Annotated in this window: 443 protein-coding genes, 2 tRNA genes, 1 other RNA gene, 1 pseudogene and 1 riboswitch (2 of these 448 running past the window's edge); of the genes and pseudogenes, 234 read left to right on the forward strand and 213 right to left on the reverse strand. The window is 62.7% G+C overall.

Features of this window, described 5'->3' with window-relative positions:
* The 4 genes from dxs to P0Y65_00865 form a co-directional block, all read right to left on the reverse strand.
* On the reverse strand, window positions 1-1298 hold the 5' portion of the coding sequence (gene dxs, locus P0Y65_00850) for a 1-deoxy-D-xylulose-5-phosphate synthase (protein ID WEK04838.1). It extends 634 nt beyond the left edge of the window; the window shows 1298 of its 1932 coding nt (coding positions 1-1298); it begins with the start codon at window positions 1296-1298; the stop codon falls past the left edge of the window.
* A gap of 218 nt (window positions 1299-1516) precedes the next feature.
* On the reverse strand, window positions 1517-3130 hold the full coding sequence (locus P0Y65_00855; protein WEK04839.1) for a DUF882 domain-containing protein: 1614 nt from the start codon (window positions 3128-3130) through the stop codon (window positions 1517-1519).
* Window positions 3131-3414: 284 nt separating this feature from the next.
* Window positions 3415-5115 (reverse strand): L,D-transpeptidase family protein, encoded by a 1701-nt coding sequence (locus tag P0Y65_00860; GenBank protein WEK04840.1) that lies wholly within the window; start codon window positions 5113-5115, stop codon window positions 3415-3417.
* 198 nt (window positions 5116-5313) lie between these two features.
* Window positions 5314-6072 (reverse strand): SDR family NAD(P)-dependent oxidoreductase, encoded by a 759-nt coding sequence (locus P0Y65_00865; protein ID WEK04841.1) that lies wholly within the window; start codon window positions 6070-6072, stop codon window positions 5314-5316.
* Window positions 6073-6172: 100 nt separating this feature from the next.
* Between P0Y65_00865 and P0Y65_00870 the strand changes: the two genes are divergently transcribed.
* Window positions 6173-7120, forward strand: coding sequence for an AraC family transcriptional regulator (locus P0Y65_00870; protein ID WEK04842.1), 948 nt, complete (start codon window positions 6173-6175; stop codon window positions 7118-7120).
* 271 nt (window positions 7121-7391) lie between these two features.
* Window positions 7392-7466: transfer RNA gene (locus tag P0Y65_00875), tRNA-Cys, on the forward strand.
* Window positions 7467-7480: 14 nt separating this feature from the next.
* On the opposite strand, the gene mnhG is transcribed toward P0Y65_00875, so the two are convergent.
* The 7 genes from mnhG to P0Y65_00910 form a co-directional block, all read right to left on the reverse strand.
* Window positions 7481-7855, reverse strand: coding sequence for a monovalent cation/H(+) antiporter subunit G (mnhG, locus tag P0Y65_00880; GenBank protein ID WEK04843.1), 375 nt, complete (start codon window positions 7853-7855; stop codon window positions 7481-7483).
* Complete coding sequence (locus tag P0Y65_00885; protein ID WEK04844.1) at window positions 7852-8133, reverse strand: K+/H+ antiporter subunit F; 282 nt, start codon at window positions 8131-8133, stop codon at window positions 7852-7854. Before P0Y65_00885 ends, mnhG begins: the two co-directional genes overlap by 4 nt.
* On the reverse strand, window positions 8130-8621 hold the full coding sequence (locus P0Y65_00890) for a Na+/H+ antiporter subunit E (GenBank protein ID WEK06693.1): 492 nt from the start codon (window positions 8619-8621) through the stop codon (window positions 8130-8132). Before P0Y65_00890 ends, P0Y65_00885 begins: the two co-directional genes overlap by 4 nt.
* Window positions 8622-8626: 5 nt before the next feature.
* Window positions 8627-10240 (reverse strand): monovalent cation/H+ antiporter subunit D, encoded by a 1614-nt coding sequence (locus tag P0Y65_00895; protein WEK06694.1) that lies wholly within the window; start codon window positions 10238-10240, stop codon window positions 8627-8629.
* Between the two features lie 7 nt (window positions 10241-10247).
* Window positions 10248-10586, reverse strand: a complete 339-nt coding sequence (locus tag P0Y65_00900) for a Na+/H+ antiporter subunit C (protein ID WEK04845.1) — start codon at window positions 10584-10586, stop codon at window positions 10248-10250.
* Window positions 10586-13528, reverse strand: a complete 2943-nt coding sequence (locus P0Y65_00905; GenBank protein WEK04846.1) for a monovalent cation/H+ antiporter subunit A — start codon at window positions 13526-13528, stop codon at window positions 10586-10588. Before P0Y65_00905 ends, P0Y65_00900 begins: the two co-directional genes overlap by 1 nt.
* A gap of 170 nt (window positions 13529-13698) precedes the next feature.
* Window positions 13699-15186, reverse strand: coding sequence for a sigma-54 dependent transcriptional regulator (locus P0Y65_00910; protein WEK04847.1), 1488 nt, complete (start codon window positions 15184-15186; stop codon window positions 13699-13701).
* A 210-nt stretch (window positions 15187-15396) separates the two neighbouring features.
* Between P0Y65_00910 and P0Y65_00915 the strand changes: the two genes are divergently transcribed.
* From P0Y65_00915 to P0Y65_00935, 5 genes and pseudogenes are all read left to right on the forward strand, one after another.
* A complete protein-coding gene (locus P0Y65_00915) occupies window positions 15397-17199 on the forward strand; it encodes a M3 family oligoendopeptidase (protein ID WEK04848.1) in 1803 nt (600 codons plus the stop codon).
* Between the two features lie 60 nt (window positions 17200-17259).
* Window positions 17260-17427 carry an aa3-type cytochrome c oxidase subunit IV gene (locus P0Y65_00920; protein ID WEK04849.1) on the forward strand — a complete coding sequence of 56 codons (168 nt, stop codon included), beginning with the start codon at window positions 17260-17262 and terminating at the stop codon, window positions 17425-17427.
* 63 nt (window positions 17428-17490) lie between these two features.
* Window positions 17491-18714 (forward strand): annotated as a pseudogene (locus P0Y65_00925) (Re/Si-specific NAD(P)(+) transhydrogenase subunit alpha).
* Window positions 18715-19139: 425 nt separating this feature from the next.
* A complete protein-coding gene (locus tag P0Y65_00930; protein WEK04850.1) occupies window positions 19140-19442 on the forward strand; it encodes a proton-translocating transhydrogenase family protein in 303 nt (100 codons plus the stop codon).
* Between the two features lie 7 nt (window positions 19443-19449).
* Window positions 19450-20868 (forward strand): NAD(P)(+) transhydrogenase (Re/Si-specific) subunit beta, encoded by a 1419-nt coding sequence (locus P0Y65_00935; protein ID WEK06695.1) that lies wholly within the window; start codon window positions 19450-19452, stop codon window positions 20866-20868.
* Window positions 20869-20905: 37 nt separating this feature from the next.
* Here P0Y65_00935 and P0Y65_00940 read toward each other — a convergent pair whose 3' ends face one another.
* Genes P0Y65_00940 through P0Y65_00950 form a run of 3 tightly spaced genes read right to left on the reverse strand, consistent with a single transcriptional unit; the run spans window position 20906 to window position 23705 of the window.
* A complete protein-coding gene (locus P0Y65_00940; protein WEK04851.1) occupies window positions 20906-21112 on the reverse strand; it encodes a SlyX family protein in 207 nt (68 codons plus the stop codon).
* Window positions 21109-22686 (reverse strand): hypothetical protein, encoded by a 1578-nt coding sequence (locus P0Y65_00945; protein WEK04852.1) that lies wholly within the window; start codon window positions 22684-22686, stop codon window positions 21109-21111. The genes P0Y65_00940 and P0Y65_00945 overlap by 4 nt, the downstream gene beginning before the upstream one ends.
* Complete coding sequence (locus P0Y65_00950) at window positions 22683-23705, reverse strand: glycosyltransferase family 2 protein (GenBank protein WEK04853.1); 1023 nt, start codon at window positions 23703-23705, stop codon at window positions 22683-22685. Before P0Y65_00950 ends, P0Y65_00945 begins: the two co-directional genes overlap by 4 nt.
* Window positions 23706-23888: 183 nt before the next feature.
* Between P0Y65_00950 and P0Y65_00955 the strand changes: the two genes are divergently transcribed.
* From P0Y65_00955 to P0Y65_00970, 4 genes are all read left to right on the forward strand, one after another.
* Entirely contained in the window at window positions 23889-24431 is a 543-nt protein-coding gene (locus tag P0Y65_00955) for a tryptophan-rich sensory protein (GenBank protein WEK04854.1), read from the forward strand.
* Between the two features lie 68 nt (window positions 24432-24499).
* Complete coding sequence (locus tag P0Y65_00960) at window positions 24500-25138, forward strand: DsbA family oxidoreductase (GenBank protein WEK04855.1); 639 nt, start codon at window positions 24500-24502, stop codon at window positions 25136-25138.
* 51 nt (window positions 25139-25189) lie between these two features.
* The gene (locus tag P0Y65_00965) at window positions 25190-25999 is read left to right on the forward strand and encodes an alpha/beta hydrolase (protein ID WEK04856.1); all 810 of its coding nucleotides are present in this window, start codon (window positions 25190-25192) and stop codon (window positions 25997-25999) included.
* Between the two features lie 60 nt (window positions 26000-26059).
* Complete coding sequence (locus P0Y65_00970) at window positions 26060-27271, forward strand: multidrug effflux MFS transporter (GenBank protein WEK04857.1); 1212 nt, start codon at window positions 26060-26062, stop codon at window positions 27269-27271.
* A 59-nt stretch (window positions 27272-27330) separates the two neighbouring features.
* Here P0Y65_00970 and rpsU read toward each other — a convergent pair whose 3' ends face one another.
* Entirely contained in the window at window positions 27331-27600 is a 270-nt protein-coding gene (rpsU, locus tag P0Y65_00975) for a 30S ribosomal protein S21 (GenBank protein WEK04858.1), read from the reverse strand.
* Window positions 27601-27835: 235 nt separating this feature from the next.
* On the opposite strand from rpsU, the gene P0Y65_00980 reads away from it, so the two are divergent.
* Complete coding sequence (locus tag P0Y65_00980; protein WEK04859.1) at window positions 27836-28522, forward strand: alpha/beta fold hydrolase; 687 nt, start codon at window positions 27836-27838, stop codon at window positions 28520-28522.
* 135 nt (window positions 28523-28657) lie between these two features.
* Here the strand turns inward: P0Y65_00980 and P0Y65_00985 are convergent, their stop codons facing one another.
* From P0Y65_00985 to P0Y65_00995, 3 genes are all read right to left on the reverse strand, one after another.
* On the reverse strand, window positions 28658-29746 hold the full coding sequence (locus tag P0Y65_00985; GenBank protein ID WEK04860.1) for a 5-(carboxyamino)imidazole ribonucleotide synthase: 1089 nt from the start codon (window positions 29744-29746) through the stop codon (window positions 28658-28660).
* A 5-nt stretch (window positions 29747-29751) separates the two neighbouring features.
* The gene (gene purE / locus P0Y65_00990; GenBank protein WEK04861.1) at window positions 29752-30246 is read right to left on the reverse strand and encodes a 5-(carboxyamino)imidazole ribonucleotide mutase; all 495 of its coding nucleotides are present in this window, start codon (window positions 30244-30246) and stop codon (window positions 29752-29754) included.
* A gap of 74 nt (window positions 30247-30320) precedes the next feature.
* On the reverse strand, window positions 30321-30536 hold the full coding sequence (locus tag P0Y65_00995) for a DUF465 domain-containing protein (protein ID WEK04862.1): 216 nt from the start codon (window positions 30534-30536) through the stop codon (window positions 30321-30323).
* A 157-nt stretch (window positions 30537-30693) separates the two neighbouring features.
* Between P0Y65_00995 and P0Y65_01000 the strand changes: the two genes are divergently transcribed.
* The gene (locus tag P0Y65_01000; GenBank protein ID WEK04863.1) at window positions 30694-30864 is read left to right on the forward strand and encodes a DUF465 domain-containing protein; all 171 of its coding nucleotides are present in this window, start codon (window positions 30694-30696) and stop codon (window positions 30862-30864) included.
* A 54-nt stretch (window positions 30865-30918) separates the two neighbouring features.
* Here the strand turns inward: P0Y65_01000 and P0Y65_01005 are convergent, their stop codons facing one another.
* From P0Y65_01005 to P0Y65_01015, 3 genes are all read right to left on the reverse strand, one after another.
* Window positions 30919-31686, reverse strand: coding sequence for a sulfite exporter TauE/SafE family protein (locus tag P0Y65_01005; GenBank protein WEK04864.1), 768 nt, complete (start codon window positions 31684-31686; stop codon window positions 30919-30921).
* Between the two features lie 119 nt (window positions 31687-31805).
* Window positions 31806-32528 carry a DUF1013 domain-containing protein gene (locus P0Y65_01010; protein WEK04865.1) on the reverse strand — a complete coding sequence of 241 codons (723 nt, stop codon included), beginning with the start codon at window positions 32526-32528 and terminating at the stop codon, window positions 31806-31808.
* Window positions 32529-32666: 138 nt separating this feature from the next.
* A complete protein-coding gene (locus P0Y65_01015) occupies window positions 32667-33686 on the reverse strand; it encodes an NAD(P)H-quinone oxidoreductase (protein WEK04866.1) in 1020 nt (339 codons plus the stop codon).
* A gap of 6 nt (window positions 33687-33692) precedes the next feature.
* On the opposite strand from P0Y65_01015, the gene P0Y65_01020 reads away from it, so the two are divergent.
* Window positions 33693-33953 (forward strand): DUF1192 domain-containing protein, encoded by a 261-nt coding sequence (locus tag P0Y65_01020; GenBank protein ID WEK04867.1) that lies wholly within the window; start codon window positions 33693-33695, stop codon window positions 33951-33953.
* Here the strand turns inward: P0Y65_01020 and P0Y65_01025 are convergent.
* On the reverse strand, window positions 33950-34135 hold the full coding sequence (locus P0Y65_01025) for a hypothetical protein (GenBank protein WEK04868.1): 186 nt from the start codon (window positions 34133-34135) through the stop codon (window positions 33950-33952). The two genes, P0Y65_01020 and P0Y65_01025, sit on opposite strands and share 4 nt — an antisense overlap.
* Before the next feature lie 448 nt (window positions 34136-34583).
* Here P0Y65_01025 and P0Y65_01030 point away from each other — a divergent pair, with 448 nt between their 5' ends.
* From P0Y65_01030 to P0Y65_01040, 3 genes are all read left to right on the forward strand, one after another.
* Complete coding sequence (locus P0Y65_01030) at window positions 34584-35096, forward strand: DUF1465 family protein (GenBank protein WEK04869.1); 513 nt, start codon at window positions 34584-34586, stop codon at window positions 35094-35096.
* Between the two features lie 96 nt (window positions 35097-35192).
* Complete coding sequence (locus tag P0Y65_01035) at window positions 35193-36170, forward strand: LLM class flavin-dependent oxidoreductase (GenBank protein ID WEK04870.1); 978 nt, start codon at window positions 35193-35195, stop codon at window positions 36168-36170.
* A gap of 206 nt (window positions 36171-36376) precedes the next feature.
* Window positions 36377-36736 (forward strand): hypothetical protein, encoded by a 360-nt coding sequence (locus P0Y65_01040; protein WEK04871.1) that lies wholly within the window; start codon window positions 36377-36379, stop codon window positions 36734-36736.
* 510 nt (window positions 36737-37246) lie between these two features.
* Here P0Y65_01040 and rpmE read toward each other — a convergent pair.
* Complete coding sequence (gene rpmE, locus P0Y65_01045) at window positions 37247-37468, reverse strand: 50S ribosomal protein L31 (protein WEK04872.1); 222 nt, start codon at window positions 37466-37468, stop codon at window positions 37247-37249.
* Window positions 37469-37688: 220 nt separating this feature from the next.
* Here rpmE and P0Y65_01050 point away from each other — a divergent pair, with 220 nt between their 5' ends.
* Window positions 37689-39500 (forward strand): ABC transporter transmembrane domain-containing protein, encoded by a 1812-nt coding sequence (locus tag P0Y65_01050; GenBank protein ID WEK04873.1) that lies wholly within the window; start codon window positions 37689-37691, stop codon window positions 39498-39500.
* On the opposite strand, the gene P0Y65_01055 is transcribed toward P0Y65_01050, so the two are convergent.
* The 14 genes from P0Y65_01055 to tkt form a co-directional block, all read right to left on the reverse strand.
* Complete coding sequence (locus P0Y65_01055; protein ID WEK04874.1) at window positions 39497-40522, reverse strand: peptidoglycan -binding protein; 1026 nt, start codon at window positions 40520-40522, stop codon at window positions 39497-39499. The genes P0Y65_01050 and P0Y65_01055 overlap by 4 nt on opposite strands.
* 3 nt (window positions 40523-40525) lie before the next feature.
* The gene (locus tag P0Y65_01060) at window positions 40526-41512 is read right to left on the reverse strand and encodes a flagellar motor protein MotA (protein WEK04875.1); all 987 of its coding nucleotides are present in this window, start codon (window positions 41510-41512) and stop codon (window positions 40526-40528) included.
* Window positions 41513-41698: 186 nt separating this feature from the next.
* Window positions 41699-42493, reverse strand: a complete 795-nt coding sequence (locus P0Y65_01065) for an inositol monophosphatase family protein (protein ID WEK04876.1) — start codon at window positions 42491-42493, stop codon at window positions 41699-41701.
* Between the two features lie 3 nt (window positions 42494-42496).
* A complete protein-coding gene (gene efp, locus P0Y65_01070) occupies window positions 42497-43063 on the reverse strand; it encodes an elongation factor P (protein ID WEK04877.1) in 567 nt (188 codons plus the stop codon).
* A gap of 119 nt (window positions 43064-43182) precedes the next feature.
* Window positions 43183-44295: a tetratricopeptide repeat protein gene (locus P0Y65_01075; protein WEK04878.1), complete on the reverse strand. Its 1113-nt coding sequence runs from the start codon at window positions 44293-44295 to the stop codon at window positions 43183-43185.
* Window positions 44292-44867: a thiamine phosphate synthase gene (locus P0Y65_01080; protein WEK04879.1), complete on the reverse strand. Its 576-nt coding sequence runs from the start codon at window positions 44865-44867 to the stop codon at window positions 44292-44294. The genes P0Y65_01075 and P0Y65_01080 overlap by 4 nt, the downstream gene beginning before the upstream one ends.
* Before the next feature lie 156 nt (window positions 44868-45023).
* Entirely contained in the window at window positions 45024-46052 is a 1029-nt protein-coding gene (locus tag P0Y65_01085; protein WEK04880.1) for a fructose-bisphosphate aldolase class I, read from the reverse strand.
* A 100-nt stretch (window positions 46053-46152) separates the two neighbouring features.
* Window positions 46153-46617: a VOC family protein gene (locus P0Y65_01090; GenBank protein WEK04881.1), complete on the reverse strand. Its 465-nt coding sequence runs from the start codon at window positions 46615-46617 to the stop codon at window positions 46153-46155.
* 58 nt (window positions 46618-46675) lie between these two features.
* The gene (locus P0Y65_01095; GenBank protein ID WEK04882.1) at window positions 46676-47878 is read right to left on the reverse strand and encodes a phosphoglycerate kinase; all 1203 of its coding nucleotides are present in this window, start codon (window positions 47876-47878) and stop codon (window positions 46676-46678) included.
* A gap of 86 nt (window positions 47879-47964) precedes the next feature.
* Window positions 47965-48243, reverse strand: a complete 279-nt coding sequence (locus P0Y65_01100; GenBank protein WEK04883.1) for a hypothetical protein — start codon at window positions 48241-48243, stop codon at window positions 47965-47967.
* 83 nt (window positions 48244-48326) lie between these two features.
* The gene (locus P0Y65_01105) at window positions 48327-48857 is read right to left on the reverse strand and encodes a putative glycolipid-binding domain-containing protein (protein WEK04884.1); all 531 of its coding nucleotides are present in this window, start codon (window positions 48855-48857) and stop codon (window positions 48327-48329) included.
* Between the two features lie 62 nt (window positions 48858-48919).
* On the reverse strand, window positions 48920-49477 hold the full coding sequence (locus P0Y65_01110) for a hypothetical protein (GenBank protein WEK04885.1): 558 nt from the start codon (window positions 49475-49477) through the stop codon (window positions 48920-48922).
* 110 nt (window positions 49478-49587) lie between these two features.
* Window positions 49588-50595, reverse strand: a complete 1008-nt coding sequence (gene gap, locus P0Y65_01115) for a type I glyceraldehyde-3-phosphate dehydrogenase (protein ID WEK04886.1) — start codon at window positions 50593-50595, stop codon at window positions 49588-49590.
* Between the two features lie 47 nt (window positions 50596-50642).
* Complete coding sequence (tkt, locus tag P0Y65_01120) at window positions 50643-52616, reverse strand: transketolase (protein ID WEK04887.1); 1974 nt, start codon at window positions 52614-52616, stop codon at window positions 50643-50645.
* Window positions 52617-52855: 239 nt separating this feature from the next.
* Between tkt and P0Y65_01125 the strand changes: the two genes are divergently transcribed.
* The gene (locus P0Y65_01125; GenBank protein WEK04888.1) at window positions 52856-53143 is read left to right on the forward strand and encodes a DUF4164 family protein; all 288 of its coding nucleotides are present in this window, start codon (window positions 52856-52858) and stop codon (window positions 53141-53143) included.
* The gene (locus P0Y65_01130) at window positions 53076-53525 is read left to right on the forward strand and encodes a cell division protein ZapA (protein ID WEK04889.1); all 450 of its coding nucleotides are present in this window, start codon (window positions 53076-53078) and stop codon (window positions 53523-53525) included. Before P0Y65_01125 ends, P0Y65_01130 begins: the two co-directional genes overlap by 68 nt.
* On the opposite strand, the gene P0Y65_01135 is transcribed toward P0Y65_01130, so the two are convergent.
* Window positions 53522-55162: a sodium:proton antiporter gene (locus P0Y65_01135; GenBank protein WEK04890.1), complete on the reverse strand. Its 1641-nt coding sequence runs from the start codon at window positions 55160-55162 to the stop codon at window positions 53522-53524. The two genes, P0Y65_01130 and P0Y65_01135, sit on opposite strands and share 4 nt — an antisense overlap.
* Window positions 55163-55274: 112 nt before the next feature.
* Here P0Y65_01135 and P0Y65_01140 point away from each other — a divergent pair, with 112 nt between their 5' ends.
* The 7 genes from P0Y65_01140 (at window position 55275) to P0Y65_01170 (ending at window position 58681) form a co-directional block, all read left to right on the forward strand.
* A complete protein-coding gene (locus P0Y65_01140) occupies window positions 55275-55538 on the forward strand; it encodes a type II toxin-antitoxin system ParD family antitoxin (GenBank protein WEK04891.1) in 264 nt (87 codons plus the stop codon).
* 3 nt (window positions 55539-55541) lie between these two features.
* A complete protein-coding gene (locus tag P0Y65_01145; protein ID WEK04892.1) occupies window positions 55542-55829 on the forward strand; it encodes a type II toxin-antitoxin system RelE/ParE family toxin in 288 nt (95 codons plus the stop codon).
* A 37-nt stretch (window positions 55830-55866) separates the two neighbouring features.
* Window positions 55867-56024: non-coding RNA, 6S RNA (ssrS, locus tag P0Y65_01150), on the forward strand.
* Window positions 56025-56044: 20 nt separating this feature from the next.
* Window positions 56045-56632, forward strand: a complete 588-nt coding sequence (locus P0Y65_01155; protein WEK04893.1) for a 5-formyltetrahydrofolate cyclo-ligase — start codon at window positions 56045-56047, stop codon at window positions 56630-56632.
* A complete protein-coding gene (locus tag P0Y65_01160) occupies window positions 56629-57447 on the forward strand; it encodes a TIGR00282 family metallophosphoesterase (GenBank protein ID WEK04894.1) in 819 nt (272 codons plus the stop codon). Before P0Y65_01155 ends, P0Y65_01160 begins: the two co-directional genes overlap by 4 nt.
* Before the next feature lie 20 nt (window positions 57448-57467).
* Window positions 57468-57848, forward strand: coding sequence for a hypothetical protein (locus tag P0Y65_01165; protein WEK04895.1), 381 nt, complete (start codon window positions 57468-57470; stop codon window positions 57846-57848).
* Window positions 57849-57934: 86 nt separating this feature from the next.
* A complete protein-coding gene (locus P0Y65_01170; GenBank protein WEK04896.1) occupies window positions 57935-58681 on the forward strand; it encodes a YebC/PmpR family DNA-binding transcriptional regulator in 747 nt (248 codons plus the stop codon).
* A 52-nt stretch (window positions 58682-58733) separates the two neighbouring features.
* Here P0Y65_01170 and P0Y65_01175 read toward each other — a convergent pair whose 3' ends face one another.
* Window positions 58734-59507: a GGDEF domain-containing protein gene (locus P0Y65_01175; GenBank protein ID WEK04897.1), complete on the reverse strand. Its 774-nt coding sequence runs from the start codon at window positions 59505-59507 to the stop codon at window positions 58734-58736.
* 91 nt (window positions 59508-59598) lie between these two features.
* The gene (locus tag P0Y65_01180; GenBank protein WEK04898.1) at window positions 59599-60396 is read right to left on the reverse strand and encodes a GGDEF domain-containing protein; all 798 of its coding nucleotides are present in this window, start codon (window positions 60394-60396) and stop codon (window positions 59599-59601) included.
* 120 nt (window positions 60397-60516) lie between these two features.
* Here P0Y65_01180 and ruvC point away from each other — a divergent pair, with 120 nt between their 5' ends.
* From ruvC to P0Y65_01275, 19 genes are all read left to right on the forward strand, one after another.
* A complete protein-coding gene (ruvC, locus tag P0Y65_01185) occupies window positions 60517-61023 on the forward strand; it encodes a crossover junction endodeoxyribonuclease RuvC (GenBank protein WEK04899.1) in 507 nt (168 codons plus the stop codon).
* Window positions 61020-61637, forward strand: a complete 618-nt coding sequence (gene ruvA, locus P0Y65_01190) for a Holliday junction branch migration protein RuvA (protein ID WEK04900.1) — start codon at window positions 61020-61022, stop codon at window positions 61635-61637. The genes ruvC and ruvA overlap by 4 nt, the downstream gene beginning before the upstream one ends.
* A gap of 62 nt (window positions 61638-61699) precedes the next feature.
* A complete protein-coding gene (locus P0Y65_01195; GenBank protein WEK04901.1) occupies window positions 61700-61963 on the forward strand; it encodes an AbrB/MazE/SpoVT family DNA-binding domain-containing protein in 264 nt (87 codons plus the stop codon).
* Complete coding sequence (locus P0Y65_01200) at window positions 61950-62351, forward strand: type II toxin-antitoxin system VapC family toxin (protein WEK04902.1); 402 nt, start codon at window positions 61950-61952, stop codon at window positions 62349-62351. Before P0Y65_01195 ends, P0Y65_01200 begins: the two co-directional genes overlap by 14 nt.
* Window positions 62348-63388 (forward strand): Holliday junction branch migration DNA helicase RuvB, encoded by a 1041-nt coding sequence (ruvB, locus tag P0Y65_01205; GenBank protein WEK04903.1) that lies wholly within the window; start codon window positions 62348-62350, stop codon window positions 63386-63388. The genes P0Y65_01200 and ruvB overlap by 4 nt, the downstream gene beginning before the upstream one ends.
* Window positions 63381-63881, forward strand: a complete 501-nt coding sequence (locus P0Y65_01210; protein WEK04904.1) for an NUDIX domain-containing protein — start codon at window positions 63381-63383, stop codon at window positions 63879-63881. Before ruvB ends, P0Y65_01210 begins: the two co-directional genes overlap by 8 nt.
* Complete coding sequence (locus P0Y65_01215) at window positions 63878-64687, forward strand: metallophosphoesterase (protein WEK04905.1); 810 nt, start codon at window positions 63878-63880, stop codon at window positions 64685-64687. The genes P0Y65_01210 and P0Y65_01215 overlap by 4 nt, the downstream gene beginning before the upstream one ends.
* Complete coding sequence (locus tag P0Y65_01220; protein WEK04906.1) at window positions 64684-65082, forward strand: YbgC/FadM family acyl-CoA thioesterase; 399 nt, start codon at window positions 64684-64686, stop codon at window positions 65080-65082. The genes P0Y65_01215 and P0Y65_01220 overlap by 4 nt, the downstream gene beginning before the upstream one ends.
* Window positions 65083-65301: 219 nt before the next feature.
* A complete protein-coding gene (gene tolQ, locus P0Y65_01225; protein WEK06696.1) occupies window positions 65302-66003 on the forward strand; it encodes a protein TolQ in 702 nt (233 codons plus the stop codon).
* 1 nt (window position 66004) lies between these two features.
* Entirely contained in the window at window positions 66005-66451 is a 447-nt protein-coding gene (locus P0Y65_01230; GenBank protein WEK04907.1) for a biopolymer transporter ExbD, read from the forward strand.
* A gap of 9 nt (window positions 66452-66460) precedes the next feature.
* The gene (locus tag P0Y65_01235; GenBank protein ID WEK04908.1) at window positions 66461-67642 is read left to right on the forward strand and encodes a hypothetical protein; all 1182 of its coding nucleotides are present in this window, start codon (window positions 66461-66463) and stop codon (window positions 67640-67642) included.
* Between the two features lie 144 nt (window positions 67643-67786).
* Complete coding sequence (gene tolB, locus P0Y65_01240) at window positions 67787-69097, forward strand: Tol-Pal system beta propeller repeat protein TolB (protein ID WEK04909.1); 1311 nt, start codon at window positions 67787-67789, stop codon at window positions 69095-69097.
* 292 nt (window positions 69098-69389) lie between these two features.
* Window positions 69390-69845 (forward strand): peptidoglycan-associated lipoprotein Pal, encoded by a 456-nt coding sequence (pal, locus tag P0Y65_01245; GenBank protein ID WEK06697.1) that lies wholly within the window; start codon window positions 69390-69392, stop codon window positions 69843-69845.
* Window positions 69846-70096: 251 nt separating this feature from the next.
* Window positions 70097-71047, forward strand: coding sequence for a tetratricopeptide repeat protein (locus P0Y65_01250; GenBank protein ID WEK04910.1), 951 nt, complete (start codon window positions 70097-70099; stop codon window positions 71045-71047).
* Entirely contained in the window at window positions 71044-72306 is a 1263-nt protein-coding gene (gene tilS, locus P0Y65_01255) for a tRNA lysidine(34) synthetase TilS (GenBank protein ID WEK04911.1), read from the forward strand. Before P0Y65_01250 ends, tilS begins: the two co-directional genes overlap by 4 nt.
* Window positions 72307-72989: 683 nt before the next feature.
* Window positions 72990-74921 (forward strand): ATP-dependent zinc metalloprotease FtsH, encoded by a 1932-nt coding sequence (ftsH, locus tag P0Y65_01260; GenBank protein WEK04912.1) that lies wholly within the window; start codon window positions 72990-72992, stop codon window positions 74919-74921.
* A gap of 129 nt (window positions 74922-75050) precedes the next feature.
* Complete coding sequence (gene glmM, locus P0Y65_01265; GenBank protein ID WEK04913.1) at window positions 75051-76394, forward strand: phosphoglucosamine mutase; 1344 nt, start codon at window positions 75051-75053, stop codon at window positions 76392-76394.
* Window positions 76395-76545: 151 nt separating this feature from the next.
* Window positions 76546-77319 (forward strand): hypothetical protein, encoded by a 774-nt coding sequence (locus tag P0Y65_01270; GenBank protein ID WEK04914.1) that lies wholly within the window; start codon window positions 76546-76548, stop codon window positions 77317-77319.
* 109 nt (window positions 77320-77428) lie between these two features.
* A complete protein-coding gene (locus tag P0Y65_01275; protein ID WEK04915.1) occupies window positions 77429-78406 on the forward strand; it encodes an SDR family oxidoreductase in 978 nt (325 codons plus the stop codon).
* Here P0Y65_01275 and P0Y65_01280 read toward each other — a convergent pair.
* Both P0Y65_01280 and P0Y65_01285 read right to left on the reverse strand, forming a co-directional pair.
* Window positions 78403-79755, reverse strand: a complete 1353-nt coding sequence (locus tag P0Y65_01280; GenBank protein WEK04916.1) for an EAL domain-containing protein — start codon at window positions 79753-79755, stop codon at window positions 78403-78405. The two genes, P0Y65_01275 and P0Y65_01280, sit on opposite strands and share 4 nt — an antisense overlap.
* Window positions 79756-80029: 274 nt before the next feature.
* Window positions 80030-80503: a hypothetical protein gene (locus P0Y65_01285; GenBank protein WEK04917.1), complete on the reverse strand. Its 474-nt coding sequence runs from the start codon at window positions 80501-80503 to the stop codon at window positions 80030-80032.
* A gap of 70 nt (window positions 80504-80573) precedes the next feature.
* Here P0Y65_01285 and P0Y65_01290 point away from each other — a divergent pair, with 70 nt between their 5' ends.
* Window positions 80574-85535, forward strand: a complete 4962-nt coding sequence (locus P0Y65_01290) for a hypothetical protein (GenBank protein ID WEK04918.1) — start codon at window positions 80574-80576, stop codon at window positions 85533-85535.
* Here P0Y65_01290 and P0Y65_01295 read toward each other — a convergent pair.
* Genes P0Y65_01295 through hutI form a run of 5 tightly spaced genes read right to left on the reverse strand, consistent with a single transcriptional unit; the run spans window position 85532 to window position 91332 of the window.
* On the reverse strand, window positions 85532-86101 hold the full coding sequence (locus P0Y65_01295) for a HutD family protein (protein WEK04919.1): 570 nt from the start codon (window positions 86099-86101) through the stop codon (window positions 85532-85534). The genes P0Y65_01290 and P0Y65_01295 overlap by 4 nt on opposite strands.
* 2 nt (window positions 86102-86103) lie before the next feature.
* Window positions 86104-87771 (reverse strand): urocanate hydratase, encoded by a 1668-nt coding sequence (locus tag P0Y65_01300; protein ID WEK04920.1) that lies wholly within the window; start codon window positions 87769-87771, stop codon window positions 86104-86106.
* Complete coding sequence (gene hutG / locus P0Y65_01305) at window positions 87768-88583, reverse strand: N-formylglutamate deformylase (protein ID WEK06698.1); 816 nt, start codon at window positions 88581-88583, stop codon at window positions 87768-87770. The genes P0Y65_01300 and hutG overlap by 4 nt, the downstream gene beginning before the upstream one ends.
* Entirely contained in the window at window positions 88577-90112 is a 1536-nt protein-coding gene (gene hutH / locus P0Y65_01310; GenBank protein WEK04921.1) for a histidine ammonia-lyase, read from the reverse strand. Before hutH ends, hutG begins: the two co-directional genes overlap by 7 nt.
* The gene (gene hutI / locus P0Y65_01315; protein ID WEK04922.1) at window positions 90109-91332 is read right to left on the reverse strand and encodes an imidazolonepropionase; all 1224 of its coding nucleotides are present in this window, start codon (window positions 91330-91332) and stop codon (window positions 90109-90111) included. The genes hutH and hutI overlap by 4 nt, the downstream gene beginning before the upstream one ends.
* Window positions 91333-91432: 100 nt before the next feature.
* Here hutI and P0Y65_01320 point away from each other — a divergent pair, with 100 nt between their 5' ends.
* Together P0Y65_01320 and hutC are read left to right on the forward strand one after the other, a co-directional pair.
* On the forward strand, window positions 91433-92779 hold the full coding sequence (locus P0Y65_01320) for a formimidoylglutamate deiminase (GenBank protein ID WEK04923.1): 1347 nt from the start codon (window positions 91433-91435) through the stop codon (window positions 92777-92779).
* Window positions 92780-92840: 61 nt separating this feature from the next.
* Complete coding sequence (gene hutC / locus P0Y65_01325) at window positions 92841-93584, forward strand: histidine utilization repressor (GenBank protein ID WEK06699.1); 744 nt, start codon at window positions 92841-92843, stop codon at window positions 93582-93584.
* Here the strand turns inward: hutC and P0Y65_01330 are convergent.
* Window positions 93579-94685 (reverse strand): histidinol-phosphate transaminase, encoded by a 1107-nt coding sequence (locus P0Y65_01330; protein WEK04924.1) that lies wholly within the window; start codon window positions 94683-94685, stop codon window positions 93579-93581. The genes hutC and P0Y65_01330 overlap by 6 nt on opposite strands.
* Window positions 94686-94797: 112 nt before the next feature.
* Here P0Y65_01330 and P0Y65_01335 point away from each other — a divergent pair, with 112 nt between their 5' ends.
* The 8 genes from P0Y65_01335 to P0Y65_01370 all read left to right on the forward strand — a co-directional run bounded on the left by P0Y65_01335 (window position 94798) and on the right by P0Y65_01370 (window position 103430).
* Window positions 94798-95565 (forward strand): glucose 1-dehydrogenase, encoded by a 768-nt coding sequence (locus P0Y65_01335; protein ID WEK04925.1) that lies wholly within the window; start codon window positions 94798-94800, stop codon window positions 95563-95565.
* Between the two features lie 125 nt (window positions 95566-95690).
* Window positions 95691-96821, forward strand: coding sequence for an ABC transporter ATP-binding protein (locus P0Y65_01340; GenBank protein WEK04926.1), 1131 nt, complete (start codon window positions 95691-95693; stop codon window positions 96819-96821).
* A 36-nt stretch (window positions 96822-96857) separates the two neighbouring features.
* Complete coding sequence (locus tag P0Y65_01345) at window positions 96858-97964, forward strand: PotD/PotF family extracellular solute-binding protein (GenBank protein ID WEK04927.1); 1107 nt, start codon at window positions 96858-96860, stop codon at window positions 97962-97964.
* A 55-nt stretch (window positions 97965-98019) separates the two neighbouring features.
* On the forward strand, window positions 98020-98964 hold the full coding sequence (locus P0Y65_01350) for an ABC transporter permease (GenBank protein ID WEK04928.1): 945 nt from the start codon (window positions 98020-98022) through the stop codon (window positions 98962-98964).
* Window positions 98961-99761, forward strand: a complete 801-nt coding sequence (locus P0Y65_01355) for an ABC transporter permease (GenBank protein WEK04929.1) — start codon at window positions 98961-98963, stop codon at window positions 99759-99761. The genes P0Y65_01350 and P0Y65_01355 overlap by 4 nt, the downstream gene beginning before the upstream one ends.
* 40 nt (window positions 99762-99801) lie before the next feature.
* Window positions 99802-101124 (forward strand): histidinol dehydrogenase, encoded by a 1323-nt coding sequence (hisD, locus tag P0Y65_01360; protein WEK04930.1) that lies wholly within the window; start codon window positions 99802-99804, stop codon window positions 101122-101124.
* 5 nt (window positions 101125-101129) lie between these two features.
* On the forward strand, window positions 101130-102140 hold the full coding sequence (locus P0Y65_01365; GenBank protein WEK04931.1) for an alcohol dehydrogenase catalytic domain-containing protein: 1011 nt from the start codon (window positions 101130-101132) through the stop codon (window positions 102138-102140).
* Between the two features lie 75 nt (window positions 102141-102215).
* Entirely contained in the window at window positions 102216-103430 is a 1215-nt protein-coding gene (locus P0Y65_01370) for a hypothetical protein (protein ID WEK06700.1), read from the forward strand.
* Here P0Y65_01370 and P0Y65_01375 read toward each other — a convergent pair.
* Both P0Y65_01375 and P0Y65_01380 read right to left on the reverse strand, forming a co-directional pair.
* Window positions 103427-104485, reverse strand: a complete 1059-nt coding sequence (locus P0Y65_01375; GenBank protein WEK04932.1) for a Gfo/Idh/MocA family oxidoreductase — start codon at window positions 104483-104485, stop codon at window positions 103427-103429. The genes P0Y65_01370 and P0Y65_01375 overlap by 4 nt on opposite strands.
* Before the next feature lie 20 nt (window positions 104486-104505).
* Window positions 104506-105990, reverse strand: coding sequence for a GMC oxidoreductase (locus tag P0Y65_01380; protein WEK04933.1), 1485 nt, complete (start codon window positions 105988-105990; stop codon window positions 104506-104508).
* Window positions 105991-106149: 159 nt separating this feature from the next.
* Between P0Y65_01380 and P0Y65_01385 the strand changes: the two genes are divergently transcribed.
* Entirely contained in the window at window positions 106150-107034 is an 885-nt protein-coding gene (locus P0Y65_01385) for a sugar phosphate isomerase/epimerase (protein ID WEK04934.1), read from the forward strand.
* Here P0Y65_01385 and P0Y65_01390 read toward each other — a convergent pair.
* The 5 genes from P0Y65_01390 to P0Y65_01410 all read right to left on the reverse strand — a co-directional run bounded on the left by P0Y65_01390 (window position 107024) and on the right by P0Y65_01410 (window position 113862).
* Window positions 107024-107839: a sugar phosphate isomerase/epimerase gene (locus P0Y65_01390; GenBank protein WEK04935.1), complete on the reverse strand. Its 816-nt coding sequence runs from the start codon at window positions 107837-107839 to the stop codon at window positions 107024-107026. The two genes, P0Y65_01385 and P0Y65_01390, sit on opposite strands and share 11 nt — an antisense overlap.
* Before the next feature lie 117 nt (window positions 107840-107956).
* Window positions 107957-111040, reverse strand: a complete 3084-nt coding sequence (locus P0Y65_01395; GenBank protein WEK04936.1) for an efflux RND transporter permease subunit — start codon at window positions 111038-111040, stop codon at window positions 107957-107959.
* A complete protein-coding gene (locus P0Y65_01400) occupies window positions 111037-112092 on the reverse strand; it encodes an efflux RND transporter periplasmic adaptor subunit (GenBank protein WEK04937.1) in 1056 nt (351 codons plus the stop codon). The genes P0Y65_01395 and P0Y65_01400 overlap by 4 nt, the downstream gene beginning before the upstream one ends.
* Window positions 112089-113147, reverse strand: coding sequence for an efflux RND transporter periplasmic adaptor subunit (locus P0Y65_01405; protein WEK04938.1), 1059 nt, complete (start codon window positions 113145-113147; stop codon window positions 112089-112091). The genes P0Y65_01400 and P0Y65_01405 overlap by 4 nt, the downstream gene beginning before the upstream one ends.
* 4 nt (window positions 113148-113151) lie before the next feature.
* Window positions 113152-113862 (reverse strand): TetR/AcrR family transcriptional regulator, encoded by a 711-nt coding sequence (locus tag P0Y65_01410; protein ID WEK04939.1) that lies wholly within the window; start codon window positions 113860-113862, stop codon window positions 113152-113154.
* Between the two features lie 210 nt (window positions 113863-114072).
* Here P0Y65_01410 and P0Y65_01415 point away from each other — a divergent pair, with 210 nt between their 5' ends.
* The 3 genes from P0Y65_01415 (at window position 114073) to P0Y65_01425 (ending at window position 117912) form a co-directional block, all read left to right on the forward strand.
* The gene (locus P0Y65_01415) at window positions 114073-115248 is read left to right on the forward strand and encodes a phosphoserine transaminase (protein ID WEK06701.1); all 1176 of its coding nucleotides are present in this window, start codon (window positions 114073-114075) and stop codon (window positions 115246-115248) included.
* A gap of 79 nt (window positions 115249-115327) precedes the next feature.
* The gene (gene serA / locus P0Y65_01420; GenBank protein ID WEK04940.1) at window positions 115328-116911 is read left to right on the forward strand and encodes a phosphoglycerate dehydrogenase; all 1584 of its coding nucleotides are present in this window, start codon (window positions 115328-115330) and stop codon (window positions 116909-116911) included.
* 98 nt (window positions 116912-117009) lie between these two features.
* Window positions 117010-117912: a hypothetical protein gene (locus P0Y65_01425; GenBank protein WEK04941.1), complete on the forward strand. Its 903-nt coding sequence runs from the start codon at window positions 117010-117012 to the stop codon at window positions 117910-117912.
* Between the two features lie 63 nt (window positions 117913-117975).
* Here P0Y65_01425 and P0Y65_01430 read toward each other — a convergent pair whose 3' ends face one another.
* Complete coding sequence (locus tag P0Y65_01430; protein WEK04942.1) at window positions 117976-118542, reverse strand: NUDIX domain-containing protein; 567 nt, start codon at window positions 118540-118542, stop codon at window positions 117976-117978.
* A 1-nt stretch (window position 118543) separates the two neighbouring features.
* The gene (locus P0Y65_01435) at window positions 118544-119497 is read right to left on the reverse strand and encodes a DMT family transporter (protein WEK04943.1); all 954 of its coding nucleotides are present in this window, start codon (window positions 119495-119497) and stop codon (window positions 118544-118546) included.
* 159 nt (window positions 119498-119656) lie between these two features.
* Here P0Y65_01435 and P0Y65_01440 point away from each other — a divergent pair, with 159 nt between their 5' ends.
* Both P0Y65_01440 and P0Y65_01445 read left to right on the forward strand, forming a co-directional pair.
* A complete protein-coding gene (locus tag P0Y65_01440; GenBank protein WEK04944.1) occupies window positions 119657-120946 on the forward strand; it encodes an adenylosuccinate synthase in 1290 nt (429 codons plus the stop codon).
* A gap of 48 nt (window positions 120947-120994) precedes the next feature.
* On the forward strand, window positions 120995-122983 hold the full coding sequence (locus P0Y65_01445) for a hypothetical protein (protein ID WEK04945.1): 1989 nt from the start codon (window positions 120995-120997) through the stop codon (window positions 122981-122983).
* 15 nt (window positions 122984-122998) lie between these two features.
* On the opposite strand, the gene P0Y65_01450 is transcribed toward P0Y65_01445, so the two are convergent.
* The 3 genes from P0Y65_01450 to thiB are packed head-to-tail and all read right to left on the reverse strand — an operon-like array spanning window position 122999 to window position 126238.
* On the reverse strand, window positions 122999-123637 hold the full coding sequence (locus P0Y65_01450; protein WEK04946.1) for an ATP-binding cassette domain-containing protein: 639 nt from the start codon (window positions 123635-123637) through the stop codon (window positions 122999-123001).
* Entirely contained in the window at window positions 123624-125213 is a 1590-nt protein-coding gene (locus P0Y65_01455; protein ID WEK04947.1) for a hypothetical protein, read from the reverse strand. The genes P0Y65_01450 and P0Y65_01455 overlap by 14 nt, the downstream gene beginning before the upstream one ends.
* Before the next feature lie 20 nt (window positions 125214-125233).
* Window positions 125234-126238, reverse strand: coding sequence for a thiamine ABC transporter substrate binding subunit (gene thiB, locus P0Y65_01460; GenBank protein WEK04948.1), 1005 nt, complete (start codon window positions 126236-126238; stop codon window positions 125234-125236).
* A gap of 70 nt (window positions 126239-126308) precedes the next feature.
* Window positions 126309-126407: riboswitch (TPP riboswitch) on the reverse strand.
* 56 nt (window positions 126408-126463) lie between these two features.
* On the opposite strand from thiB, the gene P0Y65_01465 reads away from it, so the two are divergent.
* Window positions 126464-127126, forward strand: coding sequence for a thiamine diphosphokinase (locus P0Y65_01465; protein WEK04949.1), 663 nt, complete (start codon window positions 126464-126466; stop codon window positions 127124-127126).
* 501 nt (window positions 127127-127627) lie between these two features.
* On the opposite strand, the gene rpoH is transcribed toward P0Y65_01465, so the two are convergent.
* A complete protein-coding gene (rpoH, locus tag P0Y65_01470) occupies window positions 127628-128497 on the reverse strand; it encodes an RNA polymerase sigma factor RpoH (protein WEK04950.1) in 870 nt (289 codons plus the stop codon).
* Between the two features lie 443 nt (window positions 128498-128940).
* Complete coding sequence (locus tag P0Y65_01475) at window positions 128941-129909, reverse strand: RluA family pseudouridine synthase (protein ID WEK06702.1); 969 nt, start codon at window positions 129907-129909, stop codon at window positions 128941-128943.
* Between the two features lie 64 nt (window positions 129910-129973).
* Between P0Y65_01475 and P0Y65_01480 the strand changes: the two genes are divergently transcribed.
* Window positions 129974-130315 carry a DUF6476 family protein gene (locus tag P0Y65_01480; protein WEK04951.1) on the forward strand — a complete coding sequence of 114 codons (342 nt, stop codon included), beginning with the start codon at window positions 129974-129976 and terminating at the stop codon, window positions 130313-130315.
* 144 nt (window positions 130316-130459) lie between these two features.
* On the opposite strand, the gene P0Y65_01485 is transcribed toward P0Y65_01480, so the two are convergent.
* Complete coding sequence (locus tag P0Y65_01485; protein WEK04952.1) at window positions 130460-131425, reverse strand: hypothetical protein; 966 nt, start codon at window positions 131423-131425, stop codon at window positions 130460-130462.
* Window positions 131426-131633: 208 nt separating this feature from the next.
* Here P0Y65_01485 and P0Y65_01490 point away from each other — a divergent pair, with 208 nt between their 5' ends.
* Window positions 131634-133703 carry an ATP-dependent helicase gene (locus tag P0Y65_01490; GenBank protein ID WEK04953.1) on the forward strand — a complete coding sequence of 690 codons (2070 nt, stop codon included), beginning with the start codon at window positions 131634-131636 and terminating at the stop codon, window positions 133701-133703.
* Window positions 133704-133714: 11 nt separating this feature from the next.
* On the opposite strand, the gene P0Y65_01495 is transcribed toward P0Y65_01490, so the two are convergent.
* Window positions 133715-133927, reverse strand: coding sequence for a hypothetical protein (locus tag P0Y65_01495; GenBank protein WEK04954.1), 213 nt, complete (start codon window positions 133925-133927; stop codon window positions 133715-133717).
* A gap of 231 nt (window positions 133928-134158) precedes the next feature.
* Entirely contained in the window at window positions 134159-134728 is a 570-nt protein-coding gene (locus P0Y65_01500; protein WEK04955.1) for a DUF1134 domain-containing protein, read from the reverse strand.
* A gap of 139 nt (window positions 134729-134867) precedes the next feature.
* Between P0Y65_01500 and P0Y65_01505 the strand changes: the two genes are divergently transcribed.
* From P0Y65_01505 to P0Y65_01515, 3 genes are all read left to right on the forward strand, one after another.
* Window positions 134868-135335: a YHS domain-containing (seleno)protein gene (locus tag P0Y65_01505; GenBank protein ID WEK04956.1), complete on the forward strand. Its 468-nt coding sequence runs from the start codon at window positions 134868-134870 to the stop codon at window positions 135333-135335.
* A 91-nt stretch (window positions 135336-135426) separates the two neighbouring features.
* Window positions 135427-136119, forward strand: coding sequence for a histidine phosphotransferase family protein (locus P0Y65_01510; GenBank protein WEK04957.1), 693 nt, complete (start codon window positions 135427-135429; stop codon window positions 136117-136119).
* Window positions 136120-136215: 96 nt separating this feature from the next.
* Window positions 136216-136587, forward strand: coding sequence for a response regulator (locus P0Y65_01515; protein ID WEK04958.1), 372 nt, complete (start codon window positions 136216-136218; stop codon window positions 136585-136587).
* Here the strand turns inward: P0Y65_01515 and P0Y65_01520 are convergent.
* The 3 genes from P0Y65_01520 to P0Y65_01530 form a co-directional block, all read right to left on the reverse strand.
* Window positions 136584-137867, reverse strand: a complete 1284-nt coding sequence (locus P0Y65_01520) for an RNA polymerase sigma factor (GenBank protein WEK04959.1) — start codon at window positions 137865-137867, stop codon at window positions 136584-136586. The genes P0Y65_01515 and P0Y65_01520 overlap by 4 nt on opposite strands.
* A 47-nt stretch (window positions 137868-137914) precedes the next feature.
* A complete protein-coding gene (locus P0Y65_01525) occupies window positions 137915-138778 on the reverse strand; it encodes an alpha/beta hydrolase (GenBank protein WEK04960.1) in 864 nt (287 codons plus the stop codon).
* A gap of 325 nt (window positions 138779-139103) precedes the next feature.
* The gene (locus P0Y65_01530) at window positions 139104-139811 is read right to left on the reverse strand and encodes a response regulator transcription factor (GenBank protein ID WEK04961.1); all 708 of its coding nucleotides are present in this window, start codon (window positions 139809-139811) and stop codon (window positions 139104-139106) included.
* A 423-nt stretch (window positions 139812-140234) separates the two neighbouring features.
* Here P0Y65_01530 and fliI point away from each other — a divergent pair, with 423 nt between their 5' ends.
* The gene (gene fliI / locus P0Y65_01535) at window positions 140235-141563 is read left to right on the forward strand and encodes a flagellar protein export ATPase FliI (protein ID WEK04962.1); all 1329 of its coding nucleotides are present in this window, start codon (window positions 140235-140237) and stop codon (window positions 141561-141563) included.
* Between the two features lie 52 nt (window positions 141564-141615).
* Window positions 141616-142029 carry a flagellar export protein FliJ gene (fliJ, locus tag P0Y65_01540; GenBank protein WEK04963.1) on the forward strand — a complete coding sequence of 138 codons (414 nt, stop codon included), beginning with the start codon at window positions 141616-141618 and terminating at the stop codon, window positions 142027-142029.
* Window positions 142030-142121: 92 nt separating this feature from the next.
* Here fliJ and P0Y65_01545 read toward each other — a convergent pair whose 3' ends face one another.
* The 3 genes from P0Y65_01545 to P0Y65_01555 are packed head-to-tail and all read right to left on the reverse strand — an operon-like array spanning window position 142122 to window position 143593.
* Window positions 142122-142403, reverse strand: a complete 282-nt coding sequence (locus tag P0Y65_01545) for a hypothetical protein (protein WEK04964.1) — start codon at window positions 142401-142403, stop codon at window positions 142122-142124.
* Window positions 142404-142422: 19 nt separating this feature from the next.
* On the reverse strand, window positions 142423-143292 hold the full coding sequence (locus tag P0Y65_01550) for a C1 family peptidase (protein ID WEK04965.1): 870 nt from the start codon (window positions 143290-143292) through the stop codon (window positions 142423-142425).
* Window positions 143293-143335: 43 nt separating this feature from the next.
* Complete coding sequence (locus tag P0Y65_01555) at window positions 143336-143593, reverse strand: hypothetical protein (protein WEK04966.1); 258 nt, start codon at window positions 143591-143593, stop codon at window positions 143336-143338.
* A gap of 148 nt (window positions 143594-143741) precedes the next feature.
* Here P0Y65_01555 and P0Y65_01560 point away from each other — a divergent pair, with 148 nt between their 5' ends.
* Window positions 143742-144155: a response regulator gene (locus tag P0Y65_01560; protein ID WEK04967.1), complete on the forward strand. Its 414-nt coding sequence runs from the start codon at window positions 143742-143744 to the stop codon at window positions 144153-144155.
* On the opposite strand, the gene P0Y65_01565 is transcribed toward P0Y65_01560, so the two are convergent.
* Complete coding sequence (locus tag P0Y65_01565; protein WEK04968.1) at window positions 144152-144838, reverse strand: YafY family protein; 687 nt, start codon at window positions 144836-144838, stop codon at window positions 144152-144154. The two genes, P0Y65_01560 and P0Y65_01565, sit on opposite strands and share 4 nt — an antisense overlap.
* 73 nt (window positions 144839-144911) lie before the next feature.
* On the opposite strand from P0Y65_01565, the gene P0Y65_01570 reads away from it, so the two are divergent.
* A complete protein-coding gene (locus P0Y65_01570) occupies window positions 144912-145334 on the forward strand; it encodes a VOC family protein (protein WEK04969.1) in 423 nt (140 codons plus the stop codon).
* A gap of 48 nt (window positions 145335-145382) precedes the next feature.
* Here P0Y65_01570 and P0Y65_01575 read toward each other — a convergent pair whose 3' ends face one another.
* The 4 genes from P0Y65_01575 to P0Y65_01590 all read right to left on the reverse strand — a co-directional run bounded on the left by P0Y65_01575 (window position 145383) and on the right by P0Y65_01590 (window position 148924).
* Window positions 145383-146312, reverse strand: a complete 930-nt coding sequence (locus P0Y65_01575; GenBank protein ID WEK04970.1) for a PRC-barrel domain-containing protein — start codon at window positions 146310-146312, stop codon at window positions 145383-145385.
* 82 nt (window positions 146313-146394) lie between these two features.
* Window positions 146395-147012, reverse strand: a complete 618-nt coding sequence (locus P0Y65_01580) for a PRC-barrel domain-containing protein (GenBank protein ID WEK04971.1) — start codon at window positions 147010-147012, stop codon at window positions 146395-146397.
* 322 nt (window positions 147013-147334) lie between these two features.
* Entirely contained in the window at window positions 147335-147790 is a 456-nt protein-coding gene (locus P0Y65_01585) for a GNAT family N-acetyltransferase (GenBank protein ID WEK04972.1), read from the reverse strand.
* Between the two features lie 33 nt (window positions 147791-147823).
* Window positions 147824-148924 carry a putative zinc-binding peptidase gene (locus tag P0Y65_01590; protein WEK04973.1) on the reverse strand — a complete coding sequence of 367 codons (1101 nt, stop codon included), beginning with the start codon at window positions 148922-148924 and terminating at the stop codon, window positions 147824-147826.
* Window positions 148925-149024: 100 nt separating this feature from the next.
* Here P0Y65_01590 and P0Y65_01595 point away from each other — a divergent pair, with 100 nt between their 5' ends.
* The 3 genes from P0Y65_01595 to P0Y65_01605 are packed head-to-tail and all read left to right on the forward strand — an operon-like array spanning window position 149025 to window position 150372.
* Window positions 149025-149384, forward strand: a complete 360-nt coding sequence (locus P0Y65_01595) for a DUF1801 domain-containing protein (protein ID WEK04974.1) — start codon at window positions 149025-149027, stop codon at window positions 149382-149384.
* Between the two features lie 29 nt (window positions 149385-149413).
* Window positions 149414-150115 (forward strand): glutathione S-transferase N-terminal domain-containing protein, encoded by a 702-nt coding sequence (locus P0Y65_01600; protein WEK04975.1) that lies wholly within the window; start codon window positions 149414-149416, stop codon window positions 150113-150115.
* 59 nt (window positions 150116-150174) lie between these two features.
* Window positions 150175-150372 carry a DUF2934 domain-containing protein gene (locus P0Y65_01605; GenBank protein ID WEK04976.1) on the forward strand — a complete coding sequence of 66 codons (198 nt, stop codon included), beginning with the start codon at window positions 150175-150177 and terminating at the stop codon, window positions 150370-150372.
* Between the two features lies 1 nt (window position 150373).
* Here P0Y65_01605 and P0Y65_01610 read toward each other — a convergent pair whose 3' ends face one another.
* The 7 genes from P0Y65_01610 to fliF are packed head-to-tail and all read right to left on the reverse strand — an operon-like array spanning window position 150374 to window position 158537.
* The gene (locus tag P0Y65_01610) at window positions 150374-151312 is read right to left on the reverse strand and encodes an aminoglycoside phosphotransferase family protein (GenBank protein WEK04977.1); all 939 of its coding nucleotides are present in this window, start codon (window positions 151310-151312) and stop codon (window positions 150374-150376) included.
* Window positions 151313-151314: 2 nt separating this feature from the next.
* Window positions 151315-153459 (reverse strand): flagellar biosynthesis protein FlhA, encoded by a 2145-nt coding sequence (gene flhA / locus P0Y65_01615; protein WEK04978.1) that lies wholly within the window; start codon window positions 153457-153459, stop codon window positions 151315-151317.
* Between the two features lie 18 nt (window positions 153460-153477).
* Window positions 153478-154848, reverse strand: a complete 1371-nt coding sequence (locus P0Y65_01620) for a sigma-54 dependent transcriptional regulator (GenBank protein WEK04979.1) — start codon at window positions 154846-154848, stop codon at window positions 153478-153480.
* Window positions 154849-154859: 11 nt separating this feature from the next.
* Entirely contained in the window at window positions 154860-155150 is a 291-nt protein-coding gene (gene fliN, locus P0Y65_01625) for a flagellar motor switch protein FliN (protein WEK06703.1), read from the reverse strand.
* 50 nt (window positions 155151-155200) lie between these two features.
* Complete coding sequence (locus P0Y65_01630; GenBank protein ID WEK04980.1) at window positions 155201-155869, reverse strand: FliH/SctL family protein; 669 nt, start codon at window positions 155867-155869, stop codon at window positions 155201-155203.
* Complete coding sequence (gene fliG, locus P0Y65_01635; GenBank protein ID WEK04981.1) at window positions 155869-156945, reverse strand: flagellar motor switch protein FliG; 1077 nt, start codon at window positions 156943-156945, stop codon at window positions 155869-155871. Before fliG ends, P0Y65_01630 begins: the two co-directional genes overlap by 1 nt.
* 2 nt (window positions 156946-156947) lie before the next feature.
* Window positions 156948-158537, reverse strand: a complete 1590-nt coding sequence (gene fliF / locus P0Y65_01640; GenBank protein WEK06704.1) for a flagellar basal-body MS-ring/collar protein FliF — start codon at window positions 158535-158537, stop codon at window positions 156948-156950.
* A gap of 213 nt (window positions 158538-158750) precedes the next feature.
* On the opposite strand from fliF, the gene P0Y65_01645 reads away from it, so the two are divergent.
* Window positions 158751-159371 carry a glutathione S-transferase family protein gene (locus P0Y65_01645; protein ID WEK04982.1) on the forward strand — a complete coding sequence of 207 codons (621 nt, stop codon included), beginning with the start codon at window positions 158751-158753 and terminating at the stop codon, window positions 159369-159371.
* A 78-nt stretch (window positions 159372-159449) separates the two neighbouring features.
* Here the strand turns inward: P0Y65_01645 and P0Y65_01650 are convergent, their stop codons facing one another.
* The 3 genes from P0Y65_01650 to P0Y65_01660 all read right to left on the reverse strand — a co-directional run bounded on the left by P0Y65_01650 (window position 159450) and on the right by P0Y65_01660 (window position 162286).
* Window positions 159450-159728, reverse strand: coding sequence for a DUF1153 domain-containing protein (locus P0Y65_01650; protein WEK04983.1), 279 nt, complete (start codon window positions 159726-159728; stop codon window positions 159450-159452).
* Between the two features lie 260 nt (window positions 159729-159988).
* Window positions 159989-160711, reverse strand: a complete 723-nt coding sequence (locus P0Y65_01655) for a flagellar hook assembly protein FlgD (protein WEK04984.1) — start codon at window positions 160709-160711, stop codon at window positions 159989-159991.
* Between the two features lie 12 nt (window positions 160712-160723).
* A complete protein-coding gene (locus P0Y65_01660; protein ID WEK04985.1) occupies window positions 160724-162286 on the reverse strand; it encodes a flagellar hook-length control protein FliK in 1563 nt (520 codons plus the stop codon).
* Between the two features lie 246 nt (window positions 162287-162532).
* On the opposite strand from P0Y65_01660, the gene mnmA reads away from it, so the two are divergent.
* Window positions 162533-163687, forward strand: a complete 1155-nt coding sequence (gene mnmA / locus P0Y65_01665; protein ID WEK04986.1) for a tRNA 2-thiouridine(34) synthase MnmA — start codon at window positions 162533-162535, stop codon at window positions 163685-163687.
* Window positions 163688-163689: 2 nt separating this feature from the next.
* Here mnmA and dgt read toward each other — a convergent pair whose 3' ends face one another.
* A complete protein-coding gene (gene dgt / locus P0Y65_01670; protein ID WEK04987.1) occupies window positions 163690-165018 on the reverse strand; it encodes a dNTP triphosphohydrolase in 1329 nt (442 codons plus the stop codon).
* A gap of 2 nt (window positions 165019-165020) precedes the next feature.
* Window positions 165021-165203 carry a hypothetical protein gene (locus tag P0Y65_01675; protein ID WEK04988.1) on the reverse strand — a complete coding sequence of 61 codons (183 nt, stop codon included), beginning with the start codon at window positions 165201-165203 and terminating at the stop codon, window positions 165021-165023.
* Window positions 165204-165416: 213 nt separating this feature from the next.
* Here P0Y65_01675 and P0Y65_01680 point away from each other — a divergent pair, with 213 nt between their 5' ends.
* The 4 genes from P0Y65_01680 to P0Y65_01695 all read left to right on the forward strand — a co-directional run bounded on the left by P0Y65_01680 (window position 165417) and on the right by P0Y65_01695 (window position 168751).
* Window positions 165417-165929, forward strand: a complete 513-nt coding sequence (locus P0Y65_01680; protein WEK06705.1) for an RNA polymerase sigma factor — start codon at window positions 165417-165419, stop codon at window positions 165927-165929.
* The gene (locus tag P0Y65_01685) at window positions 165926-168043 is read left to right on the forward strand and encodes a von Willebrand factor type A domain-containing protein (GenBank protein ID WEK04989.1); all 2118 of its coding nucleotides are present in this window, start codon (window positions 165926-165928) and stop codon (window positions 168041-168043) included. Before P0Y65_01680 ends, P0Y65_01685 begins: the two co-directional genes overlap by 4 nt.
* 77 nt (window positions 168044-168120) lie before the next feature.
* The gene (locus tag P0Y65_01690; GenBank protein ID WEK04990.1) at window positions 168121-168312 is read left to right on the forward strand and encodes a hypothetical protein; all 192 of its coding nucleotides are present in this window, start codon (window positions 168121-168123) and stop codon (window positions 168310-168312) included.
* Between the two features lie 19 nt (window positions 168313-168331).
* Window positions 168332-168751 carry a type II toxin-antitoxin system HicB family antitoxin gene (locus tag P0Y65_01695; protein WEK04991.1) on the forward strand — a complete coding sequence of 140 codons (420 nt, stop codon included), beginning with the start codon at window positions 168332-168334 and terminating at the stop codon, window positions 168749-168751.
* Window positions 168752-168815: 64 nt separating this feature from the next.
* Here P0Y65_01695 and P0Y65_01700 read toward each other — a convergent pair whose 3' ends face one another.
* Complete coding sequence (locus P0Y65_01700) at window positions 168816-169766, reverse strand: ring-cleaving dioxygenase (GenBank protein WEK04992.1); 951 nt, start codon at window positions 169764-169766, stop codon at window positions 168816-168818.
* Window positions 169767-169973: 207 nt separating this feature from the next.
* Between P0Y65_01700 and P0Y65_01705 the strand changes: the two genes are divergently transcribed.
* The 3 genes from P0Y65_01705 (at window position 169974) to P0Y65_01715 (ending at window position 172820) form a co-directional block, all read left to right on the forward strand.
* Window positions 169974-171209: a putative DNA modification/repair radical SAM protein gene (locus tag P0Y65_01705; protein ID WEK04993.1), complete on the forward strand. Its 1236-nt coding sequence runs from the start codon at window positions 169974-169976 to the stop codon at window positions 171207-171209.
* Window positions 171209-172663, forward strand: coding sequence for a UdgX family uracil-DNA binding protein (locus tag P0Y65_01710; protein ID WEK04994.1), 1455 nt, complete (start codon window positions 171209-171211; stop codon window positions 172661-172663). The genes P0Y65_01705 and P0Y65_01710 overlap by 1 nt, the downstream gene beginning before the upstream one ends.
* An 80-nt stretch (window positions 172664-172743) precedes the next feature.
* Window positions 172744-172820, forward strand: a tRNA-Met gene (locus P0Y65_01715).
* A 77-nt stretch (window positions 172821-172897) separates the two neighbouring features.
* On the opposite strand, the gene P0Y65_01720 is transcribed toward P0Y65_01715, so the two are convergent.
* Both P0Y65_01720 and P0Y65_01725 read right to left on the reverse strand, forming a co-directional pair.
* Complete coding sequence (locus P0Y65_01720; protein WEK06706.1) at window positions 172898-173353, reverse strand: MarR family transcriptional regulator; 456 nt, start codon at window positions 173351-173353, stop codon at window positions 172898-172900.
* Between the two features lie 111 nt (window positions 173354-173464).
* Window positions 173465-174118, reverse strand: coding sequence for an NAD(P)H-dependent oxidoreductase (locus tag P0Y65_01725; GenBank protein WEK04995.1), 654 nt, complete (start codon window positions 174116-174118; stop codon window positions 173465-173467).
* A 309-nt stretch (window positions 174119-174427) separates the two neighbouring features.
* Here P0Y65_01725 and P0Y65_01730 point away from each other — a divergent pair, with 309 nt between their 5' ends.
* Genes P0Y65_01730 through P0Y65_01740 form a run of 3 tightly spaced genes read left to right on the forward strand, consistent with a single transcriptional unit; the run spans window position 174428 to window position 177356 of the window.
* Entirely contained in the window at window positions 174428-175129 is a 702-nt protein-coding gene (locus P0Y65_01730; protein WEK04996.1) for a GntR family transcriptional regulator, read from the forward strand.
* A complete protein-coding gene (locus P0Y65_01735) occupies window positions 175126-176352 on the forward strand; it encodes an FAD-dependent oxidoreductase (GenBank protein WEK04997.1) in 1227 nt (408 codons plus the stop codon). The genes P0Y65_01730 and P0Y65_01735 overlap by 4 nt, the downstream gene beginning before the upstream one ends.
* Window positions 176352-177356: a 4-hydroxyproline epimerase gene (locus tag P0Y65_01740; protein ID WEK04998.1), complete on the forward strand. Its 1005-nt coding sequence runs from the start codon at window positions 176352-176354 to the stop codon at window positions 177354-177356. The genes P0Y65_01735 and P0Y65_01740 overlap by 1 nt, the downstream gene beginning before the upstream one ends.
* On the opposite strand, the gene P0Y65_01745 is transcribed toward P0Y65_01740, so the two are convergent.
* Window positions 177349-178326, reverse strand: coding sequence for a helix-turn-helix domain-containing protein (locus P0Y65_01745; GenBank protein WEK04999.1), 978 nt, complete (start codon window positions 178324-178326; stop codon window positions 177349-177351). The genes P0Y65_01740 and P0Y65_01745 overlap by 8 nt on opposite strands.
* Window positions 178327-178463: 137 nt before the next feature.
* On the opposite strand from P0Y65_01745, the gene P0Y65_01750 reads away from it, so the two are divergent.
* The 5 genes from P0Y65_01750 to P0Y65_01770 all read left to right on the forward strand — a co-directional run bounded on the left by P0Y65_01750 (window position 178464) and on the right by P0Y65_01770 (window position 185904).
* Window positions 178464-180578 carry an ABC transporter substrate-binding protein gene (locus tag P0Y65_01750; GenBank protein WEK05000.1) on the forward strand — a complete coding sequence of 705 codons (2115 nt, stop codon included), beginning with the start codon at window positions 178464-178466 and terminating at the stop codon, window positions 180576-180578.
* Between the two features lie 72 nt (window positions 180579-180650).
* Window positions 180651-181655 (forward strand): ABC transporter permease, encoded by a 1005-nt coding sequence (locus P0Y65_01755; GenBank protein ID WEK05001.1) that lies wholly within the window; start codon window positions 180651-180653, stop codon window positions 181653-181655.
* On the forward strand, window positions 181655-182842 hold the full coding sequence (locus tag P0Y65_01760; protein ID WEK05002.1) for an ABC transporter permease: 1188 nt from the start codon (window positions 181655-181657) through the stop codon (window positions 182840-182842). Before P0Y65_01755 ends, P0Y65_01760 begins: the two co-directional genes overlap by 1 nt.
* Before the next feature lie 10 nt (window positions 182843-182852).
* A complete protein-coding gene (locus P0Y65_01765; GenBank protein WEK05003.1) occupies window positions 182853-184523 on the forward strand; it encodes an ABC transporter ATP-binding protein in 1671 nt (556 codons plus the stop codon).
* 13 nt (window positions 184524-184536) lie between these two features.
* Window positions 184537-185904, forward strand: a complete 1368-nt coding sequence (locus tag P0Y65_01770) for an alpha-glucosidase/alpha-galactosidase (protein ID WEK05004.1) — start codon at window positions 184537-184539, stop codon at window positions 185902-185904.
* Between the two features lie 71 nt (window positions 185905-185975).
* On the opposite strand, the gene P0Y65_01775 is transcribed toward P0Y65_01770, so the two are convergent.
* Window positions 185976-186848 carry an AraC family transcriptional regulator gene (locus tag P0Y65_01775; GenBank protein WEK05005.1) on the reverse strand — a complete coding sequence of 291 codons (873 nt, stop codon included), beginning with the start codon at window positions 186846-186848 and terminating at the stop codon, window positions 185976-185978.
* 104 nt (window positions 186849-186952) lie between these two features.
* Here P0Y65_01775 and P0Y65_01780 point away from each other — a divergent pair, with 104 nt between their 5' ends.
* The 11 genes from P0Y65_01780 (at window position 186953) to P0Y65_01830 (ending at window position 201219) form a co-directional block, all read left to right on the forward strand.
* Complete coding sequence (locus P0Y65_01780) at window positions 186953-188407, forward strand: alpha-glucosidase/alpha-galactosidase (GenBank protein WEK05006.1); 1455 nt, start codon at window positions 186953-186955, stop codon at window positions 188405-188407.
* A 129-nt stretch (window positions 188408-188536) separates the two neighbouring features.
* Complete coding sequence (locus P0Y65_01785) at window positions 188537-189538, forward strand: LacI family DNA-binding transcriptional regulator (GenBank protein WEK05007.1); 1002 nt, start codon at window positions 188537-188539, stop codon at window positions 189536-189538.
* A gap of 252 nt (window positions 189539-189790) precedes the next feature.
* Window positions 189791-191701, forward strand: coding sequence for an ABC transporter substrate-binding protein (locus P0Y65_01790; protein WEK05008.1), 1911 nt, complete (start codon window positions 189791-189793; stop codon window positions 191699-191701).
* A 220-nt stretch (window positions 191702-191921) separates the two neighbouring features.
* On the forward strand, window positions 191922-192914 hold the full coding sequence (locus P0Y65_01795; protein WEK05009.1) for an ABC transporter permease: 993 nt from the start codon (window positions 191922-191924) through the stop codon (window positions 192912-192914).
* Window positions 192914-194056 (forward strand): ABC transporter permease, encoded by a 1143-nt coding sequence (locus P0Y65_01800; GenBank protein ID WEK05010.1) that lies wholly within the window; start codon window positions 192914-192916, stop codon window positions 194054-194056. Before P0Y65_01795 ends, P0Y65_01800 begins: the two co-directional genes overlap by 1 nt.
* Window positions 194031-195068: an ABC transporter ATP-binding protein gene (locus tag P0Y65_01805; GenBank protein WEK06707.1), complete on the forward strand. Its 1038-nt coding sequence runs from the start codon at window positions 194031-194033 to the stop codon at window positions 195066-195068. The genes P0Y65_01800 and P0Y65_01805 overlap by 26 nt, the downstream gene beginning before the upstream one ends.
* Window positions 195065-196096 (forward strand): ATP-binding cassette domain-containing protein, encoded by a 1032-nt coding sequence (locus tag P0Y65_01810; GenBank protein ID WEK05011.1) that lies wholly within the window; start codon window positions 195065-195067, stop codon window positions 196094-196096. Before P0Y65_01805 ends, P0Y65_01810 begins: the two co-directional genes overlap by 4 nt.
* Window positions 196096-197949 (forward strand): DUF2264 domain-containing protein, encoded by a 1854-nt coding sequence (locus P0Y65_01815; protein ID WEK05012.1) that lies wholly within the window; start codon window positions 196096-196098, stop codon window positions 197947-197949. Before P0Y65_01810 ends, P0Y65_01815 begins: the two co-directional genes overlap by 1 nt.
* Window positions 197949-198956 (forward strand): hydroxyacid dehydrogenase, encoded by a 1008-nt coding sequence (locus P0Y65_01820; protein ID WEK05013.1) that lies wholly within the window; start codon window positions 197949-197951, stop codon window positions 198954-198956. The genes P0Y65_01815 and P0Y65_01820 overlap by 1 nt, the downstream gene beginning before the upstream one ends.
* On the forward strand, window positions 198956-200587 hold the full coding sequence (locus P0Y65_01825; protein ID WEK05014.1) for an acyltransferase: 1632 nt from the start codon (window positions 198956-198958) through the stop codon (window positions 200585-200587). Before P0Y65_01820 ends, P0Y65_01825 begins: the two co-directional genes overlap by 1 nt.
* A complete protein-coding gene (locus P0Y65_01830) occupies window positions 200584-201219 on the forward strand; it encodes a ThuA domain-containing protein (GenBank protein WEK05015.1) in 636 nt (211 codons plus the stop codon). The genes P0Y65_01825 and P0Y65_01830 overlap by 4 nt, the downstream gene beginning before the upstream one ends.
* A 139-nt stretch (window positions 201220-201358) precedes the next feature.
* Here P0Y65_01830 and P0Y65_01835 read toward each other — a convergent pair whose 3' ends face one another.
* Window positions 201359-202081 (reverse strand): class I SAM-dependent methyltransferase, encoded by a 723-nt coding sequence (locus tag P0Y65_01835; GenBank protein ID WEK05016.1) that lies wholly within the window; start codon window positions 202079-202081, stop codon window positions 201359-201361.
* 263 nt (window positions 202082-202344) lie between these two features.
* On the opposite strand from P0Y65_01835, the gene motA reads away from it, so the two are divergent.
* From motA to P0Y65_01860, 5 genes are all read left to right on the forward strand, one after another.
* Window positions 202345-203211 (forward strand): flagellar motor stator protein MotA, encoded by an 867-nt coding sequence (motA, locus tag P0Y65_01840; protein ID WEK05017.1) that lies wholly within the window; start codon window positions 202345-202347, stop codon window positions 203209-203211.
* Between the two features lie 12 nt (window positions 203212-203223).
* Window positions 203224-204144 carry a flagellar motor protein MotB gene (locus tag P0Y65_01845; GenBank protein ID WEK05018.1) on the forward strand — a complete coding sequence of 307 codons (921 nt, stop codon included), beginning with the start codon at window positions 203224-203226 and terminating at the stop codon, window positions 204142-204144.
* Window positions 204145-204252: 108 nt separating this feature from the next.
* Complete coding sequence (locus P0Y65_01850; protein WEK05019.1) at window positions 204253-205218, forward strand: acetylxylan esterase; 966 nt, start codon at window positions 204253-204255, stop codon at window positions 205216-205218.
* A gap of 86 nt (window positions 205219-205304) precedes the next feature.
* Window positions 205305-205796: a ferritin-like domain-containing protein gene (locus P0Y65_01855; GenBank protein ID WEK05020.1), complete on the forward strand. Its 492-nt coding sequence runs from the start codon at window positions 205305-205307 to the stop codon at window positions 205794-205796.
* Window positions 205797-205825: 29 nt separating this feature from the next.
* Window positions 205826-206047 (forward strand): DUF2934 domain-containing protein, encoded by a 222-nt coding sequence (locus P0Y65_01860; GenBank protein ID WEK05021.1) that lies wholly within the window; start codon window positions 205826-205828, stop codon window positions 206045-206047.
* Between the two features lie 49 nt (window positions 206048-206096).
* Here P0Y65_01860 and efp (P0Y65_01865) read toward each other — a convergent pair whose 3' ends face one another.
* On the reverse strand, window positions 206097-206666 hold the full coding sequence (efp, locus tag P0Y65_01865) for an elongation factor P (GenBank protein WEK05022.1): 570 nt from the start codon (window positions 206664-206666) through the stop codon (window positions 206097-206099).
* A 127-nt stretch (window positions 206667-206793) separates the two neighbouring features.
* On the opposite strand from efp (P0Y65_01865), the gene epmA reads away from it, so the two are divergent.
* From epmA to P0Y65_01885, 4 genes are all read left to right on the forward strand, one after another.
* Window positions 206794-207849, forward strand: a complete 1056-nt coding sequence (epmA, locus tag P0Y65_01870; GenBank protein ID WEK05023.1) for an EF-P lysine aminoacylase EpmA — start codon at window positions 206794-206796, stop codon at window positions 207847-207849.
* Window positions 207846-208910, forward strand: coding sequence for a lysine-2,3-aminomutase-like protein (locus P0Y65_01875; GenBank protein WEK05024.1), 1065 nt, complete (start codon window positions 207846-207848; stop codon window positions 208908-208910). The genes epmA and P0Y65_01875 overlap by 4 nt, the downstream gene beginning before the upstream one ends.
* 62 nt (window positions 208911-208972) lie before the next feature.
* Entirely contained in the window at window positions 208973-210286 is a 1314-nt protein-coding gene (locus tag P0Y65_01880) for a hemolysin family protein (protein ID WEK05025.1), read from the forward strand.
* Window positions 210287-210439: 153 nt separating this feature from the next.
* Complete coding sequence (locus P0Y65_01885; GenBank protein WEK05026.1) at window positions 210440-211573, forward strand: hypothetical protein; 1134 nt, start codon at window positions 210440-210442, stop codon at window positions 211571-211573.
* A gap of 19 nt (window positions 211574-211592) precedes the next feature.
* Here the strand turns inward: P0Y65_01885 and P0Y65_01890 are convergent, their stop codons facing one another.
* The 5 genes from P0Y65_01890 to P0Y65_01910 form a co-directional block, all read right to left on the reverse strand.
* Complete coding sequence (locus P0Y65_01890; protein WEK05027.1) at window positions 211593-212243, reverse strand: glutathione S-transferase family protein; 651 nt, start codon at window positions 212241-212243, stop codon at window positions 211593-211595.
* Between the two features lie 3 nt (window positions 212244-212246).
* On the reverse strand, window positions 212247-213953 hold the full coding sequence (locus P0Y65_01895; GenBank protein ID WEK05028.1) for a Rieske 2Fe-2S domain-containing protein: 1707 nt from the start codon (window positions 213951-213953) through the stop codon (window positions 212247-212249).
* Between the two features lie 87 nt (window positions 213954-214040).
* The gene (locus tag P0Y65_01900; protein WEK05029.1) at window positions 214041-214934 is read right to left on the reverse strand and encodes an aromatic ring-hydroxylating dioxygenase subunit alpha; all 894 of its coding nucleotides are present in this window, start codon (window positions 214932-214934) and stop codon (window positions 214041-214043) included.
* Window positions 214935-215025: 91 nt separating this feature from the next.
* Entirely contained in the window at window positions 215026-215826 is an 801-nt protein-coding gene (locus P0Y65_01905) for an endonuclease/exonuclease/phosphatase family protein (protein ID WEK05030.1), read from the reverse strand.
* Window positions 215827-215829: 3 nt separating this feature from the next.
* Window positions 215830-216606, reverse strand: coding sequence for an SDR family NAD(P)-dependent oxidoreductase (locus tag P0Y65_01910; protein ID WEK05031.1), 777 nt, complete (start codon window positions 216604-216606; stop codon window positions 215830-215832).
* Window positions 216607-216785: 179 nt separating this feature from the next.
* On the opposite strand from P0Y65_01910, the gene P0Y65_01915 reads away from it, so the two are divergent.
* The 5 genes from P0Y65_01915 to P0Y65_01935 all read left to right on the forward strand — a co-directional run bounded on the left by P0Y65_01915 (window position 216786) and on the right by P0Y65_01935 (window position 227043).
* Complete coding sequence (locus P0Y65_01915) at window positions 216786-217967, forward strand: efflux RND transporter periplasmic adaptor subunit (protein WEK05032.1); 1182 nt, start codon at window positions 216786-216788, stop codon at window positions 217965-217967.
* A complete protein-coding gene (locus tag P0Y65_01920) occupies window positions 217964-219913 on the forward strand; it encodes a MacB family efflux pump subunit (GenBank protein ID WEK05033.1) in 1950 nt (649 codons plus the stop codon). The genes P0Y65_01915 and P0Y65_01920 overlap by 4 nt, the downstream gene beginning before the upstream one ends.
* Before the next feature lie 293 nt (window positions 219914-220206).
* Window positions 220207-222054 (forward strand): autotransporter assembly complex protein TamA, encoded by a 1848-nt coding sequence (locus P0Y65_01925; GenBank protein ID WEK05034.1) that lies wholly within the window; start codon window positions 220207-220209, stop codon window positions 222052-222054.
* Window positions 222054-226385: a translocation/assembly module TamB domain-containing protein gene (locus P0Y65_01930; GenBank protein ID WEK05035.1), complete on the forward strand. Its 4332-nt coding sequence runs from the start codon at window positions 222054-222056 to the stop codon at window positions 226383-226385. Before P0Y65_01925 ends, P0Y65_01930 begins: the two co-directional genes overlap by 1 nt.
* A gap of 55 nt (window positions 226386-226440) precedes the next feature.
* Complete coding sequence (locus P0Y65_01935) at window positions 226441-227043, forward strand: class I SAM-dependent methyltransferase (GenBank protein WEK05036.1); 603 nt, start codon at window positions 226441-226443, stop codon at window positions 227041-227043.
* A gap of 21 nt (window positions 227044-227064) precedes the next feature.
* On the opposite strand, the gene P0Y65_01940 is transcribed toward P0Y65_01935, so the two are convergent.
* Genes P0Y65_01940 through P0Y65_01965 form a run of 6 tightly spaced genes read right to left on the reverse strand, consistent with a single transcriptional unit; the run spans window position 227065 to window position 233573 of the window.
* The gene (locus tag P0Y65_01940; protein WEK05037.1) at window positions 227065-228915 is read right to left on the reverse strand and encodes an extracellular solute-binding protein; all 1851 of its coding nucleotides are present in this window, start codon (window positions 228913-228915) and stop codon (window positions 227065-227067) included.
* 36 nt (window positions 228916-228951) lie between these two features.
* Window positions 228952-230559: an ABC transporter ATP-binding protein gene (locus P0Y65_01945; GenBank protein ID WEK05038.1), complete on the reverse strand. Its 1608-nt coding sequence runs from the start codon at window positions 230557-230559 to the stop codon at window positions 228952-228954.
* Entirely contained in the window at window positions 230556-231044 is a 489-nt protein-coding gene (locus tag P0Y65_01950; GenBank protein ID WEK05039.1) for a PIN domain-containing protein, read from the reverse strand. Before P0Y65_01950 ends, P0Y65_01945 begins: the two co-directional genes overlap by 4 nt.
* A complete protein-coding gene (locus tag P0Y65_01955; GenBank protein ID WEK05040.1) occupies window positions 231045-231302 on the reverse strand; it encodes a hypothetical protein in 258 nt (85 codons plus the stop codon).
* 34 nt (window positions 231303-231336) lie between these two features.
* Entirely contained in the window at window positions 231337-232479 is a 1143-nt protein-coding gene (locus tag P0Y65_01960) for an ABC transporter permease (protein WEK05041.1), read from the reverse strand.
* Window positions 232476-233573, reverse strand: a complete 1098-nt coding sequence (locus P0Y65_01965) for a microcin C ABC transporter permease YejB (GenBank protein ID WEK05042.1) — start codon at window positions 233571-233573, stop codon at window positions 232476-232478. Before P0Y65_01965 ends, P0Y65_01960 begins: the two co-directional genes overlap by 4 nt.
* Window positions 233574-233763: 190 nt before the next feature.
* Between P0Y65_01965 and P0Y65_01970 the strand changes: the two genes are divergently transcribed.
* The 11 genes from P0Y65_01970 to P0Y65_02020 all read left to right on the forward strand — a co-directional run bounded on the left by P0Y65_01970 (window position 233764) and on the right by P0Y65_02020 (window position 245344).
* Window positions 233764-233997 carry a hypothetical protein gene (locus P0Y65_01970; GenBank protein WEK05043.1) on the forward strand — a complete coding sequence of 78 codons (234 nt, stop codon included), beginning with the start codon at window positions 233764-233766 and terminating at the stop codon, window positions 233995-233997.
* A gap of 120 nt (window positions 233998-234117) precedes the next feature.
* The gene (locus P0Y65_01975) at window positions 234118-234744 is read left to right on the forward strand and encodes an AprI/Inh family metalloprotease inhibitor (protein WEK05044.1); all 627 of its coding nucleotides are present in this window, start codon (window positions 234118-234120) and stop codon (window positions 234742-234744) included.
* 239 nt (window positions 234745-234983) lie between these two features.
* Window positions 234984-236132, forward strand: coding sequence for a cell division protein ZapE (gene zapE, locus P0Y65_01980; GenBank protein WEK05045.1), 1149 nt, complete (start codon window positions 234984-234986; stop codon window positions 236130-236132).
* Window positions 236133-236274: 142 nt separating this feature from the next.
* Complete coding sequence (gene mdh, locus P0Y65_01985) at window positions 236275-237237, forward strand: malate dehydrogenase (protein WEK05046.1); 963 nt, start codon at window positions 236275-236277, stop codon at window positions 237235-237237.
* Window positions 237238-237387: 150 nt separating this feature from the next.
* On the forward strand, window positions 237388-238581 hold the full coding sequence (gene sucC, locus P0Y65_01990) for an ADP-forming succinate--CoA ligase subunit beta (GenBank protein WEK05047.1): 1194 nt from the start codon (window positions 237388-237390) through the stop codon (window positions 238579-238581).
* 4 nt (window positions 238582-238585) lie between these two features.
* Window positions 238586-239116 (forward strand): hypothetical protein, encoded by a 531-nt coding sequence (locus P0Y65_01995; GenBank protein ID WEK05048.1) that lies wholly within the window; start codon window positions 238586-238588, stop codon window positions 239114-239116.
* A complete protein-coding gene (locus P0Y65_02000; GenBank protein ID WEK05049.1) occupies window positions 239116-239313 on the forward strand; it encodes a hypothetical protein in 198 nt (65 codons plus the stop codon). The genes P0Y65_01995 and P0Y65_02000 overlap by 1 nt, the downstream gene beginning before the upstream one ends.
* The gene (sucD, locus tag P0Y65_02005; protein WEK05050.1) at window positions 239314-240222 is read left to right on the forward strand and encodes a succinate--CoA ligase subunit alpha; all 909 of its coding nucleotides are present in this window, start codon (window positions 239314-239316) and stop codon (window positions 240220-240222) included. It begins immediately after the preceding gene.
* A gap of 232 nt (window positions 240223-240454) precedes the next feature.
* Window positions 240455-243460 (forward strand): 2-oxoglutarate dehydrogenase E1 component, encoded by a 3006-nt coding sequence (locus P0Y65_02010; protein WEK05051.1) that lies wholly within the window; start codon window positions 240455-240457, stop codon window positions 243458-243460.
* An 11-nt stretch (window positions 243461-243471) separates the two neighbouring features.
* Window positions 243472-244737, forward strand: a complete 1266-nt coding sequence (gene odhB, locus P0Y65_02015; GenBank protein WEK05052.1) for a 2-oxoglutarate dehydrogenase complex dihydrolipoyllysine-residue succinyltransferase — start codon at window positions 243472-243474, stop codon at window positions 244735-244737.
* Between the two features lie 154 nt (window positions 244738-244891).
* The gene (locus P0Y65_02020) at window positions 244892-245344 is read left to right on the forward strand and encodes a hypothetical protein (protein ID WEK05053.1); all 453 of its coding nucleotides are present in this window, start codon (window positions 244892-244894) and stop codon (window positions 245342-245344) included.
* Here the strand turns inward: P0Y65_02020 and P0Y65_02025 are convergent, their stop codons facing one another.
* Both P0Y65_02025 and P0Y65_02030 read right to left on the reverse strand, forming a co-directional pair.
* Complete coding sequence (locus P0Y65_02025; GenBank protein ID WEK05054.1) at window positions 245345-246178, reverse strand: MipA/OmpV family protein; 834 nt, start codon at window positions 246176-246178, stop codon at window positions 245345-245347. It lies immediately after the preceding gene.
* A 103-nt stretch (window positions 246179-246281) separates the two neighbouring features.
* Window positions 246282-247274, reverse strand: a complete 993-nt coding sequence (locus P0Y65_02030; protein WEK05055.1) for a PAN domain-containing protein — start codon at window positions 247272-247274, stop codon at window positions 246282-246284.
* A 209-nt stretch (window positions 247275-247483) separates the two neighbouring features.
* On the opposite strand from P0Y65_02030, the gene P0Y65_02035 reads away from it, so the two are divergent.
* The 9 genes from P0Y65_02035 to P0Y65_02075 all read left to right on the forward strand — a co-directional run bounded on the left by P0Y65_02035 (window position 247484) and on the right by P0Y65_02075 (window position 255492).
* Window positions 247484-248116: a LysE family transporter gene (locus P0Y65_02035; GenBank protein WEK05056.1), complete on the forward strand. Its 633-nt coding sequence runs from the start codon at window positions 247484-247486 to the stop codon at window positions 248114-248116.
* Between the two features lie 19 nt (window positions 248117-248135).
* Window positions 248136-249545 carry a dihydrolipoyl dehydrogenase gene (gene lpdA, locus P0Y65_02040; protein WEK05057.1) on the forward strand — a complete coding sequence of 470 codons (1410 nt, stop codon included), beginning with the start codon at window positions 248136-248138 and terminating at the stop codon, window positions 249543-249545.
* Between the two features lie 267 nt (window positions 249546-249812).
* Window positions 249813-250793, forward strand: coding sequence for a TRAP transporter substrate-binding protein (locus P0Y65_02045; GenBank protein ID WEK05058.1), 981 nt, complete (start codon window positions 249813-249815; stop codon window positions 250791-250793).
* Window positions 250794-250979: 186 nt separating this feature from the next.
* A complete protein-coding gene (locus P0Y65_02050) occupies window positions 250980-251513 on the forward strand; it encodes a TRAP transporter small permease (GenBank protein WEK06708.1) in 534 nt (177 codons plus the stop codon).
* Between the two features lie 7 nt (window positions 251514-251520).
* Window positions 251521-252807: a TRAP transporter large permease gene (locus tag P0Y65_02055; protein WEK05059.1), complete on the forward strand. Its 1287-nt coding sequence runs from the start codon at window positions 251521-251523 to the stop codon at window positions 252805-252807.
* Window positions 252807-253553 (forward strand): FadR/GntR family transcriptional regulator, encoded by a 747-nt coding sequence (locus P0Y65_02060; GenBank protein WEK05060.1) that lies wholly within the window; start codon window positions 252807-252809, stop codon window positions 253551-253553. The genes P0Y65_02055 and P0Y65_02060 overlap by 1 nt, the downstream gene beginning before the upstream one ends.
* Window positions 253554-253565: 12 nt before the next feature.
* A complete protein-coding gene (gene kduI, locus P0Y65_02065; GenBank protein ID WEK05061.1) occupies window positions 253566-254390 on the forward strand; it encodes a 5-dehydro-4-deoxy-D-glucuronate isomerase in 825 nt (274 codons plus the stop codon).
* Window positions 254387-255151, forward strand: coding sequence for a 2-dehydro-3-deoxy-D-gluconate 5-dehydrogenase KduD (kduD, locus tag P0Y65_02070; GenBank protein WEK05062.1), 765 nt, complete (start codon window positions 254387-254389; stop codon window positions 255149-255151). Before kduI ends, kduD begins: the two co-directional genes overlap by 4 nt.
* A gap of 5 nt (window positions 255152-255156) precedes the next feature.
* A complete protein-coding gene (locus P0Y65_02075; protein WEK05063.1) occupies window positions 255157-255492 on the forward strand; it encodes a cupin domain-containing protein in 336 nt (111 codons plus the stop codon).
* Window positions 255493-255730: 238 nt separating this feature from the next.
* Here P0Y65_02075 and P0Y65_02080 read toward each other — a convergent pair whose 3' ends face one another.
* Window positions 255731-256351 carry a hypothetical protein gene (locus tag P0Y65_02080; GenBank protein WEK05064.1) on the reverse strand — a complete coding sequence of 207 codons (621 nt, stop codon included), beginning with the start codon at window positions 256349-256351 and terminating at the stop codon, window positions 255731-255733.
* An 81-nt stretch (window positions 256352-256432) separates the two neighbouring features.
* Here P0Y65_02080 and P0Y65_02085 point away from each other — a divergent pair, with 81 nt between their 5' ends.
* Together P0Y65_02085 and uxuA are read left to right on the forward strand one after the other, a co-directional pair.
* Window positions 256433-257050: a trimeric intracellular cation channel family protein gene (locus tag P0Y65_02085; protein ID WEK05065.1), complete on the forward strand. Its 618-nt coding sequence runs from the start codon at window positions 256433-256435 to the stop codon at window positions 257048-257050.
* A gap of 59 nt (window positions 257051-257109) precedes the next feature.
* On the forward strand, window positions 257110-258309 hold the full coding sequence (uxuA, locus tag P0Y65_02090) for a mannonate dehydratase (GenBank protein ID WEK05066.1): 1200 nt from the start codon (window positions 257110-257112) through the stop codon (window positions 258307-258309).
* Between the two features lie 12 nt (window positions 258310-258321).
* Here uxuA and P0Y65_02095 read toward each other — a convergent pair whose 3' ends face one another.
* From P0Y65_02095 to P0Y65_02110, 4 genes are all read right to left on the reverse strand, one after another.
* Window positions 258322-259056, reverse strand: a complete 735-nt coding sequence (locus tag P0Y65_02095; GenBank protein WEK05067.1) for an ABC transporter permease subunit — start codon at window positions 259054-259056, stop codon at window positions 258322-258324.
* The gene (locus P0Y65_02100; protein ID WEK05068.1) at window positions 259056-259865 is read right to left on the reverse strand and encodes an ABC transporter permease subunit; all 810 of its coding nucleotides are present in this window, start codon (window positions 259863-259865) and stop codon (window positions 259056-259058) included. The genes P0Y65_02095 and P0Y65_02100 overlap by 1 nt, the downstream gene beginning before the upstream one ends.
* 444 nt (window positions 259866-260309) lie before the next feature.
* The gene (locus tag P0Y65_02105; protein ID WEK05069.1) at window positions 260310-261062 is read right to left on the reverse strand and encodes a transporter substrate-binding domain-containing protein; all 753 of its coding nucleotides are present in this window, start codon (window positions 261060-261062) and stop codon (window positions 260310-260312) included.
* 52 nt (window positions 261063-261114) lie between these two features.
* Entirely contained in the window at window positions 261115-261918 is an 804-nt protein-coding gene (locus P0Y65_02110) for an amino acid ABC transporter ATP-binding protein (protein ID WEK05070.1), read from the reverse strand.
* Between the two features lie 179 nt (window positions 261919-262097).
* On the opposite strand from P0Y65_02110, the gene P0Y65_02115 reads away from it, so the two are divergent.
* On the forward strand, window positions 262098-262889 hold the full coding sequence (locus P0Y65_02115; protein WEK05071.1) for a YdcF family protein: 792 nt from the start codon (window positions 262098-262100) through the stop codon (window positions 262887-262889).
* Between the two features lie 239 nt (window positions 262890-263128).
* On the opposite strand, the gene P0Y65_02120 is transcribed toward P0Y65_02115, so the two are convergent.
* The 3 genes from P0Y65_02120 to P0Y65_02130 form a co-directional block, all read right to left on the reverse strand.
* Window positions 263129-264109, reverse strand: coding sequence for an HWE histidine kinase domain-containing protein (locus P0Y65_02120; GenBank protein ID WEK05072.1), 981 nt, complete (start codon window positions 264107-264109; stop codon window positions 263129-263131).
* Between the two features lie 86 nt (window positions 264110-264195).
* On the reverse strand, window positions 264196-264366 hold the full coding sequence (locus P0Y65_02125) for a DUF1328 domain-containing protein (GenBank protein WEK05073.1): 171 nt from the start codon (window positions 264364-264366) through the stop codon (window positions 264196-264198).
* Between the two features lie 117 nt (window positions 264367-264483).
* Window positions 264484-265278 carry a response regulator gene (locus tag P0Y65_02130; GenBank protein WEK05074.1) on the reverse strand — a complete coding sequence of 265 codons (795 nt, stop codon included), beginning with the start codon at window positions 265276-265278 and terminating at the stop codon, window positions 264484-264486.
* 153 nt (window positions 265279-265431) lie between these two features.
* Here P0Y65_02130 and P0Y65_02135 point away from each other — a divergent pair, with 153 nt between their 5' ends.
* Both P0Y65_02135 and P0Y65_02140 read left to right on the forward strand, forming a co-directional pair.
* The gene (locus tag P0Y65_02135) at window positions 265432-265650 is read left to right on the forward strand and encodes a NepR family anti-sigma factor (GenBank protein WEK06709.1); all 219 of its coding nucleotides are present in this window, start codon (window positions 265432-265434) and stop codon (window positions 265648-265650) included.
* A gap of 4 nt (window positions 265651-265654) precedes the next feature.
* Complete coding sequence (locus tag P0Y65_02140) at window positions 265655-266212, forward strand: RNA polymerase sigma factor (GenBank protein WEK05075.1); 558 nt, start codon at window positions 265655-265657, stop codon at window positions 266210-266212.
* Here P0Y65_02140 and P0Y65_02145 read toward each other — a convergent pair.
* Window positions 266209-266574, reverse strand: a complete 366-nt coding sequence (locus P0Y65_02145; protein ID WEK05076.1) for a hypothetical protein — start codon at window positions 266572-266574, stop codon at window positions 266209-266211. The two genes, P0Y65_02140 and P0Y65_02145, sit on opposite strands and share 4 nt — an antisense overlap.
* A 196-nt stretch (window positions 266575-266770) precedes the next feature.
* Between P0Y65_02145 and P0Y65_02150 the strand changes: the two genes are divergently transcribed.
* The 4 genes from P0Y65_02150 (at window position 266771) to P0Y65_02165 (ending at window position 271521) form a co-directional block, all read left to right on the forward strand.
* A complete protein-coding gene (locus P0Y65_02150; GenBank protein WEK05077.1) occupies window positions 266771-267463 on the forward strand; it encodes a Crp/Fnr family transcriptional regulator in 693 nt (230 codons plus the stop codon).
* 88 nt (window positions 267464-267551) lie between these two features.
* The gene (locus P0Y65_02155) at window positions 267552-268964 is read left to right on the forward strand and encodes a CHASE3 domain-containing protein (GenBank protein WEK05078.1); all 1413 of its coding nucleotides are present in this window, start codon (window positions 267552-267554) and stop codon (window positions 268962-268964) included.
* 64 nt (window positions 268965-269028) lie between these two features.
* Window positions 269029-269973: a diacylglycerol kinase family protein gene (locus tag P0Y65_02160; protein ID WEK05079.1), complete on the forward strand. Its 945-nt coding sequence runs from the start codon at window positions 269029-269031 to the stop codon at window positions 269971-269973.
* 27 nt (window positions 269974-270000) lie between these two features.
* A complete protein-coding gene (locus P0Y65_02165; GenBank protein ID WEK05080.1) occupies window positions 270001-271521 on the forward strand; it encodes an HWE histidine kinase domain-containing protein in 1521 nt (506 codons plus the stop codon).
* 48 nt (window positions 271522-271569) lie between these two features.
* On the opposite strand, the gene P0Y65_02170 is transcribed toward P0Y65_02165, so the two are convergent.
* The 8 genes from P0Y65_02170 to P0Y65_02205 all read right to left on the reverse strand — a co-directional run bounded on the left by P0Y65_02170 (window position 271570) and on the right by P0Y65_02205 (window position 281544).
* On the reverse strand, window positions 271570-272001 hold the full coding sequence (locus P0Y65_02170; GenBank protein ID WEK05081.1) for a hypothetical protein: 432 nt from the start codon (window positions 271999-272001) through the stop codon (window positions 271570-271572).
* A 5-nt stretch (window positions 272002-272006) separates the two neighbouring features.
* A complete protein-coding gene (locus tag P0Y65_02175) occupies window positions 272007-272369 on the reverse strand; it encodes a DNA gyrase subunit B (protein ID WEK05082.1) in 363 nt (120 codons plus the stop codon).
* A gap of 284 nt (window positions 272370-272653) precedes the next feature.
* Window positions 272654-272812, reverse strand: a complete 159-nt coding sequence (locus tag P0Y65_02180) for a DUF3309 family protein (protein ID WEK05083.1) — start codon at window positions 272810-272812, stop codon at window positions 272654-272656.
* A 45-nt stretch (window positions 272813-272857) separates the two neighbouring features.
* Window positions 272858-273022 (reverse strand): hypothetical protein, encoded by a 165-nt coding sequence (locus P0Y65_02185; GenBank protein WEK05084.1) that lies wholly within the window; start codon window positions 273020-273022, stop codon window positions 272858-272860.
* Between the two features lie 88 nt (window positions 273023-273110).
* Window positions 273111-273989, reverse strand: a complete 879-nt coding sequence (locus P0Y65_02190; GenBank protein WEK05085.1) for a transglutaminase family protein — start codon at window positions 273987-273989, stop codon at window positions 273111-273113.
* Window positions 273990-273994: 5 nt separating this feature from the next.
* Window positions 273995-276400, reverse strand: coding sequence for a circularly permuted type 2 ATP-grasp protein (locus P0Y65_02195; GenBank protein ID WEK05086.1), 2406 nt, complete (start codon window positions 276398-276400; stop codon window positions 273995-273997).
* Window positions 276401-276409: 9 nt separating this feature from the next.
* Complete coding sequence (locus tag P0Y65_02200; GenBank protein ID WEK05087.1) at window positions 276410-279760, reverse strand: transglutaminase family protein; 3351 nt, start codon at window positions 279758-279760, stop codon at window positions 276410-276412.
* A 215-nt stretch (window positions 279761-279975) separates the two neighbouring features.
* On the reverse strand, window positions 279976-281544 hold the full coding sequence (locus P0Y65_02205) for an FGGY-family carbohydrate kinase (GenBank protein WEK05088.1): 1569 nt from the start codon (window positions 281542-281544) through the stop codon (window positions 279976-279978).
* A 194-nt stretch (window positions 281545-281738) separates the two neighbouring features.
* Between P0Y65_02205 and P0Y65_02210 the strand changes: the two genes are divergently transcribed.
* Window positions 281739-282500 (forward strand): glycosyltransferase family 25 protein, encoded by a 762-nt coding sequence (locus tag P0Y65_02210; GenBank protein ID WEK05089.1) that lies wholly within the window; start codon window positions 281739-281741, stop codon window positions 282498-282500.
* Here P0Y65_02210 and P0Y65_02215 read toward each other — a convergent pair.
* From P0Y65_02215 to P0Y65_02245, 7 genes are all read right to left on the reverse strand, one after another.
* Entirely contained in the window at window positions 282497-283972 is a 1476-nt protein-coding gene (locus tag P0Y65_02215; GenBank protein WEK05090.1) for a mannitol dehydrogenase family protein, read from the reverse strand. The genes P0Y65_02210 and P0Y65_02215 overlap by 4 nt on opposite strands.
* A gap of 94 nt (window positions 283973-284066) precedes the next feature.
* Window positions 284067-285071 (reverse strand): ABC transporter ATP-binding protein, encoded by a 1005-nt coding sequence (locus tag P0Y65_02220; protein WEK05091.1) that lies wholly within the window; start codon window positions 285069-285071, stop codon window positions 284067-284069.
* A 14-nt stretch (window positions 285072-285085) separates the two neighbouring features.
* The gene (locus P0Y65_02225; GenBank protein WEK05092.1) at window positions 285086-285916 is read right to left on the reverse strand and encodes a carbohydrate ABC transporter permease; all 831 of its coding nucleotides are present in this window, start codon (window positions 285914-285916) and stop codon (window positions 285086-285088) included.
* A 244-nt stretch (window positions 285917-286160) separates the two neighbouring features.
* Window positions 286161-287033, reverse strand: a complete 873-nt coding sequence (locus tag P0Y65_02230) for a sugar ABC transporter permease (protein ID WEK05093.1) — start codon at window positions 287031-287033, stop codon at window positions 286161-286163.
* Window positions 287034-287164: 131 nt separating this feature from the next.
* Window positions 287165-288475 (reverse strand): sugar ABC transporter substrate-binding protein, encoded by a 1311-nt coding sequence (locus P0Y65_02235; protein ID WEK05094.1) that lies wholly within the window; start codon window positions 288473-288475, stop codon window positions 287165-287167.
* 160 nt (window positions 288476-288635) lie between these two features.
* A complete protein-coding gene (locus P0Y65_02240) occupies window positions 288636-289589 on the reverse strand; it encodes a sugar-binding transcriptional regulator (GenBank protein WEK05095.1) in 954 nt (317 codons plus the stop codon).
* 64 nt (window positions 289590-289653) lie between these two features.
* Window positions 289654-290427 (reverse strand): FadR/GntR family transcriptional regulator, encoded by a 774-nt coding sequence (locus P0Y65_02245; protein ID WEK05096.1) that lies wholly within the window; start codon window positions 290425-290427, stop codon window positions 289654-289656.
* A gap of 411 nt (window positions 290428-290838) precedes the next feature.
* Here P0Y65_02245 and chvE point away from each other — a divergent pair, with 411 nt between their 5' ends.
* From chvE to P0Y65_02265, 4 genes are all read left to right on the forward strand, one after another.
* Window positions 290839-291915 (forward strand): sugar ABC transporter substrate-binding protein, encoded by a 1077-nt coding sequence (gene chvE, locus P0Y65_02250; GenBank protein ID WEK05097.1) that lies wholly within the window; start codon window positions 290839-290841, stop codon window positions 291913-291915.
* 122 nt (window positions 291916-292037) lie between these two features.
* The gene (gguA, locus tag P0Y65_02255) at window positions 292038-293570 is read left to right on the forward strand and encodes a sugar ABC transporter ATP-binding protein (protein WEK05098.1); all 1533 of its coding nucleotides are present in this window, start codon (window positions 292038-292040) and stop codon (window positions 293568-293570) included.
* Window positions 293567-294871, forward strand: coding sequence for a sugar ABC transporter permease (gguB, locus tag P0Y65_02260; protein ID WEK05099.1), 1305 nt, complete (start codon window positions 293567-293569; stop codon window positions 294869-294871). Before gguA ends, gguB begins: the two co-directional genes overlap by 4 nt.
* Before the next feature lie 36 nt (window positions 294872-294907).
* Window positions 294908-295417, forward strand: a complete 510-nt coding sequence (locus P0Y65_02265) for a hypothetical protein (GenBank protein WEK05100.1) — start codon at window positions 294908-294910, stop codon at window positions 295415-295417.
* Window positions 295418-295485: 68 nt separating this feature from the next.
* On the opposite strand, the gene P0Y65_02270 is transcribed toward P0Y65_02265, so the two are convergent.
* A complete protein-coding gene (locus P0Y65_02270; GenBank protein WEK05101.1) occupies window positions 295486-297270 on the reverse strand; it encodes a flagellin in 1785 nt (594 codons plus the stop codon).
* A gap of 217 nt (window positions 297271-297487) precedes the next feature.
* Window positions 297488-297886: a RidA family protein gene (locus P0Y65_02275; GenBank protein WEK05102.1), complete on the reverse strand. Its 399-nt coding sequence runs from the start codon at window positions 297884-297886 to the stop codon at window positions 297488-297490.
* Window positions 297887-297997: 111 nt separating this feature from the next.
* On the opposite strand from P0Y65_02275, the gene P0Y65_02280 reads away from it, so the two are divergent.
* Entirely contained in the window at window positions 297998-298588 is a 591-nt protein-coding gene (locus P0Y65_02280) for a helix-turn-helix domain containing protein (protein ID WEK05103.1), read from the forward strand.
* Here P0Y65_02280 and P0Y65_02285 read toward each other — a convergent pair whose 3' ends face one another.
* The 7 genes from P0Y65_02285 to P0Y65_02315 all read right to left on the reverse strand — a co-directional run bounded on the left by P0Y65_02285 (window position 298589) and on the right by P0Y65_02315 (window position 307977).
* Window positions 298589-301738 carry an efflux RND transporter permease subunit gene (locus tag P0Y65_02285; GenBank protein ID WEK05104.1) on the reverse strand — a complete coding sequence of 1050 codons (3150 nt, stop codon included), beginning with the start codon at window positions 301736-301738 and terminating at the stop codon, window positions 298589-298591.
* A gap of 20 nt (window positions 301739-301758) precedes the next feature.
* Window positions 301759-302946: an efflux RND transporter periplasmic adaptor subunit gene (locus P0Y65_02290; GenBank protein ID WEK05105.1), complete on the reverse strand. Its 1188-nt coding sequence runs from the start codon at window positions 302944-302946 to the stop codon at window positions 301759-301761.
* Between the two features lie 147 nt (window positions 302947-303093).
* Complete coding sequence (gene sseA, locus P0Y65_02295; protein ID WEK05106.1) at window positions 303094-303927, reverse strand: 3-mercaptopyruvate sulfurtransferase; 834 nt, start codon at window positions 303925-303927, stop codon at window positions 303094-303096.
* 62 nt (window positions 303928-303989) lie between these two features.
* Window positions 303990-305045, reverse strand: coding sequence for an ABC transporter ATP-binding protein (locus tag P0Y65_02300; protein ID WEK05107.1), 1056 nt, complete (start codon window positions 305043-305045; stop codon window positions 303990-303992).
* A gap of 2 nt (window positions 305046-305047) precedes the next feature.
* Window positions 305048-305839 carry an ABC transporter permease subunit gene (locus tag P0Y65_02305; protein WEK05108.1) on the reverse strand — a complete coding sequence of 264 codons (792 nt, stop codon included), beginning with the start codon at window positions 305837-305839 and terminating at the stop codon, window positions 305048-305050.
* Window positions 305836-306717 (reverse strand): ABC transporter permease subunit, encoded by an 882-nt coding sequence (locus P0Y65_02310; GenBank protein ID WEK05109.1) that lies wholly within the window; start codon window positions 306715-306717, stop codon window positions 305836-305838. Before P0Y65_02310 ends, P0Y65_02305 begins: the two co-directional genes overlap by 4 nt.
* 186 nt (window positions 306718-306903) lie before the next feature.
* Window positions 306904-307977: an ABC transporter substrate-binding protein gene (locus P0Y65_02315; protein ID WEK06710.1), complete on the reverse strand. Its 1074-nt coding sequence runs from the start codon at window positions 307975-307977 to the stop codon at window positions 306904-306906.
* A 465-nt stretch (window positions 307978-308442) separates the two neighbouring features.
* Here P0Y65_02315 and P0Y65_02320 point away from each other — a divergent pair, with 465 nt between their 5' ends.
* From P0Y65_02320 to P0Y65_02340, 5 genes are all read left to right on the forward strand, one after another.
* On the forward strand, window positions 308443-309708 hold the full coding sequence (locus tag P0Y65_02320; protein ID WEK05110.1) for an imelysin family protein: 1266 nt from the start codon (window positions 308443-308445) through the stop codon (window positions 309706-309708).
* 150 nt (window positions 309709-309858) lie between these two features.
* Entirely contained in the window at window positions 309859-311319 is a 1461-nt protein-coding gene (locus P0Y65_02325; GenBank protein WEK06711.1) for a di-heme oxidoredictase family protein, read from the forward strand.
* Window positions 311319-312386 carry an imelysin family protein gene (locus P0Y65_02330; GenBank protein WEK05111.1) on the forward strand — a complete coding sequence of 356 codons (1068 nt, stop codon included), beginning with the start codon at window positions 311319-311321 and terminating at the stop codon, window positions 312384-312386. The genes P0Y65_02325 and P0Y65_02330 overlap by 1 nt, the downstream gene beginning before the upstream one ends.
* 24 nt (window positions 312387-312410) lie before the next feature.
* On the forward strand, window positions 312411-313481 hold the full coding sequence (locus tag P0Y65_02335; GenBank protein WEK05112.1) for a DUF1513 domain-containing protein: 1071 nt from the start codon (window positions 312411-312413) through the stop codon (window positions 313479-313481).
* A 77-nt stretch (window positions 313482-313558) separates the two neighbouring features.
* On the forward strand, window positions 313559-314398 hold the full coding sequence (locus P0Y65_02340) for a division plane positioning ATPase MipZ (protein ID WEK05113.1): 840 nt from the start codon (window positions 313559-313561) through the stop codon (window positions 314396-314398).
* Here P0Y65_02340 and P0Y65_02345 read toward each other — a convergent pair.
* The 3 genes from P0Y65_02345 to P0Y65_02355 all read right to left on the reverse strand — a co-directional run bounded on the left by P0Y65_02345 (window position 314395) and on the right by P0Y65_02355 (window position 316304).
* A complete protein-coding gene (locus P0Y65_02345) occupies window positions 314395-314580 on the reverse strand; it encodes a hypothetical protein (protein ID WEK05114.1) in 186 nt (61 codons plus the stop codon). The two genes, P0Y65_02340 and P0Y65_02345, sit on opposite strands and share 4 nt — an antisense overlap.
* A 101-nt stretch (window positions 314581-314681) precedes the next feature.
* Entirely contained in the window at window positions 314682-315209 is a 528-nt protein-coding gene (locus tag P0Y65_02350) for a hypothetical protein (GenBank protein ID WEK05115.1), read from the reverse strand.
* Window positions 315210-315284: 75 nt separating this feature from the next.
* Window positions 315285-316304 carry a substrate-binding domain-containing protein gene (locus P0Y65_02355; protein WEK05116.1) on the reverse strand — a complete coding sequence of 340 codons (1020 nt, stop codon included), beginning with the start codon at window positions 316302-316304 and terminating at the stop codon, window positions 315285-315287.
* 497 nt (window positions 316305-316801) lie between these two features.
* On the opposite strand from P0Y65_02355, the gene P0Y65_02360 reads away from it, so the two are divergent.
* The 9 genes from P0Y65_02360 to P0Y65_02400 all read left to right on the forward strand — a co-directional run bounded on the left by P0Y65_02360 (window position 316802) and on the right by P0Y65_02400 (window position 325583).
* Complete coding sequence (locus P0Y65_02360; protein ID WEK05117.1) at window positions 316802-318061, forward strand: ABC transporter substrate-binding protein; 1260 nt, start codon at window positions 316802-316804, stop codon at window positions 318059-318061.
* A gap of 74 nt (window positions 318062-318135) precedes the next feature.
* Window positions 318136-319113, forward strand: a complete 978-nt coding sequence (locus P0Y65_02365; protein WEK05118.1) for a sugar ABC transporter permease — start codon at window positions 318136-318138, stop codon at window positions 319111-319113.
* A complete protein-coding gene (locus P0Y65_02370; GenBank protein WEK05119.1) occupies window positions 319113-319958 on the forward strand; it encodes a carbohydrate ABC transporter permease in 846 nt (281 codons plus the stop codon). Before P0Y65_02365 ends, P0Y65_02370 begins: the two co-directional genes overlap by 1 nt.
* Window positions 319959-319969: 11 nt before the next feature.
* Window positions 319970-320983, forward strand: coding sequence for an ABC transporter ATP-binding protein (locus tag P0Y65_02375; GenBank protein ID WEK05120.1), 1014 nt, complete (start codon window positions 319970-319972; stop codon window positions 320981-320983).
* Window positions 320984-321089: 106 nt separating this feature from the next.
* Window positions 321090-321878, forward strand: a complete 789-nt coding sequence (locus tag P0Y65_02380) for a ThuA domain-containing protein (GenBank protein WEK05121.1) — start codon at window positions 321090-321092, stop codon at window positions 321876-321878.
* Between the two features lie 80 nt (window positions 321879-321958).
* Entirely contained in the window at window positions 321959-323002 is a 1044-nt protein-coding gene (locus P0Y65_02385) for a Gfo/Idh/MocA family oxidoreductase (GenBank protein ID WEK05122.1), read from the forward strand.
* A 158-nt stretch (window positions 323003-323160) separates the two neighbouring features.
* Window positions 323161-323469, forward strand: coding sequence for a hypothetical protein (locus P0Y65_02390; GenBank protein WEK05123.1), 309 nt, complete (start codon window positions 323161-323163; stop codon window positions 323467-323469).
* 39 nt (window positions 323470-323508) lie between these two features.
* Window positions 323509-324864, forward strand: coding sequence for a tetratricopeptide repeat protein (locus P0Y65_02395; protein ID WEK05124.1), 1356 nt, complete (start codon window positions 323509-323511; stop codon window positions 324862-324864).
* A 68-nt stretch (window positions 324865-324932) separates the two neighbouring features.
* On the forward strand, window positions 324933-325583 hold the full coding sequence (locus P0Y65_02400; GenBank protein WEK05125.1) for a glutathione S-transferase family protein: 651 nt from the start codon (window positions 324933-324935) through the stop codon (window positions 325581-325583).
* Here the strand turns inward: P0Y65_02400 and P0Y65_02405 are convergent, their stop codons facing one another.
* Both P0Y65_02405 and P0Y65_02410 read right to left on the reverse strand, forming a co-directional pair.
* Window positions 325584-326897 (reverse strand): MFS transporter, encoded by a 1314-nt coding sequence (locus tag P0Y65_02405; GenBank protein WEK05126.1) that lies wholly within the window; start codon window positions 326895-326897, stop codon window positions 325584-325586.
* A 142-nt stretch (window positions 326898-327039) separates the two neighbouring features.
* Entirely contained in the window at window positions 327040-327828 is a 789-nt protein-coding gene (locus P0Y65_02410; GenBank protein ID WEK05127.1) for an SDR family oxidoreductase, read from the reverse strand.
* 96 nt (window positions 327829-327924) lie between these two features.
* Here P0Y65_02410 and P0Y65_02415 point away from each other — a divergent pair, with 96 nt between their 5' ends.
* Together P0Y65_02415 and P0Y65_02420 are read left to right on the forward strand one after the other, a co-directional pair.
* Complete coding sequence (locus tag P0Y65_02415; GenBank protein WEK05128.1) at window positions 327925-328434, forward strand: MarR family winged helix-turn-helix transcriptional regulator; 510 nt, start codon at window positions 327925-327927, stop codon at window positions 328432-328434.
* Between the two features lie 66 nt (window positions 328435-328500).
* Window positions 328501-328755 (forward strand): GlsB/YeaQ/YmgE family stress response membrane protein, encoded by a 255-nt coding sequence (locus P0Y65_02420; GenBank protein ID WEK05129.1) that lies wholly within the window; start codon window positions 328501-328503, stop codon window positions 328753-328755.
* Window positions 328756-328819: 64 nt separating this feature from the next.
* On the opposite strand, the gene P0Y65_02425 is transcribed toward P0Y65_02420, so the two are convergent.
* Complete coding sequence (locus tag P0Y65_02425; GenBank protein ID WEK05130.1) at window positions 328820-330424, reverse strand: bifunctional metallophosphatase/5'-nucleotidase; 1605 nt, start codon at window positions 330422-330424, stop codon at window positions 328820-328822.
* Window positions 330425-330700: 276 nt separating this feature from the next.
* On the opposite strand from P0Y65_02425, the gene P0Y65_02430 reads away from it, so the two are divergent.
* The 6 genes from P0Y65_02430 (at window position 330701) to P0Y65_02455 (ending at window position 336431) form a co-directional block, all read left to right on the forward strand.
* On the forward strand, window positions 330701-331159 hold the full coding sequence (locus tag P0Y65_02430) for a GtrA family protein (protein WEK05131.1): 459 nt from the start codon (window positions 330701-330703) through the stop codon (window positions 331157-331159).
* 65 nt (window positions 331160-331224) lie between these two features.
* Window positions 331225-331872: a ThuA domain-containing protein gene (locus P0Y65_02435; protein ID WEK05132.1), complete on the forward strand. Its 648-nt coding sequence runs from the start codon at window positions 331225-331227 to the stop codon at window positions 331870-331872.
* A 78-nt stretch (window positions 331873-331950) separates the two neighbouring features.
* Window positions 331951-332799, forward strand: a complete 849-nt coding sequence (locus P0Y65_02440; protein WEK05133.1) for a cytochrome b/b6 domain-containing protein — start codon at window positions 331951-331953, stop codon at window positions 332797-332799.
* Window positions 332796-333584 (forward strand): molybdopterin-dependent oxidoreductase, encoded by a 789-nt coding sequence (locus P0Y65_02445; protein WEK05134.1) that lies wholly within the window; start codon window positions 332796-332798, stop codon window positions 333582-333584. Before P0Y65_02440 ends, P0Y65_02445 begins: the two co-directional genes overlap by 4 nt.
* 355 nt (window positions 333585-333939) lie before the next feature.
* The gene (locus P0Y65_02450) at window positions 333940-335469 is read left to right on the forward strand and encodes a DEAD/DEAH box helicase (GenBank protein ID WEK05135.1); all 1530 of its coding nucleotides are present in this window, start codon (window positions 333940-333942) and stop codon (window positions 335467-335469) included.
* A 68-nt stretch (window positions 335470-335537) separates the two neighbouring features.
* Window positions 335538-336431, forward strand: coding sequence for a 2-dehydropantoate 2-reductase (locus P0Y65_02455; GenBank protein ID WEK05136.1), 894 nt, complete (start codon window positions 335538-335540; stop codon window positions 336429-336431).
* Here the strand turns inward: P0Y65_02455 and P0Y65_02460 are convergent.
* The 7 genes from P0Y65_02460 to P0Y65_02490 form a co-directional block, all read right to left on the reverse strand.
* Window positions 336428-337294, reverse strand: coding sequence for an intradiol ring-cleavage dioxygenase (locus tag P0Y65_02460; protein ID WEK05137.1), 867 nt, complete (start codon window positions 337292-337294; stop codon window positions 336428-336430). The genes P0Y65_02455 and P0Y65_02460 overlap by 4 nt on opposite strands.
* Before the next feature lie 100 nt (window positions 337295-337394).
* The gene (locus tag P0Y65_02465; GenBank protein ID WEK05138.1) at window positions 337395-338810 is read right to left on the reverse strand and encodes a trehalose-6-phosphate synthase; all 1416 of its coding nucleotides are present in this window, start codon (window positions 338808-338810) and stop codon (window positions 337395-337397) included.
* A gap of 22 nt (window positions 338811-338832) precedes the next feature.
* Window positions 338833-339606 (reverse strand): trehalose-phosphatase, encoded by a 774-nt coding sequence (gene otsB / locus P0Y65_02470; GenBank protein ID WEK05139.1) that lies wholly within the window; start codon window positions 339604-339606, stop codon window positions 338833-338835.
* 297 nt (window positions 339607-339903) lie between these two features.
* Window positions 339904-340527, reverse strand: coding sequence for a nucleoside deaminase (locus P0Y65_02475; protein WEK05140.1), 624 nt, complete (start codon window positions 340525-340527; stop codon window positions 339904-339906).
* A 3-nt stretch (window positions 340528-340530) separates the two neighbouring features.
* Window positions 340531-341019, reverse strand: coding sequence for an ureidoglycolate lyase (locus P0Y65_02480; protein WEK05141.1), 489 nt, complete (start codon window positions 341017-341019; stop codon window positions 340531-340533).
* A 2-nt stretch (window positions 341020-341021) separates the two neighbouring features.
* Complete coding sequence (locus P0Y65_02485) at window positions 341022-341840, reverse strand: bifunctional allantoicase/(S)-ureidoglycine aminohydrolase (protein WEK05142.1); 819 nt, start codon at window positions 341838-341840, stop codon at window positions 341022-341024.
* Window positions 341841-341900: 60 nt separating this feature from the next.
* Window positions 341901-342236, reverse strand: a complete 336-nt coding sequence (locus tag P0Y65_02490) for a metalloregulator ArsR/SmtB family transcription factor (protein WEK05143.1) — start codon at window positions 342234-342236, stop codon at window positions 341901-341903.
* 50 nt (window positions 342237-342286) lie between these two features.
* Between P0Y65_02490 and P0Y65_02495 the strand changes: the two genes are divergently transcribed.
* A complete protein-coding gene (locus tag P0Y65_02495) occupies window positions 342287-342745 on the forward strand; it encodes an SRPBCC family protein (protein ID WEK05144.1) in 459 nt (152 codons plus the stop codon).
* Between the two features lie 206 nt (window positions 342746-342951).
* Here P0Y65_02495 and puuE read toward each other — a convergent pair whose 3' ends face one another.
* Window positions 342952-344367 (reverse strand): allantoinase PuuE, encoded by a 1416-nt coding sequence (puuE, locus tag P0Y65_02500; GenBank protein ID WEK05145.1) that lies wholly within the window; start codon window positions 344365-344367, stop codon window positions 342952-342954.
* Window positions 344368-344518: 151 nt separating this feature from the next.
* On the opposite strand from puuE, the gene uraH reads away from it, so the two are divergent.
* The 11 genes from uraH to P0Y65_02555 all read left to right on the forward strand — a co-directional run bounded on the left by uraH (window position 344519) and on the right by P0Y65_02555 (window position 359163).
* On the forward strand, window positions 344519-344875 hold the full coding sequence (uraH, locus tag P0Y65_02505; GenBank protein ID WEK05146.1) for a hydroxyisourate hydrolase: 357 nt from the start codon (window positions 344519-344521) through the stop codon (window positions 344873-344875).
* Between the two features lie 3 nt (window positions 344876-344878).
* Complete coding sequence (gene xdhA, locus P0Y65_02510) at window positions 344879-346345, forward strand: xanthine dehydrogenase small subunit (GenBank protein ID WEK05147.1); 1467 nt, start codon at window positions 344879-344881, stop codon at window positions 346343-346345.
* Window positions 346345-348672: a xanthine dehydrogenase molybdopterin binding subunit gene (gene xdhB / locus P0Y65_02515; GenBank protein ID WEK05148.1), complete on the forward strand. Its 2328-nt coding sequence runs from the start codon at window positions 346345-346347 to the stop codon at window positions 348670-348672. Before xdhA ends, xdhB begins: the two co-directional genes overlap by 1 nt.
* Window positions 348669-349532 (forward strand): xanthine dehydrogenase accessory protein XdhC, encoded by an 864-nt coding sequence (xdhC, locus tag P0Y65_02520; protein WEK05149.1) that lies wholly within the window; start codon window positions 348669-348671, stop codon window positions 349530-349532. Before xdhB ends, xdhC begins: the two co-directional genes overlap by 4 nt.
* Before the next feature lies 1 nt (window position 349533).
* Window positions 349534-351066, forward strand: coding sequence for an ABC transporter ATP-binding protein (locus tag P0Y65_02525; GenBank protein WEK05150.1), 1533 nt, complete (start codon window positions 349534-349536; stop codon window positions 351064-351066).
* Entirely contained in the window at window positions 351050-352132 is a 1083-nt protein-coding gene (locus P0Y65_02530; protein WEK05151.1) for an ABC transporter permease, read from the forward strand. The genes P0Y65_02525 and P0Y65_02530 overlap by 17 nt, the downstream gene beginning before the upstream one ends.
* The gene (locus P0Y65_02535; protein ID WEK05152.1) at window positions 352133-353062 is read left to right on the forward strand and encodes an ABC transporter permease; all 930 of its coding nucleotides are present in this window, start codon (window positions 352133-352135) and stop codon (window positions 353060-353062) included.
* Between the two features lie 58 nt (window positions 353063-353120).
* Complete coding sequence (locus P0Y65_02540; GenBank protein WEK05153.1) at window positions 353121-354203, forward strand: BMP family ABC transporter substrate-binding protein; 1083 nt, start codon at window positions 353121-353123, stop codon at window positions 354201-354203.
* A gap of 223 nt (window positions 354204-354426) precedes the next feature.
* Window positions 354427-355653: a urate hydroxylase PuuD gene (locus tag P0Y65_02545; GenBank protein ID WEK05154.1), complete on the forward strand. Its 1227-nt coding sequence runs from the start codon at window positions 354427-354429 to the stop codon at window positions 355651-355653.
* On the forward strand, window positions 355650-356951 hold the full coding sequence (guaD, locus tag P0Y65_02550; protein WEK05155.1) for a guanine deaminase: 1302 nt from the start codon (window positions 355650-355652) through the stop codon (window positions 356949-356951). The genes P0Y65_02545 and guaD overlap by 4 nt, the downstream gene beginning before the upstream one ends.
* A 52-nt stretch (window positions 356952-357003) precedes the next feature.
* Window positions 357004-359163 carry a malate synthase G gene (locus P0Y65_02555; protein ID WEK05156.1) on the forward strand — a complete coding sequence of 720 codons (2160 nt, stop codon included), beginning with the start codon at window positions 357004-357006 and terminating at the stop codon, window positions 359161-359163.
* Window positions 359164-359308: 145 nt separating this feature from the next.
* Here the strand turns inward: P0Y65_02555 and P0Y65_02560 are convergent, their stop codons facing one another.
* Entirely contained in the window at window positions 359309-360064 is a 756-nt protein-coding gene (locus tag P0Y65_02560; GenBank protein ID WEK05157.1) for a DUF2470 domain-containing protein, read from the reverse strand.
* A gap of 107 nt (window positions 360065-360171) precedes the next feature.
* Window positions 360172-361881 carry an adenine deaminase gene (ade, locus tag P0Y65_02565; GenBank protein ID WEK06712.1) on the reverse strand — a complete coding sequence of 570 codons (1710 nt, stop codon included), beginning with the start codon at window positions 361879-361881 and terminating at the stop codon, window positions 360172-360174.
* 118 nt (window positions 361882-361999) lie between these two features.
* Here ade and P0Y65_02570 point away from each other — a divergent pair, with 118 nt between their 5' ends.
* Window positions 362000-362161: a hypothetical protein gene (locus P0Y65_02570; protein WEK05158.1), complete on the forward strand. Its 162-nt coding sequence runs from the start codon at window positions 362000-362002 to the stop codon at window positions 362159-362161.
* Between the two features lie 2 nt (window positions 362162-362163).
* On the forward strand, window positions 362164-363159 hold the full coding sequence (locus P0Y65_02575; GenBank protein WEK05159.1) for a DNA topoisomerase IB: 996 nt from the start codon (window positions 362164-362166) through the stop codon (window positions 363157-363159).
* On the opposite strand, the gene P0Y65_02580 is transcribed toward P0Y65_02575, so the two are convergent.
* The gene (locus tag P0Y65_02580; protein WEK05160.1) at window positions 363156-365378 is read right to left on the reverse strand and encodes an EAL domain-containing protein; all 2223 of its coding nucleotides are present in this window, start codon (window positions 365376-365378) and stop codon (window positions 363156-363158) included. The two genes, P0Y65_02575 and P0Y65_02580, sit on opposite strands and share 4 nt — an antisense overlap.
* 258 nt (window positions 365379-365636) lie before the next feature.
* Between P0Y65_02580 and P0Y65_02585 the strand changes: the two genes are divergently transcribed.
* The 4 genes from P0Y65_02585 to P0Y65_02600 all read left to right on the forward strand — a co-directional run bounded on the left by P0Y65_02585 (window position 365637) and on the right by P0Y65_02600 (window position 368976).
* Complete coding sequence (locus P0Y65_02585; GenBank protein WEK05161.1) at window positions 365637-366683, forward strand: NAD(P)-dependent alcohol dehydrogenase; 1047 nt, start codon at window positions 365637-365639, stop codon at window positions 366681-366683.
* A 145-nt stretch (window positions 366684-366828) separates the two neighbouring features.
* The gene (locus P0Y65_02590; GenBank protein WEK05162.1) at window positions 366829-367614 is read left to right on the forward strand and encodes an SDR family oxidoreductase; all 786 of its coding nucleotides are present in this window, start codon (window positions 366829-366831) and stop codon (window positions 367612-367614) included.
* Window positions 367615-367868: 254 nt separating this feature from the next.
* Entirely contained in the window at window positions 367869-368435 is a 567-nt protein-coding gene (locus tag P0Y65_02595) for a hypothetical protein (protein WEK05163.1), read from the forward strand.
* A 31-nt stretch (window positions 368436-368466) separates the two neighbouring features.
* A complete protein-coding gene (locus P0Y65_02600; GenBank protein ID WEK05164.1) occupies window positions 368467-368976 on the forward strand; it encodes an MgtC/SapB family protein in 510 nt (169 codons plus the stop codon).
* 278 nt (window positions 368977-369254) lie between these two features.
* Here P0Y65_02600 and P0Y65_02605 read toward each other — a convergent pair whose 3' ends face one another.
* Entirely contained in the window at window positions 369255-369794 is a 540-nt protein-coding gene (locus P0Y65_02605; GenBank protein WEK05165.1) for a response regulator, read from the reverse strand.
* A 235-nt stretch (window positions 369795-370029) separates the two neighbouring features.
* Between P0Y65_02605 and P0Y65_02610 the strand changes: the two genes are divergently transcribed.
* The gene (locus P0Y65_02610) at window positions 370030-371715 is read left to right on the forward strand and encodes a hypothetical protein (GenBank protein WEK05166.1); all 1686 of its coding nucleotides are present in this window, start codon (window positions 370030-370032) and stop codon (window positions 371713-371715) included.
* On the opposite strand, the gene P0Y65_02615 is transcribed toward P0Y65_02610, so the two are convergent.
* From P0Y65_02615 to P0Y65_02625, 3 genes are read right to left on the reverse strand one after another with little or no spacing between them, the layout of a single operon-like run.
* Window positions 371712-372044 (reverse strand): SMR family transporter, encoded by a 333-nt coding sequence (locus P0Y65_02615; GenBank protein WEK05167.1) that lies wholly within the window; start codon window positions 372042-372044, stop codon window positions 371712-371714. The two genes, P0Y65_02610 and P0Y65_02615, sit on opposite strands and share 4 nt — an antisense overlap.
* Window positions 372041-373342, reverse strand: a complete 1302-nt coding sequence (gene murD, locus P0Y65_02620; GenBank protein ID WEK05168.1) for a UDP-N-acetylmuramoyl-L-alanine--D-glutamate ligase — start codon at window positions 373340-373342, stop codon at window positions 372041-372043. Before murD ends, P0Y65_02615 begins: the two co-directional genes overlap by 4 nt.
* The gene (locus tag P0Y65_02625) at window positions 373332-374675 is read right to left on the reverse strand and encodes a hypothetical protein (protein ID WEK05169.1); all 1344 of its coding nucleotides are present in this window, start codon (window positions 374673-374675) and stop codon (window positions 373332-373334) included. Before P0Y65_02625 ends, murD begins: the two co-directional genes overlap by 11 nt.
* Window positions 374676-374790: 115 nt before the next feature.
* On the opposite strand from P0Y65_02625, the gene P0Y65_02630 reads away from it, so the two are divergent.
* A complete protein-coding gene (locus P0Y65_02630; protein WEK05170.1) occupies window positions 374791-375219 on the forward strand; it encodes a YciI family protein in 429 nt (142 codons plus the stop codon).
* A 97-nt stretch (window positions 375220-375316) separates the two neighbouring features.
* Here P0Y65_02630 and P0Y65_02635 read toward each other — a convergent pair whose 3' ends face one another.
* Window positions 375317-376210: a metallophosphoesterase gene (locus P0Y65_02635; protein ID WEK05171.1), complete on the reverse strand. Its 894-nt coding sequence runs from the start codon at window positions 376208-376210 to the stop codon at window positions 375317-375319.
* Window positions 376211-376320: 110 nt separating this feature from the next.
* Here P0Y65_02635 and P0Y65_02640 point away from each other — a divergent pair, with 110 nt between their 5' ends.
* Window positions 376321-376800: an NUDIX domain-containing protein gene (locus P0Y65_02640; protein ID WEK05172.1), complete on the forward strand. Its 480-nt coding sequence runs from the start codon at window positions 376321-376323 to the stop codon at window positions 376798-376800.
* Window positions 376801-376946: 146 nt separating this feature from the next.
* Here the strand turns inward: P0Y65_02640 and P0Y65_02645 are convergent, their stop codons facing one another.
* Window positions 376947-377906, reverse strand: a complete 960-nt coding sequence (locus P0Y65_02645; GenBank protein WEK05173.1) for a glutathione S-transferase family protein — start codon at window positions 377904-377906, stop codon at window positions 376947-376949.
* Window positions 377907-378268: 362 nt separating this feature from the next.
* Between P0Y65_02645 and P0Y65_02650 the strand changes: the two genes are divergently transcribed.
* From P0Y65_02650 to P0Y65_02660, 3 genes are all read left to right on the forward strand, one after another.
* Window positions 378269-378823 (forward strand): N-acetyltransferase, encoded by a 555-nt coding sequence (locus P0Y65_02650; GenBank protein ID WEK05174.1) that lies wholly within the window; start codon window positions 378269-378271, stop codon window positions 378821-378823.
* A gap of 92 nt (window positions 378824-378915) precedes the next feature.
* Window positions 378916-379542: a CoA pyrophosphatase gene (locus P0Y65_02655; protein ID WEK05175.1), complete on the forward strand. Its 627-nt coding sequence runs from the start codon at window positions 378916-378918 to the stop codon at window positions 379540-379542.
* Complete coding sequence (locus tag P0Y65_02660) at window positions 379539-380705, forward strand: CCA tRNA nucleotidyltransferase (GenBank protein ID WEK05176.1); 1167 nt, start codon at window positions 379539-379541, stop codon at window positions 380703-380705. The genes P0Y65_02655 and P0Y65_02660 overlap by 4 nt, the downstream gene beginning before the upstream one ends.
* Here the strand turns inward: P0Y65_02660 and P0Y65_02665 are convergent.
* The 4 genes from P0Y65_02665 to P0Y65_02680 all read right to left on the reverse strand — a co-directional run bounded on the left by P0Y65_02665 (window position 380702) and on the right by P0Y65_02680 (window position 383519).
* Window positions 380702-380899, reverse strand: coding sequence for a DUF1059 domain-containing protein (locus P0Y65_02665; protein WEK05177.1), 198 nt, complete (start codon window positions 380897-380899; stop codon window positions 380702-380704). The genes P0Y65_02660 and P0Y65_02665 overlap by 4 nt on opposite strands.
* 64 nt (window positions 380900-380963) lie before the next feature.
* Window positions 380964-382139, reverse strand: coding sequence for an AAA family ATPase (locus P0Y65_02670; GenBank protein ID WEK05178.1), 1176 nt, complete (start codon window positions 382137-382139; stop codon window positions 380964-380966).
* A 6-nt stretch (window positions 382140-382145) separates the two neighbouring features.
* Entirely contained in the window at window positions 382146-383024 is an 879-nt protein-coding gene (hemF, locus tag P0Y65_02675; GenBank protein ID WEK06713.1) for an oxygen-dependent coproporphyrinogen oxidase, read from the reverse strand.
* 24 nt (window positions 383025-383048) lie between these two features.
* Entirely contained in the window at window positions 383049-383519 is a 471-nt protein-coding gene (locus tag P0Y65_02680; protein WEK05179.1) for a TrmH family RNA methyltransferase, read from the reverse strand.
* A 242-nt stretch (window positions 383520-383761) separates the two neighbouring features.
* On the opposite strand from P0Y65_02680, the gene petA reads away from it, so the two are divergent.
* The 5 genes from petA (at window position 383762) to P0Y65_02705 (ending at window position 387306) form a co-directional block, all read left to right on the forward strand.
* Entirely contained in the window at window positions 383762-384286 is a 525-nt protein-coding gene (gene petA / locus P0Y65_02685) for a ubiquinol-cytochrome c reductase iron-sulfur subunit (protein ID WEK05180.1), read from the forward strand.
* Between the two features lie 11 nt (window positions 384287-384297).
* Window positions 384298-385548, forward strand: a complete 1251-nt coding sequence (locus P0Y65_02690) for a cytochrome b N-terminal domain-containing protein (GenBank protein WEK05181.1) — start codon at window positions 384298-384300, stop codon at window positions 385546-385548.
* A 15-nt stretch (window positions 385549-385563) separates the two neighbouring features.
* Entirely contained in the window at window positions 385564-386421 is an 858-nt protein-coding gene (locus P0Y65_02695) for a cytochrome c1 (GenBank protein ID WEK05182.1), read from the forward strand.
* A 133-nt stretch (window positions 386422-386554) separates the two neighbouring features.
* A complete protein-coding gene (locus P0Y65_02700; GenBank protein WEK05183.1) occupies window positions 386555-386752 on the forward strand; it encodes a hypothetical protein in 198 nt (65 codons plus the stop codon).
* Window positions 386753-386772: 20 nt separating this feature from the next.
* The gene (locus tag P0Y65_02705) at window positions 386773-387306 is read left to right on the forward strand and encodes an adenine phosphoribosyltransferase (GenBank protein WEK05184.1); all 534 of its coding nucleotides are present in this window, start codon (window positions 386773-386775) and stop codon (window positions 387304-387306) included.
* 10 nt (window positions 387307-387316) lie between these two features.
* On the opposite strand, the gene P0Y65_02710 is transcribed toward P0Y65_02705, so the two are convergent.
* From P0Y65_02710 to araC, 7 genes are all read right to left on the reverse strand, one after another.
* The gene (locus P0Y65_02710; GenBank protein WEK05185.1) at window positions 387317-387718 is read right to left on the reverse strand and encodes a hypothetical protein; all 402 of its coding nucleotides are present in this window, start codon (window positions 387716-387718) and stop codon (window positions 387317-387319) included.
* 77 nt (window positions 387719-387795) lie between these two features.
* Window positions 387796-388203 carry a VOC family protein gene (locus tag P0Y65_02715; GenBank protein WEK05186.1) on the reverse strand — a complete coding sequence of 136 codons (408 nt, stop codon included), beginning with the start codon at window positions 388201-388203 and terminating at the stop codon, window positions 387796-387798.
* A 135-nt stretch (window positions 388204-388338) separates the two neighbouring features.
* Entirely contained in the window at window positions 388339-389358 is a 1020-nt protein-coding gene (locus P0Y65_02720; protein ID WEK05187.1) for a TerC family protein, read from the reverse strand.
* A 151-nt stretch (window positions 389359-389509) separates the two neighbouring features.
* The gene (locus P0Y65_02725) at window positions 389510-389854 is read right to left on the reverse strand and encodes a hypothetical protein (GenBank protein ID WEK05188.1); all 345 of its coding nucleotides are present in this window, start codon (window positions 389852-389854) and stop codon (window positions 389510-389512) included.
* Between the two features lie 32 nt (window positions 389855-389886).
* Window positions 389887-390444, reverse strand: coding sequence for a MaoC family dehydratase (locus tag P0Y65_02730; GenBank protein ID WEK05189.1), 558 nt, complete (start codon window positions 390442-390444; stop codon window positions 389887-389889).
* On the reverse strand, window positions 390441-390911 hold the full coding sequence (locus P0Y65_02735; GenBank protein ID WEK05190.1) for a MaoC family dehydratase: 471 nt from the start codon (window positions 390909-390911) through the stop codon (window positions 390441-390443). The genes P0Y65_02730 and P0Y65_02735 overlap by 4 nt, the downstream gene beginning before the upstream one ends.
* A gap of 81 nt (window positions 390912-390992) precedes the next feature.
* The gene (araC, locus tag P0Y65_02740; GenBank protein WEK05191.1) at window positions 390993-391811 is read right to left on the reverse strand and encodes an arabinose operon transcriptional regulator AraC; all 819 of its coding nucleotides are present in this window, start codon (window positions 391809-391811) and stop codon (window positions 390993-390995) included.
* A gap of 83 nt (window positions 391812-391894) precedes the next feature.
* Here araC and P0Y65_02745 point away from each other — a divergent pair, with 83 nt between their 5' ends.
* A complete protein-coding gene (locus P0Y65_02745) occupies window positions 391895-392719 on the forward strand; it encodes a phytanoyl-CoA dioxygenase family protein (GenBank protein WEK05192.1) in 825 nt (274 codons plus the stop codon).
* 180 nt (window positions 392720-392899) lie between these two features.
* Here the strand turns inward: P0Y65_02745 and ychF are convergent, their stop codons facing one another.
* The 6 genes from ychF to P0Y65_02775 all read right to left on the reverse strand — a co-directional run bounded on the left by ychF (window position 392900) and on the right by P0Y65_02775 (window position 397640).
* Window positions 392900-393997: a redox-regulated ATPase YchF gene (gene ychF / locus P0Y65_02750; GenBank protein WEK05193.1), complete on the reverse strand. Its 1098-nt coding sequence runs from the start codon at window positions 393995-393997 to the stop codon at window positions 392900-392902.
* A gap of 69 nt (window positions 393998-394066) precedes the next feature.
* Entirely contained in the window at window positions 394067-394768 is a 702-nt protein-coding gene (pth, locus tag P0Y65_02755) for an aminoacyl-tRNA hydrolase (GenBank protein WEK05194.1), read from the reverse strand.
* 71 nt (window positions 394769-394839) lie between these two features.
* On the reverse strand, window positions 394840-395484 hold the full coding sequence (locus P0Y65_02760; protein WEK05195.1) for a 50S ribosomal protein L25/general stress protein Ctc: 645 nt from the start codon (window positions 395482-395484) through the stop codon (window positions 394840-394842).
* A gap of 127 nt (window positions 395485-395611) precedes the next feature.
* Window positions 395612-396844: a sigma factor gene (locus tag P0Y65_02765; GenBank protein WEK05196.1), complete on the reverse strand. Its 1233-nt coding sequence runs from the start codon at window positions 396842-396844 to the stop codon at window positions 395612-395614.
* Window positions 396844-397194, reverse strand: a complete 351-nt coding sequence (locus P0Y65_02770) for a YciI family protein (GenBank protein ID WEK05197.1) — start codon at window positions 397192-397194, stop codon at window positions 396844-396846. The genes P0Y65_02765 and P0Y65_02770 overlap by 1 nt, the downstream gene beginning before the upstream one ends.
* 95 nt (window positions 397195-397289) lie before the next feature.
* Window positions 397290-397640: a YciI family protein gene (locus P0Y65_02775; GenBank protein ID WEK05198.1), complete on the reverse strand. Its 351-nt coding sequence runs from the start codon at window positions 397638-397640 to the stop codon at window positions 397290-397292.
* A gap of 252 nt (window positions 397641-397892) precedes the next feature.
* On the opposite strand from P0Y65_02775, the gene P0Y65_02780 reads away from it, so the two are divergent.
* On the forward strand, window positions 397893-398324 hold the full coding sequence (locus tag P0Y65_02780; GenBank protein WEK05199.1) for a hypothetical protein: 432 nt from the start codon (window positions 397893-397895) through the stop codon (window positions 398322-398324).
* Between the two features lie 112 nt (window positions 398325-398436).
* On the opposite strand, the gene P0Y65_02785 is transcribed toward P0Y65_02780, so the two are convergent.
* From P0Y65_02785 to lgt, 4 genes are all read right to left on the reverse strand, one after another.
* A complete protein-coding gene (locus P0Y65_02785) occupies window positions 398437-399369 on the reverse strand; it encodes a ribose-phosphate pyrophosphokinase (GenBank protein ID WEK05200.1) in 933 nt (310 codons plus the stop codon).
* Window positions 399370-399495: 126 nt separating this feature from the next.
* On the reverse strand, window positions 399496-400260 hold the full coding sequence (pgeF, locus tag P0Y65_02790; GenBank protein ID WEK05201.1) for a peptidoglycan editing factor PgeF: 765 nt from the start codon (window positions 400258-400260) through the stop codon (window positions 399496-399498).
* Window positions 400260-401342: an SAM-dependent methyltransferase gene (locus P0Y65_02795; GenBank protein WEK05202.1), complete on the reverse strand. Its 1083-nt coding sequence runs from the start codon at window positions 401340-401342 to the stop codon at window positions 400260-400262. The genes pgeF and P0Y65_02795 overlap by 1 nt, the downstream gene beginning before the upstream one ends.
* Window positions 401339-402175, reverse strand: coding sequence for a prolipoprotein diacylglyceryl transferase (lgt, locus tag P0Y65_02800; GenBank protein WEK05203.1), 837 nt, complete (start codon window positions 402173-402175; stop codon window positions 401339-401341). Before lgt ends, P0Y65_02795 begins: the two co-directional genes overlap by 4 nt.
* Before the next feature lie 111 nt (window positions 402176-402286).
* On the opposite strand from lgt, the gene P0Y65_02805 reads away from it, so the two are divergent.
* The 4 genes from P0Y65_02805 (at window position 402287) to proC (ending at window position 404823) form a co-directional block, all read left to right on the forward strand.
* The gene (locus P0Y65_02805; protein WEK05204.1) at window positions 402287-402541 is read left to right on the forward strand and encodes an accessory factor UbiK family protein; all 255 of its coding nucleotides are present in this window, start codon (window positions 402287-402289) and stop codon (window positions 402539-402541) included.
* Entirely contained in the window at window positions 402542-403267 is a 726-nt protein-coding gene (locus P0Y65_02810) for a metallophosphoesterase family protein (protein WEK05205.1), read from the forward strand.
* Between the two features lie 234 nt (window positions 403268-403501).
* The gene (locus P0Y65_02815) at window positions 403502-404002 is read left to right on the forward strand and encodes a YbjN domain-containing protein (GenBank protein ID WEK05206.1); all 501 of its coding nucleotides are present in this window, start codon (window positions 403502-403504) and stop codon (window positions 404000-404002) included.
* A complete protein-coding gene (gene proC / locus P0Y65_02820) occupies window positions 403999-404823 on the forward strand; it encodes a pyrroline-5-carboxylate reductase (protein WEK05207.1) in 825 nt (274 codons plus the stop codon). Before P0Y65_02815 ends, proC begins: the two co-directional genes overlap by 4 nt.
* Here proC and P0Y65_02825 read toward each other — a convergent pair.
* Complete coding sequence (locus P0Y65_02825; protein ID WEK05208.1) at window positions 404820-405335, reverse strand: hypothetical protein; 516 nt, start codon at window positions 405333-405335, stop codon at window positions 404820-404822. The genes proC and P0Y65_02825 overlap by 4 nt on opposite strands.
* A gap of 168 nt (window positions 405336-405503) precedes the next feature.
* Window positions 405504-405713, reverse strand: a complete 210-nt coding sequence (locus P0Y65_02830; protein ID WEK05209.1) for a cold-shock protein — start codon at window positions 405711-405713, stop codon at window positions 405504-405506.
* 469 nt (window positions 405714-406182) lie between these two features.
* Here P0Y65_02830 and P0Y65_02835 point away from each other — a divergent pair, with 469 nt between their 5' ends.
* The 4 genes from P0Y65_02835 to P0Y65_02850 all read left to right on the forward strand — a co-directional run bounded on the left by P0Y65_02835 (window position 406183) and on the right by P0Y65_02850 (window position 408991).
* Window positions 406183-407163, forward strand: a complete 981-nt coding sequence (locus P0Y65_02835) for a methyltransferase (GenBank protein WEK05210.1) — start codon at window positions 406183-406185, stop codon at window positions 407161-407163.
* 53 nt (window positions 407164-407216) lie between these two features.
* Window positions 407217-408233 carry a low-specificity L-threonine aldolase gene (gene ltaE / locus P0Y65_02840; GenBank protein ID WEK05211.1) on the forward strand — a complete coding sequence of 339 codons (1017 nt, stop codon included), beginning with the start codon at window positions 407217-407219 and terminating at the stop codon, window positions 408231-408233.
* Between the two features lie 93 nt (window positions 408234-408326).
* On the forward strand, window positions 408327-408602 hold the full coding sequence (locus P0Y65_02845; protein ID WEK05212.1) for an AbrB/MazE/SpoVT family DNA-binding domain-containing protein: 276 nt from the start codon (window positions 408327-408329) through the stop codon (window positions 408600-408602).
* The gene (locus P0Y65_02850; GenBank protein ID WEK05213.1) at window positions 408599-408991 is read left to right on the forward strand and encodes a type II toxin-antitoxin system VapC family toxin; all 393 of its coding nucleotides are present in this window, start codon (window positions 408599-408601) and stop codon (window positions 408989-408991) included. Before P0Y65_02845 ends, P0Y65_02850 begins: the two co-directional genes overlap by 4 nt.
* 68 nt (window positions 408992-409059) lie before the next feature.
* Here the strand turns inward: P0Y65_02850 and carB are convergent, their stop codons facing one another.
* The 6 genes from carB to P0Y65_02880 form a co-directional block, all read right to left on the reverse strand.
* Window positions 409060-412374 (reverse strand): carbamoyl-phosphate synthase large subunit, encoded by a 3315-nt coding sequence (gene carB / locus P0Y65_02855; GenBank protein ID WEK05214.1) that lies wholly within the window; start codon window positions 412372-412374, stop codon window positions 409060-409062.
* A gap of 376 nt (window positions 412375-412750) precedes the next feature.
* The gene (locus P0Y65_02860; GenBank protein ID WEK05215.1) at window positions 412751-414778 is read right to left on the reverse strand and encodes a methyl-accepting chemotaxis protein; all 2028 of its coding nucleotides are present in this window, start codon (window positions 414776-414778) and stop codon (window positions 412751-412753) included.
* 156 nt (window positions 414779-414934) lie between these two features.
* Complete coding sequence (locus tag P0Y65_02865) at window positions 414935-416161, reverse strand: sensor domain-containing diguanylate cyclase (GenBank protein ID WEK05216.1); 1227 nt, start codon at window positions 416159-416161, stop codon at window positions 414935-414937.
* A gap of 49 nt (window positions 416162-416210) precedes the next feature.
* On the reverse strand, window positions 416211-416507 hold the full coding sequence (locus tag P0Y65_02870) for a DUF1905 domain-containing protein (GenBank protein ID WEK05217.1): 297 nt from the start codon (window positions 416505-416507) through the stop codon (window positions 416211-416213).
* Window positions 416500-417612: a class I SAM-dependent RNA methyltransferase gene (locus P0Y65_02875; GenBank protein ID WEK05218.1), complete on the reverse strand. Its 1113-nt coding sequence runs from the start codon at window positions 417610-417612 to the stop codon at window positions 416500-416502. The genes P0Y65_02870 and P0Y65_02875 overlap by 8 nt, the downstream gene beginning before the upstream one ends.
* Before the next feature lie 38 nt (window positions 417613-417650).
* Window positions 417651-418019 carry a response regulator gene (locus P0Y65_02880; protein WEK05219.1) on the reverse strand — a complete coding sequence of 123 codons (369 nt, stop codon included), beginning with the start codon at window positions 418017-418019 and terminating at the stop codon, window positions 417651-417653.
* Between the two features lie 170 nt (window positions 418020-418189).
* Between P0Y65_02880 and P0Y65_02885 the strand changes: the two genes are divergently transcribed.
* Window positions 418190-418456 (forward strand): DUF2277 domain-containing protein, encoded by a 267-nt coding sequence (locus P0Y65_02885; protein WEK05220.1) that lies wholly within the window; start codon window positions 418190-418192, stop codon window positions 418454-418456.
* 13 nt (window positions 418457-418469) lie between these two features.
* On the opposite strand, the gene clpS is transcribed toward P0Y65_02885, so the two are convergent.
* Window positions 418470-418775: an ATP-dependent Clp protease adapter ClpS gene (gene clpS / locus P0Y65_02890; GenBank protein WEK05221.1), complete on the reverse strand. Its 306-nt coding sequence runs from the start codon at window positions 418773-418775 to the stop codon at window positions 418470-418472.
* An 89-nt stretch (window positions 418776-418864) separates the two neighbouring features.
* On the opposite strand from clpS, the gene P0Y65_02895 reads away from it, so the two are divergent.
* Together P0Y65_02895 and P0Y65_02900 are read left to right on the forward strand one after the other, a co-directional pair.
* Window positions 418865-419038, forward strand: a complete 174-nt coding sequence (locus P0Y65_02895) for a DUF1328 domain-containing protein (GenBank protein WEK05222.1) — start codon at window positions 418865-418867, stop codon at window positions 419036-419038.
* A 25-nt stretch (window positions 419039-419063) separates the two neighbouring features.
* Window positions 419064-419903: an aldo/keto reductase gene (locus P0Y65_02900; GenBank protein ID WEK05223.1), complete on the forward strand. Its 840-nt coding sequence runs from the start codon at window positions 419064-419066 to the stop codon at window positions 419901-419903.
* 23 nt (window positions 419904-419926) lie between these two features.
* On the opposite strand, the gene P0Y65_02905 is transcribed toward P0Y65_02900, so the two are convergent.
* Window positions 419927-420292 (reverse strand): helix-turn-helix transcriptional regulator, encoded by a 366-nt coding sequence (locus P0Y65_02905; protein WEK05224.1) that lies wholly within the window; start codon window positions 420290-420292, stop codon window positions 419927-419929.
* A gap of 113 nt (window positions 420293-420405) precedes the next feature.
* On the opposite strand from P0Y65_02905, the gene P0Y65_02910 reads away from it, so the two are divergent.
* Entirely contained in the window at window positions 420406-421590 is a 1185-nt protein-coding gene (locus P0Y65_02910; protein WEK05225.1) for an MFS transporter, read from the forward strand.
* On the opposite strand, the gene P0Y65_02915 is transcribed toward P0Y65_02910, so the two are convergent.
* Both P0Y65_02915 and P0Y65_02920 read right to left on the reverse strand, forming a co-directional pair.
* The gene (locus P0Y65_02915) at window positions 421587-423119 is read right to left on the reverse strand and encodes a permease (GenBank protein WEK05226.1); all 1533 of its coding nucleotides are present in this window, start codon (window positions 423117-423119) and stop codon (window positions 421587-421589) included. The two genes, P0Y65_02910 and P0Y65_02915, sit on opposite strands and share 4 nt — an antisense overlap.
* On the reverse strand, window positions 423116-423862 hold the full coding sequence (locus P0Y65_02920; GenBank protein ID WEK05227.1) for an ABC transporter ATP-binding protein: 747 nt from the start codon (window positions 423860-423862) through the stop codon (window positions 423116-423118). The genes P0Y65_02915 and P0Y65_02920 overlap by 4 nt, the downstream gene beginning before the upstream one ends.
* 246 nt (window positions 423863-424108) lie before the next feature.
* On the opposite strand from P0Y65_02920, the gene P0Y65_02925 reads away from it, so the two are divergent.
* On the forward strand, window positions 424109-425338 hold the full coding sequence (locus tag P0Y65_02925; protein WEK05228.1) for an MFS transporter: 1230 nt from the start codon (window positions 424109-424111) through the stop codon (window positions 425336-425338).
* A 58-nt stretch (window positions 425339-425396) separates the two neighbouring features.
* Here P0Y65_02925 and P0Y65_02930 read toward each other — a convergent pair whose 3' ends face one another.
* On the reverse strand, window positions 425397-425834 hold the full coding sequence (locus P0Y65_02930) for an organic hydroperoxide resistance protein (GenBank protein WEK05229.1): 438 nt from the start codon (window positions 425832-425834) through the stop codon (window positions 425397-425399).
* Between the two features lie 108 nt (window positions 425835-425942).
* Here P0Y65_02930 and P0Y65_02935 point away from each other — a divergent pair, with 108 nt between their 5' ends.
* Entirely contained in the window at window positions 425943-426386 is a 444-nt protein-coding gene (locus tag P0Y65_02935; protein ID WEK05230.1) for a MarR family transcriptional regulator, read from the forward strand.
* A 72-nt stretch (window positions 426387-426458) separates the two neighbouring features.
* Here P0Y65_02935 and P0Y65_02940 read toward each other — a convergent pair whose 3' ends face one another.
* Together P0Y65_02940 and P0Y65_02945 are read right to left on the reverse strand one after the other, a co-directional pair.
* The gene (locus tag P0Y65_02940) at window positions 426459-427175 is read right to left on the reverse strand and encodes a ribonuclease (protein ID WEK05231.1); all 717 of its coding nucleotides are present in this window, start codon (window positions 427173-427175) and stop codon (window positions 426459-426461) included.
* Window positions 427176-427227: 52 nt separating this feature from the next.
* Window positions 427228-429204, reverse strand: a complete 1977-nt coding sequence (locus P0Y65_02945) for a bifunctional 2',3'-cyclic-nucleotide 2'-phosphodiesterase/3'-nucleotidase (protein WEK05232.1) — start codon at window positions 429202-429204, stop codon at window positions 427228-427230.
* Between the two features lie 261 nt (window positions 429205-429465).
* On the opposite strand from P0Y65_02945, the gene P0Y65_02950 reads away from it, so the two are divergent.
* Complete coding sequence (locus P0Y65_02950) at window positions 429466-430401, forward strand: zinc metallopeptidase (protein WEK05233.1); 936 nt, start codon at window positions 429466-429468, stop codon at window positions 430399-430401.
* Window positions 430402-430404: 3 nt separating this feature from the next.
* On the opposite strand, the gene P0Y65_02955 is transcribed toward P0Y65_02950, so the two are convergent.
* The 3 genes from P0Y65_02955 to carA form a co-directional block, all read right to left on the reverse strand.
* A complete protein-coding gene (locus P0Y65_02955) occupies window positions 430405-430758 on the reverse strand; it encodes a type II toxin-antitoxin system RelE/ParE family toxin (protein ID WEK05234.1) in 354 nt (117 codons plus the stop codon).
* On the reverse strand, window positions 430703-430993 hold the full coding sequence (locus tag P0Y65_02960) for a hypothetical protein (GenBank protein ID WEK05235.1): 291 nt from the start codon (window positions 430991-430993) through the stop codon (window positions 430703-430705). The genes P0Y65_02955 and P0Y65_02960 overlap by 56 nt, the downstream gene beginning before the upstream one ends.
* Before the next feature lie 88 nt (window positions 430994-431081).
* Complete coding sequence (gene carA, locus P0Y65_02965) at window positions 431082-432287, reverse strand: glutamine-hydrolyzing carbamoyl-phosphate synthase small subunit (protein ID WEK05236.1); 1206 nt, start codon at window positions 432285-432287, stop codon at window positions 431082-431084.
* 195 nt (window positions 432288-432482) lie between these two features.
* Between carA and P0Y65_02970 the strand changes: the two genes are divergently transcribed.
* Window positions 432483-432935 carry a GatB/YqeY domain-containing protein gene (locus tag P0Y65_02970; GenBank protein WEK05237.1) on the forward strand — a complete coding sequence of 151 codons (453 nt, stop codon included), beginning with the start codon at window positions 432483-432485 and terminating at the stop codon, window positions 432933-432935.
* A 4-nt stretch (window positions 432936-432939) separates the two neighbouring features.
* Here P0Y65_02970 and P0Y65_02975 read toward each other — a convergent pair whose 3' ends face one another.
* The gene (locus P0Y65_02975) at window positions 432940-434085 is read right to left on the reverse strand and encodes a GGDEF domain-containing protein (GenBank protein ID WEK05238.1); all 1146 of its coding nucleotides are present in this window, start codon (window positions 434083-434085) and stop codon (window positions 432940-432942) included.
* A 106-nt stretch (window positions 434086-434191) separates the two neighbouring features.
* A complete protein-coding gene (locus P0Y65_02980; protein WEK05239.1) occupies window positions 434192-435376 on the reverse strand; it encodes an MFS transporter in 1185 nt (394 codons plus the stop codon).
* A 180-nt stretch (window positions 435377-435556) separates the two neighbouring features.
* Here P0Y65_02980 and P0Y65_02985 point away from each other — a divergent pair, with 180 nt between their 5' ends.
* Window positions 435557-436117 (forward strand): DUF308 domain-containing protein, encoded by a 561-nt coding sequence (locus P0Y65_02985; protein WEK05240.1) that lies wholly within the window; start codon window positions 435557-435559, stop codon window positions 436115-436117.
* On the opposite strand, the gene P0Y65_02990 is transcribed toward P0Y65_02985, so the two are convergent.
* Together P0Y65_02990 and P0Y65_02995 are read right to left on the reverse strand one after the other, a co-directional pair.
* Window positions 436099-436992: a YihY/virulence factor BrkB family protein gene (locus P0Y65_02990; GenBank protein ID WEK05241.1), complete on the reverse strand. Its 894-nt coding sequence runs from the start codon at window positions 436990-436992 to the stop codon at window positions 436099-436101. The genes P0Y65_02985 and P0Y65_02990 overlap by 19 nt on opposite strands.
* A gap of 34 nt (window positions 436993-437026) precedes the next feature.
* Window positions 437027-437425, reverse strand: a complete 399-nt coding sequence (locus P0Y65_02995; protein ID WEK05242.1) for a hypothetical protein — start codon at window positions 437423-437425, stop codon at window positions 437027-437029.
* Window positions 437426-437526: 101 nt separating this feature from the next.
* Here P0Y65_02995 and dnaG point away from each other — a divergent pair, with 101 nt between their 5' ends.
* The 9 genes from dnaG (at window position 437527) to queF (ending at window position 443815) form a co-directional block, all read left to right on the forward strand.
* Window positions 437527-439461, forward strand: a complete 1935-nt coding sequence (gene dnaG, locus P0Y65_03000) for a DNA primase (protein ID WEK05243.1) — start codon at window positions 437527-437529, stop codon at window positions 439459-439461.
* 188 nt (window positions 439462-439649) lie between these two features.
* On the forward strand, window positions 439650-441719 hold the full coding sequence (gene rpoD, locus P0Y65_03005; GenBank protein ID WEK05244.1) for an RNA polymerase sigma factor RpoD: 2070 nt from the start codon (window positions 439650-439652) through the stop codon (window positions 441717-441719).
* A 14-nt stretch (window positions 441720-441733) separates the two neighbouring features.
* A complete protein-coding gene (locus P0Y65_03010; GenBank protein WEK05245.1) occupies window positions 441734-442003 on the forward strand; it encodes a DUF4160 domain-containing protein in 270 nt (89 codons plus the stop codon).
* Complete coding sequence (locus P0Y65_03015) at window positions 441996-442280, forward strand: DUF2442 domain-containing protein (protein WEK05246.1); 285 nt, start codon at window positions 441996-441998, stop codon at window positions 442278-442280. Before P0Y65_03010 ends, P0Y65_03015 begins: the two co-directional genes overlap by 8 nt.
* Before the next feature lie 4 nt (window positions 442281-442284).
* Window positions 442285-442443: a type II toxin-antitoxin system HicB family antitoxin gene (locus P0Y65_03020; protein WEK05247.1), complete on the forward strand. Its 159-nt coding sequence runs from the start codon at window positions 442285-442287 to the stop codon at window positions 442441-442443.
* The gene (locus P0Y65_03025) at window positions 442444-442749 is read left to right on the forward strand and encodes a DUF2442 domain-containing protein (protein ID WEK05248.1); all 306 of its coding nucleotides are present in this window, start codon (window positions 442444-442446) and stop codon (window positions 442747-442749) included.
* 13 nt (window positions 442750-442762) lie between these two features.
* On the forward strand, window positions 442763-443053 hold the full coding sequence (locus tag P0Y65_03030) for an HlyU family transcriptional regulator (GenBank protein WEK05249.1): 291 nt from the start codon (window positions 442763-442765) through the stop codon (window positions 443051-443053).
* A gap of 83 nt (window positions 443054-443136) precedes the next feature.
* On the forward strand, window positions 443137-443358 hold the full coding sequence (locus P0Y65_03035; GenBank protein ID WEK05250.1) for a hypothetical protein: 222 nt from the start codon (window positions 443137-443139) through the stop codon (window positions 443356-443358).
* A 4-nt stretch (window positions 443359-443362) separates the two neighbouring features.
* Window positions 443363-443815 (forward strand): preQ(1) synthase, encoded by a 453-nt coding sequence (gene queF, locus P0Y65_03040; protein WEK05251.1) that lies wholly within the window; start codon window positions 443363-443365, stop codon window positions 443813-443815.
* A gap of 39 nt (window positions 443816-443854) precedes the next feature.
* Here queF and P0Y65_03045 read toward each other — a convergent pair whose 3' ends face one another.
* The 5 genes from P0Y65_03045 to P0Y65_03065 form a co-directional block, all read right to left on the reverse strand.
* Window positions 443855-444895: an LLM class flavin-dependent oxidoreductase gene (locus tag P0Y65_03045; protein WEK05252.1), complete on the reverse strand. Its 1041-nt coding sequence runs from the start codon at window positions 444893-444895 to the stop codon at window positions 443855-443857.
* A 103-nt stretch (window positions 444896-444998) separates the two neighbouring features.
* A complete protein-coding gene (locus P0Y65_03050; protein WEK05253.1) occupies window positions 444999-445685 on the reverse strand; it encodes a tellurite resistance TerB family protein in 687 nt (228 codons plus the stop codon).
* Between the two features lie 163 nt (window positions 445686-445848).
* Window positions 445849-446241, reverse strand: a complete 393-nt coding sequence (locus tag P0Y65_03055) for a hypothetical protein (protein WEK05254.1) — start codon at window positions 446239-446241, stop codon at window positions 445849-445851.
* A 184-nt stretch (window positions 446242-446425) separates the two neighbouring features.
* Window positions 446426-446941, reverse strand: a complete 516-nt coding sequence (locus tag P0Y65_03060) for a TIGR00645 family protein (protein WEK05255.1) — start codon at window positions 446939-446941, stop codon at window positions 446426-446428.
* Between the two features lie 128 nt (window positions 446942-447069).
* The gene (locus P0Y65_03065) at window positions 447070-449292 is read right to left on the reverse strand and encodes an OmpA family protein (GenBank protein ID WEK05256.1); all 2223 of its coding nucleotides are present in this window, start codon (window positions 449290-449292) and stop codon (window positions 447070-447072) included.
* A 257-nt stretch (window positions 449293-449549) separates the two neighbouring features.
* Here P0Y65_03065 and P0Y65_03070 point away from each other — a divergent pair, with 257 nt between their 5' ends.
* Entirely contained in the window at window positions 449550-449972 is a 423-nt protein-coding gene (locus P0Y65_03070; GenBank protein WEK05257.1) for a secondary thiamine-phosphate synthase enzyme YjbQ, read from the forward strand.
* A complete protein-coding gene (locus P0Y65_03075; GenBank protein ID WEK05258.1) occupies window positions 449972-450802 on the forward strand; it encodes a sulfite exporter TauE/SafE family protein in 831 nt (276 codons plus the stop codon). Before P0Y65_03070 ends, P0Y65_03075 begins: the two co-directional genes overlap by 1 nt.
* A 124-nt stretch (window positions 450803-450926) precedes the next feature.
* Here the strand turns inward: P0Y65_03075 and P0Y65_03080 are convergent, their stop codons facing one another.
* On the reverse strand, window positions 450927-451285 hold the end of the coding sequence (locus P0Y65_03080; protein ID WEK05259.1) for an SIMPL domain-containing protein. It continues 364 nt past the right edge of the window; 359 of the gene's 723 nt are visible here — the last part of the coding sequence; its start codon lies off the right edge, out of view; it ends in the stop codon at window positions 450927-450929.

Consider the following 451285-nt stretch of genomic DNA (forward strand, 5'->3'; position numbering starts at 1 on the left):
GCATGGGTGGGGCCGTCAGCACCGACAAAGCCGGCGCGATCGATGGCGAAGCGTACCGGCAGGTGCTGGATCGCCACGTCGTGCACGACCTGGTCAAAGGCGCGCTGCAGGAAGGTGGAATAGATGGCGCAGAACGGCCGCATGCCTTCGCTGGCCATGCCGGCGGCAAAGGTCACGGCATGCTGCTCGGCGATGCCGACGTCGAAGATGCGTGTCGGGTGGATTTCCGCGAATTTGTCGAGGCCGGTGCCCGAGGGCATGGCGGCGGTGACGGCGACGATGCGTGGATCGTCATTGGCTTCCTGGATCAGCGTGTCGGCAAAGATCGAGGTGTAGGACGGCGCGTTGGAGGGGGGCTTGGCCTGGGCGCCGGTGATGACGTTGAATTTCGATACGCCGTGATACTTGTCGGCGGAATGCTCGGCCGGGGCGTAACCCTTGCCCTTCTGGGTCACCAGATGCACGAGGATCGGGCCTTCGGCGGCATCGCGGACATTCTCGAAAATCGGGATGAGATTGTCGAGGTCATGCCCATCGACCGGGCCGACATAATAGAAGCCGAGCTCTTCGAAGAGGGTGCCGCCGGTGAAGAAGGAGCGGGCAAATTCCTCGGTCTTGCGGGCCGGTTCATGCAGGAAAGCCGGCAGCTTGCTGACGACATTCTTGGCGGCTTCTCGCGTTCCGCGATAGACGGGCCCCGAAACCAGGCGCGCCAGATAGGTGCGTAGCGCTCCCGTGGGCGGCGCGATGGACATGTCGTTGTCGTTGAGCACGACGATGAGGCGCGCATCCATGGCGCCGGCATTGTTCATGGCCTCATAGGCCATGCCGGCCGACATGGCGCCATCGCCGATGACGGCGACGACATTGCGCGGCTTGTCCATGAGATCGCTGGCGACCGCCATGCCGAGGCCGGCCGAGATCGAGGTCGAGGAATGGCCGGCGCCAAAGGGATCGTATTCGCTTTCGGCGCGGCGGGTGAAGCCTGAGAGGCCATCTTTCTGGCGCAGGGTGCGCATGCGGTCGCGACGGCCGGTCAGAATCTTGTGCGGATAGGCCTGGTGGCCGACGTCCCAGATGATGCGATCATGCGGTGTGTCGAAGACGGCATGCAGCGCCACGGTCAGTTCCACCACGCCTAGGCCCGCGCCAAGATGACCACCGGTCACCGAGACGGCGTCAATCATTTCCGCGCGCAATTCGTCGGCCAGCTGGCGCAGGTCTTCCTGTGGCAGGGCGCGCAGGTCGGTGGGCGTATTGACGGTATCGAGCAGTGGGGTGACGGGCTTTTCGGCCAAGCTGGAAGTCCTTTACCACAGTGGCGGTGGCCACAGTCGGGAAGCGGTCCTGACTGGTTCTTGGTGCCACGCTCTCCGAGAGCAAACCAAAGGCCAGTCTGGCGAGAACGCTTTGATTGTCTTTAGGCTCCGTGCCGCTGGTTTGCAACAAGAGCAAACCCCGCCGCGCGAGCGCAGCGGGGTGAATTAGTGTGGCAAATTGCCTGAAATAGGGCGGGTCAGTTGAAAGCTGCAGCGGCCGGCTTGGCGGTGACGAAGCTCGTATGCGACAGGCCCACCGGAGCGTCGCCGGCGCTCATCACCGTGACATACTTGCCCATCTCGGCGGTCGGGTCGAAATCGGCCTGATCGTGATCCCAGATGATGGCGAAGCGCTCGGAGGTGACGGCTTCAGGGGCCGTCAGCATGTCGGCATGCTCGAGATCGGGGGCGATCATCTGCGGGTTGCGCATGGCGCCGGGTACCGGGCGCTTGGCGATGTGTTCGGCAAGGGCTGCTGCCGTCGTCTCGTTCTGCTGTGCCGAACCGAAGGTGGAGTCAAACAGATTACCAAAGGCGCCGGAAGTGGCTGGCGTACCGCCGAGCGAGGCGGTGCGCAGGCCGGTTTCGACGGTGAGCGGCAGGATGGGCTGGCGCGTCGCCGGCGCCGGGGGAACGGCGGCCGTCGTATTGTTGTCGATGATCATTTCCAGCGCGCGCTGGGCATTGCCGTCTTGGGCGATATAGGCGGTCATCGCTTCGGGTTGCTCGCGTTCGCTCATGATGAGGCGCGGCTGCGGCATGGGAGCGGTCAAGGCAGCCAGGGCCGTGACGGCGTCGCCTGAGGGCAGGGCCGCAGCGGTGGCGACGCGAATGGCTTCCGATTTCATCAGCGGCAGCGGCGCGACTTCGGCGCTGGCCAGTTCGGACGGATCCAGCGGCGCGCTGCCGGTGGTCGAAAAGGGGATGGCAGCTGAGGCCGTTTCGACTGGCGCCATAACTCCGCCGAAAGCGGCGGGACGGGCGGCCGGAACAGGGGCGACGTCGGTCGTTGCCGACTGCGGCGCGACCGAAGCGACCTGAACAGGTGCAGGTGCCGGAGCGGATGCACGCGCGGCGGGCGCCGCTGCCTGCTGCTGTTCGCCATTGCCGCCGAAGAACATGTCCATCAGCGTCTTGCCGCTCCCGCCATTGCTGGCGGTCTGGGTGCCCGAATCCGTGCCCGAGCAAGGGTAGCGATGGCACTGTTTCCAGCCAGCCATGGCGACCTGATAGCCTTCCTGCGACAGCGGCTTGCCGTCGGTGGGCAGGTGCATGGTCTTGCCGTCGGGGAAGACTTCCTGCAGCTGAGCGCGGGTCATGCGTGGCCAGGCGCGGACCGAGCCGACGTCGAGGTGGACGAAGGGGCTGCCCGAGGTGGGATAGAAACCGACGCCGCCGACCTGCTTGCGCATGGCGGTGGCGCGCAGCTTGGCCAGGGGAATGCCGGGAATGAAAAAATCCATCGCCGTGCCGCGCATGTGCTGGGAATTGTCGGCGACGCCCGACGAGGTCTTGGCCAGCATGGCGTTGGTCTGGGGTGAGCGATAGGCGGAAACGACGTTGATCGGCTGGGTGGCGCCGACTTCCTGATAGACTTCCCAGACCAGGTCGAAGAGGCGCGGATCCATCTTGGCCGGTTCGTTACGGCGCCAGTCGCGCAGGAAGACGTTGAGCTCGTTGAGGCCCGACTGCACATATTGCCCGTTGCGCTTGAAGACGATGCGGGCGGTTTCCTGGGTGTGGGTATAGTAGAGATAGATGGCGCGCTCGGAAGCGGCGGCCGCAGGCGTGACCGCCTGGGGCAGGATCACGGTGAAGCTCACAAGAGCGGCAAGCAGGAGCCGCCCAATTCGGTGCCGTTTCAAAAAGGAAGTCCCCGTCACGCCAAACTCTGCCCGGTTATTGCCAGTTGTCGTTAGAGGTTAGCGCCAAAATGGATCGAATTGATTAACGCTAACGAGATCTCAAGCCGGCACCCCGGCACTTCACGACCTCGTTATTACGAGCAAATGCTGGCGCAACCAAGGCGAAATTGTAAATGTGACATTAAGGAGTGTGGCGGCACGCCATACTCTGCGGGGTGAACCGGCCCTGATCAGGGGGCCAGTTCGTTCACGACGGGCGCTGCCTCGGCGATGATTTCCGGGGCAAAGGCGGGCTTGGCCAAGCCCATGGCGGCGATCAGTTTGGCATTGTGGCCATAAATGTCACCAAAGCCCTTGAGCTCGCCATTGTCATCCACACGAACGGTGAAATAGGCGAGGTGGACGGGGATCTGCGTTTCCGGGTTTACCCATTTTTCCGCGGGGCCGAACATGCCTTCGAGGGAAGCGCGGGAAATATTGGGCTCATTGGCCATCAGCGCGCCGGCAAAGGCCATCGGGTCCTCGACGCGGACGCAGCCGTGGCTGAGCGCGCGGGCGGCGCGGCCGAACAGGCCCTTGGACGGCGTGTCATGCAGATAGACGTCGTGCTTGTTGGGGAAGAGGAATTTGATCTGGCCCAGGGCATTGCCCGGCCCCGGGCGCTGGCGCACGCGGAAGGGGAAATTGGTGGATGAAACCGCACCCCAGTTGACCTGCCAGGGGCTGACGACATCGCCGTTGTAGAGCAGGTCCATGTTCTGGTTGTCGGTATAGGCCGGGTTGCGCATGACCGCCGGAGCGATCTCGCCCTTGATGATCGAGCTGGGCACATTCCAATAAGGGTTCACCACGACGTGGCGGATATTGTCCGAGAAGATCGGCGTCTGGTTTTTGACCGAGCCGACGACGACGCGGGTGGTATATTCTTCGGTCTGGCCGCGATTGATGGCGAGGCGGAATTCTGGAATGTTGACGAAGACGTTGAATTCGCCAAGGTCGCGCGGCAGCCAGCGCCAGCGTTCCATATTGGCGATGATATCGGCCTTGGTGATCGGCTGACCGCCATTGAGCGCGACCAGGGTCGCCGGGCCCATGACGCCATCGACATCGAGCTTTTCGGCGGTCTGGAACAGCTTCATCGCCTCGACCATGTGGTCGTCATAGAGCATGCCCTCGACGGGCGGCAGGTTGAGGCGCGCGCGCAGTGCCGGCACCCGGGCATCGGTCATGCCCGGCTTGAGGCTGGGGCCAGTGGCGATCTGGGCGGGGCGATCGGGCTGGGTGCCATCGAAGCTGGCAAGGGCGGCTTTGAGAGCCAGGAATTCGGGATGCGTCGGCTCCAGCGCGGCGAGAACCTTGACCGGGTCCTTGCTTGTGGCGAGTTCGACCAGCAGCGCTGCTTCATCGAGCTTTTTGGGCTGGACGTCGAGATTGGCATCGACCGACTGGGGGGCAATACGGCCGGTATAGATATGGGTGGCATAGCGCAGGGTGGCGCCGGAGAAGGCGGTTTCAAGCTGCGCAAGCTTGGCCGGGTCGCCCTTGGCGCCCGTCGGGTCAAGGTCGGGCGTCAGATAGTCGGACGGCCGCAGACCTTCGCTTTCGGCACTCTCGAAAAGCTTCAGAATCTTCTGGGCTGGCTCGGAGAAAGTCACGTCGCCATTGGCGTCGGTGCTCAGCCAGATCGGCTCGAAATGACGACCGCCGTAGAAGAAATAGAGCTTCTGCGCCTCCGCATAGGCGGCGGAGTTCTTGTTCGTGTCATTATAGGCCGTGGACAGACCCGTCTTGATGGTCTGGGCCAGTGGCGTCTGCGGCGGAGCGATGATGACGGGGGCAGTGGCCAGCGCGTTCACATCCTGCGCCGATACCGAAAACGAGACACCCATGCCGGCAATAACGGCAAAAAGGGACACCACGATCTTGTTCATCTGAGCTCCATGCACGGCAATATTGTGACGGCCGGAATGCCAGAATCAAAGGGTCTGGCTGGCCGTTCCCGAGCTATCGAGCAATAAACTGCAAACCTTAACGGGAGCAATCACTCGCAACACTGTGAGCGCGAGATGTGGTGTCGAGGACACAGTAGGGTCCGGCCCGCCGCGACAGTGGCGGCGGGCCTTTGTCGACTACCAGGGATAGGCTTGGTTGACCGAGCCGGTGAAGGTGCCAGTGGGGCTATCGCTGCCGAGGAGGGCAACGCGGACAGCTTCGGCGGCGCCCTGTTCGACGGTTTCGGTGCCTTCGTAATTGTTGAGGGCGGTGGCGGTGAAGCCGGGGGTCACGGCATTGACCCTGATCCCTTCGGCTTCAAGCTCGATGGCAAAGGCCAGGGTGATGGCATTGAGCGCGGTCTTGGAGGCGGCGTAGCCGGGGTTGAAGGTGGCTCGATAGGGATTGGGCGTCGAGTTGAAGGTCAACGAGCCGAGGCCGCTCGAGACATTGACGATGCTTGCGGCGGTGGATTTGCGCAGCAGGGGCACGAAGGCCTGGGTGACGGCGAGCACCCCGAAGACATTGGTCTCCCAGATGGTGCGCACTTCATCCACCGAGATCAACGTCGCCCGCGAGCGCTGGATATAGTCCGCCATGGTCTCGACCTCATGGGTGTTCGCACGGGAGATCGCGGCATTGTTGACGAGGATGTCGAGGCGGCCGAACTGCTGTTCGACCTGGGCGGCGGCGGCGCGGATCGAAGCCTCGTCCGTCACGTCGAGCTGGATGGGGTGGAGGTCGCCCTCGATGCCTTGAGCCGCTGCCTTGCCGCGATCGAGATTGCGCGAGGCGAGCAGCACGGTCAGGCCGCTGGCGGCGAGGTCGGTGGCGATCTGCAGGCCGATGCCCTGGTTGGCGCCGGTGACGAGTGCGATGCGTGAATGTTCAGTCATGGTGGCTTGATCCTGTTCTTGATTGGCCGAACAGGAGATGGGCATGCGCTATTGGACGTTCTATATTCAAACGTCCAAGCTTATGTCGAGATTGTCCAGAATGACAGATCCCCTCGCGCAGATCGTTGGCCTGCTTCAGCCGGGTGCGCCGTTTTCCAAATGCGTCACCGGTTCGGGGCCATGGCGGGTGCGGCGGACGCAGTCGCCCAATCCCTACTATGTAGCCGTGCTCAAGGGCAGCCTGCGCTACAGCGATCAGCGGAGCGGAGAGGTGATCATCAATGCGGGCGATTTCATCCTCATCCCTTCGGCACAGGACTTCATGATGTGGAGCGACATGCCCAGCGACGACAGCAATATGGTGGTGGATCCGGTCATCCTGCCGGGCGGCGGCTATCGGGTGGGGAGCGTCGATGGACCGGTGGATATGCGGGCGCTGGTGGGTTACTGCATTTTCCAGTCCGAGGATGCGACGTTGCTGTCGTCGCTGTTGCCCGAACTGGTGGTGGTACGGGGTGAGCATCGCCTTGCCATGCTGATGCAATTGCTGGGCGACGAGGCCATGGGCAGCAAGCCGGGGCGGGAAGTGGTCATGCAGCATCTGCTGGAAGTGCTGCTGATCGAAGCCCTGCGCTCCTCGGTCGAGGTCTGTGCTTCGCCTGGCCTCGTGCGTGGTCTTTCCGATGAACGGCTGGCGGTGGCGATCAGGGGCATGCATGCGCGGCCCGAACGCGGCTGGACAGTGGCCGAGCTGGCGCGCGAGGCGGCGCTGTCGCGCTCGGGTTTTTACGAGCGGTTCCAGGGTGCGGTGGGCATGGCGCCGATGGAATATCTGACGGCATGGCGTCTGGCGCTGGCCAAGGATCTGCTGCGCAAGCGGGAAGCAAGCGTCGCCGAAATTGCCCGGCAGGTTGGATATCGCTCCGCGAGTGCCTTCAGCGTCGCCTTCACGCGGGATGTGGGTGTGTCGCCGGCGCGCTATGCCCGCGACATGGCAGCGGCAGGGTCGAAACAGGCGGCGGAAGCCTTTGAAGGCGCCATCGCATGACGGCATTTTGCGCCAGTACTCGGCAAAACTGACGATGTCATATCCGCCAACTAGCAATCCGTTCGCGTGGTGACATGATAGAGGCAGTCGCGCGGCAGCCTACGTTCCCGACCGGCGCGATCCTCAAGCGCCCCCTTTCCTCCAGGGGGCGCTTTTGCTTTTGCCGGGTCGCGGCAACTTTCAGAACCTGTTTACCGCAATGCAAGCTTGGCTGGATTGACGCACAGACAAGTAACCTTGCCTGGTCTAAGCAAGCTGCGCGCCTGCGAATGGCCCTGTGGCGGAGAGTTACGCACGGGATTGCAACTCCTGGTACCCTTGGTTCAAGTCCAGGGCAGGGCCTCCAGCGCTTCCCCTGAACTATGCTTTGGTTTCGGCCGGATCGACGACGATGTCCTGACCGATGGAGTCGGGCACGGTGCCGTTGCGTTCGGCGCGGTCGCGATAAAGCGCGGCGCGGGCGAGCAACATCAGCGTCACCGGCGTGGTCAGAGAAACGAAGATTACGATCAGCACTTCATGCAAAACCGGGCGGCCGCCATTGACCGAGAAATAGACGATCGAGGCCAGCAGCACGAAAATGGTGCCAAAGCTCGAGCCCAGGGTCGGGGCGTGGATGCGGAGGTAGAAGCTGTCGAAGCGCGCAAGCCCCAAGCACCCGAGGAGGGTGAGGCCGGAGCCGACGAGGGCGAAGACGCCAACGAGAATGGCGAGCCAGAGCGGGAGATCGCTCATTCGATCACCTCGCCGCGCATGAGGAATTTGGCGAGGGCTACGGTTGAGACAAAGCCGAGGATACCGATGACCAGCGCGGCCTCGAAATAGACATTGGAGCCAACGCGGATGCCGAAGAGCACGAGCATCAGCATGGCGGCCAGATAGAAGGCGTCGAGCGCCAGGATGCGGTCCTGCGCGCGCGGGCCGCGGATCATGCGCGTGGTGGCGGCGATCATCGCGCCGGCCAGCATGATCTGGGAGAGCAGCAGGGTCCAGTGGAGCACGGCTTCGCTCATTGGAAGATCTCCAGCAGCAGGCTTTCGTAGCGGTTCTTGATGAGGTCGATCCAGGCCTGTTCGTCGACCAGATCAAGCACGTGGATCAGCACGGTACCGCGGGCGGCGTCATATTCGAGCCAGGCCGAGCCTGGCGTGGCGGTAATGATGCAGGCAAGGATTGCGAGGGCCGAACGGTCACGCAGTTCGAGCGGCAGGACGAGAAAGCCCGAGGTCTGTTCGCGGCGATGACCCTGCAGCGTAATCCAGGCGACGGCCATGTTGGAGCGCAGCACGTCGACGGCGACCAGCGCCATGAGCTGGATGATCCGGTGCGGCGCGCGGATGCGCGGGCGCTCGGGTTGCAGCGCGTCGAGCGCCTTGCCGGCAAAGAGGGCGATGACCGAGCCGAGCAGGATATGGCCCAGACCCATGGACGATTGCAGCAGCAGCCAGAAGATCAAAAGGCTCAGCGACAGCAGCGGATAGGGCAGCACGGTTCTGGCGATTGTCCTCATGGCGTCACCGCTCCGACCACGGTCGAGCCCAGGATATTGCCGATCTCGGTGGCGGGAGAGTGGAGGTTCTCTGCCAGGGCATACATATAGTCCATGGTTGGCCCGGCCATGATGGTGAGGATCACGGTCAGGGTCAGCAGCATGACGATGGGCGCGATTTCGATCAGCCGCACGGGGGCGGGGCTGTCGGACATGGTGGCCCAGAAGGTGCTGATGCCGGTACGGGTCAGCGAGACCAGGGCGGCAAAGCCGGCAAATATCATCAGGCCGGCGAGGGTCCAGGCGGCCGGAGTGATGACTGCGGGCGCTTCAAGGCCGCCAGGGTTGAACAGGGCCGAGATGATGGCAAATTTGGCGAGGAATCCGGCCAGGGGCGGGAAGCCGGCGAGCAGCAGCACGCAGGCGGCGAAGCTGATGCCCAGGATCGCCAGGGCGCCGGGGATGGCGAGCCCGATTTCGTCGACTTCGCTTTCTTCCTCGTCATCGCCATAGGCTTCGAGCGTGATGGCCAGCACGTCGGCACCGGCGATACGGATGCGTTCGAGCAGTTCGACGATGAGGAAGAAGGCGCTGACGGCCAGGGTCGAGACGACCAGGTAATAAAGCGCGCCGCCGGTGACGAAGGGATTGCCCATGCCAATGGAGGCCAGCAGCGTGCCCGAGGAAATCAGCACGCAATAGCCGGCAAGGCGGCCAATGGTCTGGGAGGCGAGGACGCCGATGGCGCCGAAGGCGATGGTCGCCATGCCGCCAACCAGAAGGACCGTATGGCCAAGGCCTGCCGAAGCGCCGGCTTCAAGGCCGAAGGCGAGGGTCGAGAGGCGCAGTACGGCATAGATGCCGACCTTGGTCATGATGGCGAATATGGCCGCGACGGGGGCGCTGGCGGCGGCATAGGTGGTGGGTAGCCAGAAGCCGAGCGGCCACATGCCGGCTTTGAGCAGGAAGGCGAGGCCAAGGAAGGCGGCGCCTGCTTCGAGCAGGCCGCGGTCGAGCTCGGGAATGGTCGCGACCTTGTTGGCAAGGTCCGCCATGTTGAGCGTGCCGGTGACGCCATAGATGAGCGCGGCGCCAATCAGGAAGAGGAAGGACGCGCCGAGGTTCACCGCGACATAATGCAGTCCCGCCTTGATGCGGGCGAGGCCAAGGCCATGTAGCGCCAGGCCATAGGAGGCGGCCAGCATCACTTCGAAGAAGACGAAGAGATTGAAGATGTCGCCGGTGAGGAAGGCGCCGTTGAGCCCCATCAGCAGGAACTGGAAGAGCGTGTGGAAGCTCGGGCCCATGGCGTGCCAGCGGGCGAGCGAATAGATCAGCGCGGAGGTGCCCAGGATGGACGTCAGCAGCACCATCAGGGCCGACAGGCGGTCGGCGACGAGCACGATGCCGAAGGGCACGGGCCAGTTTCCGAGCGGATAGGTGATGGCCTCGATGCCATTGTCAGCGGAGGCCGTCAGAACCATCTGCACGCCGATGACGACGAGCATCAGTGTGGCGACCACGTTGATATAGGCCTTGGCGGCGCGCTGGCGGTCATCCATCAGCAGCATGGCGGCGCCGGTGGCGAGCGGCAGCAGGATGGGCAGGACGGAGAGGTGATCGAGCAACATGGTCATCTCAGCGCTGCTCCCTGCCATCGACATGGTCGGTACCGGTCACGCCGCGGGCGGCGAGCAGCACGACCAGGAACAGCGCCGTCATGGCAAAGCCGATGACGATGGCGGTAAGCACCAGGGCCTGGGGCACGGGGTCGGTAAACTGGGTCGGATCGATCTCGCCATTGGTCACCACGGGAGCGGCGCCGGTCATCAGGCGGCCCATGGAGAAGATGAAGAGATTGACCGCATAGGACAGCAGCGACAGGCCGATGATGACCTGAAAGGTGCGCGGGCGCAGCATCAGATAGACGCCGCAGGAGGTCAGGACACCGATGCCGATTGCGAGGATGAGTTCCATCAGCTGTTCTCCACCGGTGCGTCGGCCGAGACTTCGGCCTGCTTGATCGGGGCGGGCGTGCGCGCCGCCTTGGGCGAGCGGACCGACTGGTGGGCAAGGGCGATGAGGATCAGCACGGTGGCGCCGACCACGAGGCTGAAGACGCCAAGGTCAAAGATCAGCGCCGAGGCCATGGGCACGCGGCCGATGTAGGGAATCTCGGCGTATTGGAAGGCCGTGGTCATGAAGGGATAGCCGAAGGCCAGCGAGGCGAGACCGACCAGCATGGCCACGAGCAGGCCCGAGCCGATCCAGCGCACGGGCAGGATGCGCAGGCGATCCTCGACCCAGCGGGTGCCGCCGGCCATATATTGCAGGATAAAGCCGATGGACATGACGATGCCAGCGGCAAAGCCGCCACCGGGCTGGTCGTGACCGCGCAGGAACAGATAGGCCGCGAGCACGATGATGACCGGGAACATCCAGTTCATGATGACGGCGGGAATCATCAGATATTCATTGACGGTGTCGCCGGGATTGCGCTCGGGGACACGGGCATCGAACTCGCTCTGGATGCGCTGCTGTTCGGTCTTGCCGACGGATTCCTTGGCCGGGCGGAAGCGGCGCAGCACGGCAAAGACAGTCAGCGCGACAATGCCGAGCACGGTGATTTCGCCCAGCGTGTCGAAGGCGCGGAAGTCAACCAGCATGACGTTGACCACATTGGTGCCGCCGCCGAGCTTGTAGGCGTTTTCGAGGAAATATTCCGAAATGCCCTCGGGAATCTTTCGTGTCATGACGGCATAGGCGACCACGGTCATGCCCATGCCGGCGAGAACGGCCAGCACGATATCGCGGTAGCGGCGGATGCGAGCCTTGCGGACCAGGTTCTCGTCGCTCATGTCCTCGACGCGCTTGGGCAGCCAGCGCAGTCCGAGCAGGATCAGAACCGTGGTGGCGATCTCGACCAGCAACTGGGTGATGGCCAGGTCGGGCGCCGAGAACCAGACGAAGGTGATGCAGGTCACAAGACCAGCGCCGCCGAGCAGGACGAGGGCGACAAGGCGGTGGAACTTGGCCTGGTGCGTCGCGGCCACCGCGCAGGTGATGCCGATGGCCCAGAGCAGGGCAAAGGCCGGATCGAAATCGCCGAGCTGCAGGTCAATGCCGCCCAGACGTCCGAGCAGCAGGCTGGCTGGCAGAACCAGCGCCAGGAAGAACATCAGGAACAGCTGCGGTTGCAGGCGGCGGGTGCCGAAAGTGGCTTCAAGCTTGCGCGCCCACTTGCTGGTGATGGTCAGCATGATGCGCTCGAAGATGCGCTGTCCCTTGAGCTGGCGGATCAACGGCGGGCCATCGACACCCTTGGCGAGATAGCCGTAGAGCGCCCAGTAAAGCAGGACGCCACCGACCAGCGCCACGCCACTCATCAGCAGGGCATTGTTCCAGCCGTGCCAGACCGAGAGGCTGTAATAGGGCGTGTCGGGGCCGGTGATGGAGAGCACGGCCGCGGCCAGGTAGGGGCCGATGGTGATCGAGGGAATGACGCCGACAAGCAGGCAGGCCAGCACCAGGATTTCGATCGGGCGGCGCATCAGGGCCGGGGGCTCATGGGGTTCGTGGGCAAGGTCGGTCGGCTTGGGGCCGAAGAAGACGCCATGCACGAAGCGGAGCGAATAGGTCACGGCAAACATGCCGGCGATGGTGGCGCCGATCGGCAGGGCATAGTTGACGAAGGGATTGGCGTCGCGCTCGGCCACTTCGGCAAAGAACATTTCCTTGGAGAGAAAGCCGTTGAGCAGGGGTACGCCAGCCATGGCCGCCGAAGCCACCATGGCGAGGGTGGCCGTGAAGGGCATGAAGCGGAAGAGGCCGGACAGCTTTCTGATGTCGCGCGTGCCGGTCTCGTGGTCGATGATGCCGGCGGCCATGAACAGCGAGGCCTTGAAGGTGGCATGGTTGGCGATGTGGAAGATCGCGGCAACCGTGGCCAGAGGCGTCGACATGCCGAGCAGGGTCGTGATCAGGCCGAGATGGCTGATGGTCGAATAGGCGAGCAGGCCCTTGAGGTCAGTCTGGAAAATGGCGGCATAGGCGCCAAAGATCAGCGTCGAGAGGCCGGCGAAGGTGACGATCCAGAACCAGGCATCGGTGCCGGCAAGCACCGGCCAGAAGCGAACCAGCAGGAAGACGCCGGCCTTCACCATGGTGGCCGAATGCAGATAGGCCGAGACCGGGGTCGGGGCGGCCATGGCGTGCGGCAGCCAGAAATGGAAGGGGAATTGCGCGCTCTTGGTCAGGGCGCCGAGCAGCACCAGCAGCAGGGCCGGCAGGTAGAGCGGATGCTCGCGGATCATGTCGCCGGAGGCGAGCACCACGTCGAGATCATAGCTGCCGACGATCTGGCCGATGATCAGCATGCCGACGAGCAGGCCGAGGCCACCCAGACCGGTGACGGTCAGCGCCATGCGGGCGCCGTCGCGGGCCTGGGCGAGGTGGAACCAGTAGCCGATCAGCAGGAAGGAGGTGATCGAGGTCAGTTCCCAGAAGATCACCAGCTGGATGATATTGCCCGAGAGCACCAGGCCCATCATCGAGCCCATGAAGGCGAGGAAGAAGGCGAAGAAGCGCGGGACCGGGTCCTTGGGGGACATGTAGTAGCGCGCATAGAGCACGACGAGCAGGCCGACGCCGGCGACCAGCATGCCGAAGAGCCAGGAGAAGCCATCGAGGCGCAGGATCAGGTTTAGGCCGAGGGCCGGGATCCAGGCGATTTCCTGCCGCACCACGCCGCCCTCGGCGACCTGGGGGAAGAGGTAGATCATGACCGCGATGCCGAATACGGCGACGCTTCCTGCCAGCCAGGCTTCTGCATTGCGCGCATTCTGCGGAAGAACCGCTGCCAGGAGGGCAGCTCCGAATGGCAGGAACAATGCAAGTGTCAGCAAGAATGATGGCGTCATTATCGCGCGGGGCACCTTCGGATGGCGAAATGTGGGTAAGCGGGCACTCCAGGAGTGTCGCTATACCCGTTGTGGTGTCTGACTCGCGATTTCGCAACCCCGAATAGTGTCGAGGTTCAGAAAATCTCGGTTATCGCCGTGAGTTGGATTGTCGCGGCTGCCAGGGATGTCTAGGCGGCGTCGCTGATCAGCTCTTCGGCCAGACCATATTCATGCAGTTTACGATAGAGCGTCGAGCGACCGATCTTGAGGGCCCGGGCGACGCGCGACATGCGGCCACCGTGATGGGCGATGGCAAAGACGATGGCGGCGCGTTCGATTTCGGCCAGGGCCGCGATCTCGCCCGTCGGGTCGAGAAAGCGGTCGGGCGCGGGGGTCGGCTCTTCGATCACGATGCGCTGACGGGCCGAGGCCGTGTCGATATGCACGGGTTCGGCCGGGACCGGCACAGAGCCGATGGCTTCGACGGTTTTGTCACGGCCGGCTGTCTGGGCATAGATCTGCGGGAAATCGACGCTTTCGAGGAAAGCACCGTCGGTCAGTACGATGGCGCGATAGACGGCGTTTTCGAGCTGGCGGATATTGCCCGGCCAGTCATAGGACATCAGCAGTTCCAGCGCCGGCGGGGAAATGCCGAGCACGCGCTTGCCGGCTTCGGCGGCGAAGCGGGCGATGAACATGGCGACGAGTTCGGCCACATCCTCCATGCGCTCGCGCAGCGGCGGCACATAGATGGGGAAGACGTTGAGGCGGTAGTAGAGATCCTCGCGGAATTCGCCGGTCTTGGCGAGATTGAGCAGGCGGCGGTTGGTGGCCGAGATGATCCGCACATTGACGCGTTCGGGCCTGGTTGCGCCAATCGGCTCGATCTCGCCTTCCTGCAGCACGCGCAGGAGTTTGACCTGGGTTTCGAGCGGAAGCTCGCCGACTTCATCAAGGAAAAGCGTGCCGTTGTGCGCTTCGGCGATCTTGCCGGTCTGGTCGGCATGGGCGCCGGTGAAAGCGCCCTTCTTGTGCCCGAAGAGTACGGATTCAACCAGGTTTGGCGGAATGGCGCCGCAGTTGATGGTGACGAAGGGCTTGCCGGCGCGGTCGCTGGCGCCCTGGATGATGCGGGCGACGAGCTCCTTGCCGACGCCCGTCTCGCCTTCGATCAGCACAGGAATATTGGACTTGCCGGCCTTGCCACAAAGCGTCAGCACGCGGGCCATGGCGGGCGCTTTGGCGATCATGTCGGCACTGGTGAAGGTGCCGCTGCGGCGGGCGTGCTCGGCGCGGATCGTGGCTTCGAGCGCATCGAGCTTCATCGCATTGCGCAGCGACATGACGAGGCGCTCGGGGGCGACGGGCTTGACGAAATAGTCGGCGGCGCCGTTGCGCATTGCCGAGATGACGGTTTCAAGCGAGGCATTGGCGGTCTGGATGATGACCGGCGTCGTCAGGCCCTCGCGGCGCATGGCATCCATCACGCCCATGCCATCGAGGTCGGGCATGACAAGATCGAGGATCATGGCGCCGATGTTGCGATCGTCGCGCAGGATAGCCAGTGCCTGTTCGCCACCGGTGGCGGTCAGCGGCTTGAAGCCGGCGCGATTGGCCACCTCGGCGGTCAAACGCAATTGTACCGGATCATCATCGACTACGAGAACGCGCGTCATCCAGGCTCCGTCTTCTTGCTGCGGCATCGAATCGTGTGCCGTTTTGGGAGAAGCATGGGTGGAGGGTGTTAAGGGGCGATTAATCATGACCAATTTCATCGCGTCCCGCGCTTATCGGCCGGGCAGGGCGTCTTGCCCGTGCCGAGACTTCCAATCAGCGCGGGCGCTGGTTAAGGTCCGCCCACTATTTGACCAGTCGGAGAGATCGCCATGACCGCAGAAGCTCAAAAGGGCCACAACCAGTTCGGCAATCTGCCTGTGTGGGATCTCAGCGATCTCTATCCCGGCAAGGACAGCGCCGAGTTCAAGGCTGATCTGGAAAAGGCCAAGTCGCTCGCAGCCCAGTTCGAGGCCGACTACAAGGGCAAGCTGATCGCGCTGACAAAAGAAGGCAAGCTGGTCGAGGCGATCAAGGACAGTGAAGTGCTGGGGGATCTGACCGGCCGCATCGGCTCGTTCTCGTTCCTGCAATATGCGCAGAAGTCGACCGATCCGGATCGCGCCAAGTTCATGGGTGATACCAGTGAGGCGATCACCAATCTGTCGACCCGCGTGCTGTTCTTCGAACTGGAGCTGAACCGGATCGAGGATGCCGATCTTGAAGCCGCCTTCGAAAAGGATGCCGAGCTGGCGCGCTATCGCACCTGGTTTGCCGAATTGCGCAAGGCCAAGCCGCATCAGCTCGATGACAAGCTCGAAGAGCTGTTCCACGACAAGTCGGTGACCGCTTTTTCGGCCTGGAACCGGCTCTATGACGAGACGCTGTCGAGCCTGCAATTCGAGGTCGATGGCGAGACGCTGACCCTTGAATCGACATTGCACCTGCTCAGCGAAAAGGACGAGAAGAAGCGCGAAAGCGCCTTCAAGGCGCTGGGCAAGGTGCTGAGCGACAATAGCCGCCTCTTCACCCACATCACAAATGTCCTCGCCAAGGACAAGGAAATCTCGGATCGCTGGCGCGGCTACGAGGATATCGCCGACAGCCGCCATATGGCCAATTCTGTCGAGCGCGAAGTGGTCGATGCGCTGCAGAAAGCCGTGCAGGAAGCCTATCCACGCCTGTCGCACCGCTATTACGCGATGAAGGCGAAATGGTTCGGCAAAGACAAGCTCAATGCCTGGGACCGCAATGCGCCGCTGCCGACTAGCGACGAGCGTATCTGGGACTGGGACAGTGCCAAGTCGACGGTGATGGAGGCCTATGGCAAGTTCTCGCCACAGCTGGCCGAGGTTGCCGCGCCCTTCTTTGACAGCGGCTGGATCGATGCCCCGACCTGCGACGGCAAGCTCTCGGGCGCCTTTGCGCATCCGACCGTGCCGAGCGCCCATCCCTATCTGATGCTCAACTATCTTGGCCGCTCGCGCGATATCATGACGCTCGCCCACGAACTGGGTCATGGTGTGCACCAGCGGCTGGCCGCCGCGCAGGGGCCGATCCTCGCCAATACGCCGCTGACCCTGGCCGAAACGGCGTCGGTCTTTGGCGAAATGCTGACCTTCCGGCATCTGCTCAACAACACCACCGACCCGAAGCAGCGCTTCGCGCTCCTGTCCTCCAAAGTGGAAGATATGCTCAATACCGTGGTGCGGCAGATTGCCTTCTACACCTTCGAGCGCAAAGTGCACACGGCGCGCCGCCAGGGCGAACTGCGGACCGAGGAGATCAATGCCATCTGGCTGGAGGTGCAGAAGGAATCGCTGGGCGAAGCGATCATTGCCAACGAGGGCTATGACATCTTCTGGGCCTATATCCCGCACTTCATCCATTCGCCCTTCTACGTCTATGCCTATGCCTTCGGTGACTGCCTTGTGAACTCGCTTTATGCGCAGTATGAGAAGGCCAGCGAGGGCTTTGCAGAGCGCTATTTCGAGCTGCTCAAGGCTGGGGGAAGCAAGCACCATTCCGAACTGCTCAAGCCGTTCGGGCTGGACGCCAAGGATCCCCAATTCTGGTCGCTGGGCCTTTCCATGATCGAGGGGCTGATCGACGAGCTGGAAGCAACTTCGCCCTGAGTGCTTCCCGGGCCGACTTCGGCCCAACGACTTTTGGATGACTGGACCAACGAGGACGACATGGCCACCAAGACCCGCCCCGAACACCATTCCGAACTGCAGGTGGAATCCCCGATGGACTATGCCCAGCACGAGGCGACCTACAACGGCTTCCTGACCGCAGTGAAGTGGGGGATCGGTTCGATGGCGGTCATAGCCGTCATCCTCTACTTCGTCATCAATCCATAAGTTCAGCGTTCAAGCAGGCATTCTAACCAAGCCTGCCCTCCGGCAGGCGGGCAGGAGACTTTCATGAAAATTGCGATCGTCCGCGAGCGTTTCGAGGGAGAGAACCGCGTCGCGGCGACCCCCGAAACGGTGGGCAAGCTGATTGCGCTGGGCGCCAGCGTTTCGGTTGAAAAGGGTGCGGGCTTGGGCTCGCGCATTCTCGACAGCGAATATGCGGCTGCAGGGGCGACGATCGCACCCAGCGCCGATGCGACGCTCAAGGGGGGCGAGGTCGTGCTGACCGTGCGCCGGCCCGCGGCAGCAACGCTGGGCGGCGTCGCCAAGGGTGCGCTGGTCATCGGTGCGCTCGACCCCTACGGCAATGACAAGGATGTGGCCGATCTCGCCAAAGCGGGTGTCGCTGCCTTCTCGATGGAATTCATGCCGCGCATCACCCGTGCACAGGTGATGGATATCCTCTCCTCACAGGCAAACCTTGCCGGTTACCAGGGTGTCATCGAGGCGGCGGCGGAATTTGACCGCGCGCTGCCGATGATGATGACTGCGGCCGGCACGGTGCGTCCCGCCAAGGCCTTCGTCATGGGTGCCGGCGTCGCCGGTCTCCAGGCCATCGCCACGGCCAAGCGTCTGGGTGCGGTGGTGTCGGCAACCGACGTGCGGCCGGCTGCCAAGGAACAGGTCGAGTCGCTCGGCGGCAAGTTCGTTGCCGTCGAGGACGAGGAATTCAAGCAGGCCGAAACCGCCGGTGGCTATGCCAAGCAGATGTCGGCCGAATACCAGGCCAAACAGGCCGAACTGACCGCCGCCCATATTGCCAAGCAGGATATCGTCATCACCACGGCGCTGATCCCGGGCCGTCCGGCACCGCGGCTGATCACCAAGGCCATGGTCGAGAGCATGGCGCCCGGTTCGGTGATCGTCGATCTGGCGGCCGAGCGCGGCGGCAATGTCGAGCTGACCGTGCCCGGCAAGGTCATCGAGCACAACGGCGTCAAGATCGTCGGCTATACCAATGTGCAGGGTCGCATCCCGACCACGGCCAGCCAGCTTTATGCGCGTAATCTCCTGGCCTTTCTCACCACTTTGATCGACGCCAAGGAGAAGAAGCTCGCCGTCAATTGGGACGATGAGCTGGTCAAGGCGACCGTCCTCACGCGCGATGGTCTGGTCGTGCATCCAAACTTCGTCGGTGCCGCCATGGTCGAAGAGGCCAAGCCGATCGCAAAGCCAAAGGCTGCGCCCAGGGCGCCGGCTGCCGGCGTGGTGGCCAAGGCGGCTCCAATCAAGACGGGCGCAGCCTCTGCGGTGCCGGCGAAGAAGCCTGTTGCCAAAAAGGCTGTGGTTGCCGCCATGGCCGATACGCCCAACAAGGCAGCCCCCGGCGTCGAACAGTCGATCCCGGTTGCAGCCGAGCCAGCCAAGACCCCGGCCAAGCGCGCTGCAGTCAAGAAGGCCGTGGCTTTAGTCGACGCCGCTGCGGCGCCCAAGCCGGTCAAGGCCAAGCCGATCACCAGGCCGGCCGAGCATGTGGAAGATCACGCGCCAGCGGTTGCGGCAAAGCCTGTAGTTCGCAAGGCCCCTGCCAAAAAGCCGGTGACCAAGCCGGCAGAGGCCGTTGAAGACCATGCTCCGGCCAAGCAGGTCGTGGCCAAGACGCCGGCTGGCAAAAAGCCTGCCGCCAAAAAGCCCGCGACCCCCAAGGGAGAAAACTAATGGAAGCGATCGATCCCTTCACCTTCCGCCTCGCCATTTTCGTGCTGGCGATCTTCGTGGGCTATTTCGTGGTCTGGTCGGTGACGCCGGCCCTGCATACGCCGCTGATGAGCGTCACCAATGCGATCTCCTCGGTGATCGTGGTGGGTGCGCTGCTGGCCGTTGGCGTGACATCGATCAGCGAGACCGACTGGCTGTCCAAGGCTTTTGGCTTCATCGCCCTGGTGTTTGCCAGCGTGAATATTTTCGGGGGCTTCCTCGTTACCCAGCGCATGCTGGCAATGTACAAGAAGAAGGGCTGACGCCATGATTTCTGCAGATATTGCAGCCCTTCTCTATCTCCTCTCCGGCGTGCTGTTCATCCTGGCGCTGCGCGGTCTTTCCAACCCGCGTTCGGCCCAGCAGGGCAATCGCTTCGGCATGGTGGGCATGGGAATTGCCATCGTCACCACGCTGGCACTGGCCGCACCGGGCGATTGGCTGAGCTGGCTGCTGATCATTGGCGGCGTCGCCATTGGTGGCGGCATCGGCGCCTATATGGCCCGCTCGGTCAAGATGACCGACATGCCCCAGCTCGTTGCGGCCTTCCACTCGCTGGTGGGCTTGGCTGCGGTCTTCGTGGCGGCGGCGGCGCTCTATGCGCCTGACGCCTTCCACATTGCCGAAGTGGTGGATGGGGTGATCGGCCCGATCCATGCGCAGGCGCTGGTCGAGATGAGCATTGGTGTCGCCATCGGCGCCTTCACCTTCACCGGCTCGATCATCGCTTTTGCCAAGCTCAACGGCAATATGAGCGGCAAGCCGATCATCCTGCCGGCGCGCCACGCCATCCATATCGTGCTCGGCATCATCATCGTCGCGCTGGTCTGGGCCTTCACCACGACGGGCGAGCCCTGGCTGTTCTGGGCGATCACGATCCTGGCCCTGGTGCTGGGCGGGTTGATGATCATCCCGATCGGTGGCGCCGACATGCCCGTCGTCGTCTCGATGCTCAATTCCTATTCGGGTTGGGCTGCCGCCGGCATCGGCTTCACGCTGGGCAATACGGCGCTGATCATTACCGGCGCACTGGTCGGCAGCTCGGGCGCAATCCTGAGCTACATCATGTGCAAGGCCATGAACCGCAGCTTCATCTCGGTGATCTTGGGCGGCTTCGGTGGCGACAGCGGTGCATCAGCCAGTGCGGCCGAGGACGATCGTCCGGTCAAGCAGGGTGCGGCAGAAGACGCCGCTTTCCTCATGAAGAATGCCGGCAAGGTCATCATCGTGCCGGGCTATGGCATGGCCGTGGCCCAGGCCCAGCATGCGCTGCGCGAAATGGCCGACCTGCTCAAGAAGGAAGGCGTTACCGTCAAATATGCCATCCATCCCGTGGCCGGACGCATGCCGGGGCATATGAACGTGCTGCTTGCCGAGGCCAATGTGCCCTATGACGAAGTGTTCGAGCTGGAAGATATCAATTCCGAATTCGCCCAGTCCGACGTCGCCTTCGTCATCGGCGCCAATGACGTGACCAATCCTTCGGCCAAGACCGACAAGACGTCGCCGATCTATGGCATGCCGGTGCTCAATGTCGAGGACGCGGGCACGGTGCTGTTCATCAAGCGCGGCATGGCGGCGGGCTATGCGGGCGTGCAGAACGAATTGTTCTACCGCGACAACACGATGATGCTGTTCGGCGATGCCAAGAAGATGACCGAGGATATCGTCAAGGCACTCGGCCACTAGAAATCCAAAGGCCCGCTTCGGCGGGCCTTTTTCTTGGTCAGTAGTGCGGCGGTGGCGGCTCTGTCGATGGATCGGCGATATGCACGCCGGCGCGGACCTGCTCTTCCATCTGATCGAGCTTGCGGGTCAGCAGGTCGATCTGGCGCCATTGCGCGGTGATCGTGCTGTTCAGCTCTTCAATGGTCTGGTCCTGGAAGGCGATGCGCGTTTCGAGGGCCTCGAGGCGGGAAGTGATATCGCTCATGCGGGCGCTCCGGGGCGGGGGTCAATCTGATGGGCCGGGGCGAGGGTCATACAGGGGCCGGTGGGTGCTGGCAAATCGGCGATGCGCTCGTAAACGGTGAAGGGGCCAAGGGTCGATTGCACCCGATAGGATTGCATCAGGGCGGCAAAGCCCGGTTCGTCCATGAAGAAATCCATGATGCGAAGACCTTCACGGCCCACGCCGGTGCCGTCCTCGATGATGACCCTGGGCGGATTGCAGGCGAAATCATCGACCGTTTCTCGCCGCATGCGATCGGCCAGCTCGAGTAGGGGGCCACGGAGAGGCTGGCCGGTGGCAAGCTGATCGGCAATGGTTGGCAGCATCCAGAGGTGGTAGTAGCGGGACGGCCAGATCAGCCCCCATTGATCGAGCATGGGCCAGATCGGGGCGCCCTGCACAGCCAGCATGGCGACACTGTCACCCGGCTTGGCTTGCGCGAGCATCCGGTCGGCATAGGGCGCGAAATCGGCGCGAAACGGCCCCTGCAGCAGGGACGGCAGCAAGCCAATGATGACGACCAAGGCGGCGGCGAGGCGCTCGCTCCAACGCAGCGGCGGCAGTGACGGCCGCTGGGCAAGATGCAGGACTACAGCCACGAGCAGGGCACCCAAGACAGGCAGGGCGTGATTATTCCATCCCTTGAACTGAAGGTAGTAGGCAATCACGCCGGCAGCCGCCACGATGAGCATGGCCTGCACCTGCGGGCTCAGCTCGCGGCGAAAGTGGAACAGGTAGAGCCCTGCAACGAGCAGCAGCATGTTCATCGAACTGACGAAGATGGCGAGCGTGCTCATGCGCAGATCGCCATATGCCAGGCGCAGGGCCGGCACCATGGTGGTCAGGTAATCTGGCGCAAAGACCAGAACCGCTGCGCCATAGCCAAGGGCACCGATCGCGAGGACAAGGGTTTCTACCCGAACCGGTCGCCAGTAGCGACGCAGGCGCCATAGAAGCCAGGCCTCCAGCGCGATCGGCATCAGTACGAAGTAGTGCTTGAGTGCAAAAACCGGTGTTGCCAGAAGCGCCACCGCCAAAGCCATGTGCAGCGATACGGGCCGGCGCTCGGCCCGCGCCGCAATCAGCAAGGCATAGGGAATGCTCGCGATTACCACCAGATGTTCGCGCTGACCAAAGTCTGCCAGCGGCACGATGACCATGGCGGCCAGTGACACGAGGTAGAGCGCTGCTCGATGTCTTGCCGGCCAGGATGCGGCGAGGCGGGCCATGCAGGCGAGGCTGATCGCGGCGAGCAGGGCGATGGCGAGGGACAAAAGGGTAACGGGCGGCAGCGCCAATCGGGCTGCGAGCCAGTCGAGCGGTTGGGCCATCCAATACCAGAGCGGCGGATTGACCTCCTGCAGCCAGCTATAGAGGCCCATTCCGGCATTAAGCTGGCGGGCGATCCAGAACTGCCAGACCACATCGTGCGGAACGGCTATGCCGAAGGTTGCGATGGTTGTGCCGAGCCAGACAGTGGCGGCCAGCCACTCGGGCCAATAGCTGCGCAGCCCTGCGTGGGCGGAGCGTCCTTCGGCCGATGCCTGCAATGTCATGCGCGCAGCACCTGCTTGAGGTTTTCCTGCAGGCCGCGGGCATCCTCGCCGCTGGCTTCGACAGCGGGCGAGGCGTGGATCTGGTTGATGATGTAGAGCGGCCGGCGCTTGGTCTCCATATACATCCGGCCCAGGTATTCACCGAAAATCCCCAGTACCAGGAACTGGCCGCTGCCGATGATCAGCACGAGCACCGCCAGGCTGGTCCAGCCGGGCACGGCATGGCCGGTGGCCCAGGAGGCGACGGTGTAGATCAGCGCGAAAATACCCATCAGGCCCATGAAGAAGCCGAGATGGGAGGCAAGGCGCAGCGGCACGACGGAAAAACTGGTGACGGCATCGAGCGCCAGCGCGATCATCTTGCGCAGGGGATAGTGCGTTTCGCCGGCAAAGCGCGGATCGCGATCGTAGAGAATGGCGGTCTGGCGCAGGCCGAGCCAGCTGACCATGCCGCGAATGAAGCGGTAGCGCTCCGGCATGGCGTTGAGATGGTCGAGAGCGCGGCGGCTCATCAGGCGGAAATCGCCGGTGTCCATGGCCAGCTTCACATCAACCAACTGCTGCAGCAGGCGATAGAAAGCGCGGGCGCTGTTGATCTTGAACCAGCTCTCGCCCTGGCGCGTGCGGCGCTGGCCGAGCACGACATCGGCGCCGCGGTCCATCTCCTCCATCATCTGCGCCAAAAGCTCGGGCGGATCCTGCAGGTCGGCGTCGAGAATAAGGATGCGTTCGCCAGTGCAGAGTTCGAGGCCGGCGCTGAGGGCAATCTGGTGACCGTAATTGCGCGCCAGGTCGAGCACGACGACATGCGGGTCGGCAGCGGCCAGCGCCATCAGGCCGTCGAGCGTGCCGTCGGTCGAGCCGTCGTTGATCAGAACAATCTCGTAGGAGGCGCCAGCAGCAGCCGAGCAGACCAAAGTCACGCGGCGGTGGAATTCCACAAGGCCGGCTTCTTCGTTGAAGCAGGGCGTGACGATCGACAGGCGTTTTTTGCCCCGCGGCGTCGATGTTGCTTGCATGTCCTGTCCCACCCCTCGTTGCAACATGCAGGCTAACCAATGTTTCGTTGCTTTCGCGTAAATCCGGGTTCCATCAATAGTGAATGCAATGAAAACAAGAAGATGTGAGATTGACGTATAGGGAACCCTTTTGCGGGCATGGCTGTTGCTTTGGCAGGTCTATTCCAGCAACGGGAGCCGAGCATGGCGACCAGCAGAGCCGCAGCAAAACCCTTTCTGTCCCTTCTCGATGCCGACCGGCATGATGCCCTGGGCCTCGTGCTGAGCGCGGCGCTGCCGCTGGCGGTTTTCGTCATTGCCAATGGGCTTGCCGAGATCAATGGCATGCTGCCGCTGTTTTTCTCGCCGCTGGGCCTGCCTGGCTGGGCGGGCGGAGCGCTCTATCTCGCGACATTACCGCTGTTTGGCATTGCACGATGGATGGTTGCGGCGCGCGGCGATGAGGGTCGCAAGGCTGGCTGGTGGCTGGTGGCGCTGATGGCCGGCACGATTGCCATGCCCTTCCTCGTGGCGCCGCTCGAATCCTTGGCACTGACCATTCTGGCCTTTGTGCTGCTGGTGACGGGTCTCAGCGCCTGGGCGAGGGTCGCCAAGGTCGATGGCAAGGCAGCGCTTCTGATGGCGCCGGGCATTGCCTGGCTGGGCTTCAGTGCCTTTGTCGGCCTCAGCTTTGCTGCAGCCTGGGCACCGCCCTTTGCCGTCACCAACAGCAATTCTGCAGCCTAGTTACACAAAGGTGCGTCCTTGCGATTGAGCAATTTCCGCGCCATGTGATGGGCGAACGAGGTTTGCCCATGTCCAGAATGCTCAAGATCGACGTGTTTACCGATGTTGTCTGCCCGTGGTGCCTGGTTGGTTCCGCGCGGCTCGACACGGCAATTGCCGCCCTGCCTGACGATGTCGAGGTCGTGGTCGAGAACCATCCCTTCTATCTCGATCCGAATACGCCGGCCGAAGGCGTCGTCGTGGCCGACATGCTGCGCGAAAAGTATGGCAAGGATCCCAAAGAGATGTGGGAGCGGGTCGAGAGCGAGGCCAAAAAGGCTGGCATTGATCTTGATCTCAGCCAGCAGCCGCGCATGTTCCCCACCAGGAAGGTGCATACGATCACCCGCCTCGCCAAGCCGCTCGGCATCCAGCACGAGATGGCCAATGCCATTGCCAATGCCTATTTTCTCGAGCACCGCCAGGTGAACGACGACAATGTGCTGGCCGATATTGCCGTGGAATTCGGCTTCGATCGCGGCGATGCGCTTGACGCGATGAATGACGAGAACGAGCTGGCGATCACCGAACAGCTGGCCAATGACGCAGCGGCGCAAGGCATTCGCGGCGTGCCTTTCTTTGTCTTTGGCGAGAAATATGCCCTGTCGGGTGCGCAGCCCGACGAGGTCTTTGAGCGGGCGCTGCAGCAGACCATCAGCGAGCTTTAGCGATTTTCGCCTTCGGTATAGATTGACGCGAATCTGTGCCGGAGGCCTGACGTGAAATTACTGCGCCGTATCGTGCCGGGCCTCGTGCTGCTGGTCGTCATCGCCTATGCCGGGGTCGTCGGCTACATGTATGTCAACCAGCGGGCATTGCAGTATTTCCCCGATGGCGTCGTGGTCAACCTGGCCGATGCGGCGCTGCCGCAGGCGGAGGACTTCTCCATTCCCTCGGGCGATGGCACGGTGCATGGCTGGTATCAGGCGCCGGCTGCCGGCAAGCCGGTCATCGTCTATTACAAGGGCAATTCGGGCAGTTTTTCCGAGGAGCATGAACGCTTCGAGCAGTTCGTGGCTGATGGCTATGGCTTTGTCAGCTTCGACTATCGCGGCTTTCCACTGTCGCCCGGCGTAATCACGCAGCAGAACATGCTTGATGATTCCGTCGCCGTGTTCGACTGGGCCGATGCCAAGGGCTTTCCGATCCTGATCTGGGGCCGGTCAATCGGCTCGGGTCCGTCGACCTATGTGGCCAGCGTGCGCGATGCCGAGGCGCTGCTGCTGGAAACGCCGTTCCTGTCGGCGGTGACCGTGGCCCACGAACGCTATCCCTTCCTGCCCGTCTATTGGGTCATGCAGGACCAGTTTCCGGTCAACGAGTGGATTGCCGATGTCGACGAGCCGGTGCTGGTGGCACATGGCACCGCCGATACGACGATCGACGTCAGCAATGGACGGCGGGTCTATGACCTGGCGCCCAATAAGGACGAACTCTGGATCGAGCCGGATGCCGGCCATGGTGACCTGTGGGATCGTGGCATCTGGAGCCATGCCATGCCGTTTTTCGACCGGGCCCTCTCCAATTGAGCGCTTGACCTTCCTGGGCGGTAGGGCGCCAAGTCGGCGTCCTGCCTTCGGACTGCTTCAATGACCAAAATCGATACTCGACCCGCGGCCATGTCGGCGCGCCGCACCGCCATTGTTGGCGGCCTGATGGTTGCCACCGGCCCTCTTAGTCTCACGCTCTATGCCCCCGCACTTCCGACCATGGTGCTTGACCTCGGCACGACAGATGCCGGCGGCAAGCTGACGCTCAGCGTCTATTTCGCGGCCTTTGCCGTGGCACAGCTGCTGTGCGGGCCCTTGTCGGATCGCTACGGCCGGCGCAGCGTCGGCATGGCCTTCTTCCTTATCTATATTCTGGGCAGCCTGATCTCGGTCGTCGCGCCGACGCTCGAAGTGCTGTTCATCGGCCGCTTCATCCAGGGCTTTGGCGTCTCGGCCGGCGTGGCGCTGTCGCGCGCCATGGTGCGCGACCAGTTCACCGGCAGCGAAGCCATCCGCATCCTGACTCTGATCAACCTGATCCTGACCGTGACGCCAGCCGTGGCGCCGACCCTTGGCAGCGTCATCCTGCTGCTGGGCAGCTGGCATCACATGTTTATCGTCATGGCGGGGTTCGGGCTGGCCATCCTGGCGCTGCTTTCCCTGGGTGCCCGGGAGACGCTGCCGGAGGATGCGCGCGTGCCCATCCGGCCATCGGTGATCCTTGGGAATTACCGCCGGCTTCTAAGTTCGCCGGACTTCCTCATGCCGTCGCTGCTGCTGGGCCTGGTGTTCAGCGGCTTTCACGGCTTTACGGCGCTGCTGCCCTTCGTGCTCATCGACGGCATGGGGCTGACGCCATTTCAATTCGCCATGGCCATGCTGGTGCAGACCGCGTCCTTCATCACCGGAAATCTGATCGTCGGCTATCTATCGACCCGCATCAGCGGCAGCCGGCTGGTGTTGATCGCCCTTGGCCTGATCGCCCTCAGTGGCCTCGGCTTTGCCCTCTTGCCCAATCTTTTTCCGGGGTCGGTCCTCGCCATCATGGCGCCGGTCGGGGTATGGATGCTGGGACTGGCCTTTGTCAGCCCTGCCACGACAACTGCCGCCATGGCGGCATTTGGGTCCATAGCCGGGGCTGCGGGGGCCTTGACCGGTTTCTTCCAGGTGGGAGGCGGGTTCGCCGGATCGCTGGCTGCGGGAACGCTGTTTGGCGACGCCCGCACGGCCCTGACGATCCAGCTGCCGGTCGTGGCCGTGCTCGCCATCGTCGTTGCCCTGCTTGACCGGCGCCGCACAAAGCCAGTCTGAGGACAAACAAAAACGCCGTCCCGAAGGACGGCGTTTTCAAATTCAATGCTTGCCAGCGCTTAGGTGCGCGGGGTCGCTGCGGCCGGACGACCGTTTGCCTGGGGCGTACGGGCCGGTGCTGCGGGCAGACCGCCTTCGCGCTGCAGACGCTTGCGAGCCAGCTTGCGGGCGCGACGAACGGCCTCGGCCTTCTGGCGAGCCTTCTTCTCAGAGGGCTTCTCGTAGTAGTTGCGCAGCTTCATCTCGCGGAAGACGCCTTCGCGCTGCAGCTTCTTCTTCAGCGCGCGCAGCGCCTGATCAACGTTATTATCGCGAACGACTACTTGCAAAGGTCAACCGCCCTTTCGAAGCTTGGACATGTGGGTTTGGAATAGAGCGCCGACACCAAAAAGCACCGTCGCCGACCAGCAGAGCCAGTCACCGTGGGCCGCTCTATAGCCCAGCTATCTGGGCTTGTCCACTCCCGCAGAGGATAAAACCGCGGAATTGGGGATATCCGGGCTTGTCCTTGTTGCGTTGCAGCGAAACAGTCGAGCCAGTTGATTTTGCCCATGGAGTGCCAGAATGGCAAGCGCGCTGCTGCTGTTGCCCGGATTGATCTGTGACGAGAGGCTGTGGCGCGACGTCATGGCCGGGCTCAATGCGCATTCCATGGTCGCCGACCTGACGCAGGACGAGACCATGGAGGCCATGGCGGCGCGCGCCCTGGCCGCCGCGCCGGCCCGATTCGCCCTCGCAGGGCTTTCCATGGGCGGTTATGTCGCCTTCGAAATCCTGCGGCAGGCGCCCGAGCGCGTCACACATCTGGCCCTGCTCGATACCTCCGCCCGGGCCGACGACGAGGCCCGCAAGGCAACGCGGCGCAAGGGTATCGAGATGGTGGGGCAGGGCAAGTTCATCGGCGTATCGCGCGGACTGCTCGGCAATCTGATTGCGCCCCAGCATATGGGCACTGAGATTGCCCGCGAGGTTCAGACCATGAGCGAGCGGGTGGGGCAGGAGGCCTATATCCGCCAGCAGAAGGCGATCCTTGGCCGGGTGGACTCACGGCCGCTGCTGGGCACCATAGCGATTCCCACACTGGTCGGCGTCGGCGAGGCCGACAGGATGACGCCGCCCGAACTGGCCGAGGAAATGGTAGCTGGTATCGATGGGGCGGACCTGGTCCGCTTCCCCGACAGCGCGCATCTACCAACAATGGAGAACCCGGCGGCGGTGATTGAAGCGATGAAGGGGTGGCTGGCACGCTGATCGAGCCACGCCCTCGTGGTTCGAGGGTCGCTTCGCTCCCACCTCACCATGAGGGCTGTTCTAATATTGAGCTAACAGTAGCCCTCATGGTGAGGTGCTTTGCGCAGCAAAGCCTCGAACCACGAGGGCGTGCCCCTATGCCCGCCGTGTAATCCGGTTCACATGCCCCATCTTGCGGCCCGGACGGATCTCCGTCTTGCCGTAGAGATGAGGCTGGGTATCCCCGTCCAGCTCGCCAGGGACGACATTGACCTCGTCGCCGACGAGATTTTCCATCACGACATCGGCCATGCGGGTGGGATCGCCCAGCGGCCAGCCGAGCACGGCGCGGATATGCTGCTCGAACTGGTCGGTGAGACAGACCGCCTCGGTCCAATGGCCTGAATTGTGCACGCGGGGCGCGATCTCGTTGACCATCAGCGTCGGGCGCTCGCCGGGCACGACGAAGAATTCGACACCCAGCACACCGACATAGTCGAGCGCCACGACGATCACTTTGGCTAGCATGGCGGCATGTTTTTCCACACCCGACGCGATCTCGGCCGGCACGGTGCTGGTAAAGAGGATGTGGTGGCGATGGACGTTTTCGGCAGCGTCGAAGGCGCGCACTTCGCCCGAGACATTGCGCGCGACGACAACCGAGATTTCTTTCTCGAAAGGCACGAAGGCTTCGAGCACCAGCGGCTTGGGCTCCAGCGCGGCAAATGCCGCGGCGGCGTCGGCGCGGTCGCGCAGCACGCGCTGGCCCTTGCCGTCATAGCCGAGCCTTGTGGTCTTGAGCACGGCGGGCAGGCCGAGGTCGTCGATCGCCTGTTCCAGCTCGGCCAAAGTCTCGACCTTGCGATGCGGGGCGACGGGAATGTTCTTGGATGCGAGAAAGCTTTTTTCCGCCAGCCGGTCCTGGGAAATGGCCAGGGCATTGGCGCCGGGGCGCAGCGGCTTGCGGGCAGCCAGGAATTCGGCGGTCCGGGCGGGCACATTCTCGAATTCATAGGTGATGACATCAACCGCATCGGCAAAGGCGGCGAGGGCCACTTCGTCGTCGTAGGCGGCCACTGTCTTGTGCGGCGTGACCTCGAAAGCGGGGCTGTTGGGGTCAGGGCAGAAGATATGCGTGCGCATGCCCAGCTTGCTGGCGGCGAGCGAGAGCATGCGGCCGAGCTGACCGCCGCCCAGAATGCCGATCATGCTGCCGGGCGGCAGCGCGGAAAACTCGGTGGTCACAGGCGTTACTCGGTGTCTGCAGGAAAGAGCGGGACGGCGGCCGACTGGCGGGCGCGGAAGGCGTCGAGCCGGTCCGCCAGATCGTCATCGGAGAGGGCGAGGACGGCCGCCGCGATCAGCGCGGCATTGATGGCGCCGGGCTCGCCGATGGCCAGGGTGCCGACGGGAATGCCACCGGGCATCTGGACGATCGAGAGCAGGCTGTCCTGGCCATTGAGGGCCTTGGATTTGACCGGTACGCCGAATACCGGCAGCGGCGTCATGGCGGCGATCATGCCCGGCAGGTGAGCGGCGCCACCGGCGCCGGCGATGATGACCTTGAAGCCTTCCGAGCGGGCATTGGTGGAAAAATCCACCAGGCGTTCGGGTGTGCGATGAGCGGAGACGATGCGCGCCTCGTATTCGACTTCGAGCGCTTCGAGCGTCTCGGCGGCGAGGCGCATGGTGGGCCAGTCGGACTGGCTGCCCATGACGATGGCGACAGGTGGTTTGGTCAGCATAGAGCTGGCTCCCTCAAGCTCCACAAAGCGCGCAAGTAGCCCAGATTTCGCCACAAAACAAGGCGGTTAGAGCCTCATGCGATGATATCTGGCAGCAGAATATTCTCGAGCTGGACGATGCGATCCTTGAGCGCCAGTTTGCGCTTCTTGAGCCGCTGGATCAGCATGCGATCGGCAACATGGGATGCGGTCAGCGTATCGATCGCCGCGTCGAGATCGCTGTGTTCCTGCCGCTTGGTGGCCAGTTCCAGACCAAAAGCGGCTTCCTGTTCCTTGGTGAGCGAAAGCATAGAATGCGACTTACCCCTGACGCCTCAGCCGTCAGTTCTGGTTAACCGATCACGCGGTGTTTTGCACCAGATTTCCAGAGGGGCCCGAAAGGCAGTCGACAGGACGTGAATTATTTGTGACGATCGAGTCGTCCACAGAGGCTTTCAAGGAGTTGTCATGACGACTGAAGGGCATATCGCGGCGCTGGAGCGCCGTCATCAGGAGCTGGACCGCCAGATCCAGGCCGAGATGCAAAGCACACGGTTCGACGATCTTGCAGTCGCCGCACTCAAGCGCAAAAAGCTCGAAGTGAAGGACGAAATCTTCAGGTTCAACGCAACCCAATAGCGGCAGAAAATTTTGAAGAGGGAGAAGGGTCACAGCATGCGCTGCGGCCCTTTTTTATGCGCTGAAGAACAGGCCCATGGCGCCCTTGTAGATCAGGTAGAGCGACAGCAGGAAGACCAGCCAGTAGGCAATGCGATAGAACCATTTCATGGAAATGCGGCGGACGAGGAAAATGCCGCCGAGCACGCCGACAATGCCGACCGGGATCAGCGACGCGGAGAGTTGCAGGTTGTGCACATTGAGCTGGCCGAGGAAGAAATAGGGCACCAGCTTGGCCGTGTTGACGATGGCAAAGAACACCGAGGTCGTGCCGGCATAGACGGCGGGCGGCAGGCGCTGCGGCAGGACGTAAATCTGGAACGGCGGGCCACCGGTGTGGCTGATGAAGCTGGTGAAGCCGGCAAAGCCGCCCCAGAAAGTGCCCCAGGGCCGTGACGGCGGCAGGCCCTCGAGCTTGTTGCGCAGCGGCAGGATGGCGTCGAGGATGAAGAGCAGCGTCACCACGCCGACAAACAGCAGCACGGCATCGTCGGAGACCACGCTCCACAGCAGCCAGCCGATGATCGTGCCCACGGCCGCGCCGGGCAGCATGATGGCGATGATGCGCCAGTCCACTTCCTTGCGATAGGTCCAGACTGCGAAGGCATCCATGGCCAGGAGTACCGGCAGCATCATGCCGGCGGCATCGCGGGCGGGCATGACGAGGCTGAGCAGGGGCACGCCGACCATGCCGAGACTGCCGAGCAGGCCAGCCTTGGAGAGGCCGACGATCAGCACCGCGATCACGGCGATCGTGACGAAATAGGGATCAAACACTGGCATGGGGACAGTCCGGGACAGGTCGAACCAGTGGGTACGCTTCGGTCAGGCTTGTCAATCGCTGCGCAAACAAAAAGGCCGCTCCCTTGCGAGGAGCGGCCCTATAATTCAGCTGACGTGACTTAGTTGTCGGTATCGCTCTTGAGCGACTTGAGCTTGGCAAAGACCGAGTCGGCGTCGAAATCGTCCTGAGCCGCTTCGGGGCGGTGATCGCCTTCGGCGAACTCGCCCGCTTCGCCATGACCACGGCCACCGGCGCGGGCCAGGGCTTCCTCGGCGGTCATCAGCATCGTGCCTTCTTCGGCCTCGTCCGGACCGGTCGAGCCCTTGGAAGCGCGCTTGACCTCGAGATCGAGGTCGATCTGGCTGCAGAGGCCCAGGGTTACCGGATCCATGGCGGTCAGGTTGGCGGCGTTCCAGTGGGTCGATTCACGCACCGAGTCGATGGTCGACTTGGTGGTGCCGACCAGACGCATGATCTGGGCGTCCTTGAGCTCGGGATGGTTGCGCACCAGCCACTTGATGGCATTGGGGCGCTCGTTGCGGCGCGAAATCGGAGTATAGCGCGGGCCCTTGCGCTTGGCAGCGGCAACGCGAACCTTGGGCTCGCTGAGCTTCATGCGGTAATTGGGGTCGGCCTCGGCCTTTTCGATCTCTTCCTTGGTCAGCTGACCATTCTGGATCGGGTTGACACCCATGATGCCGCCGGCGACGTCGCCATCGGCAATGCCCTGAACTTCGAGCGGGTGCAGGGTGCAGAAGGCGGCGATCTGTTCGAACGACAGCGCAGTGTTGTCGACGAGCCAGACGGCGGTCGCCTTGGGCATCAACAGGGGCTGGGTCATGATAAATCTCTCCTGCAGGCGCGGCCGGCTTTCCGCCGAACCGCTCCGCCTCTTTGCTTCATGCTGAGGGGGAACTTGCCTCAATATATGGGTTTAGGGCCTGATCCGCAATGGCAATGTCGCCGCGTTCACCGCTTGTTATCCCTGATCGCTGGCGCCCCATGCGGTCAGCAGCACGATCTTGCCCAGATGATTGCGCGCTTCCATGGCGCGGTGAGCTTCGGGCGCCTCTGCTATCGGATAACTGGTGACCCTGGGTTTGACCACGCCGGGTTGCGACAGCGCGGGCAAAAGATCGGTGCGGATGCGGCTGGCGATGGCGGCCTTGGTCGCGGCATCCTGCGGGCGCAGGGTCGAGCCGGAGAGCGTCAACTGCTTGGCCATCATGGTGCGCAGCGAGACCTTCGCGCTGGCGCCGTCGAGGGTCGAGATCTGGACGATGTGACCGCCGCGGGCGCAGGCAGCGATATTGTGCTCGGTCATGGCGCCGCCGATGACATCCACCACGCGATCGACACCCCGTCCTTCGCTCAGCTCCACGGCCCGCTTGCCGATGTCCTCGCTGGTATAATCCACGGTCGCCACGGCGCCGAGCTGGCGGGCATATTCGGCCTTTTCCGCCGAAGACACCACGGCAATGGCGCGGGCGCCCAGCATGGTCGCAATCTGGATGGCCGCACCGCCAATGCCGCCCGAGGCGCCATGCACCAGCACCCACATGCCCGGCTCCACGCCGGCGCGCATGACCAGGGTCTGGGTCACCGTGAACCAGGTTTCGGGCAGGGCAGCGGCTTGGGTCAGGCTCCAGCCATGCGGCACGGGCAGGATCTGCCCCTGCGGTACGGCGACATAGTCGGCATAGCCGCCACCATTGGTCAGCGCCATGACGCGGTCACCGATGGCCCAGCCCGTCACGCCATCGCCCAGCGCGGCGATTTCGCCTGCTACTTCGAGGCCGGGCAGCGGCGAGGCGCCGGGCGGTGGGTCGTAGTGTCCACGGCGTTGCGCCAGGTCCGGGCCGTTGACGCCCGCCGCGGCCACGCGGATCAAGACCTCGCCGGCTTGCGGGGCGGGCAGGGGGTAGGCCTGCAGCTCAAGAGCTTCGGGACCGCCGGGCTGGGCGATGACGACGGCATTCATCTGATCGGGAAAAGACATGGCCGCATGCTGGACGAAGTGGACTTGCTCTGCAAGCGCATGGGATTAGACTGGACCGCCGATACTGACGAAAAGCGGCTTCTCATGTTCGACGAGGAAATCAAAAAGCCCAAGGGCCATGAGGTCGGCATGATCATCGACACGATGTCGGTCGAGGAATTGGCCGAACGCATTGGCCTGCTGGAGGCGGAAATCCTTCGCCTCAAGGCCGCCATCGACGCGCGGGGCGCATCAAAAAAGGCGGCCGATGCCGCCTTCGAATTCTAGCTGGCCAGACGGGAAAGATCGGACAGGGTCGGGGCGGGGAGTTTTGCGGCCATGGGCTGGAACGGGATGACCCCGGGTTTTGCCTGAATGGCCAATTCGGCGCCGTGGCTCGGATTGGCTGTCGCCATCACCATCAGTGCAACCAGAAGGCCGGCAGCGGCACCGGCAGAGATCGTCGTCATTCCCAAACCTCCAGCAATGGCGTGCATTGCGCCACGAGCCAATCGAATGGCGCGTTAACCGGCCATTCACCATGCCAACAACGCCCAATGTGTTATTTGGTTCAAGCTGGCCCAATTTGTGGCGGCAGCGCCGAATTCGTGCGGGTCAGAGCAGTCAACGCTTCGACAAGCGGCAGGGTTAAGAAATCGAGTCCTGTTAACCTGCAATTAATCTCTGCGCGGTAACCTTAAAACATTCAGATGTTTCTGGATTTGCAGAGCGGTTTCTCCCTCTGTTTGACGCCTCCCTGTTGACTTCGAGAGCGGTATCACTACCGCTCTTTTTTCTTTTCAGGCGTCGTTCGGCCTTTGTATGGCCCTGATGTTAAAGCTCTTTTCAGTCTGATCAGGCCCAATGCATGACGGTATCGCCGTTTGCGCCTATATTCGAGCGAAAGAGGAGCACGCCTTGAGCGACGTCAACAATACAGCCATTGCCATTGGTCCGCGCATTGTCGCCTCGGGTGGTTTCGACGTGCTCTATCGTGAAGGCATGGGCCTGATCGAGGGCGTGGCGAGCTATCTCGACAGCGATGGACGCGCCGATAGCCGCATCCTGTCGCGCGAAGCCTCCTTCCTCTATGCCACCGAAAGCATGCGCCTCACCACGCGGCTGATGCAGCTCGCCTCATGGCTCCTGCTGCAGCGGGCGGTCAACGAGGGCGAGATCACCAAGGAAAGCGCGCGCTCGGAAAAGGAGAAGGTCAAATTCTCCGCCACGCCATCCGAACGGGGCGGGCCGGGCTATGATCAGCTGCCGCAGACCCTGCGCGACTATATCGACAAGGGCGACCGCCTGTTCGATCGGGTGATGCAGTTCGATACGCTGGAACGCGGCAAGATGCCCGAACTCGATCCCGGCACCGCCAATTCCATCGCCGATCAGCTGGCCCGGCTGAAAGCCGCCTTCGGCCGCAGCTAAAGCTGGCCAATCTGCCGCAGCTTTTTTGGCGTACCTGACCTCGTAAATCAACCCCGGCCATCTTATATCGTGACTTTACGATAAAGGATGTCTGTCATGGTAGCGCTGTCTGTTCTCGATCTCGTGCGGGTCAACCAGGGATCGGGACCGAAAGTGGCGCTGGACAATGCGCGCGACATGGCGGGCCATGCCGAGCGTTTCGGCTATACGCGTTACTGGGTGGCCGAGCATCACAACATGCCGGGCATTGCCAGTGCAGCCACCTCGGTGGCCATCGCCCATATCGCCGCCGGCACATCGACGATCCGCGTCGGCGCGGGCGGCATCATGCTGCCCAATCATGCCCCCTATATCATCGCCGAACAGTTCGGCACGCTGGCGCAGCTCTATCCCGGCCGCATCGACCTCGGTCTGGGCCGGGCGCCCGGCACCGACCAGATGACCGTGCGCGCCCTGCGCCGGGCTCCGGACAATTCGGATAATTTCCCGCAGGATGTTCTCGAATTGCAGGCCTATTTCGCACCCGCCGAAATCGGTCAGCGCCTGCAGGCCGTGCCCGCTGCCGGCACCAATGTGCCGCTGTGGATCCTGGGCTCCAGCACCTTTGGGGCCCAGCTGGCGGCCGAGCTTGGCTTGCCCTATGCCTTCGCGTCGCATTTCGCGCCCGATGCGCTGATGGCGGCCATCGAAATCTATCGCGCCCGCTTCAAGCCATCCGAGCAGCTTGCCTCGCCCCATGTCATGATCGGCGTCAATATCATCGCCGCCGAGACCGATGCCGAGGCGCAGCGCCTGGCAACGACCCAGCAGATGTCCTTTGCCAACATTTTCCGCGGCGCGCGCGGGCTCAGCCAGCCGCCGATCGACAATATCGACGACTATTGGTCACCCATGGAAAAGGCCCAGGCGGCGCGCATGCTGGGCTATTCCATTTATGGGTCGCCAGACACCGTACGCGAGGGCATTGCAAACATCATCGCGCAGACCGGGGCCGACGAACTCATGGTGGTGTCCGATGTCTTCGACCACGCCAAGCGCATCCGCTCCTTCGAGATCATCGCGGAAAGCCTTTAGGTCACGCGCCAAGCCCTCTTTTCCTCTCCCGCCTGCGGGAGAGGAATGCCCGTCCGAGGCACCGGTGCCGATCTTGTCCCGCCAGCAGGCGCTCAATCCCCGCTCCAGGTGCTGGATTTCTTCTTTCGTCCCAACTTGTTACGAACGCGTCGCAAAACTTCTCCCCGTGCCGCGCCCAGGCGCGATAATCCGTCATGGAGAAGCACATGGCCTATATCATTTCCTTTGAGCGGGTCCTCGAGCACGAACGCCTGATGACCCGCCTGACCGACCTGCGGACCGAGGCCAAAACGGCCTCCAAACATGCGCGTGCCGATACCGCCAGCCCGGTGCTGGTGCTGGTTGCTGCCCGCCTGCTCGATGACATCCATCGCCTGATTTCGCGCGAGCCCGGCGCAAGGGCGCTGCAGCGTATCCATCCAGGCCACCCGCCTCGCAACGAGGCGCTGGTCACCCTGCTGCATGACGCGCGGCTGGCGCTCGATCTGTTTGAATGGAACCATCGCGCCCACGACGACATGCATGACGATGACGACTGGATCACCCTGGAATCCATCCAGTCGTAGGATGCAGGCAGGCTGGTTCCGACAGTTCAGCCCGAGGACATCTCTCTGGCGTGAAACGATAAAATTCTCGTCTCGAGATAGTTTTCCCCGCCCCTTGGCCCTGCTGCATACTGATCACGTTCCCGTCGTCACACACGCGGTGCCGACGAAGCATCGGGCGGGGATGAACTGGCAGCCGGGGTCGCCCGGCACCTGTGTACTGCTGACCACCGGCGCCCTGGTAGCGCCGCTCGATGCAGGCGCAGGAAAAACCGGATCGTGGGAAGCGGCTCTAGCCTCTTCATTAAAAATATACTGGGGACCGTAAGGCCCCCGAGGTGAAAAGCCGCTTCCCGCACCGTGCACCGCGACGCCAATTGGCTGAACGGCGAATTGGCACGCCCAAAGAAGCACCGGACCTCGGATTGACGACCCAGGGTCGGGTGCTTCGAGGCGTCCAGGGGGTGATGCCCAGACCAAATAAAAAGCCCGGCGCGAGGGCCGGGCTTTTCGAAATTCTTTCGGGTGACCTTAGAGGCCGAGACCCTTGAAGCGCTCCTTGAAGCGCGAGACGCGGCCGCCGCGGTCGAGCAGCTGGCCCGTGCCACCGGTCCAGGCCGGGTGGGTCTTGGAGTCGATGTCGAGCTGCAGCGTGTCGCCTGCCTTGCCGTAGGTCGAACGGGTCTCGTACTTGGTGCCGTCGGTCATGACCACAGTGATCATGTGGTAGTCCGGATGGGTGTCAGCCTTCATCTCTATCGCCTCAAATCAAACGGGCGCCACGGCGCCCGGAGAGCATCTAAAACTTCTGTTGGCGGCTTCATACAGAAGGCTTGGGGAATCTGCAAGCCTATGGGCGCGGCAAATTCACACCGGACAAAGCGGTTGCCGCTCTCCGCCCCAACGCCTATATCGGGGCCTCATTGCGGTCCGGCCCCGGATCGGATCCCAAGCATGGTGGCATGACCAAGCTATGACAGACCAGACCGTTTCGGTTCAGGCTGACCCCGAAAAGCTCACTTCCTCGACGGCGGTCAATCCCAGGCAGCTCCAGCCGCTGCGCAAGTTGCTGCCATTCCTTTTGCGCTATCCGTGGCGGCTCGGCCTCACCGTGCTGTTCCTGCTCGTCTCCTCCATTACCTCGCTGGCCATTCCGGCGCTCCTGGGTGGGGCGATCGACGAGGGCTTTGTCACGCAAAACCTCGACAATGTCGGGCGCTATGGCTGGATCATCATTTCCGTCGCCTTCTTCATGGCCATTGCCAGCGGCGCGCGCTTCTATTTCATCTCCGGCGTTGGCGAGCGTGTGCTGGCCGACCTGCGCCAGGCGGTGTTCGCACATCTGCTCAAGCTCGACGTCCGCTATTTCGACACCCATCGCGTCGGCGAGCTGACCAGCCGTCTCAATGGCGACGTGGCGGTGATCCGTGGCGCGGTCGGTTCGAGCTTCTCGCTCGCCCTGCGCTCGGTCGTCACCATCACCGGCGCGCTGATCATGATGCTGCTGACCAGCCCGACGCTGACCCTGGCGGTGATCATCGCCGTGCCGGCGATTCTTTTGCCGGTTGTCAGTTTCGCCCGGCGCCTGCGCGGCATGTCGCGCAAGACCCAGGATGCCCTGGCCGACCTTTCCGCCATGGCGACCGAAATGCTGGGCGCGACGCGGACGCTCAAGAGCTTCACCCAGGAAAAGGGTCAGGCTGCCATTTACGACGGGCATAGCGAGGACAGCTATCGCGCCGAAGTGCGGCGCCTGATGGCCCGCTCCGTCCTCGTTGCCATGGTCATCTTCCTCGGCACTTGTGCGCTGGTTTTCCTCGTCTGGTGGGGTGCCCGATCGGTGTTCGAGGGCACGGTGACCACCGGCCAGCTGGCACAGTTCCTCGTCTATGCGCTGATGGCCTCGGGCGCCCTGACCAATGTCAGCGAAGTGCTGGGCACTCTGCAGTCGGTGGCCGGTGCCACCGAACGGCTGACGGAAATTCTCGATACCGAAGCGACCATCGTCGAGCCGGCGCAGCCCAAGGTGCTGCCGCAGCCGGCGCTGGGCACCGTGGCGTTTCAGAATGTCGATTTCTCCTATGACGGCAGCGAACCGGTGCTGCATGGGCTCAACTTCACCGTCGCCAAGGGCGAGACGGTGGCGCTGGTCGGGCCGTCCGGCTCGGGCAAGTCGACGACGCTGTCGCTGCTGCAGCGCTTCTACGATGTCACAGGCGGCGCCATTGTCGTCGATGGGCTCGACATCCGCGACGTCCGCCTCGAAGACCTGCGGCACCGCTTTGCCTATGTCGAGCAGGAGCCGGTGATCTTTGCCGGCTCGATCGCCGACAATATCCGCTTCGGCAAGCCCGGTGCGAGCGACGCCGATGTCGAAACCGCGGCCCGCGCTGCACTGGTGCATGATTTCGTCGTCGATCTGCCCAAGGGCTACGAGACGCTGGTGGGCGAGCGCGGCGTCATGCTGTCGGGCGGGCAGAAGCAGCGCCTCGCCATTGCCCGCGCCATCCTCAAGAATGCGCCAATCCTCTTGCTCGACGAAGCCACCTCGGCGCTCGACGCGCAGAGCGAACGCCTGGTGCAGACCGCGCTGGAGCATCTGATGGCGGGCCGCACCACGCTGGTCATCGCCCATCGCCTCGCCACCATCCGCGATGCCGACAAGATCCTCGTGCTCGACGGCGGCCAGATCATCGACCAGGGCACGCATGACGAGCTGGTCACCAAGGGCGGCCGCTATGCCGAACTGGCGAAGCTGCAGTTCCGGATGGACGAGCCGAACTAGCCTTCGGTCAGCTTGAACTCGATACGGCGGTTGCGGCGGTAGGCCTCGTCCGTGGTGCCCGGATCGATCGGGGTGAATTCGCCGAAGCCGGCAGCGACGAGCCGGCTCGGGGCTACACCCTTGCTGACCAGATATTGCGCCACCGAAATGGCGCGGGCTGCCGAGAGCTCCCAGTTTGACGGGAAGCGGGCGTTGGAAATCGGCCGCACGTCGGTATGACCGTCGATGCGCAGCACCCAGTTGATGTCGGGCGGGATTTCCTGCTCGAGCTGCAGGATGGCGTCGGCCAGGGCATCGAGGTCGGGCGTGCCTTCCGTGGAAATATCGGCCTGGCCCGGATCGAACAGCACTTCGGACTGGAAGACGAAACGGTCGCCGACCACGCGCACATCGGCGCGGCCTTCGAGGATTTCCCGCAGGCGACCGAAGAAGTCGGACCGATAGCGGCTGAGGTCCTGCACACGCTGGGCCAGCGCCAGGTTGAGGCGGCGGCCGAGGTCGGCGATCTGGGTGCGCGATTCCGTGTCGCGGGATTCCGAGGCTTCGAGCGCGGCTTCCAGCGCGCCGATCTGGGTGCGCAGCGCGGCGAGTTGCTGGTTGAGCAGCGCCACCTGGGCATTGGCCTCGTCGGAGAGTTCCTGGGCGCTCAGCAGGTCATCCTGCAACCCGGCGATGGTCGCGTCCTGCGCGCCAATGCCATCGCCGATCCCGGCCAGTTCGCTGCTGAGCGAAGCATTTTCCGCCTGCGCGCTACCCAGGGTGGCAGTGAGCGTGGCGATCTGGGACGTCAGATCATCGGAATTGGCCCGTTCGAGCTGCAGCAGGTCGGTCAGTTCGGCGATCTGGCTGTTGAGCCGCGATAGCGCAGTGTCACGGCCCTGCAGTTCCTGTCCCAAGAAGAACTGGGTCAGCATGAAGAGCGACAGCATGAAGATGATGACGAGCAGAAGGCTCGACAGGGCGTCGACAAAGCCGGGCCAGTAGTTGGCTTCCTGCCTGCGGCGGGAACGGGCTCCCGGCATGGCTTAGTTCCGCCGCTCGTTGTCGCCCTGCGACAGCACGGCCTCGATCAGTTCGCGCAGCTTCTTGTTGGTCTCGCCCTGCTCGTTGATATGCTTGCGCAGATCGTCCTGTTCGATGCGGATATGCTTGACCAGGCCATCGATACCGCGGGCCAGTTCGGCCATGGCCCGGATGGCATTCTGGCTGGAATCGCGGTTCTGCATGCTGTCGCCGAGCTTGTCGAACATGGCCTGCATTTCCGGCCCGCCGGCATTGGCCTGCATGGCGCTGACCGGGTGGTCGAGCTCGGTCATGGAGGTCATCCAGTCTTCGAGATCGGTATAGAAGGCGTTCTGCGCCTGGCTGGTCTGGAGATCGAGGAAGCCCAGGACGAGCGAACCGGCAAGGCCGAAGAGCGAGGACGAGAAGGCTGTGCCCATGCCGCCCAGGGGTGCCGCAAGGCCTTCCTGCAGGGTGCTGAACTGGGAAGCCGTATCGCCCGTCGTCGGGTCGAGGGCATTGATCACGCCGGCGACCGAGCTCACGGTTTCGAGCAGGCCGTAAAAGGTGCCCATGAGACCGAGGAAAACCAGCAGGCCCGTGAGATAGCGCGACGTATCCTTGGCTTCATCGAGGCGATTGCCCACGGAATCGAGGATCGAGCGCATGGAGGAGGGCGTGATGACCGCCTCGCCGATGCGTTCGCGCAGGATGCCAGCCACCGGCGCCAGAAGGATGGGCGGGCGGACGTTGGTGGACGTGCCATCCTGCAGGGAATTGACCCATTTGACTTCGGGGAAGAGGCGGATGACCTGGCGGAAGCTGAGGAATATGCCAACGGCCAGGGCCAGGAAAATCATCGAGTTGATGAAGGGATTGGCCCAGAAAAAGGTGATGATCTGCGTGCCCAGGATGGCGGCAACGAGGCCGACCAGAACCAGAAAGATCACGATCTTGATGAGATAAACGGTGGGGCTGGCCAGGTGATAGGGATCGTAGCCTTGCGTCATCTAAGTTCCACCTTGCCCATAGGCGCAAATCACTTGGCCGCAAGACTAGTCAGCGCATGGCAAGGGGGCAATCAGAAAGGTTAATCCAGCCGAAAGGATGCTGGCCGATCACTGGTCGATTGGCAGCAAAAGGCCCCCGCGTGCGACAGACACGCAGAGGCCAAGAGGAATGACGGATGACAGGGCCTATTGGATGCCCTTGAGTTCCTTGAACAGGGCCGCATGCATCTGTTCGTTGCCGGCGATGACCTGGCCGTTCCAGACCGAGCCGGTGGTGCCGGCAAAGTCGGAGACCACGCCGCCGGCTTCCTTGACCATCAGCAGGCCCGGTGCGACGTCCCATGGGGAAAGGCCAGCTTCCCAGATGGCGTCGTAGCGGCCTGAGGCGAGCCAGGCCATGTCCATCGAGATCGAGCCGGAGCGGCGGATGCCGGCGACGGCCGGATTGATATGGGCCAGCTGGCGCAGCTGCAGGCTGTCATTGGACGTGCCCTGGGTCTTGATGCCGGTGCAGACCACGGCATCGGCCAGCGAGCGACGACCTGCGATGCGCAGGCGCTTGCGATCGTTAAGCCAGGTGCCGCCGCCCTTTTCGGCGGTGTAGAGCTCGTCGAGGATCGGGTTGTAGATCACCGAGGCGACGATTTCATTGGCGCGCTCAAGAGCGATGGCCACGGCAAAGAGCGGGATCGAGTGCAGGAAATTGGTGGTGCCGTCGAGTGGGTCGATAATCCAGCGATGCTGGCCATCGGTGCCGGCGACCTCGCCGCCTTCTTCCATCAGGAAGGCATAGGTCGGGCGGGCCTTTTGCAGCTCGGCGAAGACGATCTGCTCGGCGCGGATATCGGCCTTGGAAACGAAGTCGGCCGGTCCCTTGCGCGATACCTGCAGGTTTTCGACTTCGGAAAAGTCCTTGGTCAGCGACTTGCCGGCCTTGATGGCGGCATTGACCATGACATTGAGGATTGCTGAACGTGCCATGGATCAGTCCGCCCGACGCATATAGGTGGCTTCGGCGGTATCGACGACGATGCGTTCGCCGACGGCGATGAAGGGCGGCACCATGACCTTGAGGCCATTGGAAAGGATCGCCGGCTTGAACTGGCTGGAGACGCTCTGGCCCTTCTGAACCGGATCGACTTCGGTCACTTCGAGAATGACATTGGGCGGGAATTTCACGCCAAGCGGGGTCTCTTCGTGCATTTCGAGGGTGATCTTCATGCCGTCCTGCAGGAAGGCAGCGCGATCGCCGAGGAAGTCCTTGGCCAGCTCGACCTGTTCGTAGCTGTCCTGGTCCATGAAGACGAGGTTTTCGCCCTGCTCGTAGAGGAAGGTGAAATCGCGGAATTCGAGATCGACGATCTCGACGGTTTCGGCCGAACGGAAGCGCTCGTTGAGCTTGGTGCCGCCGAGGATGGCCTTCAGCTCGACCTGGGCATAGGCGCCGCCCTTGCCGGGCTTGACGTGGTCGACCTTGACCGCGACCCAGAGACGGTCCTGGTGGTTGACGACATTGCCGGGGCGGATTTCATTGCCGTTTACTTTGGCCATGGATGTGCTGCTCTTTGATGCGCGAACTGCGCGCGAGGGCCATGCGCCGGATGCGTCTGGCCGAAGGTTGATGGGCTTTAAGGGCGTGGCGGGCTTATTGCCCCAGAACGCCCTCTGGTTCAAGGGTCTTGCGCTTCGGCGGCCGGTGCCGTCGGTTCCTCGCCGGCGTCGGTTGGCGCCGGCAGGGCCGTGCCATCGGCCGCTGGCGCCGGCGTCGATGGGATTTCGAACAGCGTCTCGACTTGGGGCGGCGGCGACGGCCAGAAGCGGGCGCGCTCCTCGGCACGCGACAGGCCCTCGGCTGGAATTGAAACCAGGAGGCGATCGAGCGAGGGATCGGACAGGCCCTGACGACGCGACAGGGCGCGCCACATGGCGGCCTCCTCGAGATCGACCGTCACGCCTTCACCGACGGCGAGGAGCTTGGCATAGCGGTTCTGCGCCACGGCATTGCCAGAGTCGGCGGCAATGCCATACCAGCGTGCCGCTTCCTCGACATTCTTGTCCACGCCCTGACCGAGATAGAGCAGGGTGGCATAGTCGACTTGGGCGGCGATAAGATTCTGCTCGGCGGCGAGCTGGATGTAGCGCGCGCCCTCCTTGGGATCGGGCGCCATGCCGGCGCCCTCGATCAGCATGCTGCCATAGTCATATTGGGCCTCGGGCAGTTCGGCGTCGGCGGCTTCCTTCATCAGGCCTGCGGCCGTGACCATGCTGGGCGAGGCATAGACGCCTTCGACATGAAGCAGGGCCATGTTGTATTTGGCCGGGATATAGCCGGCTTCGGCGGACTGGCGGAACAGGTCGGCGGCACGGGCGCGGTTGCGCGGCACCCCGATCCCGTCCTGATAGTAGAGCGCCAGCTCGAACAGGGCCAGGCGGTCGCCATTGTTGGCGGCGAGCTGGTACCAGCCGGCGGCGCGCTGGTCGTTCTGGGCGACGCCCAGACCCTTGGCATAGAGTTCGGCAATCAGCGTCTGGGCCGCGCTATCGCCCTGTTCAGCGCGTGGCAGGGCCAGGTCGAGGGCCGTGAGGAAATAGCCGCGCTGGAAGGCGCCAAAGGCGTAGTCGGCCGGCGCGCGGGGACCGAAAATCTCGTCGGAGATGGTGGTGGCCGCACCGCCATCCTGTTCGACGGTGGTTTCGGCGGGGGCTTCAACGGGCGTTTCCTGGGCGAAGGCCAGTGCTGGCGCGAAAGCGATGACGGTCGAGAGTAGCAGACGACGGATCATGCATCGGTCTCCAGATCGGCGACAATCGCGCGGATGGCTTCGGCAGGCGAAGGCGCGGTCCAGATGCTGTCCGAGAGCGCCAGGAATTCGGAGCCAAGCGCATCGGCTGCGCCGGGTTTGGCCTCCGGCCGGATCAGCACGCCGGGCACTTCAAAGGTTTCGGCCCACCATTGGGCGAGGTCAGGATCGGTAAAGGCCACATAGTCGATGTCCATTTCGCCCGCGGTCATGGCGTCGTGACGAGAGGCGACATTGCCGGCGCCGACAATCATCGACGGCTTCAGCGCAGCCACCGCGTCGGCAAGGTCCTCGGCGCCTGTGGTGATATGGACGCCATCGGCGCCGATCTTTTTGACCAAGGCGACATCATCCTCGACCAGCACAGCGCAGCCGGCGCCCTGGCCGATATTGACGAGCTTGGCGGCCAGTTTGGCATAGGCATCTGGCCCAAGCGTGCCGCGGGTCACCAGCAGCGCTGCAAATTCGGCTTCGCTCAGCACGGTCATCAATGCCTTGGGAAAGGTCTCCAGATCGGCATTGGCTGGGGTGATCAGATAGAGCTGGGGGACCATGGCTTCCGGATACTCGACGCGAAGTGGCTCTTTTGTCTTCCCATTTTGGCGACAAAGAGGAGGTTTAATCCAATAGGCGATGGGTCGGCATGGCGCAAAGAAAATGCGCGCTGCCCGAGGGAAGCGCGCATTGGGGTCATCGAAGGCTTAAAGCGATCAGGCGGCGCGATCGAGTTCGCCGGTCCAGGTGCCCAACGCCGCCAAAGAATTCATGTGAGCGCGGTGGCTGAAGGCGGCCTGGGCCTGGGGGAAGTTCTCGCGGCGGCCGGCCCAGGTGCGCAGAGCGACATTCTGCAGGGCGCGACCATAGGAGAAGGTCATTGGCCAGGGCTTGCCGGCGATCTGGTTCATGGCCGAGAGGTGAGCGGTCGCTTCTTCATCGGTCTGGCCGCCCGAAAGGAAGGCAATGCCGGGAACCGCAGCGGGAACATGTTCGCGCAGCACGGCGACGGTGCGCTTGGCGACTTCCTCAAAGCTCGGGCGTTCACGGGAATTGACGCCGGGTAGGACCATGTTGGGCTTGAGCAGCATGCCCGAGAGGTCGACGCCGGCCAGGCGCAGCTCCTTGAAGACGTTTTCCAGCACTTCGCCGGTGACGCTGGCGCTGCGCTCGAGCGAATGATTGCCCGGATCGCCATCGCCCACCACTTCGGGCTCGACGATCGGCACGATGCCGGCTTCCTGGCAGAGGATGGCATAGCGGGCCAGGGCGTGGGCATTGGCGCGGATATTGTTGCGGGTCGGGGCCACGTCATTGATGGTGATGACGGCGCGCCACTTGGCGAAGCCGGCGCCAAGCGTCGCGTAGCGCTCAAGGCGCTGGCGCAGCCCATCGAGACCTTCGGTGATTTTCTCGCCGCTGTCGCCCGGCATGGGGAAGGCGCCGCGATCGACCTTGATGCCGGGAATGACATCGGCGTCGGCCAGGATCGAACGGAAGGCGGTGCCATCGGCGGCGTGCTGTTCCAGCGTTTCCTCGGTCAGGATGACGCCGGAGATGTAATTGGTCATGGCCTCGGTCGAGCGAAACAGCATTTCGCGATAGTCGCGACGCAGGTCGAGCGAATTGGGCAGGTTGATCTTGGCAAAGCGCTTGGCAATCGTGCCTTCCGATTCATCGGCGGCGAGAATGCCCTTGCCGGGCTCCATCAGTTTCTGGGCAATGGCATTGAGCGACTTCGTCATGTCTAACCTCCTGGGGACCTTGGGCCGGAGATTAGACTTTCGTTATCCGCGCGGCGATTAGACCTGTGGTTATTAGACGAAAGGTGGAGGTGAGCCCTATTTAGGCAGCCTCCAGCCCGGCAATATCCAACTTCTTCATTCCCAACATGGCCTCATTCACGCGTCTGGCGCGAGCCTTGTCGGGATCGCTCAAGAGTTCCAGCAGGCGCCGGGGAACGATCTGCCAGGAGACGCCATACTTGTCCTTGCACCAGCCGCACTGTTCGGCCCTGGGGTCGGTGGTCAGGGCATTCCAGAGCCGGTCGATCTCGGCCTGGTCGTCGCAAAGGATCTGGATCGAGGTGGCTTCGGTGGGCGGAAAGCCCGGACCGCCGTTGATGATGCCGTAGCTGCGGCCGGCCAGTTCCATTTCGACGGTGACCACATCGCCCTGCTTGCCGCCGGGAAAATCCGACATGGCGGGAGCGGTCTCGATGATGCGGCTATCGGGGATCAGCGAGGTGTAGAACCTAGCCTGTTCTTCGGCCTGGAAATTGCTCCAGAGCCAGGTGGATACCTTGTCCATGGTTGTTCCTCCGGCGTGAGCCGGAGAAACGCGCTGGTGGCGAGGCAGTTGCCTCGACTTACTTCTTGAGCGCTTCGACGCCGGGAAGAGGCTTGCCTTCCATCCATTCGAGGAAGGCGCCGCCGGCAGTCGAGACATAGGTGAAGGCGTCCTTGACGCCGGCGTGGGCCAGGGCTGCAACGGTGTCGCCACCGCCGGCCACCGAGGTCAGCTTCCCGTCATGGGTGCGCTTGGCGACATGCTTGGCGATAGCCACCGTGCCGGCATCGAAGGGGTTCATCTCGAAGGCGCCCATCGGGCCATTCCAGACCACGGTATGGGCATCGTCGATGGCGGCATTGATGCGCTCGATGGAGGAGGGGCCAATATCGAGGATCATGCCGTCGGCGTCGATGGCATCGACGCCATAGAGGCGGGTGGGGGTATCGGCCTTGAAATGCCAGGCGACGACGGCGTCGATCGGCAGGATGATGGCGCAATTGGCCTTTTCGGCCTTTTCCATGATGCGGCGGGCGGTGTCGGCGAGGTCCTTTTCGGCCAGCGACTTGCCGACGCCATAGCCCTGCGCGAACAGGAAGGTGTTGGCCATGCCGCCGCCGATGACGAGGCCATCGACCTTGGTGACGAGGTTTTCGAGCAGATCGATCTTGGAAGAGACTTTCGCGCCGCCGACGATGGCAACCACCGGCTTCTTGGGCTTGCCGAGGCCGGCCTCGAGCGCTTCGAGTTCGGCCTGCATGGCAAGGCCTGCGGCGGCGGGCAGCAGCTTGGCAATCGCCTCGGTCGAGGCATGGGCGCGGTGAGCAGCCGAAAAGGCGTCGTTGACATAGACGTCGCCAAGGCTGGCCATGCGCTGGGCCAGTTCGACGTCATTGGCTTCTTCGCCCGGATGGAAGCGGGTGTTTTCAAGGATCAGCACGGAGCCGGCAGGGGCGGAATCGATGGCGGCCTGGGCTTCGCTGACATCGGTCCAGTCGGTGGCGACGAAACCGACCGGGTGGCCCGTTTCATTGGCGACGGCAGCGCAGACCTGTTCGAGCGAGAACTCGGGGTCGACCTTGCCCTTGGGGCGGCCGAAATGGCTCAGCAACACGACCTTGGCATCGTGCTTGACGATCTCGCGAATGGTGGGAACGAGGCGCTCGATGCGCGTGGCATCGGTGACCTTGCCATCCGCGACCGGCACGTTGAGATCGGCCCGAAGCAGCACGCGCTTGTTCTTGAGGTCGAGCTCATCGAGGGTCTTGAAGGTCGCGGACATGCTGGTCTCCGAGGTCACTAACTGGTGCGCGAGGCGTAGCAGACCACGGGGCGGGGCGGAAGCGGCTGTTGCAAAATACTGGACGCTCAGGGACCGAGCAGCGCTGTCCGCAGCGCGGTGCCGGCGATGAAAAAGGGCAGGCCGGCCAGCGTGAAGCAAAGCAGCCGCGCCATGTCGTCGACGAGGACATGCCGGGCAAAGCCGTCGCTGGGCCAGGCGAACAGACCGACCCGGCGACGTATCTGGCGGTCATGAACAAGAATGAGCAAGGCTGTCGTGGTCGGTGGCAAGGCCAGAAGGAGCGGCTGACCCATCAGGCCGATGGCGCCGGACAGGGCCGGGAGAGCCAGGAGAATACGCCGCATGACATGGAACATCGCTGTTGCCCCGCCTGAAACCACGATCTGGGTAAGCTGATTTGGTGACCGGGCGATGACAATCTGTCCAATCAGGCCAACGTGAAGAGGCCCGGATAGTCGACGACCAGCATGTCGGCATCGACGGTCAGCTCCACCTCGAAATCGGCCGACTGGAAGCGGAAACGGGTGTTGTCGAGCCGGGTGTAGATCTGTTCGCTGCGCTTGACCGTCATGTCATCGGCATTGATCCAGGCCATGGCGAAGCGCTGGGGCTCGCCAATGGTCCATTGGCAGCGCCAGAAGGGGAGGGAATTGGTCAGGGGCGTCGGCCAGATGTCGATGTCCATGCAGGCGCGCAGGGCGTCGAGCGGTGCAGCGCGGTCGTCGGACCAGTTGCCGGCGCCATCGGAGAAAAGCTCCAGCACTGCGCCATCGGTGCGTTCGAGCCGCACCGTGCGGACGCGTTCGCTGTCGTCGAGCTTGATGCGGTAGAAGAGGCCATAGTCCGGCGTGACGATGGTGCCGCGGATACGGGTGTCACGCTCTGTGGAGATGACGTGGCAATGCTCGATACTGGCTGGATCGAGGCCGCGCCAGCGGATGGACCGATCAAGACTCATGTGGCGCTCCCGGGCCCGAATAGCCGCAATATGGCCTATCGGTTTGATCTGACAAGCCGTTGTCAGCGCGGCGGGAGCAAGCCATCGCGAATGCGCTCGAAGACCGGCAGCGCCGGCCAGATACCGTCAGCTGTGGCCGTGCAGGTCAGCACGGTGCGACCCTTGGGTGTTTCCATCATCGTCATCACGAGACGCGCATTTTCAGCGCCTGGGCCGATCTTGGGTGTGGTGACGAACTGCACGCCGACGATGCCGGCATGTTTGAAATTCTCCACGGAGTCGATCTCCATCAACGGCTCGAAGGTGGCGGCAACCTGCCAAACCCAGTTGTCGTCACTTGCCAAGGCGTTGATTTGCTTTTGCCGCAGGCCCTGGTTGGCAGGGATGCGCTGAAATCCGGCTTGGCAGACATAGGGATTGGTGTCGGCCGGGGCCGGATCGCCCGAGGCCGGGTTGATGCCGACGAGGATATCGTACTGCGGCTGCTGTGGCACGTCGGGATCGACAATGAAGTCATCGGGAAGCTCGACCGCGAAGCCGGTTTCGGGATGTTCGAAAGCCTGCGTGGGGCCGGCTGCGAGAGCGAGGATCAAAAGGGCAAGACGAGGCAATGGCTTCATGGAAATCTCCTGAAGGCGACATCTATGCCGTGAGTCTGGACAAGACTGTGACGAAAACAAAAGGCCCGTCGCAAGCGACGGGCCTCGAAGGCTTGGTGAGGTCGAAAGCCTCAGAGAGTTTTGCCCAGCGCGACGGCCGTATCGGCCATGCGGTTGGAGAAGCCCCATTCATTGTCGTACCAGGAGAGGACCGAGACGAAATTGCCGTCCATGACCTTGGTCTGGTCGAGCGCCATGGTGGAGGAATGGCTGTCGTGGTTGAAGTCGATCGAGACGTTGGGCTGGGTGGTGTAACCCAGCACACCCTTGAGCTCGCCGTCGGCATACTTCTTGACTGCGGCATTGATCTCGTCGGCGGTCACATTGCGCTTGGCGATGAACTTGAAGTCGACGCAGGAGACATTCGGCGTGGGCACACGGATGGAAATGCCGTCCAACTTGCCCTTGAGCTCGGGCAGCACGAGGCCGATGGCCTTGGCAGCGCCGGTCGAGGTCGGGATCTGGCTGAGGGCAGCCGCGCGGCCGCGATAGAGATCCTTGTGCATGGTGTCGAGCGTCGGCTGGTCACCGGTATAGGAATGGATGGTGGTCATCATTCCCTTTTCGATGCCGAGTTCCTTGTGCAGGACATAGGCCAGCGGTGCCAGGCAATTGGTGGTGCAAGAGGCGTTGGAGACCACGACGTGGTCCTTGCTCAGTTGGGCATGGTTGATGCCATAGACCACGGTCAGGTCTGCGCCATCGCCGGGGGCCGAGATCAGCACCTTCTTGGCGCCAGCCTTGAGATGAGCCGAAGCCTTTTCCTTGCTGGTGAAGATGCCGGTGCATTCGAGCGCGATGTCGATGTTCATGGCGGCATGCGGCAGCTCGGCGGGATCGCGCACGGCGGTCACCTTGATCGGGCCACGACCCACGTCGATGGTGTCGCCATCCACCGTCACGGTGCCGTTGAAGCGGCCATGCACGCTGTCGAAACGGAAGAGATGGGCATTGGTCTCGACCGGACCAAGATCGTTGATCGCAACGACTTCGATATCGGTGCGGCCGGATTCGATGATGGCGCGCAGGACGTTGCGGCCGATACGGCCAAAGCCGTTGATGGCGACGCGAATTGCCATAGTAGACGCTCCTAAAAGGGAGTTAGGACAGGGAGGGCGATGCCCTCTTACAACTGTGCGGTGACGGCTTCAACAACGGCCTTAGCCGTAATGCCAAAGTGGGCATAGAGTGCGTCAATCGGCCCCGAGGCGCCGAAGGAATGCATGCCGACGAAGCGACCCTTGTCACCCAGCAGCTTGCTCCAGCTCATCTCGATACCGGCTTCGATGGCGACGCGCACCTTGGCATTGCCATAGAGCTCTGTCTTGTAGGCATCGGACTGCTTGGCCAGCAGTTCCATGGATGGCACTGAGACGACCTTGGCGGCAATACCCTGATCCTTGAGCGTATTCAGCGCCTCGACGGCGATGGCCACTTCCGAACCGGTGGCAAAGATCACGACATCTGCCGAGGCATCGCCGGCGATGACATAGGCGCCCTTGGCCGAGAGATTTTCCGGCGTGTATTCGGTGCGCAGGGCCGGCAGGTTCTGGCGGCTGAGCGCCAGGATCGACGGTGCGGTGGTGGATTCCAGCGCCAGCTGCCAGCATTCGAGCGCCTCGACGGCGTCGGCCGGGCGGAAGACCAGCAGATTGGGAATGGCACGCAGGGCGGTCAGGTGTTCCACCGGCTGGTGGGTCGGACCGTCTTCGCCCAGACCGATCGAGTCATGGGTCATGACATAGATGGCGCGCTGTTCCATCAGCGCCGCGAGGCGGATCGAGGGGCGGGCATAGTCGGTAAAGACCATGAAGGTGCCGCCATAGGGGATGAGACCGCCATGCAGCGCCACGCCATTCATGGCCGCGGCCATTTCATGCTCGCGGATGCCATACATCATGTAGCGGCCGGAATAGTTGTCGGCCTGGAAGGGCACCATTTCCTTGGTGTTGGTCAGGTTCGAATGCGTCAGGTCGGCCGAGCCGCCAAGGGTCTCGGGCAGAACAGCATTGATGACGTCGAGCGCCATCTGGCTGGACTTGCGGGTCGCGACCTTGGGCTTGTCCTCGACGAGCTTCTTCTTGAACACGTCGATCGCGGACTTGAAGTCGACCGGCAGGTCACCCTGCATGCGGCGCTCGAACTCGGCCTTGTCGGCATGGGCGGCCAGACGGGACTGCCACTCGCCACGGATGTTCTGGCTGCGGGTGCCGGCAGCGCGCCAGGTGGCGAGAGTTTCGGCCGGGATTTCGAAGGCCGGATAGGTGATGCCGAGCGCAGCCTTGGCGCCGGCGAGTTCCTCGGCGCCGAGCGGCGCGCCATGCACCTTTTCCGTGCCGGCCTTCTTGGGGGCGCCGAAGCCGATGGTGGTCTTGGCGGCGATCAGGGTCGGCTTGTCGGACTTCTTGGCGTCGAGCAGGGCCTTTTCGATGGCGTCCTGGTCATGGCCGTCGATCTCGATGGTGTTCCACTGCACAGCCTTGAAGCGGGCGATCTGGTCGGTGGAATCCGAGTTGGAAACGGCGCCGTCGATGGTGATGGAGTTGTTGTCCCAGATCACGGTCAGCTTGTTGAGCTTGAGGTGACCGGCCAAAGCGATGGCTTCCTGGGAAATGCCTTCCATGAGGCAGCCGTCGCCGGCCAGCACCCAGGTGTGATGATCGACGATGTCGGCGCCGAATTCGGCATTGAGCTTGGCTTCGGCAACGGCGAAACCAACCGAATTGGCGAGGCCCTGGCCGAGCGGGCCGGTGGTGGTCTCGATGCCCTGGGCGAAGTGGTATTCGGGGTGGCCGGCGGTCTTGGAACCGAGCTGGCGGAAGTTCTTGACGTCCTCGATGCCCATGTCGGGGTAACCGAGCAGGTAAAGGCTGGAATAGAGCAGCATGGAGCCGTGGCCGGCCGAGAGAATGAAACGGTCGCGGTCAGCCCATTTGCTGTCGGCGGGATCGAACTTCATCACCTTGGTGAACAGCACGGTCGCAATGTCCGCGCAACCCATGGGCAGGCCGGGGTGACCGGAATTGGCCTTTTCGACCGCGTCCATGGACAGGGAGCGGATCGCATTGGCCAAGTCGTTCTGCTGGGCGGTGTTCGTCATTGCTCTTGCGCTTTCATCAGGTCTGAAATCTGGGGGAAAGAGGCGCAGAGCCTCCCTCCAGAGGCGGGTTCGAGGCATAACAGGTTCGCCTATCCTGTCAATGACACTGGGCGGCCAAACGGTTCGGCTGCGAGATTGCCGTCTTTGCGCCACATGGCCCTGTTCGGTTGCATTGGCATGGTGGCTGGGGCACGCTGATGCGGGCTGAATCGCCCATGGGGCAAGGGACCGTAGTATCCATGAGTGAAGCGGAACTTGAAGACGGGCTGAATGCCGCCAATGCGCGCTTCGAGCGCGCGATGATGCGGCTCGACCAGAGCGTCAAGAACCTCAATACCCGGCTGCGGCAGCACAACCGCATCGAGGTGGATACGCAGCGCTTGGTGCATGAGCGCTCGCGCCTTGCCACCGAGCTCGACAAGACCGCAGCCCGCGCCAAGCGGCTCGATGACAGCGCGCATGACGTGTCGCGCCGGCTGGTCGAGGCGATGGAAACCGTGCGCGAAGTTTTGGCCAAGGCGGAGTAGCGCAGTGCCCGAAGTCAATGTCGAGATCAATGGCCGCAAGTATCGCATGGCCTGCGAAGAGGGCCAGCAGGGTCACCTGATCGGGTTGGCGGAGCGGTTCAACACCCATGTCGAGGCCCTCAAGGGCGCCGTCGGCGAGATTGGCGACAATCGCCTGACCGTGATGGCCGGCATCGCCGTGGTCGACGAACTGGCCGAGGCCGAACGCCGCATCAAGGCGCTGGAGCAGGACGTACTGGTGCTGACACGGGCCGGCCAGGAAGTGGCGGCGGAAATCGAAACGCTGGAAGCCCAGTTTGCCAGCAGGCTCAGTGATGCCGCGCGGGCGCTGGAAGGCGTCGCCGGAGCGCTGGACGAAGCAGCACCGCTGCCGTTGAGTTAGGCGTCCCGGCTCAGGCTGTCCATGAAGGCCTGCTCGATGTCCATCTGCTCGAGCATTTCGCGGACAATGGTGTCATCGAGCTCGCCATTGTCGCGGGCTGTGACCAGCCGCTGGCGGCGGGCTTCGAGCAGGATCTTGCCCAGCGCCATGGCCCTTTCTGCGTCGAACCCCTGGATTTGCTCGGACTTCTCCTCCTGGCCGATACGCTTGGCCATGACGGCGGCGAGGCGCTGCGACGCGGGATCCGGATTGGCGCTGGAATAAGCGGCGAGGGCCTCGTTGCTGGCGGCCTGGATCAGCTTTTCCGCATTGTCATGCTCACGCTTGACGAAAAGCGGATGGTCGGAATCCTCCAGTTTCAGCTTCGCTATCAGCCAGGGCAGGCTAAGCCCCTGGATCAGCAGGGTTGCGATGGTGACGAGGAAGGCGAGAGCCAGGATGGCTTCGCGGCCGGGGAAGGGCTCTCCGGAGGCCGTCACGAAGGGCGTACCGGCAGCGGCGGCCAAGGTCACCACGCCGCGCATGCCGGTCCAGGCCAGAACAGTGTTTTCGCGCCAGCTCAGGGGCGGCTGGGGCGGCTGCGCCTTGTGCCTGCTGTTGCGGAAACGGGGTGACTGTTCGAAAGCGGGCCATCGCTCGCTGATGCGGCGGTAGCGCCAGCGGCCGATCAGGGCTGTTGCGAAGATCCAGGCAAAGCGGATGGCGACGCTGGCGATGAAGATGGCGGCGGTGGCCATGGCAAGATCGGTCAGCTCGAAACCGGCCTCGCCGGCATCGGTGATGACGAAGCGGAGCTGCAGGCCGATATAGGCGAAGATGAAGGTCTCGAGCAGCGTGTCGACGGTGCGCCAGAAGCTTTGCTCCTGCATGCGCTCTTCGTAGCCTGCCTGAACGCCATGATGACCCATGGTGAAGCCCGCCATGACCACGGCCAGCACGCCCGAGGCATGCAGTTCCTCGGCGGCAAGGTAGGCGGCGAAAGGGATGATTACCGAGAGGGCGGTCGAGAGTGCCGGGCTGGCCAGGCGGTGGCGCGCCCATTGCGCCAGATTGCCGATGACGAGACCGACCAGCACCCCGACGGCTGCCGCATAGAGGAAGTAGAGCGGGATGCTGTCGATAAAGGCGTGAGTGCCGGAGGCGGTGGCGACGAGCACGGCGAACATGGTCAGCGCCGCCGCGTCATTGATCAGGCTTTCGCCCTTGAGCACGGTCATCAGCCGGCGCGGCAAGCCGGCCTTGCGACCGATGGTAATGGCGGTGACGGCATCGGGCGGCGCGATGACGACACCCAGGATGAGCGCGGTCAGCGGCAACAATACAGGCAGGACGGCGGTGGCGGTGCTGCCGATCACCAGAGCCGTGGCAAAGACCAGAAAGACGCCAAGATTGACGATGGTGCCCATGCGCCGGCTGAATTCGGCAAAGGAAAAGTCTCGCGCGGCCGAGAACAAAAGGGGCGGCAGGACGAGGGTCAGGATGACCTCGGGTTCAAGCTCCAGTCGCGGCAGACCGGGGATGAAGGAGGCTATCAGCCCGATGATGGCCACCAGCAGCGCCGGCAGCACATTGCGCCTTTCCGCAAAGGCGGTGATGGCGATGGCAACAACCATGACGATGAGGATGTGGGCAAACATCGGGAGCCTCCGGGGCGCCTAGATAGTGAGTAGCGAGCGCGCTGTCTGCAAGCTTAATTCTTGGCAATGTTTGCCATAAGGTCTTAGATTGGATGAGCCAAGGAGAACCATGATGGCCACGATGAATGTTTCCCTGCCCGACCAGATGAAGCAGTGGATCGAAGACCAGGTCGCCACCGGCCGTTACGGCAATAGCAGCGACTATGTGCGGGACCTGGTGCGACGGGACCAGGAGCGGGCGGGGGCGCAGCAGAAACTACAGGACATGGTGGATCAGGCGCTGGCGAGCGGAATTGTCGAGAGCAGCAGAGAAGAGCTGATCGAACGTGTCATGTCTCGCGCGGAAGCTGCCATTGAAGCGCGAAAATCGGCTTAGGCGATGGTGTGGCGGGTTGTCGATGATGCCGCGGTGGATTTGCAGCACATTGCCGAAGACGGCATCCTCAACTTTGGCGAAAGTCACGCTCGCAGATACACGGTCAAGCTTGTGGACATGTTTGATACGCTTGCGGCCCTGCCCTATATGGCTTCGCCCAAGCAGGCGGCCCAACGCGAGGTCCGCCTCATGCCGTGCGGTGCGCACAATATCGTCTACGTCATAGAGAACGAGGACGTCATCATCCTGCGGGTTCTGCACGGGCTGCAGGATTGGTTCGATCTGCTTTAACTCACCCTTTGCATCCCGATTCAAAGCGCCTATATCTCAATCGCTGCCCGGCGCGTGAGGATACCAATATCCCCGGGGCCTTAATCGATTCTGAGGGAGCTGTCCCTGACCGGACCCGTGGGTTCGGACATACGGCGCCCACCTACGTAAGTAGGTTCCCGGGATCGCTTATCCCACGGCCAGGGTGGCCCTAATTTTGAGAGCAAGCGGCGCGTATGACGGACGAGGTGATCGAGGAGGCCAAGGCGGCCCTGCGCATCAAGGCCCGCGCGGCCCGTGCCTCGCTCGATCACGAAACGCGCGCCGAAGCCGCCATTGCCGCCGCCGGACATTTTTTCGATGGCGTTGGACTTCAGCCAGGCGACGTGGTCGCTGCCTATTGGCGCATTCGCGACGAGCTCGATTGTCAGCCCATCCTGGTAAGGTTGATGGACAGCGACCAGCCCGTGGTGCTGCCGGTGGTCATGGGCCAGGACGAGCCGCTCGACCTGCGCATCTGGGAGCCGGGTGCCTCGCTTTACGAATCCGGTTTCGGCACGCTGGCGCCATCCGAACTTGCCCCACGTGCCGAGCCTGATGTCGTCATCATGCCGCTGCTCGGCTTCGACAACACTGGCACGCGCCTTGGCTATGGCGGCGGCTATTATGACAGGACACTTGCCCATATGACGAAACGACCCCTTCTCGTGGGCCTGGCCTTCGCGGTCCAGGAACTGGACAGCATTCCCCGCGAGAGCCATGACGTGCCGCTCGATGCCGTGGTCACCGAAGCCGGTGTCCGTCATTTCGGCGCTGCCGCATGAGGCTGTTGTTTCTGGGCGATGTGATGGGCCGGGCTGGCCGTGATGCCGTGGCCGAGCGCCTGCCGGGGATCATCGAGCGCTATAAGTTCGATTTCGTCGTGGTCAATGGCGAGAATGCCAGCCATGGCAAGGGCCTGACCGAGGCGCATTTCAATGCGCTGCGCAATGCCGGCGCCGATATCGTGACGCTGGGCGATCACGCTTTCGACCAGCGCGAGGCGCTGAGCTATATCGAGCGCGAAACCACGCTGATCCGGCCGATCAACATGCCGCCCGGTACACCAGGCCGTGGCGCCATGTTCGTGGAAAGCCGCAAGGGTCACCGGGTATTGGTGATCAACGCGCAGGGTCGCGTGTTCATGCCGCCGATCGATGACCCGTTCCGCGCGGTGGAAGCTGCTGTGGCCGCTTGCCCGCTGGGCGAACAGGCCGATGCGATCATCGTCGATTTCCACACCGAGGCGACCTCGGAGATCCAGGCCATGGGCGTGTTTCTCGATGGCAAGGTGACGCTGGTGGTGGGCACGCATACCCATATCCCCACCTCGGATCACCGCGTGCTGCGCGGGGGCACGGCGCTGATGGCCGATGCTGGCATGTGCGGGGATTTCGATTCCATCATCGGCACCGAGAGCGACGAGCCGCTCAACCGTTTTCTCACGGGCATTCCCAATGGCCGCTTCACGCCGGCCGAGGGGGAGGCGACGCTGTGTGGCGTGGCGGTCGAAACAGATCCGCGCACGGGCCTTGCCGTCAAGGTGCTGCCCCTGCGGATCGGCGGGAGCCTGTCGCAGGCAGAGCCGATTTTCGACTAGACTTGCCTTGGGAGACCGCCATGCGCCGCTTCGCCGTGATGATGCTGCTTTCGCTCAGTCTTTTGGTGTCCGCGACGGCACAGGAAAAACTGTCCCTTGCCGTGGCTGAAGCCGAGGCCAGTCGGGATGCCACGGGAATGCCCGTGGTGAATGTGGTGCTGGATGACGAGGGTCGGCAGGCGCTGGCTGAATTTACCTCAGAGCATGTCGGCAAGGTCATCGAGATCCTGGTCAATGACACTGTCGTGGTCGCGCCACGGATCATGGACCCGATCGTGGGCGGCACTTTCGTGATCTCGGGCAGCTTTTCGAACAGCGAGCTCGATGCGCTGGCCGAAGTGATCGGTACAGCGAGTGCGCCGCTCTTCGTTCGGGTGCAGGCCGATGGCAAGAGCAAATAGGCCGTTACGGCGCGGCTTCACATTTCCACCACGCCTGCCTATATAGCGCCACCAATTCCAGTATTCCGATATGAGGGGAGTGACCGATGGCCGGCCATTCACATGCCAAGAACATCATGCACCGCAAAGGCAAGTCCGATGCGGTGCGCTCCAAGATTTTTTCCAAGCTGGCGCGAGAAATCACCGTTGCTGCCAAGCTGGGCATGCCTGATCCGGCTTTCAACGCGCGACTACGCCTTGCCGTGGTCAATGCCCGCTCGCAGTCCATGCCCAAGGACAATATCGATCGCGCCATCAAGAAGGCGATCGGTTCGGACGGCGAGAACTATGATGAAATCCGCTACGAGGGCTATGGCCCCGGTGGCGTTGCCGTCATCGTCGAAACACTGACCGACAATCGCAATCGCACAGCGTCAAACGTCCGCTCGTACTTTTCGAAGAGCGGCGGCGCGATGGGCGAAACCAATTCAGTCGGCTTCATGTTCGACAAGGTCGGCGAGATCACCTATCCGGCCAAGGCCGGCAGCGAAGACAAGGTGATGGAAGCCGCCATCGAAGCGGGTGCCGACGACGTCGAGAGCGACGAGGAAGGCCACTACATCACCACGACTTTCGAGGCGATGGTGGAAGTTGCAGCCGCGCTTGAAAAGGTGCTGGGCGAGGCTGAATCGGTCAAGGCCGTGTGGAAGCCGCAGACCAATACGCCGATCGACGCCGACAAGGGCGCATCGCTGATGAAGCTGATCGCGACGCTGGAAGAAGACGATGACGTGCAGAACGTCTATTCGAACTTCGAGATGAGTGACGAAGACGCGGCCAAGCTCGAAGCCTGAGCCGTTTTCACGAGATAAGGTCTCTAGGGCGGTGCCACGGCGCCGCCCTTTTTCATGCGCTGCGCTTGAGGGCGATCATCGGGTGGTCGTTGAGATGGGCCATGGTGACGCGGTTGCGGCCGCTCTTTTTGGCGCCGTAGAGCCGCTGGTCGGCAATCCGGAACAGTTCGGAAAAGCTGGCCGGGCGGTCAAACACCACTGCGCCGACACTGACGGAAAGCGGACGCTGCTCGCCGGTTGGCATGAAGCGGGCCTGGTTGACGGCGCGGCGAATGCGCTCGGCAATCAGCTCGGCCGATCGCTGGTCGACTTCGGGCAGGTAGACGCCGAATTCCTCGCCGCCCATGCGGCCGACAAGGTCGCCCGAGCGCAGCGTGGCGCGGATGGCGCGGGCGATGATGGTCAGGGCTTCGTCGCCGGCGTCATGGCCATAGACGTCGTTGATCGACTTGAAGTTGTCGGCATCGATCATCAGCAATGCGCCGCGATTGCGCCGCGACAGCATGGTGCCCACCTTGGCGGTGAAGGCGCCGCGGTTAAGGCAGGCCGTCAGACTGTCAGTGCGGGCGACAAGGCCGAGGCGCAGGTTTGACCGTGTCAGGCCCCGCATGCGCAGGCCGGTGTAGATGAAGAAGGGCACGGCCAGGATGATCGGCAAAATGGTGGCGGCGACAAGGGCGCGCTGCAGCGCCTGGCCACCGAGGTCGATGAACAGGGCTGTGTTGAAGGCCAGGCACACGATGAGGCAAGTGACCGTGCCGAACAATGTCCATAGTCCGACGCCGGACCAGTTTTGCAGGGCTGTCGAGTTCTTGCTTGGCATCATGGGCTCATACTCTCTTGGGCGGCTAAAAGGGCTTTGGCGCGGGCGCTGAAAGCGGTGGTTGGGTGGAAGGAAGAGCGTCGATCGCTGCCGGTCAGGCAGCTTGCATCAGAGCAACGCGGCCGCGACCGGTGTCCTTCGCCTGGTAGAGGTGCAGATCCGCGATGCGGTAGAGGTCGGGGAGCAGGGCGCGACCGGCATAGGTCGCCCCGCCGATGCTGACCGACAGCGGGCAGGGCTTGCCGCCCGGCAGAAAGGAGATGGCGCCGACCGCGCCGCGTATTCTCTCGGCAAGCGCATCGACCGTCGCGCGGTCAGCATTGCCCAGGAATACGCCGAACTCCTCGCCGCCCAGCCGACAGACCAGATCGTTCGGGCGAACGGCTTGCCGGATGGCGTCGGCGATCAGGCGGATGGCTTCATCGCCGCTCTGGTGGCCGAAGCGATCGTTGACGCTCTTGAATTCGTCCGCATCCACGATCAGCAAAGCGCCAGCGGATTGCCTGTCCGGATTGGCTTCAAGCGCCTCTGTCACAGCTCCGATGAAGGCGCGGCGATTGAGACAGGTGGTCAGGTGATCGGTGCTCGCCATGATCGCGAGCTGGCCATTGGCCTGTTGCAACTGCTCGTGCTTGATCATGAAGGCCAAAATCATCGGGCCGCCGAGGACCGGTGGCATGACGATCGAGGCGACCAGGCCAGGCACATTGATGCCAGCCGAAAAGGTCTCCATGAGCAGATTTGTCAGGATGATCGACAAGACCACCGACACAGCCAATAGTGCTCCCGTGACGCGACTAATGCGACGCCAGGCTTGCCTGGGGAGGACCCCGCCAAGTTCTTTCATATTCGACACCTGCATTCCCGGTTTCGAAGCTAGGGTGGCGGCCATAAAGAACCCATTGCCAGCAAACAGAAAATTTTACCGATCGTCCGGTTATCCACTGGCGGTGTTTCGCATTTGTTCACATTGTGCTTGGTAGGCTGGCCGCCGTTGAATAAGGATTGGCGCATGAATGCATCCGTGCGAATCATCGGCATCGACCCCGGCCTGCGCCGTTGTGGCTGGGGCGTCATTGAGAGCCAGGGCAACCGGCTGAGTTATGTGGCGAGCGGTACGGTAACGCCGCCAGTCGATCTGTCGCTGGCCGAACGGCTGTCACTGTTGTTCACAGCCCTGGGCGATGTGCTCGATCGTTTCGTGCCCCATGAGGCGGCAGTGGAAGAGACGTTCGTCAATGCCGGAGTGCGCTCGGCGCTGATCCTGGGCCAGGCGCGTGGCGTGGCGCTGCTCACGCCGGCGGCGCGCGGCCTTCCGGTGGCGGAATATGCCGCCAATCTCGTGAAAAAATCCGTGGTCGGGACCGGCCATGCAGAAAAGGGGCAGGTGGCATTGATGGTCAAGACCCTGATGCCGGCCGCCGACTTCAAGGGGCCCGATGCGGCCGATGCCCTGGCGATTGCGATATGCCATGCACATCACCGTGTGGCCAGCCAGCGCTTGAGGGCCCTGGCATGATCGGCAAGCTCAAGGGTCTGGTAGACAGTTTCGGCGACGATTTCGTGCTGATCGACTGCGGGGGCGTCTGCTACGAGGCCTTCTGTTCCAGCCGCACGCTGCAGACCCTGCCGCGCGTCGGCGAGGCAGCGGTGGTCTTCATCGAAACAATCGTGCGCGAGGATATGATCCGCCTCTATGGCTTTGCCAGCGAGAGCGAAAAGGGTTGGTTCAACCTACTGCTAACCGTGCAGGGGGTTGGCGCGCGCGTCGCGCTGGCCATCCTCTCGGCGCTGGCGCCGGCGGAAATCTCCAGCGCCATCGCGCTGCAGGACAAGGCGATGATCGGTCGGGCCAACGGCGTCGGCCCCAAGCTTGCCGTGCGCCTGCTCACCGAACTCAAGGGCAAGGTACCGTCTGGTCCGGGGATCGATTCCGGCACGCTGGGCCTGCAGGCAGCTCTGAGCGAAGGCGTGGCACCGAGCGCGATTGCCGATGCGGTCTCGGCGCTCACCAATCTCGGCTATTCCAGCGCCCAGGCCTCTGCGGCGCTGGCCCGGATCGTGGCGCGTGAGGGCGAAGGCGTGCCAACGGAGAAGCTGATCCGGCTGGGGCTGCGGGAATTGAGCCAGTAGAATTCCTTGCGTACCTTTGTTTTCCTTACTATCTTTGCTTGGTAAGGAATTGGATGATTGTCATGGCCAGTGCAACGATGACCAGCAAGGGGCAGATGACCTTGCCCAAGGATGTCCGTGACGAGCTTGGACTCAAGCCGGGCGATAAGGTGGACATCGTCAAGCAAGGCGGGGTCTACACTCTGAGGCCTCGCAATGTGCGCGCCACGGAGCTTTACGGCATGCTGCATAGGCCGGACGACAAGGCGATGACGCCTAAGGAGGAAGACGAGGCATTCGCAGCTGCATTGGCGGAAGACGAAGAGCGGATCCGTGCTGGGCGTTGATACCAATCTTCTCGTGCGTTTCATCACCCGGGACGATGAAGCTCAGGCGACATTGGCCCATGAAATTATCACCAGGGATAGCAACCAGCCCATACGTGTCACTCTGATCGTCTTGATTGAGCTTGTCTGGGTGTTGCGCAAGGTCAAGCGGTGGCCCTCGCATGATGTCTTTGAAGTCTGCCGCCGTTTGCTGCAAAGCAATGACTTCTCCGTGGAACAGTCGCCACTGATCGAGCAGGCTATCGCCGAAGCGGTAGAAGCAGAGTGTGATCTAGCCGACGCACTGATCTCGCTGATGAACGCGAAGGCGGGCTGTGTAACGACGGTGACCTTTGACCAAGATGCACAAAAGCTGGCAGGTATGACGCCAGCGGAGACCTACCTTTGACCGATCTGACCTCTCCCGAAGCCGGCCGTGACGACAGTCTCGATGTCTCTCTGCGCCCGTCCGGCTTTTCCGAATTTGTCGGGCAGGCGGCGGCGCGGGCGAACCTCGAAGTCTTCATCAAGGCGGCCAAGCAGCGCGGGGCGGCGCTCGACCATGTGCTGTTCGTCGGGCCGCCGGGCCTGGGCAAGACCACATTGGCGCAGATCATCTCGCGCGAGCTGGGGGTCGGGTTCCGGGCCACGTCCGGCCCGGTGATCGCCAAGGCGGGGGACCTTGCGGCACTGCTGACCAATCTCGAAGAGCGCGACGTGCTGTTCATCGACGAGATCCACCGGCTCAATCCAGCGATCGAGGAAGTGCTCTATCCGGCGATGGAGGATTTCCAGCTCGATCTGATCATCGGCGAAGGCCCCGCGGCGCGTTCGGTGCGGATCGACCTGGCCAAATTCACCCTGGTCGGGGCGACGACGCGCGCTGGCCTGCTGACCACGCCGCTGCGCGATCGCTTCGGCATTCCGGTGCGGCTCAATTTCTATACGCCCGAGGAACTGGTTCTGATCGTGCAGCGCGGCGCGCGCCTGCTTGGCATGCCGATGGCGCCCGATGGCGCGATGGAGATCGCGCGGCGCTCGCGCGGCACGCCGCGTATTGCCGGCCGGCTGTTGCGCCGGGTAACCGATTTTGCGCTGGTGGACGGCGCGAAAGAGATCAACCGGACGATTGCCGACAAGGCGCTGTTGCGGCTCGATGTTGATGCGCGCGGGCTCGACCAGCTCGATCGGCGCTATCTGACGACCATTGCCGATTTCTACAATGGCGGGCCGGTCGGCATCGAGACCATTGCTGCGGCACTGAGCGAACCGCGCGATGCGCTGGAGGAAATCGTCGAGCCCTACCTGATCCAGCAGGGCTTCATCCAGCGCACGCCGCGCGGGCGCATGCTGACCGGTGCCGCCTTCCAGCATCTGGGGCGTGGCGTGCCGCAGGGCTTTGTCGGCACACAGCAAAGCCTGTTCGAGGAGTCGAGCGATGAGTGAACGGGTCGTGCTGAGTTTTCCGGTCGGCGGCACGCGGTTCAATTATCGCGTTGCTGGGGCTGCCATTCGCGACGGCCATGTTCTGGTCTGCCGCGAGGACGAGGACGATTACTGCATGCTGCCCGGTGGGCGCGTGGAAATGGGCGAACCGAGCGATGTGGCGCTGGTGCGCGAGATGGCCGAGGAACTGGTCATGCCCGTTGCGGTGGGCGATCTGCTGTTCACCTCCGAAAGCTTCTACGGCCGCGAGGGTGACCGCTATCACGAACTCGGTTTCATCTATGCGATCGAACTGCCTGAAGACGTCCGGCCCGGCGGGTTGCAGCCTTTCCTCGTGCGCGAGGATGAGGGGCATGTGCTGCAGTTTTCCTGGCTGCCGCTCGAAGGCGATGCGCTGAGCAAGGCGCGCCTGCTGCCGCCCTGGTTGCCCGAGCGGTTACGCGGCCTTGCCAACACACCGGCCCATGTCATTTTCCGCGAAGCAACGCCGTGACGGTCGTTACGCGATATGCCCCGGCGCTGCCGAATTGGCCGGGTGACCTCAAGCTACGGGTCGCCGTGCTCAGCGATTTCCACGGCTGCTGGCCCTTCATGAATGCAGGGATGATCCACCGCATCGGCGAGCAGGCGATGGCGCTCGAGCCGGACATCATCCTGCTGCTGGGCGATTTCGTCGGCGGTCCGCGCTTCAGCCGCGAGTTGACGCGGGCCGAACTGGTTGACGCTTTCGCCGGGTTTGCTGCGCCGCTGGGCGTCCATGCGGTGATGGGCAATCATGATTACGATCACTACACCCGTGAGCAGGTTCTGGCCGGCGAGGTGGTGGCTATTGACGCATTGCGCGAAGCGGGCGTCGAGGTCCATGTCAATCGCAGTCAGCGCATCGCGCATGGCGGCAAGGCGTTCTGGCTGGCAGGGCTGGGCGACCAGCGTGCCTTTCACCGGCGCGGCATGCCCTATGAAATGCCCGGCCTGGGGATCGAAGACCTCGATGGCACGCTGGCGCAGGTCACCGACGATGCGCCAATCCTGCTGATGGCGCATGAGCCCGACATCTTTCCAAAGGTCCCGAACCGGGTGGCGCTGACCCTTTCGGGTCATACCCATGGCGGGCAGATCAAGCTGTTCGGCCGCACACCCGTCGTCCCCTCGCTATACGGCAGCCGCTATGTCTATGGGCATGTGGTGGAAGAGGGCCGGCACCTGATCGTTTCGTCGGGCCTGGGCTATTCGGGCTGGCCGGTGCGCTTTGCCACCAGCCAGGAAATCGTGCTGCTCGAGCTGGGAGGTGCAGCGTGACCCGGCACAGCTTTCCCGTCCGGATCTATTACGAAGACACCGATTTTTCCGGCAATGTCTATCATGCGGCCTATCTCAAATTCTTCGAGCGTGGCCGCACGGAATTTTTGCGCGACGAGGGCATCCATCACTCAGAACTGGCGGCAGAGGGCATTGCCTTTGCCGTGCGCTCGATGGAGATTTCCTTCGATGGCGCCGCCCATATCGATGATCTGCTGACGGTGATCACCGAGGTTGACGCGATCACCGGCGCGCGGCTGACGCTCGACCAGACTATATTGCGCGGCGAAGTGGTGCTGACGCGGGCGAAAGTCATGGTGGTGGCCATCAAGACCTCGGGCGGCGCGGCGCGCATGCCCCGGCTCATCATCGAGCGCTTTGGCAAGTCGGCATAAATCGCCCGCACAAGTGTGATCGATGCAATAGCGCGCCGACTCCTTTTGTTAACCAGTCCTTGACCATAATTGAGGCAAAGCGAACACGTGTCCGTCAGGCAGCCCGCACAGGGCCGGTTTGCCGGGCATTTCTCTTAATTTTGACAGATTTCGATCCCATCGCCTGAGCATGGGTCGGGTGCAGGAACCGGGCCGAAAAGGATTCACTACATGGAAGCCATGGATGCTGCAGTGGCAGCCGCCCCTCATGCCGACTTGTCCATCTGGGGCCTGTTCTGGGCCGCAGACTGGATCGTCAAGTCCGTCATGCTGGGCCTGGTTGCAGCTTCGGTCTGGTGCTGGGCCATCATCATCGACAAGTCGATCACCTATCGCCGCATGACGAGCGAAATGAACAAGTTCGAGCGGACCTTTTGGTCCGGTCAGTCGCTGGAAGAACTCTATCAGCAGCAGGCCGAAAAGCCCTCCGGCGGGCTGGGTGCGGTGTTCGTCGCCGCCATGAAGGAATGGAAGCGCAGCCACGAGCAGAACGCAGCCAGCTTTGTCGGCATGCAGCAGCGTCTCGACAAGGTGCTCGATGTGGCGATTGCGCGCGAAAGCGACGTGCTGGAAAAGCGCCTCGGGTTCCTGGCGACCGTCGGTTCGGCTGGCCCGTTCATCGGTCTTTTCGGTACGGTCTGGGGCATCATGAATGCCTTTACCGCCATTGCCGCCTCTTCCAACACCAGCCTTGCCGTCGTGGCCGGCCCGATCGCCGAGGCGCTGTTCGCCACGGCTATTGGCCTCGTCGCCGCTATCCCGGCGGTTATCGCCTATAACAAGCTCAGTGCCGATGCCGGCAAGCTGACCGGGCGCCTCGAAGGCTTTGCCGACGAGTTCTCGACCATCCTCAGCCGCCAGCTCGAAGCGCGGAAGCACTAAGATGGGAATGGGTGTATCCAGCGGTGGTGGCGGGGGCGGCGGACGCCGTCGTCGTGGCCGCAAGAAAGCGGTGATGAGCGAGATCAACATCACGCCAATGGTCGACGTCATGCTGGTGCTGCTGATCATCTTCATGGTGGCCGCGCCGATGATGACCGCCGGCGTGCCGCTCGACCTGCCGAGCTCGGCCGCTGCCGCGCTGCCCAATCAGGCCGATCCGATCACCGTGGGCGTGACGCCCGAGGGTGCCGTCTTCATCGACAATGATCCCGTGGCGGAAAACCAGCTCATTGCCGAGCTCACTGCCCGTGGCGTCAACGGTGCCGAGGACCGCATCTTCCTGCGCGGCGATACCAGCGCCAACTATGGCGCGGTGATGCGCGTTATGGGTCTTCTCTCCGCCGGAGGCTTTTCCAAGATCGGCCTCATAACGCAGCCCGAGCAGTAGTCCAGTCCGATGCGTGTTGGCGTAACCGTCTCGATTGCGGCCCATATCGCGGTTCTGTGCATCGGCCTCATCAACCTGGGGTTTGCCGAGCCGCTGACGCCTGCCGTCGAGGCGATCTCGGTCGATCTGGTGCCGATCGAGGAATATTCCAACATTCGTGCCGGTCAGCTCGACAGCGAAATCGTCGAGACCAATACACCCTCCATCGTCGAGGACGACCAGCCCGCCGAGATCGCCCAGCCAACGGGCAATACCGAAGAAGACCAGCCGACCCCGTCGCCGGCCGATATCCCGACACCGGCGCCGGTGACCAATACCGCGCCGGCCCCCGAGTCCGTGCCCGAGCCGCAGCCGGAACCCGAGCCCGAACCGGCTCCCGAACCGACGCCTGCGCCCGAACCTGCCCCGGCTCCAGAACCCACGCCGCCCCCGCCCACCCCGACGCCGCAGCCGCCCGTGCCGCAGACCCGCCCGCAGCCGGCGCCGACGCCAACCCCCACGCCGACGCCAGAGCCGGCTCCCGAGCCTGTGCCCGAACCCACGCCCGAGCCGACCCCGGAGCCCACGCCGCCCGAGCCGACGCCAGAACCGGCTGAGCCGACCGTGGCTGCGCCCACACCGGCGTCACGCCCGAGCAACCTTGCGCAGCTGCGTCAGCAGTTCGCGGCGGCCGAGGCCGAGCGCCGTCGTCGCGAGGAAGAAGAGCGCCAGCGCCAGGCCGCCGCCCAACAGCAGCAGCAACAGCCGCCCACGCCGACGCAGACCAATCGTCCGCAGCCGACGCCGCAGATCGATGCTTCGCTGGCCGACGATATTTCGGCGATCATCAACACCGATCGCACCACCGGTGGCACGACGGGGCAGGGCGGTACGCCGACGCTGGGCGATACCACCGGCACGTCGGCGCGGCTCAGCCAGTCGGCGATCGATGGGCTCGTGGCGAGGATCAAGACCTGCTGGAACCTGCTGCCCAGCGACATCAACAGCGGTCTCAATGTCACGCTGCGCGTGACGATGAACCAGGATCGCTCGGTCGCCAACTCGCAGATCATCTCGGCCGACTCTTCGCCGGCGGGTGGCGCCATTGCCCGTGCCGCGCAGCGTGCGGTCGCCCAGTGCGGTCCCTATGAAATGCTGTCGGCGGACGCCTATGACGAGTGGCGGACCATCGAAGTGGAACTGCGTCCATGATGGTGTGGAACCGACTGGCCGCTATCTCTTTGTCGCAATGGCGGGGGGCAATCGCAAAATGCCCGCAATCGCTTTGCAAAGCTGACCTTGAATTGTCACGCCCGGTGCGCAGAATGCGGCTGGCGTTGCGTATGGAGACGTAAAATGACCCTGATCACAAGGCGCAATGCGCTCAAGCTCGGCCTTGCCGGCGGGGCAATGCTGGCCGGCTCGTCCCTCGCGATGGCGCAGCTGCGCATCGTCGTCGAAGGCGCCAATTTCCAGCCGCTGCCGATCGCCATTCCCGATTTTGCCTCGTCCGACCCGACTTTCGGGCGCGAGATTGCCGATATCGTGCGCAACAACCTGCGCCGTTCGGGCCTGTTCCTGCCGCTCGAGCCGGCCTCGCTGCCGGTGCAGGTGGGCGACGTCAACAATACGCCCGACTTCAACATCTGGCGCACCGCCAATGTCGATGGCGTGGTGATGGGTGCGGTGGAGCGCGGCGGCACGATCTCCGCATCGGTCCGCGTCTGGGATACGCAGCAGGCGGCCCAGGTGGTCGGCTCGAGCTACAATACCGATCCGAGCTCGTCCCGCCGCATCGCCCATATCATTTCCGACGCCATCTATGCGGCGCTGAGCGGTGGCACGGGCTATTTCGACACCCGCGTCATCTACACGGCCGAAAGCGGCCCCAAGGCCAACCGCGTCCGTCGTCTCGCCATCATGGACCAGGACGGCGCCAATGCGCAGTATCTGACTGATGGCTCGACGATGGCGCTGACGCCGCGCTTTTCGCCCAATGGCGACATGGTCACCTATATGAATTTCGCCGAAGGCAATCCGCAGGTCTACCTGCTGCAGCTCTCGACCGGCCGCCAGCAGCGGCTGGCCAATGTCGGCGCCATGACCTTTGCGCCGCGCTTTTCGCCCGATGGCGGCACGGTGGCCTTTTCGGTGGAACAGGCCGGCGCGACCAATATCTATTCGGTTGGCACCGGTGGCGGCCAGCCGACGCAGCTGACCTCGGGCGCAGCCATCGATACCGGCCCGTCCTATTCGCCCGACGGCAGCCGGATCATTTTCGAAAGCGATCGTGGCGGCTCGCCGCAGATTTACATGATGGGTGCTTCGGGTGGCAATGCGCAGCGCATCAGCTTCGGCCAGGGCAGCTATTCGACCCCGGTCTGGGCACCGACAGGCGATCTCATCGCCTTCACCCGCCAGTCGGGCGGCCAGTTCAACATCGGCGTCATGAGCCCCGACGGCAGCAATGAGCGCATGCTCTACACCAGCTTCCACGCCGAGGGCCCGACCTGGGCACCCAATGGCCGCGTCATCATGTTCTTCCAGGATCCGGGCGGCAATGACGGCCCCAAACTGATGAGCGTCGATATCTGGGGCCGGAACCTGCTCACCATCCCCACCGAGAGCTATGCTTCCGACCCGGCGTGGTCGGGCCTGCGTTCGTAAGCATCCTTGAACCCCATCGTCGGCAAGACGGTGGGGTTCGTGTTTGAGGGTCTTGAAGGTCCGCTGCCAGTAACCTTAACGCGATCACGATTGGCGCTGTGGCGCAATTGCATCAGGGCGAAAAAGCCCGGAATCCCGCCATATTGGCGCCCGAATAGGACAAGATTAACCATAGCGGAAAACCCGGCCTTAAGACTAAGCGCGGTAAATGCCCTGCTTAAGATTGTCGCCTTCTCAGGAGCTAACCGTGGTGAACACCGCACACATCAACACCGCATTGCGCTCTGCCGCCATGCTGCTTTTCGTACTGGTCATCGCAGCCTGTGCGCGTAACCCCAATGACAATGTCGGCCTCACCGGCGTGGGCAATGTCGGTCCGGGCGGTGGCGCTCCGGGCAGCCAGCAGGAATTCCTGGTTTCGGTCGGAGACCGCGTGTTCTTCGAAACCGATTCCAGCTCGCTGACCGCTGAAGCTTCGGCCACGCTGGACAAGCAGGCTGCCTGGCTCAACCAGTATCAGAACTACCGTATCATGATCGAAGGCCATGCCGACGAGCGCGGTACCCGCGAATACAATATCGCCTTGGGCGCCCGTCGCGCCTCGATCGTGGTCAACTACCTCGTTTCCAAGGGCGTCAACCAGCAGCGCATCACGTCGCAGTCCTTCGGCAAGGAACGCCCGGTTGCGATCTGTAATGATATTTCCTGCTGGTCACAGAACCGCCGTGCGGTTACTGTGGTGCAGTAATCCAAAACCGGTCCTTCGGGGCCGAAGCGATCCAGTGCAAACTGGAGGCAAGAGCGCCTGGAGCCATTATTTGGCCCGGGCGCTTTCTTTTTGACCAAATTGGCCTTTATCCGCAGCGTCATCGGCACCATGTTGGGACGATTGTCATGCGCGCATCGGAGGCGTTGGTTTTGAAGTTATCGTCATTTCTGCGAGGGGGAAAAGTTGCGCTCTGCGCAGTTGCCGTTGCTCTCGGGATCACCGTTCCGGGCATGGCTGCCCAAAACCCCATGCCGCCTGCCGAGCTGGGCGGCCTGACCTATACCAATGCAGAGCCCATTCGCGTGCATGTCGCCCAGGCTGGCGACAGCGCACAGCTGCTGGTGCGCATCCAGCAGCTCGAGGAGCAGCTGCGTTCGCAGAACGGGCAGATCGAAGGCCTGACCTTCCAGCTGACGCAGATGCAGGAAATCCTCAACCGCATGCAGGAAGACAATGAATTCCGCTTCCAGGCGCTGGAAGGTGGTGCTGGGGGAAAAACTGATGCGGCAACCCAACCGGGCGGCGTGACGCAGCCCGAGGCGTTGCCGCAGGACCAAACCGCACGGCCCGAAATTGCCCCGATGACCGAAATTCCGGAACAGGGCGTGCAGCCACTGCCCGGCGAGATCGAATTCGATCCGACCTATGATGACGGTTCGGCGCCCATGGATGACGTGGGCAATTCCAGCGATCCCTTGGTGGGAACGGGCGCGACCGGTGGCGTTGACCTCACGACGGGCCAGCCGCTCAACCTCAGCTATGATCCGGCGGCCTCGGCCGAGGGCCGTGGCGACGAGGATGCCCAGTTCACGGCCGGCTACGAGGCCATGGCGTCGGGCGATTATGAATTTGCCGAAGAGCAGTTCGGCCAGTTTCTCGATCTTTATCCCGACAGCCCGCGGGCCGCAGACGCCGCCAATTTCCTCGGTGACGCCTTGTTGCAGCGGCAGGCCTATAACGAGGCGGCAGATGTGCTGCTCGAAGCCTATCAGAAGGATCCGCAGGGCGCGCGTGCAGCCGAACTGCTGGTCAAGCTCGGGGCGTCCATGTCGGGCGCCGGCGAACGGGATGTGGCCTGCCGGACCTTTGCCCAGGTGGATGCCAGTTATCCGAGCCTGGCAGAAGATGTCGCCGGACGCCTCGCGGCCGAAAAGACCCGGGCGCAGTGCCCGCCGGCATGACGCCGGGCCTGGTAACGCCAGAGGAGCTCGAGGCTCTTTTTGCGGCGGTGGCGGATCAACCCGCCATCGCCCTGGCCGTTTCGGGCGGCGCTGACAGTCTGGCGCTGATGCTGCTGGCACAGCGCTGGGCGGCGAACCGGGCCAACCCACCAAAAATCACCGTCTATTCTGTCGATCACGGGTTGCGGCCTGAAGCCGCTGCCGAGGTCCTCATGGTGCTGGAGAGCGCCACAGCGCTTGGATTGGCTGCCCGTGACCTCGCCTGGACTGGCACAAAGCCGCGCAGCGGTCTGCAGGAGGCAGCGCGGCTGACGCGCTACCGGCTGATGGGGGCGGCGATGGCCGAAGATGGCGCCGCGGTGCTGCTCACCGCGCATCATCGGCAGGACCAGGCCGAGACGGTGCTGATGCGCATGGCGCATGGCAGCGGCATCGAGGGTCTCAAGGGCATGGCAGCCATGGCCGAGGTCGAGGGCGTGCGCGTGCATCGGCCGCTGCTCGGTGCCGATCCTGCCGTGTTGCGCGACATGGTGCTGGCAGCCGGGCTGGTGCCGGCGGAGGATCCCTCAAACATTGATCCGTACTACGAGCGCGTGCGCTGGCGCCAGGCCATGCCGCAACTGTCGGCGTTGGGGCTCGATGCTGCGGCGCTATCGGTCTTTGCCGAACGCATGGCCGAGGCCGACGCGGCGATTGCGCAGATGGCCGATGGCTGTTTTGCCGAGATCGTACGTCTCGATGGTTTTGGCGCGGCGCGGATCGAGCTGGCGCCCTTCATCGGTCTCAGCCCGGCCATTTCGACGCGGCTCCTGGGGCGCGTGCTCAACATCGTCGGCGGCCGGCAGAAGCCGCGCGCGCTTGGGCAGGTCGAGCGCCTGCGCCAGTCGATCGCTTCGGATGCGCTGGCCAAGTCGACCACGGTGCTGGGCTGTGTCGTCCGGCTCAAGGATGGCGCCATTGCCGTGGCGCGTGAGCCGGGCAGGGCGCTGCCACAGGACGAGATCCTCCTGCCCCATGGCACGCTGGTCTGGGACGAGCGCTTCCGCATCGTCAATGGCTCGGACGAGACGGGCCTCACCGCCTCGGTGGCCGACTATTTACCGCGCCATCGCCTGGAAGAGTTTTTGGGCTTCAAGGTCACTGCTCCGGCCGAAGCCATCCGCACCGCGCCCATTGTGCGCGATGCGCAGGGCGGCGTGCTGTCATTGGGCGGCTGGTCGTTCGACGACCGGATCACGGTGCAATTGTTGATCGACTGACTGCGAGCCCGCGCGAGCCATCCTGCGTGCCGCTCCCTCTCCCGAAAACGGGAGAGCAAGCACCGCTAGACATCCGTCTTGTGGCTCATGTCCTGCATGCCAACAGTTTTATTCCTTCCCCGTCAGTCCCTTACGACCAAATCCAAAAATAGTTTTCCTATACCCCTGCAGCCGGCCGCATAATTCACCCATTCCCGTCATTCACGCGGCCCCGACGCAGGGCCGGATGGGAAGGCTGGAGATGGGGGCGCCCATTTGGCCGGGCAGAAAGTCGGCGACCGGACTTGCAACAATAGTCTCGGTCGAGTTCCGGACCCGGTGAGGAAACTCCAGACCGTGATGGGCGGCCCTTGGGCCGTACTTTACTAGTAGTTCTTGGCTCGAAGGCCGCCCATTACCCGTGTAACCGCGACGCCAATTGGCCGAACGGCGAATTGGCACGCCCAGGGGGACCGCCTGTATTTCGGATTGACGACCCGGGGTCAGGTGGTCCTGAGGCGCGGCACAGGCCTGCGACAGTCTGGAACCAATCCCCGCGCACCGCGTATTAACCCAATCGCGACATTATGACTGGACGAGAGGTGCAAACGACAGCAGGTCGTGCCCTTGTAACGCCCCAATGCCGGACATACATTCGGCCATCGCGCCGCGCATGATTGCGCTGCATTCACTGGACAGGATTGATGAACGGCAACTTCCGCAACTTCGCCATCTGGCTCGTCATACTCTTCATGCTGATGGGCCTGTTCCAGGTCTTCCAGTCGTCGACGCGTTCTATTTCGGTCTCCGACAAGAGCTACAGCCAGTTCGTGTCCGATGTGGATGCCGGCAGCGTCACCAGCGTGACCTTCGTCAACAATGTCGTGTCCGGTGTGATGCGCGATGGTACGCGCTTCGAAACGACGCTTCCCGAAGGCGCCAATGACGTGTTGCCGCGCCTCGAGAGCAAGAATGTCTCGATCACGGCGCAGGCGCCCGAATCGAGCCCGTTCTGGTCGATCCTGCTCAGCTCCTGGCTGCCCTTCATCGTCATCATCGGCGTGTGGTTCTTCTTCATACGGCAGATGCAGGGCGGTGGCCGCGGCGGCGCCATGGGCTTTGGCAAGTCGCGCGCCAAGCTGCTGACCGAAACCCATGGCAAGGTGACATTCGAAGACGTCGCCGGCGTGGACGAAGCCAAGCAGGACCTCGAGGAAATCGTCGAATTTCTGCGCGATCCCGGCAAGTTCCAGCGCCTGGGCGGTCGTATCCCGCGTGGCGTGCTGCTCGTCGGCCCTCCGGGTACCGGTAAGACGCTGCTGGCCCGTTCGGTTGCCGGCGAAGCCAATGTGCCTTTCTTCACCATTTCGGGTTCGGACTTTGTCGAAATGTTCGTCGGTGTTGGTGCATCGCGCGTTCGCGATATGTTCGAACAGGCCAAGAAGAACGCACCCTGCATCATCTTCATCGACGAAATCGACGCCGTCGGTCGCCAGCGCGGCGCCGGTCTTGGTGGCGGTAACGACGAACGCGAACAGACCCTCAACCAGCTGCTGGTCGAGATGGATGGCTTCGAGGCCAATGAAGGCATCATTCTGATCGCCGCGACCAACCGTCCCGACGTTCTCGATCCTGCTCTGTTGCGTCCCGGCCGTTTCGACCGTCAGGTCGTCGTGCCGAACCCCGACGTCTCGGGCCGCGAGAAGGTTCTCAAGGTTCACGTCCGTAAGGTGCCGCTGGCGCCAGACGTGGATCTCAAGGTCCTGGCCCGCGGTACCCCCGGCTTCTCCGGTGCTGACCTGATGAACCTCGTCAACGAGGCGGCTCTGATGGCCGCGCGCAAGAACAAGCGCTTCGTCACGCATCAGGAATTCGAAGACGCCAAGGACAAGATCATGATGGGCGCCGAGCGCCGCACCATGGCCATGTCGCAGGACGAAAAGAAGCTGACCGCCTATCACGAAGCTGGCCACGCCATCATCGCGCTCAAGGTTGCCGGCATCGACCCGATCCACAAGGCAACGATCATTCCGCGCGGCCGTGCGCTGGGCATGGTGATGACACTGCCCGAGAGCGACACCTATTCCTTCTCCCGCGAAAAGGCGCTGGCCCGTCTCACCATGCTGTTCGGCGGCCGCGAGGCCGAGATCATCAAGTTCGGTCCGGAAAAGGTGACGAGCGGTGCCTCGGGCGACATCCAGATGGCGACCAGCCTGGCGCGCTCGATGGTGATGGAATGGGGCATGAGCGAAAAGCTCGGCCGCGTGCGCTACAAGTCGAACGACCAGGAAGTCTTCCTCGGCCATTCGGTGACGCAGTCCCAGCACATGTCCGACGATACGGCCAAGATCATCGATCAGGAAGTGCGCAAGCTGATCGAGGATGGCGAGACATCCGCCAAGGATATTCTCACTACCTATCACGACCAGTGGGAAGCCATTGCCCAGGCGCTGCTCGAGTTCGAGACGCTGACCGGCGACGAACTCCGCGCCCTGATGGATGGCCAGCAGCCGACTCGCCCCGACGACTCGGGCCCGTCGACCAAGGCCACTGGTGTTCCTTCGGCCGGCAAGTCGGGCAAGAAGCGCCCCGACGCGCCGCCGGAGCCCGGCCTGGAACCGCAGCCAAACAGCTGACACTGATCAAGAATTGGGGGCCGCCGCGAGGCGGCCCTTTTGCGTTGTGGCGAATTCCGCTATGGGGCGCAGAAGTGGTATTATCCAGCGCGACCAGCGCTGCTGGCTCAGTTGAGGGGACAGGACCAAATGGTACGCAAGTATTTCGGCACGGATGGCATTCGCGGCCTCGCCAACGGCCCCAAGCTGACGCCCGAACTGGCGCTCAAAGTGGGCATGGCCGCCGGGCACAAGTTCGTGCGGGGCGACCATCGCAATCGCGTCGTCATCGGCAAGGATACGCGCCGTTCCGGCTATATGATCGAAAGCGCCCTGGCGGCCGGTTTTACCGCCGTCGGTATGGATGTCTACTTCCTGGGCCCCATGCCCACGCCGGCTGTCGCCATGCTGACCCGTTCGCTGCGCGCCGACCTCGGCGTCATGATCTCGGCGTCGCACAATCCCTATGACGACAATGGCATCAAGCTGTTCCGTCCCGACGGCTACAAGCTCAGCGACGAGCTGGAGCTCGAGATCGAAGGCCTGATCGACAGCGACATGACCGCCCGGCTGGCGCATGGCCGCGGCATCGGCCGAGCCTATCGCGACGAAGGCGCCAGCACGCGCTATATCGAATATGCCAAGCGCACGCTGCCGCGGAATACCGATCTGGCCGGATTGCGGGTGGTGCTCGATTGCGCCAATGGCGCCGCCTACAAGGTAGCGCCGACGGCCCTCTGGGAGTTGGGTGCCGAGGTGTTCACCATCGGCGACAAGCCGGACGGTTTCAATATCAATGACAAGGTCGGCTCCACCGCGCCCGAGGCCGTTTCTGCCAAGGTCAAGGAAGTGCGCGCCGATATCGGCATTGCGCTCGATGGCGATGCGGACCGCGTCATCATTATCGATGAAAAGGGCGAAGTGGTTGACGGCGACCAGTTCATGGCCGTGATCGCACAAAGCTGGCTGGAGCGCGAAATGCTGCTTGGCGGCGGTATCGTCGCGACGGTCATGTCCAACCTGGGGTTGGAACGCTATCTCTCCTCGCTCGGCCTGACGCTCGAGCGCACGCAGGTGGGCGACCGCTATGTGCTCGAAGCCATGCGCAACAAGGGCTTCAATGTCGGCGGCGAGCAGTCCGGCCACATCATCCTCTCCGATTTCACCACGACAGGCGACGGCCTGGTCGCCGCGCTGCAGTTGCTCGCTGTGCTCAAGGAAGAAGATCGCAGCGTCTCGGAAATCTGCTCGCGCTTCACCAAGGTGCCGCAGCTGCTGCGCAGCGTGAAGTTCAAGGCTGGCAAGCCGCTCGAGGACAAGCACGTCAAGCAGGCGATTGCCGATGGCGAAGCCCTGCTGGGCACGGGCGGACGCCTGGTCGTTCGCGCCTCGGGCACCGAGCCGGTCATTCGCGTCATGGGCGAGGCGGATGATGCCGGGCTGGTGTCGACCGTAGTCGGTCAGATCGAGGCGGCGATCCGCGACGTTGCGTAAGCACGGGTGTCGGCAAGTAATAACTTGCTAACCATCTGTATTTACTTTCTGTTTACTCGATCGCGTTTGTTAGGGTTAAGTGGGTTTTAAGGAAAATCGTCGATATTGAGGCCAACCGACCAATGTCGTGGCAACCTCAAGGACGTTTTTCATGCGCAAGTTTATTGCAGCAATCATGGTGGCAGGAGCCACGCTGGTCGCCGGATCGGCCGTCGCCGCCGATTTCCCCTACTATCCGCCCGTCATCGAAATCCCGGACGTGGATTACGGTGTGCAGAGTTCCTTCTACCTGCGCGGCAGTGCCGCCGGTAACGCCCTCTGGGCGAAGGAAGCCAATGCGTACGAATGCGTGACTTGCACCACGCTTGGCGAACCCGGCACAGTCCTGACGCAGTTCCCCTTCGAAACCTGGGGCTATGGCTACAGCGTCGGCGCCGGCTTCGGCTACGAAACCGGAACCGGCCTGCGTTTCGACGCCACGATCGACTATGTCGACAACGATGGCCTCAGCGTCATCAAGGGCCCAGAATTCGGCACCCGTGCCGGTGAATACACAGCCCGCCTGCGGACAGGCCTGGCTCTGGCCAACGCCTATTACGACTTCTCCTTCGGCGACTATGGCTACGGCGCTGCTGGCGGTGCCTTCGGCTATGTCGGTGCGGGTGCGGGTATCGCTCACAACCGCTTCGACATCACCTCGCCTGCGACCAGCACGAGCCCTGCCGATTCCGGCAGCAACACCAGCCCGGCACTGGCCGCCATGGTTGGCGTCGGCTACGACTTCGGCTCCGTGGTTGCCGATATCGGCTACCGCGGCGTTTACATCGCCCAGATCGGCAATGGCCTGGATGCCCCGCTGGACATCTACACCAACAACAACTGGCTACACGAAATCCGCACCTCGCTGCGCTACCGCTTCAACTAAGCGCCAGCCAAATCGCATCTCCAATCGGCGTCCTTCGGGGCGCCGATTTTGTTTTCCCCGCAGGAAATACCCGGGCTAAGCTCCATCAAAGGGATGGAGAGCATTATTGATGAAAGTATTGGTGATCGGTGCGGCCGGGATGGTTGGTCGCAAGCTGGTGGCGGCGCTGCTGGCTGCAGGACAGGTGAATGGGCGCAGGATCGACAACATCCATCTGGCCGATGTGGTGGCGCCATCGGCACCCCAGACCGGCATTGCGATCACCACCAGCGCCGTGGATCTGTCCACGCCCGAGATTGGCCCGGAGCTCGTCGCCGATCGGCCGGACCTGATCTTTCACCTCGCGGCCATCGTCTCGGGCGAGGCTGAAGCGGATTTCGAGAAGGGCTATCGCATCAACCTTGATGGGACGCGCTATCTGCTCGAAGCCATCCGGCAGGTTGGCGACGGCTATCGTCCACGCCTGGTCTTCACCTCGTCCATCGCCGTGTTCGGCGAGCCACTGCCGGCTACAATTCCCGATACGCAGGAACATACGCCACTTACCAGCTATGGAACGCAGAAAGCCATCTGCGAGCTGTTGCTGGCGGACTATTCCCGGCGCGGCTTTGTCGACGGCGTGGGTATTCGCCTGCCAACCATAGCGGTGCGGCCAGGCAAGCCCAACAAGGCGGCATCGGGTTTCTTTTCCGGCATCATACGCGAGCCGCTGGCCGGTCAGGAGGCGATCCTACCTGTGGCCGACAATGTACGGCACTGGTTTGCCAGTCCGCGCGCAGCGGTGCGTTTCCTGATGCATGCGGCTGAAATCGATACGTCACTGCTGGGCAGTCAGCGCAATCTCACCATGCCTGGCCTTGCCGCCACCGTGGGCGAGCAGATTGCGGCGCTGGGGCGGGTGGCGGGTGCCGGGGCAGTGGCCCTCATCCGGCGACAACCGGACGAGACGATCGCCAAAATCGTCGCCGGCTGGCCGCAGGCCTTCGAGGCCAAAAGGGCGTCAGGCCTGGGTTTCATTGCCGAAACAAGTTTTGACGAGATCATCCGCGCCCATATCGAAGACGAGATGGGCGGTAGGCTTAGCTAGGCGATGCCGAACTGGTCGAGAGGCACTGGGCGGCCGAACAGGTAACCTTGGAACTGGGTGCAGCCGTTGTTGCGCAGGAAGTCGAACTGTTCCTGCGTCTCGACCCCTTCGGCCAGCACGGCCAGTCCAAGGTCATTGCCAATCTGGATCACGCTTCTGGCTAGCGCCGCACTGCGCTGGTTGTCCAGCACGTCGCGGACGAAGCTGCGATCGATCTTGAGCTGCTCCAGCGGCAGGCGCTGCAGGTAACCGAGCGAGGAATAGCCGGTGCCGAAATCGTCCAGTGCGGTTCCGATGCCCGCAAGACGAAGAGCGGTCATCTTGGCAATAGCCGGCTCGATCTTGGCGACCATGATGCTTTCGGTCAGTTCCAGCTTGAGCCGCGTCGGGTCGATGGCATGACGGGCGGCAGCCGCAACGACAAATTGCTCGAAGCCAGGGTCGAGAAAGTGGTCGGCGCTGACATTGATAGCGAGCCGCAGGTCCTGCCGGTCGGGATCGCTCCGCCATTGGCCGAGCGTGCGGCAAGCCTGTTCGATAACCCAACTGCCGATCAGCTTCATCAGACCATTCTGCTCGGCGACCGAGATGAATTCGTCGGGCGGGACCAGGCCGCGCTTGGGATGCATCCAGCGCAGCAGGGCCTCTGCGCCAATGGTGCGCCCGTCGCAATCGACCTGTGGCTGATAAAAGAGTTCGAACTGGTTGCCGAGGACCGCAGCCTGCAACTCCCGGACCAGGGCAGATTTTCGGGCCAGTTCGGCCTGCATGGCATAGACGCTGCCAACAAGGATGGTGACCGCAAAAATCGTGTTCAGCCACGAACCAGGAATCCGCACCTGGTCCGGAAGCGGGACCATGCCAGGCAGGGCGAGGGACGTGCTGGCAAAGACCACGAAGGTCACAAGGTTCACGCCGATCATCACCAGTTGCAGCCGCGATGGTTCGCGGATGTAGTTGATATAGCCGACCAGGGCTGCACTCAGCAGGAAAAGATGGGTGACGCGCGGCGCTGCAGCGTCGGGAATGTCATATTTGAGACAGATGATCAGGATGACCACGTAGAAGGTCAATTGCGAGACAATCATCGCCAGCGACAATCGCTGGGCGCGCACAAGCAGCCAGGTGAAGAGGCAGGCCAGGGCCAGCACACCCTCGATGAAGGCCAGCTCCCACCATTTCATGGCGAGAAGTACACCAAGCCAGAACAGGCTCAGCACGGCCAGGCCAGTAGTGGCTGTACTGTAAATGGTGCTCATCCGTCGGGAGAGCGTCAGATGGGATGGCTCGGCGCGGCTCAAAAGTTCTTCCCCGGTGTGCAGATTCATCTGCCGGGTGGGCAGTCTCAACTTGTAGGTCACTGCAGGTCTATAGCGCGCAGAACGCTAAGGTTTTGTTGCTTCGCAGGTGAGTTATCAATTTATTCTGCTGTTTTCAGCGCCTTTGAAGTAATTTGTGATCTCGCGTTATGATATGGTCAAGCACTCCACCGACTGTGTTGGAAACTGATTAGGGATATTGAGTTAGCCTTCCGGGAATACACCTGGAAGGTATTGTAATGCGTACGTATATTTCCGTAGTTACTCTTACAGCTGCTTTGCTTGCTGCTGCGCCGGTCTTGGCTCAATTGGACATCGACTTGGGCGGCGATAGTGGCGTTAGCGTTGGTTCGGATAACGGCTCCGAAGCGGATAGTGGCGGTGGCTCGGATAGCGGTTCTTCGGATAGCGGCAGTTCCGGCGGCAGTGACGGCTCATCCAGCGACAGCGGCAGTTCATCCAGTGACGGTGGAAGTTCGGACAGCGGGGCCACGGAAAACAACTCCAGCGATAACGGCTCCAGCCAGCCAGCCAGCAGTGACGGTTCGGGTGCGGAGTCCAACGCAGCACCTTCCGAGAGTAGCGCTCCAGCGGCCACTGCTGCCTCGAACCCCGCTCCGGCCGACAGCGGGACGGGGCCGAATGGTGGGGCACTGATCCCGCTGGCGACCAGCAGCGCACCTTCCAGCGCCCCGGCCAGTACGCCCACATTGCGCACGCTCAGCCGAAGCCTCTTGCCGGCCGTCACCCTGCCGCAGGTCACAATCCCACAGGTCACGCTGCCCCAGGTCAGTGTTCCGCAAGTGACGCTGCCGCAGGTCAACCTGCCTCAGGTTGTGGCTCCCCAAGTGACAATTCCGCAGGTCATCCTGCCCTCGACGCCTGCCATCTCCGTCACCACACCCGTCGCGGCAACGGTCGTATCGACCCCGTCGACACCCGCCATTCCGGCGGTGCCGGTGCTGTCGCTGGGCGCCGAAGTCCGCACCGACGCGCTGGTCGATCGCATCCTCAATCCGGTGGTCAATACCGTCCTCGATACGGTCAATAACCTGGCCGTGAGCATCGTACCGGTGACCAATCTGGTCAATAACGCCGGTGTCGAGCAGATTGCCGCGGCACTCCAGAGTAATCCTGACGCGAGAGCGGACCTGCTCAACTCAATCACCTCCAACCCGACGTTGACATCACTGCTGAGCGGGCAGGGGATCGATCCGGCTGATGTTCTGGCCGTACATGTCGATGGTGCCGGCAATACCGAGCTGGTCGTCGGCAATGGTGCCATCGATCTGGGCAGCCTCGGCGCCGTGACGCAGAGCGTCCTGGGGCCGGACGGACTGGGTAGCCTGACCGGTGGTCAATTGGCGCAACTCGATGTCGGTGTGCTGACCGAAAGCGAACTGGTCTCGGCTGATCTGACGCTTTTGCCCAATGAAGGCCAGCGCGTCGATGCCGTGGTGCGCCTGCTGACGACGGGCACGATCAGCACCACGCCGCCGGCGCCTTCGGGTCCGGCTCGCATATTTGACATTGCCACGCTTCTGGGCAGCGAAGCCCAGGGCATTCTGGGCGGGGCGCTCGGACCACGGCCGGTCATCACCGACGCTCTCCAGCTCAGACTCGATGCGCTGGGGATTGATGCCGACCTTGTCGTCGCTATCCGTACGGAAGCGGACGGGACGCTGCGCATTTTCACCGATTCCGCCATTGGAACGGATGACCACGATGCCGCGATCGGCCTCAGCGGTGATCCATTGCTCGGGCTGACGCAGGTGCAGCTGGCCAGTCTGGATGTCAGCGCGTTGACCGATCGCGATCTGGCGCGCATCGATGTGAGTCTGCTGCCCAACGAGCCGCAGCGCCTCGATGCCGTCCTGCGCCTGCTGGCGCAGAACGGGCCTGTCGAGGGTACAACCGCAGGTCCGCTGCAAGTGCTCGACCTCCCTGCTCTGATCGGCACGCAGGGGATCGAGGCCGTCCGACAGGCGCTCGGGCTGACCGAGGGCAGCGCGCCTATCGACCAACAGCTCGCGGCCCAGTTGCAGTCGCTAGGCATCGACCCAGCCAGCGTGCTCGCCGCGACAACCGATCTGGCCGGCAATGCGCTGATTTTCGTTGATCCGGCGCTGAGCGCGGTGGCCGCCCTGCCGCAGGAAGCGGCCGGCACGGTCTCCAATGTCGTCAACAACCTGCTGCCCAACCCGCTCGATCCGCTGGCCGGTTTCACCCAGACGCAGCTTGCCACGCTCAATGTCGGCATTCTGACCGACCAGCAGTTGGCGCAGATCGATCTGCAGGTATTGCCCAATAGCCAGCAGCGTATCGATGCCGTCGTCCGCCTGCTCGGCCAGACAGCGCCCAGCGGGGCGCCTGCCACCGGCACGCCCCAGTTGATCGATCTCTCGTCCCTGCTGGGCGCGCAGGGCGTCGACGCGGTGCAACAGGCTTTAGGCCTGCCGGACAGTGCGGCGACGTTGGATGCCGCGCTGACCGCACAGCTGCAATCGCTGGGCATCGACCCGGCAACCGTGCTCGCAGCGACGACAGATGCCGCGGGCAATCTGCGCGTGTTCCTCGATCCTCTGCTCACGGCCGTCACTACACCACCTGCGTCTGGTGGTAGCACCGGCACGCCAAGCCTGCCGGGCCTCGGAACGATCCTCGATCCGCTGGCCGGCCTGACCCAGGGTCAGCTAGCAACGCTCGACATCAGTCTGCTCACTGACCAGCAGCTGGCGCAGGTCGACCTGCAATTGCTGCCCAACAGCCAGCAGCGCATCGCGGCCGTTATCCGTCTGCTGGGCCAGACGGCGCCTGCGGGCCAGCCTGCCACGGGTACGCCGCAGTTGATCGATCTCTCGTCCCTGCTGGGCGCGCAGGGCGTCGACGCGGTGCAACAGGCTTTAGGCCTGCCGGACAGTGCGGCGACGTTGGATGCCGCGCTGACCGCACAACTGCAATCGCTGGGCATCGACCCGGCAACCGTGCTGGCAGCAACGACCGATGCGGCGGGCAATCTGCGGGTGTTCATCGATCCTCTCCTCACGGCCATCACCACGCCACCCGCGTCTGGTGGCAGCACCGGCACGCCGAGCCTGCCCGGCCTTGGCACAATCCTCGACCCGCTGGCTGGCCTGACACAGGGCCAGTTGGCAACGCTCGACATCGGTCTGCTCACCGACCAGCAGCTGGCGCAGATAGACCTGCAACTGCTGCCGAACAGCCAGCAACGCATCTCGGCCGTAATACGTCTGCTGGGACAGACGCCGCCCGCGGGCCAGCCTGCCACCGGCACGCCGCAGTTGGTCGATCTCTCGTCCCTGCTGGGCGCGCAGGGCCTCGATGCGGTGCGGCAGGCACTTGGCCTGCCCGATAGTCCAGCGGCGCTTGATGCCGCGCTAACCGCGCAGCTGCAGTCGCTGGGCATCGATCCCGCCACCGTGCTTGCGGCTACGACCGATGCCGCGGGCAATCTGCGGGTGTTCCTCGATCCCCTGCTGACGGCCGCCACTACACCGCCTGCCGCCGGTGGCGGCTCAGGCTCGCCGAGCCTGCCCGGTCTCGGCACGATCCTCGACCCGCTTGCCGGCCTCACTCAGGGCCAGTTGGCGACACTGGATATCGGTCTGCTCACCGACCAGCAGCTGGCACAGATCGACTTGCAGGTGCTGCCCAACAGCCAACAGCGTATCGCTGCCGTGCTGCGCATCCTCGGACAGACGGCCCCTGTTGGCCAGCCGGGCTCCGGCACTGTCGAACTTGTCGATGTGCCGGCCCTGCTGGGTGCGTCGGGCCTCGACGCCGTGCGGCAATATCTCGGCCTGCCGCAGGGCGCTGCTCCGATCGATGCCGGCATTGCAGCGCAATTGCAGGCACTGGGTGTCGATATTTCGACGGTGCTCTCGGCGACGACCGACAGCCTTGGAAACCTGCGAATCTTCCTTGATCCGTCGATCGACGTTGCCCAGGTGCTTCCCGGCACAGGTGGTGGCAGCGGCAGCGGCGGCTCCGTGCCGACAACGCCCAGCACGCCGAACCTTCCGTCGATCCCGAGCATCCCCGCATTGCCCGGCAATCTGCTCGATCCGCTGGCCGGTCTGACGCTTGGTCAGCTGGCAACGCTCGACATCGGCCTGCTGACCGATCAGCAATTGGTGCGGATCGACCTGCAGGTTCTGCCCAATGCGCAGCAGCGTATCGCGGCCGTGCTGCGCTTACTCGGACAGGTTGCACCGGTGGGCCAGCCGGCTTCGGGCAATGTCGAATTGCTCGACCTGCGCGCCCTGATTGGTGACATCGGCCTTGATGCCGTGCGGCAATATCTGGGCCTGCCGCAGGGCGGCATCGCGACGCTTGATCCGGCGCTGGTTGCGCAGCTGCAGGCAATGGGCATTGATGTGTCGCGGGTGCTGGTGGCAACCACGGACCTTGCCGGCAATATCAGGGTGTTCATCGATCCGCTGCTCAGCACCGCCGGGGTGACGCCTCCGGCAGGCGGCACCAACCCACTCGATCCCCTGGCCGCTCTGACCCAGACCCAGCTTGCCGATCTCGATATTGGCCTGCTGTCCGACCAGGAACTGGCCCATGTCAACTTGCAGCTCCTGCCCAATGAGCAGCAGCGTCTGGGTGTCATCCTGCGTCTGTTGCAGGGTGGTTCGCGGCCACAGCCTGGGGTGCCTTCGCAGATCACCGGGCCGTTGCAGGCGATCGACCTCAACTCACTGCTTGGCAGCTCGTCGCTAGGCCTGGTTACGACACTGCTGCGTGGCACGGGTGATGATCTGCTCGATCTGACGCTCAATCCGGAAATTGCCGCGCAGATCGGCAGTGCGGGCTTTGCGCTCGACACGGTGGCCGCTGTGCGGATCGCCAGCGATGGTCAGCTGCAAGTCTTCGTTGATCCTGGCTTAACGACCAGCGTCGCGAGCATCCCTGGAACCGGTGGTACCGGCGGGACTGGCGGGACGGGTGGCACCAGCGGCACCGGTGGTACGGGTGGCAGCGGGGGTACAAGTGGCACCGGTGGTACAGGTTCCAATGGTGGTACTGGAGGCACAGGTGGTACGGGTGGATCTGGCGGTGGCGGTGTAACCATACCGACCCCGGTTGGCACGGTGACCATTGGCGGCAATGGCACGGGTGGTACGGGTGGCACCGGTACTGTCGGTGGTGGCACGACTGGCACTGGCGGTTCGGGCGGCGGGGGCTCTGGCTCCGGCGGCACCTCGGGCGGCGTTACCGTCACGATCGGTGGCAATGGCGGGACTTCCGGTCCTGTCAACCAGGTCCCTCCTGGCGGCAATACCGGCACAGCCGGCAATGGTGGCGGGACCACGACAACACCCACCCGCCCGCCCGTCCGTCCAGTCATCCGCTTCCGGGTGCCCAATGGCAATGACGGTGGCGACTTCTCGGTCCTTTCAGCGGAGGAGGGATTCGATGATGGCTTGCCAGGCACGGCGGACGGGCAGAATCTCGCTGCTCTCGGTCTCAGCCAGGACGAGATCAGCCTTTTCGCCGAGCTCGATTGCCCGACCGGTGTCGCCGCCCTGATGCGTGGTCAGGCCGTGGTCCCGGCAACGCTGGTCAAGGCCAGCCATCTCGAACTGGTGCGTGTCAACGGATGCCAGCAGCAGATCTCCATCGCGGGCGTCGACCGCCTGCGTGGCGCCATCGAAGGCAACGCAGCCCTGGTGGAATCCTTGCTGCAGTCGGGCATCCCGGTCGACGAGATCATCGGCGCGACGATGGACGGTCCGGTGATCACGCTGTTCGTGGAGCAACCGACCGGCACAGTCGCCGGCTAGTAGACAGGATCGAATTCGATCAGATGGCAGGGTGTGGCTACGGCCACACCCCATGCCAGTGATGCACCCTGCGCAATGTCGGCCACAGTATCCAGCGGTCCGGCATTTATCACCTTACCGTCGAACGCGATCTCCGCCGGTCCGCCGAGGACGATGAAGCTCAGCTGGGCCGTGCCGATGAAGGTGAAGCCCGGATTTACGGTCAGTCGCAGCATGCGGTGACGAAAATGGCCGCGGCGGGACATGGCATTGAGGTCGGTGGTGTCGCCATCGGTCAAGCGCGCATGGATTGGCGTCTCACCATCAAAGTCATAGGGCGGCGTTTCGCTCGTCAAGGTGACCGCGTGGTCTGACGTCGACAGATCCATGCCCTTGCCTGCCAGCACCGCGATGGTGCGGTCGATGCCGGAAAAACTCGAAAATGGTCCCGGCGCACTCACGGTAGCGATGCTGACGCGCCAGAGCAAGCCTACGTCGCCATCGTTGCAAGACGCGACTTCGCGTGTGACGCCGCCGCCGTTTTTCCACGGGGTGACGGACAGGTCCTCGTAGCGCAACAGGCGCATGGTCAGAGGATCCCGGGAAGATCGAGGCCCTTTTCGCGGGCCACGTCGAGGGCGATGTCATAGCCCGCATCAGCATGGCGCATGACGCCGGAGGCGGGGTCGTTCCAGAGCACGCGCTCGAGGCGGCGGGCCGCGTCGTCACTGCCGTCAGCGACGATGACCATGCCGGCGTGCTGGGAAAAGCCCATGCCCACGCCGCCACCGTGATGCAGCGAGACCCAGGTTGCGCCTGACGCTGTGTTGAGCAGGGCGTTGAGCAGCGGCCAGTCGGAGACAGCGTCGGAGCCGTCTTGCATGGCTTCGGTTTCGCGATTGGGCGAGGCGACGGAGCCGGAGTCGAGGTGGTCGCGGCCGATGACGATCGGGGCCTTCAGCTCGCCATTGCGGACCATTTCGTTGAAGGCGAGACCGAGGCGGTGACGATCGCCGAGGCCAACCCAGCAGATGCGGGCGGGCAGGCCCTGGAAGGCGATGCGCTCGCGGGCCATGTCGAGCCAGTTGTGCAGATGGGTATTGCCGGGGGTGAGTTCGCGCACCTTGGCGTCCGTCTTGTAGATATCCTCCGGATCACCCGACAGGGCAACCCAGCGGAAGGGGCCGACGCCGCGGCAGAACAGCGGGCGGATATAGGCCGGCACGAAGCCGGGGAAGGCGAAGGCGTTTTCAAGCCCCTCGTCCTTGGCGACCTGGCGGATATTGTTGCCATAGTCGAGGGTCGGCACGCCGGCAACGTGGAAGGCGACCATGGCCTCGACATGCTCGCGCATCGAGGCGCGGGCGGCCTTTTCGACGGCCTTTGGATCGCTTTCGCGCTTGTCGCGCCATTCGGCCATGCTCCAGCCCTTGGGCAGGTAGCCGTTGATGGGGTCATGCGCAGAAGTCTGGTCGGTGACGATATCCGGACGGACGCCGCGGCGAACCAGTTCGGGCAGGATATCGGCGGCATTGCCAAGCAGGCCGACGGACTTGGCTTCTCCGGCTGCAGTCCACTTGTCGATCAGCGCCAGGGCCTCGTCGAGCGTTTCGGCCTTTTCGTCGAGATAGCGGGTGCGCAGGCGGAAATCGATGGAATCGGGACTGCACTCGACGGCGAGGCAGCAGGCGCCGGCCATGACAGCTGCAAGCGGCTGGGCGCCGCCCATGCCACCGAGGCCGCCGGTGAGGATCCATTTGCCCTTGAGGCTGCCGTTGTAGTGCTGGCGGCCGGCTTCCACGAAGGTTTCGTAGGTGCCCTGAACGATGCCCTGGGTGCCGATATAGATCCAGGAGCCGGCGGTCATCTGGCCATACATGGCCAGGCCCTTCCTATCGAGTTCGTTGAAATGGTCCCAGGTGGCCCAATGCGGCACTAGGTTGGAATTGGCGATCAGGACGCGCGGTGCATCGGCATGGGTGCGGAAAACGCCGACCGGCTTGCCGGACTGGACGAGCAGGGTCTGGTCATCATCGAGTTTTTCCAACGCGGCGACGATGCGGTCGAAATCCTGCCATGTCCGCGCGGCGCGGCCGATGCCGCCATAGACCACCAGCTCATTGGGGTTTTCCGCGACCTCGGGATCGAGATTGTTCATCAGCATGCGCAGGGGGGCTTCGGTGAGCCAGCTTTTTGCCCTCAATTCCGTGCCGCGAGGTGAACGGACGACGCGGGTGTTGTGACGGGGATCGGTCATGCTGTGTCCTTCACGAGGGAATAGGCGACGGCTTCGATGCGCGCGAGCATGTTGCCGAGATGGATGCGGAGGCGGGTGGCCTTTTCCGGGGAGAGGTCGAACGGCGGCGCTTCTGCTGCGAGATGGGTGTCCTGGGCCAGTTCGAGTTGGATGGCGTGGACGCCGTCCTGCGGACGGCCATAGTGGCGCGTGGTCCAGCCGCCCTTGAAGCGGCCGTTGAGCACGGACGTATAGCCGGGCGCGGCCTGCGCGACCTCGAGAGCCGCCTGTTCGATGGCTGGATGGCAGCTGGTTCTGCCTACGGTGCCGATATTGAGATCGGGGAGTTTGCCGTCGAAGAGGAAGGGGATCAGTGAACGGATCGAGTGGCAGTCGAAGACGACTGCAGTGCCGTGGATAGACTTGATGCGCTCCACTTCGGCAGCGAAGGCGGCGTGGTAGGGTGCGTGGAAGGCCAGGCGGCGGCGCTCGATTTCGGCGGCGTCGGGTGCCATGCCTTCGCGCCAGATCGGCAGACCGTCGAAGTCGGTTTCGGGCACGAGACTGGTGGTGTTCTGGCCGGGATAGAGGCTGACATCGGCGGGATCGCGGTTGGCGTCGATGACATAGCGATGGAGGAGGGCGCGGATGGTCGAGGCGCCGGGCAGCAGGCCGGCGTAAAGCGCGTGAATGTGCCAGTCGGTGTCGGCAAGGACTTTTCCGGTCGGATTGAGCTTGTTCCAAATGTCATCAGGAACATCGGTGCCGGTGTGGGGCAGGCCGAGGATGACGGGCGAGTTGCCCTGATGCAGCTCGAACACCTGGGTCACAATGCGAGCTCCGGCAGGATGCTCTGGCTGACGGAGCGGACCAGCGAGCCGTCGGCGATGAGGCGTGCCGAGGCTTCGATATCGGGGGCCATGTAGCGATCGACTTCCAGTTCGGTGACGACCTGGCGCAGCGTCGCGCGGGCTTTCAGCAGTTCGGTCCCGGTCTGTAGCGGGGCACGGCAATCGACGCCCTGGGTGGCGGTGAGGGCCTCGATGCCGATGATGCCGAAGAGATTGTCGGTCATCTGCAGCAGGCGCCGGGCGCCGTGGCAGGCCATGGAAACATGGTCTTCTTGATTGGCCGAGGTGGGCGTGGAATCGACCGATGCCGGATGCGACATCTGCTTGTTTTCGCTCATCAGGGTGGCAGAGGTCACTTCGGCAATCATCAGGCCGGAGTTGAGGCCGGGCTTTTTGGCAAGGAAGGCAGGGAGGCCATAGGACAGTGCCGGATCGACCAGCAGGGCGACGCGGCGCTGGGCGATGGCGCCGATTTCACAGATGGCCAGCGCGATCTGGTCGGCGGCAAAGGCGACGGGTTCGGCGTGGAAGTTGCCGCCGGAGACCACGCTGCCGTCGGAGAGGACCAGCGGATTGTCGGTCACCGCATTGGCCTCGATTTCAAGCGTGCGGCCGGCGCTGCGCAGGATGTCGAGGCAGGCGCCGTCGACCTGGGGCTGGCAGCGGATGCAATAGGGATCCTGAACGCGCTCGTCGCCCTCGATATGGCTTTCGCGGATTTCCGAACCGGCGAGAAGGGCGCGCAGGGCAGCGGCTGTATCGATCTGGCCCTGATGACCGCGAAGGGTGTGGATGTCGGGATGGAAGGGCGCCGAGGAGCCCATGGCGGCGTCGGTCGACATGGCGCCGGTGATGAGGGCTGAATTTGCGGCGCGGTGGGCGCGGAACAGACCAGCGAGCGCCAGGCCCGTGGAGGTCTGCGTGCCGTTGATGAGCGCGAGGCCTTCCTTTGCTGCCAGCACGACGGGCGTGAGGCCTGCTTTTGCCAAGGCGGCGCCGCCGCTGAGGCGGTGGCCGGCATAGAAGGCTTCGCCTTCGCCCATCATGACGGCGGCCATATGGGCCAGCGGGGCCAGATCGCCCGAAGCGCCGACCGAGCCTTTTTCTGGCACCACGGGAATGACGCCTTTGGCCAGCATGGCTTCGAGCAGCCGGATCAGCTCCAGGCGAACACCGGAGGCGCCGCGGCCGAGCGACACGAGCTTCAGCGACATGATGAGGCGAACGATGTTTTCGGGCAGCGGCGCGCCGATGCCGCAGCAGTGCGAGAGGATCAGGTTGCGCTGCAGGGTGGCGACATCATTGGCGTCGATCTTGATCGAGGCAAGTTTGCCGAAGCCGGTGTTGACGCCGTAAACGGCGGCATTGCCGGCAGCGATCCGTCCAATACGCTCGGCCGCCCTGACGACAGCGGCGTCGAATGTGGGGTCGAGCACCGCAGGCGCGCCGTTCCAATAAATGGTTTCCAGCGTGGTCAGCGTCACGGCGCCGGGCGTCAGAGTGATGGTCATGATGTCCTGCCCTTGAAAATGCGGCGCTGCAGCGGGTTGAAACCCATGCGGTAGACGAGTTCGGCTGGCTCGGCGCAGTCCCAGATCGCGAGGTCTGCCGACTTGCCGGCTTCGATCGTGCCGGTCACGTCCTGGAGGCCAAGGGCGCGTGCGGCGTTGCGTGTGACGCCGGCCAGGCACTCGTCGACAGTCAGGTGAAACAGCGTGGCGGCCATGTTCATGGCGAGCAGCAGCGAGGTCAGCGGCGAGGTGCCGGGGTTGCAATCGGTGGCTACAGCCATGGGGACGCCGTGCCGACGCAGGGCTGCGATATCGGGGCGCTGCGTTTCGCGAATGGCGTAATAGGCGCCGGGCAGGAGCACTGCGACCGTGCCGCTTTCGGCGAGGGCGGCGGCGTCAGTGTCACCGATATATTCGAGATGGTCGGCGGACAGCGCGCCACGGGATGCCGCGAGCAGTGTGCCGCCCGAATGGGTCAATTGCTCGGCGTGGAGTTTGACCGGCAGGCCGAGCGCCTGGGCGCGGTCGAAGACCTGCGCCATTTCACTGGAGGTGAAGGCAATGCCTTCGCAGAAGCCGTCCACTGCATCAACAAGGCCTTCGGCATGGGCGAGGTCGAGGGCTGGCAGAACAACTTCGTCGAGGAAGTCCTGCTTGCGGTCGCTATATTCGACCGGCACGGCATGGGCGCCGAGGAAGGATGTCGCGACACGAATATCCCGATGCCCGGCAAGGCGCCGTGCGGCGCGTAGCATGTCGAGTTCGGATTTTATGGTGAGGCCATAGCCAGACTTGATCTCGATGGTGGTCACGCCCTCAGCGAGCAACGCGTCTAGACGGGGAAGAGCCTGGGCGACGAGACCATCGACATCAAGTTGCCGCGTGGCGTTGACGGTCGACATGATGCCGCCGCCAGCTTTGGCGATTTCGACATAGCTGGCGCCCTCAAGCCGCATTTCGAACTCGCGGGCGCGATTGCCGCCGTGCACGATATGGGTATGGCAGTCGATCAGGGCGGGGGTGACGAGGCGGCCATCAAGATCGATGATTTCGGCGGTGTCAGAGATGGTCGGCGCATTGGACTCAGGGCCGGCAAAGTCGATTGTCTCGCCGCGTGTGACGATCACAGCGTCCGGGATCAGGGCGCCGCCTGCCACGCCGGTGAGCAGGCGGGCATTCTGCCAAACTCGGATCGGCGACTCTTGAATTGAATTCGTCATCGGGACCGCTTTGTCGCTTTGCAACCTGGTGTAAAATGTATAGACATAATGACAGGGGTGGCAAGGGGGTATTTGCCATGGATATGCGGAGTGCCCGAGCATGACCAAACTGTTCGCCAAGGCTGCCTTGCTGCCGGGTGGTCTGGCGCGTGACGTTGTCGTGGAGATCGCAGAAGGGCGGATCTTATCGGTTCTGACTGGTCAGTCACCCGATGGTGCGGACGAGAACTACGGCTTGCTGATCCCTGCCGTCGGCAACCTGCACAGCCATGCGTTTCAGCGCGCCATGGCGGGGCTGGCGGAGCGGCGCGGGAAGGGCGATGACACGTTCTGGAGCTGGCGCTCGGTCATGTACAAGATGGCCCTGTCGATGACGCCGGATGACGTGGAGGCGATCGCGGCGCAGCTCTATGTCGAGATGCTGGAGGCTGGCTTTTGCCGGGTCGGCGAGTTTCATTACCTGCATCACGACAAGGATGGTTCGCCCTATGCCAATATCGCCGAGATGGGCGAGCGGATTGCGGCGGCCAGTGCCGAGACGGGTATCGGGTTGACGCTGCTGCCGGTGTTTTACGCGCATGGTGGCTTTGGGCCGACGGCGCCAGGTGCAGATCAGCGGCGCTTCATCAATTCCGTGGATGGCTACGGCGCATTGATGAGTGCCAGTCGCTCGGCGATTGCGGGGTTGGATGGTGCGACGATCGGCATTGCGCCGCATAGCCTGCGCGCGGCCACCGTCGACGAGATCCGGACCATCTTTCCGCTGGCGGATGGCGGGCCGGTGCATATCCATATTTCCGAGCAGGTGCTTGAGGTGGAGGGGAGTCTGGCGGCATTTGGACAGCGTCCCGTGGAGCTCCTGCTTGGTGAGCTGCCCGTGGACCAGAATTGGTGCCTGATACACGCGACTCATCTCGACGCAGCAGAGGTCTCGGGCATTGCCCGATCTGGCGCAGTGGTTGGCCTTTGTCCGATCACCGAGGCCAATCTTGGGGATGGGATTTTCGCGGGCGTGCCATTCCTGCAGGAGCAGGGGCGATTTGGTATCGGGTCAGATTCCAATGTCAGCATCAGCCTGAGCGGCGAATTGCGACAGTTCGAATATAGCCAGCGCCTCGGCAATCGCATTCGCAATGCCGTTGCACCGCCGGGCGGATCGTCCGGGCAGGCACTGCTGGAACGAGCAGCGGTCGGTGGCGCGCAGGCGCTGGACTGGCAATCGGGCATCGCGCCGGGCCTGCCGGCCGATCTGGTGTCGCTGGACGTGTCGCGGGTTGGTTATGTTCCGGCTTTGGACCAGCTCGATGCGTGGATTTTCGGGGACGACGTTTCCGTGGACGATGTGTGGGTCATGGGGCGCAAACGGGTTGCTGGCGGGCGACATCCCGGACGCGAACAGATACGCCGGCGCTTCGAAGATGTGATGGCACGGCTGATGTCGGCTTGACGTGGCTGCAGATCGATCCGATGAGACTCCTGGTTTGTTAAAGGATTTCGGTTTGCGCGAAATTGGCGAGAGCGGACAGGCTGGCAATCAGGATCCCAAGGAGCCGACGCTCCATCAGCGGATTCAAGGCGATATAGAAAACAAGATCGTTTCGGGCGAATGGCCCGTCGGTTTCCGCATTCCCTTCGAGATCGACCTGGCCAAGCAGTATGGCGTGTCGCGCATGACGGTGAACAAGGTCCTGACGCAATTGGCGCGGGCGGGCCTGATCGACCGGATCAAGCGCAGCGGCAGTTTCGTCAGCCAGCCACATACGCAATCAGCGGTGCTGGAAATCGGCGATATCCGCAGCGAGGTGGAATCGCTCAAACTGGCTTACGATTTCAGGGTGATCGAGCGCATCAAGCACAGGGCGAGCCCAGCCGATCGCCTGCGGCTCGAGGTGCCGGCATCCGCGTCGGTCATGGATGTCACCTGCCTTCATCGCGCAGGCGGCAAGCCGTTCTGCCTCGAAGAGCGTCTTATCAGCCTCGATACGGTGCCCGAAGCGGAGGACGCGCTCTTTACCGAGATCACGCCGGGCCAATGGCTGTTGCGACAGGTGCCGTGGAGTTCGGCAGAACATCGCATCCATGCGTCTGCTGCCGATGCCGCGACCGCCGCCTCGCTGGGTGTCGAGGTCGGCACGGCGTGTCTTGTCATCGAGCGCCGGACCTGGAGCAATAGCGGTCCCGTAACGCAGGTTAAGCTTACCTATCCGGGAGACCGGCACGCTTTGACGGCGACATTTGCGCCGTCGTCATGATCGGGTGGTGGCGAGAGCGGTCAGAAAATGATCGTTTTCGGACGCAGTGCCAATGGTGACGCGGATGAAACGCTCATAGCCAGACTGTTTCCAGGGTTTGACGATCACACCCTGCTGCAGCAGGGCTTCGCTGATCGCTGTGGCGGAAGCGCCGCTGTCGAAGAACAGGAAATTGCCCTTTGAGGGCAGGACGCGGTAGCCGGCCTCGCGCAGGGTCCTCGCGACACGGTCGCGTTCGGCGATCGTCTGATTGGCTACCTCGTGCACATGGGCTTCGTCGCCGAGCGCCGCCAGGGCAGCAGCCTGGGCTGCGCCATTGGTGTTGAAGGGGGTGCGGACGCGGTCGAGGTAATTGGTAAGCGCCGAAGTGCTGACAATGCCATAGCCGATACGCAGACCGGCGAGGCCCCATGCCTTGGAAAATGTGCGCAGCACGATCCAGTTGCCGGTCCTCGTGCGCAGGGCGTCAGGAGCTTCGAGATAGTCTTCGCCCTGTGCATATTCGGCATAGGCTTCGTCGATGACGAGCAGGGTTTCGGCGGGCGTGGCGTCGACAACGCGGCGCAGTTCGTCGGGGCGGAGCCAGGCCCCAGCCGGGTTCATCGGATTGGCGAACATGACCAGGCGTGGAGCGCTGGCGGACCTAGTGACTAGGTCATCAACATCGATGTGCAGGTCCTCAGTCAGTGACACACGATCGACCATGGCGCCCATGACCGTGCAGTAGTCTTCGTGCAGCGGGAAGGAGGGGTAGAGCGTCACCATGCGATCGCCTGGTCGCAGCGCCGTCCGACAGATGACGCTCAGCAGGTCCTCGGAGCCGTTGCCGAGGATGATCTGTTCCACGGCCACGCCATGCTTTTCGGCCAGCCGGGTGCGCAGGGCGCGACCGGCGGGATCGGGGTAGATATGGGGCGCGGCGATATAGGTGACGAGGGCTGCGATCACGGCTGGAGATGGGCCGAGCGGGTTTTCGTTGGAGCCCAGCTTGCTGATTTTTTCGGGGGCATAGCGGGCCTGGACCTCGTCGATGGTCAGCCCGGAATTGTAAGGTGTCAGCTCCCGCACCTCGGGGCGCACCATGTCCAGGTCTCTTGCCATTTGTCGGACTCTCCGAAATCTGTCATCAGCCAGAAACGAGGCCGGAAATTATGTATAGACATGATTGATCCGAAGTGCTGATATCTGTCAACAGGGATGAGGAGCCTTGCCGATGAACGGTCCAGCCGCCTTCGACTTGACGGGGCGTCGTGCCCTTGTGACTGGCGGAAGCCGGGGTCTGGGGCAGGCGATCGCCGTTGCGCTAGCGAAGATGGGCGCCGCTGTCTGCGTCACCTCCCGTGACGTGGCTGCGCTCGATGAAACGCTGTCGCTGCTAGCTGAAACAGGAAACGAGGGCAGGGGGATGGTGCTCGATGTGCGGAATGCTGCGGGCGTCCGTGCTGCGGTGGATGCGCTCGATGCCGAGTGGCCGATCGACATTCTCGTCAATAATGCGGGGTTCGAGCATGTCTCGCCCTCGCTCGATGTCGATGAAGATATCTGGGATGCGATCGTCGATACCAATCTCAAGGGCAGTTTTTTTGCCTCCCAGGCCGTTGCGCGGCATATGGCCGGTCGCGGACGGGGTGCGATCGTCAACCTCTGTTCTTTGACCTCCTATGTCGGTATTCCTAAGGCCGTGCCCTATGGCGCGTCCAAGTCCGGCCTCTTGGGCATGACAAGGGCGCTCTCTGCCGAGTGGGCGACCAGCGGCATCAGGGTCAATGCCATAGCGCCCGGCTATTTCCGCACGCAGATGACGGAAGGCTTTTATGCCGACGAAGGCTGGGCCAATTCCATGCGGGACAAAATTCCCCAGAGGCGCTTTGGCGAGATGGCGGACATTGGCGGCGCGGTAGTGTTTCTGGTGAGCGACGCTGCAGCCTATGTCACCGGCCAGTGTATTGCAGTAGATGGAGGGTATCTGGCGTCGATCTAGCGTCATTGCCTACCATTTGGGCGGGTGCGCAAAATGCACAAGAAGTGGATTGACGTTGGCTCCAATATGTATAGACATCATTGGAAGCAAGGATGTCTCGGTGGGGTGGCCTGTTAGGAGCCGGAATGACTGTTATGACCAAAGGCGAGCAAAAGCTGAAGGCTCAGGTGGCCGTTTCCGTGCAGAACGTCAACATGACTTTCGATGGTTTCCACGCCGTGGATTCCGCTTCATTTGAGCTCAAACAGGGTCGTTTCCTGACCATTCTCGGCCCGTCCGGCTCCGGCAAGACCACTTTGCTGCGCATGATCGCCGGGTTCCAGAAGCCGACCGCGGGTGAGATCTTCATCAATGGTGCGCCGGTCGGCGCCGCGCCGCCGCACAAGCGGTCCATTGGCATGGTGTTCCAGAAGCTGGCGCTATTCCCGCATATGACTGCGGCCGAAAATGTCGCCTTCCCGCTCAAGATGCGGCGCTTCGATGCGACCACCATTCCCGAGCGTGTGAAGCGCTATCTCGACCTGGTTCAACTGGGTCCCTATGCGGACCGCCGTGTACACCAGCTTTCGGGTGGGCAGCAACAGCGCGTCGCAATTGCCCGTGCGCTGGTGTTCGAGCCGGACCTGTTGCTGCTCGATGAGCCGCTGGCGGCGCTCGATCGCAAGCTGCGCGAGGAGATGCAGCTTGAATTCCGCCGCATCCAGCGCGAGCTGGGCGTGACCACGATCAACGTTACCCATGACCAACGCGAGGCGCTTGTCGTCTCCGACGACGTTGTGGTGATGGACAAAGGTCGCATCCAGCAGATGGCATCGCCCACTGAAACTTATCGCACGCCGGCCAATGCCTTCGTGGCAGGGTTTATCGGCGTCACCAATTTCCTCAATGGGAAGGTCACGTCAGTCAACGGCAGCGAGATTACCTTCGCCGCAGGTGAAAGAGATTTTATCGGACATTGGGGTGCTGTCGCTGGCGCCCCGACGACGTCCGCCACGGTGGTTGGGGCATTGCGGGCCGAACAGGTCCGCATGGCCGCCACGGCGGATGAACTGGCGGGGTGCCGCACGGTACTTTCCGCAAAAGTCAGCGACGCCATCTTCGAAGGGGAGCGGACGGTGTATGAAGTCACTGTCGGCATGGATGGCAATATCGTCAGGGTCTTCGACCATGACCCTGCCGCACACAAGCAGTTCGGCCTCGGCGAAGCCGTTTCCATCGGCTGGAACCCACAGGACGTGCTGATCTACCCAAATTAGGGCCGGGCCTGCCCGGCGGGAACAGGAGAGAACGGGATGACCAAGACGAAATCGACTTATGCGCTGACGCGCCGCCGCTTCCTGGGTAGCGCTGCTGCCCTCGGCGGCTTGGCTGCCACCGGCTGGACTGGGAAGGCCTTTGCCCAGAAACCCGAAAAGCCGGCTGAAATCATCGTGCGTGCCTGGGGTGGATCGTGGGTTGCGGCGCTGCAGGCCGGCGTTTCTGACCCCTTCACCGCGGCCACCGGCATTGCCGTGCGGCATGACCTGACCGAAGACAATGAAATCCAGCCCAAGGTCTGGGCTGCCGTCGCCCAGGGTCGCGTGCCGCCGATCCACATCAACTGGGACACCACCACCAATGCCACCAAGTCGGCACTGCGTGGCGTCACCGAGGACCTCTCGGACCTCTCGAACCTGGCCAATACGACCGAGCTGGCCAAGCCGGTTGGCCTCGAGGGCTATCCGATCGTCAATACCTACGGGTATGTTTACGTGCTGGCCTATCGTCCCGAAGCCTTCCCCGAAGGTGCACCGACCTCGCTGCAGGTACTGCTCGATCCCAGGTTCAAGGGCCGTATCGCGCTCTATAATGACGGCATTGGCTTCCACTTCCCGGCCCAGGTTGCCGGTGGCGGCAAGCTTGAAGACATTCCGGCCAATATGGAGCCGGCCTGGGAGTTTATCCGCAAGGTCAAGGAGCAGCAGCCGCTGCTGGGTGAAGATCCCGATTTCACCACCTGGTTCCAGAATGGCGAAATCGATCTGGCCGTGACCATTTCGACCAATGCGCGCGAAGCCAAGAAGAACGGCATCGACATCGCCTGGGTCGTGCCGGAAGAAGGCGCCAAGTTCGACACCGACGGGTTGTGGATTCCCAAGGGCCTGCCCGAGAACGAGCTCTACTGGGCCAAGCAGTATATCAACTTCGCTTTGACCCAGGAGGCGCAGCAGGTCTGGCTGGATGGCCTCGGCCTGCCGGGCGTCATCCCAGGCCTGACCCCGCCTGCCGATCTGGTGGGCGATCCGTCCTATCCGACGACAGAAGAGGATTTTACGCACCTGATCCGCATTTCGTCGCAGATCCAGGTCGAGAACGAGAGCACCTGGTTCGGCGAGTTCAAGGCCATCATGCAGGGCTAAGGCCTGACGCAAGTCCGGGGTGGCGTGCGCGCCACCCCGTTTGCAGGGAGCATTCATGTCATCGTCCAAGCAAGCCTATCCATTCCGCTGGCGCGTCATGGATGCCATCGAAGCCATCGCCGCCGCGCTGTGGCCGGCTCGCTTCGGCAAGGCGCTGCCCTATCTGATGCTCGCGCCGGCCATATTGCTCGTGCTGCTGCTGGTCATCGGCATGGTGCAGATCGCGGATTCAAGCCTGCATGTTCTGGATCGCTCGACCTTCCTGCCGTCGCCTGACTATACGCTTTCAAACTACCAGACGGCGCTGGGGCAACCGCTTTACTGGATGATCATCTGGCGCAGCCTCTTGGGCGCGACCGTGGTCACGCTGCTGTCGCTGATCTTTGCCTTTCCCTATGCCTACCTCATGGTGCGCACGCCCAATGCCATGCTGCGCAAGGTGCTGCTCATTGCGCTGTTCCTGCCGTTTTTCATCGGCCAGGTGGTACGCGCCTATGGCTGGCTGATCATCCTTGGCAACCAGGGTGTGATGAACGAAATGCTGGGTTGGATCGGCGTGTCGCCGCAGCGCCTGCTGTTCAACTATCCGGCGGTGCTGTTTGGGCTCGTGCAGTACATGCTGCCCTTTGCCGTGCTGATGCTGGCGCCGGCCATCACGGCCATTCCCGAAGAGATCGAGTCTGCCGCGAGTTCGCTGGGCGCCAATTGGTGGAAGACCTTCACCCATGTGATCCTGCCCATGTCCAAGCCGGGCCTAGTCGGGGCAGGACTGGTGGTGCTCACCTTGTCATTGACCGATTTTGCGATGCCGGCGGTACTGGGTGGCGGCTCGCAGGATTTCATCGCCAATGCCATCTATGATCAGTTCTTCCGCACGTCCGACCAAGGCATGGGCGCCGCGCTGACGCTACTGCTCGTCGGTGTCGGTTCGCTGGTCGTCGGACTTATCTTCACGGTATTCGGCGCCGGAACGCTCGCCATGGGGAGGGACAAGAAATGACCTCACCACTGAGCAAGACCATCGTTATCTGGATCATGGTTGGCCTTGTGCTGCTGACCCTCTCGGCACCAACCATTGTCGTGCTGGGTGCAAGCTTCACCTCGGGCAATATCATCACCTTTCCACCCGATGGTTTCTCGCTGCAATGGTATGGCAAGATCGCCAGCGACAATGGTTTGCGCGGCGCCTTCATGCGTTCGCTGGCGGTGGCGGCGATCTGCACTCTGGTGGCAATACCGGTCGGCACGCTGGCCGGCATTGCGCTGGCCAAGTATGCCATCAAGTTCGAACGCAGCCTGCAGATCTACCTGCTGCTGCCCTTCACCATCCCGCTGATCGGTTCGGGCATCGGGCTCATGCTGTTCTTCGGGCAGATGGGCATGCTGGGACAGATCTGGCCGATCGGCATTGCCTGCTGCGTCATCAACCTGCCTTTCATGATCTGGGCCGTGACCGCCAGCGCGGCAAGCCTTGATCCGGACCTCGAACTGGCCGCCGCCAATTGCGGGGCACCGCCGATTGCCACCTTCCTGCACGTGACGCTGCCGGCGGTGATGCCGGGGGTGATCAGCGGATCGCTGTTGATGTTCATCCTGGCGCTCAACGAATTCCTGGTCAGCCTGCTACTAACCGATGCTCGCACCGTTACCCTGCCGGTGCAGATCTACAATTCGATCCGTTCGATCATCACGCCAGATCTGGCCGCCATTTCCGTTGTGTTCATCGCGTGCGCGGCGCTTGTCATCGCCGTGCTGGACCGGCTGGTTGGCCTCGACATCTTCCTCAAATCCAAGTGACGACCACCGTGTCGCTGCTCTCCCTTCAGTGAGACTTGCCATGACCAATGTTTCCTTCCACACCTATGCCGAGCTCGACGCGGAGCAGCGCGCTGCCCTGCTGCGCCGGTCGGAAACCGATCTTTCGGGTGTCATCGAGAAGGTGAAGCCGATCATCGAAGCGGTGCGGACCGAAGGCGACGAGGCGCTGGTGCGTTTCGCCCGCGACTTCGATCGTTCCGAGGGCGTGCACAAGGGCAATCTCAAGGTGACCGAGGCCGAGTTCGACGCAGCTTTCAAGCTGGTCGACGCCGAGGTGATCGAGGCGATCAAATTCGGCACCGACAATATCCGCAGCTTCCACGAGGAGCAGAAGCCCGAGACCATGTGGATGAAGGAGATCCGTCCCGGCGCCTTTGCCGGTGATCGCTTCACGCCCATCCAGTCGGTGGCGCTTTATGTGCCGCGCGGCAAGGGGTCGTTTCCCTCGGTCACCATGATGACCTCGGGGCCGGCCATGGTGGCTGGGGTTCCCAATGTTGCCATCATCACCCCGCCGGCGCCGGATGGCACGGTGGATGCGGCAACGCTGGTGGCGGCGCGTCTCGCCGGCGTCGAGACGGTCTACAAGGTCGGCGGTGCGCAGGCTGTCGCGGCCGTTGCCTATGGCACCGACACGATCAGGCCGGCCCTCAAGATCGTCGGTCCAGGCAGCCCGTGGGTTGTGGCGGCCAAGCGGTTGCTGGCCGGTGTGCTCGATACCGGCCTGCCGGCGGGGCCGTCGGAAGCGGTGATCTTTGCCGATGATACGGTCAACGGCAGCCTGGCGGCGCTGGACCTGCTGATTGAAGCTGAACACGGTCCGGATTCATCGGCATATCTGGTGACGCACAGCCGTCGCGTTGCCGAGGAAGCGCTGGCCGCCTTGCCGGGTTTCTGGGCGAAGATGACCGAACAGCGGGTCGGCTTCTCGACCACGGTGCTCACCGGCAAGAATGGCGGCGTGGTGCTGACGGAGTCGGTGGAACAGAGCTACGACTTCATCAATGCCTATGCGCCGGAGCATCTGGAGATCCTCTCGACCGAGCCCTATGACCATCTCGGCCGCATCACCGAGGCGTCGGAAATCCTCCTGGGTCAGTACACACCGTGCTCGATCGGCAATTTCGGGCTTGGTCCCAATGCGGTGTTGCCGACCAGCCGCTGGGCCCGCACCTATGGCCCGTTGTCAGTGACGGATTTCGTCAAGCGCAGTTCCATTGGCTATGTCACCGCCGCAGGCTTCCCGCTGCTGGCCGGCCATGCGCACAAGCTGGCGCTCTATGAAGGTTTTTCGTCGCACGCGATTGCGGTGTCGGACGAACGTTACAAGCACGTGCGGTAAGGCCCATGAAAGCCGTTCGCCTGCATGGAGTTCGCGACCTGCGCTTCGAAGAGGTCGATGCGCCGCCGTCGCCCGGTCCGGGCGAGATCCTGCTCGACGTCGAGGCCGCGGGGATTTGCGGCTCCGATCTGCATAATTTCTCCACCGGTCAGTGGATCAGCCGCTCGCCGTCGATAGCTGGCCATGAGTTCTGCGGCCGCGTGGCAGCGGTAGGGCAGGGCGTATCGGGCTTTGCGCGCGGCGATGCAGTGGTCGCCGATTCCCGCTACTGGTGCGGAGAATGCGAGAATTGCCGGGCCGGCGATCGCAATGCCTGCGTTTCGCTCGGTTTCGTCGGCGAGGTCTGCGATGGCGGCTTTGCCGAACAGGTCTTGTTGCCGGCAAGGCTAGTGCTGAGGCGTCCCGATGATCTCCCGGCCAATCTGGCCGCAATGTCGGAGCCTTTGGCCGTGGCGCTGCATGCGCTGGGCAAGCTAGCGGTCGAGCCCGGTGCGCCGGTGCTGGTCGTCGGCTGCGGCACGATCGGTGGACTCTGCGCGCTGGCCTTGTCGCGGCGGCATGATAGGCCGATCCTGCTCGCTGACCGCAATTTTGAACGCGCGGCCGCCGTTGCCGAGGCGACGTCGGGTCGGGTGGTGGCACTCGACAAGCAGGCCATCGCCGATGCGCTGGATGGCGAGGCCATTCGCTTTGCCATTGATGCGACCGGTAGCATTGCTGCGCTGCAGCAGACCATCGAACTCATGGGGGCCAATTCGCGGCTGGTTCTCGTGGGCATAAGTCATGGCAAGCTCGATCTCGATCCCAATGTTCTGGTCGAGCGGGAGATTGCGCTTTTGGGGTCGCATGCCTTTAAGGACGAGCTGCCCGATGCCATCGCCATGGCCGGCGAATTGAGCGACGTGCTGCCGCAATTCATCAACGGGACGGTTCGTCTCGAAGAGGTGCCCGATGCCTTCCAGCGCCTGCTTACTGGGCAGGCGAAGGGCCTCAAGACCATTATCGAGATCGCGTAGACCATGACAACAGCTCCGAGCCGTACGGCCGAAATCCGCGCCGTCGCCAGGGATAATCGCGACCGCGCGCAGCTCATGCTGGGCGAGCTGTTGCAGGACCTGTTCGCTATCCACCCGCGTAATGTGACGATCAACTACGACCAGTACAGCCTCAATTCTCTCAACGGTTTCTTCGACACCGATAACGAAGCCTATTTCTTCAAGTTCCATCAGGAAGAAGGCGAAGAGGCGATGAGCGGGGAATATTACCGCGCCGACATTCTGGCGCGGGCCGGCCTGCCGGTGGACCAGCCGGTGCATATGTCGGTGCTGCCGGGCGAGCAGATCCTGGTCTATCGCCGCCGCAAGGATCGCCGGCTTTCGGATGTGCTGCGGGAGTTGGACCTCAAGGACGATCCCGGCCTGCGCCGGATTGTCGTCGACGCAGAGAGCCGGCTGAGTGCGCGGGTGCTCGATGTTTATCGTGAAAGCCTGCACCCGATCACGCCGGAGCAGGCTGCCGATGAACCAATCAATCGCCTGTTCTACGAGCGGCTGATCGATCCGGCGACTGGGGCCTATCCCGGTGGACGGCTCAGGAGCTTCTATGTCGGGCAGGACTTCGCCTTTCCCGGCGCGACGATGAGCTGGGAGGAGTTCGCCGATGCGCGGATCGTCATCAATGGCGTCAGCTATCAACAGACCATCCGGCAACTGTTCGACGGTGCGCATGAGCGGCTCAAGCCAAGCCTGCTGGCCGATGCCGGCGGCGTGGTGGCGCATGGTGATGCTCATAATGCCAATGTCTGGTTCGTCGAGCAGGGGGATCGTGCCGAACTCAGCTTCTTCGACCCGGCCTTTGCCGGCGACAGCGTGCCGACGCTGCTGGCGGAGGTGAAGACCACCTTCCACAATATCCTGGCGCATCCGCTGTGGCTCTACGACCCTGAGGAGCTGGAGAAGGCCTATAGCGCCCAAGCGACCTATCAGGACGGTGAGCTGACCATCGAGACCGACTGGAAACTCTCGCCGATCCGGGCCGACCTGCTGCGGGTCAAGGCAGAAGAGGCCTGGAAACCGCTGCTGCAATTGCTCAAGGATCGCTCGCTGCTGCCCGATGACTGGCGGCAGGTGGTGCGCTACGGGCTTTTCCTCTGCCCGACGCTGGTGATGAACCTTCGCGCAGGCGTCTCGCGGCACAATCCGACATCGTCGCTGATCGGCTTTGCGAATGCGGTCCGCGCCGGCAGCGAGCCCGTCGCCGGAGCCGACCTGTTGTCGGACACGCTGGACGCGGTAACGCCGCGCTAGAGTTTTACGGCGAGGCCGGTGCGTACGCTTTCATCGGCAGCAATGCAGATGTTGAGCGAGGTCACGGCGTCGCTCATGTGCCGCGTCAGGTCGATATCCTCGGCGATGGCGCGGTAGACGAAGTCCTGCTCGCGATCGCAAAGGCCCTGGTGATCGGGTTCGCCGTGCATGTCGAGCCAGTCGTCCTTGCGGGCCGGCCTGTTGTCGGCATCGAGTGCGGCGTGATGTACCAAGATGCGCGAGGTCTGGGTGTGGGCGTTGATATCGGCCGAGGCCGCGCCTTGGTCCATGACGATGGACACCGAGCCGTTTGGCGAGATCACGTCCTTCACGAAGAAGGCGGTCTCCGACATCATCGGGCCCCAACCTGCCTCGTACCAGCCCAGGCTTCCGTCGTCGAAGAGCACCTGGAAATGGCCGTAGTTATACATGCCCTGCGGCAGGCCCTTGGCGAGCGGCACGCCCATGCCACGCACTTCCACCGGCTTGGCGTCGGTGATCTGGCACATGACGTCGACATAGTGCACGCCGCAATCGACGATGGGCGAAGTGGTCTGCATGATCGAGCGGTGAATGTCCCAGGCCGGTCCGCTCGACTGCTGATTGAGGTTCATGCGGAAAACATAGGGGCCACCCAGGTTGCGCGATTCCTCGATGAGCCGCGTCCAGGACGGGTGGTGGCGCAGGATGTAGCCAATGATCAGCTTGCGCTTGTTGGCTTCGGCGGCAGCGACAACGCGCCGTGCGTCTTCCACCGTGGATGCCAAAGGCTTTTCGACGAAGACATGGGCGCCAGCTTCCATGGCGGCCACGGCATAGTCCGCGTGAGTATTGGTATGCGTCGCGATGGACACCACGTCCGGCTTGAATTCGGCCAGTGCCGCAGCGAAGTCGTTACGGACCGGATAGCCGGACAGCTCCTCAGGCAGTGTTGGCACAGAGCGATTGACCAGGCCGACGATCTCGAAGCCGGGATGAGTGTGGTAGGCTATCGCATGGCTGCGGCCCATCTGGCCAAGCCCAACCACCAGGACTTTGAGTTTGGTCGTGGTCATCGCAGATACTCCGGATAAATTCAGGCGGTGCGGCGGGCCGCGGCAATCTGGCTGGCGCCAAAGGTGGCAAGGGCTACCGAATATAGGGTCGGGTTGGTGGCTGTCACCGTCGGAATAACGCCATTGCCGGCCACATAAAGATTGTCGAAGCCCCAGACGCGGCTGTTGCGATCGCAGACGCTGGTGCCGTCGTCCGTCTCACCCATGCGCACCGTGCCCTGATAGTGCAGGGAACTGCCGATGGGCTGGACGAAGGTGGCAAAACCCGGGGCAGGGCGCCCGATCACTTCGGCCACCTTGAGCGCCGTATCCTTGGCCCATTCGAGGCGCTTGAGATCGCCTTCGGACTGTTTCCACCTGATTGAAATGGCGGGCAGGCCACGCCAGTCAAGACGGTTGTCGTCGAAGGTGACCTGATTGTTTTCGTCGATATCGGCGGGACAGAAGACGCCCATGCCGATCGGCTGGCCGCCCAGCTCGGCCGACTTGGGCATGGTGTGGAGACTCGCCGGCGCGATGGTCACAGAGAAGGGCAGCTCATTGGTCGCCGGAATCCAGCTCATCGCCTTCATCGGCACGTCAGTCTGCATCTCGGCAATCTGGGAAACAATATAGTGGTCGTTGATATAGCGGCCGAGTGCAGCGGGGCGAATGCCCGAGGCATGCAGCAATTGCGGCGTGTGCAGCGCATCGCAGGCGACCACGATAGCACCCGCCATCACCCGCCAAGTCTCGTCCGAGCCGGGTGTCGCCAGTTCCACACCAATGGCACGGCCGTTCTCGTGGATGATCCGGCGGCAGGCGGTTTCAGCCACGATGCGGAAGCTGTCTTCGGGCTCGTCCACCATGTCGCCAAGGATGACGTCGGTGCCATGCCAGCGCGGGCCGCTGTCGCCCGGCGTTGCCGCCATGGGCATGGGCTGCACCTGCCGGTCGGCGCTGCGGCCGGGATTGAACACGGCACCAAGCTTCTCGCGCAGCGCCACGGCGACTGCATCGGGACCACGCACGTCCTTGTGCACGCCGAGCAGACCGCCCGCGACGCCAAGCGCCGCTTCCAGTTCTGCGGCCGGAATGAAGGGCACGCGCTCAGCCTGCGACGGCGTCGGGGTGCCGGTCGACCACTTGGTCCCCATGCCGCCCACATTGGCAGCCGAGAAACCGGCGAAAAGGCTGTCCGACGGATCGCCATCATTGGCAATGAACAGGCCGGAACGGCGCAGCAGGGAAGCGTCGAACCCGCCGGCGCGGCGGGCTTCCCATTCTTCCTTGCTGATCGACATGCGCGGGCTGCGGTCGCCGCCCTGCGCCAGGATTTCCAGCGTTGCGCGCTCGTCGAGGTCGGCGACATTGTCGAGGTGGGCGCCCTTTTGCGGCAGGATCTGCGGGCCGGCTTCCACCATCAGGATGCGCGCTTCGGGCCAGTCGCGCCGGATGATGCGCGCATAGGCGCTTCCCGTGGGACCGCTCCCGACGATCACGACATCGGTGGACTCTTGGCGCATCAGATCTGCCCTATGAGAGAAATTTCAGTGGTATCCAAATGGTATCACTGGTTCTTATTGGTATGTAAAGTCGCTTTTGTCGTCTTGTGACACAAACCGCGCCTTGCCCTTGCCGCCCCATCCTCGGACTAATGGGCGCGACCTTTCCTGGAGTGCGACATGAAACTGGGCCTATCCTCCTACAGCTTCCGACCCATCCTGGCCGATGGCAGCCTGACGATCGAAGGCCTGTTCGACTGGCTCAAGGCACAGGGCGCAGAGCATCTGGAAATCGCGACCTTTTCCTTTGCCGAGGCCGGCAAGGAGAAGGGCTATGACCTCTCGGTCGAGCACGAAGCCATCGCACGGATCGAGGCTGCCGTCGCGAGGACCGGCGTTCCAGTTTCGGGTCTCTGCATGGCGGCAAGCTTCATCTCGCCCGGCGAGCGGCAAGGCCAGATCGACATGGTCAAGCGGCATGTCGATCTCTGCAAGCGGCTTGGGGCACCCTTTTTGCGCCACGACGTCGTGCCCTGGGCCTATCGGTTGACCGACACCGCAGAGTTCGAGCTTGAGTTTCCCGGTATCGTCAGCGCGTGTCGCGAGATCGCCGAATATGGCGCGACGCAGGGCGTTGTGACCAGCGTCGAGGACCACGGCTTCTTCATGAATTCAAGTGAGCGCATCCGCCGCCTGCTGCATGCCGTTGATCATCCCAATTTCCGCCTGACGGTGGATGTGGGCAATTTTCTCTGCGTCGATGACGAACCGCATGTGGCGACCAAGGCCTGCCTGCCCTATGCCAGCTTCGTGCATGTGAAGGATTTTTACGTGCGCGGCTTCGAGCCAGGCCCGGGCTGGCTCGAAACCTATGGCGGTCAATATATCCGCGGCTCGATCTTCGGCTTCGGTGATCTCGATACGCATGCTTTGCTCGAAAGCGTGGTCGCCTCGGGCTATGACGGCTTCGTCTCGCTGGAATACGAGGGCGGCGAGCCCTCGCTCCAGGGTTGCGAGATTGGGTTGAACAACCTGCGCCGGATGCTGGATGAAGTCAGAGGCTGACGATCCGGTCCAGCCGCTGTTTGATATCGGCGAGGCGCTGGCGATCTCCGCCCGGCACCTCGACTGATACCCAGCCCGAATAACCGATCTTGCCCAAGGCCAGATTAACTCCAGCCCAGTCGATATCGCCTTCGCCCAACTCGACGTCGAAGCCCTTCCAAGGGCCTTCGGCATTCATCTTGCTGAGGCTATATTCCTTGGCGTCGAGCTTGAGGATGCGCGGTCCGAGCGCTTCGATCCAGTCGCTCGGCCGGCCGTAGCGCATCACATTGCCGATGTCGAAATACCAGCCGAGACGCGGGCTATCGAAGCCGTCGATCAGATGCGCCGCTTCGAGCGGGCTGAGCAGGAAGTCATTCCAGACATTTTCGAGCGCCAGCGAAACCCCGATTTCCTCGGCATGCGGCAGAATGCGGTCGATGCCCTCAACCGCCCGGTCCCAGGCGGCGGCATAGCTGGTCTCGCCCTTCACCACGCCCGGGACCAGCAGTACGGTATCGGCGCCATAGGCCTTGGCCTGCTGCAGCGCGATGATCGTTGCTTCGACACAGGCCCCGCGCACGGCGGGATCGGGGTCGGTCAGCGGCGTCTTCCAGTGGGCCGAATTGATGACGCCGGGAATGGCGATACCCGCCGCATCGCGCGCCGCCAGCACTGCGTCGAGCGGCAGATCATTGGGAGCGTCCAGTTCGACGCCATCGAAGCCGAGGTCGGCAACCAGCTTGAACTTGTCGGCAATGGAAAGGTCATCTTCGATCATCGACCATTTAAGGCTGGTCCTGGCCATAGGGCGGGAATCGGTCATCCATTACCTGCAGAGGTTGTTCAAACCGGTCTTGAAGCCGGCCACAAAATTAAAGGAGGCCCGTCTGGCGGGTCTCCCTTTGTGCAGTCTGAAAGAAAGTGCTTGTCGCCGCAACGCCTAATGCGCGGTTGTGGGCAGCTCGCTTTCCGCCGGAGCCTTTTCCGCTTCTTCGGGCGGGCGCACACCGAAGACGGCGCAATAGAGCGCGGGCACGAAGAGCAGGGTTATGACCGTGCCCACGATAATGCCGCCCATCATGGCAAAGGCCATGGGTCCCCAGAACACCTGACGGGATATGGGGATGAGGGCGAGGCTCGCGGCTGCGGCGGTCAAAAGAATCGGCCGGGCACGGCTGTCGGAGGCGTGGAACACGGCGTTCCAGCGATCCTGCCCCTTGCCGATCAGGACCTGGATTTCATGCACCAGGATGACCGAGTTGCGGATCAGGATGCCGCCCAGGGCGAGCACTCCCAGGATTGCCACGAAGCCGAGTGGCGCGCCTGAAGCCAGCAATGCCGCGACGACGCCGATCAGGCCAAGCGGGGCCACCGAAAGCACGATGAGCATCAGGCGGAAGCTCTGCATCTGCATCATGACCAGAGTCAGGATAACAAGGAGCATGATTGGCACCACCGCAAGGATGGGCGCCTGGCTGTCGCCGCTTGTCTCGACCGAGCCACCGATGACGATCTCATAGCCGGCCGGCAGGTCTGCCCGCAGGCTCTGGATGCCGTCGGTCAGGTCCGTGACAATGGTCGCCGCCTGGTCGCCACCCACGATGGCGGCTTTGACGGTGATGGTGGGGACGCGGTCGCGCTGATGCAGGACTGGCGCTTCGGTTTCCCATTCGAGCCGGGCGAAAGCGCCGAGCGGAACGGGGACGTTGGAGGCATTGTTGAGCTGCAGCGATTGCAGGGCCTCGAGCGAGCCGCGATCTTCGCCGATGCCGCGGGCGATGACGTCCACGAGGATGTCGTCGTTGCTCAGTTCGGTCACGGTGACGCCGTCGTAGAGCGAATAGAGCGCCTGTGCGACATCGCTCTGGGTCAGGCCCATCTGTCGCAACTGTTCCTGATCGAGGACAACGCGGGCCACGCGGACCGGCTCGCCCTGATCGATGGCAATCATGTTGAGGCGCGGATCCTGGCCCATGAGCGCGGCGACAGAGCGGGCCTGCTCGAGCAGCACGTCGCGGTCGGGTCCGCTGATGCGATATTGCACCGGTCGGCCGACCGGCGGGCCGAGCTCGAGATATTTGGCATAGAGCTCGACGCCCTGGAGCGTCGCACCATACTCGCGCACGGCGGCGGCAAGACTGTCGCGCGCTTCCATGCTGTCGGTCATCACCACGACCTGCCCCATGTAGCTCGCCGCGGTGGGAGCATCGAAGGAGAGGATAAAGCGCGGGGCGGCGCGGCCGGCATAGCTCGAATAGAACTGAGCTTCTTCACGGGTCGAGAGGAAGGTTTCGAGTTCGGCAATGGCCGCGTCGGTCGCCTCGATCGTGCTGTTCTGGCGCAGGTTGACGTCGATTACCAGTTCGGGCCGATCCGAGGACGGGAAGAACTGGTTCTCGACAAAACGCATGCCGACCATGGAGACGGCAAAGAGCGCCACCGTCACGATGATGGTGGCCCATTTGAAGCGCATGACCCCACGCAGCACGCGATGGAAGCCGCGGCGGAAGCGGCCGGGATTGCCGGCATGGTGCTTCATCTTGGCGGGCAGGAAGGCAACGCCAAGCAGGGGCGCAAAGAGCACGGCCACCACCCAGGAGACGACCAGCGAAATGGCGATCACGTAGAAGAGCGAGACGGTATATTCGCCCGCCTGCGAGCTGTTGAGGCCGATGGGGATGAAGCCGGCCACGGTGACCAGGGTGCCCGACAGCATGGGAAAGGCGATCGAGGTCCAGGCGTAGGATGCGGCCTTGAGCTTGCTCTCGCCCAGTTCGATACGGGAGATCATCGTCTCGATGGCAATCATGGCGTCATCGACCAGAAGACCAAGCGCAATGATCAGGGCACCCAGCGAAATGCGCTGTAGCGTCACGCCCATCTGGTCGAGGAAGACAAAGGTTATGGCCAGGACCAGCGGTATGGTCATGGTGACGACCAGACCCGCCCGCAGGCCCAGCGAGAGGAAGGAAACGATCAGCACGATGACCACGGCTTCAACCAGGGCTGTGACGAAGTGATTGACCGATTCATCGACGACATGAGGTTGGTCAGCAACCTTGTGGAGTTCCATGCCGATAGGCAGTTCGGCCTGGACACTAGCCATGAGCGTGTCGAGCTCCGTGCCGAAGTCGATGATGTTGGAGCCTTCACGCATGCCGACCGCAACGCCGATCGCGGACTGGCCGTCGTAACGGAAGATCGAGCTCGGCGGGTCATTGTATCCGTCGGTCACGGTGGCGACGTCGGCCAGGGTGAAATAGGCATCGTCGACGCGCAGCGGCGCGTTGGCCAGGTCTTCGGCACCGCTGAAGCGACCGGAAACGCGTACCGCGATCTGTTCGTTCTGCGTGCGGATGACGCCTGACGGAACGATGGCATTCTGCGCCGCCAGCGTGTTCATCACGGCGGCCCGGTCGAGGCCGAGGGCCGCAAGGCGGCGGGTCGAAAATTCGATATGCACCTGCTGCTCGCGGGTGCCGACCAGTTCGACCTTGCCCGCCGCATCGAGCAGCAGCACGGCGTCGCGGAAGTCCTCCGCCTCCTCACGCAGTTCGGCCGGTGTGAAGCCATCCGAGGTGAAGGCATAGATGCTGCCGAATACGTCGCCGAAATTATCGTTGAACTGGAAGCCGGCAAACTCGCTGGGGAATTCACCCCTGATGTCGTTCATCATGTTGCGAATGCGCAACCAGGTATTGTCGACGGCATCGCCGCGCAGGGAGTCCTCGATCTCGACATAGACCACGGTCTGACCGGGGAAGGTCTCCGAGCGGACCTGCTTGAGCGAGTCGAGTTCCTGCAGCTTGTTCTCGATGCGGCGTGTGACCTGCTCGAGCGTTTCTTCGGCGGTTGCGCCGGGCAGGGCGGCCACAATCACCATCTGCTTGATGGTGAAGCTCGGGTCCTCCTCGCGGCCCAGGTTCATGTAGGACAGACCGCCGGCAACCAGCGAAATCAGGATCAGGAACCAGACGAAGGACCGGTGGCGCAGGGCCCAGTCAGAGAGATTGAAACCGTTCACTGTGCTGCTCCTTCGCCGACGACCTGACCTGCGCTGACCGAGTGAATGCCCCGGATCAGCACTTCGTCGCCCTCCGCGATGCCACCTGTCACCACCACACGGTCGCTCAGCTGAGCACCCGTGGTGACCTTGACCTGTTCGAGCGCCCGGCCCTCGCCGACGCGCCAGACCATGTCGTCCGGCCCGATGGCGGCGCGGGGCAGGGACAATAGCGGATTGGGCGGCAGATCGAGCCGGACGGAGACCAGCGAGCCAAGGCGAAGCACCGAGCCTGTGTCGAGCGCGATGCGCAGGCGATGGGTACGGGCGCCGCCATCCGCCACGGGCTCGATAAGGCGCAAGGTGCCCCCGATCGGCTCGGTTCCGGCGACGCGCCGATCAATGAGAAAGCGCGCGCCGGGCTGGAGCAGTGGCAGGATCTCGCTGGGCACATCGATCACCACTTCCCGGCCCTGGCCGGCGGCCAGCGTCACAACCGGCGTTCCGGCGCTGGCGATGGAACCGGCCTCCGCCTGAATCTCGATAATTACCCCATCGGCGGGCGCAGTCAGCGTGGCATAGCGAGCGGCCTCTTGGGCACGCTCGAGATCGGCATTGGCGGCGTCCAGCGCTGCGCCGGCTGCGTCGCGGTCCGCCGTGGCGGTATCCAGCTGTTCATTGGTCGCGACACCCCGCCGATTAAGTTCGACGACTCGATCGAAAGACTGCCTGGCAAATTCTGCCTGAGCCTCTGCCGAGCGCACGGCGGCTTCGGCGGCCGATCGATCGTCGATCAGGGTCGTCTCGTCCAAGGTGGCCAGCGTGTCGCCCGCCTTGACCACATCGCCCAGTTCCACGGGCCGTTCGGCAATCCGGCCGGCGGTCTGGAAGGCGAGGATGGTTTGTTGCGATGCCTCGACAATGCCGGGGAAGTCGCGCACGCGTTCGGTGGCGCTGGTGACGATTTCGGTCACCACGCGCCGGGGCGCGTCAGTGGCGGGCAGGGGCGCGGTTTCGGCCAGGGCTGGCGTGGCCAGCAGAATGGCCAGCAGGCCAGTTGGGAGAAGTCTCATGGGGCGTCCTCCGTCAGATGCACGATGCGGCCGGGGTAGAGCTGGTTCGAACCGGCAGTGACCACCTGGTCGCCATCGGAAAGACCACTGGCTATTTCGAGCGTATTGGTGGTGTAGCGAGCGATCTCGATCGGAACGAGCGTGACTGCGCCGGTCGTCGGGTCTGCGCGCCAAACGGCCGGATTGCCTTGAGTGGTGGCCAGGGCCGACCACGGCAGGCTGATCGCATCTGGCACAGGGATGTTGACGGTTGTGGAAATTGGCGTGCCGAGGCCCATAGTGGTCACGCCATCCTCGAAGCGCGCCCGGATCAGCACGGTGCCCGTGGTGACATCGGCCAGCGGGGAAATCTCGGTGATGCTGACGGGGAGGGTGTCGCCGCCATCAATGGGCGTTACTTCAAAGCGGCGGCCCATCATGGCGTCAAGTTCTGGCACATTGGGGGCGTAGAAGACTGCCTCGCGCTCGCCTTGCGGCGCGATGGTGATCACGGCTTGGCCCTCGCCGGCAATCTGGCCTGGCTCGGCCTCGCGCGCAGTGACAATGCCGTTCGCCGGCGCCTTGAGTACGGTGTCGTCGACGGCCTGCTGGGCCTTGTTGACCTCGGTCTGCGCCTGTTCATGGGCAGAGCGGCTGGCGAGCAGGGCGGCCTGGGCCGCATCGAGCTCGGCCTGGGTACCGACGCCGCGGGCCAGAAGGTCGGCAGCGCGCTCGCGAGCCAGTTCGGTCTGGGTGAGGCTGGCGGTGGCGGAAGTCAATTGCGCCATGGCGGCGCGCCGTCCGGCATCGGCCTGCGTCGACTCTATGCGCGCGATGATATCGCCGGCCCGGACCGTGTCGCCGATATCGGCATGGATCTCGATCAGTCGTCCGGCCGACCTGAAACTGACCGGCACACTGCTGGTCGCTTCGATGGTGCCGGTCAGGTCCAGCATGATCGCAGAAGGTGCGGACCGGGCCGTGACGATCTCGACAGTGAGGGCGGTCTGGGCCTGCGCCGATCCGACGACAAATGGTACGGTCAGTGCTGCCCAAAGCAGGGTGGCGGGTTTCATGGGGTCAAACTCCTTGCGCCAGTGTAGCGTGGTTGTGGCGCATCTGATGCAGGCGACCGAGCAGGCCGTCTGCGGGAATGTCGATCGGTCCAGCCTCGACCGCCGATATCTGCCAGGCCTGATCCGGCGGCAGGCCGAGGCCCCGCAGCACGCCGGCCACAAGATGACGAACATAGGTCGCATCCGCGGTGCCCGAGATGGTGCGGGCGACGCATTTGATCACGCAACCCGTGACGAGATCGATCATGACCGCGGGCGGTTGTTCCACGAATTGGCCAGCGGCAATACCGTTGCGCAGGAATATGGGGAAGCGTTCCGAAACCGCGCTAGCCGTGTTGGCGGCAGAGAGGTCGAGACCCTGCACGAATTGCGCAAGTTCGGGATAGGTCGCGACCGTCACGGCAAAGGTCTTGAAGCCCGCGGCCAGCCGGGTGGCCGGATCGGGGTGGCCCTGGGTCGCCTTGATGACCTGGAGCAGCATTTCGCCCTTGAGGTCATTGCTTGCCGCCTGGACCAGGTCCTCGGTCGAGTCGAAATAGTTGTAGAAGCTGCCGCGGGAGACGCCGGCCGTGCGGATCACGGTGTCGATGGTGGTGGCTTCCAGACCGTCCCTGGCGATCACTTCCAGGGCGCTTTCGACCAGCCGCCGCCGCATCCGCAATCGGCGATGCGCTGCGGTCCGGGTTCGATGGTCCTCGGCGGGTTCTGCTTGCATGAGACAGGTCAAAATTGGAATTACAAACTGACGATATGTCATAATGAACGTTGTGTCATTACTGAAATCATCGCCAAGTGCCTGCTGTTCCCCTACAGCCAACCGAATCCCCATTGACGGCTCCCCGCGTCCCGGCGTATTTCCCGCCTCAGGACATCTCGCCCTAACGCGAGACGCATAGACCTGGGAGGGTCGCTGAAGATGGCTGCAATGCCCCTGACTGCACCGGCAGTAAAACCGGCTAATCCGAATTTTTCGTCGGGCCCCTGTGCCAAGCGTCCTGGCTGGACGGTTGAAGCGCTGGCCAATGCGCTGGTCGGTCGTTCGCACCGCTCCAAGCCCGGCAAGGAGCGCATCCAGCGCGCGATCGACCTGACCCGCGAACTGTTGCAGGTCCCCGCCGACTACCGCATCGGCATCGTCCCCGCTTCCGATACCGGCGCCGTCGAAATGGCGCTGTGGTCCATGCTCGGTGCCCGTGGCGTCGACATGCTGGCCTGGGAAAGCTTCGGCGAGGGCTGGGTCACCGACGTTTCCAAGCAGCTCAAGCTCGATGACGTGCGCATCCTCAAGGCCGGCTACGGCGACCTGCCAAACCTTAGTGAAGTCGATTTCAAGCGCGACGTGGTCTTTACCTGGAACGGCACGACCTCGGGTGTGCGCGTCGAGAATGCCGACTGGATCGCTGCCGATCGCGAAGGCCTGACGATTTGCGACGCGACCTCGGCCGCCTTTGCGCAGAATCTCGATTTCGCCAAGCTCGACGTCGTCACCTTCTCCTGGCAGAAGGCGCTGGGTGGTGAAGCAGCCCATGGCGTGCTGATCCTGTCGCCACGCGCTGCCGAACGCCTCGAGACCTTCAAGCCAGAGCGCCCGCTGCCGAAAATCTTCCGCCTCACCAAGGGTGGCAAGCTGCTGCAGGAAGTGTTCGAAGCGGCCACGATCAACACGCCCTCGATGATCTGTATCGAGGACGCGATCGACGCCATGGAGTGGGGCCTCAAGGAAGGTGGCCTGACTGCGTTGCAGGCCCGTGCCGATGCCAATTTCAAGGTGCTGGCGGATTGGGTCGCCAAGACCGACTGGGTCGAGTTCCTGGCCAAGACGCCGGCCAACCGCTCCAATACCTCGGTGTGCTTCTCGATCGTCGATCCGGCCGTGACCGCGCTCGATGCCGACAAGCAGGCAGCCTTCGCTAAGGCCATCGTCTCCCGCCTCGACAAGGCCGGCGTTGCCTATGACATTGGCGCCTATAAGGACGCTCCCTCGGGCCTGCGCATCTGGGCCGGCTCGACCATCGAGTCCGCTGACCTTGCGGCCCTGACGCCCTGGCTGGACTTCGCCTTTGCCGAAGAAAAGGCCGCGCTGGCACAGGCTGCCGCCTAAGCGTTTCCGGCCTCGCCACGGGCGAGGCCAACTCCCCTATTCATGCGGCTTTGCCGCAGCAAAAATGCAGGAGGGCGCAATGCCCAAGGTTCTCGTTTCGGACAAGCTCAGCCCCACCGCCGTCCAGATCTTCAAGGACAATGGCGTCGAGGTCGACTACCTCCCCGATCTGGGCAAGGACAAGGAAAAGTTCCTTGAAGCCATCGGCCAATATGATGGCCTCGCCATCCGTTCGGCTTCGAAGGTCACCGAAAAGATCATTGCCGCGGCGACCAATCTCAAGGTGATCGGCCGTGCCGGTATCGGCGTCGACAATGTCGACATCCCGGCCGCCACCAAGAAGGGCATCATCGTGATGAATACGCCCTTCGGCAATTCGATCACGACGGCCGAGCACGCCATCGCCATGATGTTCGCCCTGGCCCGCCAGTTGCCTGAGGCCGATGCTTCGACCCGCGCCAGCAAGTGGGAAAAGAACCGCTTCATGGGCGTCGAAGTCACCCATAAGGTGCTCGGGCTGATCGGCGCCGGCAATATCGGCTCGATCGTTGCCGATCGTGCCGTGGGTCTCAAGATGAAGGTCGTCGCCTTCGACCCCTTCCTCACCCCTGAGCGCGCCCAGACCATGGGTGTCGAAAAGGTCGAGCTGGACGAGCTGCTGGCCCGCGCCGATTTCATCACGCTGCACACGCCGCTGATCGACGCCACCCGCAACATCCTCAATGCCGAGGCCTTGGCCAAGACCAAGAAGGGCGTCCGCATCATCAACTGTGCCCGTGGCGGTCTGATCGATGAAGCCGCACTCTACGATGCGCTGAAGTCGGGTCAGGTTGCCGGCGCCGCTCTCGATGTGTTCCTCGTCGAACCTGCCGAGCAGAACCCGCTGTTTGATCTCCCAAATGTCATCTGCACGCCGCACCTTGGCGCTTCGACCACTGAAGCCCAGGAAAACGTCGCACTGCAGGTTGCCGAGCAGATTTCGGCCTACCTGATGAGCGGCGAAATCACCAATGCGCTCAACTTTCCGTCGATTTCGGCCGAGGAAGCGCCGATCCTGACCCCCTGGGTCAAGCTGGCGGAAACGCTGGGTTCGTTCGGCGGCCAGCTCACCGAGACGGCCATAACCGGCATCAAGATCGAGTTCGAGGGCAATGTTGCAGAACTCAACACCAAGCCGATGATTGCGGCTGCCATCAATGGTGTGCTCAAGCCTTCGCTGGGTGACATCAACATGGTCTCGGCGCCGCAGATCGCCAAGGATCGCGGCATCGTGGTGGAAACCACCAATCGCGACCGCCAAGGCGCCTATGAGGGATATATCCGCCTGACCATCACCACCGATGAGCAGGCCCGCAGTGTCGCTGGCACGCTGTTCGCTAATGGCAAGCCGCGCATCATCCAGGTCAAGGACATCAACATGGAAGCCGAGCTTTCGCCGTCCATGCTCTATGTCACCAATGAGGACAAGCCGGGCCATATCGGTCGCCTGGGCACGCTACTGGGTACGCTCGGCATCAATATCGCCAACTTCAACCTCGGCCGCGAGGACGTGGGCGGTGGCGCCATCGCGCTGGTGTCGATCGACGGCACGCTGAGCGAAGCCCAGCTCGGTGAAATCGCCAAGCTGGAAGGCGTCAAGCAGGCCAAGGCGCTGCGGTTCTAAAAGCTGCAATCGACAGAGCCAAGGAAGGCCGGTGCGCAAGCATCGGCCTTTTTCGTTGTCGCGACAAATACTTCGTGAACCCTGTGTGCAGGTGTGGTTTGGCGCTGCAACAACAAGATGCGATCCATTTATCGCAGATTGCGGGGAAGAACATGATCGCATCGATCCGACACAATATATCGCTGGTGGTGAGTTTGGCGGGTCTGGCTGCCGGGTTGGCGGTCTTTGCCTATGGCGCCGTTCAACTGGTTGGCGGCATAGTGGTGGCCAATCTGATCCTCAGTTCGCCCGTTCCTGCGACAGGGTTCCAGCTCCCAGCAGCGATGATGATCCTTGGCCAACACGCCATTACCGCGCTGGTGGGTGCGGTGCTGGTCTATTTCGCGGGCAAGGGGTTTGCACAGCGCTGGCGTGCTGGCCCGCCGGCAGATGACACGGTGATCGGCAAATCGTCACTGACGCAAGGTCTCGCGCTCATCATCTACGGAGCCGGTGCACTTTATGGTGCTTATGGCATCCTGTTTGGCATGGGGCCGTTGCTGGACGACTATCAACTCGCCATCCATGGCGACAAGACGACGGCGCGCTTCATCGCGATGGAACCTGCGCCGGATATCCACTGGGATGTCCAGCGCGTGCATTACCAATTCAAGACGCGCGGTGGGGAGACTGTCGACGGCTATGCCAACAAATTCAGCTACCCGGCGCAACAGATGATGGACAGCGGTTTTGCCGAGGTGACCTTCGATCCGCAAAATCCACAGCGTAGCGAAGTCGACTTTCACTTCTCGGTTCAGTCGGCCCTGTATTTCTTCGGTGGACAGCTGATTTTCGTCATCATCGGCATCTGGGGGTTCGCCAAGAATGCGCAGGCAATGTCGGGCACAACGAACCCGCCGCCACCCGCTGCACGCTTCATCCCGGACGAGCCGCGGGCCATTCCGGCGATGCGTGCACCCGCCGGGTCGGTGCGCAAACAGTTTGGCCGGCGTGGCGCCTGAGCCTGGCGGCGCGCAGAAAGCCCTCTGCCGGAAAGGCCGGTGCGCAACCGCTGGGCTTGTGTGTCAGTCCATATCTCGCAAACGCGCCATCACTTTTGGGGCAATCGGTTCAAGCTCGACTAGTGGCGCCCATCTGGCGGCGTGGACCTCCTCGGCCTGATGCGCCAGCGGCAGGCCCGGATCGGCGATGAAGAGATATTGCAGGTCGTGGTGGACATGCGGCTGCTCGTTGCGCGCCTGCTTGCCTGGCACGTCGTGACTGTCGATGACGAAGGGCCGATCCTCGTCCTGGTGCCATGGATGCAGCATGAGCCCGGTGACGGCGGTTTCCTCCACTGCCTCGCGCTCGGCGGATTGCCAGAAACGATCCGAGAGTTCGTAATGTCCGCCGGGCTGCAGCCAGCGACCGATGGTGACGTGGTCGATCAGCAGGACCTGAGCGTGGTCGGGTGAGAGCACGATGGCGCTGGTGGTCAGGTGACCTGGATAGGTTGTGCGCTCATCGAGCCGGTGACCCTCGGCGATCTGCCATTGCAACAGGGGTAGGTATTCGCCCGGTCCGGCGTTTTCGCGCAGATAGCGGCTGACGATCTGGTCAAGATAGGTTGGAAATTCACTTTGACTGGGCATGTCAGGTCTTTCGGTGCTGGCGGCGGGCGCTCCACTCGGCCATAGCGATGCCAGCGATGATGATGGTCGCGGCAATGGCGTGATAGAGCTCGAAGGCTTCGCCCAGGATGATGACTGAGCCCAATGTGCCAAAGACCGGGATCAGGTTATGGCTGGGCGCCGCGCGATTGGGGCCGACGAGTTCAACGCCACGGGCATAAAAAATCTGGCTGAACATGGACGGAAAGATCATCACATAGGCGATGACGGCCCAGACTGTCGGCGACATGGTGGGAATGGTGGCAAAGGCGGCGATGCCCGGGCCAAAAAGCTGCAGCATGATCAGCCCGGTGATCGCGGCGCCGGCAAAGGCCACGGCCATGAAGCTCATCATATGCACCGGCGGGCGAAAGCGCAGGGCTAGCGTATAGCCGGTATAGGCAAGGCAGGCGAGAATCACGAAGCCGTCGCCGATATTGATGTCGAGCGACAGGATGCGGCCGAGGTCGCCATGCGTTGAGGTCAGCAGGACGCCGATGATGGCCACGATCATGCCCAGCACCTGCAATGGCCAGACACGGGCGCGGAAAACCATGAAATTGGCAGCCAGAATCATCAATGGCAGCGAGCCCTGGACGATGGCGGCATTAACGCCGCTCGTCGTGCTCAGTCCGATATAGAGCAGTGCGTTGAAAAGGGCATAGCCGATGGCCCCATAGGCCATCAGCAGCAGCCAGGTGCGCCTGATCACTGGCCAATCCGCGCTCAGGAAGCGCCAGGAGAAGGGCAGGATGAATGCCGTTGCGCCCACGCAGCGGGCGGCCAGCAGCAGGAAGGGGTCGATTTCCCCGACCACCAGTTTGGCTGCCACGACATTTCCACCCCAGAAAAGCGGGGCGAGAATGAGCAGCAGATAGGGCTGATCGAGAATTTGAGCGGAAATGCCGCGATTTTGCTGGTCTTGCGGCTTTGTCATCGGGACCCGAGTGATGTAAGGACAGTCGGACTTAGCAGTTATTCGGTCGCGATAAAACTTTGGCAAAGGCGACCGGGGTGACAGACGTCCAAATGGGGAAGGGTGCGGCAAAGCTGCCGGGCCCCTTATGTCGCGCCTATCCTGGAGAAGGTTTTTTGCATGGCTAATGTGGTTGTCGTCGGCTCGCAGTGGGGCGACGAGGGCAAGGGCAAGATTGTTGACTGGCTCTCCGAGCGTGCCGATGTCGTGGTGCGCTATCATGGCGGCCACAATGCCGGCCACACCCTGGTCATCGATGGCGTGAGCTACAAGCTTGCGCTGCTGCCCTCGGGCCTGGTCCAGGGCAAGCTTTCGGTCATCGGCAATGGCGTCGTGGTGGATCCGCATCATTTCGTCACCGAGATGGAAAAGCTGCGCGGGCAGGGCGTCACCATCACGCCCGAGATCCTGCGCATTGCCGACAATGCTCCGCTGATCCTGTCGCTGCATCGCGAGCTCGACGGAATCCGCGAAGACGCCAATGCCGGCCTCAAGATCGGCACCACCCGCCGCGGCATCGGCCCGGCCTATGAGGACAAGGTTGGCCGCCGCGCCATCCGCCTGATCGACCTCAGCGAACCCGAAACGCTGATGCCCAAGATCGAGCGCCTGCTGACCCATCACAATGCCTTGCGTCGCGGCATCGGTCTCGTCGAGATCGAAGCGCAGACAATCTATGACGAGCTGTTGGCCGTCGCCGACACCATCCTGCCCTTCATGGACCAGGTGTGGAAGGTGCTGGACGACAAGCGCCGCGCCGGCGCCCGAATCCTGTTTGAAGGCGCACAGGGTGCGCTACTCGACAATGACCACGGCACCTATCCCTTCGTGACCTCGTCCAACACGGTGGCCGGCCAGGCTGCCGCCGGTTCGGGCCTTGGTCCAACCGCCATCCACTATGTGCTGGGGATCACCAAGGCCTATACGACCCGCGTGGGCGAAGGCCCGTTCCCCTGCGAACTCGACGACGAGATCGGCCGGCATCTGGCGACCGTCGGTCGCGAAGTGGGCGTCAACACCGGCCGTCCGCGCCGCTGCGGCTGGTTCGACGCCGTGCTGGTGCGCCAGACGGTCAAGACGTCGGGCATTACCGGCATCGCGCTGACCAAGCTCGATGTTCTGGATGGTCTGAAGGAGATCAAGGTCTGCGTCGGCTACGAGCTGGACGGATCACGCATTGATTACTTGCCTGCCTCAATGGGGGCACAGGCCCGGGTTAAGCCGATTTACGAGACTCTGGAAGGCTGGTCCGAGACCACGGCTGGTGCGCGCAGCTGGGCGGATCTGCCGGCTCAGGCTATCAAATATGTCCGGTATATCGAAGAGCAGATCGGTGCGCCGGTCGCCATGCTCTCGACGAGCCCGGAACGTCTGGATACCATCCTTGTCGTTGACCCATTCCAAGACTGATAATTTTTGTTAAAACGTGTCGCTGCAATTGTGAGTACCAAGTAACCAATGGCGGACTACAAGGAGCTGTTGCGCCGGGCCATCTCGGCGCTTCCGGAGAATAATGGGGCCGCCCGCAGGGCAGTCTACGAGAAGGCGCGTTCGGCCCTGGTCGGACAATTGCGCGCCATTACGCCCCCATTGCCGGCGCGTGACATTACCCAGCATCGCCTGCAGCTCGAAGATTGTATCCGTCAGGTCGAGCACGAAGCCAGCGAGGCGGTGATCTCGCTGGGGCGCGAGGGTTTCCCGACGCGCTCTGCCACGCCAGCCCCAGCCGCGCCCATCGAGCCGCCGCGCCCCGCGCCGGTTGCCGCAGCGCCGGTTGAAGAGCCGCAGCCAGTTGAACTGCCCCAGGCAGTCGAGACGCAAAAGGCGGTCGAGACGCCGCGCTTTGCTGCGCCGGCTGAGCCTGCGCCGGTCGAGACTGCTTCGGTCATCGAGCCGCCTGCGGATGACGAGCCGGAAGAGCCGATCGTTGCCGGCAAGTCGATCGAAGAGATCATTTCGGAGGCTGCAGAATCGGCTGGTGCGCCGGTCAAGCTGGTCAAGACGGAAGACACGCCGAGCCTCGACGCCAAGCCGGACCTGCGGGCGATACCTTCCATCGTTGCGCGTGGACCCAGTTCGCCGCTGCTGCCGCCGTCCAATGTGCGCCCGATCGATGGGCTGCGTTCGCCCGGCCCTGAGCCGCGCCGCGATGCAGCGCCGCTGGCCGCCAATGCCATGGTCGAGCCGCTGCGCACCTCGACGCGCGTCGAGCCGTTGCTGGGCAACCAGGCGACCGCGCGTCAGCAGGTGATTGCGCCGATCGCGGTGGATGTGCCGGTTGAGCCGGCGCTGTCCACGGTGCGCGAAGTCGAAGTCGAGCCCGATGCCAATGAGGCACAGGGCGTCATTGAGCGCGCCATAGAGACGCTGGATCGCGAAGCGCGTGGCGAAACCACGCCGGCACGTCCGGACCTCCCCGATACGAGCTTTGCCGCTGCCGCCAATGCGCCCGCCGGCGACACTTTTGCCGAGCTGCCGCCGCAGCGCGGTGGTGCGGGCCTGACCATCTTCCTCGTCGTCTTTGCGATTCTGTTGGCGGGTGCCGGCGGTGCGGGCTTCTGGGCCTGGCGCGAAGGCTATGTCGATCTCGACCAGATGTTCGGACAGGCGCAGGCGCCGGTCACCGACACGGCGACTCCGACAAACAATACGCCGACGCTTGATCCGGTGCAGTCCGATACGACAACCGGTCCAGGCAATACGGCGGCGACGCCAACCAACGAGCAGACCGATACCGAACTCAATGGGCTGCAGATGGAAGACCGGCTCGAGCCAACGCCCGAGGCGGTGACGCCGGCGCCGGGCCAGGCGACTTTGCCGAGCATCGAGACGGGTGACGACAAGACGGAAGAACGCCTGCCCGGCTCGACGGCTGCGGCTACCGATGATCCGGCGGCGTCGGTTGACCCGGCCGATCTTGCCGGCAGCCAGTCGCTGCTGCTCGAAGCCAGCCAGGGTGGCGCAACCGGCGCTGTTCCCTTCTCGGGCACGGTGGAATGGAGCGAGGGCGTCGATGAGTTGGGCCTGCCCACCATCCAGGGTACGGCCAGCATTCCGGCGCGTAACCTCAGTGTCGAAATCACGCTGCGCAAGAATTCCGATCCGAGCCTGCCGGCCAGCCATCTGATGGAAGTCAATTTCAACGTCAGCGACACTTTCATCGGTGGCAGCATTGCCAACCTGCCCGGCGTGCTGCTCAAGGATGAGGAACTGGTGCCGGGTACGGCGCTGGTCGGTGCCTCGGCGCGCGTCGTGGGAAATTCCTTCCTGTTTGCGCTGAGCGCCACACAGGCGGACCAGACGACCAATACGGATCTGCTGGAAAACCGCCGCTGGATGGATCTGGCCGTGGTCTATGGCACGGGCCGCAATGCCATCATCACCCTCGAGAAGGATGACGAGGCGCAGACGCTGTTCGAACGCGTGTTCACTGCCTGGAATGAATAAGAGCATGGCGGCCGGTCAGGTCGCCATGAGCTTGCCCTCCCTTAGTAGATAGCGCCGCTTCGCCAGGGCCGCGACATCGTCGGCGTGGTGGCTGACGAGGATCGTGTGCCAGCCGTGACGCACGGTCAGGGTGCGGACCAATTCGCGGATCAGGGCACGGGTCTCATCGTCGAGTGCCGAAAAAGGTTCGTCAAGCAGGAGGATGGGCCGCGCCCGCAGCAGGGTTCGCGCTAGCGCCACGCGCTGCTTCTGTCCGCCCGAGAGCGTGCCGGCCTGCTGGTCGCCCAGCCCATCGAGACCAACTTCCGCCAAGGCTGCAGCCACCTGCTGCTGCGCGGTCTGTTTGTCCGTGCCCGCGGGCAGGCCAAGGGCGACATTCCTGCCGGCGCTCAGATGTTCGAAGAGGCTTTCCGACTGCAGCAGCAGGGATAGCGGGCGTTCCTCGGGGCGCAGCGGGACAAGGTCCTGATGATCGAGCTGGATGCTGCCCGCGATGGGCGTCAGGAAGCCGGCGAGCAGGTCGAGCAAGGTGGATTTGCCCGAGCCGCTGGCGCCGGAAATGGCGGTAACCTCGCGCGGATGCGCGGTCAGCGAGAAGTCGTAGCGCTGGGCCTGTCCGGGATGGCTGAAGGTCAGCCTGTCAACGATGAGCATTGGCAATTCTTTCAAACAGGCGCGGCAGCAGGACGAAGGCGGCAATGGTGCCCAGCAGCAGAATGGCAGCAATAGCGGCGGCGTCATTGCTGCGATAAGAGCCGAGCGCGCGGAACATCATCAGCGGCAGGGTCTGGAAATCCTGCGTGCCGAAGAGGGCGATGACGCCTAGATCGCCGAGCGAAAAGCAAAAGGACAGCGCCAGCATCACGCCGATATCGCGGCCCAGCAGGGGATATTCCACTGCAGCGAACTGGCGCCAGCCGGAGAGGCCGAGCGAACGGATCAGCTTGCCCCGAGTGCGGGCGATGGCTTCGAGCGGCGGGCCGAGCGTTGCCATGGCGAAGGGCAGGGCGAGGAGGCTATTGGCCAGGATGACGACAAAGGGCGCAGCCGTGGCGGGAGCGATGCCGAGCTGGCGGACCAGGAGGAAAAAGCCGAGGGAGAGCACCACAGCCGGGACGGCGAGATAGGCGAAGGCGGGCATGCCGAGCAGGGTGCGCAGCGTGCCGCTGCCGGTGGCGGCGCGGCCGAGGGCGAGGGCGAGTGTCAGGCCGAGGGTCAGGAGCGCCGAGGTGGCGCCGATGACGACGCTGCTCAGGAGCGCCCACCAGAAGGCGGGGCGCGTCAGGATGCGATCGAGGCCTGAGCTCAGCCCTTCGATCAGCACCGATAGCAGCGGCAGGACGAAGCCGATGAGGCAAAGCAGCAGAACGAGGATCTGCAGGGCTTGGGCCAGGCCATGGTCGCGCCAGCGCGGGACGGTGGAGGCGCCGAAGCTGGTGGGGATGGGGGCGAGGGCCGAGGCGGCGAGGATGACGAGGGAGCAGACGGCGATCTGCGTGGCAGCGAGCCAGACGGCGCCGATCAGGTCAAAATCCTGGCGCACGGCAGCGTAGATGGCGACTTCGAGCGTCTGGTTGGCGGGGCCGCCGCCGAGCATCAGGACGATGGGGAAGCTGGTGAAAGCGAGGAGGAAAATGATGGCGGCGAGGCCGGGGACGGTGCCGCGCAGGGCGGGCCAGTCGAGCAGGGCAAGGCGTTGCCGGGCGTTGAGGCCGAGCGACTGACCCATCTTGAGGCGGGCAGAGGGAATGGCATCGAGCCGGGCCAGCATGATGCGGGCGGCAAAGGCGCCGTCGAGCACGACATGGGCGAGCAGAATGCCCGAGAGGCCGAAGGCCGGATTGCCGAGCGGGAAGCCGAAGAGGGTTTCGCTCAACTGGTTGATCCAGCCGTTGCGACCCCAGATCGAGAGGAGGCCAAAGGCGATGATCATGCCGGGCGTGACGATGGCGGAGGCGAAAAGACCGACGACGAGATCGCGGCCGGGAAAGCGCAGGCGATTGAGCGCCCAGGCGAGGGCTGCGCCGACCAGCAGGGAGAGGATCGTGGTGAGGCCGGCCTGGAGGCTGGTCATGCGCAGGAGGTGGGGGATGTCGACACGGGCACCAGTGCTGTCGCCGGTGGCGGCTGCGACCAGTGCCCAGAGCACGAGGGCGATCAATCCCGCAATCGCGGCGGCCAAGGAAATGGCCGTCGCGATGCGGAGGGGACGATGGGGCAGGGTCAGCATGCTTGTCCCCGACATGGTGCCTACTGGATCGCCGTCAGCATTTCGTCGATCCATTCGCGGCTGTGAGCGGCGATTTCCTCGTCGGTGAAGGTCAGGGTCTTTTCGGGCTGGGGCAGGGCGGCGAAAGCGGGGTCGAGGGCGTCGCCGAGATCGGAGACCGGGAACATCCAGTTGGTATGCGGGATGATCTGCTGGGCGTCGGCGGAGACCAGGTAGGCGAGGAATGCCTTGGCCAGTTCGGGCTGGTCGGAGGATTTCAACACGCCGGCCACTTCGATCTGCGGGTAGTGACCTTCGGTGAAGATGGCTGCCTTGATGGTTTCGTCGCCGTCCTCGATGATGTGGTAGGAGGGCGAGGTGGTGTAGCTCAGCGTCATGTCGGCTTCGCCCGACAGGAAGAGATCATAGCTCTCGCTCCAGTCGCGGGTGACGGTGAGGATATGGGGCTTCAGGCCCTGCCAGATTTCGGCAGCGCGGTCGCCATAGGCGGCCTTGATCCAGAGGACGAGACCAAAGCCGGGGGTCGAGGAGCGCGGATCCTGGATGGTGATCTTGATGTCTTCGGGCAAAGCGATCAGCTCTTCGAAGCTCTGCGGCGGATTTGCCATGGTGTCGGTGTCGTACATCATGGCGAAATGGGCGTAGTCGAAGGGCACGAACTGGCTGTCGGTCCATTCGCCGGGCAGAGCCAGGTCGGTCAGCGTCAGGCCGTGATCGGCAAAGAGGCCGGTGGCGCGGGCCTCGCCGGCAATGGCGGTATCGAGACCGACGATGATATCGGCTTCGCTGCTGTCGCCCTCGAGCTGGACGCGGCGCAGGGTGCCGATGGAGCTGTCGGCGGCCACCCATTCGACTTCGCAGCCGCAGGTGGCCTCAAAGCCCGCCTTGAGGCCGGGGCCGGGACCCCATTCGGCGGCGAAGCCGTCATAGGTGTAGATGGTGAGCTTGGGCAGATCCTGCGCGAAGGCAGGGGATGCGAACAGTCCGGTGAGGACCGCAAGCGCGATGGAGGCAGATTTGACCATGGGCCAATCCTTCATTTGCTTTGCGGCCATGGATGAGGGATCAGGTGTCAATGGTTGGGGCGTCGAGATGCCCTTGCCATCTCGAACTTCCTCCGCCAGCATGACCTGGTTCAGGTTCAATGGGTAACTCTCAGCTCCGGATTTCTCCGGAACACCCCAGCGAGACGCCCCACACTTAATGAGAGCTTTGTGACAGTGCAAGACACTTCCGTGCCGGATGCGCCGATGGTCGTATCCCAGGGTCCGCTGGCCATTGTCGGCGGTGGTGCCGTCGATCCGGCGCTGCTGGTCGAACTGGCCGATCGCGGCGTCATGCTGGTCGGGGCCGATGGTGGCGGGGATGCGATCGGGGCGGCGGGGCTGACGCCGGCGGCGATCATCGGCGATCTCGATTCGCTTGAAGACCGGGCGGGTTGGGAGAAAAAGACGCGGGTGATCCATCTGCCCGAGCAGATCACCACTGATTTCCAGAAGGCGCTGCGCTCGACCCAGGCACCGGTGACGCTGGCGCTGGGCATGACGGGCAAGCGGCTCGACCATACGCTGGCTGCGCTCAGCGCCGTGCTGGAATTTGCGCCACGCCGCAAACTGCTGCTGGTGGACGAGGTGGATGTTGCGCTGGCGGTCACGGGACCGATCCGCTTCGAGGCGGGGTTGGGTGAGCGGGTGTCGATCCATCCGCTGCTGCCAATCCGGTTCCGGCGCTCGAGCGGTCTGTTCTATCCGATGGATGGGCATCTGCTGGCACCGGGTGGGCTGATCGGGACGAGCAATGAAGGGACGGGTGGGGTAGTCGAGGTGGTGCCGGAGGACAATACGCCATGGCTGCTGATCCTGGGCAAAGAGCGACTCTGGGATCTGGTACAGGCGTGCGGAAGCGCCGCCTGACTGCGGTTTTCGGACGGGCGGGCTCCCTTGGGAGAGCCATGGCGGCGAGGCTTGCCGCCTCGGGTAGTCAAGTTTGGAAGAGAGGCGGGGCCTCGCCACCAAGCCGGGATTTTTCACACGAGCCGACGATGGTCCGACCCTTTCGGGCTTTTTGCTTGTCAGCCTTTGTACCGAGCGCTGAAGACCGGGGCGCCTGAGCATGGGATGCTTCACCAGAGCGATCCCAGGGGCATCAGGCCCGCCATAAACCTTCACCACCCAGGCCTTTTGTCAGAAGGCCTGTTCGGCACGCGGGCCCGAGACGAAAAGTCGGCGTGCGTGCGGGAGCCTGGCGACCCATGCTCCCCGGCAGTCCCTGCAACCATCACTCGTCATGACCGTGCTCTGATGCAGGCGATGGGTGCATGATATGGCCAGTCTGGGGGGGCGGGGAAAACTATGGTCAGAAAAAGCAAAAAAGGCGGGCCAAGTGCCCGCCTTTTCTCAATTTTATTTTTCGGCTTAGTGCGCGGAAGCGGCTTCCTTGACCGCGTCCTGTACCTTTTCGAAGGCGCGGACTTCGATCTGGCGGATGCGCTCGCGGCTGACGTCATACTGCTGGGCCAGCTCTTCGAGCGTGGCCGGGCTTTCCTGCAGGCGGCGGGCGTGGAAGATCGCCTTTTCGCGCTCGTTGAGCACGCTCATCGCATTGTTGAGCAGGCCCATGCGCTCGGAGAATTCCTCGCTCTCGCCCAGCGTCGTTTCGGCACTCGGGGTGTCGTCGACCAGCCAGTCCTGCCACTCGGAGGTGCCTTCGTCAGCGCGCATGGGCGAGTTGAGCGAGGCATCGCCGGAGAGACGGGCGTTCATCGAGACCACGTCGGCTTCGGTGACCTTGAGGGTGGTGGCAATCTGAGCGATCTGGTCGGGATGCAGCGAACCATCGTCCAGGGCGGCGATCTGGCCCTTCACCTTGCGCAGGTTGAAGAACAGACGCTTCTGGGCGGCGGTGGTGCCGATCTTGACCAGGCTCCAGCTGCGCAGGACATATTCCTGGATGGCAGCACGGATCCACCACATGGCATAGGTCGCAAGGCGGAAGCCCTTTTCGGGCTCGAAGCGCTTGACCGCATGCATCAGGCCGACGTTGCCTTCCGAAATGACTTCGGAGATCGGCAGGCCATAGCCGCGATAGCCCATGGCAATCTTGGCCACGAGGCGCAGGTGGCTGGTGATCAGCTTCTGAGCCGCGCCCGGGTCGGTATGTTCCTTGTAACGCTTGGCGAGCATGTATTCTTCATCGGGTTCCAACATCGGGAACTTCCGGATTTCCTGAAGATAACGGCTCAAGCCGCCTTCGGCTGACAGCACTGGCAAATTCGTCTGGGCCATCTATGCACCCCTTTCTGGTTCCCCCTCTTTAGCCTTGCTGGATTGCGGCAACATTGCCTGATCCGCGGACCCCAGAGGGCGGAAATATCGTCTGGCACGACGTCCGAAAACCGGACCATCGGCAAACTACGATGATTATATAGGACGCATTCTGGCGAATGTAAGAGCGGATTCGCGCGAAAACGTTACAAATGCGCAATGGTTCCTACCCTTGCGCAATCATCCCGTCATACAAACCTGTTCGGGCCCGATAGGTTCACTCACCATGTGGTGAGTCTGTGCCACGCCCGTAGCCCTACGCGCGTAGCGCTTCGGGCGTTCTTCCGTCAAATCGCTCCACCGGAGCGATGTGCCCTGTAGGAACAGTCATCACGGTTCGAGGCTTTGCTGCGCAAAGCACCTCACCATGAGGGCTGCTGATTGCGCCACAGAGAATAGGCGCTTCAGCTCCGCGCGAAAGCCTTGTCGTAGTCCTGCAGGGCGTCGTCGAGGGCCTGCAGGTCAGGCGGGAGGTCGGCTTCGAAGAGCATTTCCTCGCCGGTGGTTGGATGTTCGAAGCCCAGTTCGGCGGCGTGGAGCGCCTGGCGGCCAAGGGATCGGATCGGCTCGGCGACGTCTTCGGGCAGCCGGTTGATCTTGGTGGCATAGCCCGAGGCATAGACGACGTCGGCCACCAGGGGATGGCCGACATGGGCCATGTGGACGCGGATCTGATGGGTGCGGCCGGTTTCGAGATGGCATTGCACGCGGGTAATGTCCCAACCGTCACCGCCAAAGCGGGCTTCGACGAAATAATGGGTGATGGCTTCGCGGCCATCCTTGCGCACGGCTTGCTTGAGACGATTGTTCTGATCGCGGCCGAGCGGGGCATCGACCGTCCCCTTGCCGGTTTCGGTGACGCCCCAGACATAGGCCAGATAGGCGCGATGGAGGGGCCCGGTGCGGCCGTGGTCGGCAAACTGAGCCGAGAGATGCTTGTGGGCGGTTTCGGTCTTGGCAGCGACCATGACGCCGGAGGTATCGCGATCGAGACGATGCACGATGCCCGGGCGTTTGACGCCGCCAATGCCCTGCAGGCTATCGCCGCAGTGGAAGAGCAGCGCATTGACCAGCGTGCCATCAGGCGAGCCGGGGGCGGGATGCACCACCATGCCGACGGGCTTGTTGATGACGATGAGCTGGTCGTCCTCGTAAAGAATATCGAGGGGAATGTCCTGCGGTTCGGGATCGGCGTCTTCTGGGGGCGGGGCGAGAAGCACGATTGTCTCGCCGGCCGTAAGCCGGTATTTGGGCTCGCTGACGACAGCGCCATCAATGCTGACGGAACCGGCAAGGATCAGATCCTTGATGCGGTTGCGGCTCAGGATGGTGTGGACCCTGGCCAGGGTGGCATCGAGCCGCCCACCGACCATGGTTTCATCGACCACGACCTCGACAAGGTCGCCCTCGAATTCTTCTTCTGCGGTAATATCGACCATGAGCGATCCTAAAGAGCCGAACGAGACGCCAGATGCGCCCCTGTCTGCGGAGGCGAAGGCGGCCATAGCCAAGGCCCGCCGCTCGTTCGCCTATTCCATCGGCATTTTGTTGCTGGGCTTTATGGCGATTGCCTTCGCGCTTGTCTATCGCGTGCTGCGTGATCGGCCGCCGCCGGCGGTTGCCGCCGAGATTTCACTGCCGGCCGGGGCCGAGGTGGTTTCGGCGCTGGTCAATGACGGGCAGATCAATGTGACCTATGTGGTCGATGGGGTGACCAGGCTGGCGCTGTTCAATCAGGGGAGCGGGGCGTTGGAGCGGGAAGTGGTGATCGGGGAGTAGTGGTTCTGTGCCACGCCCTCGTGGTTCGAGGCTTTGCTACGCAAAGCACCTCACCATGAGGTCTGTTGAAATATCATGTCTCAGTAGCCCTCATGGTGAGGTGCGAGCTCTTGCGAGCCTCGAACCACGAGGGCGTGGCAAGATTTACCGCCCCTGAATTTCCCTGAGCGCGGCCATGCGGTCGGTGACGGAGCCCTTGCGGGCTGTGCCGGATTTGCGGGTTACCGGGGGCAGGGTGTCCATGCTGACGCCATCGTCGGCGAAGCGCTGGACGCGGTCGAAGAGGCTTTCCTCTTCTGCCGGGGCCGGCTCGGGCTTTTCGGTATCGACGGCATAGACGACGCGGCTGGCGCTGGCGGCAATGGCGGCGAGGCGCTGGCGCAATGCGTTTTCGTCAAGGCGCTTGGTGTTCCAGTCGGCGAGGAGCGTCGATTCCACCTGGGCGACCTGCCTGCGCAAGGTTTCGACGTCGGCGTCAAGGCTCAGCTCCGCGGCGAGCGAGGCGCCTTTCTCCGCGGTCTCGATTTTTTCATGCAGCAGCGCATTGATGCGGTTTTCGGCGCTGGCCATGCTGGCTTCGGCGGCGACGAGATCATTGTCGATGGCTGCTTCGTCCGCAGCGGTCGAGGCGGGCGGCCGTACGAGGGTTTCGCGCAGCAGGCGCAGTTCCTCGTTGCGGGTATCGAGTTCGCGATCGCGCATGCGCAGGCGCTGGGCGAGGTCGGTGCCCTCGCGCTCGAGCTCCATGGTGCGGGCGCGCAGTTCGGCCTCGCGCGCTTCGAGCTCCCTGACCACCTCGACATGCTGGTCACGCTCGACCCTGAGCTGGCCGAGGTCGCTACGGCTCTGGTTGACGTCGCCGAGCTGTTCGGCGAGGCGTTTGCGCAGGCTTTCGACGTTGAGTTCGAGCTTGCGGGTGGAGAGGGCGAATTCGGCACGCAGCTGATCCTTGTCAGCGCGGAACTCGGCCATGGTGATGGGCGTCGCTGCCTCGATGCGTCGCTTGGTGAGGCGCACGGCGCGTTTCCACACGGCGGGCAGGATGATCAGGGACACCAGGCCGGCCACCAGCAGGCCCAGCGCAAAATACAGGATGTTCTCGATGACCATCGGCCAAACTCCGGCGCGCCACACCCGATACGCGGTGTGGTCCTTTCTTCTGACAGTGCAGTGGTAGCACCGCCAGATTTGCCAAGGATTAACCCTAACCACTTTGTCGCCATGCGTCACCGGCAAGCCGGGAAGTGTGATCAGCAGGCTTATTGCGAACAAAACAGGAAACGTGTTCCGTTGCGCTGCCTCTCCAGCGGATCGATTCGTGCAGAAAACCGAAGACTATCTCGACCTTCTCAACCCCGAGCAGCGCCGTGCCGTCGAGCATGGCGCGGGCGAGACTGCGCCGGGGCCGCTGCTGGTGATCGCCGGAGCGGGGTCGGGCAAGACCAATACGCTGGCGCATCGGGTGGCGCATCTGATCGTCAAGGGGGCCGATCCGCGACGGATCCTGCTGATGACCTTTTCGCGTCGCGCAGCCAGCGAAATGGGCAAAAGGGTGGAGCGGATCGCGGCGCGGGTGATGGGGCCGTCGTCGGGCGTGGTGACCGACGCGCTGAGCTGGGCGGGGACGTTTCATGGCATTGGCGCGCGGCTGTTGCGCGAGCATGCCATGCAGATCGGGCTCGACCCGGCCTTTACCATCCACGACCGGGAAGACTCGGCCGACCTGATAAACCTGGTGCGGCATGAGCTGGGCTTGTCCGAAGCCAAGAGCCGGTTTCCGACCAAGGGGACGTGCCTTGCCATCTATTCGCGCGTGGTCAATGCGCAGGATGAGCTCGAAGAGGTGCTGAAGGCGCATTTCCCGTGGTGCGCCATGTGGCCCGACCAGTTGCGGCAGCTGTTCGGCGCCTATGTGGCGGCCAAGCAGAGCCAGAACGTGCTCGATTACGATGACCTGCTGCTGTACTGGGCCGGGATGATGGCCAATCCTGCCATTGCGGCGGAGGTCTCGGCGCGCTTCGATCATGTGCTGGTCGATGAATATCAGGATACCAACAGGCTGCAGTCCAATATCCTTCTCGCCATGCGGCCGGGCGGCAAGGGGCTGACCGTGGTGGGCGACGATGCTCAGTCAATCTATTCGTTCCGCGCCGCCACGGTGCGCAATATTCTTGATTTTCCGCAGAGCTTTTCGCCGGCGGCCGATATCGTGACGCTGGATCGGAACTATCGCTCGACGCAGCCGATCCTCGCCGCAGCCAATGCGGTGATCGATCAGGCGAGCGAGCGGTTTACCAAGAACCTCTGGACGGAGCGGGAGAGCAACGCCAAGCCGTTGCTCGTCACGGTGCGCGACGAGGCCGACCAGGCGCGCTATGTCGTGCACAAGGTGCTGGAAGCGCGCGAGGGCGGCATGACGCTCAAGAACCAGGCGGTGCTGTTCCGCACGTCGAGCCATTCGGGGCCGCTGGAGATCGAGCTGACGCGCAGCAATGTGCCTTTCGTCAAGTTCGGCGGGCTGAAGTTTCTCGACGCGGCGCATATCAAGGACCTGCTGGCGATCTTGCGCTGGGTGGAAAATCCGCGCGATCGGGTGGCGGGGTTCCGCGTGCTGCAATTGCTGCCGGGGGTCGGGCCGGCGTCGGCGGGCAGGGTGCTCGATGCCATGGCGGTGGGTAGCGACCCGGCCTGGGCGCTGGGCGAGATCCCGACGCCGCCGCGGGCGGCCGAGGGCTGGACCGGGCTGGTGGAGATGTTCGGGCGGCTGTCGCGGCGCGAGGCGACCTGGCCGGTGGAGCTGGGCTATGCGCGCCTCTGGTATGAGCCGCTGATGGAGCAGGCCTATGAGGATGCCATCATCCGGCAGGCCGATATATTGCAGCTCGAGCAGATTGCGGCCGGCTATCCGTCACGCGAAAAGTTTTTGACCGAGCTGACGCTTGATCCGCCCGATGCGACTTCGGACCAGTCCGGCGTGCCGCTGCTCGACGAGGATTATCTGATCCTTTCCACCATCCATTCGGCCAAGGGGCAGGAGTGGAAGGCGGTGCATGTGCTGAATGTCGTGGATGGCTGTATCCCGTCGGACCTGGGGACCGGATCGACGCATGAGCTCGAGGAAGAGCGCCGGCTGCTCTATGTGGCGATGACCCGGGCCAAGGACGAGCTCAACGTCATTACGCCGCAGCGGTTTTTCGTGACGCAGCAGAGCAAGTATGGCGACCGGCATCTTTATGCGCAGCGCAGCCGATTCATCCCGCGCGCCATGGTGCCGCTGTTCGAGGATATCCTGTGGCCGCCGGTCAAGCCGGCCTATATCGAGGGCCTTTCACCGGCGCCGGTCAAGATGGATATTGCTGCGCAGATGCGCGGCATGTGGAGCAAGTAGGCGCGTTCCAGCTAGGCGGTTTGCGACGGGCGCCAGACGGTTTCCATATTCTGGCTTTCATCGCGCACCAGCACTTCCACGCTCGGCTCCTCTTCCTGCGTGGCCTGCTCGATAGCGGCCTTGACCGCGCGTTCCCTGGAGTCAAAAGGGCCCGTCAGGGCGCCCTTGTAGCTGAAGTGCCAGGCGTGATCCTGGGCTGCGACGACAAAATGGTGACTGCACATTTTTCATTCCTCCCTGCCTTCAACGATGAAGACGTGGGGCGGGATGCGTCAATGGTTAAATATCTCTTGTCCGGCAGATTTGAAGCACAGGGTAAATCGTGGGCGCTCAGTACTTGAGGCCAAGCAGATGTCGAGCCGGTGTCTGCTTGAAGCTCGCAAAAAGAAAACCCCGCTTGCGCGGGGGAAGTCTTGGAGGTCAGGCAGGAAGCGGGAATAGCAATTGGCCAATGATCAGAAGGGGTTCCAGGTCGGCTCATTGGTGAAGTTGAGGTAGCCGATATTGACGCCAAGGCGGGCGCCGACGCCCGAGCGGATCGGCACCATGATGACATCACCGCGCTTGATCACGGTCATGCCGAAGCCACCCAGGACATAGGCCGAGCCGTCAACGCCGGCATAGCGGCCGAGCACGTCCTGTATCTGGGTGAGGTTATAGACCAGCATCATGGACTTGGAGCCATCGCCACCGACGTCGAAACCGATGGAGGGGCCCTGCCAGAAGACGTTGAACTGACCGGCGTTGCGGGTGTGCAGCACGCCTTCGCCATAGCGGACGCCGGCAAATAGCGCGCCACCGGCATCTTCGCCGAGGATATAGCCATTGGGCAAGCCGAACTGGCTGACGGCGCGTTCGACCACTGAGGCGAGGCCCTGCGACGTCGAGCCGAAGAAGGCGCGGCCATTTTCGACCAGGTCCTCACCCGAATAGGTATCGCCGAGCGAACCCTGGGCATAGGCAGCCGGAACGGGTGACGCGAGGGCGGCCACGAGAGCGAACAGAAGGGCGAAGCGCTTGAACATCTAAATCTCCCGAGCAGCACGCTGGCTGGCAGTACGAAACCGTTAAGGCTTCAAACGTACCTTTGTGGCGAACATTGGTTGCCAGCGCGCCAGATCACTTGGTTCGATGATGAAGCAAACCTCTAAACAAATCTTAACCATGCTGGCCTTTGTTTTGCCGCTATTGAGCGTGGTTTGCGCCACGATCGTGCCGGCCCGGGCGCAGTCGGTGGTGACCTATTATGTCACCGACCCCCTGACCGGCATTGGCATCTATGGCTGGGATCCGGTCAGCTACTTCACGGAAACGGTGCCGCTGATGGGGCAGGGGCAATACGAGTATATCTGGAAGAACGTGCCCTGGTATTTTGCCACGGCGGCCAATCGCGACATCTTCAAATCCGCTCCGGAAATCTATGCGCCGCAGTTCGGTGGCCATGGGGCAATGGGCGTGGCGCGGGGCTATGTGTCGGACAGCGATCCCAAGATTTTTGTGCTGTTCAAGCAGCGGCTCTACCTCTTTTATTCGGCCTCGACGCGCGAGGCCTTCCTGCTCGCGCCCGACGACGCGGCGAGCGAGGCGGAAGCGCGCTGGCCAGAATTGTCCAAGCATCTGTCCATAAACTAGGCCAAGCGCCTTTGTTGGGCCGGAAAACCTAGCCAGTTTCGCCGATCTCAATCTAATGTCGGCAAAACTGATTCTCATGGAGACTGCCCTGATGGATATCATCGAGCTCAAGGCGACCGATCTTGCGGCCATGCTTTGCTCCAGGGTCTGCCACGACCTGATCAACCCCATCGGGGCGATCGGCAATGGTCTGGAAGTGCTGGGCGATCCCAACCAGGGCGACATGGCAGAAGGCGCGCGCGATCTGATCGCCAGTGCCGCCAGGCAGAGCCGGGCCAAGCTCGAATTCGCCCGCCTTGCCTATGGCGCGTCCTCGACCTCAGGCACGGATATCGACACGCGCGAATGCGAGCGCGTTGCCCGCATCCTGTTCGAGATCGAAAAGGCCGACCTCGAATGGCAGGTGCCGCTGATCCTTCTGCCCAAGCACAAGGCAAAGCTGTTCATGAACATGCTGCTGATCGCGGCGACCTCAGTGCCGCGCGGCGGCCAGGTCACGGCCAAGATCGAGGGCGATGCTGGCAAGGAGCGCTTCGAGTTCACCTCCAAGAGCGATCCCGACAAGCGCCAGAAGACGCTGATCCCCGCCGGTTCGGCAGGCCTGCTGTCGGGCATGCCCGAAGAGGGCTCCGTCGATGCGCGGGGCATCCAGCCGTTCTATACGGGCCTGCTGGCCCGCATGACGGACATGGAGGTCGATATCGGCATCGAGAACGACATGTTCTACCTGACGGCAACACCCAAGGTTGCGGTCGAGGGCGCTCTGGAGCAGCCGACTGCCTGAATTGGTCCCTCGAAACGCTAGCAGTCCGCTAACCAATTCCTAGGATGTGCCACGCATAATCGGGGATAGTGTCAGCCTCTGCGGAGCCTTCCGGCCATGAAGTCCTGTCTCATCGTCGATGACTCGAGCGTGGTGCGCAAAGTGGCGCGCCGCATTCTCGAAGACATGGATTACATCGTCGACGAGGCCGAAGACGGCCAGGATGCCTTCGACAAGTGCCGGCAGGAAATGCCCGATGCCATCCTGCTCGATTGGAACATGCCGATCATGAGCGGGCTGGAATTTCTAAAGCTGCTGCGGGCTTACGTCGGTGGTGACAAGCCGCATATCGTCTATTGCACGGTCGAGAACGACATCGGTGCCATCGCCATGGCGCTCAAGGCCGGCGCCAGCGACTATATGATGAAGCCTTTCGATCGGCACATTCTCGAATCCAAATTCGAGATGCGGGACCAGGCCGCCGCCTAAGAGGTTTCTCCAGCTCTACCAAGCAGGTAGGCCTTCTCACGCTCATTGCGGGTCAGTGCGGCAGCCCGGTGGAATTCCAAGATCGCCTCGTCCTGCCGCCCGAGCTTGGCCAGCATGTCGCCGCGCACGCCATAGAGCAGGTGGTAGTTCTTCAGCGCCGGGCTATCCTTGATGATGTCGATCAGCAAGAGTGCCGCCGCAGGACCTTGCGCCATGGAAATGGCAACGGCGCGGTTGAGCTCGATGACCGGCGACGGGGTCACCTGGGCCAAGGTTGCATAGAGGGCGGCGATACGGTCCCAGTCCGTCTGGTCGGGCTTGCGGGCGCGGGCATGGCAGGCGGCGATGGCGGCCTGCAGGGCGTAGGGCGAATTTTCGCCGTTCAGATCAATGGCTTTCTGGAGTGACGCGAGACCGCGGCGGATCAGCAACTGGTCCCAGCGTGAGCGATCCTGATCGAGCAGCAGAATGGGTTCGCCCTGGGGATCGGTGCGGGCGGCGGTGCGCGAGGCCTGGATTTCCATCAGTGCCACCAGGGCATGGACTTCGCTGTCATCGGGCGACAGCCGGGCCAGCACGCGGCCGAGCCGCATGGCTTCCTCGCAGAGCTGGGGGCGGATCAGGTCGTCGCCAGCGGTTGCGGAATAACCCTCGTTGAAGATGAGATAGAGCACCCCGAGCACGGATCCCAGGCGTTCGCTACGCTCCTCGCCGCGGGGGACCTCGAAAGGAATGCCGGCTTCGGCGATGGTTTTCTTGGCGCGGACAATACGTTGGCCGATGGTCGGCTCGGCCGCGAGGAAAGCGCGGGCGATCTCTTCGGTGGTGAGGCCACCCAGAAGCCGCAGGGTCAAGGCGACGCGGGATTCTGGCGGCAGGATGGGATGGCAGGAGGTGAAGATCAGCCGCAGCAGGTCGTCGCCGACATCATCATCCAGCGCCTCGATGATTTCGGCTTCATGGTCCGGCGCATCGTCCTCGATGATGCGGCCGACCTCTTCGAGTTTGGTGGCGGCCATCTTGCGATGGCGGAAATAATCGATGGCGCGGCGCTTGGCGGTTTGCATCAACCAGGCGCCGGGATTGGTGGGGACGCCGGTTTCGGGCCATTTCCTGAGGGCGACGAGGAGGGCGTCCTGGGCGAGTTCTTCGGCCAGGGAAATGTCGCGCATCATGCGGGTCAGGCTCGCAATCAGCCTTGGCTGCTCGATTTTCCAGACCGTGGTGATGGCGCGGTGGGTTTCGGAATCCTGGCTCATGACGGGGGATGAAAGCAGCATCTTCCGTCATGAGCAATGACCAGCATGCTGGACGACTTCTCGCGCGGTTACTCGAACATGCCCCTGGGTGTCTCGCCCGCGAGAAAGGGGGTGATGAAGCCCATCAGCAGATCAGTCTGGTCGATGACCGCCGTATGGGAGGTCGCCGGGAGGATGGCGAGGCGCGCGGTGCCGAGGGGCTTGCCCATGTCGCCCGGGCCGCCGCCGCCGAGCAGGTGGAACATGTCAACCAGATGCTCCAGCGTCACCATGTCGGAGTCTCCGGCGATGACCAGGATCGGCATCTTCAATGCCTTGACCTCGTCACCCCAGGCCATGGGCTCGTGTTCGAGGGCAATCATGCGCTCGACAAAGGGGCGGAAGCCGTCGGGATTGGGCGCCAATTCCTTCCAGGCGGTCTCCATGGGCGTGCCGACGAACATTTCCGGCGTCATGGTGGGGATCATTTCGAGGAATTCGGGCTGGGCGCCAGTCATGTCATAACTGACCGAGGCGGCGATCAGCTGGTCGACCTTCTCGGGGTGATCGATGGCCAGGCGAAGGCCGGCGGCGGCACCCATGGAATAGCCGAAGACATCGGCCTTCTCGATGCCGAGCGCGTCCATGAAGGTGGCGACGTCGTCGGCGAGATTGGGATAGGTGACGGGGCGGTCGATGTCATTGGTGCGGCCGTGGCCCTGAAACTCGATGGCATAGACCTTATGGGTCTCGGCGAGGCGGGGAATGATCTCGCCCATGGTTGGGATGTTCATATAGGCGCCGTGCAGGACGATCAGCGGATCGCCGGTGCCGGAGGTCTCGTAATACATCTGCATGCCGTTGACCTCGACGGTCTGGCCAACAGGGTCGCTTTGCGCAAACGCGGGTCCGGTCATCAGAAAAGCTGCGGCGATGATGGCGGTACGGATCATTGTCGTCTCCTCAATGCGCGACTCCCGTCCGCGCTTCTGGTGAGACGACGGATGGGGGCGCGTGGTTTCGACAGGGCGTGTTGTTTTTCAAGGTTGCCGCATCCTCGGTGTCACCCCGGCCTTGAGCCGGGGCCTATCCCGAGATTTATCAACGCGCCGCCAGATCGGGCCAGCTTGCGGCTGTGGCAAGATCTCGAGATGGGTCCCGGCTCAAGGCCGGGATGACATCGCGGGTGGGAATGATCTGGAGCAAAGGCACACAGACGAAAAGCCCCGCGGGACTGGTGTCACGCGGGGCTCGGAAATTTTGGTGTTCGGTCGGGGCTTAGGCGACGTTCTCGTTGTAGCCTTCGTCGGCATCGGGTTCGCGCAGGACATAGCCGCGGCCCCAGACGGTTTCGATGTAGTTCTTGCCGCCGGTCGCAACGGAGAGCTTCTTGCGCAGCTTGCAGATGAACACGTCGATGATCTTGAGCTCGGGTTCGTCCATGCCACCATAGAGGTGGTTGAGGAACATTTCCTTGGTGAGCGTGGTCCCCTTGCGGAGGGAGAGCAGCTCGAGCATCTGGTATTCCTTGCCGGTGAGGTGCACCCGCTGGGTCTGCACTTCGACGGTCTTGGTGTCCAGGTTGACCGTGAGGTCGCCGGTCTGGATGACCGACTGGGCATGGCCCTTGGACCGACGGACGATGGCGTGGATGCGGGCCACGAGCTCGTCCTTGTGGAAGGGCTTCGTCATGTAATCGTCGGCGCCAAAGCCGAGGCCACGGACCTTGTCCTCGATGCCGGCAAGGCCGGAAAGGATCAGGATCGGCGTCTGCACCTTGGCGACGCGCAGGGTGCGAAGCACCTCATAGCCGCTCATGTCGGGCAGATTCAGATCGAGTAGAATGATGTCGTAGTCGTAGAGCTTGCCGAGATCGACGCCTTCTTCACCGAGGTCGGTGGTGTAGACATTGAAGCTCTCGGACTTGAGCATCAGTTCGATGCTCTGCGCTGTCGCGCTGTCGTCCTCAATAAGGAGTACCCGCATTATATTCCCCTTGTCATTCGTTCCTGCTGGAACCGTGGACCCGAACTGTCCACGCCAACCCTACTGGATATGACTGAACCCTAAGCCCAAATAGTTAACAAAGTTTAATTCGGTTCGGCAATACGCAAATGTCGTTAGGATGAATTAAGTTTAACTCGTTGAAATTTAAGGGTTAATTCTATCAATTTTTCTTAAGAAAATGGTTTAAGAAAGCCCTTCAACCGACTCTTTCGACTCGCGCAATTGTGGCAATGTCAGGGGGTTGGACGGGGAAAGGCGCAAAGCGGCAGACGGACCGGTCCAGCGCCTGAAATAGCGCCATTTGCTTAACAATGGGTTACGTTGTGATTCGTCGAGACCTCCGAATCGAAACCGTCGGAAACCTTAATCAGGCTCTGATCAAGAAGGGACAATGCAGACGACATGAAGGCGCTGATCTCCGCTGTTGATGCCATTGACGACATCGAGGTGTTCGGCCGCGTCAAATCGGTGCAGGGCCTGCTTGTCGAAATTGTCGGCCCGGTGCGCGAATTGCGCGTTGGCGGTCGCGTGCTGATCGAGACCGTCAATGAGGAGCAACTGGCTGCGGAGATAATTGGTTTCAAGAACGGGCACGCTTTGTGTCTGCCCTTCGGCCAATTGAGCGGCGTGCGCATGGGCTGCAAGGCGGTGTTCCAGCGCAGCGATGGGGCGGTCTACCCATCGGAAGGCTGGCTGGGACGGGTGATCACCGCCAATGGCGAGCCGATGGATGGCAAGGGGCCGCTGCCGCTGGGGGCAAAAGGCTTTCCGCTGCGGCAGGATCCGCTGCTGGCGCATGACCGCGTGCGCGTGGGCGATCCGCTCAATCTGGGCGTACGGTGCCTCAATACATTCACCACGCTCTGCGAAGGGCAGCGCATGGGGATCTTTGCCGGCTCGGGTGTCGGCAAGTCGGTGCTGATGTCGATGCTGGCGCGCAATACCGATGTCGACGTCTCGGTGATCGGACTGATCGGCGAGCGCGGCCGCGAGGTGCATGAATTCATCCAGGAATATCTGGGCGAGGAGGGCCTGAAGCGCGCCGTGGTGGTGGTGGCGACGTCGGACGAGGCGGCGCTGATGCGGCGGCAGGCGGCCTATATCTCGCTGTCGATCGCCGAATTCTTTCGCGACCAGGGGTTGCGGGTACTGTGCATGATGGACAGCCTGACGCGCTTTGCCATGGCGCAGCGCGAGATTGGCCTCGCCATTGGCGAGCCGCCGACGGCCAAGGGCTATCCGCCGACGGTTTTCACCGAATTGCCGCGCCTGTTGGAAAGAGCAGGTCCGGGCACACCCACAACAGGTTCCATTACCGGACTATTTACCGTTTTGGTGGAAGGTGATGATCACAACGAGCCCATTGCGGATGCCGTGCGCGGTATTCTTGATGGGCACATCGTGATGGAGCGCGGTATTGCCGAGCGGGGACGCTACCCTGCCGTCAACGTGCTCCGGTCCATCTCGCGCACCATGCCAGGGTGTGTTCCGGTCGACTTCCGCCCGGTCCTGCAAAAGGCGCGTGAGCTCATGTCCATCTATTCGGACATGGAGGAACTGATCCGGCTGGGGGCTTACCGGAAAGGGTCAGATCCGAAAGTGGACCGTGCGATCGCCATCAACCCGGCATTCGAGGCTTTTTTGGGCCAGAGCCGGGAAGAGACGACATCGATTGGCGAGGGCTATGACATGCTCAGGTCAATCATGGAGCAGGCGGGTGCGGCAGACTGATTGGGGGGCGAGTCATGTCCCGGACTGACTTGATGTGTAAGGAGTACAGGTCGTGAAATCGCGCAGCGAGAGCCTCATTCGGCTCAAAAAGTTCCAGGTGGACGAAAAGCGCCGTCAGGTGGCCCAGATCGAAATGATGATCGCCGATTTCGAGCGCATGGCGTCCGAACTCGACCAGCAGATCGAGATCGAGCAGACCAAGACCGGCATTTCCGACGTGGCCCACTTTGCCTATTCGACCTTTGCCAAGGCAGCGCTGAGCCGCCGCGACAACCTGCTCAATTCAGCCAATGACATGAAGAGCAAACTCGAAGGCGCCCAGGATGCGCTGGCGGAAGCGCTCGAAGACCTCAAGAAGGTCGAGTTGCTGGACCAGCGCGAGCACCAGCGCGATGCGGCAGAACAGCTCAAGGTCGAGCAGGAACAATATGACGAGATCGGCCGCCTGCGCTTTTCGCGGCAGTAGGATCGGATCGGCACGAATTTGAAAGGCCCGCGCGAGCGGGCCTTTTTCGCATTGGCGACGATTGCGTGTCCAAACAATAGAGGATCAGGCCGTCACACCACTATTTGGATTTCGGTCGTGATCGTGTCATCATCATCCCAAGGTCGGCGACAATGGAGCACTATCTTGCCGCCGAACGTGTCCCGCCACTGCACGCGGAAGCGCGCCGTGCCGCCACCACCAATGGATGTGGAGGCCTCCGTTCCGGCTGGTTCCACGCTGCCGGCGCCCGAGATGACTTCGGCGGTCCACATATAGCCACCAACGCCCTGGCCGTTGGCAGCTATTTCTCCCGTGCCGTCGGCCGACAGCCGAAGCGGCGACAGCGTTAACACCCTTGGCACTTCAGCCTCGTCAGTTGATCGTCACCCCATTCTGCAGACTTACGCTGGTAGGATAGGTAAACGGAAACTGGGTGTCTATACCGCATTCGCCATAGCGGATGCGGAAAAACCCGCTTTCGCCCCAGCGTGGGTTCCAACTGTTCTTGGCAATCCAGCAACCCTGAGTGTCGCTGTATCCGATGATGCAAACTGCATGATAGCCGACGAGACCGCCTTCAATATGGCGGTAAATGCCGCTTGTGTAGGCCGTAAAATCGCCGAACACTGCCATGGCGGCGACCACCGGCCCTTTGCCAACCGCGACCTTTCTGGCCGTGCTGGTGCCGGCAACATTGTGGCCATCAATCCTTGCTGCCACAGGTATGGCCTTGCACGGCTCGTCGCGAGGAATGTAGGGCCAGTTGCTTTCAAGCCCAACACCGTTCGACCGCAAGTGCTGGAAGGCTAGTTCGGGTTGCCAACCCGTGTCGCAGGAATTTGGCGCTCCGCAGTGGAAGAGATTGGCTTCCGACAGGTCAAAGTTTGCGCCTGGCTTGTTGTGGGCAATGAGCAGGCGGGACTCCAAGCTGGCCAATGTGGCGAAGGCAACGCAGCTGCCGCAACTCTTTTGATCCCGGACCGGCGTTACCCAGTTTTTGTTGTTCTGCTTTCGCCAGTCCACTTCGGGCGGCGGCGGGGCAGCGGCTGCGAAAGATATCTGATCCTCGCTGCGTGCGGACTGAAGCGTTCCGAACGCAATTTCCGGTGTCAGGGCGAGACCAAGCGATTTAGACGCTGATTTGGTCCCGTAATATTTGCTTAGCGGCGTCTCACCCGCGACCCAGTCAGCCCCGGCCGCCCTGATCTTTTGGTTTAGCTTGTCAAAGTTGGGATTTGGCATGACGATCTCCTCTCATCCTCGCCTGAACTGCCAACGCCAGCTGTCACGCGCCACAGGTATCGGCGTGGATCTGGTCACCGACCTTGATCAGCCCCGCCAGGACTGCGCCCGCGCCCGCGCCAACGCCCGGGATTAGAAATGCGATGCTGGACAGCAGTTGCAGAATTGGTTTTGCCGTGGGCCAGAGGCTGCAGAAGTCACTTGCGTCAAAGGCGGCGGACCGGCTCTGAACCGCCGCGCTCTGCACCGACTGAAGTTCCGAGTTGATCAACGCAACAGCAGACTGCGAACTTATCGTCATTCGTTCCTCCTTATGGCTTGATCCGGAAGTGGTATTGGACGGTGCGGGTATCTGGTAGTTAGGGATGTTCCCATCCGGAATCGTTGCGGTGCTGTTTCGCGACAGCTAGCCGCTGCAACCGGCCCCGCCCTTGCTGCGTTTGAGGGTTATGGGCACGATACAGAATCTCGATATTTCACCGCTGGCACTGGTTGTGGATGATGATCCGGTCATTCGCATGATCATGAGTGAAATGCTCGATGACCTTGGGTTCGAGGTTGCCGAGGCGGATAGCGTTGCCGCGGCTTTGGCTTATCTCGAAGGCAATGGCGAGCGAGTCAGCTTTTTGCTGACCGATGTGCAGATGCCGGGTTCGCGCAATGGGATGACGCTGGCCAATCATGTGACCTTCGTCTGGCCGCATATCCGCATTCTCGTCACGTCCGGCGTGAGCCGGCCGTTGCCGGGGCAATTGCCGGGCCGGGCACAGTTCATGTCCAAGCCGGTGACCTCGGCAGCGCTCGATGCCTATGTGTCCCGTTTCAGCGCCGACATGCTGCCCAGCCGAGCTCCCCTGACCTAGCGCGGGCGCTTGCCGAGCTCTGCGAGATAATCGCGCAAGAGGCTGGCGCGGCGTGGGCGGAAGCTGGCGCCGGTGGGTAGTGCATAGATAATGCGTTCGCAGCGAAACATGCGGAAAGCTTCACGCAGGCAACACCAGGCCAGAACGGTCAGGGTGTGGTCGGTATAGACCATGGCGAGCGGCAGGATGGTGCGTTCGGTCTCTGCCCCATGTTGGTCGGCATAGGTCAGGCGCAGCGCCTGCTCGTTCCAGCAGGCTTGCCGGATCAGATCGATGTAGGGCGATTGGGGTCGCGGATCGGGACGATAGACCTGGGAAATGGCATGAAAAAGTTGCTGCTCGCGACCATCGGGCAGGGTGGCCGCGATTTTGGCGAGGACGGCGGTGGCGGCCCCGGCCAGCGCTGAATCGCCCATGCTGCGGACCTGAGCCAGGCCCAGGGCAAGCGCTTCGATTTCGGTGCGGTCGAAGGTTTGCGGGGGCAAGGCATAGTCTTCGATCAGCCGATAGCCATAGCCGCGCTCGCCCTCGATACGGGCGCCGGCGGCGCGCAGGCTGTCGATATCGCGATAAAGCGAGCGCAAAGAAACATCCATCTCTTCGGCCAGCCGCGCGGCGGTGATCGGCGCGGGCATGACGCGCATGGCTTGCAGCAGGCGGAACAGACGATCGGGACGGGCCATATTCAACTGCCGAAAACTGTCAGTTGGCTCCGATTATACCTAGACCATCAAACAGGCAAGACGGAGTTCGGCCATGACGATCAAAACCACGACCCACCTCAATTTTCGCGGCGAGGCCCAGGCCGCGCTGGAATTCTATCAGAGCGTTTTTGGTGGGCAGATTGCGCTGGTGACCTATGCGCAATTGGGAGCGGTGGAACAGCCGGGGCAGGAGCAGCAGATCATCTGGGGTCAGGTGGAATCACCGGAGGGCTTTCACATCATGGCCTATGATGTGCGGCCGTCGCAGGACTATGCGGCGGGCGTGAACCCGGTGTTCGTCTCGGTGCGGGGCGAGACGGCTGACGAGATCCAGGGCTATTGGGACAGGCTGGCTGATGGCGCCGCCGTGATCCAGCCGATCGGACCGTCCGGCTGGTCACCGCTTTATGGCATGCTCAAGGACAGGTTCGGCGTGACCTGGGTGATCGATGTTGCCGTGGCCCATGGAGGGTGAGGCATGTGCCTGACGCCTAGGCGTCAGGGCGCCCTGACGCTCGAGAGGTCAGGGCAGGATGACCATGCGCTGGGCGTCGCGATCGGCGTCATAGGTCATGGGATCGTATTCGGTCTGGGTTTCGAGCTGTTCGCGGTTGGCGTTGATGAAGAGATAGCGGTTGCCAAATGTGTCGGCCGAGAAGGCGAGGTTGTCGAAGCCAACGGCAACGGGCTTGGCGCCCAGGCCGAGGAAGCCGCCGACGTCGACGATGACGGCGTCGAAACTGCCATCGGGATTGGTGACGATATCGCCAATGGTGCCGATCTGCTCGTCATTGATGCCATAGACGCCGATGCCGCGCAGGTCTTCGGCGGAAAGGCCCTGCTCGTCGAAATCGGTGAAGCCGGTGCGGTCGACCGGGGTATTGATGGTCGTGCGCTCGGGCTGGTCGGTGGTCAGGGCCGGATCAACGGGCACGGCATTGGGATCGCCGTCGACGAGCTGTTCTTCTTCTTCCTCCGGCGTCAGGGCTGGCTGGCCGGTCGTCTCCTCGCTATCGCCCCAGATAAAGGCGGGGGCGTCGGTGAGCGTTTCGGCGGTGGTTTCGAGCACCCAGCGGCGCGAGCCGTCCTCGCGCTCTGCCCAGGTCAGCTGGGCAAAATCGACGGCGACGTCCTTTTCACCGACACCGAGAAAGCCGCCGACGCTCAGCACAACGGCGGAAATGCCCTGCCCCGACGTCACGACCATATCGGTGATGATGCCGATTTCCTCGGCGTCATCGGCGGCAGAGGAAAAGACGGCCTCGCCCAAAAGCTTGGTTACGAGCACATCCTGGCCGCTGGTCGAATAGCCTTGCGAGGTGACGGTGGGCGGGGTCAGGCCGGATTGTTCGAGCTGGGATGAGGTCGCAGGCAAGGGCGCGGCCGGCGCCTGGGCCAGGGTGGGGGATGCCAGCAGCAGAGCCAGGATGGAGGCAGTCGTGAAGGCGCGCATGGCACTCTCCCAAATCCGTATCATTGACGCAAAAAGGGCCGGCCCGAGGGCCGGCCCTTCGCATGAGATAATCCGCGAGGGATTAGTTGGTTGCCGGAGCAGCCATCGGGTCAGCCGGGGCCATTGCGCCACCGGCAGCCGGATCGGCCGGAGCCATGCCATCGGCGGCACCGTCGACAGGCTCATCCTCGGCCCAGACAAAGTCCGGAGCAGCAGTCAGGGCTTCAGCCGTGGTGGGCAGGACCCAGCGTTCGGTGTTGTCAGCCGCAAGGGTGAATTCTAGAGCACCGAAATCAACCGCAACGGCCTTTTCGCCGATGCCGAGGAAGCCACCAACGCCGATAACGACGGCGGTAATGTCACCGGTTTCGGAGAAGACGATGTCGGAAACATTGCCGATTTCCTCGGCTTCTTCACCGGCAGCCGAATAGACGGGCTGGCCGATCAGGCGCGAACCGAGGTTGTCCGTGTCAGCGGCGGTATAGCCGGCCGACATGTCCCAGGGCTCATCGACTTCAGTGGTCTGCATGGCGCCGCTATCGACGTCCGTGCCGGTCACGGCATCGGTCGAGGCAGGAGCCATGGCGTCGGTTGCCGGAGCTTCCGTCGTGGCAGGAGCAGCCGGGGCTGCTTCCTGAGCCATGGCGCCAGTGGTGAGCAGGGCTGCAACGGCCGTGCTGGCCAGAAGGGTGCGGATCATTGTAGGCTCCGTTCGTTCATTGGTTTAGTGAACGGGCCGTGCGATGCAAAACTTGCCGGTCGCGCATCGTGCGGCCCATGATGCTTCACCAACGTGGCGATCCCACGAGGGTTCCGAACCGATTTGCCGCAGACATTGAAAAGGCCGGCTCTCGGGTGAACGAGGCCGGCCTTTGTCCGCCTCCCTGGCGGTTATGGTTCCGGGGATCCGCTGCGACTGGCGCGATGGGCGACGTGTGACGCGCATGATCCCTGACATCGCCTACAATAAAGCAAAGCGTATGGCTGGGCACTCCAAGCCGGCGAACAGGCTTAAGCGCTTGCTAATTGGTTAATGTCGCCGTCTCAATTTCGTAGGTGCGCATGGCGCGATGCGGCATGCCGCCGTCCTGGAATTCGGGACCGAAGGCCACGAAGCCGAGCTTTTCATACATGCCGAGCTTGTCGGACTGGGCCGTGAGATAGAAGCGGTCGCGGCCCGAGGCCCTGGCATGCTCCATGGCAGCCAGGATCATTGCCTTGGCGATGCCGTGACCGCGGAAGCTCAAACGCACGGCGACGCGGCCGATCTTGATATGCTCGGGCTTGTCGAGGACGCGGAGCGTGCCGACCACTTCGCCCTGGGCGACGGCGACGAAATGGGTCGCGGTCAGGTCGTCGGCGTCATTTTCTTCTTCCTCGGGCACCTTCTGCTCCCAGACGAAGACTTCGCGGCGCAGCGCGAAGGCGGCGTTACAGAGCGTGGAAAAGGGCGGGACGATGAGAATGGTGGTTTGCATGACGCCAGCATATAGCCAGCGCCGCGCGCGCTGTCATCCAGAGACGACTTCGTCGAGCCGCGCCAGCTGATCCTGTACCGGGGCCGCGTGGACAAGATTGTTGATGAAGGACAGTTTCTCGATCACCTGCGGGCTCAGCACGAAGGGATAGGCGTCGGGGTGACCCATGGCGCGGTTGAGATTGTTGAGCATGGAGGCCAGCGGGATCCAGTGGTCGATGACGACCTCGAAATCGGGCTCCATATAGGGATCAAAGCTCACCGGGGCGACGATAAGGTTTTCATCCTGCGTCTTGGGCCGGGCGCGCAGGCCGAAGGCGGCGGCGGTTTCCACGGTGTCGGTGATGTGGAGGTAATGCGCGAAGGTTTCGGCAAAATCCTCCCAGGGATGGGCGGTGGCATAGGCGCTGATGAAATGCTGTGGCCAGCCCATGGGTGCGCCATTGGCGTAATAGGCCTGCAGCGCCATGCCATAGTCGGCCCTCTCGTCGCCGAACAGCGCACGGAAGCGTTCCTGCGCCGGCTGGTTGTCGACCAGCAGGTCCCAATAGTGATGGCCGATTTCGTGGCGGAAGTGGCCGAGGAGGGTGCGATAGGGTTCGCCCATGCTGGAGCGACGGGCTTCGCGCTCGGCGTCGTCGGCCTCCACCAGGGCGATGGTGATGATGCCACTGTCGTGGCCGGTCATGACCGGCATTTCGGCGACGGGCAGATCGGCCAGGAAGCGGAAGGCGAGGCCATGGACGGCATCCTCGCCACGGGTTTCGAGCGTCAGGTCGAGCCGCATCAGCGCATAGAAGAGGCGCTTCTTGGCGCGCTCGATGACCTGCCAGCGGCTGAGGTTGAGCGGGTCGGAAATGTCGGGGATGGTCTCGTTGTGGCGGCAGGCCTCGCAATAGATATCGCCGCCGGGCTCGGCGCGGATCAGCCAGTTGCAGGCGCCATGATGGGCGTTTTCGCAAAAAACATAGGCGTCGTCGGGAAAGGCGGGGGTGGACCACAGGCCGCCATCCTCGACCAGCGACACCAAGGCGTTCTTTTCGGGCAGGTAGCCGAGCTGGTGGCCGCAGCGCTCGCAGAGGGCATTTTCGAAATAGACCGTGTTGCCACAGTGGTCGCAGACGAAGAGTTTCATGTTGGCAGCCCCCGGTTCTCAGCGGCATACAATGCATGACCACGCGGCCCGTTCCTGCAGGGAGCTTGCCTTGGTGGGAAATCGGGTCGCTAATGGCGCCATGAGCAAAAAGCCCGATACGGTCGATGCCTATATCGCGACGCTGGACGATGGCGTGCAGCAGATTTTTGCGGCGCTGCGCGAGACCGTGCTGCGCCTGGCGCCCGGCGCCACGGAAACAATCAAATACGACATGGCAGCCTGGCAGCTCAATGGTACCTATCTCGTTTATGCCGGAGCCTGGAAGAAGCATATCGGGCTCTATCCGGTGGGTCGTGGCGACGGGGCTTTCGAGGCGATGCTGGCGCCCTACCGGGACAAGAAGGATACGGTCAAATTCGTCTATGCCAAGCCGATGCCATTCGATGTCATCGAGGCAATCCTGCGCGCGAGGCTGGCAGAGATCGAAAGGCATGCCTAGATAGGAGGCGCACAACGGAGCACCTCTTCATGGCCGACCTATCGAGCTTTCCGATCACGAAAATCTGGCCTGCGGCCAATCCTGACGTGATCCAGCTCTATTCCTTCCCGACGCCCAATGGGGTCAAGGTTTCCATCATGCTGGAAGAGACGGGACTGGCCTATGAGCCGCATGCCGTCAACATCATGAAGAACGAGACCTGGGGCCCGGAGTATCTCTCGCTCAATCCGAACGGCAAGATCCCGGCGATCATTGATCCCAACGGCCCGGGCGGCAAGCCGCTGGGCCTGTTCGAATCCGGCGCCATCCTGATCTACCTGGCCGAAAAGAGCGGCAAGTTCCTGTCGAGTGATCCGGGCAAGCGCTACGAGACCATCCAGTGGGTGATGTTCCAGATGGCAGCGATCGGCCCGATGTTCGGCCAGCTCGGCTTCTTTCACAAGTTCGCCGGTGCGGCCTATGAGGACAAGCGCCCGCGTGACCGCTATGCGGCGGAGTCCAAGCGCGTGCTCGGCGTGCTGGAAACACGGCTCGAGGGCCGTGACTGGATCATGGACGACTATTCGATCGCCGATATCGCGGCGATCGGCTGGGTCAACAATCTCATCACCTTCTATGGTGCCGCCGAGATCGTCGACTATGCCAGCCTGCGCAATGTGCCGGCATGGCTGGAGCGTGCCCTCGCTCGTCCGGCCGTGCAAAGCGGGCTCAATATTCCTTCTCGCAGCTAGGTGAAGCAACTCCTCCGCCCGGCTTCGCATTGAGGTCGGGCAAGAGGAGGAGAAGATCCATGCATTCACCCAGCGAAGACGATATCCGCGATCGTGCCTATGCCCTGTGGGTCGAGGCGGGATCGCCGGATGGGCGCGACCAGGAGTTCTGGCATCGCGCCGAGAGCGAATTGGCAGAAGAGGCCGGGCTCGATATTTCCGGGCAGGCATCGGACGTCACCCAGCCGACACCGCCCGCCGGCATTCCGACGCATTAGTCTAGATGACCAGCAGCGCTTCGGCGGTGCGAAGATAGAGGCGGCCCTCATTGTGGTCGCCGATTTCGAGAAGCAATAGGCCGGTCGAGACGCGCTCGATATAGGCCCATTGCCAGATGGCCTCGGCCGGCACCTGAGTGCGCTGGGTCAGGAGCCGCACACGGCCGCGCCCGATATTATGCGCATTCTTGCCTTCAATGCCCTCGTTCCAGCCGCGCAGCAGCACGCCCAGGTCATAGGCCGGCTCTATGGCGAGGCCATCGGGATCGACCAGCTTGAAGCGGATCGGGTCGGTGGCCGGATCGGCCAGCAGGTTGCCCATATGCGGATCGCCATGGGCGAGGACCGCGCCTTCGGGCTTATAGAGGGCCGCGCGCTCCTGGCAGTAGCGCATGGCGGATTCGATGACTTCGGCGGAACAGGGCTGGCCGTTGCGCTCCCACATCTGGAGAATGCCGGTGGCCAGTGAATTGGCCTTTTCGGTGCCTGTCACATAGGTGGCGTCGAGCGGGACGGGCATCCAGGCGTCGTTGAGCGTGGCGCAGACGATATCGATCTTCTGCTGGTGGGAAATGTCGACGAGATCAAGCCGCTCGCCGAGCTTCTCCAGCAGCATGGCCTGGCGGCCGGGGTCGTGGCGCAGGAGTTTGACATAGCCATGGCCATCGGCGCGCTGCAGCACGTCGGCCTCGTGGCGGCCAATGGCGCTGCCGGGGGTGCCGACCTTGACGATGAAGGCGTCGCCGTTGGCGGCAATGGCCTCTGCGACGAAGGCGGCACTGCCGCCCTCAAGCGCCTCGCCAATGGTCACGCCCCAATTGGCTTCCAATGCCTCGATGGTCGTATCGAGCCGGGCCAGCCAGTCCTGGCCAGCCGCGCCTTCGGCAATGGCCCGGCGCCGGACAGATTCGGGAACGGCAAACCGGCCCCCCTCGCTCATTGTCAGATGCTCCCCACCGTCTTGAGACGAATGCGAGGATGCACCTCGTTCTGGCTCATGACAACGGTCTGCGGACGGAAGCGCTCGATGATCGAGCGGACATGCGGCCGGATCGAGGGCGAGGTAATGAGGACCGGCATTTCACCGGCCTGAGCGGCGCGCTCAAAGCCCTGCTGAATGCCGGCGATGAACTGCTGCAACCGGCTCGGCGCCATGGCGAGGTGGCGGTTTTCGCCATCGCCGACCATGGCCTCGGCAAAGTCGCGTTCCCACTGTGGGGAAAGCGTCAGGAGCGGCAGGTTGCCATCGGGGCCGAGATGCGCCGCGCAGATCTGACGGGCGAGGCGCGAGCGAACATGCTCGGCAATCGTCTGGACGGAACGGCCGGGGCCGGCGACTTCGGCAATGCCTTCGAGGATGGTCGAGAGATCGCGAATGGAAATGCGCTCGTTGAGCAGGGCCTGCAGCACCCGCTGCACGCCCGAAACCGAAATCAGGCCGGGGACGATGTCTTCCACGAGCTTTTGCTGTTCCTTGGGCAGGCCCGAGAGCAGGGACTGCACATTGGCGTAGCTCAGCAGGTCGCTGACATTGGCCTTCAGCACTTCGGTCAGATGGGTGGAGATGACGGTCGAGGGATCGATGATGGAAAGGCCGCGCAGTTCGGCTTCGTCGCGCAGGGCCGGTTCGATCCAGGTGGCGGGCAGGCCAAAGGTGGGCTCGGTGGTATGGGTGCCCGGCAGGTCGATCTGATTGCCATAGGGGTCCATGACCATCAGCTGGTTGGCGTAGATCTCGCCGGCGCCGGCTTCGACTTCCTTGATGCGGACCTTGTAGACATTGGGGTCGAGCTGCATGTTGTCGAGGATGCGGACCGGGGGCATGACGAAGCCGAGCTCGACGGCGAGCTGGCGGCGCAGTGCCTTGATCTGTTCGGTGAGGCGGTCGGAGCCGTTTTCGTCTTCCTTGACGAGGCTGAGCAGGCCATAGCCCAGTTCGAGCTTGAGCTCGTCGATCTTGAGGCTGTCGGTGATCGGGGTTTCGGCATTGGCTGCGGCAGCGCCGGGGGCGCCCGGGGCGGCTGCGGCCTTGGCCAGTTGCTGGACGGCCTCATCGGCCTTTCTGGCATCCTTGGTCTGGGCGGCGCGCCAAGCGACATATCCGACGCCACCGGCAAGGGCCATGAAGGGGATGACCGGCATACCGGGCAGCAGGGCGAGGCCAGCCATGACGGCGGCCGACATGCCCAGGGCGCGCGGATAGCCGGTGAACTGGGCGGCCAGTGCCTTGTCGGCGGAGCCCTGCACGCCGGACTTGGAGACGAGGATACCGGCAGCGGTCGAGACGATCAGGGCCGGGATCTGGGAGACCAGGCCGTCGCCGATGGTCAGCAGCGTATAGACATTGCCGGCCTCTTCGAAAGAGAGGCCCTGCTGCATGATGCCGATCAGCATGCCGGCGGAAATGTTGATGAAGGTGATGATGAGGCCGGCGATGGCGTCGCCGCGCACGAACTTACTCGCACCGTCCATGTTACCGAAGAAGGCGCTTTCGCCTTCGAGCTCGGCGCGGCGGCGCTTGGCGGTGTCTTCGTCGATCAGGCCGGCCGAGAGGTCGGCGTCGATGGCCATCTGCTTGCCGGGCATGGCGTCGAGGCTGAAGCGGGCGGCCACCTCGGCGATACGGCCGGAACCCTTGGTGATGACGATGAAGTTCACGATCACGAGGATGATGAAGATCACCGTACCGATGATGAAATTGCCGCGGGTGATGAAATTGCCGAAGGCCTCGATGACGTGACCGGCGGCGCTGTGGCCGGTGTGACCATCTGAGAGGATCAGTCGCGTCGTGGCCAGGTTGAGGCCCAGGCGCAGCATGGTGGCGATGAGCAGGACCGTCGGGAAGGACGAGAATTCGAGCGGCTTCTGGATGAAGAGCGCCGTCATCAGGATCATCACCGAGAAGACGATGGAGATCGCCAGCAGCCCGTCCACCAGCAGGGGTGGCATGGGCACGATGAGAATGACGATAAGACCCATGACGCCAGCAGCGAGGGCGATGTCGCCCGAGCGCAGCAGATCGACCACCGAATTGACGGTGGGCACTTTGAAAGCAGGTCGTGCGCTACCGCCGGGCAGGTCGGTCATTCATGTTCCAGTCTAGCGTCAGGCCACGCTGCGGCGTTCGCCGGGGTCGGGTACGTTAGTGCCTTCGTCGGCATATTGATTGAGCTTGTTGCGCAGGGTGCGAATCGAAATGCCGAGGATATTGGCCGCATGGGTGCGGTTGCCCAAGGTGTGATCGAGTGTATCCAGGATAAGATCGCGCTCGACATCGGCCACGGTGCGGCCAACCAGCGCCGCCGACATGGTCTGGGCGGTCTGGGCGAGCTGGGCCGAGAGCGAATGGCTCGAGGCGGCGGCTTCGGTCAGGCCCATGCCATCGGGCAGGACAATGGCGTCGGGGCCGATGACGTCGCCCGAAGAAAGCAGCACGGCGCGGTGCAGGGTATTTTCGAGTTCGCGCACGTTGCCTGGCCAGGGGGCCTTGAGCAGGGCCGAGCGGGCTTCGGGCGAGAGTTCGCGCGGCGGCAGGCCATTGGCCTTGGCATATTTGGCGACGAAATGTTCCGATAGCGCCGAGATGTCGCCGGGGCGATCCCGCAGGGCGGGAAGCTTGAGGTTCACCACATTGAGGCGAAACAGCAGGTCTTCGCGGAACGAGCCTTCGCGGACGGCCTCGTTGAGGTTGCGGTTGGAGGTGGCGAGAATGCGGATATCGACCGGCACGGGCTTGCCGCCGCCGACACGGTCGATGACGCGTTCCTGGATGGCGCGGAGGAGCTTGGCCTGGAGGCGGATGTCCATCTCGGAAATTTCGTCGAGCAGGAGCGTGCCGCCCGAGGCTTCCTCGAACTTGCCGATACGGCGGGCCACGGCGCCGGTGAAGGCGCCCTTCTCGTGGCCGAACAGCTCGCTTTCGAGCAGGGCTTCGGGAATGGCGGCGCAGTTGACCGAGATGAAGGGTTTCGCCGCGCGCTTGGACTTGGCGTGGACATATTTGGCGATGACTTCCTTGCCGGTGCCGCTTTCGCCGGTGATCAGGATGGAGGCATCGGAGCCGGCGATCTGGTCGGCCATCTTGACGACGCGTTCCATGGCCGGATCGCGGAACAGGAAATCCGAATGTTCGCGGGTGACGGCAGCGATGACGGCTGCGATCAGCTCGGCATCGGGGGGTAGGGGGATATATTCCTTGGCGCCGGCGCGGATGGCGTTGACGGCGGCGGCGGCATTGGCCTCGACGCCGCAGGCGACGACGGGAATGGCGATGCGCTCGGCTTCGAGGCCGGCGATCAAGCCACCGATATCCATGGCGACGTCGCAGAGCAGCAGGTCGGCGCCACGGCCGGCGCGCAGGGCCGCCAAAGCGATTTCGACGGAAGGCGCATGGGCGACCTTGGCCCCGCCATTCATCGCCATCTTGGTGGCTTCGCTGAGTTGGCCCTCGAGGGCACCGATGATGAGCAGACGCATCCTGGCCTCCCTTATTGTGCTTTGATGATTTCGGTCATGGTGACGCCGAGCTTGTTCTCGACGAGCACGATTTCCCCGCGCGCCACGAGGCGCTCGTTGATGAAGATTTCCACGGCCTCGCCGACCTGGCGGTCGAGCTCAATCACCGTGCCGGTATCGAGCTTGAGCAGGGACGAGACGGGCATTTTGGTGCGGCCCAGGACGACCGAGACGCGGACTGGAACATCGAAGACCGCTTCGAGGTCGTCGGCGGTGCGCTCGACATGACCCTCGGGGCCACGGCTGCGACCGGGCGAAGCCATTTCCTCGAAGGAAATCTCTTCGGTGGCGGTGATGTCGTTATCGGAAGCGCTCAATGGCCGCTCTCCTCTTGCTTGGCCTGGCCGCCGGTACGGGCGGCGAGATAGGCCGAAATCTTGCTGTCGATGTCTTTGGAAACCGCGCCGATGTCACGCACGAGGCCGCCGTCGACCCATTCGAGACGGCCGTCGCCGAGGCGCAGGTCGGGGTCGCCCATGACGACCAGGCGGCCAGCGAAGCCCGAGGTCTGCATGTGGGCGGTGGCGATATCGCGGATGGCGTCGGAAATGGCCGGATTGCAGCGGATGACCAGATGCGGCACGCCATTGAGGCTCTGCATGCATTCGGCGATCAGCGCGTCGAGTTCGTGCGTGGGAAAGCGCGCCAGCAGATGCAGCGCCAGCTTGCGGCCGACGCTGGCGGCCAGTTCGACGGCCTCGCGGCGCAGCTCGGCGGTGGCGTCGTCGAGCGAGGCGGCCATTTCGGCGGTCTGGGTGGCCAGCGTGCCGGCGGCAGCAGCCAGGGTCTGGGCGGCGATGGCCGAGGCATTGCGCTCTCCGGCGATCACGCCCTCGGCATAGGCCTCTTCGCGCGCCTGGGCGATGAGCTGGGAGACCAGATCTTCGGGAATGGAGGGAATGGGCGCAGGCGCATTGGCATTGGCCACGGTGGGGCGGCTGCCCAGATCGAGATCGAAGGTGAAACGTGCGGGTCGTGCCATTACGCCACCATCTGATCGTCGGATTTGGACTTGAGGATGATGATGTCGCCCTTGGCGGCAAGATCCTTGGCGGTGGAGACCATGCGGCCCTGCGCTTCGTCGACATCCTTGAGGCGCACGGGGCCCATGGCCTCCATGTCGTCCTTGAGGAGTTTCGCGGTGCGGCCGGACATGTTCTTAAAGAAGGATTCCTTGACCGAGTCGTTGGCGCCCTTGAGCGAGAGCGCCAGATCCTTCTTGTCCATCTTGGTGAGCAGGGTCTGGATGGCAGAGGATTCCAGCTTGGCCAGATCCTCGAAGGTGAACATCAGCGACTTGATGCGTTCGGCATCGTCGCGGCTGTGCTCTTCAAGAGTGGTGATGAAGCGCGCTTCGGTCTGGCGGTCGAAGCTGTTGAAGATTTCCGCCATCTGCTCGTGGCTGTCACGGCGCTTGGAATGGTTGAGCGTCGACATGAATTCGGTGCGCAGGGTGTTCTCGATCTTGTCGAGGATTTCCTTTTGCACCGGGTCGAGGCCGAGCATGCGCTGCACCACGTCCATGGCCAGTTCTTCTGGCAGGGCGGAAAGCACCTGGCTGGCGTGGTCGGTGGCGATCTTGGAGAGCACCACAGCGATGGTCTGGGGATATTCGTTCTTGAGATAGGCGGCGAGAACGTCGGCCTGCACGTTGGAGAGTTTCTCCCACATGTTGCGGCCGGCGGGACCACGGATCTCTTCCATGATGGAATCGACCTTGTCCTGTGGCAGGAAGCTCAGCAGCAGGCGTTCGGTGCTGTCGGTATTGCCCGTGAGCGAGCCATTGGACGAGACGGTGGTGACGAATTCGACCAGCAGGTCATCCAGCATTTCCTGGGTGATCGGGCCGAGACGCACCATGGCGCGGCTGAGGGTCTTGACCTCGAGCTCGTCCAGTTCGTCGAAAATGGGCTTGCCATAGTCGGGGCCGAGCGCCAGCAGCAGGGCCGCCGCCTTTTCGTCGCCAGCGAGGACGCGATGGTCGGCATTGGCGCCGACGATCAACTGCTTGGGGGCATTGAGTTCGGGGACGCCGCCGGATTGTGAAACGAGTGCCATGACTATGCCGCCGCGTTACCCAGCCAGTCGCGCACGATCAGTGCGGCCTGGCGGGGGTTTTCTTCGACGAGGCTGCCGACGGTCTTGAGCGTCTGGAGCTGGCTTTCGCCCATGGAGCGGGCGTTGGCGACCCAGGCCGGCGTCTTGTCGCGTGGCTCTTCCTCGATGGCCTTGTTGTCGGCGATGACCTGGCCATCGGCACTCAACACGCCATGGTGACCCACTTCGGCAGCGGTCGGCAGGGCGAGGGGCTGGCTTTCGGGCGACAGGGCCTTCTTGAGCAGCGGGCGCATGACGAAGAAGACGAGGGCCAGCGCGATCAGCAGGGTGACGGCCATTTCGGCGCCATTCATCAGATCGTCGCGGGTGAAATCGAGCAGGCCACCCGAAGCATCGGTGCCCGGATCGGCAAGGCCCGGACGTTCGGCAAACTGCATGTTGACGACTTCGACGCTGTCGCCGCGGGTTTCCGAATAGCCGACCGCCGAGCGGACCAGGGTCAGGATCTGGGTGATCTCGTCGGCCGTACGCGGGGTATAGGTGCTGGTGCCGGCGGCGTCGGTCGCATAGACGCCATCGACCACGACGGCGACCGACAGGCGCTTGATGGCGCCGGCTTCGGTCACGGCTGTGTTGGTGGTCTTGGAAATCTCGTAGTTGGTGACTTCCTCGCTGGTCGTGCCCTGCTCGCTGGGGCCCGTGGCGCCGGCATTCTGGCTGGCGCCGGGCAGCTCATTGGCTACGGTCACCTGACCGTTCTGGCCGGTCGAGGTGGTTTCGGTTTCGCGCAGCTGGCTGGAGCGGACGACCTGGCTATCGGGATCGAACTTTTCTTCGGTGGTGGTCGAGCGGTTGTAGTCGAGTTCGGCCGAGACTTCGACGCGGGCGCGGCCGGGGCCGACGACATTGGCCAGCATGTCCTCGACGCGGGTGCGGAGGCGGTTCTCGTAGCCCAGGGTGCGTTCGGCCGCATCGGCTGCCATGGCGCCTTCGGCGTCGTCGCCGGTTCCCGAGGCGAGAAGGTTACCCTGGTCGTCGACGATGGAGACGCGGGTTGGGGTCAGACCCTCGATGGCCGAGGCGACGAGGTGCTGGATGGCACGGATTTCGCCATTGGAGAGTTCGCCGCGCACCGACAGGACGATGGAGGCGGAGGGGTCGGTACGTTCGCGGCGGAACAGTTCACGCTCGGGCAGGACGAGGTGGACGCGGGCCGACTTGATGCGGGTGAGCGAGCCGATGGTGCGGGCCAGTTCGCCTTCAAGGGCGCGGACATTGTTGAGGTTCTGCACGAAGCTCGTGGCACCCAGCGTCGACTGCTGGTCGAAGATTTCATAGCCGACCTGGCCGCGGGTCGGCAGGCCCGAGCCGGCCAGCGTCATGCGGGTCGTGGTGATCTGATCGCGCGGGATGAGAATCGTGTCACCTTCGCCGCGCAGCTCATAGGGGATATTGAGCGACTGCAGTTCGGTGACGATAGCCGAAGAATCTTCCAGGCTGAGCCCGGTATAGAGTGGGGACAGGTTGGGCGTCTGGGCGCGGGTGATGAGGAAGCCGAAAAAGCCCAGCATCAGGATAGCGACGACCGCCATGGCGGCCAGACGTGGCATGCCTATGCGGTTTATCAGCTTGGTGAAGTTTTCCACGCCGGGTACTCAATCATAAGGGGCCCATACCGACGCAAACGCACGTGGCAGCCGCTGGGCAAAAATTACCTACCTGATGGTAAACAATGTCTTAACTCCCCGTTGCAGTTCGCAAATTCCGGCAGAAACTGCCCATGAGAGTTGAAAAAGGATGAAACCATGCTGAAGGTTCTGGGACGCATAACCTCGATCAACGTTCGAAAAGTGCTCTGGGCGCTCGACGAACTGGGGTTGAGCTACGATCGCGAGGACTGGGGTCTGCCACTGCGCGATCCCAAGGTGCCAGAATTTCTTGCCCTCAATCCCAACGGGCAGGTGCCAGTTTTAATCGAAGGCGACCTCGTGCTGTGGGAAAGCAATGCAATCCTGATCCATCTGGCGCTGCAGGAGGGCAAGCTTTTGCCGGCAGACCTCGGGCAGCGCGGGCTGGCGCTGCAGTGGCTGGTGTGGCAGGCGACCGAACTCAATCCGCCCTGGGGCTATGCCGTCAACGCGCTGATCCGCAAGACGCCGGGTTATGACGATGCCGACAAGGTGGCAACGTCCATCCGCAACTGGGGCCTGCGCATGGCAATCCTTGAGGCAGAGCTGGCGAAGGGCGAGGGTGATTTCATCGTGGGCCGTGAGCTGAGCATTGCCGATATCGTGCTGGGCCTGTCCGTGCACCGCTGGGTGTCGTTGCCGGCGGAGAAGCCGGCTTTCCCAGCCATTGACGCTTACTACGAGCGGCTCAAGACGCGTGAAGCCGCTGCGCCGTGGATGGGGCCCGAAACGCCATAAGGTCCGACGAAATACAAAGGCCGCGGGTAAAACCCGCGGCCTCTGAAAATGCAACCTGGCGTGATCCAGCTGCGAGGACTAGCCTTCGCGGTAGTGCTGGATCCAGGTGGTCCGCAGACCGGCAAGGCCATGCTTGTCGATGGCGGCCTGCCAATTGAGGAATTCATCGACGCTTAGTGTGTAGCGGTCGCAGGCCTCTTCGAGGCTGAGCAAACCGCCGCGCACTGCTGCGACGACTTCGGCTTTGCGGCGGATGACCCACCTCCGGGTATTCGCCGGGGGGAGGTCTGCGATCGTGAGCGGACTTCCGTCCGGTCCGATAACGTACTTAACGCGAGGACGCATTTGTACGGTCATTTTACTCTCTACTCAAACCTGACCATATGAGGAGAGACTAGGGCAGTTGCCTTAAAATTCGACTAAGGGGAAACTTACAACAGGTTAAAGAATGGCCTTGGATTTCAAGGCATTGATTCAAGTTTGGGGAAGTGATCTGGCGCCGCCGCGGGTGGTCTGTTGCGGTGTTGGCGTGACGCGGAAATGACCATCCCCGCCATGGCGGGGATGGTTAATCCATAGATGCTTTGGGAAAACAAAAATCCCTATGCAGCAACAGGTTAGGCGGTCGTGTCGTCTTCTTCCGGCGTCGTGGGCGTGGTTGGCGTTGTCGGCTTGGTCACGTCGGGAACGCGGACGTCGCTGACGTCGGTAATGGAGACGCGGCGGGAGCCGACGGTCAGGACCGGGACATCGCCGGTGAAGTCGACGCCGGTAACGACGCCGATCGAGGCGGTGGAAATCTTGACGGCCTGGCCGTTGCCATCCTTGCCCTGGATATCGATCGTATAGGTGCCGTTCGGCTTCATCGTGCCGTCGGTGCCGATACCATCCCAGCGGAAGGTGCCGGGGCCGGAATTGAGGGGCCCGGTCTGGGTGTAGACCGTCTGGCCCTTTGAGTCCTTGATGCTGATGGTGGCATTGGCGGCATTGGCGTCGGCGCTATAGGCCCAGAACACCGCTTCGCTGTCAGTCAGCTCGCCGGTCTTGCCGGTGGAGGTCACTTCCTTGCCGATATAGGAGACGGCGTCGGACTTGGCCGTGTTCTGGCTCGACAGCATCAGGGTTTCGAGGAACTGGTTGGTCTTGAGCTGCTGCTCGACGCCGGTGAACTGCACCAGTTGCTGGGTGAACTGGTTGGTGTCCATGGGATCGAGCGGGTTCTGGTTCTTCAGCTGGGTGGTCAGGATGCTGAGGAACGTGTCGAAATTGTCCGCAATGGTCGCACGCGACGTGTCGACGGAACTGGTGGTACTCGTGCTGGAAACACCGCTGACTGCCATGACACCTACTCCTTACGCGATGATGTTGACGCCGCTGGCACTCAGGTTGCCGCGGTAGAGGCTGACGGCGGGTAGCGGGGCCTCGTCGACCTCGCCGCCCGTATTGCCCCCGAACAGGGGATTGCGACCGTTGCCATTCTGGCCCTGATCGCCGCCGCTGAAGGGGTTCTGCTTCAGCGAGAATTCGAGATTGGTCTTTGAACTATCCAAACCCGCCTGCTGCAGGGCGCGTTCCAGAGCTTTCTGGTCGCGCTGCATCAGGTCGAGCGTTTCCGCCTTTTCGACGCTCAGGCGGGCATTGACCTGACCGGAGGCGTCGATATCGAGCCGCACGTCGATCTTGCCGAGGTCGGCAGGGTCGAGACGGATCTGGAAACGAGTGTTGCCTTCGCTGACCTGGCGGACCATTTCGAAGGCCAGCTGGGGCAGATTGAGCTGCTGCTGGCTGGTCTGATAGCCGGCCTGTACCACGCGCGGGGCGGCGACGAGATCGACGCGGGCCTGCTGGATGGGCTGGGGCGTGGCCGTCGGGTCGACCTGCTGTTCCGTCGCCGTCTGGGTCGCAGCGGCCACCGGCTTGGCATCGGGTCTGGTCTCGATGGGCTTGCGGTCATCGGACTTCTGCTCGTTGCCATTATTGGCCTTGTCCTGGCCGTCCTGCGCCGGCTGGACCTTGAGCTCGGCGTTCGACGCCTTGGCCAGTTCGGCCTCGGGCTTGGTCTCCGTCGTGGCGCCGGCCTTGATGCCGATGTCGGTTTCCTTCATGTCCAGCGCCGGCTTGGCGAGAACGGGTTCGGGGACCTCGACGGTCGTTGGCTTCAGGGCGCGTTCGAGCGCAGCCTTGAGCTCGGCATCGAAGGTCAGCTCGCTGTCCATTTCGGCAAGGGCGTCGGGATCGACGTCGCCTTCATTGAGAGCGGCAAGGATCGCCGCCAGCTTGTCGCCGACGGATTTGATCTGGGCGGAAAAATCGGCGCTGGCATTGGGCTCGACATGGCCTTCAAGGGCTGATGCCAGCGGACCAAAGGCTTCGGTGAGCTGATTGGTCAGCGTGTCGGGCGCGCCCGCAGCAGAGGCATTGGCCACCATGGCTGCCAGCTGTTCGGCCGAGGGCATGTTGGAAAGGTCGACGCCCAGCGCCTGGGCGAGGTCGGTCAGCAGGCTGTCGAGCTTGGCCAGCTCGTCTTCGGTCAGCGGCGCGCCGGCTTCGAGCTTGGCCTTGAGATCGGCGAGACCTTCGACCAGTTCGGTCAGCTTGGGCTCTTCGGCTTCGACAGGCTGGATCGGCGTCTGTGCCTCGACCGGGGCCGCAATGGCTTCGGGATCCTCGGGCAGGGGCTTGTCCCCCTGGCTCTGGTTGGACGCGGTCTTGACGGTGGTTTCGGCGCTGCGGGTGACCTGCGTCGTGCTCTTGGTGACGGGTTCGCTCTTGGCGACAGGCTCACTCTTGGGCGCGACGACACCCAGCAGGGCGGCGAACACGTCCTCGCCCTTGTTGGCATTGCTCGCGCCGTTGCTCTTGCCGGTATTGAAACCGGCCGAGGTGCTGCTGGTGATGTTCAGTTGAGTTGCCAAGTACGCGGCCCCATCGAAAGAGACTTATCCGGCCTTAACAATGCAAAGGCGGTGCCAAGTCGTGCGGCCAGGATAATCCCCAATGTAATCAACCTTTTGGGGAGCAGGCGCTGTCGGGGTGGATGAGCCATTCGCGACATGTCGGCAAAAGCTGCCGGGCAAATGTTGCGGGGAAAGCCCGAAAGGCGTAAGAGCCGCCCTCACAGTTTGTCCGCTGGCCCTTGAACCCAACCGGATGGAAGAAAGATGTTGAACTCGCTTGATATTGCCAAGCGTCCCGAAGACACGCGCGTTGTCGTTGCGATGTCGGGGGGCGTGGATTCCTCGGTCGTGGCGGGCCTGCTGGCCCGGCAAGGCTACGACGTCGTCGGCGTCACGCTGCAGCTTTACGATCATGGCGAGGCGGTGCACCGAAAGGGCGCCTGCTGCGCCGGCCAGGATATCCATGATGCGCGCCGCGTGGCGGCGACCCTGGGCATTCCCCACTACGTGCTGGACTATGAAGAGCGCTTCAAGCGATCGGTGATCGCGCCTTTCGCCAATGCCTATCAGCAGGGCGAAACGCCGGTGCCCTGCATTGCCTGCAATCAGTCGGTCAAGTTCGTCGACCTGATGGAAGTGGCGCGCGACCTCGGCGCCGACGTGCTGGCCACCGGCCATTATGTGCAGTCGCGCCTCGGCGAAGATGGTCGCCGCCAGCTGTTCCGCCCGGTCGATGCCGAGCGCGACCAGACCTATTTCCTGTTTGCCACCACGCAGAACCAGCTCGATTTCCTGCGCTTTCCGCTTGGCGGCATGGGTAAGGCCGAGGTGCGCGAGCTGGCGCGCGACATGGGGCTGGAGATCGCCGAGAAGCACGATAGCCAGGACATCTGCTTCGTGCCGCAGGGCAAATATGCCGACATCATCCGCAAGATGCATCCCGAAGCGGTGGCGACGGGCGAGATCGTCCATCTCGACGGCCGCGTGCTGGGCCAGCATGAGGGCATCGTCAATTACACGATCGGTCAGCGCAAGGGGCTGGGCGTCGCTGCGGCCGAGCCGCTCTATGTGATCAAGCTCGAGCACAAGACGGGCCGGGTGATCGTCGGTCCGCGCGAGGCGCTCAAGACCCATACGGTGCGCCTGCGCGACGTGAACTGGCTGGGTGCGCAGCCGCTGGCCGAGCTTTCGGCGGGCAATGGTGCGCCGGTGGAAGTCAAGGTGCGCTCGACGCGCGGGCCGCAGCCGGCGGTGATCCAGATGCAGGGCGACGAGGTGTTCGTGACGCTGGTCTCGGGCGAATACGGTATTTCGCCGGGGCAGGCCTGCGTGTTCTATGCCGATGACACGGCGACCTCGGAAGTCTGGGGCGGCGGCTTCATTGCGGAAGCCGTGCCACAGGTGTTTGCCGCAGCCTGATCCTAGGTGCCTGACAGCATGCGCGAAATGCGCAGGGCGTAGCGGTCGGTCATGCCGGAGGTGAAATCGGCCATGGCGTGGAGGGCGCTTTGTTCGTCCTTGACGTCGCGCAGGTCGAGCGAGAGGGCGCGGACGAGCTGGCGGGAGCGATTGGAGAGATCATCCGCCTGCCAGTTCTTGGCTGCGACTTCCTCATAGACCGGCAGGATGCCGCCCAGCACATTGGCGATTATGCGGCGGCCCGAGACTTCCAGCTCGGTCTTGCGGCTGGCGGTGAAAATGCGCTCCTTGGCCAGCTTGCGGATCTCGGCAAAGCCAGCGCCGAGACCACTGGCGCCCACTAGGTCGCCGGAGAAGGTCCCGTCCATGATGGCATCGTAGTTGGCGATGAAGGCCTCGACGCAGGCATCGATGGCATAGCCGATGGTGCGGGCGCGCAAGCGGGCAATGTCCTCGGCCTGGGTCATGTCGAGCGGGGTCATGCTGGGCGGACGGCCCAGGGTGATCAGGATCTGATGCACCGCATCATGGGTCAGCTCGCCGGTGGTGAAGGCGTCTTCGAGATCGACGATATTGTAGGTGATGTCATCGGCAGCCTCCATCAGGAAGACCAGCGGATGGCGGATCCAGTGGCGGTCCTTCTCGATGAGGCCGACGCCTTGCGCGACTTCGGCGAACTGGCTGAGATCGGACTGGAAGACGCCGAATTTCTTGAGGCCGATATAGTCCTTGGGCAGGCCGATGCGGTCGGCGGCGGTCACCGGATATTTGGTGAAGGCGCCCAGCGTCGCCTTGGTCAGCCGCATGCCGCCTTCGCCGCGATACATTTCGAGCCGGGTCAGGATGCGGAATCCCTGGGCATTGCCCTCGAAGGCGTTGAACTGGTGCTGCAGCTCGGGTGGCAGTCGGGACAGGGGTCCGCGGGACGTGGCGAAATGCTCGGCAAACCAGCTTCCCATGGCGTCTTCGCCGGAATGGCCGAAGGGCGGGTTGCCGATGTCATGGGCGACGCAGGCAGCCTGGATGATGTCGGCCAGGTCATGCATGCGGGCGGGTTCGATTTCGCCCTTTTCCACCAGCCATTGGCCGATGCGCATGGCCAGCGACCGGCCGACGCTCGAGACTTCGATCGAGTGGATCAGGCGGTGGTGCACATGGTCGTTTTCGTAGAGCGGCTGCACCTGGGTCTTGTTGGCGAGACGCCGGAAGGGCGCGGAGAAGACGATGCGGTCGTGATCCTGCACGAAGATCGAGCGATTGGGATTGGCCTGATAGGTCTTGTCGCCCAGGCGTTCGGCCGAGAGCAGCCGCGTCCAGTCCATGCGCGCCATGCTCAATTGTCCTCGGCCGGCGGGGCGGCGCTGGTGGCTGCGGCATTGGCCTCGCGCAGCGACTGATAGGCGTTGATGCCGCCATGCCAGGTCGAAATGGCGATAAAGACGATCAAAAGGCCCAGCGCCAGGATCAGCACGCGGCCCTTGTTGAGAGCGAAGGGACTCTGCTTTTTCTCGTCCACGGCGGCCTCGCGAATAATTCTGCAAATCATCCCAAGGATGGCTTGGGCAGGGGCGTCATAGCATCAGGAGCGCTTTCAGGAAAAGTGGAAGCCACTTTTCCGGCTCGAAAGCGCGACAATCGAAATATACATGGCCACGAGAGTAAGGCTTGGCGAGTGCATGCCCCAGTGATGGAATTTCATGCCGCATCCGTGATCGACCCAACGCACGCGCTGACGCGGGCGCTTGTGGTGCGGGCGCAGAATGGCGATGCGGAAGCCTTTGGCGAGCTGATCGAAGATCACTATGACCTGATCCATCGCACGGCGTGGAAATGGTGCGGCAATCGGGCCGATGCCGAGGATGTTGCCCAGGATGTCTGCGTCAAGCTCGGCGCCGCAATCAAGGGATTTGACCATCGATCGGCGTTTTCGAGCTGGGTCTATCGCATCACGCTGAACGCGGTGCGAGACATGCAGCGGGCCGGCAAAAGGCGGGGCAAATATGCAGACGCCTATGCCGAAGTGACGCCGGAGGATCAGCCGGCGGACCAGGAAGAGGCGGCGACCAGTGCCCAGTTGTGGGAGGCCGTGCGGGCCCTGCCGGAGAAGCAGCGCGACGCGGTGTTGCTGGTCTATGCCGAGGAACTGAGCCATGCGGCGGCGGCCGAGATCATGGGCATACGGGAGGCGACTGTCTCCTGGCATGTGCATGAGGCACGCAAGACCCTGAGGGGGCTGCTATGAGCGACAAGAATATGCATGACGATCCACTCAACCGCCTCAAGGGCGCAGCGCCCGACCCGCGGGCCGCCGCGAAGAAGCGTGCTCTGGCCGCCGGCATGGCGGCTTTCGAGGCGAGCCAAAAAGAATCTGAAGTTGCACCCAAAGGAAAATCCGGGGGCAGCCGTCTCACGTCCATCATCGCATCCTTGAAAGGGATCAAGATCATGGACATGCGCATTCCCGTCGGCACCGCCGCCATCGCCCTGCTGGTTCTGCCGCTTGGCTACCAGCTCTATTCAACCACCTCGATGACGCCGAGCCAGGTGGCGGTAGAGCGGCCGCAGATCGACATCACGCCGCCGCATACGACCATGCCGGCCAATCCCGCCTTTGCCGACGACAAGGCCGTTGACGCCGATACGCGCGCCGAAGTGCCGGTGATGGCCGAGCCCGTCGCGCCCGAACCCGTGCCGCTGCCCACTCCGATCATTCCGATGGCGCCGATCACGGCCGATGCTGCCGCGCCCAATCTCGGTGCGGCCCCCTCCTCATCCATGCTGACGCGGCAGGCCGCGCCGGCCGGTGCCATGATGGAAAGCGAGGCCTACTCGCCGCCGCCGCCCATTCTGGCACAGCCGACCGAAGCGAGCGGCGACACGTTCACCAGCTTCGACGAGCAGCGCCTGAAGGCGGTGGCGGACGAGCCGGTTTCGACCTTCTCGATCGATGTCGATACGGCAAGCTATTCCTATGTGCGTCGCCAGCTCGAAGATGGCTACCTGCCAGAACCCGACGCCGTGCGCATCGAGGAGATGATCAACTATTTCCCCTATGATTATCCGGCGGCCGAAAGCGCTACCGTGCCGTTCCAGCCGACCATCGGTGTCTATCCGACGCCGTGGAATCCCAAGACACAGCTGCTGCAGATCGGCATCAAGGGCTATGTGCCCACGATCGAAGAGGACAAGCCGGCCAATCTGGTATTCCTGATCGACACATCGGGTTCGATGGACGAGGCCGACAAGCTGCCGCTGCTGAAGCGTGCCTTCGCGCTGCTGCTCGACCAACTTAGCGACAATGACACGATTTCCATCGTCACCTATGCCGGTTCGGCCGGGGTGGCGCTGGAGCCGACCACGGCGACGGAAAAGGCGAAAGTCCTCGCTGCGCTGGACAATCTCTGGGCCGGCGGCAGCACCGCTGGTGCCGAGGGCATCGAGGCGGCTTATCGGCTGGCGGAAGCGCACAAGGTTTCGGGTGGCACCAATAGGGTCATCCTGGCCACCGACGGCGATTTCAATGTCGGGATCGACGATCCGGAAAAGCTCGAAGACTTCATCAAGACCAAGCGTGACAGCGGCATTTCGCTTTCGGTGCTGGGCTTTGGTCGCGGCAATCTCGATGATGCGACCATGCAGGCGCTGGCCCAGAACGGCAATGGCAATGCCAGCTATATTTCCTCCTTCCGCGAGGCGCAGAAAGTGCTGGTCGAGGAGATCGGCGGCACGCTCGACATGATCGCCAAGGACGTCAAGATCCAGGTCGAGTTCAATCCGGCCGAGGTCAGCGAATATCGCCTGATCGGCTACGAAACCCGCGCGCTCAACCGCGAGGATTTCAACAATGACAAGGTCGATGCCGGCGATATCGGCGCGGGCCATACCGTCACCGCGATCTACGAGATCACGCCTGTTGGATCGGGCGCCGAACTGGTCGATCCGCTGCGCTATGGGCAGACCACAGAGACCCCGGTTGCCAGTGGTGGCGACGAGATCGCCTTCCTCAAGATGCGCTACAAGCTGCCGGAGAGCGATGTCAGCCAGCTGATCGAAGTGCCGGTGCGGGCTGATGTGGTCCATGGCGACATTGCCGATGTCAGTGATGACATGCGCTTCGCCGCCGCCGTCGCTGCCTTCGGGCAGAAGCTCAAGGACAGCAATTTCGGTGGCGACATGAGCTGGACCGAAATCGCCGACCTCGCCCGCGCGGGCAAGGGAAGCGACGACAGCGGCTATCGCGGCGAATTCATCCAGCTGATCAAGACCGCCAGCCTGCTGAAGCCGGATAGCGCAGCACTTCCCTATCCAGGCACGGCGAGTGATCCGTGTCAGGTGGATGGGGATTGCGCGGAGTAGTTTCCCCGCGACCTAAATTGCAAGATTGAAATTCGCGCATTTTTGTGCGAATTTCCTTTTGCGTTGGGGGACGCGGGATGAAGCGCGAGCAGCTTCTTCGGCAGTTGAGCAAGGATGCCAGATCGATTGGTATTGCGCTTGTCGTCGATATGGCACGTGGCAAGGGTGGTCATTGCGTGGTGCGCTGCGGCGATCACTTCTCGGTGGTCAAATCGGGAGAGATCACGCCGCTGATGGAAAAGGTCATCCGCAAGCAGCTTGGTCTCTAACGGGCGAAAGGAACAGTCGATGACGAGCTACTACGCGACTTTCGAGCCTGACGAAGATGGCGTGCTCGTCACCTTTCCTGACGTGCCCGAAGCGATCAGCGGCGGCGTCGATCGGGCTGAAGCCATGACCAATGCTCAGGATGCGCTGGAAGTCGCGCTCCTCACCTATGTCGGCGACGGCAAGGCGCTGCCCATTGCCAAGGCAAAACAGGGCGTGCTCGTCAGTCTGTCGGCCAGCACGGCTGTCAAGATCGCTTTCATCGAGGCCTTCCGGTCTTCGCAGCTGACCCGTGTCGCTCTTGCCGAGCGGCTTGGCAAGCAGGAAGGCGAGGTGCGGCGCATGCTCGACCCCTACCATGCGACCAAGCTGCCAGCGATGGAGGCAGGCCTGCAGGCTCTAGGCAAGCAATTGGTCGTCTCGGTCCACAACGCCGCCTGAGATTGGCCGGGGATCGGCGGTCAGCCGACCCTCTCCCAACAAGGAAGAGGGTCGGGCCAATGCCTCAGGCCAGCGGCTTGAGGTTGGCTTCGATGCTGGCGCGGCGGCCTTCGAGGAAGGGCGGCAGCGACAGGCTTTCGCCCAGGGTTTCCAGCGGCTCGTCGGCGGTGAAGCCGGGGACGTCGGTGGCAATCTCGAACAGGATGCCATTGGGTTCGCGGAAGTAGAGCGAGGTGAAGTAGAAGCGTTCCACCTCGCCGCTCGAGCGCAGGCCTGCCTTGGTGACGCGATCGATCCACTGGCGCAGGCTATCCTGATCGGGCGTGCGGAAGGCGACGTGATGCACGCCGCCGGCACCGGGCCGGGCCATGGGGAGGCTTGGGTCCACCGCAACGTGAACTTCGGCGCCCGGACCGCCGGGGCCCATTTCAAAGACATGGGTTTCGGGGGTGTGGCTGGTCGTTGCATATTCGCGGACCTTGCGCATGTTCATGACCTGGGTCAGCACGGCCTCGGTGCGGTCGAGCCGTGGGACCGAGAGCGTGATCGGGCCGAGGCCGATGATCTGCTGTTCGGCCGGTACAGGCGACTTGGCCCAGGGCACGACCGTGTTGGCGGCGTCGATCACCATGCGGAAGCGCTGGCCTTCGAAATCCTCGAAATCGAGCGAGAGCTGACCATTGCGCTCCTTGATGGCGCTGGAGGTCACGTCGTGTTCGGCCAGGTGGTTCTTCCACCAGTTGAGGCTGTCTTCGCTGGCGACGCGCAGGCCGGTGCGGCCGACCGTGTGATTGCCGCGGCTTTCGCGTGGGGCGTCGAAATCGAAGAAGGTCAGGTCGGCGCCAGGCGAGGCGACGCCGTCACCGTAAAAGAGGTGATAGGCGGTGGTGTCGTCCTGGTTGACCGTCTTCTTGATCAGCCGCATGCCCAGCGTCTGGGTATAGAAAGCCACGTTCCTCTTCGCCTCGGCGGTGACCGCCGTGAGGTGATGGATGCCTCCGAGTTCGAGCGTCATTTGGGTTTCTCCTGAACCGGCGCGATCATCGCGCTGCTGTTGGCTCAAGATGTAATCGCCTTTCCCTGCATTGGGGAGACGGACAATCCCGACAGACTGATGTCGAATTTTGAACGATTGATCACAAGTCGGAGCAACATGTCTTTTTGACATGCATCGACTCGCCGTCTTGCGTTATCCCTTCGTGTGAACATAAAGGGAACGAAAATGGCAGTCCTGACTTTGCGCCGGAAGCTGGCCATCCTTTCCGATGCAGCGAAATATGATGCGAGCTGTGCTTCGTCGGGCACGGAAAAGCGCTCAAGCGCCGGCACGGGCGGCGTTGGCTCAACTGAGGGGAGTGGCATCTGCCATTCCTACGCGCCGGACGGCCGATGTATATCGCTGCTCAAGATCCTGCTCACCAATTTCTGCGTCTATGACTGCATCTATTGCGTCAATCGTTCGTCGTCCAACGTCGCTCGGGCGAGGTTCAGCGTGGAAGAGGTCGTGCAGCTGACGCTCGATTTCTACAAGCGCAATTATATCGAGGGCCTGTTTCTCTCGTCGGGCATAATCCGTTCGCCGGATTATACGATGGAGGAACTGGTGCGCGTCGCGCGGAGCCTGCGCGAGGACCATCATTTCGCTGGCTATATCCATCTCAAGGTCATTCCCAATGCCGCGCCGGGCCTGCTGGCTGAGGCGGGGCGCTGGGCGGACCGGCTGTCGACCAATATCGAGATGCCGACCGATATAGGCCTTGAGACCCTGGCACCAGAGAAGAAGCCGAGCGAGATCCGCGCCGCCATGGCCAATGTGCGCGGCAAGCTGGACGAAGCAGCGCCGGACAGGAAGGCCAAGGCGAAGAAGGCGAAGTTTGCGCCGGCCGGACAATCGACGCAGATGATCGTCGGTGCCGATGCGGCCGATGATGGGGCGATCCTGCACCGGGCGGCAGGGCTTTATTCGGGCTACAAGCTGCGGCGGGTGTATTATTCGGCTTTTTCACCCATTCCCGATGCGAGTTCGCGTCTGCCGCTCAAAGCGCCGCCGCTGATGCGGGAGCATCGCCTCTATCAGGCTGATTGGCTGATCCGCTTCTATGGTTTTGATGTGCCGGAAATCGTTTCGGGCGGGGAGGATGGGCTGCTCGATCTCGCTATCGACCCCAAGCTCGCCTGGGCGCTGAAGAGCCGGGCGCGGTTTCCGGTGGATGTGAACCGCGCCGACCGGGAAATGCTGTTGCGGGTGCCGGGTCTGGGGACGCGCAGCGTCGACCGGATCATCGCGACGCGCCGACATCACCGACTGCGGCTGGACGATGTGGCCAGGATCGCCGGAGCGATCGACAAGGTGCGGCCGTTTATCCTGGCGGCGGACTGGTCGCCGGGCGGGTTGACCGACGATAATCGTTTGCGCGCGCGCCTGACGCCGCAGCCGGCGCAATTGAGCTTGTTCTGATGATTTCGGTCCGGCTCGAGGGGCTCAACGACTTCGACGAATGGCGCCAGCAGGCCCGACGACTTCTTGCGGCTGGGTTATCGCCTGCCCAGGTGGTCTGGCGGGTAGGGGATGAGGAGAGCGGACTCTTCGAAGCTGGCGACGACATGCTGCCCGAACCCGATGGTCCGGTCGGCAATGTGCCGCGGGCTTTTCCGGATCTCGCCCGGCAGGTGATCCAGCATTCCGACCCGCAGCGCTTCGCGCTGCTTTACCGCATGCTGTGGCGACTGCAGGATGACCCCCATTTGCTGTCCAATGCGGCGGATAAGGATAACAGTCTGTTAACCAATTGGGCCTCTGCGGTACGGCGTGACAGCCACAAAATGAAGGCCTTCGTGCGGTTCAAGTCGATCGTGGATGACAGCGGGCTTGAGCGCTATGCGGCCTGGTTCGAGCCGGAACACTATTCGCTGGAGACGACGGCGCCATTTTTCGTACGGCGGTTCGACGGGATGATGTGGGCGATCATCACGCCCTATCGCAGTGCCTTCTGGGATGGCGAGAGCCTCGCCTTCGGACCGGGCGGGCAGAAAAGCGATGTGCCACAGGACGATGCGGTGGAGGGCGACTGGAAAACCTATTTTGCCTCGATCTTCAACCCGGCGCGGCTGAAAGTATCGATGATGAAGTCTGAAATGCCGGTCAAATACTGGAAGAACCTGCCCGAAGCGGAGCTCATCGCTCCGCTGATCCGCAATGCGCGGAACATGGAAGCCGAGATGATCGAACGGGCGACGACACAGCCGCCCTCACGGCATTTGCGGCAGCAGGCCAGACTGCCCGAAGATGTTGGTGCATCTCAACAAATCGGCACGCTTACAGACGCTCGTGCTGCGGTGCAGGATTGCCGGCGCTGCGGGCTGTGCGAGCATGCGACACAGGCCGTGTTCGGCGAGGGGCCGGAGCATGCCGATGTGATGTTCGTGGGCGAGCAGCCGGGCGATCAGGAGGATCTGGCTGGCAGGCCCTTCATCGGACCGGCGGGGCAAGTGTTTGACAGAGCAGTGGAAAAGGTCGGCATCGATCGCTCGCGGGTCTATGTGACCAATGCGGTGAAACATTTCAAATTCGAGCCGCGCGGCAAGCGGCGGATCCACCAGCGCCCTGATGGTGGCGAGGTGCAGGCCTGCAAGTTCTGGCTCAACCTCGAACTGGGCTTCGTCAAACCAAAAGTCGTGGTGGCGCTGGGGGCGACGGCGGCAACGAGCCTGATTGGAAAATCAGCCACAATCGGCAAGTTGCGCGGTGCGCCGCTCGACATGGCGGATGGCAATACGCTGTTTGTCACCAACCATCCGTCCTATCTGCTGCGCATTCCGGACGCTGCCAAGAAAGCCGAGGAACAGGCCAAATTCGAGGAGGACCTGCTGCTGGTACGTCAGGCCATGGCCGGTCTGCACAGGCAGCACTGAAACTCATGTCCTAGCGTCTTGACAGGAACCCATGCTAAACTTAGTAAGTCGCGTCGCTGGTGAAAACCGGCCGACCTTATGGCGGAGTAGCTCAGTTGGTTAGAGCGGCGGAATCATAATCCGTGTGTCCCCAGTTCAAATCTGGGCTTCGCTACCATTCAAAACCCCCGGGAAACCGGGGGTTTTTTGTTTCTGGATCTGCCAAAGTGTGATTGGGCGGGGTCTGGTTCGCCGTCAGCAGGCGACATCGGCGCCGACAACCGCGCGGCAGATGTGGGCTGCGTCGTCCTCGTTTTCAGCAGCTTTCGCCGGCGCTTCCAGACCTGCAACCTTGTTGAGCAAGGCTTTGAACAGGCTGGCCTCCCCGTTCGGGAGACGCGATAGAATGGCTTGGTCGACCTCGGCGATTGCCTGGGTATATCTTGCAAGGGACGACGTCCCATTAGGGGTCAGGCTGAGCTGACGGCTGCGGCGGTCGTTGGGATCGGTGGTGCGCCTGACGAGGTCTTCCTTCTCAAGCGCGTCGATCAGGTAGGTCATCGTGGTCTTGTCGAGGGCGATGCGCTCGGCGATGGCGATCTGGCTCTGGCAGGCTTCATTCTGCACCAGCGACATCACAAGGAAGGCGCGGCTGCCGCCGGGCAGGCCGGACAAGGCAGCTTCGGCCTGCTTCTGGTAATCGCGCAGCACGGATGCCAAGGTCCACCCCAGGCTTTCCATGTGGTGAGGCGGCGTCGGTGTTTGACGAGAATTGCTCATGCCATCAATTTAGCGATCGCCATCGCTGAAGTCGAGAAGCGGCTAGGCGCGAAGGCGTTGGGCGAGGCGTCCGACATTGTCCCTTGCCTGGGCATGACCCAATCGCAGGTTCTCGGCTGCCTGGCCGCGCAGGCTCTCCATGGCCGGCGAGACATCCGCAAGGGTCAGTTCGACCTCGACGACCTCAAGCTCGAGGCCGAGGACGTCACTCAGAAGGCGCTGGTACCAGGCGGTACCATGATCCCAGCCAAAGCGCGGCGTGCCCGGGCCATAGCCGCCGCCGCGCGCCACGACGAGCTGAGCAGGCCGTCCGGCGAGGATTGGTGATTGCCCTGGCGTAAAGCGTGGCTCGGTCATCAGCAGGTCGGCATAGGCCTTGAAATGCTGCGAGACGCCGAAATTATAGAAGGGCAGGGCAAAAAGGTAGGCATCGGCGGCTAGCAATTCTTCGGCCAGGGTGGTGGCCAGGGCAATGCCTTCGCGCTGCTCTGTGGTCTGCTGTTCGGCGGGAACATGGCGGCCGAACAGCGAGCCCGCCCAGGCGGTCGCAGGAAGCGGTGTCAGGCCGACGTCTCGCCGGATCACCTCGGCATTGCCAAGTGTTGCAGCCAGTTCAGACTGCATGGTGTCGGCAACGGCGCGGGTTACCGAGCCCTCGGCACGGATGCTGGCGTCCAGGCGGAAGATTTTAGTCATGATCTGTGATCCATATAATCGTCTATGAAGATCATCTATGGTACAGACGATACATTGACAAGATCTTTGGTCGCATATCTCCTTGTTTGCCTGCGCTAACGTGATCAGTCGTCTCTTGGCCAACCAACTCCAAGAGAGCTGCGAACGGAATGGAGAACCGCATCCCCGCGATGGTCACATCCGGACGGGGATGGCGGCTTGTCGACTAATTGTATATGAGACTTTGAGAGCCAAGCGCCCATTCCCCTATGAGCCGGTGGAAGCGCTGTGAATCGCAGTCTTGTCGAGACGCCAAGGGAGGTCGAGGTTTTGGAATCGCCGCCCAAAAAACGTGGCCAAGGGGTGCAGACGGTCTATGACAGCCTGCGTCAGTCCATCCTGGACTTGACCCTTGATCCGGGCAGTCCACTAGACGAGATGCGTCTGGCCGAGCAATTCGACCTCTCGCGCACGCCCATTCGCGAGGCCATGGTGCGCCTGAGCGCAGAAGGCCTGCTCGTTACCCTGCCCAATCGCAATACGATCGTGGCGCCGATCGATTTCGTGAATTTGCCCTATTATTTCGAGGCGTTGACGCTGATGTACCGGGTGACGACGCGCTCGGCGGCCGTGCACCGCAAGTCGGAGGATGTCGAGCGTATCCGCGCGCTGGCTGGTCTCTATGCCGATGCGGTGAAGCGCCAGGACGCGCTGGATATGATCAGTACCAATCGCGAATTCCACGTCGCCATCGCCGAGGCTGGCGGCAATCACTATTTCACCCAGCTTTTTGCCCGCCTGCTTGACGAAGGGCGGCGCGTGTTGCGCCTCTACTACCAGTCCTTCGATGATGCCCTGCCGCTGCAATATGTCGACGAGCATGGCGAGATGATCGCAGCCATCGAGGCGGGGGATGCCGTTCAGGCTGACAGGCTGGGAGCGCGGCACGCTGCGCAGATCGTGCGGCAGATCCAGACCTACATTGCCCGCGATACCGCTAGTGGTATCGCGTTGAGCGGAGCAGAAAATTGAGCCGTATTCACGTTGTTGGTGCCGGCATTGTCGGTAGCGCGGTTGCAACCTGGCTGACTGAAGCTGGCCACGAGGTCGTGGTATTCGATGCCGATCCCGATGGCTTGCCCACGTCCTCGGGCAATGCCGCGCTGATTGCCTTGCCGGAAATTGCTCCGCTGGCCAGTCCAGGCATTCTGACGGCCGTGCCAGGATGGCTGCTCGATCCGCTCGGGCCGCTGACAATCCGTTGGCAGGATGTGCCGGCGATGCTGCCGTGGCTCATGGCGTTCCTCAGGTCAGCGGTGCCGTCGCATGGGGTTCATGTCCGACGGGCGTTGGGCAGCCTGATGCAGACAGCGCTCGACGACCATCGCACGATGTCGGGCATCGCCGGCGTGGAAAACTATCTGCGTCAGAGCGGATACCTGTCGGTGCACAGCACGCAGCGCAGCGTCGCGGCCGGGCTTGACGAGGCAGAAAAGGTCAAGGCTGTGCTCGGCTATGACTATGAGGCACTTGATGTGGCTGCGGCGCGTCGCCTGGTGCCACAGCTTGAGGGCGACTTTGCCGGCGCGGTGCATCAGCCGGGTTACTGGATGGTCACCAATCCACTGACCGTATTGCGCCACTATCAGTCCTTCCTGCGTGGCAAGGCCCGTATCGAGGCGGGCAGGGTGGTAGGGCTGGAGCAGGGCGCCGATGGCGTCACGCTCAATCTCGAAGACGGCCGCAGTTCCAGCGCCGATTTCGTCGTCGTAGCTGCCGGGGTGTGGTCTCGCGAACTGGTGCGCCAGAGCGGGGCCAAGGTGCTGCTCGAAACCGAACGGGGCTATAATACCACCTTCACCGACCTCGACTGGAACCTCGCCATGCCTGTCGGTTTTGCCGATCATGGCTTCATTGCCTCGCCCTTGGTCGACGGGTTGCGCGTTGGTGGTGCGGTGGAGCTGGCCAAGCCGGAGACGGCGCCCAATTATGGACGCGCCAAGGCGATGCGCGCCAAGATGCGCCGCTATGTGCCCGCGCTGCCCGAAGGCGGCACGGAATGGATGGGGCGGCGTCCGTCGACGCCGGACTCGCTGCCGGTCATCAGCCGGCATCCGCGCGACAAACGGGTCCTCTTTGCCTTCGGACATGGCCATCTCGGCCTGACGCTGAGCGCGGTGACAGGTCGGATGATTGCCGACCTGGTGGCCGGCGGGCCCGAAGTTCCGGCATTCTCGATACAAAGGTTTCAATAATGACCAGGCGGACTTTCTTCTGCGTCGATGCCCATACCTGCGGCAATCCTGTGCGCGTGGTGGCCGGTGGCGGCCCGGACCTGGTGGGCGACACGATGAATGCGCGGCGCGAGCATTTTGTCGCCGAATATGACTGGATTCGCACGGGCCTGATGTTCGAACCGCGTGGCCATGACGTCATGTCGGGCTCGATCCTTTATCCGGCGCTGCGCGAGGATGTGGATGGCTCCATACTCTTCATCGAGACTTCGGGCTGTCTGCCGATGTGTGGTCACGGCACGATCGGCACGGTGACGGTGATGATCGAGGAAGGCCTCGTGACGCCGAAAGTGCCCGGTCACCTGCGCCTCGAAGTGCCGGCCGGCATCATCGAATGCGATTATGAGCAGGATGCGGCCGGTCACGTCACCAGCGTCAAGATCACAAATGTGCCGTCCTTCCTCTATCAGACCGATCTGCAGATCGACCTGCCGGGTATCGGACCGCTCAAGTTCGACGTGGCCTATGGCGGAAATTTCTACGCTATTTTCGAGCCGCAGCCGGGCTTTGAGGATATGTCGCAGTTCAGCGCCTTCGATATCCAGCAATTGTCACCGGTGGCGCGGCAGCTCATCAACGAGAAGTACAGTTTTCAGCATCCGCTGTTTCCCACCATCAACGGCTTGCGGCATGTGATGTGGACGGGCAGGCCAAACCATCCAGAGGCCGATGCGCGCAACGCGGTGTTCTACGGCGAGAAGGCGATCGACCGGTCACCCTGTGGGACCGGCACCTCGGCACGCATGGCGCAAAAGTTCGGCAAGGGCGAACTCAGGGTCGGCGACAGCTTCGTGCATGAAAGCATTATCGGCAGCCTGTTCCACGGCAAGGTAGAGGCTGCGACGCGGGTCGGGGAATTTGCGGGCATGGTGCCCTCGATCGCTGGCCAGGCCTGGATGACGGGCTACAACACCATTTTCCTCGATGACCGCGATCCCTTCGTGAAGGGTTTTACCGTCAACTAGTCAGCACTGCACCACGCTCGTACGGCGCGTCCGTGACAAATTCCTCTGCAGGCGCGGCGATGGTGTCCTTGCGCATTTGCGTCGGCGTCATGCCATAGGCGCGGCGGAAATGTTCGTAGAACTGGGTCGGCGAGACGAAGCCGGCGCGGAAGGCAACGCTGGAGATTGGAATATTGCCGTCGAACAGCAGCGAGCGCGCGCGGATCAGGCGCATGCGGATGACGAATTTCTGGATCGAGATATGCATGACCTTGGTGAAGAGGTTGGCAGCATAATTGGGGTGAAGGTCCACCACCCTGGCGATGTCCTCGAGGCTTAGTGGGTCGGTGATGTTCTCAACGATGTGGCGCACCATGCGCACGACATAGCTCACCGATGATCCCGTGCGGGTACGGGTGCCGGTATTTTCCACCCAGGCCGGCAGCAGGGTATCCCAGCCGGTGATGGCGGCGCGGCGGAACATGGTGCCAATTTCGGCGCGGACGATATCGGTGCGCACGGCATTGCCACTGCGATAGTCCTGGTGCCAGCGCTCGAGCGTTTCGAGGCCGATACAGTCACTGTTGAGCTGGATGACACCGCCACCCATCAGCGTTTCGGTAAGGCGACCGAGCTGGGGCATTTCGAGGAAAGCGTCCATGGGCAGGTAGATGTTGAGCTGTCGTCCGTCCTCCACCTCGCGCAGGTCGACGGTCTGGTGCGGGATGCCTGCCCAGAAGACGACAAGGCGGCCGGCTTCGACCGTCGCCGGTCCGCCGTGGAATTCGTAGTCCATCTTGCCGCGGGTCAGCCAGTTGAATTCGATATGGCCGTGGTCATGCGGACCGGGCATGATCTGGGGCGTAAAGGAGCGGATGCCGAAGCGGCCGAAGGCCTTGCCGGTCGAGTAGAAACTGCGGTCCGGGCGCGGGGTGGGGCGGGGTGCTTTTTCGCGCAGAAGGACAGGTTGAGCCGGTTTTTCAACAATCATACTTATCGGTGCCAATCTTAAGAAACCGGAACAAGTCGTTATTATTCGTGATTGCATTGGCTGGTGCAAGGCGTAGGTTTTGGGTCGTGCACAACAGGCAAGGTCGGGGAGGATTCCGGCCGTGGGTAGAAATCCGGATGCCGGTGCGATGGGAGGTTCTATTGAGAAAGCATGTTTATGCCCTTGGCGGGGCAGGACTATTCTTGTCCGTTTCACTGTTGGCGGTTTCAGCGCAGACGGCGCCGACCACGCCGCCCGATCCGCCGAAGTTCGACGCCCAGCAGGTTCCGACCTTTGTGGGCGTCAAGGATATCCTCGAATTCAAGGCGCTGCCCGAGTATCACGAGCCTGACTTTGTGAAGGCCTTCGTCGATGCCGGCAAGCTGCCGCCGGTGGCCGAGCGCCTGCCCAAGGAGCCGATGGTCTACAAGACCGCCAACATGCCCGATGGCACTGGCGTCTATGGCGACGTGATCCGCCATGTGATCGGCGGCCGTCCGGAAGGCTGGAACTATTCGGCCGGCCAGACCCAGGGTTGGGGCGGCATCGATATCGGCCTCTCCGAATGCCTGACCCGTACCGGTCCGCTGTTCCAGGTGCGCGCCGAGGAACTCGAGCCGCTGCCGAACCTGGCCAAGAGCTGGGAATGGTCGGAAGATGGTCATGAGCTGACCATGCATCTGATCGAAGGCGCGAAGTGGTCCGATGGCGATGCCTTCGACAGCGAAGACATCATGTTCTACTGGAACGATGTGATCATCGATCCGCAGGTCACCCCGCTCAACGGCGCGTCGCCGGAAACCTTTGGCGAAGGCACGACGCTCGAAGCGATAGACGAATACACGGTCAAATGGACCTTCAAGGAGGTTCGCCCGACGCAGTATCTCTATTCGATGGCCTATGGCAATTTCTGCCCCGGCCCGAGCCATATCCTCAAGGCCGAACATCCGGCCTACAAGGATGGCGCGACCTACGACCAGTTCAAGAATGCCTTCCCGCCGGAATATCTCGGCATGCCGACCATGGGCGGCTGGGCACCGGTCGAATATCGCGCTGACGACATCATCGTGCTGCGCCGCAACCCCTATTACTGGAAGGTCGACGAGGCCGGCAATCAGCTGCCCTATCTCGACGAAATGCAGTATCGCCTGTCGACCTGGGCGGATCGCGACGTGCAGGCCGTGGCCGGCTCGGGCGATCTTTCCAACCTCGAACAGCCGGAAAGCTTCGTCGAAGCCCTGCGCCGTTCGGCGGAAGACACGGCTCCAGCCCGTCTGGCCTTTGGTGCCCGCACGATCTCCTACTCGGTCTATCCGAACCTTTCGGCCAATGGCTGGGGTGAGCCGGATGCCCGCGGCCAAGCCGTGCGCGAACTCAACCGCAATCTCGATTTCCGTCTTGCGGTGACCTATGGCCTCAATCGCCAGGCCCTGGGCGAAGCGCTGGTGCGCGGTCCCTTCACCTCGCCCTATCCGGGCGGGTTGATGGTGCCGACCAGCTACTATGACAAGGACTCGACGGTCTATTATCCCTTCTCGGCCGATGACGCGAAAGCCCATCTCGAAAAGGCCGGTCTCGTCGATACCGACGGCAATGGCTTCGTGAACTTCCCGGCCGATGTGCAGGGCGGGGCAGACGTGCAGATCACCATGCTGTCGACCTCCGACTACCAGACGGACAAGAGCCTTGCAGAAGGTGTCATTGCCCAGATGGAAGCCATTGGCCTCCGCGTCATTCTGGCCTCGCAGGCCGGTAATCAGCGCGATGCCAATGAACAGGCCGGCAAGTTCGACTGGACGCTGCGTCGTAACGACTCCGAACTGATCACCGTCGTGCAGAACACCCAGAACCTGGCTCCGACCGGCCCGCAGATCTCCCGCGGTCACCGTGCCGGTTCGGATGGCACGCAGGACCTGCTGCCCTTCGAAGAGGAAATGGTTGCCGCTGTCGAAGGCTTCGTCGGCACGGCTGATCCGGAAGAGCGCATCGAACTGATGAAGACCTATCAGCAGGTCTCGACCGAGAACGTCTATGGCTGGGGCCTGACCCAGTATCCGGGCGCGCTGATCATCAACAAGCGCTTCGTCAATGTGCCTCCGGGCACGCCGATCCTGCAGTTCAACTGGGCAGAAGACGGCCTCATCCGTGAGCGTCTCTATGTGCCGGAAGACCAGCAGTCGACGGCCGAACTGTTCCCCGACACGCTGCCTGGCGCTCCGGGCAAGGGCAATGGCCCGATCACGGCCAACTAGGCTGGGCTTTGAACAGGGCAGGGGCCTTCGGGCCCCTGCCGACCAGATCAGACTAAAGGGGAGGCCATTCAGGTGATCCGTTTTCTTTTATCGCGCATCTTGTCCGCGATCCCGATCCTGCTGCTTCTCAGCATCGTGACTTTCGTCATCATCCAGGCGCCTCCGGGCGACTATGGCGACTATATCCGTTCCATGGCGATCAACCAGGGCGGCGCTTCGGTGGAAGCCGCAGAAGCCCAGGCGGCTGCCTATCGCGCAGCCAATGGCCTCAATGACCCGTTGGTCATCCAGTATTTCCGCTGGCTCACCGGCATCCTGACGCGCTTCGATTTCGGGCATTCGCTCTATTTCAACAAGCCAGTCGGTGCCGTCGTTGCCGAGCGCCTGCCCGCCACGATCCTCTTGGCCCTCACCTGCCACGTGCTGGCTTCGGTCATCGGCATTTCGATGGGCATTGTTGCCGCGACCCGCCAGTATACCTGGATCGATACCCTCTTCGGCATCATCTCCTTCCTCGGCATGACCATTCCGCGTTTTCTCCTCGCGATTGTCATCCTCTACATCCTAGTCTTCCGCATGGGCGTGCAGGATGTGGGCAATTTCTTCTCGGCCAAATACGGCGGCGCGCCCTGGAGCTGGGACAAGTTCGTCGACCTGCTCAAGCATGTCTGGCCGATCATCGCCATCGCGACCTTCGGCGGGCTGGCCTACAACATGCGCGTGATGCGGGCGAACCTGCTCGACGTGCTCAATGCGCAATATGTCGAGACGGCGCGCGCCAAGGGCCTCAGCCGCGGTGCGGTGGTGCTCAAGCATGCGACCCCTAATGCGCTGCATCCGCTGATCGCCTATCAGGGCGTGGTGCTGCCCTATATGCTGACCGGCGAAATCGAAGTGGCCATCGTCTTCGGTCTGGCGACGGTCGGTCCCGCCATCACCGGTTCGATGGCCGTGGGCGACGTTTGGGTCACGGCCACCTTCATGCTGGTGCTGGCCACCACTCTGATCATCGGCAACATCATCTCGGATGTGCTGCTGGCGCTGCTTGATCCGCGTATTCGTCTCGGAGGCGCATGATGGCTCGCGACACAATCGACCAATCCATTCCGCTGCCGCCCGATGCCGGCACGGCCGCGCCAACCCCGGCCACCGAACCCGTGGTCGAGCAGAAGCTCAACCCGCGCTATGCCGGCAGCGAAAGCTATCAGACCCTGGTCTGGCGGCGCATGCGTCGCTCCTTCATGGGCATGCTGGGCGTCACGCTGGTGTCGCTGATGCTGATCATCGCGGTCTTCGCCGACTTCTTCGCGCCGATCGATCCCAAGGCCGCCAATATCGGCTTTGCCCCGCCCGATACGCTGAGCTTCGTGCGGCAAGACGGCAGTTTTTCGCTGTTGCCGGTGGTCTATCCGCTGTCGGAAGGCGGCGAGCTCGATCCGATCACCTTCCAGCCCATCATCGGGCCGGACTATGAGAACCCGACCGAGTTCGGCTTTTTCGTTCAGGGATATTCCTATCAGATCCTCTGGTTCATTCCGGCCAATATCCACTTCTTCGGCGCCACCGATCCGGCCAAGACGGTGCATCTCTTGGGCACCGACAAATTCGGGCGAGACATTCTCTCGCGCGGGATCGTTGGCTCACGCATCTCGCTGACAATCGCGCTGATCGTGACGTTGATCACGACGGTAGTCGGTACACTGGTGGGCATTACCTCGGGTTATCTCGGCGGACGCTTTGATAGCTGGACGCAGAAGTTCGTCGAATTTGTCCTCGCCTTCCCGCAATTACCGCTCTACCTGGCACTGACCTCGCTGATCCCGATCACGGCGCCATCCAATATCTTCATCGCCTTCGTCATTGGCGTCATGGCGGTGCTGGGCTGGGCGCAGTTGAGCCGCGAGGTTCGGTCCAAGACGCTGTCGCTGGCCCGCATCGACTATGTGCGTGCTGCAATTGCGGTGGGTTCGCCCGATAGCCGCATCATCACGCGGCATATCCTGCCCAATGTGATGAGCCATGTGATCGTGGCAGTGACCCTGTCGGTGCCCTCGGTCGTGCTGCTCGAAAGCTTCCTCGGTTTCCTTGGCTTTGCCGTCAAGCCGCCGCTGATCTCCTGGGGCCTGATGCTGCAGGACACCAGTTCCTTTTCGGTGATCGGCTCCTATCCGTGGATCTTGTCGCCCGTCATTTTCGTGCTGATCACCGTCTTCGCCTTCAATGCGCTGGGCGATGGGCTGCGCGATGCGATCGACCCCTATTGAGGATCAGGCCATGACCCAGACAACCAGCCAGCCTGTTTCCAATACCCGTCACGATCACGGCGCCCATGAGCGCGAGCTGATCCTCGATGCGCGCAATATCGGTGTCGACTTCAAGGTCGAGGGCGGCACTGTACACGCCGTTGAAGACGTGTCGTTCCAGCTGCACAAGGGCGAGACCATTGCCCTTGTGGGCGAAAGCGGTTCGGGCAAGTCGGTGACCGCCCGTACCCTGATGAAGCTTCTGACCAAGCGCGCGACCATCCTGCCCAATGCCCGGATCACCATGTCCGGCAAGGATGTGGTCGCGATGAGCGAAAAGCAGATGCAGAAGCTGCGTGGCAATGACATCGCCATGATCTTCCAGGAGCCGATGAGCTCGCTCAACCCGGTCTATACCGTTGGCCAGCAGATCTGCGAGATCATCCACCTGCACAACCGCGTCTCCCGCGCCGAGGCGATGAAGCGGGCCGAGGATCTGCTCACCGAAGTGCAGATCCCCGAGCCCAAGGCGCGGCTCAACAATTATCCGCACCAGCTTTCGGGCGGGCAGCGCCAGCGCGTGATGATCGCCATGGCGCTGGCCAACCGGCCGGATATCCTGATTGCCGACGAACCGACCACGGCGCTGGACGTGACGGTGCAGGCGCAGATCCTGCATCTGATCAACGACCTCAAGGTCAAGTATGGCATGGCGGTGATCCTGATCACCCATGACCTGACCGTGGTTCGCCAGTTCAGCGACTATGTCTATGTGATGCAGAACGGCAAAGTGCAGGAGCACAATGCCACCGAGGCTTTGTTCGCCAATCCGACCCATGCCTATACGAAACACCTGCTGGCCTCCGAGCCCAAGGGCACGGCGCTGCCGCTGACCGAGGGCCAGCATGAGACGGTGCTCGAAGGCAAGGACGTCAAGGTCAGCTTCACGTTGAAGCGCGGTGGCTTCTTCAAGCCCGACTTCTTCGAACTCAAGGCGGTCGACAGTCTCGACATCAAGCTGATGCGCCACGAGACGCTGGGCATTGTGGGCGAGTCAGGCTCGGGCAAGACCACCTTTGGCCAGGCGCTGATCCGGCTGATCAACAACCAGGGCGGGGAAATCCTGTTTGACGGCGAGCGCATCGACCAGAAGGATCGCACGGCGATGCGGCCGCTGCGCAGCCGGATGCAGATCGTGTTCCAGGATCCCTTCGCCTCGCTTAATCCGCGTATGTCGATCCGCCAGATCATCGAGGAGGGCCTCGTCGTCAATGGCATCGGCGCCAATACCAATGAGCGTGTCGAGCGCGTGCGGCAGGCGCTGCGCGATGCGGGCATGCCCGATACCATCCTCAACCGCTTCCCGCATGAGTTTTCGGGCGGGCAGCGCCAGCGCATCGCCATCGCCCGGGCCATTGCGCTCGAGCCCGAGTTCATCCTGCTCGACGAGCCGACCTCGGCGCTCGACCTGTCGGTCCAGGCCCAGATCATCGACCTGCTGCGCAAGCTGCAGAACGAAAAGGGCCTCTCCTATCTCTTCATCAGCCACGACCTCAAGGTCGTGCGCGCCCTCTGTCACCGCGTCATGGTCATGCAGCATGGCAAGATCGTGGAGCAGGGGCCGGTGGCCGATGTCCTCACCAATCCCCAGACCGAATATACGGCCCGCCTGGTGCGCGCCGCATTCGAAATAGCCGCCTAATCGGAGCATCCCAATGGCAAATCCAAAGATCACCTTCATCGGCGCCGGTTCGGCCGTGTTCATGAAGAACATCGTCGGCGACATCCTGCAGCGCCCAGCCCTGACCGGCGCCACCATTCGCTTGATGGACATCAACCCGACGCGCCTCGAAGAGAGCGAGATCATTGCCAAGAAGCTGATCGCGACGCTGGGCGTCTCGGCGACTGTCGAGACCTATTCCAACCAGCGCCAGGCGCTGGATGGCACCAATTTCGTCGTCGTCTGCTTCCAGATCGGTGGCTATGAGCCGTCGACCGTGATCGATTTCGACGTGCCCAAGAAGTACAATCTGCGCCAGACCATCGCCGATACGCTGGGCGTGGGCGGCATCATGCGCGGCCTGCGCACCGTGCCGCATCTGTGGAGCATCTGCGAGGACATGCTGCAGGTCGCGCCCGATGCGATCATGCTGCAATATGTGAACCCGATGGCCATCAACACCTGGGCGATCTCGGAAAAGTATCCGACGATCAAGCAGGTCGGCCTCTGCCACTCGGTGCAGGGCACGGCCATGGAACTGGCCCATGATCTCGAGATTCCCTACGAGGAAATCCGCTACAAGTCGGCCGGCATCAACCACATGGCCTTCTATCTCAAGTTCGAACATCGCCAGGCCGACGGGTCCTATAAGGATCTCTACCCGGCGCTGTTCAAGGCCTATGCCGAAGGCCGTGCGCCCAAGCCGACCTGGAATCCGCGCTGCCCCAACAAGGTGCGCTACGAGATGATGACGCGGCTGGGCTATTTCGTCACCGAAAGCTCGGAGCACTTCGCCGAATACACGCCCTATTTCATCAAGGAAGGGCGCGAGGACATCATCGAGAAGTTCGGGATCCCTCTGGACGAGTACCCGAAACGCTGTGTCGAGCAGATCGCCAAGTGGAAGAAGACCTCCGAGGACTACAAGTCGGCTGACCGCATCGAGGTCAAGCAGTCCAAGGAATATGCCTCATCCATCGTCAACTCGGTGTGGACCGGCGAACCTTCGGTGATCTATGGCAACCTGCGCAACAATGGCGTCATCACCAACCTGCCCAACAATGCCGCCGTCGAAGTGGCGTGCCTGGTCGATGACAATGGGCTGCAGCCGACTTTTGTCGGCGACCTGCCGCCGCAGCTGACGGCGCTGATCCGCACCAATATCAATGTGCAGGAACTGACCGTTGCGGCGCTGATGACCGAAAATCGCGAGCATATCTACCATGCCGCGATGATGGACCCCCATACGGCCGCCGAACTTGATCTGGAGCAGATCTGGAACCTCGTCGACGATCTCACCGAAGCCCATGGCAGCATGCTGCCGGAATGGGCTCGCGGCTCCCGGAAGCAGCGCGTGGCGTAAGTTTCGCGGCGCAACAGTCCTCCCACTGCTTCCATAGAACGGCCCGGCACTCCCTGCCGGGCCGTTTGGTTTTAGCCGCTGACGGCGCGGCGGCCGGCGGCGCGAAATTCGAGCGGGGCACTACCCTTGCGACGTCGCAGCACCTTGGCGAGGTAGTTGCCGTCGGCAAAGCCGGTCGCAGCGGCGATTTCCGAGACAGTCATCTCTGTCGCCAACAGCAGGCGCTCGACGCGTTCGAGGCGCTTGTTCAGCACAAGGTCGGAGGGTGCCATGCCGAGCGCGGCACTGAAGCTGCGCACGAAATGGCCACGGCTCATTTCGGCAACGCCGGCCAGCCGGTCGACGGGCAGGGGCGCGGCGATATTGGCTTCCACATATGCCAGTGCGCGGGCAATGCCGGCGGGTAACGGCTGCTCGGGGGCGGCGCGATCGCCAAAGACGGCATCATGCAGGCTGGTCATCGCGGAATAGGCGGCATTGGATGCCAGGCCGGGCGTGGCGTCCTGCATCTGCAGCATGGTGAGGCAGGCGGCGGCGAGGCGGTCGATCTGTGCCGGCGTCGGCTCCAGCACCGGGCCGGCGCTATCGAGGATTTCGCGGGCGAGGCGTAGTGCCTCGCGGCCATTGAGCAACAGCCAGAAATATTCCCACTCGCCGCCGCGGTCGAGCCAGTAGCGATGGGCATGGGGCATGGTGACCAGCATGGTGCGGCCGGGGGTCAGGCGGTGGCGGGTGCCGGCATAGTCGAGCCGGCCTTCGCCGAGCGTCGTGTGCTGGATGACGAGAAAGGGCGATGAGCCGCGCTGCATGCCGTCCCAGGAATAGACCTCGTTGCGGCGCTGCTCATAGCCGGCGCTGATGCCCATGCAATGGAGCGGCGCGGCGCTGCGCGGCAGGGTGAGGCTGCGAATGTCATGGCCGTGTTGGAGGAGCTCGGAAAGCACAAAATTACCCGCGATGGCACAAGTCTTCTCTACCACTCATGGGCCCGTCAACGCTAGCAATGTGTCAACGAATTCGCCTCGTCGGTGAATCCTGGAGGAACCCCATGTCATTCAAAGTTACGGTCATCGGCGCCGGTTCGATCGGCTTCACCAAGACCCTGATTTCGGACCTGCTCAAGGTGCCGGAATTCGTCGATTGCGAATTCGCGCTGACCGATCTCAACCCGCATAATCTTGATATGGTGAAGCAGGTTATCGAGACAATTGTCTCGGTCAACAAGCTGCCGGCCAAGGTTACGGCGACCACCAACCGCCGCGAAGCCATCACCGGCGCGCGCTATGTCATGTCTTGCGTCCGCGTCGGCGGGCTCGAAGCCTTTTCGACCGATATTGCCATTCCGCTCAAATATGGCGTCGACCAGTGCGTCGGCGACACGATCTGCGCCGGCGGCATTCTCTATGGCCAGCGCAACATCCCGGTCATTCTCGATTTCTGCAAGGATATCAGGGAAGTGGCCGAGCCCGGCGCGCTGTTCCTCAACTATGCCAACCCGATGGCGATGAACACCTGGGCGGCCGATCTCTATGGCGGCGTCGATGTCGTCGGCCTCTGCCATGGCGTGCAGCACGGCGCGCATCAGATCGCCAATGTGCTGGGCGTGCGCGATGACGAGTTGGACTATGTCTGCTCGGGCATCAACCACCAGACCTGGTATATCGACATCCGCGCCAAGGGCCGGAAGATCGAGGCGGACGAGTTGCTTGCGGGCTTCGAAAAGCATCCGGTCTATTCCAAGCAGGAAAAGGTCCGCATCGACGTCCTCAAGCGCTTCGGGGTCTATTCCACCGAGTCCAACGGGCATCTGAGCGAATACCTGCCCTGGTATCGCAAGCGTCCCGAGGAGATCGGCCGCTGGATCGACATGAGCGACTGGATCCATGGCGAAACCGGTGGCTACCTCCGCTATTCGACCGAGCGCCGCAACTGGTTCGAGACCGACTTCCCGATGTTCAAGGAACAGGCTGCCAAGCCGCTCAGCGAACACAAGCGGACCAGCGAACACGCCAGCTATATCATCGAGGCAAAAGAAACCGGCCGGGTCTATCGCGGCCATTTCAACCGCCGCAACAATGGCATCATCACCAACCTTCCGGATGACGCGATCATCGAAAGCCCCGGCTATGTCGATCGCTTCGGCATCAACATGATCGAAGGCATCACCCTGCCGACGGCTTGCGCCGCGACCTGCTCGGTGTCGGTGTCGGTACAGCGCCTGTCGGTCGAGGCGGCGATGACTGGCAATATCGATACGCTGAAACTGGCCGTGCTGCATGACCCGCTGGTCGGCGCCATCTGCACGCCGGACGAGGTCTGGGCCATGGTCGACGAGATGGTCGTTGCCCAGGCGCAGTGGCTGCCGCAGTATGCCGACGCCGTGCCGGCAGCGCGTGAGCGCGTGGCCAAGTCGACGGTCAAGACGCGCGACTGGCAGGGTGCCGCGCGCAAGCAGGTGCGCTCGGTCGAAGAACTGCGCGAAGTTGTCGGTGGCCACCACTGACGTAAATATCAATGTCCTCCCGGACGTTGGGCGCCCCTTGCGGGCGCCCTTTTTGTTGATGGCGCGACGCTGGCTCTTGCCCTGCTCAAAAAACGCAAATATTGCGTAGGCGTATGGGCGGAGGTTGTCGTGGTTCAGAAGCGGGCAAACCAGGCGGATATTGCGGAGCGATTGGGCGTTTCGGTGAGCACGGTTTCGCGTGCGCTGGCCAATGAAATTGGCATCAGCGACGCCGTGCGGGCGGATGTGCAGCGGGTGGCACGGAGCCTGGGTTATAAATCCAAGCGTAGCCTGTCGGCGGTGGTGGGGGACAAGAAAGCCGTAGCGCTGGTGCCGCTGGGCAGTGCGACCAGTGGCTTGGCGGGGTTCTATTTCGGCATTGTCGAGGGGATGCGCGAGCAGGCGGCGAGCATGGGCATGGCGCTCGATGTGCGGCTGGTCAATGAATCCGTGGTGACGCTGGACCTGGTGAAAAAGCAGGTGGCGCAGGGCAATGCGGGTGGCGTGTTGCTGGCGGGGATCGATGCCTGGGACGAGCTGGCGGAATGGTCGGACGCGGCGGAGGTGCCAGTGGTACTGGTCAATGGCAGTGACCCGCAGATGCGGCTGAGTTCGGTGTCGCCGGCCAATTTCTACGGCGCCTATATGGCGACGGAGCGGCTGCTAAAGGCCGGTCATCGCAGGATTTTGCACTTCACCCACCACTACAGGCCGACCATAAGGCAGAGGCAACGGGGCTTTGAGCAGGCGATTGCCAGGACGCCGGGCGCTGTGGGGGTGATCGTCAATGACGATGATCGCAAGACCATGGAATTGCTGGCAGATATTCTTGCTGGCAAGCATGACGTGACGGCGGCTTTCATCTGGAACGACATTGCCGCGGTGGAAATGCTGGATGGGCTTTATGGACCGGAAAGCCCCTTGAAGCCTGGCTTTTCCATCGTGGGCTTCGACGATCTGCCACTGGCTGGCATGGCGACGCCGCGGCTCAGCACGATGCGGGTGGATCGCGAGGCGATCGGACGCGGTGCGGTGCGACTGCTCAGTGAGCATATGGACGGCGAGCGCGCGATTCAGCAGCTGGAGATCGGCGTCAGCATGGTCGAGGGCGAGACCGTTTTTAGCGTCTGATCCGGTCGCACTTTCCCTGAAATTGTTAGCAGACTGTTAGCATCGAGCGTCTCCGAACGCGTGTTTTCGCTGTTCTATGTCATTGGCTTAAAACCGCTTTCTGAATGAATTTGCGTAACTTGCGCGATTTGCGCAAAATACTTGCGACTACGCAAAATCTGACCTACCTTGCATTTGCGCCTCAAGGCGCTGGGGCCGCAACGATGGCCGGGAGTGATGACCGGGGACTTGCCCCGACGGAGGGAGGACGGAATGAGGAAAGACTTTGTCTTCGGCCTGGGCGGGGCGGTTGCGCTTGCCGCCATGATGGCCGCGGCTGTGCCCGCCCTGGGCCAGCAGCAATCGCCGGTGCTCGACGCAGCGGTGGAGAGCGGGGAGCTACCAGCCCTGGCCGACCGCCTGCCGAGCGATCCGCTGGTGATCACGCCGGTCGAGAGTGTCGGCACCTATGGCGGCACCTGGCGTTCGGCGCTGCGCGGTGGCGGCGACAATGCCTGGATCTCGCGCACCGTCGGCTATGATGGCTTGGTGCGTTACGACCGCGAGTGGAAGGAAATCATCCCCAATCTCGCTGCGAGCTGGGAAATCAGCGAGGACGCCAAGACCTATACGTTCAAGCTGCGCGATGGCCTCAAGTGGAGCGATGGCGAGCCCTTCACCTCCGCCGATGTCGCCTTTGCCATGGAGGTCTTCCAGACGCCCAGCTATGCGGCCGGGTCGTTCATGAAGAACCCCAATAACAAGGTCTCGATCGAGATCGTCGATGACACCACGTTCAAATATGTCTTCGAAAAGCCCAATGGCATCCTGCTCGACGAGCTGGCCAGCGTGAACGGCATCAACCCTGTCTCGCTGCCCGAGCATTATTGCGGCCAGTTTTTCCCGGGCACCAATGAAGCCGCGTCGGAAGAGGCGAAAGCGGCCGGGTTCGAGACCTGGGAATTGTGGATGGAAGACCGCTGCGCCTGGGGCAATGAAACCATCCGCTACGCCAACCCGGAAATTCCGACGCTGATGGCCTGGATGGTCGAGGAGCCGCTGACCGGCTCGGCGACCCGCCTGACCTTTGTGCGCAATCCCTATTACTGGAAGGTCGATACCGAGGGGAACCAGCTGCCCTATATCGACAAGCTCGACATGCGCGTGTCGGACTCGGTGGAAGAAATTACGCTGATGGCCCTCAATGGCGAGATCGACTACCAGGACCGCCACATCGCCACGACGATCAACCAGCCGCTGTTCTTTGATGGGCAGGAAGCCGGTGGTTATCACCTCGGCGCCAATGTCAGCGCCCATTCCAACAATATGGCGCTGCAGTTCAACTTCAACCATGTCGACCCCAAGCGGGCCGAGCTGTTCCAGAACAAGGATTTCCGCATCGGCATTTCCCATGCCCTCGACCGGCAGGAAATCGTCGACGTGGTGTTCACTGGCGAAGGCGAGCCCTACCAGGTCGCGCCGCGTCCAGAGTCGGTCTATTACGACGAGGAATATGCCAAGCAGTATACCGAGTTCGACCCCGAGCTTGCGGCCCAGCATTTCACTGCTGCTGGCTTGGTGCAGGGCGGGGACGGCATGTGGACCTTTGCCGATGGCACGCCGCTGGTGCTGACCATCGACATCATCGCGGCGCTGCGCCCCGAATGGGTCGACATCATGGAACTGGTACAGCTGCAGCTGGCCGGTGCCGGCATCAAGATCGAGATCAACAACATCGACCGCACACTCTATTACGACAAGCGCCCAGCCGGCGAATATGACGCCCAGGTGTGGACGGGCGACGGTGGCCTCGATGTGGTGCAGGAGCCGCGCTACTACATGGCCTTCTCCGACGAATCCGTCTGGGCCTTCCGCTGGGTGCAGTGGTGGCAGGGCACCAATCCGGAAATCGCCGAAGAGCCAGCCGACTGGGCCAAGCAGCAGATGGATCTCTATGACCAGCTGCGGGCTGAAGGGGATGCTACCAAGCGCGAAGCGCTGATGAAGCAGATCCTGGTCATCGGCAAGGAGAACTTCCCGGTCATCGGCATCAACCTGCCCGGACCCGGCTACTACATCGCCCGCAACAATCTCAAGAACGTCCCGGCCGATATGCTGTTCGCCTACCTGTTCCCGACGCCGGCACCCTATGATCCGTTCCAGTGGTATTTCGCCGCCGAGTAACGGATCCCTCCCGCTCCTCGCGGCCCTCCCTGGCCGCGAGGAGTTCGAAGGCGGCGAAGATGTTTTTCGCTGCGTACCCCCTCCTAGCCTCCCCCTGAAAAGGGGGAGGGACCGTGCGGTGGGCTGGGCACGATTTTGCCCCAAACTCGATCTGTCCCTCCCCCTATCAGGGGGAGGCTAAGAGGGGGTATCCCCAGATATAAGTTGAGGAGACGCCGAAGTGCTGCGTTTCATTTTCAAGCGGCTGATCGCCATGGTCCTGACCATATGGGCCGTTTCGATCGTGGCCTTTGCCATCATCCAGCTGCCGCCTGGCGATTACCTGACCACCTATATGGCTTCGCTTGCGGCCAATGGCGATCGCGTGGACCCCGCGCAGATCGAGGCGCTGCGCCAGCGCTATGGCTTTGGCGAGCCCTTCCTCGTGCAATACTGGAAATGGTTTTCGGGGATTTTGACCCGCGGCGATTTCGGCCAGAGCTTTGAGTGGAAAGCGCCGGTGACGAGCCTGATCTGGGGGCGGCTGGGCAATTCCATCCTGCTCGAAGGCGTGGCCGTGATGGTGATGTGGCTGGTGGCCCTGCCGATCGGCATCTATGCCGCCGTGCGCAAATATTCCTTTGGCGATTACCTCACGACCATCGGTGGCTTCATCGGCCTCGCCATTCCCAATTTCCTCTTCGCGCTGATCCTGATGTATTTGAGCTATGTGTGGTTCGGCACGACGATCGGCGGGCTGTTCTCGCCGCAGTTCGAACAGGCGCATTGGAGCCTGCCACGCATCTGGGATTTTCTGACCCATGCCTGGGCGCCGATCCTGGTGCTGTCGACGGCGGGGACGGCGGAGCTGATCCGCATCCTGCGCGCCAATCTGCTCGATGAGCTCAAGAAGCCCTATGTGACGACGGCGCGGGCCAAGGGGCTGAGCGAATTCCGCACCATCATGAAATATCCGGTGCGGGTGGCGCTCAATCCGCTGGTTTCGACCATCGGCTGGCTGCTGCCGGCGCTGGTGTCGAGTTCGGTCATCGTTTCGGTGGTGCTCAACCTGCCAACGGCTGGGCCGCTGCTGCTGCGCTCGCTGACCAGCCAGGACATGTTTCTTGCCGGCGCGATCATCATGCTGCTCGGCATTCTGACGGTGATCGGCACGCTGGTCTCTGACCTGCTGCTCGCCTGGATCGACCCCCGCATTCGCTACGGGAGCAAGTAATGGCCGTGGACACTCTTCCCCATGCAGACGTTGAAGCCCCGGTCGTTCGTCGTGCCAAGCGCGAAAGCCAGTTCGGGCTGATGTGGCGCCGCTTCAAGCGGCACAAGCTGGCGCTGGTGAGCCTGTGGATCGTGGTGCTCTTCTATCTGGTCGCCATTCTGGCCGACTTCCTGGCGCCGGCCGATCCTTCGGCCTATAGCGCGCGCTATACCTATGCGCCGCCGCAGGGCCTGCAGCTTTTCTCGACCAGCGAGGATGGAGGCTGGCAGTTCAATCCGCATGTGAATGGCTATTCCAGCGAGATCGACCGCGCCGCCATGCGGCGGACCTTTGTCGTCGATCCGACGATCCAGAATCCGGTGCGGTTCTTTGCGCCGAGCGAGCCCTATACTCTGATGGGTTTCATTCCGATGAGCGTGAAGCTGATCGGCGTCGAGAACCCGCGCGACCCCTTTTATATCCTGGGCGCCGATCGGCTGGGCCGGGATCTGCTCAGCCGCCTTATCCATGGCACGCGCATATCGCTGTCCATCGGCCTCGCCGGGGTGACGCTCAGCCTCTTCTTCGGCATCGTGATCGGCGGCTTTGCCGGCTATTACGGCGGCTGGTTCGACAGCGCGGTGATGCGCGTGGTGGAATTCATCCGCTCGATGCCAACAATACCCTTGTGGCTGGGGCTGGCGGCGGCGCTGCCCAAGGACTGGAGTGGGCTGCAGACCTATTTTGCCATCACGATCATCCTCAGCCTCATCGGCTGGACAGAACTGGCGCGCGTGGTCCGCGGGCGGTTCCTCAGTTTGAGGACCGAGGATTTCGTGACGGCGGCGCAGCTCGATGGCGCCAGTGACTGGCGCATCATCACGCGGCACATGGTGCCCAGCTTCATGAGCCATATCATTGCGGCGGCGACGCTGGCCATTCCGGGCATGATCCTTGCCGAAACGGCGCTGAGCTTTCTGGGCCTGGGCCTGCAGGCGCCGATCGTCAGCTGGGGCACGCTGCTGCAGGACGCGCAGAATATCCGCACGCTGGCCAGTGCGCCGTGGCTGCTGGCGCCGGGGCTTTGCGTCGTCGTCATCATCCTTGCCATGAACTTTTTCGGAGACGGCCTTCGTGATGCCGCTGATCCCCATGGACGATAAACCCATCCTTTCGATCGCCGACATGTCGATCGTGTTTTCGTCGCCTGACGAGGCTGACATCGAGGCAGTGCGGCAGGTCGACCTGACGCTGACGCCGGGCAAGACCCTGGCGCTGGTGGGGGAAAGCGGCTGCGGCAAGTCGGTGACGGCGCGGGCCGTGCTGCGGCTGCTGGACAAGAATGCGAAAATCCAGCGCGGTTCGATCCTGTTTGCGCCGGGGGACCAGGCGCCGACCGATATTGCGCGGCTGAAGCCCGACAGCCTGCCGCTGCGGGCCATCCGCGGCAACCAGATCTCGATGATCTTCCAGGAGCCGATGAGCTCGCTGTCGCCGGTGCATACGATTGGCGACCAGATCGACGAGATGGTGATCATTCACGAGCGGCTGAAGCCGAAACAGGCGCGGGAGCGCACGGTGGCGCTGCTCGACCAGGTGGGCATTCCCGGCGCGCGGGAGCGGGCCGATGCCTATCCGTTCCAGCTGTCGGGCGGCTTGCGGCAGCGGGCGATGATCGCCATGGCGCTGGCCTGTACGCCGCGCGTGCTGATCGCGGACGAGCCGACGACGGCGCTGGATGTGACGACGCAGGCGCAGATCCTGGATTTGCTGAAACAGTTGCAGGACGATTTCGGCATGGCCATGCTGTTCATCACCCATGACCTGGGCGTGGTGGCCGAAATCGCCGACGAAGTGGCGGTGATGTATCTGGGCGATGTGGTGGAGCAGGGCAGCGTCTTCGACGTCTTCGCGGCGCCGAAACACCCCTATACGCGGGCGCTGATGAGCTCCATTCCCAAGATGGCGCGCAAGGCCGACCGGGTGCGCCTATCACCGATCAAGGGCACGGTGCCGGCGCCGAAAGACCGGCCCGCGGGCTGTGCCTTTACCAGCCGATGTCCGCATGCCTTCGAGCCCTGCGCTTCGGTGCGGCCGGAGCGGACGCATGTCGGCGAGGGGCATCATGCGCGCTGTCACCTGCTGACGCGGCAGCCTGTGGAGGCGGTGGCATGAGCACGCTTCTGACCGTCGAAAACCTCTCGAAATATTTCACGCTGAGCGGCGGGCTGTTCGGCAAGGAGAGGCGGCTCGATGCGCTGACCGATATCAATCTCACCGTCGAGGCCGGGGAGACGCTGGCCATCGTGGGCGAGAGTGGCTGCGGCAAGACCACGCTGGGGCGCTGCATTATCAACGCACAGCCGTCGAGCGAGGGGCGGGTGGTCTATCATCCGAAGGCGGGCGGAGACATCGAGCTGACGGCGCTGAGCAAGCGGGAGATCAAGCCGTGGCGGCAGGATATCCGCATGATCTTCCAGGACCCGATGAGCTCGCTCAATCCCAATATGCGGGTCTTCGATATCGTCGCCGAGCCGCTGCGGATCCACAAGATCTGCAAGGGGCGGGCGCTTGAAGAGCGGGTGATTTCGGTGCTGGAAAAGGTCGGCATTCCGGCCGAGGCGGCGGGACGCTATCCGCATGCCTTTTCGGGCGGGCAGCGGCAGCGCATCGGCATTGCCCGGGCGCTGGTGCTGGACCCCAAGCTGGTGATTGCCGACGAGGCGGTGTCGGCGCTGGACGTTTCGATCCAGGCGCAGGTGCTGAACCTGCTGGAAGACCTCAAGGCCGAGTTCGGGCTGACCTATATCTTCATCAGCCATGACCTGGGGGTGGTCAACTATATCGCCGATAGGGTGGTGGTGATGTATCTCGGCCATGTGGTGGAGAATGCGCCCACGGAGATGCTCTTCGAGCGGCCGCGCCATCCCTATACCGAGCTGCTTCTGGAAGCCCTGCCGATTGCCGATCCCTTGCGGCGCAAGGGGCGGAAGACCGAAGCGCGCGGGGAAATCCCCTATCTGGGCAATCGGCCGGTCGGCTGTCCGTTCAACACCCGCTGCAAATATGCCGAAGACCGCTGCCGGAGCGAAAAGCCGAAGCTGCGCGCGATCCATGGCTCCGCGCAGGAAGCGGCCTGCCATTTCGCCGAAACACTCGATCTCAAGGGCGCTTACGAGACGCCTGCAAAGGAATATGCCTGATGACTTATGATCCGGTGAGCGCCAATCCACTGCATGGCAATCCGCTCAAGACCCGCGCCGATGTGGAGAAGGGGTTGCGGGACCTGTTCAATCCGCTGCTGCCGTTCTTTTCGGAAGGCGGGGCGCGCGTGCGGCTCGATGGGGCGGCGGCGCATTTCGATCGGGCGGCGGCGGACCTCGAAGGCTTTGCCCGGCCGCTGTGGGGGCTGACGCCCTTGGCGGCGGGCGGGGCGGAGTTCGACCATTGGGCGCTGTATCGCCGCGGGCTGGCCAATGGCACGGACCCGGAGCATCCGGAATATTGGGGGCAGGTCAATGCCACCGACCAGCGCATGGTCGAGCTGGCGGCGATCGGTTTTACCATGCGGCTGCTGCCGCATCTGGTCTGGGAGCCGCTCGACGAGAAAGCCAAAAGCAATCTTGCGGCCTATTTGAAGCATGCTCGCCAGTTTGACTATGCCGACAACAACTGGAAGTTCTTCCGGGTGCTGGTCGATCTGGGGCTGGAAGAATGCGGCGTGGAGTTCGACCGGTCGCTGACGGAAAAGTATCTCGAAGAGCTGGACGGGTTCTATCTCGGCGATGGCTGGTATCGCGACGGCAACGTGCGGCGGATCGATCATTACATCCCCTTTGCCATGCATTTTTACGGGCTGATCTACGCCAGGCTGGCGCGGGGCGACGCGAAGCGGGTGGCGGCCTACAAGGAGCGCGCCGAGCTGTTTGCGAAGGACATCCGGCACTGGTTCGATGACGAGGGCGGCACGCTGGCCTTCGGGCGGAGCCTCACCTATCGCTTTGCCTGTGGCGGGATCTGGGGGGCGCTGGCCTTTGCCGATGTCGAGGCGCTGCCTTGGGGCGAGATCAAGGGGCAGTTCCTGCGGCACCTGCGCTGGTGGGCGGACAAGCCGATCGCCAATCGCGATGGTATTTTGTCCATCGGCTATGGCTATCCGAACCTCTTCATGTCGGAAGGCTATAATTCGGCCGGTTCGCCCTATTGGGCGCTTAAAGCCTTCCTGCCGCTGGCTTTACCCGAGGATCATCCGTTCTGGGCGGCCGAGGAGAGTGGGGCGGTGACGGACGACAAGCCGGTGCCGCTCAAGCATCCCGGCATGGTGATGATGCATACGCCGGGCAATGTGGTGGGCCTGTCGAGCGGGCAGCAGAACTGGCAGATGCGGGCGGGGACGGAGAAATATGCCAAGTTCGCCTATGCCAGCCGCTATGGTTTTTCGGTGGAAGTGGACGAACGCGCCTATCAGATGGGTGCCTTCGATGGGGCGCTGGCCTTTTCGGATGACGGGCGGCATTATCGGGTGCGCGAAACCAGCGAGGTGGCGCAGATTGCCGGCGACACGCTGTTCTCGCGCTGGAAGCCGTGGAGCGATGTGACGGTGGAAACCTGGCTGATCCCGGCCAATCCCTGGCATATAAGGGTGCACCGGGTCACGACGCCGCGGGCGCTGCATGCGACCGAAGGTGGCTTTGCCATCGGGCGCGCCGATCTCAATGCGGATGAGTATATCGACGCGGTCGGTCGGGCGGTGGCCAAGAGCACGACGGATATCAGCGCCATTGTCGATCTCAATGGACAGCGCGAGGGGCGGGCGCATAAGGCCTATCCCAATACCAATCTGATCGTCGCCAAGACCATCGTGCCGCAGTTGCGCGGCGAGATCCCGGTGGGAACGACAGTACTGGTCACGGCGGCCCTGGCGCTGCCTGCGGGCGCGGGGGCGGAGGCGGCGTTGAACGCGGTGCCGGCGGCGCCCGACCTTGCGGCGCTCGAGACGCTGTTTGCCCGCGAGGGCAAGGATGTCAGCGCCATACTGGTGCCGGAGCGCTTTTGATGGGGTTCAAACTTGCCTTTGCCATGGCGGCCGACAAGACCAGGCATGTCTTTGACAGCCAGGCTCTGGCCCGGCTGGCGGCATGTTGCGACGTGGTGCGGGATGCGCCGCTGGAGGAATTCTCCAGTCCCCAAGCGCGTGCCGTGCTGGCGGAGATCGACATATTGGTGACCGGATGGGGCTGTCCGATGGTAACGCCGGAGGTGGTGCGCGCCGCGCCCAGGCTCAAGTTGATCGCGCATGCGGCGGGGACGGTCAAATATACGCTGGATGCAGCGGTCTACGAGGCGGGGATCAAGGTGACGCATGCGGCGGATGCCAACGCGGTGCCGGTGGCCGAATTCACCCTGGCCTCGATCATTTTTGCCAACAAGCGCGTGTTCGAACTGCGCGACCGCTATCGGGCCGATCCCGGCCGGCGCAGTGCCTATGCGCTGATGAACGAGCCGATCGGCAATTACCATCGCACGGTGGGGCTGGTCGGGGCGTCGCGCATCGGGCGCAAGGTGGCCAAGATGCTGGAAGGTTTCGATTTCACCGTGCTGGTGCATGATCCCTTTGTGCGGCAGGGCGATCCGGTGCTGGCGCAAGCTGAGCTTGTCGATCTCGATACGCTGATGGCGCGCTCGGATGTGGTGTCGGTGCATGCGCCGTCGCTGCCTTCGACAATGGGCATGATCGGGGTGCGGCAGTTTGCGCTGATGCAGGATGGTGCGGCGTTCATCAATACGGCGCGCGGTGCGCTGGTCGATGAAGCGGCTTTGATTGCCGCGTTGCAGAGCGGGCGCATTCATGCGGTGATCGACGTGACCGATCCGGAGATCCCGGAGGCTGGTTCGCCGCTCTACAGCCTGCCCAATGTCTTTTTGACGCCGCATGTGGCGGGAGCGGTGGGCATGGAGCGGCTGCGGCTGGGCGAGCTGGCGGTGGATGAAGTGGAACGCTTTGTTGCGGGGCAGAGAATGGAATTCGAGATCGAACCTGCGCTGCTGGAGCGGCTGGCGTGATGCTGGACAAGAACCCTGACGACGACGCCGAGCACGAAGCACGCCTGCAGTTCCTGACCTGGGATCGCAAGCCAGAAGACATTGAGAATCCGCAGCATCGGGCGCGGCAGGCGCATTGGAGCCGGGTGGCGGGGGCCAGCTTTCATCCGACGGCCTATGTGGCGGCGGAGGCGGCGATCTTCACTTCGCATCTGGTGCTGGGTGAGGCGAGCTGGATTGCCGGGCATGCGCTGGTGCGGGGCGATGTGGAGTTTGGCGCGCATAGCACGGTCAATCCCTATGCGATGATTTCGGGCAAGGTGCGCTGCGGCGATGGCGTGCGGATTGCCAGCCATGTGTCCATCGTCGGCTTCAACCACGGCTTTGATGACCCGACGGTGCCGATCCATGTGCAGAAGCATGAGACGCTGGGCATTGTCATCGAGGACGACGTGTGGATCGGCGCCAATGCGGTGGTGCTGGACGGAGTGACGGTGGGCAAGGGCGCAGTGATTGCGGCCGGAGCGGTTGTCAGCAAGGATGTGCCGCCGATGGCGATCGTGGGCGGTGTGCCGGCCAAGGTGGTGCGCTATCGCGGCCAGTCGGGCAGGAAGGATAGCGCGGCCATCCTGACGCGCTTCGGCGCGGCGGCGAAGAGCCAGTTGCAGGATGTGCTCGCCGCCTATCGCGAGGGCGAGGACTATGTGTCGCGCGAGGCAGATGGCGAAGTGCGTCGCAGCGCGCGGCATCGCAATGATGCCATCGAGCTGGCGGCGGGTTTCGATGCCGTGCCGGACGGGCTGGATGTCGCAGCGACGCTCAAGGAATTGCAGGCGCTGCAGGATCCCGAGACGGGGCTGTTTCCGGATCCGCATCGGCCGGTTGCGGCGGGAACGGCGATGCGCGACGATGGGCTAGCGCTCTATAATGTGCTGTCGGTCGGCTATGCCATCGAGGTGCTGGGCGGCAAGCCGCTGCACAAGGTCAGCGCTGTCGAGCTGGGCGCAACGGAACTCTGCGACTGGCTGGATGGGCTGCCGTGGCGGACGCGGGCCTGGTCGTCGGGGTCGGTGATCGACGCCATCGGCACGGCGCTCTATTTCAACGCGCGCTATTTCGATACCGGCCGGACGCGGGAGACACTGTTCGGCTGGCTGGCGCTGCATCAGGATCGGGCCAGCGGGCTCTGGGGGTCGTCGACGGCGGAGGAGGGCCTGTTGCAGCCGGTCAATGGTTTCTACCGGCTGACGCGCGGCACCTATGCCCAGTTCGGGCTGCCGGTGCCCAATGCCGAGCGGGCAATCGATTCTGCACTGCTCAACTATCGCAATTATGGCGGCTTTTCCGGTCGGACCTATACGGCCTGCAACCTGCTCGACACGATACATCCACTGCTGCTGTGCCTGAAACAGACCGACTACCGCCGGGCTGAAGCCGAGGCGGTGGCGCGGGCGGTGATCGGTCGGGTCGAGGAGCGCTGGGTGGATGGGCAGGGCTTTGCCTTTGCCGACGGGCAGGCGCCGAGCCTGCAGGGCACGGAAATGTGGCTGTCGGTGATCCATCTCGCGGGGCTGCTGCTGGGCGTGGAGGACAGTTTCGTCTTTGTGCCCAAGGGCGTGCACCGGACGCGCGCCGTGGGGTTGGGGCTATGAAAAAGGCATTGGTGGTTTGGGGCGGCATGGAGTTGCATACGCCCGAACGCGGCGCGCAGGTGGTGCGGGAACTGCTCGAAGCCGAAGGCTTTGCGGTGACGGTGACGGGCGACTATGACGCGCTGGGCGCCGAGGATGTTGGAGACAATGATCTTGTCGTGCCGGTGATCACCGATGGCACGCTGGCGCCGGAGAAAATGGCCAATCTGGTCAAGGCGGTGGGCGCAGGGACGGGGCTGGCGGGCTATCACATGGGGCTGGCGACGAGCTTTCGGGCCTCGGTGCCCTTCCGCTACATGGCCAGCGTCTACTGGGTGCAGCACCCAGGCAATATCATGACCTATCGGGTCGATGTCGGGGACAGCGATCTGCTCAAGGGGATCGAGAGCTTCGAGCATAGCAGCGAGCAGTATTACCTGAACTACGATCCGGCAGTGGATGTGCATGCCACCACCGTGTTTTCGGGGGCGGTGCATCCCTGGCGGAAGCAAGTGGTAATGCCGGTGGTGTTCACCACGATGTATGACCAGGGGCGGGTGTTTTACTCGTCGCTGGGGCATACGGCGGATGAGTTGGCGGGTGGTCCGGCGCGAGAAATCCTGCGGCGCGGGCTGGTTTGGGCGGCACGGTAGAAGAGTTTTTGTTGGGTACCCCCACCTAGCCTCCCCCTGAAAAGGGGGAGGGACCGTTCTGTGGTTGAGGCGAGATTGTGCCCCATACTCGATCAGTCCCTCCCCCTTTTCAGGGGGAGGTCGGGTGGGGGTATTCTTGCTACTGCTGCTGCGCCGCCTCTGCCTGGCGCCTGAGCACTTCTGACTCGGGCAGGGCGTTGGCGTATTGTAGCTCGCGGTTGGCGCGGTTCCAGAAGGCGGGGTGGACGCGGTCGAGCAGGGCGGGTTCGGTCGGCGTGAGATCGAGCTGCGCCGCGGTATCGGCACTCAAATAAAGGATGGCGTTCTGGCGGTACCAGGCGGGGATGTCCTCGTCGGTCCAGATGGTGTCGCGGATGATGTCGTAGGCGCGGTAGTCCTGCGCGGCGAAGAGCGTGGCCCAGAAACTGTGCCATTGCTCGTTGCGGTGCCCGACGCCGCCCTGACCAGGGATGGCGGCGCTGAAGAGCACTGCCGGGGCCAGGGAGACGAGATCGGCGATAAAGCCTGGTGCGCGCCCGGGGGAGAGATGCTCGGCGACTTCGAGCGATATCGCCAGATCCACTTTCGGGCCGGTGAAAGGCTGCTCAAGGTCCTGCGGGGCGAAGGCGATGCGGGCGTCGTCGAGCATCGCTGCGGTGACCCAGTCGCCTTCAATGCCAAAGGCCCGTCCAGCGCCGGTTGCGAGCGCTGCAGCGAGGAAGGTCCCGGTGCCGCAGCCGATGTCGGCAACGCTCGAGCGCTTCAGACCCGCGGGCAAGGCGGCAAGGATGCGCTCGGCGGCCAGCGCGGTGTGGGCGCGGCGATTATCGTAGAAGCCGGTGGGGTAGAGGGATGCAGTCATGGCGGCTCCTAGTGATGGACGAGGCTAGCGCGGCGTGATGGCATTCACAACTTTGTGTCGCGGGCGGAGGCGCAGATATGGGCAAGTGTCTGCGATACCGGGGCAATTCAAATCAACTGCCAGATAGCGCCTTAGCATTGACTGCATACCCCATGGGCATGGTGCCGGCAGCGACAAACCCAAGGATAACCGGCTGTTAAGGTAAAGGGACCGATAATGCCGACCTGGAAGCGATGTCGTCTTCAAGGTGAGTTTGGGGTTCTATGCGTCTTATTATCGGCATCGTCGTGGTTATTGGCTGCGTGGTTGGCGGCTATCTGGGCGTGGGCGGGCATCTTTACGTGCTCTGGCAGCCCTTTGAATTCGTCATCATTCTGGGCGCCGCGATCGGCGCCTTCGTGATCGGCAATACCGGCCCGATCATCAAGGGCACGCTGGGCGCCTTCGGCACGCTGCTCAAGGGTCCGAAATACAACAAGGCGGCCTATATCGAGCTGCTGAGCATGCAGTTCACGCTCTACAAGCTGGTGCAGTCCAAGGGCATCCTGGCGCTGGAACAGCATATCGAAAATCCGCATGAATCCTCGCTGTTCAGCCGCTTCCCCAAATTTGCGGCCAATCACCATGCGGTGGAATTCGTCTGCGACTACCTGCGCATGGTGACCTTGGGTTCCAACAATGTGCACGAGATCGAAGCCCTCATGGACGAGGAACTCGAGACGCATCACCAGGAGCAGGAGCGCATTGTGGGCGCCGTGCAGGCGCTGGCTGACGGTACACCGGCGCTGGGCATCGTGGCCGCCGTGCTGGGCGTTATCCATACCATGGGCGCGATCAGCGAGCCGCCCGAAGTGCTCGGTCACATGATCGGTGGCGCTCTGGTGGGTACGTTCTTCGGCGTGTTCGTGGCCTATGGCTTCTTTGCGCCTTTCGCGCAGTCGCTCAAGAACATCTACGAGGCCGAGTCCAAATATTATCTGTCGCTCAAGACGGGTCTTCTGGCCCATATCTCGGGCCAGGTGCCGGTGATGGCGATCGAATTTGCCCGCAAGGCGCTGCTATCGGAAGACCGTCCGAGCTTTGCCGAGGTCGATGAAGCGACGCAGAACCTCGCGCCCGCGACGCCGTAGCAGGACAGCATCATGGCCAATTACGATCAGCCGATCATCATCAAGAAGGTCAAGAAGAACAAGCACGCCCACCACGGCGGCGCCTGGAAGATCGCCTATGCCGACTTCGTGACCGCGATGATGGCCTTCTTCCTGCTGCTTTGGCTGATCTCGATGACGACGCCGGAGCAGAAGGAAGGTCTCGCCACCTATTTTGCGCCGCCCAATATCGCTCCGACCACCAGTGGTTCGGGTGGGGTGATGGGGGGTACGGCGCTGGACAATGACGGATCGCTGATGGCCGGGTCGACGCCGCAGGAGCGCACCGATGCCTCGGTGACGCCCAAGGGCGAGGAATTCGGCACCATGCAGGGTGCGCTCAGCGGCAACGAGAAGCAGAGCGGCAACGAGTTCGAGGCGGCCATGGCTTCGGCCTATGACCTCAAGGCGCGTGACGACCAGGGCTTCCACAGCGCCGCCGCCAGCATCAAGCAGGCCTGGCAGGCCATGCCCGACATTACCGAAGTGGCCGATAACCTTTTGGTGGAAGAGACCGACGAGGGACTCAATATCCGCATCGTCGACCAGGAAGGCCGGCCGATGTTCCCCGAGGGGTCGAAATATCCCAACGAGACGACGCGTCAGGCCATTGCGGCGATTGCGCCGATCCTGCAGCGGCTGACCAATCCGGTGCGCATCGAGGGTCATACCGCAGCCGGTGGTGTCTATGCCAATCCCCGTTACGGCTCGTGGGAACTGTCGGCGGATCGCGCCAATACGGTGCGGCAGATCCTGGGCGAGTTCGGCCTTTCAGACGACCACGTCAATTCGGTGGTGGGCCGTTCGACAGCAGAACCCTTTTTCCCCAATGACCCCTATATGGCGGCCAATGAGCGGATCGAAATCACGCTGCTCTATGAGACGCCGCCCGTGCCGGGGAACCTGGCGCCTTAAGTCTTCAGGGCCCCGCCATCGTGCGGGGCCTTTTGTATTCCCGGCAGAATTCGTCTGGTATGGCAGATCGTGGCAGTGCATGCTCGTCCAATAGCGAGGAGTTTTGCCGTGCCCTTTCCCGACCTGACGCAGCCCGAACTTGGCCAGTATCAAAGCGCTGTGGAGATGCCGTCCGACTTCGCGGCCTTCTGGGAGGCGACGATTGCCGAGGCACGGGCGGTCGGCGGTGCGGTCAGCATCGTCAAGGCCGAGACGACGCTCAAAGCCGTCGAGGCATATGACGTGACCTTTCCCGGCTTTGGCGGGCATCCCATCAAGGGCTGGCTGGTGCTGCCGGCGCAGCGCGCGGGCAGGCTGCCGCTGGTGGTGCAATATCTGGGCTATGGCGGCGGGCGTGGCTTTGCGCACGAGCAATTGCATTGGGCGGCTTCGGGCTATGCCTATTTCCGCATGGATACACGCGGGCAGGGCAGTTCGTGGTCGACGGGCGGGACGGCCGATCCGGTCGGCACGACGCCCTCCATTCCGGGCATGATGACCAAGGGCATCCTGGACCGGCACGACTACTACTATCGCCGCGTGTTCACCGATGCGGTGCGGGCTATCGACGCGCTGGTGGCGCAGGATTTCGTCGACGAAGCGCGTATTGCGGTCTGTGGCGGCAGCCAGGGCGGCGGGATTTCGCTGGCGGTGGCGGGGATTGATCCGCGGGTCAGGGCGGCGATGCCGGATGTGCCGTTTCTTTGCGACTATCGCCGCGCCATGGCCAAGGCGGCGCGCGACCCCTATGGCGAGATCGTGCGGTTCCTTGCGCAGCATCGCGACAAGAAGGAACAGGTGTTTTCGACCCTGGCCTATTTCGACGGGGTCAATTTCGCGCGGCAGGCGCGGGCCGAGGCGCTGTTTTCCGTGGCGCTGATGGACGATATCTGCCCGCCCTCAACGGTCTACGGTGCCTATAATGCGTATGCCGGCACCAAGAGCATCGAGGAATACGAGTATAACAACCACGAGGGCGGACAGGCCTTCCACGACCGGGCGCAGATGCTCTGGCTGGGGCAGCGATTCACATAGGTTAAGCCAAGGTAAAATCGCGGAACCCATAAGCGCGAGGAGCCGTTCACAGGCCAGCGTCACCAAATTCATCACTGGAGACAATCATGGCTAGCGAAAAGACCCTCAACGACCTGTTCCTCGATACGCTCAAGGACATTTATTACGCCGAGCGGCAGATCGTGAAGACCCTGCCGAAAATGGCCAAGGCCGCTACCACTCCCGAGCTCAAAGCCGGGTTCGAACAGCATCTGGAAGAGACCGAAGGCCATGTGGAGCGGCTGGAGCAGATCTTCGAGCTGCTGGGCAAGCCGGCACGCGGCAAAACCTGCGACGCCATCCTCGGCATCATCGAGGAAGGCAAGTCGATCATCGAGGACTACAAGGGCACCGTGGCGATCGACGCTGGCCTGGTTTCCGCCGCCCAGGCGGTGGAGCATTACGAGATTGCCCGCTATGGCACGCTCAAGACCTGGGCGACCCAGCTCGGCATGAAGGAAGCCGTGGCACTGCTCGATGCGACGCTGCAGGAAGAGCTGGCGACCGACAAGAAGCTCAGCGAGGTCGCCACGTCCAATGTGAACCAGAAGGCGGCCTGATCCGGGTTCGGATCACGGCGGTATGAGTGATGCGCAAGAATTCCGAGGTCGCCGATCGCATTCGGCAGACGGCCTATTTCCTCTGGGAACAGGATGGACGCCCGGAGGGACAGGCCTTCGACTACTGGCTCAAGGCCAAGGATAGCCTGTTGCGCGAACTTGCCTATGACAAATGGCTTGCCGAAGGCACGCCGATCGGCCGCGACGCGGAAATCTGGCAGAAAGTCGCCGCGGAAATCGAGAAGAAATGAAAACGGGCCCGCGAGGGCCCGTTTTGGTTCTTGGCGCTGCGCTCAGACTTCAGTCTTTGGCGCGTTCGACGTAGGAATTGTCTTCGGTCAGGATGACGATGCGGGTGCCGACGCCGATGTGGGGCGGGACCATGACCTTGAGGCCGTTGTTGAGGACGGCGGGCTTATAGGAGGAGGATGCGGTCTGGCCCTTGACGACCGGCTCGGTCTCGACGATCTCGAAGGTCAGGCGCTGCGGCAGTTCGATGGCGATGGCATTGCCTTCGAAGGTCTTGAGATAGACCTTCATGCCGTCGGTCAGATAGGCCTTCTGGTCGCCGATCACGTCGTCGGAAACGACCAGCTGCTCGTAGGAGACGGGCTCCATGAAGTGGTGGCCTTCGCCGTCGGAATAGAGGTAATCGTATTCGCGCTCATCGACATCGGCCTTTTCGACCATTTCGACAGTGCGCCAGCGGCCGACCACCTTTACGCCGTCCGACATGCGGCGCATGTTGACGTTGGTGATGGAATTGCCCTTGCCGGGATGGACGTTTTCAGCGGTGAGCACGACATGCAGATTGCCGTCCTGCTCGACGACATTGCCCTTGCGCAGCGAAGAGGCGATGACCTTGACCATTATTCTTCCTTGTTCAACTCATTGGCGCGTCGTAGAGGCAGGCCGTCTTGCTGCGCCGGAATAGACTTTCGTGCGCCAACTACCCTATCTCGCGAGAAATCGCCAGCCCGGCCGTCATAAAGGTCAGATGAGCACAACGGAAAATCAGCCCTCACCCTGGTGGACCCCTTCGGTACATGCCGACCGGCGGCCGATCCTGCTCGCGCGGGGCCGGATCGAGGCGGCTATCCGCAGCTACCTGGCGGACCGCGACTTCCTGATGGTCGATCCGCCGGGACTGCAGCGCTCGCCGGGCAATGAGACGCATCTGCATGCCTTTGGCACGACCATGATCGGCAATGACGGGGCGGGGGCGCAAATGTATCTGCACACCTCGCCCGAATTCACGATGAAGAAGCTCCTCGCAGCCGGCGAGCGGCGGATTGCAAGCCTGCAGCATGTGTGGCGCAACCGCGAGCGTAGCGCGCTGCACCATCCCGAATTCACCATGCTGGAATGGTATCGCGCGGGCGAGCCCTATGAGGCGGTGATCCGCGATTGCCTCGCCATGTTGACGCTGGCGGCCAAGGCAACAAAGTCCAGGGTGCTGCGCTATCGCGACCGCGAATGCGACCCCTTCGTCGAGGCCGAGCGGCTGAGCGTGGTCGAGGCTTTTTCCCGATATGCCGGGATCGAACTGTTGGCAACGATGGATGCGGACGGCGTGACCGATGGCGAGTTGTTGGCCGCGCAGATGCTGGCGCAGGGACTGGCGGTGCCGGAGGATCGGAGCTGGAGCTATCTGTTCAGCCGGGTGCTGGTGGAAAAGGTCGAGCCCAACCTGGGAATCGGGCGGGTGACGGTGCTGGATCGCTATCCCGCCGCCGAGGCAGCGCTGGCGCGGCGGACGTCGGATGACCGGCGCGTGTCGGAGCGGTTCGAGCTTTATGCCTGCGGCGTTGAACTGGCCAATGGGTTTGGCGAATTGACGGATCCCGAAGAGCAGCACCGGCGTTTTGAAGCCGAGATGGATGAGAAGCACCGCATCTATGGCGAACGCTATCCGGTCGACGCGGATTTCCTGTCGGCCTTGGCACTGATGCCGGAGGCCTCTGGCGTGGCGCTGGGTTTTGACCGGCTGGTCATGCTGGCGACATCAGCGCCGCGCATCGATGCCGTGCTCTGGGCGCCGGTGGCGCAATGAGTATTCTGCCGTTCAAGAACCCGGCAAGGGAACGTTCGATCAAGTCGGTGGAGGGGCTGGTCGAGGCGGGTCTCGCTGCGGCGGATGCCGGGCTGGGCGCCGTTACCGAAAAATATGCCGTCGCCATCACTCCGGCCGTGCTGGCGTTGATCGATCCGAGTGATCCCGATGATCCGATGGCGCGCCAGTTCGTGCCGACGGCGGCGGAGCTGGTGACGACGCCGGATGAGCTGGCTGATCCGATCGGCGATCTCAGCCATTCGCCGGTGGAGGGGATCGTGCATCGCTATCCCGACCGGGTGCTGCTCAAGGCGGTGCACGTCTGTCCGGTCTATTGTCGTTTCTGCTTCCGCCGCGAAATGGTGGGGCCGCAGGGCTTGGGCACGCTGACCGGTCCCGAACTGGATGCGGCGATCGCCTATATCGCCAGCCACGACGAAATCTGGGAGGTGATCCTCACCGGTGGCGATCCGCTGGTGCTGTCGTCGCGCAGGCTGCGCGAACTGATGGCGCGGCTGGCGGGGATCGAGCACGTCAAGATCGTGCGCTTTCATACGCGGGTGCCGGTGGTGGAGCCGGAGCGGGTCGATGCGGAGATGGTTGCGGCGCTGAAAGCCTCGGGCAAGGCGACCTATCTGGCGGTACATGCCAATCATCCGCGCGAATTCAGTCCGTCTGCCAAGGAAGCGCTGGCGCTTCTGGCCGATAGCGGCGTGGTGCTGATCAGCCAGTCGGTGCTGCTGCGTGGCGTCAACGACGATGTCGAGACGCTGGCGGCGCTAATGAAGGGCTTTGTCGAGAACCGGGTGAAGCCCTATTACCTGCATCATCCGGACCTGGCACCGGGCACCAGCCATTTCCGCCTCTCCATCGACGAGGGCCAGAGGCTGGTTACGGCGCTGCGCGGCAGGATTTCGGGCCTGGCGCAGCCGACCTATATTCTCGATATCCCCGGCGGGCACGGCAAGGCCGAGATCGGCGCTTCGGTGATTTCGGGACAGGACGGGTGCTTCACAGTGCGGGACTGGCAGGGCGGCGAACACCAATACCCGCCGCGCTGATTTCTCTTTGTTCAGAGGGACGTGCTAGGAAGAGCGCCCGTCACGAAGAACGCGCCCTCTAGATGTCTCCACTCGTCGGAATTTTTCTGCTGCTGGCCCTGATTGGCGCCAGCGTGATCATTGCCCTGTCGGAAATCGCCTTTGCGGCGGCGCGCGAGGTGCGGATCCGTTCGCTGGCTGAGGCGGGCGACAAGCGGGCGCTGCGTTTCGTGGCGCTGCGGGCCAATGCCGGCAATGTGCTGACGGCGCTGCAAATTGCCACCAATGCCGTGTCGATCCTCGCCGGTACGCTGGGCGAGGATACGCTGGGGCCGGTGTTCCGCGGTGGGCTTCTGGCGCTGGGTGTGGATCCCGGCGTGGCGGGCATCACCGGGTCGATCCTGGCCTTTTGTCTCGTCACATCGGCTTTCGTGCTGTTTGCCGACCTGACGCCAAAACGCGTGGCCATGCTGGTGCCCGAAGAGGTGGCGCTGTCCATGGTCTGGTTCCCAGAACTGGCCGTTGTCGTGCTCAAGCCGCTGGTCTGGCTGTTCGGCAAGCTGTCGGATGGGGTGATCTCGCTGCTGCGGCTCGAGCCCAAGGTGGCGGCCGACGAGGTGACGGCCGAGGATTTCCGGCTGATCCTCGCGGGCGGGGCGGCCTCGGGCGTCTTGATGAAGAATGAGCACCGGCTCATCGAGAACGTGCTGGCGCTGGAATTGCGCAGCGTCACCTCGGTGATGACCATTCGCGACGACATCGTTTATCTCGACATCAGCGATCCGCACGAGGTGCAACAGGACAAGGTGCGGCGGCGACCGTTTTCGCATTATCCGATCTGCGATGGCGGGATCGATGCGGTGATCGGCTGCGTGCGCGCCGAGGACGTGCTGGCCACGGCGATCGACCGGGCCGAGCAGGTGGATTTCGCCAAGGCGCGGCGCGATGTGCTGTCGGTGCCCGATACGCTCAATGTGTGGGAAGTGCTGGCCGAATTCCAGGCGCAGAGCACCGGCTTTGCGCTGGTGGTCAGCGAATATGCACTGGTGGTGGGGGTCGTGACCTTCAAGGACCTGATGGGCGCGCTGATGCAGGGCCTGGCCAATCCCTTCGAGGAGCAGGCCATTCTCAAGCGCGACGACCAGAGCTGGCTGGTAGATGGCATGGCGCCCTTTGTCGACGTGACGCGGGCGCTGCATATCAAGCATCTGGCGCCCGAGGCGTCTTATGAAACCATCGGCGGCTTTATCGTGCACCGCCTGCGCCGCGCTGCGCGCAAGGGCGACCGGGTGGAAGCGGCGGGCTATGTGTTCGAAGTGGTCGATGCCGACAAGATGCGGCTCAACCAGCTTCTGGTGACCAAGACCTCGGGCAAGAGCAAGATCATCGCTGGCTGAGGCTTTGGTGGGTGGTTGCTCGTTGAGGAACGAACTTCGAAGACTTGCGCCAATCGAGGCGTGATCGCAAAGGGTTAGCCGGGCTCACGTTTGCTTGAGGCAAAAGTGTAGGCTAACACTTCGCACAGAGCTTTTCTCCGCGAGTCCCTTTTCATGTCCTTCGTCAATTTGCCCCTGCCCAGCCGTTCGCTGGCGATCAAGGGCCGGCCATTTGCGGCACCGGCAGCGTTCCTCTTCACCCTGGTCATTCTGAGTGCTCTGGCAATCGGCCTTGCCTGGTGGCAGGGGCCGGGCCTGTGGCGCGATATCCAGATCAGCCAGGCGCCCCTCACGATCGACGACTGGGAGATGCTGGATGGCGAATGCAGCACGCGCCGCGGGCTGACCGATTGCGAGACGCATGTGACCTACACCTATGAGGGGCAGGACTACGACAAGCACATCACCATCGCCTTCCTCGATTTTTCCAGCGGCGATTATCTCGTCGATCTGGTGATTTCGGAGGACGATCCGGACCTGGCGACGATCAGCCTGGGTCTCGACATGCTGTGGAATCGCCTCGCGGTATTCGGCGTATTCATGGCGCTGTTCGTCGGTGGTCCGCTGGTCATGGTCTGGTCGGCCTTCCAGGCCAACCGGGCCAATGGCGCTGCCAATGTTGCCGGGCGGATCGAGGTCGTGCCGGTGCAGGTGACCGGGGTGGACGAGAAGCGCGGGCAGAAAAATGTCGCCTATGTCCCCGTGGTCAACGGCAAGCGCAAGGGCAATATGATCCGCAGCCATTTCCGCGACGGCGACGAGCCGCTGATGGCGGTGGGTGACGATGGTGCCTGGTATGGCGTGGCGGTCAAGTCGGAGCAGTTGGGCATGCCGGTGCTGCTCGATCGCGGGCTGATGCGGCTCGATATTGCCGACAGCGAACGCCAGCATGCCCTGGCGGCTTTCGAGATCGAACAGAGCGAACGTGGTGTTGCGCCGAGCGAGGCGCAGGCACAGACCAAAAATCCATCGCCATGGAAAGCGACGTTGCGCGGCGTGATGGCGGCTGGCGGTGTCCTGGTGCTGATGGTAATCGGCATCTTTGGCTACTGGGTCTATTATGCGACCAGTGCCGGCGATGCCTTTGACTCGATCGGCATCGAGATCAACAACCTGATGCCGCAGCCGCTGAACGACTGGGCCTGCAGCCAGCTCTACGAGCGTTTCGGCGACGAGCGTGCGCCCTATGGCTGCGTGGCCGACGATTATACCAGCTGGAAGGTCGCGCCGGGCAAGACCAAGTCGTAGCCTCGATCTGGAACAGGCTTTAAGCCTGTTCCAGCGCCCTCCCGGCCGGGAAAATGCCGGACATGACGGTGAAACCGGGGATGCGGCGGACGCGGTCGGTCCAGCGGCGCAAGGCCGGATAGTCCTCGCGGCCGATGCCGCCTTCCTCGCTCAGCATGACATAGGGGAAGCAGGCGATGTCGGCGGTGGTCGGATGGGCGGGCGAGGCCAGCCAGTCGCGGGCTTCGCGTTCGCCGAACCAGAGGTGTTCGTCCATCAGGCGGAAAATGCGGTGGGCGCCCTTCTGAGTCTTTTCAATGTCGAAGTCATAGTCATAGCCCAGCGCCAGGCGGGCCGCCGATGATGTGGCGGTGATGTCGTCGGCCACGGCGTGCCAGCGCAGCACTTGAGCCGTGACGGCCGGGTCGTCGGGGAACCAGAGGCCGGTCTCGTCGTATTTTTTCGCCAGATAGGCGAGGATGGCGCCGGAGTCCGAGAGGGTCAGTTCGCCGTCCTGCAGCACGGGCAATTGGCCGAAGGGATTGAGGCGCAGGAACCAGTCGGACTTGTGATGCTTGCCGGGAAAGAAATCGACCGGGACGATGTCGTAACGGAGCCTGAGGATGCTCATCAGCAGGCGCAGCTTGTAGCAATTGCCGGAGAGTTCGAAGTCGTAAAGGGTGATGGCCATAAGTCAGATATCCAGCACGAGGCGCGGGGATTTGGCACGGCTGACGCAGGTCATCATGCAGGTGTTAGAGGCCTTCTCGGAGCGGTTGAGATAGACGTCCTGGTGGTCGACCTCGCCCTCGATGACGGTGGTCAGGCAGGTGCCGCAGGCGCCCTGTTCGCAGGAGCTGGGCACCGAGAGCCCGTTGTCGCGCATGACTTCCAAAATGGTCTTGCCCGAGGGGACATGCAGGGTCATGGCCGAGCGGGCCAGTTCGACGTCGAAGGCCGAGGAATTGTCGATCGGCTTGTCATTCTTGAAATATTCGAAGTGGACGGCTTCTTCGGGCCAGCCCTGGGCGGCGGCGGTGTCGCGCACGGTTTCGAGCATGGCACCGGGGCCGCAGACATAGACATGCTGCGCCATGGACCATTGACCAAGCGCCGAGGCGATGGTCGTGGCGATCTCGGCGCGGGGCAGGCCGGTGTGGAAGACCACCTTGCCATGGAGGGCTTCGAGTTCGCTGCGGAAGGCCGTGGTCTCGCCGGCGCGGGTGAAATAATGCAGCTCGTAGTTGAGGCTCGACTTGTCGAGGAAACGGGCCATGGAGAGGAGCGGGGTGATGCCGATGCCGCCGGCGATGAGCACGGTGCGGGTGGCGTCGCGGCGCAGCGGGAAATTGTTGCGGGGTTCGGAAATGGAGAGCAGGTCGCCTTCGCGGACGGTTTCCACCAGCACCTTGGAGCCGCCCGTGGAGGCGCTTTCCTGCTTGACGCCGATGACATAGCTCATCAGGTCGCCCGGGCCATTGGTGATGGAATATTGCCGCGTCATGCCATTGGGCAGGTGCACATCGATATGCGCGCCGGGCTGGAAGGTGGGGAGGTGACCATCACGCGCGGCGAGCTCGAAGCCGATGACGCCATCGGCGCTGGTCCATTTGCGCTTCACCACCACGGTGATCGTATTGCCTTTGGGTACGGCTATCTCGGGCATGGTCGAAAGCTCGGCCGAGACCTTCTCGAAGGCGGGCTTGAGCGGTTCGGGCGCGGGCTTCTTCTTCGCGGCGCGTTCGAGGCGATCGCGTAGCCTGGAGAGGGTTTCGCTGTAGTGGCGGAGCGTTGCGCGTTCGTCGGCCGGCTTGTCGGCCAGCAGGCCGCGGATCACGGCGCGGTCGGCAGCGACAGGCTGGACGAAATAGTAAGTGCCGCCGAAGCGGACGGCGAGGCCGGGCAGGAGGTCGGCCGGCTGGTCATCGGGGGCGAGACGGGCGAGGGCCGCCAGCACATCCTCGGGCTCGGCATTGACGGGAATGGGGCGCAGGGCGAACCAGTCATGACCCTCGGCGCCGGGGAAGGGGCGGAAGGGCTGGTCGTCATTGGCGGCGGACCAGACCAGGCCATAGGCTTCGCGCACCGGATAGGTCTTGTTCTGGATGCGGCGAGCCGGAGCGTCGGCGGGATGGGCGGGGATATAGGTGCAGCCAGCGGAGCGATTGGCATAGCGCCAGCCGTGATACTGGCACTTGAGCTCGCCGCCCTCGTTGACGCCGATGGAGAGGCGCACGCCGCGATGGAGGCACCGGTTTTCCCAGACGTTCACATTGCCATCGTCAGCGCGCCAGACGGCGAGTTCACGGCCCAGCAACTGGCCCTGGTAGACATGGCGGAAGGGCAGGTCGTCGCTGCTGGCAATGGGATACCAAGTGGGATCGGAAAGGGTGAGCGTCATGGCTTCATCCGAAATGTTCGAGATCGCGCCACGATCGGATGAGGTCGTTTTCCGTTTGCCTTGGCGTACGGGGCAAACAGCGCAGCATCAGCCGGCGACGGGAATGGTGCCGTAGGTGATGCCCTTCTGGCTCAGCCAGCGGCGGTAGGCGATGGCCGACTTGTCGGCGCGGATCGGCGTTTCGGCCCGCGGATCCAGTGGCAGCCGCTTGGGAAACTGGTTTTCGAGGATCGGCTTGTCCTGGCCAAAGATGGTTTGCTGGAAGCGGCGCAGGTCAGTGATGGTCGATGTCGAGTCGATCATCGATTGCAGCAGGTGGGCGCGGCAGCGTTCCTCGGTCATAGGCTGGAGAAAGATGGCGATGACGTCGCGGCGGCTCTCGTCTTCGGGGCAGGATTTGTAGAGCACCGAACAGAAGGGATGGGGCACGCGGTAGACATATTCGACTTCCATGGCCTCGGTGGCCGACTTGGCGGCCATGGGCTGGATGAACTTGCACTTGGTGGCCAGAACTTCGTCGCGCTCTTCGGAGACTTCGACGTCATATTCCTTGACCTCGGTATGCGGCTCGGCGCCGAGGATGTCAGTGTGGACATAGGGGAAATGGCCCATGTCGAGGAAGTTTTCCACCGCGCGGGGCGCCGAGACATGGATGCCGATCGAGCCGCAGCTCATGTTGACGCGATCGCTCTCGGCATATTCGGGAATGGGGAAAAGCTCGGCCGGCGGTTTGCCGAGGCTGGTCCAGATATAGCCATAGCCAGTGATGGCGGGGAGACGATCGAGAATGGCTTCGGGGTCGATCTCGTCGCCCTGTTCCTCATCGGTCCGGCGCCAGACCACAGGATTGCCGTCGCTGTCGCGGGTCAGCGCCAGGCGGGTATCGAGCAGCAGGGTGGTTTCGACCACGCCGACGGCGATTTCATTGGTGGCGGCAATGACCTGCCAGAGGTCACGGGTGATGGGATCAATGCTGGGCATGGACGGTCTCAACGTTTCGCCCGAGCATAAGCGCATGACATGGCCGTGTCAGCGCAAAGTTGATCGAATGGGCCATGCGCCCTGTTCATGGTCAACGCATATCGAGCAGCAGGGCGCGGTGATCGGAGACTTCGGGGCTGGCAACGGCGTCGAAGGCGATGATCTCCACATCGGGCGTCGTCAGCAGATAGTCGGCGTAGCGGCCGGGCTTCTCGTACCAGGAGGTGCGTGTGTCGGTGTGGCCGCGGCCGGTGACGAGGTCGGTGAGGCCGAGTTTTCCCAGCGTGGCGAAGGTGACGCTGTCGGGCAGAACGTTGAAGTCGCCGCAGACGATGAGGGGTTCATCGCCGGGCCAGCCTTTGTGGATGATGTCGACGAAGGCTTCGGCCTGGGCGGCGCGGGCGGGAGAATCGCCCTTGCCGGTCAGTTCACGCAACCCGTGCATTTGGGCCACCGTGATGGTCTTGCCGTCGGGCGTGGCGATGCGCAGGGCATGGGCGTTGCGGGCGCGGGGATGCTCGCCCCAGCCATCCGGAGAATAGTGGCCGTGCACAAATCCCGCGTGCTGGGCGATGACGGGCAGGGACTTGCGCACGAAGGTGGCAAGGCCGAATTGCGAGGGGATCGGTATCTCGCCATGAAACAAAGGCCCGCTGGCCGTTGGCAGGAAGAAGCCGTCGTGGTCGGGCAGGGCACTGGCCAGTTCGTCGAAGAAATTGGCGCGCTGCGGCAGCTCGAGCCCGGGTTCGCGATAGATCAGCCAGTCGTCCGGCGTGTCAGGGGTGCGCGAGACTTCCTGCAGGCACAGTATATCGGCGCCGATCCCGGCAAGATAGCTCAACACCTCGGCGTGGAGACGCCCAGACCAGGTGTTGAGCGAGACAATCCGCACGGATCAGCCTTCGCGATAGATGTCGAAGGGGCCGAAAGCCTGGGTGGTGGCCATGACCTGGAGGCGGTTGACGTTGACATGGGCCGGCAGCGAGGTGGACCAGAAAATGGTCTCGGCAATGTCCTCGGCATTCATCGCCTTGGTGCCCTGATAGGGCTTGCCTGCCTTGCTCTCGTCGCCCTTGAAGCGGACGAGCGAGAATTCGGTCTCGGTAAGGCCCGGCTCGATATTGGTGACGCGGACATTCTTGCCCTGGAGGTCCGAGCGCAGGTTGAGCGCCAGCTGCTTTACGAAGGCCTTGGTGGCGCCGTAGACCGAGCCGCCCGGGTAGGGATAGTCGCCGGCCACCGAACCCAGGGTCACGACATGGCCACCGCCACGGGCGATGAGGCCGGGCAGCAGCGCGCGGACGGTATAGGCGAGGCCCGTCACATTGGTCGCGATCATGGTCTCCCAGTCGGTGATGTCGGTTTCGGCAGCGGGCTGCAGGCCCAGCGCCAGGCCGGCATTGGCGAGGACAATATTGATATTGGCGAAGGGCTCGGGCAGGGACGCGATGACGGCGTCGATGGCCCCACGATCCTGCACGTCGAGCTCGGCGATGTGGCAGTTTTCGGCACCCAGTTCATTCTGCAGTTCGACCAGGCGATCCTTGCGGCGGCCTGTCGCGATCACCTTGCCACCGGCGGCGACATAGCGGCGCGCGGCGGCGGCGCCGAAGCCGGAGGTGGCGCCGGTGATGAAGACGACGAAGCGGCTGGGGTCGAGCAGCGAATACATGAAACAGATCCTGATGGTCGAGAGGACGTCAGGGTGGACCGGCGGGTACGGTGCCGTCAACCTTACGCAATGGTAATCGAGAATTACCAAGTCCTAAGGTGAAGCTGTGGCTTATAGGAGGTAGATTGCAGCCGTCATAATGCAGGAATTTGAGCTTGAAGACGTTTGCGAGATGGGCCTTGGCCCTCATTGTTGCCGCGGGCGCCGGTGGTGGTGCCTGGTGGTATTTCATGGTGCAGCCGGAAGCGGCGACAGTGCCCAATACGGTGACGGTCGGGCGCGGTGATATCGAGCAGACCGTGCTGGCTTCGGGCGTGCTGCAGGCCAATTCGCTGGTGGCGGTGGGCGCGGAAGTGTCGGGCCGGATCAAGGCCGTGCATGTCAACCTGGGCCAGGAAGTGAAGGCGGGGGACCTCCTGGTCGAACTCGATAGCCTCGACCAGGAAAATGCGATCAAGACGGCGCAGGCGGAACTGCTCGGGCTAGAGGCGCAGAAGCGTTATCAGGAGGCGGTGCTGGCAACAGCAGAAGCCGCACTGTTGCGCAACCAGCAGCTCAGCACCAATCGGCTGGTATCGCAGACCGATCTCGAAACGGCGCAGGCCGCCGTCGATGCCGCCAAGGCGCAGATCGACCAGCTGGCGGCACAGGTTACCCAAGCCGACCTCAGCGTCGAAGCGGCCGAGCTCAATCTGTCTCGGACCAGGATCACGGCGCCCAGCGCCGGTACGATCGTCGCCATGCTGGTCGAGGTGGGTCAGACCGTCAGTGCCAACCAGAGCGTGCCGACTATCGCCAAGATCGCCAATCTCGACACGATGGTGATCAAGGCCGAGATTTCGGAGGCCGATGTGGTCCGTGTCGCGGCAGGGCAACGCGCCTATTTCACCATCCTGGGCGAGCCGGATGTGCAGATCGACGCGACCCTGCGCGAGGTTGAGCCGGCGCCGACCTCGATCAGTTCGGATGATACGACGGCGGACGAGGCGATCTATTACAACGGGCTATTCGACGTGCCCAATCCCGACCACAAGCTGCGCATTTCGATGACGGCGCAGGTGACCATCGTACTCGACGAGGCCGAAGATGCGCTGGTGCTGTCATCAAGCCTCGTGACGCGCAAGGATCCGGACGGCAATGTCATGGTGATGGTCTATGACCCGGCAACGGAGCATGTCGAGCCGCGGCGCATCACGGTGGGACTGAACAACAATATCATGGCAGAGATCACCAGCGGGCTTGAAGAGGGCGATGAGGTGATCAGCGGCGGTGCTGCGACGAGGCCCGCCGCGGCGAGCGGCAATCGAGCTGGTGGCCCACCGGGCGGCATGGGCATGATGATGGGCGGGCCGCCGCGGTGAGCGATCCAATCATCTCGCTGCGCAAGCTGACGCGGCAATTTCAGACCGGCGCCGAGACCGTGACAGTGCTGCGGGATGTCGATCTCGACATCCATCAGGGCGAGCTGGTGGCCATCATCGGGCAGTCAGGCTCGGGCAAGTCGACGCTGATGAATGTGCTGGGCTGCCTCGATCGGGCGAGCTCGGGGACCTATCAATTCGGCGGCCGCGACGTGGGCAAGCTGGGCGCCGATGCCCTGGCGGAGCTGCGGCGCGAGCATTTCGGCTTCATCTTTCAGCGCTATCAATTGCTGGCTGATCTTGACGCGGTGGAGAATGTCGAGATGCCGGCGATCTATGCCGGCGTCGATGCAAAGGCGCGGCGCGCGCGGGCGATCAGCCTGTTGACGCGGCTGGGCCTAGGCGACCGGCTGGATCACAAGCCCAATGCACTGTCTGGCGGTCAGCAGCAGCGTGTTAGCGTGGCGCGGGCGCTGATGAATGGCGGCGAAGTGATCCTGGCTGACGAGCCGACCGGCGCGCTCGACAGCAAGAGCGGCAAGGAGCTGATGGCGCTGCTGCACGAGCTGCATGGCGATGGCCATACGATCATCATCGTCACCCACGACCCCAATATCGCGGCACAGGCCGAGCGGGTGATCGAGATTTCCGATGGCGTGATCATCGGCGATACGCGACGGGACGATGCATCACGAAAGAGCCGTTCGAAAGAGACTATCCGCCGGATCGCGCGCTGGCGCGAGGGATTTGATCGCGGGGTCGAGGCGCTGCGCATGGCCCTGCGGGCCATGGTGGCGCACAAGCTGCGCACCTTCCTCACCATGCTGGGCATCATCATCGGCATTGCCTCGGTGGTCAGCGTCGTGGCGCTGGGGCAGGGCAGCCAGGAGACGGTGCTGCAGAATATTTCCTCGATCGGCACCAATACGATCAATGTCTATCCCGGTTCGGGCTTCGGCGATCGGCGCAGCAGCCGTGTCGAGACACTGTTGCCGACGGATGCCGAGGCCTTGGCGAGCCAGCCCTATGCCGACAGCATTTCGCCGCAAGTGTCGGCCAGCGCCACGGTGCTGTTCCGCAATACCTCATCCAACGCGACGGTCACGGGGGTTGGCGAGGGGTATTTCCAGGTCAATGGCCGGACCTTCGACGAAGGCGTGGGGTTCAACCAGACCAGCGTCACGCAGCGGACCCAGGAAGCCGTGATCGACCAGAATGCCGCCGATGCCTTCTTCATCAATGGCGAGGCGCCAATCGGGCAGGTGATCCTTCTGGGCAATGTGCCGGTGCGTGTCATCGGCGTCGTCGCCAATGTCTCGGGCTTCGGGCCGGGCGGCAATAGCGCCAATGTCTATGTGCCCTATACGACGGCGATGGATCGGATCCTGGGTCAATCCTTCCTCAGCCAGATCGCCATCCGGGTCAGCGACGACTACTCGATGAGCCAGGCGGAGGCCGATATCACCGAGCTGCTGACGCGGCTGCATGGCGGCACGCAGGATTTTTTCCTCCAGAACACGGCCACGATCCGCGAGACGATCGAATCGACCTCGGCGACGCTGACGTTGCTGATCTCGACCATTGCGGTGATCTCGCTGGTGGTGGGCGGTATCGGGGTGATGAACATCATGCTGGTCAGCGTCTCCGAACGCACCAAGGAGATCGGCATCCGCATGGCGGTGGGGGCGCGGCGCGGCGATATCCTGCGGCAATTCCTGATCGAGGCGGTGCTGGTCTGCTTTGTCGGCGGCGCCTTGGGCGTGGCGCTGAGCTTTGCCCTGGGGAGCCTGCTTACCACTCTGATGAGTGGCGCCAAGGTCGCCTACTCGTTGGAATCCATGGTGCTGGCGATTGTTTCCGCCAGTGTCATCGGGGTGGTGTTCGGCTTCATGCCGGCGCGGTCGGCGGCGCGGCTTGACCCTGTGGAGGCGCTGGCACGGGAATAAAACCTGTGTGCCCCATCGGCCACGATCTCCCTGTCAATTTGGAACAAATTCTACGCGACGGTTGTTTCCTGCCCCGGGGTGGCCCTAAACTCGCCATGAAATGACCGCCTGTTGGAGGGGCTGTCAGGTCAGCGCATTGGGGTCGAAGGTGCTTAACTGAATCTTCTCTCCCCTGGGGCAACTTGCTTTGAGCCTATTGGTTTGAAGTTTAACGGGCGGGAATTGGTCCACTGCATATCGCGCGTCTGGTAACGAGTATTGGCGCTTTGTGCGTTGCCCTGGCCGGTGTCGGCATGGCGACCGCACCCGCTGCCGCGTTTGAAATTTTCGGGCTGAAGTTCTTCGAGGATGAAGACGATGCCGATGCGGTGATCGCCGATCCGCAGCCCTATACGGTGACAGCCACCGTCAATGCGACGGGCAATCTGGAATCGGTCGTGCGCAATGCCTCGGCGCTGATTGCCGACGAGAGCGAACCGGCATCCGGCGCAGCAGGGCTCCTCGCCAAGGCGCGGGGCGATTATCGCCGTATCGTCGCCGCGCTCTATAACGAAGGCTATTATGGCGGTGCGGTTTCGATCCGCGTCGCCGGCACGGAAGCGTCGAACCTGGCGCCAGACGTCAACCTGCCCGATCCGGTGGATGTCGCAATCGTGGTCGATCCGGGCCCGGAATTCCGTTTCAATCGCGTCGATATCGTCAATCAGGCGCCGGCAACCGATGATCCCTGGGACCAGGTCGACCTGCCGGTCGATGCCGGCTTTGCCATTGGCGACGTCGCCAGATCCTCGGTGATCCTGCGCGCGGAAACGCTGGCGCTCGAAGCCTGGCGGCAGCAGGGCTATGCCAAGGCCGTGGTGGTCAGCCGCGACGTGGTGGCCGACCATGCGAGCAACCTGGTGGATGTCACCATCACCGTCAATCCAGGCATCAAGGCGGCGTTTGGCGATGTGACCGTCTCGGGCACGGAGCGGATGAATCCGGACTTCGTGCGCCAGCAGACCGGGCTCACGGTTGGCGAGGAATATGATCCCGACGAAATCGAGCTGGCGCAGAAGCGCCTTGATCGTCTCGAAGTGTTCCGCGCGGCGCGGCTCGAGGCTGCCGATGCGATCGGTGTCGATGGCTTGCTGCCCTATCAGCTGATCGTCCAGGAATTGCCGGGTCGCCGCTTCGGTGCGGGCGCCAGTTTCTCCACCGTCGATGGGTTGGGGGTGGAAGGCTATCACCTGTGGCGCAACCTCTTCGGCCAGGCCGAGCGGCTGCGTCTCGATGCGCGCGTGTCAAGCATCGGCTTTCCGATCGAGACCGAAGAATTCGACTATATGTTCGGCGGCACGTTCACCAAGCCGGGCCTGTTCACGCCCGATACCGATCTCGTCGCCTCGATCCTGGGCGAGCGCAATGTCTATGACACCTATATGGAAACCTCGGGTTCGGCGCGGGTTGGCCTGACGCATTACCTGTCGGACCAGATCACGCTCGAAGGCGGCACCAAGTTCGAGATCAACCGTTTCGAGGACGTTTTCGGAACGCGCGATTTCCAGACGTTGAGCCTTTATGGCGACGCCATTCTCGATTTCCGCAATGACAAGGTCAATGCCACCCAGGGCTGGTATGCCGCGGCCCATCTCGAGCCCTTCTACGAGCTCAACTACGGCAATATGGGCGCGCAGCTGACCGTCGAGGGCCGCACCTATTTTGGCTTTGGCGAAGATGATCCTTTCGTTCTGGCGGGGCGGCTGAAGGCCGGTGCCGTGCTGGGGCCGGACCTGTCGGAAATTCCGCCTGACATCCTGTTCTTTGCCGGCGGTGGCGGCTCGGTGCGCGGCTATGGCTTCAAGTCGATCGGCGTCGATGATGGTTCGGGTGTGGTCACCGGCGGGCGTTATCTCGTCGAAGGCTCGCTCGAGGCGCGGGCCAAGGTGACCAGCGACATCGGTGTCGTGGGCTTCATCGATGCCGGCTATGTTGCGGCCGACCGGTTCCCCTCGATCGATGAATTGCAGATCGGCGCCGGCGTTGGCGTGCGCTACTATACTGGCCTCGGCCCGCTGCGGCTGGACGTGGCCCTGCCGGTCAACAAGCGTGACGGTGATCCAGACTACGCGATCTACGTCGGCATAGGGCAGGCATTCTGATGGCTTTTTCGTTCTTGCGGCGCCTCGTTGCCGTTGCCCTCCTGTCGCTCGGTCTCGCTGCGCCCGCCGTGGCGCAGGACGTGACGCAAGTGCTGACGATGAACAACGAGGAGCAGAAGGACTGGCTGACCAGCTTCGTGCAGGATCGCCTGTCGACGCCGGAACGGACCATCCGCCTCTCCAATATCGACGGCGCGCTGGGTTCCAATGTCTCGATCCGCGAGATCACCATTTCGGACGCCGAGGGCGTCTGGCTGCGCGTGACGAACGCCTCGCTGACCTGGAACCAGGCGGCGCTGTTCCTGGGGCGTCTGGAGGTGCAGTCGCTCAAGGCCGATTCCATCGACTATATCCGCAATGCCGTGCCGGTCGAAGGCGCGGTGGACCTGCCGCCGGCCGAAGCCGGCTCGTTCCAGGTGCCCGAATTTCCGGTGGCAATTATCCTCAAGGAACTCAGCGTTCCGACGGTGACCTTCGGAGATAACGTTTTCGGCCTCGGTTCAGAGATTTCGCTGACTGGTGCGCTGACGCTCGAAGGCGGCAATCTCACCACCAACCTCGATATCGTCCGTCTCGACGGGCCCGGTGGCACGCTGGGGCTCGATGTCGCCTATACCAAGGCTGACAACAATATCGACCTGGGCCTGTCGCTGGTCGAACCCGAGAATGGGTTGATCGCCAACCTGCTCAATATCGACGGTCGTCCGGCAGTTACCCTGAACCTCAATGGCAGCGGCGCAGTCACTGACCTACGCACCGAGCTGGAGCTGCAGGCCAATGGACAGACGGCGCTGTCGGGTGTGGCGACGATCAACCAGCAGGCCGACGGCATTGCCATCAATGCCGATCTGCGGGGCCCGCTGGCGACGCTGATCGCCGAACCCTATCGTCCCTTCTTTGGCGCCGAGACGGCGCTGACCGCCAGTGCTTTGGTGCGCTCGGAAGGCGGGATTTCCATTTCCGGCCTGCGTCTTTCGGGCGGGCAATTGTCTCTCGAAGCGGCCGTCGATACGACGGCGGATAATTTCCTGCGTCGGCTGACCCTCAATGCGGTGGTGGCCGATGCGGCTGGTGGTCCGGTAACGCTGCCGGTAGCCGGCAATGCCACCAAGGTCGGTTCGGCGCAGCTGGCCGTGTCCTTCGGCGAGACGGGCGAAGACTGGTCGACCACGCTCAATGTGACCGGTTTCGAGACCGATGGCTTTGCCGCGGAAACGCTGGCGTTGAACCTGGGCGGCGTGGCGGCCAATCTCAGCGACCCGGCGACGCGGCGGGTGACCTTCAATGGCGACGGCACGCTGAGCGGCATTTCGGGCTCGGAAGAGATCGAGGTGGCGCTGGGCGATGGCATTGGCCTCGGGATTGCGGGCCTGTGGAATGCCGGCGAACCAGTGCAGCTGGCCGAATTCCGCATCGAAGGCGCAGCACTGACGGCAGCGCTGACCGGCGAGCTTGATGGGTTGGACTTCAACGGCAATGTCGGGGTGGAAACCTCGAGCATTGCGCCCTTCTCGGGAATTGCCGGGCGCGAGCTCAATGGTGGGCTGTCGCTCAATGCGACAGGTTCGATCATGCCGCTGAGCGGCGGCTTCGACCTGACGCTGGATGGTACGGGTAACAACCTGCAGATTGACGATCAGCTCGCTGACGGACTGCTGGCCGGGACCGTGCAATTGTCGGGTCGCGTGGCGCGCACCGAGGCCGGTCTTGCGGCCGAGCAGTTCCGCATCACCAATCCGCAGGTGCAGATTCTCGCCGATGGGACCTATTCCTCGGCGCTGGCCGATTTTGCCTTCGACCTGTCGCTGAGCGACATTGCGCTGCTCTCCGAACAGGCGAGCGGACCGCTGACCGTCAAGGGCACGGCCAAGGGCACGGCGGAGGCCGGGATCGATCTGGTGCTCGATGCCGATGTGCCGCAAGGCTCGCTGGCCGAGCGTAATCTGGTTGGCGCGACGCTGGGCTTTGACGGGCGCTATGTCGGGGACCAGCTCGATGGCACTATCTCCGGGCAGGCGATGCTCGATGGTTTCCGCACCAGTCTGGCCGCCGATGTCAGCGTGACGCCCAGCGTTCAGGCGCTGGCCGATCTTGATTTCCAGGCGGCGGGCACGCGGATCAGCGGCGGGTTGAGCCGCGAGACGCTGACCGGGATGATCACCGGCGGGCTGTCGCTGGTGTCGCCCGATGTCTCCGTGCCGGCAGCGCTGGCGCTGCTGGAGGCCACGGGTTCGGTCAATGCCGAAATCAACCTGGCGCCGGCTGATGGCAAGCAGGGCGCAAGCCTGCGCGGCGATGTCAGCGATCTTCTGGTCAATGACATTCGCGTCGGTGCGGCCGATATCAGTGCGACGATCGGTGATCTCTTCGGCGTGCCGGTGGTGGATGGCACGGCCAATGCCAGCAATATTTCTGCTGCGGGCGTCGATGTCACGACGTTGACGGCGCGGGCCAATCAGAATGGCACGACGACCTCTTTCGATGCGCAGGCGGCCCTCGCCACTGGCACCGATGTCGACATTGCCGGTTCGCTGGCGCCGGTCGAGGGCGGCTATCGGCTGGCGCTCGATCGCGCGGCGCTGCAGCAGGGCCAGCTCTCGGCCCGGCTGGCGCAGCCGACCGTGCTGCAGGTGGCAGGCTCCAGCGTGTCGCTGGACGCGGTACGATTCGACGTGGGTTCGGGCTCGATCACGGCCAGCGGCTCGGCAGGCGAGGCGCTCAATCTTCGGCTCGACGTTAGTGCACTGCCGCTGTCGATCGCCAATACGGTGGCGCCTGACCTGGACCTCGGCGGTACGCTCAACGGCAGGGTCACCATCGGAGGCACGGGCAGCGATCCGCAGGTGAGTTTTGAAGCTCAGGTCGCCAGTGTCAATGCGGCGGCGATCAGCAGCTTCGGCATTGCCCCGCTCTCGGCAGCGACGGCCGGTTCCTTCCGCGATGGCGTGGTGACGCTGTCCTCGCTCTCGGCAAATGGTTCGGGTGGCCTCACGATTTCGGGTTCGGGTCGCATTCCCCTCGAAGGCAATGGGCTGAACCTGGCGCTGACTGGTTCGGCACCCCTGGCGCTGGGCAATCAGTTTGTCGCCGATCGCGGCGGCCAGCTGAGCGGCACGGTCAATATCAATGCGCAGGTGACGGGCAGTCTGTCGTCGCCGCAGTTCGGTGGTCGCGTCTCGACCGCCGGCGCCGGCTATGTCGATCCCGAACTCAATGCCCGGCTGCAGGGCATCACCGGTTCGGCGAGCCTTAATGGCACCAGTCTCTCCATCGACAACCTGTCGGCAGAGCTTTCCACGGGCGGTTCGATTTCGGCTTCGGGCACGGTGGGCCTCTCGGGTGGCTTGCCGGCCGATATCCGCGTGGCGCTCAATTCTGCGCGCTATGCCGATGGCAATCTCTTCGTCGCCACGGCCTCGGGCAATCTGGCGCTGACCGGCAATCTCACCGGTTCGCCGCTGCTCAGCGGCGATGTGCTGGTGGAAGAGGCCAATATCACCGTGCCAGAAAGCTTTGGCGGCGGGGCACAACTGATCGACGTCAACCATGTGCGCACGCCGATTGCTGTCGAACAGACGCTGCAGCGGGCCAAGATCGACGATCGCTCCGGCGCGCCGATCCCGCAGACGCGCCCGGCGGGCGTGCTGCTCGACGTCAATGTCAACGCGCCCAACCAGATCTTCATTCGCGGCCGTGGGCTCGATGCGGAAGTGGGTGGTTCGGTGCGGCTGACGGGACCGATCAACAATATCCAGCCGGTCGGTGGGTTCGATCTCAACCGTGGGCGACTGGCTATCCTTGGCCAGCGCATCACCTTCGAAAGCGGCAGCGTGACGCTGGTCGGTGATCTTGATCCCTTCCTCGATTTCGTCGCGCGCACCGAGGGCGAGGATGTCACGGTCTTCGTGACCGTGTCAGGACGTGCCTCGGACATCGATGTCAGCTTCACCTCAAGCCCGGCCCTGCCGCAGGACGAGGTGTTGAGCCGGCTGATCTTCAACCGCTCGATGGGCGAGCTGTCGCCGCTGCAACTGGCAAAGCTCGCCGGTGCGGCTGCCGAGCTGGTCGGTGGCGGAAACGGTCTTGTCGATGGCTTGCGCGGCGCAGCTGGTCTGGCCGATCTTGATGTCGTGACCGACGATCAGGGCAATGTCGGCGTGCAGGCTGGCACCTATATCCAGGACAATGTCTATCTGGGTGTGCAGGCCGGTGCCAATGGCCAGAGCAAGGTGACCATCAACCTCGACGTGACCGATGATTTCAAGGTCACGGGCGCGGCGGGGCAGGATGGCGATTCCAGCCTCGGCGTATTCTACGAGAAGGATTACTAGGTGCTGCCCGATCCGGTTTGCCGCTCGGGAGCGCGCAAGTCATTGAGGAAGATGCATGGATTTCTGGGACGAAAAGTTCAGCACGACCGACTATGTCTTCGGCGAGGGCCCCAATGCCTTTCTGGCCCGGCAGGCGGACCGGCTCAGAGGCTATGGAAATGCCCTGGCTGTCGCGGACGGCGAGGGCCGCAATGGCGTCTGGCTGGCGGAGCAGGGGCTCGATGTGCTGTCGGTGGATGCGTCGTCGGTTGGCCTTGCCAAGGCCGATGACCTGGCGAAGCGCCGCGGCGTAACCCTCACCACGAGACTGGTCGATATCGGGCGCTACGACTGGCCCGCGGCCAGCTTCGATGTTGTCGCCGCCATCTTCGTCCAGTTCGCTCCGCCGGCGATGCGAGATGCCATGTTTGCCGGCATGATGCAGACGCTCAAGCCCGGTGGCCTGCTGCTGCTCGAAGGCTATACGCCACGCCAGCTCGACTTCGGCACCGGCGGGCCAAAGCAGCTTGACCAGCTCTACACAGAGGAATTGCTGCGCGAGAAATTTGCCGCGCTGGAGATCGTTGAGCTCGCTGCCTATGAGGCGGAGCTGGAGGAAGGCTCACGCCATATCGGGACTTCGGCGCTGATCGACCTGGTGGCCAGGAAAAGGGGCTGAGGTTACCCTCAGCCCCTGGTTCTACTGGCTTGCGCCACCAGTCTTGGCGGCTTTTTCGGCGTCCCACCACCAGAGCGTGGGGAAGCCGGACGAGAATTCGGGCAAGTTTTCCGGGCGGCTGAAGCGGTCCCAGCGGGCGGTGCGGGAATTGCGCAGCGTATAGCTGGGGATGATGTAGTGATTGGCCAGCAGCACGCGGTCGAGTGCCTTGGTCACGGCCTCCTGGGTGTCGCGGTCGTCGGCGACCACCAGCAGGTCGATCAGGCTGTCGATCGCTGGATTGGCGATGCCGGCATAGTTCTGGCTGCCATCCTGGGTGGCCGAGCCGGAGCCGAAGAAGAACCGCTGTTCATTGCCCGGCGACCAGGACTGGGCCCAGCCGGCATAGATCACGTCATAGTCGAAGCTGCGCGAGCGGTTGATGAACTGCGGGCTGTCGACAGTGCGGATGGTGGCAGCGACGCCGATCTGGCTAAGATTGGTGACGAGATTCTGCGCCACGGCCTCGATGGTGGGGCCATTGAGCAGGATTTCGATAGTCAGCTGCTGGCCATTTACATCGACCAGTTGATTGCCATTGAGTGTGTAGCCGGCCTCGGTCAAGAGGCCCAGGGCGGTGCGCAGGTTGTTGCGCAGCTCGGTCGGCGAGCCGCTGACCGGATTGGTATATTGCTCGGTAAAGACCGCGGGAGGGACCTGGTCCTTGACGGTTTCCAGTACTTCGAGCTCTTCGCCCTCCGGCAGGCCCGAAGAGCGGAAGGGCAGGCCGAAGAAATAGCTGTCGATGCGCTCATACTGGTTGAAGAACAGCGTATTGCTCAACTCCTCGAAATCGAAAGCGTAGTTGAGCGCTTCGCGCACCAGTGGATCCTGGAATTTCTCGCGGCGCAGATTGGGGATGAAGCCCATCATCAGGCCCGAGCCGGCATAGTCCTGGGGGAATTCTTCCTTGATGACACGGCCGTCGGTGACGGCCGGGAAGTCATAGGCGGTGGCCCAGCGACGGGCCTGGTTTTCCATCCAGAAGTCGAACTGGTCACCCTTGAAGGCTTCGAACTGCACGGTCAGGTCGAGGAAATATTCGGTGCGGTACTCGTCGAAATTGTTCTGTCCGACATTGGTCGGGTGGTCTGCGCCCCAGAAATCCTCGACGCGCTTGTAGGTGATGGTGCGGCCGGCGTCGAAGCTTTCCAGCTCATAAGGGCCAGAGCCCATCGGCGCTTCGAGCGTGGATTCGCCGATATTGCGCGTCTTGCCCTTGGCATCCTCACCCTCCCACCAGTGCTGGGGAAAGACCTGGAGCTGGCCCAGGATCAGCGGCAATTCGCGATTGCCCTTCTGGTCGAAGGTGAAGGTCACCTCGCCGGGGGCGGTGACTTCGGCCTTGGTGATGTTGATGTAATACTGCTGCCGATCGGGATTGAGTTCGATCGTCTTCTCGAAGCTCCAGACCACGTCCTCGGCGGTCACCGGCTCGCCATCGTGCCATCTGGCATCGGGGTTGACGCGGAAGGTCACCGAGCCATAGTCGTCGCCGATCCTGAGCTCGCTGGCGAGTTGCCCGTAATAGACGCTCTGCTCGTCGAGCGAAGGCGTCAGCAGCGTCTCGTAGACCAGGCCAAGGCCGGCCGCGGCATCGCCCTTGGGCAGGATGGGATTGAAGGTATCAAAACCGCCCAGCGCGCCCAGCCGCACGATGCCGCCCTTGGGAGCATCGACATTGACATAGTCGAAATGGGTGAAGTCGGCGCCGTATTTGGGCTGGCCCTCCATGGCGAAGGCGTGGACCCACTGACCGGGGGCCGTCTGGGCCATGGCGGGGACTGCGGTAGAGAGGGCCAGGGCAGCGGCAAGGAGGGATGCCAATTTCATCGGACGGCTCCGGGATTTTGATTTTATGACAACAAATTAGATCATTTCGGCGGCATCGGCCACGGCCACGTCGAAGGCTGCCGCCATCAGCGCTTTGGTATAGTCCGATTGCGGCGCGGCGAAGATGTCGCTGGCGGCGCCCTGTTCGACGATCTTGCCGTGGCGCATGACGATGAGCTGGTTGGCCAGGGCGCGGACAACCTTGAGGTCGTGCGAGATAAAGAGATAGGTGAGGCCACGCTTCTGCTGAATGGCACGCAGCAGGTCGACGACCTGGGCCTGGATGGAAACGTCGAGCGCCGAGGTCGGTTCGTCGAGCACGACGAATTGCGGCTCGAGCACCATGGCGCGGGCGATGGCGATGCGCTGGCGCTGGCCGCCGGAGAATTCATGCGGATAGCGGAAGCGGCTTTCCGGGGGCAAGCCGACTTCCTCCAGTGCCGTGATGACACGGGCATCGCGTTCCCTGGCGCCGATCTGCGGCGCGTGGACGGCGAGGCCCTCGCCGATGATGTCGGCTACGGCCATGCGCGGGCTGAGCGAGCCGAAGGGGTCCTGGAAGACAATCTGCATGTCCTTGCGCAGCGGGCGCATGGCTTTCCAGGATCGCGACTGCACTTCGTTGCCAAGGACGACGATCCTGCCATCGGACGGGATGAGCCGGAGGAGGGCATAGCCCAGCGTCGACTTGCCCGAACCGCTTTCGCCGACGACGCCCAGGGTTTCGCCGCGACGGATGGAAAGATCGACGCCATCGACAGCGCGGATATGGCCGACGGTGCGGCGCAGCAGGCCGCGCTTGATCGGGAACCAGACCTTGAGGTCCGCCACATCGACGATGCTGGGGGCCGCGGGATCGGTCGCCGGCGGCGTGCCGCGCGGCTCGGCGGCCAGCAGGTGCCTGGTATAGGCGTGCTGCGGATTGGCGAACAAAGGCGCGACGGCGCCAGTCTCGACAATCTCGCCCTTGGTCATGACGCAGACGCGGTCGGCGATCTTTTTGACGACGCCCAGGTCATGGGTAATGAAGAGCATGGCCATGCCGAGGCGCTGCTGGAGTTCCTTGAGCAGGGTCAGGATCTGAGCCTGTACCGTGACATCGAGCGCCGTGGTCGGCTCGTCGGCGATCAGCAGGTCCGGCTCATTGGCCAGCGCCATGGCGATCATGACGCGCTGCCGCTGCCCGCCGGACAGCTGGTGGGGAAAGGCGCCGAGCCTGCTGGCGGGGTCGGGAATGCCCACGGCATCGAGCAGCTCAAGCGTGCGCTTGCGCGCGGCCGTGGCGCGCAATCCGCGGTGCATGGCCAGAATTTCCCCGATCTGCTTTTCCACCGTATGGACCGGATTGAGCGAGCTCATCGGCTCCTGGAAGATCATGGAAATGTCATTGCCGCGCACGGCGCGCAATTCCTGCGGCGCGGCGGTGACGAGGTCCTGTCCCTTGAAGAGGATTTGCCCGGAGAGCCTCGCGGTGCTGGGCAGGAGCTTCAGCACTGAGAGCGCCGTCACCGACTTGCCGGAACCGCTTTCCCCGACCAGCGCCATGGTTTCACCCGGCGCGATATCGAAGGAAATATTCCGCACGGCTGGATTGGCGCCAAAGGCTATGGAGAGGTCGCGGAAGGAGAGGAGGGGCGTGGTCATGACGCAAGTGCTGCCGTCAAGTCGCGTACGGTTTCGAGTGTCATCTTCAACCCCTGCACCTCTCCGGTTGCCAGCTCGGGATAGGGGCTTTCGCCAAAACTGAAGTTCTGCGCCAGAGCCGTATCGCCCGTCAGGATCGATTCGCATCCCAGCTGCAGTGCTGTCGCCGCATGAATGGCATCTGGTAATTTCAAACGATATCGGCTGCGTAGCAAGGCAGCGCCCAGAAGTATGGTCCGATCGACCTCTCCCACTCTCAGCCAATCGCTGGGCTCCAGCAGTCTTTCATATCGAATGCGCAAACGCCGATCATGATCCCGCAACGGATGAACGAGGATTTCCGCCAGGGTCAACTCACTGGTTGCAAATACCGGTGCATTGCCATGTCGGATTTCCAGCAGGTCGATCAGCGCAGTGGTCAGCTCGTGTCCGCCTTCCCAGGCGCGAATGAAAACGTTGGTATCGGCATAAACCAGGGATGGCACTCAGTCGTCCCACTCGTCTCGAAGGGCGCGGATGCGGGCGACGGCCTCTTCGGTCGAGACGGTCTTGCCCTTTGCTTCATTCTCGCGTTGCATTTGCCGCATCAGGGCGATGGCGTCTGCATGCGGAAGCGGACCGCGCTCGTCCAGTTCCGCACTGGCTTCGCTGACGACTGTCACGGAATCCACGCCCCGAAATTGGAGGCGCAAATCCTCGGGCAGGTTCTCGACCGGATAGTGTTCGCGCACGATCTTGTTCATCTCGGCACTCCTTCTGCCCGTATCCTATCACGTTTCATGCCAGCGTCTTCCTGGGGTCGAAAGCGTCGCGGACGGCTTCGCCGATGAAGACGAGGAGGGTCATGATGATGGCGATGGCGAAAAAGCCGGTGAAGCCGAGCCAGGGGGCCTGGAGATTGTCCTTGCCCTGAACCAGCAGGTCACCCAGCGAAGGTGTGCCGGTCTGCAGGCCGAGGCCGAAGATGTCGAGCGAGGTCAGTGTCACCACCGAGCCGGAGAGGATGAAGGGCATGAAGGTGAGGGTGGCCACCATGGCATTGGGTAGGAGATGGCGGAACATGATGGTGAGATTGGAGACGCCGAGCGCACGGGCGGCGGTGACATATTCGAAATTGCGGCCGCGCAGGAATTCGGCGCGCACGATGCCGACCAGCGACACCCAGGAGAAGAGCAGCAGGATGCCGAGCAGCACCCAGAAGCTGGGGGCGATGACGCTGGAGATGATCAGCAGCAGGTAGAGCGTGGGGACGGAGGTCCAGATTTCGATGAGGCGCTGCGCGATGAGGTCGAGCCAGCCGCCGAAATAGCCCTGCACGGCGCCGGCAAAAAGGCCGATGACCGAGGAGAGGATGGTAAGGGTAAAGCCGAAGAGGATGGAGATGCGGATGCCATAGAGCAGGCGCGACAGCACGTCATAGGCTTCGCCGTCGGTGCCCAGCCAGTGGTAATTGCCCCAGTGGCAAGCGGGGTCGGCGACGCCCTCGGGGTAGCGTTCGCAGATCTGGTCGCGGCTCATCATCCAGCTTGGCGGGGTGGCGCCGGAGCCGGGCTGGTAGCCGTCCACCGTGCCATAGCCCCAGCGGATCGGCGGCCAGACCGTCCAGCCATTGGCCTCGATCTCGTCGGCGATGAAGCTGTCGCGGTAGTTGGTGACGGCCAGGAAGCCGCCGAACTTGCTCTCGGGGTAGTTGACGAAGGCCGGGAACAGCAGTTCGCCCTTGTAGGAGGCGACCAGCGGGCGGTCATTGGCGATAAATTCGGAGCCAAGCGTCACGAGGAAGATGGCGAGGAAAATCCACAGCGACCAGTAACCGCGGCGATTTGCGCGGAAGTTCTGCAGCCGGCGCCTGTTCAGCGGGCTGAGATTGCCATTGCGCGGGGCCTCGATCACTGCGGCCTGGGTGGTCATCTCGGTCATACTTCGCGGCTCTCGAAATCAAGCCGCGGATCGACCCACATATAGGCCAGGTCCGAGACCAGCGAGATGACGAGGCCGAGCAGGCTGAAGATATAGAGCGTGGCAAAGACCACGGGATAATCGCGATTGGCCACGGACTGGAAACCGAGCAGGCCGAGGCCATCGAGCGAGAAAATCGTCTCGATCAGCAGCGAGCCGCCGAAGAAGGCGCCGATGAAGGCGCCGGGGAAGCTGGCGATGATCAGCATCATGGCGTTGCGGAAGACGTGGCCGTAGAGCACCTGGCGTTCCGTCAGCCCCTTGGCCCGCGCCGTGGTGACATATTGCTTGCCGATCTCGTCGATGAAGGAGTTCTTGGTGAGAAGGGTCGTGGTGGCGAAGGCGCCGAGCCCCATGGCGATGATGGGCAGGACGAGGTGCCAGAAATAGTCGAGCAGCTGGCGCCACCAGGGGAAGCTGTTGAAGCCGGGCGAGGTCAGGCCACGCAGCGGGAAGAGGGACCAGAAGCTGCCACCGGCAAAGAGGATGACCAGCGCAATGGCGATGAGGAAGCCGGGAATGGCATAGCCCATGATGACCAGGGTCGAGGTCCAGACGTCGAATCGGGAACCGTCGGACACGGCCTTTTTGATGCCGAGGGGAATCGAAATGCCATAGGCGATCAGCGTCATCCAGAGCCCCAATGATATGGAGACCGGCATTTTTTCGAGGATCAGGTCGATAACCGAAATATCGCGATAATAGCTGTCGCCGAAATCGAAGCGCAGGTAGTTCCACAGCATCATGCCGAAACGTTCGAGCGGCGGCTTGTCGAAGCCGAACTGCTTTTCGATTCGTGCCACCAGTTCGGGCGATAGGCCCTGGCTGCCTCGATAGGCGGAACTGTTGCCGCCCTGGCCGGGCTGGGCGGCGAAATCGCCGGCTTCCGAGCCGGTGACGCGCGAGGTCAGCGAATTGTTCTGGCCCGAGATATTGGCCAGCGCTTGTTCGACGGGGCCGCCGGGGGCAAACTGGGTGATGATGAAGGATATCGCCATGATGCCGAAAATGGTCGGTATCATCAGCAGCAGGCGGCGGAATATATAGGCGCCCATTGCGGCTCCGGCGGCAGTTTGTTGAACGAAGCTAAGCGCTTGGCCATGGTCATCGGCAAATCACCATGCGGTGAGACGCCGAGGGCGGAGTGCAACACTTCGATGACGGATTGGCAATGGATTAATCGTGAGCGCCCTTGCCCGTGCCGGCTTTGGCGGTCAGGATCGCTGATAACAAGAGGAGTGCCCCATGGCCTATCAGATCATTGCCCAAGCCAAGACCGAGTCCATGGCGCGGGCCCTGATCGTGGCGCTGCGCGCCTATGGTTTTCATCCGCTGGAGCAGGGTGAGGGCGGGTTGCCGGGCGTGCCGAATCTGTTCGGCCCAGACGGCGTGCCGGTGCAGGTGCCCGAAGAAGAAGCCGAGGATGCAACTGTTCTGGCACAAGATCTGTTGAAGGAAATGGCCACTTCCGGCGCATAACGGCCATATTGCAATGTGCTGTTACTGACGCGGGCCGGGCTGTTGAATGGAGCGCTGGCATTGGCTATAAGCCAGCCAGGCGGTTAACCTTTTTGAAAGCCCTAGGGCAGGAGCGAACCCATGACGGTTTGGATGCGCGGATCCTCCGCGATTGGCGTGGCGGCAATCGCCGTTCTGCTGGCAGCGTGCCAGTCGACCGGTTCCAATACGGCCAATCTCAATACGATTGGTGCCCCGTCGCAGTTGCAGCCGGTACAGAGTTCAAGCGTGCAGCAGGGCACGCTGCCGGCCATCGGCGCGACCGGTACGCCGGCACCAGGGCTTTCGGGCCAGCCCGTCCTCGGCGGCGTCAATACGCAGACGGCGATGACCACGCCGGGCATGACCCAGCCGGGTGCGCCCGGTGCAGCACCCGCTGCTGGCGGCAATAGCTCCTTCGTGACGCTCAACCAGCCGATGGGCGGTGGCGTGAGCGCCGGTCCGGAAGGCGTGTGGAACGTGGTGGCCGGTGCCGCTACCTGCCGCATCAACCTGCCCATGACGGCCAAGACCGGCACCAGCTATTACCGCGCCTCGGCTCCGGGCTGCACCGTGCCGCAGATCGCTTCGGTCACCGGCTGGCAGCAGGTCGGCAGCCAGCTGCAGCTCTATGATGAAAACGGCAATATCGCTGCTTTCCTCGCGCCGAGCTCGGGCCGCTACATCGGCACCATCTCGGGTGGCCAGGCCATCTCGATGGCCCGCTAAGGTTTTCGGTGAAGCCGGCCTGCAAATGGCCGGCTTTCTTTTTGGTTGTATCGTGCCACGCCCTCGTGGTTCGAGGCTTTGCCATAGCAAAGCACCTCACCATGAGGGCTGTTGGTAAATCTCTTACTCAGTAGCCCTCATGGTGAGGTGGGAGCGCAGCGACCCTCGAACCACGAGGGCGTGGCACAGTTATCCTGCCCTTGACCTCAGGCCATTGTGCACGCATTGGATGCCGCGTCATGACATCCTCTTCCCAATCCTCCGGTCCCGTCACCGCCGCCTATGCCGATCTGGCGGGGCGGGGGACGCTTGTTGCCGATCCGGCGCAGCGCGAGGCGGCCGGGCGGCTCGATGCCGTGCTGGCGGGTCTTCTCGCCGAGCAGCCCAAGGGCTTTTTCGGGAAACTCTTCGACAAGCCGCAGCCGGTGCGCGGGCTCTATCTCTTTGGCGAGGTGGGTCGCGGCAAGACCATGCTGATGGACCTGTTCTTTGCTGCGGCGCCGTTCAGGCAGAAGCGGCGCGTGCATTTCCATGAATTCATGGACGAGATCCATGCCGGCATGGCCGCTTTCCGCAAGAGCGAGAAGGGGCGCGATGCCGATCCGGTCGAGGCCGTGGTCAAGCCGATCGTCCGCTCCGGCCTGCGCCTGCTGTGCCTCGATGAATTTCACGTGCATGACATCACCAATGCCATGCTGCTCTACCGGCTGTTCGAAAAGCTGTTCGCGCAGGGTGTGACGCTGGTGGCGACATCCAATGTGCTGCCCGATGACCTTTACAAGGACGGGCTCAACCGCCAACTCTTCCTGCCCTTCATCGCCTTGCTCAAGCAGCATTGCGAGGTCGCGAGCCTGCATGCCGAGCGCGATTATCGCCGCATGAAGTTTGCCGGCCAGCATGTCTATGCCTTCGGCACCGGTCCGGCGGTCAGGGCCGAGATGGATCGGCTGTGGCTGCGCATCACCGGCGGCGAGGCGGGGGCGCCGGGCGTGGTCGAAAGCATTGGCCGGGAAATCCCCGTGCCACTGGTCGCGATGGGGGCAGCCCGCTTCAACTTCGCCGATCTCTGCGAAAAGCCGCTGGGCTCGCGTGACTTCGTGCGCATCGCCCATCAGTTCGACTCGGTCATCATCGACGGCGTGCCGCAGATGGACCGAACGAAGTCGGACGCGGCCAAGCGGTTTATCCTGCTGATCGACAATCTCTACGATCGCGGCGTCAAGCTGGGCGCCAGCTTTGCTGCCCCGCTCGAGCAATTGGGCAAGGACGACCGCACGGCCTTCGAATTCCAGCGCACGATTTCGCGTCTCGATGAGATGCAGTCGGAGGAATATCTGGCCAAGGGATTGCGGGACTCTCCGTCGGAAGACGTCACCACCCCAGCCTGAAACGTTCCCGTGCCCATCCGGCACCACCCCTTCGCCCATCAGCAAGGCCATATTCGAGTTTAAGACGAAGGGTTCACTTGCCCCTCAAAGCTCGTAGGGTTAAGAACTGCGCCAATTCAACGCAGTGTCGGGATGAGGACTCATGGCGCGTAAAAAGATTGCCCTAATCGGTGCAGGACAGATCGGCGGAACGCTGGCTCTGTTGTCGGCGCAGAAGGAACTGGGCGATATCGTCCTGTTCGACGTGGTCGACGGCGTTGGTCCGGGCAAGGCGCTCGACATTGCCCAGTCCGCTCCGGCTCAGGGCCTTGCCGCTACCCTCAAGGGGACGTCCGAATACAAGGACATCGAAGGCGCCGATGTCGTCATCGTGACCGCCGGCGTGCCGCGCAAGCCGGGCATGAGCCGCGACGATCTGCTTGAAATCAACCTCAAGGTGATGGAGCAGGTGGGTGCGGGCATTGCCAAGTATGCGCCCAAGGCTTTCGTCATCTGCATCACCAACCCGCTCGACGCCATGGTCTGGGCGCTGCAGAAGTTCTCCGGCCTGCCCGCCAACAAGGTGATCGGCATGGCCGGCGTGCTGGACAGCTCGCGCTTCATCCATTTCATCGCCGAAGAGCTGGGCGTTTCGACCGAGGACGTGACCGCCTTCGTGCTGGGCGGCCATGGCGACACCATGGTGCCGCTGACCCGCTATTCCACCGTTGCCGGCATCCCGCTGACCGACGTGGTCAAGATGGGCTGGATCTCCAAGGAAAAGCTCGACGAGATCGTGCAGCGCACCCGCGATGGTGGCGCCGAGATCGTTGGCCTGCTCAAGACCGGCTCGGCCTTCTATGCGCCTGCCGCTTCCGCCATTGCCATGGCCGAGAGCTATCTCAAGGACAAGAAGCGCGTCATGCCTGCCGCTGCCTATCTCGATGGCCAGTATGGCGTGAAGGGCACCTATGTCGGCGTGCCGGTCGTCATCGGCGCCGGTGGTGCGGAAAAGGTCGTCGAAATCTCGCTCAATTCTTCCGAGCAAAAAGCCTTCGACAAATCGGTCGGTGCCGTTGAAGGCCTGATCGAGGCCTGCAAGAAAATCGCGCCGAAACTGGCGTAAATTGTCCCAGATCAACCCCGCATCGCTGCGGGGTTGGTCATTTCTGGTGAGGCTTCTCGCCTCGCCGGGAATGACGCAGAGGATCGAACCCGTTATACGGTCGCTTGAGATTTCTCCCGGCACCGTCCTGCCCATCCAAGGGGATTAGACATGAACATCCATGAACATCAGGCCAAAGAACTGCTGAAGGGCTATGGCGCACCGGTTGCTGCCGGCGTCGCGATCTTCTCGGCAGACGAGGCAGAAGCTGCTGCCAAGTCGCTGCCGGGCCCGCTCTATGTGGTCAAGAGCCAGATCCATGCCGGCGGTCGCGGCAAGGGCAAGTTCAAGGAACTCGGTCCCGATGCCAAGGGCGGTGTGCGCCTGGCCAAGACCATCGATGACGTGGTCGCCTTCTCCAAGGAAATGCTGGGCAATACGCTGGTGACCAAGCAGACCGGCGATGCCGGCAAGCAGGTCAATCGCCTCTATATCGAAGATGGCGCCGACATTGCCCGCGAGCTCTATACCTCGCTGCTGGTCGATCGCACGACCGGTCGCGTGTCCTTTGTCATCTCGACCGAAGGCGGCATGGACATCGAGGCCGTGGCGCATGACACCCCGGAAAAGATCATTGCCGTCGATATCGACCCGACCACGGGCGTGACCGAAGCCAATGTCGCCGAGATCGTTGCGGCCCTCCAGCTCGATGGCGATGCCAAGGCTGACGCGGCCAAGCTGTTCCCGATCCTTTACAAGGCCTTCACTGAAACCGACATGAGCCTGTTGGAAGTGAACCCGCTGATCGTGATGACCGACGGTCACCTGCGCGTGCTCGACGCCAAGGTGAGCTTCGACAACAACGCCTCCTTCCGCCACGACGAGCTCAAGCCGCTGCGCGACCTCTCGGAAGAAGACGCCAAGGAAATCGAAGCATCCAAATTCGACCTGGCCTACGTCGCCCTCGACGGCAATATCGGCTGCATGGTCAATGGCGCGGGTCTTGCCATGTCCACCATGGACATCATCAAGCTCTATGGCGCCGAGCCGGCAAACTTCCTCGACGTTGGTGGCGGCGCCTCCAAGGAGAAGGTAACGGCTGCGTTCAAGATCATCACGGCCGATCCGGCTGTCGAAGGGATCCTGGTCAACATCTTCGGCGGCATCATGCGCTGCGACGTCATTGCCGAGGGCGTGATCGCCGCGGTCAAGGAAGTCGGCCTCAAGGTGCCGCTGGTGGTTCGCCTCGAAGGCACCAATGTCAAGGAAGGCAAGGCCATCCTCGACAATTCGGGCCTCGATGTGATCTCGGCCGATGACCTGGACGACGCTGCCCAGAAGATTGTGAAGGCCGTGCAGGGCTAAGGCGATGCGCGCCGGCCTGGCTGTCATTGCCGCGCTTGCCCTCTGCGTCACGCCAGCCATGGCGCAGGGCAAGGCCAAGACTCCGCCACAGGCGGGGTCGCTGGCTGCGCTCGAAGTCTGCGCGCTGTTCGCCGGCGGCAATGCCGATGCCGAGACGCTTGCGACGGAAATGGGTTGGGATGTGAGCCCGGGCGATCCTGAATCGCTTTGGGTTGAATCTACCAATTTCTACAAGCAGGTTCCCGGCCTTGGTTATGCCGAGGGCTTCGTGCTGATGGAGACCTATCCCGACGCCGACTTCGGCTATTGCCGGATCGATGTCACGGAAGCCGAAGGCGAGGCCGATGTGGCGCTGATCGAAGACCTGCCCGAGTGGCATGGCGAGATCCGCAACAAGGGCGCCGGCACCTATGGCTCGTGGATGAGCCAGGACTATGGCGGGCAGCGCCTGCTGCTGTCGCATGAGGACGAATATGGCTTCGTGCTGCAGCTTACCGTGATCCGGCCCAAGCCCGGTGAAGGGGAGGCGGGCTGATGGGTGAGATCATCGTCACCTGGGCACCTCTCGTGCTCATTGTCATCGCCGTCGCCATCACCGGGCGCATGTCGGTGAAAAGCTATTCGAACCACGTCGCGCGCGTGGAGGAAATCAACAAGGATCTCGTTGTCATGACCCAGGAAATGGTCGCCGAGCTCCGAGCAATCAAACAACTCCTGAAGGACCAGAAGTAGATGTCGATCCTCGTCAACAGAGACACCAAGGTTCTCGTCCAGGGCCTCACCGGCAAGACTGGCACGTTCCACACCGAACAGGCGCTGGCCTATTACGGCACCAAGATGGTGGGTGGCGTGAACCCCAAGAAGGCCGGCGAAACCTGGACCTCGGGCGTGGATGGCTCGGCTTCGCTCCCGGTCTTTGCCACGGTTGCCGAAGGCCGCGAAAAGACCGGCGCCAATGCCTCGGTCATCTATGTGCCGCCTCCGGGTGCCGCCGCTGCCATCGAAGAAGCGATCGACGCGGAAATTCCGCTGATCGTCTGTATCACCGAAGGCGTGCCGGTTCTCGACATGGTCCGCGTCAAGGCCAAGCTCGAAAAGTCCAAGTCGCGCCTGATCGGCCCGAACTGCCCGGGCGTGCTGACGCCGGAAGAATGCAAGATCGGCATCATGCCGGGTTCGATCTTCTCGAAGGGTTCGGTGGGCATTGTTTCCCGCTCGGGCACGCTTACCTATGAAGCAGTGTTCCAGACCACCAATGAAGGCCTGGGCCAGACCACGGCCGTCGGCATCGGTGGTGATCCGGTCAAGGGCACCGAGTTCATCGACATGCTCGAAATGTTCCTCGCTGACGAAGCCACCAAGTCGATCATCATGATCGGCGAAATCGGCGGTTCTGCCGAGGAAGACGCCGCCCAGTTCCTGATCGACGAAGCTAAGCGCGGCCGCAAGAAGCCGATGGCCGGCTTTATCGCTGGTCGTACCGCTCCGGCGGGTCGCACCATGGGCCATGCTGGTGCCGTAATTTCAGGCGGTAAGGGCGGTGCCGAAGAAAAGATCGCGGCCATGGAAGCTGCCGGCATCAAGGTGTCGAGTTCCCCGGCCCGTATCGGTCGTACTCTTGCCGAAGTGCTCAAGGGCTAATAGTACGACTAATGTCGGTCGCGCTTCGGACATAGAAGGGTGTTAGGCCTTGCTAAGTCCGTGGCGGGAAACACAATCAAGTGAGCAGCGGCGCCAAAGGGCGCCGCAAGTCTTAACAAGATACAAAGGAAATGTGGTCAGTATTCCCGAAATTTTCTGACCGCACTTGAGGCCAGCGCGGCGCTGGTCCGTTGAGAAGGATGGCGGGGCGTGGGCCTCGCGACAAAAAGCGATGACACGACAGGAAAAGAACGACACGTTCTTGCTGACTTCGTTCCTCTATGGGGGGAACGCCGACTATATCGAACAGCTTTATTCCCGCTACAAGACCGATCCGCAGAGTGTCGATGACACCTGGAAGAGCTTCTTTTCCAAGCTCGACGACGGTGAAGGTGTCGCCCAAAAGAATGCCGAGGGCCCGAGCTGGGGCCGCAAGGACTGGCCGCAGAGCGCCAATGGTGATCTGGTCAGTGCGCTGGACGGCAATTGGGGCGAAATCGCCGTTAAGACCGAGAAGGCCATCGCCAAGAAGGCCGAGGCCATGGGCGTTGCCAAGAGCAGCGTAGCCGATGTGCTGCAGGCGACGCGCGACAGCATCCGCGCCATCATGATGATCCGTGCCTATCGCATGCGCGGGCATCTGCATGCCGATCTCGATCCGCTCAAGATGAAGGAAGACGAGCCGGCGCCGGAGCTCGATCCCAAGAGCTATGGCTTCACCGAGGCCGATTACACCCGCAAGATCTTCGTCGATGGCTATCTGGGCCTCGAATATGCGACCCTGCCGGAAATGCTGGCCATCCTGCAGCGCACCTATTGCGGCACGATGGGCATCGAGTTCATGCATATCTCCGACCCCGAAGCCAAGCAGTGGATCCAGGAGCGCATCGAAGGTCCGGACAAGGAAATTTCCTTCACCGCCGAAGGCAAGAAGGCGATCCTCTCCAAGCTGATCGAGGCCGAAGGCTTCGAGAAGTTCATCGACGTCAAATATACCGGCACCAAGCGCTTCGGCCTTGATGGCGGTGAATCCACCATTCCGGCGCTCGAGCAGATCATCAAGCGCGGCGGCGCGCTGGGCATTAAGGATATCGTGCTGGGCATGGCCCACCGCGGTCGCCTGAACGTTCTGACCCAGGTCATGCAAAAGCCGCACCGCGCCCTGTTCCACGAGTTCAAGGGTGGCGCCTTCTATCCCGACGACGTCGAGGGCTCGGGCGATGTGAAGTACCACCTGGGTGCTTCCTCCGACCGCGACTTCGACGGCAACAAGGTCCACCTGTCGCTGACGGCCAACCCATCGCATCTCGAGATCGTCGATCCCGTCGTGCTCGGCAAGTCGCGCGCCAAGCAGGACCAGCACATTTCGCCCGACGGCAAGCTGGTCAATATCGCCACCGATGGCAAGCCGGACCGCTCCATGGTCCTGCCGCTCTTGATCCACGGCGATGCGGCCTTTGCCGGCCAGGGTGTGATCGCCGAATGCCTGGGCCTTTCGGGCCTCAAGGGGCATCGTACGGGTGGTTCGATCCACTTCGTGATCAACAACCAGATCGGCTTCACCACCTCGCCGATGTATTCGCGCTCGTCTCCATATCCGACCGATGTGGCCAAGATGATCGAGGCGCCGGTGTTCCATGTGAATGGTGACGATCCGGAAGCGGTGGTGTTTGCTGCCAAGGTGGCCGTCGAGTATCGCCAGAAGTTCGGCAAGCCTGTCGTCATCGACATGTTCTGCTATCGCCGCTTCGGCCACAACGAAGGCGACGAGCCAAGCTTCACCCAGCCGCTGATGTATTCCAAGATCCGTGCGCACAAGTCGACGCTGGAGCTCTATTCGGACAAGCTGGTCGCCGAGGGTCACCTGACCACGGCCGAAGTCGACCAGATGAAGGCCGATTGGCGCGCCAAGCTCGAAGGCGAATTCGAAGCCGGCCAGGATTATCGTCCGAACAAGGCCGATTGGCTCGATGGCGCCTGGAAAGACTTCAAGCCCGCCGACCAGGAAGGTCCGCGCCGTGGCGACACGGGCGTGGCGATCGACCAGTTGGCCAGGATCGGTACCGCACTGACGCGTATCCCCGAAGGCTTCAACGTCCACAAGACGGTCAAGCGCTTCATGGACAATCGCCTCGCGGCGATCGAGTCGGGCGAAGGCATTGACTGGGCAACCGCAGAAGCCCTGGCGTTCGGCACGCTGGTGACGGAAGGGAACCCGGTTCGTCTTTCGGGACAGGACGTCGAGCGTGGTACGTTCAGCCAGCGTCATTCGGTGCTCAACGACCAGCAGGTCGACAACAAGAGCTATACGCCGCTCAATAATCTCGACCCCGAGAACCAGGCTCGCTACGAAGTCATCAATTCGATGCTGTCGGAAGAAGCCGTGCTCGGCTTCGAATACGGCTATTCGCTCGCGGAACCGAAAGCGCTGACCATCTGGGAAGCCCAGTTCGGCGACTTCGTGAATGGTGCCCAGGTTGTCATCGACCAGTTCATCTCCTCGGGCGAGCGCAAGTGGTTCCGCATGTCGGGCCTCGTGATGCTTTTGCCGCATGGCTATGAAGGGCAGGGCCCGGAGCATTCCTCCGCGCGTCCCGAGCGCTTCCTCCAGCTCTGCGCCGAAGACAATATGCAGGTCGCCAACTGCACGACCCCGGCCAACTATTTCCATGCGCTGCGCCGCCAGGTTGAACGCGACTTCCGCAAGCCGCTGATCCTGATGACGCCCAAGAGCCTGCTGCGCCACAAGCGTGCCACCTCGGGTCTCGTCGAAATGGGTCCAGACTCCTGCTTCCATCGTCTGCTGTGGGACGATGCCGAAGCACCCGGCGCGCCCAAGACGACCACCAAGCTGGTGGCGGACGAAAAGGTCCGTCGCGTCGTGCTCTGCACCGGCAAGGTCTATTACGATCTGCTGGAAGATCGCGAGAAGAAGGGCATTGACGATGTCTATCTGCTGCGCATCGAACAGCTCTATCCGTTCCCGGCCAAGGCGCTGCTCGACATCCTGGGTCGTTTCCAGAATGCAGAGATCATCTGGTGCCAGGAAGAGCCCAAGAATATGGGTGCCTGGGCCTTCATTCAGCCCTATGTTGAATGGGTCTTCGACCAGATGGGCCGTACCGGTCAGCGCGTGCGCTACACCGGCCGTCCGGCCTCTGCCTCCACTGCAACGGGTCTGATGCGGACGCACCTTGCCCAGCTCCAAGCCTTCCTCGATGAAGCCCTCGGCCAATAAAGGACAAACCAATGTCGACTGAAATCCGCGTCCCCACCCTTGGCGAGAGCGTGACCGAGGCCACGATCGGCCAGTGGTTCAAGAAGGTTGGTGACTCTGTCGCCGCCGACGAGCCCATCGTCGAGCTCGAGACCGACAAGGTGACCATCGAAGTGCCGGCGCCTGCCGCTGGCGTGCTTGAAGCCATCGCTGCCCAGCCGGGCGAAACCGTCGACGTCGGTGCCCTGCTGGGTGCCATCGGCGGCGCCGGTGCTGCTGCTGCTCCTGCCGCCGCGGCTCCGGCCAAGGCCGAAGTCCCGGCTGCCAATGTTGCCGGCCCCGAGCCGGTGCAGCAGGCAACCGATCGCGCTCCGGCGCCGTCGGCCCAGAAGATGATCAACGAGAACGGCCTCGACGCCGGCACCATTGCCGGTTCGGGCAAGTCGGGCCAGGTGCTCAAGGAAGACGTGCTGTCTGCCCTTGCCAAGCCGGCTCAGGCTGCGGCTCCTGCCGTGGCCCAGGCCGCACCGGCATCGGCTCCCGCTGCCAAGCCTGAGGCGCCCAAGGCGCCGCGCGCTCCGGTTGCTGCCGATGATGCGGAGCGGGAAGAGCGGGTCAAGATGACCCGCCTGCGCCTCACCATCGCCCGTCGCCTCAAGGACGCGCAGAACACCGCCGCCATGCTGACCACTTTCAACGAAGTGGACATGAAGCCGGTGATGGACCTGCGCAATTCCTACAAGGAGCTGTTCGAGAAGAAGCATGGCGTCAAGCTCGGCTTCATGGGCTTTTTCACCAAGGCCGTCGTTCATGCCCTCAAGGAAATCCCGGCGGTCAATGCCGAGATCGATGGCGATGAGCTGATCTACAAGCAGTACGCCCATATCGGCGTGGCCGTGGGCACTGACAAGGGCCTCGTGGTCCCGGTGCTGCGCGATGCCGACCAGATGTCGATCGCCGAGATCGAAAAGGGCATTGCCGGCCTGGGCAAGAAGGCCCGTGACGGTGCGCTGTCGATGGCCGACATGCAGGGCGGCACCTTCACCATCTCCAATGGTGGTGTCTATGGCTCGCTGATGTCGACGCCGATCCTCAACGCCCCGCAGTCCGGCATTCTGGGCATGCACAAGATCCAGGAACGTCCGGTCGTGGTCGGTGGCCAGATCGTCATCCGTCCGATGATGTATCTCGCCCTCAGCTACGATCACCGTATCGTTGACGGCAAGGAAGCCGTGACCTTCCTGGTGCGCGTCAAGGAGAGCCTCGAGGCGCCGGAACGCCTGGTGCTCGACCTCTAATCTGCCTGATTGAAACTGCACAATTTGAGGGTCCGCTTCGGCGGGCCCTTTTTTGTAGCAGTTTCGTGATGTCGGTTACCCTCGATGCTAACAGTCTGTTAACGTCAAGGCCTCAGATGACATCAAACGTTCACACACGGTTTTCGGAGTAAGCTTGGTTTTGCGTTCCCTGGTTCTGACCGCCATTCTCGGGCTCGTTCCGTTCATTCCTGCTCACGCACAAGACGCCGGCAATGCCGAGCTGGTGGGCGAGCTGATGGCCTTCCATGGCTCGCGGGTGATCGTCTCGGCGATGACGACGCATTGCTACGAGACCACCGGGCTCGATGGCGCCTACAAGACGGCCTATGACAATTGGTATCTGCGCAATATCGGCTTTCTCGATCTGGCCGACCGCGTCGTGACGCGGCTTGGCGGCGCTCAGAACGGCGAGAAGCAGGCGGCCGAAACCTATGGCGGCACGCAGATCATGAGTGCCTATAACCAGGCCGAGGACAAGGACGTGTTCTGCCGCGGCTTTCTCGCCCAGGTGCAGGACGGCGCGCTCGATATCGACCAGCAGCTCCCCGAAGCCCTTGCCAGGGCTCAGGAAGTCGCCTCGCAGTAGCTAGAACGAAAAGCGGCGGGAAAGCCCGAGGCCGATGGTGAACTGGTGTTCGCTGCCGCTCTGGACGATGGGCGAATTGCGCGTGTCGCCGACGAAGGTCGAATAGGATCCCTTCAGATTGGCGAATGTATCGGGGATGAATTCGTAGCGCGCTTCGGCCTTGAGGCCGATGGACTTGATGCCGCCCTCGGCCTCGTATTCGGCAAGCCGTCCGCCGGTCGCCGCAGACTGGGCGCTGGTCACGCCAAAATAGGTGTCCATATAGCCTTCCGAAGCAAGGCTTACGACCGGGCCGCCGGTGATCTGGAGTTGCGGCGTCACGTCGGCCGTCACGTCGATTCCGACTTCGCCGACAACACCTTCCGCTCCACCAAAGGCATAGCGCGCGGCGCCGTAGACTTCGGCTGTGACGGTATCGGTCAGGACCATTTCATAGCCAACCCGGGCGCCCAGCCCGAAGGTGGCATCGACATTATCGAGGCCGGTCAGGGCTGCATGGTCGGTGCTGACGCGTTCGCCGGCAAAGCTGACGGATGGGGCAAAGCGGAGGCCGCCTGCGGTCTTGGGTCCGCCACCGACGTCGATCAGGCCGGGGATGTGGAAGCGCTCAACGGAAATGATGGGCAGGAAGGTGGCGCTATAGTCGGAGGCACCTTCATAGGCCGGCGCGGCACCTATGCCAGCGCCGAGAATGAAGATGAAATCATGTGTGGGCTGAATGGCATAGAGATCGGTGGGCGCAGCGCCGTAGGTGTCAAACCCGGCAGCATGGGAGAGGCTTGATGAGGCAATGAGCAGAGGAAAAGTCAGAACGAGGCAATAGGGGAAGCGCATGAAATATCCAGTCGGTCCGGCCAGGCACACCGGAGTCGATGCAGTCTCGGACGCTCCCAGATAGCACATGTATGTTACGGAGAGATTGCCTGCTGGCGGAAGGCTATTCGAGCGCGATGATGTCTGTGGGCGGGACGTCCTCACCCTCGATTTCAAGCACGCCATCATAGTCAGCGGCGATAAAAGCGCCTGACACCGCATGGGGATAGCTCACGGTGTCACCCATGTTGCTCTTGAGGAAACAATTGGGGCCGACCTTGGCGGCGGGGTCGAGATTGACCGTCATGGCGCTGCATTCGGCGTTTTCGAGACAGGCGGCAAAGCACTGTTCGAGGGTCTCGGTGCGCATCTTCTCGATGTCGGAGCCGTAGAAATCAACGCCGTCGTAGATGGCGAAGCGCGGCGCGCTGGAGGGTGCGGTGGTTTCCGTGTCGGTATCGGTGGACGCCGTCTGGGTTTCTTCTCCGCCGCCGCGATCGGGCCGCATGGCCGTGAGAACGACTTCGGGAACCTGGCGGAATTCGGCGACGAGGCTCTTGAGCTGGCCGTGATTGCGGTTGATGCCGAGGCGATCGACTTCGGCCTGGGTGAAAATATACATGTCGTCAGAAGGGGTTCGCAGCATGCGGCTGATGACCTCCTGAGGCGTGTCGAAGCGCGCCAGCATGTCGAGAATGTCAGAAACGACGAATTGCGCCTGCGAGGTGCTGTCCTCGCCGCCATAGAACTGATGCACGCCGAGTTCGCCCTGGTCGAGGCGGGAGGCACCGGAAAGGAAGATGTAGGAACAGGCCGAATGGCAGCCAAACGTCGGTGGGATATAGGTGTTGATGCCACGAAGGTGGATCTCGTCGGCCAGCAGCAGGCCGCCAGTCACCGAGCCGCCGTCGCTCGAGAGCACCAGGGTCTTGAGATTGGGCTGGCGCGACATGACCGTCTTGAACTCGAGCGGCGTCTGCGGGGTGATGTCGCCGGCGAGAATGGCGAATTCGGCGTCCTGTCCCATGATGATGAAGGAGCCATGTCGCTCGACACTTTGTGCAAGCACAGGGGTGACGCTGAGCATGAGGGCCATCAGGGCAGACCAAAAACGCATTCGCTAAGTCTCCAGCAGGAAATGCTTTTTTCTCAAATGCAGAATTCTTAATGCGTCTCGGCGCGTCGAGTCCAGAGAAGTCTTAACGAAAGTTAAGAAGCGGTTGCTTTGTCGCCCGAACGGCATGGAGCTCGGGAAACCACATGTCTCGTTGCCCGTGGCGTCGTGCTGGTGTAACGGAAGAGCCGCGACTATGCGGCGGTGATCCGATGAGTTTTCCCTGGTTGGAATTTGCAGGCTTGATGCTGGCCTTCGGCATCAATGCCGTGATCCCGGGTGCCGACTTCGCCATGGTGCTGCGCCAGTCGATTGCGCATGGCCGTCGCGCCGGCATCATGACATCTGCCGGCATCGCCACCTCGATCCTGGTCCATGGCAGCTATACGCTGCTGGGTCTCGGCGTCATTGTCGGCAATTCGCTGATGCTGTTCAATATTCTGAAGTGGGCCGGCGCGGCCTATCTGGTCTGGCTGGCGATCTCGGCACTGCGCAGCGCGCCGCCGCAGCCGCCGGCCGAGGCCGATCTGGCTGGGGCCAAGCGCGGTGATTTCGCGGCTTTTGCGCTGGGCTTTCTGACCAATCTGCTCAATCCGAAGGCCGTGTTGTTCTTCCTGGCGCTGTTTACGACGCTGGTGTCGGCGCGTACCGGCAATGACATCAAGGTCATTTATGTGGGCAGCATGAGCATCATGCTTTTTGCCTGGTTCGCATTGGTCTCGGTTTTCTTTACGACAGCCTCGGTACGACAAGGGTTTTTCCGTTTCGGCCGGTGGTTTAATCGGGTAACCGGCATTACATTCATCCTGCTGGCAGTGCGTGTGGCACTGGCGCAGCAACACTAACCTTTTGGGGCACCAAGAAATGGCAGACGCGTACGATCTCACCATCATCGGCTCGGGTCCGGGCGGCTATGTCGCGGCGATCCGCGCTGCACAGCTTGGGATGAAGGTGGCGGTTGTCGAAAAATGGGCAACGCATGGCGGCACTTGCCTCAACATCGGCTGCATTCCCTCCAAGGCGCTGCTGCATGCGTCGGAGCTGTTCGAAGAGGCCGGCCATAGCTTCAAGGGCCTGGGCATCGACATTCCGGCGCCGGTTCTGAACCTGCCGCAGATGATGAATCACAAGTCCGAAACCGTGGCGGCCAATGTCGGCGGCGTGGATTATCTGTTCAAGAAGAACAAGATCACCCCGATCCGCGGCATCGGTACGATCACCGCGCCGGGCAAGGTTCTGGTGACGCCGCAGACCGGCGCTGCCACCGAGATCGAGACGAAAAACATCGTGATTGCAACAGGTTCGGTGTCTGCTGGCCTGCCGGGGATCGAGATCGACGAGAAGCAGATCGTGACCTCTACCGGCGCGCTGACGCTGGAAAAAGTGCCAGGCAAGCTGCTCGTCATCGGCGCCGGCGTGATCGGGCTGGAGCTCGGTTCGGTCTGGGCGCGGCTTGGTGCGCAAGTGACTGTCGTTGAATATCTGGATCGCATCCTGCCCGGCATGGATAGCGAAGTGGCGCGGCAGTTCCAGCGCATGCTGCAGAAGCAGGGCATGGAGTTCAAACTGTCGAGCAAGGTGGCCGGAATCGACAAGCAGGACGACGGTTCGCTCAAGGTCCGGATCGAGCCGGCCAAGGGCGGCGACATGGAAATGTTGAGCGCTGACGTGGCTTTGGTGGCGATCGGCCGCAAGCCGTTCACCGAAGGCCTGGGTCTCGACATCGTCGGCGTGGCGCTGGACGAGCGCGGCCGGGTGCGGGTCGACCAGCATTACAAGACCTCGGTCGACGGCATTTATGCCATTGGCGACGTGATTGCCGGGCCGATGCTGGCGCACAAGGCCGAGGACGAGGGCATTGCGATTGCCGAAATCCTCAATGGCCAGGCCGGTCATGTGAATTATTCTGCAATTCCGGCAGTGGTTTACACCAATCCGGAAATCGCTTCGGTGGGCAAGACCGAGGACGAGCTGAAGGCCGCGGGTGTCGAGTACAAGATCGGCAAATTCCCCTTCACCGCCAATGGTCGTGCCAAGGCGATGCTGGCGACACAGGGTTTTGTGAAGATCCTGGCGGATGTGACCACCGATCGAGTTCTAGGCGCGCATATCGTGGGCAAGAATGCCGGCGAGATGATCCATGAACTCGTCGTACTGATGGAATTTTCTGGTTCGTCAGAAGACCTTGCACGCTCGACTCATGCCCATCCGACGCTGTCGGAAGCCGTGCGCGAGGCCGCGCTGTCGCTCGGCGACGGCGCTATCCATATCTAAAGCAAGCATGCTGGACGACTTCGTGTCGTCCACCTGCAAATATCTGGGGTTCCGGCGCGCCGGGACCCCTTTTGTTTTGTCCAACCGCAAATTCATCATACAAGTTGGCGCGGTTTGTATGTTGACTTGTTCTTTTGCCTTCCATACCAGTTTTGAGGTGGACGATATCCCGTCTTGAGGAGGAGGGGAGATCGCCGCTGGAACGGCAGCACTCGCTTGACGGCGCGGAGGACGAGCCGGAGCGCTGCCACCTTTGGGAGGATCAACATGTTTCATCTGCCAAGACTGGCAGCGATGGCGCTCGTCGCTACGTCGCTGATGGCCTCGACGGCCAGCGCCCAGACCGTGCTGCGCTCGTCGGACACGCATCCCGACGGCTATCCGACCGTGGAAGCGGTCAAGCATTTCGGCGCGCTGCTGAAAGAGAAGACCGACGGGCGCTATGCGGTGGAAGTGTTCCACTCGGCGCAGCTCGGCCAGGAGGCCGATACGATCGAGCAGACGCAGTTCGGCGTCATCGACATGAACCGCATTTCGATCGGCGCCTTCGGGACGCAGGTGCCGGAAGCGACCGTGACACAACTGCCCTATATCTTCCGTTCGGCTGATCACTTCCACAATGTGCTCGATGGTCCGATCGGGGAGGAAATCCTTGCCGCCTTCGACAAGGTCGATGTGGTGGCGCTGGCCTTTTACGACGGCGGGGCGCGCTCGTTCTACAATAGCGAAAAGCCGATCACGACGCCGGCCGACCTCAGCGGCATGAAGCTGCGGGTAATGCAGTCGGACATTTTCGTCGACATGGTGGGGGCACTGGGCGGCAATGCGACGCCGATGCCCTATGGCGAGGTCTATTCGGCGATCGAGACCGGGGTGATCGAGGGCGCAGAGAACAATTACCCGAGCTACGACACGGCGGGCCATGCAGAGGTGGCGAAGTTCTACTCGCTCGATGAACATCTCATGGTGCCGGAAGTGCTGGTCGTGTCCAAGGTGATCTGGGACGGGCTGACGCCGGAGGACCAGGCGCTGTTCCGTGAGGCGGCCAAGGAATCCGTGGCCAAGCAGCGCGAGCTGTGGACGGCCAAGGAGGCCGAGTCCAAGGCGGCGGTGGAAGCGCTGGGCGCGACGATCAACGAGGTCGACAAGCAGCCGTTCATCGATGCGATGGGGCCGGTTTATGAGAAGTATGTGACGGATCCGGCGCTGATTGAGCTGGTGGAGCGGATCCGGGCTACGGAGGGGTGAGAGCTGCACTGAAGGTGCCCCACCCACGATGTCACCCCGGCCTTGAGCCGGGGCCCATCCCGGGAGGGCGCCACAGCCGCCAGGTCGCGGTGATGAGCACTGCGACCCAGCGGCAGTTCAGAAATCTCGAGATGGGTCCCGGCTCAAGGCCGGGATGACACCGAGTGTGTGGAGGCGCCGGTGACTATGAAACAATCGCTCAAATCGGTCAGTCGCGCGCTGAACGCCCTGTCCACCGCCGCCCTCTGGGTGGCGGGGACCGGGCTTGTGGCCATGACAATTATCGTCGCCTATCAGGTGTTTACCCGCTACGTGCTCAATGCTTCGCCGCCGTGGACGGAGGCGGCTTCGATCATGATCATGAGCTGGTTCATTTTCCTCGGGGCGGCCGTGGGGGTGCGGGAGAACTTTCATATGGGGTTCGACGTGCTGATGTATGTGCTGCCCAAGGGGGCCAAGCCGTGGCTGCATGCGATCACGGACCTGGCCATTTTCGGCTTTGCCTTTGGCATGGTGTTTTATGGCGGGGAGCTCGCTATCCGCTACTGGTCGACGCGAATCCCCGTGCTCGGACTGCCGACGACCTTCACCTATCTCCCCGTGGTGCTGAGCGGATTTATGATGTGCCTGTTTTCGCTGGAGCGGCTGCTTTTGCGGCTGGCCGGCGAGAATGTGGATGAACCCCTGAGTGACGACGTTGTCGTCGCCACGGCGGATTGAGGGCGCGATGGAATATTGGGTTCTCTTCGGTGTGTTCACTGCCCTGATGCTGGTCGGCACGCCCATCGCCTTTTGCCTGGGGATCGCGAGCTTTGCCACCATCGTCTATCTCGGACGGCCGGCGATCGTGGTGTTCCAGCAGCTCAACTCCGGCGTCTCGGTGTTTACGCTGATGGCCGTGCCCTTCTTCATCTTTGCCGGTGACCTGATGGTGCGCGGCGGGATTGCGGCGCGGATCATTGCCTTTGCCGGGGCGCTGGTGGGGCATTTGCGCGGGGGGCTGGGCCAGGTCAATGTGGCGGCCTCCACGCTGTTTGGCGGCATTTCCGGCTCGGCCGTGGCGGAGGCTGCTGCGGTGGGCGGGATCATGATCCCGCAGATGAAGGCGCGCGGCTATGGCGCCGACTATGCGGTCAATGTCACCTCGATGGCGGCGCTGATCGCGCTGCTGCTGCCGCCCAGCCACAACTTGATCATCTATTCGCTCTCCGGCGGCGGGCGGATTTCGATCGCCGACCTGTTCACCGCCGGGATCATTCCAGGGCTGCTGCTGGCGGTGGCGCTGAGCATCACGGCCTATATCGTGGCGGTGAAGCGCGGCTATCCGACGGAGCGCTTTCCCGGCTTTGCCAAGGCGCTGGAATATTTCATCATTTCCATTCCGGGGCTGCTGCTGATCGGCATCATCTTTGGCGGGGTGCGGTCGGGGATTTTCACGGCGACGGAAAGCTCCTGCATCGCGGTGATCTATGCCTTCCTCGTGACACTGCTGATCTATCGCTCGATGAGTTGGAGCGCGTTCGTGCATTGCGTGACCGGGGCGGTGCGGACCACGGCCATGGTGCTGTTCATCATCGGGGCGGCGGCAAGCTTTGGCTGGCTGATGGCCTATCTGCGCGTGGCGCCAATCCTGACCGAAGCGATATCGCAGCTGACGCAGGACCCGCTGATGGTGCTGCTGCTGATCAATGTGCTGCTGCTGCTGCTCGGCACGTTTATGGATATGGGTCCGCTGATCGTCATCACCACGCCGATCTTTCTGCCCATGGTGCAGAGCTTCGGCGTCGATCCGGTGCACTTCGGGGTGATCATGATTTTGAACCTCGGGATCGGGCTCAATACGCCGCCGCTCGGGCCGGTGCAGTTCGTGGCGGCGGCGGTGGGCAAGATTTCGGTGATGCAGGCGATGCGCTCGGTCTGGCCCTTCTATGGGGCGGGGCTGATCGTGCTCGGCCTCGTCACCTATATTCCGGCGCTGTCGCTGTGGCTGCCGGCTGTATTCAGAGGCAATTGATGAGTTTGCATGACGACATGGTGGCGACGACGCGTCGCCCGAAACTGGCCGACCTGGTGATCGAAACGGTGCGCAAGCGGATTGCTGCCGGCGAATACAAGGCCGGCGGGCGGCTGCCGACCGAAAACGAGATGACGACGATCTTTGGCGTCAGCCGGACGGTGGTGCGCGAGGCGATCGCGGCGCTGTCGGCGGATGGGCTGGTGCAGTCGCGGCAGGGGGCAGGCGTGTTCGTCGTCGGCCATGCGGCTGCGGCCTTCAGCGAGATTGCCGAGAAGAGCAACAAGATTTCGGTCGCCATCAATGTGCTGGAAGTGCGCATGGGTATCGAGATCGAGGCGGCGGGGCTGGCGGCGCTGCGGCGCAGCGACAGCCAGGATGCGGCGATCCACGAGGCCTGGGGCGAGTTCGAGCGGCTGATGGGGCTGGGCAATCCGACGGGCAAGACCGATTTTGCCTTTCACCGCGCCATCGCGGTGGCGACGAATAATCCGTTCTATGTGGAAGTGCTGGACGGGCTGGGGAGCCGAACCATTCCCTGCGACGTCTCTTCGCCCTGGGGCACGGAAAGCGTGCTGCCCTACAACTATCAGGCGGGGCTGCATCGCGAGCACCGCCGGATCATGAGTGCGATTTCGGCGCAGGACGCCGACGCCGCGCGCGAGGCCATGCGACAGCATCTGTCGTGGAGCCTCGAGCGCTATCGAAACCGGCTGCGCCAGCAGTCGCAGGACAATTCAGACTGAACAGGACCAGAGATGACAACCGATTACGATATCCGCTTCGCCATTGATCCGGTGAGTGCCGCGACGATGAACACGGCGGAGCTGCGCGAGCATTTTCTGGTCGACGACCTGTTTGCCGAAGGGGCGATCAACTGGACCTATACCCATTATGACCGCATGGCGGTGGGCGGGGCGGTGCCGGGGAGCAAGCCGCTGCTGCTCGAGACGATCAAGCCGACGGGCACGGCGGGGTTTCTGGACCGGCGCGAGCTGATTGCGGTCAATATCGGCAGCGCGGGCACGATCGTGGTCGACGGGCAGGACCACGAAGTGGGCGAACGCGACATGCTCTATATCGGGATGGGGAGCCGGGATGTGCGCTTTGCCGGGCAGGGGGCGAAATATTACCTGCTGAGCGCGCCGGCCCATGCCAGCCACCCGACCACGCTGCTGCGGCAGGCGGGGGCCAAGCGGCTCGACCTCGGCAGCGCCGAGACGGCCAATGAGCGTTCGATCTTTCAATATACCAATGACCTCAAGAGCTGCCAGCTCGTCGTCGGGCTGACCAGCTTTGCGCCGGGCTCGGTGTGGAACACCATGCCGGCGCATATCCATGACCGGCGGATGGAGGCCTATCTCTATTTTGACCTCAAGCCGGATGCCTTCGTGGTGCATCTGATGGGCGAGCCGGAGGAGACGCGGCACCTGATCATGCGCAACGAGCAGGCGGTGATTTCGCCGCCGTGGTCGATCCACGCGGGCGCGGGCACCGGGGCTTACACCTTCATCTGGGCGATGGCCGGCGACAATGTCGACTATACCGACGCCGAAAAGGTGGAAATGGGCGATCTGCTGTGACGGACCTTTCGGCATTTTCGCTCAGCGGCAAGACGGTCATGGTGACCGGGGCCAATACCGGCATCGGGCAGGGCATTGCGCTTTCCATCGGCCGGGCCGGTGGCCGGGTGATCGGCGTGGGGCGGTCGGGCATGGAGGAGACGGCGTCGCTGATGGCGGGGCTGGGGGCGGACTTTGTGGAAGTCCGCGCTGACCTGGGCTCGACGGTGGAGGCGCAGGCGATGTTCGAGCGGGCGTGGGAGCAGCATGGGCCGATCGACGGGCTGGTCAACAATGCCGGGATCATCAGAAGAGTCGATGCGGTGGATTTCACCGAGGCCGACTGGGATGCGGTGATGGATATCAACCTCAAGACCATGTTCTTCCTCTGCCAGTCGCTGGGGAAGAAGGTCTTGTCCGAAGGGCGGCAGGGGAAGGTAGTCAACATCTCGTCCATGCTGAGCTTTCAGGGAGGGATACGCGTCGCGAGCTATACGGCGTCCAAATCGGGCGTGCTGGGGATCACGCGGCTGCTGGCCAATGAATGGGCGGCAAAGGGGATCAATGTGAACTCCATCGCGCCGGGCTATATCGAGACCAACAATACCGAGGCGTTGCGGGCCGATCCCGACCGGTCGGCGGCAATCCTGGGGCGGATTCCTGCGGGGCGCTGGGGCGAACCGTCCGACATCGGCGATGCGGCGGTGTTCCTGCTGTCGCAGGCGTCCAACTATATGCATGGCGCGGTCATCCCGGTGGATGGCGGCTGGCTGGCGAGGTGAATGAGATGAGCAAACAGAAATTTTTTGCGCAGCCGCATGACAGTGAATGGGTGGAACTGGCCCCGGGCAATACGCGCCGCGTGCTGATCCATACGCCCGAGCTGATGCAGGTGGAGTTTGGCTTCGAGCAGGGCGCCGTGGGCGCGCTGCATAGCCATCCGCATGTGCAGGTGAGCTATGTGGCCGAGGGGCGGTTCGAGGTGACGATCGACGGGGTGACGGAAGTGGTGGAGCAGGGGGGGAGTTTCATTGTTCCGTCCGGGCTCGAGCATGGCGTGGTGGCGCTGACGCGGGGGCGGCTGGTGGATGTGTTTACGCCGATGCGGGCGGACTTTCTCTGAGCCTTCGTCTTTCAGGTGATGCCGGTCTGCAAATGGCGATCATCTGCGCTTCCGGTCCTCACGTACCAACGTACGCTCCGGTCCGGTCCTCGATGATCACCATTTTCGCCTCGGCCTGACCTGAAATCCTTCAGTCTCAGGCATCGAGTTTGTGACTTCGATGGCGAGGGTTGGCTCCGTGCATCAACACCCACCGGATCAACCTTCTCCCTCAAGGGGAGAGGGTTGGCATCGAGTGCTAGCCAAGTTCCGCCAGCATCGCGGCATATCCACTCTCGTGCCGGCCTACCCAGTTGGCCATGCCCGGCTTGGTCAAGCGTCCGCGTCGGGGTGGGATATAGCTGTAGATCTGGCGCTCCGGCTGTTCGCGCCATTGCAGGTTGAAGGCGGAGAGCTTGGGGAAGAATTCCATGTCGGAATAGGGCAGGTGGTCGTGGATCCACCAGGCCATGGCTTCCCAGTGGCCGGTGCGCTCGTAAAAGGGGACGAAGCGGTTGACGACGACGCAGGCGGTGGCGCCCATGCGGCCCTGGGCGTCGCGGCGGTCCCAGATGTGGCCGGCGAAATTGGCGTCGTTGCTGGCGCAGTTGAGCTTGTTGATATTGCCGAAATTGTTGACCTCGGGGGAGCGATAAGCCGAGCGGATCGAGATGCGGCCGAATGTCTGCTGCAGCGGTTCGAGCAGGTTCTGGCAGAGGGCGGAGCCGGCGGCGATGGCCAGATCGGGGTCATCGGGGACATTGGCGATGCCGTGGATGGCGGCAATGTCAGAAAACAGAAAATCGCGCATGAAGAAACTGTCAGACAGGCGGGTGCGGCCGAATTCTTCCAGCGCCTTGACCGTTTTGGGAGAACGCATGTCAACTCCTTGGGCAGAATGCATAGTGTTCTGCTAGATAACGTCGGGCAACCCGGTTTCGACGTCAGGATTTTTGCCCTCATGCTGCTCATCATGTTTTACGTGGCCATCACGGCCGAGGCGATGACGGCGGCGCTGGCGGCCGGACGGCGGAGCATGGACTGGTTCGGGGTGTGTATTCTCGCCTGTGTGACGGCGCTGGGCGGGGGGACGACGCGGGATATTTTCCTCGGGCACTATCCGCTCTACTGGGTGGGGAACCCTTATATCCTGCTGCTGGTCTGCGGGGCGGCGCTGCTGACGATTGCCATTGCGCGGCTGGTGGACCGGCTGCGCTGGCCGTTCCTTTTGCTCGATGCGCTGGGGCTGGTGGTGTTCACCATCGTGGGCTGCAATATCGCCATCGAGACGGGGGCGCATCCGATCATCGTGATCGTTTCGGGGCTGGTGACGGGGATCGTCGGCGGCATTTTGCGCGATGTGCTGTGCAATGACGTGCCGCTGGTGTTTCGCAGCGAGCTCTATGCGACGGTGTCGATCGTTACGGGGGTGATCTATTACCTCGGAGTGCTGGCGGCGCTGCCGGAGGAATTGTCGCTGCTGGTGGCGCTGGGCGTGGGCTTTCCGCTGCGCGTGCTGGCGATCTACTTCAAATGGGAAATGCCCAAATTCGTGTTTGATCCGCAGATGCGGAAGTAGGGGCTTTTTCTCGCCGGCAAGCTGTGGCACTTCTTCCATACAAGTGTGGAGGACGTGCTTTGCGACAGACGTGGCGGTGGTTCGGGCCCAAGGATATCTGCAGCGTCGATGACATGACGCAGGTGGGGGCGGAGGGCGTGGTCAGCGCGCTGCATCACGTGCCCAATGGCGTGGTGTGGTCGCCCGAGGAGATCGCCAGGCGGCATGCCGAGATCGCGACGCGGAAAAATGGCGCGGCGTCGGGGCTGACCTGGGATGTGGTGGAGAGCCTGCCGGTCAGCGAGGATATCAAGAAGCAGAAGGGCGACTGGCGCGAGCATATCGCCAACTACAAGATTTCGATGCGCAACCTCAGCGACAGCGGCCTGGAAGTGATCTGCTACAATTTCATGCCGGTGCTGGACTGGACGCGGACGGACCTGCGCTGGGCCGTGCCCAATGGCGGCTCGGCGATGCGGTTCGACATCAATGATTTTGCGGCGTTCGACATTCATGTGCTCAAGCGGCAGGGCGCGGCGGCGGATTATACCAATGCGATTGCCGACGAGGCGGGGCGTCGCGCGGCTGACATGAGCGAGGCCGAGAAGAAGGCGTTGGCGCGGAATGTGACGATGGGCCTGCCGGGGTCGTCGGATAGCATGACGCTCGAGGATGTGCAGAGCCACCTCAGCGAATATGGCGGGATCAGCCGGGAGCAGCTGCGGCGCCATTTCGTGGATTTCCTGGAGGAGATCATTCCCGAGGCGGAGCGGCTGGGACTGCGGTTCTGCTGCCATCCCGACGATCCGCCGTTTGCGCTGCTGGGCCTGCCGCGGATCATGTCGACGGCGGCGGACTATCAGTTCATTCTCGATGCGGTGGATAGTCCGTGCAATGGCATGACCTTCTGCACGGGATCGCTGGGGGCGCGGCCGGACAATGACCTGCCGGCGATGTTCAGCCAGTTCGCGCCGAAAGTGCATTTCCTGCATCTGCGCAGTGTGAAGCGGGACAGCGATGCGATTGCTGGCTCGTTCTTCGAAGCCGAGCACCTTGATGGCGATACGGACATGGTGGCCGTGGTGGCGGCAATCGTGGCCGAAGAGAAGCGGCGCAAGACCGAGGGGCGCAAGGACTGGTCGATCCCGATGCGGCCCGACCATGGGCAGGATATTCTGGACGATCTGGGACGACGGACGCAGCCGGGCTATCCGATCATCGGGCGGATGAAGGGGCTGGCGGAGCTGCGCGGGGTATTCCGGGCGCTGGAACGGGCTTAGATCAGCCCGGGCCTAGCGGATCCACTTCGGCCGGAAGCGCATGCGCGGGGTGGTGGGCATGTGGCGCATGAGGCGGGCGTAGATCAGGCCGAAGATGAAGAAGATCACCAGCGAGACCGCCAGGAAGTAGAGCGCGGCGGCGGAATAATGCAGCACGGCATTGTAGTCGCGCTCGAAGAGCTGCTTGGCGGTGATCATCAGGTCCATCTGCTGGCCGATGACGGGGAGGGCCAGATAGACTAGGGCGGTGGCGTGAAAGAGGAAGACCACTTCATTGGTATAGGCCGGCCAGGCCAGGCGGATGAGGTTTGGCCAGATGACGTGGCGGAACTGCTGGGCGGTCGACATGCCATAGGCGCGGGCGGCTTCGACCTCGCCGCGCGGCACGGCGCGCAGGGCGCCATAGAAGATCTCGGCAGTATAGGCGGCGGTGTTGAGCACCAGAACCAGCGGGCCGATGAAGAGCGGATGGAGCACGAACCAGGACCAGCCCCAGGGCTTCCAGAGCGGGATATTGAGTGCCAGCATCATGGAATAGACCATGAAGAACTGGATGAAGAGCGGCGAGCCGCGGAAGGCGTAGATGAAGCCGCGGCTGAGGCGGTTGATGAGGACGTTGTCCGACGCCTTGCCCAGGGCCAGGAAGACCGCAAAGACGAAGCCGAGCGGGATGGAGGCGAGGGCAAAGTAGATGTTGAAGACGACCGCCGGGGCGAAGAGGGTGAGTTCATGCAGGAAGCGGTCCATCAGCGGGCCTCGCTCAGAATGCCGCGGCCGGCGCGACGCATGATGGCCTCGAAGCCCTTTTCCGACAGGAAGGTGACGAGGATGTAGAAGACGAAGAGCACGAGGTAGTAGCGCCAGCGCCAGTCCTCGTGCACGAGGCCGACGGCGGGCAGGAAATTGGGGGCGCCGAGACGGTCGGCCCAGAGCACGATATCGGCGATCTGCAGCAGCGAGAGCAGCGACGTCGACTTGATGATCAGCATCCAGACATTGGAGAGCCCAGGCAGGGCATAGACCCACATCTGGCGGATCTGCACGCGCCAGAGCACCTGGACGGCACTGAGGCCATAGGCGCGGGCGGCTTCGAGCTGCCCCTTGGGCACCGAGCGCAGGGCGCCGTGGATGACATTGGTGGCGAAGGCGCCGTAGACGAGGCCGAGCGAGACCGAAGCGAGGATCAGATATTCGGTGGTGCCGAGGATCCAGTTGGCTTCCTTGCAGGGCGGCCAGGCGGCCGACTGGGCGGCAATGGTGTCGGCACTGCAGACCTGGGTCGACAGCAGCCACTCGACGCCTTGCTCGAAGGCGAGGGGCACAAAGAGGAAGAAGAGCACATCGGGCACGCCGCGCACGATGTTGGAATAGGTCGAGCCGAGCAGGCGCAGCGGAAGAAAACGCGAATTCTTGAGCGTGGCGCCGATCAGGCCGAAGACAATGGCCAGAATGCCGCCGACGACCGCGGCGAAAATGGTGAACTGGAAGCTGGCGTACCAGGTCAGGTGCTTGCCGTTGGTGATGTAGCTCAGCCAGAAGGCGATGTCGTCGCTCATGATCTGGCTTTCATTGGCAGGGGCATCGTGGGTTGGGCATTCCAGTTGTTCGGGCAGGCGGTTGAGATGTCGCCGCGACCTTGCGGCTGTGGCGGCATCTCGGGATGGGCCCCGGCTCAAGGCCGGGGTGACACCGAGGGTGTGGGGCCTTCAGTGCACATCTGTCCACTTCGGGCACCAAATTCTCCGATCATCCCTCTCCCCTTGAGGGAGAGGATGTTCGCACTGCCGTCGCCACACGCGCGACGTCATCCCGGCCTTGAGCCGGGATCCATCCTGAGATGGAGGTCCTGCCGCAAGGTGTTCGTGCCATCAAGCACTACCTTGCAGCTGCGGTACGATCTCGAGATGGGCCCCGGCTCAAGGCCGGGGTGACACCGAGTTTGTGGGTCGTCTAGTCCAAATCATGGCCCTTACTCTCGGAAGAGTGAGGGACTTCGTTGGTTACTCGGCGTAGTAGGGGCCGCGGCCGTCGAACCACTGGGCGATCAGCTTGTCGACGGTGCCGTCGGCCTTGAGGGCGGCGAGGGCGGTGTCGAGCTTGGTCTTGAGTTCGGTCTCGTCCTTGCGGATGCCGCCGCCCATGCCGTCGCCGATCGAAACGTCTTCGCCGGTGATTTCGATGGCGCCGCCCGAGGCTTCGACCACGGGGTCAAGATAGGCACCGTCGATGAAGATGAGGTCGAGATTGCCACCGGCCAGATCGGCCAGCGCCTGGTCGGCGGTGGTGAAGGAGACGATGGTATTGTCGGCCGCGAGGTTTTCCTCGGCATAGGCGGCCTGGATGGTGCCGCCCTGGACGCCGATGCGCTGGCCCGAAAGGGCAGCGAAATCGATCGTGGTGCCGGCATTGGTGGCGAACTTGGACGGATCGGGCGGGAAATAGGCGTCGGTAAAGTCGATGGTTTCGAGGCGTTCGGCGGTGATCGACATGCCGGCCATGATCACATCGTAGTTGCCAGCCAAGAGGTTGGGGATGATGGAATCCCAATCATTGGTGACGATCTCGCAGGTGACGGCGGCCTTTTCGCACATGGCATTGGCCAGGTCGATCTCATAGCCTGCCGGCTCGCCGGCTTCGTTGATGAAATTCCAGGGGGCATAGGCGCCTTCGGTGGCGATGCGGACGGTTTCCTGGGCCTGGGCGGCGGTGCCGAGGGCGAGGATCGCCGCGGCGGTGAGGATGAGTTTTTTCACTGTGTTACTCCATTGGGTTTCTTGCCGTGAGCCCGGTTTTCCGGGTCTGTGTTCAAGGCTGTTGGTCGTGGGCGGCGTTGAGGAATTGCTTGAGGCGGGCAGATCGGGTGGCGCCGAAGACCTGTTCGGGCGTGCCCTCTTCCTCGATCAGGCCCTGATGAAGGAAGACGACGCGGTCGCTGATGGTGCGGGCGAGGTCCATGTCGTGGGTGACCATGACCATGGTGCGGCCCTCGTCGGCGAGCACCTTGATGACGCGGGTGACTTCGACCTGCAGCTCGGGATCGAGCGCCGATGTGGGCTCATCGAACAGCATGACGCGCGGATTGATGCAAAGGGCACGGGCGATGGCGGCGCGCTGCTGCTGGCCGCCGGAAAGCTGGTTGGGATAGCTGTCGGCCTTGGACTCAATGCCCACCTTGGCCAGCATGGCGAGAGCCTCGGCCCTGACCTCGGCCTTGTCGCGGCGCTGCACGACGAGCGGCGCTTCCATGACATTTTCAAGGATGGTCAGGTGAGCCCAGAGATTGAAGCTCTGGAAAACCATGCCCAGCTCGGAGCGGATGCGGCGGATCTGGTTCTCGTCAGCGATGTGGCGGCGCTGGCCGTTGCCGGCGAGCCTGATCTCCTCACCATCGATCGAGACGGTGCCGCTATCGGGCACTTCGAGCATGTTGATGCAGCGCAGCAGCGTCGACTTGCCGGAGCCGGACGAGCCAATCAGGGACACGACCTCACCCTCGCGGGCAGAGAAGGAAATTCCCTTGAGCACGTCGAGCTCGCCGAAGGACTTGTGCAAGTCGCGGATCGCCACGACAGGCCACTTCTCCGCAACAGCGGCATTCGCCTGCGCCATATTCACCTTTGGCCCGCATGCAGCGGGCGCCTTCCTGACCGGGCGATTGCCTTTTTTTAAGGCTGGCAATCTTGACCGCTGTCTAGAAAAGCAAAAGTGGGGTCATTGGCAAGCACAAATGATGGTGGCTCACCAGCCTTTGCTGGGTTATCCAAACGCAGGCCATCGGAGGCGTCGCATTGTTCTACACACTGGCGAAGATTTTCTGGGTTGTCGCTCAACCGCTTAGCGTGATCGGGCTGCTGGTGCTGGCCGGGATTGTGCTGGTTTTTCTGGGCCGTAAGCGGCTGGGGCTTGCATCCAGCGCATTGGCGCTGGTCGTGCTGGTGCTGTGCAGTTTTACCACGCTGGGGGCGCTGGTCATCCGGCCGCTGGAGGATCGGTTCGCGCGGCCTGCGGAATTGCCCGAGAGCGTCGATGTGATCATCGTGCTGGGCGGCTCGACGCTGGCGCGGGTCAGCACGGCGCGCGGGGTGGCCGAGCTCAATGATGCGGGTGACCGGCTGACCGATGCGGTGGTGCTGGCGCGGCGCTATCCCGAAGCGCGGATTGTCTATTCGGGCGGAGCGGGGCTGCTCGATCCGGGTGAGCCGGAAGCGGAGACGGCGCAGCGGTTTTTCCTCTCGATGGGCATTGCGGCGGAGCGGCTGGTGCTGGAAGACCAGTCGCGCAATACGGACGAGAATGCCGGGTTGACGGCGGCGCTGCTGGGCAGTGAGGGCGGTACGGCCGTGCTGGTGACCTCGGCCTTTCACATGCCGCGCTCGGTCGGGCTGTTTCGCCGGGTGGGGCTGGATGTGATCCCCTGGCCGACGGATTATCGCAGTTCGGGGCAGGAGGGGTTTGGGTTGGATTTCGCCAATCCGGTCAATGCACTCAACATCATGAGCATTGCGACAAAGGAGTGGGTCGGGCTGGTGGTTTATCACTGGACGGGGCGGATTGGGGAGGTTTTGCCGGGGCCTGCGTAAGTGTCTTGGAGCGCTCAGCGGTCTGCCTTGTCCCCTTGAGGGAGAAGGTGCCCAAAGGTTCACCGAGTTCGCGAAAACGAATTTCGGTTGGGATGAGGGGTCATCAAGCCATCCTGCAGCACCGAAGCATGAGATAGCGCAGGACCCCTCACCCTGCTTTTCTGCTGAACGCAGAAAAGCTGTCCCTCTCCCTCAAGGGGAGAGGGTTGGCCCGGAGAAACTGGAGGCTTCAATCAGGCTCAGACCTCGAACTGATCCGAGGGAATGACCAGACGATATCGCACGCTGTCGGGCTCGATGTAGAATTGGGCGGTGCCGCCGACGGAGAGGGGCACGATGCGTTCGAGGACGAGGGTGCCGAAGCGGGGCTGGTTGACGGTTTCGCCGGCGTCGATGCCGGCTTCCTGCCACTCTATGACCAGGTCGCTGTCTTGGCCGGGATGTTCGACAATGCGCGCGTCGACCCAGACCTGGCCTGCGCTGTCCTCGGCGAGTGCGCCATGCAGCACGGCATTGGCAGCGAGCTCGTGGATGGCCAACCCCACGTGGAGCGAGGCATTGGGGCCGAGCAGGGGGTTTTCACCAGTGACGCGGACATGGGCCAGATGGGCGGTGCCAACGCGGGTGAGCTGGGCGGTGACGAGGGTGTGGAGGTAGGTGCCGCGCCAATTGCTTTCGGTGACGAGGTCCTGGGTGCTGGAAAGCGCGTGCAGGCGCCCGCGGAACTTGTCGAGAAAGTCCTGCATGCCGGTGCTGTGGTTGGCGGTCTGCATGGCGACGGACTGAACGATGGCGAGGAGGTTCTTGGAGCGATGGCTGACCTCGCGCAGCAGGGCGGCAACGGCGGCCTCGTGGGCGCGCTCCTCGGTAATGTCGGCGATGATGGTGATGATGCAGCGCTGACCGTCGCGCTGGAGGGTCGCCTTGTAGCTGCGGCGGCGCAGGCCCTCGCCGAGGTCGAATTCGAGGTGCTGGTCGTGGCCGGTATCGACGGCCTGCTGGCAGGCGGCCTTGAAGCGCTGGCCGATCTCGGCGGGGAAGGCGTCGGCGGGATTGCGACCGATGATTTCGTCCCATTGCCAGTCGCCGGGAATGTTTTCGGCCAGGTCACAGGCCAAGTCGGCGGTCTGGTGGAGTATGCTCAGGCCCCGGCCGCGCAGCCCGGAGGACAGGGCGCGCAGTCGCATGGTGTCATGGTTGTCAGGCTCGGACAGGGTCATGCAGGCAAACTCATTGGATGAGCCGGGGACAAAAAAGGCTCCGCCATAGGCGGAGCCTCGGATTACTCAGTTCTGGGCTTGATGGCCTATCGCGCGCCGCGGCGGAACAGGCCCACCAGCAGGGAAACGACCAGGAAGGCCAAAAAGAGGAAGAACAGGATCTGGGCGATGCCAGCAGAGGCGCCAGCGATGCCGCCGAAGCCGAGAACGCCCGCGATCAGGGCAATGACGAGGAAAACCAGTGCGTAGTAGAGCATGATACTCTCCTTGTGAAAGCGTTGTATAAACAACGACTCTTCAAGGGGCAGGTTCCTGTAGTCGCAAAGAAAAAGGCCGGGATGAACCCGGCCTTTTGATGGAACTATCTGCAGGTATCAGGCGGCGGCGCGAGAGCCTTCGTCGAAGAACAGCGCCTGGCTGATCAGGGCCTTGACCATGTCCGGATTGAACGGCTTGGTGACGAGGAAGGTCGGCTCAGGGCGCTCGCCCGTCAGCAGGCGTTCGGGGAAGGCGGTGATGAAGATCACCGGCACCGAATGGCTATTGAGGATGTCGTTGACCGCGTCGATGCCCGAGCTGCCATCGGCAAGCTGGATATCGGCAAGGATCATGCGCGGCTGGGTCTGAGCAAAGAGATTGACCGCTTCCTTGTGAGTGCGGGCGACGCTGACGACCTTGTGGCCGAGGCTTTCGACAAGCTGCTCGATATCCATGGCGATCAGCGGCTCATCCTCGATGATCATGATCTCGGTGGCCACCTGGCGGGAGATCTCGACCGAGGCGACGTCGAGCAGCGATGCGAAGTCGCTTTCCGAGACGGAGAGGATTTCGGCGGCCTGCTGATGGGTGAAGCCTTCGACGGCGACCAGGAGGAAAGCCTGGCGCGGGCGCGGGGCGAGATTGGCCAGATTGTTGGCCGCACGCTGTTCCCAGGCAAAGGACGAGGTTGGCTCGGGGATCTTGACCGCCGATGACGAGAAGAGCGCAGAGAAAAGCTGATACAGCGCTATGCGGTCATTGCTGGCTTCGGGGAAAAGGGAAATGTCGGCGATGAGGGCTTCGAGCGTCGCTGCCACGTAAGCATCGCCCGAGGTCTGCGAGCCGGTTACGGCACGAGAAAACCGCCGCAGGTACGGCAGGTGCGGTGCAATCCGCGTGGACAAAGTCATATATTTGAACTCCCAGTGACGCTTTGGCTCGTGATAACACGAAACCGAAGAACGGAGCCTAAGTTAGAAAGTTCCTGATGGTGGGGAACTTTTTTTTGGCCCATGCATTTTGGAAGCCGAAGTGGGCAATTTCCGACGGTACCGACGGGCATGATGAAGGATAAACTGGTGACCCAGCAACGTATGCGAACGCAGGCGGGGCGGGCTGATGATGGGCTGGGTCCGAATACGGACATCGGCGCGCGTCTGCGTGCGCTCTATGGCGCAGTGCAGGACGAAGGCGTCCCCAATCAGCTGCTCGATCTGCTTGAAAAGCTCGACAGTGCCGAACAGGCACAGAAGGCTAAAAATGCTCCTCGTGACGGAGAGTAGCGGCATGACCACCGCCGAGACCCCGTCGTTCAAGCGCGAAATGCTCGCGACCCTGCCCAGCCTGCGCGCTTTTGCCGTGTCCCTGACCGGCAAGCATGACAAGGCCGACGATCTGGTGCAGGACACCGTGATGAAGGCCTGGGCCAAGCAGTCCAGCTTCGAGATGGGCACCAATATCAAGGCATGGCTCTTCACCATCCTGCGCAATGAATTCTACAGCCAGATGCGCAAGCGTGGCCGCGAAGTGCAGGACAGCGATGGGGCGTTTACCGAACGCCTGTCGGTGCATCCGGCACAATATGGCTCGATGGACATGCAGGATTTCAAGAAGGCCCTGTCGCAATTGCCGGATGACCAGCGTGAAGCGGTGATCCTGATTGGTGCGTCGGGCTTTTCCTATGAGGAAGCAGCAGCGATCTGTGATTGCGCCGTGGGCACGATGAAGTCGCGCGTCAGCCGGGCGCGCACGCGCTTGCAGGATATTCTCAAGATTTCCGGCGAAGCCGATTATGGTCCCGATGCCGTTTCGGCGCAGGTGACCACGTCAAACCACAGCTTCTAGGGCTGACTTTTATTGGCGAGCGCCGTGGAAATGGCGCTCGTCAGGGCATCCTCGGGCACTGGCTTGACGAGTATGGCGCTGTTTTCCGGACTGAGGCGCAGGGTCGAACTGCTGGTCGTCTGCACCAGGGGAATGCCCTTGCCGTGCAGTTCAAGAACCAGCGCGCCGATGTCGCTGTCGTCGATGCGGCGATCGACAATGGCCAGCGCGAGGTTCGGCCAATCGGGGGCGAAGCTTCGGGCTTCCCGGGCCGTAGCGGCCAGCAGGACTTGCTGCGCCCCAAGGGCTTCAAGCATGCGCTGCAGATCGATGGCGATAAGGAATTCTGCCTCGACGATGAGGACTTTCTGTCCGGTAAGCATGCTGGGTCCGCCGTAGTGAGACTCCTGATGGGCCCTGGCGACGCCGTTGTCATTTAAGTTTGACATGTGGCGGAACGGCCGGAAGGCAAGGTGCGTTGGCCCTGCACCATTCTCCAGCGTCAAGCGGTGATCCTTGAGCCTTGTATTGCCCAGTTCCGGAAGACGGGTTCCGTGCGAGCAATGTCCCCTGCGGGCCATGCCGAGTTTTCGAAATTTCGAGCCGCAAGAGCTCAAGTTCATCTCGTCGTTCAAGACGGGGGAGCTTTCGGCCGAGACGGGGACGACGCTGATTGCCGAGGGCAGTCACAGCGCCCATCTTTATACGCTGCTGTCGGGTTGGGCCTTTCGCTACAAGAGCCTGCCGGACGGGCGGCGGCAGATCCTCAACTACATGCTGCCCGGCGACCTGATCGGGCTGCAGGGGACGGTGATCGGGGAAATGCAGCATTCGGTGGAGGCACTGTCCCCGCTGGTGCTCTGCGTGTTTCAGCGCAACCGTATGGAAGAGCTGTTCCGCAACCATCCGGGGCTGGGGTTCGACCTCACCTGGATCGCGGCGCAGGAAGAGCGGATGCTCGATGATCATCTGCTTAGCCTCGGACGGCGCACGGCACTGGAGCGCGCGGCCTATCTCCTCGCCTTCCTTGCCAATCGGGCAGAGGCGGTGGGTCTGAGCGGGGAACATTCGCTGTATCTGCCGATCACCCAGATGCATGTGGCCGACACGCTGGGATTATCGATCGTTCATACCAACAAGACCCTGCGCAAGCTGGCGGACCTCAAGCTGATCCGTTGGCTGGATCGATCCTGCGAAGTGCTCGATGTGGAGGGGCTGATGCAGGTGGCGGACTGGGACGGGCTTGATGAGCGAAAACGCCCGTTGATATGAGCCGGCAAACAGGCCTCAAATCTGCCATCGCCTTGCTAAAGGATAGACATGTCCGAGCGCAGAAGCGAGCAGTCGGCAGATGACGGTAATGAACGTTAGCGAAGCGATCAGCGTCAAATCAGGCCTCGCCCGGCTCGACCGGCGGGTCATGCGCCGTGTGGCCGTGCTGGCGTCGCTGGCCCTGGTGCTGATGGCGGCAGTGGCGGCCTTGGTGCTGGTGCAGGGCATCAACCGGCAGATCACCGATATCGTCCATACCTATGAGGTGCGCAACCAGGCGCGCGAGCTGACCATCGCCCTGATCGAGGCGGAAAGCGCGCAACGCGGCTATTTGCTGACGCGCGACGAAAGCTATTTCAACTCCTACCAGCAGGCGTCGGCGACGATCGGCAACCGGCTGCTGACGCTGACCGGACTGACCGAGGATGACGCACAGCAGGCCGAGCGGATGCGCGCGATTGCAGGCGATATCATCGGCAAGTCGGAAGAGATGGGCCGCAGTGTGGAACTGGTGCAGGAGCAGCGGACCGCCGATGCGAGGCGGCTGATCGAGACCGGCATGGGCGAGCGGATGATGGGCGGACTGCAGGACGCGCTGCAGCAATTCGTCGGCGAGGAAAACAGCAAGCTGCTCGATCGCAACCGGCAGATCGACGAGTCGCGGCGCTGGTTGGTCGGCTCGATCATCACGGCGCTGGCGGCGGCGGTGATCCTGACCTATGCGCTGTTGTCGCGCAGCCAGCGCAAGGTCAGCGAACTGGCACTGAGCGCGGACCTGCTGCATAGCGAGAATGAAGTGCTCGAGGCACATGTCATCGACCGGACGCAGGCCCTCGAAGAAGCGCGGGCCCATGCGGAGCAGGAGCGGCAGCGCGTCGAGGCGCTGCTGCAGGACGCCAATCACCGGATCGGCAATTCGCTGGCAACAGTGTCGTCGCTGCTGGGACTGCAGATGCTGCGCAGCAAATCCGACGAGGTCAAGGAAGCGCTCGAGGGTGCACGCTCGCGCGTGCATGCGATTGCCTCGGCGCATCGGCGATTGCGGTTGGGCAATGACCTGGAAACGGCCAGTGCCGACGAATTTCTCGGTGCCGTGCTGGAAGACATTGCCGTCACTGCCACAACGGCGCGCAATGTGACGATGCGCAGCGATTTCGATCCGATCGTGGTCAATGCGCGCGATGCGACGACCATCGGCATCCTGGTGGGCGAGCTGGTGACCAATGCGCTCAAGCATGCCTTTCCCGATGGACGGGAGGGCACGATCCTGGTGTCGCTGAAGGATGAAGCCGGCGTTCCAGTGCTGCGGGTGGCGGATGACGGGGTTGGGCTCGGCGAGGGCCATGCAATGGGCGAGCAGGGACTTGGCTCGGTTATTGTGGTGCAGCTGTCGAACCAATTCGGGGGTGCGCCAGTTTATGAACGGCGGGAGCAGGGTGGCCTTAGCGTCAGCGTGCCCATGCCCGGCCTCGGGAACGAAAAGGCCGCTATGTCGGACTGATCGAGAAGCGTGAATTGTCGCGTTTTCAGCCAGATCGCTGAAAACGCTCCGGCAGGAGGCAGGCTTGCATTTCATCGCCGTACTCAACCGCGATGGCGGCACATTGCGGACGATGGACCTCGAGGCGTTTTGCACGACAGCACAGCAGATTTTCGAGCGCCACGGCGATACGCTCGATTGCCGGATCGTCGAGGGCAAGGCCATCGAGCGCGCCTTGCAGAAGGCGGCGGACGACCCCAAGGCCGATGCGCTGATCGCCGGCGGGGGCGACGGTACCATCTCGGCTGCAGCGGCCATTGCCTTTCGCAGCGGCGTGCCGCTGGCAGTGCTGCCGGCCGGTACGATGAACCTTTTTGCCCGAGCACTCAAAATGCCGCTGACGCTGGAGGCAGCGCTCGAAGCGATCGCCGATGGCGAGGTGGGTACGGTGGACATTGCCACGGCCAATGGACGGCCCTTCGTGCATCAGTTCAGCGTCGGTATCCATGCCAGACTGATCCGCATCCGCGAGAACATGACCTATCGCAGCCGGGTCGGCAAAATGCTGGCGAGCCTGCGGGCGATCGGTGCGGCGGCGATGGCACCGCCGCAATTCGAGGCAGAGTTGCACACAACCAAGGGCGTCGAGCGGCGCAGGGTTTCGGGCATTGCCATTTCCAACAATCCGCTGGGCGACGGGCTGATCCACGCGGACGGTTTGGATCGGCATATTCTGGGCGTCTATATTGCTGCGCCACTCACCACGCTGAGCCTGTTGCGGCTGGCTGTGGATGTGTTCCTGGGTCGCTGGCGGGAGAGCCCGATGGTCTCGGAAAAGGAGATCGACGAGGTGACTTTGCGCTTCCCCAAACGCAAGCATGGTGCCAAGGCGGTGGTGGATGGCGAGCTGATCAATCTCGACGCATCGGTTACGCTGAAGGTGCATGCGGACGGATTGAACATGGTACTGCCGAAAACCGCACAAATTCGGAACCAATCGATCCCGAGCCCGTTAAGAAGGATTACCTAGGGGCTCCGTAGTGCATCAGGACGACAAGTGACAGAGACAGGCCGTCCCCTTCCGGACGATATTCGGAAGGTCGTGGATGATCCGGTGAGGCTGGAGGCTCTGGCTGCCCTGGAGGTCATGGACAGCGGGCCTGATCTCGATTTCGAGCGTTTGAGCAGAGCCGCAGCCCATATTTTTGGTGCCGAGATCGCGCTGGTGGCGCTTGTTGACAGCGACCGGCAATGGTTTCGCGCCTGTTTCGGGCTCGAAGGCATTTCGGAAACCCAAACAACAGACTCGTTTTGCGCGCATACCATCGCGCTGCCGAGCGATGACGACAGTCTGGTTGTGCTGGACGCAGCGCGCGATCCACGCTTTTCCGACAATGTGCTGGTGACGGGCTTTCCCCATATTCGCTTTTATGCCGGTGCGGCGATCCGCGTTGCTGGACAGAAAATCGGCAGTCTCTGCGTGATCGACAGCAAGCCGCGGGCCGATTTCGACGCGGGACAGGAAGACCAACTCATTGATCTGGCGGCGCTGGCGGCGACGCTGTTCGAACTCAAGAACGAAGCGCGCGTCCGGGCGCGCACGGCTGCGGCGCTGATGCGCGAAGAGTGGCGGCATGCGCTGACGCTGGAGGCCGGCAAGGTCGGATCCTGGGTCTGGGACGTGCGGAGCGGGGAGGTGACCTGCAACGACATGTTCCGGCGGATGTATGGCTTGCAGGAGAGCGACATTATCCGGTTCGATGACGTGCTGGCGGCGACGCATCAGAGTGATCGGGCTGCGGTCGAGGCGGGGATTGCTGCCAGCTTCGGCGAGGGCGAGGATTTCAATACCGAGGCACGGGCTGCCAATACCGGCCTGTGGCTGACCATGCGGGGTCGGGTCTATCAGCGGGACGCCGAGGGGCGGCCGCTGGTGATGATGGGCGCCTGCATCGACATTTCCGAGAGCAAGCAGACGGCGGACCAGACACGGTTGCTGCTGCGCGAGCTGAACCACCGGGTCAAGAATACGCTGGCGATGATCCAGTCGGTGGCGCGGCAGACCATCCGGCAGAACCCCGACCCCAAGGATTTCATCGAGGCCTTCTCCGGGCGTCTGCGGACCATTTCGGACGCCCATGTGCTGCTGGCCGATCGCGACTGGTCGGGCGTGCAGCTCTATGAGGTGATCGCCTCCCAGCTTGGGTCGCGGTTCCGGACCAATCCGGACCGGGCCGAGGTGCATGGGGAGGATGTGGCGCTGCCGGCCGACCATGCTGTGGGGCTGGGGCTGATCCTGCATGAGTTGACCACCAATGCGCATCGCTATGGCGCGTGGTCCAATGAGCAGGGCGTGGTCGAGATCGACTGGGCGATCCGCAACGAGCCGGTGCGCGGCCTTTCGTTGACCTGGCGCGAGGTGGGCGGGCCCAGGGTGGAGAAGCCGGAAGAATATGGCTTGGGAACGCGGCTGATCGAGCGCAGCCTGGCCAAGGTGCTGGACAGCGAAGTGCAGCTCGAATTCGCGCCGGATGGGGTGGTGGCGAAAGTGTGGATGCCTCTGCCCGCCGAAGTATGAAAAAGGCCGCCCAGTGGGCGGCCTTCCTGTTTCAATCAATGCAAATGCCTAGTCGGACTTGTCGCCGCTGCGGGCCAGCATGAAGGCTGCGATGGCGGCGGCCGGGATGCCAAATTTACGCACGAGCGGCGATTTAAGCAGCACAGGCAGGGCGGTCACGGCGGCCGTCGTCATGAAGGCGCTGGTTTCGCTCGACCGGCGCTTTTCGGCCACGGCACGCTTGTGCTGGCCCTTGCCGATCAGGCTGCCGAGATAGACGGCGAGCGCGAGGAACAGAAATACCCCGCCAAAGATCAGCGCGGCATAGAGCGAGCCCAGTTCGGCAGCAACGGCGATGAAGCCGGCCGAGAGCAGGAAACCTACGCCGAGCAGCGCGAAGACCGCGATCACCACATTGAGGATGATGGCATTGCGGACCCGCTCGGTAATGTGTTCGATTTCGATACCGAGCAGGCCAGCCAGAGGAACCAGAAGGTTCATGGCACTTAGTGTCGCGACAGGAGCGCGAGCACGTAGCCGATGCCGATTGCGCTGGCGACCGCCGTCAGGGGCTTTTCCCGGATGGTGGCCTTAAGCTGCTGTTCGATGTCGCTGGCCTTTTCCTGCACGTCTTCAACGACATGCTCGGCCTGGCGCTGGAGGTGATGCACCTCGCTTTTGGCAACGGCCTTGGCCTCATTGACCTTGTCATTGCTCAGCTTGGCCAGCGTGGCCGCGATCGACTTGAGGTCGTCCTGCAGTTGGGAGATCTGGTCCTCGAGCTGCTCTTCGCGGATCTTGGAACTGGCGCGGGCAGCTCGGGCTGCGGCGGGCTTGCGGTCGGGTGCGAGGTCGGAAGTGCTGGCCATTATGACGCTCCTTGATAAGATGCGGGCTAAACGTGCGGAAATCCCTGTGGTTCCCAGAACATGCGGGCGCTTGTCGCTGGTTGCGCTTTCAATCCGGAAAAGCGGCGGTCGGTTTTCGTGAAAGTGGTGCGGCCACACAAGAAGACACCCCAATGCGCGCGAAGCACATTGGGGTGGCAAGGGGCGGGTGAAAGGGGGGCAACTTTCGACCCGCGGGCGCTTCTCATGAGTGAGAACCAGAAACTGGCTGCGCCTGTTTTGTTACCGGCAGGACCGGTTTGGCTTTAGATCCTGCCCATAAGGACAAGGATCAGAATGACGATCAGCACGACGCCCAGGATGCCGGACGGGCCGTAGCCGAAACCGCGCGAATAACCCCAATTGGGCAATGCGCCGATCAGCAGCAGAATGAGGATGATGATGAGAATTGTACCCAAGCCCATGGTAGCTCTCCTTTTTGTTCTTGTGACGCTTCGTTGCCGCTGATCCTAGAGGATGGCGACGAGCAGGCCGGCGGCGATGGACAGGATCAACAGGGCAGGTGCGAGGGCCTTGAACACATCGGCGTAATGGGTTTGCCCATCATAGCCTTCCGTCCACACCATTGAGGTGCGGCCTGCGTTTTCCAGCGCCTTGATCTCCATGTTGGTCATGACCATCTCCGCTTGCTTGTTTGCACATTGTTGTGCGTGGCCAAGTAACGGGGCGTCAGATCATTTGGTTCCGGAGAGGCTCCAGAGATTATTCGACGCGGATGACGTCGACCGACTGGGTGGTCTCGTGCGAGCCGTGGGTCTTGAGCACGCCGACGATTGGGGAAATGTCGGAATAATCGCGGCCATGGCCGATGGAAATGTGGTCGGCGCCGGCGATCATGGCATTGGTGGGGTCGAATTCGACCCAGCCGAGATGGCTGCCGCACCAGACACGCACCCAGGCATGCATGGCATCGGCGCCTTCAAGGCGCGGCTTGCCCTGGGGCGGGATGGTGCGCAGGAAGCCCGAGACATAGCCGGCGGGAATGCCGACGCCGCGGAGACCGGCGATCATCACATGGGCGAAATCCTGGCAGACGCCCTTGCGCAGGGCGAAGGCTTCGGCGGGCTTGGTTTCGACGTCGGTGGCCTTGGGATCGTAGGCAAAGTCGCGGTGGATAGCCATGCAGAGGGCATTGGCGGCGGCAAGGACCGAGGCGCTGCCGGCGGTGACGTCCTCGACATAGTCGGTGATGGCGGGAACGAGCTGGACGCGCGGCGAGGCGGCGAGGAAATGATGCGGGCTGTCGGGCTCGACGGACCAGAAGCGGGCGATTTCCTGTTTGAGGGCGTCGCGGGTGGGCGAGAGATCGGCGGGGGAGGCGAGCTCTTCCACCAGCACGCGGGCGGTCAGCTTGATCTCGAGATGGTCATGCGGGGTGGCATAGGTCAGCTCGGTGACCGAATTGCCGAAGAAATCGGTGAAGGTGTTTTCGCGCTGCGGGCGGGGGTCGAAGGAGAGGCCAGAGGCGACGACGCGCTGCACGCCGGGAATGGTCACCGGGGCGACGCGGATCAGATGCCGCCCGCCATGCACCGTGGCGTCGTAGTCATAGTGCAGGGCGAGGCGGACATCATAGAGCATGGCGGTTACACAAAGTATGCCGCGGCGACGAGACCGGCCAGCATGCCGATATCGGCAGCCAGTTTGTCGAGCCGTTCGGGCGTCATGTCGGCGGGATCGGCGGTGCGCAGTTCGGTCTCGATCTGGAGCGCGACCCTGGCGGCCGAGGAGAGCTGGCCCTCCTCGACGCCGCCGGGCAGCATTTCGATCTGGGTGCGCAGTTCGGTGATCTGGAAGATGACCGATCGCGGATTGAGCGGATCGAGGGCGAGCAGGTCGATGGCGCTTTGCGTGCCGGCGCTGACCGAATAGCGGCGGCGGTGCGACATGACGCTATCGCCGATTTCGAGCAGCATTTCGATCGACCCGTCGGGCGCGTCCTTCGCCGTCAGCCAACTGACGACGCGGGCGATCTGGATGGCGCGTTCGAGGCGGCGGCCCAGTTCGAGGAAGCGCCAGCCGGCGAAGCGATACATGTTTTCATGCACGAGGCCGGAAAAGCCGGCCAGCTTGCGCAGCAGCACGGTCATGGCACGGGTGGCGTCGTCGCCCGGCTTGACGCGGGTGGCGAAGCGCCGGGCGGTCTTTTGCAGGTCATCGAGCGCCAGCCAGCCATCGGGCGAGAAGCGGTCGCGGATCTGGCCGGCGGAATGGACGGCGCTGTCGATTGAGGAGAGCAGGCCTTGCGGCATGGCTTCGCCGGCGTCGACATCGATGCTGTCGAGGAAGTCGGCGCAATGGGTGAGGATGGGCAGGTCGGACTTGCTGAGTTCGGCGAGGCGGGCGTTGTAGGCGCGCAGGATGCGGACCGTGGCTTCGCAGCGCTCGGCGTAGCGGCCGAGCCAGATGAGGTTATCGGCGGCGCGGCTGGGCAGGCTGCCGTGGGCATTGCGCACCAGCTTCTGGCCATCCTGGGGCAGGAGCGAGACCTGTTCGACGGGCTTTGAAGAGAGCACCCAGACGTCGGCAGCCTGGCCGCCGCGCTGCATGGCGATGGCGGAGGTGTCCTGATTGGAACCAACGCGGGCAAAGCCACCGGGCATGATGGTCCAGCCGTGCTCGGTGCGGGCGGCAAAGACGCGGAGGGTGATCGGGCGGGGCTGCAGCTTGCCATCGACATATACCGGGGCGGTGGAGAGCTGCACCGGCTCCTGGCCGACGTAATTGGCGCCATTGGCGCGGATGCGGTCGAGGAGGGCGGCCTTCTGTTCCGGCGGAATGGACGAGCCAAGGGCGGTGCCACGCAGGTCATCGAAGGGCAGGGTGGTGGCGAAGGCCGGACCGATCAGCAGGTTGTCGAAATTGTCGAGTACATGGCGCTGTTCGCCGGGCTGGCCGCACCACCAGGTGGCGATTTCGGGCAGCAGCAGGTCCTGACCGAGCAGCTTTTGCGCGAGGCGCGGCATGAAGGCGGCAAGGGCGCGAGTTTCGAGCAGGCCGGTGCCCAAGGCATTGATGATCGAGAGCGAGCCGTGGCGCAGGGCTTCGACCATGCCGGGCGTGCCGATGCGGCTGTCGTAGCGCAGTTCGAGCGGGTCGACGAAGCTGGCATCCATACGGCGCCAGAGCACGCTGACCGGCTTGGGACCGGCCACGGTGCGGACCATGACATTGCCGTCCTCGATGATGAGGTCCTCGCCTTCGAGCAGCATGAGGCCGAGATAGCGGGCGATATAGGCGTGTTCGAAATAGGTTTCGTTGAGCTGGCCGGGGGTGAGGATGCCGACTCGGCCGTCGCCGCGCTTGGCATCGGCAAAGAGCGTGTCGCGGAAATCGCGGAAGAAGCCGGCGAGGCGCTGTACGTTCATCTCCGCATAGATGTCGGACAGGGCGCGGGTGGTGGCGACGCGGTTTTCCAGTGCAAAGCCGGCGCCGGAGGGCGCCTGGGCGCGATCGCCCAACACCCACCATGCGCCATCGGGGCCACGGCCGAGTTCGAAGGCGCAGAAGTGGAGGTAGTGGCCGCTGACGGGGCGGACGCCGACCAGAGGTCGCAGGAATTCGCCGTTCTGGGCGACGAGTTCTGGTGGCAGCAGGCCCTGCTGGACCAGGCGATTGTCGCCATAGATATCGGCGATGACGGTTTCGAGCAGTTCGGCGCGCTGGATCAGGCCGGTGGAAATGCGCGACCAGTCGGCTTCGTCGATCAGCAGGGGCACGTGGGCCAGCGGCCAGTCGCGCTCCTTGCCCTCGGCGCCGTCATATTTGCGATAGAAGACGCCGGAATCGCGCAGATATTGATCGGCGCGCTCGAAGCGGGCGGCGAGTTCGACCGGTCCGAGCTTGTCGAACTCGGCCATCAGTTGCGACCAGCCAGGGCGGATATTGCCCTGGGGGTCGATCATTTCGTCGGGAATGCCGGGCTGCAGCCGGTAATCAGCAATGATGCTGGGGCTGTCAGGGCTCTTTCCGCGACTTTTTTGTCTTGGCATTTGCATGCGCTACCAAAATCGTGGCGGTCGGCGCAGGTCAAGCGTCAGCGGGAATTCGTCCGCAGGCTTTTCGTCCCTCAACATGTAACCACCGGCGGTATGGTTCTGCGGCACGAAGCGGGCGAGGCGGCGGGCCTCGGCTTCATTGCCATTGACCGGGAAGGTTTCGTAGTTGCGGCCGCCGGGATGGGCGACATGGTATACGCAGCCGCCAACGGGGCGTTGGGTCCAGCGATCATAGATGTCAAAGACCAGCGGCGTGTTGACCGGCAGGACGGGATGGAGGCCCGAGGCGGGCTGCCAGGCCTTGTAGCGGACGCCGGCAACGGCGGTGCCCGCCTTGTCGGTGGGGCGAAGCGGGACGGGGCGCTGGTTGCAGGCGACGGCATAGCGCTCGGGGTTGATGCCCTCCAACTTCACTTGCAGACGCTCCACCGAAGAGTCCACGAAGCGCACCGTGCCGCCGATGGCGCCCTGTTCGCCCATGACGTGCCAGGGTTCGAGCGCCTGGCGTAGTTCGAGGTGCACGCCCTCGTATTCGACCTCGCCACAGAAGGGGAAGCGGAATTCGAGCTGGGCGGCGAACCAGGCGGGATCGAGCTTGAAGCCGTGGCGGTCGAGATCGGCGATGATGTCGAGGAAATCCTGCCAGACATAGTGGGGCAGCATGAAGCGGTCATGCAGGGTCGTGCCCCAGCGGGCAAAGCCGCCATCCGCGGGATCGGTCCAGTAGCGGGCGATCAGCGCGCGGATCAGCACCTGCTGGGCCAGCGACATGCGGGCATTGGGCGGCATTTCGAAGCCGCGGAATTCCACCAGGCCGAGCCGGCCGGTGGGGCCATCGGGCGAGAAGAGCTTGTCGATGCAGATTTCGGAGCGGTGGGTGTTGCCGGTGACATCGACGAGCAGGTTGCGGAACAGGCGATCGACCAGCCAGGGCAGGGGTGCAGGTTCACCCGAGGCGGGGTGAGGCACCTGGGCCATGGCGATTTCGAGTTCGTAGAGGCTGTCGTGGCGGGCCTCGTCGAAGCGCGGCGCCTGGCTGGTGGGGCCGATGAAGAGGCCCGAAAACAGATAGCTCATGGCCGGATGGCGCTGCCAATGGAGGACCAGCGACTTGAGCAGGTCGGGGCGGCGCAGGAAGGGGCTGTCATGCGGCGTGGCGCCGCCGACCACGACGTGATTGCCACCGCCGGTGCCGGTGTGACGGCCGTCGATCATGAACTTGTCGGCGCCGAGCCGGCTGAGGCGTGCCTCCTCATAGATGGCGGAGGTGGTGGCGACGCAATCATCCCAACTCGAAGCGGGGTGGATATTGACCTCGATGACGCCCGGATCGGGCGCGACGCGGATGACATTGAGGCGCGGGTCATGTGGCGGCGCATAGCCTTCGAGATGCACCGGCATGCCGATGTCTTTCGCGGCCGCTTCAGTGGCGGCGACGAGTTCGAGGTAGTCTTCGAGCTTTTCCACGGGGGGCAGGAAGACGCAAAGACGATGGTCGCGTACTTCGGCCGTGACGGCCGTGCGCACTTCGCCCTCGATCTCGCTGATGACCTGTTCGGTGCGATCCTGCTGTTCACTGGCCGCGGTGAAATCGGCAGTGGCCTGGGCGCGGGGATCAGCTTGCAGCCCGGTCTTCTGGCGAGCCAGCACTTCCACCGGATCGGGCAGGGGTCCGCGCGGTTCGCCGGGATCCTGAGCCACGACATGGGGATAGGCGGTGGGCTTGAGATGTTTGAGCGAGCTCAGCGGCAGACGATAGCCGGCGGGACTGTCGCCGGGGGCGAGGAAGAGCTTGCCGCGGCGGGTCTTCCAGACTTCGGTGAGCCAGGGGCTGGAGGCTGTCGCATTCCAGCGCTGGACGGGCAGGACATAGCCGGTGGGGCTGGTCAGGCCGCGTTCGAAGACTTTCGCTATGCGCGAACGGGCTTCGGGATCAGCCAGTTCGGAATTGGCGGGATCGACATTGGCGGGGAGGTTGGCTTCCTTGAGCAGCCATTCGCCAGGGTCTTCATAGGCCTCGGCAATGGTTTCACCGGTGAGGCCGAGATTGCGCGCGAAGCTGTCGAGGAATTTGCGCGCGTCGTCGTGGGTGGCGCTGGTCTCGACGCCTTCGCGGGCGATGAGCTTTTCATCGCTCCAGACCGGCTTGCCGTCGAGGCGCCAGTAGAGCGAGAAGGTCCAGCGTGGCAGGCTTTCGCCGGGGTACCACTTGCCCTGGCCGTAATGCAGCATGCCGTTGGGGGCGAAGCGCTGACGGAGGCGACGGATCAGGTCATCGGCGAGGCGGCGCTTGGTGGGGCCGACGGCGCCGGTGTTCCACTCGTCGGCTTCGAAATCATCGACGGAAACGAAGGTTGGTTCACCGCCCATGGTGAGGCGAACGTCATTGTCGGCGAGCACCTTGTCGACCTGATGGCCGAGGGCGTCGAGCTGATCCCAGGAAGCATCGGAGAAGGGTTTGGTGATGCGCGGATGTTCGGCGACGCGGGTGACCTTCATGTCGAAGGCGAAATCGACCTCGGCATAGGAGGCAAAGCCCGAGATCGGCGCGGCATTGCGGTAATGCGGTGTTGCGGCCAGCGGGACGTGGCTCTCGCCGGTCAGGAGGCCCGAGGTCGGGTCGAGGCCGACCCAGCCGGCGCCCGGCAGATAGACTTCGCACCAGGCGTGCAGATCGGTGAAATCGTGATCGGTGCCGGCGGGGCCATCGAGCGACACTAGATCGGGCTTGAGCTGGATCAGATAGCCGGAGACGAAGCGGGCGGCAAAGCCGAGATGGCGCAAAATCTGGACCAGCAGCCAGGAGGAATCGCGGCAGGAGCCTCTGGCATTGCCGAGGGTTTCCTCGGGCGTCCAGACGCCGGTTTCCATACGGACGATATAGGCGATGTGCTGCTGGATGGAGGCGTTGATGGCGGTGACGAAATTGACCGTATTCATCGGCGTCTTGTCGATGCCGTCGAGGAATTTCTGCAGCAGCGGGCCGGCCGGCTCGGGCTTGCTATAAATGGAGAGGTCGTCGCGCAGGTCTTCCGGATATCGGAAGGGGAAGGTCTCGGCCACTTCTTCGACGAAGAAGTCGAAGGGATTGTAGACCGTCATGTCGGCGACGAGTTCGACTTCGATCTTGAGCTCGGTGACGGGCTCGGGAAAGACGAAGCGGGTCAGGAAATTGCCGTAAGGGTCCTGCTGCACATTGGTGAAATGCAGGCCGGGCGAGACTTTGAGCGCATAGCTCAGCACCTTGGTGCGGGAATGGGGCGCGGGCTGCAGCCGGATGATCTGGGGCTGGAGGACGACCGGACGGTCGTACTTGTAGTGCGTCAGATGATAGACGGCGGCTTTGATCGACATGCGCTCAGGTCGCTCGCTTCAGGCCACAGATTTTGACTTCCCGGGTAGGAGCTTAGCGGGGTTTGCGGGCGGTGGATAGGTGCCACGCCCTCGTGGTTCGAGGCTCGCGAGGGCTCGCACCTCACCATGAGGGCTACTGGGAACGCGACGCTGCAACAGCCCTCATGGTGAGGTGCTTTGCATCGCAAAGCCTCGAACCACGAGGGCGTGGCACTTCAAGTCATGTCGTCCACGACCTGCCGCTGCTTCAGCATTTCGAGGAAGATGGCGTAGTCCTTGTCGAATTGCGGGCGGGCGGCTGGATCGGGGGCGCGGGCGGTGCCGCCCTGCTGCATGGCGAGGCAGGCAGCGTCGAGGCTGGGATAGAGGCCGGCGGCGGTGGCGGCGACCATGGCCATGCCGAGAAGGGTCGCGTCCTTGGCTGAAGATTCAACCACGGTGCAGCCGGTGGCGTCGGCGTAAAGCTCCATCAGGATTGGATTTTTGGTGTGGCCGCCGGTGACGTGCAGCGTGTCGATGGCATAGCCGCGGGTGTTGAGGGTTTCGAGGATGTGGCGGACGCCCAGCGCGATGGAAACGCAGGTGCGCCAGTAGAGGCGGCAGAGCGAGTCGAAATCGCTGTCGAGGGTGAGGCCCGAAATGACGCCGAGGGCGAAGGGGTCGCCGAGGGGTGAGCGGTTGCCGTGGAAATCGGGCAGGACGTGGAGGCGGTGGGCGAGGGCGAGGCCCTCGGTTTCGCGCAATTGCATGATGCGGGTGGCGATGGCCTGATGCATCTGCGTGGTCGGTTCGCCGCCGGCGCCATGCCAGCGGATGATGTGATCGAGCAGGGCGCCGGTGGCGGACTGGCCGCCTTCATTGAGCCAGACGCCGGGCAGGACGGCGCCGAAATAGGGACCCCAGACGCCCTGGGTAGGGCGGTCTTCGGCAGACAAAGCCATGACGCAGCTGGAGGTGCCGGCGATGAGGGCCAGGTTGCGGTCGATGGTGCCGACATCATGGGTGAAGGCGCCGAGGACGCCGAGGGCGCCGGCATGAGCATCGATGAGGCCGACGCCGACTTGGCAGTTGGTAGTGAGGCCGAGGTCGGCGGCGGCTTCCTCGGTCAGCGGGCCGAGATCGGCGCCGACGGGGCTGGCTTTTGCCGGCAGGGCGGCTTTTTCCAGCATGTCCTCGAGGCCGACCTGGACGAGGAAATCGGACTGCCAGGGTGTGTCGCGATGGGCCAGATAGGTCCATTTGCAGACGAGGGTCGACTGGCTGCGGGCGAGCGAACCGGTTGATTTCCATGATAGAAAATCGGCCAGGTCGAACATCATGGCGGCGCGTGACCAGCTTTGCGGCATATGGCGCTTGAGCCACATGAGCTTGGGCACTTCCATTTCCGGGGACATGACGCCACCGGCATAGTTGAGCACTTCATGACCGGTGGAATTGGCCTCATCGGTCTCGTCTAGGGCGCGGTGATCGAGCCAGACGATGGTGTCCCAGCGGTCTTCGCCATTGGTGGAGACGGTGACGGGCTGACCCTGGACATCGCGGACGACAAGGGAGCAGGTGGCGTCAAAGCTCAGGCCAGCGACCTGTTCCGGACGGGCCTTTGCTTCGGTCATGGCCTGCCGGATGGCGGCGCAGGTGGCCTGCCAAATCTGCTCGCTATTGTGCTCGGCGTGGTTCGCGTCGGTACGGTTCATGGCGATGGCGTGTTCGGCGCGGGCGAGCAATTTGCCCTCCGCCGTCAGCACCCCCGCCCGGGCACTCCCCGTACCCACATCCACTGCCATTAGGAGGCTTTGCGTCAAAGATGGCGCCCTCTCTCTCAATTTGGGGGACGTTAGACGACCGCGTTCGGCATGGCTATGGGAAATGAGTGATGGGGGCGCCGCTTCTGCGAGGAGGCGGATTGTGGTCCTAACACTGTCGTTTATAAAGTATTGCCTTGTCAAAATATCCGGGAGACTGTTGATTTGCGGATGCAATGATGGGTGGCAAGATGGTAGAGAGCGCAGTTGCAGAAGGTTTGGTCGATCATCCGTTGAATTACTTTGACCGTATTCAGGTGATCAACCTGCGCTCGCGCACAGACCGTCGCCAGGAAATGGCGAGCGAGTTCAGGCGGATCAGGTTTGACCTGGGACGGATCGAGTGGTTCGACGCGGTCAAACCGGCGGATCGGGGCGAATTCGAGAGTATCGGCGCGCGGGGATGTTTTCTCAGCCACCTTGCCATCCTGCAGCAGAATGCGGAGAGACCGCCGGAACGACTGCTGATCATGGAGGATGATGTCAGCTTTTCTGAAGATTTTATGGCGCGGCTGTCGGAGATTGTCGAGCAATTGCAACGGGATCGGTGGGATGTGTTTTATGGCGGGGGACGGGTTGGCGAGATCGATGCCGTTGCGGCAGGGCTCGCCCGGGTGCCGCAGGACATGGGTATAGGGTGCACGCATTTTCTCGCCATCCGCGGTGACAGGATCGGCGCGGTGGCGGATTATCTGGCGGCGCAATTGGGCCGGCCGGCGGGGGATCCGGCCGGCGGGCCGATGCATGTCGATGGATCTTATTCGTGGGCGCGCAAGGAGTTAGGGTTGGAAACGCTGATGGCTAGTCCCGAGATTGCCTTTCAGAGGCCGTCGCGCAGCGACATTGCGCAGGGGCAATGGTGGGACCGGGTTCCGGGACTAAGCGAGCTCGGGGCGATGGCGCGGTCGGTGCGGAACCGGCTGCGCAAGCGCGGCTAGAGGTCGTTGTCCAGATAGCGCTCCAGGGTTGCCTTGGTGCCGATTTCCCAGAGCGTTGTCAGGGCTTTGGTGAAGGCGGCGATGAAGGTCGGGTCGTTGGCGAGGTCGCCGTAGATGTCACTCATCGCGAGCCAGGCGCTCGGATTTTCCTTGGCCAGTTTGGCCTGGGCAGTCAGGCGGTCCCAGCTGGGATCGTTGGGTTCGATGACGGCGCCGCTGTCGGTCGTGCCGTAGCAATAGCGGCACCAAAGGGCACTCACGAGTGACAATCCGTTAACAGACTGTTGACGTTGAACGCGGTCGAGTGCGGATGGAATGATGAATTTGGGCTGGCGATTGGAGCCGTCGAGGGCGAGGCGCCGGATGGTGTCGCCAATCTTGGGATTGGAGAACCGGGTCTGGCAGAGGGCGTAATAGTCTTCGAGATTTGTATCGGGCACCGGGGGGACGATGGGGATGATTTCTTCCTGCTCGACCTTGGTGAGGAAAGCGGAGACGAGATCGTTCTCCATGGCCTCGTGCACGAAGTGGATGTCCATCAGGCCGGCCGGATAGGCGATGGTGGCGTGGCCGCCGTTGAGGATGCGGATCTTCATGTGCTCGTAGGGGGCGACGTCGTCGACGAATTGCACGCCAACCTTTTCCAGCGCCGGGCGACCGGCGGGGAAATTGTCTTCGAGCACCCATTGCTTGAAGTTTTCGCAGAAGACCGGCCAGGCGTCGTCGATGCCGAAATTTTCGGCGAGGAGCGCAATCTCGCGGGGTGAGGTGGCGGGGGTGATGCGATCGACCATGCCATTGGGGAAGGCGACGGTATCGCGCCATTCGGCGGCGAGGACCGGGTCCACCAGTTGGGCGAGGCCCAGAACGGCATTCTGGGTGACGTGGCCGTTGCCGGGGATGTTGTCGCAGCTCATGACGGTGAAGGGCACGAGACCACGCTGGCGGCGGAGGCGCAGGCCGGCGACGATGAGGCCGAAGACGGTTCTCGGCGTCTCGATGTTTTTCGCGTCCCAGGCGATGTCGGGATGGGCCGGATCGAACTTCTGGGACGCGGGGTCGATGTAATAGCCGCCCTCGGTAATGGTGAGGGAAACGATGCGGATGGCGGGGTCCGCGAGCTGCTCGATGATGGCGGCGGTGTCGCCGGGCTTGAGGTAGTCGATCATGCCGCCGGTGATGCGGGCGGCGCTGCTGTCGGCTTCCTGTTCGACCACGGTGGTCAGCCAGTCCTGCGCCTTGAGTTTTTGGCGCATGGCTTCGTCGGCGTCGCGCACGCCGGCGCCGATCAGCGCCCAGTCGTGGTCGCTGCCGGTGGCGAAGAGATCGTCGAGATAGACGGCCTGGTGGGCACGGTGGAAATTGCCGACACCGAAATGGACGATGCCGGCTTTCAAGGCATTGCGGTCGTAGGCTGGGACAGCAGCTGTGGTGATCTCGGGAAGGGCGGCGGCGGATAGCTTGGTGGTCATGGTCTTGGTCCTTCGACCGAGTCTTTTATCTAAGTGGGTACCCCCTCCTGGCCGCCCCCTGATAGGGGGAGGGACGCAGGAGCCGATTGGTCTGTTAGAGAGCCTTGCCGGCGGCATCGAACTTGTAGATGCGGGTTGGGTCGGGCGTGAGGTAGACGTCGTCGCCGTGGTTGAAGGTCTGGTCGCCGTCGGTGCGGACGGTCATCAGTTCCATGCCGTCGACATGAACGTGGAGGAAAGTGTCGCTGCCGAGCTGTTCGGCGACGCCGACTTTGCCCTTCCAGGCGCCGGGGACGGCGGTCTTGGAGATGGCGACGTGTTCGGGGCGGACGCCGATGGAATGGGCGTTGTGCTTGGATGCCTCAGGGCCGTCGACAAAGTTCATCTTGGGCGAGCCGATGAAGCCGGCAACGAAGCGGTTGGCGGGCTTCTTGTAGAGGTCGAGCGGCGAGCCGAACTGTTCGACATTGCCGGCGTTGAGCACGACGATGCGGTCGGCCATGGTCATGGCTTCGACCTGGTCGTGGGTGACGTAGATCATGGTGGTCTTGAGCTGCTGGTGCAGCTCGGTGATCTCGAGGCGCATGTTGACGCGAAGCGCGGCGTCGAGGTTGGATAGGGGCTCGTCGAAGAGGAAGGCCTTGGGCTCGCGCACGATGGCGCGGCCAATGGCGACGCGCTGGCGCTGGCCGCCGGAGAGGGCGCGCGGGCGTCGGTCGAGATAGGAGCTCAGGTTCAGCGTGCGGGCGGCATATTCGACCTTCTGGTCGATGACTTCCTTGGGCGCCTTGGCCATTTTGAGCGGGAAGGCGATGTTGTCCCTGACGGTCATATGCGGATAGAGCGCATATGACTGGAACACCATGGCAAGGCCACGCCGGGCCGGTGGCGCCTTGGTCATGTCCTGGCCATCGAGCAGGATGGTGCCGCCGGTGGTGTCTTCGAGGCCGGCGATGAGGCGCAGCAGGGTGGACTTGCCGCAGCCCGAGGGCCCGACGAAGACGACGAATTCGCCGTCTTTGATATCGAGCGAAATGTCCGGGATGATGTGGACCTCGCCGAAGGACTTCTTGACGTTCTTGAGACTGATAGAGCCCATCTGGATTAGTCCTTTTACTTAACAGCGCCGAAGGTGAGGCCGCGGACGAGTTGTTTCTGGCTGAACCAGCCCATGAGCAGGATCGGCGCGATAGCCAGCAGGGATGCCGCCGAGAGCTTGGCAAGGAAGAGACCCTGCGGGCTGGAGAAGGAGGAGATGAAGGCGGTGAGCGTGCCAGCACGGCCCGAGGTCAGCGTGATGGTCCAGAAGGCTTCGTTCCAGGCGAGGATCACATTGAGCAGAAGCGTCGAGGCGATGCCGGGCACCGCCATGGGGACGAGGACGTAGACGATCTCGTTCCAGAGCTCGGCACCATCCATGCGGGCAGCTTCAAGGATGTCGACCGGGATTTCCTTGAAGTAGGTGTAGAGCATCCAGATGATGATCGGCAGGTTGATCAGGGTCATGATCAGCGTCAGGCCATGCACGGTGTCGAGCAGGCGCAGGTCGCGGAAGATCAGGTAGATCGGGATCAAAACGCCGACGGCGGGCATCATCTTGGTGGAGAGCATCCACATCAAGACGTCCTTGGTGCGCTTGGTGGGCGCGAAGGCCATGGCCCAGGCGGCGGGGATGCCGATGATGAGGCCGAGCAGGGTCGAGCCGACCGAGACCAGGATCGAATTGGTGGCGTGCTTGAAATAGTCGGAGCGATCCTGCACGGCGCCGAAGTTTTCCAGCGTGAAGGTCTGGGGGAAGAAGGTCGGCGTGTTGGCGATGGCTTCGGCTTCGGTCTTGAAGGCGGTGAGAACCACCCAGAGAATGGGCGAGAAGAGCAGGAGCGCGATGGCCCAGGCGAGAGCGGTGAAGCCGATGCGGGTCTGAACAGAGACGTTGCGTGCCATTTAATGCTTCTCCGCCATGATCATCTGTGCCGTGCGGGGTTCGTGCGCCGATGCTGCGACCTTGCGGCCGTGGAGCGATCTCGGGATGGGTCCCGGCTCAAGGCCATGTGCCACTCGGGCATAGCCCTCATGGCCTTCTCTCCTCAAATCGCTCCACAGGAGCGATTTGCCCAAGGGACGGTTCGAAGGATGACACCGGGGGTGGGGACGGGACTGCGCTTCCCCATGCATGCTGTTGGCCAGGTCAAGCATCGAGGTTCTTCCCCACCGCTCGCATCAGGAAGAAGGCGACGATGTTGGCGATGATGACGGCGACCACGCCGCCCGCGGAACCGGCGCCGATGTCATTGCTCAGAATACCGGTGCGGAAGACGAGGAAGGCGATGTTGGTCGAGGCATAGCCGGGGCCGCCGCCGGTGGTGACGCGGATTTCCGCGAAAATGCCGAGGAGGAAGATGGTCTGGATCAGGATCACGATGGTGATCGAGCGGGCCATATGCGGCAGGATGATATAGTAGAAGCGGTTGATGGCATTGGCGCCATCCATCTCGGCCGCCTCGCGCTGCTCTTCGGAAAGCGACTGCAGGGCGGTGAGCAGGATCAGGGTCGCAAAGGGCAGCCATTGCCAGGCGACGATAACGATGACCGAGAACAGCGGATACTGGTTGAACCAGTCGACCGGCTGCAGGCCGAAGAACTTCCACAGATGCCCGAGCATGCCGTAGCCGGGGTGCATGAAGCCGTTCTTCCAGATCAGCGCCGCGACGGGTGGCATGACGAAGAAGGGCGAGATGACGATGATGCGCAGGATTCCCTGGCCCCAGATGGGCTGGTCGAGGAGGAGCGCGAGGAAAGTGCCGCCGACGATGGTGATCACCAGCACGCCACCGACCAGGATCATCGTATTGACCAGCGACTGGGTGAAGCTTGGGTCACCGATGACGTAGAGATAGTTCGCCCAACCGGCAAAGCCGGTCATCATGGGGTTGATCAGGCTGTAATTCTGGAAGGAGAACCACAGGGTCATGACCAGCGGCACGATCATCCAGATCAGCAGGACGATAACGGCCGGCGCCATCATGATGCGGGAAAGCGTTCGGGTCTGTGCGGTGGCCATTTAGCGGCTGCTCCAGCGGCAAGGGCGACAGGGCGGGGCGCAAGCGTCCGGCCCGTGGAGTTCCGGAGAGGGAACCGCCCGGTCTCCAGAGGGGACCTTTGACCGGGCGGGAAAGTCTTCCGAAGGAAGTCTTACTTGATGTAACCAGCGCGGGTCATGTCGCGGGTGGTTGCGTCCTGAGCCTGGGCCAGGGCGTCGTCAGCCGACATCTGGCCAGCAAGGGCGGCCGAGAAGAGCTGGCCGACATTGGTGCCGATACCGGCAAACTCGGGAATGGCGACGAACTGGACGCCGACATAAGGCACCGGCTTGACGGTGGGTTCGCTCGGATTGGCGGCGTTGATGGATTCCAGCGTCATCTTGGCGAAAGGCGCGGCAGCCTCGTAGTCCGCATTCTCATAGAGCGAGGTGCGAGTGCCCGGGGGAACGTTGGCCCAGCCGTCCTGTTCGGCGACAGTCGCCAGGTATTCCTTATTGGTTGCCCAGTCGATGAACTGCTCGGCAGCCTCGGCATTCTGCGAAGAAGCGGGGATGGCCAGCGACCAGGCCCAGAGCCAGTTGCCGCGCTTGCCAAGGCCGGTATCGGGGGCGAGGGCGAAACCGACCTGATCGGCAACGGTGGAGTCATCGGGATTGGTCACGAAGGAGGCCGCGACGGTGGCGTCGATCCACATGCCGCACTTGCCCTGCTGGAACAGGGTCAGGTTTTCGTTGAAGCCGTTGGAGGAAGCACCGGCCGGGCCGGCGTCGGTCATCAGCGACAAATAGGTGTCGAGCGTTGCCTTCCATTCCGGCTGATCGAACTGGGGCTTCCAGTTTTCGTCAAACCAGCGGGCACCGAAGGAGTTGGACATGGCGGTGAGGAAGGCCATGTTCTCGCCCCAGCCGGCCTTGCCGCGGAGGCAGATGCCGTTGATGTCGGCGGAGCGGTCGGTCATGGCGCGGGCGGCCTCGCCGATGAATTCCCAGGTCGGGGCTTCGGGCATTTCGAGGCCGGCTTTTTCCATCAGGTCCTTGCGGTACATGATGAAGGAGCTCTCGCCGTAGAAGGGGGCTGCGTAGAGCTTGCCTTCGGAGGAGAGGCCATCGCGGATAGCGGGGAGCAGGTCATCGACATCATAGTCGGCATTGGCGCTGAGGCCATCGAGGGGCTTCAGCCAACCCTGCTTGGCCCAGATCGGGGCTTCGTAGGTGCCGATGGTCATCACGTCATACTGGCCACCATTGGTGGCAATGTCGGTGGTTACGTTCTGGCGCAGGGTATTTTCTTCCAGCACGACCCAGTTGAGTTCGATGCCGGTTTCTTCGGTGAAGGCCGAGGACAGGCCCTGCATGCGGACCATGTCGCCATTGTTGACGGTGGCAATGGTGAGCGTCTGCGCCGAGGCAGAGGCTGCCAGCGCAAGGGTGAACGCGCCCACGAGAATGGGTGTCAGTTTCATCGATATTCCTCCCGTAACCGAAACGGGCATTTGTTTCGGTGATGGGCAAATGTTCACATGTCATGCAGCAGTGTCAAGCGGGCTATGCGTGAAATGCGTATCGGCCATAGGGCAATGGTGCTGCCACACCGGTGATTAAACTTGGGAAATCAGGGAGTTGTCAGTCCGACAGCAGGCCTTCGGCGGTGCGTTCGTCTGTTATCAAACCGTTCACCAGACGCCGGTTGAGGGTGGCGCGGATGCCGGGCAATTTGCGCTTGCCCATGGCGATCGCAACGACCAGGGACTTCTCCCGAGAGGGCAGGGGAGCGGAGGCGACGCGGTCATTGGTAATGCCTTCGATGAGCTTGCCATCGGCATCGAAACTCCAGCCGCAGATCTCGCCGACAGCGCCAGCCTTTTGCAGGGCCTTGAGCTCGGTGTCAGAGATGAAGCCGTCGAGATAGAGCGGCGCCTGGGGGCCGATGTCGCCGAGGCCGATGAAGGTGACGTCGGCTTGGCGGCGAGGGCGAGGGTCGCGAATCATCGGCTGAGCATGCAGCAATTCGCGCTCGCGGGCCGAGGAGGCGATGACCGGCAGGGGCATGGGAAAGCTGCGGGCCTTGACCGTATCGGCCATGTTGAAGATGACGTTGTAATAGGCGGCGGAGCCGTCTGGGGCGATATTGCCGGTGAGGGAAACCACCTTGTGGTGCGGCGCCTCCATGGGCATGAGCTGTTCGACGGCAGCTTTCAGGGTACGGCCGGTGCCGATCGCCATGGTGATGGGGTCGGGGCGCTTGAGCCAGCGCTCGATTTCGGCGGCGGCGGCCTGGGCCACGCCATTGATGGTGGAGTCGCTGGCCGGGTCGGATGGCACGATCTCGACGAGGTCGAGGGCGTAGCGGGACTTGATGCGGGTGGCCAGGTCCATGCAGCGGCCGATCGGGTGATCGAGCCGGACCTTGATCAGGCCCTCGCTGACCGAGAGCGAGACCAGGCGCTGGGCGGACTGGCGCGAAATGCCGAGCTTGGATGCAATCTCTTCCTGGGTGTTGCCGGCGACATAGTAGAGCCAGCCGGCGCGGGCGGCGTCGTCCAGTCGATTGCTCGAAGTCTCAATTCTCTGCGCCATGGGTCGCCCTGGATTTTGGCGCGGATTATTCGGCCATGCTGGCACAAGCCGCAAGGGCTTATGTTCAGATGGGTGGACCTTTGCCCAGTGCGAGCTTGCTCAGGGCCGAGCGAATGTCGCGCTCGGTGTCTTTCAGATGCACGCGCATGGCTTCGGCGGCGGCGCGGCCATTGCCGGCCTTGATGCAGTCGAGGATGCGCTGATGGGCGATAATGGTGTCGTGCAGGGTATGGCCGCGCTGCTCGTGGCCGCGGCGGCTGATGAAGAAGCCCTCGCGCAGGGGGACGGCCATGGCCTCGAAGAGATAGCCGAGGACGCGATTGCCACTGGCCAGAGCCACGGCTTCGTGGAAGCCGACATCATGGGTGTGGAAGGCAATTTCCTGGTCATGCGTCATGGTTTCGCCGGGCTCGCCGATGGTGTCGCGCATGCCTTGCAGTTCGCTTTCGACGGCGGCGATGCCGGCGCGGGTGGCGCGCTTGGCGGCAAGGGTGGCGGACTGGACCTCGAGCGAGAGGCGGACCTCGATGAGGTCGAACAGGCCCTTCGGATCGTAGCGGATGACCGAGGTCAGAAAGTCGGTGAAGGCGGCGCCGGTCGGTTCGCGCACCACGGCCCTGCGCCCACGGGCGATGGCGAGCAGGCCCCGGCCTTCGAGGAGTTTGACCGCCTCGCGGATGGTGAGGCGGCTGACGTCATACTGGCTGGCGAGGTCGGCTTCGCTGGGCAGACTGGTGCCCGGGCTCATTTCACCCAGGATGATGCGGGCCAGCGTATCGGCGACAGCCATGGCAGCCGTTGGCTGATCGGGGGCATAGGCCCCTTCTGAATTGCTCACGTTCCCTCCAAAGGTATCTGATACCTTTCCTCATCCGGCGTTGCTTCGCAATCTATTCCGGGCACGTACCTCATTGGGCACGGGCAGGTTTATCGGGGATGGTGTTCGGCACAATCGCCCGGAAACCGGCGCTATCGTTAATATTCGAGAATCGAAAAAAATCAAGGGCAGTCCGGGAATCGGCTTTACAGCCCTATCTGATTATCCTAGTTTCCGCGCCGTGGGCTTGGGAGGGCCCGGGCGGCAGCAGCCGTCAAGCAGGAGGACTTCATGCAAGACAGATCGGCAGAGCACCTGATGGTGTCGAAGGCTTATTGCAGCCGCCGGTCCGATGCGCACATGTCCGCCCAGGCCTCTCTCCTGACGACCATCCAAAGCTTCTGAACTCGAAATATCAAAGGGAGTCGAGACGTGAAGATTATCAAGACGCTTGCCACCGTGCTGGCTGTCGGCGCAATGGCGCTGACCGCTTCCACCGCATCCTTCGCCCAGGACAAGGGTATCATCGGCATTGCCATGCCGACCCAGTCCTCGCTGCGCTGGATCTCGGACGGCAATGAGCTCAAGACCGCTCTCGAAGGCAAGGGCTACACTGTCGACCTGCAGTTCGCAGAAGACGACATCCCGAACCAGCTCGCCCAGATCGAAAACATGGTCACCAAGGGCGCCAAGGCTCTCGTGATCGGCTCGATCGACGGCACCACGCTCAGCGCCGTGCTGCAGCAGGCCGCCGATGCCGGCATCAAGGTTGTCGCCTATGACCGCCTGATCCGCGACACCGCAAACGTTGACCTCTACACCACGTTCGACAATTTCCAGGTTGGCGTGCTGCAGGCCAATTCGGTCGTCAAGGGCCTCAAGGAACGCTTCCCCGACACCAAGCCGTGGAATGTCGAACTGTTCGGCGGTTCGCCGGACGACAACAACGCCTTCTTCTTCTATGACGGCGCCATGTCCGTCCTGCAGCCGATGATCGACTCGGGCGACATCGTCGTGAAGTCCGGCCAGCAGGGCATGGACACCGTTGGTACCCTGCGTTGGGACGGTGCCGTTGCACAGGCCCGCATGGACAACATCCTGTCGGCCAACTACTCGGACGGTTCGACTGTCCAGGGCGTGCTGGCTCCCTATGACGGCCTGTCGCGCGGCATCATCTCGTCGCTCCGCGGCGTTGGTTATGGCTCGGCTGACCTGCCGTGGCCGGTGATCTCGGGCCAGGATGCGGAAGCTCCCTCGGTCAAGGCGATCATTGCCGGCGAGCAGTATTCGACCATCTACAAGGACACCCGCGAACTGGCCAAGACCACTGCCGACCTCGTCGACACGCTGGTTTCGGGCGGCACGCCGGAAAACCTCGATACCACCACCTATGACAATGGCGTCAAGGTCGTGCCGTCGGTCCTGCTGACCCCCTATGAAGTCGATGCCACCAACTATCAGGAACTGGTCATCGACTCGGGTTACCTGAAGCCGGAAGACATCCAGTAAGTCTCTGGTTTAATTCAAAAATTGGGGCTCCGCGGCAGCGCGGGGCCCTTTCCCGTCACTGGGCCAGTGCGCCAGGTGCATCTGATGCTGGCGACGCCCGGGTGAGTACGAGAAAGCAAGGCATGAGCAATACAATTCTGGAGATGCGCAGCATCACCAAGACCTTCCCCGGCGTCAAAGCGCTGTCGGATGTGAACCTGAATGTGAGGGAAGCCGAAATCCACGCCATCGTGGGTGAAAACGGCGCCGGCAAGTCGACGCTGATGAAGGTGCTAAGCGGGGTCTATCCCTCCGGCAGCTACGACGGCGAAATCGTCTACAAGGGCGAAGTGCAGCACTTCAAGTCGATCCGTGACAGCGAGCACAAGGGCATCGTCATCATCCACCAGGAGCTGGCGCTGGTGCCGCTGCTGTCGATTGCCGAAAATATCTTTCTGGGCAACGAGCAGGCCACGGGCGGTGTCGTCGACTGGGACGAAACCCGCGACGGCGCGCGCAAGCTCCTCTCGATGGTGGGTCTTACGGAAGATCCCAATACGCTGGTCACCCATATCGGCGTCGGCAAGCAGCAGCTGGTGGAAATCGCCAAGGCGCTGGCCAAGGAAGTCAAGCTGCTGATCCTTGACGAGCCGACGGCATCACTGTCGGAAAAGGACAGCGCGGCGCTGCTGGACCTGCTGATGGAATTCCGCCGGCAGGGGATCACGTCGATCCTGATCAGCCACAAGCTGAACGAAATCTCCAAGGTGGCCGACCGCATCACCGTGATCCGCGACGGCCGTTCGATCGAGACCCTCAACAAGGAAGACATTTCCGAGGACCGTATCATCACGCTGATGGTGGGTCGTTCGCTCGATGATCGCTATCCGCCGCGCGAGCCCAATGTGGGCGAGGTGGTGTTCGAGGTGAAGAACTGGAGCGTCTACCACCCGCAGCATCGCGACCGCCAGGTGATCAAGAATATCGGGCTCAACATCCGCAAGGGCGAAGTGGTGGGCATTGCCGGGCTGATGGGCTCGGGGCGCACGGAATTTGCCATGAGCGTCTTCGGCAAATCCTATGGCCAGAAGATCTCCGGCGAAGTCTACGTGCATGGCAAGAAGATCGATACCTCGACCGTCGAGAAGGCCGTCGCCAATGGGCTGGCCTATGCAACGGAAGATCGCAAGACCTATGGTCTCAACCTGATCGACCATATCAAGCACAACACCACGCTGGCGAACCTGTTCGGCATTTCCAAATATGGCGTCATCGACGACATGACGGAAATGGACGTCGCCAACGAGTATCGCAAAAAGACCAATATCCGCTCGTCGAGCGTCTATCAGGTCACCGGCAATCTCTCGGGCGGCAACCAGCAAAAGGTGGTGCTCAGCAAGTGGCTGTTCTCCAATCCGGATGTGCTGATCCTGGATGAGCCGACACGCGGCATCGATGTCGGTGCCAAGTACGAAATCTACACCATCATCAATCAACTCGCGGCGCAGGGGAAAGCCGTGCTCGTCATCTCCTCGGAGATGCCCGAGCTGCTCGGCATTACCGACCGCGTCTATGTAATGAACGAAGGCCGTCTCGTAGGCGAAATGCCGACCAGCGAGGCCAGCCAGGAAAAGATCATGCGCGCAATCGTCCGCGCCGAAGGGAAGGCATCATGACCACCGAAACCGCACCCACGAGCGCTGCGGCGCAGCCCAAGGAGCTCTCCGTCTTCGGCGCGCTCAAGGCCAATATGCGGGATTATGGCCTGTTGCTGGCCCTGATCCTGATCATGGTGTTTTTCCAGTACTTTACCGCCGGCGTGCTGTTCAAGCCGGTGAACCTGACCAATATCATCCTGCAGAACAGCTATATCATCGTGATGGCGCTGGGCATGCTGCTCATCATCGTGGCAGGCCATATCGACCTGTCGGTCGGCTCGGTTTCCGGCTTCGTCGGCGCTCTTGCGGCCATGCTGATGGTGGGCTGGAAGTTCCCGCCGGAATTTGCCTTCCTCGCAAATCCCTTTGTTGCCGGCGCCATCTGTCTGGTTGTGGGTGCGGCGATCGGCGCGGCGCAGGGCTATCTCATAGCCTATCACAAAATCCCGTCGTTCATCGTGACGCTGGCCGGCATGCTGATCTTCAAGGGCCTGTCGCTGGCGATCCTCGCCGGCAAGTCGGTGGGTCCGTTCCCGGCCGAATTCCAGCTGCTGTCGGCCGGCTTCATTCCTGACCTGATCGGGCCGACCGTGCTGTCGCCGGCCGTTGCGGCCGTGCCCGCCAGTGACGGTGTGGCAGCCGTAGCCGCTGTACCGGGTGTGGCGCTGCATACGACGACCATGGTCATCGCCATCATCGGCGTCGTGGCCATGGTGTTCTTTGCCATCCGTGGCCGTTCGCGTCGCAAGGCGCGTGGCTACGAAAGCGAGCCCTTCGCGCTGTTCGTGGTCAAGAACCTCGTCATCGCGGCCATGGTGCTGTTCTTTGCCTATATGCTGGCAAGCTATCGTGGCTTGCCGAACGTGCTGGTGGTGATGGCAATCCTGGTCGCGGGCTTTGTGTTCCTGACCAAGCGGATGACCTTTGGCCGTCGCATCTATGCCATCGGCGGCAATCTCAAGGCGGCGGCCCTGTCGGGCATCAAGACCGAACGCATGACCTTTTACGTCTTTGTCATCATGGGTGCGCTGGCAGCTCTTGCCGGCATGATCTATGCGGCGCGCCTCAATTCGGCGACGCCAAAAGCGGGCCAAGGGCTCGAGCTCGACGTGATCGCGGCCGTGTTCATCGGCGGTGCTTCGGCGCTGGGCGGTGTCGGCCAGGTGGCCGGGGCGGTGATCGGCGCCTTTATCCTCGGCGTCATGAACAACGGCATGTCGATCATGGGCATCAACATCGACCTGCAGCAGATGATCAAGGGCGTGGTGCTGCTGGCAGCCGTGTTCTTCGATCTCTACAACAAGAACCGCTCGGCCTGATTTTTCGGACCAGCTGCGATTGGAAAAGGCCGCCGGGTGATCCCGGCGGCCTTTTTGTTGTTGGAGGGGAGGGCGATCAGGCGGCTGCGGTTCCTGCTGTGCCGGGCCCGAGGCGACGAGGCTGGGCCAATCAGGGAAACCTTCGGCGAGCAGGACGAATTTGCGGGCGGCCTTGAGGGCCTTGAAGAGTTCGCCTTCGAGGATCTTTACGCTGAGGTCGGCCCAGATATCGGCGGCCGGACCGTTGAGGGCCGTACCGGCCTGCGACATCGCGGCGGCCAGGGCATCGGTATAGGACCTGGGGTCGCCGTTGATATAGGCCTCCTGCAGGGCCCAGACGATCTGGCGGCGCGGGGTGTTGGCCTCGGACTGGTGCAGATAGTCGGTCTCGCGGACCACGACGACCTGTCCGTCGAGAACGACGCTGATCGTGCCTTCGGAGGCGATTTCGATGGTGCCGCCGGCCACGAAGAGACGCTCGCCTGGCTTGACGTTGAGCTTGAGGGGCATGGTGAGTTCCGGATGGAAATTGGATCAGGACATTGAAAGCAGAGCTGAAACAAAAGAAGGCGGGCCCTGGGGCCCGCCTTCCTGATCTTGCGTAACCGGTCCGATTAACGGAGCAGCTGCAGCACGTTCTGGTCGGCCGTGTTGGCCATCGACAGGGTCGAGGAGGCCAGCGACTGACGGGTCTGGAGAGCCATCATGTTGGCAGCTTCCTGGTTCATGTCGGCCAGGGTGAGGTTGCCAGCGCCGGTTTCCAGCGTGTTGATCATCTTCTGCGTGAAGTCCTGACGGTTCTGAACGACCGACAGGTTCGAGCCGAAGGTCGACGACTGCGAACGAACCTTGCCGAGAGCGCCCTTGATCTGGTCAATGAAGCCATCGATGCTGGTGTCGCTGTCGAGCTGGGCTGCGGTCAGGCTGGTCGAAACGCCCAGGCTGGCCGAGTTGACAGCTTCTTCACCCTTGGTCTGGATGTCGATCGAGGACGTGCCGGTTTCGTTGAAGGTGATCTTCAGGTTGTCGCCACGCAGCAGATTGATACCGTTGAACGAAGCATCATCGGCCAGCTTGTCGAGCTGATCGCGCAGTTCGTTGAACTGGTTGGCCAGGTCGGAGCGAACGGTGTTGCCGGTGATGGCAGACGTGTTCGAAGTGCCGGTGCCGCCGTTGACATTGTTGCCGCTATCGATGCCAACAATGCTCATATCGGTGGTGGACAGGTTTTCGATGCGCAGCTTGCCGTTGTCGTTCGAGGCGCGAACCTTGCCAAAAAGCGGGTTCTCGGTCGTCGTGCCCGGCAGGGTCTTGCCGTTGATCTCGTTAACGAGCTGATCAACCGTCTTGACGGCTGCTTCAGTGCCCAGAACGCCATTATCCGAGGTGCGGTTGGCAGTGGCGAAACCGGCTGCGGTCAGCAGTGCGTCGGCACCGGTCACTGCAAGGTCTGCGCCCGTATCTAAGGTAAGGACGACCTGGCCGGATGCGCCGCTGGCGGTAAGGCCAGCAATGCCGGCATCGGTGATGTCTTGGGCAACCGTGGCAGCCGTTGCGTCAAACGCTTCAACGCCGTTGGTAGAGGTGCGGTTGGTCGTACCAAAACCGATGGTGGTCAGCAGTGCGCTGTTACCGGTGATCTCGATATCCGTACCATCAGCCTTGCTGATCGTGACGTTACCGCCAGCATTGGCGACAGTGTAACCCGTACCAAGTTCAGCGTCGATAGCGGCCTGAACTGCTGCCAAGTCGCTGTCGTCGGCAATGGTGACTTCGGTACCGTCGATTTCGATAGCGCCACCGGTATAGGTGCCGAACGTGCCACCGGCGCCGTTCAGAGTCGTGGCCTGAGCCGCAACGTCACCACGCAGCGTAACCGGGGAACCGTTGACCTGGATCGTGCCACCAGCAAAGTTGGTGAAGTTGCCCGCAGCACCAGTCAAGGTTGTATCGGTAGCATCGACGGCCGCCGTGTTCAGGGCCAGATTGAACGGCGTATCGCCAATCGCGCCACCGGACAGGGTCAGGTTCTTGACGGTGCCACCAGCAGAGATGGCGGTGTTGTCGAGCGTGAACGACTTGGTCTGGAACGACTTGTCCTGGCGAGCCTGACGCAGGGTCGACTGCATGGATTCGAGGTTCTTGGTGATGGCGGTGAGGCCATTGTCGGCGGCTTCAATGGTCTTGATGCCGTTTGCCATCGAGTCCATCAGCTGGTTCAGGTCGCCGGCGCGGCTGTTCAGCGAGCTGGCGGTGAAAAAGTTGGTGGGGTTGTCGAGGGCGGAGTTGACCTTGTTACCGGTCGAGAGACGGTCCGAGGTCTTGTTCATCAGCGAAGCCGTATTCTGCAGCGAGCTGAGGTTGGAGCGGACCGACTTGGAGAGGTTGATATCTACCATTTTGATTTTTCCTTCTGGAAAGCAGGCGACCCATTTTGGGTTGATGGATAAATATCAAATCAAGCTTTAACGACTGGTGAAGGCCGGATCAGGCGCGAGATTATTGCTGGGCGGCGAAATTAAGTGGTGAACGGGGCCTTAAGCCCCACACAGGCGCGGTTTTGGCGGGGCGGCACAGGGCCGCCGGAGCAAACCGGCGGCCATTTCGGTACTGTGGTCAGGCCGCGGCAGGCAGGCGGGCGATGACCTTGATTTCGAAGTCGAAGCCGGAGAGCCAGGTGGTGCCCACGGCGGTCCAGTTGGGGTAGGGCTTTTCGGTGAAGTAACGGGATTTGACCTCCATCACCGCGGGGAATTGCTTTTCGGCATCGGTGTGGAAAGTGGTGACGTCGATGATGTCGTCGAGCGTCGCGCCGGCAGCGGCCAGAACGTTCTTGAGATTTTCAAACGCCTGCTCGACCTGAGCCGGAAAATCGGGTTCGGGAGAGCCGTCGGCGCGGGAGCCGACCTGGCCGGAAACAAAGAGCAGGTCGCCGGAGCGAATGGCGGGGGAATAGCCATGGGCTTCGTAGAGGGCATGGCGGTTGGCGGGAAAGATGGCGTCGCGCTTGGTCATTTCAATCTCACTTTCATTGGTGCAGCGAATTTGATATACGCTGCGTATGTTAAATCATAGATACGCGGCGTATGTCAAATTCACATACGTAATGTATGTGGAAAGGTGCGCATGATGGTGCTCAACAAGCGTCAGGCCCTGATGGAAGAGAACCGCGCGAAGCTGATCGCGGCGGCGCGGAAGGCGTTTGCCGAGCGCGGCTATGCGGCGGCGTCGATGGACGAGCTGACGGCGGCGGCGGGGCTGACGCGGGGCGCGCTCTATCACAGCTTTGGCGACAAGAAGGGTCTCCTGGCCGCCGTGGTTCATCAGATCGACAGCGCCATGGCGCAGAAGGCGCAGGAGATCGGCGCGCTCAAGGGTGATCCATGGGCGGCGCTTTTGGCTGAGGGCGCGGCCTATGTGGAGATGGCGCTGGAGCCGGAGGTGCAGCGCATCGTGCTGCTGGACGGACCGGCGGTGCTGGGCGATCCGTCGGCCTGGCCGAGCCAGGACAGCTGTTTGCAGAGCACGAAGCGGACGGTGGAAAGGCTGATCGCCAAGGGGCGGATGAAGCCGGTGGACCCTGAAGCGGCGGCGCGGCTGATGAATGGCGCGGCACTCAATGCGGCGCTGTGGGTAGCGGCGAGCGATGATCCCAAGACCACGCTGCCGCGGGTGATCGAGGCGTTCAACGCGATGGCGGCGGGGCTGCTGGCCTGATCATTCGGCCGCGGCAGGCGGGATGGCGTGCTGGTCATTGGCCGGAGCCTGGTTGGCGGCGGCGAGTTCGCGTTCGAGGCGGGCTTCTTCCTCGACCTTGGGCTTGCTGAAGCGGGCCATGAGGAGATAGGCGACGGGGGTGAGATAAAGGGTCGAGATGGCGGCAAAGCTCAGGCCACCGACCATGACCCAGCCGAGGGCGGTGCGGGCTTCGGCGCCGGCGCCGCTGGCCAGCACGAGTGGCAGGCCGCCCAGGATGGTGGCGATCATGGTCATCATGACCGGGCGCAGGCGGATGTTGGAGGCTTCCTCGATGGCCTGACGCACATTGCGGCCCTGGTCGCGCAGCTGGTTGGCGAATTCGACGATGAGAATGCCGTTCTTGGCCATGATGCCGACGACGAGGACCAGGCCGATCTGGCTGTAGATGTTGAGGCTCCCGCCGGTGGCGAGCAGGGCATAGAGCGCGGCCGCCACGCCAAAGGGCACCGTGGTCATGACGATGACGGCGCTCCAGATGCTTTCGAACTGGGCGGCGAGGACGAGGAGGATGATGACCAGGGCAAAGCCAAAGGTGATCATCAGGCCATTGTTGGCTTCGCCAAGCGTCTTGGCTTCGGCGAGGGGAATGATGGAGGTGCCTTCGGGCAGGAGGGGACGCGCCAGTTCCATCATCTGGTTATAGGCGTCGCCCAGGGCGATCTGGTTGCCTTCAAGGCTTGCCGTGACATTGACGGCGCGGCGCTGTTCCTCGCGGCGCAGCTGGGGCGCGATGGGGGCTTCGACGATCGTGGCAATGGTAGACATGGGCACATAGCGCCCGTCGCCGGTCTTGACGAAGAGGGTTTCGAGATCGCGCGGGTCGTTGACCGGATTGCTGGTCGAGACCATGCGGACGTCATAGCTCTGGTCGTTGATGAAGACCGAACCGACATCGGCGCCATCGATCATGGCCTGCATGGTGGTGGCGAGGCCGTCGATATCGATGCCCAGGGCATCGGCGCGTCCGCGATCGACGGTGAGGGTGAGCTGGGGCTGGTTGGTATCGTAGTCGACATTGACGCGGCCGTAGCGGCCATCGGCATCGAGCGCGTCGGCGATCTGGCGGGCGGTGGTGGCGAGCGCGTCGTAGTTGGAGCCGACGACGGCAAACTGCAGGCCGGAGCCGCCGCCGCGAATGCCCAGGCTATTGCCCTGGCCGACGGAGGCGCGGACGCCAGGGAATTGCGTCATCAGCTGGGTGATGTCGGCGGCGATCTGCTGCTGGCTGCGCTCTCGTTCACCCCAGGGGGCGAGGGTCAGATTGAGCGAGCCGCCGGAGCCGAAGCCGGAGAGGACGAAGATGGACTGGATTTCGCCGCTGTCGATCAGGGGCTGTAGCGCGGCTTCGACGCGGGTGAGCTGGGTGCGGGTATAATCGAGGCTCACCGTATTGGGGACGTTGATGCGCAGATTGATCGAGGCGCGGTCTTCCGGCGGGGTGATCTCCTGGCGGAGATTGCCATAGACGAAGAAGGCCGAGGCGGCAAAGAGCACGGCGACGAGCACGACGATGAGCGGGTTGGCGAGGGCCAGTTTCAGCGTTCTGGCATAGAAGCCGGCGAAGGCGCGGCCAACGGCGCCGATCGGGCCGCCGTGGCTGTTGTGGCCGGTTTCATTGGCCTTGAGCAGACGCGAGGCGATCATCGGCCCGAGCGAGAGGGCGACCACGGAAGAGAGCAGGACGGCGATGGCTAGGGTAAAGCCGAATTCGCGGAACAGGCGGCCGGTCTGGGCGGGGAGGAAGGATAGGGGCAGGAAGACAGCGGCGAGGGTCAGCGTGGTGGCGACGACGGCGAAGAAAACTTCCTGGGTGCCCAGCACGGCGGCAGCGCGCGGACCGGCGCCGAGATGTTTGCGGCGGACGATGTTTTCGAGCACGACGATGGCGTCATCGACGACGAGGCCGGTGGCGAGGACGAGGGCCAAGAGAGTCAGAATGTTGATCGAGAAGCCGGCGATATAGATGCCGGCGACAGCGCCGAGGAGGGCAATGGGGATCGATACCGCCGGGACGATGGTGGCGCGCCAGTCGAGAAGGAAGAGGTAGATGATCAGCACGACGACGACGAGCGAGACCATCAGTGCGATTTCGACCTCGTGCAGGGCGCCCTTGATGAAGACGGCCTCGTCGCTGGACACCTTGACGTTGACGCCTTCGGGCAGGGTCTGGTTGAGGGTGGCGACGGCGGCGGCAACACCATCGGAGATTTCCATGGTGTTGGACTGGGCCTGGCGGACGATGCCGATGCCAATGCCCGGTTGGCCGTCGGAGCGCAGGGCGCTGGTCGAGGCGGCGGCGTCGAAGACCACGGTGGCGACATCGCCCAGGCGGGTCTGGCCATTGATGATGATGCGCTCGAAATCGGCCGGGGTCGCCACTTCGGACATGGCGCGGACGGAAATGTTCTGGTTGGGGCCGTTGATCGAGCCGGCGGGGGTGTCGAAGGCGATGGTCTGGAGCGCGTTTCGGATGTCGGCAACGGTGAGGCCGACGCTGGCCAGCTTGACCGGATCGACGTCGATCTCGAAGGCGACGTCGCGGGTGCCATAGACCTGGACGTCAGCCACGCCAGAGACGGCGGCGAGACGTTCGGAGATGACGTCTTCGACCAGGGTGCTCATCTCGGCAATGCTGAGCGTGTTGGAGGTGACGGCGAGCTGCATCACCGGCTGGGCGTCGGAATCGGCCTTCTGGATGGTGGGCGGATCGACATTGTCGGGCAGCTGGCGGGCAATGTTGGAGAGGGCATCGCGCACGTCGGAGGTGGCGGTATCGATATTGGTGTCGTCGGAGAAGGAGAGCGTCACGCGGGAACGGCCGTCGGACGAGCTCGACGAAATGGCGGTGACGCCCTGGACGCGGGCAACGGCGCCTTCGACAACGGCGGTGATTTCGCGGTCGACGGTTTCGGCGACGGCGCCGGTGAAATTGGTGGAGACGGAGATGACGGGCTGCTCGACGCTGGGCAGTTCGCGCACTTCCGAACCGATCAGCGCGGCAAGGCCGGCGACGACGATGAGGGCATTGATGACCAGCGCCAGGACCGGGCGGCGGACGAAGAGGGCTGCCAGGGTGCCGCCGCGCTCGTTCTTATCGGCTATCGACATGTCGGTCTCCGGTCGAAGGGTCAGATGGGCTGGGCAGGCGCGGCGCTGGCGGCGGCTTCCTCTGTGCTGCCGGTGCCGTCGGGGCCCTCCAGCAGGGTGACGCGGGCGCCTTCGCTGAGCTGGAGAATGCCTTCGGTGATGATGGCATCGCCGGGCTTGAGGTTGCTGCGCACGAGGACGCCGTCGCTGTTGCGCTGGACGATCTCGGCGGGAACGTGGGTGGCGGCGCCGTCGACATATTTCCACACATAGGAGCCGTCGGCCGACCAGAGGATGGCGAGCGGATTGACGGTGGGGAATTGCTCGCCCGGAAAGGCGATGTTGACGACAAAACTCATGCCAGCGCGCATCAGGCCATCATCATTGGGGATGGCCGCCTGGACCTGGAGGGTGCGGCTGGCGGGGTCGATGCGGTTGTCGATGGCGCTGATCTGGCCGTCAAAGGTGCGGCCGGGCAGAGCGACGGCCGAGACGGAAACCGGCATGTCGGTGCGCAGGCTGGCGGCGTAGCGTTCAGGGACCCAGAAATTGACGAGGATGGAGGAATTGTCATCGATGGTGGTGACGGTGGTCTGGGCGCTGAGATAGTTGCCGGGCGTCACCTGCATCAGGCCGATGGTGCCGTCGATCGGCGTGGTGATGGTGCGGCGGCCGAGATTGTTCTGGGCGTTGCGCAGATCGAGTTCGGCATTGGCGGAGGCCAGCTGCGCGGCGGTCAGGGCCGTGGTGGCGACGACATTGCTGGTGGCGAGGCCCTGGGTGCGGGCGAGGGTAGCGCGCGCATCCTCGACGGCGAGGAGAGCCAGGTCATAGGCGACCTGCTGGTCGTCAGCATCGAGGCGGCCAATGATGTCGCCGGCTTCGACCTGGTGGCCGGGGCTGACCAGCAGCTCTTCGAGCGTGCCGCCGACGGAAGAGGAGACGGTCACCGAGCGGAAGGATGTGCCTTCGCCAATGGCGCTGAGGCCATCGTTGATGGTGGACATGCCGACTGCTGTGGTGACGACATTGGTGACGCGGCCAGCGCCGCCGGGGCGGCCTTGGCCAGGCGGACGCGCCTCTGCGACGGCAGCTGCGGCGGTTTGTTCGGCGAAGGGCAGGGTAATGCCATAGCCTGCCAGTACGTCGCGCGAACCGGGCACGAAGGCGACCCAGGCGGCAAAGGCTGCCAGCAAAATGACGATAGAAATCACAAGCTGTCGGATCAAACGCGACGTCCCCTGCCAGTAAGCCATTGGTTGTGCAGCGGTATGTGCCGGCACAGCTGCGCGGCACTGTACCTGCGGGAACCTCAGGCTTCCATTAAATACCGGTAATGTTCGCTAACGAGGCCGTTACAGCCTGCATTTGTGGCGTCAGGTTTCGATCTCGGCATCCTTGCGGGCGCCCCATTCGGTCCAGGAACCGTCGTAGACCGCGACGTCTTCGGCACCGGCGAGTTCGAGCGCAAGGGCCAGGGTCGAGGCGGTAATGCCGGAGCCGCAGGAGGTGAGGACGGGCTTGCCGAGGTCAAGGCCGCGGTCGGCAAAAAGCTGCTTGAGCTCGTCGGTGGATTTCATCTGGCCGGCTTCGGTGAGCAGGCTGACCGGAACGTTGAGGCTGTTGGGAATATGACCCGAGCGCAGGCCGGCGCGGGGTTCTGGCACTTCGGCGTGGAAGCGCGGCGCGGGGCGGGCATCGACGATCTGGGCGGCGCCATCCTGGCTGCGACCGCGCACGGTTTCGAAATCAGCAACGCGATCGGGATCGAAATCGACATCGAAAGTGGCGCGAGGGCGGCTGACGAGGCCGGCCTGGGTGGGGCGCTTTTCGGCGCGCCATTTTGGGCCGCCACCAGAAAGGATGCGGACATCGCCGGCGCCCATGGACTTGAAGGTCCACCAGACGCGCGGGGCGGAGAAGAGGCCGAGTTCGTCATAGATGACGATGGTCATGGCGTTGGAAATGCCGAGAGCGCCGACCATGCGCGAGAAGTCGCTGGGGGCAGGCAGCATGTGGGGCAGGTCGGTATCGGTATCGGCTATGCCATCGATGTCAAAGAAGACGGCGCCGGGGATGTGACCGGCCAGATATTCGGCCTGAGCATTGCGGGCGGCATTGGGCATGTGCCAGCTGCCGTCGACCACCACCAGATTGGGGTCGCTGAGATTTTTAGCCAGCCAGTCGGTGGTGACGAAGGGATTGTCCACGGCGCGACTCCTTGCTTGGGCGGCCACAATGACCGCTGGCGCGGTCATCGTCCAGCGGCTTGTCAAAGCACCAGCAGGTCCTTGCTGGCGAGGCTGATGGTGATGGCTTCGCCGCGGGCAGGTGGGGCGGTGCGCTGGTCGTTGAAGGTGTCGAGGCTGACCACGTTCTGACCCAGGGCAACACGCAGGCGGATCACCGAGCCGAGGAAGGTGACGTCGGCAATGGTGCCGGTCAGGGTGATGTCATTGCCGTCGCGCGGGGCGGGGGATAGGACTTCGGGACGCAGGGTCAGCGAAATGTCTTCGCCGGGCCTGGCATCGGCGGGCATGGAGGGGACGCTGGCGGTCTGGCCGTCGATGGTGACGGTCCTTGCGACAGGGTCGACGACCTTGGCGGCGATGGAATTGAGATGGCCGACGAAATTGGCGACGAAGCGGGTGGCCGGCTTGTTGTAGATTTCATGCGGAGCGCCGAGCTGGTCGATATTGCCGGCATTCATCACGACGATACGGTCGGAGATGGAGAGGGCTTCTTCCTGGTCGTGGGTCACAAAGACCGTGGTGATGCCCAGATCGAGCTGGATGGCGCGGATTTCCTCGCGCAGCGAGACGCGGATCTTTGCGTCAAGGGCCGAGAGCGGCTCGTCGAGGAGGAGCAGGCGGGGACGCGGAGCAATGGCGCGGGCAAGCGCGACGCGCTGTTGCTGGCCACCGGACATTTCATAGGGATAGCGCTTTTCGAAGCCGGGCAGGCCGATGAGTTTGAGCATTTCATCGACGCGGGCGCGGCGCTCGTCGGCAGCCATGCCGGCAATCTTGAGGCCAAAGGCGATGTTGTCGCCGACGTTGAGATTGGGGAAGAGCGCATAGGCCTGGAAGACCATGCCGAGCTTGCGCTGGTTGGGCTTGAGGCCGGTGATCTCCTGACCCTCGACCTTGATCGAACCTGAAGTGGGCTGTTCGAACCCGGCGATCATGCGCAGGATGGTGGTCTTGCCGCAGCCCGAGGGACCGAGCAGGGAGATGAACTCGCCCTTGTCGAAGGCGAAGTTGACGCCCTTGACCACGGTGTTGCTGCCGAAGGATTTGACGAGATTGTTGACTTCGAGGAAGGCCATGGTCACTCGCTCTTGGCAGAAGTACGGGGGGCAAAGCGGCCGAGCACATTGATCATGGCCATGGCGCCCCAGGTTATGATGAAGGAAATGATGGCCAGAGCCGCCGGCTCATAGGCCCTGTTGGTGCCGATGCCAACGAGGTAGGGGCCAAAGGCGGGGCGGGCCAGAAGGCTGGCGATAGTGAATTCGCCGATGACGATGGCAAAGGTCAGGAAGGCGCCGGAGAGAATGGCGACCAGGATATTGGGCAGGATGATCTGGCCGATGATCTGGGCCTGATTGGCGCCCATGATCTGGGCGGCCTCGGTCAGCGTGCCGATATCGATGGTGCGCATGCCATTGTCGACAGCGCGATACATGTAGGGCAGGGCCAGCATAACATAGGCGCAGGTGAGGAGGATATCGGTGCCGAGCACGCTTCCGGTGAAGGGAATGAGCGAGCTCGAGCCGTAGAGGCGGATATAGCCATAGACCAGCACCAGCGCCGGGATCATCAGCGGCAGGAGCGTGACGAATTCCATGACCGGCCGCAACCATGGCATGCGCAGGCGGACGAAATAGACCGCGGGGACGACGACCAGAATGCCGACCACGATGGTGAAGACGCCGACGGTCAGCGAATAGCCGAAAGTGGAGAAGAACTTTGGATCGGAGAAAACCGAGACATAGGCATCAAAGCTCAGCTCGTTACGACGCATGCGCAGCGAGAAGATGAAGGTGGCCAGCAGCGGAATGAGGAAATAGGCGGCGCCGAGCGCGACGATGACCCAGGGCCAGAACTTTCTGGTCTTCATTTCATCCACCTTTCGGCGCGGTTGGCGACAAACAGATAGATGACATTGGCGAAGGCGGTGATGACGATCATGCCGACGGCGAGCGCCGCGCCGAGCCCGGGGTTCTGCAGGGCATCGCCGCGGATCTGGTTGTAGAGCAGCACGGTCACGATGTTGAGGTTGGAGCCGGTGAGGGCCCAGGCGGTGGCGATGGCGCCGAAAGCGTTGGCGAAGAGCAGGCTCAAGGTGCCGAGGAAGCTGGGCCAGAGGATGGGCAGGCCGACATAGCGCCAGAATTGCCAGGGCGAGGCGCCGAGCGTCTGGGCGGCTTCGCCCCATTCCTTCTTCAGCCCGTCGATGGCCGGGGCGATGGTCAGCATCATCAGCGGAATCTGGAAGTAGAGATAGGTGATGGTCAGGCCCCAGAAGCTGAAGAGGCTGAAGCCGGCGCGGTAGAGATCAAGGCCGAAGACATCGCGCAGGATGATGATGACAAGGCCGATGCGGCCCAGCGAGGCGATGAAGGCGAAGGCCAGCGGCACGCCGGCGAAGTTACTGGCGACGCCGGAGAAGGTCATGACGGCGGCGCGCAGGCCCGAGGGCAGCTTGCCCCGGATAATGGCGAGGGTGATGGCAAGGCCGATCAGCGCGCCGAGGATTGCGGAGGCACCAGAGACGCGGATGGAGATCCAGTAGGCATTGAGGATCTGTGGGGTGAAGAGGCCGCCGATATTTTCGAAGGTGAAATTGCCGGCGCGATCGGTGAAGGCGCCGCCGATCAGCGAAAAGGTCGGCAGGATGAGGAACATCACCGCAAAGATGATGAAGGGCGCGACGGCCAGGCTATCCCAGGGGATGCGGCGGCGCGTTGGTGATGTCGGCTGGCTGGTGTCAGTCATGCGTTCTTGGCCCCCGCCAACAGCAGTTCATGCTTGTGGCCTTCCAGGACCAAGAGACCTCTCGGTCTCGCAGGCCAAGAAGGCCCTAGTCATTCCCGGTGCGTTGCATGCACGGCCCGGTTCATCCGGCCGCGACGTCGGGAATGGCTAGGGAACTCCCGCTGCCAAAGCGGCGGGAGCAATGCTTTATTGAACCGAAGCGCCGACGGTGGAGTCCCAGCCGCCAGTGATGGTTGCCTTGTTGGCGTTCTGCTCTTCGATCGAGGGGAACACGGCCTTGGCGTAGTTTTCAGCGGCGGGCAGCTTGGCCATCAGGTCGTCCGGCAGGGTGCCGGCTTCGGCCATGGCCGAGAAGCGGATCGGGTGGCAGTAGCCGGCCAGCCAGCCGAGCTGACCTTCGTCGGAATAAAGGTATTCCATCCAGAGCTTGGCAGCGTTGGGATGGGGCGCATAAGCAGAGATGGCCTGGACATAGACGCCGGCCACAACGCCGTCGGAGGGGACGACGACTTCGATCGGCGGGTTGCCGTTGAGGTTGTCGCGGGCAGCGAGCAGGTTGTAGTCCCAGTTGATGGCGATCGGGGTCGTGCCCTGGGCAATGGCGGCGGCTTCGGCGTCGACCGGGACGAAATTGCCCTTGTCGTTGAGTGCCTTGAAGAATTCCAGGCCAGCAGCGGCAGCGGCGGCTTCATCCGTGGTGGTCGAGAGACCAGCGGCAAAGACCGACATGATGGCGTTATTGGCGGTACGCGGATCACCAGCCAGGGCGACCGAATTGGCGAATTCGTCCTTGTTCAGGTCGGCCCAGGTTGCCGGGTTGTCGCCGGTGATGATGTCCTTGTTGATGCCGAAAGCCAGTACGCCGTAATAGTCGCCGTACCAGTAGCCTTCTTCATCCTTGGCGTCGGCCGGGATTTCGTCCCAGGTCGAGACCTTATAGGGCTGCAGCAGGCCTTCGTCCTTGGCCTGGGGGCCGAAGGCGAGACCGATGTCGAGCACGTCGGGGGCCTGCGGGCCGGTATTGCCCTGGTTGGCGCGGACGGCCTCGAGCTCGTCGGCCGAACCGGCATCGGGGTTGAGTTCGTTGATGGCGATGTCGGGATACTTGGCCTTGAAGCCCTCGATGACGCCGCCATAGTTGCACCAGGAGTGCGGCAGGGCGATCACGGTGAGCTGGCCTTCGGCCTTGGCGGCTTCATAGAGCGCGTCGAGGTCGGCCTGGGCGAAAGCAGGCGCAGAAACGGCAAGCACGGCAAGCATCGAGACGGATGCGCCGAGCGTCTTCTTGATGGACATGTTCAGTCTCCCTGAAAAGTCGTTCGCGACCACTTCGGTGAAGGGTCGAGGCGAACTGGAGCGGGATTAGAGAGGCTGTGTGACAGTGCAATGACGGTTCTCACACTGGCGTGTGACAGCCGTGAATGCCTCAAATTTCAACCGTTTGAGCCCCTCATGCGTCCTCCCAGTCGCGATTGTGACAGTGCCCGTTTGTGACAGTCTCGTCCAGATGGTCAAAATTTTGCACAGCCATGGTTTTTTGCCAGAGCATGCGACCTGCGCAATCGCGCTCGATGACGATGCAAGTAACGAGATTTGCTGACAATTTGGCCGCGGCAAGCAACGTAGTGCGATCACTTTAGAATTTTTCTAACCTATTGAATTCGAATTGCTTTTATAACTTGAGAGGCGTAGTCCGCTTACAGTCGACGTTCAGGAGGACAGCTCATGATGCCATTCGGCAGACGCTCACTGCGCAATCTCGCCATTGCCTTTACCCTTACGGTTTCCCCCATTGCGGTGCATGCGCAGGCGCCGGCCGATGCCGATGTGCTGGCCAATTATGCCGATATCGCGCTGGCCGGGTACGAGGACTCGCTGACGACGGCCAAGGCGCTGGATGCAGCGGTAGATGCGCTGATCGCCAATCCGAGCGAAGAGACGCAGCAGGCGGCCAAGGATGCCTGGCTTGCTGCACGCGTGCCCTATCAGCAGACCGAGGCCTTCCGCTTCGGCAATCCGATCGTCGATGAGTGGGAAGGGCGCGTGAACGCCTGGCCGCTGGACGAGGGCATGATCGACTATGTCGACGCCAGCTATGGCAGCGAGAGCGACAGCAACGAGCTCTATGTGGCCGATGTGATTGCCAATCCGAAAGTCAGCATTGGTGGCGTCGAGGTGGATGCGACCGAGATCACGCCGGACCTGCTGCAGAATACGCTGCAGGAAGCTGCTGGCGTCGAAGCCAATGTGGCGACTGGCTATCACGCCGTGGAATTCCTGCTTTGGGGCCAGGACCTGAACGGCACCGAGGCCGGCGCGGGTGCGCGTTCCTACACCGACTATTCTACGGCCGAGCATGCCGATCGCCGCGCCGCCTATTTGAAGGCTGCCTCGACACTGCTGGTCAGCGATCTCGAAGAGATGGTGGCCAATTGGACGGCGGATGGCGCGGCTCGCGCGGCGCTCGAAGAGCAGGGCATTTCGACGATCCTGACCGGCATGGGTTCGCTGAGCTTTGGCGAGCTGGCTGGCGAGCGCATGAAGCTGGGCCTCCTGCTGCATGACCCGGAAGAAGAGCATGACTGCTTCTCGGACAATACGCATAACTCGCATCTCAATGATGCGATCGGAATCCAGAATGTCTATCTGGGCAAGTATACGCGGATCGACGGCAGCGTGGTCGAAGGTCCGTCGCTGTCGGAAGTGATTGCGGCCAAGGACGCCGCGCTCGATACCGAGCTCAAGGGCCTGCTCGACGATACGCTGGTCAAGATGCATGCCATGGCCGATCGTGCCGAAGGCGGCGAGGCTTATGACCAGCAGATCGGCGAAGGCAATGCCGAGGGCAATGCGGTGGTGCAGGCGGCGATCGATGGGTTGATTGCCCAGACGCGTGGCATCGAGCGTGCCGTTGCGGTGCTGGAACTCAGCGATGCGGTGACCATCGAGGACAGCGACTCGCTGAGCAATCCGGACGCCGTGTTCGAGTAAGCAAATCGGCCATCACCGGTTTGGTCCGGTGATGGCTTCCCGTGTTAAGGTGCGAGCTCAGGCGGCATCCGGCTCGCAGCCCATGAACTATGTAGACCTTCGATGAGAATGCCCTTCAGTCTCGTTCTCGCCGCGCTGCTGGCCGGCGGAATGGTGTTCGCGCAGGATGCCGCCCTGCGCAGCGATTTGACGCCTGAGGACCTGGCGCGGGTGCAGGCGGTGACGCGGCCGACGACGGATTTTTCCAAGCCGGAGGGGTCGGAAAAGCGTCCTGCTGGCAAGGGAACGACGCAGTTCAGTGTCAATGCAGACTCGTTCAGCCATTTCCTCGACAACCTGAGCTTCGAGCAGGAAGAGCAGTTCAAGCTGGGCAATGCGCTGTTCCGCAAGATCTGGGTGTCCTCGCCCAGTTCGACGCAGGCGTCAGATGGGTTGGGGCCGCTGTTCAATGCGCGCGGGTGCCAGAGCTGTCATCTGAAAGACGGGCGTGGGCACCCGCCGTTTCCGGGTGCGGAAAATGTATCGATGTTCCTGAGGCTCTCGGTGCCGCCCGGCGAGGACGACACGCGACTGGCGATGGACGGGGTGATCGCCGGGGAAGTCGGCGATCCGGTCTATGGTACACAGCTGCAGGATTTCGCCGTGCCGGGGCTGAAGTCGGAAGGGCGGATGGTGATCGACTATGCCGACCTGCCGGTGACGCTGGGTGATGGCGAGGTGGTGACGCTGCGGGCGCCGACCTATTCGGTGGCAGATCTCAACTATGGGCCGTTGGCCGATGACGTAATGATCTCGCCGCGCGTGGCCAATCCCATGATCGGGTTGGGGCTGGTGGAGCAGATTCCGGCAGAGGATATTCTGGCGCATGCCGATCCCGAGGACCTTGATGGCGACGGGATTTCGGGCAAGCCGAACTGGACGGTGGACCCCGTCAACAATTCGGTCATGCTGGGGCGGTTTGGCTGGAAGGCGGGCAATGCCACGATCCGCGCGCAGGCGGCTTCGGCCTTTGCGGGGGATATCGGGATTTCGACGCCGCTGGTGAACCTGCCGCATGGCGATTGCACGGAAAACCAGCCGGCGTGCCTGGCGTTGCCGACGGGCGAACAGGAGCGGCTCGGCGTGTCGGAGGCGCCTGATCCGGTGCTGGACCTGGTGACGTTCTATTCGCAGACGCTGGGCGTGCCGGAGCGGCGCGATGTGGATGATCCGGCAGTGCTGCGCGGCAAGGAAGCGTTTTACACAGCCGGTTGCTCGAGCTGCCATGTGCCGAAATTCGTGACCAGCCGGAATGGTGACAATCCGGCGCTGCAGTTTCAGCTGATCTGGCCCTATTCGGATTTCCTGCTGCATGATATGGGCGAGGGCCTAGCCGATCATCGTCCCGAAGGGCAGGCGGACGGCTATGAATGGCGCACGCCGCCGCTCTGGGGCGTGGGGCTCACGCAAGCTGTTTCGGGCCATACATTTTTCCTGCATGATGGGCGGGCGCGCAATCTGACCGAGGCCATCCTGTGGCACGGTGGGGAGGCGCAGGCGGCGCGAGACGGGTTCGCGGCCATGTCCAAATCCACGCGCGATGATCTCATCGCCTTTCTGGAATCGCTCTGATGCGCAAACTGCTTGCCCTGCTGCTGATGTTGGTCGTGACACCGGCCCATGCCCAGGCACCGACGGAGAGCGAGGTGCTGGCCGCAGCGGTCAATCAGGTGATCCGGCCCAATCTGGCCGAGTTCAAGCGCGGTGCGAGCGGGCTCGAAGTTGCCATGGGCGCGCTCTGCGCCGTGCCGTCAGCAGACACTCTGGCCGTTGCCCAACAGCAATTTGGCTTCGCAGCAGAGGCCTATGGTCGGGTGGAATTCCTGCGCATCGGGCCGCTAATGGAAGAGAACCGGGTGGACCGGTTGCTGTTCTTTCCCGATCGCAAGGGGATCGGGTTGCGACAGGTGCAGGCGATCCTGGCGGAAGAGGACGATACGGCCACATCAGTGACGACGCTGCGCGAGAAAAGCGTGGCGGTGCAGGGCTTTGGGGCGCTGGAATTCGTGCTGTTCGGCACGGATTTCGAGCTGTTGCAGGGTGAGGGCGGTGAATTCCGCTGCCGGTTCGGCGAAGCGATCGCGCAGAATATCAGTCGCATGGCGGACGAGTTGGCGATGGGCTGGTATCGCTATGACGGCGTCGCTGCGCATCTGATGCGGCCGAACCGGGACTATGTCGACTATCGGACGGAAACCGAGTCGCTCGAAGCGCTGGTGGGGCTGATATCGCATGGGCTGGAAGCGGTGCGGGACACGCGGATCAATCCCTTCATCGCGCAGGGCGATGCGGCGGCCAAGCCAAAGCAGGCGCTGTTCTGGCGCTCAAAACTGACCTTATCGATGATAAAGGCCAATGTGGAGGGCATGGAGCAGCTGGTGGCCGTGTCGGGCATGGCACGGGCCGTCGGCGCGGATCAGGCGGGACTGGATAATTCCATCGCCTTCGAATTTTCCAATGCGCACAGGGCGATAGATCTGGTGACGCTGCCGGTGGACCAGGCGGTGGTCGATGCCAAGCAAGCGGCGGCGCTCAGTTATCTGGTGATCGTGACGCAGTCGCTGCAGGCGCAGGTGGGCGAGCAATTGTCGGCGGCGCTGGGGCTTTCGGTGGGTTTTTCGTCGCTGGATGGGGATTGAGCCATGTGGCAGCGGCGGGCGTTTTTGAAGTCAGCAGGCCTGGGTTTTGCTGCAAGCCTGCTGCCGCGACAGCTTGCGGCGCTGGAGCGGAGCGAGCTGGTGTTTGCCAGTTCGATCCAGACGTCGAGCGGTGGTTATGGCGCGGTGCTGCTGAGCGAGCGCGGCGATGTGATCTCGTCGATCGACCTGCCTGATCGCGGACACGATATCACCATCAGTCCCGAGGCGGGGCGCGGGGTGGTGTTTGCGCGCCAGCCGGGAACGTTTGCGCTGGTGTTCGATCCAAGCGGGCGCGAGGCGCCGGTGACGCTGACGTCCATCGAGGGGCGGCACTATTACGGGCATGGCGTGTTTTCGCCGGATGGGCGGCTGCTCTATGCCACGGAAAGCGATTTCGAGGCGGCGCAGGGCGTGATCGGCATTTATGACGCGACGGACGGCTATCGGCGGATCGGCGAGTTTCCGACCTATGGTACGGGGCCGCATGAAATGCTGCTGATGCCCGATGGCGTGACCTTCGTTGTCGCCAATGGCGGGATCGAGACGCATCCCGACTATGGGCGGGCCGAGCTCAACCTCGATACGATGGATCCGTCGGTGGTGTTCGTCGATCGGCGGGATGGCAGGCTGGTCGGGCAATTGCGGCTCGATGCGGGGCTGCATCAGCTGTCGATCCGGCATATGGCGGTGGATGTGCGGGGGCGGGTTTGGTTTGGTTGCCAGTATCGCGGCCAGCCGAGCGACAGCCCGCAACTGGTGGGCTATGCCACGATGGATGGCGTGATCGAGCTGGTGGAACTGCCGCCAGGCACGCTGGCGGATCTGCGCAATTATGTTGGGTCGGTGGCCGTGTCAGGCGATGGTGGGACGGTTGCCGTTTCGTCGCCCGAGGGCAATCTGCTGGTGGCAATCGATGTCGAGGGGAAGCGGCCAGTGCTGGTGGAAACGCTGCGCAATGGCTGTGGGCTTGCGGCTGATGAGGGCGGGTTTGTGGCGACCAGCGGCATGGGCGAGATGATCGGCATAGCCGGGGCCGAGCGCGATGTGCAGCAGTTCGATTTCCTGTTCGACAACCACATGTTACGGGTTGGCTAGGGCGTCGTTATCGCTTTGTTAACCATGCGGGCACTTCATGGATCGGGAGGGTGGGTCCCTGATTTGGAGTGACGGGCATGGCGCAGAATGGCGCGCATATCATTGCGGTGGGTAACGAAAAGGGCGGTTCGGGCAAGTCGACCACGGCGCTGCACCTGGCGGTCTATCTGCTGCACCAGGGCCATCGCGTCGCCACCATGGATGTCGACAGCCGCCAGCAGACGCTGACGCGCTATGTGCGCAATCGCCGGACCACGGTGGAGGCGACGGGCCGCGACGTGCCGATGCCAAAGCATGTGCACCTGCCGACGGCCTGGGGCGATTCCATCCGCGAGAACCAGAAGATCGAGCTGGACCTGTTCACGCGCGCCATGGACGGGCTGCGCGGCGAGGTCGACTTCATCGTCATCGACACGCCCGGCTTCGACGGCAATCTGCAGCGGCTGGCGCATGGTTTTGCCGACACGCTGGTGACGCCGATCAATGATTCCATGATCGACCTCGACGTGCTGGCCAAGATCGATCCGGCGACGGGCGAGCCGATCGAGACCAGCCCCTATACGCGCAATGTGCAGAAGGCGCGGGCCGAGCGGCTGGCGCAGACCGGCAAGGGCGTCGACTGGGTGCTGATGCGCAACCGCATTTCGAACCTGGGATCGCGCAATGCCAGCCAGGTGCAGGAGACGATCGAAAAGCTGGCGCAACGCATTGGTTGCCGCGTGGCGGACGGGATTGCCGAGCGCGTCATCTTTCGCTCATTGTTCCCCATTGGCATGACCGTATTCGATCCGCTGGAGGCCGATGTGCTGGGCAGCGCGCCGAGCATGTCGCATGTCAATGCGCGGGCGGAATATCGCGGGCTGGTGGCGGCGCTGAACTTGCCGTTGCCGGGCGAGCCGATGAAGTTGTCGGCCTAGCTGCGCAGCAGGTTGCGGTAGAGCATGGCCAGTGACTGACCAGCATTTCTGGCTGCTGCCGTGACGGTTTCCAGCAGGGTCGGCGGATCCCGATAGTTGCGCATCATGGCTTCGGCGATGCGATAGCCCTCTCGGACAATGCGGCGTTCATCGAGCGGCAGGCCGATGGATGGTACGCGCATTTTGGGCTCCTCGCTCATGGTTTACGAAACCTTAACACGAGGCGCGCGGACGGGAAGGCCCGTCTGCGGCTATGGTTTACGGCGGCCCGGCCGGTGGGTGGCTATTGGAAAGCCAAGGGTGCGGCGGCCTTGAAGGCGGTCTGAGCGAGGCTATCGACCTGCTCCTGATCGGCGCCATAGACGCGGACGATCAGCTGGTGGCCGTCGTCCCAGAGCTGGTAGGTTGCTGAAAAGTCGCCGGTTGCGCCCTTTGCGCTGGTCTTGAAACCTTTGGCACTGGCGAAATCCAAAGTCTCGGTGCCGTAATATTCGGCGACATTGCCGAGCTGGGCCGCATTGGCCTGGCCGATCTCGGTCCAGGTCTCGGCAGTAGTTTCGCCCGAATGGACGCGGCCACCGGTGCCGTCATCAGGGCGGGCCTGGACCTGCAGCATCAGGGTTTCGTCGCAGCCGGAACACATGCCGATGTAGTCGCCGTCATTGACGCCGGCCAGCCAGTCTGGTGCGGCGACGCCTTCGATGGTCAGGTCTGACCAGTCGGGGTCAAGGAATTCGGCAAAGGCGGGCAGGGGCGCGAAGAGGGCAAGGACGGCAAAGGCTCCGGCAAGGCGGGCAAACGGCTTCGGCATGGAATACTCCCGGTCAGCAATGGCGGGATAATAGGCCATGGATTTTGACTGCAAGATGATGGCGGAACTGAAAAATCAGCTGGCGGGCGCGGGGCCGGTGCTTTCGCGCAGCACCAGTTCCACGGGCCAGAGTTCGTGCACGTCCTCGATGGGCTTGCCGGCCATGATCTGGAGGATCAATTCGGCAACGCGGGTGCCGGCCTGTCGGATGGAGGAGCGGGTCGTCGACATGGTGGGGTACATGTTGTCGGCGTTGAGATAGGAGAAGACATCGTCATGGGCGATCATGGAAATGTCCTTGCCCAGGACCAGCCCGGCCTGGCGAATGGCGCGGAAGACGCCCAACGCTGTCATCATCGAGCCGGCCAGAAAGGCGGTGGGGCGGGGGCGCAGTTCGAGCATGGCCTGCGCCATGCGGAAGGCGATTTCGTCGGTGAAGATGGAATTGCTCATCAACGCCGGATCGAAGGGAATGCCCCGGGCCGAGAGGGCGGCCAGGTAGCCGATCTCGCGATGTTCGGCAAAGGTGCGGCCCTTGACGCCATTGAGCAGAGCGATGCGACGATGGCCGAGGTCGAGCAGGTGGGTAGTGGCGCGTTCGACCGCGCCGGTATTGTCGATGTCGAGCCAGGCGATGGGGCGACTGATGTTGGTGCGGCCATGCAGGATGAAGGGCAGGCCGAGGTCGAGCAGCAGTTCGGCCCGCTCATCGTTGAGTGTGGGTGAACTGATGACGAAGGCGTCGACCTTCTGGCTGGCCGCCGCGCGGCGATAGACGGCCAGCTCCTCCTGGTAACTCGAAACGGTGGTGAAGAGGATATCGAGTTCTTCGAGGGCGAGGCGGGCGCTCATACCGCCGAGGAATTCGGTGGTGTGAGGGCCGAACTCATTGGCGCCATGCAGCACCATGCCGATGGCGCCGGAACGGCCGGTGGCAAGGCGCAGGGCGCTGGCGTTGGGGCGATAGCCGAGGCGGGCCGCGGTTTCGGCGACGCGCAGGCGCGTGGCCTCGTTGACTTCGGGATAGCCATTGAGTGCCCGGCTCACGGTGGTTTGTGACAGGCCAAGGTGCTCGGCCAGATCCTTCAGTCTCATTGCTGCCAACTGGCCCCGAGGTTCTGGCTTGACCGGTGTTTGTTGGCGGACGCACATTGGGGTGCATCCAGGCCCGGTTTGGCCAGCCTTTAGGGCATGCAGGCCGCCTTGAACAGCGGTTCCTGCGTCCTCCTCCTGCGGTTATTCAAAGCGATTTCAAATTTTGGCGCAAGACCTGAATTTTCAGGCGGCATTCTGACGTGCGTACATCACGCCAAAATGCCCGGTCCGCCGAAGGTTCCATCACGATGGAACCATAAGTGATTGGTGGAGTTACGGTATTTGTCGGGCAACTTCGCAATTCCTAACAGGACGTTCACGAGTGGCTTGACAGAAAACTGTCGCTCTGTTTCTTTTTCACTCAAAGCGCTTTGAAAACGTGGGCGGGACAGCCGCTGCGGTCAGTGCTTTAGGGAGGAGATTGGGGTTGGTCGCGCTTATGGCGCATGGCTGCCCGATCATGCCTCCCTTGCTTTGGTTCACTCGGGAGGTTTTTCATGAAGATCAACAAGTTGCTCGTCGGTTTGATGGCGAGCGTCACGCTGGTTGCCGGCACGGCACACGCCGTCGAGCTGTCGATCGTGTCGGGCGATACGGGTACGGGCCTGCAGTTCCTGCAGTCCGAACTCGACATTTTCGCCGAAGAAACCGGCAATACGGTCACCATCGTGCCGATGCCGTCGTCGACCAGCGACCAGTTCGGCCAGTATCGCCTGTGGCTGGCGGCCGGCAATGCCGACATCGACGTCTACCAGACCGACGTGATCTGGGCGCCCCAGCTCGCCGACCAGTTCGTCGACCTGACCGCAGCCTTTGCCGATGTCGCCGACCAGCATTTCCCCTCGGTGATTGAATCGCAGACCGTCAACGGCAAGCTCGTTGCCGTGCCGGCCTTCACTGACGCCCCGGCGCTCTACTATCGCAAGGACCTGCTGGAGAAGTACGGCAAGGAAGTCCCCACCACCTGGGCCGAGCTCAAGGCAACTGCCCAGGAAATCATGGATGCCGAACGCGCCGAAGGTCAGACAGACCTGTGGGGCTATGTGTTCCAGGGCAATGCCTATGAAGGCCTGACCTGTAATGCGCTGGAATGGGTCAATTCCTATGGCGGCGGCCAGATCATCGAAGCCGATGGCACGATCTCGATCAACAACGAGCAGGCCGTCGCCGCGCTTGAAGAAGCTGCAAGCTGGATCGGTACAATCTCTCCGGAAGGCAACCTGGCCTATATGGAAGAAGAAAGCCGTGGCGTATGGCAGCTCGGCAATGCCGTGTTTATGCGCAACTGGCCCTATGCCTATGCGCTGAGCAACAACGACGACTCCGCCGTCAAGGGCAAGTTCGACGTGGCTCCGCTCCCCGCCGGTGAAGGCGAAGGCGCCAAGTCTTCGGCAACGCTGGGCGGCTGGAACTTTGCCGTGTCGAAGTATTCGGCGAACCAAGAAGCGGCGATCGACCTTGCCCTGTTCCTGAGCTCGGCAGACAGCCAGAAGCGTCGCGCCATTGCCCAGGCCAACCTGCCGACCGTGCAGGCGCTGTACTCGGATGAGGAAGTGCTCGCCGCTTCGCCCTTCATGGCCAACTGGGAAGAAATCTTCCAGAACGCCGTGCCGCGTCCGTCGGCACCGGCCCAGGCCAATTACAACGAGGCTTCCTCGCTGTTCTGGAGCGCTGTCCACAACACGCTGTCGGGCAATGGCTCGGCTGCCGAAAACCTTGAAGTGCTCGAGATCGATCTCGACGACTTGCTGAACTAAGCCGGTCCAGTGAACCGGATGCGGGCGCAAGAGCGTCCGCATCCCCATAATCATAACAATATCAGGGGGAAGGCATGACGACCGAAGCGCTCAGTTCGCCGGCAATTCCGCAAAAACGGGCACGGTCCGAACTGTTGCAGCAGCGCGTTCGCGCAGCACGCTGGTTCCTGTTGCCAATGATGATCGCGCTGGGCGTGGTCGCCGGCTGGCCGCTGGCCCGTTCGATCTACTTCTCCTTCACCGATGCGACGCTGAACGACCTCTACGGGGCCGAGTGGATCGGTTTTGGCAATTACCTGCAGATCCGCGTGCTCGATAGTGGTCGCACCATCTATCGTGGCGTGCTGGCCGATCCGGCATGGTGGAATGCCGTGATGAACACGGTGCGCTTTGCCTTCTGGTCGGTGCTCTGGGAAACCGTGCTCGGCATGATCGTGGCGCTGGTGCTCAATGCCGAATTCAAGGGCCGTGGCATCGTCCGCGCCGCCATTCTCATTCCCTGGGCCATTCCAACCATCGTGTCGGCCCGCATGTGGAGCTGGATGCTGAACGACCAGTTCGGCATTCTCAATGATCTGGGCATCCGCCTTGGCCTGCTCGACCGTGCCGTCGCCTGGACGGCATCGCCTGACACGGCCATGGCCGCAGTGCTGGTGGTGGATATCTGGAAGACAACGCCCTTCATGGCGCTGCTGATCCTGGCTGGCCTGCAGATGATCCCCAAGGACATCTACGAGGCTGCCGAAATCGACGGCGTGCATCCGATCAAGCAGTTCTTCAAGATCACGCTGCCGCTGGTTCGGCCCGCCCTGATGGTCGCCATCATCTTCCGCGTGCTCGATGCGCTGCGCATCTTCGACCTGATCTATGTGCTGACGCCCAATAGCGCGGCGACCAAGACCATGTCGGTGCTCAGTCAGGAGAACTTGTTCCAGTTCAACAATTTCGCCGAAGGCTCGGCGCAATCGACCCTGCTGTTCCTGCTGATTGCCCTGTTCACCATCGTCTATATCTGGCTGGGCAAGGTCAATTTTGATGGGGGAGACCGCTGATGACCGCGAGTTTCGATCTCTGGAAGATCACCAAGACGGTGCTGTTCTACGCACTGGTGGTCTTCATCGTCGTGGTGAGCGTGTTTCCGTTCTACTACGCGATCCTCACCAGCCTCAAATCGGGCACGGACCTGTTCCGCATCACCTATTGGCCGACTTCGTTCAGCCTGGCCAATTACCAGTCGGTGTTCAGCCAGGGTTCGTTCCCGCGCAACCTGCTGAACTCGGTCTTCGTGGCCACGGTGACGGTGCTGCTGGCGCTGTTCCTGGCGGTGACGGCATCGTTCGCGCTGAGCCGCGTGCGCTTCCGTGGTCGCAGCCTGCTGCTGATGACGATCCTGGCCGTCTCCATGTTCCCGCAGATCGCGGTGCTGGCGGGCCTCTTCGAAGTGATCCGGTTCCTGGGCATCTACAATACGCCCTGGGCGCTGATCTTCTCCTATACGATCTTTACGCTGCCCTTCACCGTCTGGGTGCTGACCACCTTCATGCGTGACCTGCCGGTGGAGATCGAGGAAGCGGCGATTGTCGACGGCGCGACGCCCTGGGTGATCATCACCCGCGTGTTCATGCCGCTGATGTGGCCGGCGCTGGTGACGACGGGCCTGCTGGCCTTCATCTCGGCCTGGAACGAGTTCCTGTTCGCGCTGACCTTTACCGTATCCAACCAGACGCGCACCGTGCCAGTGGCCATCGCGCTGCTGTCGGGCGGGTCGCAGTATGAAATTCCGTGGGGCATCATCATGGCTGCATCGGTGGTCGTCACCGTGCCGCTGGTGGTCCTGGTTCTGATTTTCCAACGCAAGATCGTCAGTGGTCTCACCGCCGGCGGCGTGAAGGGTTAAGGAGAAAAACAATGGCAAGCATCGAGCTTCGCGATATTCGCAAATCCTTCGGCGCCGTCGAAGTCATCAAGGGCGTGGACCTCGAAGTCCGCAAGGGCGAGTTCATGGTCTTCGTCGGCCCGTCAGGCTGTGGCAAGTCCACGCTGCTGCGGCTGATCTCGGGGCTGGAGGACATCACCTCGGGCGAGATGCTGTTCGACGGCAAGGTGGTCAATTCGCTGGCGCCGTCCAAGCGCGGCATCGCCATGGTGTTCCAGTCCTATGCGCTCTACCCGCATATGACGGTTTACGAGAACATGGCCTTCGGGCTGACGCTGGAAAAGGGCAAGAGCAAGGACGAGATCCGCCAGCGCGTCGAGCGGGCTGCCGACATGCTGCAGATCCGGCAGTATCTCGATCGCCTGCCCAAGCAGTTGTCGGGTGGCCAGCGCCAGCGCGTGGCCATCGGTCGTGCCATCACCCGCGATCCGAAAGTGTTTTTGTTCGACGAGCCGCTGTCGAACCTTGACGCAGCGCTGCGCGTGGCGACCCGTATCGAGATCGCCAAGCTGCATGAGGAAATGCACCAGGTCACCATGATCTATGTGACCCATGACCAGGTGGAGGCCATGACGCTGGCCGACCGCATCTGCGTGCTGCGCGACGGGCTGGTGGAGCAGGTGGGTACGCCCATGGAGCTCTATGAGAACCCCAATTCGGTGTTCGTTGCCGGCTTCATCGGTTCGCCGAAGATGAACTTCATCGCCGACGAGCGCGCGCAGAAGTATGGCGCGCATACGCTGGGTATCCGCGGCGAGCATATCGAGATCAAGCCCGAAGGGCAGGGTCTGTGGAACGGCAAGGTCATCCACAAGGAAGAGCTTGGCGCAGACACTTATATCTACCTCGAAATGGGCACCGAGGAGCCGGTGGTGGTGCGGATCGATGGTCCGAACACCTACAAGACCGGCGATGTGGTCCATATCTCGCCGATGGAAGACAAGGTTCACCGCTTCAACGAAGCCGGCAAGCCGGTCGCAGCCTGACGCGATCACAAACAGGGTGGCGGCCACACGGTCGTCACCACTTTCAACATAGATAGTTCAGATGCCCGGCTCCTCCCTGCCGGGCTTTCGACCATAGGAGACTACAATGGCTATCCGGACCCTGGTGTGGGGCGAGAATGTCCACGAGCAGAAGAACAAGGTTGTTGCCGAGAATTATCCCGACGGCATGCACAACCAGATCGCCAAGCTGCTGGCTGAAGACAGCAATCTGTCGGTCAAGACGACGACGCTCCAGGAGCCGGAACACGGGCTGACCGATGCGGTGCTGGCCGAGACCGATGTGCTGCTGTGGTGGGGCCATGCGGCGCATGACAAGGTCGACGATGCCGTGGTCAAGAAGGTGATGGAACATGTCTGGCAGGGCATGGGCCTTCTGGTGCTGCATTCGGGCCATCACTCCAAGGTGTTCAAGGGGTTGATGGGTGCGCCGGCAAACCTGCACTGGCGCGAAGCCGGTGAGCGCGAGCGCCTCTGGGTCGTCAACCCGGGCCATCCGATCGCCAAGGGTCTCGGGCCCTATTTCGAGCTCGAATATGAAGAGATGTATGGCGAGCCCTTTTCGGTGCCGGAGCCGCTGGAAACAGTGTTCGTCTCCTGGTTCCAGGGTGGCGAAGTGTTCCGTTCGGGCCTGACCTATCGTCGCGGCGCGGGCAATATCTTCTACTTCCGCCCCGGCCACGAAACCTATCCGACCTATCACGACGCCAATGTGGGCCTGGTGCTGCGCAATGCCGTCAACTGGGCATACAATGGCGATCGCCATGCCCATCTGATGAAGGCGCCGAACACGCCGGTTGGCGAGGCCATCGAAAAGATCGAAGAGCGCGGCGCCAAGCTCAGCGCCTCCGATCACGCCGGCGAAGTGAAGAAGTGATTTGAACGATTGGCCGCTCTCGCAATGACGAGAGCGGCCGACTTCCAGACAACGGGCAGGGGCCCCAGGGAATAGAACACATGCGTATCCTCATTCTGGGTACCGGCGGCATGGCCAATACTCATGCCAAGAATTTTGCTGCCATCGACGGCGTGACGCTGGTGGGCGGCGTGGACGTCGATCCGGCGCGCGTCGATGCCTTTTGCACGGCGCATAATATGGAGCACCGCTTCGGCTCGCTCGATGCGGCGCTGGCCTGGGGCGAGTTCGACGCCATTGCCAATGTGACGCCGGATAGCGTGCACCACGCAACCACGATCGCCGCGCTCAAGGCCGGCAAGCATGTGTTCTGTGAAAAGCCGCTGGCGACCGACCATGCCAAGGCGATGGAAATGACCGAGACAGCGGAAGCGGCTGGCCTCGTCAACATGGTCAACCTCACCTATCGCAATGTCAGCCAGCTGCAGAAGATGCGCGAGCTGGTGCAGTCGGGCGCCGTGGGCAAGGTCAAGCATTTCGAGGCGAGCTATCTGCAGAGCTGGCTGGTGAGCAAGGCCTGGGGCGACTGGCGTACCGAAAGCCAGTGGCTGTGGCGCCTGTCCAAGAAGCACGGCTCCAATGGCGTGCTGGGCGATATCGGCGTGCATATCCTCGACTTTGCCGCCTATGGCGCGGGCAGCGATTTCTCGAAGGTGTTCTGCCGGCTCGAGACGTTCGAAAAGGCCGAGAACAACCAGATCGGCGAATATGACCTCGACGCCAATGACAGCTTCGCCATGACGGCGCAGCTGGAAAATGGCGCGCTGGGCGTGATCCATGCGACGCGCTGGGCGACCGGCCATTTCAACGAATTGCGCCTGCGCGTCTATGGCGAGTTGGGCTCGATCGAGGTGCAGCATCGCCATGACTGGAGCAAGCTGCTGACTTGCCTCGGCCCGGATGCCGAGACGGGCACATGGACGGAGGTCGAAGTCGAGACCGTGCCGACCAATTACATGCGCTTCGTCGATGCGGTGCGCTCGGGGAAGAATCTCGAACCCAGCTTCCGTCACGCCACCAATATCCAGAAGGTGCTGGACCTGGCGACGATGACGGACCGGGACCGGACGGAACATACGGTCTAGTCGGTTTCGGCAGGATATGAGGCCCACCGTACGGCATGTACGGTGGTCCTTTTTCCTGCGGAGTTATCGCTGAAGGACCGGCGCGGACGTCGGTCCTGAATTAACCAGAAGTCACGCGCTTCGTTGATTGTGAAGCAGCTCCGTAAGTATTGTTGTTCATGAAACAGCAATCGATATATTTTTATTCTGATTTTATCAAAGGCGGACTTTCCGCTGCGTTTATGTTGCTTGTAGTTGTCGGATTTTCTGGCGTTGCAGCGGCGGCGACACTGCCAAATGATTTGGCCATCTGTCAGAGCGCCCTGACTGACGAGCACCTGCCGCAGTCAACGCTTGCGCCAACGCGGATCAGCCTGATTCAAAAGCGGATGAGCGCGTGGAATGGCGGTGCTCTGTTGGTCGGCCAGCACGCGGCCATTGCCGCTACCGAGATCGAAGCGTCTGCGGTCTGCCCTGCCAAAGGCTAGCCAGCATGCTGGTGTGAGTTGAACGTGTCCGGGGGAAAGATGCGTAACCTGATCCTTGCCTTGAGCCTTCTGATGACAGCGCCGACGGTCAGTCTGGCGGCAGAGCGTTCTGCCGAGCAAGACTGCGCGGACCTTGCAGCCTATATCTGGGAGCCGGGGTTTCGCGAGACGGGTGTTGCCTGGGACAAGATTGACGTCGCAGCCGCGATGCCGGTCTGCGTCACCGCCCATGCGAACGCGCCTGAGCATGCGCCGACGCAGTATCGCCTAGGACGGATTTATCTGCAGCAAGATGATTTCGAGCGGGCGCTACCGCTGCTGCTGGAGTCTGCCGAAGCCGGTTATGCGCCGGCGCAGACCGCCTATGGTACGCTGTTCATGGATGGGAAACAGACCGCGGACTATCCGCTGGCCTTTCACTGGCTAAGCGCGGCGGCGGCGCAGAACAATCCGGTCGCCAAGGCCAATCTTGGCATCCTCTATTATCACGGGCAAGGGGTGGCTGCCGATACTGAGGTCTACATCAGGCTGCAGGTCGAGGCGGCGCAGGCTGGCGCCGATTTTGCCCAGTATCATGTGGGCGATCTGTTCGAGATTGGCTTCGGCGTTGAGCAAGACATGCTGCGAGCAGAGGCCTGGTATCGGCTGGCGGCAGCGCAAGGCCATATGCTGGCGCAGCGGCGACTTGGCAAGATGCTGGGGCGGCGCGATCGCGCCGTCGAGGAGCACACGGAGGCGATCGGTCTGTTAACGGCCGCGGCAGAACAGGGTGATGGCTCGGCGGCGACGCACTTGGGCTGGATGCTGGCGGAGGGTATCGGAACCGATAGTAATCTTGCCTTGGCGCGCGAGCGCTACGATCAGGGCCTTCGCCTCGGTGACTTCGGGGCAGCCCGGTTCCTTGGCCATCTCTATGAATACGGCAAGGGCGTTGAGGTAGATCACCGCATCGCCCTGGCCAACTACCTGCTGGCTGCCTGGGCCGGCGACATGGATGCGCAGTACAAGGTCGGCGTCTATATCAGTGCCGGCCGGGGCGGTATCCTGCGGGACCGTGCAGCGGGCCTGCAATGGTATCTGCGGGCAGCGCAACAGGGACATGTCGAAGCGCAGATGGGCGCGGCTCAGGCCTATACGATCCGCTTTCACGATCAGCCGGCGCCGCTCTATGATGCCGAGCAGGGCCACTACTGGTATGTGGTAGCGGCCGCCAATGGAAACCTCAAGGCGGCGTTGCAGGCTGCGCTCATCTATGCCGGCAAGCGGGATTTCGCCACGGCCAATGCCTATGTCGTCCATGTCATGGAGAGTGGCGACGCAGAGATGGTCGAAGAGGCCATGCACACGATCGATGCGATCAACATGGTAAGATACGGCACCAAGATGCCGGTTTAGCCTCGCCTGTCGAAATGCGCCCTAGCGGATCGTCGTGGGATCAGTGACGGCAATTGGAGGAGATTTTCATGACACCGACCATAACGGCCTTTGCGACCTCGCCCGACAGAGGCAAGGGGCTGGCGCGGGATATGCGGGTGCGCTGGGCGCTGGAGGAGGTGGGGCTGGACTATGAGGTGCAGCTGGTCAGCTTTGCCGAGATGAAGCAGCCAGCGCATGTGGCGCGGCATCCGTTTGGGCAGATCCCGACTTACGAGGAGGGTGAGCTGGTGCTGTTCGAGTCGGGTGGCATCGTGTTTTACCTTGCCGACAATCACCCGGGGCTTTTTCCAGCTGATGCCAATGCGCGGGCGCGGGTGGTGACCTGGATGTTTTCGGCGGTCAATACAATGGAGCCGCCAATCCTCGAGCGCGAGCAGGCGATGCTCGTCGAGCGGGACAAATCGTGGTTTGCCGAACGGAACGTTATGCTGGAAGAGCGCATCCGCAATCGGCTCAGGGCGCTGTCGGCGCGGTTGGGGGAGAGGGACTGGCTGGAGGGCGAGTTCAGCGCGGCCGATGTGATGATGGTGCTGGTGCTGCGCCGGCTGGGGAGTTCGGGGATATTGCCGGAATATCCAAATCTCGCCGCCTATGTGCAGCGGGGCGAGGCGCGGCCGGCCTATCAGCGGGCCTTTGCCGACCAGCTGGCGGTATTCACGGCGGTTTCGGCCGGCTGATCAGTCGAGCACGGCGCGGCGGGTTTCGGCATCGACCCTTGTGGCGGCCAGGGCGCCGAGCAGCAGCAGGCCGGCAAACAGCGCGATGGCCAGCGAGAAGTTCTGCACAAAGATCAGGGCCATGACGGAGGGTGCCAGAAGTCCGCCCAGCCGCGCGACGGCGCCCGCGGCGCCCATGCCGGTGGCGCGGGAGACGGTGGGGTAGAGCTCGGGAGTGAAGGCATAGAGCGCGCCCCAGGTGCCGAGCAGGGCGAAGCTCATCAGGAGGATGGACGTGCCGATCAGCCAGCCGTCACCGGCGACGAGGAAGAGTGCGCAGCCGGCGGCGCTGAGCAGCAGGAAGCCGATCAGCGTCGGCTTGCGGCCAATGGCCTCGACACCCCAGGCGGCAAGGGCATAGCCGGGCAATTGGGCAATGGCGACTAGCACGAGGAAGCCGAAACCGCGGACATAGCCGAAGCCGTCCTGAGCCAGGCGGGCGGGCAGCCAGGTGAAAATGCCGTAGTAGGAGACTGACACAAGGAACCAGACCAGCAGGATGGAGAGGGTGCGGCGGCGCAGAGCGGGCGAGAAAATGCCCTGGCGTGCTTCGACTGGCGGCGTGGTGATGGTGGTGTCGGGCGGCAGCTCCGGCTTGCCATTGGTGCGCAGGATGGTGTTGAGCACCTTGAGCAGGTCGGCCTGGCGGTTCTGGCGCAAGAGGAAGAGTGGCGATTCCGGCACCCAGAGGCGCAACCAGATGCCGATCAGGGCGGGCAGGGCGGTGAAGGCGAGGATCCAGCGCCAGGCGTCGGTTACCGGCACATAGAGGCTGGCGAGCCAGGCGGCGAGGGCGATGGCGACGGTGCCGATGGCCCAGAAGCCTTCGAGGATGACGAGCCAGCGGCCGCGATTTTTGGCGGGCAGGAATTCGGCCATCATGGCGTAGTCGACAGGCAGGGTGCCACCAACGGCAATGCCGGTCAAAAGGCGCAGGCCGTAGAGCACCCAGAGATTGGGGGCAAAGACCGAGAGCAGGCCGAAAATGGCATCACAGGCGACGGTGATGAGCAGGACATTGCGGCGGCCAAAGCGATCGGCGAGACGACCAAAAAGGGCGGCGCCGATCAGCATGCCTAGGAAGAACAGCGTGCCGGTCTGCAAGGCCTGGGGCAGTTCTACATTGAAGCTCGCGGCGATCGAGGCGCTGGTGAAGCCGACGGCGAGGACCTGCATGGCATCGGCGGCCCAGACCAGGCCGAAGATGCCAAGGAGACGCCGCTGGAAGCGTCCAGCCCCAGCGGTGTCCAGAACCGTCTCGACGGTCACAGGCATGGCGACTCTCCTCGAAGGCGCAAATCCTGAGTGGTCTTGGCAGATATGCAGACAGGGGAACAGGGTGATTTTCGGTCTAGTGGCGTAAGGTGCTGTGTCTGCGGGAATAAAAGAGGGCCGCCCGATGAGGCGGCCCTGACCTTCAGGCCTGGGTATAGCGCTGGGCAGGACTGCCGTTCTGGGTGCCGCCCATCAATTGAGCGCGGGCCGCGTCGTAGCTGGTCCAGAGTTTTTCGTCATGCACGGAGGGCAGGGTGACCTGTTCGCCGCGATCCATGCCAGCCAGACCAGCATCGACTAGCTGTTCGGCCGTCATGAAAACGGACTGATCGAAATCGGCGATGAACATGCCGGCGGCTTCGTAGAATTCGGTGATGGTGCCGGCTGGCAGGACGGCTTGAACCAATACCCCGTCGTCCTTGACCTCTTCGGCGACGCCGCGGCTGAAGGTCAAGACGAAGGCCTTGGTGGCGCTGTAGAGCGTGCTCTGCGGCAAGGCATGGAAGGCGAGAACCGAGCCGACATTGACCACGGTGCCGGACTTGCGGGCGCGCATGCCGGGGAGGGCGGCGCGCGTCAGGCGCATCAGCGCGGTCACATTGAGCGCGAGGGTTGCGGCGGCATCGGCGTCGCTCATGTCGGCAGTGCTGGCGGCCGGGCCCATGCCGGCATTGTTGATCAGCAAGTCGATGCTCTGCTCGCGCAGCAGCTGTTCGATGCGGGCGATATCGGCGTCTGCGGTGAGGTCGGCGGTGACGGTCTCGACGGTGATCTTGCCGGTTTCGGCCAGTTCGGTGGCGAGTTCGGCCAGACGATCGGCGCGGCGGGCGACGAGGACGAGATTGTAGCCCCGGGCGGCAAGGCGCCTGGCATAGACGGCGCCGATGCCGGAAGAGGCTCCAGTGATGAGAGCGGTTTTGGACGAGGACATGTTCACTCCTTTAGTTGAGTGCTCAACTAATTGGGGTGGCCGTCCGCTCTTGTCAATGGTGATGTACTCAACTATTTTTTGGACAGGAGATCAAGCATGGCCAGGCCCGTACCGCCCGATGTCGACAGTGTTGAGCCGTATAGTCCGCTGAACTGCACGCATACGGCGATGCGGCAGGCCTCGCGGCAGCTGACGCAGGTCTATGACAATGCGATCGCGCCTGCCGGATTGACCTCGGCGCAGGCGATGCTGGTGACCCGTCTCGACGAGCTGGGTGGCGCGCCCGGCGGCACCGGTCCGTCGCTGCAGGCACTGGCCAAGCGGCTGTCGATCCAGATTTCCGCATTGACCCATGCCCTGCGCCCGCTGGTGCGGGACGGAGTGGTCGAGGTGCATCCCGACGCAAAGGATGGGCGCATCAAGCGGGCCGTGCTCACCGAACAGGGCATGAAGCAGACGCGGCAGATGTATGAGCTCTGGCAGGGGGTCAATGCGCGCGTGGACGATGTGCTCGGGTCGGGCAAGGGGGCGGAGCTGCGCGAGCTGGCAAAGAAGGTGGCCTCACCGGAATTTCTGAACGCCATGGGTCGTTCAGCGACGGATTAGCGCCGCAATTGCAACCGGATGCGCCTGTTCCGAATTATTCGCTCAGCAAACACGGAGCGTCAAAACATGGGTATCATCTGGGCCATCATCATTGGCTTTCTCGCAGGCGTCATCGCCAAGTGGATCACGCCGGGCGACAACAAGCCGAGCGGCTTCATTCTCACCACCGTGCTGGGCATTGTCGGCTCTGTGCTGGCGAGCTGGCTGGGCCAGCAGATTTTCGGTGGCGGACAGAGCGATGGTATCGGCTTCATCAGCGGCATTATTGGCGCGGTGATCATCCTGCTGATCTGGAACCAGCTGGCACGTCGCAGGGCCTGATCGTGATCCGAGAATGAAGAAGGGCGCCCATTGGGCGCCCTTCGTGTTTGGTGAGACTCAGGCCTTATTCGATGACGGTGATGCGGCCATCGAGGTAGGGCGTGTAGGTGCCACCCTGCTTGGCGATGTATTCGGCGAGGACCTGTTCCAGCGGCGGGCCGAAATCATAGGGATTGTCGCCTTCGGCAAAGACCGAGAAGCCATCGCCGCCACCACGATTGTAGTTGTTGGTGACGATCTTGTAGGTGGCTTCCTCGTCAATCGGAACCCAGGTGTCGCCTTCACCCTTGACCAGAACGTCGCTAACGCGTTCGCCAGCCGGCTTGGCGAGGGTGTAGGAATATTTGAGGCCGGCAACCTGGGCAAAGCGGCCAGCGCCGTTCTCGACATCGCTGACGCCGTTTTCGAGGGCTTCGATGACGTCGGCACCCGAAATCTCAACCGTGGCCAGGGTGTTGGAGAAAGGCAGGACGGTGAGCACGTCGCCAACGGTGATTTCGCCTGCGTCGATGGACGAGCGGATGCCGCCGCCGTTCTGGAAGGCAATGGTGGCGCCCTGGTCGGCAACGCGGTCGAGGATGGCGTCGGCCAGCAGGTTACCCAGGTTGCATTCCTCGACGCGGCAGATTTCGCGGGCGCCTTCGAGCTTTTCGGTGGTAGTGCCGATGACTTCGCTGGTCATTTCCGCAATCGGGCCGGCCAGTTCGGCCAGCTGGCCGGCAAAGTCCTCGTTGCCGGTGACCGAGGCATCGATCAGGAAGGGCTCGCCTTCGGCCTTGGTGACGACGCCGTTGTCGTCCCAAGTGATGGCGATGTCGCCCAGGTACTTGCCGTATTGATTGGCCTGCACCACCGGCACTTCAATGCCGTCCGGATTGGTGACCATGGTCGGATAGGGACCGGCAGCGCCTTCGGCGGTGTTGCTGAGCAGGGTGTGGCTGTGGCCACCGACGATGACGTCCACCAGAGGGAGGGCTGCGGCGACCTGCTGGTCGATCGTGTAGCCGATGTGGCTGAGCAGGATGATCTTGTTGATGCCAGCGGCATCGAGGGCTTCGGAAGCGCCGCGCACATATTCGATGACGTCGGAAAATTCGATGTCTTCGGTGGTGGCGATCTCGGGGGTGTCTTCAGTGGTGGCGCCGATGATGCCGATCTTTTCGCCGCCCACTTCGATGACGAAGGAGCCCTTGATCTTGCCGGCGAGATTGGGATCGCGGCTGACGTCGAAATTGCCGCCGATGATGGGGAATTCGGCGGCGTCGATGAATTTCATGAACTCTTCAGGGCCATCGTCGAATTCGTGGTTGCCGGTGGCGACCACGTCAAAGCCCATCTGGTTGAAGAAGTCCGAGACGACCTTGGATTTGTAGGTCGTGTAATAGAGCGAGCCCTGGAAATTGTCGCCGGCCGAGAGCAGCAGCGAGTTGCCGTCGGCATATTTGGCGCGGGTGTCGTCGATGATGGTCTTGAGGCGGGCAATGCCGCCGAAGCATTCACCAGCCGCATCGGTCTCGGCATCGCAATTGGAATCGCTGTCGGTGATCGGGTCGAAGCGGGAGTGGAAGTCGTTGATATGCAGGATGTTGAGCGTGAAATCGGCATGGGCTGCGCTTGAAAAACCGGCGCAGAGTGTGAGGGCGGTGGCGCCAAGCAGTAAGTGTTTCATCCCTGTATCCCTTGTTTGATTAGCGGCATTCCAGAGCGCGCGGCCGTCGTTCCGGCTGCGGCGACCGGCAGAGTTAATCAGCCTTTTATGACAGAGGAAAGCCAAAGGTTTCAGGCGGTTCGCTGTGTTCATGGGTGACATGCAGCTGTGGGGCTTCACCCGGCAGCAACCATGACGCAAAACAGTGCCGCCGCGGGGCGCGGATAATTTGTGGGAAAGGCTTTGGCGTTATAGCTGAACAGAGCCGATCCGAAGCGTGTGGGAATTGACGACCCTATGAGTGCTGCCCTGCAGAGCCTTATGCGTGATGCGCCTGCCGCCCGTATCGAACGATCCGTGTTCGCCGGTCTCTTCGCTTTCCTGCTGGTTGGCGGCAGTGGTGCCTTGGCCTTCGTGGTGCTGTCCACGATGGGCATCTCGCTCAACCCGGGGGTGGAGGCCTGGCAGGTCAATACGGTCTGCTATGCCCTCACCATCCTGCCGGTCTATTTGCTGCATCGTCGGTTCTCGTTCGATTCCGATGCGTCGCATTGGCAGGCGCTGCCGCGCTATGTGGCGGTGCAGGCCATGGCGCTGGTGCTGGCGGCGCTGTTTTCCTATGTCATCCATGGCATGCCGATGCCGACGATATTTGCCTCCATGCTGGTGATCGCGCTGACCTCGGGCGTCAATTTCATGGTGCTGCGCAGCTGGGCCTTTGCCCGGTCGCAGATGGCCGTCGCCATACCCGCCTAAGCGGGCTTTCAATACTGGGTCAGTCGGGTATTCTCCCCCGCGTTTGATTTGCGGGGGAGTTACGCATGAAAAGCGCCTTGATCGTTTATGGCGGCTGGTCTGGACACGAGCCGGAGGAATGCGCTGCCATCTATCGCCGCTGGCTGCATGAGGATGGGTACTCCGTCCGTGTGGCCACGGAAACCAGCGCTTTCGCCGATCCGTCCATCCATGACCTCAGCCTGATCATTCCGATCTTCACCATGAGCAAGATCGAAAAGGCCGAGGTCGAAAATCTCACCAAGGCGGTCGAGAATGGTGTGGGCCTGGCCGGTCATCACGGCGGCATGAGCGACGCCTTCCGCGACTCGGTGGACTATCAGTTCATGGTTGGCGGGCAGTGGGTGGCCCATCCGGGCAATATCATCGACTATACGGTCGATGTGGCCGATCCGCTCGATCCGATCATGGCGGGGATCAAGAGCTTCGCCTATCGCAGCGAGCAATATTACATGCATGTGGACCCATCCAACCATGTGCTGGCGACGACGACCTTTACCGGCGAGCACGCCTCCTGGATCGAGGGCGTCAAGATGCCGGTGGCGTGGAAGCGCCAGCATGGCAAGGGGCGGGTGTTCCACTCGACGCTAGGCCATCAGGCCAAGGAATTCGACGTGCTGGAAATGGCCACGATCATGCGCCGTGGCATGAACTGGGCAGCGCGCGAGGAATAGTCGGTCAATCTGATGTGATGGTGCACCTTTTGCTGCCGGGATAGCGTAGCTTCCGGCAGCAAGCGCCATGAGGACGAGATGAGCGAAGAGCAGGTGCTCCAGAAGACACGCGGTCCGCTGATCTATCGGCAGTCGATCTGGACGCGAGTGACGCATTGGATCTGGGCGATCTGCCTGTTCTTCCTGCTGCTGACCGGGTTGCAGATCTTCAACGCGCATCCGGCGCTTTACATCGGCCAGCAATCGGGCTTTGAATTCGAGAACGCGGTTCTCGAGATCGGTGCGGTCAATACCGATGCGGGGCCGCGCGGGCGTACGACGATCTTCGGCCAGACCTATGATACGACCGGCGTGCTGGGGATGAGCGGGCCAGCGGAGCGGCCGGTCTATACGGCCTTTCCGGGCGAAGTGACCATTCCCTCCTATCGCGACCTGGGCACAGGCCGGGTGGTGCATTTCTTCTTTGGCTGGATTTTCGTCGCCACCATGCTGGTGTGGTTTGTCGCCAGTTTCATCAATGGACATATAAGGCGCGATATCGTGCCAAAGGGGGCAGATCTGGCTGGGGTGCCGCGCGACGTCGCCGATCATGCGCGACTGCGCTTTCATCATGGACGCAGCTATGGGCCGCTGCAGAAGCTGAGCTATTTTGGCGTGTTCTTCATCCTCTTTCCGCTGATCGTTGCCACGGGGCTGACGATGAGCCCGGGGATGAATGCCCTGGCGCCGTGGATGCTCGATCTGTTCGGCGGTCGGCAGACGGCGCGCACGATCCACTTCGTGGTCATGCTGCTGCTGGTGACGTTCTTTGTCGTGCATGTGCTGATGGTGGTGGCGGCAGGGCCGATCAACGAGCTGCGCTCGATGATCACCGGCTGGTATCGCGCCAGCCCCGGAACGCCGGGCCAGCAGGGAGACAAGCCATGAGCCGCCTCATCACCCGACGCAATTTCCTGCGCAGTTCGGCAGTGGCCGGATCGGGGCTGATCCTTTCGGGCTGCAACCAGTTCGATTTCCTGGGCTCCAAGGACAATGCTGCGCGCCAGGTCATGGAACGCGCCAATGTGCTGACCTATCAGGCGCAGCGGGCGCTAATCGGCGACCAGACGCTGGCGCGGCAATATGCGGCCAGCGAAATCCGCCAGGGCATGAAGCCCAATGGTTCGGTGGAGCCGTCGACGCCCGAATATATCTTCCTCAAGATGCAGAACTTTGCCAGCTACAAGCTGACCATCAAGGGCATGGTGGAGCGCGAGGTGAGCTTCACGCTCGACCAGTTGCGCAACATGCCCGAGCAGAGCCAGATCACCCGGCATGATTGTGTGGAGGGCTGGAGCTGTATCGCCAAATGGACCGGCACCCAGCTCGGGCCGCTGCTCGACATGGCGGGCGTCAAGTCGACGGCGCGCTATTGCGTCTATCACTGCTACGACAATATCCAGAAGACGCTGTCGGGCGATATTCTGTACTATACCAGCTCGGACCTGGTGGACGCCTATCACCCCCAGACGCTGCTCAGCTACGGGCTCAACGACCAGGTGCTGCCGGTCAGCAATGGCGCGCCGATCCGCCTGCGGATCGAGCGGGCGCTGGGCTACAAGCAGCCGAAGTATCTGCATACGATCGAGCTGGTGGATGATCTTGCGCCCTTCGGCCGGGGCAAGGGCGGTTACTGGGAAGACACAGGCTACGACTGGTACGGCGGCATCTAGCGGCCGCTCTAGTGCAGATGCAAGTGGGCCATGCGTTGGTGAAATTCTGAAAAGCCTTGCCTTTTGGGACCTGTTGGCCCATATCAGCGCCATCGTCGCAGTCGGGCTATCGTCCCGGCCTCTCAATCCATACGCGACGGACTTCTCTTCTTATCCCCTGCGGTGAGCGGCGAAGTCAGCCCGGAAACCAGATTGGCCCTGCCAGTCCCGTCCGGGTTCGAGCCAGCACCCGCGCGATAGATCTCCCTTATCGCCCGATTGCATCTGTTGCCGGCGCAGTCGCGTCCGGCGTTCTGCGCGCTTGCATCGTCCTGCGCGCCTGCAAGCGCCTTTGGGCGCAGAAAGACGTGTTCACTTGAACGATTTCATTTCCCTTGGCCTGCCGAGCGTTCTCACCGATAGCCTGACGGCTGGTGGTTTTACCGCGCCGACCAAGATCCAGTCCCAGGCCATTCCAAAGCTGTTGGAAGGCAAGGACATGATGGGCATTGCCCAGACCGGTTCGGGCAAGACGGCAGCCTTCGGCCTGCCGATCCTGGCCGGTATCCTCGGCCTCACCGGCCGTCCGCGGCCGCTGACCACGCGTGCGCTGATCCTGGCGCCAACGCGTGAACTGGCCGTGCAGATCGAGGAGAACCTGCGCAAGTTCGCCGGCTCCAAGATGAAGCTCGATACCGTGCTGCTGCTGGGCGGCGTGTCGCGCTACCATCAGGTCAAGAAGCTGGAACGCGGCGTCGACGTCACCGTCGCAACGCCCGGCCGTCTCAAGGACCTGATGGACGACGGCAAGATCAAGCTCAACGAAACCCGCTGGTTCGTGCTCGATGAAGCCGACCGCATGCTCGACATGGGCTTCATCGCCCCGGTGCGTGCCATTGCCAAGGCCATCGGCATCAAGCGCCATACGATGATGTTCTCGGCCACCATGGCGCCCGAAGTCGCCGATCTCGCCAAGAGCCTGCTGCAGGATCCGGTGCGCGTCGATGCGTCGGTTGCCGGGTCGACCGTGGTCAAGATCGACCAGCGCGTCATCCTCTCCGGCTCCAAGGCCAAGCGCGGCGTGCTCAACGAGCTGCTGCTGAGCGAAACCGAGAAGATGGAACGCGTGATCATCTTCTCGCGCACCAAGCATGGTGCCGATCGCGTCGCCAAGAATCTCGAGATCGACGGTCACAAGGCTGCGGCCATCCATGGCAACAAGAGCCAGAATGCCCGCCAGGCGGCGCTCAAGGGCTTTGCCACGGGCGACGTGCGCATTCTCGTTGCCACCGATATCGCGGCGCGCGGCATCGACGTTCCGGGGATCACCCATGTGGTGAACTATGAGCTGCCCGACGATCCGGAAAACTATGTGCACCGTATCGGCCGTACCGGTCGTAACGGCGCTTCGGGGTCGGCAATCACGCTGTGTGATGGCACCGAGCGCGGCAAGCTGCGCGATGTGGAACGCCTGATCCGCCGCACGCTGCCCTATACCGGCGACCTGCACACCGGCAATGAGACCGGCGTCGTGGAAGCTCCGCGTTCGGCCTACAAGAAGCCCAACGGCGGCCGTCCTGGTCCGCGTTCGGCCAAGAACCCGCGCAAGGAACAGGGCGATCGTCGCTCGGTTGCCGAGCGTCGTCCCTTTGCCGAATTCGCACCGGAGGCAGGCGCCAAGAGCCGGCCGCATCACCAGCCGTCCGACACGCCGCGCGCGCGTCCTGAAGGTGGCCAGCCGAGCCGCGGCGTGCGTCGCGACATGGAAACCGGCAAGCCGATGGCGGCCAAGCCGGCTGGTGCCAAGCCCGCTGCCAGCAAGCAGCGCTGGGGCAAGACGCAGAAGGACGCCGTGCGTTCGGGCGGTCGCTCCAATGCCGATCGCCAGCGCGGCCGTTCGGCATAAGCCAGCGTCAAGCAAATCAGTTATGAAGAGGGCGGCCAGTGGCCGCCCTTTTTGTTTGGAGCTCTTGCATGACGATAGTCGCCATCATCGGACCGGGTGCCATTGGCGGGACGCTCGCAGCCGAACTGTCGCAGGATCCGGCTCTGACCGTTCTTGTCTGTGCACGGACGCCGTTCGAAGATATCCGTCTAGAAACAGCGGATGGTTTGATCACGGCCAATCCCGAGGTGATCACGGATCCCCTTTTGGCGAAGGTGGTGGATTGGGTGCTGGTCTGCACCAAGACCTATGATGCCGACGCGACAAAGCCCTGGCTCGATCGGCTGGTAGGACCGGGGACGCGGGTGGCGATCGTGCAGAATGGCGTCGAGCAGGTTCGGCTGTTCGAGCACCTTGTGCCGGCCGAAAGGCTTCTGCCGGTGATGATCAACCTGCCGGTGACGCGCACCGCGCCGGGACGGTTCGTGCAGCATCGCAAGGGCGTCATTGCCGTGCCGGCGGGGCAGAATGGCGCGGATTTCTGCGCGCTGTTTGCCAGGACGCATGTCGAGGCGGGGGCGCATGAAGATTTCGTCTCGCAGCTCTGGGTCAAGTTGACCGGCAACAGCCACACGATCGTGCCAACCCTGACGCTGGGGGCGACGGGACCGGCCTGGAGCGACGATCTCGAACGCATCGTCCGCGGCGTGGTGGAGGAATGCGCGGCGGTGGGCCGGGCCGAGGGCGCGACGATCCCGCAGTCGGTGATCGATAGTGCGGTCGCGGCGTCACGCAACATGCGTGCGGGCGCGGTATCTGGCTCGTTTCATGCCGACCGGCTGGCCGGCAACCGGATGGAAGTGGATGCGCGCAACGGCGTCATCGTGCGGCTGGGCGAAAAGCATGGCATTCCGACGCCGATGAACCGGGTGCTGGTCACCCTGCTCATGGCGTCGGGCACGCCGTGGATCGAGAGCCGCTAGAGGCCGGTGACCGGCGGGGTCATGGTGCTGCGATCGGCCATGCCGGTCGGGCCGCCAATGGGGCCGCCCTGACCGCCATCCGGGGGAGGTCCACCGGCTGGCGGTTCGCCACCGGGCGCGCCCATGGCGGAGCCGAGGCCCGACTGCGCATTGGGATCGACGCCGACGATCATGGCGACGAGATACTCTTCCTCCAGCTCCTTGATGAAGGCGAAGGCGGCGCGGGTCGACTGGGCAGCGATGCTGTCATTGGCATTGAGCGTGTCGCGGGTGGCGGTGCGGTCGTTGTAGGGCGCGACATTGAGATAGATATATTCGCTCAGGGCGTCAGGGAAAAAGATCTGGCCGGTGAGGATATTGCTCTCATCAAGGAAGATCTTGAAGTGCGCATGCGTGGTGCGGCCGCGATACCAGCTGGGGTAGATGGTTTCGAATTCGACGATGCCGTTGTCGTCGGCGAACTGGGTGCCGCGCATGAAGGTCTCGCCTGTCGTATCGACCGAGCGGTCATCGCCCTGGCCGGCATAGCCGGAATAGACGCCGGTGGCGTCGCAATGCCAGAGGTCGACCCGGGCGCCGGGCAGCGGGACGCAGGCGGCGTCGACCACCTGAAGCCGCACCCGCGTCGGAATGCCGGGGCGACCTTCGGTGATATCGACGCGCTCCATGGCGGGATCGAAATAATAGGGCCCTTCGGTGACTTCGGGGATGATGGCGCAGATATCGGCGCCCGACAGCAGGGCCGCGGTCTGCGTGACGCTGGCACCGACCTCCTGGGCGAAGGCCTGCTGGGTCATCAGCAATCCGCCTGACGCGGTGACAGCGACAGCCCTGAAGGCGTCGCGGCGGTTCATCCTGGTCATCTCATTCCCCTTACACATGGCTTGCTGCCAGTGTGATAACGCCCGGCGCGCGGAAAAGGGCGTTACAAGGGGGAGAGGTGGGTGACCATTTGGTAAGGCGTCAGGCGACCGAGGCGAGATAGAGGATGTCGCGGGTCGAGGAGCCATCCCTGGCGGTAGCGGGCGCCAGCCGGTCGAGGAAGCTCTTGCTCCAATTGTCGACGCTATGCTTTTGCGAAGCGGCCATCAGGGTTTGCCAGCGGCGCTTGCGCTCGTCGAGATCCATGTCGAGCGCCATGCGCAGCGCCTCGGCGGTCTCGTCGGTATCGAAGGGATTGACGAGGATGGCGTCCTCGAAGATTTCCGCCGCGCCGGCGAAGCGCGAGAGGATCAATACGCCCGGGTTTTCCGGGTTCTGCGCGCCGACATATTCGTGGGCGACAAGGTTCATGCCGTCGCGCAACGGCGTGACCAGGCCGACGCGGGCGAGGCGATAGAGACCGGCCAGGCTGGGCTGGCCATATGCGCGCTTTACATAGGTCAGCGGCGCCCAGTCGGGCTCGGCAAAGCGGCCCATGACGCGGCCGACCATGGCGTCGAGCGTGTCGCTGGTTTCCTGATATTCCTTGATCGTGTCGCGCGAGGGCGGCGCCACCTGCAACATATGGGTGAGGCGGCGGAAGCGGGAATTGTTGGCGAGAAGCTTTTCATAGGCTTCGACGCGCTGCGGCAGGCCCTTGGAATAATCGAGCCGATCGACGCCCAAGATCAACTGCTGCTCGCCCATGGCGCGTTCCATGCGCTTGATCATCTTGACCGCGGCGGGGCTGGTCGAGAGCTTGGCAAAGGCATCGGGGTCCGAGCCGATGGGGAAGGCGGCGACCTCGGTGCGGTTGAAGTCGACCGACTTGAGCGGCGAGCCGGAGAGCGTCGATGGTGCCTGATGCTCCGCGAATTCGGTGAAGGCTGCGACGTCGCGATTGGCCTGCATGCCGACCAGATCATAGCGCGAGAGGTCGCGCATCAATTCCTGATGGTGCGGGACGGCATAGAGCGCGTCGGTCGTGGGGAAGGGGATGTGCAGGTAAAAGCCGATGCGATTGCGCACGCCGAGGTTGCGCAATTCGCTGGCCAGCGGGATCAGATGATAGTCATGCACCCAGATGACGTCGTCGGGCTTGAGATGGGGCAGCAGCGCGCGGGCGAACTGGACGTTGACCCGACGATAGCCCTCGTACCAATGCGCTTCGATGGTTGCGAGATCGAGGCGCAGGTGAAAGCTGGGCCAGAGAATGGAATTGGAAAAGCCGGCGTAATAGGCGTGGTGATCTTCGCGGTTCAGGTCGATCTGGGCGACGGTCAGGCCGTCGATATCCTCGAAACGCGCGTCGGGCGAGGGTGTGTCGACCAGCTTGCCGGACCAGCCGAACCAGAAGCCTTCACGCTCAGCCAGCGTCTTGCGCAGGGCGACAGCAAGTCCACCCGCCGCCGGACCCTTGCCCGGCGTGCGGTTGGACACAACGATAATTCTACTCATAAACGCCCCCGCGTCGTTAGTTTCAATGTGTGGAGACGGCGTCGCGATCGCGAGCGACGATGTCTCCGAGGCCGCGGATTAGAGCGTGGACCGAGGCCACGTCGGGAATGCGCATGCGGGCGACGGTATCGCCATCGCCGAGCTTGATGCCGACGCCACCCAGATCCTGTGCGGCCAGGAAGGCGTCCTCGTCGGTGACGTCATCGCCGATAAAAATGGGCGTGCGACCGAGGAAGGGTTCTTCGCGCATGAAGGCACGCAGGGCTTCGCCCTTGTTGACACCTCGTGGCCGGGCTTCGAGCACCATCTTGCCGGGCACCAGCGCAAAATCGGGTACACCGGCAACGGCTTCTTCCATGGCATTACGGACAGCGTCTTCGAGCTCGGGCGCCTGGCGATAGTGCAGGGCCACCGCGCCTTCCTTGGTCTCGAGCACAAGGGATGGATTGGTTTCGACCAGCGGCTGGACGGCATGGGCGATTTCTTCGGCGCCGAGCACGGCGGCCGGGTCGACCGTTTCCACAAAACCATCGGCGCGGCGGCGCTGGGTGCCATGAGCGCCGGCGATGGGCAGGTGTAGCGGCGCGAGGAATTTATCGATGTCGGCGATCTCGCGGCCGGTGATCACGGCAAAGGCGCTGTCGAGTTCGCGCATGGCGCGTTCGAGCTGCTCTGGCAGGCTGCCGTCAACCTCGACCGCGTCCGGCGTGGCAGCCAGTTCGACAAGCGTGCCGTCGAAATCGGTGAAAATTGCCAGCTGGGGCACAGCGGCATGTGGAGACTGAATCTGGGACATTGCTGGGCCTTCCGGGATTGGGAGTCAGGTCAGCAACGTCTCAAAACGTGTTTGGTTCGCTGTCACATGGCTGGCATGCGGCGCGGGCTATTCTTAACGAAGTCTGAATGCAGCATTGGTCACGGGCCGCATTCGATGCCAAGAGAGAAAGCCGCCACCGTCCATGTCCGGATTGAACAGCATGTCCAAGCTCGCATCGGCCCTGATTCTCGCGCTGTTTGTCAGCCTGCTGACCTTTGCGGCGTCGTTTGCCGAGGTGCCTCGCAGCGAGTTTGCACCTGCGATCACCGAGGCCCGCTAGGCCAGCGGAATACCCCTGTTGCCCTTGTCGCTCTGATAGGCGTCCGACAGATCGGCATAGAGCGCATTGAGATCATCGAAGCGGGCGAGCAGGGTTTCCTTGTGACTCCGATCGAGCGCCGCGATCATCTGCGCCAGGTTATGGCTGGTCCAATACTGATTGCGCCGGTTGTAGAGCGGGCGATCCTCGGGGACGTAGTCGCGATCCGGATCGGGCACCGCATAAACGGATTTGAGGATCTGGATGTCATAGGGAATAGCGAAGCTGTCGCGGCTGTCCTGGTGGCTGAAGAGATAATAGAAATTGTCGAAGCCGGTCCAGGTGATGCCCGAGAGGCAGAGCGAGCAGGGTTCGTGGGTGGCGAGAAAGATGCAGTCTTTCGTCGCCGGGCGCTGATCTGCCGGAATTTCGAAGAAGCGCTTGATGGCATGCATTTCGCCGTGCCAGAGCGGGTTTTCGATCTCGTTATTGGTCTCGGCGACCAAGACCGACAGGTCCGCTTTGCGCAGGATGGCGGCGCCGAACAGCTTGTTGCCCCGCGCCACGCCCTGCCTGGTCACCGGGGCAATATCCTGTTCGATGACGTCGAGCAGGCGGGAGATCAGGTCAGCATTGTCCATGGGTCAGCCGTTGATGGTGATGGGCGTGGTGAAGTGATGTTCCTGCAGGTTATTGCCGTCGCCGCCGCGGTCGACGACGAGGAAATCGGACTCGGCTTCAAGCGGGGTCAGCACGCCATGCCAGGTGTTCATCGCGATATTGACGCCCTGGCCCGGTGAAGGACGGAAGGCGCGGAGTTTGGTCGGCGTGCCGTTGCCATCCTCGGCAACGATAACCAGCCAGGGATTGGCTGACAGCGGATAGAAGGCCTGGCTGCCCAGCGGATGGCGCTCCACCAGCGTCAAGGCCAGAGGCAAGGTATAGGGCTGGCCGCGAAACAGCGAGATCATCGGGCGGGCATTGTCGCCGCCCAGTTCGATTGTTGCCAGATCATGATAGCGCTCGGTCATGCCGGCATTGATCGGATAGTGATGCGCGCCGGCCATTTCCACGACCTGGCCAAAGGGCGCGAAAGCCTCGGCGGTGAGCGGTTCGATGGTGATCGTGTCCATGGTCAGAACGGCAGTTTCGCGTGGCGGTTGACGTCCTTGTAGAGCAGATAGCGGAAGCGCTCGGGACCGGCGTAGCAGGCCTGCGGGCAAAAGGCGCGCAGCCACATGAAGTCGCCCGCCTCTACTTCCACCCAGTCGCGATTGAGCCGGTAGACCGCCTTGCCTTCGAGCACGTAGAGGCCGTGCTCCATGACATGGGTTTCCTCGAAGGGAATGGTGGCGCCGGGCTCGAGGGTGACGATGTTGACATGCATGTCATGGCGCAGGTCTGTCGGATCAACGAAGCGCGTGGTGCCCCAGGTGCTGTTGGTGCCGGGCATCCAGATGATATTCTCATCTTGCTCGTTGGCGACGAAGGCCTCCGGCACTTTGATGCCATCCACAACCTCATAGCGCTTGCGCACCCAGTGGAAGCGGGTCGGCGCAGTACTCTTGTTGACCAGCGACCATTTGGTGCCTGGCGGCAGGAAGGCGTAGCCGCCGGTTTTTAGCAGATGGGTCTTGCCGTCCACGGTGAGGCTGGCCTGACCCTCGACCACAAAGAGCACGCCTTCGGCTTCCGGATTGGGCTCGGGCTGGGTGCTGCCGCCACCGGGCATGACTTCCACCACATATTGGCTGAAGGTCTCGGCAAAGCCGCTCAAGGGGCGGGCAATGATCCAGGCGCGGGTTTCACTCCAGTGCGGCAGGTAGGAGGTGACGATGTCGCGCATCACGCCGCGGGGCAGGAAGGCATAGGCCTCGGTAAAGACCGCGCGCTGGGTGTGCAGCGCCATCTGGGGCGGCAGGCCGGCGACGGGGGAGGCATAGGTGGTGGTCATGGATCGCGTCTCGTCAGGTTCGACGCACAGTAGAACCAAGATTGCACCAAGGCCAAGGCGCTACGTCAGCTTTTCCGTCTCGACCAGCCTGTTGAGCTTGCTCAGCATGGACACGGCATAGGTCGCATAGGGACCGATCCAGCGTTCGTGGATGGCGTGGATGGGCAGGGCGTCGAGGTGGTTCCAGCGCTCGCGGCCACGCTTTTCGGCGATGACCAGGCCAGCTTCTTCCAGGACCTTGAGATGCTGCATGACGGTGCAGCGATCGATCTCGGGCAGCAGGTCACAGAGCATGCCGGTGGTGCGCGGTTCGGCCTTCAGCAGATCGCAGATCTGGCGCCGCGTGCGGTGGCTCAGGGCCTTGAAGATCAGGTCGTTTTCGTCGTCGGTTGACATGTTATATTTTTATAACCTATCGTATCGTCAGTCAAGCGAGGAGCAGGACGATGACATATGAATTTACGGTCGGTGGGCGGATATCCAAGCCTGTGCACGAGGTCTTCGAGGCGGTGGCCGATCCCAAGCAGTTGAGCGGCTATTTCACCACGGGCGGCGCCAAGGGGCGGTTGGAGACCGGCGCGACAGTGACCTGGGATTTTCATGATTTTCCGGGCGCTTTCCCGGTGCATGTGGTTGAGGTCGAACAGGACAAGAAGATCGTGCTGCGCTGGGGCGCTGCGCCCGATGACGATCCGGCAGGCGCCTATGAAACCACCGTCACGATGAATTTCGAGCCGCTGGAGGACGGGCGCACGCGCGTCTCCATCCACGAGACAGGGTTCCGCGAGACTGCGGCCGGGCAGAAGGCATCCTATGGCAATTGCGAAGGCTGGACCGGCATGCTTTGCGCGATGAAGGTCTATCTCGAGCGCGGCTTCAATTTCCGCATCGGGTTCTACAAGTAGGGTTGGCGGCACGCCCTCGTGGTTCGAGGCTCGCAAGGGCTCGCACCTCACCATGAGGGCTACTGCTAGCTTGGTGCACCAGCAGCCCTCATGGTGAGGCGGGAGCGAAGCCATGAGGGCTACTGCTAGCTTGGTGCACCAGCAGCCCTCATGGTGAGGCGGGAGCGAAGCGACCCTCGAACCACGAGGGCGTGGCACAGTGTCTGCTACGGCAAAATCGCCTTGAGCCTGAGCAGGGCGATGCGTTCCACCTGCTTGCAGGCCGTCGCAAATTCCTCGTCGGGACTATTGGCGATGCGCTGCTCGAAGGCGGCCAGAATGCCCGCCTTGTCGTGGTCGCGCACGGCGATGATGAAGGGGAAGCCGAATTTTTCCACATAGGCGGCGTTGAGCGCGGTGAATTTTTCGCGCTCGGCGTCGGTCAGGTGGTCAAGTCCTGCCGAGGCCTGTTCGGCGGTGGATTCGGCCGTCAGGCGCTTGGCGGCAGCGAGCTTTCCGGCAAGGTCCGGGTGGGCGCGCAGCACGCCGAGGCGTTCCGCGTCGCTGGCCATGCGGAACTGGCTGCGCAGCGCGAAATGGAGGCCTATGGCCGTGTCACTGACCGGCGCCAATTCGCTCTCCCACGCCCGATCGGCAATCCAGGGGGAATGCTCGAAGATCGAGCCATAGCGGGCGACGAAGTCGGATTTTTCGAGTTGTGACGGGATAAACTGGGGTGCCTGGTAGGGGTGCTCTGTGGCCCAGTGCTCGGCAATGGCGAGGCGGGTGGGGATCCAGACCTTGTCGAAACCCTTGATATAGTCGACGAATTTCCTGAGGCCCTGGAAGCGGCCGGGCTGGCCGACGAGACGGCAATGCAGGCCCAGCGACATCATCTTGGGCGCGCCGGCCTGGCCCTCGGCATAGAGGACGTCGAATGTGTCCTTGAGGAACTGGAAATACTCCTCGCCATTGTCAAAGCCCGGCCCTGTGACGAAACGCATATCGTTGGTGGACAGCGAATAGGGGATGATGAGCTGCGGCGCACCCTTGTGCACGCGCCAATAGGGCAGGTCGTCGTCATAGGTGTCCGAGACATAGGCAAAGCCGCCGGCTTCGGAGACCAGATCGACCGTGTTGAGGGATGAGCGGCCGGTGTACCAGCCTTTCGGGCGCTCACCCGTCGCAATGGTGTGGAGGCGGATGGCCTCGGCGATCTGGGCGCGTTCTTCCTCGGGTGGCATGTCCTTGTGCTGCACCCATTTGAGGCCATGGCTGGCGATTTCCCAGCCGGCCTCCTGCATGGCCGCAAGCTGGGTCGGGGCGCGCATCAGCGCGGTGGCGACGCCATAAACGGTAACGGGCAGATTGTTCTCGGTGAACAGGCGATGCAGACGCCAGAAGCCGGCGCGGGCGCCATATTCATACATGCTCTCGACATTGGCATGGCGCTGACCGGGCCAGGGCACCGAACCCAGCACGTCGACCAAAAAGGCCTCGGAGGCGGCATCGCCATGCAGGATATTGTTCTCGCCGCCCTCTTCATAGTTCAGCACGAATTGCACCGCGACATGGGCGCCGCCAGGCCAGTTGGCATTGGGCGGGGTCTGGCCATAGCCATGCATGTCGCGGGGATATCGCATTGTGATCTGCTTTCTTTTCTCAGTCGCCATAATATGAAGCGCAACAGTGCCGGCAAGGTGCACAAAAATGGACCAGTTGGTAAAAAATGAGCATTGCGCGCGGCGTTTGATGCGCTAGTCTTCCAGCTGGGGAATTACGGAGCAGCAGACTATGGCCGGAGCAGGCCGACTTACGACGCATGTCCTGGACACGATGCATGGCACGCCGGCGCGCGGCATGCGGATAGAGTTGCACTACGTGCATGGCGATCACACGCATCACGTCACCGACAGCTATACCAACGCCGACGGGCGGGTGGACAACCCGCTGCTCGACGAGCAGCAGTTCGACAAGGGTGAGTTCGAGATTCGCTTCCATGTCGGGCAGTATTTCGAGCGGCTCGGCGTCGAGATCGAGACGCCTTTCCTCGATGTGGTGCCGGTGCGCTTCACCATTTCCGAAGACAAGCACTATCACGTGCCGCTGCTGGTCAGCCCGTTCAGCTATTCCACCTATCGGGGGAGCTGAGTCGTGGTCGACGTGTCGGGCGCCATCCGCTTCATCCTCAATGACGAGGAAATCAGCCTCACCGATGTGAAGCCCGAGACGACCCTGCTCGACTGGCTGCGGATCGACCAGCGCCTGCGCGGCTCCAAGGAAGGTTGCGCCGAGGGCGATTGCGGGGCCTGTACGGTCCTCGTCGGGCGGATGATGGGCGACGAGGTCATCTATGACTCGGTGACCGCCTGTATCCGTTTCGTGGGCAGCCTGCATGGCACCCACGTCGTGACCGTCGAACATCTCAGGGGCAAGGATGGGCTGCTGCATCCGGTGCAGCAGGCGATGGTGGATTTCCATGGGTCCCAATGCGGCTTCTGCACCCCGGGCATTGTCATGAGCCTTTATGGGTTGTGGATGCGCGAGCCTGATCCCAGCCAGTCGGCCATCGAAAAGGCGCTGCAGGGCAATCTCTGCCGCTGCACCGGCTATGCGCCGATCATCAAGGCGGGCAAGGCGATTTCCACTTATGGCCAGCCGCAGGGCGATCCGCTGTGGGCCGAACGCATTGCGCTCAAGGACAAGATCAAGGCGATCAACGACGGTCGCCGCGTCGAGATTGGCGAGGGTGCAGAGCGAGTCATCGTGCCGGCCAATCTCGATGATTTTGCCGATATCTACGAGGCCAATCCAACGGCGGTTATCGTCAATGGCTCGACCGATGTCGGGCTCTGGGTCACCAAGTTCATGCGCTCGATCGGGCCGGTGATCTTCATCAATCACCTGCAGGAGCTCAAGCGCATCGCTGAAAACGACAGCGAAGTGCGCTTCTATGCCGGCGTCAGCTATTCCGAGGCGCTGCCGGTCATCAAAGCCAATTTTCCGCAGCTCGGAGAGTTGTGGGATCGCATTGCCGGCGAGCAGATCCGCAATATGGGCACGATCGGCGGCAATATCGCCAATGGCTCGCCGATCGGCGATACGCCGCCGCCCTTCATCGCGCTGGGCGCCAAGCTCAGCCTGCGTCGAGGCGATCATCGTCGCGAAATCCGGCTTGAGGATTATTTCCTGAGCTATGGCAAGCAGGACCGCCAGCCCGGCGAATTCGTCGAGAGTGTGACGCTGCCTTTACTGCCGGCGGGCGAACAGTTCGCCACCTACAAGATTTCCAAGCGGCGCGAGGAAGACATTTCGGCGCTTTGTGGCGCCTTCCGCGTCTTCGTCAATGATGCCGGCATTGTCGGCATGGCGCGGATTGCCTTTGGCGGCATGGCGGCAACGCCCAAGCGCGCCAAGACGGTGGAAGCGGCGCTGGTGGGCAAGCCGTGGACGCAGGCGACGGTGGATGCGGCTGTCGCGGCCTTTGCCGAGGACTACCAGCCGTTGACCGATATGCGCGCCTCCGCAGAATACCGCTTGCTGACGGCGCAAAACCTGCTCAAGCGCTTCTTTCTCGACACGACGGGCCAGGGCCAGCGCCTGCGGCGGCAGGTGGCGTGATGAACAAGCAGGTTTCGATCGCCCAGCCGCAATTGCATGTGTCGATCAAGCATGACTCGGCCATCAAGCAGGTGGCGGGCAAGGCCGACTATATCGACGACCTGCCCGAGCCCGAAGGCATGTGCCACGCCTACCTCGGTCTGTCGACCAAGCCGCATGCCGACATTGTTTCGATGGACCTCGACGCCGTGCGCAAGGCCCCGGGCGTGGTGGCGGTGCTTACCGCCGCGGATGTGCCGGCCGAGAATGACGTGAGCTCCGTGCACAAGCATGACGAGCCGGTGTTTGCCAGCAAGCGCGTGGTCACCTGGGGCCAGCCGCTTTTTGCGGTGATCGCCAAAACGCGCGACGCGGCGCGGCGGGCGACCAAGCTGGCCAAGGTGGAATACGCCGAACTGCCATTTTTTACCGATGTCGATGGCGCCATCGCCGCCGGCGGCAAGGTGGTCACCGAACCGCTCAAGCTTGAGCGTGGCGATGTCGAGGCCGGCTTTGCCGCGTCGCCGCGCCGGGTCAAGGGGCAGGTGCGGATCGGCGGGCAGGAGCATTTCTATCTCGAAAGCCAGGCGGCGCTGGCCATTCCGGGCGAAGACAATGAGCTGACCATTCATTGCTCGACCCAGCATCCGACCGAAATCCAGGTGATCGTCGCCCAGGTGCTGGGCATTCCCCATGCCGCCATCACGGTCAACATGCGCCGCATGGGCGGCGGTTTCGGTGGCAAGGAAACGCAGGGCAATCTCTTTGCTTCCGTTGCGGCGATTGCGGCCAAAAAGCTTGGTTGCGCCATCAAGATCCGGCCTGACCGCGATGACGATTTCCAGATCACTGGCAAGCGGCATGATTTCCTGGTCGACTACGATGTCGGCTATGATGACGACGGCAAGATTCAGGCGGTGAACGCGACCTATGCGGCGCGCTCGGGCTATTCGGCCGATCTTTCGGGCCCGGTGACCGATCGCGCGCTGTTCCACGCCGACAATGCCTATTGGTATCCTGCCGTACGGGTGAACTCGCTGCCGCTCTTCACCAATACGGTCTCCAACACCGCTTTCCGCGGCTTTGGCGGGCCGCAGGGCATCATCGGGGCGGAGCGCTGGATCGAGGATATTGCCTATGCCTTGGGCAAAGATCCGCTCGAGATCCGCAAGGCCAATTTCTACGGCACGGACACCGACAATGTGACGCCCTATCACCAGGTGGTGGAGGACAATGTCATCCACCGGGTGATCGAGGAGCTGGAGCAGACGTCGGACTATTCTGCGCGACGCGCGGCGATCCTTGAATACAACAAGACCAGCCCGGTGCTGCGCAAGGGCATTGCCATGGTGCCGGTCAAGTTCGGCATTTCCTTCACCGCGACTTGGCACAACCAGGCCGGCGCCTTGATCCATGTCTATCGCGACGGGTCCATCCATCTCAGCCATGGCGGCACGGAGATGGGGCAGGGGCTCCATATCAAGGTGGCGCAGGTGGTGGCCGATGTGTTCGGCGTGCCTGTCGAGCATATCCAGATCATGGCGACCAATACCGGCAAGGTTCCCAATACCTCAGCCACGGCCGCGTCATCCGGCACCGATCTCAACGGCATGGCGGCGCTCGATGGCGCGACCCAGATCAAGGACCGGATGACGGCGCATGCCGCCTTCATCTACGAGGTCGAGCCGGGCGAGGTGCATTGGGAATTCGGCGGCGTCCGCGTCGGCGCGCAGTTCGTGCCCTTTGCCGAGCTTGCCACCTCGTGCTGGATGAATCGCGTGCAGCTCAGCGCTGCCGGCTTCTACAAGACGCCGAAAATCCACTGGGATCGTGCGACCGGGCGCGGCAAGCCCTTCTATTATTATGCCTATGGCGCGGCGGCGGCCGAAGTCACCATCGACACGCTGACCGGCGAATATGTCGTCGATCGCGCCGATGTGCTTGAGGATGTCGGCCGTTCGCTCAACCCGGCCATCGATATCGGGCAAGTGGAAGGCGGCTTCATCCAGGGCATGGGGTGGCTGACCACGGAAGAATTGTGGTGGGACCAGAAAGGCCAGCTGCGCACGCATGCGCCGTCGACCTACAAGATCCCGCTGGCATCCGACGTGCCGCCGATCTTCAATGTCCGGCTGGCGGAGTGGAGCGTCAACAAGGAACCGGCCATCGGCCGCTCCAAGGCCGTAGGCGAGCCGCCGCTGGTACTCGGCTATTCAGTGGTCGAGGCCATCTCCATGGCTGTGGCCTCGGTCGCCGACTACAGGATCGCGCCGCGTCTCGACATGCCGGCGACGCCCGAGCGCGTGCTGATGGGTGTCGAGCGGCTGAAACGCGAGGCGCAGGGGTGAGCACGCGTTCCGCCGGGATTGCTGCATTCTTCTCGTCCGAACCCGACGCCATTGTCTGCGAACTGACCTCCGTCCGCGGGTCGTCGCCGCGCGAGCAGGGCACGTTCATGCTGGTGGGGCGCAAGGCGCTGTTCGGCACGATCGGCGGAGGGGCGCTGGAGTATATGGTCATCGCGCATGCGCGGCGGCTGATCGCCAATGGGCAGGCCGAGGAAGCCATGGATGTCCCCTTGGGCCCGGAGATCGGCCAGTGCTGCGGCGGGCGCGTCGGCGTCAGCCTGCGCTATGCCGAGGCCGGCTTGCGCGATGAGCTGGCTCAGATGGTCGCCAGGGAAGATGCGGCGCTGCCGCATGTCTATGTGTTTGGCGCCGGCCATGTCGGGCGTGCGCTGGCGCAAATCCTCTCCATCCTGCCGGTGCAGCTGGAGGTTATCGACACGCGCCGCGAGGAGCTCGATCTGCTGCCGTATGACATCGCATCGCGTGCCGTCGCCATGCCCGAGGCAGTGGTGCGGTCGGCGCCTATGGGAAGCTCCTATGTCATCCTCACGCATGACCATGCGCTCGATTTCCTGATCGCCCAGGAAGCCCTTGCACGGGTGGATGCGCCCTACATCGGCATGGTCGGCAGCCAGACCAAACGGGCGAAGTTCTCCAGCTGGTTTCGGAGCGAGGGCGGCGATGCCAAGTCATTGGATCGGCTGATTTTACCAATCGGACAGATTGGCCTTGGGGATAAGCGCCCGGCGGTTATAGCGGCACTAGCGGCGGCCGAAATTATGGTCCACATTGGGTCTCGGGAAGCTGACGTCGCGTGTGAAAACGCCCCCGAGCAATTGGGGGTGACGATTGGACTCTAGCATGCCGCATCGGCTTGAATTGACCGGCATCACGAAGCGCTTTCCCGGCGTCCTGGCCAATGACAATGTGAGTTTTTCGGTCAAGCCCGGCGAAATCCACGCGCTGCTGGGCGAGAACGGCGCCGGCAAGTCCACTCTCGTCAAGATGATCTATGGCATCATGCAGCCCGACGCCGGCGAAATCCGCTGGAATGGCGAAGCTGTGGTGGTGCCCAATCCCAAGGCGGCCCGAAAGCTCGGCGTCGGCATGGTGTTCCAGCATTTTTCGCTGTTCGAAGCGCTGACCGTGCTGGAAAACATCGCGCTGGGCATGGATGCGAAAATCCCGTCGCGCGAGCTTGAAGCCCGCATCCGCGAGGTGATGCAGACCTATGGGCTATTGCTCGATCCGCATCGCACCGTGGCGACCCTGTCGGTGGGCGAGCGCCAGCGCATCGAAATCGTGCGCGCGCTGCTGCTCAATCCGAAACTGCTGATCATGGATGAGCCGACCTCGGTGCTGACGCCGCAGGAGGTCGAGCAGCTGTTCACCGTGCTGCGCAAGCTCGCCGCAGAAGGCTGTTCCATCCTCTACATTTCCCACAAGCTGCATGAGATCAAGGCGCTGTGCGACACGGCGACGATCCTGCGCGGCGGCAAGCTGGTCGATACCTGCGATCCCAAGCAGGAAACCAGCCGTTCCATGGCCGAGAAGATGATCGGCACCGGGCTCAAGGATATCGTGCGCGCGCCGGGCCGCACGCTGGGCCAGCCCAAGCTCGTGGTGTCGCGGCTTTCGACCCAGAAATCTGGGCATTTCGACGTGCCGGTCGACAATGCCAGTTTCACCGTGCGCGCGGGCGAAATCCTGGGCATTGCCGGCGTTGCGGGCAATGGACAAAACGCGTTGCTCGATGCGCTGAGCGGAGAAATTCGCGCTGACGACAAGGATGCCATCACCATCGATGGCTATGGCATCGGCCTGCTCGATACCACCGGGCGGCGCAAGCGCGGGCTCTGCGCCGTGCCGGAAGAACGCAATGGCCATGCCGCGGTGGGTGACTTCTCGCTGTCTGACAATTCTGTGCTGACGGCGCGTGACCGGCTGGGCATGGTGATGATGGGCCTGATCAATTCGGGCGCCGCCAAAACCTATACCGGCAAGGTGATTGCCGATTTCGCCGTCAAGGCGCTGGGGCCGGCATCGACGGCCGGCTCGCTGTCGGGCGGCAACCTCCAGAAATACATCATGGGCCGCGAAATCCTGCAGAAGCCCAGCGTGCTGGTGGTCAGCCAGCCGACCTGGGGCGTCGATGCGGGCGCAGCAGCAGCCATTCACCAGGCGCTGGTGGACCTCGCGGCAGCCGGTTCGGCCATCGTGGTGATCAGCCAGGATCTCGATGAATTGCGTGCCCTGTCGGACACGCTGGCGGTGATCAACATGGGCCAATTGTCGCCCGTGCGGCCGGTGGACGAGGTGAGCGTGGATGACATCGGGCTGCTGATGGGCGGCGTACACGGCGCGACGGAGGCCCATGATGCAGTTTCGGCTTGAGAAAAGGCGCGAGCCGTCCAGGTTCATGCTTTATGCGACGCCGATCGCCGCCGTGGTGCTGACCATGGTCATCGGCGCGATCATCTTCTCGTTGATCGGCTTTAACGGCATTGGCGCGGTGCGCGAGATCTTCCTCACGCCGCTGACCAATCCCTACAAGTGGCAGGACCTGGCGGTGAAGGCCGCGCCGTTGATCATTATCGGCGTAGGCCTGTCGGTGGCCTATCGCGCCAATGTCTGGAATATCGGCGCTGAGGGTCAATATATCATCGGTGGCCTCGCCGGCACCTGGGTGGCCCTGCTGACCTGGGGCATGACCGGCTGGTGGATCCTGCCGCTGATGATTCTGGCCGGCATTGCTGGTGGCATGCTCTATGCCGCCATTCCGGCGCTGCTCAAGACGCGGCTCAACGTCAATGAAATCCTGACCTCGCTGATGCTGACCTATGCCTCGGTACAGCTGATCTACTATCTGATCCGCGCGCCCTGGAAGGATCCGATGGGCATGGGCTTCCCCCAGACGCGGCTCTTTTCTGAAGCGGCGCGCCTGCCCACGGTCATTCCCGGCACGATCGTGCATCTGGGCGTGCCGATCGCCATTGTCGTCGCGCTGATCGCCTGGTTCGTGATGACGAAAACGGTGTTCGGCTATCGCATGCGCGTGGTCGGTGCCGCGCCGCAGGCGGCCCGCTATGGCGGGTTCTCCGAGACCAAGACGATCTGGCTGGCCATGCTGGTCAGCGGTGCTTTTGCCGGCCTGGCCGGCGTTCTCGAGGTGGCCGGGCCGTTCCAGCGCATGGTGCCGGGCTTTCCGACCAATTACGGCTTCACCGCCATCATCGTTGCCTTCCTCGGACGGCTCAGCCCGCTTGGCGTGCTGCTGGGGGGCGTGGTGCTCGCCATTACCTTTGTCGGTGGCGAAGTGGCGCAGACCACCATCGGCCTGCCCAATGCGGCGACCGGCATATTCCAGGCCATGATGCTGTTCTTCCTGCTGGCGGGGGACATTCTGATCAAATACCGGCTGCGGCGCGTCGTGCCGCAGGCCGAGGCGAGGGCGGCGTAAATGGAACTGACCCTGGTCCTTGCCATCCTCGTTACCGTGGTCGGCGCCTCGACGCCGATCCTGCTCGCGGCACTGGGCGAACTGGTGGTCGAACGCGCCGGCGTGCTTAATCTCGGCGTCGAGGGCATGATGCTGATCGGCGCCATTGCCGGTTTCGTCGTGCAGTTCCACACCGGCAATCCCTATCTGGCGCTGCTCGCAGGGGCTGCCGCCGGGCTCTGCGCCTCGCTGATCTTCGGCTTTCTGACCCTGTCGCTTTCGGCCAACCAGACGGCCACGGGCCTGGCGCTGACCATTTTCGGCACCGGCTTTTCGGCCCTGGCCGGCGCATCCTATTCGGCACGGCCGGTGACGCTGATGCAGCCGCTGTTCCCGCTGGAGCTGGCAACGCATCCTGTCGGCAAGGTCATCTTCGGCTATGCCTTCCCGATCTACTTTGCCTTCTTCATGGTCGTCGCCATCTGGTATTTCCTGCACAGGACCCGTGCCGGCCTGATCCTCCGTGCCGTGGGCGAGAACGACCAGTCGGCGCATTCGATCGGCTATTCGGTGATCGGCGTGCGCTACCTTGCCGTGATGTTCGGTGGCGCCATGGCGGGTCTCGCGGGCGCCTGTTTCCCGCTGCTGCTGACGCCCCAATGGGCCGAGCGGATGACTGCCGGCCGGGGGTGGATTGCGGTGGCGCTGGTGGTCTTTGCCAGCTGGAAACCATTCCGTCTCCTCGCCGGCGCCTATCTCTTTGGTCTGGTCATGACCATGGAGCTTTATGCCAAGGCTGGCGGCGGTCCGCTTTCAGCCATTCCGTCAGAACTATGGGCCGCTCTGCCCTATCTCGCGACAGTCATCGTGCTCGTGCTGATTTCGATCCGGCGCGACGCGACCACCAATGCACCGGCCTGCCTCGGCAAGCCGTTCTTGCCCAGCAATTGAGGCGGCGCTCAATGATCACCTCAATCTCGAAAAATAGTCATCCAGGAGAAAACTAGTAATGACTCTGTCACGTCGCAGTTTCGTCAAGGTCGGCGGTGCCGCCCTTACCCTGCCGCTGCTCGGCTCGACTGCCTTTGCGCAGGAAAAGCTCAAGATCGGCTTCATCTATGTCGGCTCGATCAACGACAATGGCTATAACTATGCCCATAATCAGGGCCGTATCTTCGTCGAGGAAAGCCTCGGCGATGCGGTTGAGACCGTGTTCGTCGAAAACGTGCCGGAAGGCCCGGACTGCGAGCGCGTGTTGCGCGAACTGGCCCAGCAGGGCTGCAAGTTGATCTTTGCCACCAGCTTCGGCTTCGGTGACTCGGTGATCAAGGTCGCCCAGCAGTTCCCCGATATCGCCTTCGAACACGCCACCGGCTATATGAAGGCCGACAATGTGGGCCTTTATAACGCCCGCTTCTACGAAGGCCGTGCGGTCTGCGGCACGATCGCCGGCCACATGTCGGTAACCGGCAAGGCTGGTTACATCGGTTCCTTCCCGATCCCGGAAGTCGTCATGGGCATCAATGCTCTGGCCCTCAGCGGCCGCAAGATCAACCCCGAGTTCACGGTCAAGCCGGTCTATATCTCGACCTGGAATGACCCGGCCAAGGAAGCCGATGCGGCCCGGGCCATGATCGACCAGGGCATCGATATCGTCGCCCAGCATACCGACGGTCCGGCTGCCCTGCAGGTTGCGGCCGAGCGTGGCATTGTCGGTGGCTTCGGCCAGGGTGCCGACATGTCGGCCTTCGCGCCCGAAACCCAGCTGACCGCCATCATCGACCATTGGGGTCCGCACTACCTGGCCTCTGCCCAGGCCGTGCTCGATGGCAACTGGACACCGGGCGATACCTGGGAAGGTCTCAAGGAAGACGTGGTCCAGATGGGCCCCTATAATGAAAAGGTGCCGGCCGATGTCGTCGCCGCCGCCGAAGCAGTGCGCACCGGCCAGATCGATGGCTCGTTCCACATCTTCACCGGCCCGATCAACGACAATACCGGCACCGAGCGTGTTGCTGCCGGCGTCGTGATGACCGATGCCGAACTGCTCAGCATGGACTGGTATGTCGAAGGCGTCGAACAGCCGGCATAAGCTGGGCGCGATGCTCGAGTGATAGCCTTCTCCCCTTGAGGGAGAAGGTGCCCGAAGGGCCCGCCGAATTCGCGTGGGCGAATTTCGGCTGAGATGAGGGGTTCTGCGCCGACCAGAAGCTGCGAGGCGATGGGATGGCGCAGGACCCCTCACTCTGCAATTCTGCTGAACGCAGAATTGCTGTCTCTCTCCCTCAAGGGGCGAGAGTAGGAAGGAAGTAACGATGCCAGACTATGCAATCTTCTACGAATGGCTGATGTTTGCGGTCCGCTGGCTGCATGTCATTACCGCCATCGCCTGGATCGGCTCGTCCTTCTATTTCATCGCTCTTGACCTGGGCCTGCGCAAGACGCCGAGCTTGCCCCCGCTGGCGCATGGCGAGGAGTGGCAGGTGCATGGCGGCGGCTTCTACCACATCAACAAATATCTGGTGGCGCCGGAATTTCTCCCCGAGCATCTGACCTGGTTCAAATGGGAGAGCTACTGGACCTGGCTGAGCGGCGCGATGCTTCTGGCGCTGGTCTATTATGTCGGGGCGGACCTCTACCTCATCGACCGCAATGTGCTCGACCTCGTGCAATGGCAGGGGATCCTGCTCTCCATCGGCTCGATCGTTTTGGGCTGGGTGCTCTATGATGCTCTCTGCAAGTCGCCGATCGGCCAGTCGACCACCGGGCTGATGCTGGTGCTCTTCGCCATCCTGGTCGCGGCGAGCTGGGGCTATACGCAGCTCTTCACCGGCCGCGCGGCCATGCTGCATATGGGCGCGTTTACCGCGACCATCATGGCGGCGAACGTGGCGATGATCATCATCCCCAACCAGAAGATCGTGGTTGCCGATCTCAAGGCCGGCAAGGTGCCCGATGCCAAATATGGCAAGATCGCCAAGCAGCGGAGCCTGCACAATAACTACCTGACGCTGCCCGTCATCTTCTTCATGCTGTCGTCCCACTATCCTCTGGCCTTTGCCACGCAGTGGAACTGGATCATCGCCTCGCTGATCTTCCTCGTTGGCGTGGTGATCCGGCACTATTTCAACACGCGCCATGCGCGGAAGGGCAATCCGCACTGGACCTGGCCGATCGCCATTATCCTCTTCATCGTCATCGCTTGGTTGTCGTCAGGCCCCAAACTGCCCGGTTCGGGCGGAGAGGCGGTGGCGTCGCGGGCGGCCGAGAGCTTTCTCGCTGCCAGCCACTTTTCTGCTGCCAGCCTGACCGTGCAGACCCGCTGCGCCATGTGCCACACGGCTGAGCCCGTGTGGGACGGCGTCTACCAGCCGCCCAAAAATGTCATTCTGGACAATGACATTGCCATTGCCAACCACGCCAAGGATATCGCCATGCAGGCTGGATATGCCCATGCCATGCCGCCAGGCAATGTCACCGAAATGACGCCGGAAGAGCGTGCTCTGCTGGTCGAATGGTTCCGCGAGGGCTCCGGCCAATGACCCAGACCATATTGCGTGGCCGCGTGCTCAGCTTTCTCAGCGAGCCGCAGGCGATCGATGACGTGGCGAGCTATCGCTATTACGAGGATGCCGGCATCATCATCAAGGATGGCAAGATCGTTGCCGTCGAACCCTGGCCTGCCATCGCGCCGCTGGGTGCGGACTATATCGACCACCGGCCGCATCTGATCATGGCCGGCTTCATCGACATGCATCTGCATTATGTGCAGAGCCAGATGATCGCCTCCTATGCCGGCTCGCTCTTGGAATGGCTCAATACCTATACTTTCCACGAGGAACAGAAATTCAGCCAGCAGGGCCATGCCGGCGCCGTCGCCTCGGCCTTTTACGACGAGCTGATCCGCAATGGCACGACCACGGCCGTGGCCTATTGCTCGAGCAGCCCGCGCTCGGTGGATGCCTATTTTTCGGAAGCCGAAAAGCGCAACATGCTGATGGTGGGCGGCAAGGTGATGATGGACCGCAATGCGCCCGAAGCGCTCTGCGACACCGCCCAGTCGAGCTATGACGATACTAAGGCGCTGATCGCGCGCTGGCATGGCAAGGGCCGCAGCCTCTACGCCATCTCGCCGCGCTTTGCCATCACCTCCACGCCGGCGCAGATGGAAGCGGCGCAGGCGCTGGTCGCCGAGCATCCGGAGGCTTACGTCCAGACCCATCTCAGCGAGAACGGTGCAGAGATTTCCTATTCCATGGAGCTCTACCCTAACTCCCCGGATTATACCGGCATATACGAGGACTACGGACTGCTGGGGCCGAAAACCCTCCTCGGTCACTGCATCCATCTCAACCATCGCGAAACGGCCGTCCTGGCCGAGACCGGCTCGGTCGCCGTCTTCTGCCCGACCTCCAATCTCTTCCTCGGCTCCGGCCTGTTCGATCGCGAGCGGCTGGCCAAGCATGGCGTGCGCATCGGCCTTGCCACCGATATCGGCGGGGGCACCAGCTATTCCATGCTGCGTACCATGGATGAGGGCTACAAGATCCTGCAATTGCGAGGACAGCGGCTCAATCCCTTCGCCAGTTTCTACATGGCGACATTGGGAAATGCGCGGTCGCTGTCGCTCGAAGGCACCATTGGCGCGGTCGCCAAGGGCCATGCCGCCGACCTCGTCGTGCTGAATGCCTCGGCCACGCCCGCCATGGCGATGCGCATGGCGACAGTCAGCACTCTGGCAGAGGAATTGTTCCTGCTGCAGACGCTGGGCGACGACCGCGCGATCTCCGAGGTCTATGTGTCTGGCGCAAGGGCGAAGTCAACTTTAGGTGGGTTGTGACACTTCCATTCATGACTTAAGTCTCGTCACTGTGCACATAAAGGAAGCAATGATGAGCGATTATCTCACGAAGTCCGACCTCTCAGTTCACACGCTGCTGGTCGATTTCGTCGAGAAAGAAGCGCTCCCTGGCACCGGGATAGCGGCAGATCAATTCTGGAGCGGCTTTGCTGCTCTCATCGCCGTACATGGCCCGACCAATGCCCGGCTGTTGCAGCATCGCGACGACCTGCAGAGCCAGGTCGATGACTGGCATCGCAAATATGGTCCGGTCGGCAACAATGCCCAGGGCTATGAATTCTTTCTCCGGGAAATCGGCTATCTGGTCCCCGAGCCGGCAGATTTCACCATCGAAACCACTGGCCTCGATCCGGAAATCACCACGCTTTGCGGCCCGCAACTGGTGGTGCCAGTCAGCAATGCCCGCTATGCGCTCAATGCCGCCAATGCGCGCTGGGGCAGCCTTTATGATGCCTATTACGGCACCGATGTCATCGCCCGCGATGGCGAACTGGCGCCCGGCAAGGCGTTCAACACCGCCCGCGCGGCCGCCGTGGTCGACAAGGCCGCCGCTTTCCTCGACGCGACTTTCCCGCTGGCCACCGGCAGCCATCGCGATGTGACGGGCTATCACATCGAAAAGCAGGGCGACGCGCGCATTTTCGTCGTCGATACCGATGCGGGCCGCACTGGGCTGCGTGATCCGTCGGCCTTCGCCGGCTATGGCGGTACCGAAGATAGCGGCCAGCTGGTGCTGCGCCACAATGGGTTGCATGTGATCCTCGTCATCGAGCCGGGCTCGGTGATCGGCAAGACCCACAGGGCCGGCCTCAGCGACGTCATCGTCGAGGCGGCGCTGACGACGATCCAGGATTGCGAGGACTCGGTCGCGGCGGTCGATGCCGAGGACAAGGTCGGCGTCTATCGCAACTGGCTGGGCCTGATGAATGGCTCGCTGGAAGATACGTTCGAGAAGCAGGGTCAGTCGGTCACGCGCAAGCTCAATGCCGACCGCAGCTACAAGGACGCCAATGGCGCGCCTTTCACGCTCAAAGGCCGCTCGCTGCTGCTGGTGCGCAATGTCGGCCATCTGATGACCACTGACGCGGTGCTGTTCGAGGGCAAGCCGATCGGCGAAGGCCTGATGGATGCGGTCATCACCGTGCTCTGCGCCCTGTCCGACAAGGTCAACAGCACCATCGGCGCGATCTACATCGTCAAGCCCAAGATGCATGGGCCGGAAGAGGTCGCCTTCGCCTGCGCCATCTTTGCTTCGGTCGAAAAGATGCTGGGCCTTGAGGCCAACCGCATCAAGATCGGCATCATGGACGAGGAGCGCCGCACTTCGGCCAACCTCAAGGCGGCGATCTACGAAGCGCGCGCGCGCGTCTTCTTCATCAATACCGGCTTCCTCGACCGCACGGGCGACGAAATCCATACCTCGATGGAGGCCGGCGCCGTGCTGCGCAAGGACGAGATCAAGGCCGAGCGCTGGCTGTCCTCCTATGAAGACCGCAATGTGCTGATCGGTCTGGCCTGCGGGCTTTCGGGCCGGGCGCAGATCGGCAAGGGCATGTGGGCACGTCCCGATGACATGGCGGCGATGATGGAGGCCAAGTCGGGCCATCCCAATGCCGGCGCCAATACGGCCTGGGTGCCGTCGCCGACCGCGGCGACGCTGCATGCGCTGCATTATCACCAGATCGACGTGTTTGCCGCCCAGCAGCGCCGCCACAACCAGTCGGTGCCGCCGCTTTCCGATCTCTTCTCCATGCCGGTACAGGTGCCCTATTCGCTCAGCCGCGAAGAGATCAACCGCGAGCTGGAAAACAATGCGCAGGGTATTCTCGGCTATGTGGTGCGCTGGGTGCAGCAGGGTGTCGGCTGTTCCAAGGTCCCTGACATCAATAATGTCGGCTTGATGGAAGATCGCGCGACCTGCCGGATTTCGTCCCAGGCCGTGGCCAACTGGTTGCGCCATGGCCTTGTGTCGCGCGATGAGGTCACGTCAACATTCGAGCGCATGGCCGCCGTGGTCGATCAGCAGAATGCGGGCGATCCGATTTACCGGCCAATGGCCGAAAATTTCCAGTCGGTCGCCTTCCAGGCCGCGCTGGACCTCGCCCTGCATGGTGCCGACCAGCCGAGCGGCTATACCGAACCGCTGCTGCATGCCGCCCGGCGCAAGGTCAAGGCGCGGGACAAGCACTGAGATTGTGCCACGCCCTCGTGGTTCGAGGCTCGCAAGGGCTCGCACCTCACCATGAGGGCTACTGAAAACGAGATGTACCAACAGCCCTCATGGTGAGGTGCTTTGCGTAGCAAAGCCTCGAACCACGAGGGCGTGGCACCGCCCCTCAATCCCTCAGCGCGAGCCGTGCCGTCTTCGCCATCTTCACCAGCGTCATGTGCATGTCCTCCGGTATGCTCAGCGGCGCGTCGAAGAATATCCGCCTCACATCGTCGCCCAGCGTAATATCGATACCTTCCGCGTCGATGCCGGCAAGCGACCAATTGCCGGTCTGTGCCTTGCAATAGTGGCGGGCATAGTTGGCGACGGCGTCGAAATGGTCTTCGTTCATATGCTCCAGGGCGCTGGGTTCAGCGGCGGCCAGGGCTGCATCATTGCTCGACAGCAGCTCCGCGCCCGTCAGTGCATAGGCCTTGCCGAAGCCGCCGTTGAAGTTGGCCGATTGCGGCTCCAGCCGCCAGAAGCGGAAGTCGCCGAGTTCGACATAGAGTTTTGCCTTGGGCTGGTGCGCCAGGTAGCGCGCTGCAATGCGCTGGTGATCGGCGCTGTCGCGCTCGATCTTGACGGCCGTGCTGGCGATGGAAATGCGGGGATGAGCCAACGGATCGCCCTTGCCCGTCTCGCCCAGCAGCAGCGAGCAGCGGGGATCGGCCTCAAGCGCCGGGAAATGCGCAGCAAGCCCGGAGATCAGAATGACCGGCGTACCGTCGAAATCACTGCTGATGCCGACGCGGCTGATCTGGGGCGCGCCGCTTGCCGGGTCGAGCGTCGCAATGGCACCATGGCGGGCCGTGCGGATGATGGTCTTGACCTGGCGAATGGTGTCGTCGGTAGTGGGCTGCAGCAAGTCTTTGGTGGTCATCGCGATCTCGAAGGTCGGGCGGCAGGGCGCCGCAAAAGCGGCTGCACTAGACCTCAAGAAAAGCTGAACGGCAATGTCAGATTTGACGCAGCTTCTGCATCGTCCTGTCAGTCCACAAAATCAAACTTGTCGACATCGAACAGCCCTCGATCGGTCATCTTGAGATGGGGAATGACCGGCAGCGCCAGGAAGGCCACCTGGAGGAAGGGCTCGGGCAGGGTGCAGTCAAGCGCATAGGCCGCTTCGCGCAGGGCGTGGAGATCGTGGGTGACCTCTTCGAAGGGTTTTGGGCTCATCAGGCCGGCGATGGGCAAGGCCAGTTCCGCCGTCACCTTGCCACCGTCGGAGACAACGAAACCGCCCTTGAGTTCGATCAGCCGGTTGACCGCCACGGCCATGTCCTCGTCTGTGGCGCCGATCACTGTGATATTGTGGCTGTCATGGCCGACCGAGGAGGCGATGGCGCCGCGCTTGAGACCGAAGCCTTTCACGAAACCACGCCCGATATTGCCGTTCTTGCCATGCCGCTCGATGACCGTGACCTTGAGAACATCGGCCTCGAGATCAGGCAGCGTGCCGCGCTCGCTGCTGGGCAGGGTGGCGCTGTCGCGGAAGGTCAGAATCAGGCCAGGTTTTACGCCAATGACCGGCGTCTGGTTGCGATCGGACCGCACCGGCACGATGAAATCGTCAGCGCTGACCGGCTTGGCTTTCATGGATTGAAGTCCAACCGGCTCGACCGGCTGGCGGGCAGCAAAGAGCTCGGGCGTCACCAGGCGCCCGGCGGTCACCACGTCGCTGACGCGGCAATCTTCGAGACTATCGAGCAGGACAATGTCGGCGCGCCAGCCGGGCGCGACGAGGCCGCGATCGCGCAGGCCAAAGATACGCGCGGCCGAATGGCTGGCGGCGCGATAGACGTGATGCAGCGGCCGGCCCATGGCAATCAGGCGCCGGATGGAACTGTCGAGATGGCCTTCCTCGGCGATGTCGAGCGGATTGCGGTCATCGGTGCAAAGGGCAACGAAGCTAGACGTATTCTCGTCCAGCACTTCGGCCAGCGCCTTGAGGTCCTTGGAGACCGAGCCCTCGCGGATCAGGATGGCCATGCCCTTGGCGAGCTTTTCGCGCGCTTCGGCGGCGCTGGTCGCCTCGTGGTCGGTGCGGATGGCGGCGCTCAGATAGCCGTTGAGCGCGGTGCCCAGCAGCAGCGGCGCATGGCCATCGATATGGCCGCCCTGGAAAGCCACGAGCTTGGCGATAATGCCCGGGTCGGCACTGAGCACGCCGGGGAAATTCATCATCTCGGCCAGGCCAATGACCTTGGGATGGGTGCGGAATGGTTCGAGATCCTCGATTTCCAGCGCCGCGCCGGCCGTTTCGAAAGCGGTTGCAGGCACGCAGGAGGAAAGGTTGAGGCGGATATCCATCACGCTCTGCTCGGCGCTGTCGAGAAAGTAGCGAATACCCTCGGCGCCGATGACATTGGCGATTTCGTGGGGATCGCAGATCACCGTGGTCACGCCATGCGGCAGCACGCAGCGATCGAATTCGAGCGGGGTCACCAGCGAGGATTCGATATGCAGATGCGTATCGATGAAGCCCGGCACGGCAAAGCGCCCCGTGCCGTCGATCTCGCGCTTGCCGCTATAGAGTGCATGCGTGCCGACGATACGGTCCTCGACAATGGCGATGTCGGTCTCGGTCACCGCGCCGGTGATGACGTCGAACAGTTGCACATTCTTGATGACGAGGTCCGCCGGTTCCTTTCCCTGTCCTGCCATGATCATGCGGGTGAGGGTGGCGGCATCGGTCATGGAAGTATCCTGCTGGTCGGTCATGGCCGAAACTCTTCTGCTCACGGCTTCGCGTCAAGGCCCCAGCGGAACCGGCACGGGCTCGCATCCGTTGGCCTGTCACAGCAAGGAGAGCGCCATGAAAACCTATGATGCCGACAAGACTGCAACCGAGGCGCGCCAGGCCAGCCCGCGCAAAATGAATCTGCGCGTGCTCGTGACGTCCCTGATCGGGATCGTGGTGCTGTTTGCCGTGATCTACATCGTCTATTCCATGACGCAGCAGGGCGTGGCGAGCTAAGCATGCGCCTCAGCAAGGTTACCCGCGATGACCTGACCCTCTGCCGCCGCAAGAGCGGCAAGGGTTTTTCCTATCGTGATGCCGATGGCAAGCTGGTCGGTGACGCCGCCACAAGGGATCGGATCCGATCCCTGGGCATTCCGCCGGCGTGGCGCGACGTGCGGATTGCCGCCAAGGCCAATGCGCATATCCAGGTGCTGGGTGTCGATGAGGCCGGGCGCGATCAATATATCTATCATCCCGAATGGGAATTGCGCCGCGACGGCAAGAAGCAGAAGCGGCTGTCGGCGCTGACCGCCGTATTGCCACGCCTGCGCAAGAAGATTGCCGAGGCCCTGGATGCCGAGACTGGCAGTCGCGAACTGGCCCTCGCCATTGCCGTGGCGCTGATCGACCGTACGGCCATGCGCGTGGGGCGCGAAAAATATCTCGAAACCAGCGGCACGCGCGGCGCCGGCACGCTCTATGCCCGCGACGTTCGGGTGACGGGCGACGAAGTCTGCATGAATTTTGATGCCAAGGGCGGCAAGCGGGCCGAATATTGCCTGACTGATCCGTCGCTGGCCCAGGCGGTCAGCCGCATCAAGACGCTGCCGGGCAAGCGGCTGCTGGTCTACCGGAATGAGGCGGGAAAAATCCGACCGATCAAGACCGGCGCCATCAATGATTTCCTGCGCGATCTCGCAGGCGTCGAGATTTCGGCCAAGGATTTCCGCACCCTGCATGCGTCGGCCCTGGCCGGCGAGGCATTGGCGGAGATGGAGGTCGGCACATCGGAAACCGCGCGCCGCCGCCAGATGGCGCAGGTGGCCAAGCAGGTGTCGGACGTGCTGCGCAACACGCCCACCATCTGCCGCAAATCCTATATCGCGCCGTGCCTGTTCAAGCTGTTCGACGACGGCAAGCTTTCTGCGCTTTGGAATGCTGCCGGCAAAGGTCGGACGGGGCTGCTGGCGCGAGAGAAGCGACTGGGCGTCGTGCTGGCTTCGGTGACCTAAGCGGCGCGGATCGGCTGAGGCTCTTCGCGTTCATCAGCATCGCGGAAGCGGGCGAGGATCTGCTCTTCAGTGACACCGCCCGAAAACAGGAAACCCTGCAGCGTGTTGCAGCCGAGCTGGCCCAGAATATCGGCCTGGCCTTCTGTTTCGACACCTTCGGCCGTCACTTCGAGGTCCATGGCATGCGCCAGGGTGACGATGGCGCGGGTGATGTCGACCGAGACATGGCCCTCGGCCAACTGGATGACGAAGGACCGGTCGATCTTCACGCGGTCGACCGGATAGCGCTTGAGATAACTCAGCGATGAATAGCCGGTGCCAAAGTCGTCGAGCGCAATATGGATTCCCGCAGCACGGAGCTTGCGCAGGTTTTCCGACGAGACGTGTTCGTCGTCGAGCAGGATGGATTCGGTGATCTCCAGCTCCAGGTCGCCCGGCTGCATGCCGGTCTGGCCGAGGACGGTGAAGACCTGGGCCGCAAAGCGCGGATTGCGCAACTGGGTGGGCGAGATATTGACCGCAATGGTGCGCCCGGGTGCCTGGGCGCCCAGGGCACAGGCGCGGCGCAGCACGAAATCGCCCAGCGCGAGGATCAGCCCGGTGCTTTCGGCCACGGGGATGAAGCGGGCGGGCGAGATCTGGCCGTAGACGGGATGGTGCCAGCGCGCCAGGGCCTCGGCACCGATGATCCTGCGGCTGGCCTGGTCAACCAGGGGCTGGAAGACCACCGAGAGCTGGTCGTTGCGCTGCAAGGCCTCGCGCAACTCGCCCTCGATCGTATGCTGCAGCTGCACCTGCTCGTCCATATGCTCTTCGTAGACGACATGGCGGTTGCGGCCATTGGCCTTGGCCTCATAGAGGGCGATGTCGGCCTTTCGCATCAGCTCATAGGGTTCGACGCCGCGGCCGCCTGCCGTCACGATGCCGATGCTGGCGCCGACATGGGCCTTGAACTGGTGCAGGTCGAAGGGCTGGCCGATGGCTTCGATGATGCGTCCGGCAATGGCGGCGGCATCCTCGATCTGCTCGCGATCGGCGATCATGACGATGAATTCGTCACCGCCGAGGCGGGCGATCATCGGGTCAGCGCCCACCACCTGCCGGATCCGCTGGCCGACGGCACGGATCAGCTCGTCGCCGGCCTGGTGGCCCAGCGTGTCATTGACCTGCTTGAAGCGGTCGAGGTCGAGCATCAGCAGGGCGACATTGGTATTGGGGCCGGTGTGCTCGGTCAGCAGGTGCGCCAGGCTCATGTCGAACTGCATGCGGTTGGGCAGGCCGGTCAGCCGGTCATGGGTCGCCTGGTGCTCCGCCTGGCGACGGCCGGTCTCGAGGGCGGTCGAGGAGCGGCGCAATTGCGCCAGCAGCAGGAAAACCAGGATCGATCCGATGGCAAAGGCGACGAGCAGCACGGGCCCGGTCTGGCGCAGCATGGTCAGGCCCGGCCGGTCGCGGTCCCATTCGAAAAAGGCCACGAACCGTCCGCTGGTGCTGGCGATCGGGAAGACGGCGGCGTCGGCACTGGCGCTGCGCGACAGCGAAAAGCGGCCGTCGTCGAAATGGGAGTCGCGGTTGATGCGGGCGGCCATGCCGTCATCGAGGAACATCACCCCGATCAGCAGCGCCTCGCTACCCGGCTGCTGGATGATCGCCCCGGTATTGGAGACAATGGTGGCAACGGCAATCAGGGCCGGCACGCCATCGACGACACCGAAATCTGAAATAGAACTGATGGACCGCCCCGGACCGTCGGCATTGCTGCCGGTGGGTCTGGTGCGGATACGGTCGACGAGGCCGAGGATTGGTCCCGGCAGGCGATAGGCCTGGGTCGGATCCTGCGCCAGCCCCTCGCTGCTGAGGTAGATCGGCGTGTTATACTGGTCGACGATTATGGTGCGGTTGAAGTCGAAAAAGCTCGCCATCCACTTGCCGACATTATTGTCGATCCACTGGGGATTGGGCCGCAGCTTGGCGTTGAGCACCGTGTCATCGCGGACCGCCAGCGTGCTGAGGTCGCGCACCACCTGGTTGCGCTTGCTCTGGATCACCTGACGGATGGTACTGTTCTGCCGCGTCAGCGCGCGCTCGTCGACCGTCGCCGTCGACCAGAAGACGAAGCCCAATACCGCCGCTGCCGTCAGGCCCAATACCAGCACGACCGGCAACAACATGGCCGTGGAAAAATGCCAGCGCTGGTACGTCGGAACGTTGGTCGACATGTGTGTCCGCAAGAAATGAGCGCCCGGACCATAACCTCGCGGGAATTGCAGAGAAGTTACCAAGTCACTGGCAAGCAACTACAATCACGCGCTCGCTTTTTCGCCGAACATTACTTGGCTGGTCTAAACCACGGGCACGATACGAAATCGCGGGAGACGACCTTGTCACCCCCCGGCGCGGTGACCTAGGCTTTGATTTCAGACATTGGCGCGATCGGCCCGTCAGAAGGCCGGGTGCCGTATAGAGGAAGTCCTGAAATGAGCAAAGTCCGCGCCCTCGTTCTCGAACGCCAGCATGAGTTGGCGCTGCGCGACATCGAGCTTCCCATGGATGTCGGGCCGGGCATGGTCAGAATCGCCATCCACACCGTGGGCGTCTGCGGCTCGGACGTGCACTACTATACCCACGGCAAGATCGGCCCCTTCGTGGTCAATGCGCCGATGGTTTTGGGCCACGAGGCTGCCGGCACGGTGGTCGAGCTGGGCGAGGGCGTAACCCATCTCAAGGTCGGCGACCGCGTCTGCATGGAGCCGGGCATTCCCGATCCCAATTCGCGCGCCAGCCGGCTCGGCATGTATAATGTCGATCCCGCCGTCAGCTTCTGGGCCACCCCGCCGGTGCATGGCGTGCTGACGCCTGAGGTGGTGCATCCGGCCAATTACACCTTCAGGCTGCCCGACAACGTGAGCTTTGCAGAAGGCGCCATGGTCGAGCCTTTCGCGGTGGGCATGCAGGCGGCGACCAAGGCAAAGATCACACCCGGCGATACGGCCGTGGTGCTGGGTGCCGGGCCGATCGGCACCATGGTGGCGCTGGCCGCCCTGGCCGGCGGTTGTGCCCGCGTCATTGTCGGTGATCTGGCCCAGCCCAAGCTCGATATCGCCGGCCAGTATCAGGGCATCATTCCAGTCAATATTCGCGAGAAGAACATTGCCGAGGAGGTTGCCCGGCTGACCGATGGCTGGGGCGCCGACGTCGTGTTCGAATGCTCGGGCTCGCCGCATGCCTGGAAGACCATCATGGACCTGCCGCGTCCGGGCGGCTGCATCGTTGCTGTCGGCCTGCCGGTCGAACCGGTGGCAGTGGATATTTCCAGCGCTTCGGTCAAGGAGGTGCGGATCGAGAATGTCTTCCGCTATGCCCATCAGTATGACCGCGCCATCGCCCTGATCGCCTCGGGCAAGGTCGATCTCAAGCCGCTGATTTCCGAGACTTTTGCCTTTGAGGACTCCAAGGCGGCCTTCGATCGCGCGGTGGAGGCAAGGCCGACCGATGTGAAGCTGCAGATCAGGGTGGCGGGATAGTGCCGCGCCCTCGTGGTTCGAGGCTCGGCAAGGGCCTCGCACCTCACCATGAGGGCTACTGAGAACGCGATTTTCCAACAGTCCTCATGGTGAGGCGGGAGCGCAGCGACCCTCGAACCAGGTGGGCGTGGCAGGGAGCAGGCAAATGGATCTCAATCTACGCGACAAGGTGGCCGTCATCACTGGCGGCACGGTGGGCATTGGCCTCGCCATTGCCGAGGGCCTCGCGGCGGAAGGCGCCAATCTGGTGCTGGTCGGGCGCAACAGGGAGCGCACCGATGACGCGGCGGCACAGGTCGCAGACAAGCACGGCGTCATCGCCATGGGCATATCCGCCGACGTGGCCACGGCCGAAGGCTGCGATGCGGTGATCAAGGGCGCGACCAAGGGTTTTGGCGGGGTCGATATCCTGATCAACAATGCCGGGACGGGGTCCAACGAAACCATTGCCGAGGCCGACGATGCCAAATGGCAGTATTACTGGGACCTCCATGTCATGGCCGCGGTGCGGCTGGCGCGGGGGCTGGTCCCGTCGATGAAAAACCGCGGCGGAGGCGTCGTGTTGCACAATGCGTCGATCTGCGCCGTGCAGCCACTCTGGTACGAGCCGATCTACAATACGACCAAGGCGGCGCTGATGATGTTTTCCAAGACGCTGGCCAATGAGGTGGTGGGCGACAATATCCGGGTCAACACGGTCAATCCGGGACTGGTGCTGACGCCGGACTGGATCAAGACGGCGAAACAGATTGCCGACGAGGATGGCTGGCAGGCCCATCTCCAGGGCGTAGCCGACGAGGCGGGCGGCATGAAGCGCTTCGCGACGCCGGAAGAGCTGGCGAACTTTTTCGTCTTCCTGTGTTCCGACAAGGCGAGCTATTCCACCGGCTCCACCTATTTCGTCGATGGCGGATGGTTGAAGACGGTTTGATGCTGCCGCTGTCCGGATCAGTGCTGGGAATAGACGTCGGGACATCGCTGTCTCGGCGCTCGACTGGCATATGCCGGCTGACGTGGACAGCCGACACGGTCGTTTGGCGCATTGAGCGCTGCACAGCCGAACCGTTGGAGAGGGCGAGCACCGTTGCCCGGGTCGCAGGCGGTCATAGCATGTTAGCGGCCGCCATAGATGGCCCGTTGGTGCCTGGGCTTGGATTGCATGGGCGATATCGCTCCGCAGAGCAAATGCTGACGCTTCGCATAGCCAAGCAGATCGGCAAACCCGGGCAGTCGAGCACCAAGGTGGGCAGAAACCTCAACAGTGCTGCGAATGACTGTGCTCTTGATGCCTTGGCACAGGGCACGATCGCACCATCGGTTCACGCTACGGCTATCCACCCAGCCTCCATTGTCGAAGCATTTCCCTCGTCTTTTTTGGGCTTGCTGCTGGGCAACCCTGCAGCAGTACCGGCAACGCGGCACGATCGATCAGATCGCTTCTATGCCTTTTTGGCCGAAGGTGGTCAGCTTGGTGCGCTCGTTGCCTCGCAGTTGCCGGGGCGCCGCTGCGCTGTGTCGCTCCGCAATGTGAAAAATCACGACGACCGTGCTTCCCTCGTATGCGCTTTGACCGCGCTTTGTCTTGCATCAGGGGACTATTCCGCTGTTGGGAACGATAGCGATGGTTGGATCATCTTGCCCCCGCTGCGATTTATCGCGCCATGGGCAATTCCAGCACTTCGTGCCAACGAAGATGGCAACCTCAGGGGCCGCTTCGTTTCCTGGAACCATGGCAGGCAGCTAGTGTTGTGACTTCAGCGTCACAAATCCCGGAAATACCGCCATGGATATCGGCAACGAATTCGGTTTCGTTCAGACCTATCTTCCCCAGCATATCATCGCCATTCGCCTGCTGATCGCGGCGGTGCTGGGCGCGATGATCGGCTTCGAACGGGAGTTCAATACGGCCGAGGCCGGGTTGCGCACGCATATCCTGATCTCGGTTGCCGCGGCGCTGTTCACCATCCTCGCCTTCGAGATCTACCACACCATAGAGCCAGGTGGCGCCAATGGGCCGCAGGCCGACCCGATCCGTGCCGTGGAAGCGGTGACCGCCGGCATTGCCTTTCTGGGCGCGGGCGCGATTTTTCGCGCCGGCAGGAGCGTGCAGGGGCTGACGACGGGCGCGGGCATGTGGCTGGCGGGTGCCGTCGGTGTTTCGGCGGCGCTGGGCTATTATTTCATCGCGCTGGGCACGGCGATCCTGGCCGTGGTTGTCCTGGCCGCGCTGCGCGCTTTTGCGCATAATGTCGTCGATCAGCAGAAGACCAAGCCGGATGCCGACGCCCGATAGCTTTGGCGGCGGTGGGGAGAAGCGGAAAATTCGGCGGCGACGACGAGGGACATACGCGCTGCCAGTCTGCTTCTCCCCGCTTGCGACCATGACCGGGAGGAATCACGATCGCGCCGGTGCACCGACCCTCTTGGAGTGGGATCTGGCGCTCCGCGACGGCCAAAACGGCGTCGCAGATCAGAGTGGCCGGAGGAGCGCCTGGGAATGCAGATCCAGTCCTTGCGGGCTGGGCGTGCAGCGCTCCCCCTGACCTTGGCATGTCGCCTGTGGACGCAGGGTTACATGCCAACCGGTGCCGGACGCAGGCTATGCGTCCAGAAACTGAGAAGGCTTGCCGCTTCGCGCCGATAGGCGTCCGAATCGGCATGCCGCAGAAAGACTGCTGCGGCGCCCGCCTGCAGCAGCGCGTCGCGACTGCTCGGCCTGTCAGAATGGCTCATGGCCACCATGAGGATGCCGGCGCGACGGGCCAGCTTGTTGATGTCGCGCAAAAAGTCCGCATTGGCTTCGCTGTGCGACTTGAGGTCCACGACCAGCAGGGCAGGGTGGTCTGCCTGCTCGTCGGCGAGCAGGGACACCAGGTCCTGCTGCCCGGCGATCGCGCCGTCAAACCAGCGCAGGGGTGGTGATCCCAGGGCTTTGAGGGTTCGCATCAGCAAGGCTGCCGATTGCGGATCATCGTCCACCAGCGCCATGTAGGGCGCCCTGTTCATGTCGTCGTTCAATGCAAACCCCGCCGGATCGCCAAAGGCGGCCCGAGCCGCAACAGCAGATGCCTGGCCCGTCATCGGACGGTCAGGGTCCACCCAGATACGCAAACCGATTGCCGCCGCAGGGCACCGACCGGAGGTGACATTGTCGGGCCAGAGACGCCGACCGGCGCCCTATGCGGCAAAAGCTGTCCGCGGGACAGGCTAACTGGGGTAATGACGGGTAAGCCGCGCTTGCGTTTTACATGTAAAGCGTCACAATTCGCCGCGTTGCGGAGGACTGACGGTGGCACGAGAGGCGCCACAGCGAGAAGCGATCATGCAGGCACTTGAGCAATTGCTCATGTGGCCAGAAATTGCACGCTCTCCGCAACTTGGCAAGTTCCTCGATTATATTGTGCAGCGCACGCTGGTGGGCGACGAACAGGCCATCAAGGCCTATTCCATTGCTGTTGACGTGTTCGGTCGGGGCGAAGACTTCGATCCGCAAAGTGATCCGATCGTCCGGGTGCAGGCGCGCCGCCTGCGCAGCCTGATCGACGACTACTATCGCGGGCCCGGCGCCAATGATGCCTTGCAGATCCGTCTGCCAACCGGTCGCTATATCCCCGAATTCGTCGCCGGCAGCGAAAGCGCACCTGCCGTGCCCGATGCCGACGCAGGGCCGGGGCCGACCGGTATGCGGCCCGGGGCGCCGGTACAATCCAAGTCAACGCCCCGCTACCTGCTCGGTGGCATTGTCGGTGCCATTGTTCTGGGTGTCGTGGCACTGGTGCTGTTTGTGCCGCGTCAGCGCGGTGATGACGCGGGCGCAGGCCTGATGGACCGCCCGGTCATCGGTATCGTGGAATTCCAGAACCTTGTCATCGATACGGCTCGACCACCTCAGGTTGCGGGCCTCGCCATCGAACTGGTGACCGATCTCGAACAGTTTGAAAATCTGAGGGTGCTCTATCGCAGCGGCGCCGAAGCGGACGTAGGGACCAATGGTGCTCCGCTGGACGACTTCGTCCTGACCGGCATCGTGCGGCAGGACGGGGACCAAGTCCAATATAGCGCCATTCTGACCGATACTCACAGCGGCGCCGTGGTGTGGGACCAGACATTGACGGTGCCGCAGGCCGAGGCGGCCCAGCAGAGCGTGCTCGATCGCGTGTCGCTCTCCTTTGGCCTGGTGCTGGGCAGTCCGCGCGGACCATTGCATGCCGCCGCCCGGCAGCTGATGGCCACGGCATCACCCGTCGACAATGTCACGCTCTACCTCTGCCGCGTGCTGTTTGATCGCTATCGCGAAACCGGCAGCAGTACCGATGCGCAAGGTGCCCGGGCCTGTTTTGATGCTCTGCCCGAGGTCGACAAGCAGGATGCGATCGCCTTGGCGGCGCAGGCCAGCCTGATGGCGGAAGGGGGGGATGGTTCGGCGGAGACCGCTGTACCCCAGGCCGACCGGGTCCGGCAGGCGCAGATCAATCTGAACCGGGCACTTGCCGATGATCCGATCAGCGGTTTCATCTGGGAGCAGCAGGCGCGGCTGCACGCCGGGCAGGGCAATTTGCCTCTGGCACGCGCCGACTATGCCTCGTCGGTTCAGCTCAATGCTGCCAATGCCGATGCCCTGGCAGGTTTTGCGCTGATCCTGGCCCTGAGCGGCGGGCTCGACCAGGCCGAGCTCATGGCGCGCAATGCGGCCGAGCATTCGCCTCAACCGCCACCCTGGTACTTCGCCGTGCCAACGCTGTTGTCGCTGCGCGACGGCAACTATGCCGCTGCGGTCGAGAGCGCCGAACTTTACGCGCAGGCCGACCGGGAACTGGGTCCGGTGCTGGCCATCATGGCGGCGCAGCAGGCCGGCAATGGCGATGTGGTCAATCGCTACCTGCCCGAAGTGCTCGAGGTCGCCAGCTTCCGCGCCAAGGGCGTGCTGCCGCGCCTGCGCGAGCGGATCAGCGACGATGGCCTGATCGACTCCATCCGCGGCTCACTGACCGAGGCCGGCGTGCCCTGGGCGGCCCTCACACGCGGCTTCTAGTGGGTGGAAGACTGGGAGAAGAGGTTGATCACCAGCACACCCGCCAGGATCAGGCCGATGCCGATCAGCGCCGGTGCATCCAGCGTCTGGCCATAGGCGAAGAAGGCGATGATCGAGACGAGGATAATTCCCACGCCCGACCAGATGGCATAGCCGATGCCGACGGGGATGGTCTGCAGGGCCAGCGAGAAGAAGTAGAAGGTGATGCCATAGCCCACCACCACGACGATCGTCGGCACCAATTGGGTGAAGCCGGCCGAAGCGCGCAGAAAGCTCGTGGCGATGACTTCGCCGACAATGGCGATCGCAAGGTAGGCAAGGCCGTTCATTTTTGCTCCGGGGCAAAGATCGCTTCGGCGAGTTCGACAAAGCGTCGGCCGCGTTCCTCGAAATTCTTGAACTGGTTGTAGCTCGGCGCACCTGGCGAGAGGATGACAGTGTCGAAGTTTTGCGCCTGCTGTTTCAGCGCGAGCATCGCCGCTTCCAGATCGGGCTCTTCGAGCACGACAATGCTCGAACTGGCCGCGCGCGCGGCCTTGGCGAGGCGCGAACCGGTCACGGGCAGACAGATCAGGGTAGATACCAAGAAGTCGTCAAGCATGCTTGCGAGTTCGGTATAGTCCTGTTCGCGCTCGTGTCCGCCCCCGATCAGCGCGATGCGATGCCCGCCATAGGCCGCGAGCGCCGCCTTGGTGGCTTCGGGCGTGGTCGAGATCGAGTCATTGACGAAGAGTTTTTGCCCAAAACGATGCTCTTCGAGGCGATGCGGCAGGGGTACGAAGGCGGCGATACCGCGCAGCACGCCGTCGAGATTTGCCCCTGCTGCCAATGAGATACGGGCGGCCAGGCGGGCATTGTCGAGGTTATGCGCGCCCTTGAGACGGGAGCCGAGCACCGCCTTGTCCACCGCCTTCTGCTCGTCGGGAGTCAGGTCGCGGATCAGCCGCCGATGGTCGCGCACCGCCATGGCCACCAGTGCATTGCCCTGCGCCGCCGCCCCCAGCGCTACCGGAAAGCCACCATCGCGATCGATCAGATGCAACTTGTCCTTATAGTAGCGTTCGACCGAGCCATGCCAGTCGACATGCTCGGGGTAAAGGTTTGTCACTGCTGCAATATCTGGCAGGAAATTCATGTCTGCCGTCTGGTAGCTCGACAGCTCGAAGATCACCACGGCATGCCGATCGGCGATTTCCAGCGGGGCCAGACCGACGTTTCCAGCCAGCCCCGCATCAACACCGGAGCGGGTGAGCATGAGGTGGACGAGGGTCGCGGTGGTCGATTTGCCCTTGGTGCCGGTGATGGCGATCACCGTGCGCCCCATACGATATGTGGCGCCCCAGAGGTTTAGGTTCGATGTCGTAGGGATGCCGGCATCACGGGCGATGTCGAAAATGGGCTTGTAGCGCGACACGCCCGGGCTTTTGACGATCAGGCCGAAGCGATGGGCATGAATGGCATCGGGCAGATCGGCGGGATGAATTACTTCGGCATCCGAAATAATTGCTTCGCCGCTGTCGACCGTTACGAAAACCTGCAGATCTGGTTGTCGCGCCTTGAGAAATGCCCGGGTTGAATTGGCCTCTCGGCCGGCGCCATAGAGCAGGATGGGCTCTTCAAACCGCATAGGCGGCCACCTTGGCGGCCATCGCCGGCGGAATATGGTGGTCGTGACTGTCGGTCAGGCACTCGGCCATGGCCAGTTGCAGGGCCGGTTCGCCATATTGGGCGAAGAGGTCGGCTTTTACCGCCTTGACCACCGCCGCTTCGTGCCAATCGGCGTGACGCGTCAGGGTGTAAAGGCATGCTGCGGCTTCAAGAATTTCCCCAACGCATTCCCAGGGTTTCTGTCCGGCGAGGCCAGCCAGTTCGCGGAAGGATGCTTCATTGGCCGGGTTGTCGAGCAGGTTCTTGCCGAAGATCGACAGCAGGCGGTCCTTGGCCATGAAGGGCGCGAAAATAAGAAACACGAAATGGCATTTCGGGCATTCGCCGCACCACAGCGGGCCATCATTGCCGGTCAGGCGGAAGTTCCTGTTGCAGCTCGAAAAAACGCGGTCGAACTTGCTCTCCTGGGTGAAGAGCGAGGCGATGCGGGCTTCCGAATAGGGGCGCAGCAATGAAAAGTATTTCAACGCGCCGCCGGTGGCATCGCTGAGGATCGAGGCGATCAGCAGTTCGAAGCCAAGCGACTTGGAATATTGGTGATTGGTCTCGCGACCATCAAATTCAACATTACCCTCGCTGGCCGAACGCTCGTTGCTGAGGACGATCTGGTTGTAGCCAAACAATAAAGCGCAGAGCGAGGCGATCATGGAATTGATCGCGGTCGAGGGCACATGGCCATTGTAATAGCCGGGCTCCTTGCCGAGCCGGATCATTTCGGCATCCAAGGTCCGCGTCACATAGACCGGCGCGGTGCCGATCTTGTCGACCGAAGTCAGGATCGGGCCCTTGGGATTGACGGCAAAGGGCGAAAATTCAATGCCGACATGGGTTAAGAGGTCCACGCTCACCAGCGAATCCTTGCCGCCACCGATCGGCAGCAGGGTGCGTTCGGGCAGGGCAGGGGCGGGCTTCTTCTCTTCGGCGTCGAGCGGCGCAGTGATCGTCAGTTTTCCGAAGCGCTGCAGGTTGTTACGCGCGTAGAATTCGCCAAGGCCATTTTCGTAGACGTCGATCGCAAAGGCGCGCTCGGCCTCGGTCAGCGCAATGTCAGGCGCGTGAATTTCGAACGGTGCCAGCAGTTTGAAATAGCTGACGCCCAGGACAATGGCCGTCAGGTCCAGCAGCTTGGCAAAGCTGGCGCTGCCGGCCATTGCAGCGTCGGCGCTTTCGGGCAGGCCCAGTGTTTCGACGAAATGCAGGTCGCCCAGGGCATAGCCAAAGCTGGCCTTCCCGGAGGCAGGGTCAAACGTCGGGCGCTCAATAGAAAACTGTTCGGTCAAGGCTGGGGTCACTCGGTGATCTCAAGATCATATAGGTGATTTGCGGACGTGGCGGGAGTGGGGCACTTTGCCTGTCGAAATTTCCCAAGCCCGTTCGTCGTCCTGATAGCAACAACAGGAGAGTGCAATGCGTGTGATCGTTTTCGTCAAGGCTACCGCGGACAGCGAAGCCGGAACCCTGCCCACCGGCGATCTGCTGGAAGCCATGGGCCGCTACAATGAAGAACTGGTCGATGCCGGAATTATGCTGGGCGGAGAGGGGCTTAAGCCTTCATCGAACGGCAAGCGCATCGGCTTTGACGGCACGGGCCGGACAGTGATCGACGGGCCGTTTGCCGAGACCAAGGAATTGGTGGCCGGCTACTGGATCTGGGAGGTGCGCGACATGGACCATGCCGTCGAGTGGGTGAAGCGCTGCCCCAATCCGATGCTCGGCTACAGCGAGGTGGAAATCCGCCCGGTGTTCGAAATGAGCGACTTCGCCGAGGTGATGACGCCGGAAGCCGAGGCGGTGCACAATCGGGTGGTCGAGAAGGAGAAGGGGCTCTCCAGATAAGAGTAGGAGGGGGTATCCCTCTTAGCCATTCGGCCATAGGCCTCATGGCCTGCTTCGCTAAAATCGCGCCACTGGCGCGATTTTCCCTGCGGGACGCTCAGCAGATTCGCATCTGCAGCCGCATGACGATGTCATGGCCGAGCCGCTGGAAGCCGTATTCGCGCATCGTGCAAGTCCAGCCGTCGCTGGTGCGCTCGATCTTGAAGAGGTTGTAGCGGGCCGGGTCGTCCAGCGTGCCACCTTGCGCGGCGCTGGCGGCGGCGACGCCGACCACCGGCACTTCCTTGCCCTTGCCGGGAATGGAGTGAATGGACGAGCGATGCGTGTGGCCATGCAGGACCAGTTCGGCGCCATGTTCGGCAATGACCTGGCGGAACAGCTTATGGCCCTTGAGGCCAAATGAGGGGTGCTGCAGTTCGGGATTGGGCGGGTGATGGATCATCACGGCGCGGAAGAAGCCGGCTTCGCCCATGAGCTTGAGGATCCGGCCAAGACGCTCGGCCTGCTTCTCATCGAAACGGCCGACCGCCAGGAAGGGGCGCGTCGGCACCGCGCTGGAGCAGGAGATCATCGCCACTTCGTCGCCGACACGGCGCACAAAGGGGAAGGCGGCTTCGTCGAGCGTTTCGCCCTTCATATAGTCGCCCCAGATCTCCTGGGCGGATTCGAGGGCGCCTGGGACATAGGCGTCGTGATTGCCGGGGCAAACGGCGACCTTGTCGGCATTGCCAAGAGCCTCGAGCCACTTGCCGGCGCGCTCGACTTCAAAGCGCAGCGCCAGGTTGACCAGATCGCCGGTGACGGCCGTAAAGTCGGCGTTCTGGGCCTGCATATGCGAAACGAGGCTGGTCAGCGTTTCGCTGTTGAGCTCGCCATGGCGCTTGATCTTCCAGTTCAGGAAGCCGGTCAGGCGCTTGCCCAAAAGGTCACGCCAGACGACGTCGGGCATGGGGGACAGGTGGATGTCGGAGATATGGGCAAGTGTGATCATCGCGGGCCTAATGCCAGAAGGGACGCGACAAGAAAACGGTCAATCGCCCCAAGCGTGGATTTTGTCCTCATCAAGTCTCTGCTACCGGTAGCCGGCAAAGGAGTGTTTCGATGCAGTTGACGCGCACGCAGCAGTTGATCGGCAAGGTGTTTCTGACGGCCAAAGGCCTGATGCACCGCCTGACCATGGGGTCGCGGGTGATGCTGGTCGATGGCGACAAGGTCTTGCTGATCCGCCATCAACACTTTCCTGGCTGGCAGTTTCCCGGCGGTGGCGTCAGCCCGGGTGAGACGCTCGAACATGCTGGCGCACGCGAGACGCTGGAAGAAACCGGCTATCGCGTGATCGGTTCCATGCAGCTCTTCGGCATCTATCACAATACCGGCCCGGTCACGAACCGCGATCATGTGGCCTTCTGGGTCTGCACCAGTTTTGAAAAAGCCTATGAACGCAAGGCAGACCGCGAGATTGCCGAAGTAGTGTGGTTCGATCGGCATGCGCTGCCGGAAAAGATTACCCCCGCGACCTCGCAGCGCATCGACGAGTATTTTGATCACGTCGAGAAGCGCGACATCTGGGGCTATCCATAGTTTTGTGCCACGCCCTCGTGGTTCGTGGTTCGAGGCTCGCAAGAGCTCGCACCTCACCATGAGGGCTACTGGAACCTGATGGGTCAACAGCCCTCATGGTGAGGTGCTTTGCGTAGCAAAGCCTCGAACCACGAGGGCGTGCCTGGTCACTTCAGGAACGGCAGTTCCGGTCCGACGGGCACGATCCGCGTCGGATTGATGGTGATGTGGCTCCAGTAGTAGTGCGTCTTGATATGGTCGAGATCGACCGTCTCCTTGACGCCGGGCTGCTCGTAGAGCGCCTTGAGGTAGTGCGAGATATTCTCGTAGTCGGCGATGCGGCGGATATTGCACTTGAAGTGGCCGACATAGACGGCATCGAAGCGCACCAGCGTAGTGAACAGGCGCCAGTCGGCCTCGGTGATCGTGTCGCCGGTCAGATAGGCGGTCTCGCCCAACAGACCCTCGACCCAGTCGAGCGCGGAAAAGAGCTCGGTGACATTGTGGTCATAGGCTTCCTGCGTGGTGGCAAAGCCGGCCTTGTAGACGCCGTTGTTGATGGCGTCATAGACGCGGGCATTGACCGCATCGATCTTCTCGCGCAGCGGCTCGGGATAGAAGTCATCGGTGTTGCCGGTCAGCTCGTCGAAGGCCAAGTTGAACATGCGGATGATTTCCGAGCTCTCGTTGGAGACGATCGTCCCGGTCTGCTTGTCCCAGAGCACCGGCACGGTGACGCGGCCGGTATAGGCCGGATCGACCTGGGTATAGACCTGCCAGAGAAAGTCCTTGCCCAGGAGGTCGTCGCCGGTCGAGCCGGAAGCCTTGTCGAAGCTCCAGCCGGTTTCGTCGGGCATTTTGGGCGAGACGACTGAAACCGTGATCAGGTCCTCGAGGTTCTTCAGCTTGCGGAAGATCAGGGTGCGGTGTGCCCAGGGACAGGCCAGCGACACATAGAGATGGTAGCGGCCCGGCTCGGCCTTGAAGCCGCCGACGCCCGAGGGGCCGGGGCTGCCGTCGGCCGTGACCCAGTTGCGGAAGCCGGCCTGGCTGCGCTTGAACTCGCCGCCCGTCGCCTTGGTGTCATACCATTGGGTAGACCATTTTCCATCGATCAATTGTCCCACGACCGAGCCCTTTCCGTCATCATGTCGACTCCTTGTCCGGTTCAACTGCCGGGAGTCGTTTGCGTTGCCTGAAACATAGCGTCCGACCGAACGGGCGATAAGGCGGTTCTGCCGTAACGATCCGTTGTGCATTTTGAGCACAGGCGCCGTGCGGACATTGAAATAGAGGCTTGAGGCCATGATTTTCGTTTTACGCGAGGCCCCCTTGGTGCTAATGCGATTTCAGGCGTGGAGGCGCCCAGGATGGCGAAGGTTTTGCGAGTGACAGTGTCGGCTAACCGACGACCGTAATCGGTCCCTACCAGGCGGTGCTCATGCGAGCGCCGGGTTTGTCCTACGCATCATCATTCCGGATCATCGTCATGACCCCTTCGTCTGCGCCCTCGGCTGCACCTGCTGTCTCCGCTGCTCCTGTCCGTATCCCGACCGTTCGCCCTGCCACTGTTGCCGACGACGCCTTCGTCGAAGAGCTGCAGGCGATTGCCTTTGGTCCGGGGCGGTTTGCCAAGACGGCCTATCGCATTCGCGAGCGCTTCCAGATCGACCCCAGCCTCAGCCTTGTGGCCGAAGTCGAGGGCGAGGCCTGCGGTTCGGTATGGATGACGCCGATCTCCATCGGCGGCATCAATGGCTGGATGCTGGGCCCGCTGGCGACCCATCCTAATTTCCGCAAGCTCGGCGCCGGCAAGCTGCTGGCCCGCGAAGTCAGCAAGCGCGCCCTGGCGCGCGGCGATGGGCAGTTCGTCATGCTGGTGGGCGACAGGGACTATTACTGCCCGATTGGCTGGGAGCCGACCACCCTGGGCAATATCGCCTTCCCCGGCCCGGTGGATCCGACGCGCGTGCTGCTGCTGGCCGACGACAAGAGCCTTGCGGCGACGCTGAGCGGCCCGATCGAGGCCTGGCTGGACGCCTAGAGGCTTCCTATATGGGACAAGTGCGGTGAGGGGTGCCCATAGGGGGATTCCTCGCCTACAGTTCCGGTCCCGAAATCATTGCTGGTAGTCCCTTGTCGTCTGACGACGTGATCATCGAGCGCCTGGCCACGCGTCTTCTGGTCAGTCCTCCCCCCTTGCCGCCTGCTGACAGGCTGGTGCCCGACTGGGCGCCGGCGCAGCCCTTCACACGCCCGCCCGTCCCGGCGGCGGTGCTAATCGCGCTGATTCGGCGGCCAGAAGGGCATACCGTGCTCTATACCGAGCGCTCACCCGACCTGCGGGCGCATTCCGGCCAGGTGGCCTTTCCGGGCGGCAAGGTCGATGCATCAGACGCGGATGTCGGTGCGGCAGCGCTGCGCGAGGCCTTCGAGGAAGTGGGTATGGAGCGCGAGGATGCGCAGGTGATCGGTTTCATGCCGACCTATTTCACCGGCACCAATTATCTGATCACGCCGGTGGTGGCGACGGTGGAACCGAGCGGGCCCTTCGTGCCCAATCCGGGCGAGGTGCATTCCGTGTTCGAAGTGCCGCTGCAGCGCATCCTCAAGCCGGAGAGCTATGGCGAATTCCGCATCAGCCGGGATGGCAAGGAGCATCGCACCTGGCAGATCGACCATGATGGCCATCGCATCTGGGGGATTACCGCCAATCTCACGCGTCGCTTCCGTGACCTGGCGATGAGCGAGGTGGTGCCGTGAGCGACTTGTCCCAGGCGGAATGGCTAAACAAGCCTGAAACGCAGGCGATCCTGGCCGCGCTCGACGGGCACAAGCGGCGCACGCGGGCGGTGGGCGGCGTGGTGCGCGACACGATCATGGGCCGTGATCACTCGGGCGATATCGATATGGCGACCGAGCTGTTGCCTGATGAGGTGATCGAGCGGGCAAGGGCTGCGGGGATAGCTGTTTATCCAACCGGGATAGAGCATGGCACGGTGACCCTGAGGCTGGGTGACGTGCTGGCCGAGGTCACGACGTTGCGGCAGGATGTCGAGACCGATGGGCGACATGCCGTCGTGGCCTTTGGCACGGATTGGGTCGAGGACGCCCGCCGGCGCGACTTCACGCTTAACGCGCTCTATTGCGCCGCCGATGGCACGCTCTATGACCCGCTTGGCGGGGTGGAGGATGCGCGCAATGGGCGGGTCCGCTTTATTGGCGCGGCCAGCCAGCGCATCGCCGAAGATGGGTTGCGGGTCTATCGCTTCTTCCGCCTGTCGGCGAGCCATGCGGCAGAAAAGTTCGATCCCGATGGCCTCAGCGCCTGCGCCGATGCCGTCAACAGGCTGGATCACCTGTCGCGGGAGCGGGTGGGCGGCGAGGTCATGCGCATGCTGGGCTTGCCGCGTGTGGCGCTGACGCTGGCGGTGATGTCCGAGATCGGGCTGCTGCGGCTGGACGATCAGGTCCTGCGCGATCTGGTGGCTTACGAGGATATCGGCGGGCAGTCCGTAGCGGCGCGGCTGGCGATGATTGCCGGGCCCCAGCTGGACCAATACCAGGCACGGTGGCGTCTCTCAAATGAGGTGGTTGGACAGGCGCAAACTGTGGGCAGGGCCGCGGACCTCATGGCTGACGAGCGGATCGCTGAAGCAGCGTATCGGCATGGCGAGTTGGCCGTGGAGGGATTGGCAATCGCCGCGGCGCGCGGCAAATGGGCACCGGCGCGACTGGCCGAAGGCGCACGCATGCTGGGCTCACTGGTGGTGCCGCCGTTTCCGGTCAGCGGCCACGACCTCGCCGGCCTCGGCATGGTGCCGGGACCGGCGCTTGGTATCGAACTGGCCCGTCTAGAGCGAGCCTGGATCGACAGCGGCTTTGCCCTTGGCAAGGCAGAACTATTGGCAGAAGCCCGGATCTAATGCTTGGTCGGGGCCTTGTCGTCGGTATCGACGATGCGTTCCTTGATGCGCTCGATCATTTCCGGACGGATCTCGGTTTCACCGTGATGCGTGCGGAGGTTTTCGACAGCGCGGCGGACCACTTCGGCCTCACTCTCGGCCTCGGCATGCCAGGTGGCGCCTGGGATCAGCGAACCAGATTCAAAGCGTTTCATTGTCTCATCTCCCTTTTTCGTAAACGGGATATGAAGAACGTCCGAGCGCTGGCGGGGTTCCGATCTAGTCGTCCGCGAATTCGCCCAGTTGGTTCAGGCCTTCGAGCCATGTGCCATGGTCGCCGCGGATCACTTCGCGCGGCAACACGCCACTTTCGGCGGCGATGGCATCGGCGAGTTCGCGCGAATGGGTGACGACCCAGATCTGGCTGCGCTCGGCTGCCTTGACGATCATGCGGGCCAGCATGGGCATCAGGGCCGGATGGAGGCTGTTCTCGGGTTCGTTGAGCGCGATGAAGGGCGGCAGACGATAGGAGAGCAGGGCACCAGCCAGCGCGATGAACTGGAGCGTGCCGTCGGACAGTTCATGCGGGCCAAAGACGCGCTTGGGCATTTCCGGGAAGCGCATGCCGAAGGTGGCGAATTCGCCGGGCTCGGGGATGATCAGCTCAGCGCCGGGAAAGGCGTCTTCCATGGCCCGGTCGAGATCGATGCGGTCGCCGCGAATGTGATGCAGTGTGGCGAGCACGGCGCCAAGATTGCTGCCATCCGAAGCCAGGGTGGGCGAGGTCACGGCGAGCGAAGGCCGGCGCAGCGGCGATTCCGCATCGGTGCGAAAGCCATGGAAGAAGCGCCAGGCGATGAGCGAGTCGCGCACCATGGCGATTTCGGATCGTCCCGACAGGGCCGCGAGAGCCGTTTCGCTGGCCAGCAGGTCATCAGTGGCGAGTTCTCGGCGGCCGGAAGCATCGCGGGCCCAGGCCGCGCCGCCCTTGCGATCCATCAGGTTGGTCGTCTTGCCGCGCTGCCGCCACTCGAGGCTTTCGGACTTGATCTGCGCTTCATGGTCAAAGGCGGCCGTGGCCTTTTTGGGCGCGAAACTGACTTCGAGCCGGTAGGTCGGGTCAAAACTGCCATCGCCCAGATCGGCAAAGCTGGCGGCGAGACGGAGGCTATTGCCTTCGTCCTTGCGGTAGCCGTCGGTGCGGTACATGGGGTCGAAGCTGCCGTCGGCTGACAGGTTCTTTCCGCCCGCCCAGAAGATCGAAACCAATCCGCCTTCCCGGGCGATTTCCTGCGCCAGTGTGCCTTTTGCCGCTGCCTGCAGCAGTTCGAGCGAGCGGTAGAGATTGGTCTTGCCCACGCCATTGCCGCCGACCAGCACCGTCAACTGCCGCAGGGGAAACCTTATCTTGCGGACAGAGCGGTAGCCGATGATTTCGACGGCAGCGAGGGTCATGTCATCTCACGGCCATTTCACCGCAGGCGGCATGGAAGAGAGGATCGAATTGACGTTGCCGCCGGTCTTGAGGCCAAAGGTCGTGCCACGATCGTAGAGCAGGTTGAATTCGACGTAGCGACCGCGACGGATCAACTGCTCGTCGCGCTCGGCCTCGCTCCATTGGGTCTCGAAATTGCGGCGGACCAGTTCGGGATAGATGCCGAGGAAGGCTTCGCCGACGGCCTTGGTGAAGGCGAAATCGGCATCCCAGTCGCCGGAATTGTGGTGGTCGTAGAAAATGCCGCCGGTGCCGCGATGCTCGTTGCGATGGGGCAGGAAGAAATAGTCGTCGCACCAGGCCTTGTAGCGCTGGTAGTCGACGCCGGGATTGCTGTCGCAGGCCGCTTTCATGGCGGCGTGGAAGTCCATGGTGTCGCGATCGTCCTGGGTGCGGCGGCGATCGAGGACGGGTGTCAGATCAGCGCCACCGCCAAACCACTGCTTGCCGGTGACGATCATGCGCGTGTTCATGTGCACGGCCGGAACATGGGGGTTCCACGGGTGCACGATCAGAGAAATGCCCGAGCTCCAGAATTTGGCGCCCTCTTCGGTGCCCGGCATCTGCTTGGCGAAATCCGCGGAGAATTCCCCGTGAACGGTGGAGATATGGACTCCTGCCTTTTCAAAGACGCGGCCGTGCAGCATGCCCATCTCGCCACCACCACCGGCAGCACGGTCCCAGGGGGTGATTTCGAACTTGCCGGGGGCGAGATCGGCCTGCGGACCCTGGACATCTGCTTCAATCCGCTCGAGCGCGGCAAAGATCCTTCCGCGCAGGGCGCGGAACCAGGCCTGGGCCGTGGTCTTTTTGGCTTCGATATCGTCGGGGAGGGCGCTTTGCATCGTCATGGCGGGTGAAATGAACCCTCAGCTTAGTCCTGTAAACCCATCGGTCTGCCTTTTTGCTTCCCCGAGCACCAGTGTTGCCGCCAAGGCGACGTTGATGGAACGCAGGCCGTCACGCATGGGAATGCGTGTGGCAAGGTCCGCCTCGGCCGCCACGGCATCGGGCACGCCGGCGCTTTCGCGGCCCACCATCAGAATGTCGTCCTCGGCAAAGTCGATCGCATAGGCAGAGACCTCGGCCTTGGTGGTCAGCAGGACGAGCCGGCGGGCATTGTCCTTGCGCCACTGGTTGAAGGCGGTCCAGCTGACATGTTCCTGCACCATGGCATGGTCGACATAATCCATACCCGCACGCGCCAGGGCCTTGGCCGAAAAGGGAAATCCGGTTGGATGGATCAGGTGGATGCGCGTGTCGAGACAGGCGCCGAGGCGGATCAACGTGCCGGTATTGTTGGCGATGTCAGGCTGATAGAGGGCGAGTTCGACGGGCATGCCGGTTTCCGGATGGTGCTGGGCGGCAGAGGGGCGTTCAAACCTGCCTGCCAAATGATTTGGGTATAGTGGCGCAGATATTCGGTGTCATCTGAGGCCGCACTGGACAAGATCATGTGACAGTGCAAAAAGAACCCCCACTGACGGGTCGCTTGAGGGTGGCCGGCTGCCGATTCTGCGTATGCTGAAATGGTCTAGCCGCTACAGGCCGCGTCAGATGTGATTGTACGGGGATACGGACCTTGGCCACGCAAGCTCAACATTCTACCAGCCGGCGGGATTTCATCTTCGTCGCAACCGGCTCTGTGGCCGCTGTCGGCGCTGCCGCAACGGTGTGGCCACTGATCAACCAGCTTAATCCTGACGCTTCGACACTGGCTCTCGCCAGCATCGAATTCGATCTTTCCTCCATTCCGGAGGGACAGTCGGTCACCATCATGTGGCGCGGCATGCCGGTCTTCGTGCGTCATCGCACGCAGGTCGAGATCGATGAAGCCAAGGCAGTGCCGCTTTCGGATCTCAAGGATCCCGAGACCGACGAGCAGCGCACCAAGGAAGGCCACGAACAGTGGCTGATCATGATTGCCAACTGCACGCATCTTGGTTGCGTGCCCGTTGGTGACTCGGGCGATTTCGATGGCTGGTTCTGCCCCTGCCATGGTTCGCACTACGATAGCGCCGGCCGTATCCGCCGAGGCCCAGCACCGAAGAACCTGGTGCTGCCGCCGTATGAATTCGTCAGCGATACGCTGGTCCAGATCGGTTAGTGGGGGACCCGATGTCAGAACATTCGACTTATACGCCTGGCACGGGCATCGAGAAATGGCTCGATGAACGCCTGCCGATCATCCGGTTCTCCAAGGAGCACCTGATGGACTTCCCGACGCCGAAGAACCTCAACTACTGGTGGACGTTCGGCGCGATCCTGGTGATGTGCCTGGGTATCCAGATCGTCACCGGTGTGATCCTGGCCATGCATTACACGCCCAATGTGGCGATGGCCTTCGACTCGGTCGAGCATATCCGCCGCGACGTCAATGGCGGCCGCATGATCCAGGCGTTCCACGCCGTGGGTGCGTCCATGTTCTTTGCCGCCGTCTACATCCACATTTTCCGTGGCATGTATTTCGGCTCCTACAAGGCACCGCGCGAAATCCTCTGGATCCTCGGTGTGCTGATTTTCGTGCTGATGATGGCGACCGCCTTCATGGGCTATGTGCTGCCCTGGGGCCAGATGTCTGGCTGGGCTGCCACCGTGATCACCAATATCTTCGCCGCCATTCCGGTCATCGGCAATCCGCTGCTGGAACTGCTGCGTGGCGGCTTTGCCGTGGGCAATCCGACGCTCAACCGTTTCTTCTCGCTGCACTACCTGCTGCCCTTCGTGATCGCGGCCGTCGTCGCGCTGCACATCTGGGCCCTGCATGTGCCGGGCAACAACAATCCGGTCGGCGTCGACGTCAAGGACAGCCGCGATACGCTTCCCTTCCATCCGTATTACACGATGAAGGACGCGTTCGGCATGGTGCTGTTCCTGATCCCGTTCTGCTGGTTCGCCTTCTTTGCGCCGGATATCCTGGGTCACCCGGATAACTACATCCAGTTCAACAGCCAGGTGACGCCGGCGCATATCGTGCCCGAATGGTACTTCCTGCCATTCTACGCGATCCTGCGTGCCATCGACTTCAACATCCTGTTCATCGACTCCAAGCTCGGTGGCGTGATCTTCTTCGGCGGTTCGATCGTCATCCTGTTCTTCCTGCCCTGGCTGGATACGTCCAAGGTGCGTTCGGGCAATTTCCGCCCGATGTTCAAGTGGTTCTACTGGATCTTCGTGGTGAACTTCATCGGCCTCACCTATCTGGGTGCCGCGCCGGCCGAAGGCATCTACGTGGTCCTGGCCAAGATCTGCACGGCCTATTACTTCGCGCATTTCCTCTTCATCCTGCCGGTGCTTGGACGCATCGAGAAGCCTCGGCCGCTGCCGACCAGCATCTCGGAAAGCGTTCTGAGCAAGTCGCACGCGTAAGGGGAGGTCAGGACCATGATGAAACTCAAGACTCTCCTTGCCGCCATCGCGCTGGTTGCCGGTACATCCGGCGTCGCCATGGCCGCAGATGCGCATTCGACACCGCATATCGAACGGCAGGCCTGGAGCTTCGCCGGCATTTTCGGCACCTATGACACCAACCAGCTGCAGCGCGGCTTCCAGGTGTACCGCGAAGTCTGTTCGAGCTGCCACAGCGCCCGCCTGATTGCCTTCCGCAATCTGTCGGAAGAAGGTGGCCCGAGCTTTTCGGAAGAGCAGGTCAAGGCTCTGGCGGCCGAGTATGAAGTGACAGATCCGACCGCTGAAGGTGGTGTTCGCACTGCCGTGGCCGCTGATCGCTGGCCGTCGCCTTTCGCGACGGAACAGGATGCCCGCGATGCCAATGGCGGTGCCCTGCCGCCGGACTTCTCTGTGCTGGCCAAGGCCCGCGGCGTCTCCGATCCGTTCCCGTTCTGGGTCTTCAACTACTTCACGGCCTACCAGGAAGGCGGCCCGGATTATATCCACGCGCTGCTGAACGGCTACCATGAGGAAGTCCCTGAAACGGCTCCCGAAGGGTTCGAACTGGCCGAAGGCAAGTATTACAACGACTACTTCTCGGGTCATGCCATCGGCATGGCGCCGCCGCTGTCCGACGGTCAGATCACCTATGAAGTGGCCGAAGGTCAGGTCGCGGTTCCGGAAACCCTGGAACAGTATTCGCAGGACGTTTCGGCCTTCATGTTCTGGATGGCCGATCCGCATCTCGCCGGCCGCAAGCAGACCGGCTTCGTGGTCCTGCTGTTCCTCGTCGGCTTCTCGGCGCTGATGTATCTGACCAAGCGCAGGATCTGGGCGGGTATTGAGCACTAGGCTCTGTGCCAGACGACGTTCAAAAGGGCCCCCTCCGGGGCCCTTTCTTTTTGTGACCATCACGCCCCTTGCCATTCCCGGCCAGCGCCGCAATATACGAAAAGCGCAAATCAGGCGCCCAGGGAGCCCAGACATGTCCGCCATTCGCATTGCCGTGACAGTTGTCGGCGCCGCCATCACGATGAGCCGCCATCCGGCCGTGCGTGCGGGCATTGCGGCCGTTGCGGCCAACCCGAGGGCGCGCGAGACGGCCATCACCGTGACCCGCACCGCTGCCTATAATGCCGGGGTGCTGGCCCGCCACCTCGTGGGCAAGCGCCTTACCAAATAACCAGACTTTTCAGGACTGCCATGTCGCTCGACCTCAAGGCCCTCGTGCGCACGATTCCGGACTATCCCAAGAAGGGTATCCTGTTTCGTGACATCACCACGCTGATCGAAGACCCGGAAGGGTTCAAGGAAAGCATCGAGCGAATTGCCAGCCAATATCGCGGGCAGGGCATTTCCCATGTCGCCGGCATCGAGGCGCGCGGCTTCATCTTTGGCGCGGGCGTCGCCATTGCGCTGGGCGTCGGCTTCATTCCGGTCCGCAAGAAGGGCAAGCTGCCCGGCGAGACGATCGGGCAGAATTATGCGCTCGAATATGGCGTCGACACGATCGAGATCCATGCCGATGTGCTCAAGGCCGGCGACGTGGTGTTGCTGGTCGATGATCTGATCGCCACCGGCGGCACGGCCATTGCGGCAGTGGGCCTGTTGCGCCGCACTGGCGCCAGCGTCACCAAGGCGGCTTTCGCCATCGACCTGCCGGACCTGGGCGGTGCCGCCAAGCTCAAGGCCGAAGGCGTCGAGGTCTCCGCCCTGATGGAATTTGAGGGGCACTAGACCGCCCGGCTTACCAGCTGTTGCGCCCGTCGAGCTTTTCGATCTCGATGCTCGACCAGTCGAAGTCGTCGATCAGCCGCAGGTTGACGGCAAAGATCTGCCCGGTGGGCATGGCATTGGGATCGCCATTCTTGGGCGTGCCGTCGCTGTTGTAGGCGGAGGCCCAGTCGGGCGAGACGCCCCAGGTCTGCATGCCGCAATGGGCGCAGAAATGGTGCTCGTTGCCGTATCCGCTGGCCGAATAGAACTTGTCATTGGCCCTGGACGTGATCGTGAGCTCACCTGGCTTGAAATAGCCCCAGACGGCGCCGGTGCGGCTGCAGAAGGTGCAATTGCACTCCCCCGCGCTTTGCGGCAGGTGCGGCAAAGTGATGGTCGTGTCACCGCAGTGGCATTTGGCGATTAGAGGCATGGCTGATCTCCCTCTCAGAACATGCGGCCATCTAGCGCCTGCGTACTGACAGAGCCTGTCAGCAAGGCTGGCTGGCCTCAGGCGGCGACTTCGATTGCTGCAGCCTCCACCATTGCGTCCACCAGGCAGAACTGATTGCCTTCGGGGTCGCGCATGACGGTATAGGTGGGCAGGACGCGCACGGGCTCGGCACCGGCCTGCTTCAGCCGCTCGACCTCGCCCATGCGATCGGTGACCTCGATATCGAAATGCACGCGGTTGTTATCGTGGCGGCGACCCTCGACGTTCTGGAAACAGATGGAGGGGCCGGGACCATCGACCATGACGGTTGGATCCGTATCGGGCGTCAGGCCCAGGGCGGCGAGCCGGGCGATCTCGGCATCGTCATAGTCGCGCACGGCGTAGCCATCCAGCACGCCGGCCCAGAACTGGGCCAGTTTGGCCGGCTTGTCACAGTCGAATACGATCTCGTGGATCTTCCCCATGGCCGTCTCCTTCTTGTTTAACCATTGGCTAGACCGCAATTGCGGCAAGACTGGTGCAGAAGGTGAATGCTGCCAGCACAGGCGGTGGTGGCCATGCAAAGAAAAAGGCCGGCGTTTCCGCCGGCCTTTATTGGATCAGGGTTCGAGCTGACCGCTCTTGGGGTCGTCGAGAGCGCTGACGTCAGGTTCGTTGCGGGTCTTCCACAGCGAGAAGATCACGCCACCAGCCAGGATCGACAGCGTCACGACCAGCGAGAGCAGCGTGTCGATGTGGATGTGCAGCGGCACGAGGAAGATCTTGATACCCACCAGCACAAGGATGATGGCCAGCGAAACCTGGAGGTAACGGAAGCGGTTCATCGCGGCGGCCAGGGCGAAGTAGAGCGAACGCAGGCCCAGAATGGCGAAGATGTTGGAGGTATAGACGATGAACGTGTCCTGGGTGACGGCGAAGACGGCCGGCACGGAATCGACGGCAAAGACCAGGTCGACGACTTCCACCATGATCAGCGCCACGGCCAGCGGGGTCAGCCAGGTGACGATCTTGCCGGTCTTGGGGTCGGGCTGCTTGACCGTGAAATTGCGGCCATGCAGTTCCTTGGTGACGCGGAAGTGCTTGGAGATGAACTGATAGACCTTGTTCTCTTCAAGGTTGGGCTCTTCGTCCTTGTGCGAGAACATGCGGATGCCGGTGAACACCAGGAAGGCGCCAAAGCCGAACAGGATCCAGCTATACTGGTTGACCATGGCCGCGCCGAGACCAATGAGCACGGCGCGGAACAGGATGACGCCCAGGATGCCCCAGAACAGCACGCGGTGCTGGTAGATACGGGGGATGGCGAGGAAGCCGAAGATGGTGGCGATGACGAACATATTGTCCATCGCCAGGCTCTGCTCGAGCAGGTAGCCAGTGTAGAACTCGAGGCCTGCCTCGGCGCCGCGCTGCCACCACACCCAGCCACCAAAGGCCAGGGCGATACAGACGTAGAAGCCATAAAGGGTAAGGCTTTCCTTGGCGCCGATCTCGTGTTCGTCCTTGTGCAGGATGCCGAGGTCGAAAACCAGCAGTGCGATGACGATCGCGATGAACGCAATCCAGAAATAGACGGGAGTACCCAGAAAATCGCCCGATAGGGCGGCAAGCAGCGATTCCATTTCGCCGGACCTTTCTCCATGAAGATTGGAGCAGCTCCGACATCACGAGGACATAGAACGTCCTCGCCAGAGGGGCCCGGCGCTGCAGGGTGAAAATGCCTGAACTGGTGAAAAGTTCAAGCCCCCGCGCTATGGAATCTTGGGAAAGGGACTAACGCGGCGTGCAGAGCATGACGATGGCGTCGGCGGTTTCGAGCTGGATAGCCGTGCCATAGGTGGGGTCGGGGATAAGGCGCCCCTGCTGGATAGAACGCGTCGCCTTGAGGCCACCGTCGTTGAAGCCGACACCATCTTCATAGCCGGTGATCGTGCCGGTGCCCGAGCTCTTGTCGCCGAAAACGGTCGAGGAGAAGCCATAGACATTGCCGTAAATGGTCAGGATTCCGGCCTTCTGTGTGGTCGCGTCACGGCAAGACCAGTTTCCCGTGAAGGTCTGGGCGAGCGCCGGGGTGGCGGACAGGGCGGTGAGGGCGGCAATAAGGGCGATTCGGCGCATGGGGCAGAGAGTGCCCATGCGGTGATTGGCAATCAAGTGCCGCGCTTGAGGAGTGGCCCGATAAGCGGCAGGTTGGTGAGGGCGAGCAACAGTTTCAGTTTCAAGGGCATGCGGTAGTCGCGCAGCTTGGAAAAGCCCACGAGTTCCGCTCTGTAGACGCGTTCGCCACGCTGGTTGGTAGCGGTGATGGTGTTGAACAGCAGGCCCCAGCCGGGAATGGAGTTCGACGCACGCTTGTCGGTCACGACAAGTTCATAGCTGACCGTGTCGCCCGGGCGGACCGGAACCTTGAATTCCATGGAGTTGACGCCGGGGGAGGGGCCGGAAACGCCGGGTTCCTTGCCCTCGCCGCGCAGACGCTCTTCCTCGAGGAACAGCGTATCGACCATCAGGCGATGGCCCACGCTGACCGTATGCCAGCCGCTGGCAACCAGGCCGCCGAAATGGCTGTGCTTTGCCGCTTCGGCATCGACATGGAAATATTGCGGATCGTAGAGGGTGGCGAAGCGGACGATCTCGTTGGCATCAAATGTGTGGTCGCCGAGCGGAAACACTTCGTCGATGACGATGTCTTCAAACCAACGGGTCATGGCTGGCTCCTCGTCTCGACCAGATTAGCCAGCCGCATGGTCAGGACCGGGGCGCTCTTCTGGTTGCGTATGTCGAAGTCGAGCGTGACAATGCCCCATTGCGGGTGGCTTTCCGAACGGCGCAGCTCGGCGATGGTCACCGTGCCGCCGATGGTGTCGCCGACCATGACGGGGTTCTTCCATTTGAGATTGGTAAAGCCCAGGCCGCCGGCCGAGGCGATCTTGCCGAGAAAGCTGTCGACCAGCATGCGCAGGCTCAGCGCGCCGGTCTGCCAGCCGCTCGAGGCAAGGCCGCCCAGCAGGCTCGCCTTCGCGGCAGCTTCGTCGAGGTGAAAGGGAAAGGGGTCAAACTCACGCGCAAAGGTGATGATCATCTCCTTGCTCACAGTGACATGGCCCAAGTCGATCACCTCGCCGACCACCAGATCTTCGAAATGCCGCCGATCTTGGGTGACAGGATTGGTCATTTGCTTGCCCTATACGTCAAGGCGCGCTTTCTGCTCCTTTTGCGGGAGCATGGCAAGCCGGATCGGGCGATAGCGCTGACCCTAGAGCGGTGCAACATCCTGAGATTGCCGGAATTGTTGCGGCGACTGGCCCATGCGCCGGCGGAAGCGCTGCGAGAAATAGAACTGGTTGTCGAAGCCGGCATGGGCGGCGATCTGCTTGATGGGGAAGCTGGTGCGCCGCAGCAGGTCCAGCGCCAGATGCAGCCGCTGGATCTCGATATGGGCCTGGATGGTTTCGGCGGTCTCCTGGCGAAACAGATGCGCCAGCCGTGACGGCGAGAGGCCGACAGCCCTGGCGATGTCGTCGATCAGCAGTTTTTCGGTCAGATGCTGGGCAATGAAGTCCATAGCCCTGGCGATCCGGCTGTCGCCGGCCTTGGCCGGTCGCGGATTGTGGGCATCGCAGGCCAGCAGCAGCGCCTCGAATGCATTGACCGCCAAGGCCTCGCGACGGGCATGCGGGCTGTTGAGCTGGTGATGTACGGCGATGAACTGCCGGGCGAGGTCACCATCTTCGACCCGGAGGTGAAACAGGCCATCGGCAGCGGCGGGCCAGTTCAGCCAGTCGAGCCAGTCGGCGCGCGGGCGGAAATGCGCCCAGACCAGTTCCCAACGCTGCAGCGACGGCTCCACGCCATAATCATGTGGCGTGCCGGGCCGGAGCAGGACCCAGTCGCCGGCTTCGGCGATCAGCTCTCCACCAGCATGGGAGAAGCGGCCGCGGCCAGAGATGGTATGGACCAGCAGCCAGTCCTCGACACCCTGCCGCCGGACGGCGCGATAGCCCGATGTTTCATGGAAGTGGCCGGTTAGGAGCCGTCGTGTCGCTTGATAAGGGGATTCATGAGCTCCGGTCATAGCAGGATATTATATATGATTGACAGCATGTTCCATGTCCGCCGCATGGCTGTCTGTGTAATTTTTCGGTCAAGGAGATCGATATGACACAGGCTTATTTGAATGATGCGCAGGCGACCCAGTTCGAGCGCGATGGGTTTCTGGCGGTACGCGGGCTGATCTCGGCCGAGGAAATCGCCGAAATCCGCGAGACCTTCATGGCGGCCGCCGCCGATGGTCCGGTGCCGGGCCTGTCAGACCTGCCGCGCGGCGGCACCAATGCCAATGACCCGCTCAGCCGTTATCCGCGGATGATGCATCCGCACAAGCACGGCCACAAGGCGGTGGGGCAGCTCGCCATGCGCTACCTGCTCGACCCGCGTCTGCGGCCGATCCTGGCAGACCTTTTCGGCGAAGAGCCCTTCGCCTGCCAGTCGATGTTCTATTTCAAGCCGCCGGGCGCACGCGGGCAGGATCTGCACCAGGACAATTTCTACCTGCGGGTAAAGCCGGGCACCTGCATGGCTGCCTGGATCGCCGTGGACGATGCCGATGCAGGCAACGGCGGCATGATGTGCGTGCCGCAGACTGCCATGCTCGACATTGCCTGCCCCGAACCGTCCGATCCGGCGCTGTTCTTTACCACGGAACATGTCGAGCCGCCCGAAGGGCTGGAGCCGCAGATGATGCAGCTCAAGGCAGGCGACGTGCTGTTCTTCAACGGCAGCGTCATCCATGGCTCGACGCCCAATACCAGCCAGGACCGCTTCCGCCGCTCGCTGATCTTCCACTACATCCCGGCCAGCACCCGCGAAATCAGCCACTGGTACGAAGCCATGAGCTTTGACGGCGACGCGCAGCAGATCGGTGTGAACCAGGATGGCGGCCCCTGCGGGACGCTGCAGGAAGTGGCGATGGGGCCGCACTAGGTATTGGACGCTGAAGGCGCCACACATTCGGTGTCACCCCGGCCTTGAGCCGGGGCCTATCCTGAGATCGTGCCGCATCGTAGATCGCCTGGATCATGCCTGCGGCACGTCTGGCCCCTCTCCGGGCCTTGAGGTCTGAAATCGCTCCACTGGAGCGATTTCGCCGCGAAGCGGCCGACCTCAAGTATTGAACTTGAACAGCATCACGTCGCCATCCTTGACGACATATTCCTTGCCTTCGTCGCGGGCCTTGCCGGCTTCCTTGGCGGCGACTTCACCGCCGAGGCCCACGAAGTCTTCGTAGCCGATGGTCTGGGCGCGGATGAAGCCGCGTTCGAAGTCGGAGTGGATGACGCCGGCTGCCGCGGGAGCCTTGTCGCCCTTGTGGATGGTCCAGGCGCGGGTTTCCTTGGGGCCGACCGTGAAATAGGTCTGCAGGCCCAAAAGGTCGTAGGCCTCGCGGATCAGGCGGTTGAGTCCGGCCTCGTGTAGGCCGAGCGATTCCAGATATTCGGCCTGTTCGGCATCGGGAAGCTGGGCCAGCTGGCTTTCGATTTCGGCGGAGATGATGACGACGCCGGCATCGTTCTTGTGCGCGTAATCTTCCACGAGCTTGCTCATGGCATTGCCGTTTTCGGCCGAGCCTTCGTCGACATTGCAGACATAGAGCACGGGCTTACTGGTCAGCAGCTGCAGTTCCTGGAAGGCCTTTTCTTCCTCGGCCGAGCGCTCGACGAAGCGGGCGGACTTGCCTTCACGCAACAGGACCAGCGAGCGGTCGATCAGGTCGAGCGTGACCTTGGCGTCCTTGTCGTTGCCCTTGGCTTTCTTTTCGACGCCGGTGCGGCGCTTTTCGAGGCTTTCGAGGTCGGCCAGCATCAGCTCGGTCTCGACGACTTCGGCGTCGGCCAGCGGATCGACCTTGTTGGCGACGTGGATGATGTTGCCGTCCTCAAAACAACGCAGCACATAGGCGATGGCGTCGCATTCGCGGATATTGGCGAGGAACTGGTTGCCCAGGCCTTCGCCCTTGCTCGCGCCCTTCACCAGACCGGCAATATCGACAAAGCTCATGCGGGCCGGCAGGACGTTGACCGACTTGCCGATGGTGGCGAGCTTGGTCAGCCGCGCATCCGGCACCGGAACGTCGCCCACGTTGGGCTCGATGGTGCAGAAGGGGAAATTGGCGGCGGCTGCGGCGGCGGTGCGCGTCAATGCGTTGAAAAGGGTCGACTTGCCGACGTTCGGCAGGCCGACAATGCCCATCTTGAAACCCATGGGGATGCTCCCGGAAACTGTTGGCCTCCACTTGGTTCGGAATGGAGGCGATGTCAATGTGCGCGGGCTTTATTCGCCGCCGAGCAGCTTCTTCAGCATGTCGGCCATCGGCCCGCTCCTGGGCACTTCCACCTGCGGCTTGGCCGGCCGCGCCTGGCGGATATGGCTCTGGGCTTTCGGTGCCGGCTTGTCAGGTTTTTCGTCGCCCGCCTGGGTGGCGATGGCCAGCTTGTTCATGAAGCCGGCGTCATCCCCGCTGAGCAGCAGGCCGACATGCTTGCCGATGCCGTCAAGCAGCGGCTCGAGCCAGGCCTGGTCGGCCTTGGCGAAGTCGCCCAGCACGTGGTGGGTGACATTCTCCTTGCCCGGATGGCCGATGCCGAGGCGGACGCGCTTGTAGTTCAGGCCGATCTGCGGATCGATAGAGCGCAGGCCATTGTGGCCGCCATTGCCGCCGCCGACCTTGACGCGGACTTTGGCTGGCGCGAGATCGAGTTCGTCATAGAGGACGATAATGTCGGCTGGCTCGATCTTGTAGAATTTGGCGACCTGCTGGACGCTGTCGCCCGAGCGGTTCATGAAGGTCTGCGGCTTGAGCAGGATGACCTTTTCGCCGCCAATCGTACCTTCAGCGATCAGCCCGGCATGCTTGGAGCGGAACTGGGTGATGGAATGGGCGCGCGCAATGGCGTCGAGCGCCATGAAGCCGATATTGTGGCGATTGCCCTCATATTGGCTGCCCGGATTGCCCAGGCCGACAAGCAGTTTCATTCCTCTGGTCCCCAAATGAAAGAGGCGACCCGAAGGTCGCCTCAAACTGTAGCAGAAGCAAACAGGCGAGATTACTCGGCCTTGTCTTCGCCTTCGGCGGCAGCTTCTTCAGTGCCTTCTTCATCGGCATCGCCAGCGGACTTGAGAGCCGACGGGGCAACGATGGTTGCGATCGTCAGGTCGTCTTCGTGGCTGTGGTCAGCAGTGCCCTTGGGCAGCTTGATGGCCGAGATGTGGACGGTGTCGCCGATGTCCAGGCCCGTCAGGTCGACGATGATGGCTTCGGGGATATTGTCCGCGGAAACGGTCAGGTCGAGCGTGTGGTGCACGATGTTGAGCGTGCCGCCGCGCTTGAGGCCCGGGCTGGCTTCTTCGTTTTCGAAGTGAACCGGAACCTGGACGTTGATCTTGGAGCCCTTGCCGATACGCAGGAAATCGACGTGGATCGGGAAGTCCTTGACGGGGTCGAGCTGGTAATCGCGCGGGATCACCTTGTGCTTGGTGCCGTCAACATCGAGTTCGATGGTGTGCGACAGGAAGCCACCGGCGTAGATCGCCTTGTGGATGTCCTTGTAGGAGAGGGAAATGGTGACGGGTTCTTTCTTGTCACCGTAGATAACAGCAGGAACGAGTCCCTGACGGCGCAGTTCACGAGCGGCCCCCTTGCCTACCCCTTCACGCGCCTGTGCACTGAGCACCTTAGTCGTCGCAGCCATGGAAATATCCATTCTGGTTGGTGTATGCGTCACTACAACAGCATACGCGCCCGTCCTCCAGGGGTGACGAGCGCTTCATGGCGCGGGCTATAGCGGAAAGACCGGTGCCGAGCAAGCGGGAAGGGGCTCAGCCGTCCTGCAATCTCTCGCGCTGGCCGAGCAGATAGTGCCGCACCGCGTCTTCGCCGGTAAGGCCAATGGCCAAGGTCAGCGCCTCGTGGGCGTCCGCCTTGCGGCCGGCCAGGGCAAGCAGGTGTCCGCGCGCGGCCCAATAGGGCTGGTACTGGGCCATGCGCCTGTCATCGGCGATGGTGTCGAGATTGGCAAGGGCGGCCTCGGGTCCTTCGGTTTCGGCCAGTGCAACGGCGCGGTTGAGCAGGACGACGGGGGAGTTGGTGAGCTTGAGCAGTACGTCATAGAGCGCGACCACGGCTTGCCAATTGTCCCTGCCGCTGATGCGGCGGGCAATGTGGGCGGACTGGATGGCGGCTTCGATCTGATAGCGGCCGGTGGGCCCTGCTTGATTTGCCGCGTGCAGCAGCGATTCTGCGGTGACGATCTGCTCCTCGTCCCAGAGTGTGATGTCCTGGCTGCCGAGAGGCACATAGGCGCCCGCGGCATCGCGCCGGGCGTTGCGGCGGGCCTCGGCATAGAGCATCAGCGCCAGCATGCCCTTTGCTTCTGGCTCGTCGGGCAGCAACGAGACGACCAGGCGTCCCAGCCAGATCGCCTCGCCGGCCATGCGTTCGGCAGAGGTGTCGCCGATCTCGGTCCAGCCCTTGGCATAGGCGGCATAGATGGCCTCGAGCACCGCATCGAGCCGGCCTGGCAAGTCCTCGCGTTCGGGAATAGCAAAGGGAATGCCGGCCTCGCGGATGCGCGTCTTTGCCCGCACCAGGCGCTGGCCCATGGTGGCAGGCGGGATGAGGAAGGCCGCGGCTATGTCGGTCGCCGTCATGCCGAGCACGGTCTGCAGGATCAGTGGCGAGCGCATGGCCGGCTCCATCTCCGGATGGGCACAGGCAAACATCAGTGCCAGGCGCCGATCTGCGATGGCATCGGGATTGGCGGCGAGGTCGTCGAGTTCATCGCGCATCATCTGGATATGCACCTCCCCGTCGCTGCGGGTCCGTCGCCGGCGCATGGCATCGGTCTGGCGGCGGCGGGCCACGGTCAAAAGCCAGCCATCGGGATTGGCGGGTACGCCCTCCTGCGGCCATGACTTGAGCGCGCTGGCAAAGGCTTCCGCCAGCGCATCCTCGGCGCCCGCCACGTCGCGGGTGCGAGCGGCGAGCAGGGCCAGCAGGCGGCCATAGCTTTCACGGGCCAGGCGCTCTGCCGTCCTGCTCGCGGTCTCCATTACGAGGCGCCGGGCTCGACAATGGGGCGAATTTCCACCGTCCCATATTTCGTGCTCGGGCAGCGATTGGCCCATTCCACCGCCTCCTCGATGGTCGGCACTTCGATGAAGAAGTAGCCGGCCAGCTGTTCGCGGGTATCGGCATAGGGCCCGTCGAGCACCTCGGTCTTGCCGGCGCGGCTGCGCACCACGGTGGCGCCCTTGGCCCCCGTCAGTCGCTGGCCGCTGGAGAAGCCGTCACCGGCCTTCTCCAGGGCCTGGTTGAAAGCGGCATATTCGGTCCATAGCTCCTGTTGCGGTGCCTGGGCCAGGGCTTCGTCGTCATGGTGGATGATCATCATGTAGCGCATCTGTCGTCTCCAGTTTCCGGAGCCCTTGCTCCGACAAGACCATGTCGCCCCGCCACGATCGGCTTCGACACTGGCGGCAAGAAAAATGCGTTCGGCTAGTAACCGGCGTGATAGGGGCGGATTTCGATCTTGCCCCAGGTGGCGGCGGGACATTGTGCGGCCAGCACCACGGCCTGCTCCATATCCGCGGCCTCGATGATGAAATAGCCGCCGAACTGTTCGCGGGTTTCGGCATAGGGGCCGTCATGCACCTGAAGCGCGCCATTGGCGGTGGTGATGGTGCGGGCCGCGTCCGTGGCTTGCAGCGCGGCGGTGGCCACGAAGGCATTGGCCTTTTCCAGGGTCTCCTGATAGGCGGCCATCTGGTGCATGAAGCCGGCCATCTGTTCGGCGGTCAGTGCGGCGCCGCCCGCCTCGTCGGCATAGAGCATCAGCAGATATTTCATCGCGTCTCTCCGTTTGCGGCACCATAGCCGCTCGATGACATGTCGTGCGAGGGGAGGGCATTTCGACATGCCATGCTCATGGTCCGCGCCAAATCGCCCCTGCGGTACGATGTCATTGCCGGGAGGCGATACGGCTTGACGCAGAAAATGTGCCGCTGTCCGAGAATGTTAGCGCCTGACATAATCCCGACATGACCGGCTGGTCATTGACGATCACGGGCCCGTGTTTTGGGTCTTTGGGGACCATATTGAATGAAAAAGACGATTGTTATTGGCGCTGCCCTGTTTCTCGCTCTGGGCACGCCAGCCTTTTCCGCGCCCAAGTTCTCCTTCGGCGATGATTCCAGCGAATATTCCAATGATGGGGAATGCGATGACCCACGGTTCGAAGGGGCCGGCATGACGTCGACGCCGCTGCTGGAAGACGATGTGATGGCAGATGCATCTGACTGCCGGGCAGCCTTCGAAGCGGGCCGGTTGACGCTGCGCGGCATTGCCGACGACGGCACCGTGGATTTTGGCGACGATGCCAGCGAATATGCCAATGACGGCGAATGCGACGACCTGCGCTTCAGGGGCGCCGGCATGACCGGCACGCCCCTGCTTGAAGACGACGTCATGCATGACGCCACCGACTGCAAGACGGCCTATAGCAAGGGCCAGCTCGAGCTGAATTTGAAGTAGGATTGGTGGCGCGTCGGCCGGAGTGTCCTTCGGCCGCTTGTCCTTCGACCACAGATCTCACGGCCTGCCGGCAAAATCGCTTTACTGGAGCGATTTTGCCTGCGGGATGCTCTCAGTCAAAGAGACTGGATACACTCTGCTCACTCGCCGTGCGGGCGATGGCTTCGCCGATCAGGGGGGCGATGTTCATTCGGCGGATATTGTGCGCCGCCTTGATCGCCGGGGTTTCCTCGATCGAGTCGGTGACCACCAGTTCCTTGAGCTTGCTGGCGGCGATGCGCTCTGCAGCGCCGTCAGACAGCACGCCGTGGGTGATGAAGGCGGAGACTTCCGATGCGCCTGCCTTGAGCAGGGCTTCGGCGGCGTTGACCAGGGTACCGCCAGAGTCGACGATATCGTCGATCAGGATACAGGAACGGCCAGAGACATCGCCGATGATGTTCATGACCTCGGACACGCCGGCACGCGGGCGACGCTTGTCGACGATCGCAAGATCGGTGCCGAGGCGCTGGGCCACGGCGCGCGCACGGGCCACGCCGCCGACGTCGGGCGAAACGATCGTAGTGTTGTCGAGCTTGTAATTGTCGAGGATGTCGCGCGTGATGATCGGCGCGGCATAGAGATTGTCGGTCGGAATATCGAAGAAGCCCTGGATCTGGGCGGCGTGCAGGTCGAGCGTGATGACGCGGTTGACGCCGGCCTCGGTGATCAGGTTGGCGACCAGCTTGGCCGAGATGGGGGTGCGGCCAGTGGCGCGGCGATCCTGGCGGGCATAGCCGAAATAGGGCAGCACGGCGGTGATGCGACGGGCCGAGGAGCGGCGCAGCGCATCGGTCAGGATCAGCAGTTCCATCAGGTTGTCATTTGCCGGGAAGCTGGTCGACTGCAGGATGAAGACGTCTTCGCCACGAACGTTCTCGTGAATCTCGACATAGACTTCCTTGTCGGCAAAGCGCTTGACCGTACAATCGGTCAAAGGGAGCTCAAGATAGCTGGCCACAGCTTGGGCGAGGGCCCGGTTGGAGTTGCCGGTCACCAGCTTCATGGGCTCGATCCTGTCTCAACGGGTCCGGGGGAGGAGACCCTTCAGTTTCGCGGGCACCTTTAGCGAGTCATTTCCGGGGGCGCAACGCAACATTTGGATGACGTCAACATTTTGGTGAACGGGATCTCAAGCCAGCCCGATCACTGCCACCTGGCGGCCAGTCTTGCTGCCGTGATGGGTGGCATAGCGATGCGAGAAGAACCGGCCAGGATCGGCATAGGTGCAGGCATTGCGGGTGTCGATTTCGGTCAGCCCGACCCGCATGGCGTCGTTGTGGAGGAAGCGCGGCAGGTCGAAATGCTCGCGACCGCCGTCGGGAACGAAGAAGGCGCGCTCGGCATCGGCATTCAGGCTCAGTGCGTCGCGCATGAAGTCGGGGCCGACCTCGTAGTTTTCGCCGCTGATGGTCGGGCCAATGTCCATGGCTATGCGGCGGCGCTGTGCGCCCAGGGCTTCCATGGCGCGCAGCGTATTTTCGACAATCCCCGTCACAGCGCCCTTCCAGCCGGCATGAGCGGCGCCGATGACGCCGGCATGGGGATCGACAAACAGCAGGGGCGCGCAATCGGCCGTCAGCACGCCGAGCAGCACATCGGCGCGGCGGGTGACGAGACCATCGGCTTCGATCGCGGCGTCGGGCAGGGCGCCCGCTTCGACCGTGACCACGCGGTTGGAATGAACCTGCTTCAGGGTGACCAGCGGGCCGCCGGCCATGACATCGCTGATCAGGCCGCGATTGGCGCTGGCATTGTCAGCCGTGTCACCCACCGAATAGGAGACATTGAGGCTGGCATAGTCGCCGGCCGATACACCGCCCTGCTTGCCGAAAAAGCCGTGGCGAACCACGCCGGTGTCGCGAAAGCGCTCGGATTGCAGAAACGGTAGATCCATCAGGCAAATCCCGAAGGGAGAAGGCCGGGGCTGGCGGCACAGAAGACCTTGAACAGGTCGCCCATCTGGTTGGAATCGACAAGCCGCGCCCTGGCGCTGGCGATATCAGAGGCCGAGCCGGGATTGGCAACTGAGAGCTGCTTGGCGCGCTCTTCGATGCCCATGCGGGTCAGCCATTGGCCCTGGGTGGCCAGCGGTTGCACGGCAAGGCCCGCATTGGCGGCAAGGTTGCCCAGCGCTTCGAAATCGACATGGGCAGAGAGATCGGTTTCGCCCGGCGCGTCGAGCACATCGGCATAGCGGTGATCGCGCACGCCCTGCAGGGTCTCGCCGGTCTGGGTGCGGCCATAGCCATAGTCCACGGCCAGAATTGCGCCGCCCTGGGTCGAGACGATATGGGCGATCCGCTTCATCACTTCGCCACTGGCCAAGCCGATCTCGAACACGGCATTGCTTTCAGCGCTGGCGATGGCAGCGGGCATGGCACTGGCGGGAATGGGCGTCGGATTGAGGCCAAAGTTGCGCTTGCCTTCGGACAGGCCCACCATGCGCTCGTGCCAGCCATCACCCATGCGGACGAACTGGCGGATCGGCAGGGCGTCGAAAAATTCGTTGGAGATGACGATCAAGGGGCCGGGGCCGACCTTTTCGAAACTGTCGATCCACTGGGCGCCATAGGCTTCGAGCCGGGCATTCTGTTCTGCGATCAGGGCCGGATTGGTTTCGAACAGGCGCAAGTCCAGCGCATCGCGAAAACCTTCCGCCCGGCAGGCCACGCGCAGCATGTCGGCCATCAGCGTGCCGCGGCCAGGGCCGAGTTCGAGCAGGCTGAACTCCTTGGGGCTGCCCATCTGCTGCCAGAGGTTGACCACGAAGAAGCCGACCAGTTCGCCGAACATCTGGCTGATCTCGGGCGCGGTGACGAAATCACCCTTGCTGCCCAGGGGATCGGCAATCTTGTAATAGCCCTTGGAAGGATGAGTGAGGCACAGGCCCATATAGGAGGCGATCGACATCGGCCCGCTGGTGCGGATTTGCATGTCGATCAGTTCGGGCAGGGTGGGGTTGATCGTGTCGCTCATGCCGGCTGCCGCAATGCGCTTTGCTTGCGCGTCATGGCCCAGACGACGAGGCCGATGCCGCCGACGACCATGGGAACCGAGAGCACCATGCCCTGGGTGATCCAGGTCGTGCCATAGAGATAACCGAGCTGACTGTCGGGCAGGCGGAAGAATTCGACAAAGATGCGGCTCAGCCCATAGCCGATGCCGAAAATGCCGGCGACCATGCCGGGGCGGCGCAAGGCATAGAAGACGTGAGTGAAGACACGGATGACGAGAAACAGCAGCAGGCCTTCGAGAGCGGCTTCATAGAGCTGGCTCGGATGGCGGGGCAGGCCCAGCTCGTCGGAGGGAAAGACCACGGCCCAGGGCACATTGGTCGGGCTGCCATAAAGCTCGGCATTGATGAAATTGGCGATGCGGACAAGAAAGATGCCGATGGTGGAGACCGAAGCGATCAGGTCGAGACCGCTCAGCCAATTGCCATTGCCCTTTTTCCAGGTGAACAGCACCACGGCCAGCATCAGGCCGAGCATGCCGCCGTGATAGCTCATGCCGCCGTCGAGCGTGTTGAGCATTTCCAGCGGATTGGCCAGATACATGGGCAGGTTATAGAAAAGGATATAGCCAATACGGCCGCCCAGCACGATGGCGAGCATGGTCCAGAAGGCGAAGTCCCAGATGTCCTTGGCCGCGAACGGCGGTTCGCCCTTTTGCCAGAGCCGGCTATTGGCCAGCAGCAGATAGCCATAGGCGGCGCCGAGGCCGACGCCGGCCAGATAGCCAAGGGCATACCAGCGCACGGCGAATGGGCCGATGGCAAAGGCGACGGGATTGATATCGGGAAAGGGCAAATGCGGCTCCTGCGGCAATCGGCCGGACCATTGCCGCTTCGGCCTCTCTGGTCAAGTCGGGTCGCATGACCTAGATAGGGAAGGCAGAAGGCCGAACCAAGAGAGCATGCGATGAGCCAGAACAACAGGATCTTCGACGATCTGGGCCGTTTGATGAATGAAGCCGCCGGCGTTGCCGATGGCGTGCGTCGCGAAGTCGAGACCGTGGTCAAGTCGCAGGCCCAGCGCATCGTGGTCGACATGGACCTGGTCAAGCGCGAAGACTTCGACGCGCTGCGCGAGCTGGTCCAGGTCCAGGGCGAAGAGATCGATGCCCTGCGCAAGGAGCTTGCCAGCATCAAGGGCGCACCAGCCAAAGCCAAGTAGGTGCGCTTCGCCGTCATCTCCGATATCCACGGCAATGCTATGGCGCTGGACGCCGTGCTGGCCGATATCGCGCGGCAGGGCATCGAGGACATTCTATGCCTCGGTGACAATGTCAGTGGGCCGGTGGATCCGGCTGGCGCTGCCGAACGCTTGATGCGGCTGAGCGGCCCGTTTGTCGCCGGCAATCACGATCGCTGGACGGTTGACCTGTCGCTCAAGGGAAGCGGCAAGATCGATGCCTTCGCTCGCGGGCAGCTCGATGCGACGCAATTGGCCTGGCTCGACAGCCTTCCGGCCATTGCAACGCATAGCGACAGCGTGTTCCTCTGTCACGGCACGCCCTCCGACGACGAGGCGCCCTGGCTCGACCGCTTTTTTGATGGCCGAACCACCACGCTGCCCAACGAGGCCGACGTCGCGGCCGAGGCCAAGGGCCTCGACTACGAGCTCCTGCTCTGCGGTCATACCCATATGCCCCGCTCGCTGCGCCTGCTCGATGGCCGGCTGATCGTCAATCCGGGGTCGGTCGGCATGCAGCTTGTGCACGGCTCCCCCGACGCGCGCTATGCTGTCCTTGAGCGCCGCTCTGCCGGTTGGCACACCGTGCTTCTAGCCGTGCCCTATGATCACGCCGCAGCGGCGCGTCTGGCAGCGGCCAATGGCTTCCCGCAATGGGCGGCCTCTCTCACGAATGGCTGGGTCGGACCCGAGAGCCTGTCCTGGTAGGCAAAAACGCCCCGTTTCGGTGCAGTTTGGCTGTGTAAGTGGCTCTCGATGTTAACAGTCTGTTAACCGATGCGGCCTGATCATCCACAAGAGATTAGCGTCCGTGGCCTGCGCCGCGTCCCCTGAATCAGAGGGGAGGTGTAGGGTCATTTCATCAGGACGATTCGTAAGCCAAGTGCGTGCGGCCAGTTTCCTGCGTATCCAAAATCAGCCGGTTAACGGACGGAACCGTCTATGTCTCTTTTGCACGTCGAGCCCGATCGCAATGTCCATCCCGTGGACATTATCGAGCACATCGCTTCGATAAACGACTGGAACTTCGAGCGTCAGGACGCGGACGAGATTTCCATTTCCGTACGCGGCGGCTGGAGCGACTACCACGTCTCGTTCAACTGGATGGAAGACCTCGAGAGCCTGCATATCGCCTGTGCCTTCGACCTCAAGGTGCCGGAGGGCCGGCGCCATGAGATCAAGCAGTTGATATCGCTCATTAATGAGCAGCTGTGGATCGGCCATTTCGACATCTGGAACAAGGAAGGCGTGGTGCTGTTCCGCAATTCGCACCTTCTCACAGGTGGTGCCGACGTCTCGCCCCAGCAATGCGAGGCGCTGCTGCGCTCGGCCACGGATAGTTGCGACCTCTATTACCAGGCCTTCCAGTTCGTCGTCTGGGCCGGCAAGACCGCCGCCGATGCGCTGAGCCACGTGATGTTCGAGACGGTCGGCGAGGCATGACATCGTCGCTGGCGGATATCGGGCCGGTCATGCTGATCGGTGCCGGCAAGATGGGCCTGGCCCTGGCCAAGGGCTGGCTCGATGCCGGCCTGCCGCCGAACAACCTGCTGCTGGTCGATCCCAATCCCGGTGAGGGTGCTCGTTCCCTGGCGGAAGACCACGGTCTGACGCTCAATACGGCCGCTGTTGGCTTGCTGCCTAACGTCTTGGTGCTGGCTGTAAAACCGCAGATCATTGATGCGGTGATGGAAACCCTGTTGCCGATCGTCGGACCGCAGACCTTGGTCGTCTCGATTGCCGCGGGCATCGACATTGCCCGGCTATCGAGCGGTCTGCAGACCAGTCGCGTGGTGCGAACCATGCCCAATACACCGGCGCAGATCGGCAAGGGCATTACCGGCATGGTGGCTGGTGCCGATGTCGGCCCGCAGGAGCGGCAGGTGGCGGAAGCCCTGCTGCGCGCGGCCGGGCCGGTGGTCTGGCTCGATGCCGAAGGGCAGATCGATGCCGTGACGGCTGTATCTGGCTCCGGACCTGCTTACGTGTTCCACATGGTCGAGGCTTTGGCTGCGGCTGGGAAGGCGCAGGGTCTGCCTGATGCCCTGGCCGAGCAATTGGCGCGCCAGACGGTCATCGGTTCGGCAGCGCTGATGGAGGCTGATCCGTCCCCGCCATCCGTGCTGCGTCAAAACGTGACCTCGCCCAATGGCACGACCGCCGCTGGGCTGGCGGTCTTGATGGCTGACAAGGGTTTGACAGAGCTGATCGGCCGCACGGTCGAGGCCGCAAAGCGGCGCAGCGAGGAACTTGGCCGCGGCTAGTGGCGCGGCCTTGCGCGACGATCGCGCAGGTCCAGCAGGTGATCGCGGATCTGCCTGATCCATTCCAACATGGCGATGTCACCGATGCGCGTGAGCGCTTCCTCTGTTCCATCCAGGGCGAGGTGGGCTTGCAAGATGTCGGTGTCGCTGGTGACCAGGTGATCGCGTGCCAGATAGGCCAAGGCCAGATTGGCGCGGGCCGAGGCCCAGTTGCTGGCCGAGTCCAGCGGGCTATAGTGCTGCAGGGCTTCGATTAACAGCAGGCGGGCGCGGTCGAGCTGGCTGCGTGCTACGCTGGCATCGGTGTCCTTGCGCCGAGCCAGCATGACCAAGGCGGCGGCGAGGTTGGTCTGGATTTCGACATGGACGGGTTGTGGCAGGCCGGCCTCGAGCAGGCTGTCGAGCAGGGCGATGGCGGCGGCGAAGTCCTGTTGCTCGATGAGGGCGCGGGCGTCGGCGAGCCGGGCCGTGGTTGCCTCGTCGATGGTTGGTGCTTCATCTGTTGAAATCATGTCTATCCATCGACGATATCTTCGCGGCGGAATCTGGTAGTCATAATAACTATAGACTTATTGTGGCGTGTGATCCGATGTCGCGGTAAGTCTTGACTCGTCTTCAAGGTAAAGGGCGCGTCTCCTCCAAGCAGGCGCGCCCTTTGTTGGTTCTGTCGTCGGTTGAGCTCAGGAGGCTGTCAGGTTGTCGGCGGCAGATTTGCCGGTCCGCTTGTCCTTGACGATCTCGTAGTTGACCTTCTGGCCCTCATCGAGACCATTCAGGCCCGAGCGCTGAACCGCGGAAATGTGGACAAAAACGTCCGCACCGCCTTCGTCGGGCTGAATGAAGCCATAGCCTTTTTGGCCGTTGAACCACTTTACAGTGCCAGTTGCCATGATGCGCGTTCCCTCGTGCAGTCGCTGCTGTAGGCAGTCCCGACCCCAATTGGTCAAGACTTGGTGATATCGAGTATCGGAAAGTGACGTCAGCAGGAGCGAATGGAATTCGCAGGATCAGATCGGTCGGCCGCAATATTCGATCTGATGAACGTAGCCTGAAAAAATGGGCTGTTCAATATCTGTTTACCTAAGCCGAAACGCTCGCACCGAAGTCGCTCCGGTCGAGTGATTAATGAATATCGTCAAGTATTTGCGCCGGACGACTGGGTCCGATGCCGATGTGGAGGCGGCGGGAGGTGCCGCACTGGACTCAGATAGCATAGCGCAAAAGTGCCATCAGGGAACATGCACAAAGGTCGCAGTTGCATGGCCAGCATGCTGGACGACTTCTTGCATTTTGTCCGGATAAGGCGCACATGCCGGCCGCCAGACAAGGGGTCTGGTCACCCTCAGAGATCGTGTCGTCTTGACCAAGGCGTTTCATTCTTCCGGCGATGTGATCGCCGACCGTCGTGCCGGCTATGCAAAAATGCTGGCGGAGGGCGGTGACCATGCCGCGGCCGCAGAGCTGATGGTGCAGGCGCTTGAAATCACCCCAGAGTGGACAGCAGGCTGGGACCTGGTTGGTCAGTATGCCGAAAAGGCTGGCGATATTGCCGGGGCCATTTCTGCCTGGCGGCATCTCGAGGCGCTGGACGATGACGGCGTGTTCGGCGCCGGGTTGAAGCTCGCGGCCCATGGCGCCGGCACGGCAGCCGAGGGCACGGCGGTGAGCTATGTCGAGGCGCTGTTTGACCAATATGCGCCAAAGTTCGAGGCGGCCCTGGTCGACAAGCTCGGCTATCGCGTGCCCGATATGCTGGACGAGCTGGTGCAGGCGGAGATGGGCAAGCTGGGCATTGCCGGCTTTGCCCGCGCACTGGACCTGGGCTGTGGCACGGGGCTGATGGGCGAGCGGCTGCGCGGCAAGGCGGATTATCTCGAAGGCATCGACGTATCGGCGGCGATGATCGCCGAAACGGCGCGCAAGGGAATTTACGACAGTCTGCACAAGGCGGAACTGGTGGCTGCGCTCAACGGACGGCGGGCCGATACGGACCTTGTGACCGCGGCCGACGTCTTCATCTATTGCGGCGCCATCCAGCCGGTGCTCGCGGTGCTGGTGCCGGTGCTGCAGCCGGGCGGGCTGGCGGCATTTTCGCTCGAGGCACATGACGGGCCAGAGCCACACTTCCTGCGCCCCTCGCTGCGCTATGCGCATGGCGTGGAGGCGACGCGCGAGGCGCTGGTGAAGGCGGGGCTCGAAGTCCTGCGGTTCGAAATGGCAGTGCTGCGTTTTGATCGCGGGGCGCCGATCAATGGCATGCTGATCGTGGTGCGCAAGCCCATGCCGGGCGTGAACGCGGCCAATGATGGGCAATGCGATGACGGTGACGTCGCCGCCTAGCATCGACGCGACATGGATGGCACAAGGAAGGACCCCATTGCTTGAGTCCTTCCATGAACACCATCCGCCATGACTTCCGCTCCGACACCGTCACCCGCCCTTCAGCCGGCATGCGCCAGGCCATGGCTGAAGCCGAAGTGGGCGACGATGTGTTCGGTGATGATCCGACCGTCAATCGGCTGGAACAGCGGATGGCCGCCATGCTGGGCAAGGACGCAGCGCTCTATGTTCCTTCGGGGACGCAATCGAACCTTCTGGCACTGATGAGCCATTGTGGGCGCGGCGACGAATTCATCGCCGGGCAGAAGGCGCATCTCTACGTCAACGAGGCTGGCGGCGCTGCCGTGCTCGGTTCGATCCAGCCGCAGCCGATCGCGCATCAAGCCGATGGCACAATGGACCTCGGCGAGATCGAAGCGGCGATCAAGCCGGACGATCATCACTATGCCCGCACAAAGGTCATCGCGCTGGAAAACACCTTCGGTGGCAAGGTGCTGCCGGTCGACTACATGAGCCAGGTCGCCGAAATCGCGCAGCGACACGATCTGGGCCTCCATCTCGACGGCGCCCGCGCCTTCAATGCCTGCGTGGCCCTCGGCTTGGACATCAAGGCATTCACTGCGCCCTTCGACAGCGTTTCGATCTGCCTCTCCAAGGGACTGGGGGCGCCGGTCGGCTCGGTGCTGATCGGGCGGCAGGACCTGATCGAAAAGGCTCGCCGCCATCGCAAGATGCTCGGTGGAGGATTGCGGCAGTCGGGCATTCTGGCTGCGGCCGGGCTCTATGCCCTGGACAACAATGTCGCGTGCCTTGCCGAGGATCATGCGCGGGCCAAGCGGCTGGCTGAGGGGCTGGCGGCGTTCGAGGCGATCAAGGTCACTGTGCCGGACACCAATATCGTCTTCGTCACCATGGAGCGGGAACTGGAAGGGCAGTTTACTGCCTATCTGGCCGAAAAGGGCGTTGGCATCACCGGCAGCTATGGCAAGCAGCGCTGGGTGACGCATCTAGACGTGAATGACGACGCCGTGGATGGGGCGTTGGAGGCGGTGAGGGCGTTCTTCCGCTGACAGGCGACCGGCGGTGTAAGCTTAGGTCGGGTGACCTAGGCGCAGACTGTGCGGAGGTATATATTTCTGCCAAAGACAATCAGGAGGTTTGCGATGAGCAAAGCAAAGCTGTTCTGGGATGGACGATCACAGGCCGTGCGCCTGCCAGAAGAATTTCAGTTCGAGGGGCAGGAAGTCGACATTGAGCGCGTGGGGAACACGCTCGTGCTGAAGCCGGTTGTCGAGCAGGTAAAGGCTGACCTGGCGGAAGACGAATGGGCATGGCTGGATAGATTGCCGAAAGGCGGCTTCGACCAAGATTTCATAGACGCGACGGAGGAGGAAGGGGTGCAGCAAGAGCGGCCCGGCCTGGATAAGCTGTTCAAGTGAGCCTGCTGCTGGATACCAACGTCATCATCGGCCTCGTAAACGGACATCCGGGTATTCGGCGTCATGCGCGAGAAGCCACTGCATCCGCTGTTTTCCTGTCCGCGATCGTCGCGCATGAATTGGCCTATGGCGCCTATAAAGGCACCATGACGAAGCTTAACCTTCAGCGCATAAATGCGCTGCCGTTCCGCCAGTTGGCTTTCGAACATTCAGACGCGTTGGTAGCGGGCAACGTGCGGGCAGCTCTTGAACGACGTGGCACGCCCATAGGCAACTTCGATACATTGATTGCCGGGCAGGCTCTCGCCCGTGGCCTGACGCTCGTCACCCACAACACCCGCGAGTTTTCGCGAGTTCCGGGATTGCGGATCGAGGACTGGGAGGCTTGACCGATCGGGCTCGCCGAAATGAAAAAAGCCCGCCTTTCGGCGGGCTTTTGTTTTGGATGCGATCGGGATCAGGCGACTTCGAAATAGCTCTGTAGGGGACGGACCTGGAGGTTGCCCTTTTGCAGCGCCACGATGCCTTCCACGGCGGCGAGGGCGCCGTCGATGGTGGTGTAGTAGGGGATCTTGGCGAGAAGTGCCGTGCGGCGAATGTCGCGGCTGTCGGAGATCGACTTCATGCCGTCCGTGGTGTTGATCACCAGCTGCACGCCGCCGTTCTTCATCGAGTCCACGATATGCGGGCGGCCTTCGAGCACCTTGTTGATCTTGGTGGCGGCAATGCCGTTGTCGGTCAGGTAGCGCTGCGTTCCGCCGGTGGCGAGGATTTCAAAACCGGCTTCGACGAGATGGCGGGCCATATCGACGATATACTGCTTGTCGGTATCGCGGACCGAGATGAAGGCCTTGCCGCTGGTGGGCACTTTCTGGCCGGCACCGAGCTGAGACTTTGCGAAAGCCATGGCGAAATCGGTATCGAGACCAATGACTTCGCCGGTGGACTTCATTTCCGGGCCCAGTACCGTATCGACGCCCGGGAAGCGGTTGAACGGGAAGACGGCTTCCTTGACGGCGATATGCCTGTAGCTGTGTTCGGCGAGGTTGAAGCTTGCGAGTTCTTCGCCGGCCATGATGCGCGAGGCGATCTTGGCGATGGGCTGGCCGATCACCTTGGCGACGAAGGGCACGGTGCGTGAGGCGCGCGGATTGACTTCGAGCAGATAGATGATGCCGTCCTTGAGCGCATACTGCACGTTCATCAGGCCACCGACCTTGAGGGCGAAAGCGAGCTCGGTGGTCTGGCGCTTCAATTCCTCGATGATTTCGGGGCTGAGATTGCGCGGGGGCAGGGAGCAGGCCGAGTCACCGGAGTGAATGCCGGCCTCTTCGATATGCTCCATGATGCCGGCCACAAAGACGGTCTTGCCGTCGCAGAGTGCGTCGACGTCGATTTCGGTGGCGCCCGAGAGGTAAGCGTCGAACAGCAGCGGGTTGTCGGAGAGGACCGAATTGATCTGGCCGGTCTTGTCGTTGGGATAGCGCTGCAGGATATCGGGCGGGACGAGGCCAGTCAGGGTGTCCTGCACATAGCGCTCGAACTCATTGGCCGAGTGGACGATCGCCATGGCGCGGCCGCCCAGCACATAGCTGGGGCGGATGACCAGCGGATAGCCCAGACGCTCGGCGACGAGGCGGGCCTGTTCCAAGCTATAGGCAATGCCGTTCTTGGGCTGGGTCAGTTCGAGCTTGTTGAGGAGCTTGGAGAACAGGTCACGGTCTTCGGCAAGGTCGATGGCGTCGGGTTGGGTGCCCAGGATCGGCACGCCGGCCTTGAGCACGGCCTCAGCCAGGTTGAGCGGGGTCTGGCCACCGAACTGGACGATCACGCCATGCAGCGTGCCGTTCTGCTTTTCGGTCTCGAGGATTTCGATGACGTCTTCTTCGGTCAGCGGCTCGAAATAGAGGCGGTCGGACGTGTCATAGTCTGTCGAGACGGTTTCGGGATTGCAGTTGACCATGATGGTCTCATAGCCGGCATCCGAAAGGGCGAAGGCGGCGTGGCAGCAGCAATAATCGAACTCGATACCCTGGCCGATGCGGTTGGGACCGCCACCGAGGATGACGACCTTCTTGCGATCGGAGGGACGCGCCTCGTCGGCAACGGCATCGGCAAAAGTCGCCTCATAGGTCGAGTACATATAGGCGGTGGGCGAGGCGAATTCGGCAGCAGACGTGTCAATGCGCTTGAACACCGGGCGCACGCTGAGGCTGTGACGCAGCTTGCGGACGTCGGAGGGCTTGAGATTGGCGAGCTGGGCGAGACGCTTGTCGGAGAAGCCCATGGCCTTGAGCGAACGCAGGTTTTCGGCATCCTGCGGCAGGCCGAATTGCTTGACCTTGACTTCCATGTCGACGATGCCCTGCATCTGTTCGAGGAACCAGGGGTCGATCTTGCAGGCTTCGTGGATGTCTTCGAGGCTCATGCCGAGGCGCATGGCTTCGGCGACATGGAGCAGGCGGTCGGGCGTGGGGGTGCCGAGCGCGGCCTTGATGGCATTCTTGTCTTCGCCTTCGCCGAGGCCGGGGATGCCGATCTCGTTAAGGCCGGTGAGGCCGGTTTCGAGCGAACGCAGAGCCTTCTGCAGCGATTCCTGGAAGGTACGGCCGATGGCCATGGCTTCGCCGACCGACTTCATGGCGGTGGTCAGGCGGTTGTCGGCGCCGGGGAATTTTTCGAAGGCAAAACGCGGGATCTTGGTGACGACATAGTCGATGGTCGGCTCGAAGGACGCCGGGGTCATGCCGCCGGTGATGTCATTGTCCAGTTCGTCGAGCGTATAGCCGACGGCGAGGCGGGCAGCGACCTTGGCGATGGGGAAGCCGGTGGCCTTCGACGCGAGAGCCGAGGAGCGCGAGACGCGCGGGTTCATCTCGATGACGACCATGCGGCCATCAGCGGGGTTGATACCGAACTGCACGTTGGAACCGCCGGTTTCGACGCCGATCTCCCGCAGCACCGCCAGCGAGGCGTCGCGCATGATCTGGTATTCCTTGTCGGTCAGCGTCAGCGCAGGGGCGACAGTGATGGAGTCGCCGGTGTGGACGCCCATCGGATCGATGTTTTCGATCGAGCAGACGATGATGCAGTTGTCCTTCTTGTCGCGGACAACTTCCATTTCGTACTCTTTCCAGCCGAGCACGCTTTCCTCGACCAGAACCTCATTGGTCGGGCTGGCATCGACGCCGCTCTCGACAATGGCGAGATACTCCTCGCGGTTATAGGCAATGCCGCCGCCGGTGCCGCCCAGCGTGAAGCTTGGGCGAATGATGCAGGGCAGGCCGATGACTTCGAGCGCTTGCAGGGCTTCGATGGTGTTGTGCGCCAGCATGGAGCGCGGGGTTTCTAGGCCGATCTTCTTCATGGCATCGCGGAACAGTTCGCGATCCTCGGCCTTGTCGATGGCTTCGGCGGTGGCGCCGATCATTTCGACGTTGAACTTATCCAGCACGCCCATCTTGCGCAGCGACAGCGCGCAGTTGAGCGCCGTCTGGCCGCCCATGGTGGGCAGGAGCGCGTCGGGGCGTTCCTTTTCGATGATACGGGCGACCACTTCAGGGGTGATCGGCTCCATATAGGTGGCGTCGGCCAGGTCCGGATCCGTCATGATCGTCGCCGGATTGGAGTTTACCAGGATGATCCGGTAGCCCTCTTCCTTGAGCGCCTTGCAGGCCTGGGTGCCCGAATAGTCGAATTCGCACGCCTGCCCGATGATGATCGGACCCGCACCGATGATGAGGATCGATTTGATGTCGGTACGTTTTGGCATGGCGCTCGCTCAACTGTTCAAGTCTAGTTGGTCGCGCTGCCGAACCGAAAAAGTGGAAACCACTTTTCCTGGCAACGCTCCAGTACAGGACCGAGCGAGGAAGAATCGCCCGGACACACCTGTCCGCGCGGAACCCGCGCAGCAACTGAGCGCTGCGGCACGGGGAAGAAGGTCAGACATGGTGGTTAGGTGGGCTGTCTAACCGAAGAGTCGCGGGAAGGGAAGGGCGGAAAGCAGGTTAGGTACATGTCATGCGCTGAGCGGGGGAGTGCCTCGGGCTGGCAGCGCTTTCCGGAGGGTGCTCGCGGAGCGGATCCCGGGTTGATCCGCAGAAGGGACTGCCGGATTTGCATCCGGCAGTCGATGTCGTGGGGAATCAGAACTCGTCCCAGTCCGACGAAATGGCGGCATTGCCCTGGCTGAGATAATTCCGGGCCGTTGCCGTGCGTGCGGGCATTGCGACGGGGGCCGGAGCGCGCGACGGCGCCGACGCAGCGGCGCGTAAGCTGCCGGCGCCGCTGACGACGAAGACGTCGATGACGCGGTCCAGCTCGCTGGCCTGGGATTCGGTCTGTTCGATCGCGGCATTGGTCTCTTCGACCAGAGCCGCATTGTGCTGGGTCATCTCATCCATCTGGCGGACGGCGACGGTCACTTCATCGATCGCGGATGCCTGCTCGCGGCTGTCGCGGGCGATGCCATCCATCAGCGCCGAATTGGCCTTGATCGAGGTCAAAACGTTTTCGAGCTTGGTCGAGGCCTCGTTGACCAGCTTGGTGCCGGCGGCAACTTCGCCGGCCGAAGCGTCGATCAGAGCCTTGACCTCGGACGAGGCCTGGGCCGCCGACTGGGCCAACCGGCGCACTTCCACGGCAACCACGGCAAAGCCCTTGCCGGCATCACCGGCGCGCGCCGCCTCGACGGAAGCATTGAGGGCGAGAAGGTTGGTCTGGAAGGCGATGTCGTCGATCAGGCCGATGATGTTGGAGATCTTGGCAGATGACGCCGAGATGCGTTCCATGGCGACCGTCGTCTTGCCCATGACCTCGCCACCCTCTTCGGCAATGCGGCTGACGGACTGGGCGTTGTTGTTGGCATCGCGGGCACGGTCGGCGTTCTGCAGGACGGTTGCTGCAAGCTGTTCCATGGCGGCCGAGGTTTCCTCGATGGTTGCGGCCTGCTTGGTGGTGCGTTCGGACAGGTCGTTGGCACCGGATAGGATTTCGCCGGTTGCGGTCTTGATCGAGCGAGAGGTCTGCTTGAGCTGGGTGACGACCTGGCTCAGGGTATCGGCCACGCCATTGGCGTCGTTCTTGAGCTTGGCGAAGGCGCCGCGATAGTCGCCCTGCATGCGCACGGTCAGGTCGGTGCGCGATAGTGCTTCGAGGATGGTGCCGGTTTCGCTGAGGCCCTTGTCCACGGTTTCCACCAGCGCATTGACGCTGCTGCCGAGGCTGTTCAGTTCCGCATCGGGGAATTCGGCGTGGACGCGCTTGGAAAAGTCACCGGCAACCGCGGCATCAACCACTTCGCCGAACGCGGCCTGAAGGGCGCTCATCATGGCGCGGCGCTGCTCTTCGTCGGCCACGATGCGGGCGGCATCAGCTTCGGTCATCTGGCTGATGCGCATGCCGTTTTCGCGGAAGACTTCCACCGAACGGGACATGGCCCCGATCTCGTCGCGGTTGGCCTGATAGGGGACGTCGACATCATAGTGGCCGGCGGTCAGCTGATCCATGACGGCGGTGATGCGCGAGATGCGGCGCGTCACGGAGGAATGCACGATGTAGGCGGCGAGGCCGGTCAGCAGCAGGACCACGCTGCACAGGATGGCGAGCGTCGACACGATGGTCTGGTTGGTGTGTTCGGTCAGTGTGGCATTGCCATTGGCGATACGTTCGGCAAAGGCGGTGTTGTTGGCGCCGGCGGCTGCCGAGACAACCGGGAGCAGCGCATCGACCTCGGCCATGGCAGCCTGCATGCCGGCCATATTGCCGGCTTCATAGGCGGTGATGGCGCGATTGTAGCCGTCCTGCACGCCGCGCATCTGAGCGGCCAGGTCGTCCAGCGCTGCCTTGCGCTCGGGGACCAGTACGGCCGCCTGGGCCAGACGCTCGCTGGCGCCGGCATAGTTGCTGGCAATGCCTTCCTTGAAGGTCTGATACTCCTGGCTGGCGGGATCCAGCATCATCATGCGGGTTGCCCAGGCGTTGGCCGTCCACATGCCGGCGGCAAAACGCACGCTGAGGATGGCTGCGGAGGAGTCTGTGTCGACGAAGCGTGCGTAACGCTCGCCGGTGTCCTGGTAGCGCGTGGCGAGAAAGCCAAGGCCGGCCAGGGAGACGAAACAGGTCAGGGCAAGGATGGAAAAGAGTTTGGCTTTGATGCCGGGGGAGAAGCGCATGTATTCGGCCCCTCCTGGGGCGCAGAGTCGTGACGGTCAAGCCAACCGAGCGCTGCTCCTCCACATGCACCTGATGACGCGGAAACCTGTTGCAGGATTTGGTGAATAATTTGTTTTCGCTGCCCCGCACGGAGCTATGCAGTCCGCGCCGACCGATCAGGCAAACTCGACGATGGCGCGGTTCTCGGTGCGGCCGGTTACCCTGCAGGGCCATTCGAGGCCATCGGCGACGACGCGAAGGGTAAAGCTGTCGGGAACGTTGTGGGCGTCGGGGACAGAGAGTTCTGCGCTGGTTTCGCCAAGCGCACGCAGGGTGCAGTCCATGGTCGAATGGCGGTTGTTGAAGACGATCTGGCCGGCCTTGAGGACGCGGCGGCGTTCGCCATCGGGCTGCGTGCCCGATTTGCGCCAGGCGATGCATTTGTTGCGGCCGGACCGCTTGGCTTCGTAAAGCGCCTCGTCGGCCTTCTGCAGCAGGCTTTCGATCGTGTCGACATTGGGATCGAGCATGGCAATGCCGAAGCTGGCGCTGACCGAGATGGGCGGGCGGCTGCCGGGGAAGGTAAGGCCGCGCAACAGCAGGCGCAGCTTTTCTGCCACTTCCATGGCGCGCAACCCGTCGGTGTGGGGCAGCAGCACGGCGAATTCCTCGCCGCCCAGACGCCCGACCAGGTCGCTCTGACGCAATTGCTCGGACACTGCCTTGGCAACGGCGATAAGCACCTGATCGCCACCGGCATGGCCATAGGTGTCGTTGATCGACTTGAAGTGGTCGATGTCGAAACTGATGCAGCTCAGGGCGTTGCGGTGGCGCTTGGCCAGGGTGACGAACTTTTCGGAATCTTCCTTGAACGCCCGGCGGTTGAGAACCGAGGTCAGGCTATCGACCGTGGCGACCTTGCGCAGTTCGATCTGTTCCATGGCGATGGCAGCAAGATCCGCCAGGATTTCCTGTTCGCGCGACGTAAAATCGCGGGCGGTGGAGCCGACGGCGCAGACGGAGCCAATGACATAGCCATCATGGGTCGTGAGGGGCGCGCCGGCATAGGAACGGATATGGGCCGGGCCGGTAACAAAGGGGTTGTCCTTGACGCGGGGATCAAGCTCAGCATTGGGGATGGTCATAGCCTGACCATTCTGCAGGACATAGCGGCAGAAGGTAATGTCGAGCGGCGCCTGGGTAACATCAATGCCCTGAATGGACTTGAACCACTGGCGATGGGCATCCATCAGGGAGACGTGACCGATCTCGACATTGAGCGTCAGACGGATCAGGCGCGAAATGCGCTCGAAGACCTCCTCTTCGGCTGTGTCGAGGATGTCATAGCGGTCCAGCGCGGCAAGGCGAGCGCTGTCCTTGGCTATATCGGGAACGGCGTTCATCACGGTCTCCTTTACGGAGCTAGGATAAAACGACAGAGCTAAACGGTTCTTAACGCTCAGAACGCAGCCTGATTCCAATCGCAATCACATCGCCCACGGTTACACCTATGCTCTTGCGCACAGCCGCCTTGAGCGGCAGCAGGTAGCCGCCGTTCTTGGGGAAGAGGGTGGTGTAGAATGTGAGGTCGCCTATCGTTGCATCCACCGGGATCATGCCCCAGCCATAGCTCACGGTTTTCGCAGCGCGGGCTATGGTTTCGACATGCTCTGCCGGGACGGGCGCGTAGAAGAAGGGCGCGGGGCCGCGCCAGTGAATGATCTCGGTGGTAAAGCTCAGCTCAGCCATTCTTCGAGGTTCGCCAGAGGCCGATACGCAGGCCTCCATGCAAGACCGTTGGCTCGACGAGGTCAAGTTTGAGCCCGGTGGTGCGGGCCAGATCCTTGTCGCTGGTGATGATGCCGGCCTGCCAACCGGGCAGCTTGCTGCGGATGATATGGCCCAGGGCACGGTGCAGGCCGACCAGCGGCGCCTTGTTGCCGATGCGCGTACCATAGGGCGGGTTGACGATGACGAGGCCCGGCGGACTGTTCGGGGCATCGAGATTTTCAACGTCGGACTGGGTGAAGCTCACGATATCGCTAACGCCGGCGCGGGCTGCGTTTTCAGTGGCCATTCGGATGGCGCCGGCATCGCGGTCGGAACCGTAAAAGCGGACACCGGGTGTTTTGGCGGGCGCGGGCCTGAGCATCTCACCCCAGGACCTCGCATCGAAGCTGGGTAGCTGTTCGAAGGCAAATTTCCGCTCGCGGCCGGGCTTGAAGCCCAGAGCGATTTCAGCGGCCTCGATGATGAAGGTGCCAGAGCCGCACATGGGATCGAGCACGGGTTGGCTGCCGTCATAGCCGCATTGGCGCAGGAACATGGCGGCCATGGTTTCGCGCATCGGGGCTTTGGCGACACCTTCCTTGAAGCCGCGCTTGTGCAGGGATTCTCCCGTCGTATCCACGCTGATGGTGACGAGGTCATCCTCGATGCGGACCATGATACGCAGCTCGGCGTCGTCGCTGATCGGGGCGCCGAGCTCTTCGCTGATGGCCTTGGCGACGCGCTGGCTGGCGGCGCCAGCGTGATAAATGCGCGAGCGCTTGCAGGAGGCCTCTACTTTGACCGGAACATGCTTGCTCAGAAAGCTGGCCCATTCGACCTTGCGGGCGCGCTTGTCGAGCTGGGCGAGATGCAAGGCGCGGAAGCTGGCGACGCGGGCGAGCACGCGGGTGGCGCCACGCAGTTCGAGATTGGCCTTCCACACGTCGGGCCAGCTGCCCATGAAGGCGACGCCGCCGTCGACCACTGTGGCTTCGGCGAAACCAACCTCGCGCGCTTCGGCGCAGAGGGGGGCTTCGAGCCCGGGGGTGGCGACAAGGTAGATTTCAAAGGGCGCTGCGGTCATGGCGCAGCGATAGAGCTTTTCGCGACCAGGCGAAAGGGTCAGGCTGCGCGACGGACGCGGCGATCGAGGGCAGACAGGATCTGGTTGATGCCATAGGGCTTGGGCACAAAGACCGCGTTGGGCGGCAGTTGAGCCTGCGTCGGGCGGACGCCGCCGGAGACCACGACGATGGGCAGGTTGGGCTTGAGCTGGGCACAGCGCCAGGCGAGGTCCAGGCCCGAGTTCTGGCCGGGCAGGTCTATATCGGTGATCAGTGCATCGACATCGGATTTGCACAGCGTGCGCGCCGCGCCATCGGCCATGCCGAGGGGCAGGCTGTCGATGCCGTGATCGGCCAGATTGTCCATGAGGTCGAGCAGCAGCATGACCTCGTCTTCCACCACCATAACGCGCCTGATCTGATCCATGATCGTCACCCCGCAGTTTGCATGACAGTACAAGCCCCCAAGGGGACGAAGCGTTGCCGCATGGCTGAAATGCCTCTCGCCATGGTTAGCATTTGCCTAAAATTGTAAGGATTGGCGGGTGGGAACGGCTGAGGTAGCGTGGGGATCTGAACGGATCGGAGACGACCAAAATGTGCCGAAACATCAAGCCGTTGTTCAATTTCGAGCCGCCCGCGACGCGCAACGAGATGCATGACGCGGCGCTGCAATTCGTGCGCAAAATCTCGGGCTACAACACGCCGTCGCAGGTCAACGAAGCCGCCTTCCACGAGGCGGTGGAGGATATCGAAAAGGTCGTGCGCAATCTGTTGAAGTCGCTCGAAACGCATGCTCCGCCCAAGGATCGCGAGGAGGAGGCGGAGAAGCGACGGGAGAAGAGCAAGCTGCGCTTCGGTTAGGGTAGTTGAGCGCCTACTCTTCCGGCTCGGTGTTGAAGAGCAGCGGGAAGCCGTGCTGGCGGGCATAGTCGGTAGCGCGCGTCGCCTTTTCCTCGGCGATCTCTTTGGTGAATACGGCGACGACGCAGGCGCCCTTGGTGTGGGCGGTCAGCATGATGACGCTGGCCTGCGCCTCGGGTACGCGGAATTCAGCCTTGAGCAGGCGCACGACGAATTCGCGGGGCGTATAGTCGTCGTTGAGCAGGATCACCTTGTGCAGCGGCGGCTTGGCTGGCTTGAGCACGGTGTCTGTGCGATTTTTGACATTGGTGTCGGCCATTTTGGCCTCCGGGTTCGCATCCGGGCGAATGGGAACGGGCCCGCGGTCCTTGCGTTAGGGAAGCAAAATACCAGCGTCAAGGTCAAGTCATGCTTCAACTGCTCATCGTTCTCGTCCTGGTTGCGCTCGTCTCGGGCGCGCTCGGTTTCACCGGGCTTGCCGCTGGCGCGGCGACGCTAGCCAAGATCGTCTTCGTCGTCATGCTGATCGGCATCGGGTTGATGCTGTTGCTTGTGATGATGGGCTTTGCCATCCTGTTTTGAACCCTTTTCAAGGAGCCTTCCGGCCATGTCGCATATTCCGCAGATCACCCTGAACGACGGTCACAGCATTGCCCAACTCGGTTTCGGCGTCTGGCAGGTTTCCAATGAGGAGGTCATCCCGGCCATCCGGACCGCGATCGATGTGGGTTATCGGTCGATCGACACGGCGCAGGGCTATGGCAACGAGGAAGGCACCGGCCGGGCCATCGCCGAAAGCGGGGTGCCGCGCGAGGAATTGTTCATCACCTCGAAACTGCGCCCCAAGGATCAGGGGTTCGACGCGACCATCGACTCGTTCAAGGCGTCGCTGAAGCGGCTGGGTCTTGACTATCTCGATCTCTTCCTGATCCACTGGCCGGCGCCAGGGCTCGATCGCTATGCCGATAGCTGGAAGGCTTTCGTGCAGTTGCAAAAGGATGGGCTGGTCCGCTCGATCGGCGTGTCCAATTTCCTGCCCGAGCACCTCGAGCGGGTGATCGGGGACACCGGCGTCACGCCGGCGGTCAACCAGATCGAGCTGCATCCGCAGTTCCAACAGCGCGACGTGCGCGACTTCCATGCGCAGCACAAGATCGCCATTGAAAGCTATAGCCCGCTGGGGAGCGGGAAGGGATTGCTGAATAATCCAGTGATCAGCGAGATCGCGGTGAAATATGGCGTGACACCGGCCCAGGCTGTGTTGCGCTGGCACCTGCAGCAGGGGCTGATCGTCATCCCCAAATCCGTGCATGCCGAGCGCATCCGCGAAAATTTCGACGTCTTCGGCTTCCAGCTTGACCCGGTCGACATGGGCAAGATCGACGCTCTGGACAGACCCGATGGCAAGATCGGCAGCGACCCGGCGACGAACAACAGCGTCTGGTGAGTTAGAGCCTCAGCTCGAAGCGATCATGATCGGTCGGTCTGCTCGTGCAATTGGCGCAGCGTGGTCTCGACCTGCGGCAGGTCAACGGCTGCGGCGATGATCGTGTCGAGAAAACCTGGAAACCGGGCGTCGAGGTCGTCGCGGCGCAGGGTTACGCGGCGCTTGGTGCCTTCCGGCTGGACCTTGACCACCCCGGCCTCACGCAGTTTGGCGACGTGATAGGTGAGATTGGTCTTGGAGGTCAGGCCCGTGAGCTGGCCGCAGACCAGGCCTTCGACCTGGTCGCTGCGCGCCAGACAACCGATGATGGCAAGGCGCATGTCGTCGCCCAGGGCGGCGAGAACATTGGGCAGGGTGATCTGATCGGCTTCGGGATGCAGCAGCGTCATGGACGATATCTAGCGGTTTGCGGGAGCTAGTTCAATAAGTTTTGGACAAGGCGATTGACATCGTCGTGGTTGAGGTTCAATTGTTCAATGAATTTTGAACAAGGATCCTTCCCATGGACATCCGTCTCATCTGGCTGGCGGTGGGCACTTTCGCCATCGGTGTCGAGAGCTTTGCTATTTCGAGCCTGTTGCCGCAGATCGCCCAGTCGACCGGCGTGTCGCTGACCCAGGCGGGCTATCTGGTCGTGGCGTTTGCCCTGGCAAATGCCTTCGGTTCGCCGGTTCTGGCGGCGTTGACAGGCACGGCCGACCGGCGGCTGACGCTGACCATCGCGGCGTTGATTTTTTCGGCCGGGGCAATCTGGGCTGCGCTTTCGGTCGGCTATGCCGACCTGATGGCGGCCCGCGTCCTGATGGCCTTTGCGGCGGGACTTTACACTGCGACTGCGCAGGCGACGGGCGTGGCGATCTCGTCGGCGGACCACAGGGCGCGCGCCATTTCGGTCATCGTGGGTGGGACGACCATGGCGGTAGCCTTCGGCGCGCCGCTGGGTGCGCTGGTGGCCGGTTTCGTCAGTTGGCGCGGCAGCTACTATATGGTCTCCGGCTTTGGGGTGATCGCGGCACTGGCGATCTGGATCATGCTGCCGGCAGGCTTGCGCGGCGCGCAATTGTCGCTGCGCCAGCGTATTGCAGCCGTGGCGCTGCCGGGCGTGCCGGGGGCATTGCTGACGACGCTGTTCAACCTGGCTGGTGCCTTTACCGTCATCATCTATCTGGCCGTCATCACCACGCAATCGATCGGCCTGTCGCGTGAGCTCGTGCCGATGGTGCTGCTGGCTTTCGGCATCGGGGCGGCGTTTGGCAATGCGGCGGGTGGTCAGCTGGCCGACCGGGTGGGCGCGCGGCCAACGGTGATCGGCGCGGCCATGCTCAATAGTTTGATGCTGGTGGCGATATCGCTGGCGGCGCATCTGCCGGCCGGCCTGGTCATCCCGGTGTTTTTCGTGCTGATCGTCATCTGGGGCGGCACGGGCTGGGCCTTTCCGCCGGCGCAATCGAGCTATCTGCTGAGTCTCTCGCCGAGCAATGCGCCGCTGGTGCTGTCGCTCAATGCGTCGGCGCTCTACCTCGGCATTGCCGCGGGCTCGCTGATCGGCGGGCTGGTGCTGCAGTTCGGCACGCCGAGCGACCTGGGCTGGATTGGTGCCCTGCTGCCGGCGCTGTCACTGGTTGGCATTGCACTATCGGCGCTGCGCCGGCAGTCGATTGGTCGCAAGCTGGCGCGCGCCAGCTAGGGCCGGCGGGGTGCCAGCAGGCGGGCGATGCCGAGCACCAGCACGGCGACCACGGCCGGGCCGAAGGCCAGCCAGGAACCGGCGGCCAGCATGGCGCCCATGCCCGCCCACATGATGGAGGCGAAGGCTTCGCTCAGCGTGGCGGCGCGCGAGGCGACCTGGCGGCGGCGGAACATCGAGCGCTTGGCGACGACGCGAAACCAGAGCTGGATGGCGGTGGCCGAGCCGGCCGAGAGCATGGCGCCAAATGCGGTGATCAGCGCCATCTGCCAGGAGGAGAGGGCCATCAGCAGCAAAAGGGGTGCCATGACGCAGAGGATGACGGTCAGCACGGCCTCGATCTTGGCGAAGAGCACGGTGCGTGGCGAGACGGGCGCGGTGACCACGAGGTCATGCGCATCCTCTCCGGAAATGGCGAGCCAGGCGAGACCGCCGGCCAGTTGCCCGGCGGCCATGATCAGCACCGGCACGACCACGACGAAGGCGCCGGCATTGCTGCCGAAATTGTGCCAGAGCAGCAGGGCCGGCGGCAGCAGGTAAAGGATCTGCATCAGCGTCTGAGACAACAGCCAGGGATCGCGCTGCAGCAGGCGCCATTCCTTGAGGCGCAGGGCGTGGCGCTGCGAGGCCTTCTGGAAGGAATTGCGCGAGACGCGTCGCTTGCTGCGGATATGGGTGAGGCCGGCAGCGGAGGTGGCGTGCTGGCCATAGCTGGGTGCCGCCAGGGCTATGGTGGCGATCAGCGCGGTGACGCCGATGACCAGCATGGTGGTCAGCGCGTCGCCATAGCCCATGACGGCCTTGGCGGGCAGCCAGAAGGCGCTGTCGACTGCAGGGGCGAGATCAATCAGGGCCTGCGACTGGAACAGGGCGAAGCGCGACATGTCGCCGTAATAGAGGATGGCGGCGGCCTGAATGCCGATGACAAAGCCGGCGCCGACGACGGCCGCCACGATCTGGGCAATCAGGCGGGTCTGCTTGGGCCCGACGAGGCGGAACAGCAGCAGCGTGATGCCGATGGAAATGGCGGTGGAAATGGCGCCCATGGAAAAGACCACGCCATAGGCAAAGAGCCAGCGCGGGCCATCGAGCAGGGCGAGCATGTTGATCAGCGGGCTGGCGAGCAGGCCCGGCAACAGCATGGAGGTGAGCGCCACAGCGCCGGTGCGCACGGCAAAGACGCGGCGCGACGAGGCGGGCGAGGACAGCACCAGGTCGAGGTCGGAGCGGCCATAGTAGACGCGGGTGACCGCTTCGAGCGCCTGCGACAGCATGATGGTCCAGAACAGGACGCCGGTGCCGGTCAGCATGACCAGGGTCGCCGCATCCTCGTTGATACCGCGGCCGGCCCAGGGACCGACAAGCCCGAGCGCCATCAGGTGCAGGATGATGACCACGACGGCAAGGAAGATCACCAGGCCGACGCTGCGGGCGCGGCGACCGCCGGTCATCATGGCGACCCAGTCGCGCCAGCCCAGCATCAGTTCATGGCGGGCAAACCAGGCGATGGAGGCCGGTGCGGCGCTCATGCGGCCTCTTCGGTGCCCTGCGCCACCAGATCGAGGAAGATGTCTTCGAGGCTGGACTCGCGGCCGATATGACTGCGCAGTTCGGCCAGGGTCCCCTCGGCGATCAGCCGGCCGCCGGTGATGACACCGATGCGTTCGGCCATGCGTTCGGCGACTTCGAGGATATGGGTGGTCATGATGACGGTGACGCCCTCGCGCACCTTGCCCAGCAGCACATCCTTGACGGTGCGGGCGGAGCCGGCGTCGAGGCCGGTCAGCGGCTCGTCGAGGATGATGAGCTTGGGGTCATGCACCAGCGCGCCGGCCAGAGCGACCTTTTGCAGCATGCCCTTGGAAAAGCCGCCGCAAAGGTCGTTGGCATGGGGCCTGAGGCCCAGCCAGTCGATCAGTTCATTGGCCTTGGCCTGGGCTTGCCTGCTTTCGACCTGCCAGAGGCCAGCGACGAATTCGAGATATTCGAGCGGGGTCAGGCGGTCATAGACCATGGGTTCGTCGGAGACCCAGGCCAGCATGCGCTTGGCGGCGATTGGGTCGCGCCTTGCGTCGATGCCGAAGATGGAAATACCGCCGCTATCGGGCTGCAAGAGGCCCGCGACCATGCGGAGGATCGTGGTCTTGCCGGCGCCATTGGGACCGAGCAGGGCATAGAATTCGCCGGCCCTGATGGTCAGGTCGAATTGCTTGATGACCGGACGGTCGAAGCTCTTGTTGAGGCTCGTAACGGCGAGGGCAGGGACGGTCATAGGCGTCGCTCCGGCGGGAATAGCCGGTCAAACCTATGCGGAGAGCCTTTCCCGCATGTGAATCGGAAGCGTTAAGATTTTGGTATGCCTGCACTTTTGTGCAGGGCCGCTGTGCGCAAAGGACGATTGTCGGGCGCTATATCGGCCTTTTACGGTGAACCGGCCCGCTCGCCCCATGGCGGGATTCTCTTCATTGCCTGCCGTGGCCCGGTTTTCACCGATGGCCAGACGCGTCCGGAGCCGACCATGACTACCCCCAATTCCTCGATCTCCGGTCTCGGCGATACCAATACCAAGCTGGCCATCCTCGCCATGGCCATCGGCTCCTTCGGCATCGGCACCGGCGAATTCGCCATCATGGGCCTGTTGCGCAACCTGGCCGGCGACCTGCAGATTTCCATCCAGGACGCGGGCCATGTGATCAGCGCCTATGCGCTGGGCGTGGTGGTGGGCGCGCCGCTGTTTGCAATCCTCTTTGCCCGCACGCCGCGCAAGCCGCTGATGATCTGGCTGATGGGTCTGTTTGCCGTCGGCAATATCGGCAGCGCCGCAGCGCCGGAATACTGGTCGCTGCTCGGCCTGCGTTTCCTTTCCGGCCTGCCGCATGGCGCCTATTTCGGCATTGCCGCGCTGGTGGCGGCATCCATGGTTGATGTCGGCTATCGCGCCCGGGCCGTGGGTCGCGTCATGCTGGGCCTGACCATTGCGACCCTGATCGGCATGCCGCTCGCCACCTGGCTGGGCCAGTATATGGGCTGGCGCCCGACCTTTGCCGGCGTCGGCGTGATCGGTGCCATGGCCGTGGTGATGATTTTCCGTTTCGTGCCCGCGGTGAAGCTGGCGGAGGGCGCGAGCCCGTTGACCGAACTTTCCGCGCTGCGCCGGCCACAGGTCTGGCTGACGCTGGGTATCTGTGCCGTCGGCTGCGGCGGCATGTTCTCGGTCTTTACCTACGTCGATCCGCTGCTGATCGATGTCGCGCATATTCCCCAGGTCTGGGTGCCGCTGGTGCTGGCGCTATTCGGTGTCGGCATGACGCTGGGCAATATCATTGGGGCGACCATGGCCGACAAGGCGCTGATGCCCACCATTGGCGGCATGCTGGCCTTCAACGTGATCAGCCTCGCCATCATTCCGTGGACGGCGCAGCTCTGGCTAACGGCGTCGATCAGCGTGCTGCTGGTCGGCTTTACCGTGGCGATCGGCACGGCGCTGCAGACGCGGCTGATGGATGTAGCTGCCGATGGGCAGACGCTGGCTGCGACGCTGATGCATGCGGCGTTCAACACAGCAAATGCCCTGGGCGCGCTGCTGGGCGGCATGGCGATAGGCGCAGGCTGGGGCCCGGCAGCGACCGGTCCGGTCGGCGCGGTTCTGGCGGTGGGTGGGCTGATCCTCTTTATGATCTCGGCCATGCTCGACAAACACCAGCGCCGCTGGCAACCGCTGGATGTGGTGCCGCAACCAGCCGAATAGAGGAATGCAAAAGGGCGGGTACCGAGGTACCCGCCCTTTTGTTTCAGACGATCAGGTCTCAGGCGACGGAAAGCTTGACGTCGACATTGCCGCGGGTGGCGTTGGAATAGGGGCAGACTTCGTGGGCCTTGTGGACCAGCGCTTCGGCGTCAGCCTTGTCGAAGCCGGGCAGGGTCACCTTGAGCTCGACGGCGATGTTGAAGCCCTTGGCGCCTTCATTGGCATTCTCGCCAAATGAAACCGACGCGTCGATGGTGGCTTCGTCCGGAATCTTGACCTTTTCGCCACGAGCGACGGCCTTGAGGGCGCCGAGGAAGCAGGCCGAATAGCCGGCGGCAAACAGCTGCTCGGGATTGGTACCCGGACCGTCATTACCGCCCATGGCGGCCGGGGTGTCCAGCGTCACTTCGAGGCGACCGTCGTCGGTCTTGCTGGTGCCGGTGCGGCCGCCGGTGGTGTGGGCGTGAGCGGTGTAGACGGCTGACTTGATGGACATGGAAAACTCCTGAAGATCCGTGTTGATGGGTATTCAATAGCGCACAATTAAATTGTGTGCAATTGAAAGTTGCTGTGCTATTGTGATGGTGTTCTCGTGAGGGTGCCGATGGCCAGCAAAACCGATCCGATGCAACTCGATTCCATGTTGTGCTTTGCCGTCTATGCGGCGGGCCACGCCTTCACGCGGTTCTACAAGCCGCGTCTGGACGCGCTGGGCCTCACCTATCCGCAATACCTGGTGTTCCTGGTGCTCTGGGAAAAGGATGGTCTGACGGTAAAGGCTTTGGGGGAGAAATTGTTCCTCGACAGCGGCACGATCACGCCCCTGCTCAAGCGCCTGGAAGCGCGCGGCCTGTTGCGCCGGCAGCGTGATGCGGATGACGAGCGGCTGGTGCGGATTTTCCTGACCGACGAGGGCAGGGCGCTGCGCGAACAGGCGCTGGCTGTGCCACTGGCCGTGGGCAAGGCGCTGGGCGGCAAGGCCGAGGACGCGGCTCACCTGCGCGAGGCGCTGCACCTGCTGCGCGAGCGACTGGACGAAGCTGAGTAAGGTCGGGCTACTCCGTATGGGGAGTTGCAACACCGAGTGGGTGGGACCTCTCGGTGGAGACTGTGGATCGAATTATTGCAGCCCCACGGCGTCCACCATACCGCCGTCACAGCCGCCATCGGTGGGACGCGCCGCGAGGATCAACCGGCCGAAACTGTCGGGGCCCTGCGGCTGGCCGGTGAGGCCGATGGTGAGTTCGTCGATCAGGCGACGATTGCCGTCATTGACGCAGGAGAGGCGCACGCGGTCGCCGGCGCCGGGGCCAAAAGCCTCGTCGAAGGCCGCGCGAACCTGGCCCTGGGTCAGGCGCTTGCCGATATTGCTGGCGAAGAGGTCGCGCACCACGGTTTCGTTGACGGCATCGAGCAGGTCGAGGGAGTCGCCGAAATAGGCCTCGGCGTCGCCGTCATAGCAAGTGCCATGGGTGATCCATTCGTGGCGGTCGAGACCGGAGTGGGTGCCGGGCATCAAGATCTGCAGCTCATCGCGAAGAGCGTCGGAAATGTCGGGCTCGGGCAGCAGGTCCCAGTCGCCCTGCTCATCCAGTGCCACTGTTTCTGCGTCCACCCCGCAATAATCGCGGGAACGCGGCTGCGGCCAGAGGCCGTGCAGGGCGAAATTGCCGGCATCGAACCGGTCCACGGTCTGGCTTTCGCATTCGGCACGATCGGGTCGGGTTTCGCAGAAGGCCGGCTGCCAGCTGATAGCCAGCACATATTGGGTGCGTTCCTGCGCCAGGGTGGGCGCGGTCAGCAGGCCAAGCAAGGCAAATGCGGACATGAAACGCATGGATCAAAGCCTCAAATGAACATGGGCGGCCCTTAGAGGCCGCCCATCGAGCCTAGAGCGTTATACGATAGACACCAAAGCCTTCGGCGTTGGTTTCGCCGGTTGCCTCGATGCTGACGCCCGAAACGTCATCGACATAGTCGGCACCCTTGGGGCCGGTGGTGAAGAGCACCGAGGTGTCACCGATCGGGGCCAGAGACCAGTTGCCGTCGGCGGACGGGCTGATGGTGCCGTTTTCGACGATGAAGCGGATGATGATGTCGCGATTGGTGTCGGGACCGACAAAGACGATCTTTTCCGCATTGATGCCGGGGAAGGTGCCGCCGCCGCTGGCGCGGTAATTGTTGGTGGCGACGATGAATTCCTGGGCGGGATCGATCGGCTGGCCGTCATAGCTCAGCTCGACGATGCGATTGGCGTCGGGGTTAGTCTCTTCCTTGCCGTCCGAGGAATATTTGCTCGGCTGGGTCAGGTCGATCTTGTAGGTAACGCCGTCGATCACGTCGTAATTGTAGGACGGGAAGTCGAGGTTGATCAGCTCGGCGTCGATGGCGCCAGCTTCGACCTGGTTGAAGATGCCCGCCGAGCGTTCAAGCCAGTTCTTCACATCGGCGCCGGTGATTTTCACCGCCTGGATGGTGTTGGGATAGAGATAGAGGTCAGCCACATTCTTGATAGCAACCGGGCCGACGGGCACGTCGGTGTAATAGTCCGGACCACCACGGCCGCCGGCCTTGAAGGGAGCCGCGGCCGAGAGGATCGGCAAAGCCTCCCATTCGGTGCCCTTCATCATCTGTTCGATATACCAGGTCTGGGCCTGGCTCACGATCTGCACCGACGGATCGTCGGCGACGAGGGCGAAATAGGAATAGAGCGGAGCCGAGGTCTCGCCCACGGCGCGACGCACATATTCAAGCGTTTCGTCATGGTCGGTCTGGGCGGCAGCGAGGACTTCGGCCTCGTCTTCGACCAGGGCATTGACCTTGCCATCGACACGCTCGGAGATCGGGCGGGCTTCGGATGTGTGCGAGACGACGGTCCACTTGCCGTCGGCGTCCTGCTCAAGCAGCAGGTCAATCAGACCCATGTGGCTGCCCCAGAAGCCGGGCATGACGGCAGGCGTTCCGGCCAGTGTGCCAGCTTCGATATCGACGCCTTCGATGCCTTCATAATCCGGACCCGGGAAGACCAGATGCTGGTGGCCAAGCATGATCGCATCGATGCCTTCGACGGCTGCCAGCTGCAGGGCCATGTTTTCGCCGCCGGTCGCCTGATCGGCGGCAATGCCGGAATGGCAGAGGGCGATGACGATATCGGCGCCTTCTTCCTTGATCCTGGGTATATAGGCCTGCGCCGTCTCGACGATGTCGCGGGTGTTGACCTTGCCAGTCAGGTTGGCAGCGTCCCAGGTCATGATCTGGGGTGGCACGAAGCCGATGAGGCCGATCTTGATGCTCTTGGCTGCGCCCGAGCCGTCGGTCAATTCCTTATCGATGATAAGGTAAGGTTGGATATAGGTCTCGTCGTCCAGCACATTTGCGGCCAGTTCGCCCTTCACCAGATTGGCGGAGACGAAGGGGAAGTCGGCGCCGGCCAGGGCCTTGTCGAGGAATTCGAGGCCGTAGTTGAATTCGTGATTGCCCAGCGTTGCGGCTTCATAGCCCAGGGTGTTCATCGCGGCGATGACGGGGTGGACATTGCCATCGAGGCCCTTCTCATAGGCGATATAGTCGCCCATCGGATTGCCCTGGATAATGTCACCATTGTCGACCAGCAGGGAATTGCCCGCTTCGGCGCGGATAGACTCAATGATCGAGGCGGTGCGGGCCAAGCCCATGGTGTCATTGGGGGCGTCGGCAAAATAGTCATAGGCGAAAACCGCGACATGCAGGTCGGTGGTTTCCAGAATGCGCAAATGGGCCTGATTGGCCTGGGCCATGGTGGCGAAAGGATGCATGGCGGCCATGGCTCCAACACTCGCGGAGCCGGCGAGGAATGTACGGCGAGAAATCGTGGGCAGGAAATTCATTGGTGTCTCCCTGAGGCGTTCAGTTTCGAACTGGACCGGGGGCTGGAGGCTCCCGGGCCGGGCGCGCGGCCCGTCGCGTCGCGCTTCGCATGAAAGCGCAAAAGCTCTTGCCGTCCGGAAATGACGTTGGGATGACGGCGGCGTGATCAGGCTATGGAAGTTTGACCGGTTGGTCAATTTATGACAGCGGCCTGCCCACCGGAACCGATTGCATCGGCATGGCTTGTTGCTAGGCTTGGGGATCGATCGGAGAATTCGCAGATGAAGTGGCGTGGCAGGCAGCAGAGTTCCAACATCGAGGACCGGCGCAGCCAGGGCGGCGGCGGCCTTGGCGGGCTGGGCGGCAATCCTTTCGGCCGGGGTGGTGGCGGCATTCGCTTGCCCTCGGGCGGGGGGCGCGGCTCGCGTGGCGGCTTCGGTAGCCTGATCGGCATCGTGGTGGTGCTGGGTATTATCTGGCTTGTGACCGGCACCAATCCGCTCGACATGCTGAGCGGTGGTGGCAGCAGTTCGTCTACCCAGTCCAATGCCTCGCGGCAGGTGCCGACCACGGGCGAAGAGGCCGAGTTGCGCGAATTTGTCGGTGTCGTGGTCAAGGAGACCGAGGATCTGTGGACCGAGGTCTTCGAGGCATCGGGCGAGAATTATCCCGAGCCCAGGGTCGTGTTGTTCAGCGGCGGCACCAATACCGGCTGCGGCTATGCCGATTCCAGCACCGGGCCGTTCTATTGCCCCGGCGACAGTCAGGTTTACATCGACCTGAGCTTTTATGATCAGTTGCGGTCCGAATTCGGTGCGCCGGGCGATTTTGCTCAGGCCTATGTGCTGGCGCATGAAGTGGGTCACCATATTCAGAACCTGACGGGCGTGCTGCCCGAGTTCAACCAGCGTCGCCAGTCGATGAGCACGGAAGAGGCCAATGCCTATTCGGTCCGCGTCGAGCTGCAGGCGGACTGCTATGCCGGCGTCTGGGCCAGCTATGCCGGCCAAGAAGACCTGCTGGACAATGGCGATATCGAGGAAGCGCTCAACGCCGCCGAACAGATCGGCGATGACACGCTGCAAAAGCGTATGCAGGGCTTTGCGGTGCCGAAAACCTTCAACCACGGCACGTCGCAGCAGCGGAAGACCTGGTTCGAGCGCGGATATTCGAGTGGCAACCCGAGCCAGTGCGATACGTTTTCGGGGAGTGTTTGAGGGTTAGGGGCGGTCGCGCATGATGGTTTCGTAGTCCTGTGCACTACTGAAGATGCGCAAGATCAGCACGTTATCGCGTTGCGCGTCATAGACTATCACCAAACGCTCAAATGGCGTCTGCCGGATGCCAGGGCCGAAGTCGGGCCTTGCAATACCGCTGTCCGGCGCTGTTCCAATCAGTTCGCACCGTGCCATGATCCGTTCGATGTAGTTTTGTGCTGTCCGGGAGAAGCCTGACATCTCGACGATGTATAAGAATATGGCGTCTAGGTCGTCCCGCGCATCATCAGAGTAGTTGACATCAGGTGGTGTCATGTCGGCGCGCGCGCTGTTGTTCGAGCCGCTCAGCGGATTCAAACTGGCGCCGCATGTGTTCACGCACGGATGCTGCACTATGAACCGGACGCGAAGGATCTGCGGCGTGAAGAATCTGCCGCTTGAGTTCAGCCAGACGTGCTGCGTGCTGCTGCTCATCGAGCGCCATTCGGACCATCTCGTCGGCAGATTCGAACTCACCGCGTGCCACGCTCTCGCGGATTCTTTCGGCTTGGTCGTCGCTTATGGTCACGGTGAGCTTGTCTGGCTGGTCCATGTCGACCTCCGATGTCGCCCCAATGTAATGCGGCGTGCCCGGTCGGCCAAACAAAAACGCCGGAGACTGGCTCCGGCGTATTCTCAGATCAGGCAGCGGGCGCCTTGTGTTCGGGCAGTTCCGCCACGCCCTTTTGCTTGCGGACGTGGTTGAGGAAGCGCGTGAAGAGGTAGTGGCTGTCGCGCGGGCCGGGGCTGGCTTCGGGGTGGTATTGCACCGAAAAGATCGGCTTGCCCTCAACCTGCAGCCCCGCATTGGACTGGTCGAACAGCGAGACATGGGTCTCGGTGACGCCAGACGGCAGACTGGCCTTGTCGACGGCAAAGCCGTGGTTCATCGAGGTGATTTCCACCTTGCCCGTGGTCAGGTCCTTGACCGGATGATTGGCGCCGTGGTGGCCCTGGTGCATCTTGGAGGTGGTGCCGCCCAGGGCCAAGCCGAGCAGCTGGTGGCCGAGGCAAATGCCGAAGACGGGTTTGCCGGTTTCCATCAGCGTCTGGATGGTGGGCACGGCATATTTGCCAGTCGCCGCCGGATCGCCGGGGCCATTGGAGAGGAAAATGCCGTCGGGATTGTGCGACAGCACATCGGCTGCCGTGGCGGTGGCCGGAACGACGGTGACCTTGGCGCCCTGGTCGGCGAGGCAGCGCAGGATGTTGCGCTTGGCACCATAGTCGATGGCGACGATGTGGAAATCGGCATTGTCGAGCTGGCTATAGCCCTTGTCCCATGCCCAGCCGGTCTGGTCCCAGTGATAGGTCTGGGCGGTGGTGACTTCCTTGGCAAGGTCAAGCCCTTCAAGGCCCGGGAACGCATTGAGTTCAGCCGTGATCGAGGCTTCGTCGAACTGGCCATCGGGCGCATGGGCGACGACGCCGTTGGGCATGCCGTTTTCGCGGATCAGCGCGGTCAGGGCGCGGGTGTCGACGCCGGCGATGCCGACGATATTGCGCTTCTTGAGCCAGACGTCGAGTTCTTCGGCAGCGCGGTAGTTGGAGGGATTGGTGATGTCGGCCTTGATCACGACGCCACGCACGCCGGACAGAGCGGCCATATTGACCGTCTCGATGTCCTCGTCATTGGCGCCGACATTGCCGATATGGGGGAAGGTGAAAGTCACGATCTGCCCGGCATAGGACGGATCGGTTAGGACTTCCTGGTAGCCGGTCATGGCGGTGTTGAAGCAGACCTCGCCGGCGGCGTGGCCAATCGCTCCGATGCCGCGGCCTTCCAGGCGCGTACCGTCTGCCAGGATCAGAAGTGCGGTCGCGGGGGATTGCTGCCAGCCGGTCACGGTAGGGCTCCATGGTTTGTTTCAGGTAGTCGCGCGTTCAGACCGGCAAAGTCTTGCAACTTTTCCGGGCCACGCTCGCGTCAATGTCGATTGAGGCCTCTCCCTAGACGCAGCAGCCGGTCAACGCAAGTGGCGCGACGCGCTTATTGTGCCTATATGGGTCCAACAAAACGCATAGCAAGAGGATCAAAACCCATGCGCGAACAGTTCAGCGAAGGCCTGAAAGAGGCCCTCAAGGCTCGTGACCAGCGGCGCACCGCGACGCTCCGGGCCATTACCGCGGCTATCAAGGACAAGGACATCGCCATCCGCCAGGAAAACCGCGGGCCGGCGACCAATGAGGAAATCCTCGCCATCATCGTCAAGATGGTCAAGCAGCGCGAAGAAAGCTTTGCCATCTATGCCCAGGCCGGCCGTGCCGACCTCGCCACGGTGGAAAAGGAAGAGATCGACATCCTCAACGAGTTCCTGCCCAAGGGACTGACCGAAGAAGAGGTCGAGGCGGCGATCAAGGCAGCCATTGCCACCACCGGTGCCGCCGATCCCAAGGACATGGGCAAGGTGATCGCCCAGCTCAAGGCCGACTACCCGGGCCGGATCGACTTCGGCAAGGCCAGCGCCAAGGTGCGCGCGGCGCTGGCTGGCTAAGTCCTCAAGCGATGAGACGCAATGTAGCGGTCGTGACCTGGTTACGGCCGCTTCCTTTTGCTCGGTAGAGCGCATCGTCGGCGCGGTTGAGGACCGAGGAAAAGTTTTCGCCCTCGCCGCTGACGGCGACGCCAACGCTGACGGTGGCCGGTATGGACTCCATGGCGCGGCGGGTCGGGGTCTGTTCGAAGTCGGCGCGGATGCGCTCGGCGATCTGCTTGGCCTGTTCCACGAGCATGGGCTCCAGGATGGCGCAGAATTCTTCGCCGCCAATTCGGGCCACGGCGTCGTCGCTGCGCATATTGTTATGCAGGATCGCGCCGAAGTGGCGGATGACGGAATCGCCCCCGGCGTGACCGAAGCGGTCGTTGATCTGCTTGAAATGGTCGATGTCGAACATCAGCACGGCGGTGCCGGCGGGCAGATCAAGGTTTTCAAAGCGATCGAACAGGGCGCGGCGATTCAAAAGGCCTGTCAGCGAGTCGGTATTGGCCTCATGCCTGTGTTTGCGGGCGGCGCGCGAGTGGTGCAGTGTCAGCGTGATGGCGCCGATGCCGGTCAGGCCAACCAGCGACATAATGGAATTGAAGCGCTCGGCCCAATTGTCGGGAATGGCTTGCAGGACCAGATGCCCGTCGAGGGCAATCATCACCGAACAGGCAAAGAAGGAAATCGCACAAAGCGTATAGAGCACGGCGTTGGACACCAGCGCCGCCGGGGATTCATGGCGGCCACGCCAATATTCCACAGCGCAGAGCAGCATGATGATGCCGCCCATGAGGTTGAGATTGAACACGCCGATCCCGGACAGACCGGCAAACAGAGGCACGGCGAGCAGGATCAGCGAAATCGCCCAGACCACGACGGCGGGCCGTACCGAGTTTGCCGTGTCGCGGAACAGGCGCGACGCTCCATAGATCAGGCCGAAGCCGCTAAGGATCAGCGTATAGGGAGCAAGCAGGTGGAAGAGGCCCACTTCGCCATTGCGAAAGCCCAGCAGAACCATGGCGATGACCACGAGGCCAATGCCGGCCGAACCATAGGCGAGATAGGTCTCCGCCCGGGAATTCATCCAACCGATGAGCAGCGCACCCATCAAGGCCGCACTCGAAAAAGCGATCGCTATCAATAAGGTAGCGTTGTCGATCATTGCCCGTCCCCCGATCGCGCAAAGGCGTTTCGCTCGCCGGCGGGCAAGAGACGCTTGGGTCATTCAATCCCTAGAAGATGACTAAAGGGTTATTAAATGCAAGTACTTAACAATTGCCCGCTGGCACGGTCTGGATTTTGATGCTGCGCAGTTCCTGCCAGTAGGACCAGATGGCGATCAATACAGCCAGAGCGAGCGCTGCGGTGCCGATCAGCGGGAGGCTGCGATATCCCCAGCCGGCGTCGAGCATGCCGGCACCCAGAACGGCGCCGATGGCAATGCCGATATTAAAGCCGGTGGGGATGAGCGCCGAGGCCAGATTGGGCGCATCGCCCGCCCAGGCGAGTACGCGCGACTGGACCGGCGAGCCGAAGGCGAAGTTGACGCCGCCCCAGATGACCACCACGACGGCCATGACCAGGGGATAGGGGCTGACGGCGTAGAGCAGGGCAAAGGCGCCCACCTGGGTGGTGAGGATGACGATGAGCGATGGCATCAGCTTCCAGTCGGCAAGCCGACCGCCGATGAAGACGCCGATGGTCGATCCAACACCGTAAAGCAGCAGAATCCAGGGGATGATGGCGGCGTCGAAGCCGCTGACCTCGCGCAGCAGTGGCGCGATATAGGTAAAGAGGCTGTATTGGCCGATCATGGCCAGGATGGCGATGAGCAGCGAGGTGGCGACCTGCTGCCGGCCGAGCGCCTTGAATTCCCTAAGCAGGCCGCCGCTGGTGCTGGCATTGGCGGTGCTGGTCGGCAGACAGAAGGCGACGGCGAGAGTGGCGACAAAGCCCAGCGCACCGACGGCCCAGAAGGTGGCGCGCCAGTCGATAGCTGTGCCGATGGCGGTTCCCGCCGGAACGCCCAGAATATTGGAAACGGTCAGGCCGGAGAGAATCAGCGCGACGGCGAAGCCGCTCTTGTCTGCCGGCACAAGATTGACGGCCACTATGGCGGCGATGCCGAAATAGGTGCCATGCACCACCGAGACCAATACGCGCGCCGCCATCAGCAGTTCGAAGGTCGGCGCCAGGGCGCAGAGCGCCTGGCCGAGGGTGAAGACCGTGCCAAGCAGCACGATCAGCGCCTTTCTGCTGAGCCTTTTGGTCGCGACGGCCAAGAGCGGCCCGCCAATGGCGATGCCCACGGCATAGCCGCTTATCAGGTAGCCGGCTGTGGGAATCGAGGTGCCAAGGCCAAGGGCGACTTCGGGTAGCACGCCAGCGATCACAAATTCGGCCGTGCCGAAGGCAAAGGCGGCGAGAAACAACGCAAACAACGGCAGCGACATGACATAAACCGCCAGCGGCGGGCCTCGATTGAAGCGGTCTCTCATCATGTTGAGGCAATGTTGGCAATGCATAATTGGCGGGCACGACTTTAGATAAACTAAAGTCACATCAGGCTTGGCACTGCCCGCGATCTGATTAGTCTGATCGGAGCGGCCGAGCTGGCGCGCATGGAGAGCGAGATGACAGTGTCGACGGAAACGAAACGACGGTTTGCCCTGGCCACGGCCCTTCGCGGTCTCTTCATGTTGCTGGCAGGTCTTTATGCGGTGATCTGGCCCACCGAGGCACTGACCATCCTGGTGCTGGCCGGCGGCATCCTGCTGCTGATCGATGGTGCGCTGGGGCTATGGAGCCTGACCTTTGGTGGTGGCAAAAGCGGCAATTACTGGTTCGACGTGGTATCAAATGCGCTGTCACTGATCTTGGGCGTGCTGATCCTGCTCAGCCCGCTGCTCGCAACCATTCTCACCGTGACCTTTATGGCGACGCTGGTCGGTATTGCCGCGCTTGTCGTCGGCGTCATGCAGATCGTGGTGATCACGCGAGAGCGCGAGCACTATGTGCGCATCTGGCCGGTGGTGCTGTCGGGCATTTCCTATGTGCTGCTCGGGCTGGTTTTCCTGTTCTTCCCGCTGCTCAGTGCGTCGATCGGGGTGGTTTTCGGTGGCGTGCTGCTGGTGTTTTTCTCGTTCGGTCTGTTTGGCTGGGCCTGGCGACTTTATCAGCGCAGCAAAGCCTGACGCGCTTCGGTTTCGCGCTGGAGTTCGGCGTTGATTGTGGCGCCCAGCACGACGATCAGTGCCGAATTATACATCCAGAGCAGCAGCACGATGGCAGTGGCCAGCGAGCCGAAGGTCGCCTCGAACTGGCCCAGCCGCTCGACATAGAAAGAGAAGGCGAGGCAGACCAAAAGCCAGAGCAAGACGGCGATGCTGGCGCCGGGCCAGATCCACTTGGCGCGTTTCGAGCGGCGGTCCGGAGCAAAGCGATAGAAGGCGGCCAGCCCCAGAACGCCGAGACCGAGCAGGATGGGCCAGCGCAGCCACAGCACCAGGGCCTGCCCATGACCCAGCCATGGGAAGGCGGCGAAATAGGCCGGGATCAGGGCCACCAGGGTCAGCACCAGGATCATGCCGATGCCGGCCAGGAAGGTGACCCAGACCGACATGGCAATCGCTGCAAGGAAGTTGCGCTTGTCGGGCTCGGCATGAGTGCGAGAGGTGGCATACATCAGCGCTGCCACGCCGCGCGAGGCGCTCCAGGCGGCAATTAGCAGCGAGATGGCGAGGCCGATGCCGAGGCCGGCACGAGGCTGGTCGAGGAGCGCGACCAATTGATCGGCCAGCGTCTGCCGCGCCACCTCGGGCACGATGCCATCTAGGCGATCCACCATGTCGGCGAGAAAGGTCGGCTTGGCGAACAGGCCAAGCAGCAGCACGGCGCTGGTGACGGCAGGAAACAGGGACAGAAAGCCAAAATAGGCCACACCGGCGCAGCGCATGGATGTGTCCATGCGCGTCATCGCCTGGACAGTGCGCCAGATTACCTTGCGCCAGCGATGGCGGTGGGTTTTCGGCGGCGATGTCGTTGTGGCATTTGCGAAAGTCTCGGTCATGCCGGTCAACGCCGGCGCGCACACGAAGTTGCGATCAGCGGTAGATCACGGTGACACCGGCGACCGCTTCGTCCTGCCGATAGATTTCGGCACCCTGCGGCAGGGTCAGCTCGATATTGCCAAAGCCATCCCATCGCGCATCAAGGGCCGCATCGGTCTGACCGACGGAGACAAAGCTTGCGGCATCTTCCGGCAGATCATCGCCAGCAGGGATCAGTGCTGCCTGGGTATTGGGGCCCGTGGTCGTGCCACAATCGCGGGAAAAGACCACGAGGTCGAACTGTCCATCGGGCGCGGTCTGCCGGTCTGAGATGCTGACGTCGCAGCTTGGCGCCAGGCCCGCGACATACCAGAGGCCCGCGCCGACGATCAGGGCAGGGCCCGCCGTCAGCAGCGTGAAGAGCGGCAGGGGGAATTTCTGGCTTTTGGGCAATGCGGACCTGCTGTGGCGAAAAATAGCCATGAATGCCACGCGAGCGTTTCGTCACAAGAAAGTTTCAGTGACACCGCGTGGCCAAGTGCTTACTTACACCAATGCGCTTCTCCGACCAGTTCCTTGATGAAATTCGCCAACGCCTGCCGATTACGCAGGTCGTGGGTGAGCACGTCATGTGGGACAAGCGGAAAAGCCAGCCGGCCAAGGGCGATATGTGGGCCTGCTGTCCCTTTCACGGCGAGAAAAGTCCGAGCTTTCATGCCGATGATCGTCGCGGCATCTATCATTGCTTCGGCTGCGGCGTGTCGGGGGACCATTTTCGTTTTCTGACAGAAAAGGCCGGGATGAGTTTTCCCGAAGCGGTTGAGAAGCTGGCCAATATGGCCGGCGTGCCCATGCCGGCGCGCGATGAGCGGCAGGAGAAGCGCGAGGCCGAGCGCAAGAGCCTGACCGATGTCATGGAGTTGGCAACGAAATATTTCGAGGCAGCGCTGCAGCACAATATCGGGGCGCGGGCGCGCGGCTATCTATTGGAGCGTGGTGTTTCGTCACAAAGCCAGACGCGCTTCCGCATCGGCTTTGCGCCGGATAGCCGCAATGGGCTCAAGGAGCATCTGGCGGCCAATGGCGTTTCGGCGCAGGACATGGTCGATACGGGTCTGGTCGCCAGCCGCGATGGCGACGCGCTGACCTATGACCGGTTCCGCAACCGCGTGATGTTTCCCATCATGGATTTCCGCGGCCGGGTGATTGCCTTTGGCGGGCGCGCCATGTCGGCGGATGTGCCAGCGAAATATCTCAACTCGCCCGAGACCGAGCTCTTTCACAAGCGACAGACGCTCTATAACGGCCAGACAGCCCGGCAGGCGGCGCGCGATGGCAGCACGGTTGTCGTGGTGGAAGGCTATCTCGACGTGATCGCAGCGGTTGCCGCCGGTTTCGAAGGCACCGTCGCGCCGCTCGGGACGGCCATGACGGAAGAACACCTGCAACTGCTCTGGCGCATGTCGCCTGACCCGATCCTCTGCTTTGATGGCGACAAGGCCGGCCTCAAGGCGGCCGAGCGCGCGGCCGACATGGTCATGCCGCATCTCAAACCCGGTTTTACCGTGCGCATTGCGACCCTGCCGGAAGGGCAGGACCCCGATGACCTGATCAAGGCGCATGGCCGTGGCGCCTTTGCCGATGTGCTCGACCGGGCGCGCAGCCTTTCCGATGTGGTCTGGAGCATGGAGACCGGCGGGCTGGTGCCGGAAACGCCCGAGGCGCGTGCTGCCTTGCAGGCGCGGCTGCGCGAGCGGGCCAATGGTATTCAGGACAGTTCGGTCCGCTTCCACTATTCGCAGGCTTTCGATGAAAAGCTGCGCGCCTTCCTCGCGCCCGTGCGGCAGAACCGCTTCGAGCCGCGCGGCGGGCAGCAGCGCTATGGCCAGAGCGGCGCCTATGGCTATCCGGGGCGGGGTACGCCACGCCTCGTCGTTTCGGACACGCTGCGCAATTCGCGCCTGCTCAAGCCGGGTTCGGTGGCCGATGCAACGCCGCGCGAGGCCACCATCATCCTCAGCCTCGTCAATCATCCGACGCTGGTGGAAGACAAGTTCGAGACTCTGGCGGCCGTGGATTTCGAGACGCCGATCGCCCAGAAGGTGATGAGCGAGATCCTCAACCTCTGCGTTCGCCACCATGACATCGCCGCCGATGATCTCAAATCGGCGCTGGGCGTGCGCGGGCATGGGCCGACTCTGGACCGGATGGCCGATGTCCTGGCCCGCCAGGGGGTGTGGCAGACGGCCTCCGAGATCGCGCTTTCGGATGCTGAGATCGGATTGAGTCATGCGCTGGCCTTGCATAACAAGAAAGTTCAGCTAAATAAGGAACTCAAGGCAGCCGAAGCGGCGCTGGGCGAAGACCCGAGCGAAGAAACCTTTGAACGGCTGCGAGACATCAAGAACCAGATTACCACTGTCGATGGCACTGAGGCATTGATCGAAGGATTTGGTTCGTTATCGGGACGCGCGACACGCAGTTTTTAGGAGGCAGCTCCGAAAAACCGGCGAGTACGCGCGATTTTGCGTATGGCGATATGCGAAACCTGGCCGAGGCGAACCACGTAGCTGCTCACGCGTTAACGCTTGAGTGACACAACCTTTACCTTGCCTTGAGGTGTCACCACTTAAAGCCTTATTCGGGCCCGGGCGCACGGGATCCGACGGAGTACCAGATGGCCACCAAGGCAGCAGCAGCTAAGACCACCAAGGAAAACGAGAAGCCGGAAGCCGGCGCCCCCGAGGCGACGAATGATTCCCCGCTGCTCGACCTTTCCGATGCCGCGGTCAAAAAGCTTATCAAGGTCGCCAAGAAGCGCGGCTATGTGACTTATGAAGAACTCAATGCCGTGATGCCCTCCGACGAGGTGTCGTCCGAGCAGATCGAGGATTTCATGTCCATGTTCTCGGACATGGGCATCAATGTCGTCGATGAGGACGAGGTCGAAGAGACCGAAGTCGAAAAAGACGAAGAAGACCAAGGCCAGGAAGTTGCCACTTCCACCGGCACAGCCGTCGCCTCGACCTCCAACACCAAGTCGGGCTCTGATCGTACCGATGACCCGGTGCGCATGTATCTGCGCGAGATGGGCTCGGTCGAACTACTCAGCCGCGAAGGCGAAATCGCCATCGCCAAGCGCATCGAGGCCGGTCGCGAGACCATGATCGAAGGCCTGTGCGAGAGCCCGCTGACCTTCCAGGCCATCATCATCTGGCGCGACCAGCTCGCCCAGGGTGAAATTCTGCTGCGCGACATCATCGACCTTGAAGCCACTTATGCCGGTCCTGATGCCAAGCAGGCAGCGCCCGACATGTCGGCGGCCTATCAGGCGCCCAAACCGGAAGCCGTTGCCGAAAAGCCCAAGGCCGCTCCCGCGCCCAAGCGCGCTTCGTCGGGCGACAGCGACGACGACTACGTCCCCGAAGAACCGCAAGCCCCACAGGATCCGGCGCCCGACGAGGACGATGACGAATACGAAAACGCCCTGTCGCTCTCGGCCATGGAAGCCGAGCTCAAGCCGCAGGTCGTGGAGACTTTCGATCGCATCGCCAATGCCTATGGGCAGATGCGCGAAATCCAGGATCGTCACGCCGAAGATCGCAGCGCCGCCGTTTCCGATGCCGACCGCAAGAAGATCGAAGGCTTCCGCGTCGAAGTGATTGCCGACGTCAAGTCGCTGTCGCTCAATGCCGGCCGTATCGAAAACCTGGTCGAGCAGCTCTACGACATCAACAAGCGTCTGGTGAAGCTCGAAGGACGCCTGCTGCGCCTAGCCGAAAGCTACGGCGTCAAGCGCGAGAAGTTCCTCGAGAACTACTATGGCCGCGAGGTCGATCCGACCTGGGAAGCTTCGCTCGAAGGTTTCGAGGGCAAGGGCTGGGGCGAGTTCGCCAAGCGCGAAGCCGACACTGTGCGCGAGATCCGCGGCGATGTGGCAACGCTTGCGACCGAAGCCGGCCTCAATATCGGTGAATATCGCCGCATCGTGCACAAGGTGCAAAAGGGCGAGCGGGAAGCCGCGATCGCCAAGAAGGAAATGGTGGAAGCCAACCTTCGTCTCGTGATCTCCATTGCCAAGAAGTACACCAACCGCGGGTTGCAGTTCCTCGATCTGATCCAGGAAGGCAATATCGGCCTGATGAAGGCCGTCGATAAGTTCGAATATCGCCGTGGCTACAAGTTCTCCACCTATGCCACCTGGTGGATCCGCCAGGCGATTACCCGCTCGATCGCCGATCAGGCGCGCACCATCCGTATTCCGGTGCATATGATCGAGACGATCAACAAGATCGTCCGCACTTCGCGCCAGATGCTGCATGAAATCGGCCGTGAGCCGACCCCCGAGGAGCTCAGCGAAAAGCTGCAGATGCCTCTGGACAAGGTCCGCAAGGTCCTCAAGATCGCCAAGGAACCGATCTCGCTCGAAACGCCGATCGGTGACGAAGAAGATTCGAACCTGGGCGATTTCATCCAGGACGTGAATGCGATCCAGCCGATCGATGCGGCGATCCAGTCCAACCTGCGCGAAACCACCACCCGCGTGCTGGCGTCGCTGACGCCGCGTGAGGAACGCGTGTTGCGCATGCGCTTCGGCATCGGCATGAACACCGATCATACGCTCGAAGAAGTCGGCCAGCAGTTCTCGGTGACCCGCGAACGTATCCGCCAGATCGAAGCCAAAGCGTTGCGCAAGCTCAAGCATCCAAGCCGGAGCCGCAAGCTGCGGAGCTTCCTGGACAATTAGGAAAGCCTCAGATCATGCCGACGATTTCAATATTCTTCGGCATGATCATCACAATGTATTGGGATGATCATCCGCCGCCGCACTATCACGTCCGCTACAAGGACCAGCGTGCGGTTGTCTCGATCGAGACGGGATTGCTTACGCATGGTAGGCTTCCAGCAGATGCTAGGCGCCTGATCGCAAAGTGGACGGAGCGTCATCGAGCCGAGTTGATGGCCAATTGGGCTCGGGCCGAACAAGACACTGCTCTTTGGCCCATTCGTGGAGCGGACGAAGATGACTGATATCGAGTATGTCGACGTCGTTGCCGTCAAGGCGCTGCCCGATTTTCATCTCTGGGTACGCTTCTCGAATGGACACGAGGGGGTCAGGGATTTTCGGCCGCTTATTGCGGAAGGCGGTCCAATGGCCGCGCAACTTCGCGACGCAGCCGTGTTCAACGGCGTCTATGTCAATGACGACGTGCCGGCTTGGCCCAATGGATATGAGATTGATGCGACCAATCTGCATCTGAAGATGATGCAAGAGGGGCTGCTGATCAAAACCGAGGCTGCGGAATAGCGCGATGAGAGGCAAAATCATCGTCCACCACGCAGAAGAAGGTGGCTATTGGGCTGAAATTCCGAGCTTGCCGGGGTGTGTGACTCAAGCAGAGACACTCGACGAGCTTGATGAAAACATTGAAGAGGCAATTGCCGGCTGGTTGGCGGTAGATACGAAATAGATGGATAAACCTGACCGCCTCAAAGTTTCGACGATCCGCCATGTCATCCCGTTCAAGCTGCTTGTCACATTCTCCGACGGCTCGCATGGCACATTCGATGCCGCGCAGATGATCGGTGAGCGGGGCGAGGGGACCGAGCCACTGCGGGAGCGGCGGTTCTTCGGATCGGTCGAGCTGCGTAATGGCGTACCGACCTGGCCCAATCACTTCGACCTCTCGCCAGACTGGCTGCGCGAGGAAATGGAAAAACGCGGCGAACTCGTTTTGCCGACACCGGTCCGCCACCTGCGCGGGTCGCGACAATAACAGGAGACGAGCCGTGTCGTTTTTCAAGAAATTGTTTGGCGGTGGTGCATCGAGCGCAGAACCGGCCGGCGACAAGGTTCTGGGCGAAGAGGGCTACAAGGGCTTTCTGATCAAGGCCATCGAGATGAAGGCCGGCAGCGAGCTGCAATTGGCCGGCACCATCGAGAAGGATGTCGCCGGTGAACTCAAGACCTATCGCTTTGTGCGCGCCGATCGCATGAGCTCGCGCGACGACCTGATCGCGCTGGCCATTTCCAAGGGTAAGCAGATCATCGACGAACAGGGCGAAGGCATCTTCCGCTAAGCCCCACTCAATCAATTCAGGCAGTGCCTCCACTCGCGGACGATCCGTCCAGCGAGGCAGACCTGCCGCACAGGAGATTTCCCATGGCCAAGAAGCCAACTGCACGCAGTGAATTCGTAATGTTCGACGTCGTCTATGAAGACGGCAGCCAGCGCTCCAACCGCAAGGTCGACAGCAACCTGCTGGGTGGCCTCGATGGCGACGAGCCGGCCAAGGCCGCCATCGAAGAGCAGGACCGCGCCATTTCGGAAAAGTCCGGCCTGCCGCCCCTGGCCATCAAGTCGATCAAGCGTTCGGGCAAGTAGTCTGATGGAGACGATGCATCTGCAGCTCGGCAAGGCCGTCGGTGCGCCGGAGCGGCCGGAAGACGCCGTGCTCGATCCTGTGCCCAATCCGCATCCCGATATCGACTATGTCGCGCGCTATGTGGCGCCCGAGTTCACCTCGCTTTGCCCGGTGACTGGCCAGCCCGATTTTGCCCATCTGGTGATCGACTATATTCCCGACCAGCTCCTGATCGAGTCCAAGTCGCTCAAGCTCTACCTGACGTCGTTCCGCAATCACGGGGCCTTCCACGAGGGCTGCACCATCGACATCGCCAAGAAGATCATCGCCACCGCCAAGCCGCGCTGGCTGCGCATCGGTGGCTATTGGTATCCGCGCGGCGGTATTCCGATCGATGTGTTCTGGCAGACCGGGACGCCACCCGAAGGTGTCTGGCTGCCCGATCCAGGCGTGCCGCCCTATCGCGGCCGCGGCTAGTTCAAAGGCGCTGCTTGACAAGAGCAGCGCCTTTTTCGTTTAGCCCTTGAGCGCCTTGTCGACAGCTGGCTTGACCACGGTGCCATAGAGCTCGATGGCGCGCATGACCTTGTCATGGGGCAGCGTGCCGACGCTGAGCTGCAGGCCGAAGCGGTCATGCTTGAACCACTCGTGTTGCATCAGGATCTTGTCGATGATTTCCTGTGGCGAACCCATGAAATAGGCGCCCTGCGGCGTGGCGCCGGCGTCGAACTGGGCGCGGGTTGTCGGCGGCCAGCCGCGCTCCTTGCCGATGCGGCTCATGGCGGCGCTATGGGCCGGGAAGGCGAAGTCGCGGGCGTCCTGACTGTTGTCGGCGATAAAGCCATGCGAGCTGATGCCGACGGGCATGGCCTTGGGATCGCGGCCGACCTTTTCAGCGGTATCGCGATAGAACTGGACCAGGGGCGCAAACTGGCTTGGCTGGCCACCGATGATGGCGATCATCAGCGGCAGGCCATAATAGGCGGCGCGGGCAACGGAATTGGGCGTGCCGCCAACGGCGATCCAGACGGGCAGCGGGTTCTGGACCGGTTTGGGAAAGATTTCGATGCCGGGAATGGGCTTGGTATTGGCGCTGCCCGGCCAGGCGATTTTGCCGCCCTCGCGGATTTTCAGCAGCAGTTCGAGCTTTTCTTCGAACAGCGTGTCGTAGTCGTCGAGATCATAGCCGAACAGCGGAAAGCTCTCGATGAAGGAGCCGCGGCCGGCCATGATTTCGGCACGACCATTGCTGATCAGATCGACCGTGGCAAACTGCTGCCAGACGCGGATCGGGTCTTCCGAGCTCAGGACGGTGACGGCTGTGGAGAGCTTGATGTTCTTGGTGCGGGCGGCGGCGGCGGCCAGAATGGTCACGGGAGCCGAAGCGACATAGTCCGGGCGGTGGTGTTCGCCCAGGCCATAAAAGCTCAGGCCTAGCTGGTCGGCCAGGTCGATCTCTTCGAGCAGGTCCTTGAGGCGCTCGGCCGGGCTCTGCAGCCGGTCGCCGTTCAGCGCATCGGGGGTGTTTTCAGCGAAAGAATAGAGGCCGAGTTCCATCTGTATAGCTCCTGTTGGCTGACAGATGGCGCGAGCGGCGCATGCGATCAAGAACGCACACGAGTGTAACCGGCGCAGTTGGGCTCTGCGCCGGTGTATCGGATCAGACGTTGTTGGCCGATGGCGTGTAGGCAAAGGGCGAGGGCGTCGCAGCGGGCTCGGGAGCCTTTTCGCCTGCCGCCTTGTGGATCTCGGTGACGAGGGTCGGATCAAGCTTGAGCTTGCTGGCCAAGGCATCGAGATAGGCGCGTTCCGATGCAGTGTCGGCCGTGATAGCGACCAGCGAGGCCGCGTAGATTTCGGCGGCGTGCTCGGGCGTGTCGGCGCGGGCAACAACGGCATTGATGTCGAGTGGCGTCGACAGTTCGTCGAACACCCAGGCCTTTTCCTCCGATGACAGGCTCATGGTTTCGAGCTTGGCAAAGATGGCCTCCTTTTCGTCGGCGTCGATACGGCCATCGGCCTTGGCGGCGGCGATCATGGCGCGCACCAGGGTCTTGCCCAGTTCTTCCTGGCCATGCTCGTCGGAGGGGGCGGGGATGAAGGCGTCCTGCGTCGGGGCAGGGGTTGCGCCCTGCTGCTGGTTCTTCTGGTAATTCTGCCAGGCATTGTAGGCGAGGCCGCCGACAGCGGCGACGGCGCCGACCTTGACGGCATTGCCGGCGAGCTTGCCCAGGCCACCGCCGCTCAGCAGCATGCCGGCGGCCATGCCAGCGGCGCCGGTCATGGCGGTGCGCTGGGTGTTCTTGTCGGTCTGGAGGGCTTTGACGATCTGATCGATATTGAACATGGGAGCTCCGGTGATGATGATCACGACATGGGGAGGCAAGGAGGCGCGCGCAAGACGTGAGGCACAATGCCGCTGGCAGACAAGCAAAGACCCCGGCGGGGCGGCCGGGGTCTTCAACGACATCACCAGAGGGAGGGCTGGCGATACCGGTAGGTTAGTTCCGTTACTGAGCGGCGGGGGCAGCCGGTTCAGCAGCGGGAGCAGCAGGGGCGGCTTCAGTAGCCGGAGCCTCGACTGCGGGGGCTTCCGTTGCCGGAGCAGCGTCAACTGCCGGGGCTTCGGTCATCGGGGCTGCCTCAGCCGGAGCCGCCGGGGCTTCGGTCATTGGCGCCGGCGCCGTCATCGCGTCAGCAGGGGCTTCGATGCCAGCAGGAGCGGCAGAGCCGTCAACCGACGTAGCGGGGCCAGAGTTGGCCGAGAAGACCAGGTAACCGATGGCAAGCAGGGCCAAGGCCACGATGATACCGACAAACCAGCCTGTGCCGCTGGATTCGCGGGTGTAAACAGTGCGGTTGCCGTCGTTGGTATAAACGGTATCGCGTTCAGGGATAGCCATGATTTCGCTCCTTATGTTTCACCGTATGGCTAAGAAACGCGGGCTTTTTGTTTTTGGTTCCCGAATACGTGATCACGCCTCGCGCTCTATAGCGCGGGGCGAATTCATCCTTATGATTCAAGTGATTGTGACAGGTCCGAGTAGCAAAAACCCCAGCGTTTCAGCCTGTCTTGCGTGAAAAACTTTACAGATCGGGCGATTTTTCTTCGCCCTTTTTCTTGGAAATCTTGTCGATCAGCGCCAGGAATAGGGCCGAGGCGATGAAAGTCACGTGCAGGATCGTGTACCACATGATGTGCTGATCGGTGTAACGCGGCACGTTGAGGAAGATCTGCAGCAGGTGGATTGAAGAAATAGCGACGATCGTCGAAGCAACCTTGATTTTGAGCGAGCCGGCGTCGATCTGGCCGAGCCAGTGCACGTCGTCGTCATTGTCGAAGCGCGAGACGAAATTCTCGTAGCCGGAGATGATGACCATGACCACAAGGCTGGCGATCAGCGCGGCGTCGATCAGCGCGAGGATCTTGAGGATGGTCTCGGTCTCGTCCATGCCGATCAGGTGGCTGGCGAAGTCCCAGAGCTTGAAGCCGAAGCTGACGGCATAGAGGGCGAGGGCAAGGCCGAGGCCGATGTAGAAGACCACCAGCAGCCAGCGCGACGCCAGGATGATGCTTTCGACAAAAATTTCAACCCGCTTCATTGAACGCTCCGAGAACTCACGAGCGCTGGCAATAGCAAGTTTTACGCGACAGGCAAGATGGCGCAACTGCATGGGAGACAAGCAAAAAGGCCGGGCAGTGCCCGGCCTTTCGCAAGATGTGGTGTTGGTTAGCCGTTGTTGCCGGCCACGGTGATCAGCGGCGTGATGCGGCGGATGGTGACGCGACGGTTTTCGCGTTCGGCCGCATCGGTGCGGATCTTGAGGTAGCGCTCGCCATAACCCTGAGTGGCCAGGTTCTCCGGCGGCACGCCGTAGAAGTCGGTCAGGATGCGGGCGACGGTGGCGGCACGCAGGTCCGACAGGCGGAGGTTAGAAATATCCGAACCCACGGCATCGGTATGGCCTTCGATCAGGAAGGTTTCACCCGGATTGGTAGCCAGCAGCTGCAACATGCCATTGGCGACGTTGGAGAGCGAGGCCACCTGGTCGCGGCCAATGGTGGCAGCGCCGGTATCGAAGGTCAGGCCACCGACTTCAAGCTTGCGCACGCTGTCGCGGACGCGGGAGGAGCGCTTGACCTCGTCGATCGAATAGATGCGGGCGACCTGTTCCACCGGCGGCTGGGCGAAGAACGAACCCACTTCGTCCTCGTCGGCATAGGAGGCGTCGAGCACATAGTCCTGCACCGGGATGTTGAGGCGCAGCGGGGGCAGGTCGCGGCCCGGATCTTCCCAGTAGATCAGCTGGTCGTCATAGCGATCGTCGAATGTCGCCAGCACATATTCGCGGCCCGAGGGGTCGAAGCGCGAACGGCGCAGAGTATCGCCATTGGCATTGCGCACGGTGACGATCGAACTGCCGTCCGGACGGGTGATCACTTCACGGGTCCGTCCATTGCTGAGGTTCTCGTAATAGATCTCGTCCTGCTGCGGATTGTAGAAACGATCCGTGTCCTGGCCGATCGAATTGACGATCAACTGGGTGCCGACCTGCAGGATCACCTGGGTGATGACGTCACCCGTGCTGACCGGCTGGACCGTGTTCTGCTCGACAATGGCAACATTGTTCTGCTGGCCGATATTGGTCTCGTTGTTGACCTGGGTCGGGCCGTTGTAGTTGGTGACATTGTTGGTGATGTTGGTGATGTAATTGTTCGTCACCGTCTGCGTCACGGTCTCGTTGTTGGTCGCCGTGATTTCCTGGCCCTGTTCGGCGGTAGCCGAAACGGGTGCTTCGGCAGCAAAGGCGCGGAACATTTCGGACGACTGGGCGGCCGCATCGCTTTCGGGCGGAGCAACCAGCTCAACCGCTGTGTCGGCCGGAATCGGCGCAGGGGCAGCCTGGCCATCGACTGGCAGCGGCGCCAGTTCAAGATCCTTGGCACTGTCGAAGACTGGGGCGATCTGCTCCTGGGTGATGCCGGGGGGCAGTTCCTCGATGACTTCCACCGGGACTTCGGCAGCAGGTGCGGCCTGATCAAACGGGCCGGGTGCCTGTGCAGCCGGATCGGCAACAGGGGCTGCGGGATCGACAACGACGGGAGACGCCGGGTCAGCCACAGGGGCCGCAGGCGCGCCAGGCAGGGTCGGGACCTGGGGCAGGCTCAGGCCATAGTTGGCGAGGCAGCTTGCCGTGTCGGCAAAGCCGGCCGAGGTGCAGAGCGCCTGGATTTCAGCCTGTGCGGCGGCAATCTGGGCCTGCGCAGCGGCAGCGTCGCCACCCGACATCATGTCGGCGATGGCGCCGTTATAGACGTCGATCTGGGCCTGCAGGGCCGCCGAGATATCGGCCTGCGGGGCAGGAGCCTGCTCGGCGGGCGGGGCGGGCTGTTCAGCTCCCGGAGCCGGGGCGGCTTCAGGCGCAGGAGCGGCCTCTGGGGCAGCTTCAGGAGCCGGCTGTTCGGCCGGTGCCTCGAAGGGGGCGGGAGCCGCCTGGGCTTCGACTGGAGCTTCTTCAACTGGGGCAGGCGCTTCCTCAGCCGGTGGCGGTGCTACTGCTTCAGAAGCGAGCTCGGGCACCGGTTCAGGCGCTGGCTCCGGCTGCGGCTCGGGGGCGGGTTCTTCGACGGGGGCGGGCTCTTCGACAACCGGAGCCGGCTCTTCAACCGGGGCTGCTTCTGGGGCAGGCTGTTCGACGGGTGCAGCTTCAGGCGCAGGCGCGGGCTCAGGAGCCGGTGCTGCCTCGGGGGGTGGTGCGGGGGCAGGCGCAGCGGGTGCGGCCTCGCCTCCAGCAGCGGGCTGCGCCGCAATGCATTCTTCGAGCGTGGTGAAGCCGGCATCGATACAGGCCTGTGGTAGCGCTGGCGCTTCCTGGGCGATCGAGGCCTGAACTGGGAACATGGAGAGCAGCGTTAGGCTCGACCCGGTGAGCAGCCAATTTCTGAGGCGCATTGTTTTTCTTCCTTTAATGTCGTTGGACACTTGAGCTCAACATCGCGGTGCCAGTCTGAACGCAGACTGAATAGAACTTTATCGATGATAAGCTGACAGTATCTCCCCGCAATCCCGCAACGCCCCGGATTCCCTTTGGTTCCCCGGCAGAAGCTAACGCACGGTGCGATCAGGAAAATGGCGCGATTGGGGCGGAGTGGACGCTTTGCCCGGTTGTTGCGCTGGCCGGTCGGAGGCGATCATGCTAGGGCGCTCACATGCATCAGGCCATCGACACGCGGACGATTTCGACCCAGGGGCAGGGGCTCTATGAGTTCACCAGCATGCTGGACGACTTCTTGCGAAGCTCCGGGATCATGACCGGGCTACTGACGGTCTATGTGCGTCACACGTCCTGCTCCCTGCTGATCCAGGAAAATGCCGACGACGATGTGCAGACAGACCTCATGGGTTTTTATCGGCGCCTCGTGCCTGAGGGCATAGACTGGCTGGTACATACCACCGAGGGGCCGGACGACATGCCAGCCCATATCAAGGCGTCGCTGACCCAGACCTCCATCGGCATTCCGGTGTCCAGTGGGCAGCCCGTGCTGGGGACGTGGCAGGGCATTTATCTATTCGAGCATCGCCGGCGGCCGCATCGGCGCGAAGTGGTGCTCCATGTTATCGGAGAGCGTTGATGGATTGGGGAAGTCTGATCGGCTATTGGCCGTTCGTGCTGGGGCTGATGGTGACGGGCGTGCTGTCCGGCATTGCGGCGGGGCTGCTGGGCATTGGTGGCGGGGCGATCATTGTACCGGCACTCAGCACGGCGCTGTCGCTGATGGGCTATGACAGCGACCTGGTGCAGCATGTCGCCGTCGGTACGTCGCTGGCCATCATCATCCCCACCGGCATGATGAGTGCGCGGGCCCATTACAAGCGCGGGGCGCTGGATATGCGGGTGCTCAAGCTCTGGGCGCCCTTCATCGTTGCGGGCACGTTCATTGGCGGGCTGATGGCCGGGTTTTTCTCGGGCGACGTGTTGCGCATTGTCTTTGCCGTGATGGCATTCGTCATTGCCGCCAATATCGTTTCCGGCTTCCAGACCAAGCTGATGGGCCATCTCAATGGCTCGACCTGGACGCATCGCATCTCGGCGACGGTGGTCGGCTATCTGTCGTCGCTGATGGGCATTGGTGGCGGATCGTTGACCGTGCCGACGCTGGTGGCCTTCGGCGCGACCATGCATGCGGCCGTAGGCACGTCGGCGGCCATTGGCGTGGCGATCGCCGTCTCGGGAACGCTGGGCTTTATCATTTCAGGTTGGGGCGTTGCCGGCCTGCCGCCTCTGAGCCTGGGCTATATCAATCTTGTGGCCCTGGTGCTGGTAGCGGTGCTCGCCGCGGTGTTTGCGCCGCTCGGCGCGGCGCTGGCGCACAGGATGGATCAGAAGACGCTCAAATATGTGTTTGCCGCCTTCCTCGTCGCGGTCGGGCTCAACATGCTCTGGAAAGTGCTGTTCGGCTGAGTGGCGGGTCAAAAGAGAAAAGCCCCCGCTTGCGCGAGGGCTTTTCGTTCTGGGTTGGCGGGAACGGGTGACTACGGTTTATCCGATCGTTCCCACCGCCCAAGCCCCGTAGGGTTATCGGTGATCAGTTGGCGCCGGTGGTTTCGAGTTCCCACTTGACGTTGACGTTGATCGAGAAGGTGAGTTCGCCACCTTCGACCGGCACGTCAGCGCTCTGGGCTTCGGCGCGCATCGAGTACATGGCGACGGGCTGGGGCGAATTAAACCCCTGGCTTTCAGAAATCAGCTCGATCTCATCGAGACGCCCACCGGCAGCCTCGGCGTAAAGCTCGGCTTTGGCGCGGGCGTCGGCGAAAGCGGCCTTGCGGGCATCGTTGTAGAGCTCGGACGGGTCGTTGACGCCAAAGGTAATGCCGTTGACGGTATTCGCGCCGATGGTGACCGACTTGTCGAGAATGGCACCCAGCGTATCGAGCTGGCGCA

The organism is Candidatus Devosia phytovorans, from assembly GCA_029202405.1.
Taxonomy (GTDB): domain Bacteria; phylum Pseudomonadota; class Alphaproteobacteria; order Rhizobiales; family Devosiaceae; genus Devosia; species Devosia phytovorans.

What these genes read in the sequence shown, in the direction of transcription:
- P0Y65_02225 (WEK05092.1), bottom strand. Translation starts at nt 285,916, where the DNA reads ATGGCACGCAACGTCTCTGTTCAGACCCGCATCGGCTTCACCGCTCTC.
- P0Y65_02865 (WEK05216.1), bottom strand. Translation starts at nt 416,161, where the DNA reads ATGAACGCCGTTCCCGATATAGCCAAGGACAGCGCTCGCCTTGCCGCG.
- P0Y65_02415 (WEK05128.1), top strand. Translation starts at nt 327,925, where the DNA reads ATGGCCAGGCCCGTACCGCCCGATGTCGACAGTGTTGAGCCGTATAGT.
- gap (WEK04886.1), bottom strand. Translation starts at nt 50,595, where the DNA reads ATGGCAATTCGCGTCGCCATCAACGGCTTTGGCCGTATCGGCCGCAAC.
- mnmA (WEK04986.1), top strand. Translation starts at nt 162,533, where the DNA reads ATGTTGAACTCGCTTGATATTGCCAAGCGTCCCGAAGACACGCGCGTT.
- tolB (WEK04909.1), top strand. Translation starts at nt 67,787, where the DNA reads ATGACCCTGATCACAAGGCGCAATGCGCTCAAGCTCGGCCTTGCCGGC.
- P0Y65_02950 (WEK05233.1), top strand. Translation starts at nt 429,466, where the DNA reads ATGAAGTGGCGTGGCAGGCAGCAGAGTTCCAACATCGAGGACCGGCGC.
- P0Y65_02920 (WEK05227.1), bottom strand. Translation starts at nt 423,862, where the DNA reads ATGACCGTCCCTGCCCTCGCCGTTACGAGCCTCAACAAGAGCTTCGAC.
- P0Y65_02975 (WEK05238.1), bottom strand. Translation starts at nt 434,085, where the DNA reads ATGATCGACAACGCTACCTTATTGATAGCGATCGCTTTTTCGAGTGCG.
- P0Y65_01890 (WEK05027.1), bottom strand. Translation starts at nt 212,243, where the DNA reads ATGGCCATCACCCTTTACGACTTCGAACTCTCCGGCAATTGCTACAAG.
- P0Y65_02200 (WEK05087.1), bottom strand. Translation starts at nt 279,760, where the DNA reads ATGTCGATCAAAGCCGCCGTCTATCATCTGACGCACTACAAGTACGAC.
- P0Y65_02135 (WEK06709.1), top strand. Translation starts at nt 265,432, where the DNA reads ATGAAGGATAAACTGGTGACCCAGCAACGTATGCGAACGCAGGCGGGG.
- P0Y65_02350 (WEK05115.1), bottom strand. Translation starts at nt 315,209, where the DNA reads ATGCCGAAGCCGTTTGCCCGCCTTGCCGGAGCCTTTGCCGTCCTTGCC.
- P0Y65_02715 (WEK05186.1), bottom strand. Translation starts at nt 388,203, where the DNA reads ATGGGGAAGATCCACGAGATCGTATTCGACTGTGACAAGCCGGCCAAA.
- glmM (WEK04913.1), top strand. Translation starts at nt 75,051, where the DNA reads ATGGTACGCAAGTATTTCGGCACGGATGGCATTCGCGGCCTCGCCAAC.
- P0Y65_02900 (WEK05223.1), top strand. Translation starts at nt 419,064, where the DNA reads ATGTCGCATATTCCGCAGATCACCCTGAACGACGGTCACAGCATTGCC.
- P0Y65_02730 (WEK05189.1), bottom strand. Translation starts at nt 390,444, where the DNA reads ATGACCCGTTGGTTTGAAGACATCGTCATCGACGAAGTGTTTCCGCTC.
- P0Y65_01600 (WEK04975.1), top strand. Translation starts at nt 149,414, where the DNA reads ATGGCCGACCTATCGAGCTTTCCGATCACGAAAATCTGGCCTGCGGCC.
- P0Y65_01330 (WEK04924.1), bottom strand. Translation starts at nt 94,685, where the DNA reads ATGGCAAGAGACCTGGACATGGTGCGCCCCGAGGTGCGGGAGCTGACA.
- P0Y65_01450 (WEK04946.1), bottom strand. Translation starts at nt 123,637, where the DNA reads ATGCTCATCGTTGACAGGCTGACCTTCAGCCATCCCGGACAGGCCCAG.
- P0Y65_01830 (WEK05015.1), top strand. Translation starts at nt 200,584, where the DNA reads ATGAAAAAGGCATTGGTGGTTTGGGGCGGCATGGAGTTGCATACGCCC.
- rpoD (WEK05244.1), top strand. Translation starts at nt 439,650, where the DNA reads ATGGCCACCAAGGCAGCAGCAGCTAAGACCACCAAGGAAAACGAGAAG.
- P0Y65_02990 (WEK05241.1), bottom strand. Translation starts at nt 436,992, where the DNA reads ATGACCGAGACTTTCGCAAATGCCACAACGACATCGCCGCCGAAAACC.
- P0Y65_01300 (WEK04920.1), bottom strand. Translation starts at nt 87,771, where the DNA reads ATGACCGATCCCCGTCACAACACCCGCGTCGTCCGTTCACCTCGCGGC.
- P0Y65_03055 (WEK05254.1), bottom strand. Translation starts at nt 446,241, where the DNA reads ATGGCTATCCCTGAACGCGATACCGTTTATACCAACGACGGCAACCGC.
- P0Y65_02315 (WEK06710.1), bottom strand. Translation starts at nt 307,977, where the DNA reads ATGCTTGCCGTGCTTGCCGTTTCTGCGCCTGCTTTCGCCCAGGCCGAC.
- P0Y65_01475 (WEK06702.1), bottom strand. Translation starts at nt 129,909, where the DNA reads ATGGTCGGTGGGCGGCTCGATGCCACCCTGGCCAGGGTCCACACCATC.
- P0Y65_00945 (WEK04852.1), bottom strand. Translation starts at nt 22,686, where the DNA reads ATGACATTGCAGGCATCGGCCGAAGGACGCTCCGCCCACGCAGGGCTG.
- P0Y65_01585 (WEK04972.1), bottom strand. Translation starts at nt 147,790, where the DNA reads ATGCAAACCACCATTCTCATCGTCCCGCCCTTTTCCACGCTCTGTAAC.
- P0Y65_01465 (WEK04949.1), top strand. Translation starts at nt 126,464, where the DNA reads ATGGTCGTATCCCAGGGTCCGCTGGCCATTGTCGGCGGTGGTGCCGTC.
- P0Y65_01135 (WEK04890.1), bottom strand. Translation starts at nt 55,162, where the DNA reads ATGTTTGCCCACATCCTCATCGTCATGGTTGTTGCCATCGCCATCACC.
- mnhG (WEK04843.1), bottom strand. Translation starts at nt 7,855, where the DNA reads ATGAGCGATCTCCCGCTCTGGCTCGCCATTCTCGTTGGCGTCTTCGCC.
- P0Y65_02845 (WEK05212.1), top strand. Translation starts at nt 408,327, where the DNA reads ATGAGCAAAGCAAAGCTGTTCTGGGATGGACGATCACAGGCCGTGCGC.
- P0Y65_02940 (WEK05231.1), bottom strand. Translation starts at nt 427,175, where the DNA reads ATGCGTTTCATGTCCGCATTTGCCTTGCTTGGCCTGCTGACCGCGCCC.
- P0Y65_02825 (WEK05208.1), bottom strand. Translation starts at nt 405,335, where the DNA reads ATGATTTCAACAGATGAAGCACCAACCATCGACGAGGCAACCACGGCC.
- P0Y65_02885 (WEK05220.1), top strand. Translation starts at nt 418,190, where the DNA reads ATGTGCCGAAACATCAAGCCGTTGTTCAATTTCGAGCCGCCCGCGACG.
- P0Y65_01440 (WEK04944.1), top strand. Translation starts at nt 119,657, where the DNA reads ATGGCTAATGTGGTTGTCGTCGGCTCGCAGTGGGGCGACGAGGGCAAG.
- P0Y65_01390 (WEK04935.1), bottom strand. Translation starts at nt 107,839, where the DNA reads ATGACCGATTCCCGCCCTATGGCCAGGACCAGCCTTAAATGGTCGATG.
- P0Y65_01780 (WEK05006.1), top strand. Translation starts at nt 186,953, where the DNA reads ATGTCATTCAAAGTTACGGTCATCGGCGCCGGTTCGATCGGCTTCACC.
- P0Y65_00895 (WEK06694.1), bottom strand. Translation starts at nt 10,240, where the DNA reads ATGTTGCTCGATCACCTCTCCGTCCTGCCCATCCTGCTGCCGCTCGCC.
- P0Y65_02530 (WEK05151.1), top strand. Translation starts at nt 351,050, where the DNA reads ATGCAGTTTCGGCTTGAGAAAAGGCGCGAGCCGTCCAGGTTCATGCTT.
- carB (WEK05214.1), bottom strand. Translation starts at nt 412,374, where the DNA reads ATGCCAAAACGTACCGACATCAAATCGATCCTCATCATCGGTGCGGGT.
- P0Y65_01970 (WEK05043.1), top strand. Translation starts at nt 233,764, where the DNA reads ATGGCCTATCAGATCATTGCCCAAGCCAAGACCGAGTCCATGGCGCGG.
- P0Y65_02870 (WEK05217.1), bottom strand. Translation starts at nt 416,507, where the DNA reads ATGGCTGAGCTGAGCTTTACCACCGAGATCATTCACTGGCGCGGCCCC.
- P0Y65_02600 (WEK05164.1), top strand. Translation starts at nt 368,467, where the DNA reads ATGGATATCGGCAACGAATTCGGTTTCGTTCAGACCTATCTTCCCCAG.
- P0Y65_02110 (WEK05070.1), bottom strand. Translation starts at nt 261,918, where the DNA reads ATGGCGCAGGCGAATGCCGCTGTTGCGGAGAAGTGGCCTGTCGTGGCG.
- P0Y65_01230 (WEK04907.1), top strand. Translation starts at nt 66,005, where the DNA reads ATGGGAATGGGTGTATCCAGCGGTGGTGGCGGGGGCGGCGGACGCCGT.
- P0Y65_02330 (WEK05111.1), top strand. Translation starts at nt 311,319, where the DNA reads ATGCGCAAACTGCTTGCCCTGCTGCTGATGTTGGTCGTGACACCGGCC.
- P0Y65_01910 (WEK05031.1), bottom strand. Translation starts at nt 216,606, where the DNA reads ATGTATTCGCTGCTCGACCCCAGCCGCTTCGTCGTCTTCATCACCGGC.
- rpmE (WEK04872.1), bottom strand. Translation starts at nt 37,468, where the DNA reads ATGAAGGCTGACACCCATCCGGACTACCACATGATCACTGTGGTCATG.
- gguA (WEK05098.1), top strand. Translation starts at nt 292,038, where the DNA reads ATGAGCAATACAATTCTGGAGATGCGCAGCATCACCAAGACCTTCCCC.
- P0Y65_01935 (WEK05036.1), top strand. Translation starts at nt 226,441, where the DNA reads ATGGATTTCTGGGACGAAAAGTTCAGCACGACCGACTATGTCTTCGGC.
- ltaE (WEK05211.1), top strand. Translation starts at nt 407,217, where the DNA reads ATGAACACCATCCGCCATGACTTCCGCTCCGACACCGTCACCCGCCCT.
- P0Y65_02895 (WEK05222.1), top strand. Translation starts at nt 418,865, where the DNA reads ATGCTTCAACTGCTCATCGTTCTCGTCCTGGTTGCGCTCGTCTCGGGC.
- P0Y65_02035 (WEK05056.1), top strand. Translation starts at nt 247,484, where the DNA reads ATGAGTTTTCCCTGGTTGGAATTTGCAGGCTTGATGCTGGCCTTCGGC.
- P0Y65_01010 (WEK04865.1), bottom strand. Translation starts at nt 32,528, where the DNA reads ATGACCCAGCCCCTGTTGATGCCCAAGGCGACCGCCGTCTGGCTCGTC.
- P0Y65_02880 (WEK05219.1), bottom strand. Translation starts at nt 418,019, where the DNA reads ATGGATCAGATCAGGCGCGTTATGGTGGTGGAAGACGAGGTCATGCTG.
- P0Y65_01800 (WEK05010.1), top strand. Translation starts at nt 192,914, where the DNA reads ATGGCCGTGGACACTCTTCCCCATGCAGACGTTGAAGCCCCGGTCGTT.
- P0Y65_02635 (WEK05171.1), bottom strand. Translation starts at nt 376,210, where the DNA reads ATGATCACACTTGCCCATATCTCCGACATCCACCTGTCCCCCATGCCC.
- P0Y65_02150 (WEK05077.1), top strand. Translation starts at nt 266,771, where the DNA reads ATGCCGAGTTTTCGAAATTTCGAGCCGCAAGAGCTCAAGTTCATCTCG.
- P0Y65_01880 (WEK05025.1), top strand. Translation starts at nt 208,973, where the DNA reads ATGTCTCCACTCGTCGGAATTTTTCTGCTGCTGGCCCTGATTGGCGCC.
- P0Y65_01710 (WEK04994.1), top strand. Translation starts at nt 171,209, where the DNA reads ATGATTTCGGTCCGGCTCGAGGGGCTCAACGACTTCGACGAATGGCGC.
- P0Y65_01355 (WEK04929.1), top strand. Translation starts at nt 98,961, where the DNA reads ATGACCTCACCACTGAGCAAGACCATCGTTATCTGGATCATGGTTGGC.
- hutH (WEK04921.1), bottom strand. Translation starts at nt 90,112, where the DNA reads ATGACCATCACTCTGACGCCCGGCGCCGTGACGCTGACCACGCTGGAA.
- P0Y65_02170 (WEK05081.1), bottom strand. Translation starts at nt 272,001, where the DNA reads ATGAACCTTCTGGTTCCTCTGGCTGGCCTGCTCGGTATCGAAATCGAA.
- P0Y65_01195 (WEK04901.1), top strand. Translation starts at nt 61,700, where the DNA reads ATGGCCAGTGCAACGATGACCAGCAAGGGGCAGATGACCTTGCCCAAG.
- P0Y65_00995 (WEK04862.1), bottom strand. Translation starts at nt 30,536, where the DNA reads ATGCTTTCGCTCACCAAGGAACAGGAAGCCGCTTTTGGTCTGGAACTG.
- P0Y65_01630 (WEK04980.1), bottom strand. Translation starts at nt 155,869, where the DNA reads ATGGCACGACCCGCACGTTTCACCTTCGATCTCGATCTGGGCAGCCGC.
- P0Y65_02220 (WEK05091.1), bottom strand. Translation starts at nt 285,071, where the DNA reads ATGGGCTCTATCAGTCTCAAGAACGTCAAGAAGTCCTTCGGCGAGGTC.
- hemF (WEK06713.1), bottom strand. Translation starts at nt 383,024, where the DNA reads ATGCAAAGCGCCCTCCCCGACGATATCGAAGCCAAAAAGACCACGGCC.
- efp (WEK05022.1), bottom strand. Translation starts at nt 206,666, where the DNA reads ATGGTCAAGGTCATCGCCTCTTCGCTGCGCAAGGGCAATGTCGTCGAG.
- efp (WEK04877.1), bottom strand. Translation starts at nt 43,063, where the DNA reads ATGGCCAAAGTAAACGGCAATGAAATCCGCCCCGGCAATGTCGTCAAC.
- P0Y65_00950 (WEK04853.1), bottom strand. Translation starts at nt 23,705, where the DNA reads ATGCAAGCAACATCGACGCCGCGGGGCAAAAAACGCCTGTCGATCGTC.
- P0Y65_01695 (WEK04991.1), top strand. Translation starts at nt 168,332, where the DNA reads ATGACGAGCTACTACGCGACTTTCGAGCCTGACGAAGATGGCGTGCTC.
- zapE (WEK05045.1), top strand. Translation starts at nt 234,984, where the DNA reads ATGACATCCTCTTCCCAATCCTCCGGTCCCGTCACCGCCGCCTATGCC.
- P0Y65_01125 (WEK04888.1), top strand. Translation starts at nt 52,856, where the DNA reads ATGAGTGAAGCGGAACTTGAAGACGGGCTGAATGCCGCCAATGCGCGC.
- P0Y65_01560 (WEK04967.1), top strand. Translation starts at nt 143,742, where the DNA reads ATGGGCACGATACAGAATCTCGATATTTCACCGCTGGCACTGGTTGTG.
- P0Y65_01090 (WEK04881.1), bottom strand. Translation starts at nt 46,617, where the DNA reads ATGGACAAGGTATCCACCTGGCTCTGGAGCAATTTCCAGGCCGAAGAA.
- P0Y65_01050 (WEK04873.1), top strand. Translation starts at nt 37,689, where the DNA reads ATGACAGACCAGACCGTTTCGGTTCAGGCTGACCCCGAAAAGCTCACT.
- P0Y65_02235 (WEK05094.1), bottom strand. Translation starts at nt 288,475, where the DNA reads ATGAAACTGACACCCATTCTCGTGGGCGCGTTCACCCTTGCGCTGGCA.
- P0Y65_02390 (WEK05123.1), top strand. Translation starts at nt 323,161, where the DNA reads ATGAAACAGCAATCGATATATTTTTATTCTGATTTTATCAAAGGCGGA.
- P0Y65_00865 (WEK04841.1), bottom strand. Translation starts at nt 6,072, where the DNA reads ATGACTGAACATTCACGCATCGCACTCGTCACCGGCGCCAACCAGGGC.
- odhB (WEK05052.1), top strand. Translation starts at nt 243,472, where the DNA reads ATGTCGACTGAAATCCGCGTCCCCACCCTTGGCGAGAGCGTGACCGAG.
- fliN (WEK06703.1), bottom strand. Translation starts at nt 155,150, where the DNA reads ATGGCTTCGCCCGGTCGCAGCCGTGGCCCCGAGGGTCATGTCGAGCGC.
- P0Y65_01145 (WEK04892.1), top strand. Translation starts at nt 55,542, where the DNA reads ATGGTGTGGCGGGTTGTCGATGATGCCGCGGTGGATTTGCAGCACATT.
- P0Y65_02240 (WEK05095.1), bottom strand. Translation starts at nt 289,589, where the DNA reads ATGGCGCAGAGAATTGAGACTTCGAGCAATCGACTGGACGACGCCGCC.
- P0Y65_00980 (WEK04859.1), top strand. Translation starts at nt 27,836, where the DNA reads ATGGCAAGCGCGCTGCTGCTGTTGCCCGGATTGATCTGTGACGAGAGG.
- P0Y65_01000 (WEK04863.1), top strand. Translation starts at nt 30,694, where the DNA reads ATGACGACTGAAGGGCATATCGCGGCGCTGGAGCGCCGTCATCAGGAG.
- sucC (WEK05047.1), top strand. Translation starts at nt 237,388, where the DNA reads ATGAACATCCATGAACATCAGGCCAAAGAACTGCTGAAGGGCTATGGC.
- P0Y65_01320 (WEK04923.1), top strand. Translation starts at nt 91,433, where the DNA reads ATGACCAAACTGTTCGCCAAGGCTGCCTTGCTGCCGGGTGGTCTGGCG.
- xdhB (WEK05148.1), top strand. Translation starts at nt 346,345, where the DNA reads ATGAACAAGCAGGTTTCGATCGCCCAGCCGCAATTGCATGTGTCGATC.
- P0Y65_02540 (WEK05153.1), top strand. Translation starts at nt 353,121, where the DNA reads ATGACTCTGTCACGTCGCAGTTTCGTCAAGGTCGGCGGTGCCGCCCTT.
- P0Y65_01075 (WEK04878.1), bottom strand. Translation starts at nt 44,295, where the DNA reads ATGATCCGTCGTCTGCTACTCTCGACCGTCATCGCTTTCGCGCCAGCA.
- P0Y65_02580 (WEK05160.1), bottom strand. Translation starts at nt 365,378, where the DNA reads ATGTCGACCAACGTTCCGACGTACCAGCGCTGGCATTTTTCCACGGCC.
- P0Y65_01750 (WEK05000.1), top strand. Translation starts at nt 178,464, where the DNA reads ATGCCGGTGCGATGGGAGGTTCTATTGAGAAAGCATGTTTATGCCCTT.
- P0Y65_01500 (WEK04955.1), bottom strand. Translation starts at nt 134,728, where the DNA reads ATGTTCAAGCGCTTCGCCCTTCTGTTCGCTCTCGTGGCCGCCCTCGCG.
- P0Y65_01005 (WEK04864.1), bottom strand. Translation starts at nt 31,686, where the DNA reads ATGCCAGTGTTTGATCCCTATTTCGTCACGATCGCCGTGATCGCGGTG.
- P0Y65_01100 (WEK04883.1), bottom strand. Translation starts at nt 48,243, where the DNA reads ATGCGGCGTATTCTCCTGGCTCTCCCGGCCCTGTCCGGCGCCATCGGC.
- P0Y65_02770 (WEK05197.1), bottom strand. Translation starts at nt 397,194, where the DNA reads ATGCGCTACATGATGATCATCCACCATGACGACGAAGCCCTGGCCCAG.
- P0Y65_02140 (WEK05075.1), top strand. Translation starts at nt 265,655, where the DNA reads ATGACCACCGCCGAGACCCCGTCGTTCAAGCGCGAAATGCTCGCGACC.
- P0Y65_02355 (WEK05116.1), bottom strand. Translation starts at nt 316,304, where the DNA reads ATGAGACTGAAGGATCTGGCCGAGCACCTTGGCCTGTCACAAACCACC.
- ychF (WEK05193.1), bottom strand. Translation starts at nt 393,997, where the DNA reads ATGGGTTTCAAGATGGGCATTGTCGGCCTGCCGAACGTCGGCAAGTCG.
- murD (WEK05168.1), bottom strand. Translation starts at nt 373,342, where the DNA reads ATGCGGTTTGAAGAGCCCATCCTGCTCTATGGCGCCGGCCGAGAGGCC.
- P0Y65_01085 (WEK04880.1), bottom strand. Translation starts at nt 46,052, where the DNA reads ATGACGAAGTCGCTCAATGCCATTGCCCAGAAACTGATGGAGCCCGGC.
- P0Y65_02080 (WEK05064.1), bottom strand. Translation starts at nt 256,351, where the DNA reads ATGCGTTCTCCCAAAACGGTCAAGGCGCTGGAAGAATTCGGCCGCACC.
- P0Y65_02980 (WEK05239.1), bottom strand. Translation starts at nt 435,376, where the DNA reads ATGTCGCTGCCGTTGTTTGCGTTGTTTCTCGCCGCCTTTGCCTTCGGC.
- P0Y65_02325 (WEK06711.1), top strand. Translation starts at nt 309,859, where the DNA reads ATGGTGTTCGCGCAGGATGCCGCCCTGCGCAGCGATTTGACGCCTGAG.
- P0Y65_02830 (WEK05209.1), bottom strand. Translation starts at nt 405,713, where the DNA reads ATGGCAACTGGCACTGTAAAGTGGTTCAACGGCCAAAAAGGCTATGGC.
- P0Y65_01725 (WEK04995.1), bottom strand. Translation starts at nt 174,118, where the DNA reads ATGACTAAAATCTTCCGCCTGGACGCCAGCATCCGTGCCGAGGGCTCG.
- P0Y65_02370 (WEK05119.1), top strand. Translation starts at nt 319,113, where the DNA reads ATGACCGCGAGTTTCGATCTCTGGAAGATCACCAAGACGGTGCTGTTC.
- P0Y65_01740 (WEK04998.1), top strand. Translation starts at nt 176,352, where the DNA reads ATGACCAGGCGGACTTTCTTCTGCGTCGATGCCCATACCTGCGGCAAT.
- P0Y65_03010 (WEK05245.1), top strand. Translation starts at nt 441,734, where the DNA reads ATGCCGACGATTTCAATATTCTTCGGCATGATCATCACAATGTATTGG.
- P0Y65_01700 (WEK04992.1), bottom strand. Translation starts at nt 169,766, where the DNA reads ATGACGCTCGAACTCGGAGGCATCCATCACCTCACGGCGGTCACCGCC.
- hutI (WEK04922.1), bottom strand. Translation starts at nt 91,332, where the DNA reads ATGACGAATTCAATTCAAGAGTCGCCGATCCGAGTTTGGCAGAATGCC.
- P0Y65_02875 (WEK05218.1), bottom strand. Translation starts at nt 417,612, where the DNA reads ATGACCGCAGCGCCCTTTGAAATCTACCTTGTCGCCACCCCCGGGCTC.
- P0Y65_01930 (WEK05035.1), top strand. Translation starts at nt 222,054, where the DNA reads ATGGCTTTTTCGTTCTTGCGGCGCCTCGTTGCCGTTGCCCTCCTGTCG.
- fliI (WEK04962.1), top strand. Translation starts at nt 140,235, where the DNA reads ATGAAGGCGCTGATCTCCGCTGTTGATGCCATTGACGACATCGAGGTG.
- P0Y65_01340 (WEK04926.1), top strand. Translation starts at nt 95,691, where the DNA reads ATGACTGTTATGACCAAAGGCGAGCAAAAGCTGAAGGCTCAGGTGGCC.
- P0Y65_01810 (WEK05011.1), top strand. Translation starts at nt 195,065, where the DNA reads ATGAGCACGCTTCTGACCGTCGAAAACCTCTCGAAATATTTCACGCTG.
- P0Y65_02960 (WEK05235.1), bottom strand. Translation starts at nt 430,993, where the DNA reads ATGGACCAGCCAGACAAGCTCACCGTGACCATAAGCGACGACCAAGCC.
- P0Y65_01110 (WEK04885.1), bottom strand. Translation starts at nt 49,477, where the DNA reads ATGAAGCCATTGCCTCGTCTTGCCCTTTTGATCCTCGCTCTCGCAGCC.
- P0Y65_00940 (WEK04851.1), bottom strand. Translation starts at nt 21,112, where the DNA reads ATGAGCGATATCACTTCCCGCCTCGAGGCCCTCGAAACGCGCATCGCC.
- P0Y65_01805 (WEK06707.1), top strand. Translation starts at nt 194,031, where the DNA reads ATGCCGCTGATCCCCATGGACGATAAACCCATCCTTTCGATCGCCGAC.
- P0Y65_01270 (WEK04914.1), top strand. Translation starts at nt 76,546, where the DNA reads ATGCGCAAGTTTATTGCAGCAATCATGGTGGCAGGAGCCACGCTGGTC.
- P0Y65_03070 (WEK05257.1), top strand. Translation starts at nt 449,550, where the DNA reads ATGCATCAGGCCATCGACACGCGGACGATTTCGACCCAGGGGCAGGGG.
- P0Y65_02205 (WEK05088.1), bottom strand. Translation starts at nt 281,544, where the DNA reads ATGGCAGTGGATGTGGGTACGGGGAGTGCCCGGGCGGGGGTGCTGACG.
- P0Y65_00930 (WEK04850.1), top strand. Translation starts at nt 19,140, where the DNA reads ATGGAAGCGATCGATCCCTTCACCTTCCGCCTCGCCATTTTCGTGCTG.
- P0Y65_01485 (WEK04952.1), bottom strand. Translation starts at nt 131,425, where the DNA reads ATGGTCATCGAGAACATCCTGTATTTTGCGCTGGGCCTGCTGGTGGCC.
- P0Y65_02380 (WEK05121.1), top strand. Translation starts at nt 321,090, where the DNA reads ATGGCTATCCGGACCCTGGTGTGGGGCGAGAATGTCCACGAGCAGAAG.
- P0Y65_02025 (WEK05054.1), bottom strand. Translation starts at nt 246,178, where the DNA reads ATGCGCTTCCCCTATTGCCTCGTTCTGACTTTTCCTCTGCTCATTGCC.
- P0Y65_02285 (WEK05104.1), bottom strand. Translation starts at nt 301,738, where the DNA reads ATGTCGATAGCCGATAAGAACGAGCGCGGCGGCACCCTGGCAGCCCTC.
- epmA (WEK05023.1), top strand. Translation starts at nt 206,794, where the DNA reads ATGAGCACAACGGAAAATCAGCCCTCACCCTGGTGGACCCCTTCGGTA.
- P0Y65_01690 (WEK04990.1), top strand. Translation starts at nt 168,121, where the DNA reads ATGAAGCGCGAGCAGCTTCTTCGGCAGTTGAGCAAGGATGCCAGATCG.
- P0Y65_00860 (WEK04840.1), bottom strand. Translation starts at nt 5,115, where the DNA reads ATGAACAAGATCGTGGTGTCCCTTTTTGCCGTTATTGCCGGCATGGGT.
- P0Y65_02460 (WEK05137.1), bottom strand. Translation starts at nt 337,294, where the DNA reads ATGACCAGGATGAACCGCCGCGACGCCTTCAGGGCTGTCGCTGTCACC.
- P0Y65_02215 (WEK05090.1), bottom strand. Translation starts at nt 283,972, where the DNA reads ATGACCACCAAGCTATCCGCCGCCGCCCTTCCCGAGATCACCACAGCT.
- P0Y65_02490 (WEK05143.1), bottom strand. Translation starts at nt 342,236, where the DNA reads ATGTCAACCGACGACGAAAACGACCTGATCTTCAAGGCCCTGAGCCAC.
- P0Y65_02640 (WEK05172.1), top strand. Translation starts at nt 376,321, where the DNA reads ATGCAGTTGACGCGCACGCAGCAGTTGATCGGCAAGGTGTTTCTGACG.
- P0Y65_02775 (WEK05198.1), bottom strand. Translation starts at nt 397,640, where the DNA reads ATGAAATATCTGCTGATGCTCTATGCCGACGAGGCGGGCGGCGCCGCA.
- P0Y65_02495 (WEK05144.1), top strand. Translation starts at nt 342,287, where the DNA reads ATGACATATGAATTTACGGTCGGTGGGCGGATATCCAAGCCTGTGCAC.
- P0Y65_02935 (WEK05230.1), top strand. Translation starts at nt 425,943, where the DNA reads ATGGCCAGCAAAACCGATCCGATGCAACTCGATTCCATGTTGTGCTTT.
- P0Y65_01590 (WEK04973.1), bottom strand. Translation starts at nt 148,924, where the DNA reads ATGAAACTCTTCGTCTGCGACCACTGTGGCAACACGGTCTATTTCGAA.
- hisD (WEK04930.1), top strand. Translation starts at nt 99,802, where the DNA reads ATGACCAATGTTTCCTTCCACACCTATGCCGAGCTCGACGCGGAGCAG.
- P0Y65_02340 (WEK05113.1), top strand. Translation starts at nt 313,559, where the DNA reads ATGGCGCAGAATGGCGCGCATATCATTGCGGTGGGTAACGAAAAGGGC.
- P0Y65_02650 (WEK05174.1), top strand. Translation starts at nt 378,269, where the DNA reads ATGACCCCTTCGTCTGCGCCCTCGGCTGCACCTGCTGTCTCCGCTGCT.
- P0Y65_02575 (WEK05159.1), top strand. Translation starts at nt 362,164, where the DNA reads ATGCGCCTCAGCAAGGTTACCCGCGATGACCTGACCCTCTGCCGCCGC.
- queF (WEK05251.1), top strand. Translation starts at nt 443,363, where the DNA reads ATGGAGACGATGCATCTGCAGCTCGGCAAGGCCGTCGGTGCGCCGGAG.
- P0Y65_02320 (WEK05110.1), top strand. Translation starts at nt 308,443, where the DNA reads ATGATGCCATTCGGCAGACGCTCACTGCGCAATCTCGCCATTGCCTTT.
- P0Y65_01965 (WEK05042.1), bottom strand. Translation starts at nt 233,573, where the DNA reads ATGGGCGCCTATATATTCCGCCGCCTGCTGCTGATGATACCGACCATT.
- lpdA (WEK05057.1), top strand. Translation starts at nt 248,136, where the DNA reads ATGGCAGACGCGTACGATCTCACCATCATCGGCTCGGGTCCGGGCGGC.
- P0Y65_02055 (WEK05059.1), top strand. Translation starts at nt 251,521, where the DNA reads ATGGAATATTGGGTTCTCTTCGGTGTGTTCACTGCCCTGATGCTGGTC.
- P0Y65_01515 (WEK04958.1), top strand. Translation starts at nt 136,216, where the DNA reads ATGAAGTCCTGTCTCATCGTCGATGACTCGAGCGTGGTGCGCAAAGTG.
- P0Y65_02430 (WEK05131.1), top strand. Translation starts at nt 330,701, where the DNA reads ATGAGTGCTGCCCTGCAGAGCCTTATGCGTGATGCGCCTGCCGCCCGT.
- P0Y65_02735 (WEK05190.1), bottom strand. Translation starts at nt 390,911, where the DNA reads ATGACCAATCCTGTCACCCAAGATCGGCGGCATTTCGAAGATCTGGTG.
- P0Y65_00870 (WEK04842.1), top strand. Translation starts at nt 6,173, where the DNA reads ATGACAGATCCCCTCGCGCAGATCGTTGGCCTGCTTCAGCCGGGTGCG.
- P0Y65_02400 (WEK05125.1), top strand. Translation starts at nt 324,933, where the DNA reads ATGACACCGACCATAACGGCCTTTGCGACCTCGCCCGACAGAGGCAAG.
- P0Y65_01510 (WEK04957.1), top strand. Translation starts at nt 135,427, where the DNA reads ATGGATATCATCGAGCTCAAGGCGACCGATCTTGCGGCCATGCTTTGC.
- P0Y65_02925 (WEK05228.1), top strand. Translation starts at nt 424,109, where the DNA reads ATGACTACCCCCAATTCCTCGATCTCCGGTCTCGGCGATACCAATACC.
- P0Y65_02680 (WEK05179.1), bottom strand. Translation starts at nt 383,519, where the DNA reads ATGCCCGTCGAACTCGCCCTCTATCAGCCTGACATCGCCAACAATACC.
- P0Y65_02560 (WEK05157.1), bottom strand. Translation starts at nt 360,064, where the DNA reads ATGACCACCAAAGACTTGCTGCAGCCCACTACCGACGACACCATTCGC.
- puuE (WEK05145.1), bottom strand. Translation starts at nt 344,367, where the DNA reads ATGCGATATCCCCGCGACATGCATGGCTATGGCCAGACCCCGCCCAAT.
- P0Y65_01175 (WEK04897.1), bottom strand. Translation starts at nt 59,507, where the DNA reads ATGATGCCAAGCAAGAACTCGACAGCCCTGCAAAACTGGTCCGGCGTC.
- P0Y65_02455 (WEK05136.1), top strand. Translation starts at nt 335,538, where the DNA reads ATGACGATAGTCGCCATCATCGGACCGGGTGCCATTGGCGGGACGCTC.
- P0Y65_02305 (WEK05108.1), bottom strand. Translation starts at nt 305,839, where the DNA reads ATGAAGACCAGAAAGTTCTGGCCCTGGGTCATCGTCGCGCTCGGCGCC.
- P0Y65_02860 (WEK05215.1), bottom strand. Translation starts at nt 414,778, where the DNA reads ATGCGCTTCTCCCCCGGCATCAAAGCCAAACTCTTTTCCATCCTTGCC.
- P0Y65_02545 (WEK05154.1), top strand. Translation starts at nt 354,427, where the DNA reads ATGCCAGACTATGCAATCTTCTACGAATGGCTGATGTTTGCGGTCCGC.
- P0Y65_02630 (WEK05170.1), top strand. Translation starts at nt 374,791, where the DNA reads ATGCGTGTGATCGTTTTCGTCAAGGCTACCGCGGACAGCGAAGCCGGA.
- clpS (WEK05221.1), bottom strand. Translation starts at nt 418,775, where the DNA reads ATGGCCGACACCAATGTCAAAAATCGCACAGACACCGTGCTCAAGCCA.
- P0Y65_01165 (WEK04895.1), top strand. Translation starts at nt 57,468, where the DNA reads ATGCGCCGCTTCGCCGTGATGATGCTGCTTTCGCTCAGTCTTTTGGTG.
- fliG (WEK04981.1), bottom strand. Translation starts at nt 156,945, where the DNA reads ATGGCACTCGTTTCACAATCCGGCGGCGTCCCCGAACTCAATGCCCCC.
- P0Y65_01435 (WEK04943.1), bottom strand. Translation starts at nt 119,497, where the DNA reads ATGACAAAGCCGCAAGACCAGCAAAATCGCGGCATTTCCGCTCAAATT.
- P0Y65_01140 (WEK04891.1), top strand. Translation starts at nt 55,275, where the DNA reads ATGGCCACGATGAATGTTTCCCTGCCCGACCAGATGAAGCAGTGGATC.
- P0Y65_02700 (WEK05183.1), top strand. Translation starts at nt 386,555, where the DNA reads ATGTCCGCCATTCGCATTGCCGTGACAGTTGTCGGCGCCGCCATCACG.
- P0Y65_02420 (WEK05129.1), top strand. Translation starts at nt 328,501, where the DNA reads ATGGGTATCATCTGGGCCATCATCATTGGCTTTCTCGCAGGCGTCATC.
- P0Y65_02345 (WEK05114.1), bottom strand. Translation starts at nt 314,580, where the DNA reads ATGCGCGTACCATCCATCGGCCTGCCGCTCGATGAACGCCGCATTGTC.
- P0Y65_02095 (WEK05067.1), bottom strand. Translation starts at nt 259,056, where the DNA reads ATGGACCGCTTCCTGCATGAACTCACCCTCTTCGCCCCGGCGGTCGTC.
- P0Y65_03025 (WEK05248.1), top strand. Translation starts at nt 442,444, where the DNA reads ATGGATAAACCTGACCGCCTCAAAGTTTCGACGATCCGCCATGTCATC.
- P0Y65_01015 (WEK04866.1), bottom strand. Translation starts at nt 33,686, where the DNA reads ATGTCTTTTCCCGATCAGATGAATGCCGTCGTCATCGCCCAGCCCGGC.
- P0Y65_01650 (WEK04983.1), bottom strand. Translation starts at nt 159,728, where the DNA reads ATGACCGTACAAATGCGTCCTCGCGTTAAGTACGTTATCGGACCGGAC.
- P0Y65_02795 (WEK05202.1), bottom strand. Translation starts at nt 401,342, where the DNA reads ATGAGCGACACGATCAACCCCACCCTGCCCGAACTGATCGACATGCAA.
- P0Y65_02710 (WEK05185.1), bottom strand. Translation starts at nt 387,718, where the DNA reads ATGCCTCTAATCGCCAAATGCCACTGCGGTGACACGACCATCACTTTG.
- P0Y65_01525 (WEK04960.1), bottom strand. Translation starts at nt 138,778, where the DNA reads ATGATCCGTACCGCCATCATCGCCGCAGCTTTTCTGATGACCGGACCC.
- P0Y65_01940 (WEK05037.1), bottom strand. Translation starts at nt 228,915, where the DNA reads ATGAAATTGGCATCCCTCCTTGCCGCTGCCCTGGCCCTCTCTACCGCA.
- P0Y65_02690 (WEK05181.1), top strand. Translation starts at nt 384,298, where the DNA reads ATGTCAGAACATTCGACTTATACGCCTGGCACGGGCATCGAGAAATGG.
- P0Y65_01845 (WEK05018.1), top strand. Translation starts at nt 203,224, where the DNA reads ATGGCCAATTACGATCAGCCGATCATCATCAAGAAGGTCAAGAAGAAC.
- P0Y65_01550 (WEK04965.1), bottom strand. Translation starts at nt 143,292, where the DNA reads ATGCCAAATCCCAACTTTGACAAGCTAAACCAAAAGATCAGGGCGGCC.
- P0Y65_01210 (WEK04904.1), top strand. Translation starts at nt 63,381, where the DNA reads ATGAGTGAACGGGTCGTGCTGAGTTTTCCGGTCGGCGGCACGCGGTTC.
- P0Y65_01025 (WEK04868.1), bottom strand. Translation starts at nt 34,135, where the DNA reads ATGACGACGATCTCTGCCGGTGCCGCTGCCGGCCTTCTGGTTGCACTG.
- P0Y65_01655 (WEK04984.1), bottom strand. Translation starts at nt 160,711, where the DNA reads ATGGCAGTCAGCGGTGTTTCCAGCACGAGTACCACCAGTTCCGTCGAC.
- P0Y65_01570 (WEK04969.1), top strand. Translation starts at nt 144,912, where the DNA reads ATGACGATCAAAACCACGACCCACCTCAATTTTCGCGGCGAGGCCCAG.
- P0Y65_01835 (WEK05016.1), bottom strand. Translation starts at nt 202,081, where the DNA reads ATGACTGCATCCCTCTACCCCACCGGCTTCTACGATAATCGCCGCGCC.
- P0Y65_01170 (WEK04896.1), top strand. Translation starts at nt 57,935, where the DNA reads ATGGCCGGCCATTCACATGCCAAGAACATCATGCACCGCAAAGGCAAG.
- P0Y65_02280 (WEK05103.1), top strand. Translation starts at nt 297,998, where the DNA reads ATGATGGTGCTCAACAAGCGTCAGGCCCTGATGGAAGAGAACCGCGCG.
- P0Y65_02615 (WEK05167.1), bottom strand. Translation starts at nt 372,044, where the DNA reads ATGAACGGCCTTGCCTACCTTGCGATCGCCATTGTCGGCGAAGTCATC.
- P0Y65_00900 (WEK04845.1), bottom strand. Translation starts at nt 10,586, where the DNA reads ATGGAACTCATCCTCGCAATCGGCATCGGTGTCCTGACCTCCTGCGGC.
- P0Y65_01370 (WEK06700.1), top strand. Translation starts at nt 102,216, where the DNA reads ATGCTGGGCGAGCTGTTGCAGGACCTGTTCGCTATCCACCCGCGTAAT.
- P0Y65_02525 (WEK05150.1), top strand. Translation starts at nt 349,534, where the DNA reads ATGCCGCATCGGCTTGAATTGACCGGCATCACGAAGCGCTTTCCCGGC.
- P0Y65_01555 (WEK04966.1), bottom strand. Translation starts at nt 143,593, where the DNA reads ATGACGATAAGTTCGCAGTCTGCTGTTGCGTTGATCAACTCGGAACTT.
- P0Y65_02125 (WEK05073.1), bottom strand. Translation starts at nt 264,366, where the DNA reads ATGCTCTACTACGCACTGGTTTTCCTCGTCATTGCCCTGATCGCGGGC.
- P0Y65_02155 (WEK05078.1), top strand. Translation starts at nt 267,552, where the DNA reads ATGAACGTTAGCGAAGCGATCAGCGTCAAATCAGGCCTCGCCCGGCTC.
- P0Y65_02030 (WEK05055.1), bottom strand. Translation starts at nt 247,274, where the DNA reads ATGCGTTTTTGGTCTGCCCTGATGGCCCTCATGCTCAGCGTCACCCCT.
- P0Y65_01595 (WEK04974.1), top strand. Translation starts at nt 149,025, where the DNA reads ATGAGCAAAAAGCCCGATACGGTCGATGCCTATATCGCGACGCTGGAC.
- P0Y65_02360 (WEK05117.1), top strand. Translation starts at nt 316,802, where the DNA reads ATGAAGATCAACAAGTTGCTCGTCGGTTTGATGGCGAGCGTCACGCTG.
- gguB (WEK05099.1), top strand. Translation starts at nt 293,567, where the DNA reads ATGACCACCGAAACCGCACCCACGAGCGCTGCGGCGCAGCCCAAGGAG.
- P0Y65_01770 (WEK05004.1), top strand. Translation starts at nt 184,537, where the DNA reads ATGGCAAATCCAAAGATCACCTTCATCGGCGCCGGTTCGGCCGTGTTC.
- P0Y65_01400 (WEK04937.1), bottom strand. Translation starts at nt 112,092, where the DNA reads ATGAGACTTCTCCCAACTGGCCTGCTGGCCATTCTGCTGGCCACGCCA.
- P0Y65_00885 (WEK04844.1), bottom strand. Translation starts at nt 8,133, where the DNA reads ATGAGCGAAGCCGTGCTCCACTGGACCCTGCTGCTCTCCCAGATCATG.
- P0Y65_01765 (WEK05003.1), top strand. Translation starts at nt 182,853, where the DNA reads ATGACCCAGACAACCAGCCAGCCTGTTTCCAATACCCGTCACGATCAC.
- P0Y65_02275 (WEK05102.1), bottom strand. Translation starts at nt 297,886, where the DNA reads ATGACCAAGCGCGACGCCATCTTTCCCGCCAACCGCCATGCCCTCTAC.
- araC (WEK05191.1), bottom strand. Translation starts at nt 391,811, where the DNA reads ATGACCGGAGCTCATGAATCCCCTTATCAAGCGACACGACGGCTCCTA.
- P0Y65_02745 (WEK05192.1), top strand. Translation starts at nt 391,895, where the DNA reads ATGACACAGGCTTATTTGAATGATGCGCAGGCGACCCAGTTCGAGCGC.
- dgt (WEK04987.1), bottom strand. Translation starts at nt 165,018, where the DNA reads ATGGCGCGCATGGACTGGACGCGGCTGCTCTCGGCCGAACGCCTGGGC.
- P0Y65_02785 (WEK05200.1), bottom strand. Translation starts at nt 399,369, where the DNA reads ATGAAGCTGGTGACCGGCAACTCCAACCGGGCCCTCGCCCAAGCTGTG.
- P0Y65_01375 (WEK04932.1), bottom strand. Translation starts at nt 104,485, where the DNA reads ATGACCACGACCAAACTCAAAGTCCTGGTGGTTGGGCTTGGCCAGATG.
- P0Y65_02705 (WEK05184.1), top strand. Translation starts at nt 386,773, where the DNA reads ATGTCGCTCGACCTCAAGGCCCTCGTGCGCACGATTCCGGACTATCCC.
- P0Y65_01250 (WEK04910.1), top strand. Translation starts at nt 70,097, where the DNA reads ATGGCTGCCCAAAACCCCATGCCGCCTGCCGAGCTGGGCGGCCTGACC.
- P0Y65_03060 (WEK05255.1), bottom strand. Translation starts at nt 446,941, where the DNA reads ATGAAGCGGGTTGAAATTTTTGTCGAAAGCATCATCCTGGCGTCGCGC.
- P0Y65_01760 (WEK05002.1), top strand. Translation starts at nt 181,655, where the DNA reads ATGGCTCGCGACACAATCGACCAATCCATTCCGCTGCCGCCCGATGCC.
- uraH (WEK05146.1), top strand. Translation starts at nt 344,519, where the DNA reads ATGGCCGGAGCAGGCCGACTTACGACGCATGTCCTGGACACGATGCAT.
- purE (WEK04861.1), bottom strand. Translation starts at nt 30,246, where the DNA reads ATGCTGACCAAACCACCTGTCGCCATCGTCATGGGCAGCCAGTCCGAC.
- P0Y65_01155 (WEK04893.1), top strand. Translation starts at nt 56,045, where the DNA reads ATGACGGACGAGGTGATCGAGGAGGCCAAGGCGGCCCTGCGCATCAAG.
- P0Y65_01095 (WEK04882.1), bottom strand. Translation starts at nt 47,878, where the DNA reads ATGTCCGCGACCTTCAAGACCCTCGATGAGCTCGACCTCAAGAACAAG.
- P0Y65_02375 (WEK05120.1), top strand. Translation starts at nt 319,970, where the DNA reads ATGGCAAGCATCGAGCTTCGCGATATTCGCAAATCCTTCGGCGCCGTC.
- P0Y65_01645 (WEK04982.1), top strand. Translation starts at nt 158,751, where the DNA reads ATGCTGAAGGTTCTGGGACGCATAACCTCGATCAACGTTCGAAAAGTG.
- P0Y65_01575 (WEK04970.1), bottom strand. Translation starts at nt 146,312, where the DNA reads ATGCGCGCCTTCACGACTGCCTCCATCCTGGCTCTGCTGCTGGCATCC.
- P0Y65_01565 (WEK04968.1), bottom strand. Translation starts at nt 144,838, where the DNA reads ATGGCCCGTCCCGATCGTCTGTTCCGCCTGCTGCAAGCCATGCGCGTC.
- P0Y65_01620 (WEK04979.1), bottom strand. Translation starts at nt 154,848, where the DNA reads ATGCGTCTGCTCATCATCGGTGCCCTCGAGGGCCAACTCAGCGAAGCC.
- P0Y65_01480 (WEK04951.1), top strand. Translation starts at nt 129,974, where the DNA reads ATGAGCGATCCTAAAGAGCCGAACGAGACGCCAGATGCGCCCCTGTCT.
- P0Y65_02445 (WEK05134.1), top strand. Translation starts at nt 332,796, where the DNA reads ATGAGCCGCCTCATCACCCGACGCAATTTCCTGCGCAGTTCGGCAGTG.
- P0Y65_01350 (WEK04928.1), top strand. Translation starts at nt 98,020, where the DNA reads ATGTCATCGTCCAAGCAAGCCTATCCATTCCGCTGGCGCGTCATGGAT.
- P0Y65_02395 (WEK05124.1), top strand. Translation starts at nt 323,509, where the DNA reads ATGCGTAACCTGATCCTTGCCTTGAGCCTTCTGATGACAGCGCCGACG.
- otsB (WEK05139.1), bottom strand. Translation starts at nt 339,606, where the DNA reads ATGTCCCAGATTCAGTCTCCACATGCCGCTGTGCCCCAGCTGGCAATT.
- P0Y65_02585 (WEK05161.1), top strand. Translation starts at nt 365,637, where the DNA reads ATGAGCAAAGTCCGCGCCCTCGTTCTCGAACGCCAGCATGAGTTGGCG.
- P0Y65_01960 (WEK05041.1), bottom strand. Translation starts at nt 232,479, where the DNA reads ATGACCGAGATGACCACCCAGGCCGCAGTGATCGAGGCCCCGCGCAAT.
- sucD (WEK05050.1), top strand. Translation starts at nt 239,314, where the DNA reads ATGTCGATCCTCGTCAACAGAGACACCAAGGTTCTCGTCCAGGGCCTC.
- P0Y65_02815 (WEK05206.1), top strand. Translation starts at nt 403,502, where the DNA reads ATGTCTCTTTTGCACGTCGAGCCCGATCGCAATGTCCATCCCGTGGAC.
- P0Y65_01235 (WEK04908.1), top strand. Translation starts at nt 66,461, where the DNA reads ATGCGTGTTGGCGTAACCGTCTCGATTGCGGCCCATATCGCGGTTCTG.
- P0Y65_01705 (WEK04993.1), top strand. Translation starts at nt 169,974, where the DNA reads ATGGCAGTCCTGACTTTGCGCCGGAAGCTGGCCATCCTTTCCGATGCA.
- P0Y65_01385 (WEK04934.1), top strand. Translation starts at nt 106,150, where the DNA reads ATGAAACTGGGCCTATCCTCCTACAGCTTCCGACCCATCCTGGCCGAT.
- P0Y65_02570 (WEK05158.1), top strand. Translation starts at nt 362,000, where the DNA reads ATGAAAACCTATGATGCCGACAAGACTGCAACCGAGGCGCGCCAGGCC.
- P0Y65_03035 (WEK05250.1), top strand. Translation starts at nt 443,137, where the DNA reads ATGGCCAAGAAGCCAACTGCACGCAGTGAATTCGTAATGTTCGACGTC.
- P0Y65_01430 (WEK04942.1), bottom strand. Translation starts at nt 118,542, where the DNA reads ATGCCCAGTCAAAGTGAATTTCCAACCTATCTTGACCAGATCGTCAGC.
- P0Y65_01160 (WEK04894.1), top strand. Translation starts at nt 56,629, where the DNA reads ATGAGGCTGTTGTTTCTGGGCGATGTGATGGGCCGGGCTGGCCGTGAT.
- P0Y65_01055 (WEK04874.1), bottom strand. Translation starts at nt 40,522, where the DNA reads ATGCCGGGAGCCCGTTCCCGCCGCAGGCAGGAAGCCAACTACTGGCCC.
- P0Y65_03075 (WEK05258.1), top strand. Translation starts at nt 449,972, where the DNA reads ATGGATTGGGGAAGTCTGATCGGCTATTGGCCGTTCGTGCTGGGGCTG.
- P0Y65_02970 (WEK05237.1), top strand. Translation starts at nt 432,483, where the DNA reads ATGCGCGAACAGTTCAGCGAAGGCCTGAAAGAGGCCCTCAAGGCTCGT.
- P0Y65_02195 (WEK05086.1), bottom strand. Translation starts at nt 276,400, where the DNA reads ATGCCAAGACAAAAAAGTCGCGGAAAGAGCCCTGACAGCCCCAGCATC.
- P0Y65_00905 (WEK04846.1), bottom strand. Translation starts at nt 13,528, where the DNA reads ATGACGCCATCATTCTTGCTGACACTTGCATTGTTCCTGCCATTCGGA.
- P0Y65_02765 (WEK05196.1), bottom strand. Translation starts at nt 396,844, where the DNA reads ATGGAGACCGCGAGCAGGACGGCAGAGCGCCTGGCCCGTGAAAGCTAT.
- P0Y65_00970 (WEK04857.1), top strand. Translation starts at nt 26,060, where the DNA reads ATGACCAAAATCGATACTCGACCCGCGGCCATGTCGGCGCGCCGCACC.
- P0Y65_01345 (WEK04927.1), top strand. Translation starts at nt 96,858, where the DNA reads ATGACCAAGACGAAATCGACTTATGCGCTGACGCGCCGCCGCTTCCTG.
- rpoH (WEK04950.1), bottom strand. Translation starts at nt 128,497, where the DNA reads ATGGCCCAGACGAATTTGCCAGTGCTGTCAGCCGAAGGCGGCTTGAGC.
- P0Y65_01875 (WEK05024.1), top strand. Translation starts at nt 207,846, where the DNA reads ATGAGTATTCTGCCGTTCAAGAACCCGGCAAGGGAACGTTCGATCAAG.
- P0Y65_01860 (WEK05021.1), top strand. Translation starts at nt 205,826, where the DNA reads ATGCGCAAGAATTCCGAGGTCGCCGATCGCATTCGGCAGACGGCCTAT.
- P0Y65_00910 (WEK04847.1), bottom strand. Translation starts at nt 15,186, where the DNA reads ATGACGCGCGTTCTCGTAGTCGATGATGATCCGGTACAATTGCGTTTG.
- P0Y65_03015 (WEK05246.1), top strand. Translation starts at nt 441,996, where the DNA reads ATGACTGATATCGAGTATGTCGACGTCGTTGCCGTCAAGGCGCTGCCC.
- P0Y65_02435 (WEK05132.1), top strand. Translation starts at nt 331,225, where the DNA reads ATGAAAAGCGCCTTGATCGTTTATGGCGGCTGGTCTGGACACGAGCCG.
- P0Y65_01380 (WEK04933.1), bottom strand. Translation starts at nt 105,990, where the DNA reads ATGCGCCAAGAGTCCACCGATGTCGTGATCGTCGGGAGCGGTCCCACG.
- ade (WEK06712.1), bottom strand. Translation starts at nt 361,881, where the DNA reads ATGACCGATGCCGCCACCCTCACCCGCATGATCATGGCAGGACAGGGA.
- ftsH (WEK04912.1), top strand. Translation starts at nt 72,990, where the DNA reads ATGAACGGCAACTTCCGCAACTTCGCCATCTGGCTCGTCATACTCTTC.
- P0Y65_03065 (WEK05256.1), bottom strand. Translation starts at nt 449,292, where the DNA reads ATGCGCCTCAGAAATTGGCTGCTCACCGGGTCGAGCCTAACGCTGCTC.
- P0Y65_02910 (WEK05225.1), top strand. Translation starts at nt 420,406, where the DNA reads ATGGACATCCGTCTCATCTGGCTGGCGGTGGGCACTTTCGCCATCGGT.
- P0Y65_02780 (WEK05199.1), top strand. Translation starts at nt 397,893, where the DNA reads ATGAAAAAGACGATTGTTATTGGCGCTGCCCTGTTTCTCGCTCTGGGC.
- P0Y65_00915 (WEK04848.1), top strand. Translation starts at nt 15,397, where the DNA reads ATGACCGCAGAAGCTCAAAAGGGCCACAACCAGTTCGGCAATCTGCCT.
- tkt (WEK04887.1), bottom strand. Translation starts at nt 52,616, where the DNA reads ATGACGAACACCGCCCAGCAGAACGACTTGGCCAATGCGATCCGCTCC.
- P0Y65_01065 (WEK04876.1), bottom strand. Translation starts at nt 42,493, where the DNA reads ATGGCACGTTCAGCAATCCTCAATGTCATGGTCAATGCCGCCATCAAG.
- P0Y65_02185 (WEK05084.1), bottom strand. Translation starts at nt 273,022, where the DNA reads ATGACCAACATGGAGATCAAGGCGCTGGAAAACGCAGGCCGCACCTCA.
- ruvC (WEK04899.1), top strand. Translation starts at nt 60,517, where the DNA reads ATGAATGCATCCGTGCGAATCATCGGCATCGACCCCGGCCTGCGCCGT.
- P0Y65_03020 (WEK05247.1), top strand. Translation starts at nt 442,285, where the DNA reads ATGAGAGGCAAAATCATCGTCCACCACGCAGAAGAAGGTGGCTATTGG.
- P0Y65_01275 (WEK04915.1), top strand. Translation starts at nt 77,429, where the DNA reads ATGAAAGTATTGGTGATCGGTGCGGCCGGGATGGTTGGTCGCAAGCTG.
- P0Y65_01900 (WEK05029.1), bottom strand. Translation starts at nt 214,934, where the DNA reads ATGCCCAGCATTGATCCCATCACCCGTGACCTCTGGCAGGTCATTGCC.
- P0Y65_02465 (WEK05138.1), bottom strand. Translation starts at nt 338,810, where the DNA reads ATGAGTAGAATTATCGTTGTGTCCAACCGCACGCCGGGCAAGGGTCCG.
- P0Y65_01020 (WEK04867.1), top strand. Translation starts at nt 33,693, where the DNA reads ATGCTGGACGAAGTGGACTTGCTCTGCAAGCGCATGGGATTAGACTGG.
- P0Y65_02475 (WEK05140.1), bottom strand. Translation starts at nt 340,527, where the DNA reads ATGGACAATGCTGACCTGATCTCCCGCCTGCTCGACGTCATCGAACAG.
- P0Y65_01335 (WEK04925.1), top strand. Translation starts at nt 94,798, where the DNA reads ATGAACGGTCCAGCCGCCTTCGACTTGACGGGGCGTCGTGCCCTTGTG.
- proC (WEK05207.1), top strand. Translation starts at nt 403,999, where the DNA reads ATGACATCGTCGCTGGCGGATATCGGGCCGGTCATGCTGATCGGTGCC.
- P0Y65_02595 (WEK05163.1), top strand. Translation starts at nt 367,869, where the DNA reads ATGCTGACGCTTCGCATAGCCAAGCAGATCGGCAAACCCGGGCAGTCG.
- P0Y65_01445 (WEK04945.1), top strand. Translation starts at nt 120,995, where the DNA reads ATGGCGGACTACAAGGAGCTGTTGCGCCGGGCCATCTCGGCGCTTCCG.
- P0Y65_02405 (WEK05126.1), bottom strand. Translation starts at nt 326,897, where the DNA reads ATGCCTGTGACCGTCGAGACGGTTCTGGACACCGCTGGGGCTGGACGC.
- P0Y65_01505 (WEK04956.1), top strand. Translation starts at nt 134,868, where the DNA reads ATGCTGGCCTTTGTTTTGCCGCTATTGAGCGTGGTTTGCGCCACGATC.
- P0Y65_02945 (WEK05232.1), bottom strand. Translation starts at nt 429,204, where the DNA reads ATGAATTTCCTGCCCACGATTTCTCGCCGTACATTCCTCGCCGGCTCC.
- P0Y65_01790 (WEK05008.1), top strand. Translation starts at nt 189,791, where the DNA reads ATGAGGAAAGACTTTGTCTTCGGCCTGGGCGGGGCGGTTGCGCTTGCC.
- tolQ (WEK06696.1), top strand. Translation starts at nt 65,302, where the DNA reads ATGGATGCTGCAGTGGCAGCCGCCCCTCATGCCGACTTGTCCATCTGG.
- P0Y65_02270 (WEK05101.1), bottom strand. Translation starts at nt 297,270, where the DNA reads ATGGTAGATATCAACCTCTCCAAGTCGGTCCGCTCCAACCTCAGCTCG.
- P0Y65_02230 (WEK05093.1), bottom strand. Translation starts at nt 287,033, where the DNA reads ATGGCCACCGCACAGACCCGAACGCTTTCCCGCATCATGATGGCGCCG.
- P0Y65_02010 (WEK05051.1), top strand. Translation starts at nt 240,455, where the DNA reads ATGACACGACAGGAAAAGAACGACACGTTCTTGCTGACTTCGTTCCTC.
- P0Y65_01580 (WEK04971.1), bottom strand. Translation starts at nt 147,012, where the DNA reads ATGATCCGCACCCTTCTGGCCAGCACGGCCGTTGCAGCCCTGCTCACC.
- dnaG (WEK05243.1), top strand. Translation starts at nt 437,527, where the DNA reads ATGCGCTTCTCCGACCAGTTCCTTGATGAAATTCGCCAACGCCTGCCG.
- P0Y65_02300 (WEK05107.1), bottom strand. Translation starts at nt 305,045, where the DNA reads ATGGCCTTCCTCGAAGTCAACAATCTCGTCAAATCCTTCGGCAGCAAC.
- thiB (WEK04948.1), bottom strand. Translation starts at nt 126,238, where the DNA reads ATGGTCAAATCTGCCTCCATCGCGCTTGCGGTCCTCACCGGACTGTTC.
- P0Y65_01530 (WEK04961.1), bottom strand. Translation starts at nt 139,811, where the DNA reads ATGCGGGTACTCCTTATTGAGGACGACAGCGCGACAGCGCAGAGCATC.
- P0Y65_00920 (WEK04849.1), top strand. Translation starts at nt 17,260, where the DNA reads ATGGCCACCAAGACCCGCCCCGAACACCATTCCGAACTGCAGGTGGAA.
- P0Y65_02930 (WEK05229.1), bottom strand. Translation starts at nt 425,834, where the DNA reads ATGTCCATCAAGTCAGCCGTCTACACCGCTCACGCCCACACCACCGGC.
- P0Y65_01945 (WEK05038.1), bottom strand. Translation starts at nt 230,559, where the DNA reads ATGACCACGCCCCTCCTCTCCTTCCGCGACCTCTCCATAGCCTTTGGC.
- P0Y65_01955 (WEK05040.1), bottom strand. Translation starts at nt 231,302, where the DNA reads ATGAACAAGATCGTGCGCGAACACTATCCGGTCGAGAACCTGCCCGAG.
- P0Y65_02695 (WEK05182.1), top strand. Translation starts at nt 385,564, where the DNA reads ATGATGAAACTCAAGACTCTCCTTGCCGCCATCGCGCTGGTTGCCGGT.
- P0Y65_00960 (WEK04855.1), top strand. Translation starts at nt 24,500, where the DNA reads ATGTCCAGAATGCTCAAGATCGACGTGTTTACCGATGTTGTCTGCCCG.
- P0Y65_01820 (WEK05013.1), top strand. Translation starts at nt 197,949, where the DNA reads ATGGGGTTCAAACTTGCCTTTGCCATGGCGGCCGACAAGACCAGGCAT.
- P0Y65_01365 (WEK04931.1), top strand. Translation starts at nt 101,130, where the DNA reads ATGAAAGCCGTTCGCCTGCATGGAGTTCGCGACCTGCGCTTCGAAGAG.
- P0Y65_01455 (WEK04947.1), bottom strand. Translation starts at nt 125,213, where the DNA reads ATGCTGACCCTGCCCCATCGTCCCCTCCGCATCGCGACGGCCATTTCC.
- P0Y65_02440 (WEK05133.1), top strand. Translation starts at nt 331,951, where the DNA reads ATGAGCGAAGAGCAGGTGCTCCAGAAGACACGCGGTCCGCTGATCTAT.
- P0Y65_02410 (WEK05127.1), bottom strand. Translation starts at nt 327,828, where the DNA reads ATGTCCTCGTCCAAAACCGCTCTCATCACTGGAGCCTCTTCCGGCATC.
- P0Y65_01295 (WEK04919.1), bottom strand. Translation starts at nt 86,101, where the DNA reads ATGCGCCTGTTGCGCTACGAGGACCTGTCCGTCACCCCGTGGAAAAAC.
- pth (WEK05194.1), bottom strand. Translation starts at nt 394,768, where the DNA reads ATGAAACTGCTTGTCGGCCTGGGCAATCCGGGCAGCCAATATGAGGGC.
- flhA (WEK04978.1), bottom strand. Translation starts at nt 153,459, where the DNA reads ATGACCGACCTGCCCGGCGGTAGCGCACGACCTGCTTTCAAAGTGCCC.
- P0Y65_01105 (WEK04884.1), bottom strand. Translation starts at nt 48,857, where the DNA reads ATGAGTCTTGATCGGTCCATCCGCTGGCGCGGCCTCGATCCAGCCAGT.
- P0Y65_02130 (WEK05074.1), bottom strand. Translation starts at nt 265,278, where the DNA reads ATGACTTTGTCCACGCGGATTGCACCGCACCTGCCGTACCTGCGGCGG.
- P0Y65_01895 (WEK05028.1), bottom strand. Translation starts at nt 213,953, where the DNA reads ATGACGCTCACCCTTTCCGATCCCACTTGGTATCCCATTGCCAGCAGC.
- P0Y65_01605 (WEK04976.1), top strand. Translation starts at nt 150,175, where the DNA reads ATGCATTCACCCAGCGAAGACGATATCCGCGATCGTGCCTATGCCCTG.
- P0Y65_02000 (WEK05049.1), top strand. Translation starts at nt 239,116, where the DNA reads ATGGGTGAGATCATCGTCACCTGGGCACCTCTCGTGCTCATTGTCATC.
- P0Y65_02050 (WEK06708.1), top strand. Translation starts at nt 250,980, where the DNA reads ATGAAACAATCGCTCAAATCGGTCAGTCGCGCGCTGAACGCCCTGTCC.
- P0Y65_02915 (WEK05226.1), bottom strand. Translation starts at nt 423,119, where the DNA reads ATGAGCGCCGCACCGGCCTCCATCGCCTGGTTTGCCCGCCATGAACTG.
- fliF (WEK06704.1), bottom strand. Translation starts at nt 158,537, where the DNA reads ATGGCGGTCGTCGCTATCCTGATGCTGGGCTTTTTCGGCTTCCTCATC.
- P0Y65_01130 (WEK04889.1), top strand. Translation starts at nt 53,076, where the DNA reads ATGACGTGTCGCGCCGGCTGGTCGAGGCGATGGAAACCGTGCGCGAAG.
- P0Y65_02720 (WEK05187.1), bottom strand. Translation starts at nt 389,358, where the DNA reads ATGGAATCGCTGCTTGCCGCCCTATCGGGCGATTTTCTGGGTACTCCC.
- P0Y65_00955 (WEK04854.1), top strand. Translation starts at nt 23,889, where the DNA reads ATGGCGACCAGCAGAGCCGCAGCAAAACCCTTTCTGTCCCTTCTCGAT.
- P0Y65_01995 (WEK05048.1), top strand. Translation starts at nt 238,586, where the DNA reads ATGCGCGCCGGCCTGGCTGTCATTGCCGCGCTTGCCCTCTGCGTCACG.
- P0Y65_01180 (WEK04898.1), bottom strand. Translation starts at nt 60,396, where the DNA reads ATGGCCGCCACCCTAGCTTCGAAACCGGGAATGCAGGTGTCGAATATG.
- P0Y65_02085 (WEK05065.1), top strand. Translation starts at nt 256,433, where the DNA reads ATGCTGCTCATCATGTTTTACGTGGCCATCACGGCCGAGGCGATGACG.
- P0Y65_02210 (WEK05089.1), top strand. Translation starts at nt 281,739, where the DNA reads ATGATGGGTGGCAAGATGGTAGAGAGCGCAGTTGCAGAAGGTTTGGTC.
- P0Y65_01975 (WEK05044.1), top strand. Translation starts at nt 234,118, where the DNA reads ATGACGGTTTGGATGCGCGGATCCTCCGCGATTGGCGTGGCGGCAATC.
- kduI (WEK05061.1), top strand. Translation starts at nt 253,566, where the DNA reads ATGACAACCGATTACGATATCCGCTTCGCCATTGATCCGGTGAGTGCC.
- P0Y65_02725 (WEK05188.1), bottom strand. Translation starts at nt 389,854, where the DNA reads ATGCGCCGAATCGCCCTTATTGCCGCCCTCACCGCCCTGTCCGCCACC.
- P0Y65_02365 (WEK05118.1), top strand. Translation starts at nt 318,136, where the DNA reads ATGACGACCGAAGCGCTCAGTTCGCCGGCAATTCCGCAAAAACGGGCA.
- P0Y65_02060 (WEK05060.1), top strand. Translation starts at nt 252,807, where the DNA reads ATGAGTTTGCATGACGACATGGTGGCGACGACGCGTCGCCCGAAACTG.
- P0Y65_02385 (WEK05122.1), top strand. Translation starts at nt 321,959, where the DNA reads ATGCGTATCCTCATTCTGGGTACCGGCGGCATGGCCAATACTCATGCC.
- P0Y65_01080 (WEK04879.1), bottom strand. Translation starts at nt 44,867, where the DNA reads ATGGTCCCCCAGCTCTATCTGATCACCCCAGCCAATGCCGATCTGGAG.
- P0Y65_02665 (WEK05177.1), bottom strand. Translation starts at nt 380,899, where the DNA reads ATGAAACGCTTTGAATCTGGTTCGCTGATCCCAGGCGCCACCTGGCAT.
- P0Y65_02610 (WEK05166.1), top strand. Translation starts at nt 370,030, where the DNA reads ATGTGGCCAGAAATTGCACGCTCTCCGCAACTTGGCAAGTTCCTCGAT.
- P0Y65_01415 (WEK06701.1), top strand. Translation starts at nt 114,073, where the DNA reads ATGCCCCTGACTGCACCGGCAGTAAAACCGGCTAATCCGAATTTTTCG.
- P0Y65_01610 (WEK04977.1), bottom strand. Translation starts at nt 151,312, where the DNA reads ATGAGCGAGGGGGGCCGGTTTGCCGTTCCCGAATCTGTCCGGCGCCGG.
- P0Y65_02535 (WEK05152.1), top strand. Translation starts at nt 352,133, where the DNA reads ATGGAACTGACCCTGGTCCTTGCCATCCTCGTTACCGTGGTCGGCGCC.
- P0Y65_01855 (WEK05020.1), top strand. Translation starts at nt 205,305, where the DNA reads ATGGCTAGCGAAAAGACCCTCAACGACCTGTTCCTCGATACGCTCAAG.
- P0Y65_02120 (WEK05072.1), bottom strand. Translation starts at nt 264,109, where the DNA reads ATGACCCTGTCCGAGCCTGACAACCATGACACCATGCGACTGCGCGCC.
- P0Y65_02905 (WEK05224.1), bottom strand. Translation starts at nt 420,292, where the DNA reads ATGACGCTGCTGCATCCCGAAGCCGATCAGATCACCCTGCCCAATGTT.
- P0Y65_01410 (WEK04939.1), bottom strand. Translation starts at nt 113,862, where the DNA reads ATGCAAGCAGAACCCGCCGAGGACCATCGAACCCGGACCGCAGCGCAT.
- P0Y65_02180 (WEK05083.1), bottom strand. Translation starts at nt 272,812, where the DNA reads ATGGGCTTGGGTACAATTCTCATCATCATCCTCATTCTGCTGCTGATC.
- P0Y65_02045 (WEK05058.1), top strand. Translation starts at nt 249,813, where the DNA reads ATGTTTCATCTGCCAAGACTGGCAGCGATGGCGCTCGTCGCTACGTCG.
- P0Y65_02480 (WEK05141.1), bottom strand. Translation starts at nt 341,019, where the DNA reads ATGGACACGATCACCATCGAACCGCTCACCGCCGAGGCTTTCGCGCCC.
- ruvA (WEK04900.1), top strand. Translation starts at nt 61,020, where the DNA reads ATGATCGGCAAGCTCAAGGGTCTGGTAGACAGTTTCGGCGACGATTTC.
- P0Y65_02075 (WEK05063.1), top strand. Translation starts at nt 255,157, where the DNA reads ATGAGCAAACAGAAATTTTTTGCGCAGCCGCATGACAGTGAATGGGTG.
- P0Y65_02760 (WEK05195.1), bottom strand. Translation starts at nt 395,484, where the DNA reads ATGGCTGCGACGACTAAGGTGCTCAGTGCACAGGCGCGTGAAGGGGTA.
- P0Y65_01925 (WEK05034.1), top strand. Translation starts at nt 220,207, where the DNA reads ATGGCGACCGCACCCGCTGCCGCGTTTGAAATTTTCGGGCTGAAGTTC.
- pgeF (WEK05201.1), bottom strand. Translation starts at nt 400,260, where the DNA reads ATGGATCTACCGTTTCTGCAATCCGAGCGCTTTCGCGACACCGGCGTG.
- P0Y65_03045 (WEK05252.1), bottom strand. Translation starts at nt 444,895, where the DNA reads ATGGAACTCGGCCTCTATTCTTTCGCTGAAAACACCCCCGATGCGCTG.
- P0Y65_02985 (WEK05240.1), top strand. Translation starts at nt 435,557, where the DNA reads ATGACAGTGTCGACGGAAACGAAACGACGGTTTGCCCTGGCCACGGCC.
- P0Y65_02805 (WEK05204.1), top strand. Translation starts at nt 402,287, where the DNA reads ATGAGCCAGAACAACAGGATCTTCGACGATCTGGGCCGTTTGATGAAT.
- guaD (WEK05155.1), top strand. Translation starts at nt 355,650, where the DNA reads ATGACCCAGACCATATTGCGTGGCCGCGTGCTCAGCTTTCTCAGCGAG.
- P0Y65_02555 (WEK05156.1), top strand. Translation starts at nt 357,004, where the DNA reads ATGAGCGATTATCTCACGAAGTCCGACCTCTCAGTTCACACGCTGCTG.
- mdh (WEK05046.1), top strand. Translation starts at nt 236,275, where the DNA reads ATGGCGCGTAAAAAGATTGCCCTAATCGGTGCAGGACAGATCGGCGGA.
- P0Y65_01405 (WEK04938.1), bottom strand. Translation starts at nt 113,147, where the DNA reads ATGAAACCCGCCACCCTGCTTTGGGCAGCACTGACCGTACCATTTGTC.
- P0Y65_02590 (WEK05162.1), top strand. Translation starts at nt 366,829, where the DNA reads ATGGATCTCAATCTACGCGACAAGGTGGCCGTCATCACTGGCGGCACG.
- P0Y65_01815 (WEK05012.1), top strand. Translation starts at nt 196,096, where the DNA reads ATGACTTATGATCCGGTGAGCGCCAATCCACTGCATGGCAATCCGCTC.
- P0Y65_02485 (WEK05142.1), bottom strand. Translation starts at nt 341,840, where the DNA reads ATGACCACCACCTATGCCTCCCCCGTCGCCGGCCTGCCGCCCCAGATG.
- P0Y65_02100 (WEK05068.1), bottom strand. Translation starts at nt 259,865, where the DNA reads ATGAGCGACGACATCGCCTTCTGGCTGAGCTACATCACCAACGGCAAG.
- P0Y65_01495 (WEK04954.1), bottom strand. Translation starts at nt 133,927, where the DNA reads ATGTGCAGTCACCATTTTGTCGTCGCAGCCCAGGATCACGCCTGGCAC.
- tilS (WEK04911.1), top strand. Translation starts at nt 71,044, where the DNA reads ATGACGCCGGGCCTGGTAACGCCAGAGGAGCTCGAGGCTCTTTTTGCG.
- pal (WEK06697.1), top strand. Translation starts at nt 69,390, where the DNA reads ATGCTGCTTTTCGTACTGGTCATCGCAGCCTGTGCGCGTAACCCCAAT.
- P0Y65_01745 (WEK04999.1), bottom strand. Translation starts at nt 178,326, where the DNA reads ATGATTGTTGAAAAACCGGCTCAACCTGTCCTTCTGCGCGAAAAAGCA.
- P0Y65_01685 (WEK04989.1), top strand. Translation starts at nt 165,926, where the DNA reads ATGAGCGACAAGAATATGCATGACGATCCACTCAACCGCCTCAAGGGC.
- P0Y65_02190 (WEK05085.1), bottom strand. Translation starts at nt 273,989, where the DNA reads ATGCTCTATGATGTCCGCCTCGCCCTGCACTATGACTACGACGCCACG.
- P0Y65_01040 (WEK04871.1), top strand. Translation starts at nt 36,377, where the DNA reads ATGGCCTATATCATTTCCTTTGAGCGGGTCCTCGAGCACGAACGCCTG.
- motA (WEK05017.1), top strand. Translation starts at nt 202,345, where the DNA reads ATGCGTCTTATTATCGGCATCGTCGTGGTTATTGGCTGCGTGGTTGGC.
- P0Y65_02425 (WEK05130.1), bottom strand. Translation starts at nt 330,424, where the DNA reads ATGAAACACTTACTGCTTGGCGCCACCGCCCTCACACTCTGCGCCGGT.
- P0Y65_01885 (WEK05026.1), top strand. Translation starts at nt 210,440, where the DNA reads ATGTCCTTCGTCAATTTGCCCCTGCCCAGCCGTTCGCTGGCGATCAAG.
- P0Y65_01520 (WEK04959.1), bottom strand. Translation starts at nt 137,867, where the DNA reads ATGCTGCTTTCATCCCCCGTCATGAGCCAGGATTCCGAAACCCACCGC.
- P0Y65_02310 (WEK05109.1), bottom strand. Translation starts at nt 306,717, where the DNA reads ATGACTGACACCAGCCAGCCGACATCACCAACGCGCCGCCGCATCCCC.
- P0Y65_03050 (WEK05253.1), bottom strand. Translation starts at nt 445,685, where the DNA reads ATGTTCAATATCGATCAGATCGTCAAAGCCCTCCAGACCGACAAGAAC.
- P0Y65_02670 (WEK05178.1), bottom strand. Translation starts at nt 382,139, where the DNA reads ATGACCCTCGCTGCCGTCGAAATCATCGGCTACCGCTCTGTCCGCAAG.
- P0Y65_02175 (WEK05082.1), bottom strand. Translation starts at nt 272,369, where the DNA reads ATGGCCAGCACTTCCGACCTCGCACCCGACCGCAAGCCCGCCGCAGCC.
- P0Y65_01060 (WEK04875.1), bottom strand. Translation starts at nt 41,512, where the DNA reads ATGACGCAAGGCTACGATCCCTATCACCTGGCCAGCCCCACCGTTTAT.
- P0Y65_01825 (WEK05014.1), top strand. Translation starts at nt 198,956, where the DNA reads ATGCTGGACAAGAACCCTGACGACGACGCCGAGCACGAAGCACGCCTG.
- P0Y65_02145 (WEK05076.1), bottom strand. Translation starts at nt 266,574, where the DNA reads ATGCTTACCGGACAGAAAGTCCTCATCGTCGAGGCAGAATTCCTTATC.
- P0Y65_01035 (WEK04870.1), top strand. Translation starts at nt 35,193, where the DNA reads ATGGTAGCGCTGTCTGTTCTCGATCTCGTGCGGGTCAACCAGGGATCG.
- serA (WEK04940.1), top strand. Translation starts at nt 115,328, where the DNA reads ATGCCCAAGGTTCTCGTTTCGGACAAGCTCAGCCCCACCGCCGTCCAG.